Origin of the sequence: Pseudalkalibacillus sp. SCS-8 (assembly GCF_040126055.1) — a bacterium.
GTDB lineage: Bacteria > Bacillota > Bacilli > Bacillales > Fictibacillaceae > Pseudalkalibacillus > Pseudalkalibacillus nanhaiensis.
Window position 1 is genome coordinate 3,053,719 of record NZ_CP143541.1, and the last position, 461,373, is coordinate 3,515,091.

Consider the following 461,373-nt stretch of genomic DNA (forward strand, 5'->3'; position numbering starts at 1 on the left):
GCGCACCTGCATCTGCAAATTCAGATACCCAGGTCGTACCCAACTGGACAACGTCTGGTCCTTTTTGGGAAGCAACCGCTGTCAGCAATTTATCATGAGCGTTCTCCCAAGGAATGGCTTGCACATCCACTTTAATCTCTGGGTGCTCGTCCTCGAATTTCTTCGCTATTTCATTCAGCTTCTTTCCTTCCTCACCCATTGCCCAGACTGATATTGTTTTCTCATCATCACCAGACCCATTCGAGCAACCTGCGAGCATTGTAGAAAGCACCATCACACTTGCAAGTATTGATAAACCAACCTTCGTAAACATCTCACTTTCTCCCTCCCAATTTGATTTTTCTAATTTTTTTAAATTTTTTATCTCTAAATATAGTCTAACAAAACGTGACAACACCAGCGTTTTCCATCCTTTGGTTGTCTTCCCCATACTTTTCAGGTTATTGAAACGTTTCAATAACTTGATTATAATCAAGTATGAATCCGCTTTCAACATAGAATAATAACATTTAACATAACACTAATATGCGGGGTATCTCTAATACCAAAGCTTAAGGAGGGAAAAGAATCATACATAAATCCTCATAACGATGAAGGATTACATCTCACTTCGGCGAATTGGTGAAACGTTTCGAAAAATATCAGCTTTCAAAGAATGATAGGAGGAAATCGATGATTAAACAGCATTCTTCAACTCTTGTAAACGAAATGACATTGGATGAAAAAATCGCTCAGTTGATACAGCTTGCGACACATTTTTATAAAGGGGCAACCGAAGAAGGTCAAATCACCGGTCCAATTGAAGAAATGGGCATTACCGGAGACACCGTCCAAAACAGTGGATCGGTTCTGGGTGCTTCCGGTGCAAAGACGACCAAATCCATCCAAAAGGCCCACCTGAACGACAATCGTTTAGGGATTCCATTATTATTCATGTCGGATATCATCCACGGGTATAAGACCATCTTTCCAGTACCATTAGCCATGGGATGTTCATGGGATTTGGAATTGGCGGAAAAAAGTGCAGAAATTGCAGCCAAAGAAGCAGCTGTATCAGGCGTCCATGTCACTTTTTCCCCTATGGTTGACCTAACCCGTGACCCTCGCTGGGGACGAGTGATGGAATCCACTGGAGAAGATCCATTCTTGAACAGTGAATTTGCGAAAGCTTTAGTAAGAGGGTATCAAGGAGAAGATTATACGAAGGACAATGACCGGGTTGCTGCATGTGTAAAGCACTTTGCTGCTTACGGCGCTCCAGAAGGTGGCCGTGATTATAACACTGTCGACATGTCAGAAAGACAGCTTCGTGAGTATTACCTCCCAGCATACAAAGCAGCGTTGGATGAAGGTTGTGCGATGGTCATGACGGCATTCAATATTCTCGATGGTGTTCCTGCTACCGGAAACAAAAGATTGATGCGTGATCTCCTTCGTGAGGAGTGGGGCTTTGACGGTGTCGTGATCTCCGATTGGGGCGCCGTCAAGGAATTGATACATCACGGATATGCAGAAGATGAAAAGGATGCCGCTCAAAAAGGGTTAAAAGCGGGTGTTGATATTGAAATGATGACACCTTGTTACGTCCATCATCTCAAGACACTAGTAGAGGAAGGAAGCATAAGTGAAAGCTTGATTGATGAAGCCGTCCTGAGAATATTGGAACTGAAAGAAAAACTTGGTTTGTTCGAAAATCCTTACCGAGCTGCAGATGAAGAACGTGAAAAAGAAATTGTGTTCTCTGAGTCTCACCGTAAAGCAGCAAGAGAGCTTGCCGCGAAATCATCTGTTCTTCTGAAAAATGAAGGTGTACTTCCTCTGGATAGGGAGCAAAAGGTCGCTTTGATCGGGCCGTTCGCCGAGCACGATGACCTGCTTGGTCCATGGTCGTGGATCGGCTCTAGAGAAGACGCCGTTAAAGTACGTGAAGGATTCGAATCAAAAATCGATTCACGACAGCTTTCAAGTGCAAAAGGCAGTGACATTTCAGCTGTGACTTCATCCCAAATCAATGAGGCACGTCGTTCAGCAGAAAATGCCGATGTCATCGTCCTTGCTTTAGGTGAAGAATCAGATATGAGTGGTGAAGCCGGATCTCGTGCTGATATACGATTGCCAGAGGCACAGCTTAAATTGGTCGAAGAAATGAGTAAACTGAATAAACCGATGGTAGCTGTTTTGTTCAATGGACGACCGCTTGATCTACACGGTGTCGTGGATAAAGTTGACGCTGTATTAGAAGCCTGGTTCCCTGGATCTGAAGCAGGGTCCGCTGTAGCTGACCTCCTTTATGGAGACGCAAACCCTTCTGGAAGACTGACGATGTCCTTCCCGTATTCCGTCGGTCAAGTACCTGTCTACTATAATCGGTATAATACGGGACGCCCACAGAAGAAAGGCGTTCAAGAACGTTTCGTCTCCCAATATCTTGATATTCCGAATGAACCATTGTTTCCATTCGGATTCGGTCTTAGCTACACGACGTTCTCTTACAGTGACGTGACGTTATCGAGTTCCGTCATAAAGCCTGAGCAACCCCTTCATCTTACCGTTAATGTGACGAACACAGGTGAGGTTGCAGGTGATGAAGTGGTACAGCTTTATGTACGTGATATAACCGGGGAAGTCGTACGTCCGCTTCGAGAATTGAAAGGGTTCAAGAAGATCTGGTTAGAGCCTGGTGAAACGAAGGAAGTTGCATTCACTTTAACGGAAGAGCAATTACGCTACTATCATTCTGATTTGTCCCATGAAAGTGACGCTGGTAAATTCAATTTATATATTGGAGCGAACAGCCGAGATGCGGCAGAATACGCATTCGAGCTAATCAAATAAAAAAGAAGTGCAAAAAAAGACTGAGTGACAGATCGAATCTGTTACTCAGTCTTTCTTTATAGAGGCTACTTCTGTATTTAAACAAATGGCATCTCTCTGAGCAATCAAGCACAACTCAGCTGCCTTGAACGTGTGGGATTGCCGCATCGCATTTTCTGTGCCGTTCAAACAATCCAGGATCAAATCACCGAAGTAAGGAAAACCGACCTCTCCATTCAATGAAAAATGGTGTTCTCCTTGACCATTGACCAAATAGAGATGATCCCCGCTCTTGTCCCTTGCAATATCAATGTATTTTCTCAATTCGATATATCCTTCTGTTCCTAGAATGAATGTACGACCATCTCCCCATGTCCCCAGACCGTCCGGAGTCAGCCAATCCACCCTGAAATAATGCGTAGCCCCATTATCTGCAATAAGGGTTGCATCGCCGAAATCTTCCAACTCTGGATAGTTCGGATGCTTATAATTACCGACTTTACTATGAACAACTCTGGCATCCTCTGCCTTTGCAAAATGAAGAAACTGCTCGATCTGGTGACTGCCGATATCACAGAGGATCCCACCGTATTGCTCCTTATTGAAGAACCAGTCAGGTCTACTTTCCACATTGATTCTGTGAGGACCTGTCCCCATCACCTGGACAACTTGTCCAATCGCCCCCTGGTCAATAAGCTGACCTGCATAGACTGCACTTTCCACATGAAGCCTTTCGCTGTAATAAACGGCCCAAATCAGTCCAGTCTCCTTCGTCTTCTGTCGTGCAGCTTTAAGCTGGATCATTTTTGTAAAAGGGGTCTTATCCGTAAAGTAGTGCTTCCCATATTCGAGCACTGTCAAACCAAGCGCACACCTCTCAGAAGGAACAGCAGCCCCCGCAACCAGCTTGATCTCGGGATCTTCTAGAACCTCATCTAAAGATGAAGCCACCTGGACACCCGGATAGGCTTTACAGAACGCTTCCACCTTTGATGGATACGGGTCATAGACCAATTTCAAGGATGCTCCAGCTTCCGTCAAGCCGTTGCACATGCCATAGATGTGACCATGATCAAGACATACCGCAGCAATGGGAAATTCCCCTTCTTGAACCACCCTTTTTCTCTTTCCTTCAGGTGCATAGTTCATGCCATCCATTTTTTGCATTCCATTCCCTCCTCAGTGAAGATCCGCTGCACACCGAAAACCGATATTTCCAGTTGAGCTGTCTGGTGAATTTGAACTTCGGGCAGCGACACGATAACGATTGCAATACGATTTATGACATAAGTAGGAGCCGCCTCTCATCGACTTCACTTGACCTTGTACAGGGCCTTTCGGGTTTCGAGAGTCACTCGTCCTGTGATAGCTAGGACTGAACCAATCCTCGCACCATTCCCATACATTCCCGCACACATTATAAAGTCCATAGCCGTTCGGAGAATAAGCATCGACAGGAGCTGTTCCTGCATACCCGTCCCTTACCGTGTTTTCATTGGGGAAACGACCTTGCCAAATGTTGCATTGATGTTTTCCTCCGACAATCAATTCATCGCCCCATGCATAGGTTCGCTTCTCCAAGCCACCTCGCGCAGCATATTCCCACTCTGCTTCTGTTGGTAGCCGTTTCCCCGCCCAATTGCAATACGCTTGGGCATCATTCCAAGAAATATGTATGACAGGATGATACATCCTTTTTTCAATGGAAGAGTCCGGCCCTTCCGGCTGCTTCCAGAAGGCCCCCTCAACCGCAAACCACCACGGAATATTCGGAACGCTTTGAGGCTTATCCGCCCATGTCTTTTCAGAAATGAATTGATGAAAGACGAACGACCATCCGAACTTCTCTGCCTCTGTAACATATCCGGTTTCACGGACGAACGCTTGGAACTGTTCATTGGTGACAGCATACTTATCAATATAAAAGTGATCCAACGTTACGGTTCGAGAAGGGCCTTCACCGTCTCTCGGGAAACCATCTACCCGATCGGTTCCCATGATGAAGTTTCCTCCTTCTAATAGGACCATCCCTTCTGTGGATAGACGTTTCCTTTTTTCGAGAGTCTTTGTATTCGTTCCGGGATTTTCAGTTCGCCTTTCTGGTGTGCAACAATTCTTCATGCTATGCCTCCTTAGATGGGATCTGCAAGGTTGTCAGGACAGGGTAATGATCAGAAGGATAACCTCCGTTAACTTCGCTCCGATCAATTTCTGTGGATAAGATATGTACATCGGGAGTCGTGAAAATATAATCGATCGGCTTCCCTTTAAAACCGCCTTCAAAGCTGTGAAAGGTTTTTCCAGGTGTTATCTGTGAGAACGCATCTTGTAAGGTTAATGTGTCTGATACGTATTCATCGATATACCGGATGGCCTTTTGATCGGGTTCTGCGTTGAAATCCCCAGTGAGTATGACAGGTACACCCTCCTTCGCATGTAGCTGCTGGATTTTTTCAAGAATTAACTGAATGCCTTTCTCACGTGCCTGTTGACTGACATGATCCAAGTGGGTATTGAAATGGAGGAAGGACTCTTGTCGGTGAATTTTGGATTGGAAGTAAGCCCACGTACAGATTCTTGGAAAATCACTGTCCCAGCTGATGCTTCCTGGAACGTCAGGCTGTTCGGATAACCAAAATTGGCCAGAATTAAGAACCTCCAGTTCTTCTCCTCGATAAAAAATCGCACAAAACTCATCCTCCAATCCGCCTCGACGTCCCTCACCAAGCCATTGATAATCTGGTAGAAGATGAGAGATGTCCTTTAACATCGGAAGTGTTCCTTCCTGCGTGCCGATAATCAAAGGACGATGCTTGCCTAACATATGCTTAACCTTATCTTTCCTGTGTGCCCAAGCATTCTTCCCGTCCTGAGGAAGATCGACTCTCAAATTGAATGTCATCGCTTTTAGTTCCATGCTCTCAAACACCTCCTTTTTCACGTCATTTCAGAGAAAAATACGCCTTAAATCTATGACGGAGCGAATAGGAACAAGGACCAACCAATTAAATAGTTGATCCTCGTTTTTTTCAGTCTTATCAAGTTCTGGTTGATTCAGTTGCTTCTACAAGTCGTTCCGTGAAGAAGGACATGCCGCGTTTAAAGGCTGTCAGTCCATAAAGCATGGAGCTCCAATCAATCAACGTAATCTTCGTCGGATACCAGCGATCCTTCTGCTCAAGATGCCACCAGGAATAACGGTGCAAACCATAGACATATGAAGCTTTGAACTTACTTTCATCTTCTTTATCGGTAGGATTCGTGTATTCATCATATGGAATATGCAAACGATAAAGCGCATAAAGATCATGGATGCCTGCTGGATACACAGGGAGAAATCCTGCTACGATATAGGCCGAAGCAATGTCACCAGGTGAGTTGTTCACCTTGTCAGCATGATAACCACCATGTAAACCATCATTCGGTCCAGCGCCATATCCCCATACATAGGAAGGGACATCCTCATGTTCCTTCCATTTCAGCCGATCGGCCTGGCAGGCATTCATGTAGTGCTCGCGAAATACAGAACTCTTCGCATATTCCGGTACAAGATAGTAAGGAAATTGGTGAACAAATGAAGATAAGAAAGCATTGTTCTCATTATCCGTCAACACGTCAATATCTCGGTAGCGTGCCTTTGGAAATTCGTCCAGCTTCGACTCAGCAAAATTTCCATACCATAATGCTTGGATGTCTTCATTGTCAGGCTGACCTAATAAAGCAAGATGAGCGACGAGTGCATATTCATTGAAGGATGCCAACGACGCTGTTCCTCTGCCATCCTTTACGATCATATTGATGACACCTTTGTCTTTATCGGAAATGACCACTTTCCAGTCGATTTGATTCAAGAGTCTCTGTGCCATTTCCTTGATTTCTGGATCGTTCTTGAAGTGTTCACCCGCAAAAAGGGCACCGGCAACCAATAAGGACGTATCAATGGTTGAGATTTCTGAATTCAAATTTTCTCCCGTTTCCATATCGACGAAATGAGCAAAAAAGCCCGTTTCCGCATCTCGTGTCGGTTGACACCCCTCTACTTCTCCTAAAACACATTTCAAGGTCGTTACGGCTTTTTCGGATGCATTGTCATCCCAGCCCTCCATGTCCGCAACAGTTAGTCCAATAAGACCTACACCAGTCGCGGCAATGGAACACATTTGATCCGGATTCTCGCCAAAGGTCATGTATGCATCTGCATACAGTCCCGTCCTCGGGTGACGAGACGCATCGAGCAGACGATAGGAATCATGATATTGCCGGTCGAAAAATGCTCTTACAGGCTCAGGTAGATTCATATAGAAATCCGTTACTTGTGTCATACGTAGTACCCCTTTCTAAACCGTTTCATAGATTCGCTTGAATTTATCATGGCGGCGTTCCAGTCGTTCTGCAGCCTCATATCGCCCTTCCTCTTTCAAGCGGCCGACATGCTGGTCCAGCTCTCCTTTTGTATGATAAGGACCACCCTCGTGGATGACATTCCACATCGGATCGACAGGAGAATCAGAGGATGCCATTTGCTCAGCAACCCATTCATCCAGCAGGATCATGCCTCGACCGACAATTTCAGGATGCGAGTCTACGAGATTCGTTGTTTCATGTGGGTCGTTCTCAATATCAAACAACATCAAATCAGGGAAATCCTTCATTCCATCATGATAGGTTCGAATCAGCATCCAGTTATCAAATCGAACGGCACGCTGACAGCTCCATGCTGCTTGACTGACCACAAGATAAGGTCTTCCTGATGAGCGTCCTTCCGTCAACGCAGGAAGGAAGCTGATGCCATCCCATTTCTCTCGCTGAGCAGCACCTGCCATTTCAACTAACGTAGGCCCTAGATCCACTTGATAATGGAAGTCTGTATCGATGTGTCCCTGACGGATTTCAGGTCCTGCCATGATCAGCGGGATACGACTTGTGATATGGTCCGCTGTCTGATGATCGCCGTAAATGTTCAGTTCACCTTGATTTTCGCCATGATCTGCTGAAATGATGATGATCGTATCTTCTAACAGCCCTTCTTCCTCCAAGGCATTGACGATCATACCGACATGGTCATCCACATAACGGATCGCTGTATCGTACCCATCGATCCAGCGTTTAAAATCTTCACGTGAGTGGATCTCAGACGGTAAATCCGGCCACTGGTTCCCCGCCGGAACATTTCGAGCACTCATCGGTCCGTAGCTTTCTTGGTGCTCGGCGATGATCTCGTCCGTCAACCACTCCGGAGCAGGATCGTTTTTGAATGGATTTCCATAGGATACCGGTGTCCTGTATGGCGTATGAGGATCCCAGAAGTTCAGATATAGCATCCAATCTTCCTTTTCAGTCCCTCTTCCTTTAATCCATCGTAAGGCTTCCTCCGCTACATCCCCCGCTGTTTCACCTGCTTGTTTATTCGTATCATGGACCTCAAGAAAGCCTTCCAGCACACTCCAGTTCGCATGTCGCCCAGGGAAGGGACTGATCATTGTTGTGTGATGTCCTTTAAAACGCATAACATCTACCCACGCCTGATAAGGTGAGCTGTGGTAATTGAACGGTCGCTCTGCTCCGATCGGACGGTTGTCCGCATCTGTTCCTCCATGATTGACAACACCTGTGTGGATGCCGAATCTGGATTTAAACATCGCATTTCTAGAGGGGGCACAAGGAGCATCTGACGCATAATAATTCGTGAAGCTTGTCCCTCTCTCTGCAATCCTGTCAATATTAGGAGATGTTTCACGGTGGTACCCGTAGCAGCCTAAATGATCGGGACGAAGAGAATCGATATCAATGTAAAGTACACGCATAATCAATCTTCCTTTCTAGTTTTCTTTAATTGCCTTGGACGACTTGTGTATGGTGGTCAGTCTGAGTGATTTTACTGGTTGGTTGGAATCGTATCGTTAATTGGTCATCAACCTTTGCATGCTTCTTGGAGTGGATAACGATCTTCTCATCCTCTCTTTTCACCTCATACTCATCACTTGGAAGTAAGGATCGATCTGTCTTCAAGACGATGATATCTTTACTTTGAGTAAGTCTGAAATCCAGCTGGTCAGGCGTAACAGCTTCAACTTCAGCAGTCGATTGTACAATTGTTACATCTCCCAACGTCATCTCAACAGGAAGCATGACTCCTTCCTTACTATGCAATTCCAGCTTACGACCACCGAATAAAGGACGGCCATTTTCATAGATTGTCATCTGCTTATCAAATCCATCGAGATTCAAAAGATGGATGAAACGCTCGTTTTCGTTATTTTTCGTAGATGTCATAAAGATCCCATGCTGCTCACAATCATGATAGAGGGACGGTCGTGCTCCCAACTCTTCCAAAATCCCTTTGAAGAAAGAGATGGCTGTTGTATAAACCGTCGAAATGACTGTTGCCTTCCCCTTGCCTACTTCCGTCGTAAAACCACAAACTTCATCGGTTCCATAAACACAGAAAAGGGGTTCCACTTCGGTACCACACTCAAACACTTGTGCCACATGTGTCCTGATTTCTGGACGTGCTGCTGCTTTTCCAACACCATAAACCGATAACGCATAATGCTGTTTCGCTCTTCGTGTACCGATCGGCTTGACGTTGAGTGCATCCGCCAAAGTCGTACAAGGACTCGCTTCCATATCATATTGAGGAACTTGACCGTAAAGAAGGATGCTGCCACCCTCGAACAAATAATCAGCCAGCTTTCGTTGTACCTGCTTGTCCATATAGAGAGCGGATGCTAGGACAAGGACTGGCGTTGATTGTGGATCGATCGGTTTATTCTGAATATCGACTGAACCAAAACGGTAATTGGCAAGGAGCATCGCTTTCACTAACGTGTCCCAGGCTGCAGGAGCCCGGTTCGCCTCAATATTCTGATACATCTCTTTCATCTTATCGCTTGAAGGATACCGCGATTCAGTCATGAAGTAATCCGGAATAAACGCAAAGGCGAGATCATCCTTCTCTTCCTCCATGGTTGCCAGCTTGTCCGACACAGCCATCACTGTACGTGTTGCACGTGCCATCCGGTGGAAGGTATAATTCCGTTCGCCTTCAGGACTGATAGGTGCCGCAAAGCCGTGACGTTCCCCAGTATGAGCGATCCGATCATTTCCATCGTTGTATGTTTCATCGAGGCGATAGTTCCGCCCACCAGAGAAAAGATAATAATTGATCATCCTGTTCCCTTGTGCGATACACATGCGCATTTTAAAATCGGCAGCCGACGGATCATACCGTTCACCAATATTCTCGCCGAAGTTCCCATCTCCACAGTTGAACTCGATCGACGTCAAGGGTTGGTCAGGATGGTGGACGGCATCCATGAATCCATTGATCACATACAAATCTTGAAAGTTTCCAATCGTCATATCAGGAAAATAAATGTCCGATCCTGAAATGTACTCTGGTGACTGGGTGTAGCTTTCATAAAGCTGGCTTATGCCGATCGGATACTTAAGGGCACGACCTCCATCAGTTCCGTGGATGTTCACAACGAATGGAATGTCCTTCACTCCGAATTCCTCTGCATAGGACCTTAAAGTTTCCACATAACGGGCAAAACGGTTCCGCATGTAATGCCCTAAATCCAGATGCAGATAAGGTGAGTAAGACTCAGAAGGTGACTGGATCGCTTTCTTCCTCGTCTGTTCCTCATCCAGATTGAAAGGATAACGCTCACCCAGCTCCTCAGGCGTATACCGATTTTTCAGCCAAGACGCGAAATCCTCTAGAACCGTGTCTGTTAAGTCAGGACTGTTGCTGACCCATGACAGCATTCCGATTTCATTATCAAGCTGTAAGCCGATGATGTTCCCACCGTTCACGTAAGTCCTTGGAGCTACAATCTTCATGACAGCTTCATACCACTCGCGCGTCTCTTTTAAGAAGCCTGGGGCCATATAATCCAGCGTTTTTGTCGTAATTGGATTCCCATCCCAAGTAACTGGAACGATTTCAGGATGCTTTTCCATCACCCAATGCGGAATCCCTTCGTTCTTCATTTCAGCCATGATGAACGGACCAGGTCGTACGAAGAAATAAAGATCATTCTCTTCACATAGATCAATAAAACCCTCTAAATCAAGCTCTGGACGGGATTTACCTTTCAAGTCGATCTCGCCATCCCGAGGTTCATGGCAAATCCAAGGAACATACGAAGCTACGGCATTGCAGCCAGCTTCCTTCAACTTATCAAGACGATCCTGCCATTCATGCCGTTCCAATCGGTAATAATGGATTTCGCCGCACATGATGATTTGAGGTTTGCCATCAATGAGAATTTGTTTGTTTTTAATTTCAATCACGTACATACCTCCCTTTCTAAATTCTTCTTAGATTTTCGTCTTACTCGTTCTTCACCGCATCCTGTTGTCGTTCGTCGATTTTCCTGAACATCGGTTGTGATATCCATGTGACATATAACGCAATCAAGCTCCCACCAAAGAAAGGAATTAACGTCGGCATCAGATACATCACCAGACTGATGGCCCCTACACCCAGAATTGCAGCAAAGCTTTTGAACGGATGAAGCATCGCAATGAAAATCGTATTTCGGAACAACTGCACAAGCGTCAATTTATAATGGACGAAAACTGGGAAGATCATAACTGCCATCAGGACATAAACGAACAAGAGCATGATTGTAAATGACTTTAAAAGAAAGAATATCGTTGATGAGGACGACGTAAAGTACAGGTAATCGACATATAAAACAATACCGATTAAGGTCAATACCCATCCGAATGCATTTGCTCTTTTGAAATCTTCCTTAAAGGTTTGCCAAAAGAGACGGTGCACGGAAAAGTCGGCATTACCTCTGACCCACCTTCTGATCAGTGCATACATGGCGGAAGTCGCAGGAAAGAATCCTGCAATCAACAAGCCAAGCAATGAACAGCCGATCCACAGCACATTGACATAAGCGAGCCTTGTTATCCAATCAAATAGTACAAATAACTTTCCTTTAAACCCTTTCACTTCCATACCATCATCAACCCAATTCTAGTTTGTTTATCTATGTTTTATTGCTAATTTTTTATTTCTTTGAAATTCACTCGCTTTCCGCGGGCGATCCGCAAGCCTCCTCCCTTGTACAGGATGTACTGACTTCGACGTCCACCATAGGACGTGGTGGCTTTTAGTCGAAGATCCTTTAAAAAATACATTGCGGGGTCTCGCCTGGCTCGCTTTTCCCGCAGGAGTCTCGTGAATTTCATTTACATAAAAAATCACAATACAGAGTCTAACCTTTGATCAACCTGTGACGGTTTTCTTCGTTTTGTTGAAAACGAAGGTTGTCGGTCCGTCGATATGATTCAAGCTTATCGCATCCCCTTCACTCATAGGAGCCGAATCCGTATTCCATTCTGCATTCGACTTTAACTTCAGACTTCCTTCTGGTCCGACTGGTGCGACAGTCAGCTCGACCTCAGCGTCGGAAACGTCTAGCTTGATGACTTCAACTGTTGCGTATTCAATCGTCAACCCATCTGTAAGTTCAAAGTTCCGTAAAAAGATTGCAGAAGACCTAGGTGGTAAAGTGATTTCTTCTCCCTCAAATAGTGGTTTCGCGTTCTCATGGATGACAGCTGTTTGTTCAATTTCATCGTAATTGCTGATGAAGAAGTAAGATTCATGTCCATCAGTCCGTTCAACGAGTGACAAATCTGGATTTGTTGAACGTAAATGGGTAGTGATCCCCATTTCTTCAGCCAGCTTTATGATCACATCCAGCTGATAACCGTAGTCATGTCCCATCGCGATACCTAATACGAGGATTTGTCCGTTACCAACTGATTTCTTGTAGGCTGCTACCTCATCTTTACCAGTCCGGGTGAAACGAGCAATCGCCTTCCCATCAAAACGGGAGAAACGTAGACGTTGCTTGATATTGACAGAATCAATATCCAATACATCCACATAGTCCGTAAAACCACCGACGACCTCCCATTCACCCAGGTCCAATTCATCCGCAAGGATCCGACAAGGCTTTCCGCTCAGATTCTCAACGGGAAGCTCAGGATAGACGATCAACCTACCACCTTCGCGCACATAGTTTACTAGGCGCTCCTGGACACGTTCATCCATCCTCTTTGTGGAGAACACCCATAATGACGGGACTTCCTCTACAGATAACGCTTTCAAAAGATCGACTGCTTCAAATTGAATATTGGCTGCAGTCAACAACCGGACCGTACCATCAAAAGCCGTTTGCTCCCGTTTACCGATAACATCCCCAAGTAAGCCTCTGTCCCGTTCTTCGACGACTTCGGTCATGTAATCATCCGGGTTGAAGCCGATGAATGTATGGACTTTTTTAGGTGCATCCATAAGTCTATGACCGATCGATTGAAAGACCTTCCCCAAATGTGAGGCCTTATGATAGTTCGCTCGTAAGCCCCCCTTGGAATCAATCGGCGCCTGCCATTCATGACGTCTACCGAATAAACCGATATTTTCATAGTTTTCGCCAGCGACAAACATGTAATAATTCAATGCATTCATTCCATGAGCAACACATGTCCTCGTGTTCAAATCGAGGTCCTGCGGATAAAGCCTAGGCCGATCTGCAAGTCGGCCAGATTGGAATTCTGCAGAGAATACCGGCTGATCTTGGTGAGAGATCGCTCTTGTGTACGTGGTCGCCAGTACAAGATCGTGATAATTGTCATAACCGATATGCCCTGGATAAAAGTCGCCGGCAATCACCACATCATCAAATTCAGCTGTGCGATAAAGCTGAGACAGCCCAATCGGATAATCTGTCCCACGGCTGTAAATGGAATAGTCCTTGAATCCATGCACATTGATGATGAAGGGTACCGTAATCCCCGTTTCATGTGCGAACGATCTCAAGTCACCGACATAATCCCTGATGTACTCCCTCCTGAACGAACTCCACTCATAATGGAAGGAAGGGTATCCGTCTGGTAAGCCTCTTGCAAATGTTTCAATGAAGCTGCTGAAGGACCGCTCATTAATCTCGTGAACCTCATTGAATCGGATGATGGAGCCATACTTGTCCTTTAAATAGTTTTCAAAACGGGCGATTGTGTCTGCATTATAATCGGACGTATTACTCACCCAATGGAACATACCGATTTCATTGCATAATTGATACATGATGATTGGGCCGCCATGCTCGATTTGTTTCGGAGCAATGATTTGGTTCACCGCTTCATACCACTTTCGAGTTTTTTCCAAAAACAGCGGATGTCGATACGATACGACTCGAGTTGGATGCTCAGCTCCTTCACGTGTCTTTGCAACAACCTCTGGATACCGATCAAGCAGCCAGTCCGGTACACCGTGGAAACGTACTTCAGCCATGACATATGGACCTGGACGGACAATGCAATAGAAACCAAACGATTCAGCCAGCTCGAGAAAGCCTTTCAGGTCTCTTTCCCCTCTCGTTTCACCGGTAAAGTCATATACGCCCTCATCCATTTCATGCCACACCCATGGCACATAGGTACTTACGAGATTGCATCCCGCTTCCTTCAATTTGATGAGACGATCCTCCCATTCGTTTTTCGGAACACGATAATAATGCAATTCACCACCATATAGGAACTCCTCTTTCCCATTTATGATGAATTTCTTTTGCTTCATTTCAACTGTCATGTTTCATGTCCTCCTCTAGTTACTCCAGCTTTCGATGTCATGATGTATGTATAAAAATTACGACTTTACCGGTGGGAGCTGCTCTACCATTTGATTAAGGTTGTCAAGACTGAGCTGTAAGCTGTCGAGCGGAGAGCCAGAACATTCATCTTGTTCGACGGCGTACCACTCAATTCCATTTCGTTCGCCCCAAGTCAGAATCGGTTTGAAATCGATGGTTCCCGTTCCAATTTCCGCAAAGGATTGCGCCTCATCCTTCCCCATATCCTTCAAATGGATAACCGGCATACGGTTCGCATAGGAGGCAATGAACGTCATTGGATCTTGACCAGCTTTTTTAACCCAATACGTATCGATTTCAGCGAGAACGTCATTCCCTTCTTCAGGCTCCAGCATATATTCCAATGCCGATTTCCCTTCAACCTCAGTACGGAATTCAAAATCATGATGATGATAACTGACACGGTATCCTTCACTTTTCAACCTGGATGCGATTTGATTTAAATCCCTCCGGATTGCAATATAGCTTTCAGCTGTTCGTAATTCATCAGGAACGTAAGGACAAACAAGGTCTTTCGTGTTCAACGCTTTTGCCTCTTCTACAACCTCTTGAAGATCATCCCGAAGCCGATCGAGACCGACATGCATACCGGCCGTCTTTAATCCCGTCTCTTGGAGGACCCCGGCGATCTCTTCCCTGGAATACCCGAACAAACCGCTGATTTGTACACCTGACCAGCCCATCTGTTTCAGCTCCCTCAATACTCCTGGAAAATCATCCGCCAACAAATCCCTTACCGTATACATTTGGACTGCAAATTTTTTTCTCATGATTGAAAACCTCCCATGAAATTAAGTTTGAGATCAGAACGTCCCCTCAACATCAAGCGTCCGAGATTCAGAACGTTGTTTCGAATAAGTTGAATGTGCAATACGCTCTTGTAGCTTTTCATAATAGTGATTCTCATCAATCGGTAGATCCACCCATGCGTCTGTCCAAGTTGATAAATGCATTGCATTCGATAACATCAATCCTTTGAGACCCTCTTCGCCAGGTGCAATCAATTCGTTTCCAAAACGGATCGCATCAACCCAATTGACCAGAATGCCTCCATGACCCGTTTCCACACCGTGAACCGGAATTTCACACTTCCAATTCTCAGGTACGCCGAATCCACCCTTCCATTCTTGGTTGAATGTACTTTCAGGAATTCGATTACGCCAGAAGGTGATCTTTCCGTCTTCTACGACAAGTTTTCCTTTATCCGCATAGATTTCAAAACGATTCGTTTCTGGTGCGACGCCAGTAGACGTAACGAATAAACCGGTGGCGCCATTTTCGTATTCGACATAAGCTGTTACGTCATCTTCGACTTCTACATCACGATATTTTCCAAAGCTGCAGAATGCCCGGACACGCTTCGGCATCATCCCGATCATCCATTGCCATAAATCAAGCTGATGGGGACACTGGTTGATGAGGACGCCGCCCCCTTCTCCTGACCAGGTAGCACGCCAAGTACCGGAATCATAATAGCTTTGTGAACGATACCAATCAATCGTCCAGATGGTACGCTTGATCTTTCCGAGCTCCCCTGATGAAACGAGATCTTTTACTTTTTGATAAACAGGGTTCGTCCGCTGGTTATACATGATGGCAAATACCCGATCGCTGTTCGCTGCTTCCTCGTTCATCTGTCTTACTTGTTTCGTATAAACGCCAGCGGGCTTTTCACATAACACATGCTTATTGCAACGGAATGCTTCCATGGCAATATCAGAATGCTGATAATGAGGGGTGGCGATAATGACGCCATCCACTCGTTCAGAGGAAAGGAGGTTTTCATATTCTGCGTAGACATCCACTTGCTGTCCAAATTGCTCACTTGCCCACTTCCGTCTCTCGGCCCTGACATCACAAACAGCGGTCAGTTCGGCTCCTTTAATTCCTCCATTCAACAACATGAGTGCGTGTGCAGATCCCATATTGCCGATACCAATGATGCCAATACGTACGGGGTCCATATCCATGTCCTCCTTTGAATCATTAAAAACAAATCCATTTTGGTAAAGCGAAACGTTTCAAATGTGGCTGGAATTTATTCCCCTGTAATTCCTGTCTTGTCGAGTACTTCGACGAACCATCTCTGAGCGAACATATACAATACGAGCAACGGCAGAATGACAAGCACGGTCCCTGCAAACTTGATCGATTCATTAATGTCGGCACCACTGCTCTCCCCGCCACTGGACGAAGAATAGAGGACCCTGAATGAATCATTAAACTCTTTGAGCTTCAATGGGAGTGTGGACATGCTGTCTCCTAAATAGAGCGAAGCCGTATACGTTTCATTCCAATGCCAGACCAGTGAAAACAGAAATACAACAACCAATGCTGGAATGGAAATCGGCAGTATGATTCTGAAAAAGATCGTAAAGTAATTCGCTCCATCCAATTGAGCAGATTCATCAAGCACTGGCGGAATCGAGCGGAAAAATTGCGTATAGATCAGGATAAACAAAGCACTCTTGATTCCTCCAGCAAATATAGCTGGGATGATGAATGGTAAAGGCGTGCCCAGCATGCCGTATTGTTCAAACATGAGGAACATTGGAATCATGACAATCTGGGTCGGAATGATGAAGGTAAGAAGCATCAATCCAAAAAGAATGTTCTTACCCGGAAAACGGAATCGTGCAAATCCGAACCCGACAATGGCACATGAAACCATCTGAGCAAGAGCTGGCAAAACGGAATTCAATAAAGACGTCATGAACGTTTTCGGAAACTCCAGTACATGCCATGCTTTTACGAAGTTTTCAATATAGAGCTCTTTTGGAATCCACAAAACGGTTGGATCCAGCAAATCACTCAGACTTTTGAAGCTGTTGGAAACCATATAAAGGATTGGATATAAGTAGATGAACCCGACGCTGATCAACAATGCATAAATGAATGTTTTGAAGATCAATCCATCATTCCCTTGTAATCCGAGCAGCGCCTTCTTCACACGAGTTCCCGTTGTATTCACTTTTTTCAGTACAAATCTGTTTGTTTCATGAACCAGTTTCATAAGGTGTCACATCCTACTGGTTAAGATTTTTTGAATTCCAATCGTTCTTTCCTCGTAAAGAAGAAGATTGATAGGAGTAATATGATGAAGATGACCATGAAATAAATCCATGATAGTGCTGTCGCATATCCAAACCCGGTTTCGACCTTGAACATGTTCTCCTTGATGAGTACGATGACATTGTTCAAGGAGTTGGTAGATAAGTCGACCGTCGTATAAATGATATTGACGAGAATGAAAGGCTTGATGCTCGGAAGGGTGATCTTCCAAAAGATCTCCCAAGGTGAAGCACCATCAATAGCGGCTGCTTCATAGATTTGTTTGTTCACTTTTTGCAGTCCAGCCAGGAAAATCAGAATCTGAACGCCTGAGTACCAAAGGATGATGATTAGCTGCTCAATGACGCTGACAATGGGTTTTCCCCATGTCGGACTCAGGTTCGCTTGAAGAAAATCAATGATGCCATACCGTTCAATAATTGGAATGGTCGCTGCTCCCTGAGCAAACAATTCATTGACCACTTCTCCACTCGTAATGATAACGGGCAGGAAAAAGATTGCTCGGAAGAACCCTTTCATTTTGATTGGTTGGTTGATCATCAAGGCAACAATCAATGAAAAGACGACAACGATCGGAATCAATAAGACGACCGATTTTAAGAACATGACCAGTTCTTCTACAAAATGAGGATCTGATAGGAACGCAAACTTGTAGTTCTCCCATTCCAAGAAGGTCGTCTTGATTCCGGAAGCTGTAATATAAACTTTGTTAAAGCTCATAAAGAGGGAGTAAAAGATCGGATAAGCCATAAATAACAGGAATCCGATCAGCCACGGAAGAATGAACAAATATCCTGTCATATATTCCCTTGTCCGTCTGCTTAACGATACATTCTTCAGCTTAATCCCCTCCCTCGATGACTTTGAAATCCAATGGAGCGACCTTTGCTTCCTCGACTTGCATTTCCTTGCTGTTATAATTCACGACAATACGTACACCATTGGAATACGTCACTTCGACAACACCTAACTCCATTACTTTTCGGTCTTCGATTGTCGCTTGTTGAACATTTCGTAAAGCTTGGTTGACCCTTTCATATTGGGCTACAATATCACTTTTCCAATTTTCATATTCGGATGTGAAAAGGTCCTTTGATGGCGTTGTTTGCAGCTTCCATGACGGTTCATGCGTCAAATAATAGGACGGATAAGCGCCATACTCGATCGTTCTCAGTAGCTGACGCTTCGGATCTGCGTGATAGTTGGAGAACGACGCATAATAATCAATCGATCCATGCAATGCGATTTGCAGGAAGGGTACCGTATCCGTTTCATACATATACCGGGATGAATTCATCGGTATATCGAAGATGGAATCCGTATAACGGAACATATAGTCGTTCGGATGATAAAACGAGACGCCCTCTACTTGATCTGCATATTTTTGAGCGATTTCTTCATAGATCGATGCTGATTCTTTTCTCGTCAGCTCACGTTTCCCACTGTAATCTGAATACAGAACCGAACCTGTCTCATCGATTGAGACACCCTCTAAACCGAGGTCCTCAAATTTTTCCATATCTTCTGATGCAAGGTTCAATGCTTTCTTTGGATGGATATAGTTGATCATCAGGTCTGAGAATTCCTCATCAACAATATCCTGTGAAAACGAATACCCCAGGATATGATTGCTGATGCGCCGGACCGCATCCACCTTTACATCAAAGTTATCTTGATTGCCGAAGGCCTTTGTATAATCAAGATATAAATGGAATGGGGTTCCTTTTCGATCAAGATGGGTTTGCAGCTCTTTCAGTTTTTCTTCTCCGCCTAATTCCTGTTCAACTGGGAATTTGTCAGGATTATGGCCCGTCAATCCCCCTTGCGTCCAACCACGGAATACAGTGGTCAACCGCTGGATACCAGCATCCGTCATATCATCAACGATTGCTTTGGCTTGATCGAATGTCGTCATTGGGACTAGATTGCGAGTGATCAGTCCCGGTTCCATTTCTGAACCTAGGAATTCAATTCGGATCGGCACATCTTCACCCTTCGAATCCACTTTTTCAGCAAGAAATCCCTTTTCCTTCAAATACGAGCGATAGGTTTTCGCCATACCGATATAATCTGAATTCCCGCCTGTCAAAAAGGCATATCGGATCACCTTATCGCCTTCGATTCTTTCTTTTTGATACGTATTGATGCCCCCCATGTTCTTACTGGTGGGTTGGAAATAAGGATAGCGCATGATAAAGCGTGGCGATACCCAGTTGAAATCAGTATTGACTCCACTTGGGAAGGCCATGATTTCAGCATTGTATTGCCCTTGTTCAATAATGCCTATGAAACCATTCGCCTCTACTCCATGTGTCATCCCGAATACGGGGACGGAAATCGGCTCAGGCTTCATCGTAAAATCATCTCGCTCTTCGACAGCTTCATCCTTCCCATAGATTCTTCCAATGAATGCACTTTCGTATCGAGGATGCTCCTCCTGGTAACGAATCAAAGCACCACTCCCGTCCGGAATGAACATATACCCTGGGATATCCTCATGTTTGACGGCCCCTAAGAACGGATAGAATTGGACAGATGCGACCTTCTTCGTTCCATTTTCTTCAAAGCCTTCATCCGGCATCTTCACGAGGAGCGATTCATCCTCTAACATGACTTGAATGGAAAGCCTCACTTCCAGTTGGTCGAGGGAAAGCTCGGCTTCGAATCCATTTTCGATCGTGTTAAAAGCCTCAACTGAACCTTCTAGCGACACAAAGCTTCCCGACTCCAGCATCGCTTCTTCATTGAAATATTGCACGACCACCGGTGAATTGATCGTTGCGGACCATGACTCGTTCAGCTGTGTTTCCTTTTGTATGGATTTATCAGGTACAGAGCTCCAAACATATCCGGAGCGTTTGTCTCGTACCATGATGTTCATCGTATCCTTTTGAACATAAAGCTCTAATTCTTTACTTTCTTCGACCTTCTCATAAGCATCAGGTATGGCTAGAATGGGAAGGTTTTCTGCCGAGGCAGGCTCCGGCTGTGTGAAATCGTTCCCTTTGAACTGAAAGGTGCTATGGGTCACATCCATTTTATCTTTAGGCGTTTGATCAGCTGGCGGATTGCCTTCCCCGTATCCAATCTGATAGGTTACGAGGATCAGCAAAAAAATACATACACTTATGTAGATGTTCCGTTTATTGGACACGTAGCTTCACCTCTTGGAAGATAGAATACACGAAATCAATCACCTGATTAGAAAGCCCGAAAAGAATGAAGGATATGATACCCAACATCACCATACCAGCAGCACTCAGTGCCATATTCTTCATCGTCTGGCCGATTTCGTAGCCATGGATTTCCTTTACCATCATGAATAAAAGGAATCCTGACCAAAGGATGATCGCTTTCTTGGAAAAGTCATATATGACGAATTCCATATTCGTCAAGCCTTTGGACATGATCGTGAGTGGGATGGAAAAAATCAGATAAGGACTGAGCGCATAAACAGTCCCAACATAGACACTTTTAAATGTCCCAATCCCGTCATTAATCGTACTGATCAAATAGTTGCAGATCACCCAGGCGAATAACGGAATATAGATCTTATACAATTCCGTCATGATATTCACATTCTTGGAATCGACATTGCTGAATAGCACATTCGTTTCAAGAATGGTGAAGAGATGTACGACGAACAAGATCATCAAGAGTAAAGTTGCCGAAAAGACAGAAGCCCGTTGATTCTTCTTCAGTTCGTAGTAGCCATCGACAGGGTGTCTCAGCATTCTGAAGGTATGGAACAACTCCGTCACAATCTGGATCCCTTTGAACGCTTGCCACCCTCGGACGATTTGAGCACCTAACCCAAACTTGCGATAAAGCTTCTTCAGGATGAACAAGGAGATGAAGAAAAGAACGATACCACTGAGTACCCATGATAGGTTATCCATCAACCAGATTCTTCTTAACTCCCAATACGCCTCTGAAAGGCTCTTATTATTCCCGGCAAGCTTGAACTCCTCAAGCGCCTTTTCATAGTTTCCCTTCTTAAAAGCGGCCTTCCCGATTCCGTTATGTGCTAATGAAAACATGCTGTTGCGCTTCAGTACTTCGTTCCAGTAGTCTTCACTTTCTAAATATTTTCCATCTGAGCTAAGTGAAATAGCTGTATGTATGAGATTGGTAAATTCAGTCGGCTTCAGGATTTGGATATTGCTTTGCTTCTTATCTAAGATGAACAGTCTACCGTCATTCGAAACCGCAATTCCTGACGGTGATTTGAAGAGTCCTAATCGTTGATTCCCTGAGTTCAGCCCTCCGAATACGAATAATAGATTGCCATCAGGATCGTATTCGAAAATGTAGCCGTTACTCGAATCTACTGCATAAATATTATTTTCACCATCAACGGTGATATCAGATATAGCAAAGGATGTACTAATATCCTGTAAAAGGTTTTCTCCCGCTACGTTCAGCTTTTTGATCGCTTGATTTTCCAAACCCGCCGTAGCTGTATAGATGAGCCCCTCTTCGTTGACAGCGACATTGGTTGCCGAGGGAGGAAGCTTTTTCATCAATTTACGGTATTGCTTGTCCGTATACAGCATCTTTTGCAATTGGTGGACAAGATCGAAGTCCGTTTGATTCCCGCCATAATAGCCGAGAAATTCCCCTTCAGGCCCTAATTGAATCAAGCCTTGCATCGAACCTTTACTGACGATGTATACGTTCTTCTGCTTGTCGATGATCACCTTCGTCGGATTGAAAGGACTCTTTTTTCCGAAAATGGTTGCTTCAGGCTTTTCATACTCAAAGGCGATTGAGCCATCGTTATTAAACTTGTAGACCTTCTTCTTTTGGTAATCCGCTACATAAATGAAGCCTTCTTCATCAACATGGACACCCGTCGGTTTCGAGAGAACGTCTTCCCCGACTGTCCGGACGAAATTCCCGAATGAATCAAAAATGACAATGCGGGAGTTGCCGGTATCCGCCGCATAAACCATATCGTCCTTGTCTATGAAGATATCTTCCGGCTGAAACAGAGGCTCTTCTTCTACCTCACCATCGGGAGTAGTGACTTGTATATCAAAGCCATCAATCGTTCCGATCGGTTGATAAGCGGTTTGAGTATAGATTGGATCTCCATCTTTATCGAACGTATAGGTGATGAAAGGTGCTTCTGCAGCGACGGTCGATGTCGTCAATAGAAGAGTGGCAAGTGTCAATAATAGGATGTTCTTGAGCCGCGACATGTTCTACCTCCTCTCTTACTTCAATCCTGAGTGAGCCATCGTATCAATTACTTTACTTTGCATTAATAAGAAAATGATGAGGTTCGGGAGGAACATAAGTGCAGCTGCTGCCGCGGCCATCCCTTGTCCAGCGACCTGATTATCATTCCCGACGTTACCTGCCAACGTATTCATATAAAACGCAAATGTTTTAAGACTCTCATTGTTCATGTAGATTTCTGACGTTTCCGTATTGTTCCATGCCATTTGGAAGGCAAGAATAGATACGGTTGCAATAGCAGGTGTCACCATCGGAACGATGATCTTTCTGAAAATATAAAAGTTGCTCGCCCCATCGACTCTTGCTGCTTCAATCAGTGCATCCGGAATTTGATCAATGAACTGCTTGATCAGAAACAATCCTACCGGCATGGCCAATACAGGCAATATATGACCGAACATGCTATCTGTCAGACCGATGCGATCAATGATGAAATATCGCGGGATGGCAACTGCAGCTGGAACGAACATCAAAGCAATGATATTCGCTTCGAAGATGACGTTCTTCAATTTGAAATCAAGCTTGGATAAAGCAAAGCCTGCCATTGCACTGATCATCACACTGGCAAATACGATTCCCCCAGATGTGATGATACTGTTGAACAGATACCTCGTCATCGGGATGACGGTTACACTCGTTTCCTTAAATAGTTCGTTGAAGTTCCGCAACGTCGGCTTTTCTACGAAAAACCTTGGTGGATAAAGGAACAGTTCGTCAATCGGTTTAAGAGCCTGTGAAAATATGAAAATGATCGGCAAAATCATGAACGCTGAAAGCGGTATTAGAAACAAGAAAAACTTGGTTTGACTAAAACTGAATTTACCTGGGTCGATTTTCGTCCCTTGGAAGGATGCCATAACACATTCCCCTTTACATCATTGTGGAAGCTTGTCCGTATTCAATCCTTCTCTCCGAACAAACGCCAGCAAAATCTTGAAATACCATAAACAAAGATGAGCAGTACGAGTGAGATCGCTGAGGCATAACCCATATCGAACCGGATGAAGCCATGATCAGCGATGTGTGTCAGGATCAACTGACCTGAGTATTGAGGGGTAGGATTTGACCCTGAAAGCTGAACGGCGATATCTCCCGCCTGAAAGGTCTGAACGACTGCCATGACGGCTCCGAACAGCATTTGCGGCTTCATCGATGGAATCGTGATATACCAGATCTCCTGGAACCGGTTCCTCATCCCATCAATATAAGCAGCTTCATAAAGCTCCCGATCGACATTCAATACTCCGGCGAGCATGGCCAAGAAACCAACCCCCATACTGTTCCATAGGGATACAAGAATCATGATCGTCATCAGATGCTCCGGCGATTGAAGCCACTGAATCGGTTCATTGATGAATCCGATCTGTATGAGGAAGCTATTCAAATAACCCGCTCGATCCCCACTAAAGAAAATCAGCCAGACGACAGACATGGCTACCCCCGCCGTCATGGAAGGTGAATAGATCGCCAATGTGAGGATTGTTCTCGGCTTTTTAGGGATTTGCGCAAGCATCCAAGCCAAGAGGAAAGCCAGGACATAGCCCCCCACACCGACAATCAGAGCAAATTGAAACGTGTTCGGCAGCACGTGCATCATGAACACGTTATCCTGCGTAATGAGATTCACGAAATTTTTCAGCCCGATGAATTTAGGGGGCTGGATTGTATTGAAATAGGTAAAGGCAAAATACGCAGCCACAATGACTGGAATGACAATGAATAAGGAAAAGACAACCAGGAAGGGTGCGACGAAGCCAAGGGCGCTCAATTCTTTTTTCAGCGCAGTGACCCACTCATGTTTACGACTCGTCTTCGTTTGGATATGGACCTTTTGTTCTGTACTCGTAACTGGTTTCACTGGCCTCCCCCTTCGACTGTATTTTTTCGATTGACGGAACTTCAAGTTCTTTTACGACTTCACCGTTCTTGATGAATCCGAATTCTTCAAGCTTCTTTCTCATCTCACGGTTGGTCGTTATGACAGCATCTTCAATCGCTTTCCGTTCATTTTCACCTTCAAACACGACTTCGTTCCAAGCATTGCTGATTTCCCGTTCCAGCATATAATCCCCTGGAATGTGCGGAATGTCTCTCAACCACTTCCATTGTTCCTTGATGACCTCAAGATCCTCCTGTGGCCATGGAAGCTGACTGAGCGCTTCAACGTTGGAAGTATTCCATCTGAATTCGGTACCATAGATCGTTTCAATCAAGTTACCGAACTGAGATTGAGTTTCCATACTCGTCCACCATTTGATGAACTTCCACGCATCTTCCTTCTTATCACTGCTTTTGAACATCGTGACACCTTTACCGGTTCCAGGTGCCCAACGGATGACTTCGCCTTCTTCGTTTTTCACCCCTGGGTAAGGTGCAATGCCCCACCAACCTTGAAGCTCTGGTGCAGCAGCTGTGATTTTTACATAATTATCGAAATCGGAAATCCCGATCGGAATATCTCCTTGTCGGAAATGACTGTAGAAATTCGGCACTTGCAGCGGCAGACTATAAACCGTGAACAGGTTCGTCATCTGCTTGAACCCTTTCAAGGCTGCCTCACTGCCGATAGCCGTACTCATTCCATCTTCGTTGAAGAGCTCTCCGCCATTTTGATAGATATAAGGAACGGTGACATTCGGTTCCTTCAATCCACCTTGACCAGCTAACGGTACGAAGAAATTCATTCCGAACCGTTGAAGCTTCGGAAGCATCTTTCGTACATCTTCCCAAGTGTCGGGCACTTCAAGATCAAGGGCCTGTAAAATATCTTTTCGGTAGAACAGGACGTAAAATTCTTGAGTTTCTGGCAATGCATAGGTTCCTTCATCATAGATGAATGGTAGAAGGGCGCCAGGAGAAAATCGCTCGATGACCTCCTCATAATCCGGGAACTCACTTAAATCTGCGACCGCATCCCTGACTGCCAGTTCAAACGGAAGCTTTTGTGCGATTCCCATAGCAAGATCAGGAGATTTATCGGATGCATTCGCCAGGATCAGTTTCTCTTCAGATGGCATCAAGCTTAATGTGACTTTAATGCCCGTCTTTTTAGTGAATTCTTCATTGGCCATTTTTTGCATCAACATGACATACTGCCTTGGTCTGTTCACCCAAATTTCAATTGCATCCTCGTCTCTCGAACTGACCTTTTCATAATCTTTGGTGAACGAGGAAAAGAAGTTCAGTGCCATTGAATTCATTCTCTGTAAGAAGCTCGCTTTGGCATCCGGCAGATCCTTGCCAGCATAAACATAGAATTTATCAAATTGTAACGGTTGGTTTGGCAACATTAACAGAAGATCACCGAGCTTTTGCGTAACGGATCCTGAGCTTTGTGACAGCTCATCGAACCGAACTGGTATTTCTCCAGGTTCTTCCGCAATATCCTTCAGTTGATTTGCGCTAATCAAGAGATTTCTCGCTTGATCGGGTTTCTTATCGCTTAGTTTCTTCAGGTAGTCATATTTTTCTTGCAGTTCCTTGGCCAGCTTCTTTAATCGGGGGACGATATCAGGGATTTGCTGTTCAATATCCCAGTCCCGATAGGCGTCCTTCGATTTTCCTGTTGCCATCTGAATTTCTAGGGAAAGCTCATTCACCTCACGCATGACATCTTTAATCGTACTGATGACAGGCTGGTAAGGTGACGGATTCGCAATAAGGGTCAGTTCGTGCTCGCCTTTTGTAAGGAAGAACTGATAAGGATTTCCCTTCGAATCAGATAAGGTTTCATTTTTCCACTCGGATGTATAATCGAACGGGTAACGCAGCAACGAATTAAACGGTATTTCCCCATCAATTTTGACCGTACGGTATACCGGAACGTTAATATTGTAAAATTGGTTGTATTTGAAGCCTAATTGATAGAATCCAGTCTCCTCTACGTTGATTTTCCAGGTGACAGATTCTCCACCTTCCTGCCAGGTGTCTCCTCCAAATGCATTAAGAGACAGCTTGTTCCCGCGGTTCGGTGTAACATTCGGTTCTCCATTCGGTAAAGCTCTTATTGAGGAATCTGATTTATAGTAAGGATGCTCGGCTTCAATTTCCAAGAGCTCTTTTACTTTTTGTCCATTCTCATAGTTTGCTAGATATTCTTTATATGTAGGGAGTTGTGCCGGTGATTTTACAAGGATGTTCCCCATCAGCATCGGCTCACGAATATTCAGTAGCGTAATTGTATTTTCACCTTTTTCGAGGTGAAACTGTAACGGTCGATCGTACAGGTAACTCGCATCCATGAAAGAGCGTTGCTGCCACTTATGTATTTCATCTTGCTTCGGGAATACTTCGTTTCCTAATTTATCCTGCTCAAACGTTTCGACTTCATCTTTCCATAGTCTCGGTAGGACGATTCTTCTCGCTTCATAGTACTGGAATTCGCCGTTTACCTTGATTCCACGTTCAATCGGGATGATCTTTCCTGGTAAGGCATAATAATCAACCGCAACCTCATATAACCCTTCCTTAGGAACAGAAACGGTTACCTGAATTTCTTCTGTACCTTCTTCCCAACGGATAACCTTCCCATCGTAGTCTTCGTGATTCGTGAGATTCACATCTTCATTGCTTTCGGCGACATCGACAGGTTGGATGATTTTTTGATAGCCATTCGTACTGGATAGCCCCTCTTCTTCCCATTGCTCGAGCATATCCTTATAATTGGCTTCAATGATCCGTTGCTGTTTTTTCTCTTTTTTCGGCTTGCCTTTTTCATTTTGTTTATCTTCTTCAGACTTTTCTTCATCCTCTTCATCATCATCGTTGAACAGGTCATCTAAAAGCTCTTCTGTATCCGAATCCTCCTCTTCTGTATTCGCAAAAGAGATCGGAGTATACGCATGAAGTAGAGTCCCCACGAGGAGGACGGTCAGCACGAATAATCGAATTGTCACTTTATGATTGCCCATAGGATTTCTCCTTCTCGAAGCAGGCTATGAAATAGAAAGGATGGGGAGGTTGAATGCCCCATCCAATTTTAGAATGATCTACTCTTCGCCGATAACTTCTTCCAATTTCTGAACTGCGTTTTGATAAGCTTCATTTGCCTTCTCATCTAACTCTGCACCGACATCACTTGGCTTCGCTTCACCTTTGTCAAATTTCTCATTCATCGGACCTAGCATATCCAATACTTCTGTATACCCTGGGTGGAACTTGAGTGGATCGACTGTGCCGTTCGGAATCCCTTTAATGATTTCCTTCATTCCTTCAGGTACATTTTCATCACCCAAATACGTCTCCCAGATTTCTTTATCGTTTACAATCGGAATACTTTGTGCAACTGGAACACCAGCGTCCTTCCTAGCCAACCAGCCTTCTTTAGAGAACGTCAACCACTTCATGAACTCATAGGCAGCTTCTTTATGCTCTGAGCTTTTGGAAATCCCCATATAATCAGCTACAAGTGGGACTCGGTTGTCTTCCATTCCAGGAACCGGTAGAACGGACCAGTTGAATTTGTTGTTTTCCGTGTTACCAATCAATCCCCATGTGCCATCATACTTCATTGCTACTTTACCTAGGTTCCAAGGATGCTTATCCTTGCCGTACCACTTATCACGATCTTTCTGTTCATAATAGAACGGACTAACTTTATCTTCTTGCCAAAGTGTATTGATGTAATTTTGAGCATCAACGTATGCCGCTGAACTGAAATTGTACTGCTCGCCATCCCACGTTCCCCACTCAAGGGAGGTGTCGAATTGGGACGGAAGTGCCTCACGATAAGCACGTGGATTTTCGAATCCAAATTGGTGCTCATTGAAGTTCGTCATCTTTACAGCTGTTTTTCTTAAATCATCCAATGTCCAACTGCTATCCGGTACTGGAACATTTTCCTTTTCAAAGAGGTCCGTGTTGACGAGCATTACGATTGCGTGCATAGAATGCGGCATCGCATATTGACGGCCTTCATACTGAGCTGTTTCAAGAATACTACCGAATGTATTTTTAGGATCGTACTCCTCATCCGCTTCCAAATACGGTGTCAGGTCCTCGAGCCATCCATTCGTCACGGCTGTCGGAACACCGAATGTCCAGAAGACATCTGGTAATTTTCCAGCTGCTGCTGCTGCGGAAAGCTTTTCATTCCATGGCCAAGTAACCGCTTTGTCTTTTTTAACCTTGATATTCGGATGTGTTTCCTCAAATGCTTTTATGATCTTTTCGACTTCTTCATCACTTTGCCATGTTCCATATGTAATCGTCACAGTCTCACCAGAGTTTTCGGATGGTTTATTTTCCTTCGGCTTGTCCTTTTCTTCTGAGGATGTTTCTTTGCTGTTCGAACATCCTGCAATCATTAGAGCAAAGCTTAGCAGCGCAACAAGTATAAATGTAAATAACTTCTTTTCTCTCAAGAGAATCCCTCGCTTTGTTATTTTTTCTTGTTTACCGATCAATACGTTAACATTCCCGATACGAATAAAGTGTGCCCCTCCCCTCTTTAACGCTGTCAAGCGTTTGCATTTGAAATTACTGAAACGGAATTGAAACGTATCGATAAAAAATCAAGATAAAGCACCTCAAGGACATCTGTGTTCCCAAAGGGTTGTTCAAACTAGGATGAATAATCTACGTGGAGCCTACATGCTCATGATATCTGCCTTATGTACTAGGGATGTCGAAAATTGTCGTTGGAAATTGGCGAGCAGTTGAAAGGTACGAAAATGAAAGGGTGTTATTTAAGTTTTATCGAAACGTTTCGATACCTTTATAAAAAAACTACCATGAAAGCCTTTTCATTTCAAGTTTTTTTAAAAATTTTCTAACAATTAAAATGAGTAAAGGAAGCCGGCCTAAAATCGACTCCCTTTACTCCTGTTCTGAATTGATTTAACATGCATCTTCCACTTTTTTGTACCCCGCATCAATCGCATCCTTCTCATTTAAGAAGAAAACACGATATTCAATCGGGATCGTCTCCCATTTCTTAGGTTCAACATAGTGTTTCGTTTCGTGATGGCCGACATACTTATTCGGTCCTCCGCGTTTATTGAATCGGAATTCATATGGAAGTTCGTCAATCGGCCGCTCTGGATTCCACAATCCTTTTCCAGACTCTTTCGCCCGAACAACAGCTTGTCCATACTCTTCAAAGTGATCTAAATTCGGATAGATGAAATAAGGTACAGCCAAACCTCTTTCGATCATTTCTTTGTTTAGGTTTACGTCAGTCTTTTCCACAATGGCTAACAAACGCCCGTATTGGTCGAATGGATCATCTCCTACGACGATCTCCACGTTCTCACCTTCAGGAAGCAAACACTTCAGCTGTCGAGTCGCTTCCTCAGCATAATAGCCTTGAGAATCGCCTTGATAATTGGTTTCCGGTGTATCAATTGACACAAACCTAACTTTTGTCGTACCAAGTACCGGGGTTTCTAGATGAATCGTATCCCCATCAACGACTTTCTTTACAGAAGAGGGGAATCGTCTCGTTACAGGTGGGATTTCTGTTTCTTCGTTCGTTTCTTCGATATTGGTGTCAGAGGTGACGTGCAACTCTTGCTGATGAATTTCATCTACTTTGCCTGTGATGCGAAACCACTTTCCAGGAACAAGATTAGGAAGCTTCGTTTGGGCTCTCACAAGAATGCCATTCCCTTCATCATCAATGAAAGGATAATTATAACCGTCCTCTAACGGTTCTTCAGCTTTACCTGCAAGGAAACCGCCAACTGTAACCTCACTTCCTTTCAGCTCGTCCTTCTCCTGTTTCGCAAGATCTGCAATGCGTATTTCAAGATCACTTTTCATCAAAACACCCTCTTTCACTGAGTTACCTTCAGTGTAATACAAGAAGATGGAATCGTTTTATATAAACCGTTGGATTTCAGAAAAATGAGACTTAATGCATGGGTGTGGAGGAATTTATTCTAGGGGAGTTACTGTCCGGTGATTTTTAATAACGCAGCATACGTGTTGATACGACCATTCTCATACAATGTTCCTTTACCAGGAACCGGTACCGTTGTCGTTTCAATTGCATTACGCACTTTATTTGCATTTGGTTCGAGGGAAGCAAGCAATGCAGCAAGTCCACTTACAAATGGTGCAGCCATTGAGGTCCCTGAGAGATATCCATAGTTCGTCTGCCCCATCATGTTCGTAGTGGTTGGTAACGTCGAGAGGATGTCGATACCTGGTGCAGCAACATCAACCCATGCTGAGCCGAAATTCGAAAATGACGCCTTCGTATCATCTCGGGCAAGCGCTGCCACACTGATGACTTCTGGGTAAGCTGCCGGATAAAAGAGATCCTGTGTATTATCGTTTCCAGCTGCAGCAACTTGGATGACTCCTCTACCTGCAGCGTATTGAACAGCACTTTGTACACTTGAACTGAACGAAGGACCACCAAGGCTCATATTAATGACTTTTGCACCATTGTCTGTCGCATTGACGATCCCTTTCGCAACATCACTGAATGACCCGCTGCCACTGTCATCCAGAACCTTGATATTCATGATTTTAGGGTTAATCGCTAGACCAGCAACGCCAATATCATTCCTTGTTGTAGCAGCAGCAATACCAGCAACATGAGTACCATGACCGTTCACATCTTGGGACGTTGACGAAGTCGAGAAGTTGACATTCAAGACCATTTTATCAATCAAATCAGGATGTCCACCATTCACGCCCGTATCTAGAATCGCAATTTTCAAGAGAGAAGACCCTCTCGTGACATTCCAAGCTCTAGTCGAATTGATTTTCAATAGACCCCATTGTTGAGGAAACAGCGGATCATTCGGTGTCAGCTGAGTAACCATCAATCCATTGAATTCAGCAAACTTAACCTCTGGGAAATTTGAGAGAAGTCGAAGTGTCGTATTCATACGACTCGAATCGACTTTGATAACGTATATATTAAGTTGTGGAATTTGATCGATAACTGTACCACCGACTAACCTGATGATTTCTAACGCTCTTTGAGAAGAAACATTTGCATGGAAACCGATTACAATTTGATTAGGTAAAAAATTCATTATAATTTTTTTCACCTCCTGTCACCATACGTTCTCTATCATCTTACGTAATAGATTGATAGAGGAAACGGCTAGTGAGGAGATATTGGGAAAAATAGGTTTTATTTCGTGTAAAATATGAAAAAAAACCACTTAGTCTTAGGACTTAGTGGTTTTTTCGTTCAGCTAAATGTTTCATTCTCATTCGGATTTTGAAGGTCATTAACGAAGTTGCTCATGCTTTCTCCTTCATAAAAATAAGGCTTCATATCTGCTAACCATCGTTGATAGTGTTGGAAGTCCTGTTCATAGTCACCCGAATAAAAGCGGTGAGCTTCTTGATTCGTCAACGTGTCAATGACAACAATCCCTCTGTACGTCTGTTCATCGGGCTCATCATAATCACAAAGCACGTAATAACCCACAAGCCACACCTCCTCATTTGTTCTGTCTATCATTTAATGTTGCTTATTAAAGAATTTTCATACGTTATTAAAAAAGAAGGACACAATTGAAGTGTCCTTCTTTCTAGTATCGTCATGCTGCTTCTTGTTCTTCTATTTCGTCCACGTGCATGAGTTTCTGCAATGGCTTCGAAATAGCAAGTAAGATAAGACCAAGAATAAGAGCTGCAATTCCAAGATACAAGAAGATTTCAAAATAGCCGAATTCAGTCGTCAACGATGCAATGTATCCTGCCAGATAGTTTGCTGCAGCATTACTCAAGAACCAGACCCCCATCAATAGGGATGCAATCTTGACTGGTGCCATTTTACTTACGAGTGAGAGCCCGATTGGAGAAAGAGATAGCTCACCTAATGTGTGCAGCAAGTAAGTGACGACCATGAACATCATCGAAACCTTTAGAGTATTGGATGCATCACTGCCTGTTGCCATGACCGCCGGTACGAGGACCATGAAGCCAAGACCTAAGAGGATCAAGCCGAACGCCATTTTCGTCGGTATAGAGAAATCACCGCGCTTTGACTTGGAAAGCTTCAACCACAATGCCGAAACGACCGGTGCCAGAAGTAAGATGAATAAAGGATTCAATGACTGGAAGAACGAAACGGGTACTTCATAACCGAAGACCGTACGATCAACAAAGTCTCTTGTATATAAGGTAAAGGATGCACCTGCTTGTTCAAATCCTGCCCAGAACGCAACAGTGAAACATGCCAATATCAAGATGACAGCTGTGCGTTGTTTCTCTTGCTTCGTCAATGGTTTCGGTTTTGCATTGCTATCAAGAGATGGTTTCATTTTCGCCGCAGCAGGCTTCGTTCCAATATCACCAAGGTATTTCTTCGAAAGCGCATTGAAGGTAACTTGTCCAATGATCATCCCGATCGAGGATGCAAGGAATGCATATTTGAATCCAAAGACTTCAATACCTGTAGGCGTCGTTGAAGCAAACCAATTCGCATAGATCAACCCAGCAACTAATGGAGAGATCAGTGCTCCTAAATTAATTCCCATATAAAATATGGTGAAAGCTGAGTCCTTGCGAGGGTCATTCTTCGAGTATAATTCCCCGACCAAAGTCGAAATGTTCGGTTTAAAGAAGCCGTTCCCGATGATCAACAGTAATAACCCAAGATAAAGCCCCCATTTTTCCTGGACCGCAAATAACGTGAAGTCTCCTAGCGCCATCGTGATACCACCAATGGTGATCGCTGTCCGGAGCCCCATCCACTTATCTGTCAAGTAGCCTCCGATCAAGGGTGTAAAGTATACCAAACCTGTATATATCCCATACAATTGCAATGCGGAAGCTTTATCAAATCCAAGTCCTCCACTAATCAATTCCGCAGTCAGATAAAGGATGAGGATCGATCTCATTCCGTAATAGCTGTAACGCTCCCACATTTCTGTGATGAATAATAAGAACAAACCCTTCGGATGTTTCTGTTTCTTTGTATAAACATCCTTGTCTTCAATAATCGTCCCTTCCATGATGTGTTCCTCCTCAGATGTCTGACGACTGTCAATAAATATATTTTTCAATAATATTCGAATGTAAATCTTTTGTAAAGGGAGTAGACAAAAAGTTGAAATAGGAAGAAAAATCGGTCTTTTTTTGATTTGACCATCTGGTGTTCGAAATTATGAACCTATTTATGGATTTACGAACCTAATCTCGAAATTTTGAACCTATCTGCGGAATTATGAACCTATTTTAAAAATTATGCACCAAATTGCTGATGCTATAGACGAAATCATAGCCTCTCTTAAACTTCAGTCAAATCTTCTAAACGAATAACACGAGAAAAGCAATGCAGAATATCGTTGTTATGGGTAACGACGACAATGGTGACACCCTTCTCATTCAGCTTCTTCAAGTACCCGAGGATTACTCTTTCGTTATCTTCATCAAGACTCGCTGTCGGTTCGTCGGCCAAAATCAATTCACTTTCCTTCAGGATGAGCCGCATGATCGCAATCCGTTGCTGCTCGCCCCCGCTTAATTGATACACCCTCTTTTCCTTTAAGGAGCCCAGGCCAAATTCATCCAGCAGCTGGTTGATTCTTTCTTCCTTCTCTCTTTTTTTCAGTTTCTTATATTCAAGAGCAAGCTCTAGATTCCAAGCCACTGTTTCATCTTCTACAAGTCCATAGTTCTGGAACAGGTACCCAATCTTCTCTCTTCTTAGCATCATCGCGTCTTTCGAATGGACACCTGGATTCTTTTTGTTGAATAGATGGATGCTTCCTTTATCCTTTTCAGTAATGAGACCGATGATATTCAACATGGTCGTTTTCCCTTTACCGCTCTCACCTGTAATGGCAATCATCTCACCTTTTTTAACACTGAGGTTAACATTAGAGAAAATTTCCGATTTCTTATCATATCCTTTGGACACATTGGTCAGCTCAATAAGAGACATAAATCATCCACCTTTAACGAGTTTATGTAGATCCTGTTTGATGATTTTTTTATACAAGTACAATAAAACCAGAAAATCCACCGCTAATATGGAAAGGTACAGAACGATATTGAATTCCATAAAGGCAGACAATACGATGCCACTAATCATGAAAACGACAATGAAAATTTGTTTTTTGAAGGATTTCAATGATTCGTATCCATGTATATATTGAAGGGCGTACCTTCTATTGTTCGAAGTCACGTCAACGTAATTTGAAATATATAAAATGAAAATGAGAGTAAATAAGAAGAGGACCGAGAAAACCAATGAATTGTAGAGGATGAATTCAACAAAGTAGACTTTGTCCATGTATGGTGTCAGGAGAGTCCCAACGTTAACGAGTTTATCCAGTCTATGTGCTGAAATTGTTTGGCTGAATTCCTCCCGTTGTTCCGACTGGACATAGAAGTCTCCAGCATTCAAGAGGTCATAATAATACATATTGCTGAAATCCCCTTGATCGACCACGATAATCGTGTCTTTCAATTTGACATCGGCTTCATCCCCGCTACTTTGCCCTAGCAGTTCATGCTCCTGACCATCCGCTATATAAAGGATATTAAGATCATGAATGCTTCTCTTTTCTTCTGACAACCCGAAATACCGATCATAATTCATCCAGTGGTTGAATTTCTCAATATAGATTTGTTTGATCTCATCCTCTTGAGTCTCATACTGGGCTGGAACGAAGATGGTCGGTTGATCAAAATTTAAATCTGTAATACGTTCTCCAGCTTTGTTCTTCACGTTCATGAAACGGTTCAGATAACGTTCATTCACAACAATATGGTTATCCTGTACAGACTGATAGATATCCTCTTTCTTGAGACCATTTCGTTCAAGATATTCCGTTGATAACAAACCAAGTATGTAGGCGTCGTTCACATAAAGACGATCCTGTTCATCGTATCGCTCATAAATCGTTTTAATAGCGTGACCATATTGCTCGAGAAGGTCAAGGTTTTTCCGAGCGCGTTCATCTTCATCGTAATTATAACCATTGGATGTAAAGTATCCAGCTAATTTTTGGTATTGTTCAACATCCTTTTGTTTCTCTTTGTACGTTTCGTAATTTGAGAGGAATGCAGACATCGAAACTGTAATCGCCAGAATCAGAACAATCTTAATCGCGTATAACGAGTACGTTAAACGGTTCGAATACACTTTATTCTTGATCATCAGGTTTATATCAATGAATTTCAGGCTGATTTGTGTCATCAGCAACATGAGAATATTCAATAGGACCACGATAAACAGGAACGCGGATAACAAATAAAAGTAGCGAGGGACTACATTACCGACAGCCAAATAGTAACAGAAATGAATCGTGAGTGTGATGAGCACGATGACAATTTCCATTTTTATAAAATCTACTAACGTGCTCTTGATCATCTTCATGTTCGAAAAGCCGAGCATCTTCTTGATGGCATTGACTTTGATTCTTGTAAACGTGTAAATGAATAAGACCAGCTGACTTAAAAGGAACAACAATCCGAAGTTCAGCGCATTGTACGAAATGATTTGGGTATAATTGATTTTTTCCTGATAAGGTCGGATGGAAAGCCCGATTTCTCGGCTTAATTCTGAGAGGTTCTGTTTTGGAATATCCGTATAAAAAACGCCGTTATGATCAATGAAATCCTCTTTCGTAAGAATGTGATAGGATAAATGCGTATCTGGAGAGATGGATCTTGGCTGCTTAATTTTATCAATCTGACTATGATAAATTTCATAGCTGAATTGATTGCCCGAGGTCACAGGAGTTTTAATGAGTTGAAGATTACAAGATTCGTCATTCAGACAGCTCGAATTCAATTGTTCATAGAGTGCATTCAGCTCATTCCCCGAATACTCCTCTACAAAATAGCCATCTAAAGATGAATCCCCAAGGTTATTCAATTCGTAAATATCATAAATGGATTTATTGAAAATAAAAGACAAGAGTAAGAGCTGCCCAACAAGGAAGATAAATAGTAACTTTTTCATAGTATGCGTACTCCCTAAACGAAAGTGGATTTACAACCTTACTCTTTATGACGTAATTTTTGGAAAAAAGTTCTTTTTTTATGATTTTTTTGAAATATAGGACACAAGCCCTGCCACAAGGAAAACCATGATCAAGCCGATGTAAAGAAAGGGGAATGAACCTCGTAAGAAGATGATAGGCACAATCATCAGTAAGAAGAGATAAAAGAAATATTTATACATACGAACACCTTCTTTCAGCGTTTTAACGGAACCCCCTTCTGAGTGCCTACGTCTATTAAGAAAGAGGGGGGATGCCACGTTATGAAGCTACTTATTTCAATTACTGTTTTCATTATATTCGGTTTGTCAATTCTATTTGGTATCCATCTATATACTGAGCCTGTTTCCATTCAGCTTGTTGAAACGGATAAAACGTTACCTGAAAGGTATCAAAAAGATCGTTTAACAGATTATTTACTGACAATGGTACATACAGAGGAAGGATTTGAGGAAAAGTGGGAGGAATTCCAGTTATCAGGCACGGCTCCAACCATTGATTTTAACCGCTATGATTCTTTCTTTTTAGGATTCAACGAATCTGGAGGCTGTGCCATCAAACCTGAACATCTTGAATTTAAGAAAAAAGAAAAGTCTTTGATCGTCCGTATATCAACGCCTTACGAGTATTGTCAGGACATGGCCGTACCACGAACCTTCGTTTATAAGCTGGAAAAAGAGTTGGCGAAAGAGCTGACTGAAATGGTCATCGTAAATGAAAGAGAAGAGAAAAAAGTTCCGATCGATTAACGAATTTGAGCTACAAGCTGGATGGCCTGTTCTGTGGAATCTATTAAGGAAGGTTCATTCTTTGCCTTCCTTATTTCCAGTGCTTCATGGAAACAAGATAATGCCTCATCCAATTTCCCCTGTTCCAACAAGCATTTTCCTTTGTGCTGTAAGGCGAAATCTTTGAACACCTTTAAATCGCTTTTCTCACAATACGTGAATGCACGATTAAAGTAGTGGAGAGCCATTTCATGCTGGTTATCATACTTCAATGCTTCACCAAGACGGATGTAAGAGACGACCTCTTTTTTCTCGTCTTTCTTCTCAATTGCCACCTCTAGGCTTCTTGTTAAATGGGCAATTGCTTTTTCAGGCTGACCAAGGATCCGATAAAGATTTCCCAACGTTCCTTGTAGAAAGTAAACATCCTCATCTTCTTCCACATGCTTCAAAGCGACTTCCAACTTAGAAACAAATGCCTTGATAACTTCCGGATCCTTCGGTTTTTCTCTTAAGTACTCGTTTTCATCAAAGTAAATATACGCGTTAATCGACAATAGCTCATCCTTTAATACTCCTATATCCACAGGCTTCCCCCTTTAACGAAATACGCTTTCTATCTGCTCGCGATCGTACTCCAAAATCCATTCGTTATACGTTTCATATAGATAAAGAATCTCTTTTTTATCCGCTGCGATTACGTCACAGCCACGATCATCATACATATGGAAGATGATTTTCTTCGTAACGTTAATGAAATACACGTTATATGCATATTTCGGCTTTTTTAGAAGCCTATTAGAGTTGGTCGAATCTTCAGCTGCAATCGCCATTAAAAGCTTTCTGTACTTGATGTGATTCTTCCTACAAGGAAAGATGAAACGATGTGTCACATCGTTTTCCTCCCCGTAAACACTTGGCACGATACGATGCTTCAATCTGTACAAAGCTTTATGCTCTTTTACATATTTCTTATGGAAACGTAACGGTCTTTTCTGAAGTACAACATCCCCTTTGGGACAGTGAAAATCCTTCACCATGAAAAGGTCATCTTCATTCTCAAAAACCGAATCAAAGAGGGTGAAAGCACGCTTCTCAATTCTTCTCTGGTTCCGAGCATCCTCTAAGGTTAGACTAGGATCCGCCAATTCAAAACGGATTCCTGGTTCCCACGAATAAAATAACGGCGGATGCAAGGTAAGACCTTGAAAATACTTTTGTAGAAAAAGTTCAAGTTGCATCGTCATGAATCTGACTCCTTCTTTCCATAAAGGTCCATTGGGATAAACATATCAAACGTGTTTTCAACTTTAGAAGAAACACATCCACGCCTCCCATTATCCCCTAGGTCAAGTACGCTCAATCAAAGTCGTCCGCTCTTCCTCAAGTTGCTTTAATTGGTTTTTGTGTTCCACTACTTGTGTTTCCAAATCTTTTATGATCGAAGCCACTTTACTTTTCTGACGTCTCGTCTGTTCTAGAGAATCATTGATTCTGCCTTGCACCATCCAGTCAGCAATTAACCCATCAAAGAAAAAGTCTGCAAATTTAAGCATGCCGCTTATATCAACATGAACATTCGCTTCTTCATTCACGTCCGCCAGCTCCTTCTGAAAGGCACGCATCCTGGACTGTGCTTGATGAATTGCTGCACTGGCATCATCGATATGACCATGCTTGACGAGGTCAGATATAAGACCGCCCCCAAGAAGATCGAACGTCCCCCATCCCTGCGCTTTTTCTAGGGATCCGATCGCCGTATCCAACGACCGATTGACGGCCCTTCCTGCCTTAATAGCTTCATCCAACTCAATGAGGAGCGCTTTTATATCTCCCTCAATCTCACTCATTTTAAAAAGCTGGCCGGCAGCTGGGGAATGACTTTCCTGCATGGCCTGTTCTTTTGCCGTTAAAATCGCTTCGTATTCCTTCTCTACATGAACAACGGCTTGTAATTTATCATTCAAATCCTTAATGGATGCTTCTACTTCTTCTCTGGATTTTAATGCTTCATCCAATTTCAGTTGAACAGCCGCTACCTCCTGCTTCTCTTTATCTAGTTTACTTTCCTTCGTCCCAAGCACGGTTAATAAGAGGTTTGTAACCGTGAATTGTTCAATCTTATGTACATCCTCTTGCTCTTCTCCTAACTTTCGTTTCAGGTTCTTGATTGTTACATCCAGGTTTTTCAAATCTGAGCGATAGCCTTCGACTTGCTTTTCCCATTTTCGTTTTTTCCGGACTTCACCTTTTATCTGAATCAGTTGTTCATTCAAATTTCGATACATGCTCATCCCCCTTTTTCATTTACTGTATATACGAATGAGGAAAGGCATAAGTTTCACAACGAAAGAATGCAAACGCACGCATTAATTTTTCCTGTTTTGAAGCATAGGATATATCAATGAAAAAAGCGCCCAATGTGATGGAGGCATACATGGAAAATAAAACGTGTACACCATTTCTAAAACGAGGAAGAACCTTCAATCCCGTCCTTCCCGACCAGTTAGCAAGAAGTGAACCGCCAATTGTTCTGGCAGAGGTTACCGTTGATGTGTCCGATCTGGATCGGCCATGTGTATTGGTGAAATTCTCAGAGTTTATCCAATTCTCTCTACTTGGATTAAATCCAAAGCTCGACATCTTTTACCGTCTAGTCAGAAAAACAAATCAACCAGAGGACGCACAAATTTTGCAGGAATGGGAGTTTCTTTTCGAGGCTGCCCAAGTAACGGAGATTGCGAATCTGGATACGAACCAACCAACCGTATTGAATTTCTGTGATTGTTTGGAGGACCTTCATACGGATTCATTGACGTATTCACTCGAGATCGTCGAGATCGTCACAAATAGTGTCAAAAGCTACAGCATCATGAACAAAAGTTTAAGCGCTACGGTAATTTGTGAAGAGGTGTCGCCATGAATGAACGCCGTTCTACCCCAAAACCTCGGCTGTTTCTCGGTCAAAATAAGCAAATGAGCACCGTTGTCACCAATCAGGGACATCAGAAAAAAAGTGTCCCGTTTGTTAAATGCGGAAAAGTATTTAATCCAGTACTGCCGCTCAAGTTAACGAAAAAAGGGACGCCAGTCATATTAACGCAAGTGACGGTGAATACAGAACGGATAACGGAGCCTTGTATTCTGATCAACTTTTCCTGTTTCGTTACGTCCATCCTAAGGCAACAAAATTTTGTGAGTCTCATTTTCCGGTTGGTCAAATCCTCTTCAGATGACAACAAACAAGAAGTCCTCCGAACATGGCCTTTCAAACGGGAGCTCGTAACCGATACGAACATTAAAGAGCCAGTCGTCTTCAATTTCTGTGAATGGTTAGCGACTGATAACGGAGGGACGTTTACGTATACCATCGAGTTGGTGAGCGTGGATTTATCTAAACAAACCTCTTATAACATCACTCAAAAGAGCATGACTGCCCAAGTCTTTTGCGGTACGGGGAAATTTTGAATGAGAGTATCGATAAAGGAGGAAAATCAATGCACGAACATACAACCATTCCCTTCTTAAAATGTGGCGATATTCTCAGAGCAAACTTGCCTAGACAATTGTCCAAGAAAAACCCGCCGATCAACCTGGCGGAAGTGACTGTGAATTTAGACGGATTTGAAACACCTGGAGTCCTTTTCAATTATTCGCAGATTTTATCGTTTCGTACGATGGGGATGAACCCGAAGATCACAATCGTTTATCGGGTAATTCGGACCTCAGAACGGACTCAAAAGGTGAAAGTCATTGATACGTGGACGTTCAGCGGGTCAGAAATTTTTCCTACCAGTGTTCCGAATTTGGATACGATTGAGCCTCTCGTATTGAATTTCTGTGATTGCCCGATTGAAAATAGTAATGATACGTTCACCTATACCGTACAAATCATTGAGATCATTACCAATAACACAACCTTTGCGATATCTAGACAAGAAATCTCCGCCATTGTCGCACGAGGGGAAGCTGAGTAAGCACTCATCCAACATAGCGATTTTTAAAAAGGGCGACTCAGTGGGTCACCCTTTTCGTCGTTATGCCTTCGGATTAATCATCCTCGCGCTCTTCATCTAGGTTTTTGAAGAATAAAAAGGAAATTTATAGAAAAGAGTCGAAAGTTGTATGTATCTTGCATTTTTAGGAGGAATCGAATTTTGTTGAACTTTCCACAACCTGATGTCGAACAATTTTTTCAAACCTTTGGTATTCAAACCTTCACAGTCAGTCCCGATGAATCACAGCTTGTGTTCAGTACGAATTTGAATGGCAAGTATAACCTATGGGCGATGGACCTGCCGAACACATTTCCGTATCCACTCTCGTTCCATGACCAAAGCTGCAAATCCCTGGTTTATGACAAGAAGGGTGATTTCATATTAGCTGTGATTGATCAGGACGGTGATGAGAACGACCAAATCTATGCTCTGCCCCCTCAAGGTGGGTCGTTGTTGCCGATCAGGAAAATGGAAGGCGCACGCCACCAATTTCCGTTTTTATCGAAGGATGGAGAGCGTCTCTACTACACGTCAAACAAAGAAAACCAAACGTTCTTGAACAGCTATGTGTATGATTTGAAAAACGAGCAAGAGGAAGTAGTTGTTGAAGGCAAGGACGGTATGACCATCTTGTTTGATACAAGTCCGAATGAGGATAGCTTTCTCTTTTTAAAAGCTCTTTCAAATACATATGGACTCGTTTATGTGAAGCAGGGGGATGAGGAAATTCTGTTGACCCCGGCTACAGAGCCTGAACACACCGTGTCTGACGCCCTCTTTGTATCTGAAAACGAGATCTATTTCGTAACGAACTATGATGGTGATTTTTCATACTTGGCGAAATTCGACCTGGAAACGAGAGAATTTCAAAAGGTACTTGAACTTGAAAAAGAAGAATTTACGCAAATGAAATACGATAAATCCACAGGATCCTTATACCTTGTGAGCCGTAAGGGCGTTCAGGATTATCTATATTCTTTCAACCTATCCGAAGGTGAACTGGAAAAGCTGGATATACCAGTGAAGGTTATTACCCAAATCGTTGTTGCTGAATCTGGGAATGTGTATATAAGCGGAAATTCATCAACCGTACCAGAGAATATTTACAAGAAAACGAACAAAGGGTGGGCTTCACTTACAAAATATGGAGTTCCCGGTGTAAAGGAAGAGGATTTGGTTGTTCCTAAGGTAGTGACGTATAAATCCTTTGATGACCTACCTATTGAAGCACAACTTTACCTTCCAAAACCTGATAAGAATAATGGACACGTCATCTTTTGGCCACACGGAGGGCCACAATCAGCGGAAAGAGCATCCTTCAGGGCGTTATTCTCCTTCCTTGTGCATAGAGGATACACATTATTTGCACCGAATTTCCGAGGATCGACTGGATACGGCTTAGCATTCACAAAAATGGTTGAAGGCGATTGGGGTCACGGTCCGCGCTTAGATAATGTCGCAGGACTTGAATGGCTGATTGATCAAGGATATGCTTCCCGTGACAAGATCTTTTTAATGGGAGGCAGCTACGGTGGATATATGGCGCTCCTTCTCCACGGACGCCATCCAGAATACTTTAAAGCCGTAGTCGACGTATTCGGACCTTGCAACCTATTCAGCTTTGTCGACTCCGTTCCTGAGCATTGGAAGCCTTCCATGGTTAAATGGGTTGGGGACCCAGTTAAGGATAAAGCTAAATTTGAAGAAGATTCACCAATCACCTACTTGGATTCGATGACAAAACCGATGCTCGTCATCCAGGGTGCAAAGGATCCACGGGTCGTTAAAGCGGAATCTGATACAGTCGTTGAAGCCTTGAAGGAAAAAGGCCGAGACGTAGAATACATCGTGTTAGAGGATGAAGGACACGGATTCTCGAAAAAACAAAACGAAATCTATGTCTACAAAAAAGTGCTTGAGTTTTTTGAGAGACACCTATAAAACGAAAAAGGAACCTCGATTGGAGGTTCCTTTTTTGGGTTGTTTGATATATTTAATAAAAAGAGAAAGCACCTATTTGGGGATTTACGATTTAACTTCTTCCCTTGTATTTTTTTTCTTATTCTCAGCAATAAGCTTAAATCCTCCGATAATCATTATTAAACACACAATACCAGTCTGAACATAATACTTCACAATAGGATTAAACGATAACTCAGGCATGACAATATTAGCTAACGGGTAATAGATTCCTATGATAATAAGTACAACCCCAATCCACTTCTTGTAATTAACAATGTAAGTAAGGACTGGCTCATCATCTAGAGGTTCTTCTTTATAGTTGGTTGCACGTTGCATGCCATCGAAAAAACTAAAAAACCATATAATAGGTACTAGGAAAAGAAATAGACCTAGGTGAAGAACGTCCAAGATATATATGGAGAATAAGAAAGCAGCCATCAACTGAATTCCTCTACGTTGATATCCAAGATACAAATGTCCAGCACCTGGAAACATAGAAAGTAAAGTGGCTAGAACCGTGCTTTTTCGCCCCCCCTGATGGTGTGCTTCAAAATCCTCTAGTATTGAACGATCTCTAATATCTTCACCGGCTTCCTTCTTGTTCAATAATTGCATCGTATCAAAGAAATTATAAACCCAAATTACAGGGATAATGATTAAAAAGATAAGAAATCCTTCCATGCCTGTGATAATTGTGACAAACAGAATCATTGCCATCAGACCAAGGAATGAAGCTAAAAAAGTTATCCCTCGATTCATCAAGCCAAGCTGAAAGTGACCAAGCCCAGGAACCATGGATAAAATAATTGTGTAAAATCTCTCCGAACTTAACTGTTTATCTTGTATATCGGTTGTATCCTTTACAATTTTTGACGCGGTTAATATAGTATGAATAATGCTTACGGTATAAAGCAAAAATCCAGCTATTAACGTAATAAAAACTACTTCTCCAAATAGGAAACCTTCACGTAATATAATTGCCATTGGAAGTAGTCCCAACATACCTAGTAAAAATAATATCCCTCTGCCACTTTTCCCTAAATACATTAACCCAACACCAGGAATAACTGATAATAAGAACGCAATAAAGGGATTTTTCTGTTTAACCATTGGTACAAGTCACCTCAACTTATTTTTTTACCTTTTCTATTAAATTTGTTGTTTTATTGACTGCATCTTCCGTAAAGGAGGACTGCTCTGTCAGGTCTATTTCAGATGGAATTGACGTAATTTGCGAAAATACCCCTGTAATCATAAGTAAAAACGTCATGACAGCTGCTAAAACGTAATGAGTGGCTTTTTTCATGTACCACTTCTTTTCCAAGGGGATTCTTTCATTGTGAAGACTGTCGTTGAACGTAATCTTCCTCATAAGCTCATCAGTATAAGTATCATAATTCTCAATAACCGGCAGCTCTTCTTTAAAGGCTTCCACAGCCTCCATATACCTCTCTATACATAAATCACATTTATCCAGATGATGTTCATAATCCTTTCGTTGCTGGATTTCCAACTTATCTCCGATATACCTTTTTAACTCTTCACGTGATAAATGGTTCAACGAAAGTCATCCTCCTTCCAACGCTTTCTTATCCATGAACGTGCTCGATACAACTTAACTTCTATCGTCTTTACTTGTACATTTTGTTCCTCAGCAAGTTCTTGATGTGTCTTTTCTTTTATGTAAAAACCTTCTAAAATTTCACGATAAGAAGTTGGAATTTGTTCTAGACTACTCAAAACAAGCTGCTTTTGCTCATTAAGGAATACACTCTCTTCAACAACATTATTTTTCTCCTTTATGATGTCATCGTCCATCGCATCATAAAGTGCCTCACTATGTCTAGCATGTTTTCTTTTGCAATCAATAGCATGACGGACTGCAATCTTTGTGATCCATGATTTAAAACCCTTCCCTTCGTAGCTAGGGAGAGAGGCAAATATCTTCAACCACACCTCTTGGGAAGCATCTTCTGCATCTTTAGGGTTTTGTAGTACACCATAAACACATCTGAACACATCTTGTTTATACGTTTCAATCAGCATCCGAAACGCATGTTCATTCCCCTTCTTTGCACGATTAACAATTGTTGAATCTTCCAACCTCTCCCCCCTTTCAAACAACTCTATAAATATAGACGTAATAAAAATGAATACCCCTACACATATCAGAAAAATTTTGTATACTATTTCCATTCTACTGATTTACAAAACAAAAACCTATCTCTTTCGGAGATAGGTTAACAATAATTATTAAATTAAATTTGCGGCTAATAAAAGTAAAATTAGAATAAAACCAATCAACCACAAAATCACTGCCCATGCTCTTAAGGTAAAGAAAACCGGCAGCTCCCACACAAAGAGATTACCAATCACTTCAAATAGAGAATCCCAAAACGGTTCTTTTTTATTTCCTTTTTTCCATAAATACGTACCAATAAGTAAGAATAATGTGGCGAGTATTGCTGCGATTATTTCTTTCATATTTTTATTATATCCTTTATTCGAAATTACCTACTTTTTATTTCTTTAGCGGTAACTTTTCTGCTCTCTATACTTTCTCCTATATTTTTCTCTTTTAGTAACGTAATTTCTACATGCTGACCTGTTCTTAGATCGTTCTTCTTAACCTCGTCACCATTAGCATTCATAAGTACAGTGTCTTCAGTAATATCTACAAGACAGAAATAACCTTTAGAATCGACTGCTTCGCCTTCTTTTTTATCTCTGTTAACAACTTCAGAGCAATCGATTTTCAAGTGGTCTTCCTCAACTTTTTCAATGTTCCCTTCAATCGAGCTGACTGGGGAACTACAGCTAACCAATAATAAGAGAGATAGAGATAGAAATAGAATATGTTTCAAAATAACACCTCATATTTGTTCTCCAATTTTTTGAATGATTACGTTATAAAAAGAAATTGGATGTGGGACGAAATGATTTCGATTCACCATTTCTTCCTTTTCAACCTTCTTTCCATTTTCATTTATCTCAATTCCATTAATTTCAATTTCATCTCTTTCTCCATACCAAAGCTGAGCAAAATCAGAAAATCTTGCTCGAACGATCCCTGATACTTCTTCAACTTGAAGGGTGAAGTCCTCAAAGTTATTTTCGCTTTTATAAAGAAAAACATTTGCAAATTCTTTATCAATCAAGTCTTCTCTCGTAACACAATAATCGGTGACACCTAACGAGATTAAATCACTGAACTCGACAACGATCCCGATTTCTTCCTTTATCTCTCTAACGCCGTCCTCAACCGTTTCACTGGCTAGTAAATGCCCTGCAGCGGTAATATCCAATAGGTCAGGATAGTCTTTTTTATTTTTACTACGAAGTTGAAGATAAATATAATTGGTGCCTTCCTCGTTTTTAACGAACCAACAATGAAAGGCTTCATGCCAATAGCCTTTTCGATGCACTTCACTTCGAGAAGCAACGCCTATATCATTTTTATGTTCATCGAAGATCCTTAATCTTTCTTGTTCACTCATATAGTTCTCCCTATCTGCTTACGAGCATTTTGTTTGTTGAAGAAAACAGAAGCGTAGGGCGGCGACTCCAGCGGGAAAAGCAACAGCTGAAGACCCCGCAGATCGAGGATCGAGGTCGAGGAGGCTGAAGCGTTGCCCGCGGAAAGCGTCCGCCTGAAGCTGTTCAAAATCTACAACATACTTTAAATAAATCAGGGTAGTTCGTGACGAAACCATTCTCATCAACATAAATAAGAGATTTAAAATCGCGACACTCATATAAAAAGACGCGCATATCTGCTTCCCGTCTAAGATAGGTATACGTTTGTGAGACTTTGAAAAACGTCAATTCAGGCACAGAAATATAGACCATTTCCATATCCCTTTTCTGATTCAAATTCCATTCAAACCGATTAATCGGTAAAGAGTTAGAAAAAGGTGTCGCAGAAATATCGATGTCGATTGCGCCCTTTAAAGAGGTCTCTTCTTCTTCATCTTCGAACCAATTCCCGTTTCCATCCGAACTAAGTTCAAGCTTTCGTTCGTGATTGACACCAATTTCTAATTTTTTTGTATGCCAAGAATGATCCATATGAACGGAATAATTGACTTGGCAAGGTTCATTTTGTATGACGCGAATAATCGTCCCTTCAGCCAACAAACCATTATGATGTTCACTTATTTGGCAAAGCTCGCTTCCAAATTCCTCTAAATGCTCCCACATAACTTTATGTATCATACTAATCGACTCACCTAACTTCTTGGATTATCCTTGATTTTTACTCAAACGAAAAGTCAATCTATTCCAAATGTCGTTCAATTGAGATCCATGCGTATAATCGAATGAGTGGAACGATTAAAATGACAAGTCCTAATAAAAAAAAGGGCCCATTGATAAAAAATAGAATGATTGCAACAACAAAAGCAGCAATCGCTTTAACATTTCCGGAGAATCCGTTAATCGGTTCATTTCCTACAAACAGCGTCTGACATCCTTTTAAAGACTTGGAATAACACTTATCATGATAGGTACCAAAATAAAATAGAAACGACGAAATCACGAGACTATCTCGGTCTTTTATTTCCATCTTACACTCATCACAAAAGATCGTCTTCCCTTCGGTTATCACCACATCAACTCCTTCCAAATCATAAATTCGCTTTGAAAAATTAAGCGTTCCAAATCAATATGTAACCCAGAAATGAGAGAACAAATACAGACATGAAAGCTAGTTGGAAAAGCGTATATAGATAGTCGTTTTTATTCGCTGAATACTTTTTCTCCATAATTGCTCTCGTAACTTCAGACGTTATGACAAATAGAAAGATTACAAAATACGTTTCCCAATACCAGAACCTTTCTGATCCATAACGTGTGACGTTGATCGAAAAGCCTATAAGGATCAGTAGAAGGAAAGCAATACGAATTGTCCAATCGATTCGTTTGTGTTTCTTATTTACATGGTTGTAGGAAAAGGTCTTCCGCTTCTCCACCTTCAGCCATTTTCTTAGACCAGCATTAAAAAATCGCAACAAGAACAAAAAAGCTAAAATGAGCAAAAATAACTTCAACCAGAAAAATGGATCGACCTCATACAAGAAAAACCTCTCCCCTTTATCCCCATGACATCATTTCCTTTTTTTCTTATAATAACCGCCACCTAATACTCCTAAGAAAATGACAAAGACCGCTACTAATATGGAAATGTCCATCGTTTCACCTCCATAAGTATTTGGCTTTCTCTTTTATCGTATTTTCATTGTGAAAACATCCCCAAATAAGAGTAATGGAGATAACGCAAGACCTAACTCAGCAATTGAAGGATTCGTCCCCGCCCAGCTAAAGGTTGCTAACACTGCTCCAAATAATAAACCTACAGCAAGAGTCCGGACTTTGATCCGCCACTCATTATTTTTAAGCTTATAAACAAAATCGACAGCCCCAACTGCCCCGACGACTGCCCAGATGATTGAAAAAAGATTAGAGGCAAAAGAAATCAAAGGAAAAAAGATGGACAAAAACAGGAAGAGATATAAACACACAACGGCAAATTTCATCCAATTCGATGTTGAGTGAACAAACATCCACTTACCTCCTCGATTTCTGGACTCTACTTACCTATACGGATAAATTTGTAAAATGTTTCATCTGAATATGTGGATCATGAACTTTTGTAGATAATTTCCTGTTATTGTAGATAATTTCTTGTTTTTGTAGATAATCCTGTATTTTCGTAGATATTTTCAAATTTTTGTACGAAAATCTTAATTTTTCGTAGATAAATACGTCTACACGCCGTAGTTACACTTCGTTGTCCTCTTTTTCATTGAAAAAACCTTCAATCGAGGACTTTTTTGATGGAATTCGAACAAAAAAGGCGTCATCTCCTTGGATAACGCCACTAAAATGTATATTTATTGATGTACTTTCAATCCGTCAAGAGATATTTGTTTTTCCACTAACATTCTTCAGGCTCATTTCATATGAAATCGTTAAGAAAGGGAGACCGAAAATCGTCATTTTGTGTGTTGCTGTTAACGTATTGTTCGTTGACTCCTTAATAACGAAGTACTCCGATAAAGGCAGTTTAAACAAAAATCGTCCTACCGCTAAGTATACGCCTGCATCAGGTTCTCCCTTGCTGGAGAGAATGAGCGTGCCATCTTTTTCATCAAGCTGAAGGATGCCGATCATCGCCGAGAAAGGGAGCGGAAGTGCAATATTCATGAACGTTCGGTTGTTTGTCTGATGGTATGAATAAATCGCTTTAAATACTCCATTCGTTCCAATATTCCTTTTCCAAACCCTCGGATTAGGACGCCCATCCAATGATTCATCTACAGCCTCTATGCTTCCCGTCATTTCAACTGGTTTGCTCGATACGGGAAGGTTGATCTGCTGAATTTTGTTGCTGATCAGTTTATAGAAAAGTGCAAAGGGCTTGAACCAACTCGCCCATCTCACCGCAGCAACGAGATGATAATTTTCCGTGTGCTCGTAAAAATCGATGATTGAGGAAGGTAATCGTTGCGTATTTACATATTCACTAAGATCCTTAACTAAACCTGATTTTTTCTCTCCCTCACTTTTAAACGAACCTCGGATCTTGCTGACAGGAAACTCCCAAACAGGCTGTTTTGTTTTAGGAGGAAGCCACACCCAGCCGAGCACACCAAACATACCAAAGAAAATACAGTTTGCGAGCCCATGGAACAACAGCATTAGATCAATGCTGATTCCCCATTTTCCGAAAGCACTATTGGAAGCGTACATCAACGAAAACAAGATCGTAATCGCTAATGTGAAAAATGAGAGCCGGACGCAAAACGCCTGTATTTTTGATGGAAAATGAGTTTGAAAAACTAAATAGATCAACGTGTAGAGCGCGAAGATATAGAGTACAACAGAAATCACCTCTAAGAGAGGCCAAAACGTGATCCCCAACGCAACCAGTAAAGGTCCTGCTAAAAGGATTGGGACACAGACTTTATACCATTTCGATTCATGTAACCGTCCAAAGAAACCGACGAAAACGGGTAATAAAAAGGCAGAGTAGTGAAAGTGGATCGCCGTCAACCACGTCAGTAACGGACTGAAACCCGTATTGATCTGTGCAACATATGCGAAAAACCAAAGTCCTCCCACAAACAAAAACATCATACCGATATCAATCGATATTTCTGCCCAATTTGTAAAGCCTCGCATGAAGAATCGTTTCACACCATATAAAGCGACGAACAGTGTGAACATCAAGTAAATAAACCCAAACAAAATCTGGGCATTCATCGGTAGACCAATATGTAAAAGGAATATGGAAGCCATCGCGGTCCAAGTTGCGACAATATGCTTTGTCTTCACTTCAACGAGGAGCTGGAGAATCATTGGTACAAAAACAAGCTGAGCAGCTGTCAGCATCAAATAAAACGGTTCGTTGACCGAAAAAAGGCTGCTCGCAATAAAGAGGAAGATACCAGGTAGCGTCATGAAATTAATTCGTCTCTTCATTAAATTCCCCTTCATAAGTCATCAACCTCCCGATCAATCGATTATGGATATGAACGTTTATTGTAAATGCTTCTCGTACATGGTCATATCCTTCTTTTACCTCAACAACTCCTTCAAATAATTTCGGAATCGGAATCTCAATCTTCCCCATTACGAAACGCTGTGCGCCTGATCGTATGACGAGGCTTCCGTCAGGTAACACATCAAAATATAAATCAGAATAGAACAATTTTGGTTCCCCTAAATAATCCCTTACAACTTTACGCTCTGAATCAATCGTCATAAACGCATTGAAATGTCGAGTGGCGTTATCAAAATAAAATGTCCGTTCCCAATAAACTTCATCGAGTCCAGAAGGTAAAGTCCGACAAGTATTCTTTATCGTAAATGGAATGTCTTTGCCGCTTTCAGGAAAAAGAAATTTCCATTGGGCAGCCAACCTCAAAAACGGAAGGAGCCACCAGGGGCCTGTCTGTACAGACGTCATTTTACCGGCTGCACAGAACGGTTTATCCTTCCGGAGTGCGTATCTCTTTTGGAGTTTAGGATGAAGCCTCTGGAAATCTTCTCCTAAAAGATTTTGATAGATTGTCATGCTGAATCACTCTTTTCTTGAACGCTTACAGCTTGTTGCCGTTGGGACATCCTTAGCTAAGATAAACCCGAGGATCGATAAGACCCAAAGGCTAGCATTAAATGTCACAGGGTTGAAAGGATGTGTATGTATGGATGGTTCAGCTAATAATGCGCTTAACGTTAATAATGGAAACACAATAATCTGCAATAGATGGAGATGCCGTTTTTTGCGATAGAGCAACCAAGACAGTCCAAATAAAACTTCAAGGCCTCCTATTATACCAACAGCCTGGACTGCGGCGTCTGTCTCCATGGAACTAAGGGAAGCCAACATCGCAACCTCTTCTGGATGTTTTGCTATGATTTTAGGGACCAGTCCTTGATAACACCAAATAAAGAAATAAAGAAATGTGATAATCGCTGTACTAAAAAAACGTAGATATTGGGTTCTTGGAAGCTCGCCTTTTTCAATCCAACGCTTCAACACATCAAAGCTCAGTGCCGTAGCCCATCCCATAAGCGGGCGGAAACATGAGTCTACAAGTCTTCCAAACCAACCAAACCGGACATCATAATCATATTGCGTTAAAAAAGTTGTGCCTTGTCCTTTATGGATGTACTTCCAGTATCCTCTACCTTCTGATATGAGGGACGATTTCTGAGGCGTTCCAAAGTGAAGTGACGAAACCTTCGATCCATCTTCTTTCTTATGCGTCCCAATGCTTTCTCCCCACCCTGACACCTTCAGCCCGAAACCGATATTGGTTTCATAACGGAAGGCTTGAGGATCACTTTCCGACTCTTTTGGAAGATAGGTAATCGAAGAAAAACGCAGATCCCATTGTTGATGGAGGCTGGGGTTTTGGGACTTATCCCATACCTCATCCACCCCCGAATTAATCGGTATTTCTACATAAATTGGCTTAGTTTTCATCGGCTACACCCTCGTTTGATTCCTTCTTATTCACTACCAATTATTTCAAAACACCCGGATCAGCACAACTGAAAATTTAACGATTTTGAAACTTTACAATCTGAGTACTGAAAAAGGGAGCAGTCCATTCAGAACTACTCCCTCTTCGTTCAACTTTTTAATTATGAGCAGGACTCTTTTCCTTTGTCATGTCGATTATCCTGAACGGATTTCCATCCAGGTCATTAAAGATCGCATATCTTCCTGGAGGAATGTCACAAGGTTCTTTTATGAAGCTAAGGTTAGATTGATATTCCTTATAGAAGTCGTCTACACTTTCGATTATGTAGACACCGCCTGATGGGATTCCCTCTTCGTCATCCTCAAGCATAAGTTGAACCTCTTCGTTCTTCTTTAGATGCAAGGCAATCGTATGGTCCCCTTCCCTCCAGGCTTCTTCAAACCCGAGTACATCACGATAAAAAGATAAAGACTTCTTCAGATCTTTTGCCGGATGGCATAAAAATGCTAGCTTCATAAAATACATCCCCTACCATAGTAATTTTTTCCACATAATTGGATTACGTAAAACATAAACCATTTACGTTCTGTTGTCAACATGTTATACTTCTTTTATGAAAGAATGGATCCCTATACCTGGAAGTAATAAAGAGAAAATATTGACGACGGCCTTGGAAGAATTCAGTAGTAAAGGTTTTGCGCAAACAAATATTACGGAATTGGCACAGAAAGCAGATGTCACCACTGGAGCGATTTATCACCATTTCGGTTCAAAAGCGCAACTTTACGAGATTATTAAAGAGGAGATGGAAAAGAGAATCTTAGATCGGATGGAGGGAGTAACGGATTTATTTGAAGATCCACATGAGAAATTGAATGCAGCACTTAAGACAGGTTTAGATTTTGTTGTAAAGAAAGAGATTGGCAAGCTCTTTATTGAAACAGAAAACGAATCTAGAAAGAATCAGATCTTTCCGTTCCTTCAAAGCATTTGCACGTCTATGGAAAACAAGGGAGTGGAGATCATCCTTTATTCCTCATGGATCGCGATTATTAAATCAATAACAGAGGAAACCATGACGTTGTCTGAAGGTAAGAATTTAATACAGTGGATGTTAAGAGAGAACGGATAGGAGAGTCTCTCTTAATTTTTTGCATTTAAAAAGCTGACGATCACCGATTTGATCTCCAGCTCTTCATCATAACGCTTAGATGAAATGTTAAAGTTTTTTCCGGAAGGAATAGCACCATTTATCATACTCCATCTTTTCTTCATAAAATCGATGTGCGTCCTTCCTTTTGATTCCTGATTCTAATGATACATACGACGCTCCCCGTTCTCTTGCCCACTCATGTATATAGGTAAGGAGCCTTTCACCATAGCCTCTTGAGCGATTGGAGGCGTCCGTCACGAGATCATTTATAAAAACATAACGGTGATTGTAGAAATTGATGCTCATATGAATTCCAGCTAAAGCTACTATTTTACCATCATCATACATGGCAATGAGGCGATATCCTTGGTTTGTCATGTCAGTTAACAAATCAATGTATGTATCAAGGGATAAATCTTCTCGTAGTTGGTTCATAATCGGAAATGCCTGTATCCATTGGTCTTCAGTAGTTAATTCGCATATTTTTTCTTTTACAGTACTCACTCTTTTTGCCTCCGCCTGAGCTTTTACCCTGTTATTTTAGGACGTCTGTCTTTTTTAAAAACTGACATTACAAAAAGGTTAATAATGCCTATGACTCCAATAGCAATACTATAATACAATACGCCTAGACCTTGACTAATCCCGTCAGTTTCCGTTACAAACCACCATATACTTCCTAATCCTAAAATTACCACATTCAATAAAAAAGCGGTTATAAATGATGTCCAGAATTTATTCGTTTTTCTTAATTGCAGCTGTCCCCAAATGACTGAAACGAGCAAAGAAACAATCATTAACCCAAAAAATATAACTAACTTCATGTTCTCCTCCCTTCGAGACCCTGTTTTATGGAGTAACACTCTCCAAATTTACTTTTGAATAATAACGGATAGGCTTATTTGTTTTATTCGCATATTCGATTTCCTTACTCGTACTGCTTCCAATATATCCATCAACATCGATAACAAAAATTTCATCCGCCATATCAATTTTCTTAAAGTGGATCTTCTTAAATAACTGTTCTTGCTCTTCTGTAATTTGTATTCCTTCACTCTGTTCAAAGAAACCAAGGCTGATTACAACATGTCCTTGTAAAGTTAATGAGGCCTCTGTTTCTCTAAACTGTTTCTTGAATTTCGTTGAACCACATAACGTAATAACTCTCATATACTCACCTTTCCAAACATTATTTATCTATCATTACTATACAATCTCCACTATTAATCCATATGGAGAAACTGGATTTCGTCCTCTTTTTCTTCATGATTCAAACCATGAAACAACCATACTTTAAGTTGCTTTTCTTCCAACGGAACAATTTCGGCCTTATGTACATCAAGCTCTACACTTTTGACCCCATAGTCGGAAAATCCAATTAACGTACCATTCTTTTCTACTGAATTCCCTACATTATTCAAGTCAATATTGCCTACCCCGATTACATTCTCAAAACGCCAACCATGGTTGTTTTTATTAAATTTTGCTACGGCTAAATAGTCTTTGGGACGGTTTATTTTTGAGTAATAAAATGTGTATGCAACACTTTCTTTCTCGAAGAACCGTGTACTGATAATTTCTACCACTTCAAGATCCATTTCTTTTAAATTATTTAGGGCAGTTTCTGGTGTGGAGAATGCGTGCTGCTTTTCTTTGTATTCGAAATAGCTTAAGAGTAATATTGTGAAGATTATGATTCCAAAGAGCGTTACGACGCTTTTTTTCATATGCTCCCCCTTAGCGCCCATTTCGTACTTAAAGGCTGTTTACCCAATCAGATTTAATTACAGAGTAGGTTTGAACAGTTGTATATTCTCCATTTTTAAACCAATAGTCTCTTAATATCCCTTCAGGCTTCATCCCCAATTTCTCGAGAACTTTTATGGAGGCAGAGTTCTCTTGTGACACTTTTGCTTCAATTCTGTTTAGCTGCATGTTTTCAAAACCAAATTTGACAAGTTGTTCTACTGCTTCAGTAGTATAGCCTTTCCCCCAATGGGAACGGGAGAGTGAATAAGCAACTTCTATACGGTTATGGTGTTTATTCCAACGTACAAACCCGCATAGACCAATAACCTTGTTATTCTCTTTTAACTCGATAACCCAATCACTTTCTTTATCGTTGTTATAATTATCTTGAATGATCTCAACAAGCTTTTGTGTGGTATCTATTGTCTTATGAAAGTTCCACGGGGTATACCTCGAAATTTCTTGCTCTGACGCATATTCATATATATCGTGAATATCTTCTTCTCTTGCTTTTCTCAGTACTAATCGGTCAGTTTCAAATGTAGGTAAATCTTTAAATATTCCCTCCATAAAGTCCCTCTCCTGTTATTTAATAACTCATTCTTTCATTTTCTTTACCTTTAAATAAATATCTAATCCCTTTACCTGCTAGAGGTTCATCTTCATACCTTGGTAATACATGCAAATGCGCATGGAAAATATGTTGACCACCAATTTCGCCACAATTCCAACCAAGATTGTAGCCTTGAGGTTGATACATTTCATCTAAATATTGTTTTACTTCTTGAAGAAGTGAATAGGTTGCATCCCATTCATCTCGGGTTAGATCAAAAGCTGTTTCCTTATGCTCCTTAGGAACAATTAACCCAGCTCCTTCGAGTTGAGTACCCTTTTTTTGAAATTGCTCTAACTGTAAAAACATACATAGCTCATTACTTAAAATGATATTTTGATCTGGTTCTAAATCTGGATGACAGAAAATGCATTCTTTCAATTTTTACGCCGCCTTAAACTAAATTAAATGTAGGGTATTATCTTTTAAACAATATGAATTTATTTTGAGATCCTCAACTACTCACTTTGTTCCAATTATTTCAAATTATGAGATCGAACTCAATTGTTATTTTTCAAAATAAAGAGACTTATCCATTTTCGGATATGCCCCCGATTGTGTAAAAATCAAAATAGGTTCACGAGATCATCGAACTTCTCTATGACCTCATCATATTCACTTACTTGTCCGAAACCATACTTTGCATAAACGAAAGGTATTTCTGCATATCTAGACGCATTTAAATCACCTTCTGTATCCCCTACGTAAATAGGACTTGAAAGGTTATTCCTTTCGATAATCAACTTAACATTTTCCCCTTTTGAGAGCCCGGTTCTTCCAGGATTCTCAAAGTCTAAGAAATATTTACCTAAGTTATGAAACTCATAAAACGATTCAATGTAGCCATCCTGACAGTTACTTACTATGTAAAGTTTGTATTTCTTTGAAAGGACACGAAGTACATCCTCTACATTATGAAAAAGATGACCTCCATGTTTTTTTAAGTATCCTTGTTCAGTATTACAACACTCTGTAATCACTTGTACACGGTCTTCCTCAGATAAATAAGGAAACAATCTTTTACTGATTTCGTGCATTTGTAGTCCCATAATTCCTTCGAAATCAGTTCGGGTTAGTTCTCTTTTAATTTGGCCATATTCCTTGATACGGCTATTCCAGGCATTAAGTACAGTGTCGATTGGATCCCAAATGGTACCATCTAAATCAAAAATAATACTGTCCATATCTATTTTCCCCCCTCTGTTTGCTCTGATTGCGCCATTACTATTAAAGCTAAATGTATAATTTTTACGTATGTTATATTCCATAGGTTTCAGAGATGATTTTATGTACTTACCTTTATGCAAAAATCCTAGCCAGATTTTTGTGTTAAACAAATAGAGACGTAATCCGTCTTGGATTATGGCCCCTGTTTGTTAAATAGTCCACTATTGATTTTTTTCTTGTAACCATTCTTTGTATTCAGGTATTGTGTATTCATCAGTTTTTACCACTGTCCATTGATGATCGTTCTGTTTTAAGAAGACCTTTATTAAATATTCCCCTCCAGATTCGTCAAAGTCATCTCTTAAATAAACAATGCTACCGTGAACTAGAACGATTACTTCATTATCATTTATTTCTTTTACTTTAATTCGTTCATAACTTTCAATATTGTAATTGGCATCCACAAAGTCAAACCCTTGATTTAAGGATTCAACCTCATTCTTTTCTACATTAATTCCTTTTTCAGGATCGATATTCTCTTTTAAATTTGGGTACTTTTCAAAGAGAATGTTTATATCATCATTTATTACTGCTTGAGTTCTATGATACATATACTCCTTTACAATCTTTGCATAATTCACCCAATCCGATGGTTCAGGTTCAAAAAAACCTTCTACATCCTTTTCATCTGATATAGGTGAATTTTCCTGACACCCTAATAATGACAATAATAATACGACGATTAAACTCCCATAATAGAATGTTTTTATATTATTTGCCCCCTAAAACGAACTTTACTTCACATCTTTCTCAAAGTGGCATTAAGAATCACTTCTAATCAAGACCATTCCCTCCACTGAGTCTCCTTACTAAATTTCCCTTATACTGTTCTTACAATATTTGTTATTCAATAAAAAACGATTAATTCCTTTTCGAAGAACTTTACGAATGTATGCTATTCGTTCTCCTCCTATATTGTTGACAAAATACCCTTAGGGGTATAATATGATGGTAGACCACATATACCCATGTGGGTATATAAGTGTGTGATCCTTGAATTGAGGTGAAAGAACATCATGCTTGCAGTTATAAGTTCACTAAGTATGTTGACCCTTTTTATTCTTAAGCGATATGTTCCTGTTTGGAAGGTTCCATTTAAGAACGATTGGCTTGCAGAAAACTGTAATTCTACCGTCATTTTGGATGTAAGGGATTATAATGAATCCTGTAACAATCACATCCAAGGAGCGATCGAACTACCTGTTGCTTATTTGAAAAGATATTATAAGGAAATTCCAAAAGAAAATATTCTGTTGGTTGCTTCTGATAACAGAGAGAAAAACGTAAGCATCCGGTTTTTACGTAAAAAAGGATTTAATATCGTCGGATGTACAAATTTAAAGGTCGAGGCCCAAGAATTACTAGTAAAAAGTATATGATTCCATACCATTTGGAGGTGAAAGACATGAAAGAAGTAACAGCTAATGAAGTTGAAGAACTTCTTGCCAATGGGGATCATCACCAAATCATCGATGTCCGTGAAACAAGCGAAACAGCATCAGGAATGATTCCAGGAGCGATAAATATTCCATTAGGATTGCTTGAATTTCGTATGCATGAACTGGATAAATCAAAGAGATATATCTTAGTTTGTCGATCAGGAGCTAGAAGCTGGCGCGCTTCGAAATTCTTACAAGATCATGGATATGATGTACTCAACATGACTGATGGAATGCTTTCTTGGGAAGGAAAAACAAAGTAACGAATAGAAAACAAGCTCTTAAGAAAAATTCTTATTCCAGATAACGATAGAAACTAGCTGAGTAAGCTCATATCCAGCTTCATCCGACTCTGGAATATTTACATAATCTTTTGTAAGTCGTTAAGCGAGTAACTTCTCCAGCTCTATTTCATCTCTTATCGGAATCCCATCATTACCGATTAACGGAATTTCAGGCTTTATTTCTCTTGCTCTTTGCACCGCATTTTTATGTATTTTTGACAATACAAATCCTCTTTTTTGATAAAACTTTAGTCCTAACAAATTGTCATTTGTAGTAATCACTTTTACAAGCCTACATTGGTTTTGAAGGGCAACACTTTCTACCGCTTGAATAAGAGACGTTCCTATGCCTTTACCTTCTTTTAGGCTATCTAATGAAATGATCTCACTTTCTTTAGCTTTGATTATGTAGGTGACTAATCCAATTATTTCGTTTTCCTCATTTATAATTGTAAAGCCATCTAAAGTTGAACCATCATAAACACCACTCGAAACAACCATCTTTGGACTACCCCATTGCAATCGAAAGAACTCAAAAATTCTCTCTTTAGGTATGTCTTTTAACGATATAATCTCCATTGAAGACCTCTCTTTTCGAACAATACTTTATAAATTCCTGATTAAAATTTCATGATAAAGATTCTACCACATTCATTACATATCCTTCTTTTATAGTATAATAAGAACATACGTTCCTTTGCTGGGAGGAGAAATAAAATGAAAGTTTATGAAGCTGCTTACATTGCTGGAGTTATAGACGGTGAAGGTAGCATAACGTTAACAAGAATGCATGCACGTGAGCATCGTAGACCTGTAATAACTATTGCATCTACAGACAAAGAACTTTTAACATATCTACAATCTATAACAGGAGGTTGTATATCCAATAAGAAAAATTATAAACCAGGAAAACATAAGAATTCCTTTACGTTAAACATAAAAGTAAAAAGAGAAGTATTTTATGTCCTAGAAATGATTGAACCTTATCTTAGGATCAATCAAAAGAAGAAACGCGCATTATGGATTTTAAATAACTATGATCGGGTTACAAACAGGAACGGTAAATATACGAATGATGATCTTTTAGATAAGTTAAAGTTCGAAGAGGAGTTCTTTGCAATTAAGTAATAGTAGGCATAAAAAAACCACCATAGTTATGTATGGTGGAGACGGTGGGACATGTTGTTCCATGCTTTCGTCATGGCACTGACTATATCTTGAACCTGTGTAATCAGGTCCCCCGGCGTATTATACGGAATTTATTTTTTACTTGTTTTCAAGTAGTATTCCGTATCCTAGTACTACCATTTAGGCAGCCTATGAGTCGATACACGGCTGTTGGATTGCTCCACATACCGCTCGGCATTGCCCTATCGCTTATAGGATGTCTTAAACTCCATTTGCGACTTAGGTTTCACCGATTAAGCCGGGTTATCACTTTTGTGTTACCACAAAAGGCGACTATTACTAATCGAACCCACGTCCAGAAATATCGGCACTTAAGCTTCTACGAGCGTAGTCAGTATATTAGCATTTCGCCATCACTTCAGCCTACTGACAGGCGTCCATGTGGCTAGCCTGGTTGTTCTCTTCCTTCATCCTCAGGCGGTGGAATCCGGCGTAGCCCACTGATAAGTGAGTCCCTTACCCTAGCACATGGGCGATGCAGGGAGGAACCGCAAAGCTACTGTTACGCAGCTAGTGCGAAGTTGTTGTTTTCTTTGCCAGTTATAGGCGTTGGCGTTTTAACGAGGCCGACCCCCTCGGCTCGCAACTTAAGCTCGACCTATCCCTGTCGAATCCGTAACGTCCCCATGTAAAAGGAGTGTTACTAAAAGTTGCTTTAAATCATTGCTTTCCTAACTGGCGACAACACTTATTATAACACATGAACAATGTGTTGTTAATGATTTTACAGATGCTTACATTTTTTGGCGTTCACGGAAGGCTTTCTCAATCTCACGTTTCGCTGTCTTGCGTTTGAGGTCTTCACGCTTGTCATACTTCTTCTTACCTCTTGCAACCCCGATCAAAACCTTTGCGACTCCGTTTTTGATATAAAGCTTCAACGGAATAAGCGAGTAGCCTGGTTCTTTCGAAACGCCAATCAGTTTCTTGATTTCTTTCTTGTGTAAAAGCAGTTTTCTTGTACGAAGCGGTTCATGGTTGTAACGGTTTCCTTGTTCATAATGGCTGATGTGCATATTATGGAGGAAAACCTCACCGTTCTCGACACGACAGAAAGAATCTTTCAGTTGAACGCGTCTCGCACGAATGGCCTTGATTTCAGTTCCTTGCAAAACCATACCTGCTTCATACGTTTCTTCTACCGCATAATCATGTCTTGCTTTTCGATTTTGCGCGATTAAATTCCCTTCATCTCGTGCCATAGCTTCGTTTCCCCTTTCAAACTGCATGATACATTTTAACAACAATGGTCAAAAAAAGTCAAGAAATCCGCCTTTATAGGAAGAAAAGGGTGCCCTTCACGAGTGTGTCAGGCACCTGAACATATGGTCGGTGCCTGACACCTTGCGGGCGCCCTCTTCGATTACTTCCGCTTCTTCTTTTTCCCTTTTTTCTTTTTCTGAACGTCTTTATAGAACGGCTTGTTGCCTTTCTTTTTGCGTGATGAACCGTTTTTATCATTCTTCTCGTTACGTTTCTTTTCCTTTGTCGGACTCTTACCACCACTCGAAATGACACGAGCACGATCTTTTCTCTTTCTTTCGGACGGTGCCTTCATACCGACGATTTCGAAGTCGATGGCGCGTTCTTCGACATTGACAGCCAGCACTCGGATCTGCAGTTCGTCACCGATACGGAACACTTTACCGGTGCGTTCGCCAATCATCGCATATTGTTGTTCGTTGAAGTGGTAATAGTCATCGGTCAGGTAGCTGACGTGGACGAGTCCCTCAATCGTATTCGGCAGTTCGACGAACAATCCGAAATTCGTCACGCCACTGATGACGCCTTCGAATTCTTCACCAATCTTGTCCTGCATGAACTCCGCTTTTTTCAGGTCATCCGTTTCACGCTCGGCATCGACTGCACGGCGTTCGCGTTCAGAAGCGTGCTGCGCAATTTCAGGCAGTCGTTCACCCCAATGGTTCTTCGTCTTTTCGTCCACTTTCTTCTCAATGAGATACGTACGGATGAGACGGTGAACGATCAAGTCCGGGTAACGGCGGATCGGTGATGTGAAGTGTGTATAGAATTCGGTCGATAACCCGTAGTGGCCGTGGTTTTCCGGCTCGTAACGTGCTTGCTTCATGGAACGAAGCATAACCTTACTGATGACCGCTTCCTCCGGCTCTCCTTGGACTTCCTCTAAAATCTGCTGAAGGGCACGTGGATGGATGCTGTTCGCTTGTCCTCGTACGACATAACCGAAGTTCGTAATGAACTCGAGGAAGTTCGTGAGCTTCTCTTCGTCTGGATCTTCGTGGATCCGGTACATGAACGGGACCTTCATCCAGTGGAAGTGTTCCGCGACCGTTTCGTTCGCTGCAAGCATGAATTCCTCAATCAACTTTTCAGCAACCGTACGGTCTCGTAAAACGACATCGACCGGCTTGGATTCTTCATCGACGAGAACCCGTGCTTCACTGAAATCGAAGTCGATTGCGCCTCGTTCAAAGCGCTTTTTACGAAGGATCTCGGCAAGCTCACCCATCAGATCGAAGAATGGTACGAGCTCTTTATAACGTTCAAGAACTTCGTCGTCTTCACGCAATAAAATTTTACGAACATCGGTATAGGTCATACGTTCGTTCGTGCGAATGACGCTCTGGAAGATTTCGTGATTAACGACATCACCGTTAGCGTTGATTTCCATTTCACAGGATAACGTCAACCGGTCGACTTTCGGATTCAGGGAACAAATTCCGTTGGATAGACGATGCGGGATCATCGGAATAACGCGGTCGACCAGGTAGACGGACGTTCCCCGTTCTAATGCTTCTTCGTCAATCGGCGATCCTTCTTTTACATAGTGACTGACGTCAGCGATATGGACACCGAGCTTGTAGTTTCCGTTGTCAAGCTTTACGACGTTTACGGCGTCATCAAGGTCCTTTGCGTCTGCACCGTCAATGGTGACGATCGTTTCATCTCGTAAGTCTCTGCGGTCATGGAGATCATCCGGATCGATCTCATCCGGCACAGAGTTAGCTTGCTCCATCACGTCTGCAGGGAAATCCCTCGGCAGGCCGTGTTTATAGATGATCGAGAGGATATCGACCCCTGGGTCATTTTTATGACCAAGAATCTCGATGATCTCACCTGTTGCACTTGAGCGACCTTCTGGATAACCAGTGATTTTTACAAGTACTTTATGACCGTCTACAGCGTTATTGATCGCTTCCTTTGGAATAAAGATATCATTCGGAATGCGTTTGTCATCCGCTTCGACAAACCCGAAGCTTTTACTGTCGATGAACGTGCCGACAACCTCGGTCACACCGCGTTCAACGATACGGATGACAGTTCCTTCTGGCTTTCCATCGCCACGACGGCTGGAAATCCGTACAAGCACCGTATCTCCACTCATCGCTCCATTCAAGTCACTAGGGGAAATATAGATATCCTTTTCGCCTTTTTGTTCCGGGATGAGGAACGCGAACCCTTTTGCATGTCCTTGTAGTTTCCCTTTCACTAGGTTCATCCGTTCCGGTACGCCATATCGGTTGCTGCGCGTCCTTACGACAGAACCGTTCTCTTCCATATCGTTCAAGGTGACGACGAGATCCTTGAAATCTTCTGCATCATTCAAACCGAGCTCTTGCTCCAGTTCTTGTACGGTCATCGGTTTATAGGCTTCTTCTCTCATAAAAGCTAAAATTCTTTCTTGATCCATGGTTCAATCCCTCCTTCGGTGATGTCTCTATCAATAAGTATGTTTTAGTTATTCCAATCCAGCGAGTTTAAGAATTCCAGAACATCTTCATGAAGCTGTTCTTTTTCCTTATCTAAGGTGATGACGTGGCTGGATTCTTCGTACCATTTGAGATCCTTATGATTGGATTCAATGGCATCATAAATGATGTTGGCACTTTCCGTATTGATCATTTCGTCATGTCTTGCTTGTACCACGAACGTCGGTGTGTAAATCATATCAATGTTCGAGCGAACGTCCGAAATGAGTTCTTGCAGCGCCTTCAACGTATTCATCGGCGTCTTTCTGAACTCTTCCATTTCTTCTTCAATCTGCTCTTCGGATTTCCCCTCGTATTTCTTATATTCCCTCGCGTATTCGAGGACACCTTCGTACATAACTTCTTCACTTTTAATATGCATAGGCGCACACATCGGTACAATACCCTTGACCGGTTCTGTATAAGCCAGCTTCAAGGAAAATACGCCACCAAGTGAAAGACCTGCTACAGCAATCTCTTCATAGCCTTTGTCTTTCAGCTCATTATATGCGTCCATGACGTCCTTCCACCAATCATCAGGACCGGTATGGACGAGCTCTTCCGGGGGTACGCCATGTCCTTTGTAGTGCGGCGCTAGACAGGAGTAGCCTTGTTTTTGCAGGAAGCGTCCAAGCATACGGACATCAGAGGAATTCCCTGTGAATCCATGCAATAAAAGGACTGCCCGATCTCCTCCCTCGAAGAAGAATGGTTTTGGTGTTACGATTTTCATGATGTTTCCTCTCCTTTTATAACCTTTGGTTCTTTATCTGTTAGAAAGTGAAAGACGTGCCGGATGACGTCTTCTTGCTCTGTACCGTGGCATATGATGTGTTTCGATTGTGGTAGAAAAACAAGTTCTTTCTCGGTGCTTCGTATCGTATCGTAAATGTAGTGCGCGCTTTTCTTCGGGACGACGCCGTCACATTCCCCTTGGAGAATGAGCGTGGGTGTCTGGATTTTTTCAATATAAGGCCTCAAATTGTAGATGAGCCTTCTGAATTGGAAGGTCATCGACAACGGTGTAATCCGGAACTTCCGCATATATCGTTGGAACAATTCATTATCCTTTATTTTTCCTTTGAATAAGTCAAGGACCATCTGTTTGATGTCTAGGAACAGCTGGCGTGGGCTGACGTAATAAGCAGCAGCACTCATCAATACGAGCTTGTCGATTTTATGATTAGCCGCTAAGTACCCAGCGATCATTCCACCCATTGAAAAGCCGACGACATAGATCGTGTCGCATTTTTTTTCGAGAGCCCTGAGTTCCATTTCGGCCGTTTTGATCCACTCTTCAAAGTGGACATGCTCCATCCGGCCTCCTGTATCATGCCCTGGGAAGGTAGGAGATGCAATGACCCAATCTGTGTGTTCTTTTAGATAGTGGACAAGCGGCTCCACCTCATAAGGGCTTCCGGTAAAACCGTGAAGACATAGACAACCTATCATGAACCGGACTCCTTCATTCTTTCTTTTAGTTTGCCCCTTGTCGGAAGCGTTAAAACGTATGTATGTCAATCCGTTCGGGAAATTTGTGGAACGAATTCTCGGTCTCCATTATCGCTGAATTAAGATATCTTGGCAAAGGAAAGCCTTACTTACTTTTGGCGAGCCTTCGTTACACATAAACTAATGAAAACTTATGAAAGTGTGTATCCATTTTTCCGGTGAAATAAAGAAAACAGCAAGCGCGATACTTGCTGTTCTTTCGACGTTATTAATATACGTAACCTAGAATGATACTAAGGATGAAGAATAAGACTGCAAGAACGATCGTTGCCTTTTGGAAGACAGCGTCGATTCCGCGTGCTTTCTGTTTCCCGAATAATTGTTCCGCTCCACCTGTAATCGCACCAGAAAGTCCAGCACTCTTACCAGATTGAAGAACAACAATTGCAATCAATCCTAATGCAACAATAATCAATAAGACCATCAAGAATGTTTCCATTTAATCCACCTCCAGCGACACAATCCAGTACCTTAAATGTACCACAACGAACTCAAAAGTTTCAACATAATTTGTCGGTGTCGTTGGGAAGTGTCAGGCACTATTTTCAATCCGTTGAGCAGCAAGGGTTGGTTGGGAGTGTCAGGCACTTTACTTTCTTAGTGTCAGGCACCAACTCTCATCAAATGTCTAAGAAGTCGGTGCCTGACACTAACTACGTAGCAAAGTGCCTGACACCGACACTATTTTACGTAGAAGCTGGCTCCGTCGACAATTTCGACATTCGGGTGGTCTTTGAGATCGCGCATCAGCTTGAAGAGGGCTTCATCTTTCTTCTTCGCTTCAATCATGCAGTCGATCTGTTCGACGCTTCCTTTAATTTGATTCAGGAAGTCCATGAACATTTCGGAATCGACATATTCCGCATGAGAGCGGAATTGTTTTTCACTTTTAGGGCTGGAGATGTGCATTTTGATCGGTAGATGGGAATCGGACCAGGAGTTGACGACTCGTTCCCATTCCTCCTCCCAGTGTTCGTTATCGTGGTGGGCAAGATGATGGTGATAGTCGAATACGAGCGGTACCCCAAGCTTTTCGCATAAGTATAAGGTGTCTTCTAGATGGAAGGACTTATCATCGTTCTCAAGGATGATCATTTCCTGGATACCTGGGGGAATGAGCATCCAGTTTTCTACAAACCGCTCCAAAGCGATCTGTCTATCCCCGTACATCCCGCCGACGTGGAGAACACACCTGTGCTTCGGGTGGACTGACATCCCGTCAAGCAGACGCTTATGTAGCATCAGGGTTTTGACCGTCATTTTCAATACATCCTTTTTCGGCGTATTGACGAGCACGAAATGATCGGGATGGAAATCTACACGCATTTCGTGTTCTTTTACAAACTCACCAATCTCGTAAAGCTCCTCCGTAATGGCATCCATGTAGTTCCAATCAGGCAATTCTTCATACGTCGCCAAAGGGACGAGCCTTGAGGTCATTCGATAGAACTTGATATCGTGCGCAGCATTATGACGTAATATCCTTAATGTGTTATGAAGGTTTGAACGGGTAATCCGTTCAAGCTTCAGCATGGCAGCATCCCTGTTTTGTATTTTTGAAAAGTTTTGGATGGTCATGGTTTGAGAAGGCGAGGCGTTCTGCAGACTTAACGCCATTGCGACATACCCCAGTCGAACAAGTGTCATTTAAAAACTCCTCCGATCATCAGTTACACGTTAGTATTACCCAAACGTCATGGTAAATGATGATGAACATAATTTTTTCGGACGATATCCATATTAGAGATATGGAGGTGTTCTGCAATGACTAGAAAAGATCCGAATATCGAAAAAGATAAAGAATTGCAAACGGCGACGAATCTGAATCCCGGATTCACCGTTCAAAGTGATGCCTACCAGCCGCTCGATATGCTCATTAATCAAGCAGACAGCGGAATCGAGCCACAACGAAGCGACGTACATGCCGACAACGAAGACATGTAGTGAGCCTTTCAACCTATAGTGCCAGGCACCGATTTAGAACCGTTGTGCCGCAACGGGTTCTGAATGGTGCCTGGCACCTTCATAAAATAAGAAAACCCGATTGGCGGCTATCCAATCGGGTCTTTTTGCTTTCAGTTCAGTTGGTGTGCTTCCACTTCCCTGATATCAATGGAGTTCATTCAGTTGTCTTACTTCTTGATGTTGTAGAACGCGTCTTGTCCTGCATAGAAACCAGCGTAGTCGAGCTCGTCCTCGATACGGAGAAGCTGGTTGTACTTCGCTACACGGTCCGTACGTGACGGTGCACCTGTCTTGATTTGGCCAGCGTTTGTCGCAACTGCGATGTCTGCGATTGTGCTGTCTTCTGTTTCACCAGAACGGTGAGAGATGACTGCAGTATATCCTGCGCGCTTCGCCATTTCGATCGCGTCGAACGTTTCCGTCAACGTACCGATTTGGTTCACTTTGATCAGGATGGAGTTACCGACTTTACGGTCAATACCTTCAGAAAGCTTCGCTGTGTTCGTTACGAACAAGTCGTCACCGACAAGTTGTACTTTGTCACCGATTGCAGCCGTAAGCTTTTCCCATCCGCCCCAGTCGTTCTCGTCAAGACCGTCCTCAATGGAAACGATCGGATACTTGGACGTAAGCTCTTCATACCAAGCAACCATTTCTTCAGATGTCTTCGTAACACCTTCACCGGAAAGATGATATTTGCCATCTTTATAAAGCTCAGAAGACGCAACATCCAATGCCAATTTCACTTCTTCATCCGGCTTGTAACCAGCTTTTTCAATCGCTTCGATAATCGTAGAGATCGCTTCTTCGTTGGATCCTAGGTTCGGAGCGAATCCACCTTCGTCACCAACAGCTGTGTTCAAGCCTTTTTCCTTCAATACCTTTTTCAACGTGTGGAAAATTTCCGCACCAACACGTAGTGCTTCACGGAAGGATTCAGCACCTACTGGCATGATCATGAATTCTTGGATGTCTACGTTGTTGTCTGCGTGCTCTCCACCGTTCAAGATGTTCATCATCGGTGTTGGAAGAGATTTCGCGTTGAATCCACCAAGGTAGTTGTATAGTGGTACACCCAGGTGATCTGCAGCAGCGTGTGCAACAGCCATGGATACACCAAGGATTGCGTTTGCGCCTAGGTTACCTTTGTTTTCTGTTCCATCAATCTCAAGCAATTGCTTGTCGATTGCGACTTGATCAAGCGCATCGAAATAAACAAGCTCAGGAGCGATGACTTCGTTTACGTTGTTTACAGCGTTCAATACGCCTTTTCCGAGGTAACGGTCTTTGTCTCCGTCACGAAGCTCAACTGCTTCGTACTCACCAGTTGACGCACCACTTGGAACGAGTGCGCGACCACGTGCGCCGGACTCTAACCATACTTCCACTTCTACCGTTGGATTACCACGGGAATCTAATACTTCACGAGCAAAAATGTTAATGATACTTGATGACATTCCATTCATCTCCTTATTTTTTAAAAATATAAGTTTAGATTTATTCGTTTCCCTTGATCAGGGTTTTTCCTGTCATTTCTTTCGGCTGCTTACCGCCGAGAAGGTCGAGTACCGTTGGTGATAGATCGGCTAAAATTCCGTCTTCACGTAGCTCGACACCTTTTTTCGTCACGATGACCGGTACAGGGTTCGTCGTATGAGCTGTCATCGGTTTTCCTTCTTTCGTGATGACTTCATCCGAGTTACCGTGGTCGGCTGTAATGATTGCCGCTCCATCTTTTTCTAAAATGAGGTCGACGATTTTACCGAGACACTCATCAACCGCTTCGACAGCCTTGATTGTTGGCTCAAGCTTACCAGAATGTCCGACCATGTCTGGATTTGCGAAGTTCAAGATGATGACGTCATGCTTGTCCGCATTCAGTTCATCGAGTAGTGCATCTGTCACTTCATAAGCACTCATTTCCGGCTTCAAGTCGTATGTCGCGACTTTCGGCGAGTCGATCAAAATACGCTCTTCACCTGGGAACTCGTTTTCACGTCCGCCACTGAAGAAGAACGTGACGTGTGGATATTTTTCCGTTTCAGCGATTCGAAGCTGCTTATAGTTTTGCTGGGATAAAACTTCACCGAGCGTGTTGTCCAAGTCCGTCGGTTTGAACGCAACTTCTCCGTCAACGGATTCACTGAATTGTGTCAGACAGACAAAATGCAGATTTTTCGGACGGCCTTCACCACGATCGAATCCACGGAAGTCTTCGTTCGTGAAGACCTGGGAAATCTGGATCGCACGGTCAGGACGGAAATTGAAGAAGATGATTGCATCATCGTCGTTAACCGTCGCAACCGGTGAGCCATCTTCCTTCGTGATGACCGATGGCAGGACAAACTCGTCATAGATTTCATTTTTATAGGAATCATCGACGACTTCGATCGGATCCTGATAGGATGGACCTTCCCCGTATGTCATTGCTCGATAGGAGCGCTCGACACGGTCCCAGCGCTTGTCACGGTCCATAGAATAGTAACGGCCAGAGATCGTTGCATACTCACCGACACCGTACTCGTCCATCTTCTCTTGTAATGCTGTGATATATTCCTTCGCTGATTGAGGACCGACGTCACGACCATCTAAGAAACCGTGAATATAGACTTTTTCAACATTTTCTTCCGCTGCCAGCTTCAACAACGCATAAAGATGATCAATGTGGCTGTGTATACCACCATCAGAAAGCAATCCGAATATATGCAGGGCAGAATCCTTCTTTTTCACGTGATCCATCGCATCCAGGAAAGTTTGGTTTTCATAAAACTCGCCTTCCTTGATGGATAGGTTCACTCGTGTAAGACTCTGATAAACGATTCGTCCAGCACCGATGTTCAAGTGCCCGACCTCGGAATTCCCCATTTGTCCTTCAGGAAGTCCGACCGCTTCTCCACAAGCTTGCAGCTGGGAGTGCGGGAATTCGTTCCAATAACGGTCAAAATTCGGCTTATTCGCCTGGGCGACCGCATTCCCTTCTGTTTCATCCCGTAACGCAAACCCATCTAAAATGATGAGTGCGACTGGTTTTTTAGCCATTATGAACAACCTCCAACAACTGTAAGAAAGACTGTGGCTTCAAGCTCGCTCCACCGACAAGTGCTCCGTCAATATCCGATTGGCTCATGAGCTCTTCAATTGTTTCAGGCTTCACGCTTCCACCGTATTGGATGCGTACTTGATCGGCAGTCCCTTGTGAAAACTTGTCCGCAATCACAGTACGGATGTAGGCACAAACTTCATTTGCATCTTCAGAAGTAGCCGATTTGCCTGTTCCAATCGCCCAGATTGGTTCATAAGCGATGACAACTTGGGAAACCTGTTCTTCAGACAATCCGCTTAGAGCTTGCTCGACTTGATTTTTCACGTGAGATTTCGTTTCATTGTTCTCACGCTGTTCGAGGGATTCCCCGACACAAACAATCGGCACAAGGTCATACTTAAAGGCAGCGTGGACTTTTTTGTTGACGGATTCATTCGTTTCACCGAACATTTCACGTCGTTCGGAGTGTCCAAGAATGACATACTCAACCTTCAAGTCTTTCAGTGCATGAGGGCTGATTTCGCCCGTGAATGCGCCGCTTTCTTCAAAGTGCATGTTTTGTGCCCCTATATGAAGCTTCGTTTCTACTGTCTCATTTACTAGGGCATTCAAGAACAATGCAGGCGCGCAAATGACAGAATCAATTTTCTCCTCATCAGGAACGAGCTCTTTGATTTCCTTAACGAAGCTCTTCGATTCTTCAAGCGTTTTATGCATTTTCCAGTTTCCTGCGATAATCGGTTTACGCATCCTTTAAGGACCACCTTTCTTTTAATCATTAGGTAGATTTCATGAGAAAATTTCGCAAAAATCTATACAAGTTTCCTCTTTTACTTGTCGTTCAGGGCTGCAACTCCCGGAAGAACCTTCCCCTCCATAAATTCGAGGGATGCTCCTCCACCTGTGGAGATATGGCTCATCTTGTCAGCAAAACCAAATTTCTCTACGGCTGCCGCAGAATCACCGCCACCGATGACACTGTATGTGTCCGGTGAATCAGCAAGGGCTTTCGCAACACTCATCGTTCCATTAGCGAATGTATCAATCTCGAATACACCCATCGGTCCGTTCCAGATGACAAGCTTCGAACCTTCAATGACAGTACGGTACTCATCTCGAGTAGCTGGACCGATGTCGAGCGCTTCCCAATCTGAAGGGATTTCATCGATCGGTACGACTTTCGTGTTTGCGTCTCCAGAGAAATCGTCCGCTACGACAACGTCTTTCGGCATGTAGAACTTCACGCCTTTTTGCTCTGCTTTTTCCATGAACGATTTAGCTAGATCAATCTTATCTTCTTCTAATAGTGACTTTCCGATGTCATAACCTAACGCTTTGACAAATGTGTAAGCAAGTCCGCCACCAATGATCAAGTTATCGACCTTATCTAATAGATTGTCGATGACACCGATTTTGTCCTTTACCTTCGCTCCACCAATGATGGCTGTGAATGGTCGCTCAGGTTCAGCTAGTGCTTTGCCAAGAACCTCAAGCTCCTTCTCCATTAGAAGTCCAGCAACACCAGGTAAGTGATGAGCGACACCTTCAGTTGAAGCATGTGCACGGTGTGCTGCGCCAAATGCGTCATTGACATACAGGTCTGCTAGATCGGCAAATGCTTTTGCAAGTTCAGGGTCGTTCTTCTCTTCGCCAGCTTCGAAACGAACATTTTCAATAAGTAAGACGTCACCATTGTCCAAACCAGAAATGGCTTTGTTGACTTCTTCACCATATACTTCGTCCGTTTTTGTGACAGTCTGGTTCAATAGGTCACTAAGACGCTTCGCAACAGGATCAAGCCGTAGTTCCTCTACCACTTCACCTTTCGGACGTCCAAGGTGACTTGCGAGAATGACCTTTGCTCCTTTTTCAACCAAGTGTTGAATTGTAGGTAGTGCTGCACGGATACGAGTGTCGTCGGTCACTTCTCCATCCTTCATCGGTACGTTGAAGTCGACACGGCAGAACACTCTTTTCCCGTTCACATCAACATCGCGTATAGATTGTTTTTGCATTCGGAAAGCCTCCTTAATTACGTGAATTCATCTTATAATCGGATTGGTCGTTTGAAAAGCAGATGAATCAGTTACTTTTCAAACACCTTTAAGTACATGTGAAAAGAGGAGTAATACTACCCCTCTCCCCACAATCCTTATTCTATATAAACTTATCGTTCAGGTACAGTTTTTCCTGTTGATAAACTGTATCTTAAAGACCTTTAGAAGCGATGAACGCAACAAGATCAACAACACGGTGAGAATAACCGCTCTCGTTGTCGTACCAAGAGATTGCTTTAACCATGTTTCCTTCCATCACCATTGTAGATTGAGCATCTACTGTAGAAGAATCAGGGTTTCCGTTGTAGTCACGGGAAACAAGCGGCTCGTCACTGTATCCAAGAACACCTTTCAAGTTTGTTTCAGAAGCTTCTTTAAATGCTGCGTTTACTTCGTCAACTGTTACTTCTTTATCAAGCTCAGCAACAAGGTCAACAAGTGAAACGTTTGGAGTTGGAACACGCATTGCCATACCGTTCAACTTGCCTTCAAGCTCAGGAAGGACAAGGGATACCGCTTTTGCAGCACCAGTTGTTGTCGGGATGATGTTCTCTCCAGCAGCACGCGCACGACGGTAGTCTTTGTGCGGCAGGTCAAGGATTTGTTGGTCATTTGTGTAAGAGTGGACAGTTGTCATCATTCCACGCTTAAGACCGAACTTGTCATGCAAGACTTTCGCAAGTGGTGCTAGACAGTTTGTCGTACAAGATGCGTTAGAGATCACGTTGTGGCTAGCTGCATCGTATTTGTCTTCGTTTACACCAAGAACGACCGTGATGTCTTCGTTCTTCGCAGGTGCAGAGATAACAACTTTCTTCGCGCCAGCTTCAAGGTGTTTCGCTGCATCGTCACGTTGCGTGAAACGACCGGTAGATTCTACGACGATTTCAACGCCAAGGTCTCCCCAACCAAGTTGAGCAGGGTCGCGCTCAGAAAGAACCTTGATTTCCTTACCATCTACAACCAGGTTTTCACCGTTTACTTCAACTTTTGCATCAAGCTTTCCATGAACCGTGTCATATTGTAGAAGGTGTGCAAGCATTTCTGCATCTGTAAGGTCGTTTACTGCTACAACCTCAACATCATTGTTTTTAAGTGCTGCACGGAATACGTTACGTCCAATACGTCCAAATCCGTTAATACCAATCTTTGTAGCCATGTTAAAACTCCTCCTTGAAATGTGTATGTTAAGTAATGGTTTCTGACATGTGATTTGCCAGTCCTTAAATCAACTCTTTTGCTGCGCCCTCATCTGTAATCAAAATCTGACGAGGTCCGCGATTCATATAGGCTGCAATGGCATTTGCTTTACTGCTGCCGCCAGCAACCGCAAAGATTGTTTTTTCATCCGTCAGATCATCAAGCTGTAAGCCGACGGTCTTCACTTTGTGGACGATGGAACCGTCCTTGTCAAAGTAATAACCGAATGCTTCCGCAACGGCTTCGTGCTTTTCAATTTCCTGAAAGACCTGCTTGGATGATTTCCGCCGTTCCGCCATCGTCTTCGCTTCTCCAATACCATGGATGACGATTTCAGCAGATCGGATCAGGTCAAGCACTTCTTTTACACCCGGTTCTTCAATCAAGGATTGATACGATTCGTTGCTTAATTGATCTGGGACATGCAACAGTCGATATTCGCCATTGGCTTTACGGGCCATGGTCGAGCAGATCGTATTCGCTTGATTTTCAACCTGTTCACCTAATCCGCCCCGGGCTGGGACAATCAAAGGTTTACTTTTATTCGGTAATGGCTTCATCATTTCCGCTACTGCCGAAAGGGTCGTTCCACCAGTAACAGCGATGGTTTTTTCGGTTTTCAGTAATGGGAGAAGACGTTTGATTGCGGCTTTCCCCATTTCTTTTTTCACCCATTGGTCCCGATCACTATCACCTGGGACGATAATCACTTCTGCCAACTTTAATTTTTCCCGTAATCGCTCTTCTAAAACATGAAGACCTGAAACTTCTTTCATAATATTTTCGAGTTCTAGGAGAATATCATTGCCTTCATCGGTCAAAGTCATACCTGAAGAAGCGATATTCAAAAGCCCTTGTTTGTGTAAGAACTCGACTTCCGCCCGGAGTACCCTTTCCGTCTGTTGAAGGTTCGCCGCTAAGCTTCGCCTTCCAATCGGTTGAAGATACCGGACGTTCTGAAGGATGCGATAACGGTTCTGCATAACATCCATTAAATCTGGCAATAATTTTCGTTGTATTTCAATGATCGGCTCCATCGCAACTCCCCTTTGGACGAGAGTGAGGGACTTTAATTGTCCCACCTAGTCATATTATGTCCCGATTGGTGTAAAAAAATTTACCGACCTTACAATTTGTATCATAGCAATACTTCGACGCGTGTTCAACTTAAAAAACTAATAAAATGTAAGTAAGCGGTTTCTTAGTGAAAATAAGTCGATCTTACCATATTGTATGTTCTCACCATCGATTTGGACTACGGGAATCATCAATCCATACGCCTCTATCCATTCGTCCTTCTCATGAATATCCCTTATTTCGATATGAAATCCAAGCTCATCCTGAAGCTCTTCTAATATAAGAAGCGCATGATCACAAAGCGGGCAATTTTCTTTCGTATAAAAGTGGACAGTCAGCATAAATGTACTCCTTTTAATAGGGTTCATGGAAAAATAAAAGATGGAACATCATTCGTTCCATCTTCATTATACTACAAGTGCTTTTCTTTTCGATGAGGAAGCGATTCCGAGTTCTTCCCGGTATTTTGCGACTGTCCTTCTCGAAATTGATATTCCTTCACTCTTCAGCTTATCTGCAAGCTTTTGGTCCGATAACGGCTTTCCCTTCGTCTCTTCTTCAATCATTTGTTGAATCCTGACTTTGACTTGAGTGGATGAGGCTTCTTCTGAATCATTCCCTCTGTCTAGTTTAGAAGAAAAGAGTGACTTGAGTGCTATCGTCCCTTTCGGGGTTTGAATCGTTTTATTTTTAACCGCACGACTGACAGTAGATTCGTGAACCTCGATCGCATCCGCCACTTCCCGGAGGGTCATCGGTTTTAAAGCCTCATACCCATATTCGAAAAAGTCCCGTTGCCTTTGCACAAGGTATTCTCCTAGGCTTGTCAGGGTTTGCCGGCGCTGTTCAAGACTTCGCTTCAGCCATTCGTATTTTTGCAGCTGTTTTTCCAAATAGGCTTTGGCGTCGTGGTGACCCTTCATTAAGCGGAAGTAACGTTCGTTCAACGTGACCTCAGGGACAAGCTCTTCATTCATTCGAATGATATAACGACCAGTTTCATCTAATTCAATAAAAAACTCTGGCTGAACCCATTCACTCCTAGATTGCGAATAACTCACACAAGGTCTTGGATTCAACGAGCGAATCAATTCATCCGCCTGCTTTAATTCATCCTTTGTGATCTGAAGCGCTTTCATAATATGTGTAAACTTTTTATCTGCTAAATCGTTTAAATGATGCTGAATGATCGTACGGGCGACGGAATTATTGTACTCGATCCTGTCGAATTGAAGCAACAAGCACTCAGACAAGGACCTCGCTCCAACACCAGCAGGTTCTAATTGTTGAACCAGCCCCAAAATGTGTTCAAGTGCTTCTTCAGGTATCCCTAGCTCAACCTGCAGCCGTTCTAAACTGCAATCGAGGTAGCCATTTTCATCTAGGCAATAAATCATATACTCAGCTGCCATTCGCTCATTCTCAGATATATCAAGCCAGGCAATCTGTTCAATAAGATGATCCTGTAAACTCGGATCTTCAGCCTTCAAAAAGTTGATCGGGTTCGTATCATCTTCCTCATAAAACCACGAGTCACGAGCATCCAGATCAGATTGTGAATCTCCCTGGACCGGCTCTGTCCTTTTTTCCAACAGATCGATGAGAGGATTTTCAAGAGCCTGCTGTCGTAAAAAATGTGTCAGTTCAAGTGTAGGGTATTGTAAAATCGTTATGGCTTGTCGCAACTCATTGGTCATGACAAGTTTCAGTGATTGCGTTTGATATAAACCTAATTCCATAACAATACCTCCCTTACCCCATCATATCAAAAATGAATGCGCTTTATCACCATGTAATATTTGCAAATCCAAGAATTAAAACAAAAAAAGAACAGCTGCTGAATGAGCGCTGTTCCTTTGCGGCAATTATTCTTCTACGATGATTGTCCCTTTCATTCCGGCCTCTTTATGACCAGGTACACTGCAATAAAATTCAAACGTGCCAGTTTCTTTCGGAATGAATTTAATGCTCACAGTATCACCTGGATTGCTGTTCATATGAAGGGTCTTCATGTCCTTCTTATCGCCATGAGCATAAGCCTTTTTCGTGCCTAACAATTTGTCAATCATTGACGTTTGCTCTGGGTGTTCAGGCATTTCACTCATGGAAATCATTTCGATTTCAAGTTCATCCTCTACAAAATCATGGAATACTTGTCCTTCATTCGTCATGACAAATTCGTATTCTTGATCTTTCTTAAGCTTGATTGTGGATGGTTCAAATTTCATCTCCGATGCGGTGATTTTGATGGTATTCCCGTTTGTAGCGTCTTCACCTTCCGAAGCTTGCTGATCGTTATTGTCCGCTCCTTCTTGATCTTGATCATCACTTTCTTGCTGTTCTTCAGTTGGTTGTGTCTTTTCATTTTCCGCTGTCTGATCGTTTTCGTCTGAACCGCAAGCGACGAGTAAACCAATCATAAGTAAAGAAATCGCAAATAAAAATGGTAGACGCTTTATTTTCATATGTTTTCACTCCATTCTTCAGTCTCTCTATTAACTGAATGGTAGCAAAATCACTTTTAGCTTGCAAACGTTTCCAACTAATTTAAGGGAATTATCGGGATCGTTTTTCAATTCTCGTGTCTTTTCTCTTCATACTGCACATGGTGCTTGTGGTCTTCACTTATTTTTTGTTTTTCGTACGGAACTCTCCCCATTGTTAGATCGTCATAAGGTGTGAATTCATTATTCGGTAGTTTCTTTTTACGTATGATTTTATAAATGATGATAACGGGAATAATAATAGACATACCTACTGTCAGAACGAACTGGAACATTTCATAAGCTGTTTCTAGCAAAAAAGGAACCTCCTTCAGAATGTTCTATTTTACGCCATATCCATACAAATTCTTACAAGTTGTGCTATAATTTGGAGTCAGTGCTCATTTATAAATAAAACGGTGGTGAACGTGAAATGGCTTCACGAATCGATCGAAAGAAAGAAAAGAAAAAAGGGAAATTCTTCAAACGCGCACTTTTATTGTTCATGATACTATTTATTGCTGTCGCTGGCTATGCTGCTATTCAATATTATTTAGGTCTCCAACAGGCACAACCTACCAAAGAGATGGAAAGTAATTATGAATTCAATGCCCCTGAGCAGAAAGTGAAGGGGAAATATAATATTCTTTTGCTTGGTGTGGATGCTCGAAAAGAAGATCAGCAATCGAGAACCGATACAATCATGATTGCGCAATATGATACTGAGAGCGACAAAGCGAAGCTCGTTTCCTTGATGCGGGACTCTTATGTTGAAATTCCGGGTTATCCGAAAAATAAAATCAACGCTGCTTTTTTCCACGGTGGACCGGAATTGCTTCGTCAAACGATTAAGGAGAATTTCGATATCGACATTCATTACTACGCCATCGTCGATTTTAAAGGCTTCGAACAAATCATTGATACGATCGCACCGGATGGGATTGAAATCAACGTCGAAAAACGGATGTCAGAAAACATCGATGTGACCCTTGAACCAGGGCTTCAAAAGCTGAACGGAAAAGAACTTCTCGGTTATGCCCGTTTCCGTCACGATTTACGCGGAGATTTCACCCGTGTGGAACGCCAACAAAAAGTCATTGCGAAGGTGAAGGAGGAGTTCACGAGCCTTTACGGTATCAGTAAGCTGCCGAAGGTCATGGGGACGATCCAGCCTTATATCGACACCAATATGAAAATGTTCACCGCAATCGGTCTTGCAAAGAATGTTATGACGAACAAAAGTGAGATTGAAACGATGAAGATTCCAATTAAAGATTCCTTCCGAGAACCGACATACAGCGGCGTCGGTCAGGTCCTTGATATGGATATCGAACAGAACAAACAAGCGTTGAAGGACTTCCTCGGACTCGGAGACGGAACATCAACCTACACGAACAACACAGAAGAAGACGAAACAGAATCATAAACTCAAACCGAATAAAAATGGAAGAAAACCGTCCCGAGGGACGGTTTTTTTGTTTATAAGTGTTAGGCACTTTCTGTCCTGTATATACGAAAGTTGTAAAACAAAATTACAAACTGGAACGTTTAAATCGGTTCTTAAAGGGAAAAATGGTATGATGTATACATAGTTATGTAAATGTGATTTTCTTCGAATCAACAAAATCAAACCTTTCTGAACTTCGATTTTGAAGATGAAGAATCTCGTCGAACGAAAAGTACAGTTGATGAAGCCTAAAAGTTTGACCTATATTGACCTATTGAGTAAGATGAAATTAAGCCATAAAGATACTTATGGAAAGAGGAGGATTTCTGAAATGAACTTGATCCCAACAGTTATTGAACAAACGAACCGCGGAGAACGTGCATATGACATTTACTCCCGCCTTTTAAAAGACCGTATCATCATGCTAGGGAGCGCGATTGATGACAATGTCGCAAACTCAATCGTGGCTCAGTTGCTATTCTTAGCTGCAGAAGATCCTGAAAAGGACATCTCCCTTTACATCAACAGCCCAGGCGGATCCATCACTGCAGGTATGGCGATCTACGATACGATGCAATTCATTAAGCCAAAGGTCAGCACAATCTGTATCGGTATGGCTGCATCCATGGGTGCATTCTTACTTACAGCTGGTGAGCCTGGAAAGCGTTATGCACTTCCAAACAGTGAAGTCATGATTCACCAACCTTTAGGTGGTACTCAAGGGCAAGCTGCTGACATCGAAATTCATGCTCGTCGTATCATCGAAATGCGCGAAAAGATCAACAAGATCATCGCAGACCGTTCTGGACAGCCAGTTGAAGTTGTTGAACGCGACACGGATCGTGACAACTTCATGAGCGCTCACCGTGCGAAAGAATACGGTTTGATTGACGACGTTATTGAAAAACCAGTTGCATCAACAAAATAATGATGTTCATTAAAAGAGTCGACCTCCCAAGGTCGGCTTTTTTTATAGGTTATTTGTACATCCTCATTTTATTTCCATAGACAAAAAAGAATGTTATTCCTCGCCTTTACTCATAGACTTGTGGAAAGGAGGGAGTTTCATTGAAACGGATGTTGATCATATTGTTGATTGTCCTTTTGGGGATTGGCGGCTACCAATGGATAACCAATGACAGCGATTCTTCAAGTGATCCACCAGCATCAGAGGATCAAGGTAAACCGGATGACGAAAGTGATGGTAAGGATGGTCCTGATGACGATGCGACAGACGATGAACCGGTAGAAAATGACGCCTTCAAGATTGAATCGCCACGACCAAATCAAGTTGTCGGTAATGAATTCCTCTTTAAAGGGAAGGCGCGGGTGTTTGAAGCTGTCTTTCAATATGAGTTGAAAGATGGCGATCAAGTGCTTGAGGAGGATTTCATCATAACCTCAGAAGGCGCACCAGCATGGGGGACCTTTGAAAAAACGATCAGTGTACCGGCTGATGTCACTGGACCGCTCGTATTGAAGATATTCGTAGAAAGTGCGAAGGACGGATCAGAAGTCCACGTCCTCGAAATTCCGTTGAAGACGGATTGAGCGTTCTTGTTATGAGTTCCCAAATGAGAAAGAACCAGAGTCGGGGAGGTTTCAACTCTGGTTCTTTCCTATTCAACGATTTTACTAAAATCGGAGTTCGTAAGTTTTTATGCGGATTTTCTGACCTTGATCAGGTGCAATCCGTTTTCAATCCATTTGTTCAGCTTCTCATGGTCTTTCAATCTCTCAAGATCATCCAGCACCTTGTGCTTCGTTGTTGGCAAGAGTGGCTTCTGAGTGAGGATCTCTACGATTTCAAGGCGCAGCAGCCAATCCTCAGGGAACTTCTCCAGCTCAGACACAACCTGCTGGATCGTGTGGATGACCTCCTGTGGGGTCTTCTCTTCTTCTCGCAAGCTGCGAATCTCACCGTAAAGCTTTTCTAATGGCGTAAGCTCACTTGGTTCAGCTTCCTCTTCTTCCTCTTTTACATCAGTACCGAAGAAGTGTTCACTGTCTGCCGCTCCGGCAAATACGGAAGTGATATGCGTTCCGACCGCCATATCGAAAACACCTTCCCCACTTTCAAACAGTACGTCATCGAGATGGGTCACTTTTGCATTCTGAATACGAATTACCACGACCTTCCCGTTTTTACGGATGACTTCTTGAAGTTTCCCTTCAACCGTCACACCTGATTCAAACGCGAGACTCACGTCTTCCTCATGCTCCGCAAAATCCTCTTCACTCCAGTCTTCGAGTGGTTTATCCGTTCCGGCCAACACACCGATTGGCGAGCTGAAGCCTTCAGAATGAACATCTTTTCCATGTCCTTCAAGCACTTGACCATCGACAGACAATGCGGTTGGACCCGTTGTGCGCATGAAAACCGCTTCTCCATCTTCATCCTTTACAAGGTCTGTCACTGTGCCGGTTACCTCGAGACCTGAGCTGAACACAGATGTCGCTGTATTAGCGGACCGAACAGCCTTCTCCAAGCTTTCCGTCCCTCCAACCTTAAAGGCCATCGTCTCAGAAAATTCCTCAACAGCACGAATCAATTGATTGAAATTCTCACAAACGAACAATTGCGGCTGTTGCGTTGTAATATCAAACCCTGTATTGATGGCGGTTTCGAGATCAAATGGTAGCTTCGTCACTTCATCTGAAAGGCTCGTAACACTTTCTCCAATTGATGATAAGAGGCCTGCTCCGTATAATACCGGCTTATCGACACTTCCAATCATTCCGAACTCGACCGTCCACCAGTACAATCGGGAGATTTGCTCTGCCTCTGAAATCTCCGTAACCGCTTCTTGTTTTTCTTTGAAATCAGCTCTTGCGGCTTCCACTTCTTCCTCAGATGCCGTACCATCTTCAAGCAGCGCAGACAAATTGCGGATCGCATCAAACAACTCATGCTCTTCCTTTGTTGCGAGTGCTTTCGATCCGATCTCACCAAACATTTTTACAAATTCAGCGTACGTCGGATCACATAAAATCGGTGCGTGGCCAGCTGCTTCATGAATGATGTCCGGTGCAGGGGTGTAATCGATGTTCTCCAGTTTACGAATATCCGTTGCAATCGGCAGGTAGCCGTGTGCCTGGAAATCGAAGAACATGACAGCAGGTATGAATCCATCGATTGTCACTGCTCCCCATCCGAACGGCTTCAGGCTTTCGTTCATGTCATCCACTTTTGGAATCGAATCGATCTTTATTCCCGATGAAACAAGACCATCGGTATACGCCTCATGCGCCACATCTTTTAAGAAATTATGGTTCTGTCTCATCACATATCGCCAAACGGCATGGTCGATCGGGGAGTACTTTTCATGATGCTGCTCCACGACATATTTTCTTAAGTGCGCAGGTAATGGTCTTTGATTCATACTTCATTCTCCTTTTTATTTGGCTCTGTTAAGCATGTTGTTGATGTTGAACAGCTTCAGGCGGACGCTTTCCGCGGGCAACGCTTCAGCCTCACTTCCACAGGATGTGGTGACTTCGACGTTCACCATAGGACGTGGTGGTTGTTAGTCGAAGATCATTAATTCCTCACTCTGCGGGGTCTTCAGCTGTTGCTTTTCCCGCTGGAGTCGCCGCCTTACGCTTCTTTTTTCTTTAAATATCAACAATAAAAGCTAACAAAGCCTATATTTAATCTGATTAGGGGTGAAAATTCCACTCAAACGACAAAAAAACTTTCCATCCGATTAGGGACGGAAAGTTTCCGCGGTACCACCCTGATTGATGAACAAATCGTTCATCCACTTCATTTAAAAAGCCCCATTACGTACAATGTAATTCGTCATTCCGACTGCCCGGATTTTCACCAACCATCCGATCTCTACTTGCTGCCCATCGAAACACTACTGCTTTTGCACAGGCTTCATTATTCATTTTTTTAAATAATATTCACACTTAAACGCTTAGACGCTTTTAAGTGTTAAAGTTAAGTTATCCATACTATACACACTCTTTTTTAATCGGTCAACCCATTCCGATCATTTTTTTGTGTTCATTTTCAGAAGACAAATAGAAAAAACACCAGCATTACTGGTGTTTTCCTCATTTTCAATCATATAAAATTTTTAATTTTTTCTGATCCTTGTAGTCGTAATCAAAGCGTAATCCGTATTCAAAGAAACCTTGTGTTAATTTTCTTTTCCGGATGATCTTCCCGTACATTGTTAGGTCTTTTTCTGAAAGATTCATCTCAATCTTATAAATCGCTAAGTGATTGACTGTGAATTCGGTTTTGCATGCGAATTTAATCCCGCCCGCACTCATATCCAGGACAATGATTTCTCTTAGACCTAACGATTGGACATCCTCATACGGGGTGGACAACTCTATGGTAGCTCTTACTGGTTCAGCAAATACACGTCGATCATAATCTCTTCGGTTAGATGATTGATACATGAACATCACCTCAGGGACTATATTACCATTCCTGATCTCAACAAATAAGCGTCAAAATTGTCATTTATTACGTTCAATCCTCTGATCAGAAAGTCCTAGTGTTACGAATTGCTTGAAGAATCCGACTCCAATACGAATTGGATGCGATTAGCTGACGGATCTGTCGCCCAAATTCCTGATTCGTCTTTATGAACTTTAAATCCTTTTTCTTCGATTCGTTGAAGCGCTTCCGTTCGCTCCTTATCATGACTGAATACGATGGTATAGGAATGTAACCGAATCGTGTTGGCATCAGGTGGTTCTGCTCCCTGTCCATTCCATGTATTCAATCCGATATGGTGATGATAGCCTCCAGATGCAACAAATAGAGCCTGATGTCGGATTGGTATAGTCACCTCGAATCCAAGACCATCCACATAGAAACTCTTCGCTTCTTCCAAATCACGGACATGAAGATGGATATGACCGATGACCGTTTCAGGAGGCAAGTGTTCCCACTTCCCATCCGATATAGCGAGTATTCCTTCTACATCGATCGGATCACTGACGAGAGGAAGCTCATCCCCATTCCATTTCCACTCTGTGGATGGGCGGTCACAATAGACTTCGATCCCATGCCCATCAGGATCAGAAAGGTAAAGGGCTTCACTGAAGAGATGATCGGATCTACCCTGCAATGGAACATTCAGCTTTTGGATATGCATCAGGAAATTCCCGAGATCCTTACGGGTTGGCAGGAGAATCGCAAAATGAAACAACCCTGTTCGTCTGCTTTGCTTTGGATGTGCATCCTTTCTTTCCTCAAGCGTAACCAGCGCATGTCTATCATCCGCCGTCAGGGTTACAGAATCAGCTTTTTCGTATAGAACGGTAAACCCTAATACGGACTGATAAAAAGATAATGAACGCTCTAATTCGGAAACATAGAGATGAACCTGGCCGATATATGGATTAGCATTGCGGTGAAAAGCCATAACAGATTAAACCTCCATTTTACTTACTTTTTGTAAGTTGGTAAATCCATCTTATCACAAACTCTCCTCACTTACAATAAGTAAGCAAACAAAAAAGTACCGCCCATCAAATGGACAGTACTTATGTATTACTCATCAGCTGTTACAAACTCTTCCAACGCCTTCAGTGCTTCTTCTTCATCTTTACCATCTGTGACGATTTTAACCGTCGAGCCAGAGGCAACTGCTAGACTCATGATTCCCATGATACTCTTGGCGTTCACCTTTTTTCCGTCTTTTTCTAAAAAAACATCGGATGAAAACTTGTTCGCTTCTTGTACAAATAATGCTGCAGGGCGGGCCTGCAAGCCGGTTTTCAATTCAACCGTCAATTCTTTTTCCAACAATGGACCATTCCTCCTTGTACATTCCCTGTTTTATAAAATATATAATCGTTAGCATGAATTCATGTAAATAACTTTTTGACACACTCAAATGTAAGCGCTGTCTTACAATTGTGAATAAAAAACGCCTGTGCTTAGAATTGCCCCAGACGTATTTTATTAGCCATTTCATCAAGTTTACGTAACCGATGATTGATGCCGGACTTACTGATCGGACCTGTCGAAACAAGCTCACCGAGTTCTTTCAGCGTGACATCCTGGTACTTCACTCGCAATTCAGCGATTTCACGCAACTTATCCGGCAACGTCTCCAAACCGACTTCCCTATCAATCAGCTTGATATTTTCGACCTGTCTCATGGACGCACCAACTGTCTTGTTCAAGTTGGCCGTTTCACAGTTTACAAGCCGATTGACCGAATTCCGCATGTCCTTCATGATCCTGACGTCCTCAAACTGCAATAACGCATTATGTGCGCCGATCAACGTCAAGAAATCTGAAATCTTCGAGCCCTCTTTAAGGTAGATGATAAAGCCTTTCTTCCGCTCAAGCATCTTCGCATTCAGATTAAAGGAATTCATCAAATCCATTAAAGATTGTGTATGCTCCTCATACATGGAGAAAATCTCAAGATGATAAGCCGATTCCGGATGATTCAGCGATCCTCCAGCAAGAAAAGCACCTCTCAAGTAGGAACGTTTGCAGCAGCTTTTCTTCGTGATGGAGGCAGAGACATCCCTTTTAAACGCAAAGCCTTCACTCATGATATCAAGCTCTTGTAAAAGAGTCCGAGAATCTTGCTTGATTCGGACGATATAGACGTTATTTTTCTTGAGCCGCATCTTTTTCCGGACAAGTAATTCTGCAGGAAATCCATAGAGCTGCTTGATCAAGGTGTAAATCCGTCTTGAGATTGCAGCATTTTCAGTCGGAATATCGAGAACGATTTCCCGGTTCGCAAGTGATATCGAGCCGTTCATACGAATCAACGCGGAGAGTTCCGCCTTCGAACAGCAATTTTTCACTTCGAGTTTTGTCAGCTCTTTTTTTGTTTCGGATGCAAATGACACGGTGCACACCCCCTCACCCATTCTTGCATCGGGGTTTAATTGGATACTAATTCTAATATGATTTCAGATACACGCTTTGCATCATGTCGAATTAATGAATCATTGTATTGAACTATTTTATCACTGATGACTTCAAAGCCAAAGGATTTTAACCTTGTCTCATCATACACGACCGGTTCTCCACCCTCTGTTGCGTATTTTTTCAACAATTCCTTCGGTACATTATCATTGTTTACAACAATCGTGTCAATGATTTGTTGGCCGATATGGGCAACGAGAATATTCACATGATCAGACGCAGTAAAATGATCGGTTTCTCCAGGCTGGGTCATCACGTTACATAAGTAAACCTTTTTCGCTCGCGCCTTTTTGATCTCTTCCACAATACCTGGAACGAGCAGACTTGGCAGAATACTCGTATAGAGGCTTCCAGGACCAATGACGATGAGATCCGCATCACGGATAGCACGCAGACTTTCATCCAATGCTTTAATCGTATCCGGTGTCAGGAAGACGCGGACGATCTTTTTACCCGAATGCGGGATTTTCGACTCTCCTGTCACAATCGAGCCATCATTCATCTGGGCATTCAGTACGACCCTGTGGTCAGATGCAGGAAGCACTTTTCCACGGACATTGAGGACCTTTGACAACTCACGTATTCCCGTAACGAAGTTGCCTGTGATGTCGGACATCGCGGCAAGCAGGAGATTTCCTAATGAATGCCCGGAAAGACCATTTCCATTTTTAAATCGGTGCTGGAACAGTTGCTCAACCAACGGTTCCACTTCTGATAAAGCAGCCAGTACATTCCGAATGTCGCCTGGCGGGATGATATCGAGCTCTTCCCTTAATCGGCCAGAGCTCCCGCCATCATCTGCAACTGTAACAATCGCCGTGATATCGACCGGAAACTTTTTCAACCCCCGTAACAGTACAGATAACCCTGTTCCCCCGCCAAAGACGACAACCTTAGGTTTTCGTTTCAATCTCTGTCGTCCGAGGTTTATCTTTTTTGATATCACGGTGATTACTATTAACGCGGTAATTAGCGCCCAAGTATTCCTTCAAGTGTTCAGCAAGGGTGACGGACCGATGCTTTCCACCTGTACAACCGACTGCGATGACAAGCTGGCTCTTTCCTTCCCGCTTATAGTGAGGAATGATGAAGTCCAATAGTCCTGTCAGTTTTTCGATGAACTGTTGCGTTTCCGACCACTTCAACACGTAGGATGATACCTCTTCTTCAAGACCGGTCTTCGGTCGCATGTGCTCAATGTAATGCGGATTTGGCAGGAACCTTACATCAAACACCAGGTCTGCATCGATCGGCATTCCGTATTTGAACCCGAACGAAAGGACATTGATCGTGAAAGGATGCGCTTCATTCACAGCATATCGTTCGATGATGCTTTCGCGGAGCTCCTTCGGCTTCATGTTCGTCGTATCTAAAATTTTCTGAGCTCGGCCTTTCAGCTCTTCAAGTAATTCGCGTTCATTCTTGATTCCTTCTAGCGGAAGTCCGTTCGCCGCCAGCGGGTGTGAGCGGCGCGTTTCTTTATATCGCTGTACGAGCGTAGAATCCTGCGCATCGAGGAAAAGAATCTGCGGCTTTATTTTTTCATTATTCGTCAGGTCATCGATTGTTGCGAAGAGCTGGTCAAAAAATTCACGCCCTCTCAAGTCCATGACAAGCGCGACCTTCGTCAATTTTCCCGAGGAGTCATCCATCAGCTCAACGAATTTTGGTAAAAGAGCCGGTGGTAGGTTATCGACACAAAAGTACCCGAGATCTTCGAAGCTTTGCATCGCAACCGTCTTACCAGCACCAGACATGCCCGTGATGATGACCATTCGAAATTCATCGTGTTTCATAGGTAATCCCGCCTTTCCGTTAGGATCGTCTGCAATTTATTGTTGATCGTTAGTGCGACCCTTTTGAAAACTGGACCGAACAACAGGTTATATCATTTTTTCAATAGTTCTAGATTATGATGGATCCAGGCGATAACTCAACAGCTTGAAATCTGGGGTATACGTAAACGTCCCAATGATCATACCGCTGCCGGTCATCATATAATCGAGGATGTGATGATCCCCTGGTGCCATCGGTAAAGAGGCGATTTCTTCCTTCGGCTTCCAGGCGAGCTTGCCCTCTTCCGACTCTGATAGGACCTCTCCTTCAAAATCCGTCGCATAGAAAGTGAACATCATCCATTCCTGAACGATCTGGTCACCCTCCTTGATAATGAAGTTGAAGACCCCTTTCAGTTTCGGGTTCAACAAATACAATCCCGTTTCTTCACGGTACTCGCGAATGACCGAATCTTTAATCGTCTCTTCTGATTCCATTTTGCCACCAGGTGCTACCCACCAACCACGACGAGGCTTTTGCAGCACCAAGATCTGATCATCCTTTTCGAGTACACAATTCGCTACTCGTTGCACTTCACTCACCTCTTTCTCACATTATACTACATCCTATGTGTCAACGCTTACCCATAATTTTACTTAGTTTATGTAACCGCCACTAGGTTTTAACCATCGGGCGGTGTGCAATCTTCTATGGTGTCTGACACTTTTTGCGGGCCCTTGCTGCACTTGCCATTGCGGATGGTGTCAGACACCATTCACGATGCTTACTCTCCCAACACTTCATTTGGAGTGCCTGACACCTTATGGAAGCCCTTCTCCTACAAGGCTTCTCCGAAAGTGCCTGACACTGATGCAAAAGCGCAAAAAAAGAGCACGGAACGTATGTCCCGTGCACAAAACAAGAAATTTATTAAAAGGGGGTCAATTTCTTAATTTTATAGTACCCCACCAATGTTTCACGGTTGTTACAAACTCGTTAAAACGGAATTACGAATTATGAAGATACGCTTAACTTTTCCATCAAGGACTCGACGTAATGCTGAGCGCTTTGGGCAGCAATACTTCCGTCACCCGTTGCTGTGACGATCTGACGAAGCGTTTTTTCACGAATGTCCCCTGCTGCAAAGATGCCAGGGATTTTCGTTTCCATTTCAGAGTTCGTTTCGATATAACCGTTTTCGTTTGTGATACCGAGGTCTTTGACTGCTTCATTCAATGGAATCATTCCGATGTAGATGAATACACCGTCCGTCTTGAATTCACGTTCTTCGCCATCCTCAGTGCTCACAAGCGTTACACTACCGACTTTATTGTTTTCTGCATTGATTTCTTTCACTGTATGGTTCCAGATGAAATCGATCTTGTCATTTTCAAATGCACGGTTTTGCAGGATCTTTTGAGCACGCAGCTTATCACGACGGTGGACGATCGTTACCTTCGATGCAAAACGAGTCAGGTAAACACCTTCTTCGACAGCAGAGTCTCCCCCGCCGACTACAACGAGCTCTTTGTTTTTGAAGAAAGCACCGTCACAGACTGCACAGTAGGAAACGCCGCGTCCGCTTAATTCTTTCTCTCCAGGGACGCCTAGCTTTTTGTACTCTGCACCTGTTCCGATGATGATGGATCGGGCTTTATATTCTTTCCCGCCACCAGCGATGACACGCTTATATTCCTCACCGTCAACGATTTCCTTCACATCACCATAAGCGTATTCTGCTCCGAACTTCTTCGCATGGTCAAACATTTTGTTGGAAAGATCCGGACCAAGAATATGGTCGTAACCAGGATAGTTTTCAACATCTTCAGTGTTCGCCATTTGTCCGCCTGGGATTCCGCGCTCGATCATCAATGTGCTCAAATTAGCACGTGAAGTATATACAGCAGCCGTCAATCCAGCCGGACCAGCGCCTGCAATGATAACATCATAAATTTTTTCTTCAGACATGATCTCCACTCCTTTTTCTAAGAAAACTTGGCAACTCCAAGCCTTCATAGAGGCTTTGCCTATTCACACGATACGGAAACCAGCATTAAGAGCTGTTTTCCAAGATCATTAACGACAATCGCAACATCAAAGTATTGTTAGTTTAAACGATTATCGTTTTCTTATTAGTATCGTATTAAAAGGACATGCATTTCGTCTAATAATCTGCTCAGCATGGGCGTTCCTGTAAGGTAGGTTACAAAAATCCAGCTTCACTCAAAGCACGTTACCCTGTAAGCTTATTCATAAAACGTGTCTTCCGTTTGTTTCTGGTATAGGAACCGTAAGGTATTGACGTATTTCTGCAAAGTGGATTTCGATATGCCAAATTGTTCTGCTACCTTCTGCTGAGTCGTTTTTTCTTTCTGTAAAGCATCCGCTACATATACGATCGCTCCAGCCCAGGCTGAATCATTTTTCAAAGACAATTCATTCTGATGCGACTCGTTGATGAGGAGATACCATAGAAGGGCCGATTCCGAATCCAATTCAGCTCGAGAACTCAGCAGCCGATCTAAAATCTGCAACCCTTTTTTCGCTTTATCCGGAGTTTGGTCCAGCTGCACCCAACCATCCTTCAAATGGAGATCGACACGCGTATACCCCTTTTCGAACAATACGACTGCAGCGAGCTCTTTCATGATTGGTGTTTCATTCTTATCCCCACAAAATGCCTCCAGAGTCGGCAAGGCTTCTGCATCATCCATTTCTCGAATCAACAGGATGTGCGAAAGCTTATTTTTATGAATCGTACTCTTCAGCTTCTGGATCCGTTCTGAAAGTTCACCCTCATCTCCAACATCTTTTACAGGTATAGTATATTGATATTCAGCATACTGGGGTTGAAGTGCATACTCTTCCAACTTATTCAGGTAATAGGCAGCAACTGAGCTCTCTGGATCCAAGTCCAATATCTTCTCCCAAGCCCATTTCGCTGCATTCTTCCGACCAGTCTTGATTGAAGCGACAGCTAACCAGTGGAAATACGTGACATTCCAGGCATACCCTTGATTACGGACAGAGTGAAGCCATACAAAAGCGAGTTCGTCCTCTTCCAAAAGGGCGAACGTGCTGCCGAGCTTATACCGATGCTCCGGAATGATCGGGTGGATGACCCGAAGGATACCAAGAAACCGTTCAGCTTCTTTATTTTCTTGAAGTTGCTTGTAAAAGAGCGCAACATTACAAAGTGCATGAAGATTTCCGGGATTCTTGTCCAGGATATCATCAAGCACAATGAAGGCTTCCTTATATTCACCTAGATAAAAGTGGGAGAGGGCCAAATTGTTGTAAGCTGCCCAGAATTCCGGATGACTCTGGACCATCTTCTGCAGCAAATCCCTCGCCTCTTGGAAATCGCCTTTTTCCAGACAGCGACGTGCTTTCTCATGTTGGACAATCAACTTCTCTTCCGAAGATCGGTTCTCGAGATCTTCACCAATTTCGCTATGTATCAAGTCAAGCAATTCTTGGGATTCCTCGTAAAAATCACCTTCTGGTTCATTTTCCATGTATCGGACGGCTTCGCTTTCCGCCTCTCGAAACATGCCGAGGTGAGCATAATTGTTAGCCATGAAATAATAGCATTCGGTTATACCGGAATCGATCTCACTGACGATGTATTCCAAAATGTCATTGGATTCAATGAAGTCACCAAGTTCAGCTAATGTCGCAGCGAGCTGACAAAGGTACGTTGCATCATCGGGATCCACGTCAACCGCTCGTTGGAAAAGCTGCTTGGCTCTTAATAAGTCTTTTTTTTGATAGGCTTTCAAACCACGTTGGAAATAGTATTCTCCACTCCTGGAAAAAGGGATGACCTTTTGCTCACGGTGTGAAGCCTTTTCGTTCAATTTCATGAAATTGTATCACCCGTTCTGTTTACTCTCTTTCGAAAGTATAACACATGGACCCGTCCCCCGAACACAACAGAAAACGTCTTTTCAAAACACTGAAAATTCCACAAAAGACGTTTCGTTCAGCTTGCGGCATAGCACTCCGTTGGGACGTTTGGTGCATAAATTTTAAAATAGGTTCAAAATTTTTCATCTGGGTTCATAATTCTGAATCTGGGTTCATAAATTTTGAAACTGGTCCGTTTTTTCTAATCTAGGTTCATAAATCCAAAAACCAACAAAAAACGAAAAGGAATTCATTCCTTTTCGTTCGTTTTCGTATGTCGCTGTCTCAATACGGCTAGCACGTCATCCAACGGAACGTTTTGCTCCTGCAAGAGGACGAGTACGTGATAGAGGAGATCCGCCGTTTCCCATGATAGTTCGTTTTTATCGCGATTTTTAGCAGCAATAATCACTTCAGACGCTTCTTCTCCTACTTTTTTCAGGATTTTGTCGACGCCTTCACTGAACAAGTAAGTTGTATATGATCCTTCAGGACGCGTCTTTTCCCGCTCGGCAATGACTTTTTCCAGTTCAGAGAGGACTGCAAACCGATCGCTCGCAACATCAACTGAATCCTCATCAATCAGCGAATCAGAAAAACAAGAATACGTCCCTTTATGACAGGCTGGTCCATTCGGATCGACAAGGACGACTAGCGCATCCTGATCACAATCATAGCGGATGTCAGCAATTTCCTGCGTATCACCGGACGTCTCACCTTTATGCCAGAGCTCCTGTCTAGAACGACTATAAAACCAGGTTTCCCTTGTCTCGAGTGACTTTTTCAAGGACTCCTCGTTCATATAGGCAAGCGTCAGCACCTCTTTACTCTGGACATCCTGCACGATCGCTGGAATCAAGCCTTTTTCATCAAATCGTAGCTCCGTCAAATTCATCGGACATGCACCCCTCGTTTACTAAGTTCTTCTTTTACAGCCGAGATCGAGGTTTCTTTATAGTGGAAGATCGAAGCCGCGAGAGCTGCATCTGCATCAGCTTCTGTAAAAACATCATAAAAATGCTCAGCCGCACCTGCTCCCCCTGAAGCGATGACTGGAACTGTCACAGCATCACGGACCTTTTTCGTCAAATCCAGATGGAATCCGGACTTCTCCCCATCCCGGTCCATACTCGTAAGCAGGATTTCGCCTGCCCCTCGTCTAACGGCTTCCTGCGCCCAATCGATGACTTCCCAATCCGTAGGTCGTTGGCCGCCATTCGTATATACACGCCACGATCCGAGTTCTTCATCATATCTCGCATCGATTGCAACGACGATACACTGGGAACCAAAATACTGTGAACCGAGCGTGACTAGCTCCGGATTCTTAACAGCTGCAGTGTTCAAGGACACCTTATCCGCTCCAGCACGAAGGACTTTTTTAATGTCTTCAAGCGCGTTGATCCCACCACCGACTGTAAAAGGAATCGCCAATTCAGCTGCAACCCTTTCTACCACGTCGATGATGACATTTCGCTTTTCGTTGGACGCCGAAATATCGAGGAATACGAGCTCATCAGCTCCTTGCTCATCATAGAGCCGAGCAAGCTCGACTGGGTCTCCGGCATCGATGATATTGACAAATTGTACGCCTTTCACAACTCGTCCATCTTTTACGTCCAAGCATGGAATGATACGTTTTGTCAGCATTTATTGACCTACTTTCCCGAGGGCTTCTGAAAGGGTGAACCGTTCTGCGTATAATGCTTTCCCGATGATTGCACCTTCAATCCCCTCGTCCTGTCTATCCGCCAAAGCAATCAGATCGTCCAATGAACTTACGCCACCGGAAGCAATGACATCCGCTCCAGACACTCGGGCAAGCTCAGCGATTGCTTCAATGTTCGGTCCCTCGAGCGTCCCGTCACGTGAAATATCCGTGAAGATGAAATGTTTCGCACCTGCCTCTGCCATCTCTTTTGCCAGGGTGGTCGCTTTCACCTCCGATTTATCGAGCCAGCCTTCCGTGGCGACATAACCGTCTCTGGCATCCAAACCGATGGCGATCTGCTCACCATATTTTTTCAGCATTTCCTTCGTAAAGACTGGATTCTTAACCGCGACGCTACCTAAAATGACCCGATCAACACCTTTTTCCAAATAAAAAGCGATGTCTTCTTCCGTACGGATTCCACCGCCGATCTGGACCTTCACATCCAATTCAGCTGCAACGCGCAGGACGTGTTCATGGTTCACTTTTTCAGCCGTTTTCGCACCATCCAGATCGACCATATGGATCCAGGTGGCACCTTGATCAGCAAACATTTTCGCCATTTCAAACGGTGAATCGCCATAAACGGTCTCTTGGTCATAGTCTCCTTGAAACAATCGGACGCATTTTCCGCCCCGCATATCAATGGCTGGATACAGTTCAAAGCGCTTCATGCGTCTTCCTCCCTTCGATGTAAGCAGCAAAGTTTTTCAAAATATCAAGTCCTGCAAGGCTGCTCTTTTCCGGGTGGAATTGAGCTCCGAACACATTCCCTCTCCCCACGACAGCCGGGACATCCTCATAGTAATCTGCCGTCGCCAACAACACGCTTGGGTCCTCGGTTTTCACAAAATAAGAATGGACAAAATACACATAATCGGAGCTCAAATCCTTTAAAACGAGCGCATCCGGCTGTCGGATAATCATTTGATTCCATCCCATATGCGGCACCTTATACGTTTCGCCTTTTACTGTCACACCAGGAAAACGGACGACCCTCCCTGGTAAAAGATGAAGACCTTCCGTCAATCCATTTTCTTCACTCTCATCAAATAAGAGCTGCATACCGAGACATATGCCGAGAAGCGGCTTCCCTTCCTTGACCGATTGTTTGATGAAATCGTCCATTCCATCCTTACGTAACGCCTGCATCGCGTCCTTGAAAGCCCCGACCCCCGGGAGCAGAAGAGCGTCCGCCTCAGCTAATTCGGTTTTATCTTCAGAGAGGAAATGGTCCACTCCGAGCCTGCGGAGGGCATTTTGGACAGAGTGGAGATTCCCCATTCCATAATCAATGATGCCAATCATCTAGAGCATTCCTTTCGTAGATGGAACCCCGGTGACACGAGGATCGATTTGGGAAGCTTCATCCAATGCTCGTCCAAGCGCTTTGAAAACCGCTTCAATGATGTGGTGCGTATTCGTGCCATGATGGACGATGACATGAAGATTCATTCGGGCTTCAAGAGCGAGCTTCCATAAAAATTCGTGAACAAGCTCCGTATCGAATGTCCCGACCTTTTCAGAAGGGAGATCGACTCTCCATTCAAGGTGAGGACGATTACTCAAATCAACGACTACCTGTGCAAGTGCTTCGTCCATCGGTACGAGCGCACTTCCATACCGCCGGATTCCGCGTTTGTCTCCTAACGCTTCCAGAAAAGCTTGTCCTAAACAGATCCCGATGTCTTCCGTTGTATGATGGTCATCAATTTCTACGTCTCCGGCTGCATGGATCGTCAAATCAAAGAGACCATGGCGCGTCCAGAGGTCAAGCATATGATTCAAAAATGGAACAGGCGTATTCAGGTCAGACTTTCCCTGCCCATCTATGTCGAGGTTCATTTCAATTTGCGTTTCATTCGTTTTACGAGAGATGGATGATGTTCGTTCAGACATTCTGCTAATTCTCCTCCAATCGGATATCGATCGCTCTTGCATGAGCTTCAAGGCCTTCGAGCCGTGCTAGTCTACTAATCTTCCTGCCATCATTGAAAAGGGCATCTGTGCCATACGAAATGATGCTTGATTTCTTGATGAAATCATCGACGCCTAGCGGACTGGAGAACCGTGCTGTCCCGCTTGTCGGAAGGACATGGTTCGGCCCTGCAAAATAGTCCCCGACTGGCTCTGCACTATTTTTCCCTAGAAAAATCGCTCCAGCATGCTTGATCTGGCCTAACAGCTCGAATGGCTCATGAGCAACCAGCTCAAGATGTTCCGGTGCCATTTCGTTGATTGCATCAATCGCTTCTTCTTCTGTATTTGCCACATAGATGACGCCGTTGCTGATGATCGACGCCTCGGCGATTTCTTTGCGAGGTAGGTTTTCGAGCTGGCGGATCACTTCCTTTGACGTCTCTTCTGCAACCTTCACAGACGTCGTGACGAGAACCGCCGTTGCCATCTGATCATGCTCCGCTTGAGAGAGAAGATCCGCGGCTAGAAACACAGGGTTTGCCGTTTCATCGGCATAAATCATGATTTCGCTCGGACCCGCGATCATATCGATTCCGACAAGACCGAACACTTCCCGTTTCGCAAGCGCGACATATATGTTTCCTGGTCCGACGATCTTATCGACTGCAGGAATCGACTCTGTACCGAAGGCAAGCGCTCCGACAGCCTGCGCTCCTCCAATTTTATAAATATCATGAGCACCGGCCTCATTCGCCGCCACCAATACGCTCGCTGGAATCGTACCGTCTTCACGGGGAGGTGTCACGACAGCGACTCGTTGAACCCCGGCGACTATGGCTGGAATCGTCCCCATCAGAACAGATGAAGGGTACTCAGCCGTGCCGCCTGGTACATAAACTCCGACCGATTCGAGGGGCGTGATCTTCTGGCCGAGCACACTGCCGTCCTTTTTCGACACCATCCAAGACTCACGAACCTGCCTTTTATGGTAATCCCGTATGTTATCTGCCGCTTCACGTATGGTCGTGACAATCTCTTCCTCCAGGGAGGCATAAGCTTGTTCGATTTCAACATCCGAAACTCTGAAGGATTCAATGCTCGCTCCGTCAAATTTTTTCGTTAATTCGATGAGTGCATCGTCCCCGTTCTCCTTCACTTTACCGAGAATGTCGAGAACCGCTTCCCGTTGTTCCTCCGTTCCCTGGTCCAATGATTTCCGTAGGTTCGCTCCTCTGAGCTCTTGTATTTTCATCGAACGACTTCCTTTCCTTCAATGACCTTCTCCAAACGTTCAACCATCTGATCGATAACGTTGGATTTCACGCGATAACTGACAGGATTCACGATAAAACGAGAGGTGATCTCCATGATTTTTTCCGTTTCGACAAGCCCGTTTTCTTTTAATGTACGACCTGTCGATACGATATCGACAATCCGATCTGCCAACCCGATCATCGGAGCTAACTCAATTGAACCGTTCAGCTTCACGATTTCTACTTGTTTTCCTTGGCTCCTGAAGTAGCTTGAAGCAACGTTCGGGTACTTGGAAGCAACTTTAGGAGCTACTGTATCCATTTCCGTCCCAGGAAGTCCGGCTACTGCCAGATGACACCTGGAAATGCCGAGATCGAGGACTTCATAAACATCTCGCTTTTCCTCAAGCATCACATCTTTCCCTGCGATACCGACATCCGCCACCCCATGTTCCACATACGTCGGCACATCCATCGGTTTTGCGAGGATGAAGCGTAAGTTCTCTTCCTCGATTTCAATAATCAATTTCCTCGAATCCTCAAACTCTGGAGGAAGATCGTAGCCAGCATTCCGAAGCATCTGGACAGCTTCTTCAAAAATCCTGCCCTTCGGCATCGCAATCGTCAATGGTGTTGAAGTCATCGTCCTTTCTCCTCCTCTTTTCCGAGATAATACGTAACATTTGAGAATTTCTCTGTATAGGCGTCAAGATCGTCAATCCCTTTAATATCCTGAAGCGTCACAACCTCTCCTTGGCGCCGTAACTCCATGCACGAACGGATCGCTTCATCCCGTTGCTTTTCCGAATAGATGATGCAATGTGTGAACCGTTTCTCATCTCTAGGATGGACCGCTTCAATTAAATGATCCAGATGGATGCCGAATCCCGTCGCTTTAGCCTCCATATCGAACTTGGAGAACAAGGCATCGTATCTGCCGCCATTACTGATCGGTGAACCAAGCTGTGGTGCATATCCTTCAAAAACAACGCCCGTATAATACGTCATATGGCTCACAAGCGTGAGGTCGAAGGATATTGCATCCGAAACGCCGAACGCTTTCAATCCGTCCTGCAGGGCTTGCAACTCTTCAAGCGCTTCATAAGCACGCGTAGAAAATACGAGCTCCTCCGCTTGATCGAGCTGAATTCCTTCACCTCTCAGATGCAAAAAGTCGAGCAGTCTTTTCTGATCAATAGACGAAAGCGGAAGCTCCTTCACATGCTGCCTGTAACCGACATAATTTTTCTCATATAAAAAACGCTTGAGCGTTTCAATCCGTTTATCTGTACCAAGGATTTCGCTGAAAAGAGCATCGACATAGCCGAGATGGCCGACTGCGACCTTATACGATTTCAAGCCGACGACCTTGAAGGTGTTGATCATGAGCGCAATCACTTCTGCATCTGCACTCGTCGTCCCGTCGCCGATGAGCTCGATTCCGAATTGCTCAAATTCCGCAGGTCGACCACCTTCTTGCTGTTGCGCTCGGAACACATTCGCTGCATACGCAATACGCATTGGTAAAGGCTCGTCCCGTAAACTGGAGGCTGCGACTCTGGCAATCGGAGCTGTCATATCCGGCCGTAAGACGAGCGTCTTCCCTTCCTGATCAAGCAGCTTGAACAATTGCTGGTCAAGGGTCGCTGATGCTTCTCCTACCGTATCGTAATACTCGACAGTCGGCGTCTGCATAAAGTGGTATCCCCATTGTCTGACGAGGCTTTCCATCGCCCGTCTGCTGACAGACTTCATTTCATATAACGTAGGAAGCGTGTCCCGCATTCCCAATGGCTTTTCAAATACTAGCGGTTTCGACACATCATTCACTCTCCGGTTTCGTAATCTTATTTTATAGGCTCTGTTAAAGAATGCTATTGAAATTGAACAGCTTCAGGCGGACGCTTTCCGCGGGCAACGCTTCAGCCTCCTCGACCTCGTTCCTCGCTCTGCGGGGTCTTCAGCTGTTGCTTTTCCCGCTGGAGTCGCCGCCTTACGCTTCAAAGCTAACAGAGCCATTTTAAAAAGCTTTGTTAGAGAAGAGGTGATTTTCCAAAAATCCCCGACACTCCTGCGGGAACAGCGAGCCAGGCAAGACCCCGCAGCTTACTTACGGGTTAACCATTACGATGGATCTTCGACTAAGTACCACCACGTCCTATGGTGAACGTCGAAGCCACCACATCCTGTGGAAGTGAGGCTTGCGCTTCGCCCGCGGAAGGGAGGGAATTTTAAAAATCACATTTTTTGCTTTAGTTCGCTAACAAACTAACAAGATAAAGACTTTGTAAGTAGTCTAACGCTCTTCTGAATACTCGTCAACAGTTACCTGTCGTTTATCTTTACCCCAACTGCTTCTTCTTAAAAGGGAATTTTAAACATATCTTACATAAGCACAAAAAGAGCCCCATTCTGAAGGAATCCAATGGAATTCACTCAGAATGAGGCTCACTTTATTTTTTTATCGGATCTATTTATACACTAGGTTCACGTATCGTTGGATGAAACGACGCACATCACGTTCGTGGACTTGAAAATGATATTGGCACCTGTGGGCATTTTTGAAGTAACTGAAATCCGTCTGCAAATACCTCTCCAGCTGCTTACGATGGATATGGACGACCAACTCATTGGACTGATAAGGAACCATGATTTTCAAAATCGAGATATAAGGCAGCTCCTTGAAGAGATACACGAGATTATCAAGCAATAATCGACCGATCTTCATTTTCGTCGAGAAATAGTTATCATAGTCATCCAAGTATTCCGGGCTAACATGATCACTGTTTTCAAAGCGGATGACAGCTTCCTTCCCATTCCAATAAGCATCCCTTATGTAGTCACTCCCACGCAAACGGGAAACGGCTGACAAAAAGAAGAAACGATCTTGCTGTTCGCTGTCCTTTTTCGGCTCTTGAATGGCTGGGCGGACCCATGCATCGCTGATACGGAATTCACCATTCATATAAATCATCGACATTCGTTTCTTTTGTTCCATTTGACACCCCACCTTTACATACCTATATATCGTCAGAATTCGTCATTTGTTTACGCTTGTCCATCTCATCTTTCGTATAGATGACGCTCATCGGATTACCTCCGACGAAGGCACCTGCTTCGACATCCTTATGGACGAGAGAACCTGCAGACACGATTGCACCGTCCCCAATCGTCACACCGGGTAAAATCATGCTGTTGGCACCGATCATGACTTCATCACCAATATTCACATTACCAAGACGGTACTCTTTAATCAAATATTCATGCGTCAATATCGTCGTATTATATCCGATGATCGTGTTCCGCCCGACAGAAATCTTCTCCGGAAACATGATATCCACCATCACCATCAGGGCGAACGCGGTCTGGTCACCCACCTTCATCCCTAAAAAAGTGCGATAAAGCCAGTTTTTCACCGGAATGATTGGTGTGTAGCGTGCGATTTGAATGACGATGAAATTCCGCAGCACCTTGAGAAAAGGGACGGTTCGATAGATTTGCCATAGCGCATTGCTTCCTTCGACAGGATAGCGCTTGGTCTTCCGCATTATACGTTCACCTCTACCTCTAATACGTTCAGCAAGTCCAGCATCGTTTCCAGCATGTAATCCGGCTGCAGACGCTCCAGCGATTCCCGTCCTTTGACGGTCCAAGCGACCGCAGCTGTCAACGTACCAGCATTTTTCCCCGCCTCGATATCATAACGGCTGTCTCCTACCATGATCGCAGAGGATTCATCCGACTGAAGATTTTGCAGGGCTCGAGTAATCGGCTCTTTGTCCGGTTTTGCACGCTCGACATCATCAAGCGTCACGATTGTCGTGAAGTACTCACTTAATCCGGTAATCTCTAAACCAAGTTCGACTGCGTCACGCATTTTTGTTGTTACGATACCTAGCTTGAACCCTTTTTCGTGCAAGGTTTTGACGGTTTCGACAACACCTTCAAAGGCGTGTACGTATTCTTCATGATGGGCAAGATTATGTTCTTTATACATCTTAACCATTTCAGATACCGAACTTTCATCGACCTCTTTAAAACTATCAACGAGAGGCTGACCGATGAACGAGATAATATCCTCTCTTGTGTAGCGGTTTGGTTGGAAATGCTCCAACGTATGAGAGAAGGACGCTATGATCAACTCATTCGTGTTGATCAGCGTTCCATCCAAATCAAATAAAATTGTATCAACTTTCATACTTGGCTTCCTTTCGATGGCGATAAGCTTTTCTTTCATCAATACGGTTCCAGACGATCGCGACGATCATCGTCAAGAGAATTGCGACGATCAACCGGATGACGAGTAGCGGCCATACCGGAATACCGAGCGGGATGAAGATGAGCGTATCTTCAATGACCGCGTGACAGGATACGAGAAAGATAAACGCGAGATACAAATCCTTCTTCTCAACGCCATCCTCCTTCACAGCCTGCATCATGACGCCAGCCCCATAAGCGAGACCGAACACAATACCAGCTGCTAGTGTCGTCGAGGTATTGGACTTCATGCCGAGCGAGCGGGTGATCGGTGACATCCAGCGTGAAAAGACCGTCAACCAGTTCAAGTCTTTCATGATCTGGATGAAGATCATGAGCGGGATGACAATCGCAGCAAGCTGCAGCACTCCGATCAACCCTTTTTCTAAACCGAGCCATAGGATGTTCCAGAAACCTGAAACGTTCTCTTCCGATTGTGAAATCAACCCATACACCGCGCGCTCTGAACCGCCGTCCCAGAACCACGAAATCATCAAGGCTGAACTGAACGCTAGCCCTAGACGTACAACAAGCACGATCCACATCTTGATGCCTGCTTTCGTCGCAACCGTCGATTCAATTAATAAATTATGAGAAAAAGAGAGCATGACCGCGAGGATAAAGACTTCTTTTACCGTCAAATCCAGGCTGAGAATCGCCCCGATGCCCGCATACAGGTTCAAGAAATTCCCGATAACAAGCGGTAGAGCAGCTTCTCCGGACAAGCCAATCCACTTCATGAGTGGCTCTGCAATTTTTACGAGCCAGCCCATGACCGGCGTTTGCCCTAATATCGTTACGAGAAGGGTAATGGGAAAAATGATCTTACCAAGCTCCCAGGTCGTGTTCAAACCTACTCTCAAGCCTTGCTTCAGTGTTTTCACAAACCCTTCCCCCCTTTCGTTGCTACATTACAAGTCGAGGTAACGTTTATCCGCCAGACCAGCTTTACGGCGATAAAGCATGACGATGAGGCTGACGACAATCAACGCAATCGAAATCACTTGAGCCATCCTCAAGCTTTCCGTCAGCATCAGGCTATCTGTCCGCAAGCCTTCTATGAAAAAGCGGCCGATGGAATAATAGATCACATAAGTCAAGAACAGTTCACCACGTCTGAGATTCACTTTTCTCAAACCAATCAGAATGGCGAAACCGATGATGTTCCAAACCGATTCATATAAAAACGTCGGGTGATAATAAGCACCCTCGATATACATCTGGTTGATGATCCAATCTGGTAGATACAAGCCTTCTAAAAAGGCACGACTGACTTCACCGCCATGGGCTTCCTGGTTCATGAAGTTCCCCCATCGTCCGATCGCTTGCCCAAGGATGATGCTTGGTGCTGCGATGTCAGCAAGCTTCCAAAATGACAAATCTTTCATTTTTGAAAACACGTAAGCTGTCAAAAATGAACCGATCAACGCTCCATGTATGGCGATGCCGCCTTCCCAAATCTTCAAGATTTCACCAAGGTGATTTTTATAGTACGACCATTCAAACGCAACATAATAGATGCGCGCTGAAATAATCGCGACAGGTACAGCAATCATAACAAGGTCCACGAAGGTTTCAGAATTGATTCCTAATCTCTTCGATTCCCTTACGGCGATCCATAATCCGAGTATCGCTCCAAATCCTATAATAAGCCCATACCAGTATATGGTCAACGGTCCTAAATCAAGCGCTACTCGATCTAAAGGCTGTATTTGTGAAACCATTTCTGTTCCTCCTAAAAGTCGTCGTAATCAGGCGTGTCTATGACATGGTTCAATTTATCGGAAAACTGCTGTGCCGCGTTTACGCCCATCTTCTTCAAACGGAAGTTCATGGCTGCCACTTCAATGATGATCGCCAGGTTCCGTCCAGGTCGGACAGGAACAGTGAGACGCGGTAGCTCACAGTCGATGATCGTCATCGTTTCCTCATCAAGACCGAGACGATCGTACGTCTTTTTCGAATCCCAAATCTCCAAATTGATGACCAATGCGATCTTTTTGAAGTTCCGGATCGCACCAGCTCCAAACAAGGTCATGACGTTGATGATTCCAAGACCTCTGATTTCAAGGAGGTGCTTGATCAGTTCTGGCGCACTCCCGACAAGAGTCTTTTCATCCTCCTGCCTGATTTCCACTGAATCATCGGCAACTAGACGGTGCCCTCTCTTTACAAGCTCCAGAGCTGTTTCACTTTTACCGACACCACTCGCACCTGTAATAAGCACCCCAATACCGTAAATATCGACGAGTACGCCATGAACCGCTGTGCTCGGAGCGAGCTTGCTTTCAAGGTAATTTGTCAGCCGACTGCTCAGACGGGTCGTTGTCATTGGAGATCGCAGAATCGGGATGTTCTTTTCCTCTGCAGCCTCCGCCAACTCAGATGGGACCTCCCAGCCCCTTGATATAACGATTCCTGGCGTTTCATTCGTACATAGCTTTCGAAGCCGTTCTCTCCGTATCCGTTGATCCAAACCGTTCACGAATGAAAGCTCTGTCTTCCCTAACAGCTGGAGCCGCTCAGCTGGATAGTACGCAAAATAACCGGCCATTTCAAGACCGGGTCTCGAGATATCACTAGTCGTGATCGCCCTATGAATGCCTTCTTCACCATGGACGAGTTCAAGGTCGAATTCCTTAATCAAATCTTTAATATGTATATTCGCCATCAAGATGGTCACTCCCAAACTTCTAACGTTCTACCACAGTATATTTTAGCACTCTTTCGCAAATCTTGCTTTACACCTACACCTATTTTTCCATAAACACAGTGGAAAATATGTCCTTTGGCTTACAATCCTTTAAATTATTTAAGCTGACGCGATAGGAACGTGCTATTCTTTATGTAAAACCAGGAGGATCGTATGTTGAAAATGAATGAGGAGAATCCGGAAAAGCAAGCCTTCTACGACTTGTTCCAAACGACAGGCTGGGATCTTGAATTCACAGTGGATTCTTTATATGAAGCAATCTCCAACAGTTGGTATGTCGTAAGCGTCTATGAAAATAAGCAGCTGGTCGGCTACGGACGGATCCTTTCCGATGGAGTTTATCAGGCGATGATCTGTGATTTGATTGTGTTGCCAAGCTTGCAAGGAAAAGGGATCGGAACGAAGATCCTCGAGAGGCTGCTTGCGAAATGTAAGCAACAAGATATAAAAATGGTTGTCTTGATGAGTGCACGATGTAAAGCTGGGTTTTACGAGAAATTCGGTTTTAAAAAGCGGCACCCAGAAGCACCGGGGATGATCTGGAATGGAGAACTGGGGAGAAACGCGGAGATATGAGGACACGAGTGTGTGGGATTTTATTACTCATAAGGACAAATAGCAGCTATTTGTTACTTTCTTTACCCCCAATTTCGGGTTTTTCGTGTTTTGGGGCAAATAAACGGCGTTTCTTTGCCCTCATTCTAGGGTTTCCGTATTTTCGGGGCACATAAATGCCTTTTCTCTACCCTCATTTTGGGTTTATCGTGTTTTCAGGGTAAATAAACGGCTCTTCTTTGCCCTCATTTTAGAGTTTCACTGTTTTCAGGGCACATAAATGCCTTTTCTTTGCCCTCACTTTAGAGTTTCGCTGCTTTCAGGGCACATAAATGCCTTTTCTTTGCCCTCATTTTAGAGTTTCCAAGCTTTGATGACATTTATAAAGGTGCTAAACACTTGAGTGGTTCAGCACCAATAAAATACACGAATTATAATCTCCATTCATCCTTTCAACAGTCGTAAACTATTCAGGATGACGAGGATTGTGCTACCTTCATGGCCGATGACACCCATAGGCAAGTCGATCACCTGGATGAAGTTTGAGGCAATCAAGGTCATGATGACGATGACCGAGAAAACAAGGTTTTGCTTGATGATGCGGGTCATTTTACGAGATAGCTTCAACACCTCTGGCAGCCTTGAAAGCTGATCGTTCATCAGCACCACATCGGCTGTTTCCAATGCGACATCCGTGCCTTGCCCCATGGCGATTCCAATGTCTGCCGTTGCAAGTGCAGGTGCGTCATTGATCCCGTCTCCTACCATTCCCACATTTCCGTATTCTTCTTTTAACCGACGAACCTGGACGACTTTTTCTTCAGGCAAACATTCTGAAATAAAAGAGTCGATTCCAGCTTCATCAGCTAATGCTCGGGCTGTCGCTTCACTATCACCCGTCAACATGATGGTCGTGACCCCAAGATCTCTCAATTCAGAAATCACCTGTTTGCTGTCCTCTCGAATACGGTCCTTTATCGCAAATACAGCTGCAATTCCTTGACCATCATCCGCGTATACAAGGGTTTTCCCTTCACTGATCCATTTCTGTGTTTGATATTGATGAAACTCCTCCAGTTCATCACCGACAAACGATTTCTTACCGATTATCCAGTCCGTTCCTTGAAAGCTGCCTTTAACGCCATTCCCAGCAACCGTTTCGACAGTCTCTGGTACCGACAATGGAATTGCCCGCTCTTGAGCAGACGTGACGAACGCCTCTGCCAGCGGATGATTGGAATGGGATTCAATGGAGGCAACCGCCTGCCATACGTATTCCTCATCCAAATCGTCTCTCACCAGGTAGTCGGTGACCTCGGCCTTACCAATCGTAAGCGTACCCGTTTTATCAAACGCGATTGCGTCCAGCTTCGCGAGATGGGTAAGATGGTTTCCTCCTTTTAAAAGAACACCCTTCCGCGCCCCATTCGACAACGTCGATAAAACAGCTGGCGCAATAGACGCCATCACTGCACATGGCGAAGCGACGACCAACAAAATCATCGCCCGGTAAAACGTCTCCGTCCAGCTCCATCCCAAAACGTAATGGGGCAGAAACATCATGAAACCGACAACTAAGAGGACAAGGTTCACATAAATTCCTTCGAACCGCTCAATGAACTGCTGAGATTCCGATTTTTCATTTTGCGCTGTTTGAACGAGATCGACAATCCGTTGAAAAACGGTATCCTTGCTTGAGCGAGTAACACAAACTGTAATTGTGCCGCTATCGTTGACCGTTCCTGTAAAAACATCATCGCCGATTTCTTTATGGACTGGTAGTGATTCGCCGGTAATCGTTGATTGATCAACGGTTGTCGTCCCTTTTTCAACAACCCCATCCGCTGGGATCTGGTCGCCTGGTCTCACAAGTATTCGATCATCTACACGCAATGCTTCCGCCATCACCTCTACCAACTGGTTATCCCGAATTTGTAACGCAGTCGAGGGTTTTAAATTCAACAAGGAGGTAATCGTCTTTCTGCTTTTATTCAACGTGTAGGTTTCCAATGCACCACTGATTGAAAAGATGAAAATCAACAACGCACCTTCAAGCCAATATCCGATGATCGCTGAACCGATTGCCGCAAAAACCATCAACAGCTCCACGTTCAGCTTCTTCTCTTCAATCGTCTCGAGAATCCCTTCCTTCGCCTTCGCGAATCCTCCGATCAAATAGGCAAGCACGAAAAAGGTGACTGAAGCATAAACCATATTCTGATTGGATAAAAACCATCCTGTCATAATCAATATGCCGCTTAGAAGTGCCGCCATCAATTCCCAATGCTCTTGAAACACGGTTTTCATTTTAGATGCACGAACGTTTTCAGGACTTTCACTAATTTGCTCTGAATAGACCAACTTCTCTTCCATCACATTTGGAACTCCTTCCTAAATGAGAATGAAAACTAACCTCATTACCGCTCTGAAAATACAAGAGCTGCCAACGGTAGAACGTTGACAGCAATCTGAAGTCGTTGTTTAATCTATTCGTTTTTATTTAAAATGGTTCCAAAAATAAAATGATTTTAATCAGTATATCACCTTTTTGCCAATATTGAAAACATTCATTTTACATAAAAAAGCAGCTGAAAAATCAGCTGCTATTTTTTATTCAAAGGTCTGACAATCAAATTATTGATCAAAAGGTTCAGGATCGAAATGATGACGGCTGCAAGAATGGCCATTCCAAAACTGGTGATGACGAATGCATCCCCCATCAACCATTGCGTCAGCATAAGCGTGATCGCATTGATGACAAATAAGAAAAGGCCCAAACTCAACACGGTTACCGGCAAAGTCAGGATAACCAGGATCGGTTTTACAATCGCATTCATGATTGATAATAAGATACTTGCGATAATGGCTGCGCCCACGCCGGATAAAAAGAACGATTCAGTGAAATATCCAGATACGACCATTAGAACGACAGTATTGACGAGTAGTGAAATGATCCAGCTTCTCAATGAGCACCCTCCTTATCTTTTCGCGATTGAAATGGAACCAGTTTTCGCCTCTGCTTCAATTTTGAACGTTGTCGCCGCTTCTTCATTCGAGATGAATTCCATCTCTTTCTGCACAACGTCCTTACTTTCTTTGTTCATCTTCACCTTATCAAGATAACAGTTCAAGCTGCCGATCGTCGCTTTCAGATTTCCGTCGATTCTTAACGTTTCAGGCACAAGTAACTCGATTTTGCCTGCAACGGTCTTAAAAGAAGCATTCCCAGGAATTGCTTCATCTAATACAAACATAATCGATCCATTCAACGTTTCTGCTTCCGCTCGCTCATAACGTCCATTCATACGGATTGCCCCGTTCAGGGTTTCAAGCTCGACCTTCTTCCAGTCGCTGTTTTCGAGTTTGATCTTTCCATTAGAGGTTGAAACATGAAGGGTCTTTCCTTCTACCCGATCAAGTGAAACAGCGCCATTGGACGTGCGAACAGTCATCGCCTCCGTTTGGATATCATTAAGAGATATGGCTCCGTTCGAGGTCCGGAGCTGAACCTCTTCATACAGCTTGGTCGGGATATACATATGTGCTTGGACCTTCATCCGATTTTCGTCCACCATCATTTGGAGCTCCCCAGATTCCAAAGCGAAATGGACATTTTTCATAAAATACGATTTCGCATCCTCTACAGTCTGCGTGCGGAAAACGGATGCTCGACACTCTACACGTACACTTTGCTCCTCCCAAGGATGAAGCTTGATTCCACCATTTGTAATGTGGACCTTGACCCGATTGATATCGACGTCATTTTCCTGGAAGACATGATCGACTTCAATCGATTGACCGAAGTTGAAATCGAAGTCGGAATCCTTGAGCTTAGTGACAACCCTGTCGATTAAGCTGGAAAACCTGCTGATGGTCGACTCGCTTTTCTTACCCGTTGTGTTTTGCTCCTGATTCGCCTGTTTCGCATTTTCTTCGGTTTTACTTTGTGCATGTGATGTATGTGATGCTTGCTGACTATCAGGTTCTTCTTGTGTTTCACTGCTGTTATTCACCTTAAGTGAGTCTGTATTTTCCCCGATCGCCTTCAACAGTTCCACGGCTTCACTCGTTGTAATTCTTCCTTCATCAAGCATTTTCAGAATCATTTTTCTTTCTTCCATGTATGGTCGGCCCCCTTCTATTTCTCTAATAATACGTGGATTCCCCTCACCACATTCCAGATAATGAGCACAATTGCGGTTCCTCCGAACAAAACGATATAGGAAATGGACAATACATTGAGCAATTGCCCCGATTCGAAAAAGAGAATGGAGAGCAACGCTAATGCGATGATTGGAATAAGGTGTGTCGTTATTGCCTTTCGGGCATGCTTCTTCACCTCTAGATGATCATTGAACAAGTAGATCATGAAAGGAACAAGGAAAGGAGCAAAGACGATGCTTAAATAGCTAAGGGATGAGATGAATTTATACGATGATGACACCTGGTACTCCTCCATTCAAAATGTATGCAGTGCAAGCGGTATTACCATGGTATGTAATGAACCAAGTCAGGATTCGACTGCTCAATCACTCTACTTCATTCGACATAAAAAATAAAAAGCCTTCTAAGCGTCATAATCTTAGAAGACTTTCATTTCTTACTTGCTGACCGCTTCTTTTTTCGCTTCCATTCGTTTACGTTCACGTTGGAGGATAGGTTTCAAGTATTTTCCGGTGTATGATTCGGGCGTTTCAGCAATCTGTTCAGGTGTTCCAGTTCCAACAATCGATCCGCCTTTATCTCCACCTTCCGGACCAAGGTCGATGATATGATCGACCGCCTTGATGACATCAAGGTTATGCTCGATGACCAGTACAGAATCCCCGTTCTCGACAAGTCGCTGGAGTACCTTCAAGAGACGTGAAATGTCATGAACATGAAGGCCTGTCGTCGGTTCATCAAGGATGTACAACGTTTTACCAGTCGAGCGTTTGTGAAGCTGGGATGCAAGCTTGACACGCTGCGCTTCCCCTCCGGAAATCGTCGTCGATGATTGACCGAGCTTGATGTAGCCAAGTCCAACATCCATCATCGTCTGGATCTTCCGCTTGATCTTCGGGATGTTCGCAAAGAATTCGACTGCTTCTTCAACCGTCAATTCCAAAATGTCCGCAATATTCTTCCCTTTGTATTTCACCTCGAGGGTCTCACGGTTATAACGCTTCCCATGACACACTTCACAAGGGACATACACATCCGGCAGGAAATGCATCTCGATTTTGATGATACCGTCGCCTCGGCATGCTTCACAGCGGCCGCCTTTGACGTTGAAGGAGAACCGGCCCTTTTTGTAGCCGCGAACCTTCGCTTCATTCGTTTGCGCGAACACGTCACGTATATCATCGAATACACCGATATAGGTTGCAGGATTGGAACGCGGTGTCCGTCCGATCGGAGACTGGTCGATATCAATTACCTTGTCGATATGATCGAGACCCTCGATTTTCTTATGCTCACCAGGCTTTTCCTTCGCCCGGTGCAGCTTTAATGCAAGTGATTTATAAAGGATTTCATTAATCAAGGTACTTTTCCCTGATCCAGAAACACCTGTCACGCCTGTAAATACTCCAAGAGGGATATCAACCGTTACATTTTTCAGGTTGTTTTCGGTCGCGCCTTTGATTGTCAGCTTTCGTCCGTCCGATTTCCTGCGTTCAGCTGGTAATGGGATGAACTTTTTACCAGACAAGTATTGGCCTGTTAACGAGTTTTCATCATCCATGAGCTCTTGAGGGGAGCCTTGTGCGGTAATCTGCCCGCCATGCGCCCCGGCTCCTGGTCCAATATCAATCAGGTAATCGGCGGCAAGCATCGTGTCTTCATCGTGCTCGACGACAATCAACGTATTCCCTAAGCTACGCATTTCTTCGAGGGTATTGATCAACCGGTCATTATCCCGTTGATGAAGCCCGATCGAAGGCTCATCCAGGATATAAAGGACACCTGTAAGCCGTGAACCGACTTGAGTCGCGAGACGAATCCGTTGTGCCTCTCCGCCGGACAATGTCCCAGCTGAACGGCTCAGCGTCAAGTAATCCAAGCCGACGTTCACAAGGAATCCTAAACGATCATTGATTTCCCTCAGGATGAGTCGTCCGATTTGCAGTTCTTTTTCGGTCAGTTCCAGTCCGTTGAAAAATGCAGCGGCATCCTTTACGGACATATCTGTAATGTGCCCGATATGGTGCTCACGGATCTGGACAGCAAGTGCTTCCGGCTTCAAACGGTGTCCATCACAAGTTGGACAAGCCTTTTGCGCCATGTAGCCTTCCATTTGCTCACGGATATAATCGGAGCTTGTCTCACGATAACGTCGCTTAATATTGTTCACGACACCTTCAAAGAGGATGTTGTTCTCCCTCACTTGACCAAAGTCGTTTTCGTAGCGGAAGTACACCTTTTCCTTGCCGCTACCGTAAAGGATTTTATCCAATTTGGTTTTCGGCAGATCTTTGACTGGTACATCCATATCAATGCCGTAATGGTCACATACACTTTTCAATAACTGGGGGTAATATTGCGAGCTTTGCGGCTCCCAAGGCGCAATGGCATGCTCTTTTAAGGAGCGGTCCCAATCCGGAATGATCAGATCGAGATCGACCTCCAGCTTCGTTCCGAGTCCATCACAGCTTGAACAAGCACCAAACGGACTGTTGAATGAGAACAAACGCGGTTCAAGTTCCCCGATCGAAAAACCACAATATGGACATGCATGATGCTGACTGAAGAGAAGCTCTTCGTCCCCGATGACGTCGACAATTACTTTGCCATCAGCAATGTTCAACGCTGTTTCCAATGAATCAGCCAATCGTGTTTCGACGCCTTCCTTGACGACGATTCGGTCGACGACGATTTCGATCGAGTGCTTCTTATTCTTCTCAAGCTTGATCTCTTCACTGACATCGACGATCTCTCCGTCTACACGGACACGGACGTACCCTTCCTTTTTAATATCTTCGAGGACTTTGACATGCTCCCCTTTACGGCCACTAACGACAGGCGCAAGGATTTGGAGCTTCGTCCGTTCCGGATACTCGAGGATACGATCGACCATTTGCTGGACGGTTTGTGATGTGATCGGCACATCATGATTCGGACAAATCGGAGTACCGATCCGCGCAAACAAGAGACGTAGATAATCATAGATTTCGGTTACCGTTCCTACAGTGGAACGCGGATTTTTACTTGTCGTTTTCTGATCGATGGAGATCGCAGGGGAAAGTCCCTCGATTGAGTCCACATCCGGTTTATCCATCTGACCTAGAAATTGTCGTGCATAAGCGGAAAGGGATTCGACGTACCTGCGTTGCCCTTCCGCATAAATTGTATCGAATGCAAGAGAGGATTTCCCTGAGCCGGATAAACCGGTCATGACGACCAGCTTGTTCCGTGGAATCGTCACATCGATGCCTTTCAGGTTATGCTCTCTCGCTCCTTTTATCGTAATATTTTCATTTGGCATAGGAGTCATCCTTCCGCTTTTAACTCTAGTACGAGGTCACGAAGTTCAGCTGCTCGCTCGAAGTCGAGGTTCTTGGCTGCTTCCTTCATTTCCTTTTCCATCTTTTCAATGACTTTTTCGCGTTCTTTCTTCGTCATCTTCTCAACAGGCTTCGATTCTGTCGTACCCGGCTGGTCTTCCGCATCCACCGTAGCGCGGATCAAAGCTGGTATCGACTTCTGAATCGTTTGTGGGGTGATACCGTGCTCTTCGTTGTAGGCGATCTGCTTCTTACGACGACGTTCTGTTTCATCGAGCGCAATCTGCATCGAATTGGTGACCTTATCGGCATACATGATGACATGACCGTTTGCATTACGTGCGGCACGTCCAATCGTCTGGATAAGAGAACGCTCTGCACGGAGGAAGCCTTCTTTATCGGCATCTAAAATCGCGACAAGGGAAACCTCCGGAATGTCGAGTCCTTCACGCAGGAGGTTGATTCCGACAAGAACGTCAAACACACCTCTCCGCAAGTCCCGAATAATCTCAATCCGTTCAAGCGTCTTGATTTCCGAGTGGAGGTAACGGACCTTGATTCCATTTTCATGGAGATAATCGGTCAAATCCTCGGACATTTTCTTCGTCAATGTCGTCACGAGGACACGTTCTTTCTTCTTCACCCGTTCTTGAATTTCATCGATCAAGTCGTCAATCTGTCCTTCGATCGGTCGGACATCAATCGTTGGATCAAGTAATCCTGTCGGACGGATGATCTGTTCTGTCATCTTCGGTGAATGCTCAAGTTCATAAGGACCTGGGGTAGCCGAAACATAAACTGCCTGGCTCACTTTCTCCTCGAACTCTTCAAACCGTAAAGGACGGTTATCCTTTGCTGAAGGCAGGCGGAAACCGTGATCCACAAGTACCTGCTTCCTTGCCTGGTCCCCGTTGTACATGCCTCGAACCTGTGGAAGCGTGACGTGGGATTCGTCGACCATCAACAAGAAATCTTTCGGAAAGTAGTCGATTAACGTATATGGCGTCGAGCCCGCCGGTCGCAATGTCAGGTGTCTTGAATAGTTTTCGATCCCTGAACAGAAGCCCATTTCCTGCATCATTTCGATATCGTAACGGGTACGCTGCTCAAGACGCTGAGCTTCAAGCAGCTTGTCCTGCTCCTTCATTTCTTTCAGGCATTCTTCAAGCTCTGCCTGGATTCGTTCAATGGCAAGCTTCATCTTCTCTTCACGTGTAACGAAGTGGGAAGCCGGAAAGATGGCTACGTGCTTCCGTTCTCCGAGAATTTCCCCGGTCAGTGCATCGACCTCTGTTATGCGATCGATCTCGTCTCCGAAAAATTCGACCCGGATGCAGTGCTCATCGCGTGAAGCTGGGAAGATTTCGACCACATCACCGCGGACTCGGAATGTACCACGCGTGAAATTTACATCATTCCGCGCATATTGGATATCGACAAGATCTCGAAGGAGCTTATCCCGGTCTTTTTCCATTCCCGCTCGCAGGGAAACAACGAGTTCCTTGTATTCTTCCGGGTTACCTAAGCCGTATATACAGGAAACACTCGCAACGATGATGACATCCTTCCGTTCAAAAAGCGCAGAGGTTGCCGAGTGACGTAGCTTATCGATCTCGTCATTAATGCTCGCATCTTTTTCAATGAATGTATCGGATTGAGGGATATACGCCTCAGGCTGATAATAATCATAGTAACTGACAAAATACTCTACCGCGTTGTTCGGAAAGAGTTCCTTGAATTCACTGTATAATTGACCAGCGAGGGTTTTATTGTGGGCGATGACCAGGGTCGGTTTATTCACTTCCTTGATGACATTGGACATCGTGAAGGTCTTCCCTGTTCCTGTTGCCCCGAGTAAGGTTTGATGCCGTTTTCCAGCATTGATCCCCTCGACCAGCTCTTTGATCGCTTTCGGTTGATCCCCTTGAGGCTGGTATTTGGACACCAATTCAAACTGTTGCTCCATGCCGAGTTCCCCTCCGTTTCCATAATCTCACTATCACACATTATAGCACAGGCGAAAGATAAAATAACAAAAAAACGAACTTACATTCGTATATTAAAATCTGGAAATCAGAATGAAACGACTGCCATTCCTTTTACGTCTAAATAATAACGTGACATCCATTCCTTTTGTCTTAAGAGTTGGACATCGCTTCAACGAAAAATTCCCGTTTTTAGATGAAAGGAAACGTAATGACGAATGGGGGAAACAACATGAAAAAATGGTTCTTTGGCTCTTTGTTTATGATGATGCTCTTGCTAGCTGCTTGCGGAGGAAAAGGTGATACCGTTTCAACCCAAGTTGGCGAAGATTCGACCGACAATGAAATCTGGGAACAATCGATTACAGGTTATGTAGCAGACAAGGACGAAACGAGAATCCTTTTATTAGGAAAGATTACAAAAGAACAATTAAATACGATGAGTGTAAACGAACTTTTGGAAACAGCAAGGCCCGAGGCCTACTGGTTCAAGGTCGACAACATCGATCAATATGAAATTGGACAAAAACTGGAGGTCTGGCCGACGGGTGCGATCGCAGAGTCCTATCCTGCTCAAGGGATGGCTGGAAAAATCGAAGTTTTAGATGATGCCGAATAAAGGAAACCTTTCCTCTCTGTTGAACGTAATGATATAAAACGGAGAAATGAAGGTGATCGAATGTCCAAATATTCAATTGAAGAGTTTGTCAGAAAAACATCACAGGAGGATAAAGGGGAAGGCTTTTTCGAGCTTGAAACACCGAGAATGCTTGAGGTCAATCTCGATGGGACCGTCTGGGCAAAGATGGGCTCGATGGTCACGTACCATGGACAAATCAAATTCGTCCGTGAAGGAATTTTAGAGCACGGCATCGGAAAGATGTTCAAAAAAGCCTTCACAGGTGAAGGGGCCGCATTGATGAAAGCGGAGGGCTCTGGGAAGGTCTACCTTGCCGATCAAGGAAAGAAAATTTCCATCCTGCAATTACAGAATGACTCCATCTATGTAAATGGGAACGACCTGCTCGCGTTCGAACCATCGATCAATTGGGATATCAAGCTGATGAGGAAGATCACCGGCATGATGTCGGGGGGCTTATTCAATGTCCATTGTGAAGGTACGGGGATGATTGCGATCACCTCGCACTATGAGCCGCTCACAATCCAAGTCAAGCCTGGTAGACCGGTCATGACGGATCCGAATGCAACCGTCGCATGGTCGGGATCCCTCTCACCAGAATTCCGGACCGATGTTTCATTGAAAACATTCTTCGGTCGGGGCAGCGGTGAGTCGATCCAAATGCGCTTTGAAGGAGAAGGATTCGTCGTCGTCCAACCATTTGAAGAAGTGTACTTCCAAAATGACAGCTCCAGCTGATCTTAAAAGCGTCGTAAATGCCGCTTTATTTAGCTTGTTGTCCTCTAAAAGCTTCTTTTTAATTAAGACGGTGTCTGTGCAATGCCTCGACAGGAGTCTACGTAGTATTTCCCTTCTTCCTAAAATAGGCTAGCAAAATGGCTTATGCGATTTTGTATGAACAGGCTCTGTTATACCAGAATATTGATTGTAGCATAAAGGGGCGAGACTCCTGCGGGAAAAGCGAGCCAAGCGAGACCCCGCAATGAGCAAAGCGAATGAGGAGGCTTGCGGTTCGCCCGCGGAAAGCGAGCATCCTTTAGGCGAAAATCAACTACCAACTTAAACAGAGCCTTAAGCGGCCTCAAGCCGCTTTTTTCTTATGGGTCATTGGCTTGTTGGAAATCGTTTGTGGAATCCTGGGCTGCGATGCTGTAACATAGACAGAAGATACGCATCACCAGAGGAGCTTTTTTTAATGGATATATTCTTTTACATCATACTAGGTTTTGCAGTCGGCATTTTGTCCGGCTACTTTGGCATTGGTGGCGGATTCATCCTCACCCCAGTGCTCATGCTGATCGGTTTTTCACCGGTCGTTGCGATTACGACGAGCCTGATGTACGCCATCGGATCTTCACTATCCGGTGTTTGGGCGCATTTCAAAATGAACAATGTCGTTTGGAAAACAGCCGTTTTTCTCGGTTTAAGCGGGGTAGTCGCTACCCAATTCGCCAAACCGTTCGTTCTATGGCTTGATCGGAACAATTATGACGAAACGACGATCCCTGTCATATATGCGATCATTATTGCTTATTTCGCTTATTCTCTTTTGAAAAAGAGTGAAAAGAAAAACGTTGCCCAAATGGGGAAGCCAGGAATCGCAAAAACGTTGATCATCGGATTCATCGGCGGTCTCATGTCAGCCACCTTAGGAGTCGGTGGCGGCTTCGTCATGGTCCCTCTCATGATCTCCCTCATGGGATTTGAATCACGGAAGGCGGTCGGGACAAGCCTTGTCAGTGTCATGATGATCGTTACCGCAGGATTCATTTCGTATTCCGTTACGATTGAGATCAACTATGCACTCGGTCTTTTATTGATTGCTGGTGCCTTATTCGGTAGTCAGGTCGGAGCGAAGCTTACCTCCTACTATTCGAACGATCAAATCAAAAAATATTTCGGTCTACTCTATATCACGACATTAGTAGGAATCCTGTTCGAACTCTTCAAAATCGAGATTGCCGGCATCATCGCTTTAGGCCTTTATGTCGTAACACTCCTCTCCAAGTTCACAATCGACTTTATCTGGAGCCGAAAATCAAAAGCGTCTATCCAAGAACGATAGACGCTAGCTCCATTTCTTATCTACTTTTTTCCCAATCCGTAATGAAAAATACGATCCAACCAACACACCGACTACTCCGGCAATAATCGTCCAAAAGCTCTCAAAGTTTTTGAATAGGACGACCATGATTATGACCGCTAACGCAATCGAAACCCAGCGATTGTATGTTACCCGTGCTAAAAACGGAATGAGTATGATCGGTAAAATGATTGCACTTACTGCTTCCAATACCATCTTCACAAATTGCCTCCTACCTAGTGGCATTATCCAATGATCCATTTTTATATCAGATATGTAATAAGGACATTATACGCCTTACAACGAAATGAATTCAATGACCAAAACTTATATGTACAAGAGGTGGCATGACCAGACCTCTTGGCAATGATATTAAATATTACCATAAGCCGTTCCAGAAAACGTAACCGGTCCTGTAACTGCCGCCTGGTTCAAAGCACCTTCTGGGTTTGTTAGTTCAACGGTGATGGCATATTTCGTCTGTCCTGCTGGAACATTGATATCCACTGCTGTAAATGTGACCGTCTTATCCTCAATGACTGTAATATCAATTTCATCAGTGGTCGAATAAATCACCTGGTTGTTCCCACGTATAATCTTGAACTGGACGTTTGGACGCCCGGCAACTGCTGACCACCCCACAGTCGCTTTCAAGTCAACCTGGTTAACATTCTGAGGGATCTTGAGTCCAAACTCAGCCAATCGGATTCGAGTAGGAGCAGTCGGGATTGCACGGTTCAAATCACCATTGCTGTCAGCCGGCGCACTGAAGAAATAGTCTAGTACTCTTTTTGCCATTCTATCACCTCCACACTATAGAATATGTGAATTAATTCCAGTTTGCGTGGACAAGTGATGGAATTTACTAGATTCATATTAAATCATAGACATGTCTTAAATGGGTCCCTTATTGGACCAATTGAAATGATTCCCTCTCCCTTCCTCTCTCCCATAGTCTTATACAATCCCTTTCGTGTTTTTGAAAGTAAGTCTTTTAATAGAGAAGAAATAGCCCCTTTACAGGAGAATCGATCCTTTCTACTGAAATTCAACAACATCGGCAAACGGAAAAATAAGAATTGTAGAAAGGAGTTTTTCACATGAGAAAGATAGGTTTGACAACGCTCGTTGCATGCATGATTTTCAGTTTGTTTGCATTCCCAGGATCGGGAGCCGCACAGATAAAGAAGACATTCGAACAGCCAGAGAATCTTGGTCCAATGGTCACTTCAGTAGCCGCTATGGATAGCGCTTATGGCATCGAGGATGGACACGATGTGATGTATACCACTGTAAAAGGGGATCCTGGCGTTTTCCAGGTCGTTAATTTAGACACGTATGAGCTGCTGCGGACTTATGAATTGGAGGGTCTAGGCGGGTCCTGGACACACGTCGTCGATGGAGATGGTCATGTCTATATCGGCGGTTCTGGTAAGCTCTTTAAATATGATCCTTTTACGAAGACCGTTACAGATCTTGGAACAGTGGTACCAGGTGCCCGTGAAGTGTACGGACTTTCTGTTGATGAAAGTGGTAACGTCTATGGAGGGACTTATCCTGACGCACATGTTTTTCGTTATTCTCCTGACACAGGTAAAATGACGGATTACGGGTCTGTGAAATCTGATCAGGACTATGTACGTTCTCTCACCTACGCAAACGGCACAATCTATGCAGGCATTGGCATCAAGGGAAGCATCATGACGATTGATGCTGCCACCGGGGAAATCGGTACGTTACCTGTCCCTGATCGACCAGCATATTATGATACTGCAAACCTTAGTATGATCTGGGCCTTGGATGTCGTCGGTCACTATCTTTTTGTCCATCTATCAGATGGCAACTTCATCATTTATAACCTTGAAAATAAAGAATGGTTACCTGAAACAGTGACAGGCACAAAAGGACTTGCAATGACCCCAGCGCACGACGGGAAGACGTATTTTGTCGCAAATGGAAAGATCATGTCCTTTGACTTGAATACGGAAGCGACTGCTGAAACAAACCTTACTTACGGGTCGTATATCCGGAATGCAGGGTGGGTTACGATAAACGATCCTGAACTTCCTGGTATGTCACTCGCAACCATCAGTTTTAACGGAAGTGTCCAGCTCTTCAATTTTGAGACCAGTGTAAGAAAAACACTTGAACCAATTGTTGAGGGTCAACCTACTACCATTCAGACACTCGAAAAAGGTCCAGATGGAAAATTATACTCAAGCGGGTATATGGGAACCTACGGCGCACAATATGATCCATCGACTGATGTGCTAGAATTATTCAACCTCGGTCAGGCTGAAGGGATGACATCTCTGAACGATAAGATGTATATGGGGACTTATCCTGGTGCGAACATTTATGAATATGACACGACCAAGTCTCCAGGGGATGCTGACAATCCTCAGAAGCTTTTCAGTCTCTCTTCGGATGGTCAGGACCGCCCGTTTTCAATGACCTCAGGGGACGGAAAGGTATTTATCGGAACCATTCCTACGTATGGTGAATTAGGTGGTGCTTTGACGATCTATGATCCGAATTCAACTTCCGCTCCGTCCACGTATCGGAATGTTGTTGAGAACCAAAGTATCATCGGGCTAGCGTATCGGGACGGAAAAATTTACGGCTCTACCTCTGTTTGGGGCGGTCTAGGTATTGATCCGACAGCGGACGCGGCTAAAATGTTCGTCTGGGATGTCAATGCCGGGACGATGGTTACGGAATTTACTCCTGACCTTCCAGGAACTGTTCCATCTAAAGCAATTGGCGAGCTGTCATTCGGTCCTGACGGCTTATTATGGGGAGCATCGTACGGTACCATTTTTGCAATGGACCCTGATACCTACGAAATTGTAAAAAGTAAAGAGATCGTTGCAACCGATTGGAATTTCAATCATTATTGGCGTCCGATACATTTACGCTGGAGCGATGATGGCTTACTTTATACGACGCTTGCCGGACAAATCACAGTCATCGACCCAGAAACATTGGAACACGTACAATTGGATCGAAGTCCGCTCATGACCCTAGGTGATGACGGGAATATCTATTATGCAGATGGAGCCGATCTGAAACGGATCACCGTAAAGGATGGGCTCCCACCTCAGCAAGTAGAAATTGACGTGGACCTAGAGAATGCTAGTTTTGAAGAAGTTGTGAGTAATGGTGAAATTCCAGGATGGTCGGATAACTGGAAATCCGGTAATGCTTCCTTCCAGGTGACAGACGAACGAAGTTTTACTGGAAGCAAAAGCTTGAAGATCGTCGATACCGGGACATCTGAAACCGTAGCCGTGCTGTCTGATCCTGTTGAGGTCATACCAGGAAAAGAATATACAGCAAAAAGCCAGGTTTATCTAGAGACAGGAAGAACGATCATGATTTTACGTTTCTTTGATCAACAAGGGAAACAATTAGCTGATGAAGTTGCTTATGTTACGACAGGGAAAGGTCAATGGCAAGAAGTGATCGCGAGTGGTTATGCCCCGGAAAATGCAGCGACCGCCCGTATCTATGCTTACGTTAGTAATTATTGGACCGGCACGTCATATTTCGATGACTTCTCGTTGACCTATAAGGTTTTTGATAATGAATTGCCTGGGCTGGAGATGACTTCACCAGAAGAGGCATTGATTACAAATGACACGACTCCAGCTCTGAACTTCAAGACAGTACATGATTCATCGCTGTATTTGGAGAACGGTGGTGAACTGATCGGCCAATGGGACCTAAAAGCAAACGAAGCAACTGAGGTCACGGTAGGTCCTTTAGCAGAAGGGACACATGCGATTGTCGCATATGCCAAAACAAACGAGGGTATACCTGGGGAGGAGATTTCGATTACAGTGGTTGTCGATTTGACGGCGCCAGATGCCCCGGATGTGATTTCTCCAGATAAACCGATGAGCACGAACGATCGTACACCCGAGGTACAAGTAAAAGCCGAGGAAGGTGCGGTTATCGAAATCCTTGAAGACGGAAAGGTCATCGGAACAGGGATCGGAGCAGGAGAACAATCTGTGACAATCAAACTCCAAGAGCTTGAACAAGGAAACCACAAGCTGGTAGCCACGGCGACTGACAAAGCCGGCAACACGAGTGAGGAAAGTCCAATCCCACACATCATCATCAATAATGGAGAAGCAAACGGACACAATGAATAGAGTAGACAAAGGGGACCCAGCAACTGCTAGGTCCCCTTTCTTTGCCCCCATTTTCCTCTTTTCGTGTTTTTAGGGTAAAGAAACACCTTTTCTTTACCCTCAATTCATCATTTCTTCGGTTTCAACACTCCATATCCACCCTATGAGGTGCTCATTTCCGGTTTTCTCTGGTTTCAGCACCTCATATCCACTCTTTGAGGTGCTCATTTCCGGTTTTCTCTGATTTCAACACCTCATATCCACCCTATGAGATGCTCATTTCCAATTTTCTCTGACTTAAGCACCTCATAACCACTCTTTGAGAGGCTCATCATCTCTTGTTTTCTATGATTTAGACGGCTGAGATTTTGGGCCAGGTTAATTCCACTCCTCGCGCAATCAATTCCTTCTGGAACTGTTCCAGATGCTTGCTCATCTGCCGAATGCCTTTTGGCTGCACACCCTGATCAATACAGTAGGAAGCCAGATGACCTACTGCCTCTCCTATTCCCCACTCAACTGGATGAAGGCGATAACACCCATTCGTAATGTGGGTCGTTCCAATGTTTTTACAGGCTGGAATCAGATTTTCCATCCGAATCGGAATCAGACTTCCCAACGGAATTTGGAAAGGATAAGCGTAATGGTCGATGTAATTGTCACCACCTGTAGAAGGGTGAAGATCCAACCGATAGCAGCCAATTCCGACAGTGTCTTCAAATTCCGTCGCACACTGCTTTCCTTCCACCTCTGCAGAGATGTGTTGCTCCAGAATCGTGAACGCTGACCTGATTCGTCTCGATTCACGAATATAGGGATACATAGCCAACCCATCCTCTGTACCAACAACATCTTTCCTCAATCTTAAACCAGGATAACCATAGCCCCCGTCGGGTCGTGGTGCTTCCGTCTGCATCCAATACAATAAGGAAAGGCTTAGCTGTTTGGCGTCCTCCAGGTGCTTTACTCTCTCTTCGTCACTCACATCAATAATCGAGCCTAGCCAGTAATCGTTGGCAGGCCAATTGACGAGCGTAATGTCACTCTTATAAAATCCGTCCTCAAACTGACTTCGATCAATGATCCGTCGATATTTCCATAACGAAAACATCCCTTCTTGTTCAAAGAGAGTGTATGTAATCGGGTTCATCGTAGGCGGATGGATGCCGCTCCAGCTAAGCTGATGATCGGGCCAGAAATCCGCCTTATATTGCCTCCAAAACTCATACTTGGATGGCTTATCAATCGTATGATCTTCTCCATCGAAGTAGTCCATCGCATAACAATATGTAAAGGCCTGCATATTCTGAGGCTGTGGTGGTCCATCCACCGCATGGGGTTCTCCTGTTTCTTCCTTCGATTCTGCTCCGGTGACATACTCAACCCCAGCTAAAGGCAAAACATCCCCCATCTCTGTCGCATCAATGAAATAGTCACCTGTCAAAACATACCGTGAATCATGACGTACAGACGCAACGGTTACAGCAGTGATCCGATCATGAATCGTTTCTGCTTTTACAATTCTGCATTCCGTCATCAATGTTAGTTGACCATTATGGATGAACGGATTCAGCATTTCATATAAAACGTGGAGTGCAACTTTCGGCTCATGGCTGATATTACTGACAATCGCCTGTCCAGGGTTAAAAGGGGTCTTCCGATTTTGATTCCGAATTGGAAAGTTCCGTTCGTAATACCCTCTGATTCGATTCCGGAGCTCTCGATACGTTCTTGTCGATCCGAATGTCTCGATCCATGGATGTTCATCAGGTGGTACTGCCTGACTCGTCATCTGTCCCCCGATCCAAGGGGTTACCTCTGTCATGATAACCTTTTTTCCAGCCTGTAGGGCCGCTAAAGCCGAGGAACATCCTCCTAAGCCCCCACCGATAATAACCACATCCGCTTCAAGCTCTTTCTGTCCCATCTATTATTTAACCTCCTTTTTATAAACAAGTTCTCCTTCCAAATAAGTCGATCGTACATTCAAATCGTGATTCAACAGGACATAATCCGCATCATACCCATTTTTAAACCGTCCTTTGTTTGGGATGCCAAGCGAGTCACACGGATTCATACTTAACCCGTGTAAAACAAATCCCAAATCAAGCTGGAGTTCTTTATGCAAAAAGTGAAGCGCATCAAGTAAGGTAATCGCACTGCCCGACAGCGTGTTTTGACCCTCTAATTTCACAGATCGTCCCTCTTTGACGAGTGTCTTCCCAGCCATTTTATAGGTGCCATCTGGCAAACCTGCAGCTGCGCTGGCATCCGATATGGCCACCCACCGGTTCTTCCCTTTTTGCGTAATCAACCATTTAACAATCTCAGGGTGAACATGAAGCCCATCAGCAATCACCTCACAGTACACCCTGTCATTCAGTATCGCAGCTTCCATTACTCCCGGCTTCCGGTGGTGAATGCCACCCATTGCGTTAAAGCTGTGCGTCGTGCGATTCACTCCCCTCTGTATCGCATGATTGAACTCGTCATACGTAGCAGCTGTATGACCAGCAGAAATACGGATATTCCGTTTTCTGAAAAAATCAATAAACGGTTCAATCCCGCTCATTTCAGGAGCAAGCGTTACAAGCTTCAACCGATCACCTGTTATATCATAAATGGCTTCAGCATCTTTCATTAAGGGAGCGATGAGATGTTCTGCTTTCTGAGCACCTTTGTATGTTCTATTCAGCCAGGGACCTTCTAAATGAATACCAATCATCCTGGCCGCTTTTTTATTCATTTGATTCCGATCATAAAAATGAACAAGCTGCCGTAAAATGACCTGGAGCTGTTCCATCGATTCCGCCCTTGTCGTCGCAAGGAAACCTGTTACTCCGTATTTTAATAGGTTTTCGGCAATGAACTCATAATGAACAAGATCCCCGTCCATGAAATCACAACCCTCCAGCCCATGGATATGAGTATCAATCATACCTGGAATGATATACCCACCCTCCCCTTCTAACCTGTAAAAGGTCTTTTCATCCCCCATCACCAGCTTTCCTTCGTGAACCAAAAAAGGGAGCTGGCCACCGTTTCTTTTTGGTGTAAACATAGCCTCTCCCTTTCCTCCTCATAAGTTATCTAATTGTAATTTCTTGATGTGAGCGTCCTGACTCGTAGGCAGCCAGTGCTACTTCCATCGCCCTCAGTCCATCTAGACCAGTGACCGATGGTTCCAGGTCCTCTTTGACACATTTCACGAAATCCTCAAGCAAACCATAATCCATATCCTTTCCGAACAGAACATGACGGTAAGCTTCGTCCTTGGAAGAATAAAAGTGTAACGTTTCCCCGAATGCATCTGCATACGCTCTGCCTTTCGTACCCACAACTTCAATCGTTGCATCTCCCCAGGTCGGATAGGCGGGATTTTTCGACCAGCTGGGATCATGACTAGCGAGTACCCCGTTTTCAAACGCAAGGGTCATCAAGCCACAATCATCAATCGGTTTATCCGTGAACAAGGTGTCCACCTCCGCATAAACCTTGCTTACATCACTGTTCATCAACCAGCGCATAATATCGATCATGTGGACAGTATGATCAAGAACAGCTCCACCACCTGACTTCTCCGTTTCTATGAACCACCCGCCAGGATTTTGACCACGGTTCGTCGTTCGCATGGAAAGAATTGTACCTAAATGCCCTTCCTCTACATACGTCTTAAGCTTTTGAATCGGTGTGCTATAGCGAACAGGAAAGGCTGTCATCAATTTCACTCCTGCTTTTTTACATGCCTCGATCATCTCCCAGGCGTCATCAGTAGAGGTTGCGATCGGTTTTTCACATAAAATGTGTTTGTTTGCCTCTGCCGCTTGGAGGACCATCTCTTTGTGACGTACATTTTCGCTGCAAATGATGACGGCATCCACATCGGTCGCCAGCAAAGCACCGTCAGATTCGTAATATGGAACATCGTATTTTCTGGCCGCTTCTTCTCCTCGTGCCGGATCGTCATCTGAAATCCCAGACAGGTGAACACCGGGCATTTGATTCAGACAATCCGCATAACTGTAGGCATGCATATGGGCAAAACTCATTATGCCGAATTTCATTGGACCACCTCCACCTTCTGGTTTTCGATAGACGCGTAAATGAGATCAACCACTTCAATTGCTTTTTTTATTTCTTCATACGTGTACGGTCGGCCTTCCTGCTGCTTTTCCTTCCCCTTTTTATCAAGTGAGCTTATCGTCTCTGTTTTAAAAGCAGGTAAGGGTTCGTTGCGATACATCAGAATACCAGCTTTGGATGCCGCCTCCAGCTCATAAACCTCCGTCAGATTCGTCCCGTGCGCCACTTCAATGTGAGCGACACTGCCATTCTCCAGCTTGAGGGTTGCGACCAGGTGCTCATAACTGTCAACCTCCAACAATCTCCCATGAACGCGGACAACCTCATATTTCTGTGCCGTCACTATACCGATTTCCTGCAACAGAAGTTGCTTCAAGGGAAGGTCTGTTTCATGCGGATGCCGTGATAGAAGACGAAACACGCAAGGAACGTCCGCTATTTCATTGTCCATCGTCTCGGAAAAATGCCACGATTCAGGACGACTTTTCCATCCGTCATGAATGTGGAACGTCAATTTGTTCAACTCGGCATCCGAATTGATACGTACGATTTCAACCGCTTCAAGGAACGTACTTGCGACTGTTTTTCCTGCTTTCATTACTTCTAGCAATTCTTCCTTCGTCCATACTGGCCTCATCGTTACGCCTCCTTATCCTTTTGCCAGACTGACAAGCTTTTCGATCGATCTCTTTACGCATTCTTTTGAATCTTCATGTCCTTCATATTCAATGGAATACCAGCCATCATACTGGACGCTTTTTAACTCAGAAATGATGTTTTCGAGATTGATCATCCCTTCTCCAGCGACTGTTCCGAGATACCGGTCACCATTCAGTGCCTTGAAGGATTGCCCTTGAAAATCCGTCTCCACCTTGCGAAAGTCTTTGAAATGGACATGGACAACATCGGACTTCAATCTCTTCGTAGACAAATAAGGATCTTCCTGTACGAGCAGGAAATTACCGGTATCCAATGTGCTTTTCAAAAAGTCCGAGTCAATCTCATCAATCATGCTTTTCACTTGCTCAGCCTTCCCTGCAAAGAGTCCATGGTTTTCAATTGCGAGGTAGACCTGTTCCTGTTCAGCGATAGCCAAGCACGCTTTGAACCCTTCAATGATCCATGCACGTCCTTCGTCATACGTAATGCCATCCATAAGATCGCCGCAAAAGACACGCACGATATTTGTACCAAGCTTTTTGGCAGTGTAGATTCCTTCTATGACCCGATCCACTTCCGTTTTCCTTTCCGCTGCGGTTGGCTTTACAAAATTGTTGGACACGTCATAAGCGGAGACCGGAAGATTTTTCGTTTTCAAATATGCTAAAACACCGTCTATTTCTTCATCCTTGTTCGTCCAATAAACATCGAGCAATTCTACGCCATCTGCACCGATTTCCTTCGCGTAATCGATGAACTCGTATATTCCCCAACCGTGGTTGCGGATATATTGATTGAGACTGTACATACTCACACTCGTTTTCATAACATGCCTCCCGAATTCGTCATTTTCTCATTTGGGATTCTTCACGAAAGGTGATTTCTCTTTTCTTGTCAGCAGATTCATAAATTCCGTGTAGCATCTTCATCACTTCCACACCGTCTTCGACTGGACTGATCGGCTCCTCCAGTCCATGACAGCTTCGGATGAAATGCTCGATTTCCCGGTGGAATCCTTTATCAAAGTCAAATGTCAACGTATCGATTTGTGGCGTCGCGTTCAAAATCGTATTATGCTTTTCAGTGATGATCTGTAATTCCGGCTCCAGCTCTGCACCACCTGACGTTCCATACAGCTTCGCATTCAACTCATCTTGCTTCGAGTGAAGAGTAAAGCTCACATCAACGGCGAGGGAGGCGCCGTTTTCAAAACGAATGAGTCCATTCGCCATATCCTCGACTGAATTAATATCAGGGTCATAATCCGCTGCTTTATAGAAGTCAAGATTTTGAACGTTGGAGCGATTCCCTAGACGGTTATAGGTGTTCCCGACGACCGCTTGGACCTTTGGGCGCCCCATCATATACCAGCAAAGGTCAATCATATGGACACCTAGATCAATCAGCGGTCCCCCTCCTGAGCGCTTTTTGTCAGCAAACCACCCACCTGGATTACCGAGCCTGCGGATACAGGAGGTTTTCGCATAATAGATGTCACCCAGCTCACCCTTATCAATGAATTCCTTCAAAATCCTCGCATTCACACCATGACGACGGACAAACCCGACCTGGAAGATCTGATTGTTCCGCTCGACCGCCTCACGGATACGTGAAGCCTCTTCCATCGACATGCATAACGGTTTCTCTACGAGCACATGCTTCCCAGCGTCAAGAGCAGCGATCGCGATTTCTGAATGGGTGTCATTCCACGTACAGATGCTCACTGCTTCAATTTCGTCCAGGGCCAACAAATCCTTGTAATCTTCAAATGCATGTGCCGCTCCATATCGCTCAGCCTTCTGTTTGGCTCTTTCTCGATTCAAATCACAAACCGCGAAGATCTCTACATCTTTCAAAAGCTGGTAGCCTTGTAGATGGAACTCCGCTATGTTTCCAGCTCCGATTACACCGACTTTCATAGTAAGCCCTCCTTTTTAGCAAGTGATTTCTTTACCAGATTGATTGGACTGATCGATCCAATCCAGCATTCTCAAAACATTCAATCCTTGGGTGCCATCTGACAGTGGATTTTCCCCGCTTTTGATAGATTGGATGAAATGATCGATTTGATCGTTAAGGGGGTCATTCATCTCGAACTTTGGATACGATTCCATAAGAAGATCATCCATCTCGTGATAAAAGCAGAGTGGATGTACCGAGAGGCCGCCTTTCGTTCCATAAATGTCGAGCTTGAACCCTTCCTCTTCCTTCCCTTGCATAGCCCACGCTGTTTCCAGCGACAATGCACAACGATTGTCAAACCGAATGAACGCACTACCAAAATCCTCAACATCGTGGACGACTCTCTTATCCTTAACGGCGGAGGTCCACCCTTCACGTGTCATTTGGGTTTGGTAGTTTCCTAGCCCACGCGTTTTATAGCCTGATATCGTTGTAGGTTTGGGCATACCGAGCAGCCACCACGCTAGATCTAGGATATGGACACCAATATCCATCATCGCCCCGCCTCCGGAAAGAGACGAATCGGTGAACCAACCGGCGGGTGTTCCTCTCCTTCTCATATAGCGAGCTTTTGCGTAATAGATGTCACCTAGATTCCCTTTTTCGATGAGCTGTTTCATCAGTTGGACATCATTACGGAAACGAAGTGACATCGCGACCATGCATACCCGTGAACGTTCGGCTGCAAGCTTCACGACCTGTTCAGCTTCCTTCAACCCAATACCTAAAGGCTTTTCAACTAAAATGTGTACATCTTTTTCCAGCAGCATCCTTGCAATGGAGAGATGGGTGACATTCGGTGTACAAATGCTTGCGGCATCAATCTTTTCTGAAGCAAGCATGGTCGAGACACTGTCATACGTCTTCTCCACTTCAAACAGACGCGCCATTTCAAGTGCCCTCGCTTCATTCGGATCCACAATACAGCTGATTACAACATCAGGATGCTGCTGATAATAGGGAAGGTGCCCTACTTGTGCGATGGCACCTGCACCTATGACAGCTACTCGGATCGGCTCCACCGTAACCCTCCTTTTTTGAGAAAACTTCAACAACGTTAAAACTGAATCAGCTTCGTTAAAGAAAACGAGCGTTTTTCCTGGATCTCTTTATACGCTTCTGACAGATCCTTCAGACAAACCACATCAGTCGTATACGGACTCATATCAATCCGGAGGTTTTTCACAAGGCGGAGATACTCGGCCATGTTCCTGCCCTCTGTCCACCGGACGTAGCCATACGGATAATCCACACCACCCTTTTCATAGCTCATATCGTATCTCCCTGGTCCTCCCGCTCGAGAAATGAGCATCCTCGCTTCCTTCGCAAACATCTTTTCTCGTGAAAAGTTCAAGTCCAGATCGCCTACAATGTTCACAACACCTCGATCACAGAGGAGATCCAAGCTCTCATCGATTAATGAGGTGTCTTTTCCGTTTGCACATAAAATAGCGTGATCGACGCCTCTCCCATCGGTCATCCATTGAATAAAAGAAGTGAGGTCTTTCTGCTCATGAAACGTCGGTATCGCCGTAAATTGATGCAGCATTCGGCTACGCTGTTCCAATACATCAAAACCACATACTTGGTATGCTGCAGCATTGCCGATTTGTGCGATGATTTGACCGAGAACACCTAATCCAGCAACAAAAACCGATTCGCCGAACCGGATATCCGATTGGCGCAAGGCGTGTATCGCGATTGCACCTAAACCAGCCAATGCCGCTGATTTTGGATCCACCTCATCAGGAACCTTGGCACACAAGTTTTTCGGAACAAGTAAATAGTTGGCATGTTTGACATAAGGTGCCCCATAACAGGCAACACGGTCTCCTACACTGAACCCTGTCATGTCCGGACTCACTTCAATCACTTTACCGACCGCACTATAACCGAGGTGTCGTAAACCCTGGTCACTACTTCTGATGAGCAAGCATTCTGTTCCAGGACTGATTGCGGAATACTCCGTTTCAAGCAGGAGATGACCTTTTTCGATTTTCGGGACGTCCATTTCGATCAATTCAACATTACGATCCTTTGCGGTAACCACTTGATTCAACATGATCGACCTCCTCTCTATGCATCGCACTCCGGTAAATCTGATGGTAAAACTCTTCTCCTCTGATTAGACCCGACCAATATAATCTCAGTCGATCCTTGAATTGGCCCATTTGTTGCGTGGACAGCTCCAAATCATTGAACAATCGGTAAGTCGGAATGATTTCCCTGAACAAGTGGTATCGTCTCGGGCGATGGAATAAGCTCATATCCTCCCTGTCCTCTTCTTCAGCCACCTTCTTCAGCACAGGGATGCTCAACGTCTCATTGTAGATCCGCCGTTGGACTTCTTCACCCTTCAAATAATTGATGAACACCCTGGCCGCATGCCGGTTTCTTGACTGCTTATTGATAGCAAGACCGATGATAAGCAGTAGCGTTTTCGCCTCATCCGAGTACGGTAAAGGAGCGATGTCGTAATCGAGATCCCCATCCTTGAAATGGTTCAAGCTGAAATAGGTCGCCATGATCATCGCAACCTTCTCGTCCTTAAAAAGCCGCTCTGCATCCGAGTCACTATCTGAAAGAAGATTCATACCCACTTTGCGCTCATTGAAAATTATCTTACCGACTTCAAATGCTCGTAACAAAGACGTTTGATCGAAGTAGTCAGCCATTTTCTTGGAAATTTCAGATTGCATGAGAAAGATCGGCCAACGATTGACAGACATCGGATGAAAATAAAAGCCGAAAAGCTCACCATTCGTTCGTTTTTCAAGATCCTCAGCGATTTTGGTCACCTTTTCCCATTGCCAGCTGCTGTCTGGCTCACCAATCTGATGCTGAGCGAAAATCGAACGATTGTAACAGAGGATGACTGGAGAGAACGTCAACGGCTGGACCAGCTGACCGCCTAGCTGACTGAACGGTGCATTAAGGAACGAATAGATGCTCTCATCCCGTTCCATAAGCTCTAATTTCTCAATGTCCGTCCCCATTTCGACAAAATGTTGATGGTTGATCGTAATAACGTCAATCATGTCATTCTCGATATAATCAACCACGACCTGTGCATACTTCTCATAGGGTAATGCAACCAATTGAACACCGATGGAAGGGTATTTCTTCTTGAACGCTTCCACAAGCTCAAACAAATTCACTTCTTTCACTAAAGATGGATAATACCCGACACGCAGAGTCGTACAGGTGCTTGATACGTTGGACGAAACAACCGTACCGACCCTGGACTTTTTTACGATCAAGCCCTCCTTCACAAGCTCGTCTAATCCTTTGCGCACGGAATTTTTGCTTAATTGAAATCGTTTGCCGATTGCAAGCTCAGAAGGCAGGAAATCACCTACTGGATATTTTCCGGTGACGATTTCACTTCTCAGCGTCGTTATCATATACTCCAATCGTTCCTTGAAGGTATCTCTCGTTAATTTTCCAACCATACTCTCTACCTCTCATCTCTCCAGAAAATCATTTCATACCTGTCAGTGCGATTCCTTTTACAAAATAGCGCTGGAAGAATAAGAAAATCAAAAACGTCGGAATGAAAGAAACGACCGCACCAGCCATCTCAATTCCAAAATGACCTTCACGACTTAACATCGACGCGAGTCCGACCGTGATGGGATACATTTTCGACTCCGTCATGAAAATCAACGGTGTAAAGAAATCGTTCCAGTTCGTGATGAATGAGAAGGTTCCGACCGTCGCAATCACGGGCTTACACAACGGGAGCATGATTCGCCAGAAGATCGTGAAATCATTGGCTCCATCGATATAGGCCGCTTCCTCCAAATCCTTCGGAAGGGTCATCATATACTGCCTGACGAAGAAGACCCCCATGATTCCCCAGATTTCCGGAACGATTAACGGAAGATACGTATTGATCCACTGAAATTCACTGAACATGATATAGCGTGGAATGATGAGGAGCTGACCTGGCATCATGACGACTGCCATCATCCCCCAGAAAATCACATTCTTAAATGGGAATTCTTTTTTTGCGAAAATATAGCCAAGCACTGCACAAAAGAACATCTGGGAAAAGACCGGAACAATCGTAATGATGATTGAATTGAAGATCCATCTTGCAAAGTCATTGTTTGTAAAGATATAAATGAAGTTTTGGACCGTGAACTCAGCATCCAACCATTCCGATGGGCTTCCGATCGCCTGTTCAATATTCTGGAATGATCCCAGCAACATGATGACGAAGGGGATCAAAAACATTAGACTGAGTGCGGTGAGAAACAGGTATAGCGGCCATGAGCGAATTGCCATATGCTTTTTCCCCCTTTACTTATAGCTGACATCTTTACTTAAATACTTTCGTTGCAAGAGCGATAATCCGAAAACGATGAAGAACAAAATATACGCTAGAACACTTGCATATCCGAGACGTAACGAATTGAATCCTTCTTGATAGAGATAGTACACGATGGTCGTCGTCGCATAGTTCGGACCACCACCGGTCAACAGATACGCTGAATCAAAGATTTGGAATGATCCAATCGTCGTAATAATGCCGACATAGAAATGGATCGGCAGCAATAAAGGAAACGTGATTTTCCAGAATGTCTTCCATTTATTCGCCCCATCGATTCTAGCCGCTTCATAATATTCGCCGGGAATGGATTGAAGCCCAGCGAAGTAATAGATCATCGTACTTCCACAAACCTTGAAGATACTTAAAGCAGCAAGAACCCACAACGCTTGCTTCGAGCTCGCCAAAAAGAGCTGCGGCTCAAGTCCGATAAGCGCGAACATCCCATTGATGAATCCTTCCTTCGTCCCTTTGAAGAGCCATGCCCAGATTCCCGAAATGACAACAAAGGATGTGACGACAGGCAGGAAGAAGATCCCTTTGAAAATCCCTGATGCTTTGCGTCCGGAATCAATCAAGAGGGCAAGTACAAGTCCCAGTGCCATCGTGGGTAAGATGTACATGACAGAAAACTTGATCGTGACCCAGATCGCTTTCCAGGCAAGTTTGTCCTGAAAAAATTGCTTCCAGTTTTCAAGTCCGACAAAGGTCGGCGTCCCGATGACCGGCCAGTCCATGAAAGTCAGCACAAGACTGAAGCCGATCGGGAACAATTGAAAGATGAAGAAGTGGATCAGGATCGGAATCAAGAACACATAGACGATGGCATTCTTATTGAATTCCGTCTTCATTCGGTCAATCAACGGTTTTTTCACACGTTTTTCCCTTGCGGACGTTCGTATAGAGAGGTTCGGGTTTTCCATTGAATGTCACCACCTTTATGTATAGACCGTAAACGCATCCTTGCTAAACTTGCTGGAATGGAAGATAGGTGAGCAAAGAAACTCACCTATCGAACCAACCTATTCATCAATCCAATTTGTCGACTTCAGATTGTATCGCTTCTGCTGCAGCTTTTGCAGCTTCCTCCGGTGATTTCGTACCTTCAAGCATCGCCTGTACTTCTGCTTGGACTTTCGGAATGACACTACGAGAAGCCGGGTGCATGACGCCAGGTTTTGCATATTGGACGTACTCTGAAAGCTGCTTCATTTTCGGGTTGTCATCAAACATGCTTGCCGCTGATTCCCTTGGTGGTAAATAACCCGTCAACTCGTTGAATTGGATCGTATTGTCTTTATTCGTGATATGTTTAATGAAGGCAGCAGCCGTCGGTTTGTTCTTGCTGTTTGAAGGCATCGTGAACATTCCTGTTACACCGAATCCTGCTGTTTCCTCTTCCTTCAACGGTGGTCCGATGACGTAATCTTCAAATCCTTCTGATTTCATCGCTGTTATGGCTGATTGCGCATACCATCCTGACATCATCTTGTTTTCCATGAATAAGTTGAATTGATTCAAAGCGTTGATTGAATCCTTAGGGATATATTCTTTTTGATACCATTCATTCACCTTTTTGAACGCTTTGACTGCCGCAGCATCGTTGACCTTCACTTCACCTTCTGGCGTAAGGATTTCTCCACCTGCTTGCCAGATCAATGGATAAAGCGTGGCATTCAGGGTGTTCGATCCTTCAAAGTTCCGTGCATAATACCCAGCGTCAACTGCTTTCTTTGCCCAGTCCTCATATTCCGCCCATGTCGTTGGGAGACTGTTCGGATCGAGACCGAGTTCTTCTAAAATCGTTGTATTGTAGTAATACGTCTGCACCTCTCTTAAGATTGGAAGCGCATACAATTTACCCCCATATGTAGCTGCTTCTAAGGATGATTCCGTAAAATCTTCTGTATCTTCATCCTCTAAATACTTGGATAGTGGTTCGAGGACGCCTTTGTCTGCAAATTGGGTCATCTGATCCGGAATGATATAAAAGACATCTGGTCCAGAGTTGGCTGCAAGGGCTGTCAAAATCTTCTGTTCACGATTCGCCCAAGGTATTTCTTCGAACTTGACCGTTGCATCCGGGTACTTCTCTTCAAAGGTCGATTTGATGTCATCCCACATCTTCGTCTGTTTATCCTTCAAATCCTCACCAACAAACGGCATTGTCCAAACTGTAATCTCACCTTCTACTTTTCCATCTGCGTCATTGGAAGCTTCCTGGTCACTACAAGCACTCAAGATCATCGACGCAACCAACATCATAACCATCATGAATGAAAATGTTTTCTTTCCTCTCATTTTTTACCCTCCCTTTAATTTGCAATGCATCCAACACCCAACTGGTTCACATCTGGTTCTTCATTTACAGAATAAGTAAGAATGATGAAGCAGTCAATTGAATTTAATGAATTTTATGACTATTTAGAAATCTACTCTATTTAAAGACACACAACAGATATCGAGGATTTCCCTTTCGTTATAAGACTCTCTTATGATGAACCAATTGTAGACCAGAGTTTCGTATCTTCTCATGCCAGCTGGTTCATGTTTCCTCATACGATTTAAAGACATCATAAAGACTTGTTTTGAAAATAAGGGTCAACTTACAATCAGGAATAAGAAGGAAATGAAGGAGTTGAAGGTATGCAGACATTGGAAGAGCTTGAGCATGTCATGTGCTCACCGACTCAGGAATTGATCGATGACCTTGATTCATTGGATGGGGATATCATGATCCTCGGTGTAGGCGGTAAGATGGGACCGACCCTTGCAAAGCTTGCAAAAAGGGCTGTCGACAAAGGTACGAAAGCGAAAACCATTTACGGTGTTTCGCGCTTCTCTTCACCTGAATTACAAGAGGAGCTTGAGGCTGCAGGTATCAAAACGATTGCAGCTGATCTGTTGAATGAAGAGGATCTGGATGATCTTCCCGAAATGAAGAACATCATCTATATGGCAGGGACGAAATTTGGAACATCTGGTAACGAATCCTTTACATGGGCGATGAACACGTACCTGCCAGGGCGCGTTGCCGAGCGTTTCAAGAATTCAAGAATCGTCGTCTTTTCAACAGGAAACGTCTATCCGTTCTCGACAATCACCCAGAAATGCGTCGATGAAAAGACCCCAGCAGACCCGCTAGGTGAATATGCGCAGTCCTGCTTAGGAAGGGAGCGCATCACAACACATTTTTCCAAGCAAAACAATACGCCTGTGCTCTTTTTCCGACTGAATTATGCCATCGATATGCGTTATGGTATCCTGCACGAAATCGCCAATCAGGTGAAATCAGGGCGACCGATTGATCTCTCCATGGGTCACGTCAATGTCATCTGGCAAGGAGATGCAAACACCTACGCACTCCGGTCGTTACGTCATTGTACGAATCCTCCGAATATCTTGAATGTGACTGGACCTGAGACAGTATCCATCCGATGGTTGGCAGAGATGTTTGGTGAGGCTTTCGGTGTAGAACCCGTCTTCAATAATGAAGAACGACCTACTGCACTACTTTCTAATGCGTCCAAAGCCCATCAGCTTTTCGGATATCCGAAAGTGACATTGATGCAAATGATCAACTGGACAGTGGAATGGATCAATGCTGACGGGGCAACCCTCAACAAACCGACCCATTTTCAAGAACGTAAAGGAGCTTTTTAGGATGCTGAAGCCAGATATTAAAGCATTGCTTCATGAGGGAACCGTCATTCCTGCCCATCCTCTTGCACTGCATGAGGATCGCACATTGGATACGGACGGCCAACGAGCACTAACCCGTTATTACCTTGATGCAGGCGCAGGTGGTATCGCAGTCGGTGTCCATACGACCCAATTCGAAATCAGGGAACATCGGCTTTATGAGCGCGTTCTCCAGCTTGCTGCTGAAGAAGTCCAAACGCACGGTAAAACCGGACCGTTCATCAAGGTAGCCGGTGTGAGTGGGCCAATCAGTCAAGCTGTTAAGGAAGCGGAAATCGCGAGACGCCTCGGATACGATCTTGTCCTTTTAAGTATGGGGGGCTTGAACGATTTGAGTGAAGAGGAGCTTCTTGAACGCACAAAAAAAGTAGCCGACATCATGCCTGTATTCGGCTTTTATTTGCAAACCGCTGTTGGAGGACGGACGTTATCCTTTGATTTCTGGAAAGCGTTTTGTGAGATTGATAATGTCCATGCCGTTAAAATGGCACCCTTCAACAGGTATCAAACGTTAGATGTTGTCCGAGCCGTTTGTGAGTCTTCTCGTCGGGACGAGATCGCCTTGTATACCGGAAATGATGATAATATCGTAATCGATCTTCTTACGACCTATCGCTTCCCTGTCGGCTATGAAGTCGTAACGAAGGAAATCGTAGGAGGACTGCTTGGTCACTGGGCCGTATGGACGAAGGAAGCTGTCGACCTGTTCCAACGGATTCAAGCTGCCAAGAAGAGTGGCATCATAGACAGTGAATGGCTTACGATTGCGGCAGAAGTAACAGACATAAATGCTGCCTTGTTTGATACCCAGAATCAATTCAAAGGCTGCATCGCCGGAATCAATGAAGTGCTGGCCCAGCAAGGGTTGCTGAAAGGATCATGGTGCCTCTCCGATCATGAAAAGTTGAGTCCTGGACAACGAGAAGAAATCGAAAGGGTGAAAAAAGCTTATCCACACTTATGCAATGACCGATTCGTAGAAGAAAATGCTGCAACATGGCGGCAGGAATTACACTCGAAGTAAAGAATTTTCTAAGAAGGTGTTCTTTTAATTTTACACATGATCGAGGTGTTCTTCCTATGCCTTCCATTTCCATCAACATCGGAATCATCGGGCCTAATCGAATCAAGGATGAACTGAAGCATGCATTAGCCCATTTTCCGAACTTCAATCCAATCTACCGGGTTTCCGACAACATTTTCGACGCACCAACATTCACGAAGGAACTCCTTGATGAGGTTGAAGTTCTTTTTTATTCAGGTTCAATCCCATATTCCATCTCCAAGCATGTCATTCCGGGGCACATGCCAGCGCATTATATCCCGTTAAAGGGCTCCAGTCTTTACAAAGCTCTTTATGAATTACATAAAAGATCGTCTGAACTGAACACAATCTCGATTGATTCCTTGTCCCATGAGGACTTTACCAAGGTCGTCGAAGATTTGGATGAAACGATTGAAGCCCTTCCCTTTCAAATGAGCGCCACTCTTGATATTGCTGAAAATATCATCGAGTTCCATAAGGAGCTCTTTTATTCGGGGAGGACGGACGCTGTTTTGACAGGGATGAAAGTCATTGCAGACCATTTGGATGAATCCGGCATACCGAGCCATTGGGTGACACCGACGCAGGAAGATATGGTCGTCGCCCTTGAAAGAGCCTTGCTTTCCACACAATCCAGGAGAAAAAGAGAGTCGCAGGTCGTCATCGGGTCAATTCATGTGCAACCACTTGGGGAAACGAAAGAGTTAAAAGAACAAGTACTGACGAATTTCAAGCAACAAGTGACCACCTATGCGGAACAATTGGATGGACATATTACGATGAAAAACGACTACGAGTATGACCTGATAACGACTCGAGGTGTGTTCGAACGGATCACCCAGGGCTATAAATTCCTTCCAATCATACAAGAGGCGAGAGAAAAGGTGACCGTCAACATCGGTGTCGGGTTCGGTTTCTCCGCATTTGAAGCTGGGGTTCATGCCGGTATCGCATTAGGACAGTCCCGGAATTTTGAAGGAAACTCTTGTTTTATCGTCAGAGAAGATAAGAATGTCATCGGGCCGCTCGAAATGGGACCTCCCCTCACCTATGACCTTTCCGTCACGGATCAGGACCTTGTCGAAAAAGCGAAAGAAATGGGGGCATCGCCTGCCTACCTGAATAAGTTGATGGCAATCATCCAGCGGAAAAGGCTGAATGAATTCACAGCCCACGAGCTCGCAAAAATTCTCAATATCACTACCCGGAGCGCCCATCGCATCCTTCTTCAATGGCTCGATGCTGAACTGATTGAAATTGTCGGAACGGAAAAAATTACGACGAGAGGTAGACCAAGACAAATCTACCGTTTGAAGGAACTGAACGTATCATAGGAAGTCATTCTGACAAAGAGCTGTCGGGATGGCTTTTTTTGTTGATATAGAAGCGTAAGGCAGCGACTCCAGCGGGAAAAGCAACAGCTGAAGACCCCGCAGAGTGAGGGATTAAGGTTCTTCGACTAACAACCACCACGTCCTGTGGTGAACGTCGAAGCCACCACATCCTGTGGAAGTGAGGAGGCTGAAGCGTTGCCGGCGGAAAGCGTCCGCCTGAAGCTGTCCAAACCCAACTACATTCTTTAAAAGAGCCTTTATTTTGTAGAGAACTAGCATGTCTTTAATCCGTGTAAAAATAACCGGGAATCCCTGCCCGTTGGACTTCCATCCTTAGCTAGAACGTATGCTGGACGGATTCGTCCCAAAACTTCTGTCCTTAAGTCGACGTGAATTGCTGATTCTATTGTCACAACGCCTCCATGCTCTTTACTATGAAAGTATTGGTACATGTCTGGTTTTTTACGAAATGAATAAAGGGAGGCGTTCATTTGAAGAAAGGACTAAGCGTGATCTTATCCACTCTGCTACTCTTGGCTTGTTTCTCCACAACCTCATTCCAAGCAGCTTCAAGCAAAACCGAAAAGCTGGGGATTCCCCATTATAGTGTAGCCATCATGGGGGCAACCTACGGACCTTCTGTCGACGGCAGTGAATACATATTTGCCGTAGCCAATGGTGAGCCTGCTGTATTGAATGTGATTGACCCCGCATCAGGAGATCGTGTTGATAGTGTCGCATTAGAAGGAGCATCCTTCGCCTGGGGAGTCGACACGGACAATAATGGAAACGTTTACATTGCAGCAAGTGATAAATTTTATCACTACTCGACTGAAACTGGGGAATTACGTAGCTTCGGGAGACCTGTCGCTTCCGAGAACTATATGTGGCGCATAACTGTTGATGAAGAGGGACGCGTATTCGGCGGAACGTATCCGAACGGGAAGGTCTATATGTATGATCCATCAACTGATTCCTTCACCGATTACGGAAAGGTCGTAGAAGGACAGCAATATGTCCGCAGTATTGATGCTGTGAACGGCAAAGTTTATGCAGGCCTCGGTTCCCAAAAAGCACAGCTCGTTGAAATCGACATTGCAACAGGTGCAAAGCAGGAGATTCCGCTTCCAGCAGGCTATGAGGGTGACAAATTCGTCTATGACTTGGATGTTGCCGGCAAACATCTATTTGCACGTGTCACGGGCTCTGCCACCCTTCTTGTCTATGACCTTAATCAGAAAAAATGGATTGATCAAATCCCGGACGTGAAAGGCTTGGACGTCTCAAAGCTCGGTCCAGACAATAGCGTCTATTTCATCAAGAGGAATGGCGATCTGAAGAAGTATAATTTGAATGATTACACCATCCAAGACACACCAGTCAGCGGATTATGGTCGGCACGCGATATGAGGTGGATCACATTAAATGAACCAGATTATCCTGGCCAAAGTCTGATTTCAATCCGCTATGACGGGAATTATTGGATCTATAATCCACAGACCGGTAATCATAAAATGGTCAAAGCTCAAATCAAGGGTGAACCGATCAATATTCAGTCCCTCGCAGTTGGACTAGATGATCATATTTATACGAGTGCCTATATGTCAGGTGGTTTGACACGATATGATCAGACAACAGATACCTTCAAGGCGTTCTCTGGTAACGGCCAGACAGAGGGCATGATTGCAACGGACAAATATTTGTATATGGGCATCTATCCAGAAGCGAAAATGTACCGGTATGATCCGACAAAACCGTATGACATCAATGCTTCAGTCGTCGCCAATCCGGAGCTGTTGTTCAGCCTGAAATCCGAAGGACAGGACCGTCCATTCGCATGGACACAAGGAGAAGAAGCTGTCTATGTCGGTACTGTCCCGGATTATGGTAAGTTAGGCGGTTCATTGAGTGTTATTTATGAACGTGAAGAGGATGAGGACGAGTCAGACGACGAAGCTGAGGAATCGGATGAAGAGGAGGATAAAGAAACGTCGAAAACGTACGAAACGTTTACGAATATCGTACACAATCAAAGCATCATCTCCCTCGCTTACGATGATGAGCTGGTCTATGGCGGCACAAGCGTCTGGGGCGGCTTGGGCACACCACCAACCGAGGAAGATGGTAAGATCTTCATCTGGGATACCGAAGACAATGTGAAGACCTTTGAAGCCGTGCCAGTACCTGGACATCGCGCTGTTTCCGCTTTGAGCTTCGATGATGACGAATACTTATGGGGAATCACCATCAATACGATTTTTAAGTTCGATCCAGAAACGAAAGAAGTCCTCGGTTCGAAAGAGCTGTTCCCATTTGATTGGAGCAAGCTCGGACACTCATGGAGAAGTGCACACCTGCAATTCGATCCAAACGATGGACAATTTTACGGACGGACGGAACAAGGTATCTTTACGTTCGACCCGGAAACCTGGGATTATGAAGTACTCGAACCGAACGCCTCCCTCTTCGGAATGGATAAGAACGGCGACATCTACTTTGCAAGAGGTGAAGAACTGTATCGATACAATCGATGAGATTATCTTTATGATGAAGAGAGTGGCTAAGGCCACTCTCTTCTTTAGATTAATAAAAGCAACAATGCAGTTAACATAGCTATTACTTTATTAATGCTGCTGTTTCAAAGTATGTACGGCCCAATTCAATAATCCGAAGAAGATAAAACAAAAACCGAGCATCATGAAAATCTGGGTGTGAAGCAAATAATCATAAAACCACAAATCGGTCTTATATCTGATTTGATCATTCCACATTCTTCCGAAGCTTGGACTTATAAACATAATGATAAACCCAAGGATAATGAAAAAAAGACTATACCTAATATGAACGATGGATTTCCCCTCCCCCCTAAATGATACGAATGTACTTATCCAATTAACTATACTACATTTTACTGATTTTACCATATAAGTAAAGATAAAAAACCGCCCTGTTGGACGGTTTTTCTACTTCTTACAAGCTTATTGTCACCCGACGACTTTTCGTCGTTTTGCTTTTTCCGGTTGGGCGAAGAGCAGTCCGAGCTCATGATGCTCGTTTTCGTATAACGAGCGTTGCACGAAGCGGACGTCTCCGTTCGCGTTGAGCACTTCGAGCTTACAGAACTGTGCATTGCTTTGGACAGCCCCATAGAAATCCTCCACGCGCTCCATCTTCCTTCCGTTCACCTTCACAATCCGCTCCCCGATCGACACATTCATTTTGGAAGCCGGAGACCCTGGAATGATCCCGAGTACACGGATCCCTTCGTTCAGGGCACTGAAATAGGGTGCTCGCTTGATCTCAAGCTTCCGGTAATGCAAGATCAATGCATTACGCCCGACAAAAGCCAAAGCAACAATCACGATGCTAAGCCATTCCAATTCGAGATAAAGAAGTGAGATTGCACCAGCCAGCAAAATCAGACCGAGCGAGAGGAACCTGACCCCAATCTTTTTCACGACAGGTTCCGGCATGGATTGGGATACGACATGGTGGAATCCAATTGCAAACGGCACAAGTGTCAATCCGACTGCTGTTTCTCCGATTTGGAGTAAAGGAAACCAGCTATTGGTTGAGATTGCTGTCCCAGGAATAAGTACGAACATTGGCACGAGCCAGATGCGGCTGATCACATGTGCCCCGATGCCTTTCCCTCTTTTTCCACGTAACAGAATCGGAGATGTGTTCTGGGCACCGACGGACATGATCAGAATGCCTTCAGCAACGACCAGCACTGCAATCAGTAAGGCAATCATGCCGAGAGAAGCGCTCTGAAGTTCAGTAAGCCATCCATCAAGCACCGCCACTCCAGTTTCAAACGACGGCATATAAGCTGCTGCCAAGTACGTCAGGGTCCCTGCAAAGACTGGATTGAACAGGTTTTTCCGTAACGTTAATCCGAGAAGTATGTAAAAGACGGACATGACTGCGATGACGCCGAAGGGCAAGAGAATGCCAGCAAATATGGTCAACACCGAAAAAATGAGTCCGATGATCAGGCCCGGAATGATGCCCTTCACGAAGTCATCCACTGTATGATGGACCCGGACATGGAAGTCGCTCCGCTCCCTTTTTACTCGGATGGTGGCGTGTATACCGATTAAAACGATGATGATATAGAAAAGAGGATTAAGAAAGAACCATCCCATTCCTTTTAAAATACTAAGAAGAATTTCCTGCATTGTCATGCCCCCACACTAATCTTTCTGTTTTTCTTCAATAAGCCGATCCAGCTTGCTGTTGATCTCTTTCATAAGATTCAGCTTCTGCTGCAGATATTTGAAAATGAAAATGATCCCGGAAACCAGTCCGATCAAGACCATAAACAAGAATAATTGGTAAATGATATCCCCGATATCCATGTAACGTCCTCCTAAATCTTTCGTAAAGAACCCCAAAATAAAATCCGTAGAAGTTTATCTTCTACGGATATATTCGACGAATGAAGGCTTCATCCTGCTTATTAATCGTTGAACAGCACTTCAAGCGCAGTTTTGAGCTGTTGATCATTATCACCGCTGTCGATTTTCTCAAGAAGCTTTTTCTCCATCATTGTTGCAGTATCTTTATCCACTTTCCCTGTCGGTGACAAGTCATTGGCATTTTGGAAAGCTTTGACGGCGGTTTCTGTCTTCTGGTCAAAATATCCATCGGTCCGCGCAGGATTGAAACCGAGCCCTTTCAGGATCGTCTGGACATTCTTGACCTGCTCACCTGTCATATCGTATTCTAGTGGTTTTTCAATCGTAATCGGATTTGCCCGGTAGAAATCAGGTTGTTCCACTTTCACCGTCGGTTTGACGCCTTCCTTATGGATCCAGTTCCCGTCCGGTGTCAGCCATTTGAACATTGTCAGTTTAATCGAACTGCCATCATCCATTTCAACCGCTTGCTGAACGGTTCCTTTTCCGAACGATCTTACACCTACGACATCATAACCCCCAGCTTCCTTCAGGGCTGCTGCCAGTATTTCAGATGCCGAAGCACTACCATTATCAATCAAAGCGACAATCGGGTAATCCTTTTTGTCTGTTGTATTCGAGAAGAAGCGCTGCTTTTCGCCAGTTCTTGCTTCAATCTGAACAATCGGTTCAGCCTTTGTAATGAACGGCTTCGCGATGTCCCTCACACTGTTCAAGAATCCACCTGGATTTCCACGAACGTCGATGATCAGACCATCAATGTTCTTGTCCTCAAGCTGTTTTAAATGGGCTTCAAAGTCTTTCGCTGTATTTTCAGAGAACGATGTGATTCTCAAGTGACCGACTTTCTTCCCATCTTTTTTGATGATTTCCGAGTACACCGTTTCAATCGGGATTTCGTCACGTTTCACCTCAATGACGAGCGTATTGCTGACCCCCGCACGCTTGACCTCAAGCTTGACTGTCGTCCCCTTCTTTCCACGAATCTTCAAAACCGCCTCATAAAGCTCAAGACCCTTCGTACTTTCACCATTAATGGCGACGATTTGGTCATGAGGCTTGAGCCCTGCCTTTTCTGCAGGTGAGTTTTCAAATGGAGCGACGATGGTGACATATCCGTCCATCATCGTCACTTCAGCGCCGATTCCTTCAAAGGAGGATTCCAACGTATCGTTGAATTGCTTAGCCGTGTTCGGGTCCATGTACACGGAATAAGGATCATCAAGGGTATTCACCATCCCCTGGATCGCGCCCTCCAACAGCTTTTCCTTATCGACATCTTCTACATATTTCTCTGTGATAAGTTCATAGGTTTGCTCAATTTTATCAAACTCTTCATCTGTTCCTGAACTGCCTACCTTTAAGTTCGTTCCGTTTTCTGCAGCTTTATCGAGTAATGTCGACCCTTGTTCCACATCTGAAAATAACGACATGCCGGCATATGTACCGCCTGCTCCGACTGCAAGGGAGCCAGCCACTAAAAGCGCAACCACTTTTCCTCTCACGTTCATCTTTTTCATCACCTCATCGTGTTTGCAGGAAAAGGCACCACACCATCAAGATGCGATGCCTTCTCACATGAGTAAGGTCCCCCTAAGTTCCGTACAATCCGCTTACTCACTAAACTATATGAACAGCTTGTTCACTTTATGTTTTTTATTAGATTTCTTCTTTGTACAATGTGACATTCGACTTACAAACTACACTTTTTAGCTTACTACACAACCTACAAGGACACAACAATCATCCTCATATTTTTGGAAAATTTTCAATAATGGACTATGGGGATAGGTACGGCATAATTGAATGCGATGGACCACCCTAGAATCTATTCTCTTTATAAAAACAACCCTCGTCCCATTCAATGAGCGAGGGTTGTATCCGATTAGTTAAAGAATTGTAGTGGATCGATGGCGTTCGACTTGCTAGAATTCCATTGTCCTTTGTGGATTTCAAAGTGCAAGTGCTGTCCAGTCGATTGACCAGTATTCCCCATCAGACCGATTTGTTGTCCTTTACTTACTGTCGCACCGTTTTGAACATAACGCGTTCTCAAATGCGCGTAAACCGTTGTATAGGTTTGTCCATTAATATAATGGGCGATAAAGACGACATTACCGTAACTTGATGAACGGTAAGACTTAATAACCGTACCATCTGCAGAAGCCACAATCGGTACTGTGCCAGCCCGTGCAATGTCGATACCAGCATGCATGCTGCCCCAACGAGGACCGAATGTAGAAGTGATTCTACCAGCTGATGGACGTGAGAACATGCCACCGGATACAGAAGGTGCTGGTGCTGGTGCCGGGCTTGCTGAGCTGTTTTTCTTCCTAGCTCTCTCCCTTTCTTCAGCCGCTTTTCTACGAGCCTCTGCCTCTTGACGACGTTTTTCAGCTTCAAATGCAGCCTGCTGCTTCGCCAACAGGTCGCCTTCATCTTCAAGCTTCATCAATTCGCCATGCATGTGCTCTTCTTCTTCTTCCAATTCATGCAATAACTCATTCTTACGTTCAACTTTTGCGTTCAAGCTTGCTCGCAAGCTTTCAAGCTCTTTCTTTTTCTCATTCAGAGTAGCGAGTTCTTTCTCAACTTGTGCTTTCGCTTCTTCTACCGCTTTTTTATCGGCTTTATGCGCTTCAAGAATATCTTTGTCCTGAGCTGCAATTTCATTCAATGCAAGGACACGGTCGATGAAATCTCCGAAACTGCTAGATCCAAGTAATACTTCTATGTATTGGACGGATCCACCATTTTCATACATCGCTGTGACTCGATCCTTCAACATCTTGTCACGCTCAGCAATACGTTTTACAAGAGCTGCAATTTCTTCTTTCAGCTTTGCGATTTCTTCCTTCGTCTCTTTGATTTCTTCTTCTTTCTTTTGGATCTTACTCTTTGTTGCAGCTACTTCCTCATTAAGTTTTTTGATTTCGGCATTTACTTCTTCCTGGTGTTTTTGGATTGAAGCGATTTCTGCTTCAGTTTCTTTACGAGCAGATTTATTTTCCGCTCTCTTCTCTTTTACTTCATTAATCTTGTCCTTGAGTGAATTGGCCTGTACATCATTTCCACCAGTCATACCTGGTACTCCACCCAACAACAAGCTCAATGATGCCACAGCCACGATAAGTTTCCTTTTCAACCTTACATCCCCCATTCAAATCTTTTAGTTATGTAAGCCAGAAGGTGTGATCGACGTTCGCACCTTCTGGACTGGTCTCTTGACACTCGTGCTACATTTATTGGCATTCAAGCCGTTAATTGAACAATTTGCTTAGACTTTCAAGAATTTACGGACAGAAGTCATACTTCCCCATACTCCGATGAATGCTCCAATGACGATTAGCAGTCCGGCAAGCTGGAACATGAGCGGATAGACTGGCAACAGCTGGATGAACACTGTCTTAAGGTTCATACTGACTGCTTCGTAAACGAATTGATACGCAAGGATCAGAATGCCGATTGGGACAAGTGCTCCTAATACACCTAAGAGGAATCCTTCCACGAAGAATGGCCATCTGATGAATGCATTCGTTGCACCAACCAGCTTCATGATTTCAATCTCTCTTCCTCTTGTGACAATCGTGATCTTAATCGTATTGGCAATGAGGAACATCGCCGTAAAGAGCAGTGCGACAATCAGGATCATGCCGACATTCCGGGCTGCATCCGTCACTTTGAAAAGCTTTTCGACTGTCCCTTTTCCATATTCCACTTTCGTAACATTCTCGATGCCTTCAATTTTCGCTGCAACTGCTGGTGTATCCTGTGGGGTTACTGTCTTTACAGCGAAAGCATCCGGAAGAGGATTTTCTTTTCGAAGTGACTCGAACACTTTTCCTTGGTCACCGAGACTCTCGATGAGACTGTCCAATCCTTCTTCCTTCGGGACGAACGTCACACTTTCGACCCGATCTATACTGCTTAATTGTTTCTCTATTTCATCATGCTGTTCATCTTTCGTTGTTTTTTCCAGATATGCCTTGATCTCCACATCATCTTCAACTTGAGATGCAATTGCGTTGATGTTCAAAAGCAAGATCAGAAACACACCGACAAGCAACAATGTAACTGTAACCGCACTGACAGATGCAAACGACATCCATCCGTTCCGGCCCAGGTTCTTGAATCCTTCTTTAATATGACGGAACAGGGTTCGTAGCTTCGTCATAACCGTAGACACCCCTCTTCTCATCACGGACAATTCTTCCACCTTCAATGGCAATGACCCGCTTCTTGATTGTGTTTACAATTTCTTTGTTGTGGGTAGCCATAACTACAGTAGTCCCACGGTTCGAAATTTCGTCGAACACTTCCATGATGCCCCATGCTGTTTCGGGGTCAAGGTTTCCTGTAGGCTCGTCCGCAATCAAGACCGGTGGCTTGTTTACGATCGAACGTGCAATGGAAACACGCTGTTGCTCTCCTCCGGAAAGTTCATCCGGGAGGAATCGCGCTTTGTTCTTGAGACCTACGAGTTCTAATGTTTCCATCACTTGTCTTCGGATTACTTTAGGTGACTCCTCGATGACCTCGAGAGCAAACGCGACATTTTCATAGACTGATAACTTCGGTAAAAGCTTAAAGTCCTGGAAAACGACACCGATCTGACGGCGCAGGTAAGGAATGTTACGCTCCTTCACCTTTGTTAGACTTTTTCCATTTATAATGATATTGCCTTTAGTCGGTTTCTCCTGGCGGTACATACATTTGATGAATGTAGACTTTCCCGCACCACTAGGACCAACGACGTAGACAAAATCCCCTTTGTCAATATGGACATCTATTCCGTTCAGTGCCATTACACCGTTCGGATAGGTTTTCCACACATCGATCATTTCGATCAAACTTCATCACACCCTATGTAGTATCTTTTGCTGTCGTATCTGAGTGGCGTTTCTATTATTTATCTTAAGCAGAATATTTTAGTATAGATTGTTACACTTGATTCGCACAATTAATTATAACATCTCGTTTCGTCAAAAAAACCCAAAATCATATTACATTTTTGTTTCAAAATATGACGGTGCGCTTTCTGACGTGCTCGCTTCCTCAAGATTGTTCGACATTGTTCTTGCTTTTGTGTACCTTTCTACAATACTTGTGGAATTCCTGCAATGAAATAGTCTTTAAGTACAAGATTTTGTGTGGGTATGGATCGATCTTACTAGAAAGAGGTTTGAAACAACCCTGGATTCTGGGGGCAAACAGGATCTTTTTCCTTTTGGAAGTTCTTCTACTCTAGTATTGACAGGAAAGGAAGAACCTTGAAAGGCTTAGCTAATTTTGTCGTATTATCTTTTTTTAGTTAAATAGATTCAGTTATGGTGAAATTATCCTAATAAAATAAAAACGGACTTTTAAACAAAAGTCCACTAACCTTTTTCATCATATTTAAAAGGATATGCATAATCAGGAATTTGCTCCTTCGTCGTATGGCGAACCTCCATATGAAAGGTCCCTTTATATCGGAAAACAGTCCCGAAAACAGCATTTTGTACCGTGATATCCACTTTATAATGGTCTTCCGTGTCATCATATTCCTCATGAACGATCCCTTTGACCACAGCTTTCGAGGGTATGGAGAGTCTTTTTCCTCCAACATAAACGTACTGCTTATCCGTACTCAGGATAAGCCCCCCAGTCTCTGTCACTTTCAAATCAATACCGACTGGTGTGGCCTGGACGTTCCCGAGATAATCCATGATTTCACCGTATTTATCACTGTACACCATCGTGGAATCAAAACGTCGTTTGGTCTGTTTGAAATGGAAGATGCGAATCCACGATAGTGTTTCACGTCGCTTCGGATCCTTGAACGCATAAATTTCAAGGTCAAACGGCACATTTTCTCCTCTTTCAGGAAAAATCAAATTCCGTTCAAGTCCAAATTTCTTTACTGCAGGCATAAACCATGTTGCCCCAGACATTTCGTCCATTACTCCCTTACAATGGATCGATTGGTTATCCGCACTGGACAGACTGAATTTCTGTTGGATTTTAGGGTGAAGCTGCTGAAACGTCGGACCAAGAACATCCTCATAAAACGAATGCATGGGAGCCACCCCTTTCCGGCTTAAGTTAAAAAACGATCCTGGATTTGTGGTGATGGAATCATACATTCATCCCGTTTTCCGAACCATTTGTATCGATTCCGCGCAATATATTTGTAAATCGCATCTCGCAACGGTTTCGGAATGATAAGGAAGACCATGAAAACTTTCCAAGCCCCCTTTAGGTGACGACATACGCGCAGAGCCGCACTCGATCGAGTGTAGGCGCTGTTCTTTCTGATGAGTACGAAGCTATCCAATGTGTCTGGCAGATTATGCTTTTTCATAAGAGCTTGACCTGTTTCACTTTGTAACGGAGCAAACTGGTAATGCGCCTCCGGATCTCGCTTGATGACAAATTGGACAATCCCATTACAGAGGTTGCACTCTCCATCAAATAAAAGGATATCCTTCATAATCTTCACCTCTTTCCACTTACATCCATTATATCAATTAAAAAAACCCTAGAGAAATCTAGGGTCTCAATTAGAAGACTAAAGCGGCTTCGAAGTGGGTGAAACGATTGCCAACAACCGTTGTAACATTACGGGTAGTCGTTTGGAGCTGGATGAATATCGTATCCCCTTGATTTAATCGGACAATGGTACATCCATGTGCTTTATCTATCACTCCAGGATTGGAAAATTTCAAATCGAGATCGGTAACGGCTGCACCAAGACTGCTATTCAGAATTAAACGAACGGTCGTAGGGGCTGGCCCACCACCAGTAGCAGGGGTATATTCGACGCTCGCACATACTGAATACGTTCCCGTTACAGGAGCGGTATAGGTGGAAGTTCCAGGGTTATACGCATTCGCTAAATCAAAGATCTCTTGCTCGAATGTAACGGTTGCAGTTGATCCAGCAGTTACGGTTTGAGCTGTTTGATCCGCTGCCCGAAAAGCAACGTTTGGAGCCGGTGGTCCTGGGGGTCCTTGTGGTCCTTGGGGCCCTGTAGCACCTTGTGGTCCCTGTGGTCCTGTATTTCCTTGTGGACCTGGATCGCCTTGTGGCCCTTGTGGTCCAGTTTCTCCTTGTGGACCTGGATCGCCTTGTGGGCCTTGTGGACCCGGGTCACCTTGAGGTCCCGGTGGTCCCTCAGGCCCTGGTGGTCCAGGAGGTCCTTCACCGCGTTGAATGATGATACAGCATTCTTTCCCGGAAGCACAACCACTGCAATTACAATACTTCCTTTTCATAAAATCCACATCCTATTAAACATGTAATACTACATCATATGCCAAGCCTACACGCTTTACTTGAGCAGACACCTAGGACAACCTTTATTTGGGCTGAAATAAAAAAGCTCCCATGCAGGGAGCTCTTTTATGATTATGATTGTTTAAATCCTTCGCCCAGCACCTCGTTGGCATTGACAATAATAACGAAGGCGGAAGGATCGACTTTTCTAATATGTTCTTTAAGCTTCGTTACTTCAAACTGTTCCACAACACACATGAGCATCGGTCGTTCATGGTCTGTGAATCCACCTGTTGCGGAGATTCGAGTAACACCGCGGTCGATTTCTTTGAAGATCTCGTCGCGCACTTCATCTTCATGCTCGGTAATGATGTAGGCCATTTTGGAATAACCGAGCCCCATTTGTACAAGGTCGATGGTTTTTGCAGTCAGGAACATCCCAATCATGGCATACAACGCTTGTTCAATTGAAAAAACGAACGCTGATGTCGTGACGATCGCACCGTCAATGGCAAGAATACAAAGGCCGAGAGACAGCCCGGTGTACTTATGAACAATCTGGGCAGCTAAATCGATACCACCTGTTGAAGCCTTCCCTCGGAAGACGATTCCGAGACCAAGCCCAACGCCAAGACCTCCAAATAACGCACCAAGCAGAGGATCTGTCGTAACGCCTTCTGCTCCTTCAGATAAAAAAACGACAAACGGTAGGAAAAGAGTCCCTACTAGGGTCTTAACCCCGAAATTTTTACCGAGTATAACAACGCCTGCAATGAAAAGCGGGATGTTGAGTGACCATTGGACGACCGAAGGCATCCAGCCAAATACACTTTTTAAGATCAAACTGATTCCGACAACCCCACCAGAAGCAATGTTATTCGGAGCCAGAAACAAATTAAATGCTAGAGCGACAAATGCTGAACCAACCAATACGAATAAATAGTCTAAAGCTATGAGAATCTTAGGGTTGACTTTGTTACGTCGAACTGCCATCATCATTTTCCGTACCACTCACTTTATCATTATGTATCAGTCAAAACTGGTAGTGTTAACCTAAAAAAGTATATCACTACCTACGAATGAAGTAAATTTTCCGATTATTACGACAAGTCCGTCTATACTTGCTTGTGTAACAAGGAGTTCGGGCATTTTGAAGAGGGCGTTCGACAGGGTTTGCAATTTGTCAATCAAACGTTTGATTGGCACTGCACAACCGCTGTATGACTGCGGTAAAACCAATGAGGACAACGACTTGGTCGCTGCCCCCATTTTTCAACCATTATTTGATTAACGAACGTAGATAAGCATCAATGAACGGATTTATTTCGCCATCCATGACAGCGTTGATGTTTCCGATCTCCACATTGGTACGGTGATCCTTCGCCATACTATAAGGATGGAAAACATAAGATCGAATCTGACTTCCCCATCCGATTTCTTTTTGTTCACCACGGATTTCGTTCAGCTCTGCCTGCTGCTCTTCAATACGTTTCTGGTAAAGCTTCGCTTTCAACATTTTAAGTGCACGTTCACGGTTCTTGATTTGAGAACGCTCCGTCTGACACGACACAATCGTGTTCGTCGGGATGTGGGTCATACGAACGGCAGAATCGGTCGTATTGACGTGTTGTCCACCGGCTCCACTTGCACGATACGTATCGACCTTGATTTCATCCGGCTTCAACTCGATTTCAATATCATCACTCAGCTCCGGCATCACTTCACAGGAAACAAAAGAAGTGTGACGGCGTCCCGACGAATCAAATGGTGAGATACGGACGAGTCGATGAACACCCTTTTCTGCTTTCAAATAACCATAAGCGTTATGACCTTTGATGGATAACGTAACACTTTTCACGCCAGCTTCATCACCAGGAAGATAATCAATCGTTTCTACCTTAAAGCCTTTGTTCTCAGCCCAGCGTGTATACATCCGTAAAAGCATGGATGCCCAATCCTGCGATTCTGTTCCACCCGCACCTGGATGGAGTTCCAGAATCGCATTATTCTTATCATGCGGTTCACTGAGAAGGAGCGTCAATTCAAATTCGGACAGCTGTTTGGAAAGAGACTTCAGTTCCCCTTCCAGTTCACTTTGAAGATCAGCATCCTCTTCTTCCTTCACCAGCTCGTACGAAACCTCAAGATTTTCATACGTTTCTTGAAGCTCACGGAATTCGTTGACTACATCCTTCAGTCCGTTCACCTCATTGATGACCGTCTGCGCATTGTTCTGGTCATCCCAGAAATCCGGTGCAGTCATCTGCTCCTCCAGTTCCGCAATACGAGCCTCTTTATTTTCTAAGTCAAAGAGACCCCCTAAAGTCTTCTATTCGTTTCTCCATAGCCGTCAATTCTTGTTTAATCTCCACTAAATCCATAATCCTTCTCCTTCATCAATTAAGATTATAAGTGCCGATTGTAAGTGCCTGACACTTTTTTTGAACCGTTGATATTGCTGGGTTCTTTGGATTTGTCTGACACCTCACACAAACCGTTGCTACCACTGGCTTCTTCGAAAGTGCCTGACACCTCACACAAACCGTTGCTATCACCGGCTTCTTCGAAAGTGCCTGACACCTCACACAAACCGTTGCTATCACTGGCTTCGTCGAAAGTGCCTGACACCGCCAAAAATGCGAAAAGAAAACTTGGCTGCGGCCAAGCCTTCTTTATCGGTTATTTAGGCACCGTGACAGTGCTTATATTTCTTGCCGCTTCCGCAAGGACATGGCTGATTTCGACCGACGTCGCTTGATTTTCGGATCGGCTTTCTTTTTTGTGTTTCCTCTTGCGCCTTCGGGTCGACCGCTTTTCCTTCTGCGACCTTTTCACGTTGAAGGTTTTGCTCCACTTGTGCCTTCATGATGTAAGTGGATACCTCTTCTTCAATGGAAGCAACCATTGCTTCGAACATTTGGAATCCTTCGAATTGGTATTCACGCAGCGGGTCGTTTTGACCGTATGCACGTAGGTGGATACCTTGACGAAGCTGATCCATAGCATCGATATGGTCCATCCATTTGCGGTCTACTGAACGGAGTACGATAACCTTCTCAAACTCTCGCATCTGTTCTGGTTCGAGCTTGGATTCTTTGTTGTCATACTCTTCCTTCACTTTTTCCATGAATAGTTCAATGATTTCTTCACGTTCTTTGCCTTTGAGGTCTTTAACGGTTACGACACCTTCATGCAAGAACGTTGCATTCGCATAGTCGATGATCGCTTGAAGGTCCCAGTCTTCCTGAACTTCTTCCTCAGGAGTATGAGCTTCAACAATACGCTCGACTGTCGAATGGATCATTTTCTCGATGATTCCACGAAGGTTATCAGACTCAAGCACCTCAGCACGCTGAGCGTAAATGATCTCACGCTGCTGTCTCATGACATCATCATACTGAAGCAATTGCTTACGTGCATCATAGTTATGACCTTCAACACGTTTTTGCGCTGTTTCAACTGCTTTGGTGACCATTTTACTTTCTAGAGGTTGATCTTCCTCCATTCCAAGACGATCCATCATCGCAATCATGTTGTCAGAAGCGAATCGACGCATCAACTCGTCTTCCATCGAGATATAGAATTGAGATGAACCTGGATCCCCTTGACGTCCGGAACGTCCACGTAGCTGGTTATCGATACGACGAGACTCGTGACGCTCTGTACCGACAATGTGCAGACCGCCAAGCTCTCTTACACCTTCACCAAGCTTGATGTCCGTACCACGACCGGCCATGTTCGTCGCAATCGTAACGGCACCTTTTTGACCAGCATCCTCAATGATTTGTGCCTCACGACCGTGGTTTTTCGCGTTCAACACATTATGTGGAATGCCTTTCTTTTTCAAGAGAGTTGAAATCAACTCGGAGGTTTCAACCGCAACGGTACCGACGAGAACAGGCTGTCCTTTCTTATGTCGCTCTGCAATCTCATTGACGACCGCACGGAATTTACCCTCTTGCGTTTTATAAATGTAATCCGCATTATCAATACGGGCGACCGGTTTGTTCGTCGGAATGACGATAACGTCCATATTATAGATGTTACGGAATTCTTCCTCTTCCGTCTTCGCTGTACCGGTCATACCAGAAAGCTTGTTGTACATACGGAAGTAGTTCTGGAACGTAATCGTCGCAAGGGTCATGGATTCACGCTGGATCTGAAGGCCTTCTTTCGCCTCAATCGCTTGATGAAGTCCATCACTGTAACGACGCCCCGCCATGAGTCGTCCCGTAAATGGATCGACGATGACCACTTCGTCATCTTGCACGACGTAATCTGTATCACGCTGCATCACAACATGTGCTTTCAACGCCTGGTTGATGTGATGGTTAATCGCTACGTTGGATATTTCAAACAAGTTTTCCACGCTGAAGAAACGTTCTGCTTTCGACATTCCTTCCTCTGTCAGCTGAACATTCTTTGTTTTTATATCAAATGTATAGTCCTCTTCAATCTTCAATTGTGTAACGAACTGATTCGCCACACGATAAAGCTCTGTTGATTTGGAAGAGTTACCAGAAATGATCAAAGGCGTACGTGCTTCGTCAATTAAGATGGAGTCCACCTCATCGACGATGGCATAGTTCAACGGACGCTGGACCATTTCTTCCTTATAAAGGACCATGTTGTCACGCAGATAATCAAACCCTAATTCATTGTTCGTCGCATAGGTGATGTCTGCATTATAAGCTTCCTTCTTTTCTTCTTTCGTAAGACCTGTCACGTTCAATCCAACAGTTAAACCGAGGTAATTATAAAGTTGTCCCATTTCCTCGGCGTCACGTGCAGCCAAGTATTCGTTGACTGTTACGACATGGACACCCTTACCTGTAAGTGCGTTCAGATATACAGGCATGGTCGCAACAAGTGTTTTACCTTCACCTGTTTTCATCTCAGAAATATTACCCTCATGCAAGGAGACCGCACCCATGATCTGCACAGGATATGGACGCAAACCAAGAACACGAGTCGCCGCTTCACGTACGACCGCGAACGCTTCAATTAAGAGATCATCTAATGTTTCACCGTTCTCGAGACGGGATTTGAATTCATCCGTTTTCGCTTTTAATTGCTCATGAGAAAGCTTTTCCATTTCAGGACCAAGAGCTTCTACCTCGTCCGCATACTTTTCTAACCGAGCAATCTGACGTTCGTTTCCAGTTGGAAACATCTTTTTCAACAATCCGATCATGAAGTCAGCACCTCTATTATTAAATCAATAATTTTTGAAAATTCTTCTAACTATAGTCCATGCTTTATTTTAACAGTTTGCAAGAGGAAGGACAAGAATGCAAGGCATACGCCCCTACCTTATACTTTGTTAATAAACATTAAAAAAGACGCGATCTGTTCGATCGCGCCTCTCAGTTCATTTAAGTTATTCGATTTCTGGTGCAATCAATCCGTATTTACCATCTTTACGCTTGTAAACAACGTTCGTTTCACCTGTTTCAGCATGTGAGAACACGAAGAAGTTATGACCAAGCATATCCATTTGCAAAATCGCTTCCTGTGTATCCATCGGTTTCAAGTCAAATCGCTTGTTACGGACAACTTGGAATTCATCTTCATCCTCTTCTTCCTCAAGAAGTGTTGTCGTAGTGGCAGGCGCTGCGCTGCCGTTTCCATTAGCAAAGGCGAACTTGATCGTGCCGCCCTGACGGAATTTACGATTGACCTTCGTTTTGTGTTTTCGGATTTGTCTTTCCAATTTCTCAACCACGAGATCGATAGCAGCATACATATCATCGTGCGACTCTTCAGCTCTTAACAATAATCCCGGCATCGGAATCGTCACTTCTACCAGCTGCTCATTATTGAACACCTTTAGGTTGATGTAAACATCTGAGTTTGGAGTACCATCAAAATAACGCTCAAGCTTTTTAACCTTTTTTTCGGAGTAATTTCGTAGTGCTGGTGTTACCTCAATATTTTCTCCACGAATGTTAAAGTTCATGAAAGACTCCTCCTTTCGGTGTTTATATATATTTCGCTATACCCCTTAACAATTCCTCCATAAACTTAAAAGAAAATCAAAAATTCTGACAATATTTTTAACATTGTACGAATGAAGCAGAAATCGGGTAAAACAGCGAAATATAAAGGGAAACACGCGTTTGTCATGTCAAAGATCTGACATGTTGCAGAAATTATTCGACAAACGGATTGAGGAGGTGTAGGGGTCTTTCGTTGGATATATAAAGAGGTTGTAAACGCCGTGTCTGAAAAGGACATATGGTCACCAGGAGGCACCTTCAGCATAATTTTTCTAGTATGAAGGTAGTGAATTCAGGAATTCTCAGTGCATTTTCAGGAATTGTGGAGCCTTTTTCAGGAATTGAACTCGGATTTTCAGGAATTCCACATGAAAATTCCGGAATTCCCCTTCGAATTTCAGGAAAACTTTCACGATCTCATACAACCACTGTCATCAGATACTTCTTCGCACAAAAATAAAACCCGCTCCTCATAATGAGAAGCGGGGGAATTGCTTTTAATTCAAACCCTAAAAAAGGAATGTGAATTAAAGCTTTGTTACATTTGAAGCTTGAGGTCCACGGTTACCTTCAACAACTTCAAACTCAACGTCTTGACCTTCTTCAAGAGTTTTGAAGCCGTCAGATTGGATAGCAGAGTAGTGTACAAATACGTCGTCTTGACCTTCGACCTCGATGAATCCGAAGCCTTTCTCTGCGTTAAACCATTTTACTTTACCTTGCATGTAATTCACATTCCTTTCGTATTCAAGAAATCATGTGGAAAATTCCACACTAAAAGTATACAATGTGACGAGCTTGAGAGTCAACTTCCAGGAAATGATTAGTAAAAAAAGACCAATTGTCAGACGACTAGCGATACTTCTGGGTTACTACACTAGTAGTATACGCAAGGACCCAAAGAGTGTTAATCCAGCACCTCGATCATGATTTCAACCGCTCGCTGAATTGTTTCTAATGGCCAACTCGGCCACCTCCCGCTTTCCACCGCCAGTTCGAACGAAGCTGGTACATGGATGAAACCACTAGGAACATTCACACCTTTTTCTTCAAAATCATGTAACAGGGTATACATGACATTGTTACATAAGTATGTACCCGCCGTATTCGAAATCTCTGCTGGTATTCCGACCTCCTGCAAACGATTGACCATCTGCCTAATCGGCAACGTAGAGAAATAGGCAGCATTTCCTCCTTCAACAATCGGCTCATCCACAGGGATTCGTCCCGTATTGTCCTTGACGCCATCATTCACATTAATCGCCACACGCTCAGGTGTAATTTTGTTCCGCCCCGCTGCAAGACCGAGCGAAATCACAGCATCCGGCTTCACCTCGTCAACAGCGTTCAAGAGTTCTGGCGCTGCCATCTCATAATCAACAGGAAGGACTCGCCCGACTACCTCATAAGCACCGATCTTTTCTCCATTTAGTACCGTGACGATGCGCTCTGTCGGATTGAAATCATGATCCAAGAAGGGCTCAAAGCCTGTTAAAAGTAACGTTTTCATGTATATCCGTCCTTTCTAGCTACACGGTTTCCCGATTACGCGTTCACTTGACCAAGAACACCATTCGTTGCTGTCATCGCAATGATTACGACACCCCACATATGCTTGTAAGCTGTAACCATATCATCACACGTAAAACGGATCGATTCAGGTCCTGTCATTTCAACTGATGGAATGGTTGTCGTCATCAATGCTTGTTGCGATCCTTTGAACGTCAAATCAAACGTGTAAGGACCGTCCACTTTATAAGGCTTGAATTCATTAAGACGTCGAACCGCCGCTTCCGCTTTTTCCGTAATGAGACTCCGCGCACGTTTCGGTGCAATCAATTCCGCAGCAAACCGATCCACACCGTATTTCACAACAGCTGCCTCAACATCCGGTAACGTTTCCTTCACTTCGCTAACATACGCGTCATCACCAGAAATGAAGATGGCTGGAACATCCATCGCCCCGGCTACCGTCGCATTCATTTCCGTTTCTCCTACGACCTTGCCATTGATTTTCATCTCTTTTACACAAATTCCAGCAAGTGTGTGGCTGATCGTTGTTCGTTCTGACCCGGATTCTCTACCATGATGACCGACGAACATGATGCCATCGAAAGATTCATCCAAACCTTGGAGCTGACACATTACCCGGTTGTTTCCAGAAACGAGACGCGCGCGCTCATCCAAGTCTTCAATAAGAATATTGGACATGTTTCCGTGACCATCCGCGATTACAACTTCTGTTGCACCACCACGGAATGCTCCCTCCACTGCCGCATTCACTTCTTGCGTCATTAATTTACGGAAACGTTGGTACTCATCATTCTTCTTTAATTGAACATTTGTCGCAACGCCGGAAATTCCCTCGATATCAGCAGAAATAAAGATTTTCATGTAAAAACCTCTCCCTTTTATTATGTAAAATGACAGCTTCCGCACCTAATTCGTAAAGTCGATTAAATGAATTCGAAGCTGTTTTTGTGCACATCCAGTTGAATTAGTACATTTGTGGAGGTGATGTTTGGAATCTGATGGATGATCTTGATTGTGTCATTCAACTCCTCGTAATCACGCATGTTCATTTGAGCAAGCAGCTGATAATCACCAGAAGTCGTCGTCACATATCGAATGACCGGATTGTTCTTCAACTCTTCGATCACGTCATCCAAAAACTCAGGAATGACTCTGAACTGGATGATTGCAGCAACCTTGATTCCCAATGTTATCGGATTGACGACGCCGACAACCTCAATGATCTTGTTCTCTACCATGTTGTTGTATCGGGTCCGAACCGTTTTCTCGGTCACATCCAGGTGCGTCGCCATTTCAGCAAAAGACATCCGACCATTATGAGATAAAAACTGAATGATCCTCTTGTCCAAATCATCTATGACTTCTTTCGAAGCATTGGAAGCCATCACAATACCTCCTTTCAGTACCTTCATACTATAAAAGGTCGTAAATTGAACCTAGATATTGCATAAGAATCCTATTTACAACCCTAAAACAAAAAACCACTACCAAAATCAGTAATTAGATTCAGTATACGTTCATTGTCTAAAATTGGCAAGGTTTATTTCTTCATAATTCCGAAAATTCCAAACCGAGCAAAAAAAAAAAAAGAGCGACTCAAAAGCATCCATTCTGATCCTTTGAGTCACCCTCATTCGTATTTATTTCTTTTTGTCGAAGAACATGCCATCTGCGTTGTTGGACGTATACGGGTTTGCATACTTCGTGTTTGTCGTCTTTTTCGTCTGGATTTTCATCCATTGCGATTTAATCTGATGTAACTGCTCATCCAGATACGGTTGGATCAACTTGTTGATCTCAACGAGCTGCTTTCCTAATTCTTCTTCTTCACTCGTATAATCGCCTTTCAACCGCTCAATCAGCTTCTGGCGATATTCGATATACTCGTTCAACTCATCTAAATAGTGCTCAGGCTCCTCATCAGGCAACCCTTTTTGTACATGATCATAAATCTTTTCCGTTTGCGTCAACAATGCCTGGACATCATTCATTACGCCTGTCCACCCGCCCCATAGTTCGCTTTTCGACTCTGTTGAATGACCTGCTTCCATGTATCTCGGAATTCCATTACCAGTCCTTCAACCTCTTCAACGATTGCAACTTCATTTTTCACATTGGCATCAATCAATCTACGGTTCATGTAATCATACAGCTGCATCATCTGGTTTCCGACAGCAACATCCGGATTCAAGGTAACCATCAATTCTTGGATGATCTTTTGCGCTTTTTGCAGATTGAGGTTCTTCTCTTCCACTTGACCAGCTTCCATACCGGCTTTTGCCTGCTTCAAAAATTTCAAGCATCCGTTATAAAGCATTAACGTCAACTCACCAGGTGATGCGGTTCCGACAGAATTCTGTTGATACGTTTGATATGCATTAAGAGACATGGTAATTCAAACAACTCCTTAAAATATAGGGGGCTACATGCCGCCGCCAAATTGATTCATCAAGAACATGGACTGCTGATTCATTTTACTGATCGCCTTTTCCATAGCCGTAAACTGTCTCCAGTAACGATCTTCGATGTCGATTAACCTTTTCTCGAAATCATCTATTCTAGAGTCCAGATCTGTAAGATTTCGTCCCATTGAAAACTGCGCGTTAGTTTTCAATGAATTTCCAGCCCTGGCTTCAATGCGTTCCATTGTATCGTCAATCGAATCACGAAGCCTTCGAGCAATCCCTTTCTCACTATCAGTAGACCCTTTACTCATAAACAGCTCGAAGACAGCATTCGGGTCATCTTCGATTGCTTTTCGAAGATCACTTTCATTCACAATCAGCTTCCCGCGTTCAAGATAATTGGATGAGGTTTTGATACCGATTTCCGTTAGCTGGTCATAATTTGTATTAACGTTTGCGCCTGTCACCTGGGAATATAGATTCGAGCGCATTTTATTCAATCCACCATTAAGGATCGAGTCATTCCGAAGCATACCGCTCTTTGCTTTTTCTTCCCAGAGCTCGATTTCCCGTTCGGACAGGTCTTCTTTTTGCTTGGCCGTTAGAGGTGCATAATCCCTATAACGCTCTTCATTCAGTTCTCCGTTAATTTTATCGATCGTCTCGTTATACTTATCGACGAACTTCATTACGGTATCCACCATTGAATCGGTATCTTGTGTAACAGAAATATTTACATCCGTCCCCGTCACTTGTTTTAACGTATAGGTCACATCATTGATTGTAAAATTATTCGTTTTACGAGTGGTGGCAAATCCGTTCAAAGTAAAGCTTGCATCTTTTCCTGCTGTCTTCCCATCCAACTCTTGGCCGACCGTCGCATTCGTAAAACCGAGTGAACTGAAGAAGTCAGCTGTTGTTGTACTGTCTGCGGACCCATCATTTGTGATCGATAGACTTGCACCGTTTCCAGTATTCTTCATCGTCAAGACGACTTTATTGGTTGCTTCGTCATAAAAAGCTGAAACCCCAAGTGAAGTGTGAGAATTGATTTTTGACATTACGTCATTGATTGAATCCGTTGATGGATCGATGTCCAAGGAGATGTCACTTGCTGCTGATTCACCTGGCTTGATAACACTCAGCTTCAAACTGAACGGACTTGCAAAATTTTTACCGCCTGTGAACGTAACGTCTTTCAACAATTTATTCCCATCAACAGCTGTTCCAGTATCATCTGTTACAGCAGTAGATGAGTTATACATCGCTGATTTAGCAAGTTGCGTGACATTAATCGTCGTATTTGTCTCAGCGGCACTACTCGTTGCCTTGACTGAAACAGCTGCATCATTGGAGCTAGATACAGCTTTTTTGAGGAACGTACTTTGACGGAAGACGCCATCAAAGATATGTTGATCTAGCTCCCTCAATAATTTATTCATTTCGCGATAATCATCACGTTTCCATTCGAGCAACTGTTTATCCTGATTCATTTTATCTAATGGCATACGTTCTGCTTTCATCAGGTCGCTAACCAATTGATCGATATCCATACCGCTGGCGAGACCGCCAATTCTCATACTCATTCATCATCACCTCTAGATCTTCTCGTCTACGACAATCCCCACAAGCTCTGCCATCGCCGCATACATTTCGAGAAATTTACGATCCGGAATTTCTCTAATCACTTCATTCGTTTTATCATCAATAATTTGGACATAATATTCATCTGACTGTTCATGGAGCTGAAATCTTAAAGAAGTCTCGGTAGGAATAAGCATTTCATTCATATCTGAGACCTTTTCGTCTAGTGCCTCTTTCGATATCTTTTCCTTCAGTTCCTCAACATCTCGATCATGCTTTTTCTTATGTGGGTTCTGTTTAAGGATGACTTCGTTAATCTTCTCAAGATGAGGTAAACGAGAGGAACTTTCACCAATACTCCCTACGCTCATACCCCGCTCCTCCTAACAACTTTTCTCTACCTTTTTTATCGGATGAAAAACTAGAAACTTAATAGGAATATGATATAATTAAATCACGAACATGCGTTCTTATAAAAGGGGGAGGTAATCCGTGAAAGAAAAAGAGATTATTGATTATATAAATAAACACTTTCCTTTTAATAGTACTGATAAACTTGCTAGTAAGTTAAACCTTACACCCTCTAAAGTAAGAACAATAGCAAAAAATAACAATATTGCTAAGGACAAACAGTATCTGAACAAGTTAAAAAATGAATTAACAAAAAACAGGAGGAAATGGTACGAAAGAAACATACCTGAAATTTCACCGACTTATATTCAAGAGCAGTTGATTTTAGGTAGTTTATTAGGAGATGGCTATATTAGTAAAGGTGCAAATAGAAGTATAAACTATGCGTATCAAGAGCACTTTGGCGAAAACCAAAGAGAATATAGAGAATGGAAATTGAATCAGTTAAATGGTTTAGGTTTTTGCATAAATGGTAATTATCTACGCTCCAGAAGTCATCCATATTTTACAAGCCTTCGAGACCAACTTTACAAAGGAAGTTATAAAATACTTACTAACGCATTGTTAAAAAAATGCACCCACCCCATGTTTGTTACTGCATTATTCCTCGATGACGGTACTCTTACTTTTAATAATCGATTTAACAAAAACAAAAGAATCGTATACTGCACTCCAAATATCAGTCTTTACACCCTTAATTTCCATAAGGAAGATAATAAAAAACTTGCCAATCATTTAAACAGCAATTTCAATACTAATTTCGTAATTTCCTCTCATCCTGATGGACACGGAACTCTATTAAAGCTTAATAAAGTACGGGAAGTAGAATATTTTCTAAACCTAATTGAACCGATTGCAAAATGTATACCTTCAATGTTATATAAAACCAATCTTCATTATAGGTTAGATTTGATGAGAAACTGTTTGTATCAAAAATATGGAAATGACGTTACGATTAAACTAAGTTCATCCGAAACTAATAAGAATTATAATTTTGAGGAAATAGACTGCTTGATTAAATTGAAAAATAATGGCGTTAAAGATAAACATATTGCGGAAAGGCTGGGTCGTAGTTACTGGTCTGTCGTTTATAAATTAGCAGAATTACGTAAAAATGGTCGTCTCGAATGAGACGACCATTACTGAAATTATTAACGAAGAAGTTGAAGAACTCCTTGTGGTTGTTGGTTGGCTTGCTTCGCCGCTATGTCTTTCGATCATAGAATAGACTATATCTTCACCCTATCTATCAAACAGGGGCTGGGCACTTCGAATGGCTATGGCCACCCTACAGTCCTCATCATCATAGCTTTAAGCTTTAGATGGTCCGACTTAGTCGTTGAACCTTCTCCACTCTTTCGAGAAAGGAGCTTGGCTGCTGATTATCCAATCTCACTCATTTTCAAACCTTCACGCCTGCCGTTTCCAGCTACGTTGTGGTTGAGTAAGCTTAAGGAAGTTCCAGCAATTCACCCAGTTATTCTCTTATCCGTTACCAGATAAGACGCCCTTCAATCAGTTACCTTAAGAGTTGCAATACTCCTTGAGGCATGCTGTTTGATTGAGCCAACATTGCTTGAGATGCTTGTGCAAGAATTGAATTCTTTGTTTGGTTCATCATTTCTTTCGCCATCGTGCGAACATTTACTTTCATAAATGACTAGACTATATCTTCACCCTCTAGAAATCTAGTAGGGGTCGGGCACTTCGGCTCCACAATGCTGATGATCATTGTTTCACCTATGGATTTCATCATCATGGCTATTGCTTTAGATGGTTTATCCTAGTCGTTGGACCTTCTCCACTCTTTCGAGACAGGAGCTTGGCTGCTGATTGCCCAATCTTCACTTTTTTTCGAACCTTCACGCTTGTCGTTTCCAACTACGTTTTGGTAAGTAAAGCTCTAAGGGGTTTCCAGCAATTCACCCGATAGTAATCGCTAGCCGTTACCAGCTAGGACGACTGTGCTTTCACTGCTTATGCAGCTATAGCATAATCTACGTCACGGATACGAGATTCCGCTGCAGTTAGGTTTTCACTTGTTGTACCTAAGTTATTAATAGTGTGCTCCAAACGATTTTGGTATGCACCAAGTTTAGAACGTTGAGCTGAAACAGTATCAATTGCACTTTGGATATCATCCATAGCTTGCCCAGCGTTCGCTGAAGTAGAAACATCAACAGCATTTACGCCAAGTGATGTGCTATCCATATCACCAATTGTGATACCTAACTTTTGTGCACCAACATCTTCAGATCCAATTTGCAGGCTTACTGCAGCTGATCCAGTAGTAGTTACCGCTCCAGCAGTTGTACCTACATTTGAAGCTACGATTCCTGCAGCTGTTTGAGATCCATCAACTGTAATTTTTACTCCAAGCTTATCAAAATTCAATGTGCCAGCAGTTCCGTCTGCCAGTGTAAGGTTTTGAACATCTCCACCTGAGGTTGTTAGTGTATATTGTCCAGCACCACTAGTAGACATTTGATATGTTTCAGTTGCAGCTGCACCACTGATGTCAATACCTGTAACACCTGCAGTACCTACTTGGATACCAGAAGTAGTTTTGTTTTGTTGAACTCCGAGAGTTCCATCAAGTAGTGTTTGACCATTAAACTTAGTAGAGCTTGCGATACGATCAATTTCACTGTTCAACTCAGTGATTTCATCTGCAATCGCTGTTCTGTCATTAGAAGACAATGTTCCGTTTGCAGCTTGAGTTGCTAGTTCATTCATACGTTGAAGGATAGAGTGTGTTTCATTCAAAGCTCCTTCAGCAGTTTGAATCATTGAGATTCCATCTTGTGCATTCCGGCTAGCTTGATCCAAGCCACGAATTTGACCACGCATTTTTTCCGAGATAGAAAGTCCGGCAGCGTCATCTCCCGCACGGTTGATACGGAGACCTGAAGATAACTTCTCCATAGACTTCATTTGCATGTTGTTTGCAGAACCTAGTTGACGATACGTGTTAAGTGCCGCAATGTTGTGATTAATTCTCATTATTCAATTCCTCCTTGAATTGTCCGAACCACGTCCTTGTGGTTTTGGGTTTTATACAAAAACATACGTTTTAGTCGGCCGACCTTTATCGTTGTTTTTGCTTACATTTCTATTATCGTCATTCTTGGAGGGCATTTTAGTTGTTTTTCAACTTTTTTTTACAATATTTAATGTTTCAAATAAATTGATTGGGGACTGGCTTGCACTGTTGTTTTCTTGTTGGATAGCAGTATAGATCTCTTTCCGGTGGATATCGACATGTCTAGGAGCATCAATCCCCAATTTAATTTGATCACCATCAATCGATAATACTTTAATCTCGATATCTTCACCGATTTGGATTGATTCATTTGGTTTGCGTGTCAATACAAGCACTTATCTCCCCTCCTTTGAAACAGCTTCCTTCATAATGAAATGTTTTGTCTCATACTCTTCTTTATTTAGCACAACTTGTTTTCCAATACCTTTGTTTAAATTGATGACTACAGGTGCCTTTAGATTTGCTGTCGTTTTTTCAAATGGTTCATTAATCGTAAGAATGATGTATACAGCAACCTCTTTTTCCGATTGAATTTCCAATAGTTCAGTTACACTTTCTGAAAGCTCAAATTCATAGTCAGGAAAAAACACAAAAGGATTACCTAGTACGAACGCCAGGGAAGGCGTACTTACTGATTGAAGTATATGATAAGGAGTTTCTTCTTCAGAAAACGGTAGAATGACAAATTCCTTCTCAATATTAAATCCTGGTAGTCCTTGTTTGAATTTAACAATTTCATCTTCACTTATTTGAACTTCTCCAAAATACCTTGTTTGTATTTTCATAAATATTCACCACTCGTTATTTTATAAAATCTATTTGTATAGAAGACTGTTGCTTCATGTATACTTCTACTTTTCCTGGTTGATAGTTATGTACCGGTTTTGAAATTTCTGTTTTGATGATAGGTTCATTCTGTTTTATATCAACTTCTACTTTTGCTGGGATATAATCAATTTTCACACTTTCTGCAGAAGGAATCCATCCAATATTCCATTCCTTCATTTCTTCACTACTGTTAATACGGGCATGTTCTGGAATAGGATCGTTTTGATTTTCAATACGCATTAGGTCTTCCCCTTCTTGAGCTCGCCTCGAAATTCCATCTAGTAAAGCTTCCTTTCCAAGCTGTGCGGCTTCATCAGTTCGGACAAAAACACTTTTCAAATCCATATCATTCCAAGCTTGTGTTTGATCAATTGTCAGTTTTCCCGAAGTTGTTTCAATATTAATTTCTGCCTTTGGCTGTTGTATGGATTGAACTGCTTTTGGCTGCCTAATCTCTTGAGTAGCAGAGGTCGTCCTTAATCCAATTAAACCTTTAGTAGATTGTATTTGGATTTTGGGTATACTCAATTTCAATTGCATCACCTTCTTTTAGCAAAAAAAGCTATCTGTTTAGATAGCTTTTATCGTAAAAAGTCCATTAACGTCGGCTGAATAATACGAGCTCCTGAAGCAAGGGCAGCTCTGTGAATGCTCTCCTGTGTTTTTAAATCAATGATAACCCTCTCCATGTCCGCATCTTCATTATCTGAGAGAACTCGGGTTGCAATAACTTCTTGTTCATTAACTCTCTCATGAATCATTTCAAGACGGTTATACCTTGCACCAAGTTCCGCTCTTTCGGAAAGTGTATTATCGATATGGAAATCAATATTTGTAATAAAACCTTGGGTTGTATTTTCACCCGCGCCGTTCCTTAAACTAGATGCAATATCTTTCAAATCATTAAAAAGCGATTGTGAAAAGACATTCGTTTGATCGATATTTGTTTTAAGCTTAATACCCTTTGTGACCTCTATATTAATCGCATTGTTATTTAGGGGCATTTCTACAATTCCGTCCTCAGATACAGGTGGTTGGGTTGTATTTGTCCCATTAAAGATAAACTTCCCAGCAACTTTCGTGTTTGCCACCGATATGAGGTGATCACGTAATTGATTGATTTCATCTGCAATAGCTCCACGTTGCCCTTGATCATATGTTCCATTACTCGCCTGCACAGTCAACTCCCGAATTCGATGTAAAACCTGGCCGGCTTCATCCAACGCTGCATCGGAGTTTTCCATCCAGCTGTAAACCTCCGAAAGATTCCGCTTGAACTGCTCGACTTCGGTGAGATCGGTTCGGTATTCCATCCCTTTCATCGCGACGACCGGGTCATCGGATGGTTTCGTGATCCGTTTCCCTGTTGAAAGCTGATCCTGATACTTCCCCATCCGCTCGTAGCTTTGGCTAAGGTTTCGAAGCATATTTCCTGTTAACATACTTTGTGTCACACGCATGTTCAATCACTACCTTCCTACTCGACCCATGCCGTTGATGATCCGGTCAAGCATTTCATCGATACTCGTAATGTTCCTTGCTGCCGCATTGTAGGCATGCTGGAACTGCATCATCTTCGTCATTTCTTCATCCAATGAAACGCCGCTAACGGATTGACGACGCTCCTCAACCGATTGCTTCAATGTGTTCGAGTTCTCGACCAGACGATTCGCTTGCTGTGCTTCAACCGCCATTTCACCGATCGCACCTTCATAAAAGCTCTGGAATGTGGAGTCACCTGAACCGAAATTCAAAATGTCATCCTTCACATCTGCCAGTTCTAGTGCATTACTGCCATCCCCGGCATTTCCATCCTTGGATGCCGCAATATGATCGAGTCCGTTTTTACCTGAAATATTATCATCAAGCTTCATCATCGACGCTGCACCTTTGAAGGAGTCTTCGTCTACAGTGCCCGAAAACGCGAAAAACGCGCCGCCAGCATTTCCATCGAGATCTGTACCTTCTGTATGCTGTTCATTAAAGGCTTCAACGAAACGATAGGCCATTTCATCAAGGCTTGATAACATCCCTGGGTAAATCCCCTTAAGCTCTCCATCGACTTCATACCCACGTGCTTCTACCATGCCCTTCAGCTTCCCTTGGCCAAGCACATCCAATTTACCTGTGAACTCTTCCCCAAGCTTAAGCTGATCCAATTCTCCGTTTCCATTCTTATCTGTGATGGATAACTCATTGGTCTTCAAGTCTTTACCGTCGACAAGTGTACCAAGCGAGTTCCCGCCAGCATCCAACAGTTCGATCGTATACTTGCCTTCCGCGATATCCTTGGAATGTCCACCGTTCTTAACATTCGATACTTTTACATTAACAAGTTCAGACAAGCGGTCGACCAGCCCGTCTCTCTTATCATAAAGGTCATTCGGCAAATAACCGTGAGGCTCGATTTCACCAATTTGACGATTGATTTCGTTGATTTGCGACGCGATTGAATTGACTTCTTTCGTTGTCACATCAATTTGCGTTTGAAAATCCTCTTTGATCGAGTTGAGAGACGTTGAAAGATAATTGAATGTTTCTGCGAGCGCAATACCGCGTTGACGTACGACAGATCGTGCCCCAGAGTCCTCAGGGCTGACCGCTAGATCCTGAAGGGATTGCCAGAAACGGTCCATCGTTTTCGCCAAGCCATGATCAGACGGCTCATTCATGACTTCTTCCATCTTCTCTAATGCATCACTTCGGGCAGACCAATAACCCGATTTCGTATTTTCGTTCCGGTACTGCATGTCGAGAAAACCTTCACGGACCCGTTGCACCGTTCCAGCTTCCACACCCGAGCCCATCTGTCCTGGAATTTCAGGACGATTCCGTGATGCTGCCGGATAAGGTTCGGTTTGTGAGAAATTGACCCTTTGTCTCGAGTAACCAGGTGTGCTCGCATTTGCAATGTTATGTCCGGTCGTATTCAATGCACTCTGGTTTGTGCGTAAGCCTCTAAGTGATGTTTCCAGTCCATGGAATGTTGAAGACATGATGTAATGCCGCCTTTCTATGCTTTAGAATCAAAAATGGAAGATCGTTTCTGATAGCCGTTTGCTTGTTGCTGTTGTCCCGGACGTCCGTAATTCGTCGTTGGCTGCGTCGGCTCCATCAAGGAGAGCGAAGCGTTCACGAATTGTAAGGATTGCCTGATCAGCTCGTCGTTCAATTCGTTCTGTTCCTGCAGCTTCTGGATCGTGTATCGCATCTGCTCTTGAATTTCATAAAGCTTTTCTTGTGCATCTGATTCATAAAATCGGAGTAGCTGAGCGAGCGATGGATTCTCATCCGTCACAATTTGTTTTTGGTTCAGAAGCATTTCCACTTCTCGGATCCGTTCATTCTCAATCGAATCGATCATCTGGATGCATTTCGTTTCTTGATGCAGCAGCTGATCGAGGGTTTTCATATCGTTTTGCTTTAAAGCTTCTGTTTTTTTCAAAGCCACATCAAGAAGCTTTACATGCTGGTTATGTAAATCGGACAGGAGTCCGATCATTCGTTGTGCGCTCATCACTTCACACCCTTAGCGTTCTGTCCAGAAATCAAAAAACTTTTTCGCGACTTTTTCAGCATCCACCGTATAGTTGCCAGATTGAACTTGATTTTTCAGGTGCTCGATTTTTTCTGTGCGTTCAGTGGCAAACTTTTCATTTTTCTGCATCTCTAGAGCCTCTTTGGAAATTTGGAGCTGATCCTGTTTCATTTGAGGTTTCTGCTGTTCATTCATGCGGTTCAGCTGGTGTTTGTATGGGTTGTTTGAGATGTTTCCATATCGATTGATCTTCAATGGAATTTCCTCCTTACTCCACCTTTGGATTATTTTTCTGTATGGTAAGTTATTCGTTCCTTCATCTGTTGTTTTTGGGTGACTTCGTCATGGGTCCTCAAATCTTTCTGCAAGCTTTGGTTGCAAGAGTTGCAGATCCGCCCTTCTAAAATCCCTTCCCCGCAACGATCACATGGGTAGGACAAACCAGGAAATTGACTGGCACGGATCCTTCCTTCTTTCACAAACCGAAGGATGGTTTTCTCCGGAACCTCTGTCGCTTTAGAAACTTCCATGATGGATGCTTGCCGGTTCGCTTTCTTGCGGATGAATTTGTAAACGATTTCGAACAACCGTTCATCCTCTTTATAGCATTGTTCACAGGTAGGCCTGTACGACTTTGCAAATAGACGGCCGCATTGTACACAGTTGGCTAATTCCGCCATCTCAGGTCTCTCCTTTATCTCTGTACCGTATTGTATATCTACTCACTATATCGGTAAAATCCTCGTAAAGTTTAATTGGTTTACCCAATTGGTAGGATTTACCCTCTTGCTACGGTCATTGAAGAGACTGTTCGGGCCCCATGGTCTAGTAAAATCCTACCCGCAGCTTCCACTGTCGAGCCAGTCGTATAAATGTCATCGACCAGAGTGACGTTTTGCCCGTTTATTTGGTCGGCATATTCTGTTTTAAATGAAAAAATCGTCTCGTTCGCCAACCGATCTTCCCTGCTTCTTTTACTCTGCTTCGTTTCATGAACCGGTCTCTTCAGACAGTCAAGCTGCCGCTTAGTTACCAGATCGGTGATAAACTTCGATTGATTGAAGCCCCGTTCGTAATGCCGTTCAATACTTAGAGGAATCGGTACAGCGATCGTATTCTTGAATTCTTTTCGATATAACTTTTTCAATTGTTTTTCAAACGCTTGGATCACTTCTGCATCTCCTCGATATTTGAAAAGAGCGAAATAATCCTTCATATAAGAATTATACACCAATAATGATCGATTCTTTAGTAGCGTTCTACTTTTCTTTTCCCATCGAACACAATCGTAACAACGATCTTCCTGACGATATTTCTCAGGAAATAGCGAAAAGGGACGGTCGCACTGTCGACATCGTTCCCCTTCAACGAACACAAGCTGTCCATGACAATCGTTACACAATAAAGAAGGTTCATCAACGCCAAAAAAGATGCGCCAGCCAATTGGAGATGCATAAACCGATTTGCAATACAGGCATCTCATAACTGTGGTTCACTGGTGCGCTTATTTTGCGCCTCTATGGTTCGTTTCGCATCACCCATCGCCTTCGTTTTTCCATAGTGGAAATAAACGACCTCTCCGTATGGATCCTGTATACTCCTTCCGACTCTCCCGGCAATCTGCATAAGTGCATTCGTTGTAAAAACCTCATGATCAGAACCAACGACGGCAACATCAATTTCTGGTACTGTGACACCGCGTTCAAGAATGGTCGTTGTAATCAGCAATGAAATCTCTCCCTTTCGAAAGCGTTGAACTTTTTCCAAACGTTCGGGATCGCCTGCATGAACACTTTCCACACCCTTGCGATCCTTCATCCATTCTGACAGCTCCAACAAATTCTGCACGGTAGGGACAAAAAGAAAACATTGACGCCTATGCTTCATTTTCTCATTGATCCATGTTGAAACGGCCCTAGGCAGACGACCTTTCTTTATAGATTTCTGCCAGTTCCCACACCACATAAAGCGTGGAACCGGGAGGGGATAGCCGTGAAATCTTCTGGAGATATGTATAACTTCTAGTTCTCCCCTTCTTACTTCCTTCAACATGGACTTAGAAGGTGTAGCCGTAAGATAAATCCGTGAGGCATGTTCTGAGCAAGCTTTTTCGACAGCAAATTGAAGCGCAGGATCAAACGAGTACGGGAAGGCATCGACCTCGTCGACAATCATGACGTCAAACGCGTTTTTGTACCGAAATAACTGGTGTGTGGTTGAGAGGGTTAACAGAGAGGGCTTTTCAACCGGATGACTTCCTCCATATACCGCATGGACGTCTAGTGATGGAAACGCCTTTTCAAATCGCGGGGTCAATTCTGTAACAACATCAGTCCTGGGTGTGGCTAAGCAAACCCTTTTCCCCTGACGTACAGCTTGTTCAATCCCCTCGAATAAAATCTCCGTCTTCCCAGCTCCACATACCGCCCAGATCAAGAGCTCCTGTGGCACATCGATCACCTCTGTAATCCGCTTGGAAGCCTGTTTTTGTAACGAAGACAGCTCACCTTTCCAGTTCAACACCTTATCTCCTGTCATCCTGTTGTCTTCATCAGGACCGATCCACCGGATCAGCGGTGTGCATTGGCTTACCCGCCCCATCATGATACAATTCCGGCAATACGTACATTCATTTTTACAACGATAGCAGTGGAAGGCGGCAAACAGATCTTGAGCGTCATTCCCACACCGCTCACATGAGTATCTGTTACCTTTATTTGTTATTCCTTTTTCAAAAGTTATGAAACCTTGTTGGTAATGTTCCTGGATCAAATGGATTGGAAAAGGGAGTTCATCGAGCAGCAGGTGCCTGCCGACTAAGAATTCACGAAGTGGTTTGTTGTAAGAGTAGTTGGAGTTGAGTGGTTGAAGTGGTAGTGCGTTGATTTGCGAAATTGGTTGTAAGGATGGATGCGTTGACTGGATAAGAGGTTCTGGACACAAATAATCTTGATTTTTTTGAGAAAAGGTGGCAAAACGCATCAGTCCTGCCACCCATTGATTATTCTTTGATCCACGTCAGGCCGATGCTACCTTCCCCAAGGTGGGTTCCGATTACAGGACCGAAATAAGAAATGATCACTTCTGCGTTTGGATATAGCTCTTTCAATTGTTCCGCGTATTCCTTCGCTTCTTCCTCACGGTTGGCATGGATGACTGAAATCGTCACCTCATCTTCACGATCGACATCTTCTTTAACTAAATCAAACAAACGTTTGATTGCTTTTTTCCGTGTGCGGATTTTTTCAAATGGAACGATCTTTTTGTTAACAAAATGAAGCACAGGTTTTACTTGGAGCAGGTTTCCGACAAAGAATTGTGCACTGTTCAGACGTCCGCCCCGGTGCAAGTGACTGAGATCGTCGACCATGAAGTATGCGGATATCCCTTGCGCCCGTATGACAGTCAACCTTGAAAGGATCAGCTTAGCTGCTTGCCCTTGCTCAGCCATTTTTGCTGCTTCCAAAACAAAAAATCCTTGCGGCATACAGCTGATTTCCGAGTCGAACACATGGACATTGATACCCTCGACCATTGTGCTGGCTGACATTGCACTTTGATACGTACCGCTGATTTCACTCGAAAGTGTTATGACGATGACGTCCGTGTAGCCTTCCTTTGCTAAGCTTTCATACAGCTCTGAGAAAAGTCCTACAGCCGGCTGTGAGGTTTTCGGCAATTTTCCGCCCTCTCTCACCTGCTGGTAAAATTCCTCTGCGCTGATTTCTTTTTCCTCTTGATAGGATTCATTCTCGAAAATGACATTCAAGGGAACCATATGTATGTTGTATTGCTCACGTAAGCTTTTCGGTAAATAGGACGTGCTGTCTGTTACGATTGCGACTTTATCCATAGATTCATAACCCTTTCTGTAATTATTCCCTACTTATGTATTTGACTAAAATAGATGATTACCTTCCTTATTTTACTTGAAAAAAATAAACTTGTGGGCATAAACAAAGTAATTTGAACGCTCATTCAATTAATTCATACATTTTATTCCATTTATGTGAAGGTAATGGTAGATTAGTAGATATACCTTTAGAACTTAAAGGCATGGTCACGTACTTTACATACGACAAGGACTATCATTCCCTTTCATTCTTTTTCCTCGCCCATACGATTGATGGGGAAATGAAGTCAAACGAGCCTGACAAAGTTGTTCCTGCATGGTTCCCAATCAAAAACATCGAAACGAGCGACCAGATCCTTGAGCATGACAAAGGCATATTGAAAGCCTTCCTTACCAGCAAAGAGTTTGTACGAGCGAATGTCATCCGCCAATCACCCGTAAACGTTGAAAACTGGTCCGTTGGGGTTTGAGAAGCTCTTATTAGCCCCGAAAACAGGGAAGTGCCATTTTGAGGGCATTTAAACGCTCTTTCGTACCGCGAAAACAGTAAACCACTGTTTTGTGGGCACGATTAAGGCTTATCTCACCCCAATATGAAAAGAGGACTGCGCTGCACATCGTTTCCCAAACGATGGCAGCGCAGTCCTTTTATTTAACACTCATTTAGTTCACTTTTACCCAGCCGTTCTTGATGGCTTCTACAACAGCTTGAGTACGGTCGTTCACGTTCATCTTCTGCAAAATGTTACTTACGTGGTTTTTGACCGTCTTTTCACTGATATATAGGGCTTCACCAATGGAACGGTTGCTCTTACCATCAGCGAGCATTTGCAGCACTTCACACTCACGACGAGTCAAAATATGAAGTGGTTTACGGTATTCGACTTCCTTGAATCCAAGTTCGTTTCCATTGGATTCATGACCTTGCGTCTTGATGCGACGGAATTCGCTGATCAGGTTTACGGTCACCTTCGGATGAAGATAAGCCCCACCATCAGCAACGACCTTCACAGCATCGATCAATGCATCCGCGTCCATTTCCTTCAATAGGTAGCCGGAAGCACCTGTTTGGACGGCATGCGTCACGTATGCTTCGTCATCATGGATTGAAAGAATGATGACTTTGATATCTGGGAAGCGCTCGACCAGACGACGAGTTGCCTCGACACCATTGATATTCGGCATGTTGATGTCCATCAGAACGACATCCGGAACATACGACTCGATTAGATCGACCGCATCTTGTCCATCGTCACCCTCTGCGACCACCTCGAAGTTTTCTTCCATATCCAGAATGCGTTTGACCCCTTCACGGAAAAGTTTATGGTCATCAATCAGTACAATTTTCGTCTTTACGGCGTTTACTTGTGTCATTTCCATGCCTCCTGCTCACTTAATGGTATTTGTATAAAAATCAACGTCCCTTTTCCAGGGGTAGTATCAATTTTCATCGTTCCTTTCAGTAATTCCACTCGTTCTTTCATCCCAACGAGCCCAAAGGACTGGTCTTTTTTCTGACTGGAATCGAACCCGATTCCATTATCACGTACCAGAATGGAGAGGTTTTGTTGAAACTCCACTTTCACCTGGATCTCATCCGCTTCTGCATGTTTGCATGCGTTTTGCACGGATTCCTGGATAAGCCTATATGTTGCAACTTCCAGTTTAGTAGGAAGACGGCGCTCATTGCCGAAGCTTTTCAGCTGTATATCAATTCCTGTTGAATTTGATAAATTTCTTAAGTATTTCTCTAAAGTTGGCAGGAGTCCTAGGTCATCAAGGGCCATTGGACGAAGATCATAGATGATGCGTCGAACCTCAGTCAAAGCATCCTTGACCATTTGCCTCAAATTCTTCAGCTCACCTCGTGCTTGATCCACACCTTGTGTCGCATATATTTTTTCAATCAATTCAGAACGCAAGAGAACGTTGGCAAGCATTTGTGCCGGACCATCATGAATTTCTCTGGATACCCGACCCCGTTCTTCCTCTTGAGCTTCAATGATCTGTAAACCAAAATCCTGCTTTTCTTTTGCATTCTTTACCATTTCGCCGACTTTTCGCAGATCACTGTCGAGATAGCTCAGCACGACACTAATCTGACTGACGAGCATTTCCGCCCGTTCAACTGTCTCCTTTAGATTAAGGAGTCTTCGCTCAATATCATCGCGCCGTTGCCGGAGGGCTGATTCCTTCTCCCTGGTGGAGATCAACTGGACTTGGAATTCACTTGCTGATTCATAAGCCTGTTTGATTTCTTGTTCTCCGTAACGCTCGAAATGCTTACTCACTTCTGCAAGCCTGGCCCGGGCTAATCGTGCCCGCGTCTCCAATACGTCTGCTCTGTGAATCGTTTCGAGAACAGCTTCTTTAATTTCCTTCAATTCGTTTGATAGTTTCTCAAATTCTTCGCGCGATTGCTCGCCGATCTCAAAGATCTGTTCTTTACTCTCTGTTACGGTCGCAATCGTCTTATCAAGAATCGTGTCGATACTGTTTGGATCAAACGTTTTTGTCATCGTCATAGGAATGCCTCCAATACTACTGTATCGAACAACCCTTAGTTGGTACTAGGTCCTTCTTACCCAAATAGCGGGAAAATTACATCCAATATTTTCCCTCATTCGATATATCATTCGAAATGCTATCTGAATTTATGACTTTATTACTCATATTTTTTATAAAATTTGATGGGATTTTAGTCCAGATATATAATGTACAAAGTTACGAAATAAATCTGGAGGTTATTCATGCTCTCAACATATTATACCGTAAAAGAGTACGGAGAACACGAACAAATCATACAAAAATCAAGATTTATCGGTTATGTCCAACGCGCCCAAACAGAAGAGGAAGCGCAAGCATTCATCCAATCCATCAAGAAAAAGCATCATGACGCGACGCATAACTGTTCTGCCTACCTTATCGGCGAAAACGATCAAATCCAAAAAGCCAATGATGATGGGGAGCCGAGTGGAACTGCGGGCTTACCGATCCTTGAAGTTTTAAAAAAGAGAAAATTAAAAAATGTCGTGGTAGTAATTACCCGTTACTTTGGGGGAGTTAAGCTTGGTGCCGGCGGTTTGATCCGTGCATATGGTTCTTCTACATCAAAAGCACTAGATGCGACAGGAATTGTCGAACGTCGACGAATGACTATAATGTCATCCAGCTTTGATTATCATCTGCTCGGAAAGGTGGAGAATGAAATCCGCAACTCCGAATATATGTTAAAGGAAATCCATTACCTGGATACGGTGAAAGTCGAAACACTCATCCGTGAAGGAGAGGAAGAATCCTTTACCGAATGGATGACCAACATTACGTCAGGTCAAGCTGAGATCACAAAAATCGACACACAATTTATTGAAATCGATATTTAACAAAATTTCTATTGCTATGCGTGTTGGAATGAGATAGTATTTTAAAAGTTAGATAATTTTACTTTTAAGGCTATGATGGGTGTCGTGTATTTTCATACAGCCTGACATAGCTCAGTATAGATGGAGTCCGCCTCGTATAAGGGCTCTTTTCGTAATTATAGTACATCGTTATTAAGGAGATATAAAGATCATGTATCGAACTGAAATACGCAGAAAAAAGAAACGTCGTCGTAAGAATCTATTATTGACGTCTCTCTTCTTAGTCATTTTCTGTACAATCGGATATGGTTCCTATTTGACTTTCAAACTGGTAAACGCGACCGATAATTCTGTCGAACAGTTGAAAAGAGGAGATAAATCGAACCTTCGCGAAGAAAAAATCGATGTGGGAGAAGATAATTTTTCTGTCCTCTTTATCGGTGTCGATGCACGTGAAGGAGATAAAGTCAGCCGATCGGACGCATTGATTTTAGCCACCTTCAACAAAAAGGATAAATCCGTGAAGATGGTCAGCATCCCTCGTGACTCATATGTAGAAATTCCAGACCGTGGCATGGATAAGATCAACCACGCTCATGCCTTCGGCGGTGTCGATCTGGCCGTCCAAAGTGTCGAGAACCTATTTGGGGTTCCTGTCGACCATTATGTGCGCCTAGATTTCAGAGCATTCATTGAAATCGTCGATGCGCTCGGTGGTGTAGAAGTCGATGTGCCAAAAACATTCAGTGTTCAAGACAGCCAGGACCGTGAAGATGCAATCACCTTACAGGAAGGTGTTCATGAGCTCGATGGTGAAGAAGCACTCGCCTTCGTACGGATGAGAAAGCAAGATCCGACCGGTGACATCGGCCGTGGTGAACGACAGAAGCAAGTCATTAAAGCCATCATTGAAAAAGGAACATCCTTATCGTCGATTACACGGTACGGCAAAGTGATTGACGGACTTGAAAAGAATATCCAGATGGATCTGACATTCAGAGAAATTGCAGCCCTGCATGATTACGCTGGCAGCATTGACGATATTGAGTCCCTTCAGCTTACTGGTTACAACTCCAACAACGGAACGTTCTACTATATGTTGGATGAAGGAAGCGTCGAAACGATCTCAGGCAAACTACGATCACACTTGGAAATCGATACACAAAATAGCAGTACAGCCTCAAATGATACGTCCAACGGAGACCAAACTGCATCAGAATAAAACGGATAGCTGACCCGAAAGAATTCGGGTCAGCTTTTTTAATGGAAAAACGTGATGAGCGGACGTGTGCGGTTGTCTGTTGATGCGGATTATGAACCTAGATTGACGATTTATGAACCGATTTGAAGAATTATGAACCCAGATGAAGATTTATGAACCCAGTTTAAAAATTATGAACCTAGATGAAGAAATTATGCACCGATTACTTTTTCGGCCTGCAAGTGGACCAATCAAAATAAGAATGAAGATCTTTTCCACAGCTTCCACCTCTCGTTTTGATCTTCATCCCGCTTATGAAAGACATTTCCGCTCACTTTCCACCTTGTTTTGTCCTTCATACCGCTTATGAAGGACATTTCCGCTCTCATTCCACCTTGTTTTGTCCTTCATCCCCTTTATGAAAGACATTTCCGCTCACTTTCCACCTCGTTTTGTCCTTCATCCCGCTTATGAAGGACATTTCCGCTCTCATTCCTCCCCAGTTTTGTCCTTGATTTCTCCCGACCTTCCCCTAAAATGAAAAAAACGATTGGAAACTCCAATCGTTTCATTATCAATCATTTAAAAAAAGCACCCCGCCAAAAGACGCGGTAGTCTTAGGGTGGGGCGCTTCCAATTTCACTCTCACAATAAAATTATCCAGAAGAAGGCGATGATAAATCCTGATAATAGTGTTCCAATCAATAACAATAATAATTGTTTGCCGTTCATAGGATCATCCTAACTGACAGTTATAGGTCCTTTTATGAATAGTCTTACCTAAAAGTTGCGATGGCTTTCTTAGCTGTATCCAATGCAGTGCCTTTCATCTCGTCAACGGGCCCCTTCATCAAATCCACACGCCCCTCAAGGTCCTGCATAGCCTCTACAAGCATCTCTGAGGAACCGCGCAAGTCATCTTCATCCACATGACCTGCCACTGGCTGGTTACACATACCCGCAAACGAGTCGATTTTCGGATCATACGAAAGAGCCAAAAACGGCGTGTATGTAACCGCAGCAAATATGAGGGAATGCAGCCGCATTCCGAACAGCAAATCCGACTTTCCGATAATCGCGATTTTTTCATCAATACTCGCATCAAACGGTGCCATATGCGCGGAATGCTTCATTTTATCCATAATGTCTTGAGAGGCATCACGATCATGTGCGCCATGCATCGGTACGAAGACGACCTCGGCCTCGAACTGATCCATAAAACGGTCAAGCTCTTCAGCAATCGTCGTTTTAAAATCTTCGTTCTCCTTCCAATTCCGGACGGAGACAGTCAAAACACGCCCGCTGAATCCCTGCTTCTCATACCAATCGGACGCGAGTTCTCCATCAAAGCCGATTACAGGGTCAGGCACGATTTCGAGCTCCTTCCTCACACCGATTTCTTCAAGCAGGTTCTTGGAATCCTGATCACGGACAGTGACCTGGCTCGCCTGGTTCATGACATGGCGGACGATCCATCGGCTGAACGAAAGGTTCAGTGGACCGATTCCTTGGGCATAGATGAACACAGGTTTCTTCAACCAACGCGCCAACTTGATGATTCCGCCGTAGTAAGGGATGGACTTCCACCCAGTCGAATCCTGGAACAGGCTTCCTCCACCGCTGATCAAGCCATCCGACGTTTTGAGCGCCTCTTTTACCTCAGCCATTTTCCAACGGTTCACAGCTTCAACGCCATAAAGTGCGGCCGTTTTTTCGGGATTATTGGAGAGAACGACGACTTCCACGTCCTTCTCGACAGAACGTAACGATTGAATGATGGAAAAGACGATTGCTTCATCGCCAATATTGTCAAAACCATAATATCCTGAAATGACGATCCTCATGTTACCACCTTGCTTTCCATTTTGAAACGTACCGATTTCCTATTTTAAAAATAACGATGAACAGTAAACCGATCACGAATCCAAAACTTAAGCTATACAAGCTTCGAAGTAATGAAAGGTACAACGGGATATGAAGATGGGTAAACGTGTTCACGAGTGACAACCACCCAATGATGGATGGGATCATGCATAGCAAACCGAGTTTCACATAATTCCGCATGAACAAATATAGTCCAAGGACATAGAAAGGAAATCCGATCAACAATTCCTTCGTCCGTGGTCTTACAAAAAGCAGATCTTCGAGCATTTGACGGGCCATCAGCTCAAACTCCGACACCGAACCTGCATTTCCAGTACGGCTGACATAATAGAGCATGACGACACCGAATGCACCGATGATGATCAAGTGCCAGTATTTGATCGGTTTGTCGAGCAATGTAACAGCCTGGTTCAAACTGAACCGCTTCGTCGTACGTCGGTACACCTCAAACAACACATAGAGAATCGTAAAGGCGATCGGGAAAAGGTATAGGACTTTGACACCGCGGAATCCTTCACCGACATGAAGGAAGAACTCTGTACCGAACAGAAGCCCTACGACAAGCCAGATGCCGATGAACGAAATACCAACGGCCTTCAAGTATTGAAGGACAATCGAACGCTTGTCTTTAATCTCTTTATACGATAACGCAGCGACAACCGGAGTGACAGGTGCGACACCAAGCGCAAGAAGCTTCAACAAAAGCTCATGCGACGTGACGAGATACAAGAGTGCGACGAGCGCGCCCCCAGCTCCAGCCGCCAGCACCCATTTTCGACTTAAAAATTGACTGACCGCAAGCATTAAGAATGCAACCGATCCGACAAGGATGACGATCTTCTCCCAGAAATCATGTGCGAGTGACGGGAATGTGAAGGCTTCATCGTTTTGATATTTCGCTGGCATCGCTTCTTCCAACCCCTGGAAAAAGGCAATATTCTCTTCAATCAGTCTCTTGGCATCTCCTAAAGTCAGCAGGTGGAAATAGAGGACACGGATATTCCGTTCCTTAACTGCTCGAACCGCTTCCTCCTCCAATTCGGAAGGTCGCTTCTGTTCGATGTCAAAGCTTCTTAATCGAATCACATTCAAATCGTTTTGAGCAGCGAGGGATTCAATTCCTTTTTGTCCATATTGCTCGATCGTCAATAAGGAATACTCGTTCTCCTTTAACCGCTCGCCCCATTTTTCGAAGTCTTTTTCCGGATAACCAAGTGCTTCCGCTCCGTAGAACAAGACTTTATCGATAGAGCCATTCAAGGTGAAGGCCTGATCCCAAATAAACTCATTTGTTTCGATGATTTCATCGACTGGGATACGGAGAACGGTCGAATACCCGTATTCTTCTATACGATCGATTTGCTTTTGCGAATAACTGAGGAAAAGATCTTCAATGACCTTCGGATTTCCTTCAACGAAGATGTAGTCTCGACCATTCATCTCCAGCTCTTTCCAACGATCCTCAAATACGGTCTTGAGTGACTCCTTAAGAGGAATGTCGGTTTCAATATCCGATATGTATAATCCTTCTTTATCTGGAAGATCCTCAAGCTTCAACCCTGCACCTAATGCAATCGGTACGATGTCATTTTGATCGAATACGAGGATTTGCCCTTTATCTTCAAGGGAATCGATCGTTTCAGGCATGAAACTGACCGAAGTGACACCGGCTTTGCGAAGTCCATTCAAGACCCGACGTTCTTCAGCGCCTTCTCGGATCAACTTATCCATTTCATCAAATGGTACGGTGATTTCGTACGTATCGTAATTCCATTCTGCTGTTGCACGCTGATAAATCATCGGTGATGTCAGAATCAAGGATGCGATGAGTATGATCCAAAGCCACTTTTTCACACAAAAACAATCCTTTCACTTGCTAAAATCTTGGTGGTTGACAGTAATGAAAACCGTGCAAGACCAAGCCTTCATCCAGGCTGAGCCTTCGCTTTATCTTTATTTTGCATTTAAATATATTCAAAACGTTATACTTCCTAAAGAAGAACAAAGCTTGGCATACGCCAAGCTTTTCGTATCTTTTATATCATGCCCATTTGCAACTTAGAATTCCCATTTATTAAATTTTACGTGTATTCGCTACGCGACTGAAGAAATTCAATACAGGGCGGTAGTTCGAATCCACGAGTCCGACGATCTCCACCACAAGTTCAATGAAGATGAGCAGGATACCTACAATGAGTAAGGATCCCCACAACGTCGTACTTTCGATCATGACTGCAGCAAGCCCGAAAATCGCACTCATTGCGTAAATGATCAATACGGTCGTACGATGACTGAACCCTAACCGCTGCAGGCAGTGATGCAAGTGCGATTTGTCAGGTGCAGACAAAGGCTTCTTCTTCACGATACGACGTACGATGGCGAACAGCGTATCCGAAATCGGTACCCCAAGGATGATGACAGGGACCAATAAGGAGAACAAGGTAATGTTTTTAAATCCAAGCAAGGAAATGACGGAGATAATGAACCCGAGATATAAGGATCCGGTATCCCCCATGAAAATCTTTGCCGGATTGAAATTGTATACAAGAAATCCAATCGTACTACCTAATACAGCAAAGCCGACAGCCATGACAAACGTGTTTCCATTGACGATCGCCATCGTTGAAATGGTGATCAAAACGATGGAGGAAACACCTGCTGCCAATCCATCCAATCCATCAATAAGGTTGATGGCATTCGTGACACCAATGATCCAAATCAAGGTGATCGGTATACTTAAATATCCTAAGTCGAGTCGGATATCAAAAGGTAAATTAATGAAGTGAACAACGACACCGCCATGAATCATGATTCCAGCTGCGATGATTTGTCCTAGCAACTTGACCTTTGGTGATATTTCGAAAATATCGTCGAAAAATCCCGTTGCGACAATAATGGTTCCTGCTGCTAAGAGAGGAATCATGTATTGCTGATCGGGCTGTAATAGGTAAAAGCCGATCATCGAGCTGATATAAATTGCGAGTCCGCCAAGGCGTGGCATCACTTTCGTGTGAACCTTCCGTTGGTTAGGCTGGTCCGTCGCACCGATACGGATTGCAAATTTTTTGATGACAGGTGTCAATATCACGGATGATAAAAAACATATCAACAACGTAAGATACAGCATATTCAGGACACTCTCCTATTACAATTCAAAACAAATGATGTCAACATTTGTTTATATACCCGTTTTTTTGACAAACTAAGCCTAAAATACAATACACAGGGAAAATTATACCATAAAAAGTCAGATTAAAATGCATGTTTTCAATCTTTTTTAGTATGCTCATCTGGATTTTTTTCTCGCTCTGATCCAGTTATTTCTTGAAAAAGGCACCGATTCCAGGAATTGATCGAAGTTCTTCATTCGAGATCCCTTTGAAACGGATAATGCAGACGAAATAAATCAATCCGCCAATGATGATGCTGATCAACGAGTACCCGAGTGCGGACAGCCTGCTCCACCCTTCAATATCCAGGAAAAGTGTCGGAAGTCCGATAACGATACCCATAAGTATAGACGAACCAGCATGCACAATTGTTTCTTTCGAATAGAACTTTACGTTTGTGTACTTATAAATAAAAAATGAATTCGCGCCAAATAATAAAATGTAAATCACGAGGGTCGAAACTGCGGCTCCAGTCAAGCCCCATACCTGGATGAATGCAATGTTCAATCCAACCTTCACGATCGCTCCGACTGTGATGATGATTGCAGCCATTTTTGCTCGATCCAGTCCTTGTAAGATTCCTGTACCCAGCACGGTCAATGCCGTAAACACGGCGCTTAGATTGATGATGGCAAGAACCAGGCTTCCATCAAGGTTGGTGAAAAGGGCAAGGTTCAATGGCAGTGTCAAGGCAAATAGACCGGTCGCTGCAGGCCAAGATAATAGGTTTCCTAACCGCTGTGATTTCTCAATAATGTTATTCGTCGTCACTAAATCCTTTTTGGCTATACTTTTACTGATTGTTGGAATTAACGGTAAAACGATTGATGTTGAGAAAACCGTTGCAATCTGCACGAGAGAAAGCCCTCTTCCGTACAAACCATACAAATAATTTATGCCTTCACTTGTCCGATCCGCTAATTTCAAGCTTAACGGAATGGACAAGGAATCGACGACATTGATCAATGCCATCGTCAGCGCTCCGACACAAATCGGCAGTGAGATCAACAGAATTTTTTTGGATGTTCGCTTGAACGTCGCCATGGAATACGGGCTTCCAGCCTTCGGACGAATTGATGCCCTCTGAAACAGGACGCGTAGATAGACAAGTGAAACGATAGCGCCGATCGATGAACCGACCATAACACCCGCCGCCACCTTCTCATCAGAAAAGCCGAGCTGGACCATGTAATAAGCGACCCCGATTACTAATGCGACACGTATGAATTGCTCCAACACTTGAGAGTAAGCGGTCTGCCGCATATCCTCATACCCCTGGAAAAAGCCACGGTAAACCGCCATGTACGGCGCAATCAACAGGGTGGCAGACACGACAATCAACGATAAACGCGTTTTTTGCCCGCCCAATACTTCTGCCAGAGGTGCTGAAAATCCTGAGATCAGTGAAAAACTGACCAAGCCGAATAAAAACGCAAGAATACTTGCCGTGACGAATATGTTCCGGATCTCCTGCTGGTCTCCTGCTGTCCTAGCACGTGCAATAAGCTGCGAAATCGCGATCGGAATTCCGGCAACTGATAAAATCAGCGCCGTCATGTACACCGGGTAGACGAGAGAAAATATGCCCAGCACTTCATCCCCTGCGATGTTCTGCAAGGGGATGCGGAAGATACTGCCTAAAATTTTTGAGACGAGAGTCGCAATCGTCAACACGAGCGTGCTTTTCACTAAGTTTTGGCTCATTTTCGTTCCTTAGCTTTCTGTTCATTGATTTTTTTCATAAAACGAGGAATCGCCATCATCCGTCCGATTCGGGATGGTTGATTCAGCAATCGGTAAAACCATTCAAGATGCACCTTCTGCCAAAAGACCGGCGCCCGTTTCACGGTACCTGCCCATACATCGAAGCATCCTCCGACACCCATGAACACACCTTTTTCAAAACGCTCCACATTTTGATTGATCCACTTTTCCTGGCGTGGGAAACCGAGTGCAACAAAAACAAAATCGGGCTTTAACCGCTCAATCTCATCGGCAATCTCATTCTTCTCCCAATCAAAATACCCGTTATGATAACCGACGATTTTCAAATTCGGATACGTTTCTTCAATTTGGTTTTTCGCTTGTCGGATAACTTCTTCCTTCGCCCCCAACAGATAAACGGATAACTGCTTCTCATTCGCTTCAGCCAAAAAGCCTTTCATCAGGTCGAATCCCGTTACACGCTCTGGAAGTGGCGTGCCGAGTTTATCGGCTGCTTTTACAATTCCGATTCCATCCGCCGTCACATAATCCGCTTGCTGAAGGATATCCATATACGATTGATCCTCATTCGCATGCATGACAATTTCCGGATTCGCCGTTACGATTGTCGCCTTTTTAGACGGAACGGCATGCTCCGTTACAATATGCTTTATAAAATCATTCAATGTCGTTTTTACAAATGGGACTCCAAGTATTTTCACTCTAGGAATTGCCATAAGTCATTCTCCTTATCCTTACATTTGAGTTCAAAGAATAACTTTATCATACCAAAAAGAGAACGCAACAAGAAATTGTCGCATTCTCTTCCAGAATTTTATTATTTTGCTACCTTAAGCTCAGTCGTCAATTCGCTATGCTTTCCATCATGATAAATGTTCGCTGAACCATACTTCTTATCGATTGGCATGATGTTGAACCATTGCCCATCACCACTTGCTACTTCCTTATTGATGATGAATGTGATGCCATTCTTCGGATACGTATAGATGATATTGCTTCCTGTCGCTATCGCTTTATCCCTTACATTGACTCCGCCAGCGTTAAGCGTGATTCCAAGCTTGAATTTATGCATATCTTTACCGCCGAGCATCTTATCAGCACGATACATTAGACCTGCAATTTTTTCAGCCCAGTAAGGATCAGAAGCATAACGTACATTCATCCCTCTTGATTTGTTTCCAAGGAACGCACCGTTATATTTCCAGTTTTTCAGATTAAAGTACCCTGGTTTGATGAATTCACCTGCTACACGATTGATTCCATCCTCAAAAGACTTAAATGTCGTCGCATTTTCTCCAGGGTTCGTATCCGTCGCTTTCCAACCAAACAAATTATATTTCGATTGAGCGATTTGACTCGTACCCCAGTTACTTTCGTGAATCGCATGAGCTAGGAAGTAAAGCGCGTTGATGCCATACTCCGCTTCAGCTTGCTTGAAGTTCTTACCTAATCCGACAAGTGGTGATTTATTGAACCCGTTACGTGGAGTGAAACCATCTTCAATAAATTTATCAAGCTCGGCCGCTGTGTAAGATGTTTCCGAATAAAGCGGCAGGAACTGGAAGTATTGATACCCTTGTCCAACAAATTTACCCGTGCTCGTATAGAAATCATGTCCATCCCAGCTGTAATACTTTGTTCCTTCGGTCAAGAATGAAGGTGCGTTCCCTACAACAAGCTTTTCATAACGATCCAGTTGTGGAACATAAATATAGTGATAGAGCTCACCAGCGGATGCTTTATAGTACGAACGGCCTTTCAACAGTGCAGTTGGAACCAACGTTACATGATTACTATCTACGTAACCGATGCTTTCAGCCGATTGTACCTTGATCCAACCATCTCCTGCTTCAATGAAATTAAATTCAGCACCTGAGTTGACGTACGTGATCGTGCTTCCGCTCAAGCTTTTCGATTCATAAACAACGGTTAACTGGTTCGTATGCGTGTAACCTGCTTTAATCCAAACGATCTTCTTCCCATTCATGATGAAGTGGTCGTTTGAAGCGATGTTCTGCTTAGCCTGGTCGAATGTTTCGAATTGGTCAACGACAACAACCTCACCAGATCCATTCACTTTCGCCGTGCTATATTCATAATTTTTCGGAGGCGTCATTACAGTAAGAAGTCGGTCAATGACGACTGCAGCTTCTGCACGCGTCGTGTTGGCTTGTGGACGATAGGTCCCATCAGGATTACCATTTACGATTTTCAAAGAGATGACACGCGCGATATCATCGAGCAAGCTCGGGTGAATTTTATCCTTATCGGTAAAATTGACTTCAGCTTCAGATGCTTCAATCGCCTTCGTCTTCAACGCCTGGTTGATGACGACTGCCATATGTTCTCTTGAAATATTGTTGTTCGGTTTGAACGTGCCATCCGGGTACCCGTTGATGATTTTAACAGCTGCCGATTTATGTATTGGTCCATAATACCACTTGTCTAACTCGACATCTTGGAACGGCTCGAAGTTAGGATCGTCAGGTAGATCCAATGCCCTTGTAACGAATGCCGCGAATTCTGCTCGCGTCACTTTACTGTTGGGACGGAATTCCCCATTTCCATACCCCATCATAATGCCTTTTTCATTCAAATGTCTTAACGATTTTTCAGCCCAGTGGCCTGTGATATCGTCCTCTGCAGCAGATACATTCGGTGCAATGGCTCCAAATGCAACAACTAAAACAACCATGAAAACCCATAAACGCCTAAACCCAAACTTCATACTTTTTTCCTTCCTTCCTTTTATTTTTTGAAACTATAAAACTAGGGATGAAATAACGACAAAATATTTATGATTCTACAAAATGGTTCCTTATGTAACAAATACTGGTTTTGTAGAGTGAGATGAAAATGTTAGTAATATTATTGATCGTGAGAATATCCAATCGCATTCCGATTATCTCTCCCCACTTTCTATATCGGTGATAATTACGAATATTTAAGCTTCAAAATTGAAAATAGGTCCTCCAATTTCTTTTCATACAAAAGTATCAATCCATATATTAGAATAGTAGTAATAAAGTCGGTATATCAGGAAGCAAGGTGAAATTTGGCACCTAAAAAGCTCCAAGGCATTTTAGCCTTGGAGCTTTTTGTCGAGTCTATTATTTTTCTTGTATGCTTTTGATGTAGTAGGTTCCTTCTTCTTCTTCATAAATGAAGGTGATTTCAGTTCCTTCTTTTAGGTTGGCGACTGTATCCTTCAATTCTTCCGTGATTTGAAAGGCTTGAGGACCATCTTCAAGCTCGATTTCAATCGTGTGCGGGTCTGCTTGTCCATTGTAGGTGCCTTCCCCGGTCATTTGTTCAGTAGCCGGTTCCTCTGAAGTGGCTTCATCTTGCTCACCATTCTGATCATCTGCTCCTGACCCTTGCTCTTCCATGCCAGATTCATTTTCGTTCGATTGACCATCTTCGGTCGTACCGCAAGCAGTAACCAGCACGACTGCCAACAGCCACATTCCTATTAAACGCCAAAACTTCATACATGTTCCTCCCCTGCTTTGATTTACCAACATCATAGCAGAAGAAGGCGATTCACCCATCCACCTTTCTTCCTATTGCTGTGTTTTTCATTCCATTCAAGGTCTTTCATCACAATATAAAAAACACCGAGTATCTCTACTCGGTGTCCGTCCGATCTATTTATACCTTCAAAAAGTCCCCTCGTTGCTTTTGCATGACCTTCTCTTTGAACTGCTTCTTTTCTGCCTTGGTCATCGCTTTGTATTCCTTCAAGAATTTCTTGTATTCCGGAAGGACGTCATCAATGTCCCCGTATTGCTTCACTTCACCAAACTCCAGCCAAAGCGCCTTATCACAAAAGCTCTTTACCTGTTTCATCGAGTGACTGATGAAGAAGATCGTTTTTCCACGTTCCTTGAACTCGTTCATCTTATCAAGACACTTGTCCGCGAACGTCTGGTCACCAACCGATAACGCTTCGTCAATGACAAGGATATCGGGATCGATTGTAACTGAAATCGCAAATCCGAGCCGCGATTTCATTCCGCTTGAATACTTCTTTACTGGCTGATCGATGAATTTACCGATTTCAGCAAACTCGATGATTTCTGGCTCAAGCTTTTGGATTTCTTTTTTCGAAAATCCAAGCATAAGACACTTCAGCTCGATGTTCTCCCGACCCGTAAGCTGGTTGTTCAAACCGGAGGCGATCGCAATCAAGGATGCTTGTCCGTTGATCGAAATCGACCCTGAAGTGGGAGGTATGATACCTGAAATGATGTTCGAAAGCGTAGACTTACCTGCTCCGTTAACACCAACGACACCGATGACATCTCCCTCACTCGCTTCAAAGCTTACATTTTGCAAAGCATAAAAGTCCTCGCCATATCCGCCTGGAAGTAGGATATCGAGTAATTTATCGGATGTTTTGCTGTACATTTTAAAGTTTTTCGTGACATTTTCTAATACGACAGACTTTTTCAATACGTTCACATCCATTTTATAAATAATCGACAAAGTGGTTTCGGAACTTGATGTGCAGCATCGAACCGATCGTCAGCAAGACGAGGACTAATCCCCAGAAATACAATGTGTACTGCAAGTCTTCAACAAAATACCAGGACGTACCCAATAAGGAAGCACGATAGCCATTCACAAGATAATAGAACGGATTCGCCATCATGAACGTTTGAATCCATTCAGGCAATCGATCCGGCGACCATAGGAACGGCGTCAAGTACAGCATCATCCGCATGACTGCCTGCACAATCATCTGCACGTCCCGTACGATTGTTGCTAAAGTCGATGTGATCAAGCTGATCGCCATCAACAGGATAAAGGTTGCAAAAACGTAATACGGCAGCTGGATCAAATAAACCGATGCTGGAAAACCGAGAAACTGCAGCAGAATGAAAATAATCACCATCAGAGCTAAGTGGACATAAAACTTTCCTATGATGACATAGGATGGGATGACACTTAACGGGAAGCTCATCTTGGAAATCATCTTGATTTTTTTGTATATGGATTTCGTCGCTTCCAATATGGCTGGATTGATGAAAAACCATAAGATGATCCCAGATAGCATCCATGGCAGGTACGGGATGTCCCCCATCGCTTCTCGTTGATAGATTCCATAACCGAATACGAACCAGTAGATGGAGATCTGAATCATCGGGTTGATGACTTCCCATAACATGCCGAGGTAATTGTTATTGTTGGCTGCCTTCACTTCGTATAAGGACAATCGGCCAATCAGGTAGATGCTATTCCATTGTTCCTTGATGATTGTAAAAACAGACTTCATACAATATCCTTTCTAAGCTACGACAAGCTGAACAGTTGAATTTCTTATAGTGTCATCAATCATGCATGTTCCTTTTGGAGAAACACACGATCGACAACCTTTTTCGCTGATTGTCCCGATTCCAAATAACAGAACTTCTCGTAAAATTGTTTGAAATTCTCTTCCTGTTCCGGGTTCATCCCTTCGGCCTCACGAATGCTTTCAATCACTTCATCTGTCGTTTTGACCAATGGCCCTGGGGCCCTTTCTTTGACAATTAAAAGAATGATTATATTGTCCTAATATTCACGGCTTTTTATTTTACTATTAGTAGAAAGCGGTACACTCCCTAAATAGTGAACATAAAAAAGACGACCTGGTCAGGTCGTCTTAATCATTCAGCTCGAGAATGTCGTTTCAGTTTTTGTGCGCATTTCCTTCTTGAAACGCGGTACAGGAGGCAGCTTTCCGAAGATGATCCAATAGTTGTTTTGTAATGTTTTCTGAGTCAGTCGAACGACCGCCCAACTAATAAGAGATACAGCAATGAACGTGAAGAGCTGCCATCCATTATAGACGATCGGCGAACCTCCCTCTACCATTTTTCTCATAACCATCAAGAATAGAGGATGAATAAGGTAAATCCCGAACGATGTCGCGCCGATTTCCATAAACGTCGCCTTCGTATTGTAGCTGAACCGCTTATTCGCCCAATGGGCAAGAACGAAAAGACTCAGTCCTGCAAACAATGCATGCGTCGCCCATGCGAACTCGCCTAAATATTGATTGACCACTAATGGCAGATGCTTGGATACATCCTGATAGACACCAATGCGAACGAGGTACATATAACCTGTGTAAAGGATGACTAACGCACCGTATGTGAAAAAGATGAAAGCTAACATTTTGAATCGGAAGAAAGAATCCTTCATCTTTTCACGGATTGTATCGTAATACATTCCTAAAAATGCTCCTACAAAATAGAAAGAGAAATAAGAAAATGAAATGGATCCCTTCAATGTAATATGGAAGTATTCTTTATTCAGATACACCCATAACCATTGCAGAGCAATTCCAATCCACCATGAATGTTTACGTAAGAACGCAAACTTCTTAAACAAGAGCATGAAGAACGGGAACATCAAGTAAAGCTGTACACTTATGAAAACAAAGTAAAGGTGCGGATGAGCCTTACCTAATGCAAATAGATAAAGAAACTTCTCTATCGCAAATCCGATGCTCGGGTAATCATAATAGAAATACCATTTCAAAACAAAATACATACAAGAAAAAACAAAGTACGGAATCAAAATATATTTCAACCGTTTAATATAGAAGTTTTTGATTAATTGAGCACCTGTTTTTTTCGGATAATAATTATAGAACAAGACAAAACTACTTAACAGGATGAAAGTCGGTGTCCCCAACTTTCCAGCAATATTCAAGAAATTATAAACCGGAAACAAGAGTGAATCAGTTGGTATACTTGTAACGCCAGACGAAGATGAATGTACAACCAAGACCGCAATGATCGCAAATGCTCTAGCTAATTGTATTTCATCTAAACTAACTCTTTTCTGCATCGTCTTGCTAGCCTCCATTCCAGTTAGTTTATGGGTATTAATCGATTAAACTCCATAATCATAATAAGGACGAACGTCCCCGTCAACCAAATTAGGACTTACTTCATAAAAATGTAAATTTTTTAACCCTCGTTATGTGATTGTAATAAGGTAGCTTCTCTTTATTGGCTCTGTTTAAGGACATTGTTGATTTTGAAGCTTCAGGCGGACGCTTTCCGCGGGCAACGCTTCAGCCTCCTCGACCTCGTTCCTCGCTCTGCGGGGTCTTCAACTGTTGCTTTTCCCACTGGAGTCGCCGCCTTACGCTTCTTTTTTCCTTTAGCTTCAACAATAACAGCTTATAGAGCCTATGTATTAAAGTATTCGTCAACAGATTTGGTTCTAAGACTTACACAATAAAAAAGGAAAGGGATCCGAATATTCGGATCCCTTTCCAAATACTTAAATCAGTTGTTCTTACTTGAAGCGATCGTCGATTGCTCTAGAAAGGAATGTTGCGAATTCAGCTCTTGTAATACCTTTGTTCGGCTTGAAAGAACCGTCAGGATAACCAGAAGTCATATTATTCGCTACTAGCGTGTTAATATAATCCTTTGCCCAGTGGCCGACTGGAACATCCGTGAAGCGGTCATTGGTTGAACCTTCCAAATCGTAAGCATCAACAAGAATCTTCGCCATTTGTGCCCGTGTCAGTGTTTCATTCGGGTTGAATTTACCGTTATAGCCAGTCATGATACCTGCATTTGCAATTGCTGCAACTGCCTCATAACCAGTATCGCCCTTCTTGACATCCTTGAACTTTGGATCTGGCAGATTGTCAGTTTCCAAGTCCAATGCACGGACGATCATAAGAGCTGCATGCAAACGCGTCACCTTGTCGTTAACACCGAACTTGCCATTATTGTATCCGTTAATGATACCCATGACATTCAATGTTTCAACAGCATCTTTCGCCCAGAAACCATCCTTCATATCTTTGAAAGCTTTAGGTTTCTTGTCTGTATTGATGATTGTGATGTTCTTGATAGTTGTATGACCAGCCATGTCAACAACTTTCAATTCAAATTGATTCTTACCTGGTTCGAGTGAAACAGTCTCAGTCAATGATTTCTTGAAAGCTCTCATTTCAAAAGGCTCTTTGAATTCATTGTAGAAAACTTCACTTCCATCAATGTAGAATCTCATTTGATCGAAGTTGTCTTCCAAGTCAATGTTCAACTCTGCTTCTGCCTTATCTGTGAAGAAAGGACCTTCAACTTCAAGGATCGGCTTTGTTGAATCAACAATGATTGTACGGAGGAAGGACAAGTCATTACCCTTCGCATCTTTACCATGGAAGCGAAGTTCTTTTACTCCGTCAGTCTTGAATTCAATTGTCGTATTGAACGTGTAACGTTTCTTCTCGTTATCCCAAGCCAACTCTACTTTTTTACCGTTGACATGAAGCACTTCAATAGCAGAATCGTCATTGATGTGTCCGCTTACTTTCACTACTCTTTCACCGTACACACCAAGTGCTGTAGGAGAAGTAGCTGTAATGAATGGAACAGTTTTATCTTCACCAGTTGAATCCATTCCAGTGTTACCAGCCCAGTCTGTTGCTACAACTTTAACTGATTTAACGTCTTCTGTATTCTCTAACGTGTATTCTGTTTGATCTCCAGCTAAAGGTGTTTCAAGGACACTCTTACCATTTACGAGTACATCGATGTAAGAAACGCCCACACCTTCGTCAGTAGCAGACCAAGTAACTTTACCAGTCTCAGCATCATAAGAAGTTTCTACTGTCGGGCTCTTCGTGTCGATGTAGAATGGAATTTGTTTTGATTGCCATTCTGCATTCGGATAATCGATGACAGTATTCACTTCATAGTAGTAAAGACCATCTTCCATGACCTTACCTTTGTACTTACCATTCCAATCTGCAGCCGTGTAGATTGAGTATTGAGAATTTGCTCCTCTGTCATAATAGTGCTTTCTCAACTCATTTTCAGTACGAAGCGTTAGGATCTCGTCTTTGTTTTCATCAAGGATAGAGAACTTCGCTTTCTTCGCATTTCTGAGAAGAGACAATACAGGAAGGATTGTTTCGTTTACATTGTCACCGTTAGGAGAGAATGCAACCTTATCTCCATGAGCATCTTCACTTACTGGGTTCGTACCAAGGAAGAGGTAGTCATCTCCAGATGGTGTAACAAGTCCTGTCATTCCGTAGAATGAATTTTCTTCATAAATTGTTGCATCAACGATTGGCGCTTTGTCCCAGTCACCCTTGAATCCAACGTAAGGAACGTTTAATTCAGGATGTGTATCGTTGACATCTGCAAATGTGATGAATCCTTCTACAAAGTAGCCGTTTTCAAAATGCTCATCTAGCGGAATACCATAAGCCCAGTCAACTGTGTTCGTCAAGTCAACTGTTACTTCCACCTCAGTAGATCCATTTGCTGGAACTACAACTTGGTAGTCACCATCAACTTCAGCTCCATTATTAGAACTGATTTCAAGTGGGAACTCTTCTGTTCCTTCTTTGTAGATCGCTTGTGTTTCAACATAGTTCAAACCATTGATGACGAGATCCGTTTGGACAGTTCCCATAGCTTTGTATACTTCATTCTTTTCACCATAGTTCGTTAACTTCAATTTGAACGTTGTCTTATCTCCGATTTCCTTAAGAGCAACTTTTCCAATTCCGGACTCTACTTCTGTAACGACAACAGGTGTAGCCATTGCTGCATGAAGATCCATCAATCCAGCACCCTGTCTTCTTGGAGAATAATTCAATCCCGTTTTGAAGTAGTCGTTATAAAGGTTCAAGTCTAATTTCGGCTTGGAAGTATTCATCAAAATATTCTTCGCCATTTCAACACGATCTCTACCAGAAAGATCGAATTGCTCATCGACACGTTGCATGACGAGAGCAGAACCACCAGCTACGTGAGGCGCAGCCATTGAAGTACCACTCATCAAACCATACTTGTTGTCTTGTAATGTAGATAGGATATTTCCACCTGGAGCTGTGATTTCAGGTTTGAAATCAAGGTTTGGTGTTACACCCCAAGATGTAAAGCTAGACAACTTGTTGTTGTCAGGGTTAAGAGCTGTTACTTTCTCACCCTTGAACGCGATTTCAACTGTCTTATCAGCTTTTAAAGCATCGTGTAGCTTGTCGCCATCCTCTTTAAGAATGAAAAGTTGAGGAATTTCGATTGTGCTATCTGAAGCCATGCTCACATATCCAGAAGAGTGGTTGAAGATGATGACTCCAATTGCTCCTTCTTCCTGAGCATTCAATGTCTTGTTGACGAATGTTTCTTCTCCACGCTTGATCAGCGCGATCTTACCTTTTACATCGACACCTTCGAAGTCATTGACTTTATCTGTTTTTCTTCCCAATCCTGCATAAACAACTTCAAAATTACCTTCACCTAGTGAAGATGGGTGTACATCACTTGCAGATAGATAAGCGACTGGATCAGCAGCTTCTCCATCAATCATGACGTTGAATCCTTCAAGATCCAGGTATTGGTTTTCAAATGAAGCAACTTGTAAAGAGTCATTGGATAGACCAGGTGAACCAACAACACCGATATCAGGATTGCTTGCAAATGGTCTGTTCTCAGCGCCATTTCCGAAGTATGCAGAGTTACCTGCAGAAATCGCCATCATGACACCATGGTTTACCGCTCTTTCAATCGCTTTTTGCTCAGGATCTTCAGGCAATACGAATGCAGCTGTAGAACCTAAACTCATATTGATGACGTCTGCACCTAAGATGATTGCATCGTCAATCGCCTTTACGTAGATGTCACTCCAAGTAGAAGGCATTTCAGGGTCGTTTCCGAAAACTTTCAAACCAAGGATTTGCGCTTCAGGAGCTACACCCTTGATTCCACCATTTTCCTCGTCCCCGTTTGCTCCGACTGTACCGGATACGTGCATACCGTGCATGCTAGCGCCAGGACCAAGATCTCTTACTTCATGGTTCTTATCTGCATAGTTGTATGCATATGGAACTTTCTCAGTATAGTATTTACCAGGTAGTGATTTTTCGGCAATATAAGCGTTTACGTCAGCTTCTGTCAATTCAGGCGTCGTTTCATCACTCAATACCATATCCTGGTGGGATGGATCGATACCTGTATCGATGACAGCAACTGTCATGCCTTCACCTTTATATCCATAGTCAGCCCATGTCTGTTGAGCCTTTACAAGCTCTTTACTATAGATCATGTCAGGTTTTTGTTCTTCTGGTCTCTCATACTTATGTGAAATATGTACCTTTTCAACATTTGAAAGACTCTCAATCACTTCAATGAACTTGTATGTTACTTCTCCACTAAATCCATTGACAACCGTTGTAAAGCTTTCCTTGTATTCCATTGGAATTGCAGAAGACTTCATTGCATCCTTCACTGCGGATTGAGTCTTCAAAACTTCTTGTCTAAGTTTTTGTTTACTAGACTCAGACAATTCTTGATAGTTTTTCCCTGCACTTTGAGCAGCAAGCATCGCTGGCTTTTCAGCCAATTCAACGATGACTCTGACTCGATCATTCGGGCTATATTTCTCAGATGCTAGATCTTTGCTGATCTTCTTGACGAGTGGTGATTCCTTCTGCTGACTTACTTCTAGGTTAGCATTCTTGATTTTAGCAGGTGTGTTTGCACCTAGCGCGACATTCGAAAATGCCATCAAGAAGACTACAAGAAGTAAAAAAGATCTCCTCATGTTCTTCATGCGTGTACCTTCCCCCCATATAGGTAGTTTTATAATCCTCGAAAAAGGAGGAACTTTTCCGAAAATTACATAAATTTAGTTTAATACAAAAGCACTAGATAAGTCAATTTCTGTTTTTGATGGAATGTTCTTCAAATTATTCTTTATTTCGACATAAAAATCAGCCTGAAAAAGCAGAAAATCGTTGAATCTACTACCTTTACTTTGAAACTCAAAATTTACGACATTACGCTTTTTGTAGAATGCTGTAATTTTATTGTTACGTAATTGTAATCTTACAGGAGATTTCTGTATGGTAGAATAGTTTTTGTAAACCGAGGGGAGATTTTGCATAAAAATTAGGGGGAGGAAATGAAGTGTTAAGAAAAGCATTTACAGTATTTTCTGTGTTTCTTACTGCATTTCTACTTGTAACACCATCGGCATTTGCAAGTAGTAAAGGAGAAGAGGTTTCATCATACGCACATAAGTTTATAGGGACTCCATACGTATACGGGGGCACAACACCTAGCGGGTTTGATTGTTCCGGATTTTTACAGTATGTGTACAATAAAATTGGTGTTTCGATTCCTAGAACTTCCAAAGCACAATCAACATACGGAACTGCTGTTTCGAAATCTGATCTTAAACCAGGCGATCTAGTCTATTTCTCAAATACATATAAACCAGGCGTTTCACATTCCGGAGTTTATGTCGGTAACGGAAAATTCATCCACGCTTCTTCAAGCGGGGTTCAGAAAACTTCCATAAACGATCCATATTACTGGGGAGAAAAGTATACAGGAGCGAGAAGGGTCATTGAAGAAGAGCGTTTAGCTACATTACCTAAAGGTCAATACCATGATGTTCCTTCTGACTTCTGGGCAGAACCATCCATTACATATCTATCAATGAAAGATATCATCAATGGATATGACCAAAGCTTATTCAAACCAAACAACTCCATCACACGAGCTGAAGTAGCAACAATGCTTGCGAAAACGTTCAATCTACCATTGGAAGATGGCGCGCCAATGGCTAAGGATATTCCTAGCAACCACTGGGCGAAAGAAGAAATCAATGCGGTAATGAAGAAAGGATTCTTTGGTGGATATGCGGACGGTACATTCCATCCGGACAAGCCGATTACACGTAGCGAAATTGCTTCTCTATTCACGAGAGCGTTCAACTTATCTAATAATGGAAGCGGAATTGCATTCAGTGATGTTTCCAAAGGTTACTGGGCATATACCTCGATTCAAACATTGACGGCAAATAACATCGCAGGTGGATACAGCGATAACACATTCCGTCCAAAGAACAATGCAACAAGAGCTGAATTCTCTGTATTCCTACACCGCGCATTGACAAACTAAAATCCTAGTAAATGAAACAAACAAGACTGGCCGGACGTTAACCGTTCGACTGGTCTTGTTTTTTGTTTACCCGATTTTATATGCCTTAAACATAATTTTTTTACACATAGAAAATTCTTATTTCATTGTTGAGCGATGCAGTATGGATCCATTACTATAAATCACTCTTTTTTCAAAATAATCTTTTGGATTATACTTATATAAAGTTAAACTCAAGATCGTTCCTTTCGTTTGAAAGGCAATAACATTTTCACGTTCCCCTTCATTTACAATATAAAGTTCAGCTAAACCTTGAACATAATCATTAAATAAAGGATAGGCATTCCCCTCATCTTCAACAATAAGCTGCCATATATGGCTGTCACCCCAAAGGTATGTATTCTCATTTGTCGGATCTGGTTGAGGTGCAGGGGAGATTAACAGTTTAATTGTTTCTTTTGTTCCATCCCCATCGATATCTTCTTCTATTTCTTCTGCAGTAAGCGAACCTTCATACGTTTCAACTTTACTTTTATGAATTTTCGTTATTTCATTGTCACTTTTGGCTTTAGTGCTTTCTTTTGATTTAGGTTGGTTTAAGCAGCCTGTGACAAATATCACAATCATAAAAAGAAGCATTAATCCCTTCATTATTACCCTCCTCTATTTTCAAATAATTCCCATTTAACACTTTCTACTTTCTTCCTTATTAATCCTTTATCAGATTCTTTCAACTACTGGTTTTTAAGCAGAAAAAAACGGATACATCTCTGCACCCGTTTAGTCGTGTTCCTTCTTATTTATATTTGTAGTAATCGAGGATGCCTAGATAGATTGCTTTTGCGGCTTTCTCACGGTATACATCAGATGCCAGCTTTTTAGCATCCTCCGGATTAGAGATAAATCCTAGCTCGACGAGTACACCTGGCACATAGTTATCACGGATGACCTGGAAGTTTCCGTGCTTCACGCCGCGGTTGCTCGTGTCGATCGCTTTGTACAGCCTGTTTTGAATGTACTCAGCTAACTTCCTCGCATCTGAACCGTTCGGTGAATAATAGTTGTAATACGTTTCCGTTCCATGTGCATCTTCACTGCTATGTTTGTTGGCATGTACACTGATGAAGGTGTCGGAATTTGAATTTTCAGCAATCCACACCCGTTCACTAAGTGAAGGATATCGGCTATCATCCGTCCGTGTCATGACTACCTTGGCACCTGCATTTTCAAGATACGCTCGTAGCTTTTTACTTACTGAAAGAACGACTTCTTTTTCCACAAGACCATTCGCAATTGCACCTGGATCTGTATGACCGTGACCTGGATCGAGTGTGATGACTTTTCCGTTAATGATTGATAATGGCATTCCTAGATAGGCAGTGTGTACAAACCCTTCATATCCAGCCCCTTTAACGAACGCCCAGTCCCCGGTTTTAAAATAATAGTTGACTCTTGATCCGTCCTCGAGCCCTCCAGTTGAAGAATAGGAAGTACTAGGTCCTTTTCTTACATTGAGCCAGTCTGCTTTGACGATGCGTGTCTCAGGAGATGGCTGATCTTTTATGACACGGAAGGAAGAATTCAAGGCACGTGCTGTGAAAATCGCGAATTCTCCACGGGTTACTTTTCGAGTCGGTCTGAATGTGTCATCTGTGTAACCAACGGTAATCCCATTGTTTGCAAGTTTGTTAATAACACGATAATAATGCGCGAATGGATTCACATCTATGAAATAATAATTTTTGGTAGCTGAGAAATTGAATGCTTTGGCAAGCAGATAAGACATTTCTGACCGTGTCATATAATGATCCGGTCGATATGTACCGTCCCCATACCCATTCAGGAATCCTTTCTCATATGCTGATTGAATATAACCCGAAGCATAATCAGACGATCGTACATCTTTAAAGGATGTCTTTCGCTTTGTTCCATTCAAGCTGAATGTTTTTCCTAATACGACTGCAGCTTCTCTTCTCGTGACCTTGTTATCTGGACGAAACGTGCCATCTGGATACCCTGTGATAATTCCTTTGCTGATCAGATAATTCACTTTCACTGCCAGTGGATCACTGGAAGAGATGTCTGTGACATGTGTCTGAGCAGATACCTTGACATTGGAGACTCCTAACAACGACAATAAAACCATCAACGACAAAGATATACTGACAAACTTTTTCATTCCCCTAAATTTCCCCCTAAAATTTGTGCTTGCGACAATATTAGCACAGGATAAAGGGAAAAATTGTAGCAAAATGGGAATTTGAGTCATTTGGTGGATGCATTCGCATCTATATTCCCATAATAATTTTTTGTGAGAATATGCCAATTTCCTCTGAAAATTTTCCGTTTCCGACCGATAGGGTCTCCCCTTAGCTATTCATTCCCTCAATTGAATATTCATGTGCAATCCATTATGATGAATAGGTAATAAACTGAAATTCAATATACATACATAGGAATTGAATTTTCCATGTGTACACGGAGCGTGCAATACCATGAAAAAAACGATTATTGCTTTCACTATCGTCATCTTATTACTGGATGTATATTTTTTAATGGTGACTAATTCAAAGCCTCAGGTCATCAATGCCTTGATTGTTTATGAAGAAGAATCGACCAACCACTTAGATACATATCAACACTTCAAACAAACGTTAGTCGCGAATACGAAGGTCGAAACGATGCCGGTCAACGTGCTTGATTCCGTCGATTTGACCAATTACGAGGTCATTTACCTTGATCAATCCATCATCGGTACACCGTCATTCAACAATGCGAAAGAACCGATACAGGATTTCGTCCGGAAAGGTGGACATTTATTCCTTGAGAACGAATTTTACAAAGAATTTCCGAAGTCGTTCCTTGGGGCAAAAGCCTTCAAAGAAATTGATGAAATCCCAGAAAACCTTGATTATCCTGTCGTAAACAGGGATATTAAGGGCGTTCAAAATACCATCAAACAATTCAGTCATGACCTTCTCCACAATCGGAATATCAAGGATGTTGATGAACTCCAATTAGGTGTTGGTGTCATACCATCAGATGCGCAGCCGATCGTTACATTTGGCGATCTATCTCTATATACCTTGAACCAATATAAAGATGGATCCGTTTTCCTTGCAAGCAAGCTGCTGCCTAATGACCAGTTCCTCACCTCATTCGATTTCAGCAAACAAAATCCGAACCAGGAATCGTTCAATTATACGTACATGACCGGGAACTACCTATTCCGGAATGAGTATCTTTCCTATGTCGCAAAAGAAATGTACGGATACTCCGTTTCAAAAGTCATCGGCACCCACGGGCGTCCAGGATTCGCGATGGAATACACAATCGAACACAAGCAAGACTTCAAAAACAATAATTTGCAATCCTTCATGGAGAAGATTCAAACAGAAAAGCTCGTCCCTTCCCTTTCTTTAGCAAGGGAGATCTATGAACCGGATACATGGAAAGAGACGATCTCATCCCACATCAATACAGGGAATCCAAGTGATCCCCTATTTGAAGGAGAACAGACCCTCTTTTCTTCAGGAACACCCCTCAAGGCCGGGAATCATACGTTAACCCTGCAGACGTATCCGCACAAAGTGAAGTTCAACGAGGAAATTAAGCTGCCCTATCGTGCTTATATTGATACAGCGGATGTGAATAAAGACGGCCACGCCGATTTAATCGCAGGAAGTGCCGATGGGAAGCTTCACTATTACGAAGGAACCAAGCAGGACAAGGATCAACCGTGGCAACTAAAGTCGAAGGGTTACCTCCGATTTGAAACCGATCAAATCATCGATCTAGGAAATTACACGACTCCAACCTTCTACGACTACAATAAGGATGGACTCGTCGATATCATTACAGGTAACCAAGCAGGAGACATTGTCGCCCTAATTCAAAATGAGGACGAACAGTTCGAAGCACCTGTTGACTTGGTCGATCAAGAAAAATCCCATTCTATGGTTGCGCCTGTAATCAGGGACATAGATGGAGACGAGATTGATGATTTGATATATGGAACTTCAGAAGGAGAAATGTTCTACCGCTTAGGAGAAAAAGAGGATACAGATAATACCTCAGAGGAAGAAAGCCTTCTTTCGTTTTCAGATGAGGAAAAGAAACTGGTCAGTACATCCGGATCCATTGAAGTGGATGGGTTCGCTGCACCTAAAATCGTGGACTATGACGACAATGACAAGCTCGATTTGCTGATTGGGATGAAGTCTGGCTACATTCATCGATATGAATTGGAAAAGTCCAATCAATGGGTTAATAAAGGATACATTGAAGGTAAGACTGAAAACCGCTTCGGAAGTAAATATCTATGGGGTGGCAAAAATTCCGTTCCAGCATTTGCTGACATTAACGGTGACCAAATCAAGGATTTGCTAGTCGGTCAGATCGCTTATGGGGATCCTGTTGCAATTGATTCGGATGAGTTTGTTTATCAGACAGAACTCACATCGCTGACTGAATCACTTAAAAAATATGCAACGAATATGAAGCCGCACCTTTACCTCAAGTCCTATAAAACAAAGGACGATTATGAGGAAGAGTTGAAGGCCCAACGGCAAGCTTTTGAAGCGTATGGATTGGACTGGAACCAAACAGGGATGACGTATCATAAAAATCCATTAGCCGAAGAACCTCTTAATCCGAAAAAACTTCCTGATTTTGAAGGCATAAGGTGGAAAACAGCTACCCATACTGACGAAGAAGAGCAGCCGAACCAATTGACCATTCCGTTTGTAAGGATGGACGGAAAAGTGCTGACAGGCGAGGTTTATCACGAACCGAATATAGGCGAAAATACACCATTCCAAACCTACGATCGATTTGATTTGCCATTCAGTGAACGGTTGACTTCAGTGAAAGGCGATGCCTGGTTGAAAAGACTGGCGAATTACAGTAAGCAGATGGACTACAACAACATGTCCGAGCAACAATTGTACAAGTCCGTTCTGGCAGCACAACAAACAACGAGTACCTTGAATTACAACCCAATCGAGAAAGTATTTTCCGATTTTCAAAACCTGTTACGGCGCAAGCTGCACCATACCGTTTATATCGAAAACAATGAGAATAACGAAATCGATGCGGAATTGATTGGACCTTATAATCAATCCATCGGCTACAAAGTAGAGTTGGGCGAAAAGTATACAGGCTTCCTGTTCAACACAGATGCGCCGATTTATATGAACAAAGGCTCCACCCTTTACTTTTCTGGAAAAGAAAAAATAAAGCTGAAGCTCGCAACAGAGTATATAGATGAACCACATATTGTGCGAAGCAACATCCCAATTGAAGTTGACGAAAACAATCGAAACGTAACAATCAATCTTCTTGATTCAGGGATGCAGCAAATCAAGGTCTATGCTCCAGAAGGATTGAAGTTGACGGACGATGAATGGGACGTTGAACAACGAGGACGCACCTATATTCTGACACGATATGGCGGCCAGACGACTTTGAATTTTTCATATAAATAAGACTAGAACGGGTCTCACTAACGAATGTGAGACCTATTTTTTATGAAAAAGCGCATTTCCAGTGTCGAAAGATTTATTTTCGTAAAATAAAAAATGGTAGTAATTGATAGTGCTTTTTTTGGTAGTATCAGGTAAAATGGGCTTGTTGTTTAATTTTAAGGGGGTTAAGGAAGAATGAAGAAGTTTCTAGCAAGTCTATTTGCGGTACTATTGGTTGTCGGTACCATCTCACCATTTGCGGCTGAGGCATCTATGGAGAATTATTATCCAGCTGACTTAGATGACCATTGGGCAGCCGAAACGATGTATCAATTGATTGATGCAGACATCATGAAGGGGTACTTAAAGGCAGGCGTCATGTACGCAAAGCCGAAAAAAGAAATTACGCGTGCAGAAGTAACAGCTTTGCTCGTACGTTCACTAGATTTGAAAACGACCAAACAAGGAAAAACATTCTCTGACGTACCAAAGGGCAAGTGGTTCTATGAGCCGATCATGACCGCAAGTGCGCTTGGCATCGTAAACGGCACATCTGAAACAACGTTCAAACCGGACAAGAGCATTACACGTGAAGAACTCGCGACGATGATTGTTCGTGCATTTGAAAGCGTGAAGACAATTGACTTCACACAAGGAACACCAGCTAACTTCTCTGATAAAAATACATTCTCTACATGGGCTGTTCCATTTATCAACAAAGCTAGTGCAGTTGAAATCGTTCAAGGTTCCAATGGTAAATTCTCACCTAAAAACACAGCAACACGTGCTGAAACGTCAACAATGCTATTGAATGCATTATTGACAGAATCTACCAATCTACCAAATGATGAAGAATTGATCAATCTAGTCATGAACAATGAGAATGAATTGTATAAGCACTACCAGGCGGAAACGTTTGAAAATACGTATCCTATCATTGATCAATATACGCTAGGCTTCTTACATGCAGTTTTGACAGAGAGCAACGATATTTGGATTGATTATAGAGATCAAGGTTATGACATCGCAATCGAGCAAGTCGAACCAACTGCAACCGGTGTAGTAGGGAAAAATACACGCATGGCTGTAGTCGAGGTTACAGGTCTAAGCTATGATGTAACGATTTCATATGATGGAAAAATAGAGGCACAATGGACCGATGAAGCGAATTATTACTTCCTACGTAAAGTGGATGGCGAATGGAAGATCTATTCTCAACAATAATAGCTAATAGCGAAAGGCTGGACCAGTTACGGTTCAGCCTTTTTATTTTTTGGCGCTGTTAGCTTTTTAGTGATATTCAACGAAAAAAGAAGCGTAAGGCGGCGACTCCAGCGGGAAAAGCAACAGCTGAAGACCCCGCAGAGCGAGGAACGAGGTCTGTGAGGCTGAAGCGTTGCCCGCGGAAAGCGTCCGCCTGGAGCTGTTCTTTAATTAGGCCTAATTCTCAAGAGATTTCGAATACCCGATACTTTTATTCTCGTAACCCATTTTACGATAGAATTGATGCGCCTCTCTTCGTTCATCGCGATTTCCACTATTCAGCTCAATTGAAATAGCGCCCTGCTCTTTTGCCCATTCCTCGGCTTGTTCTAACAGTTTTCTACCGATTCCTTTTCTCCGATGCTTTGCGTCTACAACAAAAGCGACAATTCGGACATATGTACCGTCCCGCTCATAAAACATACTTTTATTTAATCCAACCATCCCAACTGCTTTTCCGTCGAGATCCCCTACAAACGTGGTGTAAGATGGTTCTGCTAAAATATGATTAAAACGTTCTTCCATTTTGTCTACGGAGGTCGGATAACCGAGCTGCTCCATCAATGATGTTAAATCTTCAATGTCCTCAATGGAGGCTTTTCTGATTTTCATGTTTATGACCAGGCCCTCCTTTAAAACTTCATATCAAGGTCTCAAAATATTTTAATGCTTATTCCTCTTAAAGACTTTCATTGGCAAATAGATGGCTATAAATAAAAAGATCCCCACCCATAACCAATAACCGATATTCTGATCTTCAGCTACATTCGTATCCAGAATCCAATCAATAAGGAACATACCAAGGGGACCAAGTACCGATACCCCTATCGCAACGATTAAAAAAGATTCTAAGAAGGATTTTATATCGAAAGCTTTGTCCTCAGTTTTACGTGCTGATCGATAGCCTTCCATTACGGAAAAGGTTAGCACTAAAATAATCATTGAAATGTTCATCTCTTCACCGCCTAACATCATACCTCTTCTATTAAACCATTGGTGTGATGAAGCGACAAGACCACCTAATTATGTACTTCCTTCGGGACACTCCATAAATAATATCTCCTCGAGTATTGTCTTGTACTAATCGTAACGACGTCTTCACCCTTTTTGAAAACCAGACCTGAACCCATTTGCTCTTTAAAAGACCAACCTTTATCTTTCATAAACTCCTTCACCATGCCATATGGATACTTTTTCTTGGATTCCGCCACATATTTGGTTTCCTTTTCATTTCTTTCCACCATTTTATATCCATGATTCGATACTTCCAACTTCATAATTGAATAGAGGTATGGAAGTGGATTGCCCTCTTGATACAGAGCACTTCCAAATACAAATAATAGGAAGCCGAAGAATAGTAATATAACAAAACCAGATACCAATAAGGTCTTTTTCAAGTCATCACCCCTATAAACAAAACACTATCTCTCAATTCAACACATACTACCATGAACCCTTTTTGGACAAAAAAAGAGCGCCCATCTCGGGTCGCTCTCACTTAAATTAATAGGCTGCCTCTAGCTGCTGTTCAAGGGCTTCTGCATGCTCAGGGTATGTGTGATATATGTTTTCCTTATATGGTTCGTAGAGGTATTCGAGGATTTCTTCTGATTGTCTGCATCGTGTCCCGACCGCAATCTCCTCTTCAGCCAGCCCGCCTGGATTTGAAACCACATCAAACATAATTGGGAACTTTCCGAATTTCTCACGCAAACGATTCACGGCCCATTTGTTTGTCCCCACTGGGGCATGGTTGTTGATGACTAAAATAAAGTCGTGACGCACGTATGCTGAGATTTCATCTAATATTTCTTCAAATTCCGAAAGGTTCACGATTCCTTTCTCTTCGAAAAGATCGCCTGCATCTACAAAAATGATCGAAGCCTCTTTATAAGCTGCTGTTTTGTCGTTTGTAACGGTGAATAGCGGATGTTTATCAGCATGGTGACTAAGCTTGCTATCCGTAAGCCATGTTACCGGAAATCCGTTCTCAGAAAGCTTTTTCCCTGTGGCATAGCCATACTTACCTGAACCGACAAATGCAATGCGCTTCATAAAGATCCCCATCCCCTTCTGTTCTTTCTATCGATTTGATTTATGTTCACTTACAGATTTGGAATATATTTTGTATTAAAATTGTATCAACCGATTGTAAACCCCATGTTAAGTTTTCCTGTGATTTTATTAAATCTCCCTATATACAAAAAAAGCATGACCTTAAAGTATTACCCTAGGCCAAGCTCTTTAAACATTTAATTCAATTCTTCTATTTTTTGAAGTAACGTTGCACCATCGTAATCATCCACAACATTCAATCGCTTCAATCGGAAAGGATCGGCATCTTTCACATTGATTCCTTTTTGCACGGTGTAACCGATCTTATATCCTAGTTCCTTTGCAGCTGCTATGACGTGATCATTGTGTGCGCCATATGGATAAGCGATGGACACGACTTCTTTTCCAAGCTGTTCTTCAATGATTTCTTTTGATTGTTGGAGATCCTTTTTGACCCGTTCGTAATAAGCCTCATCCGATTCACCTTTCGCTTTTGTCGTTAAAGCAGGACCTCTCTTAGTTTCACTTTCGACATAAACATGGCTATTGTATGTATGGCTTTGGATATCAATCCATCCTGATTCATACATCTCTTTCGTTTCTTCCCACGTAAGGTGCGGATAGTGGCCTGGTGTTTCATCCTGGTGATCGACAACGACGTAGATCGTCGCCTTCATGCCATGCTCCTTCAGAATTGGATATGCGATGGTGTAATTGCTTCGATAACCATCATCAATCGTAATCAGAATCGGATTTTCTGGAAGTGGCTGGTTCTCAAATAAGTAATCGTGCAGCTCATCATCTGAGATGGTGTTGTAACCCGCTTCCTTCAATGCCGTCATTTGTTCTCTGAACCGCTCCGTCGAAACGACCGTACTCTCGGCCAATTCTTCGTCAAAATGATGATACATCAGGATTGGAATCTCATGGTCTTTAATTACAGCTTCTATCTTGTCATCCGCTTTTTCTGCGTCCGTTTCTTCTGTGATAGTTGTCGAAGCAACCTCGACTTCAGGTGCCTCTTTTTTCTCAACCGTTTTTGCCTTACTCTCTACTAAAGCTTCAGTTGAGTTTGGCAATTCGGTCGCAACTTTTCCCGCACTCGAATAATAGTTTCCGAATATAACGAAAACCACAACAAAAACAACTCCACCTAAAACCAACACCCTTAACTTCTCCCCCAAAACTCTACCCCCATATAATTAAGCATTGGTGACTAGTCATTGGAAAAAATTATATCATTATAGGTTATTTTTGTAATCGATATTAAGCCCTATCTTCACACCCAGGCCTTTGGGCTCACCTTTTTGACCATATAAAAAAACCTACCAATTTGGAAATTGATAGGTTTATCCTGTAAGTTTATTCTATTTTGATTAGAGGACCTTGAACGTTTCTGGCCGTTCAGTTCTTTTTTCAAAATAATATAGAATGGCTTCAACGATTCGTTTCGACGCTTTTCCGTCGCCATACGGATTGGACGCTTTCGCCATCGCCTCATAGGCGTTTTCATCAGTCAACAGCTCGTTCGCCAGCTTGTACACTTCTTCTTCCTCTGTTCCAGCAAGCTTCAGTGTTCCAGCTTGAATCCCTTCTGGTCGTTCTGTTGTATCACGTAGTACGAGGACCGGAACACCAAGGGAAGGTGCTTCTTCTTGAACGCCGCCTGAATCGGTCATGATCAGGTGCGCCCGGGACGCGATGTTGTGGAAATCGATGACGCCGAGCGGATCGATCAAGTGGATGCGGTCATGACCACCAAGGATGGTGTGGGCCGCATCCTGAACGACAGGGTTCAGGTGGACCGGGTAGACGACTTGGACATCGTCATGATCCTCGACCAAGCGGCGGATTGCGGTAAACATCTGTCTCATCGGTTCACCGAGATTTTCCCGACGATGGGCCGTTACGAGGATCAACCGGTCATCGTTCAAGTTTTCCAGCACGGGGTGGTGATAATCATCACGAACCGTTGTACGTAACGCATCAATTGCGGTATTCCCTGTGATATGAATGCTGTCTTGCTTCTTGTTTTCTTTCATTAGATTATCAGCTGAATTGTCGGTCGGCGCAAAGTGCAGATCTGAAATGACGCCTGTCAATTGACGGTTCATCTCTTCTGGGTACGGGGAATATTTGTTGCCTGTACGAAGACCCGCTTCAACATGGCCGACAGCGATTTTATTGTAAAATGCAGCTAAGCTAGCGACGAATGTCGTCGTCGTGTCACCGTGAACGAGCACGATGTCCGGCTGCGCTTCTTTTAATACACGATCCAAGCCCTCTAGAGCTCGATTGGTCACTTCCATCAAGCTTTGACGTTCTTTCATGATATTCAAGTCGAAATCAGGAACAACCCCGAAAATGTCCAACACTTGATCGAGCATCTCTCTGTGTTGAGCGGTTACGGTTACAATCGACTCGATTTCATCGGAATGCTTTTCTAATTCCAACACGAGCGGACACATCTTGATTGCTTCCGGTCGTGTACCGAAAATTGTCATGACTTTTAATTTCGAATTCATAAAGGGACTCCTTTTTCAGTGATTTCACTATATCGTTCGAAAAGCGCCTGACGAATTGTGATGGTCTTTCCTCACACTTCAGACTTACGCCTATATAGTTTAACATATTTTGCTAATACTTGAGGACCTTGAATGAGGGTGAATGCCGTCAGAATGCACATTAACGGGATGATGAAGAAGCCGTATCTCGGAATCGTCAAGAACAGATTCGACAGCGCGATATAACTGATCACAATCCACGCAATGACACGGATCCCCTCTTTTTTCATCCAGATGAGGGCGGAACCCAAGCCGACAATGACGATGAAGAAATGGAGCAATTTGAAATACTTCATCATTGCAAAATTCATGTAATGAACGAAGCCATCCAAATAGTGGAACAGGTTGATCGTTTTACCGACTGTAAACCAAGCGAACCAGAAGTCGAAATCAGACGTGAAGCCTTGCTTGATTTTGTACCACGCATACTGCTCCTGACTCCAGCCCTTCGCCTTCATCTCCCGCCAGTAGTCACTGAAATCATTTTTAAAGAACGGATTTGCTCCTGCATAAAGACTGTTGCCCGCGTGGGATGAAAAGATGTAGAGCTCGCCAAAGGCTGCAAGGTTACGGATCACCCATGGAGAAATGACGACGATCGGACCTATCACCCACAACATCCCAATTCGGACTGACGTTTTAAACGGATACTTGAGTAAAACGGCTGCGACAGCAAGGAGGATCAGCGGTGCCGGTGTCGGTCTGAACATGACCATGATACAGAACAGGATACCGAAAAGGACATGATCGCGGGTTCTGTTGTCTTGATAGGCTTTAAGGAAAAACAGAATCACCAGGCAAAACATGAAGATCGCTGGGATTTCTGTCAGGGTCGTCCTGAAATAATGAAGCTGGCTGAAATAAACGGAATAAAGGCCTGAACCCAGAAGGGCGATCCACTGGGATTTGAACAGTCTGTGTGAGATCAGATACAACAGTCCTACTGTCGCAACACTTAGGAACATATTAAAGATTTTTGCTAATAAAAGCTGATCGATATTGAATAAATTCGCTATGGAAAAAATGATGACTAAGTAAATCGGCTGACCTGGGGTTACAAAGGCATTTTGTACGACTTCCCCCGTGTGATGGGTATCATAGCCATAAACGCCCGTTTCCATGAGCTGGCGAGCCATTTTCGCATAAAGGGAAGCATCTCGGCCGCCATACTCGCCTTGTTCTTCGGTAAAGCCGATTTGTTCAGGATTATTGAAAATCATCCCCGGATCTTTTACTAAGAATAAGAGATGGACAACAAGCGAGAACGCCAGAATGATTAAGATCGGATATTTTGAATGAATAAATTGGTTGAATGACTTGTACATCGAGACACATCCTTATTTCGCGATTAAATAAACACCTAAGACGATGACGCATACACCGATCCACTGGGACACATCAACATTCTCTTTGAAGTAAAAGTACGCTGCCAGCACGCCGACGACATAACTCAAGCTTTGGAGAGGATAGGCGACACTGAAGGGTAATTTCGTGATGATATACATCCAGATGAACGTTGCGACAACATATAAAAGACCGCCCCCGATGAAAAAGGGCGATTTCAGCAAATAGATGAATGTGGAAACGTTCCAGCTATCAATGCCTGCAGCCCCGACCTTCCAAAGCATCTGACCGCCGACAAGTAAGAATACATTCACAAGCAATAATAAATAGATCATTCCTGACTTCCTTCGTTATCAATTTTGTCTTGTTCACTAAGCTTTTGCTTCAATAAAGTGAAATCCTGCGTCAAGGTCACAAGCTTGTGGTTCAATTGCGACACTCTTCTCGTCAAATCGAATATGATAATCAGGCTGAATAAGAGCCCGAACAAGAACAATAAGGACGGCGCGTAAAAGATTCCTAATAGCTCTGCCAGCGAGTTCAACAGGGTTGTTCCAATACTCAAGATCGCCATGATGATGCACGTCAGAATCCATAGAAGCGAATACTTCGTCTCGAGAATCCCTCTACGCACCGATTCAATGACAACGAATAGAAAAATAATAACAATGGCAAAAGAGAGAATTGTAATGTTCATACCGCTCATTCCTTTATGACTTTCTGCATGATGATGGAAAGCGTGACTTTAATCATATAATAAAGACTCTTGAATGGCGTGATGGAAGAAGCTCCACCTTGCCGAGCCTGCATTTTCACGGACTTTTCCTTGATGATATAACCCTTTTTGTGAAGATAGATGAGGACCTCTGGCTCCGGATAGTCCTTCGGATAACGGTGGGCAAATTCTTTGATGATTTTATGATTGATTGCCCGGAATCCGGATGTCGGATCGGTGAACTTCTGCTTGGTGAGCGCATATAGCAGATACATGAAGTACACGATTCCGATTCTCCTCATGCTGCTTCCACGGTACTCGGTCGGTAAAACGAATCTTGAACCGACGATCATGTCCGCTTCTTGATTCTTGAGCGGCTCGATGATCGTGTTCAACTCTTCATTATTATGTTGACCATCAGCATCGAACTGGATGGCAATCTGGTAGTTGCTTTCATAGGCATATCTGTAACCCGTCTGCATCGCTCCACCGATCCCGAGGTTATAAGGAAGGTTCAGCAGCTTCACCTCAGGGTAAGACTGGACGATTTCAGCAGTCCGGTCCTTCGAGCCATCATTCACCACACAGATATCAATGTTATATTTACTCGCTTTCGTCGTATGCAGTAAGCTCTGCAACGTGCGCCCGATCGATTCTTCTTCATTATAAGCCGGAACGATGATCAGTACATTCTTTGACTGCTCCATAAACTTGCACCTCTTAATTACAAAATGATAGATGGGATGAATCCATTTATCTTTAGAGAACATCCTACTCCTATAAACAATATTGCTATGTATTTTTCCCGGTAAATCCAGGATTAAATCGTCATATAAGAAAATCACTCGGATAGGATACCATAAATACGTAAACTCACCAAGTATTTCAAATTACAGGACGGGTGTCTGACACCATTATTTTCCCTTAGAGCCCCAATGGTTTGAAGATGGTGTCAGACACTTATATACTTTTTATTAAGAAATTAAAACTTTTTACGACTTCATTCGTATATAGAAGGGAACAGAACAATACTCGAATCAACAAAGGAGCGATTACGTTGAAAACATATAAGATTTTTCAATGGATAACAGGTATTTCAGAAGCCTTTTTAGCGATACCAATCATCGGTGGTGGATTCGTCATCGGAAACGGCTGGGCACCACTATTCGTGATGCTGGCTCTTCACATCGTCACGCTCGTGTTTGCAAATAAGGAAGCGACTATCAGCTTCCAACGTGCGGGCAGCATTCTCGGTATCATCACATCTCTGGTTGCATGGATTCCAATCCTCGGATGGTTCATGCACTCCATCACCGCCATCGTCCTCTTGATAAACGCAGTTCGAAGAGACAAAGGCGAAAGCGTATAGTGTCAGCGACGCCTGGTGTCAGGCACTGAAATGGAACGCAGTCATACCAACGGTTTGTAGATGGTGTCAGACACTTTTCACCAAGCTTGATATGACGGGGTTCCTGAAAAGTGTCTGACACTTCAACCTAAAGGAGGGGATTTTGAAATGTCGAAGGAAGAAAAGAATTGGGGCATGTTCGCTCACCTTGCTGCTTTTGCAGGGTATCTCACGATAGCGATCGGTTTTGTCATCGGTCCGCTCGTCATCTGGCTGATGAAGAAGGATGAATACGAGTATGTGGATTACCACGGGAAAGAAGCGCTCAATTTCCAAATCAGCTATTTGATTTATTACGTTGTTGCAGGCGCTTTAACATTTGTGTTGATCGGATTCGTGCTTCTTCCTATCCTAATCGTGCTTCACCTCATCTTCATGATCATCGGGACCTTACGAGCAAGCGAGGGGACGTATTACCGCTATCCGATGACCATTCGTTTTATCAAATAAATATTATGTATAGCTGAACTTGAGGAACCTTTCCTCAAGTTTTCTTTATTTAAGCGGCAGATCGATGGTAACGCCGTAGAATTCTTCCCTTTCTCGATTCAAGTAGCGTCCTGCTAGTCCACCTAGCTTCATCACTTCCGTGTAGTATCCTAGCTCGTAAAGTGTCTCCTCATTTTTCTTAATAATCACCTTGTAATCCGGCTGACGGAGGTCCATCATTGCTGTTGAAATCGTCTCAGCTTTGTCTAATGCTTCAATAAGCTTAGAAATGAACGCCTGATCCGTGACGACTGCTACCGTCTCCTCACTCTCTGGTTTTTTAACTTCGAGTTTTAGCTCATCCTTATTTTCATCTTGTTGACATGCCGCTATCATGGTAGCGAGCAGGACAAGCAGCCAAATACATTGCTTCATACTGTATCGCTCCTCCCCACCCTTCGGACGGTTCTCAACATATCAGCGTTTCATCCATATAAAAAGAAAACCACAGGTCCCTGTGGTTTCAGAATGAGATTTTACTATCCGATTTTGGCGAATTACTATCCAAAAATTTGATTTTACTATCCGATTTTAGTCATTTACTATCCAATTTCTACGATTTACTATCCAAAATCGGGCTTTTACTATCCGATTTCAGCAGAATACTATCCAACCCCGTCCAGCTCCCCCCTCACCGCCTCGGTATCATCAGCTGCTGGCCAGGATAAATCAAGGATGAGTTCAATTTGTTCACTTTCATCAGCTTCTCCACGGAAACGCCGTACTTTTTACCGATTCCCCACAATGTATTCCCCTTCTGGATTGTGTACAGGCTATACGAACGCACCGTCACATCGCCCTTCACACCACTTCCCGGCAACAGGATCGTCTGCCCCGGGTAGATCCAATGCGACCGGATATCGTTCAGCTTTTTCAACGTCTGCACGTCCGTCTTATACCGCTGACTGATCTCCCACAACGTATCTCCTTTTTTCACCGTATGGAATTTGACCGACCGGACTGTCACATCACCCGCTGCATTGGCAGCCTGACTCTTCCCCTTCCCTTTGATCACCTTGAGCTTCGGTGCCTTCCCAACCTTCACCGAATCCGCCATAACACGGCGCGCGGTCACATACCGGCTGCTCCAATACCCCTTCGAAAAAGGATTCGCATACCCGACACCAGAGCTTTGCGCGCCAATCATTTTTCCACTCCCGGCATAAATGGCGACATGGTTGATGCGACCGTCAAAATCCGTATCAAAGAACACGAGATCCCCTGGCTGCAAATCACTGCTTCGGACCTTCCTCCCGACCTTTGCCTGCGCCCGACTCGTCCTCGGCAAACTTACCCCATACTGACCGAATATGAAGGATGTAAAGGATGAGCAATCAAAGCTCGCCGTATTTCCGACAGCTGCACCATACCGATAAGGCGTTCCCAAGTATTTCTTCGCCTCATCAACCACCTTATCCCCCGATTGTGCATATGCCTCACTTCCGACCGTCATGACGAAACCAGCTGCCAACGCACTCGGCCAAACCTTTTTCATCCGAATCCCTCCAATGGTTTTTTACATCCAAAAAGCGAATTGGACTCGGTTGCTTCATGCCTGTCTGTGTCGGAAAAGCCCTCTATTACTCGGTCTAACTCACTTTATGCAGATAGCAACATGGATATAACTGTCCTTTTCACCTAAGCATCGCAACTCGCAATCTAGCAACAATACGTGATCAGGAAAGAATTTTCTTCCCCTTCGTAATATTTTTGTAATATAGGTTGAAACCCCTTTCTTGAGGGTGTAGGATTAGATAGGTAACGATTTTTCCAAGGAATTTCCTTCTGAATGTCGAACATCTAACGAGACGTATCGAGAGCTTGTTCGAATGTCTAGGTTAGGAGATTCATAAACTTTACTACATACATAATAGGAGGAGAAAAATGAATCAAGGGAAAGAAGAAACAGCAGCAACAGTAGAACCATCCTTGCGGCCGAAGAAAAGCAAGAAGCCCATCATCATTTCACTTGCTGTCATCGTCCTGCTCGGAATCAGCGCAACCGTCTATGCCCTTTTCTTCAGTCCATCGCCGAAAGAAGCGTACTTTTTAGCTGAAAAGAACACGATGGAACAAACAACTGAAGATTTCAGGAACATGTTTGCGATAAATGAAGACGTGAATAAAAAAGCGTTAGAGGAACCAACTGATACATCTATTGATCTCAGTTTGAAGAGCATCAGCGGCCTTGAAGCGATCGACCCGAGCGTTGCAATGTTCAGCCAATTCTTCAACCAGATCAAGTTGAACTTCTCTACAAAAGTTGATCCTACGAACAATGAAGGAGCTGTCGACCTGAAAGTCGGACTTGGCAGCACGGAAATTTTAAGAGCAGAAGCGTACCAGTCTGAAGAAGTGACAGGTCTGAATGTTCCACTTCTCTACAATAAATATCTTTACATGAACAACTCCGATTTCGGAAAAGTGATGAAAGACATCGATCCGGCCTATAACGGTCCTGAACAAATGGATAACCTGATCAAGCTGCAGCTTGAATCACTGCAAAATCAAGAAAAGCTTGAAGAGAAAGGCGAAGAATACGGTGAATTCCTATTCGAGCAAGTAAAAGATGAAAACGTCACAGAAGAAGATGGCGTTAAGTTTGAAGGCGAATCCTACAAACAACTCACTCTCGAGCTTTCGGAAAAAGAAACGAAAGAGCTGATCAAAGCTTTCATCGAGAAGCTTGAAAAAGATGAAGAAACACTGGATCTAATCGTTGATATGAGCATGGGCTCCAACCTTTCTACGATGACGATGGATAAAGAAGACATGAAAGCGGAAATCAAAAAAGGGTTGGATGAAGCGAAAAAGAATCTTGATAAAGCTGAAATTCCAGATGGCTTCAAGAGTGTCATCCTTGTTGACAGCGACAACCTGATCGTCAAGCGAGACATGACGTTCAAGGTGGGTGCCGACAATGAAATCATCAACATGAACATTTCAAACCATGCCCTACGAACAGATGAAGTCATAACGGACGGTAAATGGGAGTTCAACGCATACCCAGAAGGCGGAGAGAAGCAGGAATACGTGAAAGTCCTTCTCGAAATGAAGGGTGAAAAGAAAGGCGAAGACGAAATGAAGCGTGACATCACAGGAACATTCGCCTTTGCTGAGTCCGGTCAAGTGGCAGGCGCAAACCTGAACGCTACGATGACAGGGAAACCGGAAGACATGCGTACAGAATTCGAAATTTCCGTCGAGAATCCGGTGCAGCAAATCCCACCAGTCAAAGGTCACTTTACACGCGTCGTGACAGATGACCTCGACAATGGACTCTATGCTGCAAAAGGTGAATTCGGGCTGGAAGCTGATCCTGGTCTCGGTTCTCCAATCAGCGTCGTATTCGACTATGAATCCAAGACGGCATTCAAGGACGAGTTGAACTTCCCGAATGTAACCGAAGACGGTGTGAACGTTGCGGAATTGAACGCACAGGAAAAACAAGAACTCATGAGCGAGATCCAAACACGGATCGAAACCATGATGATGAATGGACCACAGCTTCCATTCAAATGATGAAGAATTATGGCAAGTGTCCGAGTCTACTCTGCACTTGCCTTCTTTTTACATAATGGTACAGGGGACGAATTATGAGGGCACTCACACTAGCAAAACAACAACTGAATGACGTTTTCCGCCAACCGATTGCGTGGACAGTCTTATTTGTCATGCCTTTTGCGCTTATCGGTTTCTTGCTGTACGGTCTCGAACACCTCGTAAAATCCGACTCCCTTCTGCCGCCATTTGAGGTCGCAATCGTTGACGAGGACGATACGTTTGGTACCCGGGTGTTGATCCAGGACTTCCAAAGCGATGACGAGCTCGACCAATTGATCACGTTCCGGAAGGTTGATGAGGAAAAAGCGCAAACGCTTTTAAACGAAAACAAAATCGCAGCGATCCTGAAGGTTCCAGACGGTTTTACAAACGGGATTAAATATGGCGACAACATCCCCGTCACAGTCATCGGCAATGCACAGCGCCCTTTCCAATCCGCCCTGTTTCTTGAGATGATGAACAGCTCAGCAGATTATGTCAGTGCGGCACAAAGCGGCGTTAACACGATTTACGATTATATGGTCGAGCAAGGATACAGCCATGACTACAACATGAAAATCGCCAAACAAATGATCAACGAATTTACAACCATTGCCCTTGACCGAGAAGAAATGTTCATAAAAGAAGACGTAAGATCCTTCGAGGGGGTCTCCCCTCTGAACTATTACAGTGTTTCAGGACTGATCTTCCTCCTATTTTTGACCGGTCTCTTTGCGATGAGCTTGACGACCGCAACGAACGAAAGGATAGAAGAACGACTCCGAACGTTCGGGGTTACAACGGCCACCCATGTGATGAGCGCATTGTTCATGCTTGTTGTGATTTTGTTCCTGCAGGCCTTGCTTGTCATCGGAGTGCTGTGGATTTTGACTGATGTAAACGTGTCCGGCCATATCGGCTGGAGCTTTGTGACGGTGATTGCTGCAATCGTCGCCATCAGCATCTGGTATACGTTTTTATCGAACCTGCCATTTTCAAAAGGTGTACGGTTCTTCGTTGGATTTGTTGGTATCCTTTTGTTCACGACAGTCGGCAGCTTGGTCTTCCCAGAATCCTATTACACCGGATTCCTCGATTGGCTCAACCTTTCGACACTGTCCCATTGGATCCATACATCACTCGTTCACTCCGCATTCATTGAAAATGAGGATGTGCTCCTCTCGAGTCTTGGGGTTATTGGCGGGATGTCAGGGCTCCTCTTATTCACCGCATTCGTGATGAGGCAGGTGAAGCAGGGATGAGACTATGGCATTTCATCCGTGCACGCTGGAAAATCATCATCAGTCATCGCTGGCAATTTCTCCTCATGCTACTCGCACCGCTCATCTTCTTTTGGGGTGCCGAACAGCTGCTTTCAAAGGGCTCTGCCAACCTGAAAGTGCCTGTCATTTTTGTGGCGGAGGAACAGAATGAAACGACAGAAACGATTATCGATCGTGTCCGAAAAAACGACACCCTGCAGGTTCACGTAAAAGAAAAAGACGAAGCGTTGCAACTGTTAAAACAGAACAAAGCGGAAGCTGCGGTCGTTTTAACGGAGGGAATTGAAGAAAAATTGAAGAAGGGCGAAATTAAGGGCGTTGTCCATTTGTACAAAGCCCCGAACGCCATTGCGACCGGTCTTATCCAAGAGTATGTGGCAAGCGAAGTGATCCGATTTGCATCCAACGGAAAAGCCGCCACCTATATGGCGCAGGAATATGATGAGGAAAACATGTACGAATACGCTTGGAACTATACAGACGAGCAGTGGGAGCCAAAGCCGTTGATGACGGTGGATTACAAGATATCAGGCGAGAAGGAAACGGCTACTCAAACTGAGAAAAACATCACGCCACTTCTGTACGGATTGCTAAGCATCTACATCCTGCTCATCAGCTTCTACCATCACACCTGGGTCATGACAGAGCGTGCCAACGGTCTAGCCTCGCGGACAGGAATGTTCGGGGTGAACCGTTTCACAAGGTATATCGGAAATCTGATCGGGACGATGACGGTCATCATGGTCACCGTTTTACCAGCATCCCTTTACCTGTTCATTGGGGACGGATCTTTCGTGGAAAACGCGGCACTTTTGGCAGGTTATATCGTCGCCTGCTCTGGCGTCAGCTTTTTGCTTGCCACTCTGTTTACTGGGATCTCGTTTTACCACCTGGTAGCCGTAGCACTGACCTTTGTTAGCGGATTTCTTGGCGGAAGCTTCGTGAAGCTGAGTGAGTTATCCGATGTGCTCGCGCGTGCAGCCATCTACACACCTCAGCACTGGTTGCTAAAAGGACTCGGAAGCTCTGGGAATACAACTGAACTTCAACTGCTCCTTCTGATTGGAGCGGGCATGATCATTTTAGGATTAGGAATAGGAGCCATACGCCATGATCGAGCTTAGGAATGTTCATAAACAATACAAACAGAAAAATGTAGTCAAAGGTGTCGAGCTGATGATTCCACGTGGCGCACGCGTCGGTTTCGTCGGTCCCAATGGTGCAGGAAAGTCCACGCTGATGAAGATGATCGCAACCCTCGTCAAACCGACAGGTGGGGAAATTTTAGTCGGCGGACAATCCGTTACGCGTAAAAAGAAACAAATACGTAAGCGAATCGGATATGTTCCACAAGACATCGCACTCCACCCGACATTGACGGTCAGAGACAACCTCCTTTTCTGGGCGGGAATGGCCCCAGGGTCAGTGCCTGACGAACGGATTCTGAAGCTGCTGGACATGGTCGGCTTGCGCGAACAGCTGAATAAGCGGGTTGATAAACTGTCCGGCGGGATGCAACGAAAGCTGAACATCATCGTCGCCCTGCTCCATGATCCTGAACTGTTGATCATGGACGAACCGACCGTAGGGATCGATATTCCGTCTAAGACGGATATCGTCTCCTTTTTAAAAGCACTGGGACCTGACAAGACGATTCTTTTTTCATCCCATGACCTGCAGGAAATCGAGATGCTCTGCCACTATATCTTAGTGCTCGAAGACGGCATCTTACGACATTTCAGCCCGATTCAAGACCTCCCAAACGCGCAGAATCCGACACAAGAGCTGTTGAAACACTTGCAAATCATACGGAATTGAGAGCTTCAATTTAGGGAGATAACGAGGCGCGGCAGGCTCTGGGCCGTTCAATCAAACGTTTGATTGACGACTTTGGCGTGAATGTCGGGAGAGGGTATTTTGTATGGATTCCTGAAAAGTTGAGGGGAATTCCTGAAATGTTGAGCATAATTCCTGAAAATTGAAGGGAATTCCTGAAAAAGTGAGGGTAATCCCTGAAAATTATGTGCGAATTCCTGAATTCATTCAAAAGTTGAGAAAAACCACCAGTCAAATCCGTTGCTGGTGGTTTTCTTTTCCCTAAGACCTTTCCCCTATATTGATTTTACCTCCACAACAAATCTTCCATTCTTTCGAACTCTTATTTATGTAAACTCAAATTTTTATTTTTAGATACATGGTCATAATCTCTCACGATTTATCGACAAAGATATGCGTTTCGTGAAGTAGAAAAACGTGAAAGGGTATAGTAAGCATTCCACCTTTATACCAGTATTTTACTGAATATTCTTACCATAGTAGTAATATAGGCTATTGGTTTTACCATGGACCTATTTCTAAATAGGTCTAAAGTCTCTACAAGATTCGACAATACTTTCTCGATATATAAATTTACACTAGGGTTAACATCGTTTATAATACTTTTATAGGGGATTTCGAGCGAAAGGTGGGACTAATGTTGGATGATGTCAATATAACGGTTGTCCTAGTTAAGCTTGGACAGTTGCCACAAACTACAACAATTCAAAATGATTTGAACGCATTTGAAGAGATCGTGGACGGCCCAGTCAGTGTTGAACGTTTCTTTGTCAGTGGCTATCGTCTTGTTTGCAGTATAGATGAAGGATTTGGTTATGAAGATCGGACCTTACCAACTGGTACATATTTTGTAGCACGATATCATACAAACTTTGAAAGCATGTCTGTTGAAGAGTGTGAAGAAGTTAAGAAAATCCTAAAAGAACGTGTGAAAAAACGCAAGAAAAGTAAAGGGTTGTTCTCCATATTCTCCAAATAGATCAGCTATCAAATGGATAGCTTTTTTATTTTGCGGGACTATTTTCCCTGTCAAAGAGTGTTTCGTTTACCGAAATAGTTTTAATTTCATATAAAAAAGCTACCTAAAAAGGTAGCTTTTCTTGTTAGTCATACGTTTTAAGATCAAAAAGTGTCAGGTACTTTTAAAGGAGCCTTGGGTACCAACGGGTCCATAAAAGTGCCTGACACTTCTGCGTTGCTTCGAAGCACGAAAGAGCCCTCCAGACAAAAGTCTGGAGGGCTTTTCTCGCAATCTATTTTCCTGTGAAGTAGTTGATGATGTATTCGGCCCAAAGTTTGTTTCCTTCATCGTTTGGTCCTTCGAGCTCTACAAGATATTTCTTGATTTCTTCATCGTCTGTGTCCGGCCAGTTTTCCCAATGATCAAGGTAGGTTACTCCGTTTTCTTCAGCATATTCCTGTAACATGCTCACTTGAGTTCCATACACTGTCGGTTGATAAATTGGATGAGGTGGCTGAACCATGAAGATGATGTCTTCATTCGCATCTTCAAAGCTCCTTTTTAGGATTCTTACACTTCCAATAGAATGCTCTGGGTTGACGTCACCATTATCATTCATCAAGAATGGCTCAAGGAGAACCATATCCGGCTTCCCTTCAATAATGTCGTACATTCTTTGTTCCACCCTGGCATGAATGGAAAATTGATCTCCAAAACTATGATTCTGAATCAGGAAGACGCCTTCTCCGTATGCTTCATCCAATCCAGCTTGAACGAGTCCTGGCCAAGGGTTTGACCCCATTTTTTGAGCTCCGGATCCGATCACGGCCACTTCTACAGATTCACCGGCTTTTACAGCTGCTTTTACAACGGCTGCTGCTTCATCCGTCAGGTTTTTCGTCAGTTCATCTATGTTTCTTTGTTGTTGTTCATCTTCAGTATCTTCATTATCTGTACTTTCAGCTGCCTGATTTTCATTTTCATCCGCACTTACTTCATCATTCGCTGAAACAATAGTATTGCTGATTTTGTTTTTCCAATGGATATGACCAAAAATAATTGCTGCTACCGACAACAGAATGGTGGTTATGTACAAAAACTTTTTCATTTTTTCCCCCTTCTTTTCGACAATTCTCTCCCCTATTTTATCACATTTATTTTGCATCATATATCATAATTTGTCAAAAAACACCACACACTTTTGTCACATGACATCAACTCTTGTAAAAATAACGCATCACGACAATGGAACTATTTATTCAGCACTGTTGATTGGGTCTAAAGGCTCGTGTCTGTTCGACAATATTTGTGCGTAATAACGATTTACTCGCATCAAATTGTTCTGTATAATGAACTTTATATAGAAAATATTGGCAAAGGCGGTGCTTTTCTTAGTGGATGAAAATAAGATTATGGTTGTACTTGTAAAGCCCGGTCAGACCCCCCAATCGGTTTACATCCCGAATGATCTCGCACATTTTGAAGAGCTTGTCGACGGTCCCGCCAGTGTTGAACGTTTTTTCATAAGCGGATACCGTTTGGTTTGCAGTGTCGATGAGGGGTACGGTTACGAAGAGAAACGGACATTCCCAAATGGTACATTCTTCATCGCACGATATCATACCTCGTTTGAAGATATGTCCATTGAAGAAGCTGAGGAAATTAAGAAATTGCTGAAATCACGACCGAAGAAACGTAAGAAAAAGGGACTTTTGGGCTTATTTTAAAAAATGTATCCCAACAGATCTCACCACCCCCAGAGGTCTGTTTTTTACAAAAAAAGAGGCATCCGCTCACCTACTAAGGTGATTGGGATTACCTCTTTTTTCTTTATTTATTAGAACTGACCGAAGTGACATTCTTTTCCCGATACTTCATATACAATAGAAGAAAGACACTTGCTGTCTTTCTTCTCGCATTCCTTAAAATGCTTTACTAACCCGCCTCACCATAGTCCTTTTCTCCGCTCAATCATATCCTTCACAACCTCCGGATTCGGACCACCGGTCACCTTTCGCCGCTCGACGAATTGGGCTGGGCAGACAATCGCTTTCCAGTCCTCTTCTGTTAACATCACCTCATGCAGCCATTCATTGACCTCAACCGTTGTGATCTCATACAATTCTTTTCCTAATCGGTCCGCCTTCTGAGCAATTTGACTGGCGGCGTGGTGCGCTTTCCGGAACGAGATGCCGTAGTCCCGGGCCAGCACGTCCGCAAGCTCGGTGATCGTAATCATGTTTTCCCTCGCCTGCTGGAACGCTCGGTCCCGATTGAACGTCATCGTCGAAACGACTGCTCGCATCAACCGGATCACCCGCAAACTTTTCTCAAAACCGTTATACAAGTGTGGCTGAAGGTCATCTTCAGTATCGACGATATCCCCATAAGGCGTGTTGTGGATCATCTGAAGCACGGTCATTCCCTCACCTGCTGCACTGCTTGCGATTGCACGACAATGTTCAATCGACACCGGATTCCGTTTTTGTGGCATGATGCTGCTGATTTGCACGTAAGCATCCGAAACCCTCAACAGACCGACTTCACGGGAAGACAGGCGCAAGAACTCCTGGATCCAGCGTCCCATGTTAGTCATCAGGCTAATGATTGCTTGGCTAGCCTCAATCAAGTAATCACCTGTTCCAATCGCATCATAGGAGTTCTCGACGACACCATCAAAATGGAGCAATTCTGCAACCCGTTCCCTGTTAATGTTGAAGCCTGTCGTCGTAATCGCTACTGCACCCATCGGTGACTGGTTCACAACATCATAGGCCCGCTTCAATCGCTCAAAGTCTCGATATAAATTATCTGAAATCGCAACCAGATAGTGCCCGAATGTCGTCGGCTGGGCGGGCTGCGTATGGGTATGGGCCGGCATCACAGAATCGGTATGGGATTCCGCTTGTTGGATCAACGCCTGACCAAGCTGCTTTACCTCACGGATCAGTTCCCTGAGATAATCCCGGATCACCATCCGGTACATCGTCTCACCCATGTCATTCCGGCTCTTCGCGATATGCATTTTACCAGCCAAATCCTCGCCAATATGCGCCGCGATCTTCGACTCGACCAGGAAAAACAAGTCTTCATGCTCGGTGGAATACTTGAATGTCGAACGGTCGATCGTCGATACGTGATCAATACCCTCGAGGATCTTTTCGGCCTCCCCTTCCGTAATGATCTGCTGCTCCTTCAGCATGATCGTATGCGCACGATGGACACGCATCATACTTTCAAACAGGTGCTTTCGCTGATCCTCAAACAATGGCTTCAACAAGTCGTTCGCAAACGTCTTTCCTGGAAACGACGACCCGTCATTTTCTTCAAACATCTCCTTCAAGGTTTTCATCTTCCATTCACCTCCTGCCTATAACGTGTTTTCTATGTATCATACTGTATGCTGCCGCTAGTTCAAGGTTGAAACCCCATAGCCCGACCGGTTCCTGAGAAAATAAAAAAAGCACCGAGGTCGGAAACTCCGACCGCCAGTACGAATGCAAACAAAGTCCATCTCATCATGTAAAAATAGTTCAATATGCTAACTTCCTAGTCATCATCATCGTTATTCGGCTCTTCACCCTGCGTTTTCGAATCCGTTTTCTGTTTTGCAACCCAAAAAGCCACGATTACTAATGGAATGAAAATAAACCATGGAATTGTGATATGTGCTTGAGCTAACATTGCAATCAAGAACAGTACACCCATCCCAATAATGATATACAAACAACCTCTCCCAAACGTCTCCACACCCGCACCTCCCTTTGTCTACCATTTTATCATTATTCTTCCATTAATTGGTTTGTGAAAAAGAAATATCGGGAAATACCCCTCTATCCTGACAAAAACAATTCAACGCAGGTGCAAAGTCTGACAGATAATTTAATAGATTTAGGGTATACTAATAGAAAAATTGATTCATACTACCTCTATGAGGAGATGAGTTGTATGAGAGAAGAAGGTAACATCTTTACGGGGCTGATGTGGGGCATATCACTGAGCATACCTCTCTGGATTTCTTTCTTTGGATGGATCCGACTCATTATTACTTTGTCAGGTAGTGTCAGTTGATTTTGGGGACGTCAATATTAGGTTGAGATATAGAAAATAGACAAAGCTGCTCCATTTTTGGGCGGCTTTGTCTTATTTTTTGAAGAAATAGCAGTTTGGAGGTCCAAGTCCAGGGGTGTAGGAGTGATTATCTACCAAAAAATCGATATTATCTACAAAAATTTAAATTTATCTACGAGATTTAGAAATTATCTACGAAAAAACCGAATTTATCTACAAAAATGAAGAATTATCTACAAAAACGCAAAACGGAACTCATTCGCCACAAACTCCATAAAAAAGCTTGTATTAATTGATCGAGCTGTAGTAACAAACCCCATCTCGCTTCTCTTTCTCCACTTTCCCATGTGCTTCAAGGTAATCGAGGTGTCCGATGATTTCGGACATGACGAGAGAGAATTGTATCTCGTACTTGTCCTGATACATCGTTTGTGCAAGTTCACTCGCCGTATGAATCCCACTTTGGATTTGTTTCAGAATGCGGTTCGCTTTTCGCTGGATTCCGTGTAGTCTTTTTTCAATCAATTCACGATGGTCCCTGATCAACTCACCATGTCCTGCATAGACGACGTCTGCATCCAACGCCGCACATCTTTCCAGGGACCGCTCATGCTCAAGCACCGTTCGGATCCGGTTGCCTTTACGGTCAGGCTCCACGAGAGCATTACTTGAAATATGCTTCAGGAGAAGGTCGCCGCCAAAAATCATTTTTTCAGAGGAAGAATGAAAAATCATATGGTCAGGTGAATGGCCAGGGGTTTCAACAGGTGTCAGCGTAGAAAACGTGTCTGGTCCGATAGCTGTCAGTTCAGCATGAAGCTTTTTCTCCTCATGATACTGAACCGCTTCCTTCAGCTTTTCAACCTGTCTCTCCCCCGCTTCTCCACATCCCATTTCCTTATAGAGCTCTGCAAAAAATTCAATTCTCATCTGGAAAAAAGACCTGTCCCGCTTCAAACGGTGAATCGACCTCTCCGGAACGTAGACAGGAATATCATGTTGCGCCACGATACGATCCACGAGCCCGACATGGTCCTCATGGTTATGCGTCAGAATAATCTGGTCAAAATCGTCGAGTGTAAAACCGTGATCCTCCAAAGCTTGGTTGAAAAACTCCCAGCACTTTGTCGTATTCACCCCTGCATCGATCAAAGAGAGACCATCTTCATTTTTGACGATGTAAAAGTTAAATGACTTCAAGCTGCTGCGTGTCGGTACGATGACTGGGAAAACTTCTGTTGGCAAAAAACTCACTTCCTTAAGACGACATTTCTATGTACAGTTTCCACTATACCAGACTCCTCGATACACATTAACTTTGAACCAATTGAAGATGCTACACTTAATCTTCATGATTCCTTTAGCCGTTTGACCGATTTAGGTATAATAAATAGTGTTGTCTAACAAAATGAATGGATATGTAATTTCTTCTCCACTTTAGGAGGTGACTTGATTGACTACAGAAGGTGCACTTATCTTTATGTTCTATAGCTTACTCGTTATGAGCGCTCTTTCACTTATCATGTTGGTTCTAAGAGCGATTACGAAAAAAGGTCTTAAAGATCAAATGACAGGTCAAATTGTCTTTATTAATGTTTTAATGTGGGCATTTTATCTCATTATGAAATACATTGTGGTTTAGGGGATAAATACGTTTGAATTAATATAAAAAAGCTAGGGCATCAGCATGCTCCTAGCTTTTCTTCAGTTCGTTCAATCTAAGATCTTTTCAATTTTCTTCGTATCCTGATCTAAAATACCATAGATGACACCTGGCATATTATATCGATACGTTTCTTCATTAATTGTGTATTCGAGGATTGGTGTAAGAGTCATGAAATCATATTGATCTCTTTTGGTTACATCGAAACGCTCAATTTGAATTTGTTCTTCCTCTTTTGATTCAATTAAAACGTTGTTATCAAAATGATAAGACATAAAATTGGTAAGGTCACTAATTTTAACAGGCGTTAAACTCTGACTGCTTATATTCCTCAAAATAACATCCAGTTCTAATCTCGGATATCCTACGTTATAGTTACCGGTGGGCTCAAGGTGGTGTCTTTGGAATCCTTTATCGTTTTGGATAACCATCAAGCCCATATCAAAGGCTATAGGCTCTTCATTATTGAACTGGATCAAGAGCTGGTCAGCCTTTTCAATATCATCTGACAAGACCTCAATGGTAAGAATGATGTTGACTAATTTATATCCTTTATGTTCCGTACCCGTATCCGCTTTATAATCCACTACCTTAATATTAGGGTTATTCGTGTCAACGGAGGTTACAAGGTCTTGAAGTGATGAATCAGATTTAAGCACACCAAGGATATTAAAAGCCATAGTGTCTTGATCGGGAACAACATAATTAATATAGTTTTCGCCAAACCGAAGTTCTGTCTTTGTAATTTTCCCAAAAGAATGGTCTTTTGGAAAAAGCAGAAAAGCCATAAAAAGTACACAAACAACAACTGGTAAGCCGATTGTGATTTTTCTACTTTTCATCATTCTTTATCCTCGATTCACTGTTTTTTAATAACCCATCCCTGATAATAACTGGATATGATTAACAATTTTAATATTACCATGAATTGGGTATTAAGGAATAGTCCTAAAAGACTAATTTAACGTTAATATACTTAAATTATTAATCATAGTTAAATAGATTGAACCTATTTAAATAATGCTACACTTTTGTTAATTTTTGTATTTGATGATAGGATGACCATATATTCAAGATTAGGGGGGATATTTTGTTTGTGGTAAAAGTCGTTTCTTCAATGGTTTTAGGTGGGCTAGGCGGATTTATTTTAGGTCTGATATTGTTCTCAGTAATTCCAAGTACTTCTGATGAACCGACAGGCTATTCAACGTTATTCGGTGTACTCTTCGGGTTGATCACCCTCTTAATCTATGAAGTAAATCTAATACATAAAACATTAAAAAAGAATTAATCAAACGTTTGTTTTAATCTCAGAATGCTTATAACTCATAGGTTTATCCCCATTAATCAAATGTTTGTTTGAGAAACTGCGAAATTTCTGCAAAAGAAAAAGCCTTGCTAAAACCGCAAGGCTCTATTATTTCATATACATAAATTCGTTTCCGATGTCTCTCAACCGGTCTACTTTACTCTGTTCGACGACGTTTCCGTGCTGCCAGTTAAAATCGATATACCCTTCCATCAAGCCCATCGCTTCATCTGCTTTCTCTAGACGTTCCTGGTGTGTGTTCGCCAAGTAATCAGGAGGTGTAGCATTATACATTTCTGTTAGTAGGTTGGACATTTCCCACATCATAGTGCCCATCGTATCTCCATCATCATTTTCATAAGCATTTAAGAAATTAAAAATGATGTAACCGCCCATGTTAAACAAATCGATGTAGGCCACGGCTTCATCGGTAAGAGGCTCTTCCGGTTGCGAACCTTCTGGTGGATCCACTCTCTTTTCTGGCTCTTTACTTTCAGCAGGTTGCTCTTTCTTTTGGGAGGGTTTCTTTTCAGGTTGAACTGGTTCAGCTACCTTCTCTTCTTCTCGAGCAGGTTCTTCTTCAGTCTCTGCCTTCGTTTCATCTTTTACCGCAACCTGATCACCAAAGAACTCATCATGCAGCTTTGCAAGTTCGTCGTTTTCCCTCAACTTCAAGATTCCTTTGTTGATGATGGTTAAGAGGGCTTCATCCTCTTTTCTTACCCCAAAGGTAAGGTAGTCGTCATACTCCGTGTCATGAAAATACGTCATCGAGGTTTCAATGTTCTCCTCTTTAAATAGGAATGAAAGTTCTGGAATGATGTCCAGCTCCCCCAAGCTTAATGCGGCTTTTTCATCATGTACGGTAGGAAATTGAATAAACTCAATATGCTTAATCCCAGCGTCCTTTAAGATGTTCGTTATGACGGCTTGGCTGAATCTACTGAGCGTTTTATTATCGTAATCGTGTTCTGCTATGTATACCGTATCTTTATGATATTGCGGTTCTTCAACTGTTATTTCACTTACTGACGTCTTTTCAGCAGGCTCTCCTTCACTCTTATCACTATTATCAGGAGTACACCCGAGTAAAAGAAGCAGGAACATCAGTATGAATACACCTTTCACATTCATAAAATCACCACCTTCTCTACCAAACTTACAAATGTTTACACCATTAGGTTACCTGATTAGAAAGATTTTTCCTACATGATAAAGGCACTTTTTTGTAAGGAATTCCTTTTTCTTCTAAAACATAGGAGTACGTTAGTCGATATTTAGAGGGAAAACGTACAAAGGGGTTATGGATCTTGGCTTATAAAAAGAAATTCAACTATCTATTCGTTATCTTATTGATCGTACTATTAGCAGCTTGTTCGAGTAAGGACCTACCTTTATCTGAGGGGGATCAAGCACCTCCTGATAAAGAGCAAATATCAGAAGCAAAGGCTGTAACGAGCGAAGCTCTTGATTATCTTACTGCCCTTCAAAATCAAAACTACTCGAAAGCCTATGAGATGGTCTCTAGCATCTATAAAGATGCGGGCATTACTGAAGAAGAGTTTGTCACGGAATTACAAGATTCAGAGCTTGAACTTTCCAACTATGACATTGAGGTGATGTATGTTCGGGAGCGAACAGCCTCTGAGACGTCCGTCACCAACCAGAGTGAACCGTATTTTTCAGCTTCCATCCAGTTCAAATCAAAAGGAGAGACCCGTGAAGAAGTTCAACCTACTTTTGAATCGGATGTTAGATGGATCAGTGATAAGATCTGGCTCCGTAAGGAAAACGGTGAGTGGAAGTATTTTGCGAACGAAGAACAAGATGGCGTCACGTGGAAGCCGGAGGTCTATGCAGCCGCGTTATCTTACATGGAAGCAATTAAAGACCAGGATGCAAATCGAGTCTTTAACCTTATGTCAAACTTCTATCCTGAATATGGAGAGACACCAGATTCTATTAATGTAGGCCTTGAACTACAAGATGGTTATATGGTGGAATATAAAATTTTCCGTGTAACCGACAATCTGGAATTATCTAAAGGATATTCACAAGAAATTTTAGATTCACTTGTCAGAGTGGATATCCGATATACGAAAGAAGGTGTAGAAGGTAGCGGAGGTTTATTATCATCCAAGGTTAGGTCTTGGTATTTCCACTTAGAAAATGACGAGTGGAAACTCCTTGGATTAAGCAAAAGTAAGATGAACCAAGTGTCTCATGTTTGTTATTTAGAAAATACGTGTGATCAATATGGAAGTAATAATAATAGTAGAGCTGAAAATGAGTCTGATAATCATACTTCACAAACACCTGAAGAACCACCAACCACACCAGAAGCTGAACCATTGAGCAAACGAGATTTTGAGTTTATGGGAATCTCAATTGGTATGCCACTTAATGAGGTACTAACAGGTTTAAATATGCCATATGAAAATACAGGAGAAGATGATATAAATGTCTATTGGTTCGGTGATATTTCTATCTACCAAAGTATTGGTTCTGAAGATTATACACTGGCATTCATTAATGACGATTTAGTAACCGTCCGAGGGATATCCAAGGGAGATTCTTTTGAAAAAGTGAAGGAATTATACGGAACTAACTACAGTGAAGAACTACTATACCATCAAAATAAGCTTATTACTTATGAGAGTAGTGAACTTAAATGTTCTATCCAGTTTACTATTACATCAGAAGAAGAAGTTTCTAAAATTTCATATAGTTATACTAATTAAGGAGAGGGTCATCCTCTCTTCTTTTATTTATCATATTCTCTATTTGTGGTACGTTTAGTTAAATAAAAATTGAAATGCCGTGGGGTGAAGAACCTTGAAAATCGTTGTAGCTCCGGACTCGTTTAAGGGTTCAATGACGAGCATAGAAGCTGCCGAGTCAATTCGAAAAGGAATACACAAAGTAGACAGCACACACAACATTGTGATGGTACCGATGGCGGATGGTGGAGAGGGAACGGTTGATGCCATCATCACGATTCTTGGTGGAAAGAAGCAATTCGCACACGTACAAGATCCGTTGGGACGACCGATTAAGGCAGCTTTTGGCTGGATTGCAGAAACGAAAACGGCTGTCATCGAGACTGCTGCTGCCTCCGGTCTACCTCTTTTAAAAGAAGAGGAACTCGATCCTTATCGTGCTTCAACATATGGGACAGGTCAACTTCTGTTAAATGCGATTGACCTTGGGGCTAAGAAAGTCATCTTAGGACTTGGCGGCAGTGCAACGGTAGATGCTGGCACAGGCTTTTTAAAAGCATTAGGTGTACGATTTCTCGATCAGGAAGGTAATGAGGTGGAAGCTATGGGAGGTTCTCTCGGCCAGATCCATTCCATCGATACATCGAATATGGATAAACGATTGAAAGATATTGACTTGACCATTGCTTCTGATGTTACCAATCCTCTGCTTGGAGAGGAAGGTGCCATAGCGGTTTTCGGTCCACAAAAAGGAGTGACGAAAGACCAGATCGGAACTTTCGAAAAAGGCATGGCAAATTATGCTGAAACGGTAAAGAAGCATACAGGGACTGATCATCACACAACGGAAGGAAGCGGAGCGGCAGGAGGATTCGGTTTTTCCCTCCTCTCCTTTCTATCACCGAAGTTCGAAAGTGGCTTCACCTTAATCTCAAACCTAAGTGGACTCGAAAACGAGATCAAGCAGGCTGACTTCGTCCTGACTGGAGAAGGAAAAATTGATGCACAATCGTTATACGGCAAAGTCCCAGTCGGTATTGCACGGATTGCTAAAATGTATAACGTGCCAACCATCGCATTTGCTGGAAAAATAGACGGGGATATGAAAACGGCAGAGGAGCAAGGTCTTTCCATCGTCTTACCGATTGTCGATGAACCGATGACACTGACGGAGGCGATGGAAAACGGAGCTGAGTTACTACAGGAAGCTTCTGCCAGGTTCATATCCATCGTCCAATTGAACAAGGAAAAAAATGTCCAATAAGTACTTTCATTCAAAATAAAAAAAACGCCCGGCTGGGCGTTTTTTATGTACTTTCTTCATTTTTTAACTAACACTTCATTGAGCCACAATAGTCCGGATCAACGTTTGAAGCAGAAGCACTGGAGTCTGGTAATACTACCCCTGCTGAAAATGCCATTGCAACCGCCAATGATAATAGTCCTAATTTCACCTTTTTCATACTTTCATCCCCTTTTTTCTGAATATTTTTAATACATAAATATGGTAACATATAGGAGGTAAAAAAACACAATTTTACAAAAAATGACCTTAAAAGGGGATTAATGTCATAATTAACACGTTTCCTTGTGTGGTTTTTTATCAATTAATTAGTTCTTTTGTCACCCGAATCACTAATTAGGACATATTGTCGATGAATCATTGATTTGAATGATGGAATGGAAAGTGGCTCTGAATTGCATCTTTATGGTGAAAATCGAAATTCAACTGAAGAGTGGAAGGCTACAAACAGGTGACACGATAAAATTAAAAAGGATCGCTTTCAGAAAACGATAGAAGTATTAGGTCTAGCAGAAAGGGATATCACAACGCCCGGTGAACACAGAAAGATTTATGCATCTTGAGAAGAAGAAGAGACTTTTTACTTTTTAAAAAGTGGCTCGATTGATTTGTTAACGAGACAGGGTATTAAATAACAAACGAAAGCTCGATTAAATACTACACTATATTTTTACACCTATTTACACAATTGTTAAAACATTATAAAATCTTACATATATAGGAGGTGATTTACATATGAAGAAAATTAGAATACTTTTATTATCCGTGGCTTGCTTAATGGCATTCTCTAGTACTGCCTTTGGTGCAGGTGCTTCAACAGAAGCTTGCGAAAACAGGTATTGTTTTACTTACGGTGGTGATTGATTTTTTAGATTTCATACAGCAGTCTATCAATCCCTAATCCTCTTAATGCTTATTAAGAGGATTTTTTCTTTACAACAAGGAAGGAGACTTGCGTTACAAGTCTCCTTCCAATTTGGCAATTACAAATTTAAGATTTAATTGTTTTTATAGACGAATTCAAAGTTAATATTACATCCCCACATCCTGCCCGTCTTTCACAGTTGGGCGGATTTCGTATTTTCCTTTGTTCATTTGGACGAAGAAGTAGGCGCCGATCAGGAACCATCCGGCGACCATAATCCATTCGTATGGCCAGATGAGTGCTGCCGGCATCCCTGGCATGTAGAGGGTGATGAATCCGATGCTCAACACAAGTGCGATCCAGCCAACGAAATTCCCTTTACCAGCACGGAATGGTCGGTCCATGTTCGGTTCTTTTTTCCGTAATACGAGGAACGCCAAGGCAACCATGAAGTAAGCAATCACGATGCCTAGCCCGCCTGCATCGACAATCCACACGAGTGCCGGTCGCCCGAGTAACGGTGCAAGAACCGCCAAAGCCCCGATTGCGACAATCGCATTTGATGGCGTCTTATACTTTGGATGGAGGTAGCCGAACCATTTTGGCAGCATACCGGAGTTCGCCATCGCATACACAACACGGCTTCCTCCAATAATGAACGCATTCCAGCTCGTAATGATCCCGGCGACTCCTCCTAAAATGAGGATGTTCCCGAATGTCTGCGAACCGAACGCCGCTGCCATCGCATCCGCCGTTGCAAGCTCTGTCGCTTCAAGCGCCGCCTGATCCAGACTCAACCCTACACCGAGCGCGATAAAAATGTAGAAAACGACCGCACAGCTGACCGAGAAGATGAGCACTTTTCCGATCTGCTTGAACGGAAGATTCACTTCTTCAGCCACCTGTGGGATGACGTCAAACCCGACGAACAGAAACGGCACCATGATGAGAACGGTCATAATTCCTCCTGCTCCTCCTAAAAAGTACGGGTCAAGGTTTGCGGTACTTCCACCGAACGCGGAACCGAAGATCAGCATGAGCCCGATCCCGATAATCAAGATCGTCAGCACCATTTGCACGAGGACGGCTGGTTTGACGCCAAAATAGTTGATAAGCGTGATGAAAATTGATCCTGCCATCCCAATTAACACCCACGTCAAGTATACATCCCAGCCTGCAATCGTCCAGAGATAGACAGCCTGATAATCCGGTAATATGTAGTCCACAACAGTTGGTAGGGCTACGGCTTCAAAGGTGACGACCGAAACATACCCGAGCGTAATCGCCCAGGAAGCAATGAACGAGGCTCTCTTCCCTAACGCCCTGTGAACATAGGCATGCTCTCCACCGACCTGCGGCATGGCTGACGCCAGCTCCGAATAGGTCAGCCCAACGAAAATGACGAGAATTCCACCGATGGCGAAGGCGAGCACCGCCCCCATCGATCCGGCTGATGTGATCCACGTTCCCGATAACACAACCCAGCCCCAGCCGAGCATCGCCCCGATCGCAAGTACGAGGACATCAAACTGGGACAGCACGCGTTTCAGATTGTTCTTTCCATCCATAGACGCTCACTCCTTACTCGTTATGTGCACGCACTTTCTTCGTACTGATTTTCTTCACGAACGCATAAAGAACATCGAGACTTCTGTAGAGATCCTCCCAATGCGTGATCTCTTCCTCACAATGGCTTTTTCCGTCGACACTCGGCACGAACAGCATTACCGTTTCCGCAATCCGGTTCATATACATCGCGTCATGCCCTGCCCCGCTATGCATTTTAAAAGGTGTGAGCCCTTGCGCCTCGACGACCTCTTCAAGCTCCGCAATGAGCCGGTCGGAAAACTTCACCGGTGCCATGTAGGAAAGATCTTCGATTTGTTGGCCGCAGCCACTCTCTTCAGCTGTCTCTTCAATGATCTCTTTTACCCTTTTTACACGTTCTTCCAACGTTTTTCCGTCCGGATGACGAAGATCGACGGTAAAAGTCGCCTCGCCTGGGATGACGTTCACGGAACTCGGCTTCACACTGATTTTTCCGAACGTAAGCGCCGTTTCATCCCCGATCGAACGCACCCATTGATGAAGCGCACTCATCGTATGGACCGCTCCCATCAACGCATCCTTCCGCTGCTTCATCGGCGTTGTCCCGGCATGATCAGCCTGTCCGGTGAACGTAACACGATGCCACGAAACACCCTGGATCCCTTCAACAATCGCAAGCGGCAGCTCCTTTTCTTCCAGCACCGGACCTTGTTCGATATGAAGCTCGATGAACGCTTCCGCCTCGGTCAAACGGTTCTCCTTTTCACCGAGAAAACCGATCCGCTCAAGCTCCTCATAGTAAGAGATTCCATCATCGTCCTTCATGGTGTACACATGCTCTTTTGTAAAAACGTCGGTCATCCCGCCACTTCCGAGCATCGGTGTCGGAAAACGCGCACCTTCTTCGTTCGTAAAATTGACGATTTCGATCGGATGATCATGCGTCACATCCGCTTCGACCATCGCCTCGACAACCTCGAGCGCCGCAATGACCCCGAGCGTCCCATCAAACTTTCCGCCATACGGGACCGAATCCAAATGCGACCCGAGGACGACCGGTGGCAGCTCCTTCTCGCGGCCTTCCTTCCTCGCAAAAATGTTCCCGAAATCATCCACCCGCACATCCAGGTTTAGATCCTTCAACCATGCGATATACTGCTCTCTTCCCTTTTTATCCGTATCAGACAACGCGAGTCTGTGAACCCCGCCATTCTCCGTTTTCCCGATTTCCGCCATCTTCTCCATTTTGCTTTTAAACCGTTCATATTGGATCGTCATAACACCAATCGCCTCCCGTCAATTTTATAGGCCAAGCTTTACGAAAAAGTACCCCCAGATTACAACCGAGATACCATTCATAGTATTAGCCTCCTTTTAAAAATGTCGGTATATTCTGAAATCTCAAGACAGACTTCTTCATCATCCATTCAACAAACTTCGATATATGAATTTTAAATCCTTCCAACCTAAAGACTAGGATGGAAGTCACCTATCCGATTGCATGATTAGTAAAAAACACAAGCCCGAAATAGAGGCTTGTGTTTAATGGAGCAATTCTATTTAGTTGTTTACATCTTTTAATTTATTCTTAAATTCTTCTACATCAATTTCTGTAAAGTCTTTAATCTTGTTTTCATAATCTGTTTCTTGAGTGATTTTATTTTTATTTACTTTAAATTTCCCTTGATATGCGCCAAGTGGTATATATGCACCATCTACTTGTGGCCCTACAAATTCTTCTAAAAAGAGATAGTATTCCTCTCCGTTTTCCATCGTACTTACACCATTAATTTGGTATTCGACTTTATCAAGGTCTTCCTCACTTTTACCCTTTGGAGTATAAATACCTCCTGTTTCAATCACTTTAATGATTTTTCCTTTTTTCTCCTTACCTTTATAGTTCTTTATGATTTCAACTTCAGAGATCGTAAACGGCACACCTTCATGAACGATTGTTTCTTGACTAAGAACCTTTACATTCGAAATCAAAACAGCATCTTTCATTAGCTCTTTTAGCGTTGCATAATCCTTTATCAATTCTGCAGAACTATTAACTTCTTCTATATCCTTATTCTCTAATGAGGAGTTACATCCAATTAGAGTTAATAAAACTAGTAAACTCAAAAATTGTTTCATATCAATCCTCCTTAATATAAATGTTTCAATCCCTTTATGTATTTTTCGTTACTCGTTTTCAATACCCTCCGCACATCCTAATAATTGTCATGAATGGGAAACAAATACAGTATAAAGGCGTAGGCCCTTGCATAACCATTATTGGGCTATTTAGCGAAATGAAAGAGTGGGAGGCTCACAACACCTCCCACTCTTTCGTATTCACATTCAAATTCGTTAAATGCCCTCATAGTTCTACTTGAATGAGTACCGTTTTCTTTCCCTACCATTCAATGAGCTGCTTTAAAATTATTGGAAATCCCCAATTTTATACTCCAGCCCTGCTGCTATCCAACCATAATCCCCGTAGTTCCATAATGGCCAATTCGGTTGACCTCCTCCAGGGAAATTAAACTCCACTTCATAACGAACACTGTACCATTTGTTTGGTTCCCACCCTTCAATACGTGAACCGTTAGCGCTTGTATACTTTAAACTTAACACCTGACTGACTACATATCCTCCGCGCGTTGGATGGATGAAGATATCTTGTTTACTGTAGTTAAACGAAGGGGTTATAATCAACTGATTATCCTTAACTTTCTCGTGCATTTTGTCATAAAGATCAGGCGTGCTTAGGACCGTATTATCATACCAATAACTTTGTCTTTTAAAAGCAAGGAAGTTATGTCTATTATTCTTATTACGATAATCCCACGTAAATGCTCCTTGAATGTACTTCCCAAACTCTCTATTCAATTGCTCAACATAATACACATCTTCATAAATTGTCATCGTATCATTATGAGCTTTTAACCGTTCCGCATCAGTTAAACCTTTTGCGGAACGCCATTGGAATAGTTCGTCAATCTTTATAGTCTTACCACTCGGTCTAATGGTACGTGAAAGAACGACTGAGAACTCTGCTCTAGTAATGTTGTTCTTAGGCTTGAAAGTACCATCTGTATATCCAGTAATGATATTGGCAGATGATAGGTCTAATATACTTTCCGTCGCCCAAGGAACACTATCTAGGTCCGTTAACCCAGTTGCGGTTCCATTTCGTGCTATGTTGTAGGCTCTATCAATTAAGACTGCCGTTTCAGCTCTCGTGATATTCGCAGCATGTCGGAACGTATTATCCGGATATCCTGTAATTAGTCCTTTATCTGCCGCAACCGCGATTGCATTATAGTAGAAATTATCTTTCGAGAGGTCTTTAAATCCTGGATCCTTCGAAGCTTTCTCTCCAGGATACAATGCTTTAACAAGCATCAGTGCAGCTTGAGCACGTGTTATCTTGTCATTCGGTCCAAATTTACCGTTTCCATAACCATTGATAATGCCTAGGTCGCTCAGATAGTAGATATGCTCCTGCGCCCAAGGAACCTTATCTAAGTCAGTAAAATGTGAATGAGCACTAACTTGACTGTGGTTTATTAAAGATAGAACGAATGCAAAAACGATGAAAAATGATAGAAACTTCTTCAAAACATACCTCCTGATTATTCTCGTAAATTATTATACTAGTTGAATGGTGATTATTAGTTGATATGTGTAACAACTCTGAGTTAATGATAAGTTTAATATGTACATATGGGATTATAGTAGTATCGAACAACCTAGAATAATGCTCATAAAATTTTTAACAAAAATTTAGCAATGCAATGAACCCCTCATTTTCCATTATATACTAAAAGTTGCGTAAATCATCAAAATTCGACAAATAAGCAATAAAAATAGAGCTTCCAAATGAAAGCTCCTCTCTAAGTGTCAGACACCATTTTAGAGTCCTTGCGCAGCAAGGGATCTGATTTGGTGTCTGACACTTCAGCCTCTTCTTTTATTTCTGCCCGTAGGTTTTGAATTTTTCAGCCATGTGGTTCATTTCGTCGTCGGAGAGGATGACGGGTTGGCCTAGGCTTTTGGCACGGTAATAGACTTCCGCACAGAATTCGATTTCTTCTGCAATGTTAAAGGCGTTCTTCAAATCCGCTCCACCTGCAATTAATCCGTGGTTCGCAAGTAGGACAGCGTTTCTTCCTTCCATTGCCTCGAATGCATTATTCGCCAGCTCTTTTGTCCCAAAGGAGGCGTACTCTGCGCATCTCACATTTTTACCGGCATAGGCGACCAGGTAGGAAACTGCTGGTAGCTCCCAGCGCAACGACGATAACGTTTTTGCGAACACAGAATGCGTGTGGACGATCGCATTCAGATCCTCGCGGTTACGGTAATAGATGAGATGCATGTCCAGCTCACTCGAAGGCTTCCGCTCTCCTTCTACAATCTTCCCATCTAAATCAACGACGACCACATCTTCCGGTTTCATCTCATGATAGTCAATCCCGCTCGGACTGATCGCCGCAAGCCCCTTCTCTCGATCGAACACACTGATATTCCCGCCGGTCCCCTTGGTCAACCCGCTATCGATTAGTTTTCTGCAATAAAATACTACTTCTTCTCTAAGCTCGTTCAGTAACAAATTGATGCCTCCTCTTGGTTACGATAAGGAGTCGGAAAGCTGTCCAGACTTTGCTTCGATAATATGAACTCCGTTTTCTCTTAACCTCGTTAAACATTCTTCTTGCTCAGACGTATACGGCTCCAGGCAATCTGTGATTACATAGTCTAATTTTTCTGGTGAGCATACACGGAAAAACGCGTGCCGACCCAATTTGGACCGGTCCGCAAGTACAATCACTTCCTTACTCCTTGAAATGATCGCTTGCTTCGCCTCCCCTTCATCGATCGTCGAATCGGTCAATCCTTCCACGCCATCCAACGCTTTACTCGAGAGAAACGCCTTATCGATATAAATATCCTCCAAGTACTTTTGTAACGACGCACCGATGAGTGATAACGATTTCCCCCGTAAAAAGCCGCCTAAAAGGATGACCGCAACGTTTTTACAATTCGCCAGCTCGACGGCAATGTTGATGTTGTTCGTTACGACCGTTAGATTGTCGATGTTTTTGATCAGCTTACTCAGTTCGAGTGCTGACGTACTGGCGTCGAATGCGATCACATCCCCCGGTTGAATCATTTTGACCGCTTCTTCTGCCATTACCCGTTTTTCTCTGTTATGGGTACTGAGCCGTTCATCCACTGAACCCTCGACAACTTGTTTTTCCTTCAACTTGACACCGCCATAAACGCGAAACACATACCCTTCTTTTTCGAGCTTCTCTATATCTCTTCTGATTGTCATTTCCGATACGGAAAACAGATCGCTCAAGTAGGAAACCTCTGCGTAATCTTTACTTTCCAATATCGTCAGGATTTTTTGTCTTCGCGCACTTGGCAGGTTAGCCATACAAATCTCGCCCTTTATCTAAAAATTATTCTTTCATCATTATATCGGTTCTCTGTCTCTTCCTCTAGTTCTCTACGGTCTTTTTAAATAACTTCGGCAAATTTTCGACATACGGCGGATAGACGATTCCCTTTTCCGTCACGATCGCCGTAATGTTTTCGTACGGTGTAACGTCGAAGGCCGGATTGTACACCTTCACATTTTCTGGTGCGGTCCGCTTGCCGAATTGCTCCGTCACTTCCGAACCATCTCGTTCCTCGATCGGGATTTCTGCTCCGGTCGGTGTTCCCATATCAATCGTCGGTGTTGGTGCTGCAACATAGAACGGAATGTTGTAATAGCGGGCCAGGATCGAGACCCCTTGCGTTCCGATTTTGTTCGCCACATCCCCGTTCGCTGCCACCCGGTCACATCCGACAATCACAGCATCGATTTTCCCCTGCGACATGACCATTGCGGCCATATTATCGGTAATGAGCGTCACATCAATGCCTGCTTGTTGTAATTCCAGGGTCGTCAACGTTGCACCTTGTAATCGCGGTCTCGTCTCATCGGCAAAAACCTTCAAGTTCCAGCCCTTTTCCTTAGCAAGATACATCGGTGCCGTTGCCGTTCCATACTTGCTCGTCGCAAGCGCCCCGGCATTACAATGGGTAAGGATCCCCATTTCATCCTTTAAAAGCGTCAACAAATGCTCGCCGATGGACTTGTTGATGTCCGCATCTTCTCTATGAATCTCTTTCGCTTCCTCTAGTAGAAGGTTCAGCCATTCTCCAACGGACTTGTCAGCGTTCTGTTCAACGACCTGGACCATCCGCTTGAGTGCCCAGAACAAATTGACGGCCGTTGGACGTGAGGAAGCGAGATAATCGGATGCATCCTGCAGTTTCATTCTAAAATCATCAGGAGAAAGTTCACGATGATTACGCATCGCTAAGTAAAGCCCATAGGCTGCGGCAACACCAATCGCAGGTGCGCCGCGAACCTTCATTACTTTTATCGCATCCCACACACTTTCGACGTCTCTATATTCTTCATAAACGATTTCGTTCGGTAAGAGGGTTTGATCCAACAGGACGAGTCGATCCTCTTTCCATTCAATTGAGATTAGTTCTGACACGAATGCCGCCTCCTTTTACTGTTCACTACCAGCAGCTTTTTGTAAAATTGCAAGGAAATCCTCGCCCTTCCCCAGTTCTGTGCGTTTCATAATGAACGATTTTGCCGCAAGAAGACACGTTCGCTCCGCCCATACCCGCTTCTCTTCATCGGTAATGCTCGTGATGTCCTTCACTTTTGCCAATCCAACGATTCGACGGGCGAGTTCCATCCCGGTGATCCCTGCTGTATCGGCTAGCACGTCACGCAAGTACCATTCCTTGAACCCTTCTGTTTCAGCCAATGGGTCGGTCGCGTGTTGCTTCCAATTCGCAAGGAACTTTTCCTTGAAAAGCTCGATTACCTCAACAATTGTCTGTTCCACCCACTCGACAAAATCGTCCTCGCCAGCCGTTTTCCCGTTCGCCCATGCAAAAATGAGATTGGCGATCACGTTACCGACATCGTAACCCATCGGTCCGTAAAAGGCGAACTCCGGATCGATCACTTTCGTCGATTCCTTCGTCACAAACACCGATCCAGTATGAAGATCACCATGAATCAACGCCTGTGCATTCGTCATGAACGCAAACTTCAGCTTCGCCACTTCCAAATGTAACGTAGGGTCGTTGTAAATTTCTTCTTTAATCCACGCTTCATTCGGTTTGAACAATTCATTTCGACGGTTGTAATCATTGAACGGTTCCGTAAAAACGAGATCCTCTGAAATCTCACACAGCTCGGGATTAATGTAGCGCTTCACGAGCTCTTTCTTTTCCTTATGGTTCATCACCACATCAGAAGTCTGAAGCAGCGTATTAACCATATATGTTGTAATATCGTCCGCAAAACGCGGGAACGTTTCATGCTTCAACAACGCTTCCCGAAGGATGGTATGATCCGATAAATCCTCCATGATACAACAATTCATTTTATCATCATACAAAAACATTTTCGGCACGAGTCCAGGAGCGTACTTCCCCCCCATCCCCAATGCCTCCGACTCAATCTTGATCCGCTCGGTCGATAATTTAAACTCATCTGAGATTCGTGCTGTATGTCCGGCCTGCTTAACGATGACCGACCGTGGATGCTCGACCGATTTTACATGAAACACATAGTTCAGATTCCCATCCCCAATTTCATCACAAGTCAGCTGTTCATCCTGTTCAAAAAGGTCCGTTTTCACCTTCACATAGTCGATCACATCATCCGGTTGAAGCAGAAAATAGTCGTCAAAACGCGTAACAGAAGCTTTCATCTTTTCCATGATCATAACCCCTTCCGATTATAGTAGGTTGAAGCGAGTGCTAATGCCAGGACAAGACCTTTCACAATATTGAGCGAGTAATACGGGACAGACATCATCACGAGTCCGTTCTCCATAACACCGACCAGCACCGCACCGAAAAACGTACCGATCGCATTCGGCTTCCCTAATCCAGCGAAGGATGAACCGATGAACGCAGCGGCAACAGCCGGCATGAGGAAGCCGGCACCAGCATTGATTTGCGCCGATCCGATTTTAGAAGCAAGAAGAATCCCGCCGATTGCGGCAAAAATCGTTGAAATCACATAAGCCATCGTCCGGTAACGATTCACTGGTATCCCCGATAAATGCGCGGCTTCCCGGTTTCCTCCAATTACATACATGTACCGGCCATGCTTCGTATGCTTTAAGAAAATATGTACAAACAGGACCGCTAAAATCATGATCAGAATGATCCACGGTGTTTCGCCCAGCTTGTCAAAAAGAGGAGGGATTTGGCCATTCGTCGGTGTCCCATCCAGCCGTGGCATCCCTTCACTGACCGATCCACCGCCTGTATACGTCATCGCCACCCCTTCGAAAATGAACATCGTTGCAAGTGTCGCGAAAAGATCCGGAATCTTCACTTTTACGATTAAAAATGCGTTAACCGCAGCAACTACGAGCGTAATCGCAATCGCAATCAAAATCGAAGGAACCGTCGGCATGCTGTACCAGACGAACAGGGATACAACGAGCGAGCTCGATAACGTTGCCGAAGATCCTACGGAGAGGTCGAACCCATTCACCGATAACGAAACCGTCAGCCCGATCGCGATAACGGTAACGATTGAGATGCTTCGTAAAATGTTCACGATGTTCGAACCTGTTAGGAAGGTTTGCGGCATCATAATCGCAAATACGATGATCAAGAGCGCAATCGCAAGGATCGTCCCCCAGTTGTTCACGAATTGGAGGGTGCCCGATAGACTCCTGCCCGCCCCTTCATTTTTGATTTTGTTCATCTCAGGCTTCGTCGTCATAATCTATTTTCCTCCTGTAGAAAAATAAAGAATTTCTTCTTCTGTCGTTTCTGAGGTGACGAGTTCTTTCACGATCTCACCGTCGTACATAACGTAAACACGGTCAGTCAGCGCCATGATCTCCTGCAGTTCACTTGAGGCATAAAGGATTCCTTTCCCCTCCATCGCAAGCGAGCTGATGAGTTCGAAAATGTCCCCTTTCGCCCCCACATCAACTCCCTTCGTCGGCTCATCGAACATGAGAAGCTCTGCATCCGTCATCAACCATTTCCCAACGGCGACCTTCTGCTGGTTCCCGCCTGAAAGCAAGGCGACCTTCTGATTCTCATGTGGTGTTTTCACCCCGATATCCTGGATCATTTTCCTTGCGACTTCACGCTCTTTTTTCGGATTCAAAAAAAGTGATCCACGTGTGAACTTCTTCAGATTGGCGGCAGTCAGGTTAGCATAGATCGGCTCCTCGACAAGCACGCCTTCCTTTCTCCGCTCCTCAGGAACAAGGGCCAATCCTTGCTGTACTGCATGATATGGCGTCTTCGCTTTAATTTCGTTTCCTTTTAAATGGATGGAGCCACGTTCGATTTCGAAAGCACCAAAGAGCGTTTTACAAAGCTCCGTCTTGCCTGCTCCAACGAGCCCCGCAATCCCGACGATTTCACCGGATCGGACTTCGAGACTGATATTTTTCACCTTCTGATCCTTTTCGGTCACATTCTCCACATGGAACATGACGTCACCGAGCGCAACGTTATGTTTGAACTTTTCTTCATTAAACGATTTACCGAGCATCGCCTCGACGACTTCTCGTTGTGTCATGTCCTTGATCGCGCCATGCTTCACAATTTTTCCGTCCTTCATAATCGTGATCTCTTCACAGATTTCAAAGAGCTCCGGTAGTCGGTGAGAGATGAAGATGATTCCGACATGGTGATTATCTGCAAGATCACGTACAATCCTGAACAATTCGTCGGTTTCACGCTGACTGAGTGGTGCCGTCGGCTCGTCCAGGATAAGGAACTTCCGATCTTCCACAATCGCACGAGCAAGCAAGACCAACTGCTTCTCCGCAAGGGTCAAATCCATCACCTTTGTTTTCGTATTAAGATGAACATTCATCCTGTTAAGGACCTCTTCGGCCCGGCGATGGACGACCTTCCAATCGACACGTTGCTTCCGCCCCATCTTGTTCACGAGAATATCGAGCATGATGTTTTCCCCAACATCCAAATATGGGATGAGCGCCATATCGACTTCTTGATACACGATGTCGATTCCGAGTTCCTTTGCATCCTTCGGGGTCCGGATCTCAACCTTTTCCCCATTCATGTGGATGGACCCTGTATAATGGTCATGCGCACCGGCAAGCACCTTCATGAGCGTCGATTTCCCTGCTCCGTTTGCACCAATCAACGCATGAATCGTGCCTGTTTCCATCGTAAAATCAACATTCGAAAGCGCTTTTACGCCCGGAAATTCAATGGATATGTCCTTCATTTCGAGTAATGTACTCACAAGCATCCACCTCGATTTGTAGCTTACATAGTGAAGGGAAGGTGCGTGTGTCTACCTTCCCTGTTTGTTACGATCAAGACTTTACTTTCCGTACTGTTCTCTCAACTTCTTCATCCAGTCTTCGTTAAAGTCGTCGGATTTGCCCCAGCCTTCAATGACTTGATCGAGATTGAACATGTTCGTGTCCGCTTTCAAGTCTTCCTGCTTTACAAGGTGAGCTTCAAGATTGTACGTGTCCGGCGTCTCTTCACCAGCGATCTTTTTCGCTAGTAATCTCATATTCATGATTCCTATCAATCTAGGATCGACTGCTGCCGTCGCTTCCCAGCTGCTTCCGTCTTCACGCATGAAATTGATGTCTTGGTTGGAAATGTCGATGGAAATGAGTTTCACGTCCATACGGTTGTTATCCTTTTGTGCTTTATAAGCGCCCTTCGCCATTTCATCCCATGAACCCCAAATCGCATCCACTTCACCTTTCGGATACTTTGCGAGGATCGAGCTCACTTTTGCGGCGATATCCCCCTGAACGTTTTGGAAGTTCGTCGGTCCAATCGTTTCAAGAGTTTCAATCTTTCCTTCATCCTCATATTTCTTGTAAATCTCTTGTCTTCGATCAAGCGGTGGAATTCCAGGTCCGAACCACAATTTGATCACCTTCACTGGCTTGTTATCGGTAACCTTTACAATTTCACCAAGTGAGAGTTCTGCAAGCTTGTGATCATCCTGTGCAGTTGACGTGATTCCTTCTAACGTCTTCCCGTCTTTCTCGGCAACCGTATCGAACGTGACGATCTTCATTCCTTTGTCGATTGCCGGTTTCAGCATGTCATACGAGTAATCCTTCTTACCGTGCGAAATGATCAGCCCGTCATAATCCTTTTGGATCGCTTGCGCAACAAGCTCCTGGAACCTTGCATCATCGTTATCGGAAATGAACGTATCAACCTTAAAGCCGAAAGCTTCACCTTCACTACGCGCCCCATCTAAAAATTGCTTCGTATGATCATCAGATGGCAGGTTACGGATAACCGCAATTTTAATATCCTCTTGTACAGCATCCGGAACACCTTCAATCTTTTCAGCTGGCTTGGAAGCACCTTGCGAACATCCCCATAACCCAATCACCGCCACTAAAGAAAGAACCAACAGGAAAATCCTCTTCATACATATCCCCCTTGGATAAAAGATTCTGTCCATCCCAAACCTATGTAAGCGCTTCCCAGATGCCCTAAGAAATATATGTGAACTTATGTTTTTTTATGTTTGAAATGAACATTAATTAACATAAATATAACACCTTTTTGTGGTATGTCAATATTTTCAAAGTAAAAAAGTGTCAGACATTATTAAGGAAGCACTTGATTACAAGCCTCCGTAATGGTGTCTGACACTTATTAACTCTTTGAATATTTAGTTGTTAAGGGGATATAAGTTTTATACATAAATTTGCGTAAGTCTTGTCTCCGGCTAGGCACAAACGTGCATAATCCCGTAATGATAAGTTGTTTCTAAATATGGAAGAGCATCTAAGATGATAATGTCCTAACTATAAGTACCAGACCGTCAACCACTTCTCACCCTTTCCATAGAAGTCTCCCCTTTCAATTACGCCCTTAACCCCGATATTACTATGATATTATTCCCATACAAAGGTTGATAAATAGTAAGTAAGTTAGGGTTTGGGTTTTATAGCTTATAGTAATTATACTTTCTTTCCAGAAATATATATACTGATAAACCTTACAATTTCCGCAATAATTGTAGAGTATACAGCACCCCAAATACCTATTTTAGGAATAAACAAAATATTAATAATTAAATTAACAAGGGCCGATATGGTACTACTTGTAGCAATTGACTTGGTTTTTTTATGGTAGAATAATTTAGCCACTGCAATATAATAAAACCCATTAACAATCTGGCTTAATAATAGAATCGGAATAATTTCTACCGCTTCATGAAATTCTGGAGATGTTAATTTTTTTGTTGCATAGATTGCTATAGGAATCGCTAAAACCCCAAAAATTATGACTACATACGCAAAAGCTTTAAGCATATTCTTGGCTGATTTCTCATTTCCTTCTTTTCTTAGCCGCATATACCGAGGAATTAATGCACTATTAACACTTATGTAGAACATTCCTAGAACCATTGAGATTTGAGCTGCTAAAGCATATATTCCAAGCTGAGCATGGATTACATATTTCTCTAGAATAATTCGATCAGATGCATTAATTATCCAACCACTGGCAGCATGTGGAAGAAGGGGTAAGCTAAAAAATAAGCTAGACTTTAAAAAAACAAGATTAAAGGTTAATTTAATGTGTTTTATCTGACTGTAAAAAACAATTAAAACCATAAAAAATGTAATAATTAATTGTGAAAGTAAGGCCGATTCAGCTCCAAGATCTAACTTTACAAGAAAGAAAAAGGTCAACAAAACAACTAATATTGATTTTATTATATTTATCAACACAAATAATCCAGCTTTTTCTTGTGCTCTTATAAAAGTTAAAGGAAGTGCAAACAAAGCTGAAAGCCAAGCTAATCCTACCAAGTAAAAAAAGAAGGGGTATATTGGAATATTGTTAAACAATATTCCACCAATGCTTTTACTAAAAAATAAGAAAAGCAAAGATAAAATAGAAGAAAAACCTAAAACAAATATAAAAATTGTGCCTAAATATTCTTTTTGCTTTTGCGGCTCCTCTAAAAAGTCATAATAATAACGTGTAACTGCAACATGTAAGGATAATAAAAGTATGAGTTCAAATAAACCTATTAATGTTTGAACAGTAGTCATAATACCGTACTCTGCCGGGGACAAGTAGTAAGTATATACAGGTAACATTATAAAACCAATCAATGGAGTTATCATTGAACCAAGTGTATATAATATCGAATTTTTAAAAAACGTATTTTTAACCAATCTTGATAACATGAAAACAATGCCTTTCTTTATAAATATTTTAGATTTCAGGCATTTAATTTTGGTTGAATTAATTTAAATTAAAACTTGTTATTATTAATTAAGTAATCAATAAACTCTCGTACCGCACCTTCGCCTCCATTTTTATTACTAACAAAATCTGAAATTTTTATCACTTCATCTACAGCATCTGCGGGACAACCTATCACACCACACATTTTCATACAATCCAAATCGTTTTCGTCATCCCCAATATATGCAATTTGGCTTAAATCACAATTGTAATGTGTAGATAATTCTTTTAATTTTTCCGCTTTATTATTTATTCCTTGGTAAGTTTCAGTAATATTCAGCTCTTGTGCTCTATAAGGTAGTATTTCAGATTCCCGTCCTGTAATTATTACTGGGATAACATTCTTAGAATGAACCTTGATTATTCCCATACCATCTTTCACATTAAAGGCTTTCATAATTTCACCATGGGGACCACAATAAATTTTACCATCAGTCAAAGTTCCATCTACGTCCATTACTAGTATTTTAATCATAGAACTATTCCTATGTTCAATATATCCTGGAGTCTAATCGTACCTACAACCTTATTTTTTGAATCCACAACAGGGGCACTGGAAATATTTTTTTGCTTTAATATTTGTAGAGCTTCAACTGCCATAATTTCTTCATCAAATATTGTTGGTGTTTGGGTCATTATTTCATCAACATCTAAGCCATAAACATTTACACCATTCTCGAGTTGTCGCCTCAAATCCCCATCTGTGATAACCCCTAATATAGTGTTTTCTCTGTCTACAATTGTTACTACTCCCAGACCCTTTTTACCCATTTCAATTATCGCACTTCGTAATTTTTCACCTGATTTTATTGTTGCATTATTTTCATCAGTCGCCATTATATCTTTAACCTTATAGAACAATTTTTTTCCTAATGAGCCAGCAGGATGATATAGTCCATAATTATCTTCATTAAATCCGTATATTTTTGAGGCAACAACTGCAAGTGCGTCTCCATATACGATAGCGGCTGTTGTACTTGATGTTGGCGCTAGACCAAGATAACAAGCTTCTTGAAAGTTAGGAAACACTTGATAACAATCACAATACTTAATTAAAGTAGAATCTTTATTTCCTGATATTCCAATTAAAGTAGCTCCTATTGCCTTAATATTCGAAAGCATTCTTATTATTTCTTCACTTTCTCCGCTATAACTTATGGCAATTACCACATCGTCTTCACTTATCATACCTAGATCTCCATGAAGAGCTTCTGCGGGATGTAAGAAAAAAGAAGGTGTACCTAAACTTGCCAATGTCGCAGATATTTTACGTCCAACATGTCCTGGTTTGCCCATACCAGTAATAATCACTTTTCCTTTACACTCTGATATAGTATGTAAAATATGTGTAAAGCTATCATCTAAACTGTTTCTAATAATATTTAATGCTTCAATTTCTGTATCAAACACTTTCTTTGCCTCATCTACATAATTCATATAGCTTTCTCCTTTCATTGTACAGCTTTATAAACCCTTGTTAATTTGATTAATAGACTTTTTAGTTGGTTAAGAGAGACCATATTGGGGCCATCTGATTTGGCATTATCGGGGTCAGGATGTACTTCCATAAAAAGTCCTTCAGCACCGACAGCTAATGCAGCTTTAGCAAGATACTCTACATACTCTCTATTACCTCCGGTAGCATCTCCCTTACCTCCTGGCTTTTGAACACTATGTGTTGCATCAAATATGACAGGATAACCTAGTTTTTGCATTTCCAAAATACTAGTCATGTCAACAACTAATGTATTATAACCAAAAGTAGTACCTCTCTCACAAAGCATTATTTTTTGAGTACCACTTTCCTCTAATTTATTTACTACATTTCTCATGTCCCATGGTGCTAAAAATTGCGCTTTTTTTACATTTATTAATTTTCCAGTTTTCGCTGCTGCTATTAACAAATCTGTTTGGCGACATAAAAATGCTGGAATTTGAATTATGTCTACTACTTCTGATACTATATTAGCCTGATATGGTTCGTGAATATCTGTAACAATTTTTAAATTGTATTTTTCTTTAACTTTCTTTAAAATTCTTAACCCTTCATCCAAACCAGGTCCTCTAAATGATTCTATAGATGTTCTATTTGCTTTATCGAATGATGCTTTAAAGTAATACTCAATTCCTAATTCATTAGTAATATCCTTAATCTCTTTTGCAATATTTAACACCATTTCTTCGTTTTCGATTACACAAGGTCCAGCAATTAATTTAAACATAACAAACTCCTCACATGTAAAATTATATACATTTCTTTTTAATAACGAATATACTAAAATAATTAATAATACAATTCTAATATTGAATAAATTTAGTTACTTTGAGCCAATTTCAAAGCTAATTCATAATCTTCTTTTGTATCAATATCTACAGCTTCTATATTATTAACCTCTTGAATATAAGGAGAAAAACCTATTCTTCGACGGTGAGTTGTAAAAATGTCCTTTTCAAAAATAAAGAAGGCACTAGTTTCTATAAATACAGGTTCCAAATCCTGGGTTCTTGGTACATCATTTAGATCATAGTTAATAGGTTTGTTTCTATACCATGCAAAAGTTTGAGTTTTTAAAGCTGAAAAAGCAGAATCATTTTCTCCTTGCAAAACTTTTTTTAATGCAGAGTTAATAGTAGTACTTTTTATAAAGGGAGATGTGGTGTGGGCAAGCACATATATATCTGATTCTACTTCATTTATAAACGATTCATATATATCATATCCCTTTATTAAGTCTCCATCTAAACGTGAGTCTCTTTTTAAGAATTTAACTTTATTAGGGATATAATTTTTTATTAATTCGTCACTACAGTAAACATAAACCTGATCTATGCTTTCTACTTTTGTCAGAGTATTTAGGATATGCCAGCACAGTGGTTTACCATTTAATTGTAAAATGTTCTTTTTAGGTAACCTTTGACTATTTAATTTAATTGGTACAAAGGCAACCACTCTTTTATTATTCATTTAAACACCATTCCTTGTATTAGAATTTATTTATCCTATTCTTATTTCAAGGATATATATTATTCAAGAGAATTAATAAAATCTAAGTACCTCTCTTTAACTTTGTTCGGATTAGAATATAAGTGATTTTGGATCTCAAAATATTTTTCTTTTTCATCCAAATTAAGCTTCCCCCAATTACTTACCCTATCTATTAATTGGTTAGTATTTTCAAATAGATCTCGCTCATTAAGAACTATATTAAAATCAACATCTGTTTTTAACTTATATGATTTCATTTTCTTCAGTAGCATATCAGCATATATTGCACTAGCATGAAAAATGGAAAAATCCACATAATGTTTTATATAATCTATCGTATAATTTTTTTCAAGTATCTTTTGACAATATGAATTATTAATATACTTTTTAAAAATCATCTTGTTATCAGCAGGATGAGGTTTCAAATAATATTTATAACCATATTTCTTTGAAAAATCGTTAGCGATATTTACTAACTTTTCAGTAGAATCTTCATAAAATGGATAACTGGGTGTATCTAAGAAAACACAAAATAATTTATTATTATTCTCTTGATTATTCATATCCTTTTTAAATGATTCTTTTAAACATTCTAAATTTCCAAGTGGTAATATTCGGTCTGCAGATACACCCGCCTTAATAAATTGTCTTTTAGCAAAATCTCCTTTACATATGCAATAATCACTTATAAAATTTAAAATTACACTTTGATTAATTCTGTCTTTAGTTCTATCTCTGTATAAGCACTGTCCATGTTGCAGTGTAACAGTCGTGGCTCCTTGTATTTTAAAGTACTGTGACAAAATATTACCTTCGAATCCCCCATCATAAAATGTATAAAGTACATTACATTTAATATTCATATTTTCTATAAATCTTTTGATTTTTATTGCATTTAAGATTTGCAAGGTAAACCAAAGTCTACTTTTAAAAAGGCGTATGTGCTTTAAAACCATAAAAATTTTAACAAATTTAGCGATATCAATAATAAAATTTTTATTTATCTTCCTTTTTCCTCTATTATAAATCATTTTAACCTCTTGGTAATTTCCTACCACTTCCTTGAAAATATTCCAGTATGCATCATGATCTTGTCTATTATATATGATGGTGAAAAGAAGATTCTTTTCTGAATTTCCATTTTTTCTACTTATAGAAAAATATATTGTAAACAACCTACTAAGAATTTGCTTTATAATAAATGAGTAAGTCATATTAAATGAGAACCATATATCGTTATATAGAATGCTTCTTATGTTAATGTTTTCTAATTCTTTTAACGAAATATTATCTAGAATTTTTAAATATTCTTCATGTTTTAAATCCATATTTTTTTTCACTCTATTACCAACTTTCATACCTTATTCAGTATTTAGGGATACAGGTTAACCTTTTTTATTAAAGTATATAAATCCACTTGCAATAAAAGACATAAATAATGTTGATGCATAAATTGGTTGACTTATTAATTGAATCACTAAAATTGCAAAACCTATAAATTTATATCCACTATTTTTCAAACCGTTTTTAAGTATGTATAGGTAATATAACCCAAATAAAATACCATTCTGTAAAAATAAACTGATTAGACCGTTACTATTTTTTCGTGCTAATCCAAATCTATTTTCTGAATTTGTTATATAGCCTTGATGGTTTTCAAAACCAATTCCTAAAAATATGTTTTTAAAAATTAGATTTATTCCTTGCTTTAAGTCATATAACCTTAACTGAAATGAAAGTGTTGATATTTTAGATTCTAGAAATGGAATCAGTATAATAAGAGTAGTGATAAATAAGAATACTAAGACGATGAAATTTTGGGCTTTACTGATTTTTTTCATGAATTTAGAAGACAAGATAATAAAAGCGACAAACAGTCCTATAGGGGAGAGTGTCGTTAGTATAAATAGAACTAATAAAAATGCAGGGATTTTTTTATTCTTTATTAAGTAAAAGTGAATCAGTGCTATATTTAAAAACACCTGATACAAACCTGGTTCATAGAAGATACCAGAATTTCTTATTAATTCAAACTTTACATTAAAATCAATACCTGTGGTCCTTAAAATGTAAAAATAAGAGGGTATTTCACCTATTACCCCGTAGGTTATGGGGAGTTTAATTCCTATTATTACTATTAAGTAAAAACTGAAAGATATAATTGATAAAATTAGTATAATTTTGCTAAGTAAGTAAAAAAAACGATCAATACTTATTACTTTTATTCCTAAATAGATTAAGATTAATTTAACCGAATATGTAATCAAATTCATACTAATGAAATTCTCAATTAATAAGGAATAAAAAGCACTAAAGAATAATAAGAAAAAATATAAATTAATAGTCATTAATTCATGTTTTACTATACTTATTTTTTTATAATTTATAATTATCATAAAAATGGAAACAAATATAAATAAAATACTAAGATAATCACTGTAGTTCAAATATATAACCGAACCACTTAGCGCAATTACTGCAAGAACCCAAATTACTTCTAATATTCTACTCAATTATTTAACCTACCTAACAATTTGTGGTGAATATTGTTGTTAATGTGTTCAATACATGTTAATTTTTTTTAGATAAATAATTTAATATAACATCTATTCTGTTTGTATATGTATGGCTAATTATTGCCTCGTTGTATACTTTATCAATAATACTGGTTGTTTCTATATTATCATCAAATACATTTTTAATAATTCTAATTAAATCTTCATAGCTATCAAACACTAATTCTTCCATATTGAAATATGTATCGATTAGATGTTTTCTATTTACAATTTGTAAACTTTTTGTTCCTGCAATTTCAAAAAAGCGTAAATTGCATCCGCTTAATGAAAAGTTTAAATGTAGATTTAATATAACTTTTGATTTAGAATATATAACATTTATATCCTTTGGATTTACAGATTTAATATTAAAATATTTACGGTACTTCCCAATCCGCAAATTAATATTCATTAATTGTATTTTCCAAGATGGAAACTTCCCATATATTACTATGTTTTTTTGGGGGAATTCTCTAATTATTTCCTTTAATACTTTGATTCTTTCAGGGTATAACGACCCAATAAACACTATATCAAGTTCTTTCCTATTTTTAATTGGCCAATACTTATTTCTATCAAGTGCTAGTGGAAGATAGTATGATTTTATACCTTTTGAACTTAAAAAACTCACATCATCTTCTTCAAAGACAAATACATAATCATAGGTATTTATTGTACCCCATATTTCATTTACTCTTTTAACAGAATCCATCATCCATAGTATTAGTTTAGAATTTTTCATCTCGTTTAATGTCTCTTGATATATCTTATGACCCTTTATAATAATTACAATGTCGGGTTCAAGTGATCTATAAATTTCCACTATATCTTTATTGATTTCGTCATTATACCTTTTCATAAAGTAGCCAATACCTAATTTATTTAATAGCCCATGAGTAATTTTTGTCTTGTAATTAACAGGATATGACTCACTAAAATTTATTACTGTGGTTTTAAATCCCTTATCTAAAAACGCCTTCTCAACACTTTCATTTATACCAAAATATTCTGGTCCAATTAACAGTACCTTATTCATATAATCCCTCAAATGAATTTAAGTATTTATAAGTTGTTCATAGAGCTTCGTGTACTCTAAAAACTTATCATTTTTGTTATAGTATAAATTTGCTCTTTTCTGACTAGCTTCGAAGTATCTACTTTTACCTGTTTTTTTAAACATTTTAAGTGTACTAACTAATTTAGATATATCCCCCTTTTCGATAATCACACCGCAGTCTTTATCTACACATTCCTTGCTACCACCGGAATTATAAGTTATTACTGGAGTTCCACAAGCTAATGCTTCAACATTAGTTAATCCCATTACTTCTTCTAGTGTTAAATTGACAAATACATCTGCTGCTGAATAAATTTCTGCTAATTCCCTAATATCATTAGTCCTCTTTATACCTATAATATTTACCGGTAATTCCTTTTTTTGTTTTTCGTTTAATCCTACCAATACAATTACTTCATCTTCCTTTAATCTTTTTGATAATTCAATAAAATGATAGAAACCTTTTCTTTCTCCCCAAACATGAGCAACTCCCAGAATTAGATACTTATTTTCAATATTATATTTTCTTCTAAAGTGACTTTGTGTTGGTTTAAATTTGTTCAAATCAATTCCATTATTAATTTGCTTAACTGGATAGTTATTCAAAAAAGATTCTTGGACTAAATTCTGTAACCATTTAGATGCAGTAACTAGAGTAAGATTATCAACCCCATTAAAAATTTCTTTTTTTCTAATGAAATTCGACTTGGAATTATCAATTAGAATACTCTTTGGATATTCATTTGTTTGCGGACAACTACGACATCCTTTTTTCCATTTGTCACATCCAATATAATCAAAATGAGAGCAATGTCCGGTGAATGTCCAACAATCATGTAATGTCCAAAGAACAGGGTGTTTAGCATTTTTTAGATAGTTAAATAGAATTTCTATGTTAATATAATATCCATGGAGGTTATGTAAATGTATAACATCTGGATCCATCCTATTTATTTTCTCAATGAGTTGTAAAGTTGCTTTCTTGGAGCCCATACCATGCTTATCAAATAACCTTGTTAGAGCGACATGTGAGTAGTTATCTTTTTTTGTACCTATCCTCATTGCTGTTTCAATCTTTATTTCCTTACCTCTTCCGTATGCAATATAACTCTCATGTCCTTGTCCAATTAATATTTTATGGATGTCCGTAACGATTCTTCCGGTACTTCCAGTCCCACATACTGAATTAATTTGTAATACCTTCATTATCTACTTCCCCATGACAGTTCTATTTACATAATCTGTATAAGATAAAATTATTCTCAAAACCTTTTCTGAAACATTAGGCATACTATAATCTTTAACTAACTGTAATGTATCAATCTCTTGTGTTTCTAAGATTTCTAGCCCTTGTAATATTCTCTCTTTCTTTAAGCCTACCATTATTACAGAAGCTTCTTCCATTGCTTCAGGTCTTTCATGGGATTGTCTAATGTTTAGAGCTTTAAATCCAAGTATTGAAGATTCTTCACTGATTGTTCCACTATCACTAAGTACAGCTCTAGCATTAATTTGTAATTTTATGTAATCATTAAACCCCAACGGTTTTAAAGTTTTTACCAGATGGTTAAATTTCACACCTTTTGTTTCTATCATTTTTTTTGTTCTTGGATGAGTGCTAACGATAATCGGCATATTATATTTTTCTGCTACCCCATTTATGCTATCAACTAAATCGAAAAAATTTGTATCAGAATTAATATTTTCTTCTCTGTGAGTAGAAACAACAAAATAATTATTCTTACTCAGTTCATACTTTTCCAATACTTCAGATTTTTCAATGTCGAATTTTCTTGAGTTAATTACTTCAAACATAGGACTGCCTGTTTTAATAATTCTATCTGCAGGCAAACCTTCTCTTAATAGATATTCTCTGGCTATATCACTGTATGTTAAGTTGATATCTGCTATATGATCGACAATTTTTCTATTTGTTTCTTCAGGTACTCTTTGATCAAAGCACCTATTACCAGCTTCCATATGGAATATTGGGATATGTTTCTTTTTGGCAGCCAGTGAACATAAACAACTATTGGTATCTCCTAATACTAAAAGAGCATCTGGTTTAACTTCTTCCATTACAGGATCAATTTTCACAAGTATATTTCCTATTGTTTCAACGGCTGTTCCACTCGCTGCATTAAGAAAATAATTTGGTTTGCTCAAACCAAAATTATTAAAGAAAACTTCATTTAATTCATAATCGTAATTTTGTCCTGTATGTACAAGTATATGGTCTATTGCTTTAGAATCTTCTAATTTATTTATAACAGCTGATAACCTTATTATTTCTGGTCTTGTACCAACTACTGTCATAACTTTTAATTGTTTCACTTATTTACCTCCAAGTAGTAAGTATCTGGATATTCAGCATTATAAAGCTCATTTGCCCACATAATGGTCACCATGTCAGTTTCACCTAAATTTTCGATATTATGTGAGTAACCAACTGGTATATCGACTACTTCCAATTTATCACCGCTAACAAAATATTCTATCACATTATTAGAGTGTAGCTTTCTAAAACGAATAACTCCATATCCACTTACCACCAGGAATTTTTCGTTTTTTGTATGATGCCAATGGTTACCTTTAGTGATACCTGGTTTAGAAATATTTATGGAAACCTGACCTCTATCTGGAGTTTTAATAAATTCGGTAAAAGAGCCTCTTTGATCCACATTCATCTTAAGTTCATAACTAAACTGATCTTCTTTCAAATAACTCAAATATGTACTGTATAATTTTTTGGTAAGTGGGTTAGACATATCAGGAATAAACCGTTCTTCACGGCTGTTTTTAAATGAATAAATTAAATCTGCAACTTCACCTAGCGTAACTTTGTGAACAACTGGTACTTCGCAATATTTTCCAACTAAATTCATATTCCCATTTAAGGCAGAAATCAGCTCCGCCACAACATCATCAATATAAACTAAGTTCATACTCACACTAGGATCATGTATAGTAATTGGTATGTCATTAGCAATATTATGACAGAAAGTTGCAACTACACTGTTATAATTAGGTCTACACCATTTGCCGAAAACATTTGGAAGACGATACACAAGTGCTTTTGCTCCGGTTTCAGAAGCATATTCAAAAAGTAAGTCCTCACCGGCTTTTTTACTTTTTCCATACGGATTGTTCTCTGATGCCTGCGTTGAGGACGAAATTAAAACCGGGCAATAATTATCATGTTCTCTTAATGTTGCAAGTAAAGTAGAAGTAAAACCAAAATTCCCTTCCATAAACTCATCTGAATTATCAGGACGGTTTACACCAGCAAGGTGAAATACAAAATCTGCTTTTCTACAATATTCATCTAGTAGTAATGAGCTAGTTTCTCTTGTGTATTCAAAAATATCAGTATAGTTCTGGTTTCGTAATTCAGTTATGAGATTTTTTGCTATAAATCCATTAGCACCAGTGACTAATATCTTCATACATAAACCTTCCTCTTCATTATTTGTAATTCTTGTTGAACATAATCTAGGGTTAACAATCTTTCCTTAATTTGTTTTATAGTTAATTGTTGTGTATTGTGAGAATTGTACTCCTCTTCTGAAGATAGATTTCTATCACCTTCTACAAAATATTTGTCATAATTTAAATCTCTTTTATCGGCAGGAACTCGATAAAATCCTTCCAAGTCTTCTGCAACTAAATGTTCTTCACGAGTTAGTAGTGTTTCATATAGTTTTTCCCCGTGACGAGTACCAATTATTTTAATGTCATTATTTACATCAAAAAGTTCTAGAAGAGCTTGTGCCAAATCTCTTATTGTTGATGCAGGAGCTTTTTGCACCATTATATCTCCTGCTTTTGCGTTTTCAAATGCAAAAATTACAAGTTCTACTGCTTCTTCAAGACTCATTAAGAATCTAGTCATATTAGGGTCAGTTATGGTAATAGGTTGTCCATTTTTAATTTGTTCAATAAAAAGAGGGATTACAGATCCTCTAGAAGCCATAACATTACCATAACGTGTACCACAAATTAAAGTGTTTTCCGGATTTACCGTCTTACCCTTAGCGACAAATACCTTTTCCATCATTGCTTTTGATATTCCCATTGCATTTATTGGGTATGCTGCTTTATCTGTAGATAAACATATAACTTTTTTTACCCCTGTTTCAATAGCTCCTGTCAGAACATTATCAGTGCCTAATACATTTGTTTTTACAGCTTCTAATGGAAAAAACTCACAGGATGGAACTTGCTTAAGAGCAGCTGCATGAAAAATGTAATCCACTCCATACATAGCATTCTTCACACTTGCTAAATCCCTGACATCACCTATATAAAATTTGAGTTTGTCATTTTTATATAATTTTCGCATGTCTTCCTGTTTTTTTTCATCTCTTGAAAAAATACGAATTTCTTTTATATCAGTATCTAGAAATCTTCTCATTACTGCATTTCCAAAAGAACCTGTACCGCCTGTTATTAAAAGCGTTTTGTCTTTAAACATTATTAATCCTCCAGTACCCTCTTTATCATTTTTACATATTTTTGTGTGCATATTTCTGTGGTATATTTTTCGAGAAATATTTTCCTGCAATTATCCCCCATAGAACTACGCTTATTTAAATCGTTGAGAAGCTCTAGGATTGCACTTACTAATTTAGAGCTTTCTCCTACTTCCATGGCATAGCCTGCGTGATTATCTATTAGATCATTGGCTATATCTGAATTTTTATCTATTACTGCAATTACAGGCTTTCCTGTCATCATATAACTATATGTTTTACTTGGAACTGCCAAACCTGATAACCCTTCAGCTAAACTCACTATAAAAGTATCACTAATATTTAGTGCATCTTCAAAATCCTTACCATGTAAAAAATCATATACATATACATTGGATAACCTTTCATTCTTAACAACAGCTTTTAAGTACTCAAGTTTATTTCCGTGCCCAGCAAACAAAAATTTGACCCTATTATTTTTTTTAAGTTCTCTACAAGCTTTAATTAGTGTATCAAGATCCTGACAGGTTCCCATATTTCCAAAATAAGAGACCACTAAATTATTACCATTTTTTAATTTACTGAAAATATTTTTAGAATCAACAGAATCAGGCATTTTTTTATTCTCAAACCAATTAGGTATTACTTCAACCTGACTGTCTTTTAACCATATTCTATGCTCAAGCAAATAATCTTTCATTTCATTTGATAAAGCAATAACTTTGGTTATGTGTTTCGTCACAAACCCGTTAATATACTCCATTAATTTCCCTAATACTCCATTTTTGTTAATTGTATTAGTTACATACGCAATTTCGGGATATATATCATAACTTACAAAAACAACTTTGGTATTAAAGAATTTCTTAGCTAATGATGCAATAAGTGGTAAAATTGGTGGGTTTGAATATACTATAATTACCTTGTAATCTTTTAATTTTAAAAAACGTAAGATTACAGCTATTGTAAATGAAAAATAATTAATTAGTCTTCCAACAAAATTACTCCGTTTAAGCTGAAGATACTTTAATCTTGTAATTTTAATTCCTTTGTAGGTTTCTATTAAAGGGACATTATTTTCTAAGTTATACTCTTTGGGATAACCACACAACGCCTCGACATCTAATCCTTCTTTTGAAAGAGATAAAGCTGTATCAAAAGGTAGCGTAGCAGATGAAATAAACTCAGGGTAAAAGTATTGGCATAAGAACAGAACATCCTTCTTCTTACTCATATTAACTAATCTCTTCTTTCCTATTAAATGCATGTTTAATTAAATATTTATTATGTACAAACATTAATATATTGTAATTACACTACTACTGTCCCGTTATATTGGTTTACAGTTTTATTAATACCTTCCTCTATATTATATTCAACTTCCCAATCGAGAGTATCTCTAGTTAATTTATTACATAATACACTATGCTTAATATCACCATCCCGAACATCGGAAAAATTTGGAACGACAGTTGCGTTACTATATTTTTTAACAGTGTTAAATAAATCATTAATGGTTATTTGCGTAGATGTCGCCACGTTTAATATACTACTACTTCCTTTTTCTAGGGCTTTAAGATTAGCATTAGCAACATCTTCCACATAAACAAAATCCCTAGTTTGCATCCCATCCCCATGTATTAATACTTCTTGGTTTTGTGATAGTAATCCAGAGAAAATTGCTACAACCCCACCTTCCCCTTTAGCATTTTGACGAGGCCCATAAACGTTACTATAGCGAAGTATAGTATAGTCTAAACCGTAACAACTTTTAGCTAATTTTAAATAGTTTTCTACTGTATATTTTGAGAGTCCATAGGGGGATAAGGGATCAACAGGGTGCCGAGTGTCTACTGGTAAATATTGAGGTTCACCATAAACTGCTGCTGTAGAAGCAAAAATGATTTTTTTCACTCCATAATTTTTAGCTGCTTCTATTACTCTTATAGAACCTCCAATGTTAACTTCCGTATCATATATTATATCTTTTATTGATTTTGGAACACTTACTTGGGCAGCTTGATGAATAATAAATTGGGGCATTGTTTTAGCAACAACTTTATCAAAATCCCTACTATTAATATCACAGTTATAATAGTCTACTAAACTTAAATCTATGTTAGATAATTTACCTGTTGTTAAATTATCAACGACCACAATTTCAAATTTCCGTTCAACTAACTTTTCAACTATATGGGAACCAATGAAACCACAGCCACCTGTAACTAGAACCTTTGCCATTTTTACACCTCGTGATTAATTTTATCTTGCACCTTCACCTGTGAAGATAATTGATATCGTTTTCACTATTATTTTTAGGTCCAATTTAATTGACATATTTTCAATATAGAATAGATCAAATTCCAACTTTTCTTGAGGGGATATTTCATACCCGCCATTCACTTGTGCCCAACCAGTTATGCCCGGTTTAACCGCTAAACGATTTACAAACCCAGGTAATTCTTTATTAAATTGTGCTGTAAATATTGGACGCTCTGGGCGTGGGCCGATGATACTCATATCACCTTTTAATACATTTATTAATTGTGGTATTTCATCAATTCTTGTCTTCCGTATAAAAGCACCAATCATGGTTACTCGAGGGTCATTTTTTATGGCCCATTGAGCTCCTTTTTTTTCAGCATCGCTATACATGGATCGTAATTTTATAATATTGAAATATTTCCCGTCTTTGCCAACGCGTTCTTGAAAATACAATATGCTTCCAGGTGATTCCAACTTAATCGCTATAGAAACTAATAACAAAATAGGAAGTGTTAGCAATAACCCAATAATTGCTATTAAAATATCTAAAACACGTTTCCTTGTAGAAAAAAGTAGTTGTGAACTTTTATATGTATGTAATAAATCACTATTGTACGAAAGGGAAAACTCATCATGTAAATTATCAAAACCCTTTTGTAATGCCAAATAAACCCACCCTCTTTATAAATATTCCTTATGAGCTACATCATACTGTGTATAGGTCTTAATCTATTTTAATAAATCACCTTAAAACTTCTTAAAATAATATATCCGGCTACACAATTCTAAAACAAAAACAGTTTTTAAACACTCTAATTTCTAAGATCTTATATCAAAAGATTCCTAATATTTTTCTCTTTCTTATTAATATAGGTGACTCACTATAAATAATATCTCCTTTAGCCATTGCTTTCGCATTTTCTTGCAACTTAGCTTTCTCATTAATACCTATTTTTTTTTCAATTACTTTAAAAGCTTCTTTGAAATTGAACGAACGATTTGAAATATTATGTGCATCGCTAGCTACAAAATGCGTGAGATTGTGTTGGATTAATTGAAAAGAAAACTTTTGAATATTTTTACCAAATTCCCCTGTTAAACTTGCAGCTGTTACTTGAGTCAAAGCGCCTTCTGTAACAAGTTCATAAAGTAATTCCGGGTCCTCCATGATTTCTGAGTTCCGCTCAGGATGGACAATGATGGGTGTGATTCCCTTTAGTCGCAATTCAAATATAATGGATTTGGTATATCGTGGAACTTGGTTTGACGGTAGTTCAATATGTACATATTTCCCTTGATCACATAAGGTAATGATTTCGCCAACTTCTAATTGCTCTAAAAAATCCCCTGTTATACGAGGTTCTTGTCCAAGTAGTATTTCGAGATTGATCTTTTCGTTTTGAAGATGTTCCTTTAATCGTGCTACATGATTTTCAATTTCTTTACCATGATTTTGATAATGATGATTATGGTGGGGTGTCGCGATGATAGATGTAATACCTTCTTCTATTGCTACTTTTGCCATTTTCGCACTGTCTTCAAAAGTTTTGGCCCCGTCATCAATACCAGGTAGGATATGACAATGAATATCAATCATTTTGACACCTCCTTTGGTTAATTAATCCTTTATACCTATTTTTTGTCACCTGTAAATTATTTTAGCATAGCTAAATCTGGAAGCAATAGCTAAAATTGTCGATTTGTGTGCGATTTTTATTTAATTCCCATAATAATAGTAATAATTTTTGTCATCCATTTTCTTTCGATTTAACACCACACCTAGTAACTTAGCCTTAGCTGCTACTAACAATTCCTTTGATTTCTGAGCTGCATCTTTTTCCGTTACACCACTACCGACTACTAATACAACCCCGTCACATGTATTGGCTAGGATTTGCGCATCTGTTACCGCTAACACTGGTGGTGTATCAAAGATTACCATGTCAAATTCATCTAAGGCTTCTTTGGTTAATTCCTGCATCATTCTAGATCCTAACAATTCAGCCGGGTTGGGAGGTACAGGACCGCTAGGCAGGATGTGAAGTCGATCCACTTCAGTCAAACTAACTGCATCTAGTAAATTAACTTGTCTCGTCAAAACATTTGTAAGACCCTTTGCATTACTCACTCTGAAAGTATAGTGCGCTGTTGGCTTTCGAAGATCAGCGTCAATTAACAAGACTCTTTTTCCTTGCTGGGCCATTACTACTGCAAGGTTTGCCGTTGTCGTTGACTTTCCTTCCCCAGGTCCAGATGAGGTGACCATTAACGTACGGTATTCAGTGTCTATCGAAGAAAAGTGAATGTTTGATCGGATCGTTCGATATTGTTCTGAAATTGGTGATTTTGAATTGTAGTGTGTTATAAGACTTCGTTCTTTAAATTCTCTAACGGCTTTTTTATGCTTACGCTTCAAAACGTTCACTCCCTGCTCGTACCTTGCTCATGTGAGTGGATTGTTGGATTTGTTTTTCGTTCATTTCTGCAATCACACCGAGTACCGGTAGTTCCAATTGTTTCTCGATGTCTTGCTCTGTTTTTACGGTGTTATCCAAGTATTCTAGAAGGAATGCCAAACCTACACCTGCCATTAAACCAACCACAAAGGCGATCGCCATGTTAAGCATAGGGTTAGGTTTAATTGGACTCATAGGAGTATCAGCCTTAGAAAGAATGGTTACATTACTCACATTTAATTTCATGATTTCTTTGATTTCGGACTCGAATGTACTGGCAACTGTATTCGCAATCGTTGCTGCCATTTCCGGGTCAGAGTGTTGAACAGACACTGTGAATACTTGTGAATTTTGTTCGCTGTTTACTTGTATCATTGAATCTAGTTGAGATACGGATTCGTTCGAATCTAACTTATTTTGGACTTTTTCAAGAATATTGTCACTCTTGATAATGACGCGATATGTATTAATCATTTCGACGTTCGTTCGTACTTGATTGAAATCGACTTGTTGGTTTTCATTGGACTGGTTGACGAGGATTTGGGTCGAAGATTGATAGATTGGCGTTAAGAACATATAACTGATCAACCCGCTCGCAGCTGTGGCGACTAATGTTATTAATAGAATCATAGCGAGTCGTTTTTTCAACGTTTCGAATATTTCTTTTAAACTGATCGTTTCTTCCATTGTTCTACTTATCCCCTTTAACTAGTTCTCTCTGTTCATATGTGTCGTATTATAGCATAGAATTGAGCCAATTTTACCTGAATTACCAAACTTTATGTAAAAGTTATGTAAAAATAAGTATTTTTGAGGAACTTAATCGAAAACTGACTCACAATGTAAATATCGACAGAACACTCAAATGTTTAATGGTTCTATACTCCTAATGTTTAAAGTCGAAATTATGAGATTATTTGTAAAATTTGTGAAGGTATTGAAAAGATATGCTACGAAAACTTCTCGTGGATAAAAAGAGACACAGAATTATTTTTTCTGTGTCTCTCCTGATAACAGCTTTTTCAGTTCTTCTAATAGATCATCACCGATGTCCTTGTCCTTTAATCCAAAATAAATGTTTGTGAGGATAAATCCTAGTTTTTCTCCTACATCAAATCGTTTTCCTTGGAAGTCGTAAGCGAATACGTCTAGGGTTTTGTTGAGGGCTTGGATGGCGTCCGTTAGTTGGATTTCTCCACCTGCTCCAGTTTGTTGATTTTCGAGTAGTTCAAAAATCTCAGGTGTCAGGATGTATCGGCCCATGACTGCCAAGTTGGAAGGTGGATCGTATTTCGGTTTTTCGATCACATTGCTGAACCTGTATCGTCTTCCTACTTTATCGAAGGGATCGATAATTCCATAACGGTGGGTCTGATGATCTTCTACTTGCTGAACTCCTATTATTGAGGAGCCGGTTTCATTGTATTCGTTAATAAGTTGTTTCAACCCTGGCGTTTTGGCTTCAACGATGTCATCACCCAGTAATACTGCGAATGACTCATCCCCGATGAATTTTCGTGCGCACCAGACGGCATGTCCTAATCCGAGTGGTTCTCTCTGTCGGATATAGTGAATGTTTACGAGGTGAGAGGCGTGTTGGACTTTTTCCAGTAATTCTTGTTTATCTCGCATGGCGAGTGTCTGTTCTAAATCCAGCGAGAGGTCAAAGTGATCCTCGATCGCTCTTTTCCCTTTACCTGTGACGATGATGATGTCTTCAATTCCTGATTCTACGGCTTCCTCTACAATGTATTGGATCGTCGGTTTGTCGACGATCGGAAGCATTTCCTTCGGCATTGCTTTTGTGGCTGGAAGGAATCGTGTTCCTAATCCCGCTGCCGGAATGACCGCTTTTTTAATTTCCTTCATTTGAACCTCCTCTTCCATTTACGACTGGGCGTCCCATCGAGTGATATTCAATGTTTGTGGTTTGAGCTGATTCGAGTGAATGACAGTTTCGTCCATCAAAAATAACTGGATTTTTCATGTATTCACCATATTGAGAAAGTGGAAATTGTTTAATTTCGTCCCATTCCGTGAGGATGAACACACAATCTGAACTATTGATTGCTTCTTCAATAGACGAGGCATATTTGGTTTGTTCTGGTAACAGCTTTTTCGCATTTTCATTCGCAATCGGATCATAGGCTTTAACGTGAGCGCCTTGTCGAATTAGTTCATTCACGATCGGAATCGATGCGGCTTCCCGAACATCATCGGTATTCGGTTTAAAGGCAAGGCCTAGTACTGCAACTTTTTTTCCTTCCAATGAGCCGAATCGTTTTAGCGCTTTATCGATAAGCAGTTTTTGCTGGTGATTGTTCACGCGGATGACGGATTTTAAGAGCTCGAAATCGTGTTCGACATTCCCGGCGATTTGGACGAGTGCTTTCGTGTCCTTTGGGAAACAGGATCCGCCGTATCCGATTCCTGCCTGAAGAAACTGGTTGCCAATCCGTTTGTCCATCCCCATTCCAGCTGCCACATCCTCTACGTTCGCTCCGGTTTTTTCACATATGTTCGAGATTTCATTAATGAAGCTGATTTTTGTCGCCAGAAAAGCATTGGAGGCGTATTTAATCATCTCGGCACTTCGAATATCCGTTTTATAAATCGGAATGTCGAATGGTAGGTTGATGTCTTCAATCACTTGGGCAGCTTCTTCATCATCTGCCCCGATCACAATCCGATCACCATGAAACGTATCTTTTACTGCTGAACCTTCCCGTAAAAACTCCGGGTTGGAGACAACTTCAACGTTAATCCCCTCTTGTACGTATTCTTTCAAATACTTTTTTATGTAATCGTTTGTCCCGACTGGTACTGTACTTTTTATAACGAGAATGATGGAGTGCTTCAGGTGTGCAGCTACCTCTTTTACCGCATTTTCAAGAAACGAAAGATTAGCGCTACCATCCTCGTTTTGCGGTGTGCCGACCGCGATATAAACTATTTCCGCTGAACCGACGCCTTTTGCATAATCCGACGTGAACATTAGTCGGCCTGCTTCACTGTTTCTTTTCATCATTTCCTCTAAGCCTGGTTCATAGATCGGGGAGATGCCGGCTTTCATTTTTTCGATTTTTTCCTGGTCGATGTCGATACAGGTTACGTGATGCCCGATTTCGGCAAGGCTGACACCTGTAACGAGCCCGACATAACCTGTGCCTACGACAGAGATGTTCATCGGTTACCACCTGCTTTTCTTGTCTCGTGTTTTTTCATTCATGTAGTGTGTTTTTCTGAATTGTAACAATGAAAAGTTGATGCGCTTTGGTAATTATGTAAGTTTTTTGTAAAATATCCAAACTTTTTATCTATTCTAAATAGTACTATGGTAGTATTATAATTAGTCATATTTCCCCATTAGTTGCTAAAATTTTATCCGATATAAACGATAACAGACAATTTCTTCTATAAAGGAGCTAGATCATGGTCTATGATGGCATACTTCTCGCGATTCTTGTCGGGTTTTTACGAAAAGGTAGCTTGAAAGGGTTCGCGAATTTGAACATCAAGTATGGATGGGTGTTCCCACTCCTATTATTGACCCAATGGATGATTTTCCTACTCCAGAATAAATACGAAATGCTTGGGATGATCAGCAATTACGTGTTCATCGCCATCTATATTGTCGGATTGACGCTCCTCTGGGTCAATCGGAAGCTTGGGATTGGCGTTTGGCTCATTCTGATCGGCGTATTTTTAAACTTTGTCGTCATGGGCGCGAACGGCGGTCGTATGCCGGTTTCGCTTGAAGCGGCGGGTTATTTGGATCCTGCATACGGACAAGCGTTGCAGGAAGGGTATTACGGAAAGCATACACCATTGACAGACGATACATATTTCGGGTTCCTCGGGGACGTCATTCCACTCCCTGAATTCTATCCACGGCAGCAAGTCATCAGTTTCGGTGACATCATCATGAATATTGGAATTTTCCTCTTCATCCAGACGATTATGGTCAACCGGCAGAGCCGTATCTTCAATCGATTGCCGAACCTACGTAAAGGAGGTGAGGAACATGTCAGTTAAAGTCAAAACTGTACTTATGAACCTATTCATCATTGGATCAGCTGTTGTTGCACTAACATCTGGTTTCCGTCTTGTATAATGATGAACTGCAGGGAGGAGCATTCGCTTCTCCTTAGCTTTTATCTTAAACAAAATGAGCGTGATACATAATGAAAATCATACAAACTGTAAAAAATCCCATCACCCTATACATATCCGCCATATGCCTTTTGGGATTGACCGTTGCTGGATCCGTTTTATATGGGAACTTTCAGCCGGCCCTCAGTCTCGGCGTCTTCGCTTTATTTTTAGCCGCAATCTTATTGCTTGAATTTCATACGATCTTGATGCCGCCGAAAGGGAACTCTCTTTCGATGGATTCGCCAGTCTATATTGCATGTTTATTTATATTCGGCCTTGAAGCCGCACTACAGGTATTACTCGTTTCGTTAATCATTTTCAGTATCTTCCAGCGAAAAGCGGTCTGGTGGAAGCACTTATTTAATTTTTCCAATTATACCTTAATGATTTCCGGATCGTACTTTGCTTTTAAAATGCTTGGGGGCGAATTGGGGCTTGTCGCGATCGACAACCTTCTTCCTCATGTTGTTGCGACCTCTGTTTATTTTCTTGTGAACGTGAGCATCATAGGCTTTTATTTCTTAATTGCCCTGTCCGGCAGTGTGAAGAATGAGGTGGAAGGAATTCTTCATGAAGCGGCATCCGGGTACTTGATTACCCTCGTCTTGTCGTTGATCCTCTGTTTCTTGATTAAAGTCGATGTGTATGTGGGGCTGGTCCTGTTCACAACGATGGGCTTCCTTCTGTCGATTGCGTTCAAGCAGTATTTTACGATCTACCAATCCGTTTCGAAAAAAGCGAACCGCGATTTTCTGACAGGACTCTACAACCACGGCTATTTCAAGGAGCTTTTGGATTCAAAGGTCCAGGAAGCGAATGACCAGAATAAGCCGATCAGTATGGCGATCATTGATCTTGATGATTTTAAAAAATATAACGATACGTTCGGGCATTTGAAGGGTGATGAGCTGTTGCAGCGGGTTGGTCAACTGATCCAGAAAGAAAGCCGGAACAATGACGTTGTCGCGAGGTATGGTGGTGAGGAATTCGTCATCCTTATGCCGGATACGACGGAAAATGAAGCGTATAAACGGATGAATGCGCTTCGGAAGAAGATGAACGATACGCATTACGACGGTGTCGAGGTGCTCCCTTATGGCTGTCTCTCCTTCTCTGCCGGGGTTTGTCAGTACCAGGAAGGCACGAGCTCAGACTTCCTGTACCGCACCGACCAGGCGATGTATATCGCAAAAAGTAAGGGTAAGAACATGATCAGCCGTTATGAAGAGGAAAAGCAGGAAGCGAACATCTTTTGTGAAGAGAAGCTGAATGTTGCGAAGCGCCAAGTCGATATCTTTTTGACGAAGGATCTGATGACGTACCGTCACTCGAACAGGGTACACGATTATGCCGTCGAGTTCGGAAAGCGGTTGGATCTGACGGAAAAAGAACGTCATTTGCTGACGTTAGGGTCGATCATCCATGATATCGGAAAGGTCGAGATTCCACGGGAGCTGTTGACGAAGCCGAGTAAGCTTACGTCTGAAGAATGGGAAATGATGAAAAAGCACGTGACCTGGGGGAAAGACTGGGTCCAATCCATTGAAGGATTTGAAGACATCATTCCACTTGTCGAGCTCCATCACGAACGGTTTGACGGAAACGGTTACCCATACGGAATGAAAGAATACTCCATTCCTAAGCTCGCACGAATCCTATGTATCGTCGACTCCTTCGACGCCATGACAACCGAACGCCCCTACCAGCCAACGAAGACATTCGAAGAAGCGTTTAGTGAGCTGCGCCGATGCGCAGGGACGCAATTTGATCCGGATTTGGTAGAGCCATTCATTGAGATGGTAGAGGAATGTTATTTGTCGGAAGAGATGAGGGTTTAAGTTAAAAATTCCGAACCCCCCACAGGCTATATAATAATATATAGCCTGTGTTTTTTATGTAATAATACTTTCTAGTTTATCTTCGATAAAAAGCAGTATGCTATTAATTATCTTTTCATGTGCTTTTTCATCCAAGTGAGTATGTGTTGTGATTTCACCATATATTGTACTATCGGAAAATGTAAAGATATAATACGCTGTAAACCCAAGAGTAGGGTTATACTGTTGCCATTCCCATATATTTGTTGAGGTAAGTTGTTGTCTTCGATCTAAAATTTTATAGTATTTCATTATCCTCTTTTGCGAAAGCCCTAACTTAGCCCGTAGCTCCGCCCTATCCCTACTACGAAAGGTAAAAGAGTATTTAAGCTTATGATTAAATTTATTTTTGATTAGTACCTCATCTTTTAACTCCTCAGTTTGATTATCTTTTTTTAATGGATGGGATTTTGCTACTACTTCTATCGGTGCGAATATTGTTTTGAGAGAAGTTGGTAACAAATTGATTGCTTTAATGGATTTTTCGAATTTTTTTGATGCGTAATCTTCATCACCTATCCATGCTGCAATTTGCGCCTCTTTAAATTGCCTTAATACTTCCTTTGAAATTTTATTCTCTTTATCTCTAGAATCCAAACAAGCACCCCCTAAAGTCAGCTTGTGTGAGGTTATCAATATTTTCTTCCTTAACGAGCAAGTGAGCGAGATTAACTTTGTTTAGAGGTACTAATAAATTAAATTTTATGTTTGGAGGATTTTTATATTCAATTCTTGAAATTAAACCAAATCCAAAAACTGGACTTCTGCTACCTACTTCATACCAATATTTTGATAACTGTCTAATAGCTTTAACAAACGCATTATTTTTACACTCTCCAGGAATAAATTCTGGTAAAGCAGGTGCTGTATGACATTTAGCAGTAAATAAAGAATAATCACTTAGAAGTGGTGTTGATTCTACTATTAGGTCGGGACACTTTATTGTTCCTGATTTCACAGCTGTTAAGTGACTTACCAATAACGGATTGGGAGCAACTTTGGTTTCTAAAGCTAATATTGTCAGTACCTCACCAAAATTTCCAGAAACAGAAGTAGCTGGTTTTTTGTGAGAGAGTACTTTCATTTTAGATGGTATAAATTTAGTTGTGCTTCCTCCTGTTTTTTTAAATGCTCCAAATCCTCCACTACTGTATAAGTTAAAATGCGAACCTAAATATAAAACTTCACTTTCTCCCCATAAAGAACCATACCTGTTTATTTGTAAATCGTTAGTATTTATTTCAGGTGTCCAACTATTTATTATTTTAGCAGTTGATTTTCCAACTATGACATCTACCTTAATTTTGTGTGATACCACTTTTTCCTCCAAAGTTTTATCTATTGATTTATTGATTCATACTTAGCTTAATATATTTACCTCTTCCTCCGATCCATATAATCCTTGTGATAACCATCATTTTCATAGTCTCGGTTTTTGTAGGCGTAGAAGTATCCTGTTGATAGTGCGAGTCCTGCGGTTAGGAATCCGACTCCGAATCCGATGGTGTGGTAACCTAGTGCGATACTGACGATTGTGAAAAGAATTAATCCGACGAGTATATATGCAATGGTGTTCTTCATTCTTTTTCCCTCCAAAAGTCCGTTTCTTCCATTTACGGTCTTCCTATTATAAGGTTCCCTTCTTATTATAATCGCTGCAGTAGGATTAAAAAACGACAAATTATGTAAAAAGTAGGTTGGTAGTTTGTCAGTTTCGTGTTAGTATAGTAATAATTTGGTAACGGATGAAAGGTGTGTTAAAAATTGAAGTATTTTATGAAGGTTTTTCTAGGGGTGGCTCTCGCTTGCACGTTTGCGATGATCGGTCATAGTGAAGCAAGTGCAGAGAGCATTGCGAGCAAGTGTCAGTATACTCCCGTAGCTGGTGAAAACCCGGATATGAGCACGACGAACTGTTTGCTGACGGAAGCTGCACTTGCGAAGGATGTTCCTCCTGAAATCGTGAAGGCCGTAGCAGAAGGTGAAAGTGGGAACTGGCGCCAGTTTGATAGCAACGGTGACCCAATCGTGACGAAGGATAACGGAATCGGAATCATGCAGCTGACGAATAAGGCTGATTACGATGAAGAGAAGTTAAAGAACGATATCGTCTATAACATTGAAAAAGGCGTAGAAGTTCTTGCTAAGATGTATGAACGTAATGACTTGCCGACGATCAATTCCGGTGATCGCGATGTTATCGAAAACTGGTACTTCGCAGTCATGGCGTATAACGGAACAAAGCCCGTGAACAGTCCAATCGTTCAGTCTACAGGTGAGCGAAATACGGATGCTTATCAGGAGAAGATTTTTAAGATTGTCGAGGATCTCGGGTTGATTGACCTGGAGACCTTACCTTTTACGAAAGATGATTTTGAATACGACAGTAACAGTAATGACAATATCAAGTTCGTCACGATGGAGTACAACTTTGCGTTGCCATTGACGAAGACGAAGCATCACTTTAAAGAAGGTGATGAAGTCCGCACGACAGGAGCACGAATTCGTAAAGGACCTTCTACATCCACTGACCAGGTCGCTTATGCCGATCACAAAAACACACTGACGATTACAGGTCCAATGGCGTATGATCAGGTGAAGGATAGTAAAAATCACTTCGTCTGGTATCCGGTTGAACTTGAAGATGGCACAAAAGGCTATGTCTATTCTGGTGCATTATTATTTAAGTTCAAAGACGTACCTGCTGATTACTGGGCTGAGGATCACATCTACTATCTCTATGACGCTTCCATCCTTTATGGAGTTGGAAAAGGGATGTTTGGGCTTGGTCAAGACCTTACACGTTGGCAAGCGGTCCTATTGTTGAACCGCGCAAACAACATTTCAACTGAAAACAGACCAGACCCTGGTTTCAAGGACGTACCAAAAAGCTACAAGTATTATGATGCTATCGCTGCAGCTGTAGATGAAGGTATATTCCAGGGAACGTCTAAAGATACGTTCAGACCGAATGAAACGTTAACAAGAGCACAGATGGCTGTCGTTCTACAACGCATCTATAACTTCCCGAAAGCGTCAAAAGATCATCCATTTACGGATGTTCGAGATGGCATCTGGTATGACGATGCCATTGCACGATTGTATACTGCTGAAATTACAGCTGGTGTATCAAAGACAAAGTTCGGACCTGAAAGAACCATTACGCGTGAACAATTCGCTGTATTTATGGGAAGAGCAATTTTAGAAAACAACTAGATTACATGAATGATAAAAGCTAACACGGTTCGTCCGTGTTAGCTTTTTTAGATCAACTCCACCATTTATCCCAATGGCTGCTACTTTGCATTTGATGATGCCCACAGCATGAACAGTAGGTATGATTGTGTGCGCACCCATATTGCCCCCAATGGTTCCCTGGGTTGTGGCCTGGATTGTGACCTGGATATTGGCCTCCAGTGTGTGTAACAGGGACTGTTGGTTGTTGCTGGGGTTGTTGCAGCATTTGAACAATTTGTTGTAATTGAGAATGAGTTGGTTGATATCCAGGCGCCACACTCATCGGAATTGGGCTTTCCAATCCTGGTCCGTAAATATAACCAGCCTGAGACAAACCACCTAATTCCATGATATGTTGCTCAAATGGAACCTGAGGAAACATATCCATCATTCCGTTTGGCCTTTGATTTCTCTTGTACATTCCGCCCTCTCCTTCGGGTTTATTGTCACCCTTTATCCTATGTATGGATTAGACAGACGGACTAGTTATATTGTCCATATTTGATTTACGATGTTACAACAGCAAAACAACGTGCATAACGGAAAGAACCCTACCCTTGAATGATTAGCACCCTTTTAATTGTTTGATAGCTTGACCATTATTTTCCCAGTGACATGAATGAGTAAGAGCGTGACTAGATAGAATAACATAGCTGCAGCGATATACACTGGGCTCCTAAGAACAAAAAATGTGTCATTAAAAAAATCCAGGCTGAATGTTTCGGAGTGCAAAGATCTCAAACGAGTCATAATGAAAATAAAAAACAGAGACGGAACGACTGGTAATAAAAACTTTGTAATCCGAATGCCTTTTTTCGTATTTAGTCTTCGTTGTAAAAATATGTACAGAAGCAGAGTGGCCAATACGATTAAAGATGTAAAAAACAATTCCTTATAAAAAAAGACGATAAATATTGATATTATTTCCACAGTAAGTCACCTCTTGCTTAGATCAGTAAAAAGTCTCTCACTTTTCTTATAGTAAACGATGTTATGTAAAACAAGATAAACATTCCAAGATATATAGGTATAATTAGCAATAAACCGAACGGGCGGGTGAAGAATTCCAAATAATAAAGGATATATTCGACAGTTGATAAGGTTAGGCTTCCTGGGTTATTTAATAAAAAATTCAACAATAGAATAGGAGCAAGTGGTGAAAGAAACCGGAATAACCGAAGAGACTTTTTGGTGAATCTATCATGAAATATAAGGTATAGAATATAAATCCCTACGATGACTACAAACGTAACTAACAATTGCTTGTATGCTCCAATTAAGTAAAAAACAAAGAAATCAAATTCAGATGTCATCCCCAAAAAAACACCTCCCCAATAAAAAAATGGTAAAGTCATACAATTCAGTTTACCATAGAATTGTAGAATGTAAGTGAAATACACATCTAATTATTTAACACCTTAAACAGTTGTTTCTTTCTGTGTTTATTACTGATTTTAAAGGAATCATTATTGTTATCCCTTAGTATATGGGTGTAAATCCCCGACTTCTTCCATACATAAAGTACATCCGATTTTTCGTTTTCATAGATGACAGTGACTTTGAAATCATGGTGATTAGCCATTTTATAATGCGTGTTTTTTTCGTGGTTAGCTTTATTAAGGATCTTTGTAAATGTTCGAATTGCAGCATTGTTGGTAACGATTTTCTCATTCTCATACTTTTCCTTTTGGTGATTATATTTTTGAATCCTTAATTTTTCTATATCTGAAAATTCATTAGAGAAAAATAGAAAATTAGCGGCAAGAAGTACTATGATCAAAAGTGACATGATAATAAAAATCCATTTCTTCAATGTTCTCCGTCCTCCTAAAGGTATTTCCATTTATAGTTAGGACGTCCCTGAAGACCTGATAGTTTCTTTTCTTTTGTCGAAGTAAAAAAGCTAGCCCGGTTATGGGCTAGCTTTACTGTGTTACGGATTAGTTTTCTCAGAAGAATCGCTTTCAGTTGATTCTTCTTTTTTCGTGCTGTCTGTGTTTGTTTCTTCCTTAGAAGAATCTGTTCCAGCGTCAGAGCCTGGGTTGTTTGGATCCTCGGGGTTTGTTTCACCTGGTTGTTCTTCTGTTGGTTCTTCAGTCTTTGGATCTTCTTCCTTAGGCTGCTCTTCTGTTGGCTGTTCCTCTTCAGGTTGACCTTCAGCAGGTTGTTCCTCTGTAGGCTCGCCGTTAGCTGGCTGTTCTTCCTTCGGTTGTTCTTCTTTGTTCGGATCAGCTTCAGTTGTCCCGTCTTGCTCAGGATTTTCATCTGTAGCAGGTTCTTCAGCCTTTTGATCCGTTGTGGTCTCTTTATTTTGCTCAGTCGTTGTTTCGTTCGTTGTTGCTGGTTCAGACTTCGTTGTGATCGTTACGGTGTACGTTTCTTCATCCCACTTGATGTCCTCAGCATTAAGCGTTTCAGATAGGAAGCGTAATGGGACGAGTGTACGGCCTTTGATTTCTTGAGCTGGTACGTCAAGCTCGACTTCTTGACCGTTTACGACTGCCGTCTTCGAGCCGATCGTCAGCACGATTGTCTTCTCATCGGTTTTAACCGTAGCTTGTTGTTTCTCTTGATTCCAAGAGAACGTTGCGCCTAGTTCCTCTAGACTTCCTCTGATTGGAATCATCGTACGGTAGTTGATTGAGAGTGCTGGTGTATCGTACTCTTGCTCCTTGCCGTCAATGATGACCGTTACGATACGGTATTTCTTGTCGCCGACTTCGAAGTATTTCGCTTCTGGCTTCGGCTCTTCTTTTGGTGTTTCAATCGATGCTGTCAGTGAGCTGCTGTCCCAATACACTTTCGCGCCGAGTGCTTCCGATACGAAGCGGAGCGGCACCATCGTGCGGTAGTTGATCATCTTGGATGGAACGTCGAGCGTCACTTTTTCACCATTAATGTATGCGGTTTTCGATCCGACTTTAAGTGAGATGTGCTTGTCGTCCTTCTTCACATGGACCGTGCTGCTGTCCTGATCCCATGTGACGCTTGCACCCATCTTTTCAAATACGCCTCGTAATGGGACGAGCGTTCGGCCTTTTTCAAGGATAGCCGGTTGGTCAAAGGTTTGCTTCACACCATCAATTTCAACGTTAACCTCGACTGGGTCGTCTTTATGCTTCGCGTAGTATAAGTCATAGCCTTTTTTCGCAACATAAAGGCCGACTGCTTTATTTTCCTGCCACGTTGGTCCGAATTCATAGATTGGCAGGTGGCGGTTTCCAGGATAGTTTCCGATTTCAACTGTGAAGCCTGGTTTCTTGAACTTGATGATGAACCAATCGGTGTATCCGCCTCCAGAAGGATTAGGTCCTGGATAAATGAGACGGTAGCCTGTCATGTTGCCGATTTTTTTTGCGTAGGCATGGTCACGATCATACCAGCTTCCTGTCTGGTGGAAGTTCCAGTAAAGGATTTTACCGGCACTATGATATGCCACAGCGATTTCAGGGTCGATTTCGTATGTGAAATTGACGATCGTTTTCACTTCAGACGCCTGGTGCGGTGCGGTTCCTTTGTAGTTGCGCCAGCTCGGATAGCCGGTGTTGTTCTTGATGTTTGCCCAATCGGCATCATACTGACGGTTAAGGTCGACGCCATTCGCATTGGCCTTCCATCTTGTAAAATCCTTGCTCCACTCGTTCATCTGGATAAGATCGTCGTGGTAGTGTTGCGGGAATGCGTCAAGTCCTTCTTGTTGGAGTGTGACGCCATCCGGGTTGACCATTGGGACGAACCAGATCTTCGTCTTGTTCAGGATACTTTTTACATGATAGCCCTCAATCGATTTTCCTGAGTAGTACGCTTGCGCATATTGGTCAAGCATGTACATGTTCAGGTTGGTCGTAAGCCATTCGCGTGCGTGGTGCGAACCGTTGATGAAGACTTCCGCCTTCCCGGTTCCGAGTGACACGGCATAAATATTGTTGCCCCACTCACTCTTTCCGATCACTTTATACTTGATAAGTTCTGGGTATTTGTTTGCCAGAGCCTTGATGTCCCTTACCATTTCGTTGTATGTATACGTCTGGTATGGATCTACGATGTCCTTCGCTTTTGCGGATGTCGGTGATAGTACGAAACTTCCTGCAATAACAATTAAGCTGCCTACGAGGAAGTGTTTCATAAACTGCCTCAGGTCCATGTCCTATGTATCCCCCCATTTAAATGTGGTAAAAAGCTCGCGCGTCCAAGGTGTACAGGGTCCTCTGAATCCCTCCCCATTTACAAGATTCATAGATACCATACTATTAAATAGTATAGCACTTATTGGAAACAAATTATTGTGAAAAAAGATATGTTTCTCTATTAGACGACTACGACCAAGGATGTAATTCAAAAACTTTAAATATAATTAGTAGGATTATGGTACCATGGAATATATGGTAATAAATTGAAAAAAGAGGGCGGACGGGATATGAAGAGAATAGGGGTATTTTTTCTAATCGCAGGGTTAATTATGATGTACTTCACTCCAGATCTCGCAAAAGAATGGACAAGACCTATTAACTATAAAGTTGATTATTTCTATCACTTTGATTATGCGGTGCGTTCTATTATTCTCGTTCTTGTTGGATTTGGATCCTTCTTATCTGGATTACTCGTTGTCATTTTGGATCATTTCTTTGGAGGAAAGACTGTATAAAACGCCTGTATTTTTAGGAAGGGGGAGGAACAAGTTAATAAGAAGGGTTTCATCATATTTTTCGGTATCATTGTATTCTTGACCATAGGTGCTAATCTGCCATCGATCATCGCAAACATCGAAAAATTCACCTTAGACCGCAATAAAGACGTTTTCACGGAAGTTAAAGTTCTAACCGAACAAGAACTTTTAGATATAGCGATGCAACAGATGGATTCAACCCAAGAATTAGAGGCTTCGATGAGGTATTCATTAGTCGGTGAAGAATCTAGACATGGTTTAGATCGACTGAGGGATGCGCATGTTATCTTAGTTCAAAATCCGGATATCGAGTCGATCAAGATTGAACTACCCATGACAAGATACATAAAAGACGATAAAACGATTGAGTTTATCTCTGGGAAAGGTAAGATTTTGGAAGTATTTGAAAACGGCGAATGGAAGGCTTATGAGGATTCGCAATAAAAAACACAGCTCGAATCTCTGAGCTGTGTTTTCTTTCTATTTATCTACGAACTTGACGATGTTGCTGCTGATCCAGCCTTCTTTTCCGTTCGTCTTCCGGACTTTCAGCCATTTGACGTTGGAGGAACCCGTTTCTTCCTGACCGAGGAATAAGGCCTTCTCCCCTGCCTCGATGGCATCTACTTTTTTCGCCTTCATATCGGGTTTTGCCCTGAGGTTGCCCCCGTTATATTCCTTTTTAAGCACAACCCACCGTTTTTGTTCCTCTTCCTCCGCTTCTACGGTGTTGACCGGTTGGTCTTCCGGTTTTTCAAAGCCTAAAGGCATGAGCTTTTCTTCAACGAAGTTGGATTCGATTTCTTTCCATTTCAAGGCGTAGCTTGCTTCTGGACTCACTGCAAAAATGGCGGGTACAGCAATTGATAATAGAATGAATGTCCCAAAAAACTGTCCTTTCCTCCCTTTTAAGGGATGATAGACCTTTCGAAGAGAATACGTCATTCCTCTTGAATTCTGCTGCAGGGCGATGGAGATCGATTCAATCGTATCAATTATACTTGAAACACCCTGATGATTTTGTCGTCGCTTGTTCATAACACGGTACATCACATAGCTGGTGATGTAGTTCGTGAAGAGATACACTCTCTTTATGACAAATGTTGCTATCATAAATATTAACGGAATAATGATATTTATAAATAGAATTGTCATTACTCCAAAGAGAAGAATAAGTGCTCCCATTCTTAAGAAATCCGGAAGTTGGAAAATCGGCATGATTGCTTCGTACAAATAAGTAAGATCCATCGCCTTTCCCTACTCCCCTCTGTTGTAGCTTTCTTCCTTTTCTTCCATCCGTGCCATATGTTTTTGTAAGGCATCGGCATCATAGGAAGCTTTTGGTTCTTCGATTTTATTGTAGGTTGGTTGCTGTTCGATCCGTTGGTTGCCTAAGGGATTGCTGGAGTTCTTCGCTTTATTGATCGCTTCAATTAACTCCAATGCATCATCAATATTTCCACCTTTTGCAACGGTTTCTCGAATGGTTTGTTCATTCTTCTCCTGGTCTTGGCGAGAACGTTCATATTGGTCCTTGATGATTTTATTGATTTCATCCTCTGAGGCATTCACGAGTAAAGCACCGGTAACGCCATAACGTTGTGCCACTTTTTCTAATGCATCGATCTCAGAGACCTTTGCGTCTATACGGCTTGAGGTTAATTCCTTTTTCATTAGATTGTTTCGTTTCTCGGCTTCCAGCTTGGCGTAATCGTCTTTCACCGCTTGGCTATAATCCACCTGGACGCTGATTTCCTTTAGACGTATGCCATAGTCCTCGAAAAGATCGGTAACTGACATTTCCGATTTAAGATCAGCAATGCTTTCGCGAACTCTTATTTTTTCTTCCACCGTGTAGGTTTCCGCTGCTTTTTTCACCTCATCGACCATTTTTTCTGCTAGATCGATTGGTAGGTTCTCATAATACTTGCTGACGAGCGTTTCAGGGTTCGTGACTTCGTAATAGAATTTCGCTTGGATCATAAAAGGCTGCCCAGGCAAAGCCGAATCGAATTCGTCTCGAACTTCGATCTTTTTCGGTGACATATCCACTCGATAAAGAGTATGGTATTTTCCGTGGCGGACCTCACTTCTCGTCAGGCGGTCACCATTCATAAGCACGTGATGGTGATTCGTCTGGTTCACATAGACAAGAGCTTCCATTGATGTGGAGGCTGGCGGCTGTTCAAAAAAGCTTCTTTTCACTTGTTCACTTCTGATCATCGTTGTTAAAGACTCCCTTCCAAGGCTTTCATATTTTCAATGATTTTCTCAACGAAACTGCAATTAGGGTTAAGTGCTACTTTTTCTAAAAACTTGTATAAAGTCTCTCCTAATGAACGGTCCATCTGGAGGATTTCAAATACGATCAGTTCAGCGGTTACATGCATATCTTTCACACCCAATTGGATGAACCAATCTTCTAAAAGGGTTATGGTCTTTTGTTTGGTCAGGCGATTTCGAAGTCCCTCTGCTAAAAGTGGGATGATCCAATTGCGTCGTACCTCTTTATCGCGGAGGAGAACGCTTGCTTTTAGTGTGCTGTCTTCTATGACGTTAATGAAGAACTCCGTCGCTTTGATTCGCTCCAAGCCTTTGTATTTCGCAACGGCATACAACAGCTTTTTAAAAATGATTTCATAATACGCAGTGTTGGCGTTCGGATTGGATAAAAGAAACGATATGCTCCTCGCGATCGTATCATTCATTTTTGTCAGGTTCGGATCGTGGTACATCGCGATAATATCGCCCATTGCCTGAGGTAAGAGAATTGCGCCGACTCTTGATGTATATGTCGCTGCAGCCGTCCACCGTAGATTGTAGTTGTTACGGAGTGACCCCCACGAATGGAGCAGCCGTGAAATCTGTGCGATGTACTGGCGATCGTACGACAACAGCTTCAACACCTTTACCGCAGAGTACCGGTAGTACGGTGACTTGTGATTCGCCCACCCTTGCAGCAATTCATTACGAATGTAGCTAAAATCCAATGTTGCTAAATAAACGACGGTTTGGATGACCTCTTCTTTCAGCTTGAAGGTCTTATCTTCAATGAGAAGATGAATCCATTCGACGATTGTTTTCCTTAAGTCCGGATAGTGCTGCCACATGTGACGGAGGATAAGATCCGCATTATCTTTATTCGTAAAGGTGATGAACTCCACCGTATCCATGCCGATATCGGTCGTGATCGGTTTCTTATACGTTCTCGCCTGTAAAAATTCCAGCTCCGCCTCAAGGGTTTGTAAGCTAGTGTCTTCCCTGCCGATATTGATCTGTTCACTCACGTGTTGGGCATGCTTTGAAAACTCGAGCAACGGAATATCTCGTAAAACAGCCAACGTAAGAAGCTTTGAAAATTGTGATCTCGTTATGTCGTTGTTGAAATAGTGACGGATCCGTTCCTGGGTGAGCTGGGCGATGTAATCGTTGAGCTGCGCTGATGTAAGACCTTTTGTTTGCAGAATGAACGTCGCTAATTGCTCCACCTTGGCAGGGGCAAATTCACTTTGTTCTAACATTTGTTTGTTCGTATGTATGAATTGTAGAGCGGATGTTTTCGTATCTTCAGTTGCGGTTTCAATCTGTTTTTTTACTAATTGGTATCGATCAGGAGCATCCTCAATTGTGATACTGACAGGGTCCAAACTTTCGTTGTAATCCGTAGTATTGCTGCTCGTCAGAATCAAGTAGCTGTTGTTTTCTTCAAGATTCTTCATCAATAAACGGACCGTTTGGTGATTGGCACTTACCAACATGTCGAGAGCGACATTGTCGATGAGATAGCCGGTATCCTTTTTTAGGCGGCTCGTTGCAAGCAGGTCGAACGTCGTGTCTCCGATGATTTGATTGATTTGTGAGAGATTGAGTTCGTTTAGAATATGTAAGGATGTTGTATATTTGCCTACGCGTTTTGAACTTTTTAAATAGAGTAAGTGATGCTTGGACAGGATTTCTGCAGCAACCTGCCGCTCTTTAACCGGGACGTAGCGTGCTTTTATGCTCTCAAGTTCTTCTGCTGGTATTTTATAGAGAGAGCCCAGCTTGCTGTATTGGATGTTCGCTGTACTTGTGATGTTGCGCGGCGCGTTATCCGGCGTGATGTCTGTATAGTTATCAAACGCATCATGTTCCTGCACTTTCAGGACAAGCTCTTCGATCCTTTCTTGTAAGTTGGTTTCATCGACATAAATCCAGGTGTGGCTCTTAATGTGATACTCCATCCAATTGGAAAGCTGACAGTCGTCGACTCGAATTGGAATGATCGTTTTATTGTAGGACGTGGCAAGCTCGACTTCATTGGCAACCTGATTCGAAACACAAGAGTCTTTCGAAATGATCAGGAAGAAGATTTTCCTTCTTTTAATTTCAATTGGAATCTCATTGCCATAATTTACACCAGTATGGGCATCTCTCGGTGCATACCAACAAGGAATGCCTTGATTCTCAATTTCATTCAGTATCTTTTCACAAATCTCACGGTCATGTTTTGAGTAGCTGATAAAAGCTTCGAAATCCAATGAAGTCCCTCCTTTGTTCTATTGTTGTTTTCGACTGATTTCATAGCCTTGACTCGTTACAACTGGATAAACAGACATGACCGTATCGCGGTCGTATTGCTTAAACGTCTTGTTATACACATGGTCGATTTTTTCAAGTTCATCCCAGCTGACAAGACAAGCGTGCTTTTTCATCTCATTTACCTTATGAGGTTTATCGGGGTTTAATTCCGTCAAAGTCGTCCAGCCGTTGACCCAATGGAACGCATTCCAACGGTTGTGCTCGATTTCCGCTAACGCTTCAAGCTTAGGCGTGACGACGTCTTCGAACTCAGGCTTGCTTAGGGCTTCTGTCGATTCCTTAACCCTTTTTAATCCAAGTAAAAAGAGCTTTGTGTCGATGTGATCGGCTTGGGCGCGGTTTGAATCTTTTAAGAAAAAGGTCAGTTGATTCCATGTAGGCACGGCCTGCTTCGTTTCTTCTAAGTATCGGTTGTGGATCGTTTTCGCCATTTCATCGAGCTGTTCATCAATCAGCACGTCAAAGGAACACGTTTTTTGGATGGATCCGAATTGGATGATGTTTTTAAATCGTTTTTCATTGTTATGGATCCAGTTTGCCAGTGTGATTTCCTCCGTCATTTTAATGTAGACCGGGAGATGCTGGCAGTTTTCCTGGATGAACATTCCTTGTAGAAGGTCATCATGATCGCTCTGCAAACAGACGAATATATGACTGATGTCCTCCGTATCGACGACCGTGTTCAATGGATCTGTGCCAACTTCATGCTGGATGAATTCGATGTCACAAGCATTCGTGATCTGCGGGAACCGGATGAAAAATTGCTTCTCTTTTAATGGTGCTTCGCGGTCAATGACGGTAATTTTCGTTTTGTCATTCGTTGTGCTGAAGTGGGAGCGCAACACGGTTTGGATGGCCACGTGCATGCCTGTAATGCCGAACCCGATAATGAGAATGTGCGGACGTTCCGGCTTACCTTTTTCCAGGAAGCTTGGGTCCGTTTCATAAAGCGGGTAGTGATTCAACACTTCCCTTACACCAAGTTCTTCGAGGTTGACGAGCTTCAAGTTCGCTTTCTCGGCGAGTGCGCTGCCTTCCGATTCCAATTCTTCATAGATGCTTTTAAACTTCGGATCAATGAACCGGACAATCACGTTAATGGAGGCTTGCGCTTGTTTTGGATTCTTTTCAAGTAGGATGTTTTTCACATTCATTAATAGGTTCAGATTGTGGCTATCATTTTTCGAAAGGATAATGATGCTACGGCTACGTTTGATTGTCCATTTCTGTGTTTGGGTATTGTTGAGCAGGTCCCCCGTAATCAAGACCGCACCTTTCGCTTTTAAATAGTCCTGTTCAGATTGGGAGAGATTTTTTTCAAAAATGACGACTCTTTTCTTATGTAAAAGGAGATCTTCTGCGAGCAGTTTGCTCTCTTTGTTGAGTCCGTAAATGACATAGTGATTCCCAAAAAGGATGTATGTATTCAGCTTCAGCTGGTTGCGAGTCACCGAATAAATGATGGAAAGGATAGCGGAAGCAATATAGCCAATCGCACTCCAACGTGCGATTTCAATCGGCAGCGGGTATTGGACGAATTTGTTTCCTGAGTCAGGTCCGAAAACATTATCGACATCCAAGATGAAGAGGCGCGCCGTCGAGTAGAAAGCATTTAATAGATTGTAAGTTTCATTTGCATATGTAAGGAAACCATAAAGACCAGAGGCGATTGCTATCATAAAAAAGGAAAACTGCAGAAAATAACGCTGCATGATCAGGTGAGCGATGGTCAGAAACACCATCACAGCAGTGATCAGAATGAAATACCTTAGTGTGAAGGGCTCAATTGTAAACTGTAGTACAATGATACCTAAAATTATAATGAAATATGCCCATAAAATTGGTTTATTTTTCATGATACTCATCCAATCGCGTCATTTTATAATGCTATATTCATAGGTATTATATCTTATTCTGGTTATTAATACCATAAGAGCTAGAAAAAGGGTTTTTTGAACAATATGTTATGAATACAAAAAAGGTACTGCCGGTTAATGGCAATACCTTTTAAAATATGATGTTCGTATTTAAATTATGCTCCGTTAATGACTACGTCTGATACGACTCCACGCTCAGATGCTTCTAGTTGAGTAGAGTTAGAATCTGTTGCACCTACAAGTACTGCTACTGCTACAGCTGCTACGACCAAAAGTCCTTTTACCTTTTTCATTTTAACGCCTCCATATAATTAATTGTTTTATTAGCATTTAACGCTAATTCATAAAAATAGACTGCTTTCTCATACTCATTGGTTTTACTATAAGATTGTGCAAAGAGTTTCGAATACTCTTCTACTTCTTGCCATTGCTTTTCTTCTTGGAAGTAGGCAATTGATTCAAGAATGATGTCATCATCAAAGTTATTTGGTTCGAGATACAACAAGTTCAATAAGCGGAATTTATGCGTGTATTCTAAGTTGGGTGTTTCTTTGAGGTAATTAAGACCTCGTTTCATCCATTCTGTAATATCTCGGAGGTTACCCATTCTGCAATGTTCTCGACAAATGAGGAAGCATGCTTTCATGTTGTGCTCATATGAAGGATCAAGAGCAAGGGAGTTAAGATACCGGATGCCTGCCTCAGATAAACCTTGTTCCGTGTAGAAAAAACCTAAATTATGTAACACACGATTGTGTAATTCTTGATCTGATACTTCTTTCGCGTACATTAAGGCTGTATGTAATTTTTCTTCTGCTATGTCGTATTGCCTCATGTCTACATAATTCAAACCAAGTAGCATTTCACAGTCTGCAATTCTACCTTTTTGAGATTCATCTTCAAAGATTTTCTGGGCATGTTTAACATGTGAGACAGAAATCAATGATTGTCTGACAAAATAATAGGCACAAGCAATTTTGTAATTGTACTCCCCTTGGTCAATACGGTTATCTACCAAATCCACAAGATTCTCAGCTGATTTGAATTCTAATAAGGCTTCTTCATATTTCTTTTCTTGATAAGCACTAAGGCCTTTCAAAAAGAAATAATAAAATTGCTGTTGGCGATCCAATCGAGCTTCTTTAGAATCCAAGTATTCAATTATTTCTTTTGTCTGTTGTGGATCTTTCTTCAGTAGATGATGTCTTAAATCAATGAGCTTAGCTGTGAGGAACAAGCTTTCATGGGGTAAATCATATGAAGTGTCATGGAGTATAGTTACATTTTCTCTCATTTTGTTAGCGTTTTCAACATTTTTTTCTCGGATGGACGTATGCCAGCTTCGTAACAGGCTGCCAATATCCGAGGATACCATTGAAACATCCAGCATTCCAATACCTCCACCATTTGTTACTTCGATGATACCACATGTAGTATCTTGTAGTATTGGGAAAATTAAGAATTTTTAGCATAAATATTCAGCTGTTTTTTGTTGTAATTTTCCCAAGTTTTTCTAGTTGGTGTCAGGCACCAATTCTGAAGCTAAGCGTACCAAGGGGTTACGGCCGGTGCCTGACACTTTTATGTTAACTGGAGTCATTATCCTATAGAGGATATAAATTGTGCCTGATACCCATACACCTCAACTGGCTGAAAGAGATGCGATCATTCCTGATGGCACTGATCCGTCATTACGCACGGAAAGAGACGCGATTATTCCTGATTCGCCACTTTTGACTGAAAGAGATGCCATCATTCCTGACTCTGAGAAGAAGGGTAATGCATAGAAAGAGACTTTTTGATAAAAAAATACGTAAGAAGAGACCAAATCATCTGCGAGTTGGTCTCTTTTTTCTTGTTTAAACTTTATTCAATGTTGTTGTTAGATGTTCGTTTCGCACTTCTAACAGGTAATTTTTGATGACATAGTCTCTCCCACCATGCCTATCATACCAAGCTTTCACTCTACTTTTGTGGGCTTCATCACTTCTAACATTAGCTTCAATTTCTTTATACTTTTCGTAACTGTCATACTCCCAAATCGCAAATATCTCAGTGGTTGTCTCATCATTAGGAATCATCCATCTGCCTACTATTCGGGCACCATGTTTTATTTGATTCGGCAAATTATTTTCATTGAAATGCGCATTGAAAGCTTCAACAAATTCATTTCTTACAATATAAAATTTCCTTCTATAAAACAAATGCCTGACTCCTTATCTTTCTTTTATTAAAACCTGTCTGTAGAATTCTGAGTTCTTCACTTTGGTATCGAGCGCGGTGCCAGTGGCGTCTGCGACTCGGTTGATGGCGTTGAAGAAGGCGATGATGGCTGCAGCGCTAAGTAATCCTTCTGTTCCAACCTCTTTGAACAGTTCGTGTTTGGATTGGCGAATTTGTTCAGGTGTCCCACGGAGAACGTGGTGAGTGTATGCCAATAGTTCGTCTTTGTGACGCACATGGATTTCTTCACCTGTGGTTCCGTTCATTTTAGCCGCACTCTCACGGAGGCGGGTATCATGATAGGTCGTTCAGTAGAAGCATTCGTTTAACGCCGATACTTCCGTTGCAATTAGTTCGATCTGGAGCTTATCCAGTGCATGTTCTGTATGGTAGAGCTCGAACATCAGGGAAACGAAGCCCAGCTGCTCGTCTGGAACGATCGTCATCGCTCGCATGATGTTTGCGACAAGACCTGAGAGATCCATCATCTTTTGATAGTGTTCTTTTATACCAGCGTCGGTCACCTGTTCAGGGACGATGGTCGGTACCCACGCTGAATGAATTTCTAATCCATCAGGAAGATACTCCGTCGGTACTCCGACTTGCGGTGTTGGTAAAGGTAACTGTTCGAGATCGAGTGCTTTCGTGTATGTATCGACGGTAAGTGTAGTGGCAATTACACCGATGATTTCAACATAGGCTGCATCGCTCAGGCCTGTTTCGCGAATGGTGTTCAACCAGTTCTCAGATAATCTCCCACTGTCATTCGTTACTCTGTGGATGACTTCAATGACGTTTTGAGGTAATGCCGTGCCACTTTCATGCTCCCCTTTGACGGCATTTGGGGACAGAGCTTGTTTTTGCTGCTGGCAGAGCTTGCAGGATGGAGCGTGTCTTACTTCTTCTGCTATGGAGACCCGCTCTTCACCGCTCCACCAATAGCCTGCACGACTCAAGCGATCCCACTCTGCTTTAAAGGTGTTAAGGACACTCTGGTTAATCGGTAAGTCAGATTGAATCAAAAGAATACACCACCTTTTTCTTCTGATTATACTGGTAATTGTAAGAACATTCAAAATTGTTGTAGTGTCAGGCACCGTTTAGGATGCCTTGGTACCATTGACTTCTTAAACGGTGCCTGACACTAAGACAAAAGCTACTGGCATTTCGCCAGTAGCTTCCTTTTTTATTACATCATATCGAGGAATGGGAATGGGACTTGTTCACGGAATCGGTTAATCGTTTCGATTACGGATGATTTGATGAACAGGTAAGTGATAAACATTGTAATGAGTTGTGTCCCGATTCCCCAGTAGAGGCTGTCCACTTTGTGGTTCTTGTTCAGGGCTGTTTTATACATGTAGAAGCCAGGAACGATAATTGCGACAAATAGGGCGGAAACAAGCGCCAATACGATTGTTGCTTTGTAGAATCCCATAAGTGCGAGCAGCATTGTAACAACGTTGACTGCCGTGAAAGGAATGAGGATTCCGGAAAACTTGGCAATGAATGTTTTAATCGAGTCCGTTTCACCGATTACTTTTGTTAATACAAGTGTTGTTACCAGACCGATTGCGATGAAAATGATTCCTGTGATGAAAAAACGTGATGCCAGTTCAAAGAATGGCAATGATTGCGCTGGACCTTCATCAAATAAAGCGTTCACTTCACCGAACACGGTTTTGAACAATTTGTTAATGAAGAAATAAAGTGTCAATGCAAAGGCTAGTGCATAAAGGACAATCGTCGTAATTCCGTTGATGAAATGCTGTTCGCCTAAGTTGAATGCTTGGCCAGGATTTTTGAGCAATCCTAACGCATGCTTTCCATATTGGCGTGAAATGTTTTTCGCTTTTTCAAGGTTCTCATTACCGCTAACCGTTTGTGCAGGGGTTGGGGTTACGGCCTCAGCCGTCGCACTGATTTCTTGTTGGGCTGTTTCAATAACGGCCGTTCCACATTTACCGCAGAACTTCCCCGTTTCCTGTTCATGATTACATGCTGGGCATATCATATTCTTCACGACCTCTCGTTATAGTTTGTTTCGGTTCGTATCGTTGATTTCGATCGTTTCGATCTGATACACGCCATCCAGTTTGATGAGTGTATAGACCTTTTCACGCTCATACTCGGTTTGTTTTCCTTCATGGTTTGTAAAAATGAAGTGTTCTTCCGTTGTTACTTCATAAATACCGTCCTTCACTTCTTTTACATCAAGGATGATGTTGTTCGTGAACTCATAGGTGTAGTTTTCGTTCTTCAGCTTTCCGATGTAATCTCTGAGCTCAAGATCCGCTTCACTACCTTTTACCATAAATCCTTCGATTTCGTAGTAATCTCTCAAGTTCAAGGCAGATTCATAAGCGGCACGGAAGGCATGAATCTGGTTTGCTGCTACTTTATATTCGCCATCAAGGTCAGATTCTTCTGATGAAGATGTTGAAGCTTCAACCGCATTTTCGTCAAAAATGAATTCGAGAGTAGACCAGTATACATCTTTTTGTGTAATGGTTTCAGATTTCAGCGTCTCACCATTTGGTGCCGTCCACTCTGCGTACATTTCGACTTCCTTATCCGCTGGAAATGGACCTAGAATTTCATAGTCTTCTAAGGTTTTTCCTGTACTTTTTCCATTAACATAAAGGACAGCATTTTCGACGTTGGAATAAGCGTGATATTTCAAAAATGGAAGATCGATGTAAAGCTCGTCGTAATTCTCACCGCTACCGGTGAGGATGAATTCATCCTTGAACGTGATATCACCGAATTCGGAAGTGGTTTTCGCATTCACTACAAATTTGCCAGGATAAGCTTTGCCGATTTCCAAGGTTTCGTCTGCGATTTCAACGTTCACCTTTTTACTTGCAATCTCAATTTCCGTTTGAGGCGAATTGGAGACGACGTATAAGGAATTTGGAACTGCTTCGATTATGTACTCTTTATAGAGACCAAGAATTTTGTCTTCCGTTTTGATCATGAATACTTTATTGCCAAACCCATCATAAATAGACTGGTTGAATGTTTGACTCTCCTTGTTCGCTGTCGATTGGAGCAAGTCATTACGGATGGATTCCCACCCATTATCGTTCAAATAGCTGATATATTGCTTCTTATCGAGGAAAGCATCCTTGTCATACTCGATTTCAGAGAACAGTGCTTCGCTATCCTTGCTTGCTACTGCTTTGTCGATTGCTTTTACTTTGACGATTGGATCAAATTTAGACGATAAAAATTTATGAGTTCCGAATAGGGCTGCGATCAGGACACAAGCTGAAGCGATGATGATTTTCGATTTCTTTGAGAGTGGCTTTTTCGGTTTCACCACTGTTGCCTGTTGTTGAACAGGTCTTACTACTGGTTTATCTGCTGGTTTTCCTTCTGATGCTGCTGTCTGGCTGGGCTGCTTCGTACCACATTCTGTACAAAAACTCGTCCCATTCTTTAATTCAGCACCACATTCCACACAATAGTTCAAAATGTTTACTCCTTTCGACTGATATCATCGTTGTTTTTGTTTTCATACGATAATGGTATAACGGTGATGAACGTCTTTGTTTTCAACATTTATACCGGTTCCCTATATATCACCACCCAATTATATGGTAAATTTATACCACTGTTACTATCGGTCGGGTATGTGACATTCTTAATAGAAATATAGTAATTTTTACAAATGATTTTATGGAGGTGTCAGGCACCGAAAGGAACCGTTGCGCCGCAACAGTTCTCAATCGGTGTCTGACACTTTTCATATCTATTGGTACATAAGGGTTCATTTTCGGTGCCTGACACTAAGTAATGGATTCTGGTCACAGATTACGGGCGGGTTGAGTAAGGTATAGGAATCATATCTTCTTTTGGGAAGGGAAGAATCATGTTAAAAAAATTCTTGTTGATGAATTCGGTCTTATTGTTTTTTTACCATCCTGGAATTGTGTTTGGCACGATTGTGCTGATGAGTCAGGCGACGAGTAATCAAGAAATTCTTGCGAATTTGTATTGGATCATTCCCCAAACGTTGTTGGTCGCGTCGGTTCCTAATATTCTGCTCGCAGCTTACTACTTTTTTATAAGGAAACGTGATCACTTGCTCCGCAACTTCTTGTTCGCTGAGTTGTTCGTCATTTTCATTCATGCATCTATGCATGCGATGATCATTGCTTTGTTTACTGTGACGTAGGTGGAATTGGTGGAAGAAAGATCCACGACAATCTTCGCATTTCATCAAACAAACGTTTGATTAAGCGGTTAAAACCCTTGTCCTTACAAAGTTTTATAAATCAATTGAACGTTTGTTTGAAGGACAACCATCCTACAATTATCCATCTATTCATTTCATGGTTCTAATGGTCCAAGCTCTTTAATATGCTGATGATTAGAACGGGATGGAGGGATGATGGAGGATGCAATATTACTACGGCAGTCAGATGCCTTTGAGGGTGTTGGATGAGTGTGAATTCTGGAAGGAACAAGAGGAAGAACATACAGTAGTGATTCGTGAGCTCGTTCAGGATCTTGAGCCCAAATATGTGCTTGATTTGAAAGAATGGGAGAAAGCATTCACAGAGACGCATCACAGGGTCGTCCGGTTTATGGAAACAGCCGTCCGTACGAACGGTACTCCGAGCCAAGCTCTTTATAAGGATCTTATCCAGCTGATCCATTATTGCCTCGATCAAAGTCAGAAGTTTATCTATTTTTGTGCAATGCTCATTGAAGATAGCAGTGCGATTCGGGATAACAAAACAGCCGCCGTTGTGATGAAGCATATTATCCGTGAGTCTGAATACTTCATCGGGGTTGCTCAGACCGTCCTCTATCAAAACCACCTTTAAAGCGTGAAATCCCCTTTTATGAGACGTCAACTTTAAAGCATTAAAGAAGTGTCAGGCACTGTTTGGAACCCCGTCGTGGACAAGGGCTCCTGAACAGTGCCTGACACTTTTCAAAACCGTTGGGGCTGTAGGGTTGATTTTCGGTGCCTGACACCGACGCATTAAACGCCCCAGAATTTTTGGATGATTTGTTGGTGTTGAGCTGGGTGCTTTTGTTGGGTTAGGAGGCTTGCGACGACGTAACCTACAAACGAGAGCACGATTGGAACGACGACAGTATGCATACCGAACAGGTTCGGTGCGTTCAGGTGAATCAGCATGTACGAGCCGACCCCGACGAACATCGAGGTGAACGCGCCGTAGGCGTTTCCTTTTTTCCAATAAAGCCCCATTATGACTGGCCAGATGAAGGCGGCTTCCAGTCCACCGAAGGCGAACAGGTTCAGCCAAATCAACAGGTCCGGTGGATCGACGGCCATCAGGAACACGAAGATTCCGATTGCGGCAGTCACCGAGATACTGAGCGTTTTCACCTGGCGCTGAGAGGCGGTTGGCCTGACATAATTGACGTACACGTCCTTGATTACGGCTGAGCTAACCAGCAACAACAGAGAGTCGACGGTCGACATGACAGCAGCCATCGGAGCTGCGAGAACGATTCCTGCGAGCCATGCCGGTAGCACTTCAAGCGCGACAAGTGGCATGACCTTGTCACCCACTTCAACTCCAGGCACGACAACGCGTGCAAACACCCCGATCAAGTGCATGCCAAGCATGATGAATCCAACGACGATCGTTCCGATGATCATCGCTTTGTGCATCGCTTTTGAATCCCGGTAAGACATTGCTCGGACCGAAACCTGCGGGAGACCGACTACCCCTACCCCGACCAGAATCCAGAAGGAGGAGACGAACAACGGTGTTAACGAACGGTCGGCCCCATATGGTGAGACGAGGTTCGGGTTTTCAGCGACCAACTCGTTCATGATGTTCGATAAACCGCCACCTGCAACAACGGTTCCGATCAGCAGCAGAAGCGTCCCGATGAACATGACGATGCCTTGCAGGCTGTCGGTGATCGCGACTGCCCGGAATCCGCCAATTACGACGTACACGAGGACCGAGGCAGCAAAGATAAACAGCGCGGTCGTATAGGACAACCCGGTGAACGACTCGATCAATCGAGCTCCCCCGACCCACTGAGCGGCCATCGCACTGAACAGGAAGATGACGATGCTGAGTGCGGACAGTAATACAACCCACTTGCTTTGATAGCGGGCTTTTAAGAAATCGATCAGCGTGACGGCGTTGATTTTTCGAGCAACAATCGCGAACTTTTTCCCTAACAAGGCTAACGTAAAATAACCCGTAACGAGCTGGGACATGGCGAGCAGCACCCATCCAAGTCCGAGATTATAAGCGACGCCCGGACCTCCGACGAAGCTGCTGGCACTTCCGAAGGTGGCGACCATCGTCAACGCTAAAATGAAGCCGTTCAGCTGGCGGCTTCCTAAAAAGTATTCCTGCAGAAAGTCTGGTGCTTTTTGAATGTGACGCGACGCATAGATTCCTATTAGGAATACGAATGCTAAAAATCCGAATAACGGGAGGATGACTTCCCAATTCATTCTGCATCCCCCTCCCCATCATCAAACGGGACTTCCACGAAAAAGAGCTTGACCATTACGATGACAAAGAGGGTAAAAAGGACGAAGCCGAAAATGCAGCTGTAGAAAAACCAGGCTGGAAAGCCGAATATGTAGGTGTATTCCTCTGGACGTTCGTTCCCTAAGCCGTAGGCAAAACCAAACCACCAAATGAAGTTGATGACGGCGAGTCCTACGCCCATCAAGGCTTCCCGGTTCGCGATCCGAAAACGAGGATCCTCACGAAAGCCTTGTTGCTTTTTCACGTTCACATGTATCCCTCAAATCTATTGAACTCGTTTTGTCCTATTCTACCAAAACGTTGGGAAATGCAAAAACCGGCATGCTCTTTGTATACGTTAATGTTTACGTATGATATATCAAAGGACACTAGAAAAATATGTTAAAATTTAGGCATGAAACAATATGACAGTTATTCTAGAAACGGGCAGTTATCAGGAATAAGAAATTTAATATGGAGGGGTAATTTTATGCCATTAGAACAGGAAGTAATGGGTTTGTTAATTGGTGGGTTGTCTATTGTTATGGGAATTGCAATTTTAGTTACTGTGTTCCTTTGGGTTAAAAATAAAAGTAAAAGTTCAGGATATATCTGGACATTATTGCATTTGCTATTATTTTCTGTCGCAGCCTATTTTGCATTAGAGGCTATTGCATTTGACTATGATCATGCGATGGCTTCAGAAGAAATTTCACTCCAGATAGGTATTTCTGGAGTTGTTTGGGCATCTAGTATGATTTGTTTGTTAATAGCATTATTTAACTTTTCGAAAGAGAGAAAGCATAGAGCCTATTAAATAAACGGTGGCTATTCCTTAATACGAGGGGGTATTCATGAAAAATTTAAGAATCTATTTTGGGATTTTTATGTTATTAATATTGATTGCTTGCACAAATCAAAGCGAATCCGTTATTACAGATGATATTCAAAAGAAAATCAAAGAGCATATTGGGATGGAAGTCTCGCTCCCAGAAGTTGGTGACTATAGCCTAAATTTTATCAATTTGCAATATCCACCAGAGAATAATCTTGGGGAACCAATTGGGGACCGCCACGTTGTGATAATTTCTTATTCAGATGAAATAGGTGAAAAAGCACATTATGATGACAAACAGTCAGAAACTCTTTATGGTCCATATGAAGGAAGGTCTATCATAAATGTGTACGTTAGTAATTTTAAAAACAGTTTGAGCAATTCAAGGGAAAAAGAAATCAGCGGAGTAACCGTAGAATACGATGAAAAGAAACAGAACAACTATCACATTTTGTCTAGTTCATTTAACGTGAAAAACGGTTCATTTCAAATGATCTTTCACTTAGATGGATCATTGACAAAAGACGATGCATGGGAATTTGTTGATGAGATTGTAAAAGAAAACAAATGACTGCAAGTAATCCATTAATACAGCCATCAACAGTTTAATGATTGATTGAATGTTATTCAGTTATAGGGGGCGTTGATCTAATAAAGGATTAATGCTCTATTTGTTTAATATCTAACTGATAGGCAGTTCAATGGAATAAGGCTTTTTGTATGGAGGAATTGTGAATGGCTCGAAGAAAAAAATTTAAAGTTAGTATTGGTGATATATTTACAATACCTTTTAATCAGGAACTGAAGGCAATAGGTCAAGTTGTATTACAAGGAGCAACTTCAGATGTATTCATTATTTTTGATTGCATATATAAAGAAAATGAAATGTTAAATAAAATTCAAAATCAACCAATATTGTTTATGTTCAATACAATCGATACAAGGTTGGAAGATGGAGAGTGGCAAATAATCGGGAATGATAGACCTCCTAAAAACTTGGCTCTGAAAAATTATATCTCGGAAACCTTAGATGGGTATGTTGTGCTAGATGCAGGAGGACAAATAATCCGAGGTGCAACAGAAAATGATGTTAAAAGTCTATCTAACCTTAGTTCTATTTCTCCTGAAATTGTTGAGGATGCAGTAAAGGCTAAATTCGGAAATGGGGAATGGTATCCTTATTTAGACAAGCTCTTATATTGACACTAATATTCAACTAACGGGGGCAAGTCAGTAATAAAAATGTTTATTCTATTGATTCTTTTTATTATTGTTATGGTACTTATCTTGTATCAAGTTCCATTGATTCAGGCATTTTTTATATATAATCATAATTTATCTGGTATATTCCTATTCTGTATTTTCTTAATCCTAACTTTTATTACATATCTAGCTACTAAAAAAGAATAATGCATTCCATTTAAGGTGGCGATAATCAAGGAAGGGGTACGCCTCTTATTGGTTAATCCATAAGAATTAGGTAGCATTCTAGAATAACTAAATGACATTACATTGTTAGAAAGAGAAACAAATGGAGTTAGAAATATTAAGAGAAAGAAACGGCTCAAAGGGTGGTGAAGGTTGAATTACTTGTTAATCTTCAGTTAAGGGGCAGTTAATGGAGTAACTTTTAGAATAGAAAAGGCTTAGAGGACATCCTCTAAGCTTTTTTGTTGTGGATCATAAACCCATTCTTTGTGATATACCTTGTGATTTAGTCTGTGATTTTTCGTTTTACACCTCACAACTGAACCGGCATACTCTGCGCAGCCCGGTCTTTTACGGTATGAGTGTGATTTTCGTTCGGTCGATCTGGACGAGGTCCCACGTGGTGATGATGCCGATTGGCGATTGGTTGGTCGTTCCGTTTTCAGTGACTAGTGCGGCTTCAAGCTTTTGATTGCGGTCGAAGTACGACTCAAACAGATCCTCCACATCATAGATCGTCGCGTCCCTTGCGATGAAGCTCACGTTATGTGGTTTTTCGATTTTTAAAATTTCCGCAGCCCTCGTCTCCCCAACCGGTATGAAATCACCAGCGACGTGGGTCGAAAACCATTTTGCAATGCCGCCTTCCGTTAAAAGGCCTTTGAAAACACCATTCTCATAGATTGGAAATTGCGAGTAGCCTTTTTCAGCGAAGGCATTCAGGATGACTTTTATATGGGTATCGGTTGTGAAGGATAGAACGTCCCTCGACGCTATGGAAAGTCCAAGAGGCGGGCTGAGTAACGCTTTGCTGATGGTCTCGATTTCATCGACAACATCCTGATGAGGATCCGCGATATAGTAGCTCTCTTTGACTTTTTCATGGACGATCGCATTCCGAAGCTTTGCGAACTGCCTCAATTCCGGAAAGTGATATCGGATCGATGTATGCTTGTCTTTGACTTTATGTAATAGGTACGTGAAATTATCGTTTTGTGAGTTCGGTGCAAGGTCCTTCAGCTTGAGATGGATCTGGTTGAATGCGACTTCAAACCGTTCCGCTCGGTCTGTATTCCTTTTGACTTGGATCTGGCTCATTGGCTCCCCCTTTCTCTCTTTATTAGTCTACCAAACCTTTTCCAATATAGGCATATGTTTTCAGGTCTGCATACATGACTATGTTGTTCGGGATTTTCTCACTTAAGGTGATTTTGACCACCTTTGCATCTTTCCAATCTCCGTCCAAACTGTAAGCTGCTGCCAATCAGATTCTCGGACGTCTTTCACTTCTTTTTCCGATTGTGGCGCGGCTTCTCTTTCTTCACATTTTGCAGTTTGTTGTTGGTCACCACATTTGGGTACCGGCTGTTCGGCGCAGGCTGTCAAGTTGATTGCTAGGATCGACATGGCCATCATAATTACGATTTTTTTCATAAAAACACCCCCGTTCCAAAGACGAAATGCTTCACCGTTTGGTTACAACGGGATCTTCGTTTTGTCGAAATTTTTTATAGGACAGATTAAGAGATTCTTCCTATTTTCGGTAAAATTAGTATTTGGATATGGACGGAGTTGCTGTATAATCGTATCTAGATTCAAAAAATATCTACTAGAGTAAGAGAGGGTCTCTATGTTAAAGAAAGTAATGATTTCATTCCTGATTGTCATTGGTATCGCGGTTGTCGGGATTGCTGGTTATGGGTTTTATTTGTACGATTCGGTCAAGGAGACAGCAAATACGATTCACGAGCCGATTGATCCTGAACGTGAAAAAACAGTTCCAAAGCCAAAAGTTGATGATAAAAAAGCCCCTGAGCCAATTTCTATCTTGTTGATGGGTGTTGATGAACGGAAAAATGATAGAGGGCGATCCGATACGATGGTCGTCATGACGGTGAATCCTGAAAAAGATTCAATGTATATGTTCAACATTCCACGAGATTCCCGTACGTTGATTGTCGGGAAAGGTTTCGATGATAAAATCAACCATGCGTATGCGTTTGGTGGTACGAAGATGGCTGTCGAGACCGTCGAGAACTTTTTGGATATTCCAATCAACTATTATATCAAGGTAAACATGGAGTCCTTCCAGGATATCGTTGATGCTGTTGGTGGTGTCACGGTCAATAACGGCCGCGGTTTTTCCTATGATGGTTATACCTTCCCTAAAGGCGAAGTTGAGCTTGAGACTGGTAAAGAAGCGCTCGCTTTCGTTCGGATGAGAAAGGGAGATCCGAAGGGTGATCTAGGACGAAACGCACGCCAACGTGAAGTGATTAAAGGCGTCATTGAAAAAGGCGCACGAGCATCCTCCATTACGAAATTTGATGATGTGCTCGGTGTAATCAGTGACAATGTGAAGACGAACCTGACGTTCGATGAGATGAAGGATATTCAGGCGAACTACAAAAGCGCACGTAAAAACCTGCAGACCTTTGAGGTCAGCGGACACGGTCAATATATCAACAATATCTACTATTACATTGTTTCAGACCAAGAACGTAACGAAATCAGCGACAAGCTGAAAGAGCATATGGAGCTTGAATCAAGCGTCGCTGTTGAGGATGACGCGGCTTAATACAAACGAAAAAGCCCACCATTAAGGTGGGCTTTTATTATCGCCATCTAAAAATTGATATAATTCTCTGGATCTACAGAGTTTGATTTGCTGCTATTCCATGTTCCATCATGGATTTCAAAGTGCAGGTGTTGTCCAGTAGAACCCTCACCTGTGTTCCCCATTAAGCCTAATACATCGCCAACATTTACGGTGTCACCCACTGAAAATTTCCTTGTCCCGCTTCTCATATGTGCGTATAGTGTTTCGTGGACTTCCCCTTTGATACTATGTCTTACGATGATCACTTCACCATAAGAACTAGAGTAATAGGATTTACTTACTGTTCCTCCAGCTGCAGCTACCACGTTAATTGTGCCGGATCGAGCCAAGTCAATTCCATGGTGAAAGCTGCCCCATCTTGGGCCATAACGGGATGTTACGGTATAATCACTGATTGTAAGAGGTTTACTAAAACCGGTTTCCCCATCGTAATATGTCCAATCTTCACCTTGATTCGTATAAACCTTATACCAATAGCCGATCTTATCAATAACCTTTAAATCCGTTGATTCGAACGTTGCTACACTCTCTGATAATAAAGATGCAGCTTTATAGGTTGTAAAATTATGCGGAATATGGAGCTCTCCATCGTAGTACCATTTATTCCCTTTATCTGTATAAATTTGATACCAATCTCCATTTTGTGCAACAGCTTCTACAGTGGTATTGGCATTATAATATGCATACCCACCGCCCGAGTCCTCTACTTTGCTATAGTTGAAGGATGGACCATGGAAAATGTAAAAGTTGTGTGGTGGTGTTATCGTCCCGAGATTGGGATCATGATAAACCCACTTATTCCCTTTGTTAGTATGAACAAAATACCAGTTTCCGCTCTGATCCACAACATGAAGCGCTCCTGCACCTGTGGCACCTTGAGTATAGGTATCACCTTCGTTAGAAGTAAAGGATGGGTTATCATAAACTGTAAAGCTGTGATCGATTTCCATAGCTCCATTATAGAACCACTTATTACCCTTATCTGTTATAACCTGATACCAATCCCCTGTCTGAGCTACTGCATTAACAGTGGACGGGTTATAATAAGCCGTTCCTTGTGCGTCCTTCACTTTCTCATAAGAGAAGCCCGGACCTTCAAATGTATAGAAATTATGATCGATTGTTAGATTTCCTAGATCAGCATCATAGTAAACCCATTTGTTCCCTTTATGGGTAAAAACAAGATACCAGTGGTCACCTTTTCGATCTACTACCTCTACACTTCTGTCACCACTAAATTCATCTGAGATATTTGAGGTGAAAGAAGAATCTTCATATGTGACAAAATCATGGTCAATATATAAATCACCATTGTAAAACCATTCATCCCCATAACTTGTCTCAATTAATAACCAATCACCTTGTTGCTGCTTGACGTTAACGGTTTTGCTTTCATAATTGCTGTTAAAAGTATGTAGTTTTGTCGAGGTGAAGCTAGGTTGGTCAAACGTATAATATTCATGATTAATTGTTACTGTACTTGCAGCTGAAGCTGAGTTGACAGGACTGAATAAAAGAAACGACAATCCCATCACAAACACAAAGAGTAAATGCTTTTTCATTCGTTACCTCCATTTAAGTTAAAAGAATACTTGTGCTTACAATTTCAATTTTTTTCTCCCCTTTCCATTTATTTGCACAACACTACCTTCTAACCTATTACTGAGATACCTCCATATTTTAGCTAAACAGGTAGTTCGAATTACCCTTCATAATTAGAAAAGCCTACTCCAAAAGAAGCAGGCTGCATTATCGGTACTTTATTACCCCATCATAATTTAGTTGGTGTCTGACACTTTCCGGGAAGCCGCTCCTGCCAAGGGTTTGGAAATGGTGTCAGGCACCGATCGGGGTGCCTTGGTACCATTGGCTTCGTTATCGGTGCCTGACACTTCCAGGGTTATTCTCGGTGGGTTTCGGGTATGGGTTGTAGTGTATGGTGTAGTTCGGTATATGAGGGGGCGTTTGTTTTGAAGAAAGCGATGATTATTGTGAATCCGTCGTCCGGTAAGGAGGAAGCGGAGAAGAATCAGCATAAAGTGGAGGAAATGCTTAAGCGTAAGGGCTATGATGTGATCGTCAAGATGACGGAAAAAGAGCTTGATGCGACGAAGTTTGCACGCACGTCATGTGAAGAGGCGTTTGACGTCGTTGTTTCCATGGGTGGAGACGGGACGTTGAATGAGACGGTTAATGGTCTTGCGGATCAGAAGCATTGTCCGAATTTCGGTATCATTCCGATGGGGACAGTGAATGATTTTGCTCGGGCTCTGGGGATCCCGCAGGATTTTGATGAAGCGATCAAGCTGATTGAACATGGTGAGACGCGTCCGGTTGATATCGGGAAAGTGAATGACCATTACTATATGAATATCATCGCCGTCGGAGCGATTGCTGAAGCGACTTATGGCGTATCGCCGAAGCAAAAGACGATGCTCGGTCCGCTGGCCTATATGCTTGAAGGCATCAAGACGCTTAGTTCGAAGAAGGCCTATGATATTCATCTGAAGCATGATCATGGGGAGTGGAAGGGTGATGCGCTGCTCGTCCTTGCGGCGTTGACCAACTCTGTCGGTGGTTTTGAAAAATTGGCTCCTGATGCAGAAGTCGATGATGGAAAGCTGAAATGCCTTGTCGTCCATGATATCGCCCTTCACAAATTCATCAAGATCTTGACTGAGCTTTTACGAGGTGAACATGTCCATGACGACGATGTGGAATACATCAGTACGTCGAGCCTCGAGATTTCATCTTCTGAACACTTACATTCCAACATCGACGGCGATGAAGGAGAACCGCTCCCGTTGAAAATCGATATTCTTCCAAAACATCTTGATATTTACGTCCCATAACACAAAGTTTACCTAAAATAATTAGCTCACCCAGAGTGAATCTGGGTGAGCTTTTTTTACGATTAATAGGTTGTCAGTCGGAGGAATTTCTGAACTGCATAAACCGCGCGCTGTACGTATGTGAGGGTATCTTCATATTTGCCGTACTCAACGGTATACTCCCCTCCGTCGTTGTTCCACAGCCGTTCGAAGTAAGCATCCACATCCTTCATGACTTTGGAATCGTTCGGTCCCTGGATTTGAAGGTCGGCTTCAAGATTGAACGCTTCAAGATTTCGTTTCGTGTAATTGGCTGACCCGGCAATGATCGTCGATTCCTTTTTCCCTTTTATATACATCATTTTCGTATGGTACTGCTGGATGGTCGTGTTGTACCAGCGAATGTCGATGGCTCCCTTAGAGTCCTCCACCATTTCCATCGCGACTGGAATGTTTGGTAGACCGGTTTTTTTATTCCCGAATGCTGTCTGGTTCGGGTCGAGGATGATTTTTACATCGACACCTCGTTTTGCAGCTTTTATAAGCGGTTCGATGACAGATCGGTCGGCGATATAGAACATCCCGAGGCGGATTTTCTGGTCAGGCTTTGTTTTTTCAATCGCTTCGACGATATGTTTGTGCGCTTTTCCTTCCGTAAAATATTGCACTTTGTATTGCCCTTTTTCTGGTGCCGCATCCTTTTTCGGTTCGTATGTCGGCATTTGAACCCCTTTTTCCGAAATGGCCAAAACCGCTTGCTCGGCATCAAGGATCTCTTGAATGATCGGCCCTTCCACCTCGAAGGCGACATTGCCATGAAAACCGGATGCATCATGAGGATTGGCAGAGCTTACGAGCGCTGTTTTATCTGTAGCGACAATTTTACGATGATTCGCCTTAACGTTTAAAAGCTTCAGGTAAGAGCGGGCGGTCAGCTCAGGTGCTTCACTGGCGAAAGGATTCATAATCCACCCGTCACCCTCCTGGCCGAACCATTGGAAAAACATCCGCCAAATCCCTGAGTAAAGTGGTGTCGGGTCTCGCAGACGGTTGAGATTTGTATAGACTACCTCTACCCCATTCTCCTCAAGCCTTGATAAAAGCTTGGAAGGGTATGAATTATAGCCCGTGTTGATTTCATCTGAAATGAAGATAATTTTGATATCGGGATTTTGCTTTTTCTTTTTGATGATTGTATCCTCCAGGTTCTCACTAATCGGAGGGAAATCGATCTTGCGGTCATAGTAGCCATTGAACATGAACATATCAATGACAATGAACTCTTCAGCATCCATGATGATTTCATTGATCCGCTCGAAGATGTTCAGCTCTTTCTTCAGCTCTCCATCCTTCTGATATGTAAGATCATGATAAAACTGGACATCATCCATCCTGTAAACTTCACTTTCGTACGAAATGCCTGCTGGAAGTGACTTATATGTGTGATAGACCATAGTAGAAATGTAGATGATGACCAGCGACCAAATGATGATGTGTTTGTAATGTTTCTTCTTTATATTCAATTTCGCCAATGTCTGACCCCCTCAACTTTCTGATCGAACAATTACACTCGTCCACTCTCCCTATTCATTCCCCAAAACCACCCGCCTGACACCTGGTGCGCGGTCGCCAGGTGTCAGGCACTTTCACGGAAGCTAACTGGCGCAACGGTTCTGAGTTGGTGTCAGGCACTTCCAACAGATCTTACTCCTGCAAGGGTTCTGAGTTGGTGTCTGACACTTCAAATGAAGCCGCTCCATGTAAGGATTTGGAGAAGGTGTCAGGCACCGATCGGGATCCCTTGGTACCATTGACTTCGCGATCGGTGCCTGACACTCCAATGTTTTTGGTATAATATGGGTAGGAGAGGGGGGGCGTGTTTATATGAAAATGTGGAGTGTGGTTGGATTTTTTCTTATGAGTGGTCTTGCGGTTCTGCTTTTTCTGAAGGGTGTGGATCTGAAGAATACGATTGTTGACGGAGATGGGATCGGTATCCATTTCCTCATGTTCGAGGTGAATGATCGGGTTCCGACGAGCGAAATCCCTTATTACACAAAGTCATTTTTCACAGCTAGCGGGATTACAGCCGTTTTCGCTATAGCAGCTTTGGCTCTACCATTCTTTACTTCTAAACGTTCATCACAGAGCGCATAACCCAACATAAAAAAACTCGCCTGGCGTCATTGCCAGGCGAGTTTTTCTTCTTATAGCTCTTCAATCATTTCTTCAATTTCTTCTTCCATTTGTTCCGCAAATGTTGGTTCGATGTGTTTGCCGTTCTTTTTATTGATCCAGGCTTGGAGCTTCTCAAGTTTTTTCTCACGATTGTTTGTTTTTTCCTCACTATGAATCGAATCGATTTTCGCACGTATGGATTGAGCGGTACCGTGGTTTTTGAATAAACCAGCCTCTTCCGCTTCGTCAATCATTTCATGGAGCTCCTCGATGTCTTCTTCAAACGCCTCTTCTTTATCCTCTGGTTCGCCGAAGTAGAACGTTTGGATGTCTTCTTTGTTGAAGTTTTGATCAACGGAACGGATATCAAGCTGGTAACGCTCGTCATTGTCATAGTCTTCCTCGGTGAACGTCAGCGTGTCACCTTCAAGCGTCATCCACTCTCCGTTGTTAATGCGGTATTCTGTTTTTAGAACACCGACTCCTTCACCGTCTGTCACCTCAACCATGTAACGTACCGTATCTTCTTCGTCAACGGAACTGACTACATCGGTCACTGGAGCAAGGTAGTCGCTGCTGATCCGTCCATCCGGGTACATTTCAACTGGACCACCGAAGCTCTTGATGAAGTTGATCGTCCCGTCCAAATCAGTCGGTCCTTGAACTGGATTTTCACCCAATTCATAAAGGCGGTACTTGTCTCTACCATGTGGATACATATAACTGTTCACGACGACCGTGTACGTCGCTTCAGGCTCTACCATTGTTCCATCAGGTAGGTATAAGTTCACAACCTCGGTCGTCTCTTCATTCCAAGTGTAACGGAAGCCGGCAATGCTCATTTCCGGTCCATATTCCGGATTGAGCTGCGTGTTCACCACTTGCCGAAGGTCATCTCCTGTCAGCTCAATCTTCACCAACGTGTTTCCGAACGGCTGAATGTTGTACAGCTCACCCCAAGTAATCTCACCTGCATCAAGGTCATCACGGATTCCGCCTCCGTTCATCAACGCGAAGTCTGCGTTCATTTCCGCCCGCATGCCTTCTGCAATAAGGTTTCCGAGTGCATTATCACCGACAAGACCTTTATCGGTATACCCGCCTTCAATCGCGAACGCTGCTTCTCCGATAACCTCGTTCAGCTTCGGTCCGACGATTTCTAAATACTCATCCAACTTTGCTGTGATTTCAGCATCTGGTGAAATTCCGTTATGCACAACATCCACGATTTCTGCGGATTTTTTTACGATATCGTTCGTGACTGGATCGATTTCGAGATCCACATCGGAAAAGGCCATGCCGTATTCCCAAGCCTGAACGATCAGCTTGTTGTCGACCACCGCATTCACTTTCATATGATTATGCCCGGCAAAAATCACATCTACTGCATCGTTGATTTTGTTCGCCAAATCTGCCGCCTCGCCTGTTGCAACCCCATCCTTCATACTCACTGGTTCGTGAGCAAGAACCACGATCGCTTCAACACCTTGTGCTTGAAGCTCAGGTACGAAACGGTTCACTGCTTCCGCTTCATCCGTAAAACCAACGTCCTTGATGCCATCCGGAATGACCATGCTCGGCGTATCCTCTGTGACGACACCGATGAAACCAATCTTCGTTCCGCCAATTTCAAAAATTTTATACGGCTCAAGCAGCAATTCACCGCTATCCTTGTATTCAACGTTCGCGGCTAGCAATGGATAGTCCATTCCATCATAGTCTGCGAGCCCGTTCGGATGCTTCTCGCCGTTAATAAGACGGAGAAGTTCATCAACACCTTCATCGAACTCATGATTTCCTACTACACCGACATCAAAGCCAACATCCTCCATCAGCTCGACCGTCGGTTCATCCTGTAAAAGTGCTGATACAGGTGAGCTTGCGCCAATCATATCACCAGCGTGGACAGTCAGCGTGTTCGGATTCGTCGCCTCGCGCTGCTTCAAGTGCGCCGCAAGGTAATCGATACGACCATACTCCTCGCCACCAGAGCGCTTCGTGACATCAATTTTACCGTGAAGGTCGTTCAATCCGAGCAATTGGACCTTGATGTTTCCGTTAGCTGGGCTGTCGTTTTTCACATAACCTGCGTCCATTGCTTCTTGCTCTGTAAAGAAGAACACACGATCCTCAACAGGAATCTCTTCCCATCTTTCAGGCGAAACGTATTCCTTTGTAAAATAGTTGCCGACAAACTTATCCGGTCCGCCTCTTAAATTGAAACGGAATTCATAAGGCAATTCAGCAATCGGATCCGCTGGATTCCACATGCCACGGCCGTTTTCGATCGCTTCCTTCGCTGCGGTATTGTAATGCTCGAAATGCTTCATGTTCGGATAAATAAAATACGGTACCGCACGACCTAAACGGACCATCTCCATATTGACGTTCAGCTCTCCTTTTTTCACATGAGCAAGCAAACGTCCGTAGGAATCCGTCGGCTGATCCCCGACTTCTAACGTAATCGCAGTACCTGCTGGAAGAAGACGCTTCAGCTCTTCTGTCGCTGCTTCAGCGTGCGCTCCTTGCGTGTTTCCATTGTAATTCGTTTCCGGTGTATCCATTGAAAGCATACGGATTTTTGTTGTGCCAAGCACAGAATCCTGAATATAGACTGTATCGCCGTCTACGACTCGATCAACAACTGCATCATAAAACTCTTTCGGCTTAGGTGCTGCCGGTTGTGGATCGACAAGCTCGAAATCTGCCAATGAACGTGGCATGAGCTGATAATCGTAATACTGGCCGACCACCGCTGTCACATCGTACCAGTGACCTTCCTTCAGCTGTGACAGATCAATTCCTGTCGCATAATCGACCCGAAGCACGGATCCTTGTAAACTATCATCTATGAACGAGATGTTGTAGCCGCTCCCTGCATTGGAAGTAGGGATCGACTGGATAAACCCGCGCACCTTTACGAGTGATCCTTCAAGTGGTTCAGCCTCGTCATTGTATAGCGTTGCAAGTTCCGTAGCTTGAGCTGGTGGCAATTGGTTGTCGCTGGATAAAATCTCGATCGACCCCGGCTCGATTTCAGTCAAACCTCTATAGATCTTGATCGTTCCCGTGACCCTGATTCTTTGGCCTTCCTCTAAAACTGCTAAATCCTTGTTTCTCGAATAAACGTTGATTCCTGCTGTATCATCCTGTATGTACGCTGATAGATTGTTACCTGTGAAATCTGCTGTTACGACGCCTTCAACAGTGACCGTTTGACCAGTCATCGTTTTCGCTTCTTCAATCGTCGTCGTTGCAGCCTGCGCCAAACCAGCTGGCAGCAATGCTACGACCATTGCAAAAACGAGCATCAAGGTTGTCCATTTTCTTGCAAGTAGATGTTGCATCAGAGTTCCTCCCCATGTATTTTTTAAAAACACTCCAATTTCAACTTTACTAGATTTTCGTTAAGTTCATATGAAAACTTCGTTAATTCTGGAAAAATCGTCCATACTTACTACGAACGTATTATAAAAGCTACTTACTTTTGCGTACCAAATCTTTGAATATATGGGTCCAAAAAGCTAGATTTGTATTTACATTGATTGGACAATCCTGTAAAATAATGTCTACACCCTATAAGATGTCTGACCTTGGAGGATTCGTTTTCATGACTAAATCTAGCTTACTTGATATAAAGGATGAAGTTTATATGCTGCAAAAATTGATGTACGAGCAGAGCAAACAGCTTGATAATTTCTCGGATCCAGCCATTGTGAAAATCAGCCAGCTGCTAGATGAAAAGCTCAACATCATTCAAAAAGCACAAGTTAAAAACTAGTATACATAGGAATACTCATTGCCGTTTATGGGCAATGAGTTTTTTCATTTTTGGGGTGGTGGTCGGTGGAGACGACCCTATCCTACACCAAAAACAGTAAAACTCCGATTTTGGGGCACGACAACGGTTCTTTCGCACCCCAAAATCAGCAAAACTCCGATTTTGGGGCACGATAACGGTTCTTTCGCACCCCAAAATCAGCAAAACTCCGATTTTGGGGCACGATAACGGTTCTTTCGCACCCCAAAATCAGCAAAACTCCGATTTTGGGGCACGATAACGGCTCTTTCGCACCCCAAAATCAGCAAAACTCCGATTTTGGGGCACGATAACGGCTCTTTCGCACCCCAAAATCAGCAATACTCCGATTTTGGGGCACGATAACGACTTTTTCGCACCCCAAAAACAGCGAAACTCCGATTTTGGGGCACGATAACGGCTCTATCCTCACCAAAAACTAGCAAAACTCCAATTTGGGGTCACGATAATGGTTCTATCCTCACCCAAAACTAGCAAAACTCCGATTTGAGGTCACGATAATGGCTCTATCCTCACCCAAAAACAGCAAAACTCAGTTTTGAGGTCACGATAATGGTTCTATCCTCACCCAAAATCAGCGAAACTCAGTTTTGAGGGCACGAAACCAGCTCCTCCTCCCACCGATTTGATGAAAAATGGGCAAGTTCCCTGGTTGTCTTTCATAAAATGAGAGTAGACAAGGGGGAATGCAGCTTGGAAAACGTCACAGTCATTGTCATTGGCATCATCGGCTTCATCACGCTCTTCGGTTTCATCGGAACGATTCAAGCCCGCCTCAAGTTGATGGATTGGCTGAAGGAGCTTTCTCATATTGATGCAGCTAGCCTGCAAGCTGGGCGAAGTTCGAAGTGGATGAACGACGCGATTGAGGAGTATCGCACCTTTCATCTTTCAGGTGTTGCGAACGTCAACAGTCCCGTTCTCGTGGAAAAACACTTGATGAAACAGCCGATCCGGGTGCTCGGCATTTTTCAGGTACCGACAGGGAACATCATCCGTCTCATCCACGGCCTCCCTTCGCTCGCGATCATCGTCGGGGTTCTCGGGACATTCGTCGGGCTAACGATGGCGATTATGGCCATGCAGGATACACTCGTTGGCATCGGCAATCAGCCTGGTGGTGCGAACCTGTCCGTTACAGAAATCGTTACCGCTATCTCTGAGCCGTTCAAAGGCATGAGTATCGCTTTTGTCACGAGTATCGCCGGAATCGGGAGCTCGCTTTGCCTCTCGCTCATCCAATCGGGTTTTTTAACAGGAGGAACGTCGCTCGGTTATTTGCAGGATCGGGTCATCACTGAAGCAGAGGATGTTCTTGATCACGTCGTTCAGGAGCAGCTGCAAAACGAGAAGCCGAAGGACTCTCTAGAGCGTTTACTCGACCGGCTCGTCACCAAAGTTCAGGAAAGCTTCCAGCAAAGCATCGGGGATTTCGGAGAAAAAATGGTCGGCTTCACCGCTGGTCTTGAGGAAGCGATGGAGGATGTGAAAGGAATTTTATCGGCACAACGCGATCATACCGAGCAGTTCAAACAAAGCTCGGATGTGCTCGTCATGTTCGGCGATCGTTTTTCCGATACGATCACAAAGCTGGAGTCCGTCCAGCACTCTGTTGATAAGGGACTTACAAAGCTAGGCGAACACGTTTCTGGCTTCGAAAAACAATACAAACGGACGAGTGAGCAGCTCGATCAGGGGCAAAAGCGGATGGAGCACGTGATGAAGCATTCGGACCGTTTAATTGAGGAATCGCAAAAGAAAACCGAGGAGCTCGGCCGCGCGTTAGTTGGCGGGGTTGAATCGGTGCTCTCAAAATATGAAACGAAGCAAGAGGATTTTGAAAGGCGGATGGCGCAGCAAAACGATGAATGGTTTTACCGGTATCAGGATAAGACCGAACAGTACGGCCGGGCGAACGATTCGTTTGCCGCCTCGGTCCAGCACCTCGAAAAAGCGTGGTACTCCACAATCGAGCAGTTCAAGCGGGATTTTATCGACCAGCTGAGCCATATGTTCGAACGAGAACGCCAGTCACGACACGACAACGGTCGCGATCAGGAAATGCGCGAGCTGATCCGTGCGCTTGATTCGGTTTACCAAAACCTTTCGCGTGAGTTTAAGCAGACGCATCAATACTTTGGGGATGTGTATCATGTGCTTCAGCGTTTGTTGGATGCGACGGTCCAATCCGCGAACGCGCGCTATGACCGAGATCCTTACGACCAGCCACGTCGGATTACGATTCATGACTCGAATCAACGGTGACTCCGATGCGTAGAAGAAGATGGAACCAAGAAGAGGAAGGTGTCAAAGGATACTTCTGGCCGTCATTCACCGATATGATGGCGATGATGGTGCTCGTCATGCTGTTCATCGCGATTATCGCCTACATCCAAAGCATCTACAACGCCTATGAACAAACAGAGGTCCGGCACGAACTGGCAAAGGTGGCGGATGTGAAACAGCACATTTCAGACTTGATTGAAAAACGACTCGAGGAAAACGTCGGGAAGGATAAAATCATCCGCGGACCGAACAATACGATTTCAGTCGAAGGAAACATTCTGTTTGATACAGGCAGTGCTGAAATCAGTCCGTCTGGTAAAAAGGTGCTCGCACAGCTTGCCGATGCACTCGTGCAAATCATCGACGAGCAGGAGCTGAGCCGCTATCTCTACATCATCTTAATCGAGGGACATACCGATTCCGTCCCGTATGACAACTGGACTCTTTCGACCGAGCGCGCCGTATCCGTCGTCAAGTACATGCAGGAGGTCAATCCAAAGTTCAAGCAACCAAAATACGCCCAGTATGTAGCCGCGACAGGATATTCCGAATACAAGCCGATTGCAGAAGGAGCAACCAAGGAATCACTACAGAAGAACCGTCGGATCTCCTTCCAAATCATCCTTGACGATGAAAAATGGCAAAAAAAGCTGAAGGGGATTGTTAATGAGTATTAAAAAAGGCTGTTTTTCGTAAAGATTGTTGCTATTGAATAAAAACAAATGGCGTACCCAATGAATCATTGGAGTACGCCAATTTTTATTTATTTCGATATGTGCTTGTTTCAAAAAGCCCCCGTTTGTGGAATAAGGAAAAAGTTAAATTTTATCATCACTGTGCCACTTATCATCGCCCATAATCCTATCAATGATGTGATTATCTCCCCAAACCGCCGCCACTTCTAATCCTTCACATTCCGATTTTGTTGCACTTCGAGTTTCCCCTTTATGGTATATGGAATATTCACCTGAAATACTATCAATGATACAAGAAGGAGGAGGATATGCTTCATCATCACTTTTAAAAGGACGATTTCCAACAACTGCCCAATCTCCTGATTTTAGTACATAATCATATACACCAACAATAAATTGATACTCCTCGACCTTTGGAATGTCTTCAATATTATCTCCAATATAATTATAAATTCCTATGCCAGCATCTTTAAATATTCTACCGAAAGCATATTTGCCATTTGGCAAAGGTATCGCATATACATCTCCAATTTTAATTCGTTTACGTTTCTTTCTTGTCAATAAAATTACCACATTCTTAGAACATATTGATAATAAGTTCTACGCTTGCCCCAACAAATTCAACTCTTAAAGGTAATGTGTTTTCTTCGTAGCCTAAAGGAAAATCAGAAGAATATTAGATATCTAAGAAATTCTTCTTTTAGCTTTATAAATTGAGGTATTAGTTTTGAACACTTTTGCAGTCAAAATAAAAGTCTTAATACAAATTATTGCGAACCTAATCCAGACATAAATAATTAGTGCAATTACGGAATAGTACAATATCTTTCCCATTAAAGTTTCTAATGGAATAAAGGATGACACAACTCCTAACAATCCAAAAGCTAAAAACCAACCAAATCCTTTTCCAAGTAACTTATATCTCTGCTCGTTTAAATCTTTTTTTTTAGCTATTAACTCATTCATATTAACAACCCTTTTTTATAAATTGTGGAGTCAATTGATCTATACAAAACTTTAGAAATGCCCCCTTTACTTGAATACGTCCTCATTTATGTGAACAGAAGCATATTTGGATTTGGGTTTATTAAATAAAGCAACCTCGTAATTTGATAACCACTTCAATTCCCCTAGAAAATAACTGAAGATAATCTCATCTGGTTTAGTTGATGACACCAGCTTGTTTACTATTTCTTGTCCGTACTTATCCTTGACCACCAAGTAAATTTCACACGAATAAAGATCGTGATTAATTTTTACTTCAGCTTTATAATTGCGATTCGGACTACTTTTTGGTTTTTTCCAAACATATTCATTTTGGTAATTTGCCTCTTTCACACAGAGGTAAGCAGCATCAAATGGTGCACTCTCCCAGTTATTTAATTTAACCACTTTATTGATGCCTTGCTTCAAAATATCCAATACTACTTCTTTTTTCTCTTGGTCGTCTAGCTTAAAAAAGTTATTCGTATCATAATTAATCTCTACATGACAAAAACCATCAACAATTGTTAAAGTAGGCTTTGGGGAGTCATTAACACAAAAGACATTGATTTGCTTAATATATTCTGTATAAAATTCATTGAAACACTCTTCGTAAAGGGCAGTAATACATCTTGATTGGAATGAAAGATTCTTTTCAACATCGGCAATACCTTCGTCTTTTTCCGAATATAAAAGGAAATGTTTCAATTTCATATTTAATCACCTAAATTAGTGTTCTACTTCCATCAGTCTTCTCCTTCTTCAACTACTCTGCACAATATTAATATTAAGCAAAAAAGAGGCGTTACCATTCCCAGTTCAACGCCCCCCTATTGTAGACCCGTTAGTTCAACAAGACTAAACTATTCTTTAAGCTTCTTCTAATTCTTTAAATAAGTCATAAGGTTCTACTTCTAACCCAATTAACTTCGCATTCCAGTTAACCCCAACTAACAAACCATCTTCTTTCATTCCGTATAACCAACTATTCATAAACTCTTCTAAAGGTAAAGATGTTGTTTTGTAATGCGACCATTCTTCAACTGCACATTGCCTTGCATATGCTTCATCTGACCAAAAAAGCATAACCTCTGTATCTTCATATTCATTCGATTCACACACACACCATCCCTCTTCACTCTTTAATCCCCAAACCGTCTTACTTTCTGACACTCTTCTTATAAAGTTTTCATATCGCCTTTTAGAATTTATAGTCAAGTCAAACTCCATCACTAATCTCCTTTTCACATTAGAAACATCAAATAATTCTGCACTGTAAACATTAATCCCTTGTTCAACTAAACTGCTAGTTTGTTGAATAAGTAATTGTGAAAAATTGATAAAAATGGAATTAGTAATTTCTTAGCATATCCCCAGTGACAGCCTTGGAATTCTGACAAGCAGATATAAGCAATTGTTCAATTTGGTTTTCATATGACATTTTCTTTCCTATTTCTAACCAACTAAACAAGTAAGGGTACTGAATAAGATACTTTGTTACGACATCCTTCAATGCAAGTATTGAGAATTAGGGATGATGAACTTTACACTTAAATAAAAACATCTCTTAAAGGTGCTTTTATTGAAACTGCAAAACTTCTAGTCATTCATAGTTCTTCTCATATTCTCCTTTTTCGAAAATCTCCTTTGCATCCAAAGCTGTCCAATCTTCAGGTTTTAAATTCGGATGTTGTTCAAGATAGTTGGCTACCATCTTATAGCCTTCACTATAGCCATAATGACTAGGGAGAAGATTTCCTCCTCTAAGAATTGTTAATGACTGAGTAAAATCATGTGTGTCTAAATAAGATTCGACCTGGGACCAATACTTGTGATTATATTCAGGATAAATAGGCGTATGTGTTATATCTGGATAAACTTGTTTTTCAAACATGACGGCTTTACCTTCAAAAATCAGGTTATCAAGAACTGAGAAAGAACGACCTTCATCATAATGTTTTTCTGTCCAATAACTGTGATGATACTCATGAGCCATTACTGCCCTTAGGATGTCGTTTGTTATCGTTGGGTTATAAAAAACGATGATCTTCCCTGTACCTACTGTAACCATAGGAACTGAGTTGACGTTCGGAACAGGAAAAATACATACTGTAGTTTCACCTTCTGCTTCTAGTAAATTGGAAGACTTGATGAGACTTTCTCTTATTAACGTATTGGTTTCTTCTTCATCGATTTTATTTACCAATTCTTTTAAGGAATGTAATTGAGTCGGCGGTTGTGTTATGAAATCCATTGCCATATGTATGTATTCACCGTCTTTAAAACAACGTTCATAAACAGGCTCAATGATTTGTTCCTTATAAACTTTATCAATATCCTCATCTTTTTCCGCTAATTTGGTCAAATATTCGTTGTAAGATTTATATGCATGGACGATGGTGAATTTCTGGTTTGTTTTTTCATTTTCAAAAGAATAGATGATGTTCTCTTCTTCAGAGGAAGGTTTATATACTGCTTTTTCGCAAGCACTCGAAATGATTAAAACCACAATACTAATTAAAAAGAACGCTCTGAATTTATTCAATAACAGTAGTCCCTCCAAAAACTTTTTCATATAACATATGCCCGCTATGAATCCTCAAATAATATTTCTCCTTTTATATCTAATACGTGATATGTTAGTTTATAAACCTTACGTAGGTTTATGGTGTCAGGTAGCGTTGTGTAAATGATACCGTTCTCTTGAACTGCTTCAACTCCTGATTGAATAACTTCTCCGTCACTTGACATTAGTTGATATTTTACTTTATCTGCATCTGGAGAGTTAAGTACAAATCCCCACAAAATGTTCTCTCTATGATTGGACGTATTCGATCGATTAAAAAAACTAACAAAAGCATATTTCTTTTCAGGATCTATCACTTTTGCCCTTGCTTTATTCGAACTGTAGGATAATTTACCATTTTTACTGATATATTTATTTATTATAATCGCAGACTGTTTTTTTTGTGTCTCAGCAGAAAAAACTACAATTCTATCAATGGGATCCTCATATAGAACTTTAACGCTAGGATTATTAATTTCTGATTTAATCTTGTCTTCTAATGATGGATTGCTTCCTAGAGGATTACACCGATTAACAATAAATAAAAGTAAAGCACTGAACAATATCAAGAACGTTTTACTATAGAAAATCCCCATCCCCTCCTAACTATGTACCACGTAAAAACTCCTTTGTTATGTTGTTGACTTCGGTTGGTTTTTCTACCACAGTCCAATGTCCACATTGATCGATGGTTACCAATTCCGAATGCGGGATATGATCGATTAAAAGTTCTTGGATAATGGAAGGAGTAAGGATATCATGACTTCCCTGTATAACAACGATCGGAATGTTGGATAGTTTCAGTAACTCTTCCCTTAAATCATAATTGTTTGCAATATCTGTTCCGATAGCCTGATTGACTTGATGCTGAATTGACGTTTTTTCTTTTCGTTGTAATGTACCCTTGGCGTAAACATAATAGGGATCCAATACTTTCAGGAGGTCATCTATTGTTGACTCTCCTTTTTCGAGACCCTCTTTTATTAGAGAAAGTCTATCTTTATCCTCATCCGTCAATCGATTCTCAAGCTCTTTCCTGAACCTTTCCATACCTTCGGCTGTTACGCCTATCGCAGCTGTTAGTACGATTTTATGTACATGATCCGGATAAGTTGTGGCGTAAAGTAAAGCGAGCATCGATCCCCATGACTCACCAAATAGATTTATTTTGTTTAAGCCTAACTTCTGTCGGAGGAGCTCTAAATTTTCAACTTCATCTTTCATAGAATACGTTTGATCCTTGGATGCTTCCGATCGACCGCACCCTCGTTGGTCATACAAAACCAACTTGAATGAGTTTGCCAAGGGTAGACATGTGGTAAAAAGAAACGATGCTCACTACCAGGACCGCCATGTAGAAAAACGATCGGCTCACCTTCCCCGAAACATCGGACATAAAATTTACTACCGTTTAACTCCACAAACTCAGTCGTATGTTTTTGATGGTTTTCAATCACTTATTGCCCTCCCTCCATAATTAAAGATTTTAAATAACGCTGATGTTGCTCATCCTTTTTAATCTTTTCAACGATATTGTCCTGAAGCAAGTATTCTCGAACCGCTTCATTATGATAGATTCGTTCATAATACCAACCATTATCACTGAGTTCCTTAAACCAACTTTCTTTTCTTAACTTCCTTATGCTCCTTTGAAATTTAAGATCCTCTAGGTCTAACCCTCCATTAAATACGAAACCTAAGATGACACTTACAACAGTGCCACCTATTAATTTAAGCGTTTTTATTTTCAATCACCTCTTACCAATTATTTCAAATCATTACACCCAACTCAATAAAAAATTTCACAAAAAATGACATACCCTATTTTGGATATGTCAGTTGTAATGATTTATTTGTCCTCGCCTTTAGATGATCCTGTAAAAGGATTGATTTTAAATGTCAAATCTTCTCCAGCTTCCTTTTCTTCCTTTGAAATACTTTTCCCTAACGAAGCGTAATACCAAATAAATGCTCCCAAAGACAATAGCCCACCAATAGATGTTACCCAGAATGCTAAATTACTGATATGTTTCACCTCCAAAAATTAATATGGATCTTTCATTTAAAATAAAAATCTATGATTATGATTTAGATTTATCAAAAAACCCATAAAGAAGTATTTGAGAGCAAGCATATGCTATTACTGAACCATAAATTCCAATGTCCATTGAGGTTACTGAGATGCTTATTTCTCTTCTTAAGTAAGTAAATGTAGCCACTACAATATAGGCTAAAGTCCATCCAAAGATTAAACTCATTACAAGTTTAATCCATCTCCTATCCTCCGATTCGTATATGTGCGAAAAAGTAAAAGCAACTAAAGCGATTATTATATTGATAATACTAATAAATAATATTAGACCTTGTGGTGTTGTATGATCTAACCCCATAATTCACCCTCATTTATAGATGCTTTTTCTCATTTTGATAAATGAAATCTTCTAATTCTTTTCGGTCAGCTGGTTCACCATGTCCATGAATATATAAATCGGCTTCCTCTGCAACCAATTTTTTTAGAATATCTAATGAATGAGTGTCTTCCTTTTTCCTTAAATGTATTGGAGGAGGATAGAAACAATCCCCCACGAACAGGATATTAGATTTTAGATCCTTTACAAGAATTGAATCGGAAGCGTGAATACCGCCAATAAATTTTAGTTCGAGGGAAGTACTTCCCAGATGAAGCATCATTCTATCCTTAAACGTGATATTAGGAAGTTTGATTTCAAAACTGTCCCAATCGTTAATAAGTTCCATTTTTCTCTTGTTTCTCGTCTCAAGTAAAGGTTCTCTCCTTATCTCCTCCTCTAAAATTTCTGTACTCCATTTTAGTTCTGAATTAATCTTAAGCTGCTCATAGCAAAGTTCATGACTGATCATAATTGAGTTGAACATTGAACCACCATATGTATGATCCCAATGATGATGTGTATATATCACATATTTTACTGGAGGTGCATCAATTCCGTTTAATGCTTGTTTTATATTTTCTGCATGAATCGGGCTGTTTCCACTATCAACTAGAATTGTACCTTCTTCTGTAATAATAACTCCTATGTTTGGTTGAATACCTTGATGTGAATATGGATACATCCATACATTATTAGATAACTCTACTAAGTTCTTCGTTTTCATAGGTATCCTCTAGTTTTATTTATATCCCTAAAATACCTTTTTCACTTGTTCAGTTGTTTTGTAGGATCTTCTCTGCAAGTTTGATATTTTCTTTTAGATATATCGGCATATCCTTCTGAGATAAAATTTCTGAAGCAGTCATCCATACAACTTCATCAACTTCTTCAGTGCTTTTGACGTATGGTTCTCCAGATTTATGGTGACACAAAAATACAATATCAATGACATTTATCCCTGATCCAGTAACAAAGGAAGAGCTATTTACATACTTAAGGTTTGCAACCTCACTACCTACTTCTTCAAAAACCTCTCTCTTTAACGTTCTTTCTAGGATATCAGTGGAGTCTCCTTCAACTTCACACTTTCCTCCCACAAGTGAAAGAGAACCTCCTGCGTGTTCTTCCTTCTCACTTCTTCTGATTAAGAGCCATTTATCATTTCGATGAATAGCACCTTCTACATTTACGACGAACAAAAACGATCCCCCCTGAACCCTATAAACCTACATGGTAATTCCAATTATTTCAAATAATTCATTCCAACTCAATCTATTTTTAGATAAAAAAGACATATCCAATCCTGAATATGCCCTCGTTAATTAAATAGTACCGAAAATAGTATGTATCCTGATATGATCAAAACAAGAAGAAGTACTGTACCTTTCCAACCTAAGCTACCAACTAAATCAATAAGGCTTCCACCTTGCGACCGATCAAACCCATCACCAATCTTACTGGCTGAATTTCTTTTTATCTCTTCTTGTCTAAGCCTTTCTCGTAAATCCTCTGGTCGTTCTCTATTACCACTCACAAGAATCCCCCTTATGAAACAACTTAAATTTATATTTCATAGTGCAGAGCATCTTTATTAATTTACTTTAATATAAGACATGAATGTTTTGGATAACATTTTCAAGGGGGGAAATTCGTTTTTTTAATACTTGTTTATCTCGTAATTCAACTAGTAATTCAATAAATTCTGATTGAGTTGGTAAATCTGGAATACTATGAAATGGTTCATGGTTAAACCTTTTGCCATATACATATTTTTCAAGAGCATGAATTAAAGTTACTTCATGTTTTTCTTCCAATTTCGACCACTTCTTTATGTCAGACCAAGTAAATTCAGACCTAACAAAGAGTTCGTCCCAGGATTCTGTCACAGGAAAATTCACATGAATCTCCATCCAAGAAAGAACATCTCTTGAATGGAAAGAACCAAGATGATTTAGTGCCTCAAAACCGTTTATTTGATTGTTGGATATGTCGTAAAGATAATTAAATACCAAACTTAAACCTCTCGCCTCACTCATACACATTGCTGTAAGATAGGAGCGTAATGATGAATCTATAATATTTTGTTCTTCTTTCCAAAGGCTTTCGACCCAATTCTTTGCATAATCCCCTAAGACACTTCCTATGATCTCACATATTACTTTTTGATCATTATAATCCTTTCGTTTATTTAACTTCTGTCGAAGCACGTCAAATAACTCTTTTTTGTCAATTTGCTGGAGTAAGTAGGTGGCATCATCATCTAATTTCTTTTTGTAAATAACATAAGAGATAAGTAGATCCTTATCATGTTTAACATCGTCTATTGTTGTCTCTGTAAATGAACGAAACCAACTCTTCCATCTATGCGCAGCCGGACTTGTAGTTTCCAGGCCTGCATCATTCAGAAAATACTCAAGCTGCCAAATTTCACTGCCTACACAGCCTAATTCTGTAATCCTCCATAAGTAGTCAATAAAAGAATCTGCAATATAAGTAACTTCATCCTCTTCATGATCCCAATAAATAACGGGTTTCTCTTGACCATCCACCAACATATCAAATGCATATATGTCTCCATTTGCTGAATGAGCAAACTCCAGCTTACCTCTAAGCGTCTTACCGTAATCTTCATCACCATCCATCAAGTCGTCCGCTAACTCATCTAGTCCTTGTAAATAATCAATATTCCAATTGATCTCCCCAGAGAAAATATCTCTAAATTCACTTGGAATCATAGTATCTTCTGAAAAGGAGTAATAGAAAGATAGGGATTTCCCTACGTTTTGTAAAACGTGTTTATAAGAAGGCGGTAAATCATACCCTACCTCATTTTCTTTCTTTTTTATCTCCTGGTTCGTCGCTCTTTTACCGAGCTCGATTGGGTGGACAGTACCGTTGTTGTTTTCCACCCTATGAAGGATATGCTCCCACTTTGCTAAAAGCTCTTTATAATCTTTCATTATTAAACCATCCCTATTGATTATCATTTGGAAATTATTGTTTGGATTCGTAATCATTAATTTCTTATAAAAAGAGCTATTCTCCTTTAAAAAGAATAGCACCTATTCTGGAATATCTCCTCCAAGTAGCGCAACTGCTACTTGAAGTGTAATACTCTATTTGACTTCAATCACAAATGCGTAAGATGAATCGGCTTCTAAATCATCATAATCCCATCTTGCACTTATTTTATAATAGTACACCCCTTGTTCAGAAGGTACCTTCAATGATTGGTTGTAGACTTTTTCTTCGCCTTTTTTCATACGAGTTATTGAAATCTGATTTGGTTCAGGTTCGTAATTAAAGGTAATGGTGATTTTAGAATTTTTGGAGACGATTAATGGCTCTTTTCCTTGAACAAGTTCTGGTATAGTCGCAGTGTCCGCACACTCATACCAACAATACCCTCCCCTTACCACAGGAATCTTCTCTGAGTCGATTTCAACATCTGGTATTGGTGGTTTCGTTCCTTTTAATTCGTTCCCTGAACAACTAGTTGTTATTAGAAGTATACTTATTAATAAAAATATGAACTTTTTCATTAACCATATCTCCCATTCGTACTTCAACAATGCATCGTCATCCTTACGTTCCAAGTATATCTGGGTAATCTTGAGCTCTGCCATTGAATTTGGATGTTCCGAAAGCTTCTTGGGCTTGTTTTTCCAGCTCAGCCATCATGGGGTCGAATGGGCTTTTAGATAGCTGCGTTACGATGCCTTCATTCTGTTCATAAATGTTATGCCATGAAAAATGATGTAATTGCTCTTTAGTGAGATAATCGACGAAAACGGGAGAATAAAAGTTCAGCCAAAAGACGCCAGGTAATCGATCAAGCAGATTTCCGGTTGTATGCTGTCTGTCGATGCTTTCCTCTTCAGCCACATACCCGTAGATGGCATTGAATTCATTTACGAGATTTTCAAAAAAGGGTGGAACCATCGCCTTCTTTTGATTGAAAAACGTTTTATTCATATAAAGGGTCACATGATTTAATGTGTCCTCTTTTGGATGCTGCCACCAATTCGAGCTGAACCAAAACCCTTTTCCTTTGCCGATCATACCTCCGGCTTTCCCAACCATCGTGTTGGTGGAGACGTCAAAAATTCCAGGCTCTTCTTTCGTCCACATCTCAACCGCTGCTTCTCTTGTAAAAGCCTCTTTAACTGGCTCAAACAATCCAATCTTCCCTATGTTCAATCCATTGGTCTCCAACAAATCAAAGAATGAGTGGGCGGATGGTTCATCACCTATCTGTTTTTTCGTATCCATTTTAATATAGATTCCCATACGTTTTCCTGCCTGTCTCTATTTTATGGAGTGATACCACTCTAACGCCTTGGCCTCTAAATCCAACACAAATTGTTCTTTCCCTTTGATATAAGACTCCATGTCATGCGGATAGCGCTCGGCGAGTTCTTCTTTCAGGAATCCATATGCATCTCGCGCTTCAGGTTTGGCACGCAAGTAATCCCGAACGGCCAGGTGTCGTTCGACTCCTGGGTCACCCTCCTGAAAAATATGGATGTGATGGGTCCGGTTGTCGCCGCCTTTCTGAAAGTATCGACGACCTGGAATCCCGTTTTCTCCTCTAGGTTCGTAGCCAATCGCCATCATTTGATCGTTGAAAGCATCGACGGCTTCAATATCCTTCACGACAGGCATGATGTCGATGATCGGTTTAGCCTGGAGACCCTCTACCGACGTACTTCCGATATGGTGGACGGTGACCAGCTCGGGTCCAAATATCCTGCGCAGAACACTCGCCTCTTCCTCAAATCGAACGTTCCATTCTGAATTGTAAGGTGTTACTTCCACTTTTCTCATACTCGGACTCCTTTAACTCATTTCCACACCTGATCCAGTTTATCGGAATAAAACTGGAGCGCTTTCTTGTATTTCGCTAGTTCTTCGTCTCTCGTCGTATCAGCTAGACATTGAAGCAGGAGCTCCATTGAACGGTGATGTTCATTCATGTTGTATAATGTCATCGCATAAAAAACTTGGATGGCTCGATTTTCCGGATAGCGCGCCATCCCTTCTTGCAGGACATCCTTCGATTTCTCGTATTCTCCTAACGTACGATAAGTGCTCCCAAGACCTATGTAAGCACCCTTCAGTTCTTCTTCACCCAACCCTGATTGGATCGCCTTTTCGTAATAGGGTGCGGCTTTGGCTTCTTCACCTAACAGGTCAAAGCTCCATGCACACTGGTAATGAAGCGAAGCATTCTCTGGATACTCCTCCACCAAATTTACAAGGATTTCGTTCGATTGCTGATAATGGCCTTCCTGCCTCAGCTTTAATGCTTCCTCTAATTTCTGCACGATTCAATCTCCTATCGGCTGCTGTTATGAATAGCTTCGTTCGCTTTTTGGAGGTCTTTTTGCCGGACCATGATGTCATAGGAGGTTGCTACGCCTCCTAATTCACCGCTCTCCATCGGTGTCGACGATTTCGTTTTCGACTTGATCCCCGCATCATTCAGGAGTCCTTTGACCCTTCCGTATTCATCGGTCTTTTGCGTGAAGTACACCGTTTTCCAACTGTTCTCCTTCAAATATGAGATTAGTTTTCGGAGCATCGTGACCTCCACCCTTCCATTATTGCGAAGCAAACACATTTTCAAATACGGATTTCACTTTAGGCACGACATAGTGGCTGCCTTCTTCAATCGGGACGTCTTCTATCATCATGGAAACGAGAAGGGATGGATCTTCGGTGTTCCATGCGACGAACCAGCCGTTTTCAGTTCCTTTTTCGTCCTTGGATTTCTTCAGCTCAGCCGTACCGGTTTTTCCTGCCAGTTGCAGGTCTTTGATTTTCGCTTCCTTCGCTGTGCCTTGCGGACTCTCGATCACCTGAATGAGATCTTTCGTTATGAGCTCTGCGGTTTCCGCACTGATGACATCCTGTTTCCAGGCTTGTGCTTTTTCATCTTCTTTTAAAAGAACTGGCTTTAACAGCGTTCCTTTCGTAGCAAAAGGTGTGTAGCTCATAGCGAGGTGGAGCGCGCTCATCTCGACTTGACCTTGACCGTATGCGGTGTCGGCAAGCTGGACTTCACTTGCGATGTCTCCCTCATTTGCGATTTGAGACGCTTGGATCGGATACGCGAACGGGATTTTCTCACCGAAACCGAATTGCTCAGCTTCTTGTAAAAACGGGTCTTCCCCGATATCTAGGATGGACATGGCAAAGTAGATGTTATCGGAACGGACGAGTGCTTCCTTCAAGTTTACCTTGGTATCACTGCTTTTTACCCTCGTCACGTAATAGTTGCCCCACGAGTCCTTTTTCCACTGGTTGTTGGCGGGGATCGCTTTTTCCTCAGCAGGATCGATCGCCCCAGTTTTTAACCCGATGGAAGCTGTGATCGGCTTGAACGTTGAACCTGGTGCATAGGTTCTCGTAAACCGGTTCGTGAGCGGCATCAATGGGTCCTCTTGCAGCGCCGTGTATGCACTTAATGAGATCCCGAGAACGAATTGATTCGGGTCGAATGCTGGCGTGCTAACCAACGCTCTAACCTCACCTGTGGTCGGATTGATGGCTGTGGCTGTGCCAGCTTCTTTCAGCATCTGATTGTAGAGAAGCGCTTGGACTGAAATATCGATCGTCAGGTTAATATCCTTACCATCGACAGGTTCTTTTTTCGCGAGCAGGTCCTGGCGCTGTTTGTCTTTGTCGACGATGAAGATTTCCGCACCGATCTCTCCGCGAAGCTCTTCCTCTAAAACGAGCTCAAGTCCTTTTTTACCGATGATATCACTCGCTGTATAGCCTTTGTCTTTTCGTTCCTCAAGCTGTTCCGTTGTAATCGGCCCGGTATAGCCCGTCAAGTGGGCTGCCGCTTCCTTGTATGGATAAACGCGTGCTTTTTTCTTAACAAATTTCGTTCCATTGAGCGGACGGATGGCATCGATTTTCTCCTGGTCGCTTGCGGAAATGGTCACAAGTGGGACATAGGAATCATCTTTTACCCACGATTGGGAAAGCGCTTTGTCGATGCTTTCGATGGAAATGTTGAGAAGCTCTGCAAGCGTCTCTTTCACTTCCTCTTTGTCTTCCTTCATCCAAGCTGGAACGAGTCCGACCTCCTGGACATAACCATTAGCCGCGAGTGGCTCGCCATTAACGTCAAAAATCTCCCCCCGCTTCGGCTTCAAAATCGTCAGCTGAATTTTGTCGTCCCCCTTCATGCCAGGAAAAATCATCGAAGGGTTCCATTTCACCGCCCATTTGTCGGTTTCTTCTCCTTTTTCATAAACAAGGGCGGCCTGATGGTTGATTTCAAGCGGTCCAGCGATTGTTTCCATCTTTGCATTGAAGTCGAATTGAGGGGTATCCTCCTCTTTGTAATCCGTTTCTTCTTCAGGAAGCTTGTATGTAAAATCGAAGTCCTTAACCTGGATATCTTCATAAATGTCGGTATAGCGTGTAACGAACTCCTCTTTGGAAATGGTAGCTTTCGATTTCTCGGACAGATGGTTGTACATTTTTTCAAAATCCTGTTGTTCCCATGCCTTCATATAGCTTTTAAAGGTCGTTTCCGGCTGCGGCTTTTCTGAACAGGCTGCAAGAAGGAGCAGCAGCCCAAATAATAGGATAATTTTACGGTACATATCGGTCTCCTTTACTATTTTGTAGATTTTGGAAGGATTTCTCTCTTGTCGGTTGAAATAAGCAATAAAGAAAAAGGACAATTCGGTGTTCATCATGTCCATATATATGTAGGGTATTGGTTATGCATGTGCATGTGTGGAAGTGTCGTGGTGCGATTAAACGGGAATAGTCATTACAAATGACCTTACGTCTATTATCGAACAGTTTTCCAGAAATTTAAAATATTTCGGTTCCGGAAATTGTAAAAAGGAAGAAGGGGAATGCCCATGAGTGTAAAACACGAAGGAATCGGCGGCTGGTTGATCCTGATCATCATCGGTCTACTGTCTGTCCCTTTCATACGGATGTTTTCTCTCTATCAAAATTACTGGACAGTCTATCACACGCCAGCCTGGAGCTTGCTGACAGAGCCTGGGAATCCGTTATATCACGCTTGGTTCGAGCCCGTCTTCTGGATCAATGTAGCCGTTGATTTTGGGATTATCTTGCTGACCCTCGTTGCGTTATGGCTTTTGTTTACGAAGCATGCGGCATTTCCAAAGTTCATGATCTATTATCTCGTCGGGATTACGGTTTTTGCGATTGCGGACGGCATCATTACGAACTGGATTTTCAGTACGCTCCCGATTACCGCAGACACACTCGCATATATTAAAGGGCAATCCTTCCGCCAGCAAGCCGGTTCAATTATCGTATGTCTGATCTGGATTCCTTACTTGCTGAGGTCCAAACGGGTCAAGGCGACGTTCATCGGTAAACCGAAAGAGCAGCCGTTTGCTCATAACAATTTAACCTTTTAAAGGATTGTAAAAGGAGACTGCTGTTCAGCAGTCTCCTTTCGTTGTGGATGATGCGGATTAATCGTCATCTCCATCTTCGTCTTCATCTTCGTCGTCTTCTTCATCTTCGTCTTTGTCGTCATCTTCTTCGTCATCATGATCTTCATCTTCGTCGTCATCATCGTCTTTGTCTTCATCACGATCGCGCTCTCGGTCTTTTTTCTTTTCACGCTTTTCTTCTTTATCACGGTCTTTCTTTTTTTCTCGCTCTTTTTTACGTTCTTCTCTTTCTTCATCTTCGTCTTCATCGTCATCATCGTGGTCATTTTTGCCTTTTCCACGATTTTCGTTCTTTTTCTCATGCTTTTCGTTCGATTTTTCTCGTTTCTTTTCTTCTTTTTCTTTCTTGTGATGCTCTTTTTTATCAGCTTTTTCTTTATGCTTCTTTACATGATCCTTCTCTTCTTCGTCTTCGTTCTCGTCTTCTTCATCTTCTTTAGCGTCGTCATCCTCTGAAGCTTCTTCTTTTTCTTCATCTTCATCAGACTCTTCTTCTTTTTCCTCTTCGTCTTCGTCTTCTTTTTTATCGTACTTTTCTTCAAGCTTTGCGATTTTCTTGTCTAGCTTAGCAAATGCTTTTTGGATATTTTTCATGAGTGCTTCTTGAGCTTTAGGGTTTTCAACGTTCGCAAGCGCTAGAAGTAGAGCATCGATATTTTTGGAAAGCTTAGATTGAAGCTCATCCATTTCGGACTCTTCTTCATTTTCTTCAGAGGATTCCTCTTCCTTTGAAGATTCTTCTTCTGTTTCAGTCGCTTCTTCGTCTGATTCAGTTGACTCTTCGTCTTCTGTGCCAGATTCCTTACCTTCTTCTTCAGAAGCCTCTTCGTTTTCCTCTGATTTTTCAAGAGCCGCTTCCTGGGCTTCAATCGCTTTTTCAAGTGTTTCCTGTGCTAGTTCTGTTTCACCAGCTGCAAAAAGTGCGTTAGCTTCCGCGATGCGGTTTGATGCGATTTCTGCTAGGATCTTTGCCTCATCATAGTCATTTGACGCTATGGAGAGACGGACATTTTCAATCAATGTTTTTACAAAATAAAAGAAATCTCCAGGTAGAAGAGATGGCTCTTCCTCTTCTTCAGCCTCTTCATCTTCTTCCTCAGTAGACTCTTCCTCTTCAGTTGATTCTTCAGATTCTTCTTCAGTTGATTCTTCTGTTTCACCTTCAGTAGATTCTTCAGATGAACCTTCTTCTGTAGAAGTCTCTTCCTCGTTGGATGTTTCTTCAGTAGTAGATTCCTCAGAATTTTCCTCTGTCGACGTTTCATCAGACAATTCTACAGATGGCGTCGAATCGCTTGTGTTCGCGAATGCAGCTGGAGATGCTCCGAAAATGAGCAAGGATACCGCGCTCATTATTACGACAAAATTCTTGTACATGTCCTTCATCCCTTTCTGTTTTCTGTTTTTAAAAATAAAAAAAGCAGATTACGAGGTTGTTCAGCACTAGCAACCTTGTAATATGCCTTGAGACCCTTTTTGAGGGATCCGTCTTCACTATGTATGACTGGTCCTTAGGCAACTGGCTGACATAGGTGGAATCACCTTTAGTCCCTCTAGCTTTGCGTCACTACCTTTCGATAGCTTTGCCTTTGTCTATATGATTACTTTTAGTATACAATAATTCGACACGATTTTGGTAAGGGAGGAAATACCTGTTTTTTCTGAAAATATCTAGTACTTTTTTCATATGGTGTCAGGCACTTTCAATGAAGCCCGGTGGGAAAGGGATTGTGAGAGGTGTCAGACACTTCCAAAGAAGCTTGGTATGACAGGGGTTAGTGGAAGTGTCTGACACTACTTAAAAGTTTGGTAATGTGTTCGATGTCTTGTGTGCGTAATTCCTCGGATTCTACTAATATTTGAAATACTGTCTCTAATATCGTCAATATATTTTCTTTCTCGGCTTCGCTTCTTTCTTCGTTCAGATACCCTTTTATGAGGGATTCATAGTTGTTGAGCATTTCTTTTCCGCCTTCGATGTCCTCGATTCTTGGAGGGGACCCTTGAAAGTGGGCTAAGGTCAGCTTCAGCAATCCCTCATCATCCTTTTTCAAGCCGTAGATGAGATCTTGGGTATAGACGACCAGTGTTCGATTATGCTGTTTGTTAGTTTCGAGCTGCAGTTCTTGATTTTTGTCATATAAGAAGAGTGAGAGAATCAACAGCCCAAAGATTGCAATCCCCGAAATCGTAGCTTTCAAACGTATCACTCCCTTCGAATAAACTCCTCAATATTTTTGGATAATTATGGTATAGTGACACTCTATCAAAGCTCCCAATACGGAAACAAGCCTAAATTTAAAAAACATAGCCTCTGTTAGCTTTTATTGTTGATACTAAAGGAAATAAGAAGCGTTGACAGCGGAAAGCGCCCGCCTGTAGCTGTTCAAAATCAACAACAACCTTTAACAGAGCCCAAACATAAAAAAAGAGAGCTGCGCGAGGCAGCTCAAATGTGAGGGTGAGGGAGGTAGGTTTTTTATGCCTACTGTTTATAGTTAAGAACCTTCTTCAGATGATTCACCATCTTCGGTGTTTGTTTCCTCTTCAGCAGGTTCTTCACTAGCTGGTTCTTCGTTTCCTGGTTCTTCTTCAGCGTTTCCATTACAAGCAGTAATTAACATGATTGCGAATAGTGCAGAGGCAAGTTTAGCGAGAAATCCTTTTTTCACGTTCATTCACTCTCCTTATAAATCGCAAAGTTTTAACCGGGCTGTATCCGGTTAATTCCAATATAGTCGATTTTTCGTCGGAATTGTTAGAATTTACCGAACGTATAAGGAATCGTTACGCTTTTTACAACTCGCTAACATAGCCTTAATATTTATTTTCTTAAGATCGCGCGTACCGGGCTTGCATCCGCTTCAGCAAGCGCAAGCGGAAGGGCAATGAGCTCATAGACTCCCTCTTCTACCTCATCTAGAACGACACTTTCAAGGATGTGGATGTCATGGTCAAGCAGGCTGTGGTGTGCTGCTAGATCCTTGGAATCCACTTGATCGACCGATGGGACGTCCACGCCGATCAGCTTGATTCCTTTTTCTATTAAAAATGGTGCAAGCTCTGGAGATAGATACGTAATGGAGGATGGAAATTCCGTCCGATCGTTCCAAGACCCTGTCTTTATGAGCAGTCGTTCTACGCCATTCAAATCGTAACCTTCAAGGTCTCTCGGCTGGATGGATTCCCGGTTTTCAAGATGGACGACAAGCGCTTCACCGACATATAGATCAGGCTTGAGATCGAGCATCTTCTTTCCTTCATCATCAAAATGGAACGGTGCGTCAACGTGGGTGCCTGTATGCGTACTTAATGTGAGACTACCGACATTGACGGATCCCGTTTCTTCCTTGGTCCAATTAAGCTTGAACGAAAAAGGGGTATCACCTGGCCAGGTGGGAACCCCTTCTTGAAGTGGTTGAGAAATATCCCAGATTTTCATCTCACAACTCTCCTTTTAGGCTTTCTACTCTTTCTTTTCACCTAACGCGAACATGATTTCCGCTTCACAAGCCACTTCGCCGTCAACAGTTGCAGTCGCCTTTCCTTTACCCATGGATCCACGAACACGTGTCAACTCGACTTCAAGGCGCAATTGATCGCCTGGACGGACTTGTCTTTTGAAACGGCAGCCATCAATACCTGCGAAAAATGCGAGTCGACCGCGGTTTTCTTCCTTTTTCAAAAGAGCAACTGCTCCGACCTGGGCAAGCGCTTCAACAATGAGGACCCCTGGCATGACAGGATATTCAGGGAAATGACCATTGAAGAACTCCTCATTCGCAGATACGTTTTTGATGCCGATTGCACGCTTTCCTTCCTCTACTTCGACAATCTTATCAACTAATAGAAATGGGTATCGGTGTGGAATGATTTCTTTAATTTCGTCAATATTCAACATATGTATCCTCCTATGACTAACTTCTTTTTCCCTATCATAGCATAAATTCACTTTGGAAAATAAATCGCGTCATGGGAGGTGCTCCGGTAGGGCGTGGGTGCTTACAGAAAAGCTTCGGCGAGTTCCTTTCCGGTGATGGATAAGCTGGGGTCATTTTCGACAAATTGCTTGTAGGCGTTATTTTGAGGATAAGGAAAATGAGAGAGGATCGGATACGGATTGACGGATGGCATCCTTCGAAATTGGACGTATGTCGGGTAACTGCTCCATTCATAAGCACAGGGGGTGGGTGCGAGCCCTGCCTTAACGGGGTTGAGATGGATGTATTTGCTGACATCGATTTGATAAAAAGGGGATTCGATCAACTTTGCGAAGTATCGATCCTGGAATACGTGACCGACGTAGTTGTTTTTGCGGTTAAAGTAGTAGGCATATCTGTGGTTGACCTTTTTCATAATGAGCTGAATGTTCGTGTCGTGGGTCTTGATCTGGAGGTGGATATGATTCGTCATCAAGCAGTAGGCGTAAAGATCGAAGGGGAATTCCATGCGGGCTTCACTCAAATAGTTCAAGTAGACGCGGCGGTCTTGCGCATCGTGGAATAACGGGGTTTTCTGGTTTCCGCGGGTGGTGATATGATACTCTGCACCGGGATACCAAAAGCGTGGCTGGCGAGGCAAAAACATCACTCCTTGTTTTAGTGTTTGGTGGTTGGATACAATTGTGGCGTTTTGGGTGTCGAAGATGATGGAAATGACAGTAGGTGGAAAGTGGGGCGTGATTGTCGAAGCTTGGAAGAAATGAATGAGAGAGGTTATGACCATTATACCTTCAATCGACAAAAAATGGTAAATATTTTTGTCGGTGTCAGACACTTTTTTCAACCCCTTGGTACGACTGGGTTGTTGGGAGGTGTCAGGCACCGTTTCAGAACCGTTGGTACGGCTGGGATTAGAAACGGTGCCTGACACTTCAAAAATGGCACATCAAAAAAGACAATAAAAAACCCGGGCTGACGCTGGGGTGCGTCTTTGTCCGGGTTGGTTATCTATTGATCTTTTTTGACGAGGTCGACGATGTGATTCCATGTTTCTTTGTCGAAGACGTCCATCATGTCGCCGTCTCCTATGACGCCGTAGCCGACAGCTAGACCTGCTGCGAGGGCGAACGCAAACACGAGCAAGACGAGGATGATTCTCAGCCAGATCGGGACGATGCGTTCTCTGAGCTTCGCTTGTCCTTCAATCTTACGTTCTTCTCTTGAAGAACTTGTTTTTTCCGGCTGCTCTACAGTCTTCTTTTTTTGAGCTTTATGCTCTTCTCTTGATGACGGTTGTCCGTTGGATTCTTTATTATTCTGAACCATAATGACTCCTTATTACTGATACTTATCGGATCGTATTCACAAGTCCCATCATCTGATCTGCCATTGTAACTGCTTTGGCATTCAATTGATAGGATCGTTGTGTTGTCAGGAGCTGGGTCATTTCATGGGATACATCCACGTTCGACTGCTCCAGGGCACCTTGCTGGATCACTTCTTGAGGCTGCTGCAGTTGTGTGATTGCTTGGTCAAGCTGAGTTCCCGGTGCGACACGATACCGATTATCTCCTGATGACTCTAGCAATTGAGGGCGAACCACTTCAACAAAGGCAAATTGACCAGCATTGACGACGGTTTCATCCGGCATCGTGACCTGTATCTGGCCAGCTTGATTGATGGATATGGAATCAAACCCTGTAGGTACTTCAATTGGTCCATTTTCACCCAACACGCTTTCGCCGTTCGCAGTCGTCAATTGCATGACGTCTGGATTCCCTTCGACTGGTGCTAGATAAAAAGACCCTTCCCTTGTATATTCAACGATTTCGTCACCATTTTCAAGGGTTTTTCGAATTTGGAACATGACATTTTCGTCCAAAAGCGCGAAATCCAAGGAACGACCGGTTTCTGTGACAGATCCTTGCGCCAATTGGAGCATTGTACCGGTCACGCGTGAGCCATTCCCGAACCGCACATGTTCAGGCGTCAGCCTTCCACTTTCTGGTCCTTCTTTCGCCTGACTTTTAACCTCTTGATAGAGAAGATCTGAAAATTGGACATTTCTACTTTTGAAGCCATATGTATTACTGTTCGATAGATTATGTGAAATCGTGTCCATCTTACGTTGAAGCTGTCCCATTGATACTGAAGCGGTGATCATCGATCGATTCATCTCATTACCCCCTGAAATCCGCTCGATTTTAGCCTAAGCGGCCAATTTCATTCGAAGATTTTTCCATCGTCCGGTCATACGCTTGCAAAACTTTTTGGTTCGCTTCGAACGTGCGATACGCACTCAGCATCTCGACCATCGTTTGTTCGACATCCACATTCGAACGTTCAACGAACCCTTGCTTCAATTGATAGGAGACATTCGGATCGTCCGTTGCCGGAACAAGCCCGTCTTCCTCTTCCAAACGGAAAAGACCGTTGCCTTCTTTCATTAATAGATTCGGATTTTGAACGAGACCGACGTTCATCTGTACACCCGTCTCTCGGATAACACCATTCGAGTCCATTGTAAATTCTGTACCTTCTATTTGGATTGGATCACCATTTGTATCAAGTACAAAGTCTCCATTTGCAGTTACTAGATTTCCTGCTTCATCGAGAGAAAAGTTCCCATTCCGGGTCAAGCGGACTTCTCCTTGCCCATTTTGAACCGTGAAAAACAGAGCACCCTCTGCCCCTGATTCTTCATCTGTCGGCACTGCGCCTTGCAGTAGGGCAATGTCCAGGTTGTTACCTGTTTCTTGTAAGTCACCTTGTCGGAAGGCTGGAACCGCTTCTTGCATATAAACAGCAGTCGCAAGCGTTCCAAGTTGATTTTTCGTAGGTATGGTCTTGCCTCCAACTTCCTTTCCGCCCAACTGACTTAAGAGCATTTGAGGGAAGGCGTGAAGGGAGGCCTGGTCAGCCTTGAAACCGGGTGTATTGGCATTTGCTAGATTGTTCGTCAATAGATCCTGGCGTCGTTGCTGCGCAACCATTCCGGAAGCTGCTGTGTAAAAACCACGAAACATGCTGCTCTCCTCCTACTTTTTTTACGTTACTACTTCTATCAAATAAAACTTGTCCACTTTTTAAAAAATGATAGATTCAAGACATACTTTTGGGTTTAACGAGCTGCTGGCAATCTGTCGATGTGCTCAAGCATCAACCCTGTTCCACGTGCTACGCAAGTCATCGGATCATCCGCAATATGGACAGGAACCTTCAATTCCTCAGACAACAATTGATCGATTCCATGTAAAAGCGCTCCTCCACCTGTGAGGATGATTCCTCTGTCAATGATGTCAGCAGAAAGTTCTGGAGGAGTTTTCTCCAACACGCTCTTGGCAGTCAATACGACTGAGTAAATGGACTCTCTCAATGCCTCTTCGATTTCAGCAGAACGAACCGTGATATTTTTCGGGAGCCCACTTACCATGTCGCGACCTCGGATATCCATTTCTTCGTTCCGAGCCCCTGGAAAGACCGTTGCGACTTGCACCTTGATGTCTTCTGAAGTTCGTTCACCGATCAAGAGCTTATATTTTTGTTTGATGTAAGCGAGAATGTCTTGATCGAACTTGTCCCCTGCGACTTTAATCGAAGAGGCGGTGACGATATCGCCCAAGGATAATACGGCAACATCTGTTGTTCCACCGCCTATGTCAATGACCATGTTACCGTAAGGCTGAATAATATCCATGCCTGCTCCAACTGCGGCTACTTTCGGCTCTTCTTCAAGGAATACTTGTTTCGCACCACTTTTCTGAGCCGCTTCACGGATGGCTTTTTGTTCGACTGTCGTAATGTTCGTAGGTGTACAGATCAAGATTCTAGGCTTACCGATCAGCCCCCTTACATCAATCTTATCCAAGAAATATTTCAGCATCGCTTCGGTCGTTTCGAAATCAGCGATGACACCGTCTTTAAGTGGTCTTATAGCAACGATATTTCCAGGAGTCCGGCCTACCATTTTACGAGCCACTTCACCGACACCCAAAACACGATTGGTGTTTTTATCAATTGCGACGACTGATGGCTCGTCGAGGACAATCCCCCGTCCTTTTACGTAAATGAGCACATTGGCTGTACCCAGATCAATACCCACATCCCTTGAAAACACTTGAATATCCCCCTATTTCAACTCGTTCTATTAGCTATATCTTTTGTTAAATTTATGTAGTTCATCCATTATATAAGTGTATCACAAGTTGTGTAGAATAGGGATAAAATTTGTCAAATAATAGTACATATTCTCTACCCAGAAATTAATTGACCACCTTTTCGGTCGATTTTTTGTATTTTTCCCGAGTCGCTTCTCCTCCTCGGAGATGTCTTACGGACTTGTGGTACTCCAATATCTCTTTGACACTGTTGGCCAGCTCCGGGTTGATTTCAGGTAATCGTTCCGTCAAATCCTTGTGGACAGTACTTTTAGAAACACCGAATTCTTTCGCGATCATACGAACGGTTTTTCTTGTCTCCACGATATACCTGCCTATCTTGATGGTTCGTTCTTTGATGTAATCGTGCACACCACTCGCCTCCCTAAATTGGATGTAAGAGGTGCGAAATGAGACTTCAATATCTAGGCTGCGACATGTTAAATTGTCATCTTTCCATTACGAATGTAATGACTGCTAAGCTCGCACGCAGCTTTACTTAGACTTCTCATCGCGTTCCCCTAATGTTCGTTTTGTAACATTTTATTATTGCATTTGGGGTTATATACCTAAAAGTCAAGTGGGACAAGGGAATTTGTTTACTTTTTAGGAATAGCGGTGCTGCACCGCGTTATTTCAGAGGTGTCAGGCACCGAAATTGATTCGGTGCCTGACACTTTTTTGGAAGCCTCTTGTGGTGTGGGGTGGCTGAAAGTGTCAGACACTTCAGAAGAACTTTGATATAGCAGGCTCCTTTTGAAGTGTCTGACACCTCAACAGAAGCCGCTCCACTGTAGGCTTCCTCGAAGGTGCCTGACACCGCTGTAGAACCCCCTCCACTGCAGGCTTCCTCGAAAGTGCCTGACACTTCCCAACACACTTCCCAACACACTTCCCAACACCTCAGCTCTGCCTTTCCTCTGAATTGCGACAGGGTGGTGTAAATGTTTTTGATTTCCTGGTTTTTTCGACAGTATTAGTGGTTTTATTGCCTTGATATAGGGAATCTTATAGTGTAGTCTGAAAGTGTGTGAATTTTCAAAATAAAAATATGGGAAGGGGACATTGTATGTTCAAGACGTATGAAACAGAATCGTTCTTTGACGAGATGCTCCAGGAAACAGGAAGGCCGCGAAGTCATTATCAGACCCTTTATGATCGATTGTCGGCCCTTCCCGAAGATGAGTTGAAGGTCCGTCATGAGGCTGCTCAGCAGAACTTCCTCAGGCAAGGGATCACGTTCACTGTCTACAATGATACGCAAGGGACAGAGCGTACGATTCCATTTGATTTCGTCCCGAACATCATCCCGAAGGATGAGTGGGAGAAGCTCGAGAAAGGGCTGATCCAGCGGGTCAAAGCGTTGAACCTCTTTTTGGACGATGTATACAACGGACAGCAAATCCTGAAGGATGGCCTCATCCCGCGTGAACTCGTCGTAACCTGCAACCATTTCTATCCTCAAGTAACAAAGATTAAAGTTCCACGTCGGAATCACATCTTTATGGCTGGAATCGATCTGGTCAAGGATGACAACGGAGAGTTCCGAGTACTCGAAGACAACCTGCGGAATCCGTCAGGTCTTTCATATGTATTCCAAAATCGTTATGTCATGCGCCACATTTTCCCTGACTTTTTCCAAGACTATGAAGTTCAGTCTCTTGAAAACCAGTTTTCTCACATCCATGATGCCCTATCATCAATTGCTCCGAACGGTGTCAGCAACCCGAACATCGTGCTTCTCACACCTGGTATTTACAACTCTGCTTATTTTGATCATAGTTTCATAGCGCAACAGCTTGGCATCGAGCTCGTCGAAGGCCGGGATCTTCTCGTGCGCGATCGTATCGTTTATATGAAAACGACTCGTGGACTGAAACGCGTCGACGTCATCTACCGACGAATTGACGATGACTTCCTCGATCCGCTTGAGTTCAGACCTGATTCCATGCTTGGCGTATCTGGTCTCATCGATGCGTACAGAGCGGGTAATGTGACGATCAGCAACGGTATCGGTAACGGCGTAGCTGACGACAAAGCGATTTATCATTATGTTCCGAGCATGATCCGCTATTACCTCGGCGAGGAGCCGATCATCAAGAACGTTGAGACGTACTTTTTACGAGACGAAGAGCAAAGGAAATACGTGCTCGAAAACCTCGACAAGCTGGTCGTCAAACAAACGGATGGTTCCGGAGGCTACAATCTCCTGATCGGACCTCATGCTTCAGAAGAGGAACGTGAGGCGTACCGTGTTCAGATCGAGAAAAATCCGGGCAACTACATCGCTCAGCCGATGATCAAGCTTTCCCGTCTCCCTGTTTTTAGAGGGGAAAAATTCGCCGGCTGCCACATCGACGTCCGTGCATTCATATTCAACGGCGAGCATCCGCATGTTTTCCCAGGCGGTTTGACCCGGGTTGCGTTGAAGGAAGGCTCAGTCGTCGTCAACTCTTCTCAAGGCGGCGGTGGAAAAGATACATGGGTGATGACCGAATAACAAGGAGGGACAAGCATGCTTAGCAGAGTATCAAATTCACTCTATTGGATGTCACGTAACATTGAACGAGCTGAAAATACAGCCCGCTTGATTTCCGTACGGTTGATCGGGAGTATTGAACATAAAGAAAACCATTGGGATGAGCTCATTTCGATCATTGGCGCACACGACGATTTCGAGCAGCGCTACGATCGTTACGATGCCAAATCCGTCATGGACTACATGTCTTTTTCAAGCCATAATCCGAACTCGATTTTGAATTGTGTAAAATTAGCTCGTGAAGATGCCCGCGCGATTCGCGAAATTATTCCTCAAGAGCTTTGGGAAATGATCAATGCCTTCTATTGGGAAGTAAAGCAGTACAAGCATGAAGATTGGACGGTCGAGACGATCGATGAATTTTATCAAATGATCATCCGGCAATCGGCCTTGTTCCAGGGAATGGTTGAAGCAACGCTATCCTTTGATGAGGCATACCTTTTCATCAAAATGGCCAAGTTCATTGAGCGTGCCGAAAAGACGTCACGGATTCTGAACATCTATTACTATCGTTCCGAGGATCCGGAGCATAACGATCCATCCCTCTACCGTCACTGGTTTGCGGTTCTCCAATCGGTCAGTGGACACGAGGCGTACTTGAAAAAGCACCACCCGTTCATCACTGGTGAGCGTGTTATTGAATTTCTGCTTTTTGATGAAGCGTTCCCGCGTTCCATCAACTACTGTCTCGAGCAGGTCTATTCAGTCTTCCAGGAGCTGGAGAATGGCAAGATCGAGCATTATTCGGAGGACTTGCATGAGCTGATTGCGAAAATGAGGCATAACTTCAAGACGATGTCGGTCATCGACGTACTAACGGAGGATATCCATCGCTTTTTACAGGAATTCCAGTCGAACTGCTTCCAGCTCGGCCGCTTGATCAATAAAACCTATTACTTAGGAGAAGTCGGTGTATGAAATATAGGGTCACCCAGCATACACACTACACATACGAACAGCCAGTGAGTCAGAGCATCAATCAATTCCGTTTGAAGCCGATTGATGACCTGAAACAAGAGTGCATCTCCTTCAAAAAGGAAATCACCCCAAATGTGCCTTCTTATGTGCACTATGATTACTGGGGGAACCACGTGGAGACGTTCTATGCATGGGAAGACCATGATGAGCTCTTGCTCGTCACAACCTCAGAGGTCATGATTGATCCTTATGCGTTTAAAGAGGCGTTTTCATTCAGTCCTCAGATGAATGAGGCGTTGTTTTCAGGGGCATTCCGGCACCAATACGCGGAATTTCTGATGACAACGGACTATACGAAGGTTGCGGATGAAATCTGTGAAGAGGTGACAGCTCCTTTATGGGAGGAAGCAGAGAATCCATTTGAATTTGTAAAAGCGGTGAATTCCTACATTTACGATACGTTCACTTATGAACCTGGTACGACGACCGTCAATACGACGGCTGCTGAAGCGTTTGAAAATAAAGTGGGTGTCTGTCAGGATTACACGCATCTGATGCTTGCTCTATGTCGTTATCGCGGCATTCCAGCGCGGTATGTGAGCGGATACTTGTATATCGGAGAAAATTCAGCTATGCGCGGGGATGCTGCGACCCATGCCTGGGTGGAGGTCAAGCTGCCGACAGCTGGTTGGATCGGGTTTGATCCGACAAACAATGTATTGGCAAAAGATCAGCATATCCGTGTCGCGGTTGGACGCGATTATGGTGATATCGTTCCGCTCAAAGGTGTTTACCACGGCGGCATACAGAAGCTTGAAGTGAAAGTCAGCGTACACGCTATTGAAGAAAATGTAACGGTGAAGTCGGAAGTATAGAATTGGTGGGACTTTAACGCTCAGAGTCAGAAGGCTCTGGGCGTTTTTTGATGGGTAGAGTACCGTACGTTAAAACACAAGATGGCCATAAAGGTAGATGAACATTGGGACAGAAGCTCCTATAACGTGCAAAAGAATCATGACTTTAAATTTGTTTTTATCACTGGCTTTAAAGTATCCAGCAAGGGACAGGACAATTCCGACAAAGCTTAATACAAGAATACCGATTGATGGTGAGATGCTGAACAGTTCAGGAAAAACGAAAAAGCTTACCGTTAAATTGAATAATAAAATAAGCATGGATACTCTCGATAATAACTTAATTTCCATAATATCCCTCCTTTGTTTTAAGCTATCATAACACAAATGATCTGGAAGTAAAGGTAACTAAAAGAAACAATCGAGCACGAAGCTTATTCCGCTTCCTGCTCGATTGTTTGTTTATGAATTATTGGTTTTTTTTCATGAATTGGAGGATGTCCAGGTCAATCCAGCCTCGCTTTTGTTCCCGTTCTTCAAAGTTTTCCTGATGAATAAGGACGCGTAAAGCATCCAGCACCGCATCTTCAGTATGCTCATCACTTCTTTCCAAATATCCGAGCCGCTCAAGCTCAAAGCTGACCTGGCTGAAGACGTCCCCTTCAATCTTCACGATGTTGTCTTGATTGGACGGTGAAAAATAAAGCTGATGAAGATCATGGAGGCGAATCAGCTCCGAAATCGGCTCAGGATGATCGTCCACCCGGAGGTCAATCGCGCGGTCGTTATAGCCGCCGTAACCTCCCTTTTCTTTTACGACTAAAAGAGCTGCCGATTGTTTTCCACGGCTGTCTCCACCAGCATGTTGACCGGCATTAAGTGCAGTAAGGAGACGCTCAGCAAGTGTCCCTTCCGTATTCTCAAACGTGACAGCCATTTGGTCGATCGTCTCTTGATTCACAAGGATATTTCCTTGCGCAGCGTAGTTTGGACCCGTTCTTCCGCCAGCCCACTCGTAGCATTCCGACCCTGTAAAGGTCGCAGCCTGACCGTTCGCATCTACGATTCCGACCTGACGCAGCTCCCTTTTTTCATCCTTCTCAGTTAGAAGCCTCACTGTCTCCTCAGCAGATTTACCGGACGCCATATGCTCGAGCCCCTTCGGACCGTAAGAGGTGTTCGCAAAGGATTGCGTCGCAACTGCCCCCACTCCTGCTCTCGCCCAAGGCACGACAGAGCCTACACCGATGAACTTCGATTGAACCGCTATACCATGCTCTTCCGTTTCGGGATCATAACCAACGATCGAAAACGTAGCCACTAAATCATTCGGAATCTTAGCTGTGTACATTTCGACAACTCTCCCTCCTTAACTTACTCACATATTCTTGACACCAACCCCATTCCCCTTCTTTCGATCTTTTAAGCAGTGCAGAAGTGTCGAAGTGCCAGGTACTTTCAGAGAAGCCTTGGTATAACTGGGACCTGAGATGGTGTCTGACACTTTTTTAGAACCCTTGGTACGACTGGAGTGACAAAAAGTGTCAGACACCTCCCACAAACCCTACTCCACCAAGGGTTCATTTTCGGTGCCTGACACTTCAACAAAATCATTCGTATGCTTTGGTCATCCAGTCGACGATGCCCATTCCGTTTTCGATGCGGAGTTGTTCGACATTGTGGTGTCCGATGATATCGCCATCTTTAATAGCGATGACCTCATCAAGGACCATTTCAATTTCTCGAATTTCGTGGGTTGTGATGAGGACAACCTGATTCTCTAAATCCATGAAAGAAAGAAGGCCTTTTACAATTGAATTCCGTGCCATCGGATCGAGTCCTGATAGAGGTTCATCCATCAAAATGACTGGAACTTCTCGAGCGAGTGTCAGCACAATTTTCAAACGGCCCCGGTTTCCTTTCGACAGATGTTTCACTTTCACATCCCGGTCGAGTTTCATGTATTCACGTATTTCTTCCGCTTTATCACTATTGAAATCGGCAAACTGTGAGGCCACAAAATCGATTGTCTTTCCGACAGTATAAAATTCATAGTATTCATCCAGCTCCGACAGATAGGAGACACGGTCCGCTATACGGCGGGTAACTTTTTCTCCGTTTACTGTGACAGCACCTTTAGTCGGTTTAGCAAGTCCTGCAATCAGTTTTAAAGTGGTCGATTTACCACTCCCGTTTTCTCCGACAAGCCCTATGATTTTCCCTTTTTCCAGTTCAAGGTTCACATTACGTAACGCGACTTTGGTTAAATATTTCTTCGTTACATTATTCAAATGGATCATTATGCCTGGTCTCCTTTCCCGTCGTTGAGGAAATTGCGTAATCCTTCTTCAATTTCTTCATTTTTATATCCCATTGCATGCATGCCTTCGACAAACTGGGAAATTTCATCTTTCTTCAGTCTTTCTCGCATTGCATTTAAGATTTCTTCATTCTCGGTGACGAACGTTCCTTGCCCTCTTCTCGATTCCACGATTTCCATTCCCTCCAGCTCTCGATAGGTTCGTTGCACTGTATTCGGATTTACATTCACTTGAAGCGCCATTTCCCTGACTGATGGCAGTTTATCTCCTGGCTTTAGTTCTCCACGTAAAATTTGTCTGTTGATGCGATCGGCTAGTTGACTGTAGATTGGCTTTGTCGATTGAAATAGATCTGTCATTTTTACACCTCAACTTTTCGGTCAAGCATCCAAGAAGCTATGATGAAAATAAGGATTGTCAGGACAATACCAAATACATATTCCCCTACGAAGGTGCCCATCTCTGCCATATCAGAAGAAAACTCAACACGTCCAGGTCCAAATCGAGTCGTGTACTGAAGATTCTCGATTACCTCCGACGCTTTGATCTCTCCCCACCCTGTTAGAAACTCGTAAATCCATGAATGGGCGAACCAGTTATACAAGGTTATCGTAAGAATAAAAATGATGAACGTGATTATAACGCTGATTGATGGTGCGATAAAACGTGTTAGCACGAGGTAGATCATCCAAAATAATATAAACCAAACTGCTAAATTGATTGAAAACATGAAGTAGTGAATTCCGATTACCCAGGCTTGTTGAGATAATTGAGCCAACGTAATAGGAAAAGAAAAGTTATCAAGTTGATTAATTGCAATTGCAAAAATGCTGACCGTAATGATGACCGTTACAATCATTGAGATGAGACCTGCTACAAGCTTCGCTAAAAGTAATGCGTAAGCAGGGAGTGGGTTGTGAAGCCATATATGAAGCTTCTTCTTCTCAGATTGAAGGCTTGAGAGCATATAATATGAAAGGTAGAAAACGGTCAAACTTGATGCAAGTGCTGACCCCCCCGATAATACTTCCCAATGAAAATTCCCAGCTCGATAGCCTATATAAGCAGCGATGGAACCGATGAGAAGCAAAGCAACAATGGGCACTAGAAAAGTAAATAAACCTAAACGTAATTCTTTCTTCGTCAAACTTAACCAAGCACTCATAATAAGTGAACCTCCTATATTGGTGTAACAAAGTATTAGTGTACTAATTAAATAGTACACTGGTACAAAATAGGATGTCAATGGATTTTTACCCATATTTTTGAAAATGTTTTCTAGGTGTCTGACACTTTATCGGAAGCCTTGGTATGACTGGAGTGATAAAAAGTGACAGACACCTCCCACAAACCCTACTCCAATAAGGGTTCATTTTCGGTGCCTGACACATCAGCATTAGAACAAAAAGAAAAGCTCTGGACTTTGTCCAGAGCTTTGTAATCGTTGGTTTGTTTGGTCGACGCGGGTTTGGGTTTATGCGTCGCCTTGATCTTCATCCTCAGTTGAGTTTTCCTGTGGTGAAGCGTCATCACTTTGGGTTTCGTTGGCGTTTTCTTCAGCTGGGTCAACGTCTGCGTTTTCCTCAGTTTCAGAAGCTGCTTGGTTCACGTCTTGCTTTTGGTCAGGAATGTCAGTGACGGCTTTATTGAAGAAGTCTTCTGGATTGACGGCTACGCCATCCTTACGGACCTCGAAGTGCACGTGCACCTTCGCTTCTTTATCAAGAAGATTCATTCCTGCTGTACCTAGCACATCTCCTTGCTTGACCGTGTCGCCTTTTTCAACTTGAAGGTCTGCAAGACTTGAGTAATGTGTCATGACTCCATTGTCGTGTTCGATATGAACAACGTATCCAAGTAGAGGTTCTTGTTTTGCTTTCACGACTTTACCACTTAAACTTGCTTTTACTTCAAAAGGCTCACCGCTCTCAGTCGCATAGTTGATTCCTTTATTCTGGAAGTAGGTATTATTATAGAATACGAGAGCTGCTTCTTGGTCTGCTTCCGATGCTTCACTGTCATAGAATTTCTTTTGTACATGTACAGCTTTGTCATCGACTGGAGACTTGAATACTTCTGCGTCTGTCATTACTGGCACTGAATCTTGATCTTCATAACCGATCGGATTTGCTCCTTCATCGAGCTTTTCCCCAATCGTGTTTTGATACCAAAGTACAGATGCTAGAATTACAGCTGCGAACCCAAGATATACTGCCGGATAAACCCAACGCTTCTTTTTGTACCACTTTGCCTTAAGAGGATTTACTGATTTTTGTTTTTCTTCTTCTCTCATTGTTATCACCTCAGCAACATTGTTGGCACATTTTCCAAAATATATACCTTGGTGAAATTTTTTCCTGAATATTTTTTCGACAAACAGGGGAAGGTAACGAGTTGAGTGCCTGACACTTTTCAAGAACCCTTGTCCCACTTGGCTTTCGTTTTCGTGTCTGACACTTCAAACCAATCCTTCTACAACAGCGTTCTTTTGAAGTGTCAGACACCTCCCCACATCCTTACTCCCGCAATACAATGAAAAAGTGTCAGACACCGGCGAAGCCGTGATCTGACACTTTCGTTTCTTTCGTTTCATTTGTTTAGTTGCTGGCGGTTAGTTTGGCGGTGTACGCTTTGGTGTCGGTAATTTTGACGCCGTTGTAGTAGTGGGCGATGATATCCTTGTAGGAGTTCCCTTCTTGGGCCATACCATTTGCACCGTATTGGCTCATGCCGACGCCGTGTCCGTAACCACGGGTTTGGATAATGACCTGATCGTTTTTCTTCAAGATCGTAAAATCGGATGATTTGAGACCTAAGCTAACCCGGATGTCTTTGCCTTTCAGTTTCTTGCCATCGATTTCAATGATGTCGATATAATTCCCAGAAGTCCGGCTGATCACTTTACCGACCTCGCCGTCTTCCTTAAGTGTAATATTCAGTCTCGACTCGACTTCATCAACGGAGAACGCTTGTTGATAGAAGTATTTCGGTGAATCTTTATCCCATGGACTTTCTACACTCCGTAAGTAAGGGATGGAACTTGGCCAGTAGTCTTCCGAGTTCTGGGTTTTTCCGTTACTTGTTGAGAAGAATGACGCTTCTATCGGTTTTCCATCATAGGTGATGATTTTTCCTTCTGTTTCTTTCACCGCTTGGGCAATCTTCTTCATTTTGCTTTCGTAATGCTTTCCCCAGATCTGCTTTAATTGTTCATCACTTGCGTATACCTGGTGCAGGATCGAATCGGTGATGTCCGCTCCTTCAGGGAGATTCATGTCAGCGGGGTTCAACAGCATTTTGATAATGTAGGTTCTTGCTGTCAACGCTTGTGCCTTCAGTGCTTCCATTTCGAAGTTTGCAGGCATTTCGGCTGCGACGACCCCTTTTACATAATCCTCAAGGGGTAGAGTTTCAATCGTTTTCGATTCTGTCTTGTACACGGAGACATCAACGTCAGAATTGAACACAATTGGTTCCGTGTTCTTCTTATTATCTGACTGTGTTGTCGGTTCTGTCATCTGTTGGTCGACCTTGTCACTGAATGGCAGGACGATCATTGCTGGGAGCAGAAGTATGAGAGTTAAAAGTCCGACAATAAGAATGTAGAAAGGCATCCTGTTTCGATTAGGCTTCATAAGCAATCCTCCATAAATGACGGGTTTTATAGTATAGCTTATGGGCTTGGACAACCATTTAGAACTGTCGTAATTTAGCAATTGCATAAGTTGGCTGTGCCCTTAACGGTTTGTCCCAATTTTCACTTTTCAATACCTTTACCGTCATCCGAGAGCTTGTCCTTTTACATGCTATAGTGGCGCCAGACTCAGGCGGACGCTTTCCGCGGGCAACGCTTCAGCCTCCTCACTTCCACAAGACCACGGATTTCAATTACATCAATGCTGTTTTGCGCCGAGTAACCGCAGGCGCAGGATGTGGTGGCTTCGACGTTCACCCCAGGACGTGGTGGTTTTTAGTCGAAGAACCTTAATTCCTCGCACTGTGGGGTCTTCAGCTGTTGCTTTTCCCGCTGGAGTCTTTTAAATATATCAACAATAAAAGCCCACTAAAAAACCGCCTCCAAAATGGAGACGGTTTTTATTCATATTCATATATTATGCCATGTTCGGTTTGGCGTTCAGGCTCTCTGTCTTCGATTCGGCTTCGATTTCTTCTTGCTCATCATTTACGCGTTCGATGTCAGCGCCAAGTCGAGCCAATTTACCAGTGAAATCGACATATCCGCGATCCAGATGTTGAAGCTCTGTCACACGTGTGTATCCATCTGCGATCAACCCAGCTACGATAAGAGCAGCTCCGGCACGTAGATCTGTAGCCGCGACTTCTGCACCTTGAAGCTTCGCTGGACCGTTGACGACAGCTGAACGACCTTCGATTTTAATATCACCGTTCATACGACGGAATTCCTCCACGTGCATGAATCGGTTTTCAAATACTGTTTCTGTAATGACACTTGTGCCTTTAGCAGCCAACAACAATGCCATCATTTGCGACTGAAGATCTGTTGGGAAACCTGGATGTGGCATCGTTTTGATATCCACAGGTTTCAGTGTTTCAGGGCCGACGATACGAACTCCTTCGGCAGTTTCACTCACAGAAACACCCATTTCTTCAAGCTTCGCAACCAGTGGTCTCAAATGCTCCTGTTGAGCGTTTGTGATGGTCACGTCACCGCCTGTAATGGCAGCAGCCACCATGAATGTACCTGCCTCGATACGGTCAGCAATGACTTGGTGGTGAGCACCATGCATTTCTTCGACACCCTCGATACGAAGTGTGCCTGTACCTGCACCGTACACTTTGGCACCCATTGCATTCAAGTACGTCGCAAGACACTCGATTTCAGGTTCTTTTGCAACGTTTTCAATGATTGTTGTGCCTTCAGCCAATGCGGCAGCCATCATGATATTTTCAGTAGCCCCTACACTTGGGAAGTCCAAATAGATCTTCGCACCTTGCAGGCGGCCTTCTTTTTTCGCTTCGATAAATCCATTACCGATTTTCACTTCGGCTCCCATTGCTTCGAAACCTTTTAAATGCTGGTCGATCGGGCGAGATCCGATTGCACAGCCCCCAGGTAATGCGATCCTGGCAACGCCGACACGAGCAAGTAATGGTCCCATGACCAAGAAGGATGCTCTCATCTTTCGTACATATTCAAATGGTGCTTCCGTCTTCAGTGTACGTGATGCATCAACCTTGATCTCGTTGTTTTCATATGCGACGTCAATGTTCAAGTGACGTAAAACTTCTTGTATCGTATATACATCGGCAAGTGCAGGCACTTCCGAAATTGTGCTTGTTCCTTTACTTGCTAAGATGGATGCTGCGATGACAGGCAGTACGGCATTTTTTGCTCCTTCTACTTTAACGGAGCCTTCTAACCGCCTACCACCACGGACGATGATTTTTTCCAAGATATTCCCCTCCGCGTCCATTATATATATATTAGTATTCAGTCGTAATAATCGGTGTTCCAATCGTTATGGTTGTCTTTCCGCCTATTCCGTTATTTCGAAGTCCAATTTGTAGGTTCATTTGCTGTTGTTTGGTCGTAATGGAATGTTTCCATTCGTCAGTATATGCTGATAAGGACAGAAATGTCTCTTCATTTAGTTCATCAATTATATGTGCGTCAAATGACTGAATGAGTTGTTTCGCCAAATTTTGCAAAACAATACCCATTTTATCAGACTTCTGACCTTTAACACAAGTATAAATTGTAGGATTATTCCCTAACAGCAATTGGACTTTTGCCCTATAAAGGGGCTTGTAAGCTTCCCAGTCAGCAGGATTCCACTCGTTCCCCTGAACTTCATAAATAATGTACGTGTTATACCTATTTTTGTGGGGGTAAGCAAAGACAGATACCCGCTCCTGGAAACCAAGTGAATTTACGAACGTACCTGAGACATTCCAATGTTCACTTGATTCGACAACCCTATCCCACCGAAAGTTTGGTAATTTTGCCTGCAGGCTTTCTACTAACAATACATACCCACTAAAATCTGAAACAAAACCAAAGTTATTTTTCCCGTAAAGTGACCATTCTTTAATCTCAATGCCAGATTGGTTCATGACACGGGTTATATCATATAGTTCTTTATCAGACCATAATGATTGTTTGGCTTCCGCACCTGAAAAGCATGCAAGCAAAATGACCAATGCCATGCCGAACGTCATGAATTTCTGTCTCATCTTCCCCACTGCCTCTCCCCGAAAAATTGGCGTTCTTTTTAAAAACTTTAAACACCCTTACTACCATTTTTGCCAGGGAGGACGGGTTCATACATGGAAGATGTAGTCAAGAAACGACATGTTATGTATCCGTGCGAGCACGCTGACCGTGTCACTTAAAACAAATACTTCAATTGAAGGGACCAGGACAAATAATTCAAGAAAAATGTACTCACTAATGACGCTAATGCGATTGTCAGCAAGATCATGAGTAGGCGTGCTTGTACCACTCTCCCGCTCTTTAGGAATTTTTCGATGTGCAGGCCTTGGATCGCCCACCAGGATACGGCTAGAAACACTAAATTCACAATAATATTCACCAATGACTGTTGACCAAACGGTTCCATTTTAGGACCTCCATATATTTTATATATTTCGACTGTTCCCGTCGTTTTTTTGCAGTAAGTTACACATTTTTTCCTACAAAAAATTTATTTCCTACGCAATATTCGACTTTTCCCTGCGATTCCCTACAAATACATGATAACTTCTATCGCATTTCTAAAAATAACACAAAAGGACACCCTAATTATAGGATGCCCTTTCAATCATTTAAAAATGGCTATTTGGTTATGATATCCGTCATATTGAAGCTGTTTTGGAAAAAGTCCAGTGCAACTCCCGGGTATACTCCAAACAAAATGGTTCCCGCTGTACAGACGAACATGACGACTAGCAGTCCTACAGATGGCCTGATTCGTTCATTCGTTCCGTTTCGGAAGAACATTTGGACCAGGACGTTAAAATAATACACATAGGACACGACCGTTGTCGCAATCATGACCGAAGCAAGCACGAAGTGTCCCGTACTAAGCGCGCTCATGAAAATACCGAACTTCCCGATGAAGCCAGCAGTAAACGGCAGTCCTGCTAAGGATATGATAAACACAGCCATCATCACTGCAACGATTGGCGATCGCTTGTTAAGCCCTGAAAAGGCGGTCAAGTCTTCGGATCGTTCTCTTTCTGTCACAAATTGAATGACTGCGAATGCACCGATATTCATCAACAGGTAGGCGAGTAGATAGAACCAGGTCGCTTTGAAGACCAGGCTGGACAATGAGACGAAAGGAACGAGCACATAACCTGCATGTGCGATGCTAGAATAAGCGAACATCCGCTTGATATTCCTTTGTCTTAGAGCAATCACGTTTCCGATGATCATCGTAACCCCTGCAACGAATGCGATGAACGGCTGGAGATCCAATAGAACGGTATTATGCCAGCTCCTTACCGATAGGAAGCTGATCATGAATATTTTTAAAATCAGGACGAATCCGGCAGTCTTGGAAACGACACTCAAAAATGTCGTGACCGGTGTCGGTGAACCTTGATATACATCCGGTGCCCACATATGGAATGGCGCAGCAGCGATTTTAAATGAAAGACCGACAAGGATGAGGACGAATCCGGTTAATAATAGAAAAGCATTCTCCTCGACAACAGGTTGCGATAACCCCTGGCTGATTTCATAAAGGTTCGTGCTCCCGGTCAATCCATACACATAGCTCATCCCGAACAACGTAATCGCAGTGGCGATCCCGCCATTGACGACGTATTTAAAAGCAGCCTCATTCGACTGCAGGTTCGTCTTCCGGATGCCTGCAAGAATGTAAGAAGAAATCGATAGCAATTCAAGCCCGACAAATAATGTAATCAAATCGGCACTTGAAGCCATCATCATGGCACCGAGAAGTGCTGTCAGCAAGAGATAGAAGAATTCTCCTCGATACGACCAATCCTTCTCTTTACCAAAATCATACGCTAAAACGAGAATCAATCCAGTTGCCACGAGGAACAGCAGTTTGAATCCAAGTGCGAATGAATCGAAGCGGTACGTGTCGAACAAAATACTCGTTACAGGTGTTCCGATCTGGAACAGTGCGAAAATGATGGCAACAATCACACCTGCGAGCCCTAATAGCGCAAGCGGCCTTCGGCTTGCTTTGGCAGGCATGAACAAATCGATTAGCGACAATAGCGTTGCAACGATCAGGATTGTAAATTCAGGGGCCATGATTCCCCAGTCATAGCTCAATAATTTCTCTAATGTCATACGCTCGCCCCCTTACCTGCCATCATGGCATTGATCGTAAGGTGCAACAGATCGGACAGGACGGCCGGGTATACACCGATTAAAATGATGAACGCTGTCAGGATCAATGCTGGAAGCCACTCGACAAAACGGCCTTCCTTGATCGAAACCAACGTTTCCTTTGTTTCTCCGAAAGTAATCGTCAACACAGCTCGGAGAATATATACAGCAGTCAAAATGATTCCGAGTGTCCCGATTGCTGCTAATACCGGCTCCTCTTTAAACAAGCCGAGGAATGCCATGAATTCACTGACGAATCCAGACATACCCGGAAGACCGAGTGAAGCCAGCCCTCCTGCAAGTAAAAATCCTGCAGTGATCGGCATGACTTTCGAAAGCCCGCCTAAATGGGTGATCAACGATGTTCCTGTACGCTGATAGATCAATCCGACGAGGAAGAACAACAATGCTGAGATCAATCCGTGAGAGATGACCTGGAACATCGCTCCCTGCACGCCGACTTCATTCAAGCTGGCCAGACCGATCAGCACGATTCCCATGTGGGACACACTGGAGTAGGCCAGAACTTTTTTGAAATCGATTTGGACGAAGGCGATGAACGCCCCGTACAACAGGTTGATGACACCGAGTAAGGCGATCCAGAAGGCGATTTTGTCAAATTCACCCGGGAAGAAGCCCATTCCGAATTGATACAACCCGTATGCACCGATCTTCAATAGGATCCCTGAGTGGATCATGACAATCGATGGTGGTGCCTGTACGTGGACCTGGAGCATCCACGTATGTAGAGGTACAATCGGTAGCTTGACGCCTAGGGCTACGAGCAGTGCAATCAGTAATCCGAGACGGAAGTTCTCTCCGATATACATCCGCTCAAGCATTTCCGGCGGCTGGCTCAGATAAGCCGATAAGCCGGTGAAGTTCATCGTTCCCGCCTTCATGAACAGGATGATGAAGACGATCAGCAAGATCGCTGAACCTAATCCGTTATAGATCAAGAAGCTGTACGCCGCTTTTTCTTTATCCAAGTAACCCCATCTTCCGATCAGGAAAAAGGTTGGAATCAATGTGATTTCGAAAAAGATGAAAAACAGCAGCAGGTTTTGGGAAGCGAATACACCCAGCATGCCGATTTCAAGGAGAAGGAAGAGCATAAAATACCCTTTCCACTCTGCTTTAATCCAAACGGATGCCGCAGCTGCCAGTGTCGAAACAACCGCTGTCAACAACAGGAGCAAAACAGTCAGGCCACTCACACCAAGGTCATAGCTGATCGTGAAGTCATTCCCATTCGGGAGGCCAGGGATATGGAAATTGATCCAGTTGTATTGTTCAGCGAATTGCAATGCTTCCTTCGCTTTATCAAAACCGACGTATACAATAATCGCCAACGCGAGTGGCAGCAATGTCGCTAACAGACCGACTGTCTTAATCACCATCTCTTCATTTTTCGGAACGAAGAGAAGAACGATGATGCCAACAAGCGGGGAGAAGATGAGTGCAGATAGCAGTATGGAATCCATTATGTCAAATACCCCCCTAACCAAGCAGCGATCAATAATAGGAACGCCATTCCGGCAAATGCGACAGCGCCGTAGGTTTGAACCTGACCGTCATGCGCTTTCGATCCAAGCTTACTTGTAAATGCGACAAGGCTTGAAACGAGCTGGACGAGGCCCTCGACGACGAAACGGTCGACATAGTACCAGAGATAGCTAAAGCCTCTCGTGCCTTTCACAAAGCTATAATCATACGTTTCATCGATGAAATATTTATTCAATAAGATGTAATGAAAATCCGGAGCTGACTCTGAAAGTCTTGCTACTTTCTTCTTTACATAGACGAGCCAAGCCATCAAAATCCCGAATAGCGATACACCAGTCGCTACGATCGGTATCCACCAATGCGCTTCGTGGTGATGCACATCAATGTATGGGTTCTGCCCGAGGTAATCTCCGAGTAAGCCAGCCATCGGCGTATTGATATACCCTGCAATGACCGCAAGGATTCCGAGGACGATCATCGGAAAAACCATTACCCCTGGTGATTCATGAACTTTCAGCTTCTTATCCGTATTGCGCGATTCGCCTGTGAAGACGAGGAAGAACAACCGGAACATATAGAACGCTGTCAAAAAGGCTGCGACCACCGCGACCCAGAACAATCCGTATCGCCCATCGGCATAAGTTGAAGCTAATATTTCATCCTTACTGAAAAATCCAGATAGCAGTGGTACACCTGAAATCGCCATCGCACCAATCAAGAACAGCGGTGCCGTCCATTTCATCTTCTTCCACAAGCCACCCATCTCATGGATGTTCTGTGTATGTACCGCATGAATGACACTACCTGCTGCAAGGAACAGTAACGCCTTGAAAAACGCATGGGTCGTCAGGTGGAAAATTCCTGCGACATAACCGGATGAACCGAGTGCGAGCATCATGTACCCGAGCTGACTGACGGTCGAATAGGCCAATACACGCTTGATATCCGCTTGTGCAAGCCCGATTGTCGCGGCGAAAATCGCGGTGAATCCACCGACGACCGCTACTGTCGTCATCGCTGTTTCAGACGCTTCGAACAACGGGAACATCGCAGCGACTAAATACACACCAGCAGCAACCATCGTAGCGGCGTGAATCAATGCGGAAACCGGCGTCGGACCTTCCATCGCGTCCGGTAACCAAGTATGTAACGGGAATTGACCTGATTTCCCCATTGCCCCGACAAAGATGAGAATCGCTGTGAGCGTAATCCATCCTTCTGATATATCGCCTGCCGATACGGCGTCAAAAATGACGTCGAGCTCAAAGCTTCCGACCTGCCAGAACAAAAGAATCATGCCGATGAACAAGCCGACATCCCCGATACGCGTCATAATGAACGCTTTCTTCGCAGCTTCTCGTGCATCCCTTTTATAAAAGTAATATCCGATCAACAGGAATGAACCGACACCGACGAGCTCCCAAAAGATATAGAGCTGAAGCAGGTTCGGGGAGATGACGAGCCCGAGCATGGCGAAGGTGAATAATCCTAAGTAAGCGAAAAAGATCGGGAACCGTTCATCACCATGCATGTAGCCTTTCGAATACACTTGTACTAAAAAGCTCACAAGCGATACGATCACGAGCATCAATGCGTTCAGCGGATTGATGACATATCCGACCGTAAGTACCATATCGCCTATTGCTAGCCATTCCATCGTTTCTTTTACGGATTCTCCACCCCACTGCCCTGCAAAAATGACGACAGAAAGGATGAGAGATCCAAGTGTCAATAATGAGCCGACAAGTGCTGATGCCTCTTTCAACCTACGACCAAACAATAAGAGAAGGACGAAGGATAGAAGCGGTAATACAGGTATGAGCCAAATGATTGGATTCATTGTTTCGACCTCCTCCTTATCGTTTCAAGATGTTCATTTCATCAACATTTACTGTCTTACGGTTACGGTAAAGGGCGATGAGGATCGCAAGCCCTACCGCAGCTTCAGCAGCAGCGACGGTAATTGTAAACAAGGAAAAAATTTGTCCGGTTATTCCCGGATTGATGCCGTATTTCGCGAATGCGACGAGATTGATGTTCACGGCATTCAACATCAATTCGATCGAGATCAGCACGATGACCGCATTCCTTTTCGTCAACGCCCCGAACAATCCGATACAGAATAGGATGAGTGCAAGGACGAGATAGACGGACAAAGGTACACTACTCATGATCCTCTGCCTCCTTTTCATCATCACGCTTCGCCAATACGATTGCTCCGACAAGCGCAACAAGCAACAGGACCGACGTCAACTCGAACGGGATGACGTATTTTGAATAAAGTTCAATCCCGATCTTTTCGGCGTTATCGATATGAAGGTCCTCAGCCTGTCCCCCGAGAGATAAATCATTGATTTGGAAGAACATGATGACGAAGAAGACGCCGATACCGGATAAAACCATGATCAACCTTGGAAGCCCGATTTTCGATTCTGTCTTATCATCATGTCGGGTAAGCATAATCCCGAACAGCATGATAATCGTGATCGCGCCCGAATAGATCAAAATTTGGACGAATGCGAGAAATTCAGCTGAAAGCATGATATAAAGTCCCGCAATCGATAAAAATGTGAAAACGAGCGCGATGACCATATGCACAACCTTCGTCAGGTTCAGCATGAGGACACCGCTCGCAATCGCCACGAGAGCGAGGATGAAGAATAAGATCAATTCACCATTCATGCCTTATTCTCCCTTCGCACATTCTTATCGTTTTCATCCAGCCACTCCAGGTTCTTGAATAATTCATCCCGGCTATATTCCGCAAGCTCGAAATTGTTCGTCATGACGATGGCTTCTGTCGGACATACCTCTGTACAAAGGTCACAGAGGATGCAGATTTCAAAATTGATATCATACGTATCGATGATTTTCCCCTTCTTGTTCGGATCGGGGTGCTTTTTACCGGTCAATTCGATACAGTCGGTCGGACAAATGCTGGCACATTGGTTACATACGATACATTTTTCCGGATAAAACTTTTGGATTCCACGGAATCGGTCTGGCATTTCGATCGGTTCATCCGGATATGAATACGTGACATTCTGCTTCGTTAAATTTTTGAGTGTGTATTTTAACCCTTTTACGAGTCCTTTCATGGTAATCCCTCCGTTAGAACCAGATTTCCTTAATCACCGCGCTGATGAAAATGTTGAGCAAGGCTAACGGCAATAATACTTTCCATCCAAATGACATAAGCTGATCTGCTCGTAAACGTGGTAATGTTGCACGTATCCAGATCATGACAAAGACGATGAAACTGAACTTGATCGCAAACCAGATGACGCCTGGAATGAATTCGAGGAACGGAATCGGGTTCCATCCTCCGAGAAATAGAATCGTCGTGATGGAAGCCATCGCAAACAGGTAAACGTATTCGGTGAGCATGAAAAAGGCCCATCTGAATCCTGAATACTCGACGTGGTAACCTGCAACAAGCTCCGACTCAGCCTCAGGTAAATCGAATGGCGTACGGTTCAGCTCAGCGACCGAAGCGATGATGAAGATGAAAAACGCTAACGGCTGAACGAACAAGTAGGCGAGATTTTTCTGTGCTTCGACAATTTCAACAAGGTTCAAGCTGCCGGTTAACAGGATGATACCAATGACCGACATGACAAGTGGCACTTCATAGGAAATCATTTGGGCCGCCGATCGCATTCCACCAAGCAATGCGTATTTGTTGTTCGATGCCCAGCCGCCCATCAGGATTCCGACTGTGGAAATGCCGGAAATCGCAATATAATACAGCAATCCGATCCCGATATCGGAGAACTTCAAGCTTTCAGAGAACGGAAGAACCGCAAGCACCATGAATGCTGGTGCAAAAGCGATGATCGGCGCCAGGATGAAGAGTGGTCGATCGGCCGCTTTCGGAATCGTGTCTTCCTTTAATAAAAGCTTCAGAACGTCAGCGACGGTTTGTAAGAGTCCAAGCGGTCCGCCGACCCGGTTCGGGCCGACACGGAGCTGCATGAACCCGATCACCTTCCGCTCTGCTAAAATTGCGTAGGTGACGAATCCGAGAACCATCATTAAGAGACCTGCGCCTAATGCAAAAAAGATCAACGTATTCAGGTAGGATGGTGCTGAGTAGAGAAGATTTTCAATCATCAACCATCCACCTCCCCGAGGACGATGTCAATACCGCCAAGAATCGTGATGAGGTTCGCGATATTTTCGCCTTCCAGCAGCTTCGGTAAAATCTGCAGATTATAGAAGGATGGCCGTCTGAACTTCAGGCGGTATGGCTCCTTCTTCCCTTGCGACGCGATGTAACAGCCGATTTCACCCCGAGGCGATTCGATCCGTACATACGTTTCACCGGCTGGTGGCTTGATGATCCGTGGCACCTTCGCCATGATGTCCCCTTCCGATGGGAACTGCTCGACGGCTTGTTCGATGATTTTCAACGATTCTTCAATTTCCGCCATTCTACATTTGTAGCGAGACCAAGCGTCTCCTTCATCAAAAACAGGAACGTCGAAGTCAAAACGGTCATAAAGAGAATATGGTTCTTTCTTACGTAAATCCCAATCCACCCCTGTACAGCGGAGGTTCGCGCCACTCAACGAGTAGGAAAAAGCGTCTTCCCGTGTATACTTGCCAATACCTTTTACACGGTTCAAGAAAATTTCGTTTCCACTGATCAGGTCGTGATAGCCTGCAAGCTGTGTACGCATATGCGGAACGAAATCGCGGACCTTTTCAATCCATCCTTCCGGCGCATCCCATTTCACTCCGCCGACCCGCATATAATTGAACGTCAGGCGGGCTCCTGAAATTTCATTCAGCATATTGATGATCATTTCACGTTCCCTGAACGCGTAAAGGAACGGGCTCATCGCCCCGATATCCAGTAAATATGTACCGAACCAGACGAGATGACTTGCGACTCTTCCAAGCTCCATGACAAGGACCCGCAAATAATCAGCTCGTTCTGGAATTTCCATCTCCATCATCGTTTCTACAGCGTGACAGATGATGTAATTGTTCGTCATCGCCGATAAGTAATCCATCCGATCTGTATACGGGATGATCTGTGTATATTGGAGATCCTCCGCCAGCTTCTCCGTACCACGATGGAGGTAACCGATGACCGGTGTCGCTTCCTTTATGATCTCACCGTCGATCTTCAGGACGATACGGAAAACACCGTGGGTACTCGGATGCTGAGGACCGACATTGAGGAGCATTTCTTCAGTACGAATCATAGGTTACACCTCCACATCATATGGTTCATAATCTTTTCGCATCGGATAGCCGACCCAATCATCCGGCATGAGGATCCTTTTCAGGTTCGGATGCCCTGTAAAATGTATGCCGAGTAAGTCGTATGCTTCCCGCTCCGGCCAGTTTGCCCCTGCCCATATCGGTGTGAGCGAAGCAGCTTCAGGCTGTTCTCTGTCGACCTTCACCTTCAATGCGACGGGCTGGTTGTTTTTAAATGAATACAAGTGGGTATAGATTTCCATGTGTGTTTCAAAATCGGTTCCGTGCAGTTCACTTACATACTCGAAATAAAGCTGTTCATTGAAACGCATGAATTCAGCCAGCTTATAATAGCTTTCACGTTTCGCGACGAGTGTTGGTACATCTTTCGCCAAACGGTTGATATAAGCGTCTTCCAGGATGTCATCGCCAAGGTTATCCTTTATGACCTTGACGTACTTGTCTAGGAGGGGTTGATTCGGTGATGGCTTTTCTTCGTCTGGCTCAGATTCTGCTTTCGCAGCTCCTGCAGTCCCTTGCTTCGCTTTTGCAGCGGCAGCGGCTTTTGCTTTCGCCTTGGCAGCAGCGATCGCCTTAGCTTTTTCATCATCTGGTGAGCCGCCTGATTTAGCAGCTTTTGCTTTCGCAGCAGCAGCAGCCTTCGCTTTGGCGGCAGCAATCGCTTTCGCTTTTTCATCATCGGAAGCGCCACCCGATGCTTGAGCTTTCGCTTTCGCAGCGGCAGCAGCTTTGGCTTTTGCAGCAGCTGCGGCTTTCACCTTGGCTGCAGCGGCAGCTTTTGCCTTTTCGTCCGCAGGTGCATCTGTTTGAGTAGAGGATTCTTCAGCCTCTTTCGCTGCCTTCTTCTCAGCAGCCTTGCGCTTTGCCTCTTCTACTGCTTTACGTTTCGCTTCCGCTTTCTCTTCTTCTGTCATCTCGGAAAACGGTTTTTCGGCACCGGGCGGTTCAGCGGACTCTGCCGCTTCCTTCGCTGCCTTCTTCTCAGCAGCCTTGCGCTTCGCCTCTTCTACTGCTTTGCGCTTCGCTTCCGCTTTCTCTTCTGGTGTCATTTCGGAGAACGGTTTTTCGGCAGCGGGCGGTTCAGCGGATTCTGCCGCTTCCTTTGCCGCCTTCTTCTCAGCAGCCTTGCGCTTCGCCTCTTCTACTGCTTTACGCTTCGCTTCTGCTTTCTCTTCTGGTGTCATTTCGGAGAATGGCTTTTCTTGATCGCTCATTTATCGGTCACCCGCTTTCCAGTCTTAGCTTCATAGCGGATTTTTTCTTGTAGTTTATTAATTCCATAGATCAGTGCTGCTGGATTTGGAGGGCATCCAGGAATATAAACATCGACAGGGACGATCTGGTCGACCCCTTTTACAACGGCATAGGATTTTATGTATGGTCCACCTGCTGTGGCGCATGAACCCATGGCAATGACCCATTTCGGTTCAGGCATTTGATCATATAGGCGCTTCAAAACAGGCGCCATTTTTTTCGTAACGGTACCGGATACGATCATCACGTCTGATTGTCGAGGGGAAGTACGGAATATGGAGCCGAAGCGGTCTAAGTCATAATGTGACGCGCCTGTCCCCATCATTTCGATGGCACAACAAGCTAACCCGAACGTGAGCGGCCATAACGAGTTACTACGCGCCCAAGCCTTCACCTGTTCGAGTGTGACAAAAAAGACATTCTTCTGAAGCTCTTGATGCTCTTGTGGGGAGATATCTTCTAATCTTACATCCATTTTAACACCTTCTTCTTCCACGCATAGATGAGTCCGATCAATAACATAACGATGAAGATCGTCATTTCAATCAAGGCAAAAATCCCGAGTTTTTCATACGCGACAGCCCATGGGTAGAGGAAAACCGTCTCGACATCGAAAATGACGAACAGTAAGGCGAAAATATAATAGCGGACATTGTATTGGACCCAGCTCTGATGAAAAGGCTCTATACCACTTTCATAAGTTGTCTGTTTCTCTTTGGTTGGCTTGGTCGGCCGCAGCAGTTTTCCAGCTGTCAATGCGACCACGGGTAAAAGAATTCCTAAGAGCAGGAACATGAGGACGACCAGATAATTGTTTTGATACAAGTGATAGAGCTCCATATGTACCTCCCGATCTGTCAAACATTATTATTGTTAGAAAGTTTTCAAAATTGTAATCGTTATCAATTATACCAAATACCATTTTGGGTGTCGACACGATGTATGGGAATGACTACCATTGTATTCAAAAGTCACCGGAACTTATGCCCATGCTGTTCAAAGGAACCGGTACATCGCGCATCCATTACCATTATCGGTTACTTTTCACTTATTTTTACCTATGAACCTGAAAATCTTTCATATGGAAAAGGAAGAGCTGCTCCGGCAGATGGAGCAGTCTCTTCCTTATAAAAAGACACCACCGTAAACAAGGGCTCCCATGATTACGAAAGCCGGGTGGATTTTGAGTTTTTCGAGGAACAAATAGCTAGCTGCTAGTAATGCGACGGTTTGTATCGCTCCGGATCCTTCATAGGAACTGATAAAAAATTGATAGGCCATCACACCGAGCAGAACAGCAATCGCCGGTCTCACCGTAATCGTCATCCGCTTCACTTTTTCCGAATCCTTATATTTCATTAGTACTTTCAAAAGAACAATCATCAATAGAAGTGAAGGAGCGATCGTGGCAAAAACTCCTACGAAAGCGCCGAGCCATCCAGCTTGCTCAAATCCGATATAGCCTGCCATTTTTGTCGCGATCGGACCTGGCAGCGCATTTCCGAGTGCGAGCACTTCACTGAACTCCTCAGTCGACATCCATTCATAGCGGTCGACAACCTCATTTTCGACTAACGGTATTGAAGCTGGTCCGCCACCGTAACCAAGGATCCCAGGGATGAAGAAGGCGAGGAAAATTTGCCAATAAAGGATCATGTCTCCTCCCTCCTTCTTTTACCACCGAACACGGCATACAGCAGTAAGAGTGCGATGATGATGCCGGGATGGATGTGAAGAACCTCCATCAAGATCCAGGATAGGCCGATGAACAGAATCGCCTGTCCCCAGCCTAGTCCCTGCTTCGATTTTTTCGTAAATTGCCATGTCAGCTGAGCGAGCATGAACCCGACTACAGGTACGACTGCTTTCGTCATGCCCTGGACCCACGGTTTGTCCTTGTACATGCTGAGGGTGGTGAGTAATGCAATCATAGCAAGGATCGAAGGCAGGATTGTCGCCAAAACTGCATTCACCATGCCCGTTATTCCTGCAACCCGGTAGCCGATATATCCAGCAAGCTTTGTCGCAATCGGTCCAGGTAGTGTATTCCCGAGCGCAAGAAGATCTCCAAATTCATCGTCTGTAAACCACTTATAATGCTCAACGACTTCCTTATGGACGAGCGGAATGGAGGAAGGACCTCCTCCGTATCCGAATATCCCCACTCGGAAAAAAGCGAGGAAAAGGGCGATTTGTTTGTTTTGTCGTTTCGGTTTTGTTTCTTCTTGGGTGGTTTTTACTCTTCCTTCTGTTACCAAGCAGCAACACTGCCATCTGTCCGGGATTCCGTTCCACCTGTAAGTACACCAGTTTCAGGGTCACGCCAAATGATTTGGCCCCTTCCGAAAGGTCCACCGTCGAGCGCCACCTGGATGTGATGCCCCTTCCGTGCAAGAGCTTGCGCGATGTGATTCGGAAAGTTCGGTTCAACGAGCACCTTTTTGTCCTCCATCCATTGCCAGCGTGGTGCATCAAGTGCCGCTTGCGGATTCAGATGGAAGTCCACCGTGTTCATGATGACCTGAAGATGCCCTTGAGGCTGCATGAATCCACCCATGACCCCGAATGGGCCAACAGGCTGGTCTCCTTTTGTCAGGAAGCCAGGGATAATCGTATGGAATGTCTTCTTACCGCCTTCAAGACGGTTATCATGGTCAGGATCCATGGAGAAATTGTGTCCACGGTTTTGTAGGGCGATGCCCGTCCTCGGAACGACGAGTCCAGAACCGAAGCCCATGTAGTTGCTTTGAATGAAGGAAACCATGTTCCCTTCCTCATCCGCAGTTGAGAGGTAGACGGTTCCACCTTTTGGCGGTTCGCCTGGTTCAGGCTGACGTGCTTGCTCGCCGATCAGCTTTCTGCGTTCCTCAGCATATGTATCGGATAAAAGGGCTTCTGCTGTCGTCGTCATAGAGCGTTCTTCTGAAACATATTTGAAACCATCCGTGAAGGATAGCTTCATCGCTTCAATCTGTTTATGATACGTTTCGACATCGTCCCTTGAAGTGAACTCGTATCCTTTTAATAGATTCAACGCCATAAGTGCGATGATTCCTTGCCCATTCGGCGGGATTTCCCAAACCTTGTAGCCGCGGTAATCGACACCGATCGGATCGACCCATTCAGGCTCGTAGTTTGCGAGGTCCTCTTTTCGGATGAACCCATTATATTTTTGGGAAAAAGCATCAATTTGTTCCGCTAGGTTCCCGCGGTAGAAGGATTCCGCTTTCGTCTCCGCAATTTCCTTCAACGTTGCAGCATGACCTTCAGATCGCCACACCTCACCTACCTCTGGTGCTTTTCCTTCAGGTGCGAACGTGTCGAACCAATGCTTGAATTCGTCATCAGTGAGCACTTTTTTAAAGTGTTCGGCTGCCGCCTTCCAAAACTTGCCGAGCGTCGGAGATACCGGGTATCCTTTTTCCGCATATTCAATTGCCGGTGCCAGCACTTCTGTTAATGGGAGCTTTCCGAATCGTTCCGATAAAGCAGCCCACGCGCTTGGTGCTCCCGGAACGGTTACCGGGGTCCAGCCGAATTTCGGGATTTCCTCCATCCCTCTTTCCTTTAAGGCCTCGATTGAAATCGACTGTGGTGAAGGTCCGCTCGCGTTCAAGCCATGGAGCTTTCCTTTCATCCAAACGAGTGCAAAAGCATCTCCTCCGATTCCGTTCGACGTCGGTTCGACAACGGTCAGGCAAGCAGCTGTCGCGATGGCAGCATCGACTGCGTTCCCGCCTTTTTTCAAAATGTCGAGACCGGCCTGCGCCGCCAATGGCTGTGATGTCGCTACCATGCCTTTCTTAGCGAAGGTTGTCATTCTTTGTGATGGATATGGGTTGTATAAATAATCCTGATTCATCTCTTTCATCCTCTCAATTGTTGGCAAAACTGCTATGTCCATTATATCGAGAATGAGCGGATGTTCAATGATTTTGTCTGAAAATTCTGTTTAGGTATAGGGATTTTTGAGTTAACATGTGGAATTTTCGTTGAATTAGGTGATTTTACGCCTAGCTTGGGGAATTTTGGGCCTGCCTTGTGGAAATTTCTCCTCAGCTTGGGTAATTTTCTCCGCGACTTGTGGAATTTCACGCTCAGCTTGGGGAATTCAGTATCTTTTTACTAGAAAATCCCCTCTACTGATCCTAATAAAAAAAGACCCCTTCGTTCCCGAAAGGGTCTTCCTTGTTTATTTTCCAGCAATATTGATTCGATTGATGGCACGGTCCAATGCGAGTTGGGCACGCGCGAAATCAACACCTTCTTGCTTGGATTCTTGCAGACGTTTCTCTGCGCGCTCTTTTGCTGCTTGCGCACGATCGACATTAATGTCAGTCGGTAGCTCGGCAGCTTGAGCAAGAATTGTGACCTTCTCTGGTCGTACTTCTATAAATCCACCACTAACAGCCAAGATCTGTGTATTGTTATCCTTCTTGATGCGGATTGCATTAATGGTTAACGGTGCGACAAGCGGAACGTGGCCTGGTAGGATTCCAAGCTCACCGCTGGTGGCTTTCGCGCTGACCATTTCTGCGCCTGTTTCTTCATACACAGGGCCATCAGGGGTGACGACACTTACTGCGAATGTCTTCATGAAACCCCTCCTCGGGCCTTAATCTTATGCCATTTGGCTAGCTTTTTCGACTACTTCTTCAATACGTCCTACAAGACGGAATGCGTCCTCAGGTACATCATCATGCTTACCATCAAGGATTTCACGGAATCCTTTGATCGTTTCCTTAACTGGTACGTAAGATCCCTTTTGTCCAGTAAACTGTTCAGCTACGTGGAAGTTTTGGGATAGGAAGAACTGGATACGACGAGCACGTGCAACTGTAAGCTTGTCATCGTCACTCAACTCATCCATACCAAGGATTGCGATGATATCTTGAAGTTCTTTGTAACGTTGAAGTGTTTGCTGAACTTCACGCGCTACGTTATAGTGCTCTTCTCCAACGATTTCAGGTGCAAGTGCACGAGAAGTTGAAGCAAGCGGGTCCACCGCTGGGTAGATACCCATCTCAGAAAGCTTACGCTCAAGGTTCGTCGTTGCATCCAAGTGAGCGAACGTCGTAGCTGGTGCCGGGTCAGTGTAGTCATCGGCAGGTACGTAGATCGCTTGGATAGATGTTACGGAACCTTTCTTCGTAGATGTGATACGCTCTTGCAATTGACCCATTTCAGTTGCAAGTGTCGGTTGATAACCAACCGCTGAAGGCATACGTCCTAGTAGTGCGGATACCTCAGAACCTGCTTGTGTGAAACGGAAGATGTTGTCGATGAAGAACAATACGTCTTGTCCTTGCTCATCACGGAAGTATTCCGCCATCGTCAATCCAGTCAATGCAACACGTTGACGAGCTCCTGGTGGTTCGTTCATCTGACCGAATACCATCGCTGTCTTGTTAATAACGCCGGAGTCTTTCATTTCGTAGTAAAGGTCGTTTCCTTCACGAGTACGTTCACCAACACCTGCGAATACGGAGATACCACCGTGCTCCTGTGCGATGTTGTTGATAAGCTCCTGAATCAAGACCGTCTTACCTACTCCTGCTCCTCCGAACAAACCGATCTTACCACCCTTAACGTATGGTGCAAGAAGGTCAACGACTTTGATCCCTGTTTCAAGGATTTCTGTCTTTGTTGTCAATTGATCGAATTTTGGAGCTTCACGGTGAATTGGGTCACGTTGGATCCCTTCAGCCAATTCTTCATCAAGGTCGATTTTTTCACCTAGTACGTTGAAAACACGACCTAATGTTACGTCACCGACTGGAACGGAAATTGGTGCTCCAGTATCTAACGCTTCCATTCCTCTAACGAGTCCGTCGGTGGAAGCCATCGCGACGGTACGAACAGTATCATCACCAAGGTGAAGTGAAACTTCAAGAGTAAGCTCGATCGCTTTCTCTCCCTCAGTGCTTTGGACTTTTAGTGCATTATAAATCTCAGGCAGGCTTCCGCTGTCGAACTGTACGTCGACGACCGGACCCATGACTTGAGTGATGCGTCCTTTGTTCATGTTTTTCCCTCCTAACGTCCTATTGAGGATGCTTTTATGTTCCAGACCAATTGGTCAATTCGTCTATTCAAGTGCTGCTGCTCCGCCAACGATCTCTGTGATTTCTTGTGTGATCGCTGCCTGACGTGCACGGTTGTAAGAAAGAGTGAGGCTTCCGATGATGTCTTCTGCATTATCCGTCGCACTCTTCATCGCTGTCATACGAGAAGCATGTTCACTCGCTTTTGCATCGAGTAAAGCGCCGTAAATCAAGCTTTCGGCATACTGAGGAAGAAGTTCTTCAAGAATATCTTCTTCAGAAGGCTCGTATTCATATGAGCTAGTCGATGATTTCTCTTCTCCACCGATATCCGTAAGTGGCAACAACTTCTTTTCTGTGAGATCCTGTTGGATTGCACTCACATAGTGGTTGTAATACATATACAATTCATCGTAGACGCCGTCTGCAAATCGTTTCACAGCTTCAGTCGCGATCGACTTGATCTCAGAGAATTCAGGCTGGTCGGCAAGACCGACGATGCTGTCTTCTACCGGCATGTTGCGGTTTTTGAAAAAGTTCAACCCGACTTTTCCGACAACGATGACCGTATACTCATCCGTCGATTTGTGTCGTTCTTGGATTGTACGATACACATGTCGAAGGACGTTACTGTTGTATGGTCCAGCGAGACCTCGGTCGGATGTGATGACAAGGTATCCTGTCTTCTTGACCTCACGTGTCTGCAGCATAGGGTGACGTGCGTTCGAGCTGCCACTCGCAATACCGGAGACGACCTCCTGGATTTTTTCCATATATGGTACGAAGGATTTCGCGTTGTTTTCAGCCTGATTCAATTTCGCAGCTGAAACCATCTCCATCGCCTTCGTGATTTGTTTCGTCTTTTTCGTTGAGTTGATACGCGTTTTTATATCACGTAACGATGCCACTCGTTTCACCACCTTTATTAAGGGGACGAGATTGAGCAATCCGTCCCATTATGATCCGAAAGAAAACGTTGATTGTATTGGATTACTCAGATACAACGAAAGTCTTCTTGAATTCGTTAATCGCGCCGTTCATGTCGTCTTCGTTTGGAAGGTTTCCAGTTTCACGGATTCCAGCAAGCAATTCCTTACGGTTATGATCTAACCAAGTATGGTATTCTTCCTCGAAACGTTGGATATCTTCAACTGGAATATCATCCAAGAAGCCACGAGTCAACGCATAAAGGCTGGCAACCTGCTTCTCAACAGCAAGTGGCTTGTGAAGGCCTTGTTTCAAAATTTCAACCGTACGAGCTCCACGGTTCAATTTCGCTTGAGTCGCTTTATCAAGATCAGATCCAAATTGAGCGAACGCTTCAAGCTCACGGTAGGACGCCAAGTCTAGACGTAGTGTACCGGATACTTTCTTCATCGCTTTGATTTGTGCGGATCCTCCAACACGGGATACGGATAGACCTGCGTTAACCGCTGGACGTACACCGGAGAAGAAGAGATCAGATTGCAAGAAGATCTGTCCATCTGTAATCGAGATAACGTTTGTCGGGATATACGCCGATACGTCACCTGCTTGCGTTTCAATGAAAGGAAGGGCAGTAAGTGATCCGCCACCTTTTGCATCACTCAACTTCGCAGCACGCTCAAGTAAGCGTGAGTGTAGGTAGAAAACATCCCCTGGGAATGCTTCACGACCTGGAGGACGACGAAGTAGTAGTGAAAGTTCACGGTATGCAGCCGCTTGTTTAGAAAGGTCATCATAGATAACCAATACGTGCTTACCGTTGTACATGAAGTCTTCACCCATCGTTACCCCAGCATATGGAGCAAGGTAAAGAAGTGGAGCTGGCTGAGACGCACTCGCTGTTACGACGATTGTGTAATCAAGTGCTCCATGCTCACGTAGTGTTTCAACAACACCTGCAACTGTAGATTCCTTCTGACCAATTGCAACGTAGATACAAATCATATCTTCGTCTTTTTGGTTAAGGATTGTATCGATTGCGATCGCAGTCTTACCAGTCTGACGGTCACCGATGATCAACTCACGCTGACCACGACCGATCGGGATAAGGGAGTCGATCGCCTTGATTCCAGTTTGAAGCGGCTCGTGTACGGATTTACGATCCATAACACCTGGTGCCGGGCTTTCGATTGGACGAGTTCTAGAAGTCTCAATTGCGCCCTTACCATCAACTGGTTGTCCAAGAGAGTTGACGACACGTCCAAGAAGTTCTTCACCTACAGGTACCTCCATGATACGGCCTGTACGCTTTACTTCGTCTCCTTCACGGATATCGACGTATGGTCCAAGAATGATGATACCGACGTTGTTTTCCTCAAGGTTTTGGGCCATACCCATTACACCGTTGGAGAATTCAACGAGCTCACCAGCCATGACGTTGTCCAATCCATGGACACGTGCGATACCGTCACCGACCTGGATGACTGTACCGACATCACTCACTTCTATTTCAGAAGAATAGTTTTCAATTTGTTGTTTAATTAGCGAACTAATTTCTTCCGCTTTAATGCTCATGAATTTCACCCCTATCGTTCTCGTCTCACTCGGAGACTAATTGACGTTGAATTCGGTTCAACTTACCGTTGACGCTTCCGTCGAAGATACGATTGCCGATCTTCACTTTGATCCCACCGATGAGATCCTGGTCAATCACGTTTTCGACACGAAGCTCGTTAACGTTTATACGTTCAGAGAACGTTTTTGAAATCGATTGTTTTTCTTCTTCTGTCAAAAGTCTGACGGAGTAGATCGTTGCATCTGCAACTCCGCGCTCTTCATTCGCCAGAAGGATATATTGGTCGACCATGCTCGGAATCATCGCTTCACGCTTACGGTCTACCATCAATAAAATTGTATTGTGGACAGGTTCAGACAATTGAGATCCGAGGATTTTTGAAAGCAATGATTTTTTGTCATCTGCAGAAATCTTCGGATGGTTCATGATTGTGAGCAGCTTCTCATTTTCTTCGAAAACTGCTTGTACGCCGCGAAGCTCCTTTTCAACCTGGTCAAGAGAATGCTTCTCTTTTACAACATCGAATAGAGCCGCTGCGTAACGCTTAGCTACAGCTTCTCTGTCCTTACTCATCGACCTTCGCCTACCTCTTTAAGATAATCATCAACAAGTTTTTCTTGGGCTTTTTCGTCCAATTCCTTGGAGATTACCTTAGAAGCGATTTGTACAGACAATGTTGCAACTTCATTACGTAATGTTTGTACAGCTTGTTCTTTCTCACGGTCGATCTCAGCAAGAGCAGCTTCCTTCATACGGTTTGCTTCCTCGCGAGCAGCTTTAAGGATGTCCTCCCCTTGTTGCTCACCTTGCTTTTTCGCTGATTCAATCAATGCTTGTGCTTCTTTTCGTGCTTCTTTCAATGCCTCAGTTTGTTGCTCAAGGTAAGCTTGAGCTTCCTTGCGGCTTGTTTCAGCTTCATTTATTTCATTTGAAATATGCTGTTCACGTTGTTTCATGATGCCCATCAATGGACCCCAAGCATATTTACGTAGCAAGAATAGTAAGACGATAAACGCTAGTAACTGAAATAACATGTCGCCGGCATTAAAACCACCCGCACCCAAAATAAGACTGTCAGGATTCAAGATATGCACAGCGGTTCCTCCCTTCATAGGTCATACATAAGGAATGGCGAGGTCCCACATAGAACTTCGCCATTATGAAAACTACTGGTCAGGCTAATCGTTAAGGCTATTAGCTACCAAGTACGATAAACGCGATAACGACACCAATGATTGGAAGTGCCTCAACTAGTGCGATACCGATAAACATTGTTGTTTGAAGCGTACCACGCAATTCTGGTTGACGAGCAATTCCTTCAACTGTACGTCCTACGATAAGACCGTTACCTACACCGGCACCAATTGCCGCTAGACCTACTGCAATTGCAGCTGCGATTAAATTCATTTAAATTTCCTCCTTGGAATGTATTAGTTTTATAATTTCTTCCCATAAATGGGGTTGTTCATATTGGAAATAAAGAGTTGTGTTGCCTTAGGTTCAAGAGTTAAGACTGAAACCTAGTGTTCATCACTGATCTTATGCGCCATGTAAACCATGGTCAGCATTGTGAAAATAAATGCCTGGATGACGCCGACGAAAATACTGAATCCTTGCCATATCAGCATCGGTACGAAGGATAAGATACCCGCGAAAACCCCTGCGGTTCCTGCGACGGCCAACAATCCAAGCAAGACTTCACCTGCATAGATGTTTCCGTAAAGTCGGAGACCGAGTGTCAATGTGTTCGCGAATTCTTCGATGATCTTAAGCGGGAACATGAACTTCATCGGTTTGAAGAAGTCACTGCCGTATGATTTGGCCCCTTTGACTTTCACCGCATAGAAGTGTGTCAGTACGACAACCATTATTGCGAGTGTCAACGTGATTGTCGGATCAGCTGTTGGTGATTTCCACCAGAGCTCGTGATCATAAGCGATTGCAAATGGTAGTCCCAGCATGTTGGAGACGAATATGTACATGATAATCGTCAAGCCAAGTGTCAGGAATCGGCCACCTGTTTTCCAGTCCATCGTGCTGTTGATGATTCCTTTTACGAAATCGACGAGCCATTCCATGAAATTCTGCATCCCGGTCGGGCGCATCTGGAGACTGCGAGAGCCGAGTACTGCAATGATGAAAACAATTACGGAAGCAATTGTGATCATGAGAATGTTAGAAGGGTTAAAAGTTAAACCTAAAAGTTCGAGTGAATGCGGCGCTTTGTGTTCCAATTCTTTCACCTCTTTTCCCCAAAGTTCATTTAGAAGCAATATAAAAATCTATCAACATGATAAGGTATATCATGAGTAAACCTACTACTACCGAGATCAAGTCGAAATACTCTGGATAACGAGTGGCAATGAGAACGGCAAGTCCTGCTGTCATCAATCTTGATAACGAGCCCATCGTCCTGACCTTCTTTCCTTCGACGACAGCTTGTCCAACTCGATCGATCTTCCTGTGCATCGACCAAACGTTCAGGACGCTTACAGCAACCCCTAGCAGAAGTCCGAGGAATACCTGCTTGTAACTGGTGAAGCCCCAGCCTAAGACGAAGATCGCAGCAAGGTACAGTCCGTATTTTATGTAGCGACGAAAGGCATTGTTGTAAGTCGAGAGGTGCTCTGTCATTGGTCCTCTTCTCCAAAAAATCGTTGTATTAACTTGATCGTCCCGTATACTCCTGCTGCCAAGCCAAGAAACAGCCCGATGATCATAAGGAACGGACCTGTACCAAACGTTCGGTCCAACCATATACCTCCGAAGACGCCGACTAGAATGGATCCAACCATTTGCGAGAGAATTCCAGACATTAGGGCCATCGAATAGAGAGGTGATCGTTTATCCGTGCGCATAAGCCGCACCCCTTTTCTTAGGACTTGGTCGAGGGATTCAGATGTAAAAATCCGGTAAAAATGCGGAGTTTCAAACGAGAACTAAAAAGTTGTCGGATGCTTATAATGATAGGCATGAAAACCTTATCATACATCCTTTGTAAGAATACTATAGCCACTAATACATGTCAATTGCGTTAAAGCCAATTTCCATGGTAAGATTTGAAAACTTTTTGAACCTTTTTCCCATGTGTGTTCAGCGTATTACTTCGTACCGAACAAACGGTCTCCTGCATCACCGAGACCTGGGACGATGTACCCCTTTTCATTCAGGTATTCATCCAGTGCCCCTAGATAGATATCCACATCAGGATGGGCTTCTTGAACCATTTTGACACCTTCAGGCGCAGCGATCAGACACATGAGCTTGATGTTTTGTGCCCCGCGCTTCTTCAGGGACTCAATTGCAGCAACGGCAGAACCGCCTGTCGCAAGCATCGGATCGATTACGATGAGTTCACGTTCTTCAACATCACTAGGAAGTTTCACATAATACTCAACCGGTTGGAGCGTTTCCGGATCACGGTATAGACCGACGTGTCCGACCTTGGCCGCTGGAATCAGCTTCAAAATGCCATCAACCATGCCAAGTCCTGCACGAAGGATCGGCACCAATCCTAGCTTTTTACCCGCAATTGTGTAGGCTTTCGCTTCAGAAACAGGTGTTTTCACTGTCACTTCTTGCAGGGGAAGTTCGCGTGTGATTTCAAAAGCCATCAATGCTGCAACCTCATCGACAAGCTCTCTGAATTCCTTCGTTCCAGTGGTCACATCACGAATATATGTAATCTTATGTTGGATCAGCGGGTGTTCCAGAACGTGTACTTTACTCATTCATCATCTCTCCTTTAAAAGTGTATGAGACTTACAAGTTGTCTTAATACCTATCATCCTAGGTACAGACAGGTTTTTTGCCTCTCGAAAATTGTACAGAAAATCCGGGCCAAGTTCAACACGATCGAGCAGGAAAGTGTCCCCTCCCCCAAAAACAGTACAATCTAATCAAAGTGTCAGGCACTTTCAGAGAAGCCTTGTCCGGCGCGGGGTCTGAGTTGGTGCCTGACACCCAACGGCCCCCTTACTCCCCCAACGGGTTGAGAATGGTGCCTGACACCACTACCGAGACCACAATAAAAAGGATGACCGCTCGGGGTCATCCTTTCCTTCTCTTCTACTATTTTGGTTCTTTCTATTATGTCTTTCTATTATTTTGCTTTTCTTCTCAACAACTATTTTGCGATCCAGTCCTTTGTCTTATAAGGATCGATATTTATTCGTACAGCTTGTATTTGGAGGAGAGCGTTTCGACGCGTTCGCTCGCTTCCTTCATTACCTGCTCATCATCCGGGCTGCGTAGGACAAGTGCGATGATGGATGCGATTTCCTTCATGTCATCTGCATCGAATCCTCTCGTCGTAACCGCTGCTGTACCGAGGCGCAAACCACTTGTGACGAACGGGCTTTCAGGATCGAACGGTATCGTGTTCTTGTTCGTCGTAATGCCGATATCATCAAGAAGACGCTCCGCAACTTTCCCCGTCACGTTCATGCTTCGTACGTCGACAAGCAAGAGATGGTTATCCGTACCACCGGATACAAGTGACAATCCTTCTTCCTTCAATGCATCACCTAGAGCGCGGGCATTGTCCACAATCGCTTTCGTATATGTGCGGAAGTCGTCCTGAAGCGCTTCTCCAAACGCGACTGCTTTCGCAGCGATGACGTGCATCAATGGACCACCCTGGATCCCTGGGAAGATTGATTTATCGATCTTCTTCGCAAACTCTTCCTTACAAAGAATCAAACCGCCACGAGGGCCTCGCAACGTCTTGTGCGTCGTCGACGTCACAAAGTCTGCATAAGGGACCGGGCTCTGGTGTAGTCCTGTCGCAACAAGACCGGCAATGTGCGCCATGTCGACCATCAAGTATGCTCCGACTTCATCAGCGATTTCGCGGAACTTCTTGAAGTCGATTTGTCTTGGGTAAGCGCTTGCACCTGCAACAATCAGCTTCGGTTGGTGTTCTCTCGCTAACGCTAATACATCATCATACTGGATCGTATGGTCTTTCTCATCCACGCCGTACTCGACAAAGTTATAAAGCTTACCACTGAAGTTGACTGGGCTTCCGTGTGTCAGGTGACCGCCATGTGACAAGTTCATTCCAAGCACGGTATCGCCTGGCTCCAATACTGTGAAATAGACCCCCATGTTCGCTTGAGCACCAGAATGCGGCTGCACATTTGCATGCTCTGCGCCAAACAATTTCTTGGCACGGTCTCTCGCTAGATTTTCTACGACATCAACGTGTTCACAGCCGCCATAATAACGACGTCCAGGGTAGCCTTCTGCATATTTGTTCGTAAGGACAGACCCTTGCGCTTCCATGACCGCCTGGCTTACAAAGTTCTCGGACGCGATTAATTCAATCTTGTTTCGCTGTCGTCCTAATTCTTCCTGTATCGAGTTGAATAATTCTGCATCTTGCTTCTGAAGTTGTTCCATGATTTCACTCCTTTACTGACCTCTAAACGATTTCGAAATTTTGCAACGCTTCTATTTTATCATTATTACTATAGTCCCGTAATGGTAAACACACCTTTTTATTGAAGAGTTCTGTAAAAAAGGATTCTAAATCCACGCGTCAACTGTCATAACACCACTAAAAAACCGACCTCAGGAGACATGCTCCCAAGATCGGTTCATCATCGTTCAATATTCATATTAAAATGACGTCAATTCTTCTTTGGCTGGGTAGACAGCTCGTTCGCCCCCGATCAATTTCGGACGGGTACGTGCTAAGGTGACGTGCGCATGGCCGATCGACTTCACCTTTGACCTCACAGGAACAGCAACGTGCTTCAAATGCATACCGATGAACGTATCCCCGATGTCGATTCCAGCATCTGCTGAAATGTGTTCAACAATTACAGGGTCACTCAAATGGTGGTAGGCATAAGTTGCAAGTGCTCCACCGGCAGATCTTACCGGCACCACGGTTACGATTTCATAGCCACGTGCAATTGCAGTCTCCCGCTCCATGACAAGAGCTCGGTTCAAATGTTCACAGCATTGAAAGGCAATTTGGACACCGGTTTTGTTCCGGAATTGAGTAATTCCCTCGTAAAGCTGGTGGGCAACATCCATCGTTCCGGAAGTGCCGATCACTTCACCTAACACTTCGCTTGTGCTGGCACCGACAACTAACAAATGATTTTGAGACAAAGGTGTTGCTTGCTCCAGATCCTCCAGGGCTTCGACAACTTGAGGTTGAATCTGATGCAACGTTTCGTCCATTACACTCTTCCTTTCTCTATTTCCCCTTTAATCGGGAAAAAGCTGTGTGTCATTCCACACCCATTGCTTCAACGTCTTTAATTTTGTTCACACGGCGTTCGTGACGACCGCCTTCAAATTCCGTTTGCAACCAAACCTTTGCAATTTCTTTTGCGAGACCAGGTCCGATGATTCGTTCTCCCATCGCCAATACGTTGGAATCATTGTGCAGTCTCGTCACTTTTGCACTGAATAGGTCATGGACAAGCGCACAGCGGACACCTTTCACTTTATTCGCTGTGATCGACATTCCGATTCCTGTTCCACAAATGAGGATGCCACGATCCGCTTCCCCTTTGGATACTTTTTCAGCGACAGGGAGGGCATAATCCGGGTAATCGACGGAATCTTCACAGTTACAGCCGACGTCTTCATATTCAACGCCAATCTCATCCATAACTTCTTTTATATCTTCTTTGATCTTGTAACCTGCATGGTCACTTCCGATTGCAACTTTCATTGATAAAAAGCCTCCAGTGGTTTGATGTTTTCCTACATTGTAAAGGGAATGACGATCGACTTTCAACAGAACGGATTCCCTATCTTTTTTATCGCAGTTTTTGCTCAGATTTTCAACTATATTTTGTAGCCAACTTTTGTATCAGTTCGTCCAATTCTTCATAAGTTTGACAATATACTTCTTTTGGACCACCGTATGGGTCTGAAACATCCATGGCCGGTACGGTCTGCTCAAGCTCCTGGGCTTCTTTCACCAAATTTCCGATCTGCTTCTCCAGGGCTAGACGCTTGGCTTTCTCGCCTTCATCGAGCTCATACAGATCCATTCGCGCTTGTTCAATTTTGTCGTAAAGCTGCTCTAATTTGTCAAACGTTTCTTTATTCTCCAACACATGTTCCTTCAATGTAGAAACATGGCTCATTTTGGATGGGAATTGAGCAACAATCGCCTGTTTATGTCGCGAAGTCATCGTCAGGATCAAATCCGCCCAATCTACGAGATCCTGTGTAAGAGGTTGTGAGCGATGGTCGATTTCGATTCCATTATCCTTCAACACTTCGATTGATTGGTGGCTGGCAGGACTTCCCTCAGCTGCAAACAATCCTGCTGATTTCACTTGAATCGAGCCATTGGCATGATATTTCATCAACGCCTCTGCCATCGGGCTCCGACATGTATTTCCAGTACAAACGAATAAAATGTTCATCCTAAGCCTCCTAATGGTAGCTTGTCTGTTCTATTGGGTATTTACTCTTATTCTAATTCATCGCTCAAGAATGGTTCAACTTTGTTAAAGGATTCACCACAACAGTTTCAGACCGAAGGACAATAAAATACATCCGCCTAGCGCCTCGCCATAGGATCCGAACCATTTCTGGGTCTTACGCCCGATGAAGAGCCCTAACCATGTCAATCCCATGCTGATCATACCAAACAGTAGGATCGTCACAATGATTTTCGCTCCAAAAATACCTAGGCTTAACCCGACAGAAAAGCTGTCAAGGCTGACACTGACTGCAAATAACCAGACACCGAGACCCTTTGGGGTAATCAATGGTTCATCGGTGGATCGGAAGGAGGAATAGATCATCTGGACACCAAGGATGACCAGCAAAATTCCACCAATCCACGTTGCAAGATTCCCGAAATATATCGTTAACTGTTTTCCTACAGACATGCCTAATAAAGGCATGACCATATGGAATACACCGATTAGCATACCGATTTTGAAAATTTGACGGAGACGTAGCGTAATCATCCCCATTCCCAATCCCATGGAAAAAGCGTCCATCCCGAGTGCACATGCCATGATTGTCAGTGTGACCAATTCGCCGAGCATCGCAGTATCCACGTACGTCTCCCCCTTCACCCCTACTCCAACCTATGCATGTCTATTTCGAATTAGACATGTCTTCCAATTTACAGGAAAAAACTCGATGGGTTCGAAGGAATCTATACTCTCTATCGTGAATGTATAGTTGGATACTTTTTATTATCAGGCGTGGACAAATTATTAGAGCGGAGGATCAGCATGAACCATTCCAAGTCTCAGACCTCACAATATAAAAATCGTAAAGCTTCCCTGGCCAAAACATACGAGTTCGAGGTGGCTGACCAGGTTCAAGACAGCTTGATGTTCATTGTAGAGAAGAAAGAATCCACCTACCATTTCATCACATGCCAAGGAGCCCTGCTCCAGAAGTTCGGTTACGAGGACGATGCCTTCAACGGAAAACAGATTGATGAGTGTCTTCCGAAATACCATGCAATCAGGAGAGCCATATCGTATGATCGGGCATGGGAAGGAAACTCAGTTACATATGAAGATACATTAAATGGCATACCCTATATGGGCGCCGTATCCCCTGTCTATGATGAGAAAGGCGAAGTGACCCGCTTGCAGGGATTCTGTGTGGACATGAGCAAGAAAAAACGAGCTGAAGAAAAGCTGAAGGAGAGGGAGTACTATTTCCGGACCCTTTTCAACTATCATCCTGATGGGATCTTTACATTAAATAAAGACGGCCGGTTCCTTTTTATCAACCCCGCCGTTTCACAAATTTGCGGTTACGATGAACATGAATTGTATCAGACTCATTTCATGCCATTGATCGTGCCTGAGGAAAGGCAAAAGGCAGAGGACTTTTTCCATCGAGCGAAACAGGGAGAAATGCTCCATTTCGAGACATCTGTCTTCCACAAGGATGGTCATCAAATCGACCTGCAGGTCACGAACATTCCAATCAACATTGATGGGGAGATACACAGTATTTACGGCATCGTCAAGGATATTTCATGCAGGAAAAAAAGCGAAAAAGAGCTCCACCATTTAAGGCATCGGATTGCTTCGATGATTTATCAATCTGCTGACTCCATTGCGGTCTTTGATCTGAAAAATCATCTGATCAGTGCAAACCCCGCCTTTGAAGCCTTTTACGGGTGGACGGAAGAAGAGTTGATTGGAAAGACGGTCCCATACATACCAGAAGAAGAATTGAAAACATACCTACATATTATTAATAAGGTGAAAAAAGGAGAAAAATTTACAGGACTGGAATCAACACGCATTCGAAAAGACGGGACGAAGTTTTACGTAAGCGTGACGTTCTCACCACTTCATGATGAAGACGGAGACATAATCGGTTATTCAGCAATCACAAGGGATATCCACTCCCAGAAGATTGCACAAGAGGCCCTTCGGAAAAAGAACGAACAGTACCAAATCATCACCGAACATACGATGGATTTAATCAGTGTGTTCAATGCAGATGGACAGATCATGTACTCCTCTCCCTCTCATTATGCCGTCCTTGGATATGAGAGTGGTTCTTTCACAGACCTGGAATGGACAGAGATCGTCCATCCTGAGGATTTACCTGATTTGCTGAAATCGATCGCCAATCTGAAAAACTCCAAGCAATCGATGAAAATGGAGGTCCGAGTGAAGAATTCGGAAGGCCAATGGCTTACTCTTGAAACATACGGAACAGCGGTCGTCAATCATAAAGAGGAAGTCGATTCCATTGTCACCATTTCCCGTGACATCACAGAACGAAAGAAAACGGAGGACTTTTTACGAAAGTCGGAAAAGCTTGCGGTATTAGGACAGCTTGCAGCAGGAATTGCTCACGAAATAAGGAATCCGCTCACCTCCTTGAAAGGATTCACACACCTGTTGAGGGCGAACGCATCTGAAGAAGAGCATGACTATTATCAAATCATGCTTTCTGAGCTTGAGCGAATCAACACCATTGTCGGTGAGTTCATGATGCTTGCGAAGCCACAACCGAAAAATGTGAAGAAAAACGATATAGGGAGGGTTCTGAAGGAAGCTGCTTCGCTATTAGAAGCTCAAGCCAACCTTCATAGTATTGAATTCATCCTCGACCTCGACTCGGAGCTTTTCCTTGAATGCGAGGCGGACCAATTGAAGCAGGTCTTCATTAACCTGATGAAAAATGGAATTGAAGCGATGGAGGATGACGGAAAGCTTCTTAAGATTAAAGCGAAAAAGGAGCAGGACGCGATTGTCATCTCTTTTAAAGATGATGGCTGCGGAATCCCGCAGGATAAGATCGATCATATCGGGGAGCCGTTCTATACGACGAAGGAAAAAGGAACAGGCCTCGGCATGATGATTTGCAATAAAATCATCGAAAACCATAACGGCAAGCTTGAAATTGAAAGTGAAGTCGATAAAGGAACGGTCGTCACCCTTACCTTTCCAAAAGCATGAAGATGAAGAAGGCCGCATAATGCGGCCTTCTTTCATTTTGGTAGTTAATCCTGCCCTATGTTCAGCTTTTTCTCCGTTTTGAGGGAGGATAGCGCCTTTATCTTACCCTAACTTCAGTATTTTCCCGCTTTTCGGGGAGGATAGCGCCTTTACCTTTCCCTAACTTCATCTTTTCCTCGGTTTTCGGGGAGGATAGCGCCTTTACCTTTCCCTCATTTCACCTTTTTCTCAGTTTTCGGGTAGGATAGCGCCTTTATCCTACCCCAACTTCAGCTTTTTCCCAGTTTTCGGGTAGGATAGCGCCTTTACCTTTCCCTAACTTCAGCCTTTCCTCGGTTTTCGGGGAGGATAGCGCCCAAAAAAACTCCTCAATTAGAAAAAGCTGATCCAATGGATCAGCTTCCTTTTATTTTTCAGTCAGCACTTGGTTGCCAGCTGCTTTTAAAAGCCGGTTCATGAGCGCTTCTCCTATTCCTTCGATTGGATACATTTCGGCGAGGATCACATCAACATCAGTGTCATCGAACGCACGAAGCTGATGATACAGCTTTTGTGCAATCCCTTCGACATGACGAACAGAACCGAGTCTCTTCACTTCATCTGCGGAAATCTCGTCTGCGAGTTCATCACTGACGAGGATCCCTACCTTCTTTCCGTCCGCTCGATACTGGTCAACACATGACTGGAAGAACGCCATCGATCCGTCCACTAACAATAAGGGTGCATCCGGTGCGTAGTGCGTATATTTCATTCCAGGAGATTTCGGGATTTGTTCTTGTTCAAACAATGCGTTATCCCAGACGACATGGTCAACGACGGACTCAAGCTGTTGTTTGGATACGCCACCTGGTCTGAGAATCGTCACTTGTTCGCCAATCACCTCGACGACCGTCGATTCAAGCCCGACACCCGTCGTTCCGGCATCGATGATTCCTTTTATACGACCATTCAAATCTTTATAGACATGCTCACCGATCGTCGGGCTAGGTTTACCCGACCGGTTCGCACTCGGTGCTGCAATCGGTACCCCAGCTGCTTCAATTAAAGCCAACGCGACAGGATGGTCCGGCATGCGTATCCCCACACTCGTCAGGCCAGCTGTCGTACGGTCTGCAATGGATTCTTTTTTCGGTAAAATAATCGTAAGCGGCCCTGGCCAGAATGCATCCATCAAGCGCTTAGCGGTTTCCGACCATGAAGCGGCAGCCTGCTCGAGCTGTTTTTCATTTGCGATATGCACAATCAGTGGATTGTCGCTCGGGCGACCTTTTGCTTTGAAAATTTTTTCGATTGCAGAATTTGAGCACGCATTGGCTCCAAGTCCATAAACGGTCTCGGTAGGAAAAGCAATGACCTCTCCTTCTCTTATCCACATCGCCGCCTCTTGTATTGCCGGATGCTCGGTTAAGTTATCCACATTTTCCACATTCCATTTTGTCGTTATCAACTGTTCCATGTGGGTAAATACTCCTTTAAACGATAGATTATACCGGGCTTTCCACATTTTACCCACAAGCTTTCCGGATTTGTGGATATCGTTGTGGATAACGTTGTGTACAAGAGGAATCTGACAATGCTTTCACCGGACTACTCCCTAGCCCATCTCGACTAAATGGCGTTTCATAATAGCGATTTGGTCGCGATCATATTGTTTGAGATGGGGGGTGTTAAGGAGCTCTTCCGGCACTTGGTCATACGGGACTTCAGTAAACCCGAGTGCGTAGAAGATGGAGGTCACGCGCGTCAACAGGTAGACCGTCTGGACACCTTGATGATCGGCGAGCCGTATGATTGCTTTCAGTAAGCGAAGCAATAACTCCTCTGAGGAATACTCTTTATCTAACACAAGCGATCGTATGAGCCCAACATCACCATTCCGTTCAAGTCCGACTGTTCCTGCCATTTTCTTTTTGTCCGTTTCCAATATGATGAACGTCTGGATGCACTGTTCGATTCCTTCACTTGATAACCCGGCCTGCGCTACAAATTGTTTAATAGATGGGGCATCGTTCGTTTCTGCGGGACGAAACGATAACATCTCACCCTCTCCTTTCTAGCAATTCTACTCTATTCTATGAAAGGAGAGAAGAGAATATCCCATTTTTATAAAAAGCAGAAGTGTCCGCTCAAACGAGAGATCACTTCTCACATGTAAAAGAAGAAGGAATCTATTAGTTTAGGCAAATAGATTCCCGAGTGCGATTGTAATTTTTTCAAAAAGCTCGAAGACGAAGAATTTCACTTCTGCATCTTTCTCAAGCTTTTCGCCTGAATTGTCCACAGCTTGGACTTCATCATTTTCGGATTCAACAGCGTCACCATTTTCAAAGTCGAGGAAGCATAGCGGCGGGAATAATACACACCACCAGTTCGCGCCTTTCGCTTCTCCGATTGAGATCAATACAGCCTCGTACTCACCCGCAGGGTAGATGAAATCCCCGTAAAGCTTCGTTGGAAAAGCGACGTTTCCGAAATCGACCGAAAAGCTTTCCTTGATGCCTTGATTCGTCAACGCTTGCTGGACGATTTGTTTGATGGATGGGAGCTCACGCTTGATGATTGCTCTCGCGTCCTCCAGCGATTCGATTCCAAAAACCCATTCTGTGATCTGTCGGTTGACCTCATCGCGGATCGACCGTTTCAATTCCTGATCAGCTGCAGAATCACTGTTTGCAAGGATACGTAATCGGATCGATTCTTCTGGAATCATTTGCTCTGGAATATCATTGAATGAAGCATTCGCTACCTTTATTTGTGTTTCATAGAATACGACCATTATCATCAAAATCAATAGCATCGCTACGATTGTTTTCCGTTTCATCTCTCACCCACACCCTTTCTGGTAAACAGTGTGGACGACGATCGGAATTTTTATACTCGTAATCTATTTAATTTCTTTTCTAGTATTTTTCCCTGAATTGTCCTCTTTTGGTTTACTCGATCCTACCGATGACGATCCGTTGTTTGCCATTGATATCGATGAGCACTTCGGTCTCGACATCTTCACCGAACTGTTCCTCTAAAAGGGAAGCGACCTTGTCCCCTTGATCAAAACCGACCTCAAAAGCAACCAACGCACGGTCGTTGAGGACCTCTGGCAGCTGCCGGATAATCTTCCGGTAAAAGTAGTAGCCGTCTTCTCCTCCGACAAGCGCCCTAATCGGCTCATGCGCCTTGACGGTTTCATCAAGTGTTTCGATGTCGGACTCAGGGATATACGGAGGATTTGAAACGACGATATCAAACTTCTCACCAGATCCCAGGAACGGCTGTAGCAGGTCCCCCTGCATCCAGCGGACTTCCGCTCCAAGCCTCTCACTATTCTGACGCGCCACATCCAGTGAGGCTTTAGCAATATCGATGCCAGTCACTTCGAATGATGGCTTCTCAAGCTTCAACGTCGTTGCAATGATTCCGCTGCCTGTTCCGATATCGACTACACGGAGGTCCTTTTTCCCTTTAAAAAAGCTGGGAATTCGCTCCAGAACAGATAGGACAAGCTCTTCTGTCTCAGGTCTCGGAATCAGGACTTCAGGGCTTACCGTAAACGGCCTCCCATAAAATTCTTCCGTCTTCGTCAAATATTGAATCGGTATACCCTCACCATGCTGTTCGACGAACGTCTTAAACTGGAGTTGCTGTTCCTCCGTCAACTCACGCTCAAAGGACGACAGCATCTCGCTCCGCCTGATTTGCAGGACATGGCAAAGCAACCATTCCGCCGCATTAGGCTCTCGATTCTTTTGTTTTAAAAAAGAAGAAGCCCAACGGAGGGCTTCAATCACATTCATTCGACTCATTATGCTTCCGCCTGTTTCATCGCGTTCGTCTGTTCTTCAAGAATCAACGCTTCAATGAATTCTTCCACTTTTCCTTGCAGGATTTGATCGAGCTTTTGGATCGTCAAGCCGATACGGTGATCGGTTACACGGTTTTGCGGGAAGTTGTACGTACGGATACGCTCCGAACGGTCTCCTGTCCCAACTGCCGACTTACGGTTCGCCGCGTACTCATCCATTGCTTCCTGCTGGAATTTATCATAAATACGAGCGCGTAGTACTTTCATCGCTTTTTCCTTGTTCTTGATCTGGGATTTTTCATCCTGACAGGAGACGACGATTCCTGTCGGCTCGTGCGTCAGTCGAACAGCTGACATCGTCGTGTTGACGGACTGTCCACCCGGTCCACTTGATGCAAACGTGTCGACGCGGATATCTTTTTCATGGATGTCGATTTCAACTTCTTCCGCTTCAGGTAAAACCGCAACCGTAGCTGTAGATGTATGAATTCGTCCACCAGATTCTGTCGTCGGAACACGTTGCACACGGTGCGCGCCGTTTTCATACTTCAGCTTGGAATACGCACCTGCACCGTTAACCATGAAAATGATCTCTTTATATCCGCCAAGCTCCGTGTAGCTTGCTTCGATGATTTCCGATTTCCAGCCTTGCATTTCAGCATAACGGCTATACATTTTATATAAATCCGCAGCAAATAGAGCGGCTTCGTCTCCGCCAGCTGCTCCACGGATTTCGATGATAACGTTCTTGTCATCATTCGGGTCTTTCGGCAACAAGAGAACCTTCAATTTCTGAGTAAGCTCTTCATGACGCTCCTTCAGCTCAGAAAGCTCCATTTTGACCATTTCGCGCATTTCAGCATCGAGCTTCTCTTCAAGCATTTGCTCTGCGCCTTCCAGTTCTTCTGTCACTTCTTTATACTCGCGGAACGTCGTTACCGTTTCCTCGATATCCGATTGTTCCTTCGAGTATTCTCTCAGCTTTTTCGAATCACTGATTACATCAGGATCACTCAAAAGTTCATTCAATTTATCATATCGATCTTCAATAGCTTGTAATCGCTCTAACACACCTGTTCACCATCCCAATTTATCGTTATGAAAAGCGGAAGCGCCTTGACTTGTCCTTGGCGTACTGACTTCGACATGAAGTGGTCCAAGTATAGTGGCGCTGATGCTAGACAAAACTTCTTCGAACCCCAGGTCCTACTTTTCTTCACGTATCAAAAAGTTGCTTAACATTAACATTATAGTATACGTCCAGGAGGTCGTCAAAGTACAGTTTGGTTTGAATTTGCAGGTTTTATATGGAATTTTGCGCAGACGATGTCTTTTCAGATTCAGGATTTATGTATGCGGGTATGGTTTTACAGGTGCTGTTTAGATCTTGGCATTATACTTAATCTGTTCATAATCAGAACGACATTGATTCATTCGGATTGCAGCGGTCAACGATTCAATGACCACCTGCTCATCGGTTATGATGCTGAATACGTGCGAGGATGTAGCGAAATGGCCGAAAAAATGCGTACAGCCTTGAAAACGTTTGTTTTCCGATGTCCACTTACTTGGTTGATAAGGGACGATGAAATTACCCATTTCTTCATAAATCGGGTCTAATGGCTCGGTTTTCAAACGCTTCAATAGCGCAGGCAGATTTTCCGGTTCTTCGCCTCCCCATTGGCTTCCGTTGGCGTCGATGTATAGCATGTGCAAAAACCCCTTTCACCATGTAAGATTCGAACGTGAAAGGGCATTCTTGAGTGTATAATGAAAGAAGAAGAGATCTGACATACTAAGATATAGAACTTATTCATTGAAAGGAGTCGTGCAAATGAATTACGTGATTATCGGCGGGGATGCTGCTGGCATGAGTGCCGCCATGCAAATTGTTCGAAATGACCCGGATGCGAAGATTACGACGCTTGAAAAAGGCGACATCTATTCATACGGTCAATGCGGCCTTCCTTATGTGATCAGCGGATTGATTCCGGAAGCTGAGGACCTGATTGCGAGAGATGTTGAAACCTTCAGGGAGAAGTACGGAATTGATGCGAAGGTGTTCCATGAGGTAACGAATGTCGACACCGAAAACAAGATGGTAAGTGGTCAGAATACACAAACAGGTGAATCTTTTACATATGACTATGACCGTTTGTTGGTTGCGACTGGCGTAAGCCCGATCGTACCCGATTGGGACGGGAAGGACCTGGATGGCATCCATACGCTGAAAACCATCCCGGACGCGAAGGCGATCATGGAGAGTCTCGATCATGACGTCGAGCAGGTAACGGTCATCGGTGGAGGCTACATCGGGCTTGAAATGGCGGAGAGCTTCGTTCATCTTGGTAAAAAAGTGCGCCTTATCGAGCGGAACGAACAAGTAGCTAAAATTTTCGATGAAGATATGGCAGCTTACATTCATAAAGAGGCTGAAAAGCATGGCGTTGAGCTTTGTTTCAGCGAACAGGTTGAGGCTTTTGAAGGAGATGGCCGAGTCGAAGCCGTCGTGACGGATAAGAATACTTACAAGTCCGATCTCGTGTTGATTGCGATCGGCGTTAAACCGAATACGGACTTCCTTTCTGAAACCCCGGTGCACATGAATGAAAAAGGTGCAGTCATTGTTGATGCTTATATGAAGACGAACGTTGAGGGCGTGTATGCTGCCGGGGATTGTGCGACCCACTATCACCGGGTAAAAGAAGCCAACGACCACATTCCGCTCGGTACAACGGCAAACAAGCAAGGGCGTATTGCAGGAATCAACATGATTGACCAGCATAAGGCATTCCAAGGGATCGTCGGAACGTCGGTGATCAAGTTCATGGATCTCACCTTGGGACGAACCGGCCTGTCTGAACGTGAGGCGAAAGCGTTGAATTTCCCTTATGATACGGTGACGACTGAAGCGAAGGATATCGCAGGCTACTATCCAGGCGCTGAAAAGCTTCATGTAAAGCTGCTTTTCAACACGCAAAACCAACGCCTTCTTGGCGGCCAATTCATCGGTAAGCACGGGGTGGATAAGCGCGTCGACGTCCTCGCAATGGCGCTGTTCCACAAGATGAGCCTGCACGACCTTGAGGACCTGGATTTGAGCTATGCGCCTCCATACAACGGTGTGTGGGATCCAATCCAACAGGCTGCAAGAAGAGCGAAACGGTAAGCTTGGAGAGCGTTTAGGGGATTTTGATTTGATGGTGAACGAGGGTTGAGGGACAGCTAAACAGTTGATGGCGGAGTACTCGGACTGGGCTTAGCTGAACACTCAGCCACTTATGATCCGATTTTGGGCGTTTACGATCCGAAATTAGTGATTTACTATCCAATTTAGTGCATTTACTATCCGATTTGGAGCAAATACTATCCGATATGATGCGTTTACTATCCGAATTGGACCAAATACTCTCCAAACGCGGCATTCCGGTTTTATAAAATAAAAAACCAGACAGGAAAAGGGGCGGACCAAGGGTGGTCGCCCCTTTCTTTAGCTATCGTGTATCTAAGCGGATATGAAATTTGTATCGGGGAACTGCTAATTGGACCGCATCTCTGATTTCATTCCTCATGTCCTTCAATTGCTTTTTTGAAGAATCCTTAGGCGCATTCACATGGATCCAAGCATGATTCCCATTGATCGACACGAACTGGGCATTCCGACCCGTCGCATCTTTCACAGCTTCACGGATTTTATCCTGATCATCACTGATCGTAAAACGCTTAGACGTCAAATTCCGATAGCTGTTTGGATTCTGGTTCGACTCGGAAATATAGCTCCGATTCGGTTGCCGGTTGGTCGCGTGATAATTAATGATCCCGTGACCTACGAGAGGATTTTTGTTCTCTTTCGTTTCATATGCAGAAGGCTCTTTGCTGGCGATCTCCTCCGTTGTTGGAGGCTCCATCGGTGAACAAGCAGCTAAGAGCGTCAATGCACTAAGAAAGACTGCTTTTTTCAAGATATACACCCCCGTATGTTTAGCATAACCCCGAATCCAACCAACTCCCGTGACAAATAATGGATTGAATTGTCACAGTGTCAGGCACTTTTTGAAGCCGTTGCGCAGCAAGGCTTTTTGGGAAGTGCCTGACACCATCTGAAACTCCTGACACCAACTCAAACTCCTTGGCCCGCAAGGCTTCTTCGGAAGTGCCTGACACCACTGCCAATTCAAAAAAGGAACCGCGGGTGCGGTTCCTTCCTTATTCAGCCTTATTTACGTTTTTACTGTTGGGTGTTCACTGATTTTTCTGTTCGTTCAGTTTGTTTGCGGTTGTTCTTCTGTGCGCATTTTGGGATGTTCAGGTACTTCGTGACAGTGTCTGCAGCGTGGTTCGTATGATTCCGATGCTCCGACCAGGATGATCGGATCGTTGTAGGAGGCTGGTTTGCCATCAATCAAGCGCTGTGTACGACTCGCGGGACTTCCGCAAACGAGACATACAGCATGAAGCTTCGTCACACTCTCCGCTACTGCCATCAGATCTGGCACAAAGCCGAACGGTTCTCCTCTGAAGTCTTGGTCAAGTCCGGCGACGATCACACGCTTGCCACTGTTCGCGAGCTGTTGGATGACCTCTACAATCTCCTCATCAAAGAACTGCACCTCATCAATCGCGACGACTTCCGTGTCGAATGAAACGATGTTTGAAATTTCTGCTGAATCCTTGACCGGAAGCGCAATTATTGAGGTCCCGTTATGAGAAACCACTTCTTCTTTACTGTATCGATCATCAAGTAATGGCTTGAAGACTTGTACCTTCTGCTTTCCGAACGTGGCACGGCGAACACGTCGGATCAACTCCTCTGATTTCCCCGAAAACATGCTGCCACAGATCAGTTCGACCCAACCATCTTTTTTCATTACGTACATGTCCGTATCTCCCTTCGCCACTTTCCTTAAACGTAAAAATTTCCGAATTCTTCTCTCTATGTATTCTTTGTATATTGTAACAAATCATAAGTATATAAATTGATCTTTTTTCTCATCAATTTGACAAAAAAATTGGTTTTTGACATCAAAAACCATGTATCGCAGACGTTTTTAGCTCTAATTTCAACCAATTTAACGAAGATCTACGAAAAAAATCAAAACATCTACAAAAATTAGAGATTATCTACAAAAAAATAAATTTATCTTCAAAAACTAAAAATTATCTGCAAAAATGAAAAATTATCTACAAAAATCAAAAATCATCTACAAAAACCAAAAAAACGGCTACTTAAGCCTATAGAATGAGCTTCCACAATCATCATTAAGAAGTAAAAAACAGGCAAGAGGGCGATCCCCTGCCTGTTTAAAGACCTTATTACTTAAGGTTGTATTTTTTCTTAAAGCGATCAACACGTCCACCAGCGTCAGCAAACTTCTGACGACCTGTGTAGAACGGATGACATTCAGAACAGATTTCAACGCGAATATCTTCTTTGATCGAACCTGTTTCAAATTCATTTCCACAAGCACAAGAGACTTTCGCTTTTTTGTAATCTGGATGGATTGCTTGTTTCATCCTATTCATCTCCTTCTGCCCTGATCCCCTTAGGAACAGAGTTATTTGCACACATGAGGTAGTATATCAATTTTCCAGCCAAAATTCAACAAACTATTTTACGGTCATTTTTTTGCTTTGTCCACCGTATCGTTCTTTCTCGAACATGTGGAAGAATTCCTCATTGGTCTTCGTTTTCTTGACTCGTCTCATGAAATGCTCGATAAAGTCGTATGAGTCGTCCATGGTTTTACGGATCGCCCATAAATGCTCAAGATGTTCTTTCGCAATAAGCATTTCCTCTTTACGTGTTCCAGAACGGCGAATATCGATAGCTGGGAAGATACGGCGCTCAGCCAACTTCCGATCAAGATGAAGCTCCATGTTCCCTGTTCCTTTAAACTCTTCATAGATGACATCGTCCATGCGAGAGCCTGTCTCGACAAGAGCGGTCGCAAGAATCGTCAAGCTTCCCCCGTCCTCGATGTTACGGGCAGCCCCGAAGAAACGCTTCGGCTTATGGAACGCAGCAGGGTCGATACCACCAGATAACGTTCGTCCACTTGGCGGAATGACAAGGTTGTATGCTCGTGCCAAACGAGTAATGCTATCCATCAGAATGACAACATCCTTCTTGTGCTCAACGAGACGCATCGCACGCTCAAGTACCAGCTCAGCAACCTTGATATGGTTTTCAGGCACTTCATCAAATGTCGAGCTGACAACATCGCCTTGAACAGAACGCTCGATGTCTGTTACTTCCTCTGGACGCTCATCAATCAATAGGACGATCAGCTCTGTGTCAGGATGGTTCGTCGTGACGCTATGAGCGATTTCTTTTAAAAGTGTCGTCTTACCGGCTTTCGGCGGTGCGACAATCAATCCACGCTGTCCGAATCCGACCGGCGAAATCATGTCCATGATTCTTGTCGACACATTTTTCGCAGAGGTTTCGAGCGTCATCTTCTGCTCTGGGTATAACGGTGTCAATGCTGGGAAATGGACGCGTTCTTTCGCCGTGTCTGGATCTTCACCGTTGACAGCCGCCACATGCAAGAGTCCGTAATACCGTTCGTTCTCCTTTGGCGGTCGTACTTTACCGGACACCTTGTCCCCATTTCGCAAATCAAAACGACGGATTTGGGATGCCGAAATATAAATATCCTCTGAGCTTGGAGAATAGTTGATCGGACGTAAGAAGCCGAACCCTTCTGTCGGGATGACTTCAAGAATCCCTTCCATGAAGGAAAGATCTTCTTTTTCAGCTTGCGCCTTCAAAATGGCGAAAATAAGCTCCCTTTTCGTCAGCTTACTGTAATAGGAAATTTTCAGTTCCTTGGCTCTCTCATAGAGATCCTTAAGTTTCATATTTTCTAATTGTGATAAATTAAATGACATAGTACACCACTTTTCATGCATATTTAATCAATCATTTCATCGTTACATAATGAAATTGAATGTATGGGTTTAATTTCGACAGACCTCAGCTGTACTTATACTTTCGTCATAGATTTCGTTTTTTGGAACGTTTTATTATAGGGACACGCCTTGGAAGGAATGAAAACGTTAATTAGAAGTGTATGTTGAAAGAAGTAATTGAAGCAAAAAAGCAATAGATACTCTTATTTTACCCAAAATCAGCTGCAATAATCAAGAAAATTGCAAGCACCAAGTATTGGAGCGCCTTTTTCATCAGTACCATTAGGTGAAAAGAAGCACAATGCCGCCCTTTACAAGCGGCATTGTATATTTTGGAATCAGGTTGGTTTAATGACCAGATTCGGTTTTTTCTTCAAACTGTGTTTCCCATCGATAAAGCGGACTGTACCGGATTTCGCCCTCATGACGACGGATTGAGTCGTTCCACTCGCTCCTTTGAACCGGACACCCTTCAAAAGCTCGCCATCCGTTACACCAGTCGCGGCAAAAATGGCATCATCACCCTTGACGATGTCCTCCATTCGAAGTACACGATGGATATCTTCAATGCCCATCTTCTTGCAACGCGCAAGCTCTTCCTCTGTTTGAGGCAAAAGCTTCCCTTGAAGCTCACCGCCGAGGCATTTCAACGCAACTGCGGCAATGACGCCTTCTGGGGCACCTCCACTACCAAAGAGGATATCCACTCCTGTATCCTCGAACGCTGTATTGATGGCTGCAGCAACATCACCATCCTGGATCAATTTGATACGAGCTCCTGCTTCCCGGATTTCATCGATCATTTTCCGATGGCGTTCGCGATCAAGGATGACAGCGACAATGTCTTCGATGTCCTTGTTCTTTGCGTTTGCGACCGCTTTCAAGTTATCCAATACCGAAGCGTTGATATCGACTTTTCCGACAGCCTCAGGACCTACTGCAATCTTGTCCATGTACATGTCTGGTGCATGCAAAAGGTTGCCATGATCCGCAACTGCAAGGACAGCGAGGGCATTCCATGTTCCATTTGCCACAATGTTCGTTCCTTCGAGTGGATCGACCGCGACATCGACACGCGGACCAAATCCGGTTCCCAGCTTTTCTCCGATATAAAGCATCGGAGCCTCGTCCATTTCTCCCTCTCCGATTACGACGGTACCCTTCATCGGGACTGTATCGAAGACGTCTCTCATTGCAGAGGTCGCCGCATCATCCGCTTCTTCCTTCCTTCCTCTTCCCATCCATCGGGCAGAGGCTAGAGCAGCTGCTTCTGTAACACGGACAAGCTCCATTGATAAACTTCTTTCCATACCTATTCCCCCTACGGTTCCATTTTTCCTTTATTCGTTACTTGCTTTTTTACGATGGTGCTCTGCTACATTTCATTGTTGGTTATCGCTTAATTCGGGAACTTTCCACATGCGTCTCGCACCAATCTACCAACCAGACCAACAATCCCTTAACAGTACAAAGTGTACCAAGTATCGGTCCTGGTACACCTTGTAAATGTTACACGAGTTTATGATTGGTTCACTTCATTGAGTTCTTCAACATCGAAGTTTTCACGCCAAACCTTCGCTCCAAGGCCTTTAAGCTTTTGGACAAGGTTTTCATAACCCCGATCAATATGTTCGATGTTCGAGATTTCAGTGACGCCCTTTGCCATCAAGCCTGCGACCACGAGTGAAGCACCTGCTCTTAAGTCTGTCGCTTTCACCTTAGCACCTTCAAGCGGTGTTGGTCCATTGATGATCGCCGAGCGACCTTCCACCTTGATATTCGCACCCATACGTCTCAATTCATCAATATGCTTGAAGCGAGAGCTGTAAATCGTATCGGTTACGATGCTTGTTCCTTCTGTACTCGTCAGAAGGGCTGTGAATGGCTGCTGCAAATCGGTCGCAAAACCAGGGTAAACGAGCGTTTTCACATCGACACCATTGAACTCGCGATCTCGTTTGACGAAAACAGAGTCATCGGATTCTTCGATATGAACTCCCATTTCTCGCAGCTTGGCAATCAATGATTCCAAGTGAAGAGGAATGACGTTATCAATTGTGACCCCGTTCCCCATTGCAGCCGCCATGATCATGAACGTTCCAGCTTCAATACGGTCTGGGATGATGGAGTGACGGCAGCCGTGCAGGCTGTCTACACCATCAATACGGATCACATCTGTTCCTGCTCCCTTAATCTTCGCACCCATGCTGGATAGTAGCGTTGCAACGTCAATGATTTCAGGTTCTTTCGCTGCGTTTTCGATAATGGTCCGTCCTTTGGCACGGACAGCAGCAAGCATGATATTAATCGTTGCTCCAACACTGACGACATCAAGGTAGATTCTTGCACCGACAAGTTCATCGGCACGGAGATAGATTGCACCTTGTTCATTCGTAACCGTCGCACCTAGTGCTTGAAATCCTTTTATATGCTGATCAATTGGTCTAGGGCCAAGATTACATCCCCCTGGCAAACCGATGACCGCTTTCTTGAATCGCCCAAGCATTGCACCCATTAAATAATAGGAGGCTCTCAGTTTTTTCACTTTCCCATTCGGAAGTGGCATTGAAATCATATTTTCTGGGTTCACAATCAAGGAGTCGTTCTCCAGATGTGCTTCACCACCGATGTCTTCTAATAAATCACGTAAGATGCCGACGTCCGAGATGTTTGGGAGATGGTCGATCGTAACGGTCGAATCAGCCAGGATTGCAGCAGGAATCAGCGCTACTGCACTATTCTTGGCTCCACTGATCTGTACCGTTCCTTCTAAGGGATGTCCACCCTCGATCATTAATTTCTCCATTTGTTTCTCCCTTCTTCGTCTCCAATAATCAAGAAGTCATGACACGTTACACTTATTGTAAGCAAAAAATCCTTATTCATCCATAATTTACCTAGGAAAAAATCTGAAATTATCCATTGTTCCCTTGGCTCTTATTCCAATCAGCCAAAAACTTTTCAATCCCTTGATCTGTCAATGGGTGGTTCATCAGTTGATGAAGTACCTTGGCCGGAATCGTTGCAATGTGCGCACCACGTAACGCTGCTTCCGTAACATGGATCGGATGACGAATCGATGCCGCGATGATTTGAGACTCGATCCTATGGATATTGAAAATCTCTGCAATCTCAGAAATGAGAGAGAGTCCGTCTTGTCCGATATCATCAAGTCTACCAAGGAATGGCGAAACGTAGGTTGCTCCTGCACGTGCAGCTAGCAAAGCTTGGTTCGCTGAGAAAATCAACGTTACATTCGTCTTGATCCCAAGCTCCGTGAACGTTTTGACCGCTTTCAAGCCGTCTTTTGTCATCGGTACTTTTACTGTGATGTTAGGGGCGATTGCAGCTAACTCTTTCCCCTCTTCAATCATTTCCTCATATTTCAAACCGATTACTTCTGCACTTACAGATTCAGAGACGAACGAGGTGATTTCACGTAAACGATCATGAAAATCGACCCCTTCCTTTGCGACTAATGAAGGATTTGTCGTTACGCCTCCTAAGATTCCAAGCTCATGGGCTTCGCGAATCTCATCAACATTCGCTGAATCAATAAAAAATTTCATGGGTCGTTTCACTCCTTGTGTTTTAAAACGTTCGAAAGCAGTTTTAACTATTCGTGGGTTTAATTTGGGGTGGAGGGATATGTATTCCAACAATGCTTTTAAGGAAACCGAAGAACGGTTTCCTTAAGCATCATGAGATAGAATTGATCAATTACGCTTTGTTCGAAGAACCGAATTCACGCATTTTGCCTTTAACTGTTTCCTTGATGGCTTCACGTGCTGGTCCCATGTATTTACGTGGGTCATAAAGCTCAGGTTTTTCAGCAAGCACTTCACGTACAGCTTTTGAAGCTGAAATCTGGCTTTCAGTGTTTACATTGATTTTCGCATGTCCGAAAGAGATCGCCTTCTTGACGTCTTTTGTCGGAATACCTGTACCTCCATGAAGAACAAGTGGTACACCAGTCAACTCACTGATTTCTTTCATACGATCGAATCCAAGGTTCGGTTCACCTTTATAAGGTCCGTGAACAGAACCAAGAGCTGGAGCGAAACAATCAACGCCAGTTTCACGGATCAATTGGTCACACTCAGCTGGAATCGCATAAGCTGCTTCTGCATCATCAACGATCACATCGTCTTCTTGTCCGCCGATACGGCCTAATTCCGCTTCGACTGATACACCAACAGCGTGTGCAACATCTACAACCTTCTTCGTTAATGCGATGTTCTCTTCAAGTGGATAGTGAGAGCCGTCGATCATAACAGATGTGAATCCAGCATTGATCGCTTGTACACACTTTTCAAAGCTTGAACCGTGGTCAAGGTGAATGGCAACAGGAACTGTCACATTGTATTCTTCCATAAGGGATTCAACAAGGTTGACAACCGTTTTGAAGCCACCCATGTAACGTGCTGCTCCTTCAGAGACACCACAGATAAGCGGAGATTTCTCTTCTTCTGCAGCTTGTAGAATCGCCTGAGTGAACTCCAGGTTATTCAAGTTATATTGACCAACTGCGTAACCTTCCGCTTTGGCTTTTTCAAGCATTTCCTTCATTGAAACTAAAGGCATTGACAATTTCCTCCTTGTGTTTCGGGTTTTTGTCGACCCGTTTTATTCAAGTGCCAGTCTTACGTATGTAAGGCGCTCGCACAATGATTTCATTTCTTATAAAAACAATTATAGCATATCAATTTTAGTTAAAAACCGCAATGCATACACAAATAGGGTTGACTCCGAAGCCTTCTCCTATCCTACTGCAGACAAATTCACAGTGAACATTGTCATACCGAGGTGTCGCGCTTCTGAATCAACCCCTATTATTCTCTTTGTTACGCGATTTATGAGCGTATGGGTAAATTTTCCTTGACGACCTTCCGGATCTCATCGATATCAAAAGGCTTCGCAAAATGGGTGATTGCACCTAGTTCCATCGCTTCATGAATCATGTCCAGCTCTCCATATGCCGTCATGATGATGACACCAACATCGCTGTCCACTTTTTTCACTCTTCGTAAGATTTCCAATCCATCCATTCCTGGAATCTTCATGTCAAGGATCAACAAGTCCGGCTTTTCGTTCTTTACGATTGAAAGGGCTTGGACTCCATTCGCAGCTTGAAAGGTTTTATATCCTTCTTTTTTGAAAATTTCATTCAATAGGATTCGAATACCATACTGGTCATCCACGATCAGTATCTTTGCTTTCATTCCTTATCACACCCTAGCTTCCTTGTTGTTTTAATGCCCATTGTACATATCTCTTTACAAGATTCGCTTAATTTTTCAAAACTCCTGCTCTATCGTCAAAATCTACCATTCATTTTAAAATTTTATGATTTCGTGACGAAACGTTATACTAATCGGGAGGTGATTGACATGCTGAAAATATTCACGACTCAACTATTCGGGATTTTCCGTAAGATACAAGAACATGAGGAAGAGCGGGTTGAGGATTGCGCCCGCCTTCTCGCACAGTCTGTAATCGGTGACGGAAAGGTGTACATAAAAGGATTTAATGAACTGGAAAGCATCCCTCACGTCATTATGGAAAGCGAGGAGCGAATCTCTTCCATGTTGCCCTATACAAACGAAGTTGAGCTTCGACCTGAAGATGCACTGCTCATTTTTATAAAAACAACAGATGACGAGCGGCTGACTGAATTATTGGACCAAGCAAAGTCTGCTGGGACCTCCACTATAACGGTCGGTGCAGTGGAGAAAGGCGAAGAACCTGGTACGGATGAGTTTCATATTGATACGAAGCTTCTTCAAGGACTCGTTCCGGATGATGAAGGGAGACGAATCGGTTATCCGACTTTCATGTGTGCCCTTTATGTGTACTATGCGCTCTTCTTCACTTTATCAGAGATGCTTGAAGAATACGGAATGAATGAAGGATAATCCTCCATAGAACCACGCCTAAATTTTAAAAGAATTAAATTTTTTGTATTTTTTTAATATCTTAGCAGGAGAACTGTAAAAAGATGGAGAAACCTATGTATAAAGTGTGACAAAAGTCACTCTTTTTCGCCTTAACCTACAGTCCGACCTCCCCCTCCCTTTTTAAGCAGAGTCTACCAACTCCTCCCTCAAGCTTTGAACGCAAACAATCATTACCCGTAATGATACTTCCACTCGGCTGTATGGCGGCTACATATTCTGTGGCAGTAAGGACCTTACAAGTTATGTTCATTCCGCAACCAGCGTCGGAATGTTCATAACTTGTTTTGGTTTTAAGGAGCCTTTTGGGATACGAGAAAAACTTCTATCCTTACCTCAAAACACGAAAATGCTCATTTGAGGTCATATAACCCCTTTTATGTGCCCTGAAAACGCGGAAATGCTAATTTCGGGGCATATAAACCTCTCTTATCTGCCCCGAAAACGTGAAAAATGCTAATTTCGGGGCATATAACCCCCTTTTATGTGCCCTGAAAACGTGAAAATACTGATTTCGGGGCATATAAACCTCTTTTATGTGCCCCGAAAACGTGGAAATGCTGATTTCGGGGCATATAAACCTCTTTTATGTGCCCCGAAAACGTGGAAATGCTAATTTCGGGGCATATAAACCTCTCTTATCTGCCCCGAAAACGTGGAAATGCTAATTTCGGGGCATATAAACCTCTCTTATCTGCCCCGAAAACGCGAAAATCCCAATTTTGGGGTTCCCGTACCAAATAAAAACCGGTCGGACATCATCCGACCGGCTTCCATATTTATCTTTTCAGGTTTGTTGCGGCGTTGACGAATTCGCGGAACAGTGGTTGCGGTCTTGTTGGTCTAGACTTGAACTCTGGATGGAATTGAGATGCGACGAACCAAGGGTGATCCTTCAATTCGATCACTTCGACCAATCGGCCATCCGGGCTTGTCCCAGAGAATAGGAATCCTGCGTTTTCCATTTCTTCACGGAATTCGTTGTTGAATTCATAACGGTGACGATGGCGTTCGTAGACGACCTCTTCACCATAAGCCGCGTAAGCATTCGTATCCTTTTGCAGCTTACAAGGATAGATTCCGAGGCGAAGTGTACCGCCCAGGTCTTCTACATCTTTTTGCTCTGGAAGAAGATCGATGACCGGGTGCGTCGTCATCGGATTGATTTCTGCAGAATGTGCATCGTCATATCCGAGTACATGTCGTGCAAACTCAACTGAGGCAAGCTGCATGCCAAGACAAATTCCTAGCATCGGTACCTTCTTCTCACGTGCATATCGGATTGCAGAGATCTTCCCTTCGATTCCGCGATCCCCGAATCCACCAGGAACGAGAATTCCGTCTGCATCACCAAGAAGCTCTTCGACATTTTCATCCGTTACATTTTCGGAATTGATCCATTGGATATCGATGTCCGCATCGAATTCGTACCCAGCATGACGAAGCGATTCGACGACGGAAATATAGGCATCCGGTAAAGAAACGTACTTTCCGACGAGCGCGATTTTCGTCTTGTTTTTCAGGTTGGTTACCCGGTTTACTAGCTCTTTCCACTCGGTCATGTCTGCTTCCTGGCAGTCCAAGTGCAGATGCTTACACACGATCGTGTCAAGGTTTTGCTTTTGAAGAGATAGAGGAACTTCGTATAATGTTTCGGCGTCCATCGCCTCGATAACAGCATCCGGGTTGATATCACAGAATAGTGCAATCTTGTCCTTCATTTCTTGAGGCAACGGCATCTCGTTTCGGACCACGATGACGTTCGGCTGGATACCGAGACTGCGTAATTCTTTTACACTGTGCTGAGTGGGCTTCGTCTTCATTTCACCGGCTGCTTTGATGTAAGGAACCAATGTACAGTGGATGTACATGACATTCTCGACCCCAATGTCACTTTTAATCTGGCGAATCGCTTCCAGGTATGGAAGGCTTTCGATGTCCCCGACAGTACCGCCGATTTCTGTGATGACAACATCTGCATTCGTCTCGCGGCCAGCGCGGAATACGCGTTCTTTGATTTCATTCGTGATATGCGGAATGACCTGCACCGTACCACCGAGATAGTCTCCACGACGTTCTTTTTTCAAGACTGTCGAATAGATCTTTCCTGTCGTGACGTTGCTGTACTTGTTCAGGTTAATGTCGATGAATCGCTCGTAGTGTCCAAGATCAAGGTCTGTTTCCGCGCCGTCATCCGTAACGAATACTTCCCCGTGTTGATAAGGGCTCATCGTACCCGGATCGACGTTGATATATGGATCGAATTTCTGAATTGTCACTTTTACACCGCGGTTTTTCAATAGGCGGCCGAGAGAGGCTGCGGTAATCCCTTTACCTAAGGATGAAACGACTCCACCTGTTACGAAGATATACTTTTTTGACACGTTGGTTCCCCCTTGAGATCCGAATTTAGTTTTCTGAGTTGTGTTGACCTTTTATCAGTATGCCGAAATACATCAGTATTCAGTACGGGGTGCTTCAAATGATTCGAAATGCTTAACATCAGCTCAAATAAAAGCTTGAGAAAATAGGTTTCTTAAAAAACAAAAAAACAAAAGCGTCACCAAACCCACATGGGGGGCGCTTTTGTTTTGAATGTTTGTGTTATATATCATTTGTTTGAATTCATTATAGACTATAAGTAAAGCCCAAAAATGATTTTATCGACTTTGCCATTAAAAGTCAAGGCTTATTATCGATCTTCATCCTCGTCTGTTGCATCTTCGAGATCGTCGCTCTCATCATCGTCTGATAGCTCGGTTTCCTCGTCGTCGAAATCAACGTAATCATCGTCTTCTTCGTCAACGTCCTCTTCACTATCATCGTCCTCATCGTCAACATCGAAGTCTTCCTCAAGATCATCGAAATCCTCTTCCAATTCATCTTCGAATTCTTCGAAGTCATCATCTTCATATTCTGCTTTTACACGCTTGCCTTTTCGTTTCTTCGGTTTGATTGTCGTCGCAAGCTCTTCTTCACTGCTTTCAACCGGATACCAGACTTTAAGACCCCACTGGTTGTCACCGATACAAACGAAACGACCATCGATATTGATGTCTGTGTAGAACTGGGCAACGCGTTTCTTCTGTTCGTCGCGGTCCATTTCACGGATTTTTGAAACCTGCTCCATCAATTCAGTGAATGGTGTCGGTTTCTTGTTTTCTTTTAAAATATGAAATGCGATTTCAAGCATTGAAACTTCTTTCAATTCTTCCTTAGAATACGTATCGAGCATCTAAAGGCACGTCCTTTCTACTTATGGATCGATATCGTGAACCAGCCTCAGTCGGACTGTTCTATACAATCAAGCTCGGTAACTGCTGACCAAGCCATATCTAACGTAATCATACCATCCATTATAAACAATTTCTCGGATGATATGCTATACCTGTGCATAATTTTTTCAAATTATTTTCAATGCAAAAAGAATCACCTCGAATCCTCGAGGTGACTCCATTTCAGACTCTATTACATGTTTCGGCGGTACTTTCCTCCGACTTCGTATAGGGCACGGGTGATTTGTCCGAGGCTTGCATAGCGGACGGTCGTCATCAGTTCAGCAAACAAGTTGCCGCCGCTTAGCGCTGTCTGCTTCAAGCGCTGCAACGCTTCTGCCGTTTTGTCCCCATGCTTTTCCTGGAATTCTCGCAAATGCTTGATTTGCTGTTCCTTCTCCTCTTTCGTTGCCCGTGCCAGCTGAAGGTTGAAGTCCTCTTCAGATGGAGGATTCGGGTTCAAGTACGTATTCACGCCGATGATTGGCAATGAACCATCGTGCTTCTTCATCTCGTAATACATGGATTCTTCTTGGATCTTACCGCGCTGATATTGTGTCTCCATCGCACCGAGGACGCCACCACGAGCATTTATGCGTTCGAACTCCTTCAACACAGCTTCTTCCACTAGGTCGGTCAGTTCTTCGATGATGAAGGACCCTTGCAAGGAGTTTTCGTTCTTCGCAAGTCCAAGCTCCTTCGTAATGATCATCTGGATCGCCATCGCACGGCGGACGGATTCTTCAGTCGGTGTTGTGATTGCTTCGTCATACGAGTTTGTATGAAGTGAGTTACAGTTATCATAGATCGCCATCAACGCTTGTAGCGTCGTACGGATATCGTTGAAGTCGATTTCTTGCGCGTGCAAGGAACGACCTGATGTCTGAATGTGATATTTCAGCTTCTGGCTGCGCTCATTTGCTTTGTATTTATTTTTCATGACGGTCGCCCAAATTCTTCGTGCAACACGGCCGATGACGGTATACTCCGGATCAAGACCGTTACTGAAGAAGAATGATAGGTTCGGTGCGAATGTGTTGATGTCCATTCCTCGGCTCAAGTAGTACTCGACATACGTAAAGCCGTTCGCAAGCGTCAACGCAAGCTGGGTGATTGGGTTCGCGCCAGCTTCAGCGATATGATAGCCAGAGATTGAAACAGAATAATAGTTTCGCACTTTATTTTCGATAAAGTATTCTTGGATGTCACCCATCAGACGCAATGCAAATTCGGTTGAGAAGATACATGTATTCTGACCTTGATCCTCCTTCAGGATGTCAGCCTGAACCGTACCACGAACGACAGCAAGCGTCTTCGCACGGATGTCCGCTTCTTCCTCCGCATTCGGCTTTCGGCCATTCTCCTCTTCAAAACGAGAGAGCTGCTGATCGATTGCTGTATTCATATACATCGCAAGAATGATCGGCGCTGGACCATTGATCGTCATGGAGACAGATGTTGTCGGTGATGTCAGATCGAAGCCTGCATACAGCTTCTTCATGTCATCGAGCGTACAAATGCTGACGCCACTCTCGCCGACCTTACCGTAGATGTCCGGTCGATGATCCGGGTCTTCTCCATACAACGTGACGGAATCGAATGCTGTAGAAAGACGTTTCGCTTCATCATCCTTTGATAGGTAATGGAAACGGCGGTTCGTACGTTCCGGCGTACCTTCCCCGGCAAACTGACGTTTCGGATCTTCACCTTTTCGTTTGAAAGGGAATACGCCAGCAGTAAACGGAAAACGTCCAGGTACATTCTCAAGCAGGGACCAGCGAACGATTTCGCCCCAATCCTTGAACTTAGGAAGAGCGACCTTTGGTATATCAAGACCTGCAAGGCTGCGGGTCTTCAGCTCCGTCACAATTTCCTTATCGCGGATCTTCGTCACGAATTCATCCTTGCTGTATTGTTCCTTCAATGTGTCCCATCCGTCTAAAACTTCTTTGACTTCTGGGTGGATCTTTTTCTCATAGTTGGTTTTCACATCATTCAACGTACGGATTGTCACATCGCCATCTGCATTCGTTTCTTCGATGGCTTCTAACGTTCCTTCGATCTGGAACAGTTTACGTGCCGATTCAGACTGCTCTGAAACGAACTCATGATAGTTACGGACCGTATGGACGATATCATTCAAATAACCGACGCGATCCGGAGGGATGATCATGTTTTGCTTTTCGACTTTGCCTTCACTGCTCAAGGATGTTGTCCATCCAAGGTTGAATTTGTCATTCAACACATTGACTAATGCATTGAAGAGGATGTTCGTCCCTTGATCGTTGAACTGGCTTGCGATTGTTCCGTAAACCGGCATTTCTTCAGGATCTTTATCAAAGAGTGTGCGGCTTCGTTGATACGTTTTCCGCACCTCACGAAGGGCATCCTCAGAGCCTTTGCGGTCAAACTTGTTGATGGCGATCAAATCGGCGAAATCGATCATATCGATTTTTTCCAATTGGGACGGAGCACCGAATTCGCTCGTCATCACATACATGGAGACGTCGGAGATTTCCACGATTTCAGCGTTCCCCTGCCCGATTCCGCTCGTCTCGACGATGATCAGGTCGTATCCAGCCGCTTTCACGACTGCAAGCGCATCATTGATCGCTCCGGACAATTCTGTCTTCGATCCACGTGTCGCAAGGCTTCGCATATAAACGCGAGGTGAATGGATCGCGTTCATACGGATCCGGTCTCCAAGCAATGCTCCGCCTGTCTTCTGTTTCGTCGGGTCGACCGAGATGATGGCGATCGTTTTATCGTCGAATTCATTCAAGTAGCGGCGGACGAGCTCATCTGTCAAAGAGCTTTTACCCGCTCCTCCTGTACCTGTGATTCCGAGTACAGGAACATCCTTCGCCATATCCTTCAATTGTGTTAGCGCTTTTTCTGCTGTCGCAGCCATTTCGGCTTCCTTCACTTTTCCGAAGTTCTCTGCAGCGGTAATGAGACGTGCTACCGCTCTAGGCTCTCGCAATGGCAGGTGCTCCAGCTCATCCTTCAATTCCGTGATGGTCGGGAAATCGCACTCCTTCACCATCTCATTTATCATGCCTTGAAGGCCTAATTTCCGACCGTCTTCAGGCGAGAAGATTCGTGCGACTCCATAATCATGGAGTTCCTTGATCTCCTTCGGAATGATGACCCCGCCGCCGCCTCCGTAAACGCGGATGTGGGAAGCACCATGTTCCTTTAGAAGATCGACCATGTATTTGAAGTATTCAACGTGTCCGCCTTGATAAGAGGAAACAGCAATACCCTGTACATCCTCCTGGATGGCAGCCTGGACGACTTCGTCAACGGAACGGTTGTGGCCGAGGTGGATGACTTCCGCTCCACTTGCCTGGATGATCCTTCTCATAATATTGATGGAAGCATCATGTCCGTCGAACAAGCTTGCTGCCGTAACGAACCGAACGGGATGCTTCGGCTTGTAAATTTCGGTTTCCATGATAGGCTTACTCCTTTCTATGTTCAAAACCTTGATTGATCTTTATGTTTGATTATTTTTCTAAATGGCGTTTTGTAACAGTCGCCAGCTATTTAAACATGTGTTGTCGTCTGATCCATCGCGATGCCATTCAAGAGCAGCTGGATCTGGAACTGCGTATAGCTCTCTAACGTATGTTCCTTCTGTAGCACCCAACGTCTGAATGTCCACATCTGACCCTGCGTCATGATGTTATGGGCAAGGAGATTCACTTCTTTTTCCGTAAGCGACAGGTTCCCCGCATCCACGGAACGTTGGATCAGCTTTTCAAACATGCCTGTCATTTCGATTTCTTTTCTTAGGACGTATGGAAGCGCCTCGTCAGACAACGATTTCGCTTCCTGATACATGACAAGCACTTCATCCTGCATTTCATCCATTACTTTAAAATACGCGGCAATGGCCTCTTTGAGCCTGTTAATGCCTGGCTGATCCATGACAATTTCACTTTGAAGCCTTGAGCGTACTTCATCGTAAATCGAGTCACACACCAGATAAAGGACGTCTTCCTTCGTCCGGATATATTCATAAAGCGTACCGATGCTGAAACCTGCTGCCTTGGCGATTTCTCTTGTAGTCGTCCGGTGAAATCCTTTTTCTTTGAAAAGAGTCACTGCTGCTTTCACCATTTCTTCTCTACGCTTCTGAATGAGCTTTTCATCTTTGACTAATGATGGTACTTTCTTTTTCCCCAAACCTCATCCCTCTTTCGTAGTCGTATCTTGTGACTCAGAAGGGTTCCGCCTTTGAGTCCATTCCGACAAGATCGTATCAGCGGCTGTGTAAGGATCGATCTCCCTGCGTGCAATCTGTTCTCTCCAGCTTCCTTTTTCGTTCTCTTTCTCAATCAGGCGCATCAGCTCGTAATGGACGACCTCCAGCACCTCTTCTTGCAGAATCCGGGTCTGCTTTCGCTTTCCTTCTCCACTATCCTTCAAATACTGACCATGCTCTTTGAACCGATCCCAAAGCTCTTTAAGCCCTTTATTTTGAGTCGAAATCGTTTGGGCGATCGGGGGACGCCATTCCGCATCATGCTTCACAAGGTCAAGCATCCCTTCAATCTCGGTCATTAGCTTTGAAACCCCGGGTAGATCTGCTTTATTGATAATGAACAAATCAGCGATCTCCATGATCCCGGCTTTGAACACCTGGACGACATCTCCGCTTCCAGGATTCAATACAACGGCCGTTGTGTCGGCAACCTTCATGATGTCGAGTTCGGATTGACCGACGCCGACCGTTTCGACGAGAATGACATCGAATCCGTATGCATCCATAAGCCGGACAGCTTCCTTCGTCGTCCTCGCAAGACCCCCAAGACTTCCACGTGTGCCCATGCTTCGGATATACACACCTGCGTCTGTAAAATGATCCGCCATCCGGACGCGGTCCCCGAGCAGTGCCCCTCCGCTGAAGGGACTTGTCGGGTCGACCGCAACGATTCCGACGGTCATTTTTTTCGATCGTAAAAACTGGATGAGCCGATTGACGAGGGAGCTCTTCCCGGCACCCGGAGAACCAGTGATTCCGATGATATGCGCACCTTTCCCTTGATCATGTACGGCCTTTAAAATTTCAAGCTTATCCGGATGGTCATTTTCAAAGTGACTGATTCCTCGGGCTAACGCTCTCATGTCCCTATCTATCAATCTTTTCGCGAGCTCGTGCATACGTGCTCCTCCCGTTCAACTGTTGGCGATTAATCTGCGATAAGCATCCTAGAGATGACAAGTCGTTGAATTTCTTGTGTTCCTTCATAAATTTGAGTGATTTTCGCATCACGCATGTAACGCTCGACTGGATAATCCTTCGTATATCCATATCCGCCATATACCTGAACGGCTTCTGTCGTCACTTCCATCGCGATGTCTCCAGCGTACAATTTCGACATTGCGGATTCCTTACCGTATGGAAGTCCTTCACTTTCGCGCCATGCCGCTTGATACGTCAGCAATCGTGCAGCTTCAACTTTAGTCGCCATATCGGCAAGCTTGAATCCGATTCCTTGTTGTAAACCGATCGGCTTACCGAACTGGTGGCGCTCTTTTGCATAGTTCGTTGAAGCGTCAAGTGCCCCTTGCGCAATTCCGACAGCTTGGGCTGCAATTCCGTTACGTCCGCCATCGAGCGTCTGCATCGCAATCTTGAACCCTTCACCTTCTTCTCCAAGGCGATTTTCCACTGGCACACGGCAATCTTCAAAAATGATTTCAAGCGTCGGGGAGGAACGGATCCCTAGCTTCTTTTCCTTCTTACCAAACGAGAAGCCTGGCGTTCCTTTTTCAACGATGAACGCCGTGATTCCTTTATGCTTGCTCTCAGGATCTGTAACCGCGAACACCACATAGATCTCCGCGTCTCCAGCGTTCGTGATGAAAATTTTCGAACCATTCAAGACGTAATGATCGCCATCCAAGCGGGCAGTCGTCTTCATTCTAGAAGCATCGGATCCGGAGCCTGGCTCAGTCAGTCCATATGCGCCCATTTTCTTCCCTTCAGCCATCGGGCGAAGGAACTTCTGCTTCTGCTCTTCAGTTCCGTACTTATAAACCGGCCAGCCTGCAAGCGATGTATGAGCTGAAAGTGTAACGCCTGTCGATGCACACACTCTTGAAAGCTCTTCAACCGCAATGACATAGCTCAAGTAATCCGCTCCGATTCCGCCGTACTCTTCCGGCCATGGAATCCCTGTCAGTCCGAGCTCAGCCATTTGATCGAATAAGGAACGATCGAATCGTTCTTCCTCATCACGCTCTGCCGCTGTCGGCTCTACTTCGTTTTTTGCAAAGTCGCGGACCATTTTTCTCAGCATTTCATGTTCTTCAGTCAGTTGGAATTGCATGTTTCCCTCTCCCTTTTCCAATTCGATGTGAATTTCGATTCAATTTGTATAAAAAAACACTGTTTTTTTCTCATTATTCGATTTTAAAAACTGGAATTCATTAAAAATGACGTTTCGCCTTTTTACGAATTCATCAAATGCTTGCTGATGACCAACCTCTGGATTTCACTCGTGCCTTCATAGATTTCACACACTTTCGCATCACGGAACAGCCGCTCGACAGGATAATCCTTCGTATAGCCGTATCCACCGTGCATTTGGACTGCTTCAATCGCAGATTTCGTCGCTGTCGTAGATGCAAACAGCTTCGCTATGGATGCATCCTTGCCACACGGTTTACCAAGCGACTTCAGATTTGCAGCCTTATAGGTTAAAAGCTTCGCCGCTTCGACTTCTGTCGCCATGTCTGCGAGCTTGAATCCAATCCCTTGCTGAAGCGCGATCGGCTTACCGAATTGCTGTCGTTCCTTCGTGTAGTCCGTCGAATAGCGAAGAGCCGCTTCCGCGATACCGAGTGCTTGTGCAGCAATCCCGATGCGTCCTGCATCCAGATTGGACATCGCAATCTTGAAGCCCATTCCTTCCTCACCAAGACGGTTTTCCACGGGAACTTTCGCATCCTCAAAAATGAGTTGGCTCGTATTGGATCCATTCAGCCCCATTTTCTTCTCTTTTTTCCCGACCTGGAATCCAGGTGTGTCCTTATCGACAATGAAAGCCGAAATTCCACGGCTGCCTTCGTCCGGATTGGTAGAAGCGAAAACGATATAGACATCCGCTTCTCCAGCATTGGTGATGAAAACCTTCGATCCATTCAGGATGTAATGATCCCCATCCCGGACTGCACGTGTTTTCAATCCGCCTGCATCTGATCCGGCTCCTGGTTCCGTCAGACCAAATGCACCGAGGTATTCCCCACTCGCCAGTTTCGGAACATACTTCTGCTTTTGTTCTTCCGTTCCAAAGTAATAGATTGGATTTGTGCCGACAGAGGTATGGACCGACAAGATGACTCCTACAGTCGCGCTTACTCTCGATAATTCATTGATTGCGATGATATAGGAGGTGAAATCCATCCCTGCTCCGCCGTATTCTTCCGGAATCGGAATCCCCATCAACCCGAGTTCACCCATTTTGTCTATGACGGCTCGTGGGAATTCATCTGTTTCATCCATCTTCTCGACGATCGGTTGGATTTCTGCTTCCGCAAAATCACGAACCATTTTCCGCATCATTTCTTGTTCTTCTGTAAAACGAAGATTCATGGTCATCCCCCTGTCAGTCGATATTTGACTTAGTTGTATTCATAAAATCCTTTGCCTGTCTTCTTACCTAGCCAGCCTGCCTTCACGTATTTACGCAATAGCGGACACGGTCGGTATTTGTCATCCCCGAACCCTTCATGCAAGGTCTCCATGATATAGAGACACGTATCAAGTCCGATGAAATCTGCCAATGTCAAAGGCCCCATCGGGTGATTCATTCCGAGCTTCATGACTTCATCGATCGCTTCCGGTTCTGCGACTCCTTCATACACGGTATAGATCGCTTCGTTGATCATTGGCATCAACACACGGTTGGAAACGAAACCTGGAAAGTCGTTTACTTCGACCGGCGTCTTGCTGAGTGTTTTTGTCGTATCTTCAATCACTTTGTAAATTTCATCTGTCGTCGCAAGTCCTCGGATGATTTCAACAAGCTTCATGACGGGTACCGGATTCATGAAGTGCATGCCGATTACTCTTTCGGGACGATTTGTTGCTGCCGCGATTTCCGTAATCGGTAACGAAGACGTGTTTGTTGCAAGAATCGCATGCTCTGGCGCGATGTCATCCAAATGAGTGAATAGCTTGCATTTCACTTCAAGGTTTTCGACGACCGCCTCTACGACAAGATCGACATCGGATGCGTTGTTCAAATCGGTTGATGTCGTCAAACGGGAAAGAACCGCATCTGCTTGTTCCCTCGTCATCCGTTCCTTCTCAACTTGACGGTTCATGTTTTTTGAAATGTATTCCATGCCCTTCTGCACAAACTCTTCCTTCAAGTCATGTAAAATGACGTTGTATTCAGACTGTGCAAAAACCTGTGCAATTCCTGAGCCCATCTGCCCTGCTCCGACGACCATTACGTTTTTGATTTGCATGTATAAGAACCTCCTTGGTTTATTGCTTTTCCACTTCGATCATGATTGCGTCACCTTGACCTCCACCGCTACAGATCGCCGCGATACCGACACCGCCTCCACGACGCTTCAGCTCGTGGATCAATGTAATGATGATACGAGAACCACTTGCCCCAATCGGGTGGCCAAGTGCTACCGCACCGCCGTTCACATTCACTTTTTCAGCATCCAGATCAGCAATTTGTGAGCTTGCAAGCGCGACAGCCGCAAAAGCTTCATTCACTTCAAAAAGGTCGATTTCCGCTAATGATTTTCCGGTTTTCTTAAGTAGTTCATTAATGACGACACCTGGTGTTTCCGGGAAGTTTTCAGGCTCTAAAGCAATGGCTGTATGACCTAGAATCGTTGCCATCACTTGTTTTCCATCCTTTTTCGCACGTTCTTCGGACATAAGGACAAGTGCGCCCGCTCCATCGTTGACACCAGGGGCATTCCCAGCTGTTATCGTTCCATCGTGGTCGAATACCGGTCTCAATTTACCGAGTGCGTCAGCAGTCGTATCCTTACGAGGCGCTTCGTCTGCCTCGACAACTACCGGATCTCCTTTACGCTGAGGAACCTCAACTGAAACGATTTCCTCAGAAAGTTTTCCGGATTCCATTGCCGCTACCGCTCGCTGGTGACTGCGGTATGCCCATTCATCCTGCTGCTCACGCGTAAGGTTGAACTTTCTTGCTGTTTCGTTTCCGTAGTTCCCCATATGCACACCTTTAAAGGAACAGGTAAGTCCATCTGAAACCATCGAATCGACGACCTTGCCGTCTCCCATACGGAAGCCCCAGCGTGCTTTCGGCATCATGTAAGGTGCATTACTCATGGACTCCATTCCACCCGCGACAACCACTTCTTCATCTCCAGCACGGATGATCTGGTCAGCCATCGTTACACTGCGCATACCGGATGCACATACTTTGTTGACCGTTTCAGTTTTCACTTCCCAAGGGATACCGGCATGATTAGCAGCCTGGCGTGAAGGGATTTGCCCTTGACCTGCTTGCAGGACACATCCCATGATGACTTCGTCTACATCTTTCGCTGAAATACCTGCACGGACAAGCGCTTCTTTAATTGCTGTCCCTCCAAGCTGTGAAGCTGTCAACGAACTAAGTGCACCACCAAATTTTCCAAACGGCGTACGGACACCACTGACAATTACGGTCTTCCCCATTTGCTAACTCCTCCTTTAAATTGGTGAATCGCATAAGCATAAGCTTGATTTAAGATCGCTTTTTGCTACTACTTACAAAGGTTGAGGTGCTCATTTTGGCGTTTCTCGCTTTTCAGCACCTCATTGCTCTCCTTTGAGGTGCTCATTCCGGCGTTTCTCCTTTTTCAGCACCTCATTGCTCTCCTTTGAGGTGCTCATTTTGGCGTTTCTCGCTTTTCAGCACCTCATTGCTCTCCTTTGAGGTGTTCAATTCGGCGTTTGCCGCTTTTCAGCACCTCATTGCTCTCGGTTAAGGTGCTCATTCCTGCGTTTCTCCCTTTTCAGCACCTCATTCCCTCTCCAATGACATTGCGAGCGAACGCTCAATCGCCTACATAGAAAGAGATCAAGCTCGGGTAGTCACCGAGCTGATCTATGAGTGTGTTCTGCATGGATGTTATGTCTCGTTCAGCGCACAGGGCGCTTATGCTTTTCGTTTTCTTATTGCGCTACGCGTTGTTCTTCTGTTCCTAATACAGATTTTTCAAGGATTTCAACGACATCAAGTGTTTGTACGTTGTCTTCCACTTCTTTCGCCTTCGTACCGTCACTGAGCATGGTGAGGCAGTACGGGCATCCGCTTCCGATCATCGTCGGACTTACCTCAAGCGCTTGTTCAGTACGCGCAACATTCACGCGGTGACCAGCGTCTTCTTCCATCCACATCATTCCGCCCCCTGCTCCACAGCACATGCCGTTTTGACGGTTACGATTCATTTCGACAACTTTGACGCCCGGAATCGCTTTCAAAATGTCACGTGGCGGTTCATACACTTCGTTGTAGCGTCCGAGGTAGCAGGAGTCATGATACGTAATCGTTTCATCGACTTCATGCGACGGCTTCAAGCGGCCTTCACGGATCCAGTCCGCTAACAGCTCTGTATGGTGATAAACCTCAACGCCTTCAAGACCGAAGTCTGGATACTCATTTTTGAACGTGTTGTATGCGTGAGGGTCGATCGTAATGATTTTCTTCACATTGTGCTTCTCGAATAACTCGATATTTTTCGTCGCAATTTCCTGGAACAAGAACTCATTACCGATACGACGTGGTGTATCACCTGAGTTTTTCTCCTTGTTACCGAGGATCGCAAACGTGATACCAGCAGTGTTCATCATGCGTGCCAGTGACAACGCAATCTTTTGGCTTCGGTTGTCATAAGAGCCCATTGAACTTACCCAGAACAGGTACTCGAATTCTTCACCCGCTTTTTCGACTTCTTTTACAGTCGGGATGTGGACATCGTCGTGTCCGTCGCGCCAGTCTTCACGTTCCTTACGGCTCAGCCCCCAAGGATTACCTTGACGTTCAATATTCTGGATAGCGCGCTGACCATCAGCATCCATCTTTCCTTCTGTCAGAACGAGATAACGACGCATGTCGATAATCTTGTCGACGTGTTCATTCATGACCGGACATTGATCTTCACAGTTCCGGCATGTTGTACACGCCCAGATTTCTTCTTCCGTAATGACATCGCCAATGAGGTCGATCGTATATTCGAATCCACGGTTTTCTTCCTCTACAGCAGCAGCCGTTTCGTCACGGCCAAATCCTTGTGCTGCTAACTGGTTTCCGTTTGTATCACTGAATGCTACAGCCGGTACCCAAGGTGTACGGGATGTAATTGCTGCACCTTTTTCCGTCAAGTGGTCACGGATTTTGATGATCAAGTCCATCGGTGACAGCATCTTTCCAGTACCAGTAGCTGGACACACATTTGTACAACGTCCACATTCGACACAAGCGTAAAGATCGACGAGCTGCTTCTGATTGAAGTCCTCAACTTTTCCGACACCGAAAGTTTCCTGTGTCTCATCTTCAAAATCAATTGAAGCAAGTCTTCCAACCTTGTGCGTGCGCCCCAGGAAGACGTTGATCGGTCCAGCAATCAAGTGGGCGTGCTTGGATTGTGGTACGTAGACCAAGAACGTAAGCAGGATCAACAAGTGAACCCACCAGGAAACGTAGAAAAGGACGGCAGCGCCGGTTTTCCCGACCCATCCGAATAAAAAGGCGATTGCACTTGCGACTGGAGCCATCCCGCTCAATTCAAGATCATGCCAGATGATTTCCATTCCGTTCCCGAATAGGACGGAAAGCATCAAACCGCCGATGAACAAAAGGACAAGTCCTGCTTTAAATCCGCGCTTCAAACGGACAAGCTTCTCAATATAACGGCGATAAAAAGCCCAAATGACGGCTACCAGGATCATCAATGTGACAAGCTCCTGGAACAGGGTGAATCCTGGATAAAGCGGTCCAAGTGGTAGATGTGCTCCAGGCGAAAGACCTTTCACGATCATATCGATCGCACCGAATTGGACCATGATGAATCCATAGAACATCATGACGTGGATGATTCCACTCTTTTTATCCTTCAGTAGCTTCTTCTGCCCGAAAACGTTGACGAGGATGGATTGGAAACGTTCCTTCATCGTATTGTCGAACTCGGCTTTTTTGCCGAGCTTGATGTACTCGTAACGTGTTTTAACAACGTATGCGAATAAATAAATTCCGTAAGCGGTTACAAAAATGAATGCAAGCCAGTTGATGATCAATAATGTGTTCATTAATCGTCTGCCCCCCTCAGTTTTTCATGCAGTTCAATTTGCGGAAGAATTTCACTTGGACTTCAATTCTGAATGAAACTAATTTTCTGACATTATTATAGCATACTTTTTAATGAATGAGCATTCAGTCGATGATTTTTTTGGAAAATATTCCGTTACCGTGGGTGAGTCATTTTTCCTAATCTTGATAGGAGTGACTTGAATTGGGAATAGTAAGAGGACTACACGTATTGGAGCGGTTTGAATGAACGTGCTGATCATACTCGCAATCATGACTGTCATCATTATCGTTTGGGCGTCCGTCGACTATATGCTGGGCCGAAAAAAACACCTGACAGCTACGAACAAATTGAAGCTTGACCCAGAAAATGGCCAGTGGTCCTTTTACTCAGAAGGAACTAAATTTTTCAAGCAATATTTTGAGGACTTGAAATCTGCCGAGTCGTTCATTTATGTGCAATTTTATATTGTACGAAACGATCCGCTTGGAAAGGAAATGTTTCAAATACTGAAGAAAAAGGCCTCTGATGGCGTAACCGTCTTTTTCGTCGTTGATGCGCTCGGCAGTCACAAGCTTCCTAAATCGGTCATTGAAAGCCTAGAAGAATCAGGGGTCAATGTGCTTGTCATCGAACGACCTAAATTTCCATACCTATTCTATTCCTTCAACAGACGGAATCACCGGAAAATTTCAGTCATTGACGGGGATTTTGCCTATATCGGAGGCTTCAATGTAGGAGAAGAATACCTCGGAAAGGATCCGAAATTAGGTCATTGGCGTGATTACCACTTAAGGCTTTCAGGTTCGGTTGTAAAACAGTTCTACGCTCTGATTGATTGGGAATTGAAGCAATCGACTGCTCAGACCTTTCATTTCGAATTCCCCCCTGTCGAGGAAAAGGGTAAGGAGAAGTTTACATTATTTGCGACCAACGGCGAGCATATGGAGAGCTTTTTCTTGTCAAAAATCAATGAAGCGAAGGAATCGATTTTCATCGGGACCCCCTATTTCATCCCTGGACGAAAAATCGTACAGGCCTTGAAAACAGCGTGCCAGAACGGTATTAAAGTGAAGATCCTCATCCCGATGAGAGCAGATCATCCCTTCGTAAAAGAAGCAGCCATCCCCTTTCTTTTGCCCCTCTTACACGCTGGAGCAGAGGTATACCGGTATTATCCAGGCTTCTATCACGCAAAGGTATTCATGATCGACAAATCCTTCTGTGATCTCGGAACGGCCAATTTTGACAAAAGAAGCTTCCATTTGAACAATGAAGTGAATTGCCTGTTTACATCCCAGGAGTTGATTGACACGGTCTTGAAAGTGGTTGATTTCGATTTACAGCAGTCTGAACAGCTGCAATTGCCTGATTTAACTAAACGATCACTCTTAGAAAGGACAAAAGGCCTTTTTGCAATAACCATTTCAAAATTTTTGTAGACATCAAAAAGATCATGGATCCCCCATCCTCCAACATGAATCCATGCCGTTTACAGAAGATTGCCATTACGTTACAATAGGATAAATGTTTCCTTAGTGCAAAAATAATGCAATTAACTAATAAAACGGCGCTCGGAAAAAAGGAGGAGGATATCATTTATGCTCAAGCTCTTGCATGAATCAATTCCATGGAGTAGTAAAATCAGCTTGCTGACATTCGGTTTAGCCATCATTTTCTCAATTGCTTCAACCCTTTTTCGCAGTGGATCCAGTCTTCTGGTCAGCTTATTCGTCGTCCTTTTGTTCATCTTGATCGGAATTATTGGAGATACGATCGGATTAGCAGCTGCAACATCGAAAGAGGTACACTTCCATGCAATGGCTTCCAAAAAAGTAAAAGGGGCGAAGGAAGCGGCATACATCTCGAAAAATGCTCCTGTATTTTCAAGTTTCTTCAATGATGTTGTCGGTGATATTGCAGGAATTGTCAGTGGAGCTGCTTCTACTGCTGTAGTTTTTCAGGCTGCGAAAATAATCAATACAACGCAAGGTTCTTTTTTGTTTATTGTGATTACTGTTTTACTTACCAGTGTCATTGCGGCATTAACCGTCGGAGGAAAAGCCATTTGTAAAACCATAGCCATTTACCAATCAACCAACATCATCATTTTTACGGGAAAATGCATCTATTACTGTAAACCAGTGATAAGAATGTTCATGTTTCAGCGACCTACTAAGAAAGCTTATTCCAGCTATGATAAAACCCATAATGTAATCGCAAAAGATCTATAGAGTAAAAGGGGTTACTTTTTACATAGCTGACACAAAAAACAAACGACAGCCCGAGGCTGTCGTTTGTGATTTATGCGGAAATTTTCGATTGGTTCGGTACATACTTCGGTACAGACCCTTTGACGACGACCGTACCCGCTACTACGTCGTGAAGACTCTTGCGATCGGTCCGTAATACCATCATTCCGCAGCTTAAGAGCAGCAGACCTCCGAAAGAAATGACATAGAAGAACGGAACAACGGCGTAACGTAAAAACATGCAAAAATAACCCGGCGGATTTCCTTTGCGCATTTCAATGCGGATACCAGCCATCCACTTCCCGATCGTATATCCTCTCGTTATGACCGGAATGACCAACCAATAAATCGCCTCAAGCAAAATCGTAATCCAGTCTCCTCGCCAATTCCCTACAACGAGGAAGCTGATGACACTGAGTGGAGCTGTGATGACAAGGAGATCAACAATGACAGCAAGGATCCGCTGCCAAACTGATGCGTAAACATGAACATTCGGACGTTGATTATTCCTGACCTCGCCCAAGAGCCTCTCCTCCTAAACAATAGCTTGTATAAAACTACTGTATGCACGAGCCGCTTCTTTTATTTCGTTGTTTTGTTCACACCATTCTGGATGAATGTATCCACGATTTGATTGAACACATGCCACTCTCTGATCGGTACTTCATGGAAAGCATGTCGGACAATTGCAATCCGTGAATTGTGCACCAACGTTTCATAATCCTTCACATGAACCTTGATATGCTTTGCATTCTGCCCATAAATGACTAAAGTCGGTGGTTGGATGGAAGGTAGAAGGTGATAGCAGGAGTATGTGTAGGAAGCGTCATAGAAGTCATACCAATTCTGCGTATTTGTTCTACTTACGGTTTTCCACAGCCTGTCCCGATCTTCCTGCTTGATTCCGTGACTTGTGGTAAGAATTTTTCCAAGCAGATGAGGCGAGTGCTTAAGTATCTTCATACCGAGCAGGAATTCAGCCTTCAGGAAAGGATTGACCACACGCGGGAAGCCTCCGCTTAAGATTAGACCAGCCGTACGTTCGGGATACGTCAGCGCAAATTCCTGAGCGACCGAACCACCTGCCGAATAACCACAAATGACAGCTTTGTCGATATCAAGTGCATCGAGGACAGCGAGAAGCTCCTCAGACAAAAGCTTGATGGTCACAGGTTCATCGATCCCCTCGCTGTCCCCATGGCCGCACATATCGTACCGGATCACCCTGTAATGCTCCGTTAAATGATCCTGATAATGAAAGACTTCTTTCCCGAGGCCTGGTGGATGCAGGAATATGACCGGCATCCCTTCTCCTTTATCGCTGATACTCAGTTGACGGTTATGTACATGCACCATGTCCAAATAGGGTGCCTCCTTAAGTGTTCATGATATAAGGCAATACTGAGATGACAAATTTATACCCAAGATAGATTCCAACGATTCCGAGAATTCCCGAAAGAGCTGGTGGTGCAGGAATCGGAAGCTTAAAGAGCGCGAACACGACTCCGACGATGAATCCAGATAAAATTGATAACACTGCAATTTTCATAGTTGTTTTCCTCCATTTATTTCAGATTGGCTCATTGAAATGCCTTTTATTTGTCTCCATTTAGCGGTTTTTGCATTTTCAGGGTTGAAACACCCTTTATTTACCCTCATTTTGGAGTTTTTGCGTTTTCAGGGCATTGAAACACCGCTTCTTTACCCTTATTTTGCGGTTTTTGCGTTTTCAGGGCATTGAAACACCTTTTCTTTACCCTCATTTTGCGGTTTTTGCGTTTTCAGGGCATTGAAACACCTTTTCTTTACCCTCATTCTGCGGTTTTTGCGTTTTCAGGGCATTGAAACACCTTTTCTTTACCCTCATTTTGCGGTTTTCGCATTTTCAGAGCATTGAAACACCTTTTCTTCCCTCATTTTGCGGTTTTCGCATTTTCAGGGCATTGAAACACCACTTCACGTTCCCCATTCCCTAAATCTACAAAAGTTCAATGCAAAAAAACAATGCTCTCTGCACTAGTATGACAGAGAGCATTTAAAAATATGTTCCGATTACATTTTTTCAGGAGCGGAAACCCCGATGAGTTTCGTTCCGTTCTTCAATGTTTGCTGGACAGCTTTCATCAATGCATATCGTGCCTTGCTTTGTTCAGGATGCTCGTCGTCAAGGACGCGCTCTGCGTTGTAAAAGCTGTGGAGAGCTGATGCTAGCTCAAACAGATAATTCGTCATCCGATGCGTCGACAGGGTCAACGCTGCGTCGGCTACCGCTTCAGGGAATTCTCCCAGCTTTTTCAACAGATCGTATTCTTTTTCAGATTTGATATAGGATAGATCGACATCTTCCTCGATCGAATAGCCTTTCTCTTCCCCTTGACGGAGCATGCTGCATACGCGGGCATGCGCATATTGGATGTAGTAGACCGGATTTTCATTGGAACGGGAGACTGCAAGATCCATGTCGAAATCCAGATGAGAGTCTGAGCTTCGCATTGCGAAGAAGTACCGCATCGCATCAACGCCGACTTCATCCATCAAATCGCGGAGTGTGACGGCTTTCCCCGTACGCTTACTCATCTTCACCTTTTCACCGTTTTGGAAAAGGCTGACGAGCTGGATGATTTGGATCTCCAACTGATCGCGCTCATACCCCATCGCTTCGACGGCCGCTTTCATACGTGGGATGTATCCATGATGGTCCGCTCCCCAAATGTTGATCAAGGTTTCGAAGCCACGCTGGAACTTGTCAAAATGGTACGCAATATCCGGTGTCAAATACGTGTACGTCCCATCATTTTTGATTAGAACACGATCCTTGTCATCACCGAAATCAGTCGTTCTAAACCATGTGGCGCCATCTTTTTCGTAAGTGACTCCTTTTTCGTGAAGCATCTCTAACGCTCGATCGATTTTCCCTGATGTATAAAGAGAGGTCTCTGAGAACCATTCATCAAAGTCAACACGGAACGCTGCGAGATCCTTCTTGATTTTTTCAAGCTCTTTCTCTAGACCGTATTCACGGAAAAAGTTCAGTCGTTCCTCCTGGTTATAGGAAACGTACTTGTCCCCATCCTTCTCCACCACTTCTTGGGCGAAGCCGATGATGTCTTTACCATAATAGCCATCCTCCGGCATTTCTGCTTCTTTCCCTAAGGCTTGGAGATAACGGGCTTCTAGAGATAACGCGAGGTTATGGATCTGATTTCCGGCATCATTGATGTAGTATTCTCGAGAAACGTCGAAACCAGCTTTTTCGAGTAGATTGCATAATGTATCACCGACAGCTGCACCTCGAGCATGACCGAGATGGAGGCTTCCTGTCGGGTTCGCTGAGACAAACTCGATCTGGATCTTCTTCTGTTTCCCAACATCTGAGGAACCATAATCATCACCTTCCTCAATGATGGCAGGAATCAATTGAGTCAGATACTGGTTATCAAAATAGAAATTGATGAATCCTGGTCCAGCTACTTCGATCTTATCAATTGAAGCCTTGGAACGATCGAAATGGGCGACCATTTCATCAGCAATTTGACGAGGTGCTTTTTTCGCAATACGAGCAAGCTGCATTGCCATATTCGTCGCAAAGTCCCCATGGTCTTTGTTCTTCGGAAGCTCAAGGATCACTTCTGGAATTTCTTCTTTTGAAGCGAGCCCAGCTTTGACGACGGATTCTACAATTTCATCTTTCAATCGTTCTTTTACCTGTTCAACGATATTCATAATTCTTCCCCTCTCAGCGTGATTGCCAATTCGTGATACCCCGCCTCTTCTCCCTGGAAAAGGACGCGATAGTTTAATGTAAGATGGCCTTCTTGCTCCAATTCGTGCCATTCAAAGTCAATGGAATCTGTCTTCGTTGCAATTTGGATCGGACCATAAGGACTTTCATACGTTCCTTCTTTTAAGCCCCCAGGCGTGAACCGTTGTTTCATCGAAACGGCTCCGCTCCTAATAATTGTAATATCTTCATCTTTGATTTTTATCGTCGTATTCACATTGTCGTTTTCATTCAGGACTTCATCGTAACGGAGGTACACAGCGTCCGACTTCCTGTAGAGCGTTCCATCAGAAGATAGCTTTGTTTCTTCTTCTTCACCTGAATCGGTCACTTTCGTATGTAGCATTACTTTTACAGGGATTGGTGTCGCGTCCACTCTGCTCACTTCCTTCACTATCATTAACTTACACATTATATAAAAAAAGCGGTGCCTGTTTCAAGGTGCACCACTGTATTGAGAGTCGGGAATATTTTCTAACGCTGTGATAAAGGGAGCAATACATCCACTGTCGTGCCTTTTTTGACCGTACTTGAAAAATGCATCGATCCTTGATGATCCTTGATGATTTTGAAGCTTACCATCAATCCGAGCCCCGTTCCTTTCTCCTTCGTCGTATAGAACGGCTCGCCTAGTCTAGAAAGGCGATCCTTCGGAATGCCTGGTCCTTCATCCACGATCCTGATAAGAAGATTATTTTTCTCTGCCTTTTTACAGGTGACTGTTATTGTACCTCCATTCGGCATCACTTCAATCGCATTTTTAATCAGGTTGATGAAGACTTGCTTCAATTGGTTTTCTTCACAATTGATCATTTCTGAACCTGCCTCCAGATCCATGTTGAACTGGATATTGTGAAGGTTGGCTTGACCTTCTAACAATTTAAGGACATGCGTGATCAGGTTACCGATTTTTTTCTTTTGGAAGCAGATGCTTTGCGGTTTTGCCAGTACGAGCAGCTCACTGATGATTTGCTCGATCCGGTCTAGTTCGGATAGGACGATCTGATAATACAGTTCTTTCTCAGGAACACCGTTTTCAAGCATCTGGATGAAGCCCTTGATTGAGGTGAGTGGATTCCGGATTTCATGCGCGACTGCCGCTGCCAACTCGCCGACAACCGTCAGTTTTTCGGACCTGCGCAAAAGCTCCTCAGACCGCTTTTCGTCGGTGATGTCCCTTAGAATTCCATACATACCGATGATCTCATTTTCTACGATCATCGGGAAGCCTATAACTCGAACAATAATGGTGTCTCCATTTTTCCGCTTCATCCGTTTCTCGAATTCTATTGTTTCCCCGCTGAAAATGCTTTCGTATTTCTTAATAACTTGTTCTTGATCTTCTTTCAGAAGGAACTCGGAGTAATGCCTTCCGATCTGCTCCGCTTCTGTATAGCCGGTTATTCTAATGATAGCCGGATTTATGCTTGTTAATTCACCCTTCAAGTTGATGGAATAAATCCCATCAGGGTTATGCAGGAATAAGGAGCGATACTGTCTTTCACTTCTTTGTAACGATCGTTTTGCTTGATTCTTTTCTGTGACATCCCGGAAGACGGCAAGGACATAGGTATTTCCATTCTCCTTGATTGGAATCGATTTCCCTTCCATTTCAAGGACAACGCCATCCGGACGGACGACTTTCATCGGGAACAACTGCTCCATTCGGATGCCTTGCTTAACTTTTTGAATACGTAGATGGGAGTCATTACGATCATCAGAATGGATGAATTCATCGATCGGGCGGCCGATTAGATCGCCTTTATCCTTCACGCCCACTAATTGAGCAGCCACATCGTTCACATAAATGATCCGCTCAGAGTCATGCAAGCATACCGGATCAGGTGAATGTTCCACAAGCTGTCTGTATCGTTGTTCAGATTCGAACAACGCCTCCTGTGTTCTTCGCAAATCGGAATTGTTCCTGGCGATGCAATAGGCACCAGCTAGCTGACAATCAATATATAGTGGTAAATGGGTAAAGAGGAATTCACTTACCCCTCCATCACTTGCTTTCATCAGGACGTCAAACGTTTTGATGTCCCCCTCTTGAATCGAGCGAAGACAGTCATCGATTTGCTTTTGATCTGCCTCAACGAATTCCATAAAGGTACTTCCGAGTAATGCTTGACGATTAGAATGAAGAGTTTGCATCGCCGCATCATTCACGTCACGAATTGTTCCGTCCAAATCAATAAGGAAGATCGGAAAATCATGTCGGTTATCAATTGGTGGAAATGCTATTTTTTCTCGGTCTGTTTCCGTTACTGCTTCTTCACATGAACATTGGCGTACCAAGTAATCGACCTTCCCCTGTCCCCCGAAAAAAGAAAGCTCGACTTTCTTAAATGTCCCATCCAATCGTTGAAGCTCAGCATTATATGGTTTTCCATCAATCATTTTTTCCCGTCGCAACGCAGGAAAGAGTTGATTGATGGTAAGTTCTTCAGCTTGCCCTTCCCCCAACCAATCCATTAGCGTCTGATTGGCACAGAGTATAGTTCCATCATAGTCTGTTCGTATAAAGCCATCAGACAGCTGGTCAAGTAAAGCTTGATTCATTTCATATGAGGTGGTGGATGTCTTCTGCACAAAACCGTCCCCTTTTTACATCTATTACCTATAAAATTAGACTTTTATCGTCAATATCCTTCTTTCGTAGCAGGTGGTTAAGGAATTAGAGGTCTGGACGTATTTCTTGACAATAGGGATGGTGAATCTAGGTTGATTTTGTAGTTATTCACGACACTCCTGCGGGAAAAGCGAGCCAGGCGAGACCCCACAAGGAGCAATTAAGGATCTTCGACTAACATCCACCACTTCCTGTGGTAAACGTCGAAGTCAGTACATCCTGTACAAGGGAGGAGGCTCGCGGTTCGCCCGCGGAAAGGGAGTGAATGTCGAAAAAATCAACAACAACTAATAAAAAAGGGTGAACCCCGATACTGTCCTATCAGACAACAAGGGTCACCCTCTTCTTTTCTTATTTCACCCAACCAAGGAGCATTTCGCGAATGAATTTGCTTGCAGCAATCGGTGTTTGCTCAGAGTGATCATAGATCGGTGCAACCTCGACAAGATCCGCTCCAATCACATTCACGTCCGACTTCGCAATCAAGACAATCGCTTCAAGCAGCTCTTTTGATGTGATGCCGCCTGCTTCCGCTGTACCCGTTCCTGGAGCATGAGCAGGGTCAAGGACATCAATATCAATCGTTACGTATACATTCCGTCCTGCAAGCTTCGGCAAGACTTCCTTCAACGGTTCTGCTACGTCAAACTTCGCCATATACATGCCAGAGTCTTTTGCATATTGGAACTCTTCCTTCATTCCTGAACGGATGCCGAATGAATAGACATTCTCAGGTCCGATCAACTCACACGCTTTACGGATCGGTGTCGAATGGGAGAGCGGTTCGCCTTCGTATTCTTCACGCAGGTCCGCATGTGCATCAATATGGATGATCGCAAAATCATCATACTTCTTATGAAGCGCTTTGAACACTGGCCATGATACGAGGTGTTCGCCTCCGATTCCGAGCGGGAATTTTCCGGCATCGAGAATCTTTCCGACGTAGTCCTCGATCATGTCGATGCTGTTTTGCGGATTCCCGAACGGAAGCGGGATATCTCCTGCATCGTAAAATTTCACTTCTTCAAGCTCGCGGTCCATGTAAGGGCTGTACTCTTCCAATCCAAGAGAGACCTCACGGATTTTAGCAGGACCGAATCGTGAACCAGGACGGAAGCTGACCGTCCAGTCCATCGGCATGCCATAGATGACGACCTGGCTATCTTCAAGGTCGGGATGACTTTTGATGAACACATTACCTGAATACGCTTCTTCAAATCGCATGTTAGGCCTCCTACTCGACTAAATCACGCACGAACTTAGGCAACGCGAATGCAGCTGTGTGTAATTCCTTCGTATAGTACTTCGTATCAATTTCATGGAAACGGTCTTCTTCGACCTTCAATGGATCATGCTTTTTCGAGCCGATCGTGAACGTCCACAAACCGCTCGGGTAAGTCGGGATATTTGCTGTATAAAGTCGCGTTACAGGGAAAATCTCTTTTACGTCACGGTTCACTTGGGAAATGAGGTCCGCTTTGAACCAAGGGTTGTCCGTTTGAGCGACGAAAATGCCGTCTTCCTTCAATGCCTTGGAGATCCCTTCGTAAAAGCCACGTTCAAATAGCTTTGCAGCTGGACCTACAGGCTCAGTGGAATCTACCATGATAACGTCATACTCATTCTCACTTTTTGCAATGTGCATGAATCCATCATCCACTTGAACATCAACACGTGGGTCGTCCAGGTCTCCTGCAATTTCAGGCAAGTATTTTTTCGAATACTCGATCACTTTCCCGTCAATTTCGACCAGCACTGCTTTTTCAACGGATGGGTGCTTCAATACTTCACGGATGACGCCTCCATCTCCACCACCGACTACAAGTACGTGCTTCGGGTTCGGGTGTGTAAAGAGCGGGACGTGCGCGACCATTTCATGATAGACGAATTCGTCCTTTTGCGTTGTCATGACCATGCCATCGAGAACAAGCATGTTCCCGAATTCTTCCGTTTCAATCATATCCAAGCGTTGGAAATCGGTTTGCTCTGTATGTAGCGTCCGCTTGATTTTCGCTGTAATTCCAAAGCGTTCCGTCTGCTTTTCCGTATACCATAATTCCATGATTCATCACCTCATCATATATTCCATCAATCTTATTTTGAATTGTATCATAGCTCATCTGTTCATCTCGAACGTTACTATTCTTTTCCCGTTCCTTTCAAATCGAACAAGAAAAGTATACTTTATACCACACGTTTTGCAAGAAAAATTTATTTCCAGAATGCAAGGATTGTCAGGTCTTAGGATTCTATGTCAGTGAGGTTTAGAAAGCTGTCCTCCCTCCCATACTAGTAATAGAAAAGGAAAGGGGGGACCCGCTATGGAAATCATCAAAATTGACCGCTTGAAGAAAAACTGGAAATGGGCCTGGCTATGGATTCGTACGTTGATCCTTTTATCCATACCGGTCGTTGTAATCGGTTGCGCCTTTTTCATTTATATCCATGTGCTCGGTCCTCCACCATTAAAGGTTCCACAAACGACGGTATTTTATGGAGCAGACGGGACGATCATCGGGGAACATGAGCCCCTTGGTCAAAACCGATTCTGGGTCAAGCTTGAGGATGTTTCTCCTGCGCTGATTGAAGCGACCATTGCTGTTGAAGATCGTAAATTTTACAATCACCATGGTTTCGACCTCAGACGGATTGCAGCTGCCCTTCTAGCTGACATAAAAGCTGGTGCGAAGGTCCAAGGGGCGAGTACGATCACCCAGCAATATTCTCGGAATCTATTTCTTGCTCCTGATAAAACGTGGGAGCGGAAGTTGAAGGAAGCTTTTTATGCAGTAAGGATTGAAGCGAATTATACCAAGGAAGAGATTTTGCAAGGATACTTGAATACGATCTATTACGGTCATGGAAATTACGGAGTCGAAGCGGCTTCTCAATATTATTTCGGAAAATCGGCCAAAGCACTCAATCTTGCAGAAGCAAGTCTTCTTGCAGGAATACCGAAGGGGCCTTCCTATTACAGCCCACTGAAGAACATGGAAAATGCTAGGGTGCGGCAACAAATCGTATTGGACTCGATGGTTGCCACAGGAAAAATATCAGAAACACAGGCGTTGAAGGCTTATCAGACGCCTATTGAAATCATCGGAAAAGCAAGCTTGCCAGAAGAAAAAGCGTCCTACTTCCAGGATGAAGTGGAGTACCTTTTGAAAAACAGAGTAGGTCTTGATCCAGAGGAAGTCGCACTTGGCGGCTATCACGTCTACACGACGCTCGATACCGAGCTTCAGAAAAAAGCCGATCATTGGGTGGAGAAGACGATACCTGATATTTCGACTATCCAGGTCGGCATGGTCGCCCTTGACCCGAGAAGCGGGGACGTGAAAGCGATGGTCGGGGGTCGGTCTTATGAAGAGAGCACCTATAACCGGGCAACCCAGGCAAGACGTGCACCTGGATCGACCTTCAAGCCGTTCCTCTATTACGCAGCTCTGAAAAAGGGATATACCCCTTCCAGCCTGTTGCGAAGTGAGCCGACGACGTTTTATGAAGGGGAAGAAAACCAGTATACCCCTGAAAATTTCGGAAACTATTATGCAAACGAAGAGATCACGTTAGCTCAAGCGATGGCGGTGTCGGATAACGTGTATGCTGTGAAGACGAACATCTTCATCGGAACGGACCAGCTCGTCAAAACAGCCAAGGATTTCGGAATCAAGAGCGAGTTGGCTCCAATCCCTTCCCTTGCTCTCGGAACGAAGCCTGTTGGTGTCCTCGAGATGGTTTCCGCTTACAGTGTTTTTGCGAATAAAGGCGTAAGGAGCGAGCCCCGTTTTATTAAGAAAATCGTCGATTACAAGGGCGATGTCGTCTATGAACAAGAGGTCGTCAAGAAGCGTGTCATCGATCCAGAATACGCCTATGTAATGACGGACCTTTTACGAGGGGTATTTGATCAGCGGCTTAACGATTACACACGGGTGACAGGAGCGTCCATAAGCGGTCTGATTAATCGACCCACAGCAGGAAAGACGGGTTCCACAAACTATGACAACTGGATCATCGGGTATACTCCACAACTCGTGACAGGCGTCTGGACAGGCTATGATAAAGGAAAAACGTTGCATGAATTCAATGATGTGTTGTACTCAAAAAATATTTGGGGACATTTCATGAAGGATGCATTGGCGGATCGCCCTATCGTACAGTTCCGGAAGCCCAAAGGAGTCGTCGGGGTCTATATCAATCCGGATAGTGGATTGCTCTCGAACAAAAATTGCCCTGAAAAACGTCTTTCGTATTATATCGCTGGTACAGAGCCGACAGAGTATTGTGAAGGGAAAGCGCCTGTGAAGGAGAAGAAGCGAACAGCTCCAGATCAACGTGAGCAGCCTGGTATTTTCAAACGGATCTGGCATTGGTTATCGAATTAGGAGAGCGTTTAACGTGAAATGACAAATCCATAAATGAAAAAGGGACTGGCCTCGTTTAGAAGCCAATCCCTTTTTCTGTCCTAGTAAATATGTGTGTAAAGATTACTTTTTATTTTACTTCATTTTGTGACAATCGGACAGACATTTCACATTTTGTTCAAAAAAAGATTCAAAGATAAAACCATGGATCTAGTTGAGGGCATTCTTCACATCTTCTGATGCACGATTCCAGAATTCCTCATTATGATCAATCAAGAACTTTTTCAGTAAAGCCTTGGATTTGTCATCCATGTGATCTGCGACAACCCGCTTCTTCAATGCCTTATCCATGTTATTCACATGCTCAGGCATACTTTTATACCCTCTTCTTGCCTCTGCATCAACTTGCAGCTCACATGCTCCCAATCCAGCGTAATAAGGTCCCTCACTGGAGCTGTCGACCATGACCCAGACAAGCCAATAGAGCTTTGAATTCGGTGCATCTTCACGGTTTGCCGTAAATTTGATGCGCTTTTCAACCGAACTACGCGCATGAAGAGCACCCATGTCGATGAACACTTCTTCATCTGTTGGGTCGACAAAGATCGGTGTGAGGTTATTCAAGTTGATCGTACCGACACCATAGCCTCCGTGACCATCCGTCGAGTCTCCGCTTAATATCGTAAAGCCTTGCGTTTTCTTCTGTTTCTTTTCACTGTTCCCTTTATTGTTATCGTTATTAAAGAGATCCTTCATCCGTAAAACCTCCTCATTAAACATCAACGTCTCCATATAACATATGGTTTTATCTTATCATACAAACGAAAACTTATGAATGATTGCGAATTCACCCTTGCACATGTGCGGAAAAACGAATATTATAATGGATGGTTATTAATATTGTTCGTTTTTTGGGGGTTATTCTGATGTTAACGAAATTTTTCAAGCTTCGAGAAAACCAAACGAGTGTCAAAACCGAAATTATCGCGGGTGTGACGACCTTCTTGACGATGGTCTATATTGTTGTCGTCAACCCTGGTATTTTGAGTGAAGCCGGAGCACCATTCGATGCAGTCTTCATGGCGACGATTATCGCAACCATCGTCGGAACGTTATGGATGGGGCTGTTTGCGAATTATCCGATTGCTATTGCGCCCGGCATGGGTTTGAATGCGTATTTTGCTTATTCTGTTGTTGGCGGTATGGAGATTTCCTACGAAGTGGCATTCGGTGCCGTGTTCATTTCAGGGATTTTATTTGTCATCCTCTCTTTGACGCCATTCCGTAAAAAGCTGATTGAAGCAATTCCATCCAACCTGAAGCACGGCATTACGGCAGGTATCGGATTGTTCATTGCTTTCATCGGACTGCGTCTGACCGGTCTAGTCGTTTCTCACCCTGTTAACCTTGTTGCCCTTGGAGATCTTCATTCTCCGACAGTGCTTTTGACGTTATTCGGACTAGCTGTGACGTTGATCTTGATGGCCTTGAATGTTCATGGTGCTCTTTTCTTCGGCATGGTCGGCACAGGTGTGGTCGCGTATTTTACCGGCCATTTGTCGTTTGAGAAAGTCGTTGCGCTTCCATCGATGCCGGATGCATTCATCTTTGGTAGCCCGATTACAGCGATTACGGATATGTTCCAATACGGCCTATACGCTGCTGTGTTCTCCTTCCTTCTTGTTACGATTTTCGATACGACCGGAACAATGATCGGGGTTGCAGAACAGGCAGGATTGATGAAGGGGAAAACAATGCCTCGCGCACGTCAAGCACTATTGGCTGATTCGGTCGCCACATCAGTCGGTGCTGTTTTCGGAACAAGTCCGACGAGTGCATATATCGAGTCCTCTTCCGGTGTTGCAGCTGGAGGACGGACAGGTTTGACGAATATGGTCGTCGCTTTCTTGTTCCTTATCGCCATGTTTTTCGCCCCACTTGTCGGTGCAATTTCCGGGCTCGCGGCGATCACTGCCCCGACCTTAATCATCGTCGGAAGCTTCATGCTATCAAGCCTCGCTAAGATCGATTGGAATACTTTCGATGAAGCGTTCCCAGCATTCTTAATCATACTGACGATGCCTTTAACATCAAGTATTGCGACGGGAATTGCTCTTGGATTCATATCTTACCCGTTATTGAAAGTCGTACGCGGAAAATGGCGTGAGGTTCATCCGCTCGTCATGCTGTTCGCCGTTTTATTCTTCATCCAACTCGCATTTGTACCACACTAAATAATCACAAACCGCCTATAAAAAATAGGCGGTTTTTTTATGCCATTCGGCTCATCCATGTCAATATGATTTCAATTGGACGGACTAAGGAACTCTTTTTCTTTATAAACCTTCATCTTCCCTTCATAGGTGCTTAAAAAAACACCTCTATTATGAGGGTTGAAGGATTGAAAAAAGAAGGAGATGAGAAGATTGGTTCAATCAAAATTCAGACGCCTCGGCATGTTACTTTTCTCTTTATCCCTGGTGATGCTATTCGTCACGATTCCATCTGTACAAGCAAACTCTGAGGAAGAGGATGATCAGGACGATGGTGTTGAGGTCGTCGCTCACCGAGGAGCAGCAGGATATGCGCCCGAAAACACGATAGCAGCTTTCGAAAAGGCTGTTGATATGGACTCGGATTATATCGAACTCGATGTACAGATGAGTAAAGACGGTCAACTCGTTGTCATCCATGATACGACAGTGGATCGGACAACAGACGGAACCGGAAAAGTGGGAGACCTTACATATGACGCATTACGCGAGCTAGATGCCGGAAGCTGGTTTGCACCTGAATTCAAGGGTGAGCACCTGCCGACGTTGGGTGAAGTTTTGGATGAATTCCGCGGCAAAACGAAATTCTTGATCGAATTGAAAGCCCCTTCTCTCTACCCTGGAATAGAAGAAAAAGTAGCAAAAGCACTTGAAGCAAGAGATATGGATGATCCTGAAGACGATTCCGTCATCGTCCAGTCCTTTGATTTCAACTCCATGAAGATGTTCAATGAATTGAATGATGACGTACCGGTGGGTGTCCTTACTTGGAAGTCGGAGGACCTTACACCTGAAGCGTTAGAAGCTTTCACTGAGTACGCAGATTACGTCAATCCGAGTAAAAGCAAGGTGGATCGCGAGCTTGTCAACCAGATCCATGACCTTGATATGGGTATCATGCCTTGGACCGTACGTGCGCAGGAAGATGTGCAGCCCTTAATGGATGCAGGTGTGGACGGAATCATCACGGATTACCCGGATTACGTTCCCGAGCAATCTGAAGAGGACGAGGATTAAACGTGAAATGGTACGATTTAAGAAAGGGACTGTCGCCTATGACAGTCCCTTTTTGCTTTTATGAATCATTGGGCAGGTAGTCTTGAAACTTCAGCTTAGGTTTCTGGGCACTAGGCGGACAGCTTAAGTTATAGTTAAAGATCTTCTTATTAATTTCTTCAATGGATTTCCGAATGTTGTATTCATTCGAGTATCCAGCAAGTTCAGCCTTCCTCTTTTCGATCTCCTTATCCATCTGGATCCATGAAGGCAACACATTGTTGTCCTTCAAAATCTTATTCAACAGCCGATCTGGATTATAACTCAAGTCCCCATCCAGCTTTTGCGGCTTTCCCTTCCCTTTCAGATGCTCGAAGGCACCTTCCTTCTCCGACCGCTTGATAATGTCTCCAATTAGATCCTGATAAACGATTCCATCCTCATTATCCTTACTTATGCCATTCACCCCTTTACGTTCCTCTCTTACTTATACTAATACGAGACCCAGCCATCCAAATCCCGCCTATAATTGGCAATTTCTTGACAGTGTCAGGCACTTTTTCAATCCCTTGCCGCTCTAGGCTTCTTTGGAAGTGCCTGACACCATCTCGCACCCCTTCTCCTGCAAGGCTTCTCCGGAAGTGCCTGACACCAACACTCAACTAAAGAAGGGCGGACACGACATTGTTTTGCAATGTGGTGTCCGCCCTTTTCCTTAGGATACGACTGTTTTTTGGGTTTTGAGATCTTCGATGTATTGGAACGCTTCCTCGATTTCCTCGGATGTGTATTTCTGTTTCTGTTTGACCTTCTGCACCTTTTCAATGATCTCGTCCTTTGAGAGATGATCGAAATATAAAATGGTCGAAATCAATTCCAAAATACGAGACGGCTGTTCATTCATAGAGTCGACACATGATTGAAGCGGCTCAAGATCCAAATCATAGTGCTTCAGAAACTGCTCACCCTGTTCGGTCAATGTATAACGATATTGATAATAGCCAGAAACCTTCTCTTTCGTTTCCTCGATGAAACCAAGGTTACATAATTCTTCGACACGTAACGTCAACTCTTCTGAGTATGGACCGTAAAAATGGAATTGGTACTTCTCGCAAAATGGAAACTCCAACTTCTTCGCAATATAGACCATCTTCTGAAGCTTCTTCCGACCTACTACTTCCCTCGCATAATTGAACAATGCTATCAACCGCGCATGATGCTCAAGCACGACGAATCCCCTCCTATAATTCTAATATCTCACTTATTTTTCTCTTTATCTCTTTGTCCTCGACCTGACTGATCAGATCAGCTGGATAATATAGCTTATGATCTGTACGTTTTTTCCCTGAAATCGCTTCAACAACGGTAGATTCACGAGATAATTCACGATATTCATTTTTTCTCGTAAGAAGATGGATTGGTAAACGCTCTTCTTCCTCTCCCGGACGGTAGAAGTCATACGGTAAATCAGATGAAGAATCCACGATCAAGTAATAATCCGGATCGATACCCGCTTTGACAAACAACGTGTACAGCTTATGCCAATCCTCCATGTGAACATTTGGATTGAACTCCATGTACTTGAACAATCGTCTGTTCAAGAATCGCTCGCAAAGATCTCGTAATATCTCATCCTCTTCCTCTTGCCATGCCTGGAAGTAATATTGGATGATGCCCTCGTCCAACTTGATATAATCCTCCAGATCCACCTTTTCGTTGAAAAGGGAGATGAAATGAAGCGGCTCAAGCTTGAAGGTATACCCTTCGTCATATAATGACTTCGCTCGATTCAAGATCTTGGATAAAATCACTTCCGCACTTCGTGTAACCGGGTGGAAATAAACCTGCCAGTACATCTGGTAGCGGCTCATTATGTAATCTTCAACTGCATGCATTCCACTTTGCTTGATGACGACCTGGTCCTCTTTTGGCCGCATGACTCTTAAAATTCGCTCGATGTCGAACTGACCGTAGCTAACACCTGTGAAATAGGCATCTCGTAAAAGATAATCCATTCGATCAGCATCAATTTGACTCGAAATCATACTCACAACCAGCTTATTTTCATAGGTTTTCGCGATAACCTCTGAAACCTTCCTCGGAAAATCGTCATCAACCCGTTTTAAAACCGCATTGACTTCGGTATCACCAAGAATGATTGCTTGAGTGAAATCTTCGTGATCCAAATTGAACACTTTTTCGAACGAATGGGAATAGGGACCATGACCGACATCATGGAGGAGTGCTGCCGATAGGCATAAGATCCGTTCGTCATCATCCCAATGTGGTCGATCTTTGAAAATCTCCGTAATCCGGCGGACAATCTCATAAACACCTAATGAGTGGCTGAACCGGCTATGTTCTGCACCATGAAACGTCAAGTATGTTGTCCCCAGCTGCCGAATCCTTCTTAACCGCTGGAACTCCTTTGTTCCGATCAGGTCCCAAATAATCCGATCACGTACGTGTATGTACCTGTGGACGGGATCTTTGAATACTTTTTCTTCATCTAATTGCTGCTTCATATAGTTCATCGGCCGGTCCGTTCCCCTTTCTCTAGCAAATCCAGAGCGTTCTTCCTTTGTATTAATACCCTGTCGTCAGAGTGATTATGTTTTTGATTCGACAATAGTTAATTATATATTCTTCAAAAGAAGAAGAAAACCTCTTGAAATATTTTGCCCAGACTTTCCATCACGTCAGCAGAGGCTTTTACAGCTGAAAAAATTTTTTAGAGTGTAAGTTAGAGTATTTTTTCCACAAAAAAAGAACCGGCTCATCATGAGCCGGTTCTTCCTTTATTTCATATTAGATATCCATTTCTGCTTTTTGATCGACAGACGCGCCGTGCTTTTCTTCTGACTTCGTTACAATGACGGCACAAGATGCGTCACCTGTAATATTGACGGCTGTACGTGTCATGTCAAGCAAGCGGTCTACACCAAGTACCAATCCAATCGCTTCGACTGGAAGTCCAACTTGATTGAGGACCATTGCAAGCATAATCAGACCAACACCAGGCACCCCTGCGGTACCAATACTTGCAAGTACTGCTGTTAAGACAACTGTTATAAGGTCTGCCATAGATAGATCAACCGCATAAACCTGTGCGATGAAGACTGTGGCAACACCCTGCATGATCGCTGTACCGTCCATATTGATTGTTGCTCCGAGCGGCTGCACGAAGCTTGAAATCTGCTTCGGTACTTTCAAGTTTTCCTGTGCCGTCTTCATGGAGACAGGCAACGTTCCACTACTACTGGACGTACTGAACGCGACAGACATAGCCGGTGCGAACGCTTTAAAGAATGATAACGGATTCATCTTTCCTAAAGTTGAAACCGCTGTTCCATACGTAATGACTGCATGCAAGAGTAATGCAAGCAATACCGTTCCGAAATAGAGACCCATCGCTTGCAGTGCATCCAAGCCGAAGTTACCGATAGCTGATGCAATCAGAGCGAATGCACCATATGGCGCTAGGATCATAACGATGTTGACGAGATACATGAGGATCTCGTTACCTTCCTCAAGCAACTTTCGTACGGCTTTCGTTTTCTCTCCCAAAACGGCTACCGCAAAACCAACAAAGATTGCAAAAGCGATAATTTGAAGCATTTCACCTTGAGCCATTGCATCAACCGGGTTCGTCGGAATGATGTTCAAGATCGTATCCACAACAGGTGGTGCTTCTGATGAACCTTCAAAATTAGCATTTTCAGTATCAAATCCACCGCCAGCTCCAGGCTGGATGATTGAAGCCAGTCCAAGTGCAATCGTCAAAGCGATTGTGGTCGTAATAAGGAAGTACCCAATCGTCTTTCCACCAATTCGTCCAAGCTTCTTCGGATCACCAATTCCTGCTGCACCAAGTGCAATGGAAAAGAATACGATTGGTACGACAAGCATCTTGATTAGGTTCAAGAACAGCTTCCCGACCGGGCTAAGAACAAATTTATCAATTGGGTCGAACGCCCCAGGTGCAAATACATTAAGTAAGAGACCAACAATGATACCTAATACTAAACCAATGATAATCTTTACGCTTAACTTCATCTTTCTCCCCCTATCTTTTCGTCTTTGATTTGGTCTGACAAGTTTTTATCCAAGCATTATTTTCTAACTATTTTGTTAAGATGTCAAATGTCAATATAAAACATTTCGCATCTTTATACACATTTCACCACGCTGAAGCACTGATATGTAAGCGTTTGTTAAATTATTACTTTCTAGAAAATAACAAAAATTCCTCTATAAATTTATGCATTTTTTATACATTTCGCATTAATTCTATGTCGTACTATTTTCACGAGGTTTACGCCCTTTTTACAGGACATGCTATAATAATAAGGTTGATGCTATTAAAGGAGTTTCAAGTATGAAGGAGAACGAAAAGCTTAGACAATTATTAGCCCAGCCGAAGTGGCGGATCATTGATCAAACGACTCTCGGAGGAGCCTTCCATGCCCTGCAATCGTTCGCAATGGATGATACGCTCTGCAGTTCGATCGGCTCAGAAGATTCCCCGCCGACTGTCCGTGCTTGGGTCCATCATAAAACGATCGTACTCGGGATCCAGGATACCCGTCTCCCTGCTCTAAACGAAGGGATAAAGCACCTTGAAGATCAAGGCTATGAGGTCATCGTGCGGAATTCAGGCGGCCTTGCAGTCGTGTTGGATGAAGGCGTCCTGAACCTTTCCCTCGTCCTTTCAGAAAAAGAGAACAAAATTGAGATTGATCAAGGGTATGATGCCATGGTGTACATGATGGAACGTATTCTTGAACCATACGGACTTACATTTGAAGCAAAAGAAATCAGCGCTTCCTATTGTCCTGGAAAATATGATTTAAGTATCGATGGGAAGAAATTTGCAGGTATTTCCCAACGGCGCTTGCGAGGTGGAATTGCGGTGCAAATCTACTTATGTGTAACAGGATCTGGAGGGGAACGTGCTAAGTTGATCCGGGACTTTTACAAGAAAGCGAAGAGCGACGAATCACCGAAGTTCAGTTATCCGACCGTCGATCCGGATGTGATGGCTTCTTTATCAGAGCTGGCAGGAAAACCGATTTCTGTCTCGGACTTGATGAAGGATGTCCTCTTATTTTTGAAAGATCAAGATGCAGACCTGCTATCCTCTCAATTGTCGATTACAGAAATCAACCAATATGATTACTATTTGCAAAGGGTCGTTGACCGAAATAAAAAAGCACTGGAGCAATAACGCCAGTGCTTTTTCTTATCGGTTTTTATAGGGCTTGCATCGCTGTAATCAAGGCAAGCTTATACACATCTTCGCTGTTACAGCCTCTTGAAAGGTCGTTGACCGGTTTGTTGAGGCCTTGCAGAACAGGTCCGATCGCTTCAAAACCGCCTAAACGCTGTACCATTTTGTATCCGATATTACCTGCTTCAAGTCCAGGGAAAACAAATACGTTCGCTCTTCCTGCAAGAGGAGAATCCGGAGCTTTTTTAGCAGCAACTTCTGGCACAAACGCCGCATCGAATTGAAGCTCGCCGTCGACAGGGAAGTCTGTTCCTGTTTCGTTCAACAGTTCAACTGCATCAATGACCTTCTGCGTTTCGTCCGATTTAGCCGAACCTTTCGTGGAGAAGCTGAGCATCCCTACTCTCGGGTCGATGCCGAAAATACGAGCGGTTTCGGCACTTGTTGTCGCAATTTCAGCAAGGTCAGAAGCAGATGGATTAATATTGATTGCGCAGTCAGCAAAGATGTAGCGTTGATCATCCTTTACCATCAAGAAAGCCCCTGATGTACGTTTGATTCCTTCTTTCGTTTTGATGATCTGTAAGGCCGGTCTTACAGTATCCGCTGTTGAATGAGCCGCACCGCTTACTAAGCCCGCAGCTTTTCCTGTATGGACTAGCATCGTTCCGAAATAGTTCACGTCTTTTAGGATCTCACGTGCTTCCTGTTCATTTACTTTCCCTCGTCTACGTTCGACGAATGACGCGACAAGCTCATCCAATTCATTATAGGATTGCGGGTCGATCACGTCGACAAGATCAAGGTCTAAACCTTTACTTTTCAACGCTGTGTTGATTGCTTGCTCATCACCTAAAAGGATCGGTTTTAGAATTTTTTCCTCTGCCAGACGAGCAGCAGCATCCAATATGCGTGAATCCTCACCTTCTGGAAAAACGATTGCCGGGTATTTTGCTTGAAGCTTTTGCTCCATAGCTGTAAACATATTCGCCATAATAAGGGCCTCCTTCAAAATCATTTCTTTCTATTTGTGAAAAGGGATTGGATCATCCCTACTTTTTAAAACGATAAAAGCCTACTCTCTCTTTCATGTCCTACAATACTCCTTTTTATCCCTGTACGAAACCAAAAACTTAGAAGAAAACGCTTCCCTAAAAGAAGTCTTTACTTTCTTAATTCTTCAACATTTTTTCCGTTAATTTTATGAAGTTAAAACTGAAACTTCATAGCGTGGTGCACGTATAAGAAGTAGAATGAAAGCAAGAGGTATGTCGCCTGTAGGCTTTAAGTTTAAGAGGATTTGGCTCTATTATTCCCGAATCCTTCCAAACTTGAACATATAACAATCCAGGAAGGGGTAATTTCATGTCTTTCGTAAACCGTATGCTTGCATCCGTCGGAATCGGGGCAGCTGTAGTAGACACGAAGCTTGAAGGAAACACGTTTCAAGCTGGAGGAACGATTCAAGGAGTCGTTGATATCCAGGGAGGTAAAGTCGATCAAAACATCGATGATATCTATATTTACTTGATGACGGAGTATATTCGTGAAACTGACGACCGAAAAGTGAAGGAAACGCATGTACTTGGGAAATATCAGGTTGCAGAAGGGTTCACGATCTCAGCGAACGAAAGCAAGGAAATCCCATTCTCTCTCCCACTTCCATACGATGTTCCGCTATCGATGGGCAAGACACCGATCTGGCTTAAAACAGCTCTAGATATCAAGCAAGCCGTCGATCCGACTGACAATGATTACATTACGGTCGTTCCGCATGAACTAGTGGATCAAATCTTCACTGCAATTGAGCAGTTAGGATTCCGCCTTCGCAAATCGGAGTGTTTGCATGTAAAACGTCATATGCAACGTAATCATCCGTTCGTCCAAGAGTTTGAATTCGTACCTTCATCAGGTCCGTTCAGAGGCGAACTGGATGAAATCGAAATCATCTTGTACCCTGATCAAAATCATGTCCAGCTGCTAATTGAAGTGGATAAACGCGGCAAAGGCTTGTTCGGCTTCCTGGAAGAAGCATTGGATCTAGATGAGACAAAATCGATGATCAACATCTCCCGAGCAGAAGCACAAAATCCGCAGAAACTTCAACAAATCTTTGAAAATCATATCCGTTCTCATATGTAAGATAAACGAAAGACTCGTCGTACTGATGAGTCTTTCGTTTTGTTCATTGAGCGGTTCTTGCGTCCCCCATTTTACGCTTTTCTCTTTTTTAAGTACTCATAGACCGCTTATGAGTCCTCCATTACATGTTTTCTTCATTTTCGAGTCTTCATAGAGCTTTCATCCTCAATGACTCTTATCAGAGAGGCGTTTTTTTAGGTTTCTGAGAATTTGTGATATGATAGAAACGGTGTAAAAACAGAACATAATCGCTTAAATGATAAAGGAGTGTCTGATGATGAGCGAAGCAGCGAAAACATTAGATGGCTGGTATTGTCTTCATGATTTCCGCACAATGAATTGGACGGCTTGGAAGTCCCTTTCTAGTGACGAACGTGAGCATGCCATCCAAGAGCTACTTACTTTTCTAGAAAAATGGGAAGTGACTGAAGCACAGCAAAAAGGAAGCCATGCTTTCTATACGATCGTGGGTCAAAAAGCTGACTTCATGATGATGCTTCTTCGTCCAACTATGAAAGAGCTGAACGAAATTGAAACAGCATTCAATAAAACGACTTTTGCTGAATATACGATTCCAACATATTCCTATGTGTCTGTCGTCGAATTGAGTAATTATATGGCTTCTAAGGATGTCGATCCTGAAACAGATCCAATGATTCAAGGACGTCTGAAGCCGACCCTTCCGAAATGGGATCACGTTTGCTTCTATCCGATGGACAAGCGTCGTGAAGGAAACGACAACTGGTATATGCTTTCCATGGATGAGCGCCGCGAAATGATGCGCAGTCACGGCATGATCGGCCGAGGCTATGCAGGCAAAGTGAAACAGATCATCACAGGTTCTGTCGGATTCGATGACTGGGAATGGGGCGTCACACTATTTGCTAACGACGTGCTTCAATTTAAGAAGCTCGTTTACGAAATGCGTTTTGATGAAGTGAGTGCTCGTTTCGGTGAGTTCGGATCCTTCTATGTAGGAAACATTTTGCCGAAGGAGAAGGTCAGCTCCTTCCTAGCAGTATAAAAACCCAACTTTTAAAAACAGTCCTCTATAGGAGGGCTGTTTTTTTGTTGCATCCGTTATGAATCTTCTTTTTTACCAGGTGGTGTCATATTTATAGTAAAGGAAAGCCTACTTCACGGGGGTGACATCATGGCAGTTGTGAAGGCGACTCAGGAGGACATCAAAACACTCGCGAGACTGATGCGCGCTGAGGCTGAAGGGGAAGGAAAGCAAGGAATGCTTATGGTCGGTAATGTCGGTGTCAATCGCGTCCGCGTACGGTGTCTCGATTTCAAAAATATCAATACGATTCCTAGAATGGTCTACCAATCTCCTGGTGGATTTGAAGCGACACAGAAGGGATATTTCTATCAACGCGCTCGACAAAGCGAAATCAGATTGGCGAAACGTGCGATTGCCGGGGAACGATTTCACCCAGCGTCGAATGCCCTCTGGTTTTTCAAGCCTGAAGGAAGCTGTCCTGCCCAGTGGTTCAATCAATGGAATTCTGGCCGGTATAAATCCCATTGCTTCTATATCCCTACTGAATCGGATTGTCCTGAGGCGTATAACACCTATTAGGAGCGAGTCTTATATTCGTAGTCATAAGTCATACGAGCGTCGAGTATAACTGTTTAATAGGGAGTACTATTGAAGATGGGGAGGTTAGTTATGAACTATCCAAATAATCGCCAAAACCAAGGTGGGATGATGCAGGGGATGCCTGGTATGCAAGGGATGCCTGGCATGTCCGGTATGCAAGGAATGCCCGGTATGCAGGGAATGCCTGGCATGCAAGGGATGCAGGGTGGAATGCCTGGCCAGTTCCCATCCGGATTTCCAGGCGCTTCACAAATGAATGGGCAGCTTCCAATTGAACAGTCTTATATTGAAAATATCCTTCGACTCAATCGAGGCAAAGTCGGAACGTTCTACATGACGTTCGAAGGAAATCCGAAATGGCCGGCTAAAATTTTCAAAGGTGTTGTTGAAGCGGCAGGTCGTGATCATATCATTATCAGTGATCCTGAAACAGGTAAACGTTATCTTCTCTTGATGGTCTACCTTGACTATGTGACGTTTGATGAGGAAATTGAGTATTTCAATCAAAATGATTTGGTGAATTATTCTCCACGATAATATTTACCTATAACAAAAATGGCGGTTCTCCTTATTCTTTAGGAGAATCGCCTTCGTTTTCGTTAGCACATTTTTGCTCATTTTTTGGAGTTTAAGAATTATAGCTCGATTTTGGGTTGTTTCCTATAAAAATTGAGAATTATAGCCCAGATTTCAAATTTATAGCTCAGTTTCCGAAATTATAGCTCGATTTCCGAAATTATAGACCAAACCATTCATTCATGTGCACAAAAAAGTGTCTGATCCCATCAAGGAGATCAGACACTTTCCACTTTCATGCCTTACACTTTCAGGATGGCGAAGACGATCAACAGCCAGCTGATGATGAATGCCAGTCCACCGAAAGGCGTGATGATGCCTAGCTTCGAGATTCCACTGATGCTTAATACATATAAGCTACCAGAGAACAGGATGATCCCGATCAGCATTGTCCAGCCTGCCCAGGTAATCATCAATGATGCAGGAAATTTATCAGCCAGGAAAGCGACGACAAATAGTCCCAGTGAATGGAAAATGTGATACTGGACACCTGTTTTGAACACGTCCATCATCTTCTCTGATAATTTCGATTCAAGACCATGCGCACCGAACGCCCCAAGAATGACGGAAAGTCCCGCATTCAATGCTCCTAATAAAATGAATAATTTAAACATATTCTTTACTCCCTTTTTCCGTTAATCGAAGTTCACTAGCTACATCTTAAATCATCCAGGCGGCAATGCCAACCTTCTGACTAACGTGACGATGAATTGTCATTTTTTATCCTTTCAAGGAGCATGCGTCCCTCTTTCGTCTTGTCTAGCATATCTGTTAACGAAGGAAGGTTGTCCAGATCATAGCCCCGCACGGCCTCAAGGACACGGAGCTTGACCTCTTGCTCGACATCCTCCTGGTACTTTTTTTCGATCGAATGGATGGTATGCCTGATCTTCGGCTCGAGCCGCATCAGCACATCCTCCATCGCTTTTCGGTCATTTCTTTTTGCGTTCTGGACCTTTTCGTACAGACTCATCTTGGTCATTCCTCTCTTCTATATGTTCTCCAATATCTTCAATCGCGCTCTCCAAACTGACAAGGCGTTTTTCAAGCTGAAACAGCAAGTAAAGTGCGACAACCGACGGAAAACCGATGTTTGATATGAGATTGAACCAGCCGACCACATTACCTTCAAGCATGCTTCTCACCCTCCATCCACATTTTGATGTCTTCCAATGCGCGACGATGCGTTTTTGATATCGATTGCGGGGTAACATGAAAGGATTCAGCGATCCTCTTCAGCTTCCAACCCTCCTGATAGTGGAGCCGGATGATTTTACGCTGACGTTTCGTGAGCTTGTTGACTGCATTATCCAGTACTGGACAGCCGAACTCCTTCTCAACAATCTGGTTGATTGGCTCCTCATGCACTGCCTCCACCATTTCCCCTTCCATATCTGCTAACAGCGGACTCTGATGCCTGCGGATTTTACGGATGATATTTATCGATTGAAAGTAAATGAATTTCGACATATAGTGGATGAACCTGCATTCGAAGCAGAATTGTTGGAAGCGATGATTCAATTCTCTGAACCGGCTCATCGATGGTGTTTCGATCAACCGCTTCATATCACGTTGATTTTCCTGTTGTTTCAAAAAAGCAGATAAGAGATCCTTCTGACCTTGGAACATTTGTAAAATTTGTTGGGTATCTCTCATTTGTGCATCCCTCCCTTTCTTAAGAGGCTCTGTATTTAATCGTTGTCACAGCTCGTTTGTTCCGAGCTTTCTTTATCAGAGCCTTTATCAATAAAGCAAAATCTGTCAAACAAAAAACAAACAAAATACGAACGTTTGTTCTTATTTTTAGTATAAAAAAGGGAACACCCTTTGACCATAAGGCTTTTAGGGTGTTCTTCGTTCATGTCCATCGTCCCAATTATTTCAATTTTGTGCTTAGGATGTCGTTTTCTCTTCCGGTCGGATGAAGAAGGAAATCAAGAGGAGTACACCTAAGAAAAGAATCGGCAGGTTGAATCCTGTACTCGATCCGTACGCCTCTGAGACGAGACCGACAATCCAGCCTGCAAAAGCCCCTCCAATACCTGCCGCCACATAGACAAGACCGAGTGCAGATCCCCCTGTCTTGGACATTTTCGTCCCGATCGCTGTAGCAGTCGGGAAAAGCACTGAGAAGAACAAGCCAGCTATACCGAACAGATACACCCATTCATCAGCAAACACCTTGCTCACAGTGACAAACAAGAGACCTAAAGCTGAAAAGGAAATCAACAAGAACCGTTCGCCAAGCTTACTGATCAGCCAGCCTCCCGCAAGACGACCGACTGTGAAACAGAGGGAGAACACGGATATGATGGTCGCAACCATGCTGTTTTTCGTCGCTTCAGACGCTCCGCCCAACTCAAGATCCTTCAGGTAATTCGGAAAGAAATTCATAAAGGAAACCTCTGCCGATACGTAAAAGATCAGGAACACCATGATCAACAGAAATTGCCCTTGCTTCAACATCGTCACGAAAGCAGATAGATCAATCTTATCGACTTTTCCTTCAGGAACATTGTTAGTAAACACGTAGATGATGAATGCAATCAACAATACCGCTATACCGATATAAAAATAACGCCAGGAAATATCATTGGAGAACATCGTTTTCAACACGATTGGGAATAAAAACATCCCGAAACCATAAACCCCCATGGCGACGTTGAACATGACCCCCTGCTTTTCCGGGTACACTGCCGGGACAATCGCATTGGACGCCACAGTCATCGCACCGAGACCGAACCCGACGACAAGGTAAAACCCAAGGAAAAAAGCGATTGTTTGAGCGAGGCCTGTTCCGAGTAGTCCCGCCCCCATGATGATGCTTCCAATGACCATCATCAATTTAACGCCCCGTTTATCTGTAAAATAGCCGATCAGCACACTGGCGATCACGAATCCCCATTGAAAAATAAACACCACAAGCCCGAATTGGCTAAGGTCAAGGCCGATATCCTTTTCCACTTCATCCAATACAATCCCCTTCGTGCTTGATAATCCACCTAATAGAAACATTGTAAAAAACATCATGATCAGTGCCGCTAAACTTTTCACTTTTGGCATGAAAAACGCTCCAATCTTCAATAGCGATCTCTTCCTCTATTTCTACCCCTAGTCGGATAACTTTACACTTCGATGATTAGATTGGATAATGTCCATAATAGATTGTAGCTGGATAAGGAGGTCATGATAGTGAACAAGAGATGGTGGAAAGAAGCTGTCGTCTATCAAGTGTATTGGAGAAGTTTTTTCGATACGGACGGTGACGGTTATGGGGATATTAAAGGAGTCATTGAAAAGCTTGATTATATCAAAAAGCTCGGTGTGGATGTCATTTGGCTGAATCCTGTGTATGAGTCTCCTGACAAAGACAACGGATATGACATTTCAGACTACCAATCCATCATGGACAAAGCAGGACGGATGGAGGATTGGGAGAATTTATTGAAGGAAGTCCACCGCAGGGACATGAAGCTGATCATGGACCTTGTTGTCAATCATACCTCAGACCAGCATCCATGGTTCAAGGAATCCCGTTCTTCTGTCGATCATCCAAAACGGGATTGGTATATCTGGAAGGACCCGAAAATGGACGGCTCTCCTCCGAACAATTGGCGCTCCTATTTCACGCCATCGACCTGGGAATATGATGAAAAGACGGGACAATATTATTTCCATTCCTTTGCTGTCGAGCAGCCTGATCTGAACTGGCGGAACCCTGAAGTCAGGGAAGCGATTTACGATATGATGACGTTCTGGCTCGAAAAAGGAATTGACGGTTTCCGCATGGATGTTATCAATTTACTGGCAAAGCTTGAAGGATTTCCAGATGCAGAACAGCCTGAAAAAATTAATTATCTGGGAAATAATCCTGGCATACATGAATATCTACAGGAAATGAATGAAAAAGTCCTCCGCCATTATGACATCATGACGGTTGGGGAAATCCCGTTTGTTACACCTGAAGACGGGCTCAAGTATGTTGGTGAGGATCGCGATGAACTCCATACGCTGTTCCATTTCCAAGTAGCCGATGACATGCCAAGCTGGGACATGCTCCGTTTCAAGGAAATCCAAAAGACCTGGTACGAAGGGATGCACGGGAAAGGCTGGAACTCCCAATTCCTTAATAACCATGACCATACGCGCCAAGTGACCCGATATGGGAACGACGGCGAGTATCGTGAAGAATCCGCAAAGCTTCTGGCTACGATGATCCACACCTTGCCAGGGACACCTTATATTTTTCAAGGTGAGGAAATCGGGATGACAGGCGTAAACTTCAACTCAATCGACGATTATCAAGACATCGCAATGAAAAACAAATATGAGGAAGAAGTCGGAAAGGGCCGAGATCCTGAAGAAGTACTCGAAGAATTGAAACCACTAAGCAGGGACAACTCGCGGACACCTGTTCAATGGGATGATTCCCAAAATGCCGGCTTCACAGATGGCGAGCCATGGATTCCGGTCAATCCGAATTATAAGGAAATCAATGTGGAACAAGCGTTAGAGGATCCAAACTCGATTTTTTATTACTATCAAAGGCTGATTTCCCTACGTAAAGAGCATGACGTTATGGTATATGGCGATTATACGGACCTTTCTGAAGGAGATGACCGATTGTATATGTACACCCGCCAATTGGACGGGGTCACATGGTTAGTCGTGCTGAATCATTCCGATGAGGCGTATGAATTGCAATTGCCTGAGGAAAGTGAAGGAGCCGATTTACTGATTGGTAATTATGTGGATACTGAAAAAGCCGTAAAGGAGTTGGATACCACTTTACGGCCTCATGAAGCAAGAATATATCAATTCCAATAAGGGAGTGACGCTTGTCCACGTCCAGATTCCAGCACACCAGCGATTGACTCAGGTCGCCTGTGCATGGGGAATCGACGGGACAGGTGTCCTCCCTTTTTCCTTATATGAAGTTTTCATTTAAAAATCGAAAATGGAATCTCCGTTCACATCGTCATCTTCCTTTAAACGCTTAGTGGACATGCTTTGGACCGGCGCAGGATTCATTTGTTTGTTTTCAACCGTTCTTATCGTAGACGGCTTCTCCTCCTTGGCCTCCATCAACAGGTCACAATAAGCCTTAATCGCTGCCAGCTCTTCCTGAACTGAACGGGAAGATGCGTTTTCGTCCACCTCTCCTTTTATTCTTGCTAATCGGTCTATCATTTTCTGTACAACTAAGCTAGACTTTATACTCAAGAGAAATCCCTCTTCCTAATCATCATTATTCTTATATTATATAGGGCTTCTGCTTGAATTTAAAGTTCAGCTCCTCATTCCACGAGGCAGTATCGATCCATTTATGATGTATCCCAAAGGAAATTCGTCTTCAGTCGATAGATGACCTTCACACTATTGTTGAGCATTAATCCTTCTAACGCATTGAAAACACGATTCGGCGTTTTCTCAGGAATGTTTTCATTCAGCTGATTGGATCCGTTCCAGTCATGGTGTCTTACCCGAATAATTTGAATGATAGCTAACCACATCACCATACAATACGTAACCCATTCACTCATCATAAAACCCTTGCCCCTTTCTTCCTCACAAAAGTTTTTGAAATCGTTCCGTCTCTACCTCACTCCTCCTTCGTATCGGAACTTACCAACTTATTCGTCTATGTGTAAAAGTATACGTAAAGCTTGTCTCAATGTTTGTCACAATCTGGATGCTAATTGGGAGAAATTATCTACAAAAACCTTTGAGATTTGCTATGTCAGGTCAAAGTCAGTGGTCAATTTCAGAAAATTCCGTTCATTTTTAATCGGATTTACACAAGATTAGGCGTAAATTCGGATACAAAAGCATAAAAAAAGTATTGTCAAGCTCAGGAGACGTTGCTGCACATGAGCTCGACAATATCTTTCGGATGGTGCTGGTATTAACTTTGGTAGATTTGTTTGGTTTTCGCTTAAAGGATGCTTTTAGCTTTGTCCTTTTACAGACTTATAATTAATGAACTTATGTTTGATTTTCTCTACTCTTTTTCGGTTCACACCAAAGTCTGAGTATCCCATTCGGGAGGCTGAGCGGATATCAATGACCTTTTTTTCTTTATCGAACAAGAATTCAATGTCGTCTGTGAAACGGAAGATTCTGGACTTACACTCTGCGTGGATATAATCAGGTTCTTCTTCCACGATTTTAGTCCGTTTCATTGATTTTAAAATATCTACAATCGTTTCATACGCTTGCTTAGACGGTCCATTATAGGAGATCGGCGGCACATAGTGATCTCCGCTATCAGTCTGAGAGGAAACACAATTGGGAGAGGATGGGCACTGCTTCAATTGTTTGGTTGTTGCCATTTTTATTCGCCTCCTTTACATAGCCCTCATCTTCTTCTATACCCTTTTTCCAACCATTTCATAACCATCCATAGATAGACTCCTACAAAAGAAAGAGGTTTAAACAATCGGGATCGGTGTTATTGATTAATAGACTCACATTAAGGAGGAATGATGAAATAATGAGTAAGCCAGTAGTACGTGAATATGTAAATGATGAAGAACTGAAAAGTGACATTGAAGATTTACAGAACCGTGGGCTTGATAAGGATGATATTTATGTCATTTCTCATGATGATGACCGAACAAATCGGGTAGCAGACAGCGTTGATGCCAACACTGTTGGCCTGAAGGAAATGGGTATCGAAAATGCTGTCGGTAAGATGTTCAATAAAAAAGGTGATGAACTGAGAGCGAAGTTCAAGGAGATGGGCTTTTCCCAGGAGGAAGCAAATCAATATGAGGATAAGCTTGATAAAGGTAGAATTCTAATGATGGTGACCGATGTGGAGAAGGTAAACGATTGGTCCTAATTGATTGAGGAACGAAAGACGAGGCTGTCCAGATGGGCAGCCTTTTCCTATTCGATTGTGAAAAGGATCGTCATTTCTTGTCCGTCAAATTGCAGAGGTACTGTAAGAATCCTTTCGACCGTACCTAATGATGCAGAATCAACCACTTTCGGAGTCGTGATATCAATTGTGATATCCTCTGTCGATAGCTGCGTCGCAATATTTCCAGCAAGGATATTACCAAGCTCCCCGATGAATGAATCAAGCATCTCCCCTTCAAAAGGCATGCCGAACATCTTGTTTCCACATTCACTGAAAAGCTCTCTGGGACCTAAGAAAAACACCGATCCATTGATCTCTTTTTCCAAACCGATCATGACTCCCGGTTGGCTAAGGTTCACGGATTCGAGTGTGTTCTGCGCTGTTCCGACCTCACATTCCATCGGCAGGACAGTTTTGACCACAGTTATGGCACCGTTCAATAGGGTTGTAATATTTTCTGTCGCTACAATCGTCATAATAATAGAGCCTCCAGAAGCCAAACTCAATTTCTCTTTATATCGGCATATTTACTACCGTTTGAAGGAGAAATGCGAAAAAATATGGTAAATTACAAGATAGAGGTCACCACTGTAAAATTGAAAAAACTGCTGACCAGTGGGGTCAACAGTTTTCTCCTCCTTCTATATCACACGAAAGTCCGTTTTCGAGTGCTGTATCCTCGTTCTTTGCCAGCTCATTATCGATGATTTGTGCGAGACGATCTGCCGGGTAAAGACCCTGAAGTTTTCTTTCTCCGATGAAGAAGGTCGGTACGGCACGGATGTCACGCTGAGCCGCTTCAGCTAAAGCAGCCTGATGACTCTCTCGGTATTTGCGGGATTCTACAGCTTCTCGATAGCCATCCGGATCCAGACCCACTTCTTCAGCGAGCTTTACAAGAACATCAATGTCACCGAGGTCCATCCCTTCTACGAAAAAGGCTTTCAGCATACGGTGATTGTATTCATTTGCTTTCCCGTTCTCCTTCGCATATTGAAAACCTTCAAATGCCAGCTGCGTACGCGGCTGGACCGGAGGGAAATTCATTTCCACGCCAAGCTTCTCAGCCAATGGCTTTACGGAATGCTTCCACGCATTTTGAATATATGCCGAATTCGGGTCAAGAGGTTCGACCGGTTCAGGTCTCAATTCAAACGGCTTCCATTCGACTTCGATATCCTTTCCTTCCATTGCTTCTGCTAGCGGAACCTCCGCTAAATAGCAAAATGGTCAGACATAATCGGAATAAATCTGTATCTTCAAGCTCATTGTCCATTCCCCTTTCATGTTCATCCATTATTTTAATAAGATTTTGTGGCGCAGCCAACTAATCTGTTTCAACATATAAATCCTTTCATCGTCCATGTTGCTCATTTTTCCCATTTTCGTTTATCCGCGTTTTCAGGGTCTATAAAGGCTTTTCTTTACCCTCAATTACAGGTTTACGAGTTTTCAGGGCACATAAACGGTGTTTCTTTGCCCTCATTTTAGAGTTTCCGTGTTTTCAGGGCACATAAACGGCTTTTCTTTGCCCTCATTTTAGAGTTTCCGTGTTTTCAGGGCACATAAACGACTTTTCTTTGCCCTCATTCTAGAGTTTCCGAGTTTTCAGGGCAAATAAACGGCTCTTCTTTACCCTCATTTTCAGTTTTGCGTGTTTTCAGGGCACATAAATAGTTTTTCTTTACCCTCATTTTCACTTTCCCTCTTATTCAGGGTCTTTAAAATGCTTTCCCTAATCTCTCCTAAAAACAAAAGGCTGACCCAGTAGAGTCAGCCTCATGAAATCTCTCGTATTATCGTAAAGCTTTTAATGCGGCAGATATTTTTGCAACACGTGTACCGAGACGCCCAGCCATTGTCAGATCAACTTCTTTCGGCTGCTCTCCGCCTTCTGGCCCTGCTACTGTAGATGCTGAATATGGAGAACCTCCAACAGCATCCGCTGATAATTGCTCAGGATTTTCTCCGTAAGGAAGTCCGACAAAAATCATTCCGAAGTGCATGAGTGGTACGAAGGTCGTCAATGCTGTCGTCTCTTGACCACCGTGAATGGATCCTGTACTTGTAAAGACCGCAGTGGCCTTCCCTTCAAGCTCTCCGTTCATCCATAGTCCACCTGCAGAGTCGAGATATTGTTTCATTTGAGCTGGCATGGAACCATATCGAGTCGGAATACCCCAGATAATGCCATCCGCCCACTTCAGATCTTCATGGGTCGCTTCCGGTATATCCGATTGCATTTCTTGTGCTTTCACATAGTATTCGTTTGATGACATTGCCTGCTTCACTTCATCAAATTCTTTGATGCGTACGATTTTCACCTCGACGTCATCCGCTTTTTTTGCACCATCAGCTACAGCTTGTGCCATTTGATAAATGTGTCCAAACGCACTGTAATACGGAATCAATATGTTCGTTGCCACTACTCATCACTCCTCTTGAAAATTTTCGTCGTATATTACGTTCCCCTTGTCACACCCATTAAATCCCTAAATGCTAAGAAATCCTAAATTCTTATATTTTGAATTCGAGATACTTGTGTAAAAAAATTACGAATGGCTTGATGCAGCGAATTTCCCAAGTCGTTTTAGCATGTCGATTGCCTGTTGTTTCTCTTCTTCCGTCAATCCGCTTAATGCCTGTTGAAGAACCTCTTCATGGGATGGAAAGATTTCCTCCATCAAGGTTTTTCCTTTGTCCGTAAGATAAGCAAACGTGATGCGGCGGTCGTCTGGACAAGGTCTTCTCTCTATGTAACCTTTCTCCTCCAGCTTATCGACGACATACGTAATGCTTCCACTCGCGAGCAGGATCTTCCCGCCGATCTTTTGCAATGCATGCGGACCTTTATGGTAGAGCAATTCAAGAACACCGAATTCCGTCAAATTCAAGTTGAAACGGCGGATATCTTTTCTCGCTACTTCCATAATGGATTGATAGGCTCTTGAGAGGACGATGAAGAGTTCTAAGGATGAATCTTTCATAAGCACGATCTCCTTCAATAATTATCTCGAATTCGAGATAATTATACCGCTTCTCTATTTTCCTGTCAATTCCCAATTACTCATGTTTTAGTGTCCAATCTTTTAACAACGGTCTCCTTCGTATCGTTTCCTTTGGAAAAACGAACGTCCATGGCATGGAGGCACCCGCTGGAACATGAACTTGTGCAATTCGAAACTGACATTCAGCGATGACGCCTCTTCCTTCCTCAGTATAGGTGAAAGGAATACCATCGACAGTGAAAGGTTCATCCCATCCATTCTGAATCAACACCATAGCAAGGAGCGCTCCATGATGGTTCATGGCAGCACGAATCGGAGTGAATTGAAGGACACCCTTTTGAATCGGGTTTTGTTCATGTAGTCGGGTAATTGTTTTTCGGTCCTCATCAGATATTGCTTTTTCCCAGGACGGTTCAAATACGAGCCGGTCTTTCATCCTTCCAAATCCTTTCTTATAACTACTTCGACTACCATAATACCTTCATTTTAAACATGACACCAGCTCCTCAGCCAAAAGTTGTAGCCAAAGACAATACGGATGCCGGAGGAAGGAAAGGCGGCAAGCGTCTATTATAAAAGAAGTGAAGGAGGAATTCGGAATGATCAAAGGCTTGTACGAAGCACATTTACCTGTAAGCGATATGGAACGATCCATTGCGTTCTATCAAAAACTCGGGCTCGAGCTTGCCCATCGTGGTAAGAAATTGGCATTCTTCTGGATTGAAAAAGGGACGAGCTGGCTCGGGCTTTGGGAGACGAAGGAGGTCTCCATCCCCTATCACCCCTCTATCCGTCATCTTGCCTTCCAAATCGATTCCAGTGATATGGATCATATAAAAGCTTGGCTGAAGGAACGGGGGATTGAAGTGCGGGAAGCTTTCGGCTTTACGCCTGAAGAACAGCCGTTAGTCCTGGCCAACACCCCTCATGCGCATGCAGCCGTCTATTTTCAGGATCCAGACGGCAACTCCTTGGAAATGATTTCGCCTCTCGCTATCGATACAAATGAACACCATGACATGATGCAGTTGAAGGAGTGGAAAGAAAAGGCTGACCGATAACGGTCAGCCTACTTCCATTTCCAATTCTTCAATCCGTTTTTCCAAGTATTTCGTATCCTTTTGAGCGTGGAAGGTTTCTGCTTTTTCCACAATGACAGCCGTGTTGTATTCCGGAATCCCTGCGTATTGTTCATAAACGCCTTTCGGGATCAGTACGTTCCCTTCCGGCCAGTGGACTTGTACATTCCCAGATTTTACGTCGACAAACCGAGCTTTCCCATGGAAGAGTCCGTGTTTGTTATAAACGACGATCGCCTCTCCTTGAGCAATTCCATGCTTCTTCCCGTCCTCTTCATTCATGAGAACATCATAGCGTTCCGCCTCATTGAACGGGTCGTGATCGGAATAAATCATCGAATTGAATTGCTTACCGCGACGAGTCGTTACGTAAAAGTGACCCTCCGCCTTACGTAGCTCTGGAATGTCCATGCTGATGAGGTTACCCTTCCCATCAGGAGTAGGGCAATAACCGTCTTCACATAGCCATGCACCACCCCACTGGAAGACATCCCCCTTCTTCTTCAAGTGCTGGATGCCATCATAATTCGGTGCCGCTTTCGCAATTTCATCCCGAACAGCTTGCGCGTCCTTGAAATCGATCACGTGTTTTTGGTCAGGCTTGACGCGTTTTGCAAGATCCACATAGATTTCCCACTCTGAACGGGCTTCTTCGATTCTCGGACCTTTAATTTCAGGTGAAAAATAGACCATTCGCTCTGTTGAGGTCGATGTACCGCCTCCTGGCTGCTCATAACGCGTCATGGCCGGCAGGACGACGACAGCCTCCTTCGCATCCACAAATGTCGACGTGTTGAAGATGATATCTTGATGGACACGAATATCAACACTCTCAAGGCATTGTCTGACAAACTCAGGGTCTGGCATCGTTTCGAGGAAGTTTCCACCCGACATGTAATAAAGCTTCAGCTTCCGTTCATGATCCTCTGGGAGGAGCGCGTTCTCAAGAGAAATACCGACGATATCCCCCTGCCATCTTGGAATTTTGAAGTTCCATACCTTTTCGACGCGTTTCACGTTCGTATCATCAAATCCTCCGCCAGGCAGTACGAACGGGTCAGCACCCATTTCGCCTGCTCCTTGTACACCTGAGTGGCCACGGATCGGCATCACACCACAATGTTCACGACCTAAGAAGCCTCGTAACAAGGCGAGGTTCGCCACTTGCGATACGTTATCCGTCCCGAAACGATGCTGGGTAAGACCCATCGACCAGACGAATACCGCTGAATCGGATTTGGCAAGAAGCACAGCAAGCTCTTGCATCCGTTCTTTTGATAATCCGGATGATTTTTCAAGCGTCTCCCAATCATAGGATTCCACTTTATCCTTCAGCTCGTCCAATCCATTCACATGCTCCTGGACGAAATCATGATTGATGGCGGATCCCGGGGCTTCTTCTTCCATCGCAAACCAGTGCTTCATGATGCCGTGCATGAATGCAATGTCGCCTCCGATATTCACCTGATAGACATCATCCGCAATTTTTGTCCCGAACAATGCGGATTCCGGGATGGATGGAATCCAATAGTTTTCCATCGATGGCTCATAGTAAGGATTGATGACGATGATTTTCGTCCCTTTCCTTTTAGCCGCATACATGTATTTGGTCGATACCGGTTGGTTATTCGCCGCAACAGAGCCCCAGAATACGAGGACATCCGTACCGATCCAGTCCTTATAATTACAGCTGGATGCACCGATCCCTAATGATCGGCTCAAGGCCGTCTTGGATGGCGAATGGCAAATGCGGGATGCATTATCGATGTTGTTCGTCCCGAGGAAGCGTGCCACCTTCGCTGCAGTATAATAGGATTCATTGGTGATGCCGCGTGATGTGAGGTAGAATCCGTATTGCTTCGGGTCCAGCTTCTTCATTTTATCCGCAATCAAGTCGAGGGCATCATCCCACGAAAGACGGCTGAATTTCTTCTCTCCAGGCTTTCGGATCAACGGATAAGGAATCCTTCCGAGCTTACGCAATTCTGTGCTGCTCTTCTTACGGAGCTCATCAATGTCCGCATGGACGACCTCAGGCTTCATCGCTGGCATCGTATTCAACCGTAAGACATTCAATCGTGTCGTACATAAGTGCGGACCTTGCAGCGTCTGATCCTGCAGGCCTGCGACACCGAGTGCGCAGCCGTCGCACACACCTTGCGTCAAAATTCTTGTGGCATAAGGAAGGTTGTCCTTGTTCTCCCAGGCAACCTTCGCTGTATCTCGTATATGGTGAGGCTTTATTTTACCTAATCCGAACGGAACCTTACTCACCCATAAGGATGGGTCGAGGTCCTTTGCTAGCTTCATAGGGCCGGAGTGCTTCGTTTTACCCACAATCATTCCCCTTCCTCTCGTTCCCGAATAATCGATCCATCAGTCAGTGTGTTAGTTTAATAGTATTATGAAAGCGGTGTCAATTCAATACGAGGTGGGCGTGTTTGTCCTTTTTCTTTGTTTAAAATAAGGCGCTAGAGGTGACAATGGTACGGAAATCAATTGGCATGAAAGGAAAATCGTTTCCTTTGTTGAATCTAGAAGGTAACAATCATAGATAGAAGGAGTTTGTGGGAATGAGAGAGAGTTTCAAGCTACGAAACGAGGATTGGCTGGAGAACGCCACAGTCTTTGAAATCCAAAAAGCGATGAATAACGGACAATTGACGTCCGTGCAGCTGGTAAGCCGTTGCTTAGAATATATCATCCAAGACAATCATGACGGGAAGAAGCTGAATGCAGTCCTAGAAGTGAATCCTGATGCCCTCCAAATTGCAGAGACGCTGGATGCGGAACGAAAATTGAAAGGGATGCGTGGTCTCCTTCACGGGATACCCGTTCTGTTGAAGGATAATATCGAAACCGCAGACCGGATGCATACGAGTGCAGGTTCACTGGCACTAGCTGATCATTACGCAAAGGAAGACGCGGCCATCGTGAAAAAGCTGCGAGACGCAGGCGCGGTAATCGTCGGAAAGGCGAATATGACAGAATGGGCGAATTTCATGAGTACGTCGATGGCGAATGGCTACAGTTCAAGAGGAGGTCAAGTACTGAATCCTTACGGAAGTCAATTTGATGTTGGCGGCTCAAGCTCAGGCTCTGCTGTAGGGGTAGCAGCCCATTTTGCAACCCTTGCTGTCGGTACAGAAACATCTGGCTCTATCCTCAGTCCCGCCAGTCAGAACAATGTGGTCGGAATCAAGCCTACCGTCGGCCTCGTAAGCCGGTCAGGCATCATCCCGCTTTCCCATAGTCAAGACACCGCTGGTCCTATCGCCCGTACAGTCACGGATGCAGCGATTCTCCTTGGCGCTTTGACAGGGCAGGACGACCGAGATCCCGTTACGTACACGAGCCGAGAAAGAAGCTTCCAGGACTTTACGACATATTTGAATGCATACGCCCTACATGGTGCACGGATCGGTGTTTGCAGAGAAAAATATATCGATGGTTTGCCAGAACAGCAGCGAGTCGTCATGGAAAAGGCGATCGCGGATCTAAAGGAGGCAGGAGCGACCATCATTGAATTGGAATCCATTTCGCCTATGGAAAATGATGAGTCATGGGATTACAATGTCCTTCTTTATGAATTCAAATCGGATTTGAACGCTTATTTGCACAATTTACCGGCTTCCCTTCCTGTCCATTCATTAAGGGATGTGATCCGATTCAATGAGGAAAATGAGGAAACAGCGCTAAAATATGGACAAGACATCTTACTCGATTCAGAGGAGACATCGGGAACGATGACAGAAGCAGCGTATTTGAAAAGTCGGCTGCGTGATCTTCAGCTCTCAAGGATACGTGGAATCGATGTCGTGATGGAGGAGTTTCAGCTGAATGCGCTTCTCTTTCCAAACTCGAATGGCGCGGGCATCCCAGCGAAAGCGGGCTATCCATCCATCACCGTCCCAGGTGGTTTTACAGAGGATGGACAGCCGGTCGGCGTCACTTTCACGGGCAAAGCGTTCACTGAATCGACCTTAATTGGACTTGGATTCGCTTACGAGCAATTCACCAAGCATCGCCGTGCTCCGTTATCGGACTAAGAGGGTGGACTGGAGATCGGAAGTCAGTTTCCTGCTTGCTGCAGCTTGTATTCGCGTAGCTTTTGCTTCTGGTCATCCGGCCACCAGGCGCCACAGTCGTCTGAGACGACACACGCTGCGCATGTTTTCAAATCATAAACGACCATCCCAGTGATCGGTGGCGAATAGAGGTGCAAGGTGACGAGGTCCGTTTGAGCTGGATCCGTCATTTTATGCACCCCTTTTTTTGGTGCATAAAAGAATTTTCCCTTCTGCTTATACTCAGAGAACAACTCAGAAGGCAGCTGATTCTCTTTCACTTCATAAACCGTGTTGCGGGATACACCGTTCATGACCTGGATCCATCCGCAGGATTCACCGTGATCATGAGGTGCACACTCAATATCGGACCAATTCATGACAAGCAGCTCGACTTGTTCGTCCTTATATAGCAGCTTCCGGTAATAAGGCTTCCCATCAGGATCCTGCAACGACGGCATAAGCTCCTCCAGCTGGACATTGAGCTTTTCCATTGCTTCTCGTAAGGCTTCCCTCGAGGTCGACTCCATTTGACCGAAAACCTTTTCAATCCGTTCCATCAGTTCCATTTTGCAAACCCCCGTTTCGACTTATCGTCTGTACCGCAATACAACGTGATGAAAAAATGTAAGCAGCTGTCCATTGACTAAAATGACACCCATTATTATCATAAGTCCGCCTAAAACACTTATGATGACTATTTTTTCATTCAATAAAAGAATCGCTGCAATGAGTGTGGCTAAAGGCTCTAAATAGAGGAACACAGAAACCTGGGAGGCATCCAGCACATCAAGCGCTTTCGCCCAATACCAATATGCGACGCCAGATACGAAGATCCCGAGGAACATGAGATGAGACCACTCTCCGGCTGTTAAGAGCGCCAATTCATTCCAGCCTTCATTCCGTATAAGAAAGGGAATCGTCAGCACGAATCCTAACGTACTCATGTAGAAGGTGAGCACAAGAGGCGGTATAGGTACGCTCAATTTCTTCAATAGAACAGAATAGACAGCCCAATTCAACGTACTTAAAATCATGAGAAGGTACCCGATATTCATGGCAAGATCAAAGGAACCGCCAGCCCCCTTGGTCGTTACCATAAGGACGCCGAACACAGCCACCGTCATCCCGCATGCCTTCCGCCAGGTCATCCTCTCATGAAGAAACATCATTGCAAGGATTACAGTGAAAATAGGAGAAAATGAAATGAGCCATCCTGCTGATGAAGCATCGATCGTCAAAAGAGCGGTCGCCTGGAACACTTGATGAATGAAGACGCCTAAGATACCGAGCACGATCAAATGAGGAATATAGGCAATTGGAATCCTCAGTTTACCGCCTAAGGCGATGATCAAAAAAAGGAGAAACAGCGAACCGATGCCAAAACGGACGACAAGAAGTGTAAAGGGATCCAATTTATCAAGGACCGCTTTCGTCGATACGAACGAAATGCCCCAGAATGTAATCGACATCGTGGCATAAAGCGATGATACGAGCTTCATTTTATAAGGAATCATACGCCGTTCTCCTCCATAAGGTTCTTAAAACCATCCTATGCCTGTCCGTGGATGGCATGTCTAAAACCTTTTATGGAGAACCGTACTCTAGAAACGTTTCTTAAAAAAGAAAGCCGCTCCAAAACACTTTTGGGTCAGCTCCTATTGAGGTTTTATTCAAATGTACCTTTTACAATCGCCTCTTTGTCCTGCACCATTATGATTCCTTTCGCAAGGACCGTATCGATTGCGAGCGTCTCTTTATCAAGGAGCACCAGATCGGCGTCATTCCCCTCGACGATCCGTCCTTTATGCTTCAGCTTCAAAATATGGGCTGGGGTCGACGTCACAACCTGGATCGCTGTTTCGAGCGGTATGTTTTCCTCTAACACAGCATCTTTCACTTCTTTATACAGGCTCGATACTTTTCCAAGCTTCAATCCTTTAAAATCTCCATTTTCATCAAATTCAGGTAGACTTGCTTGTCCGTCTGACGTGAACGAAATCTGCTCAATCGGCACACCGGCTTCAAGCATCCGCTTCAGTCCGCGACTGCATTTCACTTCCCCTTCTTCAAGGAATTTCGGAATCGTACTCGTCGTGAAATCGACGTATCCGCCTTTTTTCGCATACGCGATTCCCGCTTCAAACAACCTTTTATTCCGGTTGATATGGGTCGGATAAAACTGTTTAATCGGGATGTCCGTCTGATCAACGACTTCCTCAAGCAAAGTGAGACAATCAGGGCTGTCTCCAACATGGACATTCACAATGCCTGCTTTACCGGACAAAATACCGCCCACACGCGCTGCGGAAGCGATTTTCGCCATTTCTTCAACGCTCGGTTGAGAAGAGCGATGATCAGCAATCGCAATTTCACCAGCTCCAATGATCCTGTCGACGAGGATGATGTCATCTTCTATTTTGTCCGTTAAGGTTTTTACCGGAACCTGGTAGGAGCCCGTCTGAACATAACAGGTGAGCCCTTCCTCTTCTAAGCCTCTTGCCTTTGCCACGAGACTTGCCATCGTCCTTGTCGTCCCATCTGTCCCAATGACACCGACGAGCGTCGTAATGCCTGACAACGTCGCATCCGTCAGCATGAGTTCAGGCGTCCTCGTCTTAAAGCTTCCTTCTCCTCCGCCACCCATGATATGGACATGGGAATCGATGAACCCTGGCACAATGATTTTGCCTTCAGCATCCACCACCCTGATTTTATCGCGCAAATACCCTTCCGGCACATCGATCTGGTCATCAATGAACCCGATTTTCTCATCGACGACTAAAAGGTCTTTCTTACCTAGATATTCAGGAGCATAGATTTCTCCATTTCGAATTAATACCAGCATGATCGTTGCAGACCCCTTTTTTACTTGATTTCGATTGTATCTCCAACACGGACGATTCCGGTTTTTTTAACGGTAGCGTAAACACCAAAGACATTCTTATTCTCTTTCACCACCGTCTTCAAAACGTTCGGATCCACCTCTTTCGTCTCTGAATCAACGTTTACATAAGAGCATCTCTCACATGCTTTTTTGATATGAAGGACAACATCATTCATGATCAGCTCTTTCCCGATCCATGACTCCTCCAGAAAAGGTGTATCCCCATCGACATCCAAGATCAGGTTGGGACGGAAGCGGAGCATATCCAACTGATCGCGATCCGTCAACTCTTTCACTTTTTTAAGCGAGGCTGTCGTTGCAATAAGCAAGGGTTCTTCCCAGTAACTTGGCTCCTCATTCTCTACATCCATCGACACAAGGGAAACCGGGACGCCAGCCCGCTCGGTGAAATGGGTTTCCGCTTCCTTTGCTTGCAAACTACTCAGCTGCAGGTCATCCTTTTGGATCTTCAGCTCTCCTTCATCATTCAAATGAACCTCATAATCCAGCAGAAACGGATACTTCGGTATCGTAAGGTAATCTCCCGGCTTATCTTTCATTTCCCATGCAAAAATATGGTCGCCCGCAGCACCATGGTTATGTATTTCCACCGATTCCATATGCTCACCTTGCATCGATTTGACCGGATACCGTACGACTTCTTTTACAGCTCCAACACGCATTAAAATTCCCTCCGTCCTATTTTCACTCTCCTTAATATATACCAAAAAGATGGGAGCAAATCCTTTCTATATTTGAAAATATCAAAAAAGAAGCAGGACCCTTCATCCTGCTTCTCGTTCAATCATGTTTGTAATTTTTGCTGGAACTTGTGGACTCGTGGTGCGAATAGCTGGACAAGCGGCCCGATTGTAAAGGTGACAATCAAGGTGCCTAAACCGATTGGTCCGCTGAAAATAAACGCGGCTACAAGAGCAGATAATTCTCCAATCGTTTTGGCTGTCCCCATACTTACACCAAGGCGCTCTTGGATTGCAAGCATCAGCTTATCAATCGGAATAAGCGGGAAGTTCGCCTGAAGATAGACAGCGATACCGAATGAAAGCACGATGACGCCAACGACGAAAACGACAATTTGTTCCCATAAGCCGTTTGTTTGGAAAGTATCCAATACGACTAACAGCCATCCGTCAATAAACAATCCGGCAAGGAAGATTGTAAAGACCGCAAGAAAATCAGGTCGTGATTTCAACAGGATTGCGTTCAATACGATCAGGACGATCCCGACAATGAAGACCCAGCTTCCAACCGTCAGGCCGATTGTTTTAGAAAGTCCAACATTCAGTGCATCCCAGGCTCCTGTTCCTAGACCTGCTTTTATCGTCAAGCTTACGCCGAAGGAGATCAGACTCAGCCCAAGCACAAAACTAATGAAACGTATGATGAATGATTTCATGATGCATTTCCTCCATAGTGAAAATTCATTTATCCATCATACCATGTTCTCTGCCCGTAGTGAATTGTCAGTATTTTGCAATTATCATCGTAACGGTTTTTTATCCGTTAGGGTGTGTTGGAAAGGTGTTTGGAACAGTTGTGCAGTCTTAGCTTCCAGGCTTCATCATCCCGCTCCATCACTGTGACGGATGTATTATCCAACCGACATTTTTCATAGCCTTCTGATAAAAGATAACTGAACAAATCGTTCAAGAAGGCACCATGACTGACCACAATGATCCGTTTTCCGTGATGATGGTCCTCAATGTCTTTCATGAAGCTTTTTACACGTTGTAAAATCTCTTCCTCCCGCTCGATTTTCAAGTCTTGATCCTTCCAATCCTTCCCCCATCGCTCGACACGCTCAGCTTCATTCGTACCCTCGATCTCACCGAAAGAGAGCTCCCGGAGTCTTTTGTCCGTTTCGACCGGGAGATCCAATACCTCCCCGATTTCTAGAGCGGTGGCGTGCGCACGGGCAAGGTCACTCGAGTAAATGACATCCCACTGTTCACCTTCAAATCGACTGCCGAGCGCTTTTGCTTGAAGGACGCCTTCCTCATTAAGCGGTATATCCGACTGACCCTGAGCTCTCCGTTCCAGATTCCAATTCGTCACGCCGTGTCTGATAAATGCGATTGTCGTCATTCTTCATCACCCCTCCGAAAGAATAAAAGAAAAAAACTGCAATGTCTTTGCAGTTTTACATATTAGAGATCAACCTGTTTTTACTTGGTTCTTGCCATTCCTTTTTGCATCATACAACAAGGAATCAGCCATTTCAAAAAAGGTTTCTTTCCGGCTGTTCGCTTGATATTCTTGAACACCGACACTGATTGTAACGGTTTCACCATTCAACACCTCGAATGGAATCCCTTCGATCTTTTTCCGGATTGTTTCGACCAACTCTACCGTTTTTTTCATCGGCTTCCCTACAAAGAGTACAATGAATTCCTCGCCTCCATAGCGAGCAGCAAAGTCATCCGGGGTGATTTCTTTTTTGATGAGTTCCGATACTGTTCTGAGTACCTCATCGCCCGCCCGATGCCCATATGTATCATTGACCTGTTTGAAATTGTCGAGATCGAATATCGCCATCTGTATGGAGAAGTGATACTTTGCATGGTGAGCGAGCAGTTCATCCAAAAATTGATGAAAGGAAATTTGATTGTACATCCCTGTAAGGGAGTCCGTTTTTGTCAGCTTTTCCATAAGGGTGTTCTTTACGAGGAGCTCTTGTTGATTTTCAATCGACTGACGGTAATTCACTGCCAACTCCAGCCCACGCTCCATAATTCCGAGAACTGCAAAGGCAGCAATCGTTAGCATCGCCATCAAAGTAAAATGGTCGATGATGCTAATATCATGTCTTAAAACGGGTTGCACAACGGTCAAAAGAGAATAGCTGATCATGGTCGCCGTTGCAGAAAGATAAATTGTCCTTGGCTTGAAATAAGCGCCGGAAACGAGGATTGGCAGAAAGAGCGCAGATCGCAAAATGACGATATCAGGACGGCTATAGATGAAATTGAGTGCAATGAATAAACCGGCCAGCACAACGATCAAATCAAGGTGCTTCCTGATATTCTTCATACATATTTCAGCTGACACGACAATCAAAGCACCAATTCCACTCGGTATTGCGACATAATAGAGCAAATACTCATGGAGCGGCACATCGGTAAAATAATAGTTGACCAATTTAATAAATACAGCTAGTCCGACAATGATCCAATAGACATTCAGTATTTTCCGATTCAGCTTCCTGGTATCAAGCTCTAGCAGCCCCATAGCCCACCCCGCATGTTAATAATATGGAGATATCAAGATGTACACGAGTACTCCTGTCAGACTGACATATAGCCATAATGGCATCGTCCACCTGGCAATCTTCCGGTGTTTTTCAACTTGCATGGTCAAGCCTCTAACAAGTGATAACAGTGCAAGAGGAACAATGACTGCTGCAAGGATGATATGTGTAATCAGGATGAAGTAATAAATATATTTCAGCGGTCCTTCGCCTCCGTATGAAGTGGACTCCGCCAAATAGTGATAAGAAACATATGAAACTAAAAAGAGTGCTGTGGTTGTGAATGCTGCGAAAATGAATCGTTTGTGAAGCTTGATGTTTTTACGCAGGATGAACCATAACGCAGCGAGTAAAAAGACAAAAGTAAAGCTATTGAAAATTGCATTCAACAATGGAAGAATCGTAATATCAAAGCCCGTTTCCCCTTCATATTCCGGTAAAAAGAATAAAAGGACGACAAGGGCATTGATGAGGATCGACAGTACGACCACGATTCCAGTGTAACTCTTCTGTTGGGTAGATTTATTTTGAACCATCATTTCTCTCCTGTATCTAAAGTACTACTCTTAGAATAGCGAACCCGACCCCTATTCATCAACTTTTAAATGGATGAAGCCACATAACGTTCACAACTGAACTTCAACCAATTATAAAAAGATACCAAAAACCGTTTGTGGCATTGGCATCTGGATGTTAAGCCGGCTCAGGTTTCAACCCTTTCTTTCGTACATACTCTTTCCAAATCCTCCAGTACATCTTCAAGCGCTAACAATTCGTATAGGATTGCGACCCTGACGGATAGATGTTTCCTCGTCTTCGCATGTTCGGCTTGAATCCGGCGTTCTTTTTCATATATGAACAACTCATCAAGCTGCTCGATCAATTTGTTATGCTCATCATGAACCTGATGTTTAGGATCCTTCAAAATGGCGGCAATCGAATCGACAGCTTTCATAATCGTCTGTACTTTTTCAGGTGTTAATTTTGCATTCTCAATATTAAGATATACTAAATTCCCGAAATGATAAAGAATCTTTTGAAAATATTCCAATTTTTTCATAAGTATTCCAAATTCCCGGATTTCCTTGAGATTATGACGCCGATATTTCCATTCCTCACGCTGATATTGAGCAAGTGAAAAGGCTCGTTCCATATCCTTACTCAGCTTTCGATACTCCGATTGCAGTTCACGCGGTGTCCCGCCTTTTACAAATCTGTTCAGAATAAAACCTGCTCCGTCATATAATTCATCGACCTGCTTCCGGACCATTTCATGATAGTGAGGCGGTAAAATCAAATAATTGATTGCTGTGGAAACAATTAGACCAATTAACGTGGTCGATAAACGGACGACGAAAGACATGAAGTGCTCGTCCTCTGTCTCCGCAATCATCGCGACAGCCGTCAACGTGGCAACAAGCATACCTGCATCAAGGCGGAGCTTATGACAGACGAGGAGGGTAAGTGTCGCCGCCAACGCATATGTAAGAGAGGTGGGACCGAGAAAATATTCGAAGCCCATCGCGAATGCTGCTCCGATCATTGCTGCCGGAAAGCGGATCATCCCTTTTTTTATGGAATCGGATGCGGTCGGTTCAACCGTCACAATCGCCGTGATGACTGCAAAAAGGACAGGCAAATGAAACAGGTTGCATATCAGCGCCGTCACAAAGGCCGCCAGACCAGTTTTAATCACCCGCCCACCGATCCAATTGGTTAAATTAATCATCTTCATTCCGCATCACCCAGGGTAGAAATCGTCTTTCCTTATTGTACCAACTAAGTACGGGTAATTCTACTTGAGCTCTTTGGGCTTTGGACCTTGCGGACTGTTTTCGTCACCATCTTTCTTGGCAGGAAACGAATCATGAGTGCAAGCAGCTTATTCTGCGTCCCTGGAATGATCAATGTCTTCCCTGCTTTGAATTGATTGTAGGCAATGTCAGCAGCCCTTTCGACACTCATGACACCAGTATCGAGAAGCTTGGACTCTTCCATGCTTGCACGTTGCTGAAAGCCTGTATCGGTCGGTCCAGGGCAAAGGACAGATACAGATACGCCCGTTCCTTGGAGTTCATTTTCGAGTGCTTCTGAGAAAGAAAGAACATATGCTTTCGTCGCATAATAGACCGCCATCAATGGACCCGGCTGAAAAGCAGCCGTGGAAGCGACATTCAGGATCCTTCCTCTTTTCCGCTCTACCATTTGGGGTACAAGCTTCTTCGTAAGCTCGGTCAGCGCCATCATGTTGACCATCATCATTTCTTTCTCTTCTTCCCACTCTATCTCGTAAAACTCGCCGTACAATCCGAAACCAGCATTATTAACAAGGATATCGACTGTGATGTTTTGCGTTGAAAGCTCCTTCAACACATTATCTACAGCATCAGGCTTACCTAAGTCTGAAACAATGACATCCGCTTGAACGGCATACTTCTCTTGCAGCTCTTGAGCTAAAGTATCCAGTTTTTGTTTCGACCTTGCAACGAGAACCAATCGATGTCCATCCCGCGCAAAATGATAGGCAAGCTCACGACCGATTCCACCTGAAGCGCCGGTAATAAGTGCTGTGTTCATATGCATCTACTCTCTTTCGTTTATTCGTTTAACTGTTTAAACATATAATAGATTAAATACATCGAACCGTCAACTTATATCCTCTCTACATTTTTAAAAAACAAAAGGAATTGCTATAATTTAGGTGGAGCGTGACAGATAAAGGAGATTACATAATGAAAACGCTATTGATTGATATGGATTCTGTCATTTGCGATTTAATGAGCGAATGGCATCGCAGATATAACGAGGATTATGAGGATGATTTGAGCGTCGAAGACCTCCAATGCTGGAATAGTGAGAAGTACGTAAAAAAAGAATGCGGCAAGAAGATCTACGACTACTTGGATGAAGAGGGACTTTTCCTTAACCTGGAGCCCTTACCGAACGCGATTGAGGTTCTCGAAAGACTGTCCCATAAGCATGACATCCTGATCGTGACGAGCAGTCGGACTTATGCGTATACCGAAAAAGAAAAATGGGTTCGGAAGCACCTTCCTTTTATCGGTGCACATAATCTTGTATTCACCCATCGGAAAGAGATGGTACGGGGAGACGTTCTTTTCGACGATGCCCCGCATAATCTGATCGCTTTTTCCGAAACCGGACGAAAGGCGGTTGCCATGGACTATCCTTATAATCAAAACGTGGATGTCGATCGAGTCGATGGTTGGTTAGCGTTTGAGAAGTGGGTTGAACAATTCGAAATGGGTGAAGAATCGTGAGGACAACGGATATTCTCATTATAGGAGGTGGCCCTGCTGGTATAGCAGCAGCCATCTGGTGTCAACGGTTAGGCCTGGACTACACATTGATTGAAGAACGCTCAGAACTCGGCGGACAATTAAAGGATATTCATAACCGGATCATCGATTATCCCGGTCAATTCTTTGAAAATGGAAATGCTCTGAAAGAACAATTCACGCATCATATGGAGCTGTTGAGCTGTCATTACCATTTGGAGGCATCCGTTGAGCAATTGAATTGTGAGGAAAAAATCATCCATGTCCGAACGGGACAGGATACCATGAAAATCAGCTACCGCTATTTGATCCTTGCGACTGGCACATCTGTCAGGAGGCTTCACGTTCCTGGAGAACAAGAGATGATTGACCGGGGAGAAATCTACTCGGCAACGAAGGATCGTCATCGTTTCCAAGGAAAACGCGTCATTGTCGTCGGTGGCGGAGATCGTGCATTCGAAGGGGCGTTGTTACTTGCTGAAAGCGGTGCAGACGTGCAGCTTGTCCATCGTTCGAAACAGTTCAGAGCGAGGGAAGAATTCAGAAAGCCTGTCTTCAATCACCAAAGAATCACTGTAATGGAAGACCATGTCGTAAATTGTATTCACCATAGTGAAAATGGGATTACCGGTGTTGAGCTAAGGAATCTGAAAGACGAAACGACGACAGACCTACCTGTTGAAGGTGTGTTCATCCGAATTGGCGTCCAACCAAACACCCGCTTTGTAAAGGAGCACGTCCATCTCGATGAGTCCGGTTATGTGACTGTCAACAGCTGTCAGCAAACGAGCAACGATGACATTTATGCTGTAGGTGATGTATGTACACATCCCATCTTTTCAAGCATTTCATCCGCTACAGGCCAAGGCATGATTGCTGCCAAACACCTTTCCTTACAGCTTTCTTGAAAAGCAATAAAGGCTGACCGATCGGTCAGCCTTTTTATTTAGGAGTGTCTTAATCCAAATAGCCCATCAACAACCGAGCATACGGTGAATCCTTTGGAAGGATGATGACCGTTTCTTTGTCGATCGTCTTTTTATATGAATTCAATGTACGGTAAAGGGAGTAGAAATCAGGATCCTTACTGAAGGACTCATTGTAGATCCTTCCAGCTTCTTTCTCCCCTTCTGCACGGATTTTCTCAGCATCGGCTTCCGCTTTTGCCAGAAGCTGTTTCACTTCTTTATCCGTGTTCGCAATGATACGGTTCTTTTCCGCATCCCCTTGAGATAAGTATTGTTGCGCTTTCGTTTCACGCTCTGAAATCATTCGTGTGAAAACGGATTCTTCGTTTTCATCAGGGAGGTCTGTACGTTTCATACGGACATCCTTTACGACGATCCCGAATTGATCTCGCTGCAACAGTGTGTTGACCTTTTCCGTAACGCGTTCATTCAAGCTTCCACGTGAGGAATTCTCATCATTGATGATTTCATCGTAATTCAACTTACCTAGCTCGGAACGGACGATGGAGAAGATGAACTCCGCCATTTTCGCTTCAGCATTTTCCGTTGTACGGAGATTAGAGATCATCTTTTTCGGTTCTTCAATATACCAGATTGCATAATTATCGATGATCATCCGTTTCTTATCTTTCGTATTGATTTCCGCTTTTGTCACGTCATACATCATTTGGTACTTCGGTAATGTTGAAACGGATTGGATGAATGGCACTTTAAAGTTCAAGCCTGGTTCATCTACTATTCTAACAACCTCACCGAATTGACGGACGACCCGGTATTCGTTTTCTTTAACGATAAACAGATTACTAAGGATGAAGCTGACAAGAAGGAGAGCTATAACTCCGAAGATGATCGGCTTCTTATGCCGTTTCCAATTGAAGGTCTTCTTCTGCTCATTGATGTCGTAAATGTTATTGTTGCTCACTCTTCTTCCCTCCTTCTTGAACAGGTGCTGGCTTCGCCTCTGCAGGTCGAATCGGTAAGTATTTCAATGTTCCACCCTCATCGCTCATAATGTAAATTTCAGCATGCGGAAGGACTTGATCGAGGGTTTCAAGTACGAGACGCTCCCTCGTGATTGCAGGTTGATTTTTGTATTCCGAGTACAAGGCGTTGAACGTCGCGACGTCTCCGCGTGCTTTTTCGATCCGGGCTGCCTTATCCCCTTCTGCACGAGAGATGATCGCATCCTTTTCACCCTCGGCTTCTTCCGTTTTCTTATTGGAGTACTTTCTTGCTTCGTTGATTTTCGTATTCATCGTTTCCCTTGCATCCGTTACCTTCGTGAACGCCCGTCGCACCTCTTTATTCGGGAGATCGACGTCCTGAAGCTTGACGGCTAGGATGGAAACACCGATATCATAATCCTCAATCAATTTAACCAACAGATCTCTTACTTGTGCCTCGATTTCTGCTTTTCCTGACGTGAGGGATTCATCGATGGTGGACGTTCCGATGATTCCTCTCAATGAAGCAGAAGTCGCATTATATAAAATTTGCTCCGGATCATCTGTCGCGTATAAGAACCTTTTCGGATCCGTGATTTTCCACTGCACGACCATGTCCGCTAATACGATGTTTTCGTCCCCTGTGATCATTTTCGTATCTTCTGGGTATTCTTTTGTTACTTCTCCATCAACTTCTTCATAGCCGAACTGCAGACTGAACGTTTCTTTGGAAAATTTACGAACCTGCTGCATCGGCCATGGCAGCTTGAAATGAAGACCTGAAGTAATGATTCCCTCTTCCACTTGTCCGAATGTTTCAATGACGGCCTGCTCTGATTCGTCTACTGTGTAGACACTTGTAAAAAGCGCCGCCGCCACCAACAACCCTAATGGTATGAAAAGTATCAACTTTGTTGTACGATTCACGTTGCAACCCCCTTAAATTCCTTGTTACAGATTTATACGTTCATAAGACCACATGGTTTCATACTATTTTTCTGTTTATTTATGGAAATGAAGCTCACATTAGACGTGGTTAAGCGAATTTCAAGCCACTCCTGGTAAAAAATAAGCCAGAAAAAAAGCTGACCTCAATTTGTTGAAGTCAGTCAGTCTGCTCCATCTTTATATGAATGAATCTTCCTTCAATGGGTCAAGCTTGTATGTATTCCAAAAGTCCTAGAACATTATTATCTTACCATACCGTACATATTGGATAAACATCGTGACGGTCAATCCCCTTTTCTTTCCAACAACACCCCCAGTATGGTTGGATTTGGTAAGAAGATATATGTTGTAACCAAAATTTTACCCCCTCACCTTTTTCTGATAAGTTTATATTTGAAATGATTATTTATGAAGGAGTGCCGTCATGCTCGATTGGTATAATTCTACACTCGAAATTCTAACTGATCTTGAATTGTGGATCGACATCGGAATTGCTTTAGCGATTTTCATCGGTTTTGTTTTATTCCGTAAGCTGTTCACAAAATACATCTTCAGATTGATTTCCAATCTGACAGATAAATCATCTACTCAAGTTTTACATAAAATACTGCTCGCTTTTGAGCGACCGTTGAATGTTTTCTTTATCTTCCTTGGGTTTTATGTCGCTTATCAATCACTTGAAATCAGCGAGGATTATGTACAGCTACCACTCAGACTGTTCAGGTCCTCAGTCATTCTCATGATTTCTTGGGGACTGGTCAATCTTTCATCCTCGTCTTCGATCCTGTTTACCAGGTTTCAGCATCGATTGGATTTGCAGGTCGATCAAATTTTGATTCCTTTCGTATCGAGAGTATTGAAGTTTGTCATCATTGCGATAAGTATCAGTGTTCTGGCTCAGGAATGGGGTTATGATGTGAATGGATTCGTTGCTGGTCTAGGTATCGGGGGACTTGCTTTCGCCTTTGCAGCAAAGGAAGCACTCGGTAACCTATTCGGGGGTATCGTCATCATCATCGAACGACCTTTCTCGATCGGAGACTGGATTCAGACACCATCGGTAGAAGGCGTCGTTGAAGACATCAATTTCAGAAGCACACAGGTCCGTACGTTTGCAGATGCACTCGTGACAGTCCCAAATGCTGATATCGCAAATGATCCGATCACGAACTGGACGCGTATGCGCAAACGAAGAGTCTTCTTTAACCTCGGTGTCACCTATACAACACCGAAGGAAAAAATAGAAACGTGCGTCAAACAGATTAAAACGTTAATCACTGAGCATCCAGAAGTCCATCCAGATTTCATCGAGGTTCGTTTCGATAAATACAACGACAGCAGCCTTGATATCATGATCTACTTCTATACCAAGACGACCGCTTGGGTGAACTATCTTGAGGTGAAGGAGGATATCAACTTGAGAATCATGGAAATCCTCGACCGTGAAGGTGTTTCTGTCGCCTTCCCTAGCCGAAGCATTTATATGGAAAAGGACGGGGAATCCAGCCCATTTACAAACAAGGCTAATATCGATTAACGTGATTGAAAACGAAAATAAAGAGGCTGAGCGAAATTTGCTCAGCCTTTGTTATGTTCGTTTATCCATCTATGGAATATTTACTTACATCTTGCACTTCACCATTTTCACGATGAATGACGACCTGGCTCGGTCTTGCTTCATCTGCTAATTTTTTCGCTTCATCTGTAGCTGCATCCTTCGTATCGAACGTTTTTTCGGAATGATCGCGCCCTTCAAGTTTAATGTCCCAACGGTTATTATCTTCATTCGGTACAACATGATAAATTTTCGCTTCCATGAATTCATTCCTCCTTATGGTTACTGTGATTGTTATATACCCGACTCCTAATTTTTTACACGTGTTTTTCGGGTTAACCTCTTCCCCTATTGGTGAAAGTAACGATACGGAGGTGAATGCATTGAAGAAAAAGAAGAAGAGCGGAAGGACAGGGCACAGGGTACGAAAGAGGTCCTAGCATCAGGATAATTGAGTGCAGCGCTTAAGAGTTTGTGTTGGATTAAAAAAGGATACTTACACATTTATTAAATTCACAATTAATATTCAATTTCATCAATTCTCCATTATAAACACACTTCAGGATCTTCCAAATTTATGTATAATAGATTGAAAGTAATTTATATCATCCACTTACTTAAAACCAAGTGATTTGTAAGATGGTTTTGTAAAGTTAAAATATCCATTAGCTGATATAATCATAAATGTCGGTATGTTAAAATTCACTATTCACAGAAAAGGCTTACTTTCATGATTTAATCCATGGAAGCAAGCTTTTTCTGCTTGGTTTAAAATTCTTAGAAAATATACATAGATAAAATGCAAATAAATCAAAGAACAAAAAGGTGCTCATGAATGAATTCATGGGCATTATTTAATTTATTCTCTTAGTAAAAATAAAGCCTGGAAGATTATAAAATTAATTCTTATATAAATTTAAGTAATAAGACCAAATCCGAATAATAGAGTTAAAATATAAGCTTCGCATGTAAATAAATACCATTTCGTAGTTTAATTTCGTATCAAAACATAACTGAGACCAAAAGGAGGACAATTTTTTAAATGACTGCATCCCTTGAGACTCATTTTAGATTAACGAATAACACCCCTTTTAATATTACGCGTATTTGGGTGACGGATTCTAACTCGGATGAGTGGGTGGGAGTATCCCACCCTGATCGTAATTTGAATGAAAGAAGCCTTAAAGCCTATTCCTCACTTGAAGAAAGAGAGGAACTTAATTACTGGAAAAAGGCAGCAAGGTTCAGACTTCATATGGAGTTTGAAACTGGTGATGTTTTTTGGATAGATATATATCAGTATGATTCATATCATAATTATACGCGTGAATTGGGAAGGTATGGAAAGGATGCAGGAAAGTTTATTGTTTCTCAAGTATCTGGGAACAAGTGGAATAAAATCACGATTTTCAGGCGTGTACCTAAAAAAAGTTGGATGGAAAATATACCAGGAAGCAAAAAGCTTTCTGAACTGAATATACCAGGTACTCATGAAACTTGCGCTCTATATGGTGGTCCAGGGCCAGAATGCCAGACAATGAGTTTAAAGGAACAACTGAATGCTGGTATTCGTTTCATAGACATTCGGTGCAGACATATCAAAAATGCGTTTACAATTCATCATGCAGCATATTATCAACACAAAAATTTCAGAGATGTTTTAAACGATTGTATAAGTTTTTTAAATGAACAACCTCAAGAAACCATTATTATGTTCATCCAGCCAACGGGGACTAGAGAAGATTGTACAAGAGATTTCGATGCTACTTTTCTTTCGTACCTAAAAGATAATGAATCGATGTGGTACTTAGACAAAAAGATTCCAACTTTAGATGAGGTAAGGGGTAAAATTGTATTAATTCGAAGATTCGATATGAACAAGAGAAAAACGTTGGGCATCGATGTGACAAATTGGAAGGAAAACACAACGTTTTTTATTGACATACCATATGCACAATTCCGCGTTCAAGATTTCTACAAACTTCTAACGTATTTTAATATTGATGAAAAGTGGAATATGGTTGAATCCTTTATGAATGAAGCTCAGAAAGGGGCTATGGAACACTGGTACTTAAATTATGCATCAGCATCACAAGGTGCAACTCCTAAATCTGTTGCGAATAAAGTGAATCCTTACTTGTTTAGATATATGGATCAAGTGGGCTCAAATAGGGTTGGCACAATCCTTATGGATTTCCCTAATGAGCCGAAAGATCAGATTCCTATTTTAGTGGAAAAGATAATAGCAACCAACAAGTTTTCGGTTTAACTAGAACAGAAAATTATTAAATTTCACAAAAAAACCACTGTAACTAAACAGTGGTTTTTTGGTTGCAGGATCTAATTCAAGGAAGCTTTTTTTGTTTATAAGTCCCCGTTTTCGTTATCTAGGTATTCTACACTATTTT

At 43.2% G+C, this 461,373-nt stretch carries 457 protein-coding genes, 1 other RNA gene, 1 pseudogene and 1 riboswitch (1 of these 460 only partly in view); of the genes and pseudogenes, 85 read left to right on the top strand and 374 right to left on the bottom strand.

The window, feature by feature from the left end; genetic code table 11:
• Window positions 1–313, bottom strand: partial view of a sugar ABC transporter substrate-binding protein gene (locus V1497_RS15845; RefSeq protein ID WP_349408483.1) — the beginning only. The gene continues 917 nt to the left of window position 1, outside the view; 313 of the gene's 1,230 nt are visible here — the first part of the coding sequence; the start codon lies at window positions 311–313; the stop codon falls past the left edge of the window.
• 359 nt (window positions 314–672) lie between these two features.
• Between V1497_RS15845 and V1497_RS15850 the strand changes: the two genes are divergently transcribed.
• Window positions 673–2,835: a glycoside hydrolase family 3 N-terminal domain-containing protein gene (locus V1497_RS15850; RefSeq protein ID WP_349408484.1), complete on the top strand. Its 2,163-nt coding sequence runs from the start codon at window positions 673–675 to the stop codon at window positions 2,833–2,835.
• 45 nt (window positions 2,836–2,880) lie between these two features.
• Here the strand turns inward: V1497_RS15850 and V1497_RS15855 are convergent, their stop codons facing one another.
• The 24 genes from V1497_RS15855 to V1497_RS15970 form a co-directional block, all read right to left on the bottom strand.
• Window positions 2,881–3,981 carry a Gfo/Idh/MocA family oxidoreductase gene (locus tag V1497_RS15855; protein ID WP_349408485.1) on the bottom strand — a complete coding sequence of 367 codons (1,101 nt, stop codon included), beginning with the start codon at window positions 3,979–3,981 and terminating at the stop codon, window positions 2,881–2,883.
• Between the two features lie 12 nt (window positions 3,982–3,993).
• Window positions 3,994–4,935, bottom strand: a complete 942-nt coding sequence (locus V1497_RS15860; RefSeq protein ID WP_349408486.1) for a formylglycine-generating enzyme family protein — start codon at window positions 4,933–4,935, stop codon at window positions 3,994–3,996.
• Window position 4,936: 1 nt separating this feature from the next.
• Complete coding sequence (locus tag V1497_RS15865) at window positions 4,937–5,731, bottom strand: endonuclease/exonuclease/phosphatase family protein (protein WP_349408487.1); 795 nt, start codon at window positions 5,729–5,731, stop codon at window positions 4,937–4,939.
• A 121-nt stretch (window positions 5,732–5,852) separates the two neighbouring features.
• Window positions 5,853–7,136, bottom strand: coding sequence for a hypothetical protein (locus V1497_RS15870; protein WP_349408488.1), 1,284 nt, complete (start codon window positions 7,134–7,136; stop codon window positions 5,853–5,855).
• A gap of 15 nt (window positions 7,137–7,151) precedes the next feature.
• On the bottom strand, window positions 7,152–8,618 hold the full coding sequence (locus V1497_RS15875; protein ID WP_349408489.1) for a sulfatase: 1,467 nt from the start codon (window positions 8,616–8,618) through the stop codon (window positions 7,152–7,154).
• 25 nt (window positions 8,619–8,643) lie between these two features.
• Entirely contained in the window at window positions 8,644–11,112 is a 2,469-nt protein-coding gene (locus V1497_RS15880) for a beta-galactosidase (RefSeq protein ID WP_349408490.1), read from the bottom strand.
• Between the two features lie 40 nt (window positions 11,113–11,152).
• Window positions 11,153–11,791: a YesL family protein gene (locus tag V1497_RS15885; RefSeq protein WP_349408491.1), complete on the bottom strand. Its 639-nt coding sequence runs from the start codon at window positions 11,789–11,791 to the stop codon at window positions 11,153–11,155.
• A 270-nt stretch (window positions 11,792–12,061) separates the two neighbouring features.
• Window positions 12,062–14,434, bottom strand: coding sequence for a beta-galactosidase (locus V1497_RS15890; RefSeq protein WP_349408492.1), 2,373 nt, complete (start codon window positions 14,432–14,434; stop codon window positions 12,062–12,064).
• 57 nt (window positions 14,435–14,491) lie between these two features.
• Complete coding sequence (locus tag V1497_RS15895) at window positions 14,492–15,265, bottom strand: sugar phosphate isomerase/epimerase (RefSeq protein WP_349408493.1); 774 nt, start codon at window positions 15,263–15,265, stop codon at window positions 14,492–14,494.
• Between the two features lie 33 nt (window positions 15,266–15,298).
• The gene (locus V1497_RS15900) at window positions 15,299–16,459 is read right to left on the bottom strand and encodes a Gfo/Idh/MocA family oxidoreductase (RefSeq protein WP_349408494.1); all 1,161 of its coding nucleotides are present in this window, start codon (window positions 16,457–16,459) and stop codon (window positions 15,299–15,301) included.
• 74 nt (window positions 16,460–16,533) lie between these two features.
• On the bottom strand, window positions 16,534–17,508 hold the full coding sequence (locus tag V1497_RS15905) for a carbohydrate ABC transporter permease (RefSeq protein WP_349408495.1): 975 nt from the start codon (window positions 17,506–17,508) through the stop codon (window positions 16,534–16,536).
• Window positions 17,509–17,528: 20 nt separating this feature from the next.
• Window positions 17,529–18,368, bottom strand: a complete 840-nt coding sequence (locus tag V1497_RS15910) for a sugar ABC transporter permease (protein WP_349408496.1) — start codon at window positions 18,366–18,368, stop codon at window positions 17,529–17,531.
• A 40-nt stretch (window positions 18,369–18,408) separates the two neighbouring features.
• Window positions 18,409–20,721 carry a DUF5696 domain-containing protein gene (locus V1497_RS15915; RefSeq protein ID WP_349408497.1) on the bottom strand — a complete coding sequence of 771 codons (2,313 nt, stop codon included), beginning with the start codon at window positions 20,719–20,721 and terminating at the stop codon, window positions 18,409–18,411.
• A complete protein-coding gene (locus tag V1497_RS15920) occupies window positions 20,711–22,771 on the bottom strand; it encodes a YIP1 family protein (protein ID WP_349408498.1) in 2,061 nt (686 codons plus the stop codon). The genes V1497_RS15915 and V1497_RS15920 overlap by 11 nt, the downstream gene beginning before the upstream one ends.
• A gap of 15 nt (window positions 22,772–22,786) precedes the next feature.
• Window positions 22,787–23,668: a carbohydrate ABC transporter permease gene (locus tag V1497_RS15925; protein ID WP_349408499.1), complete on the bottom strand. Its 882-nt coding sequence runs from the start codon at window positions 23,666–23,668 to the stop codon at window positions 22,787–22,789.
• Window positions 23,669–23,709: 41 nt separating this feature from the next.
• A complete protein-coding gene (locus V1497_RS15930) occupies window positions 23,710–24,591 on the bottom strand; it encodes a sugar ABC transporter permease (RefSeq protein ID WP_349410857.1) in 882 nt (293 codons plus the stop codon).
• A 19-nt stretch (window positions 24,592–24,610) separates the two neighbouring features.
• On the bottom strand, window positions 24,611–27,721 hold the full coding sequence (locus tag V1497_RS15935; RefSeq protein WP_349408500.1) for an extracellular solute-binding protein: 3,111 nt from the start codon (window positions 27,719–27,721) through the stop codon (window positions 24,611–24,613).
• A 78-nt stretch (window positions 27,722–27,799) separates the two neighbouring features.
• A complete protein-coding gene (locus tag V1497_RS15940; protein ID WP_349408501.1) occupies window positions 27,800–29,173 on the bottom strand; it encodes an ABC transporter substrate-binding protein in 1,374 nt (457 codons plus the stop codon).
• 475 nt (window positions 29,174–29,648) lie between these two features.
• The gene (locus V1497_RS15945; protein ID WP_349408502.1) at window positions 29,649–30,572 is read right to left on the bottom strand and encodes a thermonuclease family protein; all 924 of its coding nucleotides are present in this window, start codon (window positions 30,570–30,572) and stop codon (window positions 29,649–29,651) included.
• Between the two features lie 128 nt (window positions 30,573–30,700).
• Window positions 30,701–31,801 (bottom strand): S8 family peptidase, encoded by a 1,101-nt coding sequence (locus V1497_RS15950; RefSeq protein WP_349408503.1) that lies wholly within the window; start codon window positions 31,799–31,801, stop codon window positions 30,701–30,703.
• A 161-nt stretch (window positions 31,802–31,962) separates the two neighbouring features.
• Window positions 31,963–32,205 (bottom strand): hypothetical protein, encoded by a 243-nt coding sequence (locus V1497_RS15955; protein ID WP_349408504.1) that lies wholly within the window; start codon window positions 32,203–32,205, stop codon window positions 31,963–31,965.
• A gap of 112 nt (window positions 32,206–32,317) precedes the next feature.
• The gene (locus V1497_RS15960) at window positions 32,318–33,736 is read right to left on the bottom strand and encodes a peptide MFS transporter (RefSeq protein ID WP_349408505.1); all 1,419 of its coding nucleotides are present in this window, start codon (window positions 33,734–33,736) and stop codon (window positions 32,318–32,320) included.
• A 275-nt stretch (window positions 33,737–34,011) separates the two neighbouring features.
• Window positions 34,012–34,668, bottom strand: coding sequence for a putative bacteriocin export ABC transporter (locus V1497_RS15965; protein ID WP_349408506.1), 657 nt, complete (start codon window positions 34,666–34,668; stop codon window positions 34,012–34,014).
• A 3-nt stretch (window positions 34,669–34,671) separates the two neighbouring features.
• Window positions 34,672–36,696: a hypothetical protein gene (locus V1497_RS15970; protein WP_349408507.1), complete on the bottom strand. Its 2,025-nt coding sequence runs from the start codon at window positions 36,694–36,696 to the stop codon at window positions 34,672–34,674.
• Between the two features lie 303 nt (window positions 36,697–36,999).
• Between V1497_RS15970 and V1497_RS15975 the strand changes: the two genes are divergently transcribed.
• Entirely contained in the window at window positions 37,000–37,485 is a 486-nt protein-coding gene (locus V1497_RS15975) for a hypothetical protein (RefSeq protein ID WP_349408508.1), read from the top strand.
• On the opposite strand, the gene V1497_RS15980 is transcribed toward V1497_RS15975, so the two are convergent.
• From V1497_RS15980 to V1497_RS15990, 3 genes are all read right to left on the bottom strand, one after another.
• A complete protein-coding gene (locus tag V1497_RS15980; protein WP_349408509.1) occupies window positions 37,482–38,051 on the bottom strand; it encodes a tetratricopeptide repeat protein in 570 nt (189 codons plus the stop codon). The two genes, V1497_RS15975 and V1497_RS15980, sit on opposite strands and share 4 nt — an antisense overlap.
• Before the next feature lie 12 nt (window positions 38,052–38,063).
• Entirely contained in the window at window positions 38,064–38,711 is a 648-nt protein-coding gene (locus tag V1497_RS15985; RefSeq protein ID WP_349408510.1) for a DUF3885 domain-containing protein, read from the bottom strand.
• A 102-nt stretch (window positions 38,712–38,813) separates the two neighbouring features.
• The gene (locus V1497_RS15990; RefSeq protein WP_349408511.1) at window positions 38,814–39,752 is read right to left on the bottom strand and encodes a hypothetical protein; all 939 of its coding nucleotides are present in this window, start codon (window positions 39,750–39,752) and stop codon (window positions 38,814–38,816) included.
• A 149-nt stretch (window positions 39,753–39,901) separates the two neighbouring features.
• On the opposite strand from V1497_RS15990, the gene V1497_RS15995 reads away from it, so the two are divergent.
• The 4 genes from V1497_RS15995 (at window position 39,902) to V1497_RS16010 (ending at window position 43,403) form a co-directional block, all read left to right on the top strand.
• The gene (locus V1497_RS15995; RefSeq protein WP_349408512.1) at window positions 39,902–40,387 is read left to right on the top strand and encodes a DUF4489 domain-containing protein; all 486 of its coding nucleotides are present in this window, start codon (window positions 39,902–39,904) and stop codon (window positions 40,385–40,387) included.
• On the top strand, window positions 40,384–40,932 hold the full coding sequence (locus tag V1497_RS16000; protein ID WP_349408513.1) for a DUF4489 domain-containing protein: 549 nt from the start codon (window positions 40,384–40,386) through the stop codon (window positions 40,930–40,932). The genes V1497_RS15995 and V1497_RS16000 overlap by 4 nt, the downstream gene beginning before the upstream one ends.
• A gap of 29 nt (window positions 40,933–40,961) precedes the next feature.
• Window positions 40,962–41,441, top strand: coding sequence for a DUF4489 domain-containing protein (locus V1497_RS16005; RefSeq protein WP_349408514.1), 480 nt, complete (start codon window positions 40,962–40,964; stop codon window positions 41,439–41,441).
• 180 nt (window positions 41,442–41,621) lie between these two features.
• A complete protein-coding gene (locus tag V1497_RS16010; protein ID WP_349408515.1) occupies window positions 41,622–43,403 on the top strand; it encodes a S9 family peptidase in 1,782 nt (593 codons plus the stop codon).
• An 84-nt stretch (window positions 43,404–43,487) separates the two neighbouring features.
• Here the strand turns inward: V1497_RS16010 and V1497_RS16015 are convergent, their stop codons facing one another.
• From V1497_RS16015 to V1497_RS16080, 14 genes are all read right to left on the bottom strand, one after another.
• Window positions 43,488–44,534 carry a hypothetical protein gene (locus tag V1497_RS16015; protein WP_349408516.1) on the bottom strand — a complete coding sequence of 349 codons (1,047 nt, stop codon included), beginning with the start codon at window positions 44,532–44,534 and terminating at the stop codon, window positions 43,488–43,490.
• A 19-nt stretch (window positions 44,535–44,553) separates the two neighbouring features.
• Window positions 44,554–44,985 (bottom strand): hypothetical protein, encoded by a 432-nt coding sequence (locus V1497_RS16020; protein ID WP_349408517.1) that lies wholly within the window; start codon window positions 44,983–44,985, stop codon window positions 44,554–44,556.
• Window positions 44,982–45,527 (bottom strand): RNA polymerase sigma factor, encoded by a 546-nt coding sequence (locus tag V1497_RS16025; protein WP_349408518.1) that lies wholly within the window; start codon window positions 45,525–45,527, stop codon window positions 44,982–44,984. Before V1497_RS16025 ends, V1497_RS16020 begins: the two co-directional genes overlap by 4 nt.
• Window positions 45,528–45,677: 150 nt before the next feature.
• Window positions 45,678–45,908 carry a hypothetical protein gene (locus V1497_RS16030; RefSeq protein WP_349408519.1) on the bottom strand — a complete coding sequence of 77 codons (231 nt, stop codon included), beginning with the start codon at window positions 45,906–45,908 and terminating at the stop codon, window positions 45,678–45,680.
• Between the two features lie 26 nt (window positions 45,909–45,934).
• Window positions 45,935–46,288: a hypothetical protein gene (locus V1497_RS16035; protein ID WP_349408520.1), complete on the bottom strand. Its 354-nt coding sequence runs from the start codon at window positions 46,286–46,288 to the stop codon at window positions 45,935–45,937.
• A 9-nt stretch (window positions 46,289–46,297) separates the two neighbouring features.
• Window positions 46,298–46,921 carry an NUDIX hydrolase gene (locus V1497_RS16040; RefSeq protein ID WP_349408521.1) on the bottom strand — a complete coding sequence of 208 codons (624 nt, stop codon included), beginning with the start codon at window positions 46,919–46,921 and terminating at the stop codon, window positions 46,298–46,300.
• Between the two features lie 163 nt (window positions 46,922–47,084).
• A complete protein-coding gene (locus V1497_RS16045; protein WP_349408522.1) occupies window positions 47,085–47,639 on the bottom strand; it encodes a putative glycolipid-binding domain-containing protein in 555 nt (184 codons plus the stop codon).
• A 61-nt stretch (window positions 47,640–47,700) separates the two neighbouring features.
• Entirely contained in the window at window positions 47,701–48,030 is a 330-nt protein-coding gene (locus tag V1497_RS16050; protein ID WP_349408523.1) for a hypothetical protein, read from the bottom strand.
• Window positions 48,031–48,070: 40 nt separating this feature from the next.
• Window positions 48,071–48,499, bottom strand: coding sequence for a DUF4181 domain-containing protein (locus tag V1497_RS16055; protein WP_349408524.1), 429 nt, complete (start codon window positions 48,497–48,499; stop codon window positions 48,071–48,073).
• Window positions 48,500–48,646: 147 nt separating this feature from the next.
• Window positions 48,647–48,985 (bottom strand): hypothetical protein, encoded by a 339-nt coding sequence (locus V1497_RS16060; RefSeq protein WP_349408525.1) that lies wholly within the window; start codon window positions 48,983–48,985, stop codon window positions 48,647–48,649.
• A gap of 352 nt (window positions 48,986–49,337) precedes the next feature.
• Window positions 49,338–50,906 carry a YndJ family protein gene (locus tag V1497_RS16065; RefSeq protein ID WP_349408526.1) on the bottom strand — a complete coding sequence of 523 codons (1,569 nt, stop codon included), beginning with the start codon at window positions 50,904–50,906 and terminating at the stop codon, window positions 49,338–49,340.
• The gene (locus tag V1497_RS16070; RefSeq protein WP_349408527.1) at window positions 50,890–51,501 is read right to left on the bottom strand and encodes a DUF4166 domain-containing protein; all 612 of its coding nucleotides are present in this window, start codon (window positions 51,499–51,501) and stop codon (window positions 50,890–50,892) included. The genes V1497_RS16065 and V1497_RS16070 overlap by 17 nt, the downstream gene beginning before the upstream one ends.
• 6 nt (window positions 51,502–51,507) lie before the next feature.
• The gene (locus V1497_RS16075) at window positions 51,508–52,416 is read right to left on the bottom strand and encodes a DoxX-like family protein (RefSeq protein WP_349408528.1); all 909 of its coding nucleotides are present in this window, start codon (window positions 52,414–52,416) and stop codon (window positions 51,508–51,510) included.
• 157 nt (window positions 52,417–52,573) lie between these two features.
• Window positions 52,574–52,933, bottom strand: coding sequence for a VOC family protein (locus V1497_RS16080; protein ID WP_349408529.1), 360 nt, complete (start codon window positions 52,931–52,933; stop codon window positions 52,574–52,576).
• 97 nt (window positions 52,934–53,030) lie between these two features.
• On the opposite strand from V1497_RS16080, the gene V1497_RS16085 reads away from it, so the two are divergent.
• Entirely contained in the window at window positions 53,031–53,549 is a 519-nt protein-coding gene (locus V1497_RS16085) for a TetR/AcrR family transcriptional regulator (RefSeq protein WP_349408530.1), read from the top strand.
• Between the two features lie 87 nt (window positions 53,550–53,636).
• Here V1497_RS16085 and V1497_RS16090 read toward each other — a convergent pair whose 3' ends face one another.
• The 8 genes from V1497_RS16090 to V1497_RS16125 all read right to left on the bottom strand — a co-directional run bounded on the left by V1497_RS16090 (window position 53,637) and on the right by V1497_RS16125 (window position 57,827).
• Window positions 53,637–54,074 carry a GNAT family N-acetyltransferase gene (locus tag V1497_RS16090; protein WP_349408531.1) on the bottom strand — a complete coding sequence of 146 codons (438 nt, stop codon included), beginning with the start codon at window positions 54,072–54,074 and terminating at the stop codon, window positions 53,637–53,639.
• A gap of 23 nt (window positions 54,075–54,097) precedes the next feature.
• Window positions 54,098–54,394: a hypothetical protein gene (locus tag V1497_RS16095; RefSeq protein ID WP_349408532.1), complete on the bottom strand. Its 297-nt coding sequence runs from the start codon at window positions 54,392–54,394 to the stop codon at window positions 54,098–54,100.
• 25 nt (window positions 54,395–54,419) lie between these two features.
• Window positions 54,420–54,740: a DUF4406 domain-containing protein gene (locus V1497_RS16100; protein ID WP_349408533.1), complete on the bottom strand. Its 321-nt coding sequence runs from the start codon at window positions 54,738–54,740 to the stop codon at window positions 54,420–54,422.
• Between the two features lie 53 nt (window positions 54,741–54,793).
• Window positions 54,794–55,297: a hypothetical protein gene (locus V1497_RS16105; protein WP_349408534.1), complete on the bottom strand. Its 504-nt coding sequence runs from the start codon at window positions 55,295–55,297 to the stop codon at window positions 54,794–54,796.
• A gap of 28 nt (window positions 55,298–55,325) precedes the next feature.
• Window positions 55,326–55,889: a GNAT family protein gene (locus tag V1497_RS16110; RefSeq protein ID WP_349408535.1), complete on the bottom strand. Its 564-nt coding sequence runs from the start codon at window positions 55,887–55,889 to the stop codon at window positions 55,326–55,328.
• Between the two features lie 19 nt (window positions 55,890–55,908).
• Window positions 55,909–56,313 carry an HIT family protein gene (locus tag V1497_RS16115; protein ID WP_349408536.1) on the bottom strand — a complete coding sequence of 135 codons (405 nt, stop codon included), beginning with the start codon at window positions 56,311–56,313 and terminating at the stop codon, window positions 55,909–55,911.
• Window positions 56,314–56,498: 185 nt separating this feature from the next.
• Window positions 56,499–57,116, bottom strand: a complete 618-nt coding sequence (locus V1497_RS16120) for an HAD family hydrolase (RefSeq protein ID WP_349408537.1) — start codon at window positions 57,114–57,116, stop codon at window positions 56,499–56,501.
• 204 nt (window positions 57,117–57,320) lie between these two features.
• Window positions 57,321–57,827 (bottom strand): hypothetical protein, encoded by a 507-nt coding sequence (locus V1497_RS16125; protein ID WP_349408538.1) that lies wholly within the window; start codon window positions 57,825–57,827, stop codon window positions 57,321–57,323.
• 348 nt (window positions 57,828–58,175) lie between these two features.
• Here V1497_RS16125 and V1497_RS16130 point away from each other — a divergent pair, with 348 nt between their 5' ends.
• Together V1497_RS16130 and V1497_RS16135 are read left to right on the top strand one after the other, a co-directional pair.
• The gene (locus tag V1497_RS16130; protein WP_349408539.1) at window positions 58,176–58,538 is read left to right on the top strand and encodes a rhodanese-like domain-containing protein; all 363 of its coding nucleotides are present in this window, start codon (window positions 58,176–58,178) and stop codon (window positions 58,536–58,538) included.
• A gap of 26 nt (window positions 58,539–58,564) precedes the next feature.
• A complete protein-coding gene (locus tag V1497_RS16135) occupies window positions 58,565–58,861 on the top strand; it encodes a rhodanese-like domain-containing protein (protein ID WP_349408540.1) in 297 nt (98 codons plus the stop codon).
• A 120-nt stretch (window positions 58,862–58,981) separates the two neighbouring features.
• Here the strand turns inward: V1497_RS16135 and V1497_RS16140 are convergent, their stop codons facing one another.
• Window positions 58,982–59,461 carry a GNAT family N-acetyltransferase gene (locus V1497_RS16140; RefSeq protein WP_349408541.1) on the bottom strand — a complete coding sequence of 160 codons (480 nt, stop codon included), beginning with the start codon at window positions 59,459–59,461 and terminating at the stop codon, window positions 58,982–58,984.
• Window positions 59,462–59,599: 138 nt separating this feature from the next.
• Here V1497_RS16140 and V1497_RS16145 point away from each other — a divergent pair, with 138 nt between their 5' ends.
• Window positions 59,600–60,010 carry an LAGLIDADG family homing endonuclease gene (locus tag V1497_RS16145; RefSeq protein ID WP_349408542.1) on the top strand — a complete coding sequence of 137 codons (411 nt, stop codon included), beginning with the start codon at window positions 59,600–59,602 and terminating at the stop codon, window positions 60,008–60,010.
• Window positions 60,011–60,350: 340 nt separating this feature from the next.
• On the opposite strand, the gene ssrA is transcribed toward V1497_RS16145, so the two are convergent.
• The 7 genes from ssrA to uvsE all read right to left on the bottom strand — a co-directional run bounded on the left by ssrA (window position 60,351) and on the right by uvsE (window position 66,960).
• Window positions 60,351–60,688: a transfer-messenger RNA gene (gene ssrA, locus V1497_RS16150) on the bottom strand.
• Between the two features lie 116 nt (window positions 60,689–60,804).
• On the bottom strand, window positions 60,805–61,272 hold the full coding sequence (smpB, locus tag V1497_RS16155) for an SsrA-binding protein SmpB (protein ID WP_349408543.1): 468 nt from the start codon (window positions 61,270–61,272) through the stop codon (window positions 60,805–60,807).
• A gap of 161 nt (window positions 61,273–61,433) precedes the next feature.
• Window positions 61,434–63,743, bottom strand: coding sequence for a ribonuclease R (gene rnr / locus V1497_RS16160; RefSeq protein WP_349408544.1), 2,310 nt, complete (start codon window positions 63,741–63,743; stop codon window positions 61,434–61,436).
• Between the two features lie 44 nt (window positions 63,744–63,787).
• A complete protein-coding gene (locus V1497_RS16165; protein ID WP_349408545.1) occupies window positions 63,788–64,534 on the bottom strand; it encodes a carboxylesterase in 747 nt (248 codons plus the stop codon).
• Complete coding sequence (locus V1497_RS16170; protein WP_349408546.1) at window positions 64,531–65,253, bottom strand: alpha/beta hydrolase; 723 nt, start codon at window positions 65,251–65,253, stop codon at window positions 64,531–64,533. The genes V1497_RS16165 and V1497_RS16170 overlap by 4 nt, the downstream gene beginning before the upstream one ends.
• A gap of 268 nt (window positions 65,254–65,521) precedes the next feature.
• Window positions 65,522–65,752, bottom strand: coding sequence for a preprotein translocase subunit SecG (gene secG, locus V1497_RS16175; protein WP_349408547.1), 231 nt, complete (start codon window positions 65,750–65,752; stop codon window positions 65,522–65,524).
• Between the two features lie 242 nt (window positions 65,753–65,994).
• Window positions 65,995–66,960, bottom strand: a complete 966-nt coding sequence (uvsE, locus tag V1497_RS16180; protein WP_349408548.1) for a UV DNA damage repair endonuclease UvsE — start codon at window positions 66,958–66,960, stop codon at window positions 65,995–65,997.
• A 117-nt stretch (window positions 66,961–67,077) separates the two neighbouring features.
• On the opposite strand from uvsE, the gene V1497_RS16185 reads away from it, so the two are divergent.
• Window positions 67,078–67,257, top strand: coding sequence for a hypothetical protein (locus tag V1497_RS16185; RefSeq protein WP_349408549.1), 180 nt, complete (start codon window positions 67,078–67,080; stop codon window positions 67,255–67,257).
• A gap of 188 nt (window positions 67,258–67,445) precedes the next feature.
• On the opposite strand, the gene eno is transcribed toward V1497_RS16185, so the two are convergent.
• The 10 genes from eno to V1497_RS16235 all read right to left on the bottom strand — a co-directional run bounded on the left by eno (window position 67,446) and on the right by V1497_RS16235 (window position 77,455).
• Window positions 67,446–68,735: a phosphopyruvate hydratase gene (gene eno, locus V1497_RS16190; RefSeq protein WP_349408550.1), complete on the bottom strand. Its 1,290-nt coding sequence runs from the start codon at window positions 68,733–68,735 to the stop codon at window positions 67,446–67,448.
• Window positions 68,736–68,775: 40 nt separating this feature from the next.
• The gene (gene gpmI, locus V1497_RS16195; protein ID WP_349408551.1) at window positions 68,776–70,317 is read right to left on the bottom strand and encodes a 2,3-bisphosphoglycerate-independent phosphoglycerate mutase; all 1,542 of its coding nucleotides are present in this window, start codon (window positions 70,315–70,317) and stop codon (window positions 68,776–68,778) included.
• Window positions 70,310–71,071 carry a triose-phosphate isomerase gene (tpiA, locus tag V1497_RS16200; RefSeq protein WP_349408552.1) on the bottom strand — a complete coding sequence of 254 codons (762 nt, stop codon included), beginning with the start codon at window positions 71,069–71,071 and terminating at the stop codon, window positions 70,310–70,312. Before tpiA ends, gpmI begins: the two co-directional genes overlap by 8 nt.
• Before the next feature lie 80 nt (window positions 71,072–71,151).
• Window positions 71,152–72,336, bottom strand: a complete 1,185-nt coding sequence (locus V1497_RS16205) for a phosphoglycerate kinase (protein WP_349408553.1) — start codon at window positions 72,334–72,336, stop codon at window positions 71,152–71,154.
• Between the two features lie 193 nt (window positions 72,337–72,529).
• Window positions 72,530–73,537: a type I glyceraldehyde-3-phosphate dehydrogenase gene (gap, locus tag V1497_RS16210; protein ID WP_349408554.1), complete on the bottom strand. Its 1,008-nt coding sequence runs from the start codon at window positions 73,535–73,537 to the stop codon at window positions 72,530–72,532.
• 64 nt (window positions 73,538–73,601) lie between these two features.
• Complete coding sequence (locus tag V1497_RS16215; RefSeq protein ID WP_349408555.1) at window positions 73,602–74,615, bottom strand: sugar-binding domain-containing protein; 1,014 nt, start codon at window positions 74,613–74,615, stop codon at window positions 73,602–73,604.
• Window positions 74,616–74,753: 138 nt separating this feature from the next.
• The gene (locus V1497_RS16220) at window positions 74,754–74,996 is read right to left on the bottom strand and encodes a glutaredoxin family protein (protein ID WP_349408556.1); all 243 of its coding nucleotides are present in this window, start codon (window positions 74,994–74,996) and stop codon (window positions 74,754–74,756) included.
• Between the two features lie 66 nt (window positions 74,997–75,062).
• Complete coding sequence (gene rpoN / locus V1497_RS16225) at window positions 75,063–76,394, bottom strand: RNA polymerase factor sigma-54 (RefSeq protein WP_349408557.1); 1,332 nt, start codon at window positions 76,392–76,394, stop codon at window positions 75,063–75,065.
• Window positions 76,395–76,520: 126 nt separating this feature from the next.
• Window positions 76,521–77,120: a cupredoxin domain-containing protein gene (locus V1497_RS16230; RefSeq protein ID WP_349408558.1), complete on the bottom strand. Its 600-nt coding sequence runs from the start codon at window positions 77,118–77,120 to the stop codon at window positions 76,521–76,523.
• A 107-nt stretch (window positions 77,121–77,227) separates the two neighbouring features.
• Complete coding sequence (locus tag V1497_RS16235) at window positions 77,228–77,455, bottom strand: hypothetical protein (protein WP_349408559.1); 228 nt, start codon at window positions 77,453–77,455, stop codon at window positions 77,228–77,230.
• 116 nt (window positions 77,456–77,571) lie between these two features.
• On the opposite strand from V1497_RS16235, the gene V1497_RS16240 reads away from it, so the two are divergent.
• From V1497_RS16240 to V1497_RS16250, 3 genes are all read left to right on the top strand, one after another.
• A complete protein-coding gene (locus tag V1497_RS16240) occupies window positions 77,572–78,564 on the top strand; it encodes an LCP family protein (RefSeq protein ID WP_349408560.1) in 993 nt (330 codons plus the stop codon).
• 352 nt (window positions 78,565–78,916) lie between these two features.
• The gene (clpP, locus tag V1497_RS16245) at window positions 78,917–79,513 is read left to right on the top strand and encodes an ATP-dependent Clp endopeptidase proteolytic subunit ClpP (RefSeq protein WP_349408561.1); all 597 of its coding nucleotides are present in this window, start codon (window positions 78,917–78,919) and stop codon (window positions 79,511–79,513) included.
• Window positions 79,514–79,662: 149 nt separating this feature from the next.
• Window positions 79,663–80,136: a Gmad2 immunoglobulin-like domain-containing protein gene (locus tag V1497_RS16250; protein ID WP_349410858.1), complete on the top strand. Its 474-nt coding sequence runs from the start codon at window positions 79,663–79,665 to the stop codon at window positions 80,134–80,136.
• A gap of 107 nt (window positions 80,137–80,243) precedes the next feature.
• Here the strand turns inward: V1497_RS16250 and V1497_RS16255 are convergent, their stop codons facing one another.
• The 24 genes from V1497_RS16255 to hprK form a co-directional block, all read right to left on the bottom strand.
• Window positions 80,244–81,968, bottom strand: a complete 1,725-nt coding sequence (locus tag V1497_RS16255) for an aromatic amino acid hydroxylase (RefSeq protein ID WP_349408562.1) — start codon at window positions 81,966–81,968, stop codon at window positions 80,244–80,246.
• Between the two features lie 685 nt (window positions 81,969–82,653).
• Window positions 82,654–83,001, bottom strand: coding sequence for a PilZ domain-containing protein (locus tag V1497_RS16260; protein ID WP_349408563.1), 348 nt, complete (start codon window positions 82,999–83,001; stop codon window positions 82,654–82,656).
• A gap of 101 nt (window positions 83,002–83,102) precedes the next feature.
• Complete coding sequence (locus tag V1497_RS16265; RefSeq protein WP_349408564.1) at window positions 83,103–83,975, bottom strand: VOC family protein; 873 nt, start codon at window positions 83,973–83,975, stop codon at window positions 83,103–83,105.
• Window positions 83,976–84,103: 128 nt separating this feature from the next.
• Window positions 84,104–84,361: an HPr family phosphocarrier protein gene (locus tag V1497_RS16270; RefSeq protein WP_349408565.1), complete on the bottom strand. Its 258-nt coding sequence runs from the start codon at window positions 84,359–84,361 to the stop codon at window positions 84,104–84,106.
• A gap of 131 nt (window positions 84,362–84,492) precedes the next feature.
• A complete protein-coding gene (whiA, locus tag V1497_RS16275; protein WP_349408566.1) occupies window positions 84,493–85,428 on the bottom strand; it encodes a DNA-binding protein WhiA in 936 nt (311 codons plus the stop codon).
• Between the two features lie 35 nt (window positions 85,429–85,463).
• Window positions 85,464–86,417, bottom strand: coding sequence for a YvcK family protein (locus V1497_RS16280; protein WP_349408567.1), 954 nt, complete (start codon window positions 86,415–86,417; stop codon window positions 85,464–85,466).
• A complete protein-coding gene (rapZ, locus tag V1497_RS16285; RefSeq protein ID WP_349408568.1) occupies window positions 86,401–87,303 on the bottom strand; it encodes an RNase adapter RapZ in 903 nt (300 codons plus the stop codon). The genes V1497_RS16280 and rapZ overlap by 17 nt, the downstream gene beginning before the upstream one ends.
• A gap of 114 nt (window positions 87,304–87,417) precedes the next feature.
• The gene (locus tag V1497_RS16290) at window positions 87,418–87,876 is read right to left on the bottom strand and encodes an 8-oxo-dGTP diphosphatase (protein ID WP_349408569.1); all 459 of its coding nucleotides are present in this window, start codon (window positions 87,874–87,876) and stop codon (window positions 87,418–87,420) included.
• Between the two features lie 421 nt (window positions 87,877–88,297).
• Window positions 88,298–89,251 carry a thioredoxin-disulfide reductase gene (gene trxB / locus V1497_RS16295; RefSeq protein ID WP_349408570.1) on the bottom strand — a complete coding sequence of 318 codons (954 nt, stop codon included), beginning with the start codon at window positions 89,249–89,251 and terminating at the stop codon, window positions 88,298–88,300.
• 278 nt (window positions 89,252–89,529) lie between these two features.
• Window positions 89,530–91,149: a tetratricopeptide repeat protein gene (locus V1497_RS16300; RefSeq protein WP_349408571.1), complete on the bottom strand. Its 1,620-nt coding sequence runs from the start codon at window positions 91,147–91,149 to the stop codon at window positions 89,530–89,532.
• 293 nt (window positions 91,150–91,442) lie between these two features.
• The gene (gene hisIE / locus V1497_RS16305; protein WP_349408572.1) at window positions 91,443–92,087 is read right to left on the bottom strand and encodes a bifunctional phosphoribosyl-AMP cyclohydrolase/phosphoribosyl-ATP diphosphatase HisIE; all 645 of its coding nucleotides are present in this window, start codon (window positions 92,085–92,087) and stop codon (window positions 91,443–91,445) included.
• Window positions 92,084–92,842 (bottom strand): imidazole glycerol phosphate synthase subunit HisF, encoded by a 759-nt coding sequence (gene hisF / locus V1497_RS16310; RefSeq protein ID WP_349408573.1) that lies wholly within the window; start codon window positions 92,840–92,842, stop codon window positions 92,084–92,086. The genes hisIE and hisF overlap by 4 nt, the downstream gene beginning before the upstream one ends.
• Window positions 92,843–93,577 carry a 1-(5-phosphoribosyl)-5-[(5-phosphoribosylamino)methylideneamino]imidazole-4-carboxamide isomerase gene (gene hisA, locus V1497_RS16315; protein ID WP_349408574.1) on the bottom strand — a complete coding sequence of 245 codons (735 nt, stop codon included), beginning with the start codon at window positions 93,575–93,577 and terminating at the stop codon, window positions 92,843–92,845.
• Complete coding sequence (gene hisH, locus V1497_RS16320) at window positions 93,564–94,211, bottom strand: imidazole glycerol phosphate synthase subunit HisH (protein ID WP_349408575.1); 648 nt, start codon at window positions 94,209–94,211, stop codon at window positions 93,564–93,566. The genes hisA and hisH overlap by 14 nt, the downstream gene beginning before the upstream one ends.
• Window positions 94,212–94,802 (bottom strand): imidazoleglycerol-phosphate dehydratase HisB, encoded by a 591-nt coding sequence (gene hisB, locus V1497_RS16325; protein ID WP_349408576.1) that lies wholly within the window; start codon window positions 94,800–94,802, stop codon window positions 94,212–94,214. It lies immediately after the preceding gene.
• Between the two features lie 4 nt (window positions 94,803–94,806).
• Window positions 94,807–96,075, bottom strand: a complete 1,269-nt coding sequence (hisD, locus tag V1497_RS16330; RefSeq protein WP_349408577.1) for a histidinol dehydrogenase — start codon at window positions 96,073–96,075, stop codon at window positions 94,807–94,809.
• Window positions 96,072–96,719, bottom strand: coding sequence for an ATP phosphoribosyltransferase (hisG, locus tag V1497_RS16335; RefSeq protein WP_349408578.1), 648 nt, complete (start codon window positions 96,717–96,719; stop codon window positions 96,072–96,074). The genes hisD and hisG overlap by 4 nt, the downstream gene beginning before the upstream one ends.
• Complete coding sequence (locus V1497_RS16340; protein WP_349410859.1) at window positions 96,716–97,861, bottom strand: ATP phosphoribosyltransferase regulatory subunit; 1,146 nt, start codon at window positions 97,859–97,861, stop codon at window positions 96,716–96,718. Before V1497_RS16340 ends, hisG begins: the two co-directional genes overlap by 4 nt.
• Window positions 97,862–98,546: 685 nt before the next feature.
• On the bottom strand, window positions 98,547–99,074 hold the full coding sequence (locus V1497_RS16345; protein ID WP_349408579.1) for a hypothetical protein: 528 nt from the start codon (window positions 99,072–99,074) through the stop codon (window positions 98,547–98,549).
• Window positions 99,075–99,096: 22 nt separating this feature from the next.
• Window positions 99,097–99,624, bottom strand: a complete 528-nt coding sequence (locus tag V1497_RS16350; protein WP_349408580.1) for an acyltransferase — start codon at window positions 99,622–99,624, stop codon at window positions 99,097–99,099.
• Window positions 99,624–100,274 (bottom strand): pyrophosphatase PpaX, encoded by a 651-nt coding sequence (gene ppaX, locus V1497_RS16355; protein WP_349408581.1) that lies wholly within the window; start codon window positions 100,272–100,274, stop codon window positions 99,624–99,626. Before ppaX ends, V1497_RS16350 begins: the two co-directional genes overlap by 1 nt.
• A complete protein-coding gene (locus V1497_RS16360) occupies window positions 100,264–101,217 on the bottom strand; it encodes a nucleoside recognition domain-containing protein (RefSeq protein ID WP_349408582.1) in 954 nt (317 codons plus the stop codon). Before V1497_RS16360 ends, ppaX begins: the two co-directional genes overlap by 11 nt.
• A gap of 27 nt (window positions 101,218–101,244) precedes the next feature.
• On the bottom strand, window positions 101,245–102,057 hold the full coding sequence (lgt, locus tag V1497_RS16365; protein ID WP_349408583.1) for a prolipoprotein diacylglyceryl transferase: 813 nt from the start codon (window positions 102,055–102,057) through the stop codon (window positions 101,245–101,247).
• 11 nt (window positions 102,058–102,068) lie between these two features.
• A complete protein-coding gene (gene hprK / locus V1497_RS16370) occupies window positions 102,069–103,004 on the bottom strand; it encodes an HPr(Ser) kinase/phosphatase (RefSeq protein ID WP_349410860.1) in 936 nt (311 codons plus the stop codon).
• 195 nt (window positions 103,005–103,199) lie between these two features.
• On the opposite strand from hprK, the gene V1497_RS16375 reads away from it, so the two are divergent.
• Entirely contained in the window at window positions 103,200–103,622 is a 423-nt protein-coding gene (locus tag V1497_RS16375) for a GNAT family N-acetyltransferase (protein WP_349408584.1), read from the top strand.
• A gap of 423 nt (window positions 103,623–104,045) precedes the next feature.
• On the opposite strand, the gene V1497_RS16380 is transcribed toward V1497_RS16375, so the two are convergent.
• The 6 genes from V1497_RS16380 to uvrB form a co-directional block, all read right to left on the bottom strand.
• Complete coding sequence (locus tag V1497_RS16380; RefSeq protein WP_349408585.1) at window positions 104,046–105,974, bottom strand: heavy metal translocating P-type ATPase; 1,929 nt, start codon at window positions 105,972–105,974, stop codon at window positions 104,046–104,048.
• Window positions 105,975–106,204: 230 nt separating this feature from the next.
• The gene (locus tag V1497_RS16385; protein WP_349408586.1) at window positions 106,205–106,567 is read right to left on the bottom strand and encodes a phage holin family protein; all 363 of its coding nucleotides are present in this window, start codon (window positions 106,565–106,567) and stop codon (window positions 106,205–106,207) included.
• A 12-nt stretch (window positions 106,568–106,579) separates the two neighbouring features.
• The gene (locus V1497_RS16390; protein WP_349408587.1) at window positions 106,580–107,722 is read right to left on the bottom strand and encodes a DUF4097 domain-containing protein; all 1,143 of its coding nucleotides are present in this window, start codon (window positions 107,720–107,722) and stop codon (window positions 106,580–106,582) included.
• A 17-nt stretch (window positions 107,723–107,739) separates the two neighbouring features.
• The gene (locus V1497_RS16395; protein ID WP_349408588.1) at window positions 107,740–108,045 is read right to left on the bottom strand and encodes a hypothetical protein; all 306 of its coding nucleotides are present in this window, start codon (window positions 108,043–108,045) and stop codon (window positions 107,740–107,742) included.
• A 156-nt stretch (window positions 108,046–108,201) separates the two neighbouring features.
• Window positions 108,202–111,066: an excinuclease ABC subunit UvrA gene (gene uvrA, locus V1497_RS16400; RefSeq protein WP_349408589.1), complete on the bottom strand. Its 2,865-nt coding sequence runs from the start codon at window positions 111,064–111,066 to the stop codon at window positions 108,202–108,204.
• A 5-nt stretch (window positions 111,067–111,071) separates the two neighbouring features.
• Window positions 111,072–113,051, bottom strand: coding sequence for an excinuclease ABC subunit UvrB (gene uvrB / locus V1497_RS16405; RefSeq protein WP_349408590.1), 1,980 nt, complete (start codon window positions 113,049–113,051; stop codon window positions 111,072–111,074).
• A 251-nt stretch (window positions 113,052–113,302) separates the two neighbouring features.
• Between uvrB and V1497_RS16410 the strand changes: the two genes are divergently transcribed.
• From V1497_RS16410 to V1497_RS16420, 3 genes are all read left to right on the top strand, one after another.
• The gene (locus V1497_RS16410; RefSeq protein WP_349408591.1) at window positions 113,303–113,689 is read left to right on the top strand and encodes a YobA family protein; all 387 of its coding nucleotides are present in this window, start codon (window positions 113,303–113,305) and stop codon (window positions 113,687–113,689) included.
• Window positions 113,690–113,749: 60 nt separating this feature from the next.
• Window positions 113,750–114,448, top strand: a complete 699-nt coding sequence (locus V1497_RS16415; RefSeq protein ID WP_349408592.1) for an AIM24 family protein — start codon at window positions 113,750–113,752, stop codon at window positions 114,446–114,448.
• 457 nt (window positions 114,449–114,905) lie between these two features.
• On the top strand, window positions 114,906–115,775 hold the full coding sequence (locus tag V1497_RS16420; protein ID WP_349408593.1) for a sulfite exporter TauE/SafE family protein: 870 nt from the start codon (window positions 114,906–114,908) through the stop codon (window positions 115,773–115,775).
• 3 nt (window positions 115,776–115,778) lie between these two features.
• Here the strand turns inward: V1497_RS16420 and V1497_RS16425 are convergent, their stop codons facing one another.
• Window positions 115,779–116,009, bottom strand: coding sequence for a DUF2198 family protein (locus V1497_RS16425; RefSeq protein WP_349410861.1), 231 nt, complete (start codon window positions 116,007–116,009; stop codon window positions 115,779–115,781).
• Between the two features lie 156 nt (window positions 116,010–116,165).
• Window positions 116,166–116,591, bottom strand: a complete 426-nt coding sequence (locus V1497_RS16430; RefSeq protein WP_349408594.1) for a hypothetical protein — start codon at window positions 116,589–116,591, stop codon at window positions 116,166–116,168.
• 302 nt (window positions 116,592–116,893) lie between these two features.
• Between V1497_RS16430 and V1497_RS16435 the strand changes: the two genes are divergently transcribed.
• Entirely contained in the window at window positions 116,894–119,953 is a 3,060-nt protein-coding gene (locus V1497_RS16435) for an Ig-like domain-containing protein (RefSeq protein ID WP_349408595.1), read from the top strand.
• Window positions 119,954–120,284: 331 nt separating this feature from the next.
• On the opposite strand, the gene V1497_RS16440 is transcribed toward V1497_RS16435, so the two are convergent.
• The 12 genes from V1497_RS16440 to V1497_RS16495 all read right to left on the bottom strand — a co-directional run bounded on the left by V1497_RS16440 (window position 120,285) and on the right by V1497_RS16495 (window position 133,271).
• Window positions 120,285–121,859: an FAD-dependent oxidoreductase gene (locus V1497_RS16440; RefSeq protein ID WP_349408596.1), complete on the bottom strand. Its 1,575-nt coding sequence runs from the start codon at window positions 121,857–121,859 to the stop codon at window positions 120,285–120,287.
• 3 nt (window positions 121,860–121,862) lie between these two features.
• A complete protein-coding gene (nagA, locus tag V1497_RS16445) occupies window positions 121,863–122,993 on the bottom strand; it encodes an N-acetylglucosamine-6-phosphate deacetylase (protein ID WP_349408597.1) in 1,131 nt (376 codons plus the stop codon).
• 25 nt (window positions 122,994–123,018) lie between these two features.
• A complete protein-coding gene (locus tag V1497_RS16450; protein WP_349408598.1) occupies window positions 123,019–123,996 on the bottom strand; it encodes a Gfo/Idh/MocA family oxidoreductase in 978 nt (325 codons plus the stop codon).
• Window positions 123,993–124,652 (bottom strand): hypothetical protein, encoded by a 660-nt coding sequence (locus V1497_RS16455; protein ID WP_349408599.1) that lies wholly within the window; start codon window positions 124,650–124,652, stop codon window positions 123,993–123,995. The genes V1497_RS16450 and V1497_RS16455 overlap by 4 nt, the downstream gene beginning before the upstream one ends.
• A 12-nt stretch (window positions 124,653–124,664) precedes the next feature.
• Window positions 124,665–125,501: a sugar phosphate isomerase/epimerase family protein gene (locus V1497_RS16460; protein WP_349408600.1), complete on the bottom strand. Its 837-nt coding sequence runs from the start codon at window positions 125,499–125,501 to the stop codon at window positions 124,665–124,667.
• Window positions 125,502–125,520: 19 nt separating this feature from the next.
• Window positions 125,521–126,594, bottom strand: a complete 1,074-nt coding sequence (locus tag V1497_RS16465) for a Gfo/Idh/MocA family oxidoreductase (RefSeq protein ID WP_349408601.1) — start codon at window positions 126,592–126,594, stop codon at window positions 125,521–125,523.
• A gap of 15 nt (window positions 126,595–126,609) precedes the next feature.
• A complete protein-coding gene (locus V1497_RS16470) occupies window positions 126,610–127,659 on the bottom strand; it encodes a Gfo/Idh/MocA family oxidoreductase (RefSeq protein WP_349408602.1) in 1,050 nt (349 codons plus the stop codon).
• A 35-nt stretch (window positions 127,660–127,694) separates the two neighbouring features.
• On the bottom strand, window positions 127,695–128,699 hold the full coding sequence (locus V1497_RS16475; protein WP_349408603.1) for a zinc-binding alcohol dehydrogenase: 1,005 nt from the start codon (window positions 128,697–128,699) through the stop codon (window positions 127,695–127,697).
• Window positions 128,665–130,089, bottom strand: a complete 1,425-nt coding sequence (locus V1497_RS16480) for an extracellular solute-binding protein (protein ID WP_349408604.1) — start codon at window positions 130,087–130,089, stop codon at window positions 128,665–128,667. Before V1497_RS16480 ends, V1497_RS16475 begins: the two co-directional genes overlap by 35 nt.
• A gap of 28 nt (window positions 130,090–130,117) precedes the next feature.
• Window positions 130,118–130,927: a carbohydrate ABC transporter permease gene (locus V1497_RS16485; RefSeq protein ID WP_349408605.1), complete on the bottom strand. Its 810-nt coding sequence runs from the start codon at window positions 130,925–130,927 to the stop codon at window positions 130,118–130,120.
• A 15-nt stretch (window positions 130,928–130,942) separates the two neighbouring features.
• Window positions 130,943–131,821 (bottom strand): carbohydrate ABC transporter permease, encoded by an 879-nt coding sequence (locus tag V1497_RS16490; protein ID WP_414703648.1) that lies wholly within the window; start codon window positions 131,819–131,821, stop codon window positions 130,943–130,945.
• 178 nt (window positions 131,822–131,999) lie between these two features.
• Window positions 132,000–133,271: an ABC transporter substrate-binding protein gene (locus V1497_RS16495; protein ID WP_349408607.1), complete on the bottom strand. Its 1,272-nt coding sequence runs from the start codon at window positions 133,269–133,271 to the stop codon at window positions 132,000–132,002.
• 345 nt (window positions 133,272–133,616) lie between these two features.
• Here V1497_RS16495 and V1497_RS16500 point away from each other — a divergent pair, with 345 nt between their 5' ends.
• The 4 genes from V1497_RS16500 to V1497_RS16515 all read left to right on the top strand — a co-directional run bounded on the left by V1497_RS16500 (window position 133,617) and on the right by V1497_RS16515 (window position 139,585).
• Window positions 133,617–134,633 (top strand): NAD(P)-dependent oxidoreductase, encoded by a 1,017-nt coding sequence (locus V1497_RS16500; RefSeq protein ID WP_349408608.1) that lies wholly within the window; start codon window positions 133,617–133,619, stop codon window positions 134,631–134,633.
• Between the two features lies 1 nt (window position 134,634).
• Entirely contained in the window at window positions 134,635–135,696 is a 1,062-nt protein-coding gene (locus V1497_RS16505) for a dihydrodipicolinate synthase family protein (protein ID WP_349408609.1), read from the top strand.
• 56 nt (window positions 135,697–135,752) lie between these two features.
• Window positions 135,753–137,051: a hypothetical protein gene (locus V1497_RS16510; protein ID WP_349408610.1), complete on the top strand. Its 1,299-nt coding sequence runs from the start codon at window positions 135,753–135,755 to the stop codon at window positions 137,049–137,051.
• Window positions 137,052–137,542: 491 nt separating this feature from the next.
• Window positions 137,543–139,585 carry a hypothetical protein gene (locus tag V1497_RS16515; protein ID WP_349408611.1) on the top strand — a complete coding sequence of 681 codons (2,043 nt, stop codon included), beginning with the start codon at window positions 137,543–137,545 and terminating at the stop codon, window positions 139,583–139,585.
• A 450-nt stretch (window positions 139,586–140,035) separates the two neighbouring features.
• Here V1497_RS16515 and V1497_RS16520 read toward each other — a convergent pair whose 3' ends face one another.
• The 21 genes from V1497_RS16520 to flaG all read right to left on the bottom strand — a co-directional run bounded on the left by V1497_RS16520 (window position 140,036) and on the right by flaG (window position 160,621).
• Window positions 140,036–141,232 carry a PDZ domain-containing protein gene (locus V1497_RS16520; protein WP_349408612.1) on the bottom strand — a complete coding sequence of 399 codons (1,197 nt, stop codon included), beginning with the start codon at window positions 141,230–141,232 and terminating at the stop codon, window positions 140,036–140,038.
• A 15-nt stretch (window positions 141,233–141,247) separates the two neighbouring features.
• Window positions 141,248–141,412: a DUF4083 family protein gene (locus V1497_RS16525; protein ID WP_349408613.1), complete on the bottom strand. Its 165-nt coding sequence runs from the start codon at window positions 141,410–141,412 to the stop codon at window positions 141,248–141,250.
• 101 nt (window positions 141,413–141,513) lie between these two features.
• Window positions 141,514–142,983, bottom strand: a complete 1,470-nt coding sequence (locus tag V1497_RS16530) for a S41 family peptidase (RefSeq protein ID WP_349408614.1) — start codon at window positions 142,981–142,983, stop codon at window positions 141,514–141,516.
• 374 nt (window positions 142,984–143,357) lie between these two features.
• Entirely contained in the window at window positions 143,358–144,617 is a 1,260-nt protein-coding gene (locus V1497_RS16535; protein ID WP_349408615.1) for a murein hydrolase activator EnvC family protein, read from the bottom strand.
• A gap of 132 nt (window positions 144,618–144,749) precedes the next feature.
• Window positions 144,750–145,646, bottom strand: coding sequence for a permease-like cell division protein FtsX (ftsX, locus tag V1497_RS16540; RefSeq protein ID WP_349408616.1), 897 nt, complete (start codon window positions 145,644–145,646; stop codon window positions 144,750–144,752).
• Entirely contained in the window at window positions 145,612–146,322 is a 711-nt protein-coding gene (gene ftsE / locus V1497_RS16545) for a cell division ATP-binding protein FtsE (protein ID WP_349408617.1), read from the bottom strand. The genes ftsX and ftsE overlap by 35 nt, the downstream gene beginning before the upstream one ends.
• A gap of 528 nt (window positions 146,323–146,850) precedes the next feature.
• Window positions 146,851–147,531, bottom strand: a complete 681-nt coding sequence (locus V1497_RS16550) for a DUF4166 domain-containing protein (RefSeq protein WP_349408618.1) — start codon at window positions 147,529–147,531, stop codon at window positions 146,851–146,853.
• A 20-nt stretch (window positions 147,532–147,551) separates the two neighbouring features.
• Window positions 147,552–147,944: a thiol-disulfide oxidoreductase DCC family protein gene (locus V1497_RS16555; protein ID WP_349408619.1), complete on the bottom strand. Its 393-nt coding sequence runs from the start codon at window positions 147,942–147,944 to the stop codon at window positions 147,552–147,554.
• A 70-nt stretch (window positions 147,945–148,014) separates the two neighbouring features.
• On the bottom strand, window positions 148,015–148,728 hold the full coding sequence (locus V1497_RS16560) for a C1q-like domain-containing protein (protein WP_349408620.1): 714 nt from the start codon (window positions 148,726–148,728) through the stop codon (window positions 148,015–148,017).
• A gap of 133 nt (window positions 148,729–148,861) precedes the next feature.
• The gene (locus V1497_RS16565; protein ID WP_349410862.1) at window positions 148,862–149,722 is read right to left on the bottom strand and encodes a YitT family protein; all 861 of its coding nucleotides are present in this window, start codon (window positions 149,720–149,722) and stop codon (window positions 148,862–148,864) included.
• 286 nt (window positions 149,723–150,008) lie between these two features.
• Window positions 150,009–151,110 (bottom strand): peptide chain release factor 2 gene (gene prfB, locus V1497_RS16570; protein ID WP_349408621.1). Its coding sequence is split into 2 segments (ribosomal slippage): window positions 150,009–151,037 and window positions 151,039–151,110, totalling 1,101 coding nucleotides; the frame shifts between segments, so codons are not numbered across the junction.
• A gap of 302 nt (window positions 151,111–151,412) precedes the next feature.
• On the bottom strand, window positions 151,413–153,923 hold the full coding sequence (secA, locus tag V1497_RS16575) for a preprotein translocase subunit SecA (protein ID WP_349408622.1): 2,511 nt from the start codon (window positions 153,921–153,923) through the stop codon (window positions 151,413–151,415).
• 186 nt (window positions 153,924–154,109) lie between these two features.
• Complete coding sequence (gene hpf / locus V1497_RS16580; protein WP_349408623.1) at window positions 154,110–154,688, bottom strand: ribosome hibernation-promoting factor, HPF/YfiA family; 579 nt, start codon at window positions 154,686–154,688, stop codon at window positions 154,110–154,112.
• A gap of 567 nt (window positions 154,689–155,255) precedes the next feature.
• Entirely contained in the window at window positions 155,256–155,453 is a 198-nt protein-coding gene (cspD, locus tag V1497_RS16585; RefSeq protein ID WP_349408624.1) for a cold-shock protein CspD, read from the bottom strand.
• Between the two features lie 182 nt (window positions 155,454–155,635).
• A complete protein-coding gene (gene pcp, locus V1497_RS16590; RefSeq protein WP_349408625.1) occupies window positions 155,636–156,238 on the bottom strand; it encodes a pyroglutamyl-peptidase I in 603 nt (200 codons plus the stop codon).
• A gap of 35 nt (window positions 156,239–156,273) precedes the next feature.
• Window positions 156,274–157,122 (bottom strand): M55 family metallopeptidase, encoded by an 849-nt coding sequence (locus V1497_RS16595; protein ID WP_349408626.1) that lies wholly within the window; start codon window positions 157,120–157,122, stop codon window positions 156,274–156,276.
• Between the two features lie 62 nt (window positions 157,123–157,184).
• Complete coding sequence (locus V1497_RS16600; RefSeq protein WP_349408627.1) at window positions 157,185–157,646, bottom strand: Lrp/AsnC family transcriptional regulator; 462 nt, start codon at window positions 157,644–157,646, stop codon at window positions 157,185–157,187.
• 255 nt (window positions 157,647–157,901) lie between these two features.
• Window positions 157,902–158,252 carry a hypothetical protein gene (locus tag V1497_RS16605; protein ID WP_349408628.1) on the bottom strand — a complete coding sequence of 117 codons (351 nt, stop codon included), beginning with the start codon at window positions 158,250–158,252 and terminating at the stop codon, window positions 157,902–157,904.
• A complete protein-coding gene (gene fliS / locus V1497_RS16610; protein ID WP_349408629.1) occupies window positions 158,252–158,650 on the bottom strand; it encodes a flagellar export chaperone FliS in 399 nt (132 codons plus the stop codon). Before fliS ends, V1497_RS16605 begins: the two co-directional genes overlap by 1 nt.
• A gap of 33 nt (window positions 158,651–158,683) precedes the next feature.
• The gene (locus V1497_RS16615) at window positions 158,684–160,246 is read right to left on the bottom strand and encodes a flagellar hook-associated protein 2 (RefSeq protein WP_414703649.1); all 1,563 of its coding nucleotides are present in this window, start codon (window positions 160,244–160,246) and stop codon (window positions 158,684–158,686) included.
• 18 nt (window positions 160,247–160,264) lie between these two features.
• The gene (gene flaG / locus V1497_RS16620) at window positions 160,265–160,621 is read right to left on the bottom strand and encodes a flagellar protein FlaG (RefSeq protein ID WP_349408631.1); all 357 of its coding nucleotides are present in this window, start codon (window positions 160,619–160,621) and stop codon (window positions 160,265–160,267) included.
• Window positions 160,622–160,742: 121 nt separating this feature from the next.
• On the opposite strand from flaG, the gene V1497_RS16625 reads away from it, so the two are divergent.
• The gene (locus tag V1497_RS16625; RefSeq protein ID WP_349408632.1) at window positions 160,743–161,792 is read left to right on the top strand and encodes a hypothetical protein; all 1,050 of its coding nucleotides are present in this window, start codon (window positions 160,743–160,745) and stop codon (window positions 161,790–161,792) included.
• 388 nt (window positions 161,793–162,180) lie between these two features.
• Here V1497_RS16625 and V1497_RS16630 read toward each other — a convergent pair whose 3' ends face one another.
• The 13 genes from V1497_RS16630 to V1497_RS16690 form a co-directional block, all read right to left on the bottom strand.
• Entirely contained in the window at window positions 162,181–162,315 is a 135-nt protein-coding gene (locus tag V1497_RS16630) for a flagellin (RefSeq protein WP_414703576.1), read from the bottom strand.
• A gap of 323 nt (window positions 162,316–162,638) precedes the next feature.
• A complete protein-coding gene (locus V1497_RS16635; protein ID WP_349408633.1) occupies window positions 162,639–163,664 on the bottom strand; it encodes a flagellin in 1,026 nt (341 codons plus the stop codon).
• 147 nt (window positions 163,665–163,811) lie between these two features.
• Window positions 163,812–164,039: a carbon storage regulator CsrA gene (gene csrA / locus V1497_RS16640; RefSeq protein ID WP_349408634.1), complete on the bottom strand. Its 228-nt coding sequence runs from the start codon at window positions 164,037–164,039 to the stop codon at window positions 163,812–163,814.
• On the bottom strand, window positions 164,040–164,489 hold the full coding sequence (fliW, locus tag V1497_RS16645) for a flagellar assembly protein FliW (RefSeq protein ID WP_349408635.1): 450 nt from the start codon (window positions 164,487–164,489) through the stop codon (window positions 164,040–164,042).
• A gap of 16 nt (window positions 164,490–164,505) precedes the next feature.
• Entirely contained in the window at window positions 164,506–165,066 is a 561-nt protein-coding gene (locus V1497_RS16650) for a DUF6470 family protein (protein WP_349408636.1), read from the bottom strand.
• Window positions 165,067–165,113: 47 nt separating this feature from the next.
• A complete protein-coding gene (gene flgL, locus V1497_RS16655) occupies window positions 165,114–165,992 on the bottom strand; it encodes a flagellar hook-associated protein FlgL (RefSeq protein ID WP_349408637.1) in 879 nt (292 codons plus the stop codon).
• Window positions 165,993–166,001: 9 nt separating this feature from the next.
• On the bottom strand, window positions 166,002–167,528 hold the full coding sequence (flgK, locus tag V1497_RS16660) for a flagellar hook-associated protein FlgK (protein WP_349408638.1): 1,527 nt from the start codon (window positions 167,526–167,528) through the stop codon (window positions 166,002–166,004).
• 17 nt (window positions 167,529–167,545) lie between these two features.
• Window positions 167,546–168,049, bottom strand: a complete 504-nt coding sequence (locus V1497_RS16665) for a flagellar protein FlgN (RefSeq protein WP_349408639.1) — start codon at window positions 168,047–168,049, stop codon at window positions 167,546–167,548.
• A gap of 12 nt (window positions 168,050–168,061) precedes the next feature.
• Window positions 168,062–168,325 (bottom strand): flagellar biosynthesis anti-sigma factor FlgM, encoded by a 264-nt coding sequence (gene flgM, locus V1497_RS16670; protein ID WP_349408640.1) that lies wholly within the window; start codon window positions 168,323–168,325, stop codon window positions 168,062–168,064.
• Between the two features lie 29 nt (window positions 168,326–168,354).
• Complete coding sequence (locus tag V1497_RS16675; protein WP_349408641.1) at window positions 168,355–168,750, bottom strand: TIGR03826 family flagellar region protein; 396 nt, start codon at window positions 168,748–168,750, stop codon at window positions 168,355–168,357.
• Between the two features lie 98 nt (window positions 168,751–168,848).
• Window positions 168,849–169,286: a ComF family protein gene (locus V1497_RS16680; protein ID WP_349408642.1), complete on the bottom strand. Its 438-nt coding sequence runs from the start codon at window positions 169,284–169,286 to the stop codon at window positions 168,849–168,851.
• A 263-nt stretch (window positions 169,287–169,549) separates the two neighbouring features.
• Window positions 169,550–171,052, bottom strand: a complete 1,503-nt coding sequence (locus V1497_RS16685) for a DEAD/DEAH box helicase (protein ID WP_349408643.1) — start codon at window positions 171,050–171,052, stop codon at window positions 169,550–169,552.
• Window positions 171,053–171,071: 19 nt separating this feature from the next.
• Entirely contained in the window at window positions 171,072–171,923 is an 852-nt protein-coding gene (locus V1497_RS16690; protein ID WP_349408644.1) for a DegV family protein, read from the bottom strand.
• Window positions 171,924–172,126: 203 nt separating this feature from the next.
• Here V1497_RS16690 and V1497_RS16695 point away from each other — a divergent pair, with 203 nt between their 5' ends.
• Window positions 172,127–172,393 (top strand): hypothetical protein, encoded by a 267-nt coding sequence (locus V1497_RS16695; protein ID WP_349408645.1) that lies wholly within the window; start codon window positions 172,127–172,129, stop codon window positions 172,391–172,393.
• Window positions 172,394–172,586: 193 nt separating this feature from the next.
• Here V1497_RS16695 and V1497_RS16700 read toward each other — a convergent pair whose 3' ends face one another.
• Complete coding sequence (locus V1497_RS16700; RefSeq protein WP_349408646.1) at window positions 172,587–173,297, bottom strand: response regulator transcription factor; 711 nt, start codon at window positions 173,295–173,297, stop codon at window positions 172,587–172,589.
• Complete coding sequence (locus V1497_RS16705; RefSeq protein WP_349408647.1) at window positions 173,294–174,448, bottom strand: sensor histidine kinase; 1,155 nt, start codon at window positions 174,446–174,448, stop codon at window positions 173,294–173,296. The genes V1497_RS16700 and V1497_RS16705 overlap by 4 nt, the downstream gene beginning before the upstream one ends.
• A 225-nt stretch (window positions 174,449–174,673) precedes the next feature.
• On the opposite strand from V1497_RS16705, the gene V1497_RS16710 reads away from it, so the two are divergent.
• Together V1497_RS16710 and V1497_RS16715 are read left to right on the top strand one after the other, a co-directional pair.
• On the top strand, window positions 174,674–175,306 hold the full coding sequence (locus V1497_RS16710) for a YigZ family protein (RefSeq protein ID WP_349408648.1): 633 nt from the start codon (window positions 174,674–174,676) through the stop codon (window positions 175,304–175,306).
• A gap of 190 nt (window positions 175,307–175,496) precedes the next feature.
• Window positions 175,497–176,507 carry an LCP family protein gene (locus V1497_RS16715; protein WP_349408649.1) on the top strand — a complete coding sequence of 337 codons (1,011 nt, stop codon included), beginning with the start codon at window positions 175,497–175,499 and terminating at the stop codon, window positions 176,505–176,507.
• A 755-nt stretch (window positions 176,508–177,262) separates the two neighbouring features.
• Here V1497_RS16715 and csaB read toward each other — a convergent pair.
• From csaB to V1497_RS16775, 12 genes are all read right to left on the bottom strand, one after another.
• Window positions 177,263–178,330, bottom strand: a complete 1,068-nt coding sequence (gene csaB / locus V1497_RS16720; RefSeq protein WP_349408650.1) for a polysaccharide pyruvyl transferase CsaB — start codon at window positions 178,328–178,330, stop codon at window positions 177,263–177,265.
• A gap of 1 nt (window position 178,331) precedes the next feature.
• Window positions 178,332–180,224, bottom strand: coding sequence for a DUF5693 family protein (locus V1497_RS16725; protein WP_349408651.1), 1,893 nt, complete (start codon window positions 180,222–180,224; stop codon window positions 178,332–178,334).
• Between the two features lie 220 nt (window positions 180,225–180,444).
• Window positions 180,445–181,497 carry an MraY family glycosyltransferase gene (locus V1497_RS16730; protein ID WP_349408652.1) on the bottom strand — a complete coding sequence of 351 codons (1,053 nt, stop codon included), beginning with the start codon at window positions 181,495–181,497 and terminating at the stop codon, window positions 180,445–180,447.
• Between the two features lie 190 nt (window positions 181,498–181,687).
• Window positions 181,688–183,244 carry a polysaccharide biosynthesis protein gene (locus V1497_RS16735; protein ID WP_349408653.1) on the bottom strand — a complete coding sequence of 519 codons (1,557 nt, stop codon included), beginning with the start codon at window positions 183,242–183,244 and terminating at the stop codon, window positions 181,688–181,690.
• A complete protein-coding gene (locus tag V1497_RS16740) occupies window positions 183,241–183,981 on the bottom strand; it encodes a WecB/TagA/CpsF family glycosyltransferase (RefSeq protein ID WP_349408654.1) in 741 nt (246 codons plus the stop codon). Before V1497_RS16740 ends, V1497_RS16735 begins: the two co-directional genes overlap by 4 nt.
• A gap of 101 nt (window positions 183,982–184,082) precedes the next feature.
• On the bottom strand, window positions 184,083–185,993 hold the full coding sequence (locus tag V1497_RS16745) for an S-layer homology domain-containing protein (protein WP_349408655.1): 1,911 nt from the start codon (window positions 185,991–185,993) through the stop codon (window positions 184,083–184,085).
• A 382-nt stretch (window positions 185,994–186,375) separates the two neighbouring features.
• Window positions 186,376–186,756, bottom strand: a complete 381-nt coding sequence (locus V1497_RS16750; protein ID WP_349408656.1) for a hypothetical protein — start codon at window positions 186,754–186,756, stop codon at window positions 186,376–186,378.
• 160 nt (window positions 186,757–186,916) lie between these two features.
• Complete coding sequence (gene tagH, locus V1497_RS16755) at window positions 186,917–187,720, bottom strand: teichoic acids export ABC transporter ATP-binding subunit TagH (RefSeq protein ID WP_349408657.1); 804 nt, start codon at window positions 187,718–187,720, stop codon at window positions 186,917–186,919.
• 16 nt (window positions 187,721–187,736) lie between these two features.
• Window positions 187,737–188,543, bottom strand: coding sequence for an ABC transporter permease (locus tag V1497_RS16760; protein ID WP_349408658.1), 807 nt, complete (start codon window positions 188,541–188,543; stop codon window positions 187,737–187,739).
• 59 nt (window positions 188,544–188,602) lie between these two features.
• Window positions 188,603–188,773, bottom strand: a complete 171-nt coding sequence (locus V1497_RS16765; protein WP_349408659.1) for a CDP-glycerol glycerophosphotransferase family protein — start codon at window positions 188,771–188,773, stop codon at window positions 188,603–188,605.
• 147 nt (window positions 188,774–188,920) lie between these two features.
• Window positions 188,921–190,105 (bottom strand): acyltransferase, encoded by a 1,185-nt coding sequence (locus tag V1497_RS16770; RefSeq protein WP_349408660.1) that lies wholly within the window; start codon window positions 190,103–190,105, stop codon window positions 188,921–188,923.
• A 456-nt stretch (window positions 190,106–190,561) separates the two neighbouring features.
• Window positions 190,562–194,845 (bottom strand): S8 family serine peptidase, encoded by a 4,284-nt coding sequence (locus V1497_RS16775; RefSeq protein ID WP_349408661.1) that lies wholly within the window; start codon window positions 194,843–194,845, stop codon window positions 190,562–190,564.
• Window positions 194,846–195,201: 356 nt separating this feature from the next.
• Between V1497_RS16775 and V1497_RS16780 the strand changes: the two genes are divergently transcribed.
• Window positions 195,202–196,200, top strand: a complete 999-nt coding sequence (locus V1497_RS16780; protein WP_349408662.1) for a C40 family peptidase — start codon at window positions 195,202–195,204, stop codon at window positions 196,198–196,200.
• 117 nt (window positions 196,201–196,317) lie between these two features.
• Here V1497_RS16780 and V1497_RS16785 read toward each other — a convergent pair whose 3' ends face one another.
• Both V1497_RS16785 and V1497_RS16790 read right to left on the bottom strand, forming a co-directional pair.
• Window positions 196,318–196,830 (bottom strand): hypothetical protein, encoded by a 513-nt coding sequence (locus V1497_RS16785; RefSeq protein ID WP_349408663.1) that lies wholly within the window; start codon window positions 196,828–196,830, stop codon window positions 196,318–196,320.
• Window positions 196,831–196,975: 145 nt separating this feature from the next.
• Window positions 196,976–198,358, bottom strand: coding sequence for an N-acetylmuramoyl-L-alanine amidase (locus V1497_RS16790; RefSeq protein ID WP_349408664.1), 1,383 nt, complete (start codon window positions 198,356–198,358; stop codon window positions 196,976–196,978).
• Window positions 198,359–198,674: 316 nt separating this feature from the next.
• Between V1497_RS16790 and V1497_RS16795 the strand changes: the two genes are divergently transcribed.
• Together V1497_RS16795 and V1497_RS16800 are read left to right on the top strand one after the other, a co-directional pair.
• The gene (locus V1497_RS16795) at window positions 198,675–201,665 is read left to right on the top strand and encodes a VCBS repeat-containing protein (RefSeq protein ID WP_349408665.1); all 2,991 of its coding nucleotides are present in this window, start codon (window positions 198,675–198,677) and stop codon (window positions 201,663–201,665) included.
• A 174-nt stretch (window positions 201,666–201,839) separates the two neighbouring features.
• Window positions 201,840–202,868 carry an S-layer homology domain-containing protein gene (locus tag V1497_RS16800; RefSeq protein ID WP_349408666.1) on the top strand — a complete coding sequence of 343 codons (1,029 nt, stop codon included), beginning with the start codon at window positions 201,840–201,842 and terminating at the stop codon, window positions 202,866–202,868.
• Between the two features lie 216 nt (window positions 202,869–203,084).
• On the opposite strand, the gene V1497_RS16805 is transcribed toward V1497_RS16800, so the two are convergent.
• The 10 genes from V1497_RS16805 to V1497_RS16850 form a co-directional block, all read right to left on the bottom strand.
• Window positions 203,085–203,519 (bottom strand): GNAT family N-acetyltransferase, encoded by a 435-nt coding sequence (locus V1497_RS16805; protein ID WP_349408667.1) that lies wholly within the window; start codon window positions 203,517–203,519, stop codon window positions 203,085–203,087.
• 51 nt (window positions 203,520–203,570) lie between these two features.
• Window positions 203,571–203,861 carry a hypothetical protein gene (locus V1497_RS16810; protein WP_349408668.1) on the bottom strand — a complete coding sequence of 97 codons (291 nt, stop codon included), beginning with the start codon at window positions 203,859–203,861 and terminating at the stop codon, window positions 203,571–203,573.
• 65 nt (window positions 203,862–203,926) lie between these two features.
• A complete protein-coding gene (locus tag V1497_RS16815) occupies window positions 203,927–204,304 on the bottom strand; it encodes a hypothetical protein (RefSeq protein ID WP_349408669.1) in 378 nt (125 codons plus the stop codon).
• Between the two features lie 106 nt (window positions 204,305–204,410).
• On the bottom strand, window positions 204,411–204,962 hold the full coding sequence (locus V1497_RS16820) for a hypothetical protein (protein ID WP_349408670.1): 552 nt from the start codon (window positions 204,960–204,962) through the stop codon (window positions 204,411–204,413).
• 197 nt (window positions 204,963–205,159) lie between these two features.
• A complete protein-coding gene (locus V1497_RS16825) occupies window positions 205,160–206,146 on the bottom strand; it encodes a polysaccharide deacetylase family protein (protein ID WP_349408671.1) in 987 nt (328 codons plus the stop codon).
• A 192-nt stretch (window positions 206,147–206,338) separates the two neighbouring features.
• Window positions 206,339–207,487 carry a non-hydrolyzing UDP-N-acetylglucosamine 2-epimerase gene (gene wecB, locus V1497_RS16830; protein WP_349408672.1) on the bottom strand — a complete coding sequence of 383 codons (1,149 nt, stop codon included), beginning with the start codon at window positions 207,485–207,487 and terminating at the stop codon, window positions 206,339–206,341.
• Window positions 207,488–207,558: 71 nt separating this feature from the next.
• Window positions 207,559–208,851, bottom strand: coding sequence for a glycosyltransferase family 39 protein (locus V1497_RS16835; protein WP_349408673.1), 1,293 nt, complete (start codon window positions 208,849–208,851; stop codon window positions 207,559–207,561).
• A gap of 12 nt (window positions 208,852–208,863) precedes the next feature.
• Window positions 208,864–209,205 carry an EamA family transporter gene (locus tag V1497_RS16840; protein ID WP_349408674.1) on the bottom strand — a complete coding sequence of 114 codons (342 nt, stop codon included), beginning with the start codon at window positions 209,203–209,205 and terminating at the stop codon, window positions 208,864–208,866.
• Window positions 209,202–209,567, bottom strand: a complete 366-nt coding sequence (locus tag V1497_RS16845) for a DUF2304 domain-containing protein (RefSeq protein WP_349408675.1) — start codon at window positions 209,565–209,567, stop codon at window positions 209,202–209,204. Before V1497_RS16845 ends, V1497_RS16840 begins: the two co-directional genes overlap by 4 nt.
• A 5-nt stretch (window positions 209,568–209,572) precedes the next feature.
• Window positions 209,573–210,292, bottom strand: coding sequence for a glycosyltransferase family 2 protein (locus V1497_RS16850; RefSeq protein WP_349408676.1), 720 nt, complete (start codon window positions 210,290–210,292; stop codon window positions 209,573–209,575).
• A gap of 350 nt (window positions 210,293–210,642) precedes the next feature.
• Here V1497_RS16850 and V1497_RS16855 point away from each other — a divergent pair, with 350 nt between their 5' ends.
• Both V1497_RS16855 and V1497_RS16860 read left to right on the top strand, forming a co-directional pair.
• Window positions 210,643–210,954, top strand: a complete 312-nt coding sequence (locus V1497_RS16855; protein ID WP_349408677.1) for a hypothetical protein — start codon at window positions 210,643–210,645, stop codon at window positions 210,952–210,954.
• Between the two features lie 147 nt (window positions 210,955–211,101).
• Complete coding sequence (locus V1497_RS16860) at window positions 211,102–211,443, top strand: DUF4870 domain-containing protein (protein WP_349408678.1); 342 nt, start codon at window positions 211,102–211,104, stop codon at window positions 211,441–211,443.
• A 45-nt stretch (window positions 211,444–211,488) separates the two neighbouring features.
• On the opposite strand, the gene V1497_RS16865 is transcribed toward V1497_RS16860, so the two are convergent.
• Both V1497_RS16865 and V1497_RS16870 read right to left on the bottom strand, forming a co-directional pair.
• Entirely contained in the window at window positions 211,489–211,857 is a 369-nt protein-coding gene (locus tag V1497_RS16865) for a hypothetical protein (RefSeq protein WP_349408679.1), read from the bottom strand.
• Between the two features lie 256 nt (window positions 211,858–212,113).
• Entirely contained in the window at window positions 212,114–212,977 is an 864-nt protein-coding gene (locus tag V1497_RS16870; protein WP_349408680.1) for a LysM peptidoglycan-binding domain-containing protein, read from the bottom strand.
• Between the two features lie 389 nt (window positions 212,978–213,366).
• On the opposite strand from V1497_RS16870, the gene V1497_RS16875 reads away from it, so the two are divergent.
• From V1497_RS16875 to V1497_RS16895, 5 genes are all read left to right on the top strand, one after another.
• Window positions 213,367–215,004, top strand: coding sequence for a DUF6583 family protein (locus V1497_RS16875; RefSeq protein WP_349408681.1), 1,638 nt, complete (start codon window positions 213,367–213,369; stop codon window positions 215,002–215,004).
• 74 nt (window positions 215,005–215,078) lie between these two features.
• Window positions 215,079–216,287, top strand: a complete 1,209-nt coding sequence (locus tag V1497_RS16880; protein ID WP_349408682.1) for an ABC transporter permease — start codon at window positions 215,079–215,081, stop codon at window positions 216,285–216,287.
• The gene (locus V1497_RS16885; RefSeq protein ID WP_349408683.1) at window positions 216,284–217,432 is read left to right on the top strand and encodes an ABC transporter permease; all 1,149 of its coding nucleotides are present in this window, start codon (window positions 216,284–216,286) and stop codon (window positions 217,430–217,432) included. Before V1497_RS16880 ends, V1497_RS16885 begins: the two co-directional genes overlap by 4 nt.
• Window positions 217,419–218,126, top strand: a complete 708-nt coding sequence (locus V1497_RS16890) for an ABC transporter ATP-binding protein (protein WP_349408684.1) — start codon at window positions 217,419–217,421, stop codon at window positions 218,124–218,126. The genes V1497_RS16885 and V1497_RS16890 overlap by 14 nt, the downstream gene beginning before the upstream one ends.
• A gap of 655 nt (window positions 218,127–218,781) precedes the next feature.
• On the top strand, window positions 218,782–219,123 hold the full coding sequence (locus V1497_RS16895) for a hypothetical protein (protein ID WP_349408685.1): 342 nt from the start codon (window positions 218,782–218,784) through the stop codon (window positions 219,121–219,123).
• Between the two features lie 274 nt (window positions 219,124–219,397).
• On the opposite strand, the gene V1497_RS16900 is transcribed toward V1497_RS16895, so the two are convergent.
• Window positions 219,398–220,213, bottom strand: coding sequence for an SGNH/GDSL hydrolase family protein (locus V1497_RS16900; RefSeq protein ID WP_349408686.1), 816 nt, complete (start codon window positions 220,211–220,213; stop codon window positions 219,398–219,400).
• 286 nt (window positions 220,214–220,499) lie between these two features.
• On the opposite strand from V1497_RS16900, the gene V1497_RS16905 reads away from it, so the two are divergent.
• Entirely contained in the window at window positions 220,500–220,832 is a 333-nt protein-coding gene (locus V1497_RS16905) for a hypothetical protein (protein ID WP_349408687.1), read from the top strand.
• A gap of 218 nt (window positions 220,833–221,050) precedes the next feature.
• Here V1497_RS16905 and argH read toward each other — a convergent pair whose 3' ends face one another.
• From argH to V1497_RS16920, 3 genes are all read right to left on the bottom strand, one after another.
• Complete coding sequence (gene argH, locus V1497_RS16910; RefSeq protein WP_349408688.1) at window positions 221,051–222,457, bottom strand: argininosuccinate lyase; 1,407 nt, start codon at window positions 222,455–222,457, stop codon at window positions 221,051–221,053.
• A 197-nt stretch (window positions 222,458–222,654) separates the two neighbouring features.
• On the bottom strand, window positions 222,655–222,855 hold the full coding sequence (locus V1497_RS16915; RefSeq protein WP_349408689.1) for a hypothetical protein: 201 nt from the start codon (window positions 222,853–222,855) through the stop codon (window positions 222,655–222,657).
• A gap of 609 nt (window positions 222,856–223,464) precedes the next feature.
• Window positions 223,465–224,430: an MBL fold metallo-hydrolase gene (locus tag V1497_RS16920; RefSeq protein WP_414703577.1), complete on the bottom strand. Its 966-nt coding sequence runs from the start codon at window positions 224,428–224,430 to the stop codon at window positions 223,465–223,467.
• Window positions 224,431–224,629: 199 nt separating this feature from the next.
• On the opposite strand from V1497_RS16920, the gene V1497_RS16925 reads away from it, so the two are divergent.
• The gene (locus V1497_RS16925) at window positions 224,630–224,818 is read left to right on the top strand and encodes a hypothetical protein (protein ID WP_349408691.1); all 189 of its coding nucleotides are present in this window, start codon (window positions 224,630–224,632) and stop codon (window positions 224,816–224,818) included.
• Window positions 224,819–224,889: 71 nt separating this feature from the next.
• On the opposite strand, the gene V1497_RS16930 is transcribed toward V1497_RS16925, so the two are convergent.
• Window positions 224,890–225,684: a hypothetical protein gene (locus V1497_RS16930; protein WP_349408692.1), complete on the bottom strand. Its 795-nt coding sequence runs from the start codon at window positions 225,682–225,684 to the stop codon at window positions 224,890–224,892.
• A 245-nt stretch (window positions 225,685–225,929) separates the two neighbouring features.
• Here V1497_RS16930 and V1497_RS16935 point away from each other — a divergent pair, with 245 nt between their 5' ends.
• Window positions 225,930–226,130 carry a hypothetical protein gene (locus V1497_RS16935; RefSeq protein ID WP_349408693.1) on the top strand — a complete coding sequence of 67 codons (201 nt, stop codon included), beginning with the start codon at window positions 225,930–225,932 and terminating at the stop codon, window positions 226,128–226,130.
• 126 nt (window positions 226,131–226,256) lie between these two features.
• Here the strand turns inward: V1497_RS16935 and V1497_RS16940 are convergent, their stop codons facing one another.
• Window positions 226,257–227,282, bottom strand: coding sequence for a transporter substrate-binding domain-containing protein (locus tag V1497_RS16940; RefSeq protein ID WP_349408694.1), 1,026 nt, complete (start codon window positions 227,280–227,282; stop codon window positions 226,257–226,259).
• Between the two features lie 176 nt (window positions 227,283–227,458).
• Here V1497_RS16940 and V1497_RS16945 point away from each other — a divergent pair, with 176 nt between their 5' ends.
• The 3 genes from V1497_RS16945 (at window position 227,459) to V1497_RS16955 (ending at window position 231,035) form a co-directional block, all read left to right on the top strand.
• A complete protein-coding gene (locus tag V1497_RS16945; RefSeq protein ID WP_349408695.1) occupies window positions 227,459–228,889 on the top strand; it encodes a hypothetical protein in 1,431 nt (476 codons plus the stop codon).
• A 94-nt stretch (window positions 228,890–228,983) separates the two neighbouring features.
• Window positions 228,984–230,132 (top strand): glycerate kinase, encoded by a 1,149-nt coding sequence (locus tag V1497_RS16950; RefSeq protein WP_349408696.1) that lies wholly within the window; start codon window positions 228,984–228,986, stop codon window positions 230,130–230,132.
• Between the two features lie 774 nt (window positions 230,133–230,906).
• Window positions 230,907–231,035 (top strand): hypothetical protein, encoded by a 129-nt coding sequence (locus tag V1497_RS16955; RefSeq protein WP_349408697.1) that lies wholly within the window; start codon window positions 230,907–230,909, stop codon window positions 231,033–231,035.
• Between the two features lie 168 nt (window positions 231,036–231,203).
• Here V1497_RS16955 and V1497_RS16960 read toward each other — a convergent pair whose 3' ends face one another.
• The 31 genes from V1497_RS16960 to V1497_RS17110 form a co-directional block, all read right to left on the bottom strand.
• Entirely contained in the window at window positions 231,204–232,604 is a 1,401-nt protein-coding gene (locus V1497_RS16960; protein WP_349408698.1) for an APC family permease, read from the bottom strand.
• Window positions 232,605–232,617: 13 nt separating this feature from the next.
• Window positions 232,618–233,862 carry a Zn-dependent hydrolase gene (locus V1497_RS16965; RefSeq protein WP_349408699.1) on the bottom strand — a complete coding sequence of 415 codons (1,245 nt, stop codon included), beginning with the start codon at window positions 233,860–233,862 and terminating at the stop codon, window positions 232,618–232,620.
• A 282-nt stretch (window positions 233,863–234,144) separates the two neighbouring features.
• Entirely contained in the window at window positions 234,145–234,720 is a 576-nt protein-coding gene (locus tag V1497_RS16970) for a hypothetical protein (protein WP_349408700.1), read from the bottom strand.
• 288 nt (window positions 234,721–235,008) lie between these two features.
• Window positions 235,009–236,190 (bottom strand): S-layer homology domain-containing protein, encoded by a 1,182-nt coding sequence (locus V1497_RS16975; protein WP_349408701.1) that lies wholly within the window; start codon window positions 236,188–236,190, stop codon window positions 235,009–235,011.
• 352 nt (window positions 236,191–236,542) lie between these two features.
• Window positions 236,543–237,184, bottom strand: a complete 642-nt coding sequence (locus V1497_RS16980) for an L-fuculose-phosphate aldolase (protein WP_349408702.1) — start codon at window positions 237,182–237,184, stop codon at window positions 236,543–236,545.
• A gap of 18 nt (window positions 237,185–237,202) precedes the next feature.
• The gene (locus V1497_RS16985; RefSeq protein WP_349408703.1) at window positions 237,203–238,015 is read right to left on the bottom strand and encodes a DeoR/GlpR family DNA-binding transcription regulator; all 813 of its coding nucleotides are present in this window, start codon (window positions 238,013–238,015) and stop codon (window positions 237,203–237,205) included.
• A 64-nt stretch (window positions 238,016–238,079) separates the two neighbouring features.
• A complete protein-coding gene (mtnA, locus tag V1497_RS16990) occupies window positions 238,080–239,135 on the bottom strand; it encodes an S-methyl-5-thioribose-1-phosphate isomerase (RefSeq protein WP_349408704.1) in 1,056 nt (351 codons plus the stop codon).
• A gap of 15 nt (window positions 239,136–239,150) precedes the next feature.
• Window positions 239,151–240,374 carry an S-methyl-5-thioribose kinase gene (gene mtnK, locus V1497_RS16995; RefSeq protein WP_349410863.1) on the bottom strand — a complete coding sequence of 408 codons (1,224 nt, stop codon included), beginning with the start codon at window positions 240,372–240,374 and terminating at the stop codon, window positions 239,151–239,153.
• An 11-nt stretch (window positions 240,375–240,385) separates the two neighbouring features.
• Window positions 240,386–241,387 (bottom strand): ABC transporter permease, encoded by a 1,002-nt coding sequence (locus V1497_RS17000; protein ID WP_349410864.1) that lies wholly within the window; start codon window positions 241,385–241,387, stop codon window positions 240,386–240,388.
• Between the two features lie 21 nt (window positions 241,388–241,408).
• Window positions 241,409–242,923, bottom strand: a complete 1,515-nt coding sequence (locus tag V1497_RS17005; protein ID WP_349408705.1) for a sugar ABC transporter ATP-binding protein — start codon at window positions 242,921–242,923, stop codon at window positions 241,409–241,411.
• A 75-nt stretch (window positions 242,924–242,998) separates the two neighbouring features.
• Window positions 242,999–244,084 (bottom strand): sugar ABC transporter substrate-binding protein, encoded by a 1,086-nt coding sequence (locus V1497_RS17010; protein ID WP_349408706.1) that lies wholly within the window; start codon window positions 244,082–244,084, stop codon window positions 242,999–243,001.
• 538 nt (window positions 244,085–244,622) lie between these two features.
• Window positions 244,623–245,861: an oligosaccharide flippase family protein gene (locus V1497_RS17015; RefSeq protein WP_349408707.1), complete on the bottom strand. Its 1,239-nt coding sequence runs from the start codon at window positions 245,859–245,861 to the stop codon at window positions 244,623–244,625.
• Between the two features lie 68 nt (window positions 245,862–245,929).
• A complete protein-coding gene (locus V1497_RS17020; protein WP_349408708.1) occupies window positions 245,930–246,397 on the bottom strand; it encodes an HAD-IIIA family hydrolase in 468 nt (155 codons plus the stop codon).
• Entirely contained in the window at window positions 246,394–247,359 is a 966-nt protein-coding gene (locus V1497_RS17025) for a KpsF/GutQ family sugar-phosphate isomerase (protein ID WP_349408709.1), read from the bottom strand. Before V1497_RS17025 ends, V1497_RS17020 begins: the two co-directional genes overlap by 4 nt.
• Window positions 247,360–247,373: 14 nt before the next feature.
• A complete protein-coding gene (gene kdsA / locus V1497_RS17030) occupies window positions 247,374–248,144 on the bottom strand; it encodes a 3-deoxy-8-phosphooctulonate synthase (RefSeq protein ID WP_349408710.1) in 771 nt (256 codons plus the stop codon).
• Window positions 248,145–248,236: 92 nt separating this feature from the next.
• Entirely contained in the window at window positions 248,237–248,887 is a 651-nt protein-coding gene (locus tag V1497_RS17035; RefSeq protein WP_349408711.1) for an acylneuraminate cytidylyltransferase family protein, read from the bottom strand.
• A gap of 59 nt (window positions 248,888–248,946) precedes the next feature.
• Complete coding sequence (locus tag V1497_RS17040; protein ID WP_349408712.1) at window positions 248,947–250,248, bottom strand: hypothetical protein; 1,302 nt, start codon at window positions 250,246–250,248, stop codon at window positions 248,947–248,949.
• Window positions 250,249–250,293: 45 nt separating this feature from the next.
• Window positions 250,294–251,421: a hypothetical protein gene (locus V1497_RS17045; protein ID WP_349408713.1), complete on the bottom strand. Its 1,128-nt coding sequence runs from the start codon at window positions 251,419–251,421 to the stop codon at window positions 250,294–250,296.
• Between the two features lie 58 nt (window positions 251,422–251,479).
• On the bottom strand, window positions 251,480–252,499 hold the full coding sequence (locus tag V1497_RS17050; protein WP_349408714.1) for a DUF3880 domain-containing protein: 1,020 nt from the start codon (window positions 252,497–252,499) through the stop codon (window positions 251,480–251,482).
• An 18-nt stretch (window positions 252,500–252,517) separates the two neighbouring features.
• The gene (locus V1497_RS17055) at window positions 252,518–253,726 is read right to left on the bottom strand and encodes a glycosyltransferase (RefSeq protein WP_349408715.1); all 1,209 of its coding nucleotides are present in this window, start codon (window positions 253,724–253,726) and stop codon (window positions 252,518–252,520) included.
• Window positions 253,727–253,729: 3 nt separating this feature from the next.
• Window positions 253,730–254,854 (bottom strand): non-hydrolyzing UDP-N-acetylglucosamine 2-epimerase, encoded by a 1,125-nt coding sequence (wecB, locus tag V1497_RS17060; RefSeq protein ID WP_349408716.1) that lies wholly within the window; start codon window positions 254,852–254,854, stop codon window positions 253,730–253,732.
• Complete coding sequence (locus V1497_RS17065; protein WP_349408717.1) at window positions 254,851–255,966, bottom strand: capsular polysaccharide biosynthesis protein CapF; 1,116 nt, start codon at window positions 255,964–255,966, stop codon at window positions 254,851–254,853. Before V1497_RS17065 ends, wecB (V1497_RS17060) begins: the two co-directional genes overlap by 4 nt.
• Window positions 255,963–256,994 (bottom strand): polysaccharide biosynthesis protein, encoded by a 1,032-nt coding sequence (locus tag V1497_RS17070; RefSeq protein ID WP_349408718.1) that lies wholly within the window; start codon window positions 256,992–256,994, stop codon window positions 255,963–255,965. Before V1497_RS17070 ends, V1497_RS17065 begins: the two co-directional genes overlap by 4 nt.
• A gap of 2 nt (window positions 256,995–256,996) precedes the next feature.
• Window positions 256,997–258,226 (bottom strand): glycosyltransferase family 4 protein, encoded by a 1,230-nt coding sequence (locus tag V1497_RS17075; protein ID WP_349408719.1) that lies wholly within the window; start codon window positions 258,224–258,226, stop codon window positions 256,997–256,999.
• A 77-nt stretch (window positions 258,227–258,303) separates the two neighbouring features.
• Window positions 258,304–259,233: an NAD-dependent epimerase/dehydratase family protein gene (locus V1497_RS17080; protein ID WP_349408720.1), complete on the bottom strand. Its 930-nt coding sequence runs from the start codon at window positions 259,231–259,233 to the stop codon at window positions 258,304–258,306.
• Between the two features lie 21 nt (window positions 259,234–259,254).
• Window positions 259,255–259,923, bottom strand: a complete 669-nt coding sequence (locus tag V1497_RS17085) for an exopolysaccharide biosynthesis polyprenyl glycosylphosphotransferase (protein ID WP_349408721.1) — start codon at window positions 259,921–259,923, stop codon at window positions 259,255–259,257.
• Window positions 259,924–260,089: 166 nt separating this feature from the next.
• Window positions 260,090–260,854, bottom strand: coding sequence for a tyrosine-protein phosphatase (locus V1497_RS17090; protein ID WP_349408722.1), 765 nt, complete (start codon window positions 260,852–260,854; stop codon window positions 260,090–260,092).
• Between the two features lie 120 nt (window positions 260,855–260,974).
• On the bottom strand, window positions 260,975–261,673 hold the full coding sequence (locus V1497_RS17095; protein ID WP_349410865.1) for a CpsD/CapB family tyrosine-protein kinase: 699 nt from the start codon (window positions 261,671–261,673) through the stop codon (window positions 260,975–260,977).
• Window positions 261,663–262,400, bottom strand: a complete 738-nt coding sequence (locus V1497_RS17100) for a YveK family protein (protein ID WP_349408723.1) — start codon at window positions 262,398–262,400, stop codon at window positions 261,663–261,665. The genes V1497_RS17095 and V1497_RS17100 overlap by 11 nt, the downstream gene beginning before the upstream one ends.
• 300 nt (window positions 262,401–262,700) lie before the next feature.
• Window positions 262,701–263,582, bottom strand: coding sequence for a UTP--glucose-1-phosphate uridylyltransferase GalU (galU, locus tag V1497_RS17105; protein WP_349408724.1), 882 nt, complete (start codon window positions 263,580–263,582; stop codon window positions 262,701–262,703).
• Complete coding sequence (locus V1497_RS17110) at window positions 263,569–264,900, bottom strand: UDP-glucose/GDP-mannose dehydrogenase family protein (RefSeq protein WP_349408725.1); 1,332 nt, start codon at window positions 264,898–264,900, stop codon at window positions 263,569–263,571. The genes galU and V1497_RS17110 overlap by 14 nt, the downstream gene beginning before the upstream one ends.
• A gap of 245 nt (window positions 264,901–265,145) precedes the next feature.
• On the opposite strand from V1497_RS17110, the gene V1497_RS17115 reads away from it, so the two are divergent.
• Window positions 265,146–265,748: a DUF5317 domain-containing protein gene (locus V1497_RS17115; RefSeq protein WP_349408726.1), complete on the top strand. Its 603-nt coding sequence runs from the start codon at window positions 265,146–265,148 to the stop codon at window positions 265,746–265,748.
• Between the two features lie 149 nt (window positions 265,749–265,897).
• The gene (locus tag V1497_RS17120) at window positions 265,898–267,706 is read left to right on the top strand and encodes a diguanylate cyclase (protein WP_349408727.1); all 1,809 of its coding nucleotides are present in this window, start codon (window positions 265,898–265,900) and stop codon (window positions 267,704–267,706) included.
• 54 nt (window positions 267,707–267,760) lie between these two features.
• On the opposite strand, the gene V1497_RS17125 is transcribed toward V1497_RS17120, so the two are convergent.
• From V1497_RS17125 to V1497_RS17135, 3 genes are read right to left on the bottom strand one after another with little or no spacing between them, the layout of a single operon-like run.
• Window positions 267,761–268,342, bottom strand: a complete 582-nt coding sequence (locus tag V1497_RS17125; RefSeq protein WP_349408728.1) for a hypothetical protein — start codon at window positions 268,340–268,342, stop codon at window positions 267,761–267,763.
• Window positions 268,332–269,063, bottom strand: coding sequence for a hypothetical protein (locus V1497_RS17130; protein ID WP_349408729.1), 732 nt, complete (start codon window positions 269,061–269,063; stop codon window positions 268,332–268,334). Before V1497_RS17130 ends, V1497_RS17125 begins: the two co-directional genes overlap by 11 nt.
• Window positions 269,064–269,119: 56 nt before the next feature.
• Window positions 269,120–269,326: a hypothetical protein gene (locus V1497_RS17135; RefSeq protein WP_349408730.1), complete on the bottom strand. Its 207-nt coding sequence runs from the start codon at window positions 269,324–269,326 to the stop codon at window positions 269,120–269,122.
• Window positions 269,327–269,509: 183 nt separating this feature from the next.
• On the opposite strand from V1497_RS17135, the gene V1497_RS17140 reads away from it, so the two are divergent.
• Window positions 269,510–270,961: an S-layer homology domain-containing protein gene (locus V1497_RS17140; RefSeq protein ID WP_349408731.1), complete on the top strand. Its 1,452-nt coding sequence runs from the start codon at window positions 269,510–269,512 to the stop codon at window positions 270,959–270,961.
• Window positions 270,962–271,013: 52 nt separating this feature from the next.
• Here the strand turns inward: V1497_RS17140 and V1497_RS17145 are convergent, their stop codons facing one another.
• The 3 genes from V1497_RS17145 to V1497_RS17155 form a co-directional block, all read right to left on the bottom strand.
• Window positions 271,014–271,403 carry a hypothetical protein gene (locus V1497_RS17145; RefSeq protein ID WP_349408732.1) on the bottom strand — a complete coding sequence of 130 codons (390 nt, stop codon included), beginning with the start codon at window positions 271,401–271,403 and terminating at the stop codon, window positions 271,014–271,016.
• 981 nt (window positions 271,404–272,384) lie between these two features.
• Entirely contained in the window at window positions 272,385–272,795 is a 411-nt protein-coding gene (locus V1497_RS17150; RefSeq protein WP_349408733.1) for a hypothetical protein, read from the bottom strand.
• 120 nt (window positions 272,796–272,915) lie between these two features.
• A complete protein-coding gene (locus V1497_RS17155; protein WP_349408734.1) occupies window positions 272,916–275,126 on the bottom strand; it encodes a stalk domain-containing protein in 2,211 nt (736 codons plus the stop codon).
• 315 nt (window positions 275,127–275,441) lie between these two features.
• On the opposite strand from V1497_RS17155, the gene V1497_RS17160 reads away from it, so the two are divergent.
• On the top strand, window positions 275,442–275,627 hold the full coding sequence (locus tag V1497_RS17160) for a hypothetical protein (RefSeq protein ID WP_349408735.1): 186 nt from the start codon (window positions 275,442–275,444) through the stop codon (window positions 275,625–275,627).
• Window positions 275,628–275,705: 78 nt separating this feature from the next.
• Window positions 275,706–276,092 (top strand): hypothetical protein, encoded by a 387-nt coding sequence (locus tag V1497_RS17165; protein ID WP_349408736.1) that lies wholly within the window; start codon window positions 275,706–275,708, stop codon window positions 276,090–276,092.
• A 36-nt stretch (window positions 276,093–276,128) separates the two neighbouring features.
• On the opposite strand, the gene V1497_RS17170 is transcribed toward V1497_RS17165, so the two are convergent.
• The 6 genes from V1497_RS17170 to V1497_RS17195 form a co-directional block, all read right to left on the bottom strand.
• Complete coding sequence (locus V1497_RS17170) at window positions 276,129–276,896, bottom strand: SH3 domain-containing protein (RefSeq protein ID WP_349408737.1); 768 nt, start codon at window positions 276,894–276,896, stop codon at window positions 276,129–276,131.
• 9 nt (window positions 276,897–276,905) lie between these two features.
• Window positions 276,906–277,871, bottom strand: coding sequence for a hypothetical protein (locus tag V1497_RS17175; RefSeq protein ID WP_349408738.1), 966 nt, complete (start codon window positions 277,869–277,871; stop codon window positions 276,906–276,908).
• Between the two features lie 5 nt (window positions 277,872–277,876).
• The gene (locus V1497_RS17180; protein WP_349408739.1) at window positions 277,877–280,168 is read right to left on the bottom strand and encodes a toll/interleukin-1 receptor domain-containing protein; all 2,292 of its coding nucleotides are present in this window, start codon (window positions 280,166–280,168) and stop codon (window positions 277,877–277,879) included.
• Between the two features lie 18 nt (window positions 280,169–280,186).
• A complete protein-coding gene (locus V1497_RS17185) occupies window positions 280,187–282,085 on the bottom strand; it encodes an NAD-binding protein (RefSeq protein WP_349408740.1) in 1,899 nt (632 codons plus the stop codon).
• 176 nt (window positions 282,086–282,261) lie between these two features.
• Entirely contained in the window at window positions 282,262–282,399 is a 138-nt protein-coding gene (locus V1497_RS17190; RefSeq protein ID WP_349408741.1) for a hypothetical protein, read from the bottom strand.
• Window positions 282,396–283,496 carry a hypothetical protein gene (locus V1497_RS17195; RefSeq protein ID WP_349408742.1) on the bottom strand — a complete coding sequence of 367 codons (1,101 nt, stop codon included), beginning with the start codon at window positions 283,494–283,496 and terminating at the stop codon, window positions 282,396–282,398. The genes V1497_RS17190 and V1497_RS17195 overlap by 4 nt, the downstream gene beginning before the upstream one ends.
• 232 nt (window positions 283,497–283,728) lie before the next feature.
• On the opposite strand from V1497_RS17195, the gene V1497_RS17200 reads away from it, so the two are divergent.
• Window positions 283,729–283,893, top strand: a complete 165-nt coding sequence (locus V1497_RS17200) for a hypothetical protein (RefSeq protein WP_349408743.1) — start codon at window positions 283,729–283,731, stop codon at window positions 283,891–283,893.
• A gap of 72 nt (window positions 283,894–283,965) precedes the next feature.
• On the opposite strand, the gene V1497_RS17205 is transcribed toward V1497_RS17200, so the two are convergent.
• From V1497_RS17205 to V1497_RS17225, 5 genes are all read right to left on the bottom strand, one after another.
• Window positions 283,966–284,310, bottom strand: a complete 345-nt coding sequence (locus tag V1497_RS17205; protein ID WP_349408744.1) for an NIPSNAP family protein — start codon at window positions 284,308–284,310, stop codon at window positions 283,966–283,968.
• Between the two features lie 12 nt (window positions 284,311–284,322).
• Window positions 284,323–284,595: a hypothetical protein gene (locus V1497_RS17210; RefSeq protein ID WP_349408745.1), complete on the bottom strand. Its 273-nt coding sequence runs from the start codon at window positions 284,593–284,595 to the stop codon at window positions 284,323–284,325.
• Window positions 284,596–284,637: 42 nt separating this feature from the next.
• Window positions 284,638–285,351: an alkylhydroperoxidase-related (seleno)protein gene (locus V1497_RS17215; RefSeq protein WP_349408746.1), complete on the bottom strand. Its 714-nt coding sequence runs from the start codon at window positions 285,349–285,351 to the stop codon at window positions 284,638–284,640.
• A 167-nt stretch (window positions 285,352–285,518) separates the two neighbouring features.
• Window positions 285,519–286,352 (bottom strand): hypothetical protein, encoded by an 834-nt coding sequence (locus V1497_RS17220; protein ID WP_349408747.1) that lies wholly within the window; start codon window positions 286,350–286,352, stop codon window positions 285,519–285,521.
• Window positions 286,353–286,361: 9 nt separating this feature from the next.
• Window positions 286,362–287,804 (bottom strand): TcaA NTF2-like domain-containing protein, encoded by a 1,443-nt coding sequence (locus tag V1497_RS17225; RefSeq protein ID WP_349408748.1) that lies wholly within the window; start codon window positions 287,802–287,804, stop codon window positions 286,362–286,364.
• 399 nt (window positions 287,805–288,203) lie between these two features.
• Between V1497_RS17225 and V1497_RS17230 the strand changes: the two genes are divergently transcribed.
• Together V1497_RS17230 and V1497_RS17235 are read left to right on the top strand one after the other, a co-directional pair.
• Window positions 288,204–288,509, top strand: coding sequence for a hypothetical protein (locus tag V1497_RS17230; protein ID WP_349408749.1), 306 nt, complete (start codon window positions 288,204–288,206; stop codon window positions 288,507–288,509).
• Window positions 288,510–288,732: 223 nt separating this feature from the next.
• A complete protein-coding gene (locus V1497_RS17235) occupies window positions 288,733–289,164 on the top strand; it encodes a DUF2935 domain-containing protein (RefSeq protein WP_349408750.1) in 432 nt (143 codons plus the stop codon).
• Between the two features lie 161 nt (window positions 289,165–289,325).
• Here the strand turns inward: V1497_RS17235 and panF are convergent, their stop codons facing one another.
• Both panF and V1497_RS17245 read right to left on the bottom strand, forming a co-directional pair.
• Entirely contained in the window at window positions 289,326–290,792 is a 1,467-nt protein-coding gene (panF, locus tag V1497_RS17240) for a sodium/pantothenate symporter (RefSeq protein WP_349408751.1), read from the bottom strand.
• Complete coding sequence (locus V1497_RS17245; RefSeq protein ID WP_349410866.1) at window positions 290,789–291,013, bottom strand: YhdT family protein; 225 nt, start codon at window positions 291,011–291,013, stop codon at window positions 290,789–290,791. Before V1497_RS17245 ends, panF begins: the two co-directional genes overlap by 4 nt.
• A 288-nt stretch (window positions 291,014–291,301) precedes the next feature.
• On the opposite strand from V1497_RS17245, the gene V1497_RS17250 reads away from it, so the two are divergent.
• From V1497_RS17250 to V1497_RS17260, 3 genes are all read left to right on the top strand, one after another.
• Window positions 291,302–291,628, top strand: coding sequence for a hypothetical protein (locus V1497_RS17250; protein WP_349408752.1), 327 nt, complete (start codon window positions 291,302–291,304; stop codon window positions 291,626–291,628).
• 37 nt (window positions 291,629–291,665) lie between these two features.
• A complete protein-coding gene (locus V1497_RS17255; protein WP_349408753.1) occupies window positions 291,666–292,217 on the top strand; it encodes a hypothetical protein in 552 nt (183 codons plus the stop codon).
• 164 nt (window positions 292,218–292,381) lie between these two features.
• Window positions 292,382–292,849: an Imm26 family immunity protein gene (locus tag V1497_RS17260; RefSeq protein WP_349408754.1), complete on the top strand. Its 468-nt coding sequence runs from the start codon at window positions 292,382–292,384 to the stop codon at window positions 292,847–292,849.
• A 576-nt stretch (window positions 292,850–293,425) separates the two neighbouring features.
• Here V1497_RS17260 and V1497_RS17265 read toward each other — a convergent pair.
• Together V1497_RS17265 and V1497_RS17270 are read right to left on the bottom strand one after the other, a co-directional pair.
• Window positions 293,426–294,172, bottom strand: coding sequence for a CBS domain-containing protein (locus V1497_RS17265; RefSeq protein ID WP_349408755.1), 747 nt, complete (start codon window positions 294,170–294,172; stop codon window positions 293,426–293,428).
• 102 nt (window positions 294,173–294,274) lie between these two features.
• Window positions 294,275–294,508: a hypothetical protein gene (locus V1497_RS17270; protein ID WP_349408756.1), complete on the bottom strand. Its 234-nt coding sequence runs from the start codon at window positions 294,506–294,508 to the stop codon at window positions 294,275–294,277.
• Window positions 294,509–294,704: 196 nt separating this feature from the next.
• On the opposite strand from V1497_RS17270, the gene V1497_RS17275 reads away from it, so the two are divergent.
• Entirely contained in the window at window positions 294,705–295,652 is a 948-nt protein-coding gene (locus V1497_RS17275; RefSeq protein ID WP_349408757.1) for an LCP family protein, read from the top strand.
• Between the two features lie 47 nt (window positions 295,653–295,699).
• On the opposite strand, the gene V1497_RS17280 is transcribed toward V1497_RS17275, so the two are convergent.
• Entirely contained in the window at window positions 295,700–297,256 is a 1,557-nt protein-coding gene (locus V1497_RS17280; RefSeq protein WP_349408758.1) for a M23 family metallopeptidase, read from the bottom strand.
• 408 nt (window positions 297,257–297,664) lie between these two features.
• On the opposite strand from V1497_RS17280, the gene V1497_RS17285 reads away from it, so the two are divergent.
• Window positions 297,665–298,546: a YegS/Rv2252/BmrU family lipid kinase gene (locus V1497_RS17285; RefSeq protein ID WP_349408759.1), complete on the top strand. Its 882-nt coding sequence runs from the start codon at window positions 297,665–297,667 to the stop codon at window positions 298,544–298,546.
• A 62-nt stretch (window positions 298,547–298,608) separates the two neighbouring features.
• Here V1497_RS17285 and V1497_RS17290 read toward each other — a convergent pair whose 3' ends face one another.
• Window positions 298,609–300,057, bottom strand: a complete 1,449-nt coding sequence (locus V1497_RS17290; RefSeq protein WP_349408760.1) for a phospholipase D family protein — start codon at window positions 300,055–300,057, stop codon at window positions 298,609–298,611.
• A 352-nt stretch (window positions 300,058–300,409) separates the two neighbouring features.
• Here V1497_RS17290 and V1497_RS17295 point away from each other — a divergent pair, with 352 nt between their 5' ends.
• The gene (locus V1497_RS17295) at window positions 300,410–300,682 is read left to right on the top strand and encodes a hypothetical protein (protein WP_349408761.1); all 273 of its coding nucleotides are present in this window, start codon (window positions 300,410–300,412) and stop codon (window positions 300,680–300,682) included.
• 50 nt (window positions 300,683–300,732) lie between these two features.
• On the opposite strand, the gene V1497_RS17300 is transcribed toward V1497_RS17295, so the two are convergent.
• Entirely contained in the window at window positions 300,733–304,050 is a 3,318-nt protein-coding gene (locus V1497_RS17300) for a 5'-nucleotidase C-terminal domain-containing protein (protein WP_349408762.1), read from the bottom strand.
• Between the two features lie 263 nt (window positions 304,051–304,313).
• On the opposite strand from V1497_RS17300, the gene V1497_RS17305 reads away from it, so the two are divergent.
• The 3 genes from V1497_RS17305 (at window position 304,314) to V1497_RS17315 (ending at window position 307,486) form a co-directional block, all read left to right on the top strand.
• Window positions 304,314–304,484, top strand: coding sequence for a Spo0E family sporulation regulatory protein-aspartic acid phosphatase (locus tag V1497_RS17305; RefSeq protein WP_349408763.1), 171 nt, complete (start codon window positions 304,314–304,316; stop codon window positions 304,482–304,484).
• A 732-nt stretch (window positions 304,485–305,216) separates the two neighbouring features.
• Window positions 305,217–306,788: a hypothetical protein gene (locus tag V1497_RS17310; RefSeq protein WP_349408764.1), complete on the top strand. Its 1,572-nt coding sequence runs from the start codon at window positions 305,217–305,219 to the stop codon at window positions 306,786–306,788.
• A gap of 5 nt (window positions 306,789–306,793) precedes the next feature.
• Entirely contained in the window at window positions 306,794–307,486 is a 693-nt protein-coding gene (locus V1497_RS17315) for a flagellar motor protein MotB (RefSeq protein WP_349408765.1), read from the top strand.
• Window positions 307,487–307,627: 141 nt separating this feature from the next.
• Here V1497_RS17315 and V1497_RS17320 read toward each other — a convergent pair whose 3' ends face one another.
• From V1497_RS17320 to V1497_RS17425, 22 genes and pseudogenes are all read right to left on the bottom strand, one after another.
• Window positions 307,628–308,065 (bottom strand): Imm26 family immunity protein, encoded by a 438-nt coding sequence (locus V1497_RS17320; protein WP_349408766.1) that lies wholly within the window; start codon window positions 308,063–308,065, stop codon window positions 307,628–307,630.
• Window positions 308,066–308,188: 123 nt separating this feature from the next.
• Complete coding sequence (locus V1497_RS17325) at window positions 308,189–308,470, bottom strand: hypothetical protein (protein WP_349408767.1); 282 nt, start codon at window positions 308,468–308,470, stop codon at window positions 308,189–308,191.
• 66 nt (window positions 308,471–308,536) lie between these two features.
• Window positions 308,537–309,202, bottom strand: coding sequence for a hypothetical protein (locus V1497_RS17330; protein WP_349408768.1), 666 nt, complete (start codon window positions 309,200–309,202; stop codon window positions 308,537–308,539).
• A 156-nt stretch (window positions 309,203–309,358) separates the two neighbouring features.
• Window positions 309,359–309,718 (bottom strand): DUF2750 domain-containing protein, encoded by a 360-nt coding sequence (locus V1497_RS17335; protein ID WP_349408769.1) that lies wholly within the window; start codon window positions 309,716–309,718, stop codon window positions 309,359–309,361.
• 121 nt (window positions 309,719–309,839) lie between these two features.
• Window positions 309,840–309,992: pseudogene (locus tag V1497_RS17340) on the bottom strand (IS1595 family transposase); the annotation flags it as partial.
• 99 nt (window positions 309,993–310,091) lie between these two features.
• Window positions 310,092–311,033: a DUF2268 domain-containing putative Zn-dependent protease gene (locus V1497_RS17345; RefSeq protein ID WP_349408770.1), complete on the bottom strand. Its 942-nt coding sequence runs from the start codon at window positions 311,031–311,033 to the stop codon at window positions 310,092–310,094.
• A 44-nt stretch (window positions 311,034–311,077) separates the two neighbouring features.
• Window positions 311,078–311,650 (bottom strand): hypothetical protein, encoded by a 573-nt coding sequence (locus tag V1497_RS17350; protein ID WP_349408771.1) that lies wholly within the window; start codon window positions 311,648–311,650, stop codon window positions 311,078–311,080.
• 10 nt (window positions 311,651–311,660) lie between these two features.
• Complete coding sequence (locus V1497_RS17355) at window positions 311,661–312,359, bottom strand: alpha/beta hydrolase (RefSeq protein WP_349408772.1); 699 nt, start codon at window positions 312,357–312,359, stop codon at window positions 311,661–311,663.
• Window positions 312,275–312,511 carry a hypothetical protein gene (locus tag V1497_RS17360; RefSeq protein WP_349410885.1) on the bottom strand — a complete coding sequence of 79 codons (237 nt, stop codon included), beginning with the start codon at window positions 312,509–312,511 and terminating at the stop codon, window positions 312,275–312,277. The genes V1497_RS17355 and V1497_RS17360 overlap by 85 nt, the downstream gene beginning before the upstream one ends.
• Complete coding sequence (locus V1497_RS17365; RefSeq protein ID WP_349408773.1) at window positions 312,512–312,805, bottom strand: hypothetical protein; 294 nt, start codon at window positions 312,803–312,805, stop codon at window positions 312,512–312,514. It abuts the gene before it with no gap.
• Window positions 312,806–312,903: 98 nt separating this feature from the next.
• Window positions 312,904–313,032, bottom strand: coding sequence for a hypothetical protein (locus tag V1497_RS17370; RefSeq protein WP_349408774.1), 129 nt, complete (start codon window positions 313,030–313,032; stop codon window positions 312,904–312,906).
• A gap of 103 nt (window positions 313,033–313,135) precedes the next feature.
• Window positions 313,136–313,444, bottom strand: a complete 309-nt coding sequence (locus V1497_RS17375) for a hypothetical protein (RefSeq protein ID WP_349408775.1) — start codon at window positions 313,442–313,444, stop codon at window positions 313,136–313,138.
• Between the two features lie 13 nt (window positions 313,445–313,457).
• On the bottom strand, window positions 313,458–314,189 hold the full coding sequence (locus tag V1497_RS17380) for an MBL fold metallo-hydrolase (RefSeq protein ID WP_349408776.1): 732 nt from the start codon (window positions 314,187–314,189) through the stop codon (window positions 313,458–313,460).
• 49 nt (window positions 314,190–314,238) lie between these two features.
• Window positions 314,239–314,664, bottom strand: a complete 426-nt coding sequence (locus tag V1497_RS17385; RefSeq protein WP_349408777.1) for an NUDIX hydrolase — start codon at window positions 314,662–314,664, stop codon at window positions 314,239–314,241.
• 119 nt (window positions 314,665–314,783) lie between these two features.
• On the bottom strand, window positions 314,784–314,999 hold the full coding sequence (locus V1497_RS17390; protein WP_349408778.1) for a DUF6366 family protein: 216 nt from the start codon (window positions 314,997–314,999) through the stop codon (window positions 314,784–314,786).
• Window positions 315,000–315,066: 67 nt separating this feature from the next.
• Window positions 315,067–316,425 carry an SMI1/KNR4 family protein gene (locus V1497_RS17395; RefSeq protein WP_349408779.1) on the bottom strand — a complete coding sequence of 453 codons (1,359 nt, stop codon included), beginning with the start codon at window positions 316,423–316,425 and terminating at the stop codon, window positions 315,067–315,069.
• A 156-nt stretch (window positions 316,426–316,581) separates the two neighbouring features.
• Window positions 316,582–317,007 carry a hypothetical protein gene (locus tag V1497_RS17400; RefSeq protein WP_349408780.1) on the bottom strand — a complete coding sequence of 142 codons (426 nt, stop codon included), beginning with the start codon at window positions 317,005–317,007 and terminating at the stop codon, window positions 316,582–316,584.
• 43 nt (window positions 317,008–317,050) lie between these two features.
• Window positions 317,051–317,755, bottom strand: coding sequence for a hypothetical protein (locus V1497_RS17405; RefSeq protein ID WP_349408781.1), 705 nt, complete (start codon window positions 317,753–317,755; stop codon window positions 317,051–317,053).
• Between the two features lie 18 nt (window positions 317,756–317,773).
• Window positions 317,774–318,292, bottom strand: a complete 519-nt coding sequence (locus V1497_RS17410) for a GrpB family protein (RefSeq protein ID WP_349408782.1) — start codon at window positions 318,290–318,292, stop codon at window positions 317,774–317,776.
• A gap of 17 nt (window positions 318,293–318,309) precedes the next feature.
• Window positions 318,310–318,795, bottom strand: a complete 486-nt coding sequence (locus V1497_RS17415) for a tetratricopeptide repeat protein (RefSeq protein WP_349410867.1) — start codon at window positions 318,793–318,795, stop codon at window positions 318,310–318,312.
• Window positions 318,796–318,803: 8 nt separating this feature from the next.
• The gene (locus tag V1497_RS17420) at window positions 318,804–319,049 is read right to left on the bottom strand and encodes a putative signal transducing protein (protein WP_349408783.1); all 246 of its coding nucleotides are present in this window, start codon (window positions 319,047–319,049) and stop codon (window positions 318,804–318,806) included.
• Window positions 319,050–319,068: 19 nt separating this feature from the next.
• Window positions 319,069–321,090, bottom strand: coding sequence for a penicillin-binding transpeptidase domain-containing protein (locus V1497_RS17425; RefSeq protein WP_349408784.1), 2,022 nt, complete (start codon window positions 321,088–321,090; stop codon window positions 319,069–319,071).
• A gap of 267 nt (window positions 321,091–321,357) precedes the next feature.
• Here V1497_RS17425 and V1497_RS17430 point away from each other — a divergent pair, with 267 nt between their 5' ends.
• Window positions 321,358–321,891, top strand: coding sequence for a DUF2569 family protein (locus V1497_RS17430; RefSeq protein ID WP_349408785.1), 534 nt, complete (start codon window positions 321,358–321,360; stop codon window positions 321,889–321,891).
• Window positions 321,892–321,948: 57 nt separating this feature from the next.
• Here V1497_RS17430 and V1497_RS17435 read toward each other — a convergent pair whose 3' ends face one another.
• The 11 genes from V1497_RS17435 to spoIIID form a co-directional block, all read right to left on the bottom strand.
• Window positions 321,949–323,307 (bottom strand): DUF5667 domain-containing protein, encoded by a 1,359-nt coding sequence (locus V1497_RS17435; protein ID WP_349408786.1) that lies wholly within the window; start codon window positions 323,305–323,307, stop codon window positions 321,949–321,951.
• A gap of 134 nt (window positions 323,308–323,441) precedes the next feature.
• Window positions 323,442–323,528: riboswitch (cyclic di-GMP riboswitch) on the bottom strand.
• 177 nt (window positions 323,529–323,705) lie between these two features.
• Entirely contained in the window at window positions 323,706–324,131 is a 426-nt protein-coding gene (locus tag V1497_RS17440; protein ID WP_349408787.1) for a hypothetical protein, read from the bottom strand.
• 297 nt (window positions 324,132–324,428) lie between these two features.
• Window positions 324,429–324,608: a hypothetical protein gene (locus V1497_RS17445; protein WP_349408788.1), complete on the bottom strand. Its 180-nt coding sequence runs from the start codon at window positions 324,606–324,608 to the stop codon at window positions 324,429–324,431.
• A 146-nt stretch (window positions 324,609–324,754) separates the two neighbouring features.
• Window positions 324,755–325,372, bottom strand: a complete 618-nt coding sequence (kynB, locus tag V1497_RS17450) for an arylformamidase (protein WP_349408789.1) — start codon at window positions 325,370–325,372, stop codon at window positions 324,755–324,757.
• Window positions 325,373–325,396: 24 nt separating this feature from the next.
• Window positions 325,397–325,831: a 3-hydroxyacyl-ACP dehydratase FabZ gene (gene fabZ, locus V1497_RS17455; protein ID WP_349408790.1), complete on the bottom strand. Its 435-nt coding sequence runs from the start codon at window positions 325,829–325,831 to the stop codon at window positions 325,397–325,399.
• Between the two features lie 101 nt (window positions 325,832–325,932).
• Window positions 325,933–326,511: a transposase gene (locus tag V1497_RS17460; RefSeq protein ID WP_349408791.1), complete on the bottom strand. Its 579-nt coding sequence runs from the start codon at window positions 326,509–326,511 to the stop codon at window positions 325,933–325,935.
• 368 nt (window positions 326,512–326,879) lie between these two features.
• The gene (locus V1497_RS17465) at window positions 326,880–327,197 is read right to left on the bottom strand and encodes a DNA-directed RNA polymerase subunit beta (protein WP_349408792.1); all 318 of its coding nucleotides are present in this window, start codon (window positions 327,195–327,197) and stop codon (window positions 326,880–326,882) included.
• Between the two features lie 22 nt (window positions 327,198–327,219).
• Complete coding sequence (locus V1497_RS17470) at window positions 327,220–328,047, bottom strand: flagellar hook-basal body protein (RefSeq protein WP_349408793.1); 828 nt, start codon at window positions 328,045–328,047, stop codon at window positions 327,220–327,222.
• 28 nt (window positions 328,048–328,075) lie between these two features.
• The gene (locus V1497_RS17475) at window positions 328,076–328,897 is read right to left on the bottom strand and encodes a flagellar hook-basal body protein (RefSeq protein WP_349408794.1); all 822 of its coding nucleotides are present in this window, start codon (window positions 328,895–328,897) and stop codon (window positions 328,076–328,078) included.
• 95 nt (window positions 328,898–328,992) lie between these two features.
• Entirely contained in the window at window positions 328,993–329,988 is a 996-nt protein-coding gene (locus V1497_RS17480) for a rod shape-determining protein (RefSeq protein ID WP_349408795.1), read from the bottom strand.
• Window positions 329,989–330,133: 145 nt separating this feature from the next.
• On the bottom strand, window positions 330,134–330,400 hold the full coding sequence (gene spoIIID, locus V1497_RS17485; protein WP_221567262.1) for a sporulation transcriptional regulator SpoIIID: 267 nt from the start codon (window positions 330,398–330,400) through the stop codon (window positions 330,134–330,136).
• Between the two features lie 697 nt (window positions 330,401–331,097).
• On the opposite strand from spoIIID, the gene V1497_RS17490 reads away from it, so the two are divergent.
• The 3 genes from V1497_RS17490 to V1497_RS17500 are packed head-to-tail and all read left to right on the top strand — an operon-like array spanning window position 331,098 to window position 334,360.
• Entirely contained in the window at window positions 331,098–332,528 is a 1,431-nt protein-coding gene (locus V1497_RS17490; RefSeq protein WP_349408796.1) for a circularly permuted type 2 ATP-grasp protein, read from the top strand.
• Between the two features lie 15 nt (window positions 332,529–332,543).
• A complete protein-coding gene (locus V1497_RS17495; RefSeq protein WP_349408797.1) occupies window positions 332,544–333,485 on the top strand; it encodes an alpha-E domain-containing protein in 942 nt (313 codons plus the stop codon).
• Window positions 333,482–334,360, top strand: a complete 879-nt coding sequence (locus V1497_RS17500; RefSeq protein ID WP_349408798.1) for a transglutaminase family protein — start codon at window positions 333,482–333,484, stop codon at window positions 334,358–334,360. The genes V1497_RS17495 and V1497_RS17500 overlap by 4 nt, the downstream gene beginning before the upstream one ends.
• A 69-nt stretch (window positions 334,361–334,429) precedes the next feature.
• On the opposite strand, the gene V1497_RS17505 is transcribed toward V1497_RS17500, so the two are convergent.
• From V1497_RS17505 to V1497_RS17700, 40 genes are all read right to left on the bottom strand, one after another.
• Window positions 334,430–334,690 carry a hypothetical protein gene (locus V1497_RS17505; RefSeq protein WP_349408799.1) on the bottom strand — a complete coding sequence of 87 codons (261 nt, stop codon included), beginning with the start codon at window positions 334,688–334,690 and terminating at the stop codon, window positions 334,430–334,432.
• A gap of 118 nt (window positions 334,691–334,808) precedes the next feature.
• A complete protein-coding gene (locus V1497_RS17510; protein WP_349408800.1) occupies window positions 334,809–335,690 on the bottom strand; it encodes a DUF1028 domain-containing protein in 882 nt (293 codons plus the stop codon).
• A gap of 259 nt (window positions 335,691–335,949) precedes the next feature.
• Window positions 335,950–336,639, bottom strand: a complete 690-nt coding sequence (locus tag V1497_RS17515; RefSeq protein ID WP_349408801.1) for an ABC transporter ATP-binding protein — start codon at window positions 336,637–336,639, stop codon at window positions 335,950–335,952.
• The gene (locus tag V1497_RS17520; RefSeq protein WP_349408802.1) at window positions 336,639–337,019 is read right to left on the bottom strand and encodes a GntR family transcriptional regulator; all 381 of its coding nucleotides are present in this window, start codon (window positions 337,017–337,019) and stop codon (window positions 336,639–336,641) included. The genes V1497_RS17515 and V1497_RS17520 overlap by 1 nt, the downstream gene beginning before the upstream one ends.
• A 2-nt stretch (window positions 337,020–337,021) precedes the next feature.
• Complete coding sequence (locus tag V1497_RS17525) at window positions 337,022–337,825, bottom strand: hypothetical protein (protein ID WP_349408803.1); 804 nt, start codon at window positions 337,823–337,825, stop codon at window positions 337,022–337,024.
• A 309-nt stretch (window positions 337,826–338,134) separates the two neighbouring features.
• Window positions 338,135–338,953 (bottom strand): M23 family metallopeptidase, encoded by an 819-nt coding sequence (locus tag V1497_RS17530; RefSeq protein ID WP_349408804.1) that lies wholly within the window; start codon window positions 338,951–338,953, stop codon window positions 338,135–338,137.
• 304 nt (window positions 338,954–339,257) lie between these two features.
• Window positions 339,258–340,295 (bottom strand): stage II sporulation protein D, encoded by a 1,038-nt coding sequence (gene spoIID, locus V1497_RS17535; RefSeq protein WP_349408805.1) that lies wholly within the window; start codon window positions 340,293–340,295, stop codon window positions 339,258–339,260.
• A 477-nt stretch (window positions 340,296–340,772) separates the two neighbouring features.
• On the bottom strand, window positions 340,773–342,095 hold the full coding sequence (gene murA / locus V1497_RS17540) for a UDP-N-acetylglucosamine 1-carboxyvinyltransferase (RefSeq protein WP_349408806.1): 1,323 nt from the start codon (window positions 342,093–342,095) through the stop codon (window positions 340,773–340,775).
• A 31-nt stretch (window positions 342,096–342,126) separates the two neighbouring features.
• Window positions 342,127–342,861, bottom strand: a complete 735-nt coding sequence (locus V1497_RS17545) for a YwmB family TATA-box binding protein (RefSeq protein WP_349408807.1) — start codon at window positions 342,859–342,861, stop codon at window positions 342,127–342,129.
• A gap of 170 nt (window positions 342,862–343,031) precedes the next feature.
• Window positions 343,032–343,262: a DUF1146 family protein gene (locus V1497_RS17550; protein ID WP_349408808.1), complete on the bottom strand. Its 231-nt coding sequence runs from the start codon at window positions 343,260–343,262 to the stop codon at window positions 343,032–343,034.
• Between the two features lie 215 nt (window positions 343,263–343,477).
• Window positions 343,478–344,971 (bottom strand): NADH-quinone oxidoreductase subunit NuoN, encoded by a 1,494-nt coding sequence (gene nuoN / locus V1497_RS17555; protein WP_349408809.1) that lies wholly within the window; start codon window positions 344,969–344,971, stop codon window positions 343,478–343,480.
• The gene (locus V1497_RS17560; RefSeq protein WP_349408810.1) at window positions 344,968–346,494 is read right to left on the bottom strand and encodes an NADH-quinone oxidoreductase subunit M; all 1,527 of its coding nucleotides are present in this window, start codon (window positions 346,492–346,494) and stop codon (window positions 344,968–344,970) included. Before V1497_RS17560 ends, nuoN begins: the two co-directional genes overlap by 4 nt.
• Window positions 346,494–348,356 (bottom strand): NADH-quinone oxidoreductase subunit L, encoded by a 1,863-nt coding sequence (gene nuoL, locus V1497_RS17565; protein WP_349408811.1) that lies wholly within the window; start codon window positions 348,354–348,356, stop codon window positions 346,494–346,496. The genes V1497_RS17560 and nuoL overlap by 1 nt, the downstream gene beginning before the upstream one ends.
• A gap of 16 nt (window positions 348,357–348,372) precedes the next feature.
• Window positions 348,373–348,687 carry an NADH-quinone oxidoreductase subunit NuoK gene (gene nuoK / locus V1497_RS17570; protein WP_349408812.1) on the bottom strand — a complete coding sequence of 105 codons (315 nt, stop codon included), beginning with the start codon at window positions 348,685–348,687 and terminating at the stop codon, window positions 348,373–348,375.
• The gene (locus tag V1497_RS17575; protein ID WP_349408813.1) at window positions 348,680–349,198 is read right to left on the bottom strand and encodes an NADH-quinone oxidoreductase subunit J; all 519 of its coding nucleotides are present in this window, start codon (window positions 349,196–349,198) and stop codon (window positions 348,680–348,682) included. The genes nuoK and V1497_RS17575 overlap by 8 nt, the downstream gene beginning before the upstream one ends.
• Window positions 349,195–349,614 carry an NADH-quinone oxidoreductase subunit NuoI gene (nuoI, locus tag V1497_RS17580; protein ID WP_349408814.1) on the bottom strand — a complete coding sequence of 140 codons (420 nt, stop codon included), beginning with the start codon at window positions 349,612–349,614 and terminating at the stop codon, window positions 349,195–349,197. Before nuoI ends, V1497_RS17575 begins: the two co-directional genes overlap by 4 nt.
• A gap of 13 nt (window positions 349,615–349,627) precedes the next feature.
• Entirely contained in the window at window positions 349,628–350,629 is a 1,002-nt protein-coding gene (nuoH, locus tag V1497_RS17585; protein WP_349408815.1) for an NADH-quinone oxidoreductase subunit NuoH, read from the bottom strand.
• Window positions 350,629–351,729: an NADH-quinone oxidoreductase subunit D gene (locus V1497_RS17590; protein ID WP_349408816.1), complete on the bottom strand. Its 1,101-nt coding sequence runs from the start codon at window positions 351,727–351,729 to the stop codon at window positions 350,629–350,631. Before V1497_RS17590 ends, nuoH begins: the two co-directional genes overlap by 1 nt.
• A 3-nt stretch (window positions 351,730–351,732) precedes the next feature.
• The gene (locus V1497_RS17595; RefSeq protein ID WP_349408817.1) at window positions 351,733–352,962 is read right to left on the bottom strand and encodes an NADH-quinone oxidoreductase subunit C; all 1,230 of its coding nucleotides are present in this window, start codon (window positions 352,960–352,962) and stop codon (window positions 351,733–351,735) included.
• Window positions 352,959–353,477: an NADH-quinone oxidoreductase subunit B family protein gene (locus V1497_RS17600; RefSeq protein WP_349408818.1), complete on the bottom strand. Its 519-nt coding sequence runs from the start codon at window positions 353,475–353,477 to the stop codon at window positions 352,959–352,961. The genes V1497_RS17595 and V1497_RS17600 overlap by 4 nt, the downstream gene beginning before the upstream one ends.
• Entirely contained in the window at window positions 353,468–353,842 is a 375-nt protein-coding gene (locus tag V1497_RS17605; RefSeq protein ID WP_349408819.1) for an NADH-quinone oxidoreductase subunit A, read from the bottom strand. Before V1497_RS17605 ends, V1497_RS17600 begins: the two co-directional genes overlap by 10 nt.
• A 285-nt stretch (window positions 353,843–354,127) precedes the next feature.
• On the bottom strand, window positions 354,128–354,655 hold the full coding sequence (locus V1497_RS17610) for a chromate transporter (RefSeq protein WP_349410868.1): 528 nt from the start codon (window positions 354,653–354,655) through the stop codon (window positions 354,128–354,130).
• Complete coding sequence (locus V1497_RS17615; RefSeq protein WP_414703582.1) at window positions 354,655–355,260, bottom strand: chromate transporter; 606 nt, start codon at window positions 355,258–355,260, stop codon at window positions 354,655–354,657. Before V1497_RS17615 ends, V1497_RS17610 begins: the two co-directional genes overlap by 1 nt.
• Window positions 355,254–356,864: a gamma-glutamyltransferase family protein gene (locus V1497_RS17620; RefSeq protein WP_349408820.1), complete on the bottom strand. Its 1,611-nt coding sequence runs from the start codon at window positions 356,862–356,864 to the stop codon at window positions 355,254–355,256. The genes V1497_RS17615 and V1497_RS17620 overlap by 7 nt, the downstream gene beginning before the upstream one ends.
• Before the next feature lie 330 nt (window positions 356,865–357,194).
• Window positions 357,195–357,599 (bottom strand): F0F1 ATP synthase subunit epsilon, encoded by a 405-nt coding sequence (locus tag V1497_RS17625; RefSeq protein ID WP_349408821.1) that lies wholly within the window; start codon window positions 357,597–357,599, stop codon window positions 357,195–357,197.
• A 24-nt stretch (window positions 357,600–357,623) separates the two neighbouring features.
• A complete protein-coding gene (atpD, locus tag V1497_RS17630) occupies window positions 357,624–359,027 on the bottom strand; it encodes a F0F1 ATP synthase subunit beta (RefSeq protein WP_349408822.1) in 1,404 nt (467 codons plus the stop codon).
• A 63-nt stretch (window positions 359,028–359,090) separates the two neighbouring features.
• On the bottom strand, window positions 359,091–359,954 hold the full coding sequence (locus V1497_RS17635) for a F0F1 ATP synthase subunit gamma (protein WP_349408823.1): 864 nt from the start codon (window positions 359,952–359,954) through the stop codon (window positions 359,091–359,093).
• 82 nt (window positions 359,955–360,036) lie between these two features.
• A complete protein-coding gene (gene atpA / locus V1497_RS17640; RefSeq protein ID WP_349408824.1) occupies window positions 360,037–361,545 on the bottom strand; it encodes a F0F1 ATP synthase subunit alpha in 1,509 nt (502 codons plus the stop codon).
• Between the two features lie 25 nt (window positions 361,546–361,570).
• On the bottom strand, window positions 361,571–362,119 hold the full coding sequence (locus V1497_RS17645; RefSeq protein WP_349408825.1) for a F0F1 ATP synthase subunit delta: 549 nt from the start codon (window positions 362,117–362,119) through the stop codon (window positions 361,571–361,573).
• Window positions 362,116–362,580 (bottom strand): F0F1 ATP synthase subunit B, encoded by a 465-nt coding sequence (gene atpF / locus V1497_RS17650; protein WP_349410870.1) that lies wholly within the window; start codon window positions 362,578–362,580, stop codon window positions 362,116–362,118. The genes V1497_RS17645 and atpF overlap by 4 nt, the downstream gene beginning before the upstream one ends.
• Window positions 362,581–362,740: 160 nt before the next feature.
• Entirely contained in the window at window positions 362,741–362,953 is a 213-nt protein-coding gene (gene atpE / locus V1497_RS17655) for a F0F1 ATP synthase subunit C (RefSeq protein ID WP_236337349.1), read from the bottom strand.
• Window positions 362,954–363,066: 113 nt separating this feature from the next.
• Window positions 363,067–363,780: a F0F1 ATP synthase subunit A gene (gene atpB, locus V1497_RS17660; protein WP_349410871.1), complete on the bottom strand. Its 714-nt coding sequence runs from the start codon at window positions 363,778–363,780 to the stop codon at window positions 363,067–363,069.
• Between the two features lie 25 nt (window positions 363,781–363,805).
• Complete coding sequence (locus V1497_RS17665) at window positions 363,806–364,180, bottom strand: ATP synthase subunit I (protein WP_349408826.1); 375 nt, start codon at window positions 364,178–364,180, stop codon at window positions 363,806–363,808.
• Window positions 364,177–364,404: an AtpZ/AtpI family protein gene (locus V1497_RS17670; protein ID WP_349408827.1), complete on the bottom strand. Its 228-nt coding sequence runs from the start codon at window positions 364,402–364,404 to the stop codon at window positions 364,177–364,179. The genes V1497_RS17665 and V1497_RS17670 overlap by 4 nt, the downstream gene beginning before the upstream one ends.
• Window positions 364,405–364,647: 243 nt before the next feature.
• Window positions 364,648–365,277 (bottom strand): uracil phosphoribosyltransferase, encoded by a 630-nt coding sequence (upp, locus tag V1497_RS17675; protein WP_349408828.1) that lies wholly within the window; start codon window positions 365,275–365,277, stop codon window positions 364,648–364,650.
• Window positions 365,278–365,713: 436 nt separating this feature from the next.
• Window positions 365,714–366,949: a serine hydroxymethyltransferase gene (gene glyA / locus V1497_RS17680; RefSeq protein ID WP_349408829.1), complete on the bottom strand. Its 1,236-nt coding sequence runs from the start codon at window positions 366,947–366,949 to the stop codon at window positions 365,714–365,716.
• Window positions 366,950–367,168: 219 nt separating this feature from the next.
• Complete coding sequence (locus V1497_RS17685; protein ID WP_349408830.1) at window positions 367,169–367,741, bottom strand: TIGR01440 family protein; 573 nt, start codon at window positions 367,739–367,741, stop codon at window positions 367,169–367,171.
• Window positions 367,742–367,790: 49 nt separating this feature from the next.
• Complete coding sequence (rpiB, locus tag V1497_RS17690) at window positions 367,791–368,240, bottom strand: ribose 5-phosphate isomerase B (RefSeq protein WP_349408831.1); 450 nt, start codon at window positions 368,238–368,240, stop codon at window positions 367,791–367,793.
• A gap of 112 nt (window positions 368,241–368,352) precedes the next feature.
• A complete protein-coding gene (locus tag V1497_RS17695; protein ID WP_349408832.1) occupies window positions 368,353–368,946 on the bottom strand; it encodes a low molecular weight protein arginine phosphatase in 594 nt (197 codons plus the stop codon).
• A gap of 93 nt (window positions 368,947–369,039) precedes the next feature.
• Window positions 369,040–369,579: a manganese efflux pump MntP family protein gene (locus V1497_RS17700; protein WP_349410872.1), complete on the bottom strand. Its 540-nt coding sequence runs from the start codon at window positions 369,577–369,579 to the stop codon at window positions 369,040–369,042.
• A 192-nt stretch (window positions 369,580–369,771) separates the two neighbouring features.
• Between V1497_RS17700 and V1497_RS17705 the strand changes: the two genes are divergently transcribed.
• Complete coding sequence (locus V1497_RS17705; RefSeq protein WP_349408833.1) at window positions 369,772–371,976, top strand: PAS domain S-box protein; 2,205 nt, start codon at window positions 369,772–369,774, stop codon at window positions 371,974–371,976.
• Window positions 371,977–372,382: 406 nt separating this feature from the next.
• Here the strand turns inward: V1497_RS17705 and V1497_RS17710 are convergent, their stop codons facing one another.
• The 6 genes from V1497_RS17710 to V1497_RS17735 all read right to left on the bottom strand — a co-directional run bounded on the left by V1497_RS17710 (window position 372,383) and on the right by V1497_RS17735 (window position 377,485).
• Window positions 372,383–373,423: an L-threonylcarbamoyladenylate synthase gene (locus V1497_RS17710; RefSeq protein WP_349410873.1), complete on the bottom strand. Its 1,041-nt coding sequence runs from the start codon at window positions 373,421–373,423 to the stop codon at window positions 372,383–372,385.
• 147 nt (window positions 373,424–373,570) lie between these two features.
• Complete coding sequence (locus tag V1497_RS17715; RefSeq protein WP_349408834.1) at window positions 373,571–374,014, bottom strand: GNAT family N-acetyltransferase; 444 nt, start codon at window positions 374,012–374,014, stop codon at window positions 373,571–373,573.
• A 138-nt stretch (window positions 374,015–374,152) separates the two neighbouring features.
• Entirely contained in the window at window positions 374,153–374,797 is a 645-nt protein-coding gene (spoIIR, locus tag V1497_RS17720) for a stage II sporulation protein R (RefSeq protein ID WP_349408835.1), read from the bottom strand.
• A gap of 112 nt (window positions 374,798–374,909) precedes the next feature.
• The gene (prmC, locus tag V1497_RS17725) at window positions 374,910–375,767 is read right to left on the bottom strand and encodes a peptide chain release factor N(5)-glutamine methyltransferase (protein ID WP_349410874.1); all 858 of its coding nucleotides are present in this window, start codon (window positions 375,765–375,767) and stop codon (window positions 374,910–374,912) included.
• Window positions 375,768–375,775: 8 nt separating this feature from the next.
• Window positions 375,776–376,846 (bottom strand): peptide chain release factor 1, encoded by a 1,071-nt coding sequence (gene prfA / locus V1497_RS17730; protein ID WP_349408836.1) that lies wholly within the window; start codon window positions 376,844–376,846, stop codon window positions 375,776–375,778.
• A 309-nt stretch (window positions 376,847–377,155) separates the two neighbouring features.
• Window positions 377,156–377,485 (bottom strand): hypothetical protein, encoded by a 330-nt coding sequence (locus V1497_RS17735; RefSeq protein ID WP_349408837.1) that lies wholly within the window; start codon window positions 377,483–377,485, stop codon window positions 377,156–377,158.
• Window positions 377,486–377,609: 124 nt separating this feature from the next.
• On the opposite strand from V1497_RS17735, the gene V1497_RS17740 reads away from it, so the two are divergent.
• Window positions 377,610–378,944 carry a CoA-disulfide reductase gene (locus V1497_RS17740; protein WP_349408838.1) on the top strand — a complete coding sequence of 445 codons (1,335 nt, stop codon included), beginning with the start codon at window positions 377,610–377,612 and terminating at the stop codon, window positions 378,942–378,944.
• A gap of 325 nt (window positions 378,945–379,269) precedes the next feature.
• Here the strand turns inward: V1497_RS17740 and V1497_RS17745 are convergent, their stop codons facing one another.
• From V1497_RS17745 to V1497_RS17785, 9 genes are all read right to left on the bottom strand, one after another.
• Window positions 379,270–379,737 carry a hypothetical protein gene (locus tag V1497_RS17745; RefSeq protein ID WP_349408839.1) on the bottom strand — a complete coding sequence of 156 codons (468 nt, stop codon included), beginning with the start codon at window positions 379,735–379,737 and terminating at the stop codon, window positions 379,270–379,272.
• A gap of 300 nt (window positions 379,738–380,037) precedes the next feature.
• Window positions 380,038–380,652: a thymidine kinase gene (locus V1497_RS17750; protein WP_349408840.1), complete on the bottom strand. Its 615-nt coding sequence runs from the start codon at window positions 380,650–380,652 to the stop codon at window positions 380,038–380,040.
• A gap of 436 nt (window positions 380,653–381,088) precedes the next feature.
• Window positions 381,089–381,289 carry a 50S ribosomal protein L31 gene (gene rpmE / locus V1497_RS17755; protein ID WP_349408841.1) on the bottom strand — a complete coding sequence of 67 codons (201 nt, stop codon included), beginning with the start codon at window positions 381,287–381,289 and terminating at the stop codon, window positions 381,089–381,091.
• A gap of 93 nt (window positions 381,290–381,382) precedes the next feature.
• Entirely contained in the window at window positions 381,383–382,666 is a 1,284-nt protein-coding gene (gene rho, locus V1497_RS17760; RefSeq protein ID WP_349408842.1) for a transcription termination factor Rho, read from the bottom strand.
• A gap of 359 nt (window positions 382,667–383,025) precedes the next feature.
• Window positions 383,026–383,997, bottom strand: coding sequence for a class II fructose-bisphosphatase (gene glpX, locus V1497_RS17765; RefSeq protein WP_349408843.1), 972 nt, complete (start codon window positions 383,995–383,997; stop codon window positions 383,026–383,028).
• Window positions 383,998–384,206: 209 nt separating this feature from the next.
• Window positions 384,207–385,493, bottom strand: coding sequence for a UDP-N-acetylglucosamine 1-carboxyvinyltransferase (locus tag V1497_RS17770; protein ID WP_349408844.1), 1,287 nt, complete (start codon window positions 385,491–385,493; stop codon window positions 384,207–384,209).
• A 109-nt stretch (window positions 385,494–385,602) separates the two neighbouring features.
• Window positions 385,603–386,256, bottom strand: a complete 654-nt coding sequence (gene fsa, locus V1497_RS17775) for a fructose-6-phosphate aldolase (RefSeq protein WP_349408845.1) — start codon at window positions 386,254–386,256, stop codon at window positions 385,603–385,605.
• A gap of 151 nt (window positions 386,257–386,407) precedes the next feature.
• Entirely contained in the window at window positions 386,408–387,271 is an 864-nt protein-coding gene (gene fba, locus V1497_RS17780) for a class II fructose-1,6-bisphosphate aldolase (RefSeq protein WP_349408846.1), read from the bottom strand.
• Window positions 387,272–387,540: 269 nt separating this feature from the next.
• The gene (locus tag V1497_RS17785) at window positions 387,541–387,909 is read right to left on the bottom strand and encodes a response regulator (protein ID WP_349408847.1); all 369 of its coding nucleotides are present in this window, start codon (window positions 387,907–387,909) and stop codon (window positions 387,541–387,543) included.
• 168 nt (window positions 387,910–388,077) lie between these two features.
• Between V1497_RS17785 and V1497_RS17790 the strand changes: the two genes are divergently transcribed.
• The gene (locus V1497_RS17790) at window positions 388,078–388,602 is read left to right on the top strand and encodes a DUF2529 family protein (protein WP_349408848.1); all 525 of its coding nucleotides are present in this window, start codon (window positions 388,078–388,080) and stop codon (window positions 388,600–388,602) included.
• 818 nt (window positions 388,603–389,420) lie between these two features.
• On the opposite strand, the gene V1497_RS17795 is transcribed toward V1497_RS17790, so the two are convergent.
• From V1497_RS17795 to V1497_RS17840, 10 genes are all read right to left on the bottom strand, one after another.
• Window positions 389,421–391,025 carry a CTP synthase gene (locus V1497_RS17795; RefSeq protein ID WP_349408849.1) on the bottom strand — a complete coding sequence of 535 codons (1,605 nt, stop codon included), beginning with the start codon at window positions 391,023–391,025 and terminating at the stop codon, window positions 389,421–389,423.
• A 308-nt stretch (window positions 391,026–391,333) separates the two neighbouring features.
• Entirely contained in the window at window positions 391,334–391,876 is a 543-nt protein-coding gene (gene rpoE / locus V1497_RS17800) for a DNA-directed RNA polymerase subunit delta (RefSeq protein WP_349408850.1), read from the bottom strand.
• A 233-nt stretch (window positions 391,877–392,109) separates the two neighbouring features.
• Window positions 392,110–395,373, bottom strand: coding sequence for a fused isobutyryl-CoA mutase/GTPase IcmF (icmF, locus tag V1497_RS17805; RefSeq protein WP_349408851.1), 3,264 nt, complete (start codon window positions 395,371–395,373; stop codon window positions 392,110–392,112).
• Between the two features lie 92 nt (window positions 395,374–395,465).
• The gene (locus V1497_RS17810; RefSeq protein WP_349408852.1) at window positions 395,466–396,107 is read right to left on the bottom strand and encodes a TetR/AcrR family transcriptional regulator; all 642 of its coding nucleotides are present in this window, start codon (window positions 396,105–396,107) and stop codon (window positions 395,466–395,468) included.
• A gap of 3 nt (window positions 396,108–396,110) precedes the next feature.
• Window positions 396,111–397,085, bottom strand: a complete 975-nt coding sequence (gene meaB / locus V1497_RS17815; RefSeq protein WP_349408853.1) for a methylmalonyl Co-A mutase-associated GTPase MeaB — start codon at window positions 397,083–397,085, stop codon at window positions 396,111–396,113.
• Window positions 397,086–397,114: 29 nt separating this feature from the next.
• A complete protein-coding gene (locus tag V1497_RS17820; RefSeq protein WP_349408854.1) occupies window positions 397,115–398,257 on the bottom strand; it encodes an acyl-CoA dehydrogenase in 1,143 nt (380 codons plus the stop codon).
• 122 nt (window positions 398,258–398,379) lie between these two features.
• Window positions 398,380–399,522: an acyl-CoA dehydrogenase gene (locus V1497_RS17825; RefSeq protein ID WP_349408855.1), complete on the bottom strand. Its 1,143-nt coding sequence runs from the start codon at window positions 399,520–399,522 to the stop codon at window positions 398,380–398,382.
• 29 nt (window positions 399,523–399,551) lie between these two features.
• The gene (locus V1497_RS17830) at window positions 399,552–400,403 is read right to left on the bottom strand and encodes a 3-hydroxybutyryl-CoA dehydrogenase (RefSeq protein ID WP_349408856.1); all 852 of its coding nucleotides are present in this window, start codon (window positions 400,401–400,403) and stop codon (window positions 399,552–399,554) included.
• 19 nt (window positions 400,404–400,422) lie between these two features.
• Window positions 400,423–401,610, bottom strand: a complete 1,188-nt coding sequence (locus tag V1497_RS17835; protein ID WP_349408857.1) for an acetyl-CoA C-acetyltransferase — start codon at window positions 401,608–401,610, stop codon at window positions 400,423–400,425.
• A gap of 480 nt (window positions 401,611–402,090) precedes the next feature.
• Window positions 402,091–404,223, bottom strand: coding sequence for a (Fe-S)-binding protein (locus tag V1497_RS17840; RefSeq protein ID WP_349408858.1), 2,133 nt, complete (start codon window positions 404,221–404,223; stop codon window positions 402,091–402,093).
• Between the two features lie 244 nt (window positions 404,224–404,467).
• On the opposite strand from V1497_RS17840, the gene cls reads away from it, so the two are divergent.
• Both cls and V1497_RS17850 read left to right on the top strand, forming a co-directional pair.
• Window positions 404,468–405,664 (top strand): cardiolipin synthase, encoded by a 1,197-nt coding sequence (cls, locus tag V1497_RS17845; protein WP_349408859.1) that lies wholly within the window; start codon window positions 404,468–404,470, stop codon window positions 405,662–405,664.
• A gap of 159 nt (window positions 405,665–405,823) precedes the next feature.
• Window positions 405,824–406,456: a hypothetical protein gene (locus V1497_RS17850; protein ID WP_349408860.1), complete on the top strand. Its 633-nt coding sequence runs from the start codon at window positions 405,824–405,826 to the stop codon at window positions 406,454–406,456.
• Between the two features lie 70 nt (window positions 406,457–406,526).
• On the opposite strand, the gene V1497_RS17855 is transcribed toward V1497_RS17850, so the two are convergent.
• The 8 genes from V1497_RS17855 to speE all read right to left on the bottom strand — a co-directional run bounded on the left by V1497_RS17855 (window position 406,527) and on the right by speE (window position 414,949).
• Window positions 406,527–406,997 (bottom strand): RDD family protein, encoded by a 471-nt coding sequence (locus tag V1497_RS17855; protein WP_349408861.1) that lies wholly within the window; start codon window positions 406,995–406,997, stop codon window positions 406,527–406,529.
• 59 nt (window positions 406,998–407,056) lie between these two features.
• Window positions 407,057–407,830 (bottom strand): alpha/beta hydrolase, encoded by a 774-nt coding sequence (locus V1497_RS17860; RefSeq protein WP_349410875.1) that lies wholly within the window; start codon window positions 407,828–407,830, stop codon window positions 407,057–407,059.
• Window positions 407,831–407,849: 19 nt separating this feature from the next.
• A complete protein-coding gene (locus V1497_RS17865) occupies window positions 407,850–408,023 on the bottom strand; it encodes a XapX domain-containing protein (protein WP_349408862.1) in 174 nt (57 codons plus the stop codon).
• 503 nt (window positions 408,024–408,526) lie between these two features.
• The gene (gene argS, locus V1497_RS17870) at window positions 408,527–410,197 is read right to left on the bottom strand and encodes an arginine--tRNA ligase (RefSeq protein WP_349408863.1); all 1,671 of its coding nucleotides are present in this window, start codon (window positions 410,195–410,197) and stop codon (window positions 408,527–408,529) included.
• The gene (locus tag V1497_RS17875; protein WP_349408864.1) at window positions 410,194–410,631 is read right to left on the bottom strand and encodes a DUF1934 domain-containing protein; all 438 of its coding nucleotides are present in this window, start codon (window positions 410,629–410,631) and stop codon (window positions 410,194–410,196) included. Before V1497_RS17875 ends, argS begins: the two co-directional genes overlap by 4 nt.
• A 98-nt stretch (window positions 410,632–410,729) precedes the next feature.
• Complete coding sequence (locus V1497_RS17880; RefSeq protein WP_349408865.1) at window positions 410,730–412,847, bottom strand: PAS domain S-box protein; 2,118 nt, start codon at window positions 412,845–412,847, stop codon at window positions 410,730–410,732.
• 391 nt (window positions 412,848–413,238) lie between these two features.
• A complete protein-coding gene (gene speB / locus V1497_RS17885; protein WP_349408866.1) occupies window positions 413,239–414,111 on the bottom strand; it encodes an agmatinase in 873 nt (290 codons plus the stop codon).
• Between the two features lie 10 nt (window positions 414,112–414,121).
• Window positions 414,122–414,949 carry a polyamine aminopropyltransferase gene (speE, locus tag V1497_RS17890; RefSeq protein WP_349408867.1) on the bottom strand — a complete coding sequence of 276 codons (828 nt, stop codon included), beginning with the start codon at window positions 414,947–414,949 and terminating at the stop codon, window positions 414,122–414,124.
• Window positions 414,950–415,208: 259 nt separating this feature from the next.
• Here speE and V1497_RS17895 point away from each other — a divergent pair, with 259 nt between their 5' ends.
• Window positions 415,209–417,275, top strand: coding sequence for a PBP1A family penicillin-binding protein (locus V1497_RS17895; protein WP_349408868.1), 2,067 nt, complete (start codon window positions 415,209–415,211; stop codon window positions 417,273–417,275).
• 189 nt (window positions 417,276–417,464) lie between these two features.
• On the opposite strand, the gene V1497_RS17900 is transcribed toward V1497_RS17895, so the two are convergent.
• Entirely contained in the window at window positions 417,465–418,010 is a 546-nt protein-coding gene (locus V1497_RS17900) for a YwhD family protein (RefSeq protein WP_349408869.1), read from the bottom strand.
• A gap of 170 nt (window positions 418,011–418,180) precedes the next feature.
• Between V1497_RS17900 and V1497_RS17905 the strand changes: the two genes are divergently transcribed.
• A complete protein-coding gene (locus V1497_RS17905) occupies window positions 418,181–419,488 on the top strand; it encodes an NCS2 family permease (RefSeq protein WP_349408870.1) in 1,308 nt (435 codons plus the stop codon).
• 192 nt (window positions 419,489–419,680) lie between these two features.
• Window positions 419,681–420,544, top strand: a complete 864-nt coding sequence (locus V1497_RS17910; protein WP_349408871.1) for a glycerophosphodiester phosphodiesterase — start codon at window positions 419,681–419,683, stop codon at window positions 420,542–420,544.
• A 58-nt stretch (window positions 420,545–420,602) separates the two neighbouring features.
• Here the strand turns inward: V1497_RS17910 and V1497_RS17915 are convergent, their stop codons facing one another.
• The 4 genes from V1497_RS17915 to V1497_RS17930 all read right to left on the bottom strand — a co-directional run bounded on the left by V1497_RS17915 (window position 420,603) and on the right by V1497_RS17930 (window position 424,579).
• Entirely contained in the window at window positions 420,603–420,989 is a 387-nt protein-coding gene (locus tag V1497_RS17915; protein ID WP_349408872.1) for a DUF1992 domain-containing protein, read from the bottom strand.
• A gap of 249 nt (window positions 420,990–421,238) precedes the next feature.
• Window positions 421,239–421,751 carry a YwgA family protein gene (locus V1497_RS17920; RefSeq protein ID WP_349408873.1) on the bottom strand — a complete coding sequence of 171 codons (513 nt, stop codon included), beginning with the start codon at window positions 421,749–421,751 and terminating at the stop codon, window positions 421,239–421,241.
• A 13-nt stretch (window positions 421,752–421,764) separates the two neighbouring features.
• The gene (locus V1497_RS17925; protein WP_349408874.1) at window positions 421,765–423,057 is read right to left on the bottom strand and encodes an HD domain-containing protein; all 1,293 of its coding nucleotides are present in this window, start codon (window positions 423,055–423,057) and stop codon (window positions 421,765–421,767) included.
• Window positions 423,058–423,331: 274 nt separating this feature from the next.
• Window positions 423,332–424,579, bottom strand: a complete 1,248-nt coding sequence (locus V1497_RS17930; protein ID WP_349408875.1) for a dicarboxylate/amino acid:cation symporter — start codon at window positions 424,577–424,579, stop codon at window positions 423,332–423,334.
• Between the two features lie 322 nt (window positions 424,580–424,901).
• Between V1497_RS17930 and V1497_RS17935 the strand changes: the two genes are divergently transcribed.
• The gene (locus V1497_RS17935) at window positions 424,902–425,750 is read left to right on the top strand and encodes a lipoate--protein ligase family protein (protein WP_349408876.1); all 849 of its coding nucleotides are present in this window, start codon (window positions 424,902–424,904) and stop codon (window positions 425,748–425,750) included.
• Window positions 425,751–425,775: 25 nt separating this feature from the next.
• Here V1497_RS17935 and pta read toward each other — a convergent pair whose 3' ends face one another.
• Window positions 425,776–426,747: a phosphate acetyltransferase gene (pta, locus tag V1497_RS17940; protein WP_349408877.1), complete on the bottom strand. Its 972-nt coding sequence runs from the start codon at window positions 426,745–426,747 to the stop codon at window positions 425,776–425,778.
• Between the two features lie 371 nt (window positions 426,748–427,118).
• On the opposite strand from pta, the gene V1497_RS17945 reads away from it, so the two are divergent.
• From V1497_RS17945 to gerQ, 4 genes are all read left to right on the top strand, one after another.
• On the top strand, window positions 427,119–427,895 hold the full coding sequence (locus tag V1497_RS17945) for a sporulation protein (RefSeq protein ID WP_349408878.1): 777 nt from the start codon (window positions 427,119–427,121) through the stop codon (window positions 427,893–427,895).
• Between the two features lie 277 nt (window positions 427,896–428,172).
• Window positions 428,173–428,919, top strand: a complete 747-nt coding sequence (hemQ, locus tag V1497_RS17950) for a hydrogen peroxide-dependent heme synthase (protein WP_349410876.1) — start codon at window positions 428,173–428,175, stop codon at window positions 428,917–428,919.
• A gap of 129 nt (window positions 428,920–429,048) precedes the next feature.
• Entirely contained in the window at window positions 429,049–429,480 is a 432-nt protein-coding gene (locus V1497_RS17955; RefSeq protein WP_349408879.1) for a cell wall hydrolase, read from the top strand.
• A gap of 90 nt (window positions 429,481–429,570) precedes the next feature.
• Window positions 429,571–430,038: a spore coat protein GerQ gene (gerQ, locus tag V1497_RS17960; RefSeq protein ID WP_349408880.1), complete on the top strand. Its 468-nt coding sequence runs from the start codon at window positions 429,571–429,573 to the stop codon at window positions 430,036–430,038.
• A gap of 281 nt (window positions 430,039–430,319) precedes the next feature.
• Here gerQ and V1497_RS17965 read toward each other — a convergent pair whose 3' ends face one another.
• The 5 genes from V1497_RS17965 to V1497_RS17985 all read right to left on the bottom strand — a co-directional run bounded on the left by V1497_RS17965 (window position 430,320) and on the right by V1497_RS17985 (window position 433,140).
• Complete coding sequence (locus V1497_RS17965) at window positions 430,320–430,691, bottom strand: DUF423 domain-containing protein (protein WP_349408881.1); 372 nt, start codon at window positions 430,689–430,691, stop codon at window positions 430,320–430,322.
• An 80-nt stretch (window positions 430,692–430,771) separates the two neighbouring features.
• Window positions 430,772–431,059, bottom strand: coding sequence for a helix-turn-helix domain-containing protein (locus V1497_RS17970; protein ID WP_349408882.1), 288 nt, complete (start codon window positions 431,057–431,059; stop codon window positions 430,772–430,774).
• Window positions 431,010–431,213, bottom strand: coding sequence for a YvrJ family protein (locus tag V1497_RS17975; RefSeq protein WP_349408883.1), 204 nt, complete (start codon window positions 431,211–431,213; stop codon window positions 431,010–431,012). Before V1497_RS17975 ends, V1497_RS17970 begins: the two co-directional genes overlap by 50 nt.
• Window positions 431,206–431,733 (bottom strand): sigma-70 family RNA polymerase sigma factor, encoded by a 528-nt coding sequence (locus tag V1497_RS17980; protein ID WP_349408884.1) that lies wholly within the window; start codon window positions 431,731–431,733, stop codon window positions 431,206–431,208. Before V1497_RS17980 ends, V1497_RS17975 begins: the two co-directional genes overlap by 8 nt.
• 237 nt (window positions 431,734–431,970) lie before the next feature.
• A complete protein-coding gene (locus tag V1497_RS17985; RefSeq protein WP_349408885.1) occupies window positions 431,971–433,140 on the bottom strand; it encodes an MFS transporter in 1,170 nt (389 codons plus the stop codon).
• 129 nt (window positions 433,141–433,269) lie between these two features.
• Between V1497_RS17985 and V1497_RS17990 the strand changes: the two genes are divergently transcribed.
• Entirely contained in the window at window positions 433,270–434,904 is a 1,635-nt protein-coding gene (locus V1497_RS17990; RefSeq protein WP_349408886.1) for an alpha-glucosidase, read from the top strand.
• A gap of 117 nt (window positions 434,905–435,021) precedes the next feature.
• On the opposite strand, the gene V1497_RS17995 is transcribed toward V1497_RS17990, so the two are convergent.
• From V1497_RS17995 to V1497_RS18005, 3 genes are all read right to left on the bottom strand, one after another.
• A complete protein-coding gene (locus V1497_RS17995) occupies window positions 435,022–435,300 on the bottom strand; it encodes a YwdI family protein (protein WP_349408887.1) in 279 nt (92 codons plus the stop codon).
• A gap of 101 nt (window positions 435,301–435,401) precedes the next feature.
• Window positions 435,402–435,623 carry a hypothetical protein gene (locus V1497_RS18000; RefSeq protein WP_349408888.1) on the bottom strand — a complete coding sequence of 74 codons (222 nt, stop codon included), beginning with the start codon at window positions 435,621–435,623 and terminating at the stop codon, window positions 435,402–435,404.
• A gap of 402 nt (window positions 435,624–436,025) precedes the next feature.
• Window positions 436,026–436,409 carry a DUF1499 domain-containing protein gene (locus V1497_RS18005; RefSeq protein WP_349408889.1) on the bottom strand — a complete coding sequence of 128 codons (384 nt, stop codon included), beginning with the start codon at window positions 436,407–436,409 and terminating at the stop codon, window positions 436,026–436,028.
• Between the two features lie 161 nt (window positions 436,410–436,570).
• On the opposite strand from V1497_RS18005, the gene V1497_RS18010 reads away from it, so the two are divergent.
• Window positions 436,571–436,921, top strand: coding sequence for a general stress protein (locus tag V1497_RS18010; protein ID WP_349408890.1), 351 nt, complete (start codon window positions 436,571–436,573; stop codon window positions 436,919–436,921).
• Window positions 436,922–436,968: 47 nt separating this feature from the next.
• Here V1497_RS18010 and V1497_RS18015 read toward each other — a convergent pair whose 3' ends face one another.
• From V1497_RS18015 to V1497_RS18035, 5 genes are all read right to left on the bottom strand, one after another.
• A complete protein-coding gene (locus tag V1497_RS18015; protein ID WP_349408891.1) occupies window positions 436,969–437,418 on the bottom strand; it encodes a chemotaxis protein CheX in 450 nt (149 codons plus the stop codon).
• Between the two features lie 145 nt (window positions 437,419–437,563).
• Entirely contained in the window at window positions 437,564–438,133 is a 570-nt protein-coding gene (locus tag V1497_RS18020; protein WP_349408892.1) for a DsbA family protein, read from the bottom strand.
• 605 nt (window positions 438,134–438,738) lie between these two features.
• On the bottom strand, window positions 438,739–439,314 hold the full coding sequence (gene wrbA / locus V1497_RS18025; protein WP_349410877.1) for an NAD(P)H:quinone oxidoreductase: 576 nt from the start codon (window positions 439,312–439,314) through the stop codon (window positions 438,739–438,741).
• A 180-nt stretch (window positions 439,315–439,494) separates the two neighbouring features.
• On the bottom strand, window positions 439,495–439,929 hold the full coding sequence (locus tag V1497_RS18030) for a MarR family transcriptional regulator (RefSeq protein ID WP_349408893.1): 435 nt from the start codon (window positions 439,927–439,929) through the stop codon (window positions 439,495–439,497).
• Between the two features lie 76 nt (window positions 439,930–440,005).
• Window positions 440,006–440,386, bottom strand: a complete 381-nt coding sequence (locus V1497_RS18035; protein ID WP_349408894.1) for an SLAP domain-containing protein — start codon at window positions 440,384–440,386, stop codon at window positions 440,006–440,008.
• Window positions 440,387–440,549: 163 nt separating this feature from the next.
• Between V1497_RS18035 and V1497_RS18040 the strand changes: the two genes are divergently transcribed.
• Window positions 440,550–441,011, top strand: a complete 462-nt coding sequence (locus V1497_RS18040; RefSeq protein ID WP_349408895.1) for a VOC family protein — start codon at window positions 440,550–440,552, stop codon at window positions 441,009–441,011.
• A gap of 3 nt (window positions 441,012–441,014) precedes the next feature.
• On the opposite strand, the gene V1497_RS18045 is transcribed toward V1497_RS18040, so the two are convergent.
• Window positions 441,015–443,366: an FdhF/YdeP family oxidoreductase gene (locus V1497_RS18045; protein ID WP_349410878.1), complete on the bottom strand. Its 2,352-nt coding sequence runs from the start codon at window positions 443,364–443,366 to the stop codon at window positions 441,015–441,017.
• 236 nt (window positions 443,367–443,602) lie between these two features.
• Here V1497_RS18045 and V1497_RS18050 point away from each other — a divergent pair, with 236 nt between their 5' ends.
• Window positions 443,603–445,078, top strand: coding sequence for an amidase family protein (locus V1497_RS18050; RefSeq protein ID WP_349408896.1), 1,476 nt, complete (start codon window positions 443,603–443,605; stop codon window positions 445,076–445,078).
• A gap of 23 nt (window positions 445,079–445,101) precedes the next feature.
• On the opposite strand, the gene V1497_RS18055 is transcribed toward V1497_RS18050, so the two are convergent.
• The 10 genes from V1497_RS18055 to V1497_RS18100 all read right to left on the bottom strand — a co-directional run bounded on the left by V1497_RS18055 (window position 445,102) and on the right by V1497_RS18100 (window position 453,828).
• The gene (locus V1497_RS18055) at window positions 445,102–445,665 is read right to left on the bottom strand and encodes a cysteine dioxygenase family protein (RefSeq protein ID WP_349408897.1); all 564 of its coding nucleotides are present in this window, start codon (window positions 445,663–445,665) and stop codon (window positions 445,102–445,104) included.
• 21 nt (window positions 445,666–445,686) lie between these two features.
• Complete coding sequence (locus tag V1497_RS18060; protein ID WP_349408898.1) at window positions 445,687–446,613, bottom strand: DMT family transporter; 927 nt, start codon at window positions 446,611–446,613, stop codon at window positions 445,687–445,689.
• A gap of 152 nt (window positions 446,614–446,765) precedes the next feature.
• Window positions 446,766–447,944: a beta-aspartyl-peptidase gene (iadA, locus tag V1497_RS18065; RefSeq protein ID WP_349408899.1), complete on the bottom strand. Its 1,179-nt coding sequence runs from the start codon at window positions 447,942–447,944 to the stop codon at window positions 446,766–446,768.
• 20 nt (window positions 447,945–447,964) lie between these two features.
• On the bottom strand, window positions 447,965–448,666 hold the full coding sequence (locus V1497_RS18070) for an MOSC domain-containing protein (RefSeq protein WP_349408900.1): 702 nt from the start codon (window positions 448,664–448,666) through the stop codon (window positions 447,965–447,967).
• A gap of 122 nt (window positions 448,667–448,788) precedes the next feature.
• Window positions 448,789–449,400 carry a membrane protein gene (locus V1497_RS18075; RefSeq protein WP_349408901.1) on the bottom strand — a complete coding sequence of 204 codons (612 nt, stop codon included), beginning with the start codon at window positions 449,398–449,400 and terminating at the stop codon, window positions 448,789–448,791.
• Window positions 449,401–449,507: 107 nt separating this feature from the next.
• Window positions 449,508–450,089: a histidine phosphatase family protein gene (locus V1497_RS18080; protein ID WP_349408902.1), complete on the bottom strand. Its 582-nt coding sequence runs from the start codon at window positions 450,087–450,089 to the stop codon at window positions 449,508–449,510.
• Between the two features lie 69 nt (window positions 450,090–450,158).
• Entirely contained in the window at window positions 450,159–451,232 is a 1,074-nt protein-coding gene (locus V1497_RS18085; protein ID WP_349408903.1) for a GGDEF domain-containing protein, read from the bottom strand.
• 15 nt (window positions 451,233–451,247) lie between these two features.
• Window positions 451,248–451,790: a DUF420 domain-containing protein gene (locus V1497_RS18090; protein WP_414703583.1), complete on the bottom strand. Its 543-nt coding sequence runs from the start codon at window positions 451,788–451,790 to the stop codon at window positions 451,248–451,250.
• A 164-nt stretch (window positions 451,791–451,954) separates the two neighbouring features.
• Window positions 451,955–452,986 carry an FUSC family protein gene (locus V1497_RS18095; protein WP_349408904.1) on the bottom strand — a complete coding sequence of 344 codons (1,032 nt, stop codon included), beginning with the start codon at window positions 452,984–452,986 and terminating at the stop codon, window positions 451,955–451,957.
• Between the two features lie 44 nt (window positions 452,987–453,030).
• The gene (locus V1497_RS18100; protein WP_414703584.1) at window positions 453,031–453,828 is read right to left on the bottom strand and encodes an SDR family NAD(P)-dependent oxidoreductase; all 798 of its coding nucleotides are present in this window, start codon (window positions 453,826–453,828) and stop codon (window positions 453,031–453,033) included.
• A 155-nt stretch (window positions 453,829–453,983) separates the two neighbouring features.
• On the opposite strand from V1497_RS18100, the gene V1497_RS18105 reads away from it, so the two are divergent.
• Together V1497_RS18105 and V1497_RS18110 are read left to right on the top strand one after the other, a co-directional pair.
• On the top strand, window positions 453,984–454,532 hold the full coding sequence (locus V1497_RS18105) for a 5' nucleotidase, NT5C type (protein WP_349408906.1): 549 nt from the start codon (window positions 453,984–453,986) through the stop codon (window positions 454,530–454,532).
• A complete protein-coding gene (locus V1497_RS18110) occupies window positions 454,529–455,458 on the top strand; it encodes an NAD(P)/FAD-dependent oxidoreductase (protein ID WP_349408907.1) in 930 nt (309 codons plus the stop codon). Before V1497_RS18105 ends, V1497_RS18110 begins: the two co-directional genes overlap by 4 nt.
• A 49-nt stretch (window positions 455,459–455,507) precedes the next feature.
• Here the strand turns inward: V1497_RS18110 and V1497_RS18115 are convergent, their stop codons facing one another.
• Entirely contained in the window at window positions 455,508–456,440 is a 933-nt protein-coding gene (locus tag V1497_RS18115; RefSeq protein ID WP_349408908.1) for a protease modulator HflC, read from the bottom strand.
• On the bottom strand, window positions 456,427–457,389 hold the full coding sequence (gene hflK, locus V1497_RS18120) for an FtsH protease activity modulator HflK (RefSeq protein WP_414703585.1): 963 nt from the start codon (window positions 457,387–457,389) through the stop codon (window positions 456,427–456,429). The genes V1497_RS18115 and hflK overlap by 14 nt, the downstream gene beginning before the upstream one ends.
• A gap of 445 nt (window positions 457,390–457,834) precedes the next feature.
• Between hflK and V1497_RS18125 the strand changes: the two genes are divergently transcribed.
• Window positions 457,835–458,947 (top strand): mechanosensitive ion channel family protein, encoded by a 1,113-nt coding sequence (locus tag V1497_RS18125; protein ID WP_349408909.1) that lies wholly within the window; start codon window positions 457,835–457,837, stop codon window positions 458,945–458,947.
• A 61-nt stretch (window positions 458,948–459,008) separates the two neighbouring features.
• Here the strand turns inward: V1497_RS18125 and V1497_RS18130 are convergent, their stop codons facing one another.
• Window positions 459,009–459,227, bottom strand: a complete 219-nt coding sequence (locus tag V1497_RS18130; protein WP_349408910.1) for a DUF2188 domain-containing protein — start codon at window positions 459,225–459,227, stop codon at window positions 459,009–459,011.
• A 780-nt stretch (window positions 459,228–460,007) separates the two neighbouring features.
• Between V1497_RS18130 and V1497_RS18135 the strand changes: the two genes are divergently transcribed.
• Window positions 460,008–461,234, top strand: coding sequence for a phosphatidylinositol-specific phospholipase C (locus tag V1497_RS18135; protein WP_349408911.1), 1,227 nt, complete (start codon window positions 460,008–460,010; stop codon window positions 461,232–461,234).
• Window positions 461,235–461,373 lie beyond the last annotated feature (139 nt).

What these genes read in the sequence shown, in the direction of transcription:
- V1497_RS15850 (WP_349408484.1), top strand. Translation starts at nt 673, where the DNA reads ATGATTAAACAGCATTCTTCAACTCTTGTAAACGAAATGACATTGGAT.
- V1497_RS15855 (WP_349408485.1), bottom strand. Translation starts at nt 3,981, where the DNA reads ATGCAAAAAATGGATGGCATGAACTATGCACCTGAAGGAAAGAGAAAA.
- V1497_RS15860 (WP_349408486.1), bottom strand. Translation starts at nt 4,935, where the DNA reads ATGAAGAATTGTTGCACACCAGAAAGGCGAACTGAAAATCCCGGAACG.
- V1497_RS15865 (WP_349408487.1), bottom strand. Translation starts at nt 5,731, where the DNA reads ATGGAACTAAAAGCGATGACATTCAATTTGAGAGTCGATCTTCCTCAG.
- V1497_RS15870 (WP_349408488.1), bottom strand. Translation starts at nt 7,136, where the DNA reads ATGACACAAGTAACGGATTTCTATATGAATCTACCTGAGCCTGTAAGA.
- V1497_RS15875 (WP_349408489.1), bottom strand. Translation starts at nt 8,618, where the DNA reads ATGCGTGTACTTTACATTGATATCGATTCTCTTCGTCCCGATCATTTA.
- V1497_RS15885 (WP_349408491.1), bottom strand. Translation starts at nt 11,791, where the DNA reads ATGGAAGTGAAAGGGTTTAAAGGAAAGTTATTTGTACTATTTGATTGG.
- V1497_RS15890 (WP_349408492.1), bottom strand. Translation starts at nt 14,434, where the DNA reads ATGACAGTTGAAATGAAGCAAAAGAAATTCATCATAAATGGGAAAGAG.
- V1497_RS15895 (WP_349408493.1), bottom strand. Translation starts at nt 15,265, where the DNA reads ATGAGAAAAAAATTTGCAGTCCAAATGTATACGGTAAGGGATTTGTTG.
- V1497_RS15900 (WP_349408494.1), bottom strand. Translation starts at nt 16,459, where the DNA reads ATGGACCCCGTACGTATTGGCATCATTGGTATCGGCAATATGGGATCT.
- V1497_RS15905 (WP_349408495.1), bottom strand. Translation starts at nt 17,508, where the DNA reads ATGAAACTGGTTCATGAAACAAACAGATTTGTACTGAAAAAAGTGAAT.
- V1497_RS15910 (WP_349408496.1), bottom strand. Translation starts at nt 18,368, where the DNA reads ATGACAGGATATTTGTTCATTCTTCCGTGGCTGATCGGATTCCTGTTA.
- V1497_RS15920 (WP_349408498.1), bottom strand. Translation starts at nt 22,771, where the DNA reads ATGTCGCGGCTCAAGAACATCCTATTATTGACACTTGCCACTCTTCTA.
- V1497_RS15925 (WP_349408499.1), bottom strand. Translation starts at nt 23,668, where the DNA reads ATGGCATCCTTCCAAGGGACGAAAATCGACCCAGGTAAATTCAGTTTT.
- V1497_RS15935 (WP_349408500.1), bottom strand. Translation starts at nt 27,721, where the DNA reads ATGGGCAATCATAAAGTGACAATTCGATTATTCGTGCTGACCGTCCTC.
- V1497_RS15945 (WP_349408502.1), bottom strand. Translation starts at nt 30,572, where the DNA reads ATGAAAAGTGATCTTGAAATACGCATTGCAGATCTTGCGAAACAGGAG.
- V1497_RS15950 (WP_349408503.1), bottom strand. Translation starts at nt 31,801, where the DNA reads ATGAATTTTTTACCTAATCAAATTGTAATCGGTTTCCATGCAAATGTT.
- V1497_RS15960 (WP_349408505.1), bottom strand. Translation starts at nt 33,736, where the DNA reads ATGGAAGGGACGATTATTGAAGACAAGGATGTTTATACAAAGAAACAG.
- V1497_RS15965 (WP_349408506.1), bottom strand. Translation starts at nt 34,668, where the DNA reads ATGTCTCTTATTGAGCTGACCAATGTGTCCAAAGGATATGATAAGAAA.
- V1497_RS15970 (WP_349408507.1), bottom strand. Translation starts at nt 36,696, where the DNA reads ATGAAAAAGTTACTATTTATCTTCCTTGTTGGGCAGCTCTTACTCTTG.
- V1497_RS15975 (WP_349408508.1), top strand. Translation starts at nt 37,000, where the DNA reads ATGAAGCTACTTATTTCAATTACTGTTTTCATTATATTCGGTTTGTCA.
- V1497_RS15985 (WP_349408510.1), bottom strand. Translation starts at nt 38,711, where the DNA reads ATGACGATGCAACTTGAACTTTTTCTACAAAAGTATTTTCAAGGTCTT.
- V1497_RS15990 (WP_349408511.1), bottom strand. Translation starts at nt 39,752, where the DNA reads ATGTATCGAAATTTGAATGAACAACTGATTCAGATAAAAGGTGAAGTC.
- V1497_RS15995 (WP_349408512.1), top strand. Translation starts at nt 39,902, where the DNA reads ATGGAAAATAAAACGTGTACACCATTTCTAAAACGAGGAAGAACCTTC.
- V1497_RS16000 (WP_349408513.1), top strand. Translation starts at nt 40,384, where the DNA reads ATGAATGAACGCCGTTCTACCCCAAAACCTCGGCTGTTTCTCGGTCAA.
- V1497_RS16005 (WP_349408514.1), top strand. Translation starts at nt 40,962, where the DNA reads ATGCACGAACATACAACCATTCCCTTCTTAAAATGTGGCGATATTCTC.
- V1497_RS16015 (WP_349408516.1), bottom strand. Translation starts at nt 44,534, where the DNA reads ATGGTTAAACAGAAAAATCCCTTTATTGCGTTCTTATTATCAGTTATT.
- V1497_RS16030 (WP_349408519.1), bottom strand. Translation starts at nt 45,908, where the DNA reads ATGAAAGAAATAATCGCAGCAATACTCGCCACATTATTCTTACTTATT.
- V1497_RS16040 (WP_349408521.1), bottom strand. Translation starts at nt 46,921, where the DNA reads ATGAGTGAACAAGAAAGATTAAGGATCTTCGATGAACATAAAAATGAT.
- V1497_RS16045 (WP_349408522.1), bottom strand. Translation starts at nt 47,639, where the DNA reads ATGATACATAAAGTTATGTGGGAGCATTTAGAGGAATTTGGAAGCGAG.
- V1497_RS16060 (WP_349408525.1), bottom strand. Translation starts at nt 48,985, where the DNA reads ATGTTTGTTCACTCAACATCGAATTGGATGAAATTTGCCGTTGTGTGT.
- V1497_RS16065 (WP_349408526.1), bottom strand. Translation starts at nt 50,906, where the DNA reads ATGAAGAGACGAATTAATTTCATGACGCTACCTGGTATCTTCCTCTTT.
- V1497_RS16070 (WP_349408527.1), bottom strand. Translation starts at nt 51,501, where the DNA reads ATGACAATCTATCAAAATCTTTTAGGAGAAGATTTCCAGAGGCTTCAT.
- V1497_RS16075 (WP_349408528.1), bottom strand. Translation starts at nt 52,416, where the DNA reads ATGAAAACTAAGCCAATTTATGTAGAAATACCGATTAATTCGGGGGTG.
- V1497_RS16080 (WP_349408529.1), bottom strand. Translation starts at nt 52,933, where the DNA reads ATGAAGCTAGCATTTTTATGCCATCCGGCAAAAGATCTGAAGAAGTCT.
- V1497_RS16085 (WP_349408530.1), top strand. Translation starts at nt 53,031, where the DNA reads ATGAAAGAATGGATCCCTATACCTGGAAGTAATAAAGAGAAAATATTG.
- V1497_RS16095 (WP_349408532.1), bottom strand. Translation starts at nt 54,394, where the DNA reads ATGAAGTTAGTTATATTTTTTGGGTTAATGATTGTTTCTTTGCTCGTT.
- V1497_RS16100 (WP_349408533.1), bottom strand. Translation starts at nt 54,740, where the DNA reads ATGAGAGTTATTACGTTATGTGGTTCAACGAAATTCAAGAAACAGTTT.
- V1497_RS16105 (WP_349408534.1), bottom strand. Translation starts at nt 55,297, where the DNA reads ATGAAAAAAAGCGTCGTAACGCTCTTTGGAATCATAATCTTCACAATA.
- V1497_RS16110 (WP_349408535.1), bottom strand. Translation starts at nt 55,889, where the DNA reads ATGGAGGGAATATTTAAAGATTTACCTACATTTGAAACTGACCGATTA.
- V1497_RS16120 (WP_349408537.1), bottom strand. Translation starts at nt 57,116, where the DNA reads ATGGACAGTATTATTTTTGATTTAGATGGTACCATTTGGGATCCAATC.
- V1497_RS16130 (WP_349408539.1), top strand. Translation starts at nt 58,176, where the DNA reads ATGCTTGCAGTTATAAGTTCACTAAGTATGTTGACCCTTTTTATTCTT.
- V1497_RS16135 (WP_349408540.1), top strand. Translation starts at nt 58,565, where the DNA reads ATGAAAGAAGTAACAGCTAATGAAGTTGAAGAACTTCTTGCCAATGGG.
- V1497_RS16140 (WP_349408541.1), bottom strand. Translation starts at nt 59,461, where the DNA reads ATGGAGATTATATCGTTAAAAGACATACCTAAAGAGAGAATTTTTGAG.
- V1497_RS16145 (WP_349408542.1), top strand. Translation starts at nt 59,600, where the DNA reads ATGAAAGTTTATGAAGCTGCTTACATTGCTGGAGTTATAGACGGTGAA.
- smpB (WP_349408543.1), bottom strand. Translation starts at nt 61,272, where the DNA reads ATGGCACGAGATGAAGGGAATTTAATCGCGCAAAATCGAAAAGCAAGA.
- rnr (WP_349408544.1), bottom strand. Translation starts at nt 63,743, where the DNA reads ATGGATCAAGAAAGAATTTTAGCTTTTATGAGAGAAGAAGCCTATAAA.
- V1497_RS16165 (WP_349408545.1), bottom strand. Translation starts at nt 64,534, where the DNA reads ATGAAAATCGTAACACCAAAACCATTCTTCTTCGAGGGAGGAGATCGG.
- V1497_RS16170 (WP_349408546.1), bottom strand. Translation starts at nt 65,253, where the DNA reads ATGATAGGTTGTCTATGTCTTCACGGTTTTACCGGAAGCCCTTATGAG.
- secG (WP_349408547.1), bottom strand. Translation starts at nt 65,752, where the DNA reads ATGGAAACATTCTTGATGGTCTTATTGATTATTGTTGCATTAGGATTG.
- uvsE (WP_349408548.1), bottom strand. Translation starts at nt 66,960, where the DNA reads ATGACACTTGTTCGACTGGGGTATGTCGCAATGGCGTTAAGTCTGCAG.
- V1497_RS16185 (WP_349408549.1), top strand. Translation starts at nt 67,078, where the DNA reads ATGACTAGAAAAGATCCGAATATCGAAAAAGATAAAGAATTGCAAACG.
- eno (WP_349408550.1), bottom strand. Translation starts at nt 68,735, where the DNA reads ATGTCATCAAGTATCATTAACATTTTTGCTCGTGAAGTATTAGATTCC.
- gpmI (WP_349408551.1), bottom strand. Translation starts at nt 70,317, where the DNA reads ATGGCTAAAAAACCAGTCGCACTCATCATTTTAGATGGGTTTGCGTTA.
- tpiA (WP_349408552.1), bottom strand. Translation starts at nt 71,071, where the DNA reads ATGCGTAAACCGATTATCGCAGGAAACTGGAAAATGCATAAAACGCTT.
- V1497_RS16205 (WP_349408553.1), bottom strand. Translation starts at nt 72,336, where the DNA reads ATGCAAAAACAATCTATACGCGATGTTGATGTGAACGGGAAAAGAGTG.
- gap (WP_349408554.1), bottom strand. Translation starts at nt 73,537, where the DNA reads ATGGCTACAAAGATTGGTATTAACGGATTTGGACGTATTGGACGTAAC.
- V1497_RS16215 (WP_349408555.1), bottom strand. Translation starts at nt 74,615, where the DNA reads ATGGAGCCGATCATTGAAATACAACGAAAATTATTGCCAGATTTAATG.
- V1497_RS16220 (WP_349408556.1), bottom strand. Translation starts at nt 74,996, where the DNA reads ATGCTGACTGTCCACTTTTATACGAAAGAAAATTGCCCGCTTTGTGAT.
- rpoN (WP_349408557.1), bottom strand. Translation starts at nt 76,394, where the DNA reads ATGGAATTAGGTTTATATCAAACGCAATCACTGAAACTTGTCATGACC.
- V1497_RS16230 (WP_349408558.1), bottom strand. Translation starts at nt 77,120, where the DNA reads ATGAAAATAAAGCGTCTACCATTTTTATTTGCGATTTCTTTACTTATG.
- V1497_RS16240 (WP_349408560.1), top strand. Translation starts at nt 77,572, where the DNA reads ATGGCTTCACGAATCGATCGAAAGAAAGAAAAGAAAAAAGGGAAATTC.
- clpP (WP_349408561.1), top strand. Translation starts at nt 78,917, where the DNA reads ATGAACTTGATCCCAACAGTTATTGAACAAACGAACCGCGGAGAACGT.
- V1497_RS16250 (WP_349410858.1), top strand. Translation starts at nt 79,663, where the DNA reads ATGTTGATCATATTGTTGATTGTCCTTTTGGGGATTGGCGGCTACCAA.
- V1497_RS16255 (WP_349408562.1), bottom strand. Translation starts at nt 81,968, where the DNA reads ATGAATCAAAGACCATTACCTGCGCACTTAAGAAAATATGTCGTGGAG.
- V1497_RS16260 (WP_349408563.1), bottom strand. Translation starts at nt 83,001, where the DNA reads ATGTATCAATCATCTAACCGAAGAGATTATGATCGACGTGTATTTGCT.
- V1497_RS16265 (WP_349408564.1), bottom strand. Translation starts at nt 83,975, where the DNA reads ATGGCTTTTCACCGCAATGCTAATCCATATATCGGCCAGGTTCATCTC.
- rapZ (WP_349408568.1), bottom strand. Translation starts at nt 87,303, where the DNA reads ATGAAACACGATGAATTTCGAATGGTCATCATCACGGGCATGTCTGGT.
- trxB (WP_349408570.1), bottom strand. Translation starts at nt 89,251, where the DNA reads ATGTCTGAAGAAAAAATTTATGATGTTATCATTGCAGGCGCTGGTCCG.
- V1497_RS16300 (WP_349408571.1), bottom strand. Translation starts at nt 91,149, where the DNA reads ATGAAATTGAACGAAAAGGCTTCACACCGTGAGCAAAAGGTCATCCCT.
- hisIE (WP_349408572.1), bottom strand. Translation starts at nt 92,087, where the DNA reads ATGAATTTGACGGAGCTACGATTTGATGAAAAAGGCTTGATTCCAGCG.
- hisF (WP_349408573.1), bottom strand. Translation starts at nt 92,842, where the DNA reads ATGCTGACAAAACGTATCATTCCATGCTTGGACGTAAAAGATGGACGA.
- hisA (WP_349408574.1), bottom strand. Translation starts at nt 93,577, where the DNA reads ATGAAGCGCTTTGAACTGTATCCAGCCATTGATATGCGGGGCGGAAAA.
- hisH (WP_349408575.1), bottom strand. Translation starts at nt 94,211, where the DNA reads ATGATTGGCATCATTGATTATGGAATGGGGAATCTCCACTCTGTCCAA.
- hisB (WP_349408576.1), bottom strand. Translation starts at nt 94,802, where the DNA reads ATGTCTGAACGAACATCATCCATCTCTCGTAAAACGAATGAAACGCAA.
- hisD (WP_349408577.1), bottom strand. Translation starts at nt 96,075, where the DNA reads ATGAAAATACAAGAGCTCAGAGGAGCGAACCTACGGAAATCATTGGAC.
- hisG (WP_349408578.1), bottom strand. Translation starts at nt 96,719, where the DNA reads ATGACTTCAACACCATTGACGATTGCGATGCCGAAGGGCAGGATTTTT.
- V1497_RS16340 (WP_349410859.1), bottom strand. Translation starts at nt 97,861, where the DNA reads ATGCGGGACACGCTTCCTACGTTATATGAAATGAAGTCTGTCAGCAGA.
- V1497_RS16345 (WP_349408579.1), bottom strand. Translation starts at nt 99,074, where the DNA reads ATGGAACAAAAGAAACGAATGTCGATGATTTATATGAATGGTGAATTC.
- V1497_RS16350 (WP_349408580.1), bottom strand. Translation starts at nt 99,624, where the DNA reads ATGCGGAAGACCAAGCGCTATCCTGTCGAAGGAAGCAATGCGCTATGG.
- ppaX (WP_349408581.1), bottom strand. Translation starts at nt 100,274, where the DNA reads ATGAAAGTTGATACAATTTTATTTGATTTGGATGGAACGCTGATCAAC.
- lgt (WP_349408583.1), bottom strand. Translation starts at nt 102,057, where the DNA reads ATGGTTTCACAAATACAGCCTTTAGATCGAGTAGCGCTTGATTTAGGA.
- hprK (WP_349410860.1), bottom strand. Translation starts at nt 103,004, where the DNA reads ATGGCGAATATACATATTAAAGATTTGATTAAGGAATTCGACCTTGAA.
- V1497_RS16375 (WP_349408584.1), top strand. Translation starts at nt 103,200, where the DNA reads ATGTTGAAAATGAATGAGGAGAATCCGGAAAAGCAAGCCTTCTACGAC.
- V1497_RS16380 (WP_349408585.1), bottom strand. Translation starts at nt 105,974, where the DNA reads ATGGAAGAGAAGTTGGTCTATTCAGAGCAAATTAGTGAAAGTCCTGAA.
- V1497_RS16390 (WP_349408587.1), bottom strand. Translation starts at nt 107,722, where the DNA reads ATGGAAGAAAGAAAAATGATTCTGAAAATGCTTGATGAAGGAAGAATT.
- uvrA (WP_349408589.1), bottom strand. Translation starts at nt 111,066, where the DNA reads ATGCCAAATGAAAATATTACGATAAAAGGAGCGAGAGAGCATAACCTG.
- uvrB (WP_349408590.1), bottom strand. Translation starts at nt 113,051, where the DNA reads ATGGAGCAACAGTTTGAATTGGTGTCCAAATACCAGCCTCAAGGGGAT.
- V1497_RS16410 (WP_349408591.1), top strand. Translation starts at nt 113,303, where the DNA reads ATGAAAAAATGGTTCTTTGGCTCTTTGTTTATGATGATGCTCTTGCTA.
- V1497_RS16415 (WP_349408592.1), top strand. Translation starts at nt 113,750, where the DNA reads ATGTCCAAATATTCAATTGAAGAGTTTGTCAGAAAAACATCACAGGAG.
- V1497_RS16420 (WP_349408593.1), top strand. Translation starts at nt 114,906, where the DNA reads ATGGATATATTCTTTTACATCATACTAGGTTTTGCAGTCGGCATTTTG.
- V1497_RS16425 (WP_349410861.1), bottom strand. Translation starts at nt 116,009, where the DNA reads ATGGTATTGGAAGCAGTAAGTGCAATCATTTTACCGATCATACTCATT.
- V1497_RS16430 (WP_349408594.1), bottom strand. Translation starts at nt 116,591, where the DNA reads ATGGCAAAAAGAGTACTAGACTATTTCTTCAGTGCGCCGGCTGACAGC.
- V1497_RS16435 (WP_349408595.1), top strand. Translation starts at nt 116,894, where the DNA reads ATGAGAAAGATAGGTTTGACAACGCTCGTTGCATGCATGATTTTCAGT.
- V1497_RS16440 (WP_349408596.1), bottom strand. Translation starts at nt 121,859, where the DNA reads ATGGGACAGAAAGAGCTTGAAGCGGATGTGGTTATTATCGGTGGGGGC.
- nagA (WP_349408597.1), bottom strand. Translation starts at nt 122,993, where the DNA reads ATGTTTACACCAAAAAGAAACGGTGGCCAGCTCCCTTTTTTGGTTCAC.
- V1497_RS16450 (WP_349408598.1), bottom strand. Translation starts at nt 123,996, where the DNA reads ATGAAATTCGGCATAATGAGTTTTGCCCATATGCATGCCTACAGTTAT.
- V1497_RS16455 (WP_349408599.1), bottom strand. Translation starts at nt 124,652, where the DNA reads ATGAGGCCAGTATGGACGAAGGAAGAATTGCTAGAAGTAATGAAAGCA.
- V1497_RS16460 (WP_349408600.1), bottom strand. Translation starts at nt 125,501, where the DNA reads ATGAAAACGAGTGTGAGTATGTACAGTCTCAATCAATATATCCGCAAC.
- V1497_RS16465 (WP_349408601.1), bottom strand. Translation starts at nt 126,594, where the DNA reads ATGAAAGTCGGTGTAATCGGAGCTGGAAACATAGCGGAGTTCCATCTA.
- V1497_RS16475 (WP_349408603.1), bottom strand. Translation starts at nt 128,699, where the DNA reads ATGTTGAATCAAGTGGTTACCGCAAAGGATCGTAATGTTGAATTGATC.
- V1497_RS16480 (WP_349408604.1), bottom strand. Translation starts at nt 130,089, where the DNA reads ATGGTTGGAAAATTAACGAGAGATACCTTCAAGGAACGATTGGAGTAT.
- V1497_RS16485 (WP_349408605.1), bottom strand. Translation starts at nt 130,927, where the DNA reads ATGGCAATTCGCTCATGGCCGCTATACCTGTTTCTCACCGCACTCAGT.
- V1497_RS16490 (WP_414703648.1), bottom strand. Translation starts at nt 131,821, where the DNA reads ATGAAGACGGAATTCAATAAGAATGCCATCGTCTATGTGTTCTTGATT.
- V1497_RS16495 (WP_349408607.1), bottom strand. Translation starts at nt 133,271, where the DNA reads ATGAGAGGAAAGAAAACATTTTCATTCATGATGGTTATGATGTTGGTT.
- V1497_RS16500 (WP_349408608.1), top strand. Translation starts at nt 133,617, where the DNA reads ATGCAGACATTGGAAGAGCTTGAGCATGTCATGTGCTCACCGACTCAG.
- V1497_RS16505 (WP_349408609.1), top strand. Translation starts at nt 134,635, where the DNA reads ATGCTGAAGCCAGATATTAAAGCATTGCTTCATGAGGGAACCGTCATT.
- V1497_RS16510 (WP_349408610.1), top strand. Translation starts at nt 135,753, where the DNA reads ATGCCTTCCATTTCCATCAACATCGGAATCATCGGGCCTAATCGAATC.
- V1497_RS16520 (WP_349408612.1), bottom strand. Translation starts at nt 141,232, where the DNA reads ATGCAGGAAATTCTTCTTAGTATTTTAAAAGGAATGGGATGGTTCTTT.
- V1497_RS16525 (WP_349408613.1), bottom strand. Translation starts at nt 141,412, where the DNA reads ATGGATATCGGGGATATCATTTACCAATTATTCTTGTTTATGGTCTTG.
- V1497_RS16530 (WP_349408614.1), bottom strand. Translation starts at nt 142,983, where the DNA reads ATGAACGTGAGAGGAAAAGTGGTTGCGCTTTTAGTGGCTGGCTCCCTT.
- ftsX (WP_349408616.1), bottom strand. Translation starts at nt 145,646, where the DNA reads ATGACGAAGCTACGAACCCTGTTCCGTCATATTAAAGAAGGATTCAAG.
- V1497_RS16550 (WP_349408618.1), bottom strand. Translation starts at nt 147,531, where the DNA reads ATGCATTCGTTTTATGAGGATGTTCTTGGTCCGACGTTTCAGCAGCTT.
- V1497_RS16555 (WP_349408619.1), bottom strand. Translation starts at nt 147,944, where the DNA reads ATGAAGGATATCCTTTTATTTGATGGAGAGTGCAACCTCTGTAATGGG.
- V1497_RS16560 (WP_349408620.1), bottom strand. Translation starts at nt 148,728, where the DNA reads ATGAAAAGGAAGTATTGTAATTGCAGTGGTTGTGCTTCCGGGAAAGAA.
- V1497_RS16565 (WP_349410862.1), bottom strand. Translation starts at nt 149,722, where the DNA reads ATGGCAGTTCGACGTAACAAAGTCAACCCTAAGATTCTCATAGCTTTA.
- secA (WP_349408622.1), bottom strand. Translation starts at nt 153,923, where the DNA reads ATGATCGGATTGTTGAAAAAGATGTTTCCAACTGGAAACGAACGTCAG.
- hpf (WP_349408623.1), bottom strand. Translation starts at nt 154,688, where the DNA reads ATGAACTTTAACATTCGTGGAGAAAATATTGAGGTAACACCAGCACTA.
- cspD (WP_349408624.1), bottom strand. Translation starts at nt 155,453, where the DNA reads ATGCAAGGTAAAGTAAAATGGTTTAACGCAGAGAAAGGCTTCGGATTC.
- pcp (WP_349408625.1), bottom strand. Translation starts at nt 156,238, where the DNA reads ATGAAAACGTTACTTTTAACAGGCTTTGAGCCCTTCTTGGATCATGAT.
- V1497_RS16595 (WP_349408626.1), bottom strand. Translation starts at nt 157,122, where the DNA reads ATGAAAATCTTTATTTCTGCTGATATCGAGGGAATTTCCGGCGTTGCG.
- V1497_RS16600 (WP_349408627.1), bottom strand. Translation starts at nt 157,646, where the DNA reads ATGGCTTCCAATGCTTCGAAAGAAGTCATAGATGATTTGGACAAGAGG.
- V1497_RS16605 (WP_349408628.1), bottom strand. Translation starts at nt 158,252, where the DNA reads ATGAATGATGTCCAGGCATTGTTGACGCAAACGGAAAAGATTTATGAT.
- fliS (WP_349408629.1), bottom strand. Translation starts at nt 158,650, where the DNA reads ATGTCTCTTAATGCATATCAAACGTATCAACAGAATTCTGTCGGAACC.
- V1497_RS16615 (WP_414703649.1), bottom strand. Translation starts at nt 160,246, where the DNA reads ATGAGAATTGGCGGTCTCGCCAGCGGTATGGATATCGATCAATTGGTT.
- flaG (WP_349408631.1), bottom strand. Translation starts at nt 160,621, where the DNA reads ATGAGCGTAGGGAGTATTGGTGAAAGTTCCTCTCGTTTACCTCATCTT.
- V1497_RS16630 (WP_414703576.1), bottom strand. Translation starts at nt 162,315, where the DNA reads ATGAAAGTAAATGTTCGCACGATGGCGAAAGAAATGATGAACCAAACA.
- V1497_RS16635 (WP_349408633.1), bottom strand. Translation starts at nt 163,664, where the DNA reads ATGAGAATTAATCACAACATTGCGGCACTTAACACGTATCGTCAACTA.
- fliW (WP_349408635.1), bottom strand. Translation starts at nt 164,489, where the DNA reads ATGAAAATACAAACAAGGTATTTTGGAGAAGTTCAAATAAGTGAAGAT.
- flgL (WP_349408637.1), bottom strand. Translation starts at nt 165,992, where the DNA reads ATGCGTGTGACACAAAGTATGTTAACAGGAAATATGCTTCGAAACCTT.
- flgK (WP_349408638.1), bottom strand. Translation starts at nt 167,528, where the DNA reads ATGTCTTCAACATTCCATGGACTGGAAACATCACTTAGAGGCTTACGC.
- V1497_RS16665 (WP_349408639.1), bottom strand. Translation starts at nt 168,049, where the DNA reads ATGAGCGCACAACGAATGATCGGACTCCTGTCCGATTTACATAACCAG.
- V1497_RS16675 (WP_349408641.1), bottom strand. Translation starts at nt 168,750, where the DNA reads ATGGCGGAATTAGCCAACTGTGTACAATGCGGCCGTCTATTTGCAAAG.
- V1497_RS16680 (WP_349408642.1), bottom strand. Translation starts at nt 169,286, where the DNA reads ATGAAGGATTATTTCGCTCTTTTCAAATATCGAGGAGATGCAGAAGTG.
- V1497_RS16685 (WP_349408643.1), bottom strand. Translation starts at nt 171,052, where the DNA reads ATGCGTTTTGCCACCTTTTCTCAAAAAAATCAAGATTATTTGTGTCCA.
- V1497_RS16690 (WP_349408644.1), bottom strand. Translation starts at nt 171,923, where the DNA reads ATGGATAAAGTCGCAATCGTAACAGACAGCACGTCCTATTTACCGAAA.
- V1497_RS16695 (WP_349408645.1), top strand. Translation starts at nt 172,127, where the DNA reads ATGGTCACGTACTTTACATACGACAAGGACTATCATTCCCTTTCATTC.
- V1497_RS16700 (WP_349408646.1), bottom strand. Translation starts at nt 173,297, where the DNA reads ATGACACAAGTAAACGCCGTAAAGACGAAAATTGTACTGATTGATGAC.
- V1497_RS16705 (WP_349408647.1), bottom strand. Translation starts at nt 174,448, where the DNA reads ATGACGATGACAAAAACGTTTGATCCAAACAGTATCGACACGATTCTT.
- V1497_RS16710 (WP_349408648.1), top strand. Translation starts at nt 174,674, where the DNA reads ATGCTCTCAACATATTATACCGTAAAAGAGTACGGAGAACACGAACAA.
- V1497_RS16715 (WP_349408649.1), top strand. Translation starts at nt 175,497, where the DNA reads ATGTATCGAACTGAAATACGCAGAAAAAAGAAACGTCGTCGTAAGAAT.
- csaB (WP_349408650.1), bottom strand. Translation starts at nt 178,330, where the DNA reads ATGAGGATCGTCATTTCAGGATATTATGGTTTTGACAATATTGGCGAT.
- V1497_RS16730 (WP_349408652.1), bottom strand. Translation starts at nt 181,497, where the DNA reads ATGCTGTATCTTACGTTGTTGATATGTTTTTTATCATCCGTGATATTG.
- V1497_RS16735 (WP_349408653.1), bottom strand. Translation starts at nt 183,244, where the DNA reads ATGAGCCAAAACTTAGTGAAAAGCACGCTCGTGTTGACGATTGCGACT.
- V1497_RS16740 (WP_349408654.1), bottom strand. Translation starts at nt 183,981, where the DNA reads ATGGCAATTCCTAGAGTGAAAATACTTGGAGTCCCATTTGTAAAAACG.
- V1497_RS16745 (WP_349408655.1), bottom strand. Translation starts at nt 185,993, where the DNA reads ATGAAGTTTGGGTTTAGGCGTTTATGGGTTTTCATGGTTGTTTTAGTT.
- V1497_RS16750 (WP_349408656.1), bottom strand. Translation starts at nt 186,756, where the DNA reads ATGAAGTTTTGGCGTTTAATAGGAATGTGGCTGTTGGCAGTCGTGCTG.
- V1497_RS16760 (WP_349408658.1), bottom strand. Translation starts at nt 188,543, where the DNA reads ATGAAGTCTGTTTTTACAATCATCAAGGAACAATGGAATAGCATCTAC.
- V1497_RS16770 (WP_349408660.1), bottom strand. Translation starts at nt 190,105, where the DNA reads ATGCAGAAAAGAGTTAGTTTAGATGAAATACAATTAGCTAGAGCATTT.
- V1497_RS16775 (WP_349408661.1), bottom strand. Translation starts at nt 194,845, where the DNA reads ATGAAGAACATGAGGAGATCTTTTTTACTTCTTGTAGTCTTCTTGATG.
- V1497_RS16785 (WP_349408663.1), bottom strand. Translation starts at nt 196,830, where the DNA reads ATGAAGGGATTAATGCTTCTTTTTATGATTGTGATATTTGTCACAGGC.
- V1497_RS16790 (WP_349408664.1), bottom strand. Translation starts at nt 198,358, where the DNA reads ATGAAAAAGTTTGTCAGTATATCTTTGTCGTTGATGGTTTTATTGTCG.
- V1497_RS16795 (WP_349408665.1), top strand. Translation starts at nt 198,675, where the DNA reads ATGAAAAAAACGATTATTGCTTTCACTATCGTCATCTTATTACTGGAT.
- V1497_RS16800 (WP_349408666.1), top strand. Translation starts at nt 201,840, where the DNA reads ATGAAGAAGTTTCTAGCAAGTCTATTTGCGGTACTATTGGTTGTCGGT.
- V1497_RS16805 (WP_349408667.1), bottom strand. Translation starts at nt 203,519, where the DNA reads ATGAAAATCAGAAAAGCCTCCATTGAGGACATTGAAGATTTAACATCA.
- V1497_RS16810 (WP_349408668.1), bottom strand. Translation starts at nt 203,861, where the DNA reads ATGAACATTTCAATGATTATTTTAGTGCTAACCTTTTCCGTAATGGAA.
- V1497_RS16820 (WP_349408670.1), bottom strand. Translation starts at nt 204,962, where the DNA reads ATGAAGCGCATTGCATTTGTCGGTTCAGGTAAGTATGGCTATGCCACA.
- wecB (WP_349408672.1), bottom strand. Translation starts at nt 207,487, where the DNA reads ATGAATTCGAAATTAAAAGTCATGACAATTTTCGGTACACGACCGGAA.
- V1497_RS16835 (WP_349408673.1), bottom strand. Translation starts at nt 208,851, where the DNA reads ATGTACAAGTCATTCAACCAATTTATTCATTCAAAATATCCGATCTTA.
- V1497_RS16840 (WP_349408674.1), bottom strand. Translation starts at nt 209,205, where the DNA reads ATGATCTATTTATTATTGCTTGTGAATGTATTCTTACTTGTCGGCGGT.
- V1497_RS16845 (WP_349408675.1), bottom strand. Translation starts at nt 209,567, where the DNA reads ATGAACATTACAATTCTCTCTTTTGCCATTGTTATTATTTTTCTATTC.
- V1497_RS16850 (WP_349408676.1), bottom strand. Translation starts at nt 210,292, where the DNA reads ATGGAGCAGTCAAAGAATGTACTGATCATCGTTCCGGCTTATAATGAA.
- V1497_RS16860 (WP_349408678.1), top strand. Translation starts at nt 211,102, where the DNA reads ATGTCGAAGGAAGAAAAGAATTGGGGCATGTTCGCTCACCTTGCTGCT.
- V1497_RS16865 (WP_349408679.1), bottom strand. Translation starts at nt 211,857, where the DNA reads ATGAAGCAATGTATTTGGCTGCTTGTCCTGCTCGCTACCATGATAGCG.
- V1497_RS16870 (WP_349408680.1), bottom strand. Translation starts at nt 212,977, where the DNA reads ATGAAAAAGGTTTGGCCGAGTGCGTTGGCAGCTGGTTTCGTCATGACG.
- V1497_RS16875 (WP_349408681.1), top strand. Translation starts at nt 213,367, where the DNA reads ATGAATCAAGGGAAAGAAGAAACAGCAGCAACAGTAGAACCATCCTTG.
- V1497_RS16880 (WP_349408682.1), top strand. Translation starts at nt 215,079, where the DNA reads ATGAGGGCACTCACACTAGCAAAACAACAACTGAATGACGTTTTCCGC.
- V1497_RS16885 (WP_349408683.1), top strand. Translation starts at nt 216,284, where the DNA reads ATGAGACTATGGCATTTCATCCGTGCACGCTGGAAAATCATCATCAGT.
- V1497_RS16890 (WP_349408684.1), top strand. Translation starts at nt 217,419, where the DNA reads ATGATCGAGCTTAGGAATGTTCATAAACAATACAAACAGAAAAATGTA.
- V1497_RS16895 (WP_349408685.1), top strand. Translation starts at nt 218,782, where the DNA reads ATGTTGGATGATGTCAATATAACGGTTGTCCTAGTTAAGCTTGGACAG.
- V1497_RS16900 (WP_349408686.1), bottom strand. Translation starts at nt 220,213, where the DNA reads ATGAAAAAGTTTTTGTACATAACCACCATTCTGTTGTCGGTAGCAGCA.
- argH (WP_349408688.1), bottom strand. Translation starts at nt 222,457, where the DNA reads ATGAAAACCTTGAAGGAGATGTTTGAAGAAAATGACGGGTCGTCGTTT.
- V1497_RS16930 (WP_349408692.1), bottom strand. Translation starts at nt 225,684, where the DNA reads ATGATGAAAAGTAGAAAAATCACAATCGGCTTACCAGTTGTTGTTTGT.
- V1497_RS16940 (WP_349408694.1), bottom strand. Translation starts at nt 227,282, where the DNA reads ATGAATGTGAAAGGTGTATTCATACTGATGTTCCTGCTTCTTTTACTC.
- V1497_RS16955 (WP_349408697.1), top strand. Translation starts at nt 230,907, where the DNA reads ATGAAGAAAATTAGAATACTTTTATTATCCGTGGCTTGCTTAATGGCA.
- V1497_RS16960 (WP_349408698.1), bottom strand. Translation starts at nt 232,604, where the DNA reads ATGGATGGAAAGAACAATCTGAAACGCGTGCTGTCCCAGTTTGATGTC.
- V1497_RS16965 (WP_349408699.1), bottom strand. Translation starts at nt 233,862, where the DNA reads ATGACGATCCAATATGAACGGTTTAAAAGCAAAATGGAGAAGATGGCG.
- V1497_RS16970 (WP_349408700.1), bottom strand. Translation starts at nt 234,720, where the DNA reads ATGAAACAATTTTTGAGTTTACTAGTTTTATTAACTCTAATTGGATGT.
- V1497_RS16985 (WP_349408703.1), bottom strand. Translation starts at nt 238,015, where the DNA reads ATGGCTAACCTGCCAAGTGCGCGAAGACAAAAAATCCTGACGATATTG.
- mtnK (WP_349410863.1), bottom strand. Translation starts at nt 240,374, where the DNA reads ATGAAAGCTTCTGTTACGCGTTTTGACGACTATTTTCTGCTTCAACCG.
- V1497_RS17000 (WP_349410864.1), bottom strand. Translation starts at nt 241,387, where the DNA reads ATGAACAAAATCAAAAATGAAGGGGCGGGCAGGAGTCTATCGGGCACC.
- V1497_RS17005 (WP_349408705.1), bottom strand. Translation starts at nt 242,923, where the DNA reads ATGCTTGTGAGTACATTACTCGAAATGAAGGACATATCCATTGAATTT.
- V1497_RS17010 (WP_349408706.1), bottom strand. Translation starts at nt 244,084, where the DNA reads ATGAAGAGGATTTTCCTGTTGGTTCTTTCTTTAGTGGCGGTGATTGGG.
- V1497_RS17015 (WP_349408707.1), bottom strand. Translation starts at nt 245,861, where the DNA reads ATGTTATCAAGATTGGTTAAAAATACGTTTTTTAAAAATTCGATATTA.
- V1497_RS17020 (WP_349408708.1), bottom strand. Translation starts at nt 246,397, where the DNA reads ATGATTAAAATACTAGTAATGGACGTAGATGGAACTTTGACTGATGGT.
- V1497_RS17025 (WP_349408709.1), bottom strand. Translation starts at nt 247,359, where the DNA reads ATGAATTATGTAGATGAGGCAAAGAAAGTGTTTGATACAGAAATTGAA.
- kdsA (WP_349408710.1), bottom strand. Translation starts at nt 248,144, where the DNA reads ATGTTTAAATTAATTGCTGGACCTTGTGTAATCGAAAACGAAGAAATG.
- V1497_RS17035 (WP_349408711.1), bottom strand. Translation starts at nt 248,887, where the DNA reads ATGAATAATAAAAGAGTGGTTGCCTTTGTACCAATTAAATTAAATAGT.
- V1497_RS17050 (WP_349408714.1), bottom strand. Translation starts at nt 252,499, where the DNA reads ATGAATAAGGTACTGTTAATTGGACCAGAATATTTTGGTATAAATGAA.
- V1497_RS17055 (WP_349408715.1), bottom strand. Translation starts at nt 253,726, where the DNA reads ATGAAGGTATTACAAATTAATTCAGTATGTGGGACTGGAAGTACCGGA.
- V1497_RS17065 (WP_349408717.1), bottom strand. Translation starts at nt 255,966, where the DNA reads ATGAAGATATTAGTCACTGGTGCTAATGGATTTATAGCAAAAAATCTC.
- V1497_RS17070 (WP_349408718.1), bottom strand. Translation starts at nt 256,994, where the DNA reads ATGTTTAAAGACAAAACGCTTTTAATAACAGGCGGTACAGGTTCTTTT.
- V1497_RS17075 (WP_349408719.1), bottom strand. Translation starts at nt 258,226, where the DNA reads ATGAGTAAGAAGAAGGATGTTCTGTTCTTATGCCAATACTTTTACCCT.
- V1497_RS17080 (WP_349408720.1), bottom strand. Translation starts at nt 259,233, where the DNA reads ATGGCAAAGGTTCTAGTTACAGGTGGCTGTGGTTTCATTGGTTCCCAT.
- V1497_RS17090 (WP_349408722.1), bottom strand. Translation starts at nt 260,854, where the DNA reads ATGATTGATATTCATTGTCATATCCTACCTGGTATTGATGACGGGGCC.
- V1497_RS17100 (WP_349408723.1), bottom strand. Translation starts at nt 262,400, where the DNA reads ATGGAAGAAACGATCAGTTTAAAAGAAATATTCGAAACGTTGAAAAAA.
- galU (WP_349408724.1), bottom strand. Translation starts at nt 263,582, where the DNA reads ATGAAGGAAATTAAAAAAGCGGTCATTCCGGCAGCGGGATTAGGAACA.
- V1497_RS17110 (WP_349408725.1), bottom strand. Translation starts at nt 264,900, where the DNA reads ATGAACATCTCTGTCGTAGGCACAGGTTATGTCGGGCTCGTTACAGGT.
- V1497_RS17115 (WP_349408726.1), top strand. Translation starts at nt 265,146, where the DNA reads ATGGTCTATGATGGCATACTTCTCGCGATTCTTGTCGGGTTTTTACGA.
- V1497_RS17120 (WP_349408727.1), top strand. Translation starts at nt 265,898, where the DNA reads ATGAAAATCATACAAACTGTAAAAAATCCCATCACCCTATACATATCC.
- V1497_RS17135 (WP_349408730.1), bottom strand. Translation starts at nt 269,326, where the DNA reads ATGAAGAACACCATTGCATATATACTCGTCGGATTAATTCTTTTCACA.
- V1497_RS17145 (WP_349408732.1), bottom strand. Translation starts at nt 271,403, where the DNA reads ATGTACAAGAGAAATCAAAGGCCAAACGGAATGATGGATATGTTTCCT.
- V1497_RS17155 (WP_349408734.1), bottom strand. Translation starts at nt 275,126, where the DNA reads ATGGACCTGAGGCAGTTTATGAAACACTTCCTCGTAGGCAGCTTAATT.
- V1497_RS17160 (WP_349408735.1), top strand. Translation starts at nt 275,442, where the DNA reads ATGATGTACTTCACTCCAGATCTCGCAAAAGAATGGACAAGACCTATT.
- V1497_RS17170 (WP_349408737.1), bottom strand. Translation starts at nt 276,896, where the DNA reads ATGGATCTTACTTATTTGTACGAAGCAATCATGCCGATTTTCCAACTT.
- V1497_RS17175 (WP_349408738.1), bottom strand. Translation starts at nt 277,871, where the DNA reads ATGATCAGAAGTGAACAAGTGAAAAGAAGCTTTTTTGAACAGCCGCCA.
- V1497_RS17185 (WP_349408740.1), bottom strand. Translation starts at nt 282,085, where the DNA reads ATGAAAAATAAACCAATTTTATGGGCATATTTCATTATAATTTTAGGT.
- V1497_RS17190 (WP_349408741.1), bottom strand. Translation starts at nt 282,399, where the DNA reads ATGAAAAAGGTAAAAGGACTTTTGGTCGTAGCAGCTGTAGCAGTAGCA.
- V1497_RS17195 (WP_349408742.1), bottom strand. Translation starts at nt 283,496, where the DNA reads ATGCTGGATGTTTCAATGGTATCCTCGGATATTGGCAGCCTGTTACGA.
- V1497_RS17210 (WP_349408745.1), bottom strand. Translation starts at nt 284,595, where the DNA reads ATGAACGGAACCACAGGTGAAGAAATCCATGTGCGTCACAAAGACGAA.
- V1497_RS17230 (WP_349408749.1), top strand. Translation starts at nt 288,204, where the DNA reads ATGTTAAAAAAATTCTTGTTGATGAATTCGGTCTTATTGTTTTTTTAC.
- V1497_RS17235 (WP_349408750.1), top strand. Translation starts at nt 288,733, where the DNA reads ATGCAATATTACTACGGCAGTCAGATGCCTTTGAGGGTGTTGGATGAG.
- panF (WP_349408751.1), bottom strand. Translation starts at nt 290,792, where the DNA reads ATGAATTGGGAAGTCATCCTCCCGTTATTCGGATTTTTAGCATTCGTA.
- V1497_RS17245 (WP_349410866.1), bottom strand. Translation starts at nt 291,013, where the DNA reads ATGGGCGTAGGACTCGCCGTCATCAACTTCATTTGGTGGTTTGGTTTT.
- V1497_RS17250 (WP_349408752.1), top strand. Translation starts at nt 291,302, where the DNA reads ATGCCATTAGAACAGGAAGTAATGGGTTTGTTAATTGGTGGGTTGTCT.
- V1497_RS17255 (WP_349408753.1), top strand. Translation starts at nt 291,666, where the DNA reads ATGAAAAATTTAAGAATCTATTTTGGGATTTTTATGTTATTAATATTG.
- V1497_RS17260 (WP_349408754.1), top strand. Translation starts at nt 292,382, where the DNA reads ATGGCTCGAAGAAAAAAATTTAAAGTTAGTATTGGTGATATATTTACA.
- V1497_RS17265 (WP_349408755.1), bottom strand. Translation starts at nt 294,172, where the DNA reads ATGAGCCAGATCCAAGTCAAAAGGAATACAGACCGAGCGGAACGGTTT.
- V1497_RS17270 (WP_349408756.1), bottom strand. Translation starts at nt 294,508, where the DNA reads ATGAAAAAAATCGTAATTATGATGGCCATGTCGATCCTAGCAATCAAC.
- V1497_RS17275 (WP_349408757.1), top strand. Translation starts at nt 294,705, where the DNA reads ATGTTAAAGAAAGTAATGATTTCATTCCTGATTGTCATTGGTATCGCG.
- V1497_RS17280 (WP_349408758.1), bottom strand. Translation starts at nt 297,256, where the DNA reads ATGAAAAAGCATTTACTCTTTGTGTTTGTGATGGGATTGTCGTTTCTT.
- V1497_RS17295 (WP_349408761.1), top strand. Translation starts at nt 300,410, where the DNA reads ATGAAAATGTGGAGTGTGGTTGGATTTTTTCTTATGAGTGGTCTTGCG.
- V1497_RS17300 (WP_349408762.1), bottom strand. Translation starts at nt 304,050, where the DNA reads ATGCAACATCTACTTGCAAGAAAATGGACAACCTTGATGCTCGTTTTT.
- V1497_RS17305 (WP_349408763.1), top strand. Translation starts at nt 304,314, where the DNA reads ATGACTAAATCTAGCTTACTTGATATAAAGGATGAAGTTTATATGCTG.
- V1497_RS17315 (WP_349408765.1), top strand. Translation starts at nt 306,794, where the DNA reads ATGCGTAGAAGAAGATGGAACCAAGAAGAGGAAGGTGTCAAAGGATAC.
- V1497_RS17325 (WP_349408767.1), bottom strand. Translation starts at nt 308,470, where the DNA reads ATGAATGAGTTAATAGCTAAAAAAAAAGATTTAAACGAGCAGAGATAT.
- V1497_RS17330 (WP_349408768.1), bottom strand. Translation starts at nt 309,202, where the DNA reads ATGAAATTGAAACATTTCCTTTTATATTCGGAAAAAGACGAAGGTATT.
- V1497_RS17335 (WP_349408769.1), bottom strand. Translation starts at nt 309,718, where the DNA reads ATGGAGTTTGACTTGACTATAAATTCTAAAAGGCGATATGAAAACTTT.
- V1497_RS17350 (WP_349408771.1), bottom strand. Translation starts at nt 311,650, where the DNA reads ATGGGGATTTTCTATAGTAAAACGTTCTTGATATTGTTCAGTGCTTTA.
- V1497_RS17375 (WP_349408775.1), bottom strand. Translation starts at nt 313,444, where the DNA reads ATGGGGTTAGATCATACAACACCACAAGGTCTAATATTATTTATTAGT.
- V1497_RS17380 (WP_349408776.1), bottom strand. Translation starts at nt 314,189, where the DNA reads ATGAAAACGAAGAACTTAGTAGAGTTATCTAATAATGTATGGATGTAT.
- V1497_RS17395 (WP_349408779.1), bottom strand. Translation starts at nt 316,425, where the DNA reads ATGAAAGATTATAAAGAGCTTTTAGCAAAGTGGGAGCATATCCTTCAT.
- V1497_RS17400 (WP_349408780.1), bottom strand. Translation starts at nt 317,007, where the DNA reads ATGAAAAAGTTCATATTTTTATTAATAAGTATACTTCTAATAACAACT.
- V1497_RS17405 (WP_349408781.1), bottom strand. Translation starts at nt 317,755, where the DNA reads ATGGGAATCTATATTAAAATGGATACGAAAAAACAGATAGGTGATGAA.
- V1497_RS17410 (WP_349408782.1), bottom strand. Translation starts at nt 318,292, where the DNA reads ATGAGAAAAGTGGAAGTAACACCTTACAATTCAGAATGGAACGTTCGA.
- V1497_RS17420 (WP_349408783.1), bottom strand. Translation starts at nt 319,049, where the DNA reads ATGCTCCGAAAACTAATCTCATATTTGAAGGAGAACAGTTGGAAAACG.
- V1497_RS17425 (WP_349408784.1), bottom strand. Translation starts at nt 321,090, where the DNA reads ATGTACCGTAAAATTATCCTATTATTTGGGCTGCTGCTCCTTCTTGCA.
- V1497_RS17430 (WP_349408785.1), top strand. Translation starts at nt 321,358, where the DNA reads ATGAGTGTAAAACACGAAGGAATCGGCGGCTGGTTGATCCTGATCATC.
- V1497_RS17435 (WP_349408786.1), bottom strand. Translation starts at nt 323,307, where the DNA reads ATGTACAAGAATTTTGTCGTAATAATGAGCGCGGTATCCTTGCTCATT.
- V1497_RS17445 (WP_349408788.1), bottom strand. Translation starts at nt 324,608, where the DNA reads ATGAACGTGAAAAAAGGATTTCTCGCTAAACTTGCCTCTGCACTATTC.
- kynB (WP_349408789.1), bottom strand. Translation starts at nt 325,372, where the DNA reads ATGAAAATCTGGGATATTTCTCAACCACTTCAAGAAGGGGTTCCCACC.
- fabZ (WP_349408790.1), bottom strand. Translation starts at nt 325,831, where the DNA reads ATGTTGAATATTGACGAAATTAAAGAAATCATTCCACACCGATACCCA.
- V1497_RS17465 (WP_349408792.1), bottom strand. Translation starts at nt 327,197, where the DNA reads ATGGTTCAGAATAATAAAGAATCCAACGGACAACCGTCATCAAGAGAA.
- V1497_RS17470 (WP_349408793.1), bottom strand. Translation starts at nt 328,047, where the DNA reads ATGAATCGATCGATGATCACCGCTTCAGTATCAATGGGACAGCTTCAA.
- V1497_RS17475 (WP_349408794.1), bottom strand. Translation starts at nt 328,897, where the DNA reads ATGTTTCGTGGTTTTTACACAGCAGCTTCCGGAATGGTTGCGCAGCAA.
- V1497_RS17490 (WP_349408796.1), top strand. Translation starts at nt 331,098, where the DNA reads ATGTTCAAGACGTATGAAACAGAATCGTTCTTTGACGAGATGCTCCAG.
- V1497_RS17495 (WP_349408797.1), top strand. Translation starts at nt 332,544, where the DNA reads ATGCTTAGCAGAGTATCAAATTCACTCTATTGGATGTCACGTAACATT.
- V1497_RS17500 (WP_349408798.1), top strand. Translation starts at nt 333,482, where the DNA reads ATGAAATATAGGGTCACCCAGCATACACACTACACATACGAACAGCCA.
- V1497_RS17505 (WP_349408799.1), bottom strand. Translation starts at nt 334,690, where the DNA reads ATGGAAATTAAGTTATTATCGAGAGTATCCATGCTTATTTTATTATTC.
- V1497_RS17510 (WP_349408800.1), bottom strand. Translation starts at nt 335,690, where the DNA reads ATGTACACAGCTAAGATTCCGAATGATTTAGTGGCTACGTTTTCGATC.
- V1497_RS17515 (WP_349408801.1), bottom strand. Translation starts at nt 336,639, where the DNA reads ATGATCCATTTGAATAATGTAACGAAGAAATATTTAACCAAAGTCGCG.
- V1497_RS17520 (WP_349408802.1), bottom strand. Translation starts at nt 337,019, where the DNA reads ATGACAGATCTATTTCAATCGACAAAGCCAATCTACAGTCAACTAGCC.
- V1497_RS17525 (WP_349408803.1), bottom strand. Translation starts at nt 337,825, where the DNA reads ATGAGTGCTTGGTTAAGTTTGACGAAGAAAGAATTACGTTTAGGTTTA.
- V1497_RS17530 (WP_349408804.1), bottom strand. Translation starts at nt 338,953, where the DNA reads ATGAGAGAAGAAGAAAAACAAAAATCAGTAAATCCTCTTAAGGCAAAG.
- spoIID (WP_349408805.1), bottom strand. Translation starts at nt 340,295, where the DNA reads ATGAAGCCTAATCGAAACAGGATGCCTTTCTACATTCTTATTGTCGGA.
- V1497_RS17545 (WP_349408807.1), bottom strand. Translation starts at nt 342,861, where the DNA reads ATGACGTTCGGCATGGCATTGGTCATTTTGCTTGCATGCTTTTCAGGT.
- V1497_RS17550 (WP_349408808.1), bottom strand. Translation starts at nt 343,262, where the DNA reads ATGGAACCGTTTGGTCAACAGTCATTGGTGAATATTATTGTGAATTTA.
- nuoN (WP_349408809.1), bottom strand. Translation starts at nt 344,971, where the DNA reads ATGACATTAGAGAAATTATTGAGCTATGACTGGGGAATCATGGCCCCT.
- V1497_RS17560 (WP_349408810.1), bottom strand. Translation starts at nt 346,494, where the DNA reads ATGGATTCCATACTGCTATCTGCACTCATCTTCTCCCCGCTTGTTGGC.
- nuoL (WP_349408811.1), bottom strand. Translation starts at nt 348,356, where the DNA reads ATGAATCCAATCATTTGGCTCATACCTGTATTACCGCTTCTATCCTTC.
- nuoK (WP_349408812.1), bottom strand. Translation starts at nt 348,687, where the DNA reads ATGAGTAGTGTACCTTTGTCCGTCTATCTCGTCCTTGCACTCATCCTA.
- V1497_RS17575 (WP_349408813.1), bottom strand. Translation starts at nt 349,198, where the DNA reads ATGAATGGTGAATTGATCTTATTCTTCATCCTCGCTCTCGTGGCGATT.
- nuoI (WP_349408814.1), bottom strand. Translation starts at nt 349,614, where the DNA reads ATGAAAGGACTCGTAAAAGGGTTAAAATACACACTCAAAAATTTAACG.
- nuoH (WP_349408815.1), bottom strand. Translation starts at nt 350,629, where the DNA reads ATGATTGAAAATCTTCTCTACTCAGCACCATCCTACCTGAATACGTTG.
- V1497_RS17590 (WP_349408816.1), bottom strand. Translation starts at nt 351,729, where the DNA reads ATGATTCGTACTGAAGAAATGCTCCTCAATGTCGGTCCTCAGCATCCG.
- V1497_RS17595 (WP_349408817.1), bottom strand. Translation starts at nt 352,962, where the DNA reads ATGAGCGATCAAGAAAAGCCATTCTCCGAAATGACACCAGAAGAGAAA.
- V1497_RS17600 (WP_349408818.1), bottom strand. Translation starts at nt 353,477, where the DNA reads ATGGATGTAAGATTAGAAGATATCTCCCCACAAGAGCATCAAGAGCTT.
- V1497_RS17605 (WP_349408819.1), bottom strand. Translation starts at nt 353,842, where the DNA reads ATGGAGCTCTATCACTTGTATCAAAACAATTATCTGGTCGTCCTCATG.
- V1497_RS17620 (WP_349408820.1), bottom strand. Translation starts at nt 356,864, where the DNA reads ATGAATCAGGATTATTTATACAACCCATATCCATCACAAAGAATGACA.
- V1497_RS17625 (WP_349408821.1), bottom strand. Translation starts at nt 357,599, where the DNA reads ATGAAGACATTCGCAGTAAGTGTCGTCACCCCTGATGGCCCTGTGTAT.
- atpD (WP_349408822.1), bottom strand. Translation starts at nt 359,027, where the DNA reads ATGAACAAAGGACGCATCACTCAAGTCATGGGTCCGGTCGTCGACGTA.
- atpA (WP_349408824.1), bottom strand. Translation starts at nt 361,545, where the DNA reads ATGAGCATTAAAGCGGAAGAAATTAGTTCGCTAATTAAACAACAAATT.
- V1497_RS17645 (WP_349408825.1), bottom strand. Translation starts at nt 362,119, where the DNA reads ATGAGTAAGGACAGAGAAGCTGTAGCTAAGCGTTACGCAGCGGCTCTA.
- atpF (WP_349410870.1), bottom strand. Translation starts at nt 362,580, where the DNA reads ATGTTATTTCAGTTACTAGCGTTTATCGTCTTACTATTCTTGCTACGT.
- atpE (WP_236337349.1), bottom strand. Translation starts at nt 362,953, where the DNA reads ATGAATTTAATCGCAGCTGCAATTGCAGTAGGTCTAGCGGCAATTGGT.
- V1497_RS17665 (WP_349408826.1), bottom strand. Translation starts at nt 364,180, where the DNA reads ATGACAGAGCACCTCTCGACTTACAACAATGCCTTTCGTCGCTACATA.
- V1497_RS17670 (WP_349408827.1), bottom strand. Translation starts at nt 364,404, where the DNA reads ATGCGCACGGATAAACGATCACCTCTCTATTCGATGGCCCTAATGTCT.
- upp (WP_349408828.1), bottom strand. Translation starts at nt 365,277, where the DNA reads ATGAGTAAAGTACACGTTCTGGAACACCCGCTGATCCAACATAAGATT.
- glyA (WP_349408829.1), bottom strand. Translation starts at nt 366,949, where the DNA reads ATGGAACAACTTCAGAAGCAAGATGCAGAATTATTCAACTCGATACAG.
- V1497_RS17685 (WP_349408830.1), bottom strand. Translation starts at nt 367,741, where the DNA reads ATGGACGAAACGTTGCATCAGATTCAACCTCAAGTTGTCGAAGCCCTG.
- rpiB (WP_349408831.1), bottom strand. Translation starts at nt 368,240, where the DNA reads ATGAAAGTTGCAATCGGAAGTGACCATGCAGGTTACAAGATCAAAGAA.
- V1497_RS17695 (WP_349408832.1), bottom strand. Translation starts at nt 368,946, where the DNA reads ATGAACATTTTATTCGTTTGTACTGGAAATACATGTCGGAGCCCGATG.
- V1497_RS17700 (WP_349410872.1), bottom strand. Translation starts at nt 369,579, where the DNA reads ATGCTCGGCGAATTGGTCACACTGACAATCATGGCATGTGCACTCGGG.
- V1497_RS17705 (WP_349408833.1), top strand. Translation starts at nt 369,772, where the DNA reads ATGAACCATTCCAAGTCTCAGACCTCACAATATAAAAATCGTAAAGCT.
- V1497_RS17715 (WP_349408834.1), bottom strand. Translation starts at nt 374,014, where the DNA reads ATGTTATCGTTTCGTCCCGCAGAAACGAACGATGCCCCATCTATTAAA.
- spoIIR (WP_349408835.1), bottom strand. Translation starts at nt 374,797, where the DNA reads ATGAAACGGAAAACAATCGTAGCGATGCTATTGATTTTGATGATAATG.
- prmC (WP_349410874.1), bottom strand. Translation starts at nt 375,767, where the DNA reads ATGAATGTGATTGAAGCCCTCCGTTGGGCTTCTTCTTTTTTAAAACAA.
- V1497_RS17735 (WP_349408837.1), bottom strand. Translation starts at nt 377,485, where the DNA reads ATGCTATACATCGACGCCAACGGAAGCCAATGGGGAGGCGAAGAACCG.
- V1497_RS17740 (WP_349408838.1), top strand. Translation starts at nt 377,610, where the DNA reads ATGAATTACGTGATTATCGGCGGGGATGCTGCTGGCATGAGTGCCGCC.
- V1497_RS17750 (WP_349408840.1), bottom strand. Translation starts at nt 380,652, where the DNA reads ATGTACGTAATGAAAAAAGATGGTTGGGTCGAACTGATCTGTGGCAGC.
- rpmE (WP_349408841.1), bottom strand. Translation starts at nt 381,289, where the DNA reads ATGAAACAAGCAATCCATCCAGATTACAAAAAAGCGAAAGTCTCTTGT.
- rho (WP_349408842.1), bottom strand. Translation starts at nt 382,666, where the DNA reads ATGTCATTTAATTTATCACAATTAGAAAATATGAAACTTAAGGATCTC.
- glpX (WP_349408843.1), bottom strand. Translation starts at nt 383,997, where the DNA reads ATGGAAAGAAGTTTATCAATGGAGCTTGTCCGTGTTACAGAAGCAGCT.
- V1497_RS17770 (WP_349408844.1), bottom strand. Translation starts at nt 385,493, where the DNA reads ATGGAGAAATTAATGATCGAGGGTGGACATCCCTTAGAAGGAACGGTA.
- fsa (WP_349408845.1), bottom strand. Translation starts at nt 386,256, where the DNA reads ATGAAATTTTTTATTGATTCAGCGAATGTTGATGAGATTCGCGAAGCC.
- fba (WP_349408846.1), bottom strand. Translation starts at nt 387,271, where the DNA reads ATGCCTTTAGTTTCAATGAAGGAAATGCTTGAAAAAGCCAAAGCGGAA.
- V1497_RS17785 (WP_349408847.1), bottom strand. Translation starts at nt 387,909, where the DNA reads ATGAAAGCAAAGATACTGATCGTGGATGACCAGTATGGTATTCGAATC.
- V1497_RS17790 (WP_349408848.1), top strand. Translation starts at nt 388,078, where the DNA reads ATGCTGAAAATATTCACGACTCAACTATTCGGGATTTTCCGTAAGATA.
- rpoE (WP_349408850.1), bottom strand. Translation starts at nt 391,876, where the DNA reads ATGCTCGATACGTATTCTAAGGAAGAATTGAAAGAAGTTTCAATGCTT.
- icmF (WP_349408851.1), bottom strand. Translation starts at nt 395,373, where the DNA reads ATGGAAACCGAAATTTACAAGCCGAAGCATCCCGTTCGGTTCGTTACG.
- meaB (WP_349408853.1), bottom strand. Translation starts at nt 397,085, where the DNA reads ATGCACGAGCTCGCGAAAAGATTGATAGATAGGGACATGAGAGCGTTA.
- V1497_RS17820 (WP_349408854.1), bottom strand. Translation starts at nt 398,257, where the DNA reads ATGCAATTCCAACTGACTGAAGAACATGAAATGCTGAGAAAAATGGTC.
- V1497_RS17825 (WP_349408855.1), bottom strand. Translation starts at nt 399,522, where the DNA reads ATGAATCTTCGTTTTACAGAAGAACAAGAAATGATGCGGAAAATGGTT.
- V1497_RS17830 (WP_349408856.1), bottom strand. Translation starts at nt 400,403, where the DNA reads ATGCAAATCAAAAACGTAATGGTCGTCGGAGCAGGGCAGATGGGCTCA.
- V1497_RS17835 (WP_349408857.1), bottom strand. Translation starts at nt 401,610, where the DNA reads ATGGGGAAGACCGTAATTGTCAGTGGTGTCCGTACGCCGTTTGGAAAA.
- V1497_RS17840 (WP_349408858.1), bottom strand. Translation starts at nt 404,223, where the DNA reads ATGAACACATTATTGATCATCAACTGGCTTGCATTCATTTTTGTAACC.
- cls (WP_349408859.1), top strand. Translation starts at nt 404,468, where the DNA reads ATGAACGTGCTGATCATACTCGCAATCATGACTGTCATCATTATCGTT.
- V1497_RS17850 (WP_349408860.1), top strand. Translation starts at nt 405,824, where the DNA reads ATGCTCAAGCTCTTGCATGAATCAATTCCATGGAGTAGTAAAATCAGC.
- V1497_RS17860 (WP_349410875.1), bottom strand. Translation starts at nt 407,830, where the DNA reads ATGGTGCATGTACATAACCGTCAACTGAGTATCAGCGATAAAGGAGAA.
- V1497_RS17865 (WP_349408862.1), bottom strand. Translation starts at nt 408,023, where the DNA reads ATGAAAATTGCAGTGTTATCAATTTTATCTGGATTCATCGTCGGAGTC.
- argS (WP_349408863.1), bottom strand. Translation starts at nt 410,197, where the DNA reads ATGAATATCGTTGAACAGGTAAAAGAACGATTGAAAGATGAAATTGTA.
- speB (WP_349408866.1), bottom strand. Translation starts at nt 414,111, where the DNA reads ATGCGATTTGAAGAAGCGTATTCAGGTAATGTGTTCATCAAAAGTCAT.
- speE (WP_349408867.1), bottom strand. Translation starts at nt 414,949, where the DNA reads ATGGAATTATGGTATACGGAAAAGCAGACGGAACGCTTTGGAATTACA.
- V1497_RS17895 (WP_349408868.1), top strand. Translation starts at nt 415,209, where the DNA reads ATGGAAATCATCAAAATTGACCGCTTGAAGAAAAACTGGAAATGGGCC.
- V1497_RS17900 (WP_349408869.1), bottom strand. Translation starts at nt 418,010, where the DNA reads ATGAAGGATCTCTTTAATAACGATAACAATAAAGGGAACAGTGAAAAG.
- V1497_RS17905 (WP_349408870.1), top strand. Translation starts at nt 418,181, where the DNA reads ATGTTAACGAAATTTTTCAAGCTTCGAGAAAACCAAACGAGTGTCAAA.
- V1497_RS17925 (WP_349408874.1), bottom strand. Translation starts at nt 423,057, where the DNA reads ATGAACTATATGAAGCAGCAATTAGATGAAGAAAAAGTATTCAAAGAT.
- V1497_RS17930 (WP_349408875.1), bottom strand. Translation starts at nt 424,579, where the DNA reads ATGAAGTTAAGCGTAAAGATTATCATTGGTTTAGTATTAGGTATCATT.
- V1497_RS17935 (WP_349408876.1), top strand. Translation starts at nt 424,902, where the DNA reads ATGAAGGAGAACGAAAAGCTTAGACAATTATTAGCCCAGCCGAAGTGG.
- pta (WP_349408877.1), bottom strand. Translation starts at nt 426,747, where the DNA reads ATGGCGAATATGTTTACAGCTATGGAGCAAAAGCTTCAAGCAAAATAC.
- V1497_RS17945 (WP_349408878.1), top strand. Translation starts at nt 427,119, where the DNA reads ATGTCTTTCGTAAACCGTATGCTTGCATCCGTCGGAATCGGGGCAGCT.
- hemQ (WP_349410876.1), top strand. Translation starts at nt 428,173, where the DNA reads ATGAGCGAAGCAGCGAAAACATTAGATGGCTGGTATTGTCTTCATGAT.
- V1497_RS17955 (WP_349408879.1), top strand. Translation starts at nt 429,049, where the DNA reads ATGGCAGTTGTGAAGGCGACTCAGGAGGACATCAAAACACTCGCGAGA.
- gerQ (WP_349408880.1), top strand. Translation starts at nt 429,571, where the DNA reads ATGAACTATCCAAATAATCGCCAAAACCAAGGTGGGATGATGCAGGGG.
- V1497_RS17965 (WP_349408881.1), bottom strand. Translation starts at nt 430,691, where the DNA reads ATGTTTAAATTATTCATTTTATTAGGAGCATTGAATGCGGGACTTTCC.
- V1497_RS17970 (WP_349408882.1), bottom strand. Translation starts at nt 431,059, where the DNA reads ATGACCAAGATGAGTCTGTACGAAAAGGTCCAGAACGCAAAAAGAAAT.
- V1497_RS17975 (WP_349408883.1), bottom strand. Translation starts at nt 431,213, where the DNA reads ATGCTTGAAGGTAATGTGGTCGGCTGGTTCAATCTCATATCAAACATC.
- V1497_RS17980 (WP_349408884.1), bottom strand. Translation starts at nt 431,733, where the DNA reads ATGAGAGATACCCAACAAATTTTACAAATGTTCCAAGGTCAGAAGGAT.
- V1497_RS17985 (WP_349408885.1), bottom strand. Translation starts at nt 433,140, where the DNA reads ATGCCAAAAGTGAAAAGTTTAGCGGCACTGATCATGATGTTTTTTACA.
- V1497_RS18000 (WP_349408888.1), bottom strand. Translation starts at nt 435,623, where the DNA reads ATGATGAGTGAATGGGTTACGTATTGTATGGTGATGTGGTTAGCTATC.
- V1497_RS18005 (WP_349408889.1), bottom strand. Translation starts at nt 436,409, where the DNA reads ATGGCAACAACCAAACAATTGAAGCAGTGCCCATCCTCTCCCAATTGT.
- V1497_RS18010 (WP_349408890.1), top strand. Translation starts at nt 436,571, where the DNA reads ATGAGTAAGCCAGTAGTACGTGAATATGTAAATGATGAAGAACTGAAA.
- V1497_RS18015 (WP_349408891.1), bottom strand. Translation starts at nt 437,418, where the DNA reads ATGACGATTGTAGCGACAGAAAATATTACAACCCTATTGAACGGTGCC.
- V1497_RS18020 (WP_349408892.1), bottom strand. Translation starts at nt 438,133, where the DNA reads ATGGAAGGAAAGGATATCGAAGTCGAATGGAAGCCGTTTGAATTGAGA.
- wrbA (WP_349410877.1), bottom strand. Translation starts at nt 439,314, where the DNA reads ATGGCACAAGCTGTAGCTGATGGTGCAAAAAAAGCGGATGACGTCGAG.
- V1497_RS18030 (WP_349408893.1), bottom strand. Translation starts at nt 439,929, where the DNA reads ATGAAAGATTCATCCTTAGAACTCTTCATCGTCCTCTCAAGAGCCTAT.
- V1497_RS18035 (WP_349408894.1), bottom strand. Translation starts at nt 440,386, where the DNA reads ATGAAAGACCGGCTCGTATTTGAACCGTCCTGGGAAAAAGCAATATCT.
- V1497_RS18040 (WP_349408895.1), top strand. Translation starts at nt 440,550, where the DNA reads ATGATCAAAGGCTTGTACGAAGCACATTTACCTGTAAGCGATATGGAA.
- V1497_RS18050 (WP_349408896.1), top strand. Translation starts at nt 443,603, where the DNA reads ATGAGAGAGAGTTTCAAGCTACGAAACGAGGATTGGCTGGAGAACGCC.
- V1497_RS18055 (WP_349408897.1), bottom strand. Translation starts at nt 445,665, where the DNA reads ATGGAACTGATGGAACGGATTGAAAAGGTTTTCGGTCAAATGGAGTCG.
- V1497_RS18060 (WP_349408898.1), bottom strand. Translation starts at nt 446,613, where the DNA reads ATGATTCCTTATAAAATGAAGCTCGTATCATCGCTTTATGCCACGATG.
- iadA (WP_349408899.1), bottom strand. Translation starts at nt 447,944, where the DNA reads ATGCTGGTATTAATTCGAAATGGAGAAATCTATGCTCCTGAATATCTA.
- V1497_RS18070 (WP_349408900.1), bottom strand. Translation starts at nt 448,666, where the DNA reads ATGCGTGTTGGAGCTGTAAAAGAAGTCGTACGGTATCCGGTCAAATCG.
- V1497_RS18075 (WP_349408901.1), bottom strand. Translation starts at nt 449,400, where the DNA reads ATGAAATCATTCATCATACGTTTCATTAGTTTTGTGCTTGGGCTGAGT.
- V1497_RS18080 (WP_349408902.1), bottom strand. Translation starts at nt 450,089, where the DNA reads ATGACGACAATCGCATTTATCAGACACGGCGTGACGAATTGGAATCTG.
- V1497_RS18085 (WP_349408903.1), bottom strand. Translation starts at nt 451,232, where the DNA reads ATGGGGCTGCTAGAGCTTGATACCAGGAAGCTGAATCGGAAAATACTG.
- V1497_RS18090 (WP_414703583.1), bottom strand. Translation starts at nt 451,790, where the DNA reads ATGATGGTTCAAAATAAATCTACCCAACAGAAGAGTTACACTGGAATC.
- V1497_RS18095 (WP_349408904.1), bottom strand. Translation starts at nt 452,986, where the DNA reads ATGAAGATGATTAATTTAACCAATTGGATCGGTGGGCGGGTGATTAAA.
- V1497_RS18100 (WP_414703584.1), bottom strand. Translation starts at nt 453,828, where the DNA reads ATGAACACAGCACTTATTACCGGCGCTTCAGGTGGAATCGGTCGTGAG.
- V1497_RS18105 (WP_349408906.1), top strand. Translation starts at nt 453,984, where the DNA reads ATGAAAACGCTATTGATTGATATGGATTCTGTCATTTGCGATTTAATG.
- V1497_RS18125 (WP_349408909.1), top strand. Translation starts at nt 457,835, where the DNA reads ATGCTCGATTGGTATAATTCTACACTCGAAATTCTAACTGATCTTGAA.
- V1497_RS18130 (WP_349408910.1), bottom strand. Translation starts at nt 459,227, where the DNA reads ATGGAAGCGAAAATTTATCATGTTGTACCGAATGAAGATAATAACCGT.
- V1497_RS18135 (WP_349408911.1), top strand. Translation starts at nt 460,008, where the DNA reads ATGACTGCATCCCTTGAGACTCATTTTAGATTAACGAATAACACCCCT.